At 70.9% G+C, this 461,373-nt stretch carries 386 protein-coding genes, 3 tRNA genes and 8 pseudogenes (2 of these 397 cut by a window edge); 218 read left to right on the forward strand and 179 right to left on the reverse strand.

What is annotated here, in order from left to right:
- The 4 genes in view from H4W31_RS14925 to H4W31_RS14940 are tightly spaced (at most 7 nt apart) and all read right to left on the reverse strand, a layout consistent with a single transcriptional unit that may run on beyond the window.
- Positions 1-572, reverse strand: partial view of an ABC transporter ATP-binding protein gene (locus H4W31_RS14925; protein ID WP_192767209.1) — the 5' portion only. 532 nt of this gene lie to the left of the window's left edge; 572 of the gene's 1,104 nt are visible here — the first part of the coding sequence; the start codon lies at positions 570-572; its stop codon lies beyond the left edge, outside the window.
- The gene (locus H4W31_RS14930; RefSeq protein WP_192767210.1) at positions 569-1,393 is read right to left on the reverse strand and encodes an ABC transporter permease; all 825 of its coding nucleotides are present in this window, start codon (positions 1,391-1,393) and stop codon (positions 569-571) included. Before H4W31_RS14930 ends, H4W31_RS14925 begins: the two co-directional genes overlap by 4 nt.
- Positions 1,381-2,307: an ABC transporter permease gene (locus H4W31_RS14935; protein ID WP_192767211.1), complete on the reverse strand. Its 927-nt coding sequence runs from the start codon at positions 2,305-2,307 to the stop codon at positions 1,381-1,383. The genes H4W31_RS14930 and H4W31_RS14935 overlap by 13 nt, the downstream gene beginning before the upstream one ends.
- Before the next feature lie 7 nt (positions 2,308-2,314).
- Positions 2,315-3,445: an ABC transporter substrate-binding protein gene (locus H4W31_RS14940; protein ID WP_318783208.1), complete on the reverse strand. Its 1,131-nt coding sequence runs from the start codon at positions 3,443-3,445 to the stop codon at positions 2,315-2,317.
- Positions 3,446-3,876: 431 nt separating this feature from the next.
- Here H4W31_RS14940 and H4W31_RS14945 point away from each other — a divergent pair, with 431 nt between their 5' ends.
- Positions 3,877-4,386 carry an OsmC family protein gene (locus H4W31_RS14945; RefSeq protein WP_192767212.1) on the forward strand — a complete coding sequence of 170 codons (510 nt, stop codon included), beginning with the start codon at positions 3,877-3,879 and terminating at the stop codon, positions 4,384-4,386.
- Positions 4,387-4,390: 4 nt separating this feature from the next.
- Here H4W31_RS14945 and H4W31_RS14950 read toward each other — a convergent pair whose 3' ends face one another.
- Positions 4,391-5,326 (reverse strand): DUF6282 family protein, encoded by a 936-nt coding sequence (locus H4W31_RS14950; RefSeq protein WP_192767213.1) that lies wholly within the window; start codon positions 5,324-5,326, stop codon positions 4,391-4,393.
- Positions 5,327-5,350: 24 nt separating this feature from the next.
- Positions 5,351-6,157 carry a GntR family transcriptional regulator gene (locus tag H4W31_RS14955; protein WP_192767214.1) on the reverse strand — a complete coding sequence of 269 codons (807 nt, stop codon included), beginning with the start codon at positions 6,155-6,157 and terminating at the stop codon, positions 5,351-5,353.
- A 581-nt stretch (positions 6,158-6,738) separates the two neighbouring features.
- On the opposite strand from H4W31_RS14955, the gene H4W31_RS14960 reads away from it, so the two are divergent.
- From H4W31_RS14960 to H4W31_RS14975, 4 genes are all read left to right on the forward strand, one after another.
- Positions 6,739-7,755, forward strand: coding sequence for an ABC transporter substrate-binding protein (locus H4W31_RS14960; RefSeq protein WP_192767215.1), 1,017 nt, complete (start codon positions 6,739-6,741; stop codon positions 7,753-7,755).
- Positions 7,756-7,897: 142 nt separating this feature from the next.
- Positions 7,898-8,683, forward strand: a complete 786-nt coding sequence (locus H4W31_RS14965; protein ID WP_192767216.1) for an ABC transporter permease — start codon at positions 7,898-7,900, stop codon at positions 8,681-8,683.
- 162 nt (positions 8,684-8,845) lie between these two features.
- Complete coding sequence (locus H4W31_RS14970; RefSeq protein ID WP_318783740.1) at positions 8,846-9,253, forward strand: cold-shock protein; 408 nt, start codon at positions 8,846-8,848, stop codon at positions 9,251-9,253.
- Between the two features lie 44 nt (positions 9,254-9,297).
- On the forward strand, positions 9,298-10,155 hold the full coding sequence (locus tag H4W31_RS14975; protein WP_192767217.1) for a metallophosphoesterase family protein: 858 nt from the start codon (positions 9,298-9,300) through the stop codon (positions 10,153-10,155).
- 6 nt (positions 10,156-10,161) lie between these two features.
- On the opposite strand, the gene H4W31_RS14980 is transcribed toward H4W31_RS14975, so the two are convergent.
- The gene (locus H4W31_RS14980; RefSeq protein ID WP_192767218.1) at positions 10,162-11,010 is read right to left on the reverse strand and encodes a class I SAM-dependent methyltransferase; all 849 of its coding nucleotides are present in this window, start codon (positions 11,008-11,010) and stop codon (positions 10,162-10,164) included.
- 108 nt (positions 11,011-11,118) lie between these two features.
- On the opposite strand from H4W31_RS14980, the gene H4W31_RS14985 reads away from it, so the two are divergent.
- The 6 genes from H4W31_RS14985 (at position 11,119) to H4W31_RS15010 (ending at position 19,310) form a co-directional block, all read left to right on the forward strand.
- Positions 11,119-11,619 (forward strand): hemerythrin domain-containing protein, encoded by a 501-nt coding sequence (locus tag H4W31_RS14985; protein ID WP_192767219.1) that lies wholly within the window; start codon positions 11,119-11,121, stop codon positions 11,617-11,619.
- A 53-nt stretch (positions 11,620-11,672) separates the two neighbouring features.
- A complete protein-coding gene (locus H4W31_RS42795) occupies positions 11,673-13,172 on the forward strand; it encodes a sensor histidine kinase (protein WP_318783209.1) in 1,500 nt (499 codons plus the stop codon).
- A complete protein-coding gene (locus tag H4W31_RS14995; protein ID WP_192767220.1) occupies positions 13,169-13,828 on the forward strand; it encodes a response regulator in 660 nt (219 codons plus the stop codon). Before H4W31_RS42795 ends, H4W31_RS14995 begins: the two co-directional genes overlap by 4 nt.
- Before the next feature lie 170 nt (positions 13,829-13,998).
- Positions 13,999-14,544, forward strand: coding sequence for a SigE family RNA polymerase sigma factor (locus tag H4W31_RS15000; RefSeq protein WP_192767221.1), 546 nt, complete (start codon positions 13,999-14,001; stop codon positions 14,542-14,544).
- Positions 14,541-15,824, forward strand: coding sequence for a sialidase family protein (locus tag H4W31_RS15005; protein WP_192767222.1), 1,284 nt, complete (start codon positions 14,541-14,543; stop codon positions 15,822-15,824). The genes H4W31_RS15000 and H4W31_RS15005 overlap by 4 nt, the downstream gene beginning before the upstream one ends.
- Before the next feature lie 186 nt (positions 15,825-16,010).
- Positions 16,011-19,310, forward strand: coding sequence for a BTAD domain-containing putative transcriptional regulator (locus H4W31_RS15010; protein ID WP_192767223.1), 3,300 nt, complete (start codon positions 16,011-16,013; stop codon positions 19,308-19,310).
- A gap of 40 nt (positions 19,311-19,350) precedes the next feature.
- Here the strand turns inward: H4W31_RS15010 and H4W31_RS15015 are convergent, their stop codons facing one another.
- The 4 genes from H4W31_RS15015 to H4W31_RS15030 all read right to left on the reverse strand — a co-directional run bounded on the left by H4W31_RS15015 (position 19,351) and on the right by H4W31_RS15030 (position 22,350).
- Positions 19,351-19,917, reverse strand: coding sequence for a dihydrofolate reductase family protein (locus tag H4W31_RS15015; protein WP_192767224.1), 567 nt, complete (start codon positions 19,915-19,917; stop codon positions 19,351-19,353).
- A 444-nt stretch (positions 19,918-20,361) separates the two neighbouring features.
- A complete protein-coding gene (locus H4W31_RS44255) occupies positions 20,362-21,213 on the reverse strand; it encodes a peptidylprolyl isomerase (RefSeq protein WP_192767225.1) in 852 nt (283 codons plus the stop codon).
- A 5-nt stretch (positions 21,214-21,218) separates the two neighbouring features.
- Positions 21,219-21,668, reverse strand: coding sequence for a hypothetical protein (locus H4W31_RS15025; protein WP_192767226.1), 450 nt, complete (start codon positions 21,666-21,668; stop codon positions 21,219-21,221).
- A 139-nt stretch (positions 21,669-21,807) separates the two neighbouring features.
- Positions 21,808-22,350 (reverse strand): AAA family ATPase, encoded by a 543-nt coding sequence (locus tag H4W31_RS15030; RefSeq protein WP_192767227.1) that lies wholly within the window; start codon positions 22,348-22,350, stop codon positions 21,808-21,810.
- 273 nt (positions 22,351-22,623) lie between these two features.
- On the opposite strand from H4W31_RS15030, the gene H4W31_RS15035 reads away from it, so the two are divergent.
- The gene (locus H4W31_RS15035) at positions 22,624-23,337 is read left to right on the forward strand and encodes a class I SAM-dependent methyltransferase (protein ID WP_192767228.1); all 714 of its coding nucleotides are present in this window, start codon (positions 22,624-22,626) and stop codon (positions 23,335-23,337) included.
- Positions 23,338-23,356: 19 nt separating this feature from the next.
- Here H4W31_RS15035 and H4W31_RS15040 read toward each other — a convergent pair whose 3' ends face one another.
- Positions 23,357-23,683 carry a DUF6506 family protein gene (locus tag H4W31_RS15040; protein ID WP_192767229.1) on the reverse strand — a complete coding sequence of 109 codons (327 nt, stop codon included), beginning with the start codon at positions 23,681-23,683 and terminating at the stop codon, positions 23,357-23,359.
- Between the two features lie 254 nt (positions 23,684-23,937).
- On the opposite strand from H4W31_RS15040, the gene H4W31_RS15045 reads away from it, so the two are divergent.
- Positions 23,938-25,029, forward strand: a complete 1,092-nt coding sequence (locus H4W31_RS15045; protein WP_225945535.1) for a hypothetical protein — start codon at positions 23,938-23,940, stop codon at positions 25,027-25,029.
- Positions 25,030-25,093: 64 nt separating this feature from the next.
- Here the strand turns inward: H4W31_RS15045 and H4W31_RS15050 are convergent, their stop codons facing one another.
- Positions 25,094-25,261 (reverse strand): hypothetical protein, encoded by a 168-nt coding sequence (locus tag H4W31_RS15050; RefSeq protein ID WP_192767230.1) that lies wholly within the window; start codon positions 25,259-25,261, stop codon positions 25,094-25,096.
- 83 nt (positions 25,262-25,344) lie between these two features.
- Here H4W31_RS15050 and H4W31_RS15055 point away from each other — a divergent pair.
- The 4 genes and pseudogenes from H4W31_RS15055 to H4W31_RS15070 all read left to right on the forward strand — a co-directional run.
- Positions 25,345-26,829 (forward strand): annotated as a pseudogene (locus H4W31_RS15055) (magnesium chelatase); the annotation flags it as partial.
- 290 nt (positions 26,830-27,119) lie between these two features.
- The gene (locus tag H4W31_RS15060; RefSeq protein WP_192767231.1) at positions 27,120-29,081 is read left to right on the forward strand and encodes a vWA domain-containing protein; all 1,962 of its coding nucleotides are present in this window, start codon (positions 27,120-27,122) and stop codon (positions 29,079-29,081) included.
- Positions 29,082-29,168: 87 nt separating this feature from the next.
- Positions 29,169-29,450, forward strand: coding sequence for a hypothetical protein (locus H4W31_RS15065; protein WP_192767232.1), 282 nt, complete (start codon positions 29,169-29,171; stop codon positions 29,448-29,450).
- Positions 29,451-29,477: 27 nt separating this feature from the next.
- Positions 29,478-30,830 (forward strand): YcaO-like family protein, encoded by a 1,353-nt coding sequence (locus tag H4W31_RS15070; protein WP_192767233.1) that lies wholly within the window; start codon positions 29,478-29,480, stop codon positions 30,828-30,830.
- Between the two features lie 11 nt (positions 30,831-30,841).
- Here the strand turns inward: H4W31_RS15070 and H4W31_RS15075 are convergent, their stop codons facing one another.
- Positions 30,842-32,077, reverse strand: coding sequence for an MFS transporter (locus H4W31_RS15075; RefSeq protein WP_192767234.1), 1,236 nt, complete (start codon positions 32,075-32,077; stop codon positions 30,842-30,844).
- A 258-nt stretch (positions 32,078-32,335) separates the two neighbouring features.
- On the opposite strand from H4W31_RS15075, the gene H4W31_RS15080 reads away from it, so the two are divergent.
- Together H4W31_RS15080 and H4W31_RS15085 are read left to right on the forward strand one after the other, a co-directional pair.
- Entirely contained in the window at positions 32,336-32,806 is a 471-nt protein-coding gene (locus tag H4W31_RS15080; RefSeq protein ID WP_192767235.1) for a hypothetical protein, read from the forward strand.
- Positions 32,807-32,895: 89 nt separating this feature from the next.
- Positions 32,896-34,467, forward strand: coding sequence for a PQQ-dependent sugar dehydrogenase (locus H4W31_RS15085; RefSeq protein ID WP_192767236.1), 1,572 nt, complete (start codon positions 32,896-32,898; stop codon positions 34,465-34,467).
- Between the two features lie 53 nt (positions 34,468-34,520).
- Here the strand turns inward: H4W31_RS15085 and H4W31_RS15090 are convergent, their stop codons facing one another.
- Positions 34,521-35,510, reverse strand: coding sequence for a GlxA family transcriptional regulator (locus H4W31_RS15090; protein ID WP_192772119.1), 990 nt, complete (start codon positions 35,508-35,510; stop codon positions 34,521-34,523).
- A gap of 133 nt (positions 35,511-35,643) precedes the next feature.
- Between H4W31_RS15090 and H4W31_RS15095 the strand changes: the two genes are divergently transcribed.
- Positions 35,644-37,110, forward strand: coding sequence for an MFS transporter (locus H4W31_RS15095; RefSeq protein ID WP_318783210.1), 1,467 nt, complete (start codon positions 35,644-35,646; stop codon positions 37,108-37,110).
- Here H4W31_RS15095 and H4W31_RS15100 read toward each other — a convergent pair.
- Complete coding sequence (locus tag H4W31_RS15100) at positions 37,058-37,813, reverse strand: RICIN domain-containing protein (protein WP_192767237.1); 756 nt, start codon at positions 37,811-37,813, stop codon at positions 37,058-37,060. The two genes, H4W31_RS15095 and H4W31_RS15100, sit on opposite strands and share 53 nt — an antisense overlap.
- A gap of 148 nt (positions 37,814-37,961) precedes the next feature.
- Between H4W31_RS15100 and H4W31_RS15105 the strand changes: the two genes are divergently transcribed.
- Together H4W31_RS15105 and groEL are read left to right on the forward strand one after the other, a co-directional pair.
- Entirely contained in the window at positions 37,962-38,567 is a 606-nt protein-coding gene (locus H4W31_RS15105) for a hypothetical protein (RefSeq protein ID WP_192767238.1), read from the forward strand.
- Positions 38,557-40,917: a chaperonin GroEL gene (gene groEL / locus H4W31_RS15110; protein ID WP_192767239.1), complete on the forward strand. Its 2,361-nt coding sequence runs from the start codon at positions 38,557-38,559 to the stop codon at positions 40,915-40,917. Before H4W31_RS15105 ends, groEL begins: the two co-directional genes overlap by 11 nt.
- A gap of 90 nt (positions 40,918-41,007) precedes the next feature.
- On the opposite strand, the gene H4W31_RS15115 is transcribed toward groEL, so the two are convergent.
- The gene (locus H4W31_RS15115; RefSeq protein ID WP_318783211.1) at positions 41,008-41,565 is read right to left on the reverse strand and encodes a roadblock/LC7 domain-containing protein; all 558 of its coding nucleotides are present in this window, start codon (positions 41,563-41,565) and stop codon (positions 41,008-41,010) included.
- A 608-nt stretch (positions 41,566-42,173) separates the two neighbouring features.
- Here H4W31_RS15115 and H4W31_RS15120 point away from each other — a divergent pair.
- Positions 42,174-42,683: a hypothetical protein gene (locus H4W31_RS15120; protein ID WP_192767240.1), complete on the forward strand. Its 510-nt coding sequence runs from the start codon at positions 42,174-42,176 to the stop codon at positions 42,681-42,683.
- Positions 42,684-42,750: 67 nt separating this feature from the next.
- Positions 42,751-43,119 (forward strand): MazG-like family protein, encoded by a 369-nt coding sequence (locus tag H4W31_RS15125; protein WP_192767241.1) that lies wholly within the window; start codon positions 42,751-42,753, stop codon positions 43,117-43,119.
- Between the two features lie 997 nt (positions 43,120-44,116).
- Here the strand turns inward: H4W31_RS15125 and H4W31_RS15130 are convergent.
- On the reverse strand, positions 44,117-44,428 hold the full coding sequence (locus tag H4W31_RS15130; RefSeq protein WP_192767242.1) for a hypothetical protein: 312 nt from the start codon (positions 44,426-44,428) through the stop codon (positions 44,117-44,119).
- Between the two features lie 273 nt (positions 44,429-44,701).
- Between H4W31_RS15130 and H4W31_RS15135 the strand changes: the two genes are divergently transcribed.
- Complete coding sequence (locus tag H4W31_RS15135; protein ID WP_192767243.1) at positions 44,702-45,916, forward strand: hypothetical protein; 1,215 nt, start codon at positions 44,702-44,704, stop codon at positions 45,914-45,916.
- A 117-nt stretch (positions 45,917-46,033) separates the two neighbouring features.
- Here H4W31_RS15135 and H4W31_RS15140 read toward each other — a convergent pair whose 3' ends face one another.
- From H4W31_RS15140 to H4W31_RS15160, 5 genes are all read right to left on the reverse strand, one after another.
- Positions 46,034-46,666 carry a hypothetical protein gene (locus tag H4W31_RS15140; RefSeq protein ID WP_225945536.1) on the reverse strand — a complete coding sequence of 211 codons (633 nt, stop codon included), beginning with the start codon at positions 46,664-46,666 and terminating at the stop codon, positions 46,034-46,036.
- Positions 46,667-46,755: 89 nt separating this feature from the next.
- A complete protein-coding gene (locus H4W31_RS15145) occupies positions 46,756-47,988 on the reverse strand; it encodes a serine hydrolase domain-containing protein (RefSeq protein ID WP_192767244.1) in 1,233 nt (410 codons plus the stop codon).
- 66 nt (positions 47,989-48,054) lie between these two features.
- Complete coding sequence (locus H4W31_RS15150) at positions 48,055-48,882, reverse strand: YqeB family protein (protein ID WP_192767245.1); 828 nt, start codon at positions 48,880-48,882, stop codon at positions 48,055-48,057.
- Between the two features lies 1 nt (position 48,883).
- Positions 48,884-49,735 (reverse strand): ABC transporter permease, encoded by an 852-nt coding sequence (locus H4W31_RS15155; protein ID WP_225945537.1) that lies wholly within the window; start codon positions 49,733-49,735, stop codon positions 48,884-48,886.
- Positions 49,732-50,631, reverse strand: coding sequence for an ABC transporter ATP-binding protein (locus tag H4W31_RS15160; protein ID WP_192767246.1), 900 nt, complete (start codon positions 50,629-50,631; stop codon positions 49,732-49,734). Before H4W31_RS15160 ends, H4W31_RS15155 begins: the two co-directional genes overlap by 4 nt.
- Before the next feature lie 130 nt (positions 50,632-50,761).
- Between H4W31_RS15160 and H4W31_RS15165 the strand changes: the two genes are divergently transcribed.
- The 4 genes from H4W31_RS15165 to H4W31_RS15180 all read left to right on the forward strand — a co-directional run bounded on the left by H4W31_RS15165 (position 50,762) and on the right by H4W31_RS15180 (position 54,690).
- On the forward strand, positions 50,762-52,162 hold the full coding sequence (locus tag H4W31_RS15165) for a sensor histidine kinase (RefSeq protein ID WP_192767247.1): 1,401 nt from the start codon (positions 50,762-50,764) through the stop codon (positions 52,160-52,162).
- Between the two features lie 56 nt (positions 52,163-52,218).
- Entirely contained in the window at positions 52,219-52,890 is a 672-nt protein-coding gene (locus H4W31_RS15170) for a response regulator (RefSeq protein WP_264084167.1), read from the forward strand.
- Positions 52,891-52,979: 89 nt separating this feature from the next.
- Positions 52,980-53,522: a SigE family RNA polymerase sigma factor gene (locus H4W31_RS15175; RefSeq protein WP_192767249.1), complete on the forward strand. Its 543-nt coding sequence runs from the start codon at positions 52,980-52,982 to the stop codon at positions 53,520-53,522.
- Entirely contained in the window at positions 53,503-54,690 is a 1,188-nt protein-coding gene (locus H4W31_RS15180) for a hypothetical protein (protein WP_192767250.1), read from the forward strand. The genes H4W31_RS15175 and H4W31_RS15180 overlap by 20 nt, the downstream gene beginning before the upstream one ends.
- Before the next feature lie 138 nt (positions 54,691-54,828).
- On the opposite strand, the gene H4W31_RS15185 is transcribed toward H4W31_RS15180, so the two are convergent.
- Positions 54,829-57,738: a tetratricopeptide repeat protein gene (locus tag H4W31_RS15185; RefSeq protein ID WP_192767251.1), complete on the reverse strand. Its 2,910-nt coding sequence runs from the start codon at positions 57,736-57,738 to the stop codon at positions 54,829-54,831.
- Between the two features lie 294 nt (positions 57,739-58,032).
- Here H4W31_RS15185 and H4W31_RS15190 point away from each other — a divergent pair, with 294 nt between their 5' ends.
- Both H4W31_RS15190 and H4W31_RS15195 read left to right on the forward strand, forming a co-directional pair.
- Positions 58,033-59,088, forward strand: a complete 1,056-nt coding sequence (locus H4W31_RS15190) for a hypothetical protein (protein WP_192767252.1) — start codon at positions 58,033-58,035, stop codon at positions 59,086-59,088.
- A 52-nt stretch (positions 59,089-59,140) separates the two neighbouring features.
- Positions 59,141-59,998, forward strand: a complete 858-nt coding sequence (locus H4W31_RS15195) for a hypothetical protein (protein ID WP_192767253.1) — start codon at positions 59,141-59,143, stop codon at positions 59,996-59,998.
- 86 nt (positions 59,999-60,084) lie between these two features.
- Here H4W31_RS15195 and H4W31_RS15200 read toward each other — a convergent pair whose 3' ends face one another.
- Complete coding sequence (locus tag H4W31_RS15200; protein ID WP_192767254.1) at positions 60,085-60,234, reverse strand: hypothetical protein; 150 nt, start codon at positions 60,232-60,234, stop codon at positions 60,085-60,087.
- Positions 60,235-60,252: 18 nt separating this feature from the next.
- Between H4W31_RS15200 and H4W31_RS15205 the strand changes: the two genes are divergently transcribed.
- Positions 60,253-60,585: a nuclear transport factor 2 family protein gene (locus tag H4W31_RS15205; RefSeq protein ID WP_192767255.1), complete on the forward strand. Its 333-nt coding sequence runs from the start codon at positions 60,253-60,255 to the stop codon at positions 60,583-60,585.
- Positions 60,586-60,619: 34 nt separating this feature from the next.
- On the opposite strand, the gene H4W31_RS15210 is transcribed toward H4W31_RS15205, so the two are convergent.
- On the reverse strand, positions 60,620-63,025 hold the full coding sequence (locus H4W31_RS15210; protein ID WP_192767256.1) for a hypothetical protein: 2,406 nt from the start codon (positions 63,023-63,025) through the stop codon (positions 60,620-60,622).
- 380 nt (positions 63,026-63,405) lie between these two features.
- On the opposite strand from H4W31_RS15210, the gene H4W31_RS15215 reads away from it, so the two are divergent.
- The gene (locus tag H4W31_RS15215; protein ID WP_192767257.1) at positions 63,406-64,914 is read left to right on the forward strand and encodes an Nramp family divalent metal transporter; all 1,509 of its coding nucleotides are present in this window, start codon (positions 63,406-63,408) and stop codon (positions 64,912-64,914) included.
- A gap of 163 nt (positions 64,915-65,077) precedes the next feature.
- Positions 65,078-65,713, forward strand: a complete 636-nt coding sequence (locus H4W31_RS15220; protein ID WP_192767258.1) for a pyridoxamine 5'-phosphate oxidase family protein — start codon at positions 65,078-65,080, stop codon at positions 65,711-65,713.
- Between the two features lie 71 nt (positions 65,714-65,784).
- Here H4W31_RS15220 and H4W31_RS15225 read toward each other — a convergent pair whose 3' ends face one another.
- From H4W31_RS15225 to H4W31_RS15245, 5 genes are all read right to left on the reverse strand, one after another.
- Positions 65,785-67,143: a (Fe-S)-binding protein gene (locus H4W31_RS15225; RefSeq protein WP_318783212.1), complete on the reverse strand. Its 1,359-nt coding sequence runs from the start codon at positions 67,141-67,143 to the stop codon at positions 65,785-65,787.
- 194 nt (positions 67,144-67,337) lie between these two features.
- Positions 67,338-68,711: an FAD-binding oxidoreductase gene (locus tag H4W31_RS15230; RefSeq protein WP_192767259.1), complete on the reverse strand. Its 1,374-nt coding sequence runs from the start codon at positions 68,709-68,711 to the stop codon at positions 67,338-67,340.
- A gap of 3 nt (positions 68,712-68,714) precedes the next feature.
- Positions 68,715-70,181, reverse strand: a complete 1,467-nt coding sequence (locus tag H4W31_RS15235; RefSeq protein WP_192767260.1) for an FAD-linked oxidase C-terminal domain-containing protein — start codon at positions 70,179-70,181, stop codon at positions 68,715-68,717.
- A gap of 87 nt (positions 70,182-70,268) precedes the next feature.
- Complete coding sequence (gene aceB, locus H4W31_RS15240) at positions 70,269-71,849, reverse strand: malate synthase A (RefSeq protein WP_192767261.1); 1,581 nt, start codon at positions 71,847-71,849, stop codon at positions 70,269-70,271.
- Positions 71,850-71,979: 130 nt separating this feature from the next.
- Entirely contained in the window at positions 71,980-73,263 is a 1,284-nt protein-coding gene (locus H4W31_RS15245) for a phospholipase D-like domain-containing protein (protein ID WP_225945538.1), read from the reverse strand.
- Between the two features lie 119 nt (positions 73,264-73,382).
- On the opposite strand from H4W31_RS15245, the gene H4W31_RS15250 reads away from it, so the two are divergent.
- The 3 genes from H4W31_RS15250 (at position 73,383) to H4W31_RS15260 (ending at position 76,505) form a co-directional block, all read left to right on the forward strand.
- Positions 73,383-74,519 (forward strand): NAD(P)-binding domain-containing protein, encoded by a 1,137-nt coding sequence (locus H4W31_RS15250; RefSeq protein ID WP_318783213.1) that lies wholly within the window; start codon positions 73,383-73,385, stop codon positions 74,517-74,519.
- 333 nt (positions 74,520-74,852) lie between these two features.
- Positions 74,853-75,143, forward strand: coding sequence for a HesB/IscA family protein (locus tag H4W31_RS15255; protein ID WP_192767262.1), 291 nt, complete (start codon positions 74,853-74,855; stop codon positions 75,141-75,143).
- A 438-nt stretch (positions 75,144-75,581) separates the two neighbouring features.
- On the forward strand, positions 75,582-76,505 hold the full coding sequence (locus tag H4W31_RS15260; RefSeq protein WP_192767263.1) for a DMT family transporter: 924 nt from the start codon (positions 75,582-75,584) through the stop codon (positions 76,503-76,505).
- Between the two features lie 26 nt (positions 76,506-76,531).
- Here the strand turns inward: H4W31_RS15260 and H4W31_RS15265 are convergent, their stop codons facing one another.
- Together H4W31_RS15265 and H4W31_RS15270 are read right to left on the reverse strand one after the other, a co-directional pair.
- Positions 76,532-77,479, reverse strand: a complete 948-nt coding sequence (locus H4W31_RS15265; protein WP_318783214.1) for an NAD-dependent protein deacetylase — start codon at positions 77,477-77,479, stop codon at positions 76,532-76,534.
- Positions 77,480-77,649: 170 nt separating this feature from the next.
- Positions 77,650-78,366, reverse strand: a complete 717-nt coding sequence (locus tag H4W31_RS15270; protein WP_192767265.1) for a cellulose binding domain-containing protein — start codon at positions 78,364-78,366, stop codon at positions 77,650-77,652.
- A gap of 282 nt (positions 78,367-78,648) precedes the next feature.
- Between H4W31_RS15270 and H4W31_RS15275 the strand changes: the two genes are divergently transcribed.
- Together H4W31_RS15275 and H4W31_RS15280 are read left to right on the forward strand one after the other, a co-directional pair.
- Positions 78,649-79,083: a hypothetical protein gene (locus H4W31_RS15275; RefSeq protein WP_192767266.1), complete on the forward strand. Its 435-nt coding sequence runs from the start codon at positions 78,649-78,651 to the stop codon at positions 79,081-79,083.
- Positions 79,084-79,518: 435 nt separating this feature from the next.
- Positions 79,519-79,911, forward strand: a complete 393-nt coding sequence (locus H4W31_RS15280) for a cupin domain-containing protein (RefSeq protein ID WP_192767267.1) — start codon at positions 79,519-79,521, stop codon at positions 79,909-79,911.
- A gap of 5 nt (positions 79,912-79,916) precedes the next feature.
- Here the strand turns inward: H4W31_RS15280 and H4W31_RS15285 are convergent, their stop codons facing one another.
- From H4W31_RS15285 to H4W31_RS15295, 3 genes are all read right to left on the reverse strand, one after another.
- Positions 79,917-81,395, reverse strand: coding sequence for an MGH1-like glycoside hydrolase domain-containing protein (locus tag H4W31_RS15285; protein WP_192767268.1), 1,479 nt, complete (start codon positions 81,393-81,395; stop codon positions 79,917-79,919).
- A gap of 87 nt (positions 81,396-81,482) precedes the next feature.
- Positions 81,483-82,688 (reverse strand): threonine synthase, encoded by a 1,206-nt coding sequence (locus H4W31_RS15290; protein WP_192767269.1) that lies wholly within the window; start codon positions 82,686-82,688, stop codon positions 81,483-81,485.
- 101 nt (positions 82,689-82,789) lie between these two features.
- Positions 82,790-83,932 carry a DNA polymerase ligase N-terminal domain-containing protein gene (locus H4W31_RS15295; RefSeq protein ID WP_192767270.1) on the reverse strand — a complete coding sequence of 381 codons (1,143 nt, stop codon included), beginning with the start codon at positions 83,930-83,932 and terminating at the stop codon, positions 82,790-82,792.
- 164 nt (positions 83,933-84,096) lie between these two features.
- Here H4W31_RS15295 and H4W31_RS15300 point away from each other — a divergent pair, with 164 nt between their 5' ends.
- A complete protein-coding gene (locus H4W31_RS15300) occupies positions 84,097-84,885 on the forward strand; it encodes an aldo/keto reductase (protein WP_225945539.1) in 789 nt (262 codons plus the stop codon).
- A 212-nt stretch (positions 84,886-85,097) separates the two neighbouring features.
- Entirely contained in the window at positions 85,098-86,123 is a 1,026-nt protein-coding gene (locus H4W31_RS15305; protein WP_192767271.1) for a hypothetical protein, read from the forward strand.
- Between the two features lie 230 nt (positions 86,124-86,353).
- On the opposite strand, the gene H4W31_RS15310 is transcribed toward H4W31_RS15305, so the two are convergent.
- Together H4W31_RS15310 and H4W31_RS15315 are read right to left on the reverse strand one after the other, a co-directional pair.
- Positions 86,354-87,514, reverse strand: a complete 1,161-nt coding sequence (locus tag H4W31_RS15310) for a GH12 family glycosyl hydrolase domain-containing protein (protein WP_192767272.1) — start codon at positions 87,512-87,514, stop codon at positions 86,354-86,356.
- A gap of 312 nt (positions 87,515-87,826) precedes the next feature.
- The gene (locus H4W31_RS15315; RefSeq protein WP_192767273.1) at positions 87,827-88,729 is read right to left on the reverse strand and encodes an IclR family transcriptional regulator; all 903 of its coding nucleotides are present in this window, start codon (positions 88,727-88,729) and stop codon (positions 87,827-87,829) included.
- Between the two features lie 54 nt (positions 88,730-88,783).
- On the opposite strand from H4W31_RS15315, the gene eda reads away from it, so the two are divergent.
- The 4 genes from eda (at position 88,784) to ctaD (ending at position 93,896) form a co-directional block, all read left to right on the forward strand.
- Positions 88,784-89,443: a bifunctional 4-hydroxy-2-oxoglutarate aldolase/2-dehydro-3-deoxy-phosphogluconate aldolase gene (gene eda / locus H4W31_RS15320; protein WP_318783215.1), complete on the forward strand. Its 660-nt coding sequence runs from the start codon at positions 88,784-88,786 to the stop codon at positions 89,441-89,443.
- 94 nt (positions 89,444-89,537) lie between these two features.
- Positions 89,538-90,635, forward strand: coding sequence for a sugar kinase (locus tag H4W31_RS15325; protein ID WP_192767274.1), 1,098 nt, complete (start codon positions 89,538-89,540; stop codon positions 90,633-90,635).
- Between the two features lie 222 nt (positions 90,636-90,857).
- Entirely contained in the window at positions 90,858-91,964 is a 1,107-nt protein-coding gene (locus tag H4W31_RS15330) for an FAD-dependent monooxygenase (protein ID WP_192767275.1), read from the forward strand.
- Between the two features lie 174 nt (positions 91,965-92,138).
- Complete coding sequence (gene ctaD, locus H4W31_RS15335) at positions 92,139-93,896, forward strand: aa3-type cytochrome oxidase subunit I (RefSeq protein WP_192767276.1); 1,758 nt, start codon at positions 92,139-92,141, stop codon at positions 93,894-93,896.
- 185 nt (positions 93,897-94,081) lie between these two features.
- On the opposite strand, the gene H4W31_RS15340 is transcribed toward ctaD, so the two are convergent.
- The 9 genes from H4W31_RS15340 to H4W31_RS15380 form a co-directional block, all read right to left on the reverse strand.
- Positions 94,082-96,331 (reverse strand): hypothetical protein, encoded by a 2,250-nt coding sequence (locus H4W31_RS15340; protein WP_225945540.1) that lies wholly within the window; start codon positions 96,329-96,331, stop codon positions 94,082-94,084.
- Positions 96,328-100,026, reverse strand: coding sequence for a vWA domain-containing protein (locus tag H4W31_RS15345; RefSeq protein WP_192767277.1), 3,699 nt, complete (start codon positions 100,024-100,026; stop codon positions 96,328-96,330). The genes H4W31_RS15340 and H4W31_RS15345 overlap by 4 nt, the downstream gene beginning before the upstream one ends.
- Positions 100,023-101,198 carry an ATP-binding protein gene (locus tag H4W31_RS15350; RefSeq protein WP_192772129.1) on the reverse strand — a complete coding sequence of 392 codons (1,176 nt, stop codon included), beginning with the start codon at positions 101,196-101,198 and terminating at the stop codon, positions 100,023-100,025. The genes H4W31_RS15345 and H4W31_RS15350 overlap by 4 nt, the downstream gene beginning before the upstream one ends.
- A 35-nt stretch (positions 101,199-101,233) precedes the next feature.
- Positions 101,234-106,153 (reverse strand): hypothetical protein, encoded by a 4,920-nt coding sequence (locus tag H4W31_RS15355; protein ID WP_225945541.1) that lies wholly within the window; start codon positions 106,151-106,153, stop codon positions 101,234-101,236.
- Positions 106,150-106,920, reverse strand: coding sequence for a DUF4132 domain-containing protein (locus H4W31_RS15360; RefSeq protein ID WP_264084070.1), 771 nt, complete (start codon positions 106,918-106,920; stop codon positions 106,150-106,152). The genes H4W31_RS15355 and H4W31_RS15360 overlap by 4 nt, the downstream gene beginning before the upstream one ends.
- 380 nt (positions 106,921-107,300) lie before the next feature.
- Positions 107,301-108,530 carry an MFS transporter gene (locus H4W31_RS15365; RefSeq protein WP_192767279.1) on the reverse strand — a complete coding sequence of 410 codons (1,230 nt, stop codon included), beginning with the start codon at positions 108,528-108,530 and terminating at the stop codon, positions 107,301-107,303.
- Positions 108,531-108,551: 21 nt separating this feature from the next.
- Positions 108,552-109,178 carry an isochorismatase family protein gene (locus H4W31_RS15370; RefSeq protein WP_192767280.1) on the reverse strand — a complete coding sequence of 209 codons (627 nt, stop codon included), beginning with the start codon at positions 109,176-109,178 and terminating at the stop codon, positions 108,552-108,554.
- Positions 109,179-109,249: 71 nt separating this feature from the next.
- Entirely contained in the window at positions 109,250-110,533 is a 1,284-nt protein-coding gene (locus tag H4W31_RS15375; protein ID WP_192767281.1) for a nicotinate phosphoribosyltransferase, read from the reverse strand.
- Positions 110,534-110,573: 40 nt separating this feature from the next.
- Positions 110,574-113,252, reverse strand: coding sequence for a LuxR C-terminal-related transcriptional regulator (locus tag H4W31_RS15380; RefSeq protein ID WP_192767282.1), 2,679 nt, complete (start codon positions 113,250-113,252; stop codon positions 110,574-110,576).
- Positions 113,253-113,418: 166 nt separating this feature from the next.
- Between H4W31_RS15380 and H4W31_RS15385 the strand changes: the two genes are divergently transcribed.
- The 3 genes from H4W31_RS15385 (at position 113,419) to H4W31_RS15395 (ending at position 115,813) form a co-directional block, all read left to right on the forward strand.
- Entirely contained in the window at positions 113,419-114,912 is a 1,494-nt protein-coding gene (locus H4W31_RS15385; protein ID WP_192767283.1) for a hypothetical protein, read from the forward strand.
- Positions 114,913-115,025: 113 nt separating this feature from the next.
- Entirely contained in the window at positions 115,026-115,316 is a 291-nt protein-coding gene (gene clpS, locus H4W31_RS15390; protein WP_192767284.1) for an ATP-dependent Clp protease adapter ClpS, read from the forward strand.
- Positions 115,292-115,813 carry a DUF2017 domain-containing protein gene (locus H4W31_RS15395; RefSeq protein WP_192767285.1) on the forward strand — a complete coding sequence of 174 codons (522 nt, stop codon included), beginning with the start codon at positions 115,292-115,294 and terminating at the stop codon, positions 115,811-115,813. Before clpS ends, H4W31_RS15395 begins: the two co-directional genes overlap by 25 nt.
- Positions 115,814-115,868: 55 nt before the next feature.
- On the opposite strand, the gene H4W31_RS15400 is transcribed toward H4W31_RS15395, so the two are convergent.
- Positions 115,869-116,729 (reverse strand): aldo/keto reductase, encoded by an 861-nt coding sequence (locus H4W31_RS15400; protein WP_192767286.1) that lies wholly within the window; start codon positions 116,727-116,729, stop codon positions 115,869-115,871.
- Between the two features lie 216 nt (positions 116,730-116,945).
- Here H4W31_RS15400 and H4W31_RS15405 point away from each other — a divergent pair, with 216 nt between their 5' ends.
- The 7 genes from H4W31_RS15405 to rdgB all read left to right on the forward strand — a co-directional run bounded on the left by H4W31_RS15405 (position 116,946) and on the right by rdgB (position 122,383).
- On the forward strand, positions 116,946-117,434 hold the full coding sequence (locus tag H4W31_RS15405) for a Mov34/MPN/PAD-1 family protein (protein ID WP_192767287.1): 489 nt from the start codon (positions 116,946-116,948) through the stop codon (positions 117,432-117,434).
- Positions 117,435-117,503: 69 nt separating this feature from the next.
- Positions 117,504-117,857, forward strand: coding sequence for a MoaD/ThiS family protein (locus H4W31_RS15410; protein WP_192767288.1), 354 nt, complete (start codon positions 117,504-117,506; stop codon positions 117,855-117,857).
- A 10-nt stretch (positions 117,858-117,867) separates the two neighbouring features.
- Positions 117,868-118,833 carry a PLP-dependent cysteine synthase family protein gene (locus H4W31_RS15415; protein ID WP_192767289.1) on the forward strand — a complete coding sequence of 322 codons (966 nt, stop codon included), beginning with the start codon at positions 117,868-117,870 and terminating at the stop codon, positions 118,831-118,833.
- 329 nt (positions 118,834-119,162) lie between these two features.
- The gene (locus H4W31_RS15420) at positions 119,163-119,909 is read left to right on the forward strand and encodes an MBL fold metallo-hydrolase (RefSeq protein WP_192767290.1); all 747 of its coding nucleotides are present in this window, start codon (positions 119,163-119,165) and stop codon (positions 119,907-119,909) included.
- Between the two features lie 109 nt (positions 119,910-120,018).
- Positions 120,019-120,930: a hypothetical protein gene (locus H4W31_RS15425; RefSeq protein ID WP_192767291.1), complete on the forward strand. Its 912-nt coding sequence runs from the start codon at positions 120,019-120,021 to the stop codon at positions 120,928-120,930.
- 92 nt (positions 120,931-121,022) lie between these two features.
- A complete protein-coding gene (gene rph, locus H4W31_RS15430; protein WP_192767292.1) occupies positions 121,023-121,751 on the forward strand; it encodes a ribonuclease PH in 729 nt (242 codons plus the stop codon).
- The gene (rdgB, locus tag H4W31_RS15435) at positions 121,748-122,383 is read left to right on the forward strand and encodes an RdgB/HAM1 family non-canonical purine NTP pyrophosphatase (RefSeq protein ID WP_192767293.1); all 636 of its coding nucleotides are present in this window, start codon (positions 121,748-121,750) and stop codon (positions 122,381-122,383) included. Before rph ends, rdgB begins: the two co-directional genes overlap by 4 nt.
- On the opposite strand, the gene H4W31_RS15440 is transcribed toward rdgB, so the two are convergent.
- The gene (locus tag H4W31_RS15440) at positions 122,380-123,543 is read right to left on the reverse strand and encodes a low temperature requirement protein A (protein WP_192767294.1); all 1,164 of its coding nucleotides are present in this window, start codon (positions 123,541-123,543) and stop codon (positions 122,380-122,382) included. The genes rdgB and H4W31_RS15440 overlap by 4 nt on opposite strands.
- A 162-nt stretch (positions 123,544-123,705) precedes the next feature.
- Here H4W31_RS15440 and H4W31_RS15445 point away from each other — a divergent pair, with 162 nt between their 5' ends.
- A complete protein-coding gene (locus H4W31_RS15445; RefSeq protein ID WP_192767295.1) occupies positions 123,706-124,887 on the forward strand; it encodes a low temperature requirement protein A in 1,182 nt (393 codons plus the stop codon).
- Positions 124,888-125,064: 177 nt separating this feature from the next.
- Here H4W31_RS15445 and H4W31_RS15450 read toward each other — a convergent pair whose 3' ends face one another.
- The gene (locus tag H4W31_RS15450; RefSeq protein WP_192767296.1) at positions 125,065-125,646 is read right to left on the reverse strand and encodes a TIGR03086 family metal-binding protein; all 582 of its coding nucleotides are present in this window, start codon (positions 125,644-125,646) and stop codon (positions 125,065-125,067) included.
- Positions 125,647-125,708: 62 nt separating this feature from the next.
- Between H4W31_RS15450 and H4W31_RS15455 the strand changes: the two genes are divergently transcribed.
- A complete protein-coding gene (locus H4W31_RS15455; RefSeq protein ID WP_192767297.1) occupies positions 125,709-126,452 on the forward strand; it encodes a helix-turn-helix domain-containing protein in 744 nt (247 codons plus the stop codon).
- On the opposite strand, the gene H4W31_RS15460 is transcribed toward H4W31_RS15455, so the two are convergent.
- Positions 126,403-127,299, reverse strand: a complete 897-nt coding sequence (locus tag H4W31_RS15460; RefSeq protein WP_192767298.1) for a DMT family transporter — start codon at positions 127,297-127,299, stop codon at positions 126,403-126,405. The genes H4W31_RS15455 and H4W31_RS15460 overlap by 50 nt on opposite strands.
- A gap of 127 nt (positions 127,300-127,426) precedes the next feature.
- On the opposite strand from H4W31_RS15460, the gene H4W31_RS15465 reads away from it, so the two are divergent.
- The gene (locus H4W31_RS15465; RefSeq protein WP_192767299.1) at positions 127,427-128,332 is read left to right on the forward strand and encodes a LysR family transcriptional regulator; all 906 of its coding nucleotides are present in this window, start codon (positions 127,427-127,429) and stop codon (positions 128,330-128,332) included.
- 312 nt (positions 128,333-128,644) lie between these two features.
- Here the strand turns inward: H4W31_RS15465 and H4W31_RS15470 are convergent, their stop codons facing one another.
- Positions 128,645-128,902, reverse strand: a complete 258-nt coding sequence (locus tag H4W31_RS15470; protein WP_192767300.1) for a hypothetical protein — start codon at positions 128,900-128,902, stop codon at positions 128,645-128,647.
- A gap of 248 nt (positions 128,903-129,150) precedes the next feature.
- Between H4W31_RS15470 and H4W31_RS15475 the strand changes: the two genes are divergently transcribed.
- Genes H4W31_RS15475 through H4W31_RS15485 form a run of 3 tightly spaced genes read left to right on the forward strand, consistent with a single transcriptional unit; the run spans position 129,151 to position 130,387 of the window.
- Positions 129,151-129,957, forward strand: coding sequence for a helix-turn-helix domain-containing protein (locus H4W31_RS15475; protein ID WP_192767301.1), 807 nt, complete (start codon positions 129,151-129,153; stop codon positions 129,955-129,957).
- Positions 129,948-130,139 (forward strand): DUF397 domain-containing protein, encoded by a 192-nt coding sequence (locus H4W31_RS15480; protein WP_192767302.1) that lies wholly within the window; start codon positions 129,948-129,950, stop codon positions 130,137-130,139. The genes H4W31_RS15475 and H4W31_RS15480 overlap by 10 nt, the downstream gene beginning before the upstream one ends.
- Positions 130,140-130,159: 20 nt before the next feature.
- Positions 130,160-130,387, forward strand: coding sequence for a hypothetical protein (locus tag H4W31_RS15485; RefSeq protein ID WP_192767303.1), 228 nt, complete (start codon positions 130,160-130,162; stop codon positions 130,385-130,387).
- Positions 130,388-130,424: 37 nt separating this feature from the next.
- Here H4W31_RS15485 and hutH read toward each other — a convergent pair whose 3' ends face one another.
- The 6 genes from hutH to H4W31_RS15515 all read right to left on the reverse strand — a co-directional run bounded on the left by hutH (position 130,425) and on the right by H4W31_RS15515 (position 138,416).
- Positions 130,425-131,978: a histidine ammonia-lyase gene (hutH, locus tag H4W31_RS15490; protein WP_192767304.1), complete on the reverse strand. Its 1,554-nt coding sequence runs from the start codon at positions 131,976-131,978 to the stop codon at positions 130,425-130,427.
- Positions 131,966-133,144 (reverse strand): imidazolonepropionase, encoded by a 1,179-nt coding sequence (gene hutI / locus H4W31_RS15495; protein ID WP_192772131.1) that lies wholly within the window; start codon positions 133,142-133,144, stop codon positions 131,966-131,968. The genes hutH and hutI overlap by 13 nt, the downstream gene beginning before the upstream one ends.
- Positions 133,138-134,574, reverse strand: a complete 1,437-nt coding sequence (locus H4W31_RS15500) for a formimidoylglutamate deiminase (RefSeq protein WP_192767305.1) — start codon at positions 134,572-134,574, stop codon at positions 133,138-133,140. The genes hutI and H4W31_RS15500 overlap by 7 nt, the downstream gene beginning before the upstream one ends.
- Positions 134,571-135,806, reverse strand: coding sequence for an allantoate amidohydrolase (locus H4W31_RS15505; protein ID WP_192767306.1), 1,236 nt, complete (start codon positions 135,804-135,806; stop codon positions 134,571-134,573). The genes H4W31_RS15500 and H4W31_RS15505 overlap by 4 nt, the downstream gene beginning before the upstream one ends.
- An 11-nt stretch (positions 135,807-135,817) precedes the next feature.
- Positions 135,818-137,467 carry a urocanate hydratase gene (gene hutU / locus H4W31_RS15510; RefSeq protein ID WP_192767307.1) on the reverse strand — a complete coding sequence of 550 codons (1,650 nt, stop codon included), beginning with the start codon at positions 137,465-137,467 and terminating at the stop codon, positions 135,818-135,820.
- An 82-nt stretch (positions 137,468-137,549) separates the two neighbouring features.
- Positions 137,550-138,416 carry a MurR/RpiR family transcriptional regulator gene (locus H4W31_RS15515; protein ID WP_192767308.1) on the reverse strand — a complete coding sequence of 289 codons (867 nt, stop codon included), beginning with the start codon at positions 138,414-138,416 and terminating at the stop codon, positions 137,550-137,552.
- 68 nt (positions 138,417-138,484) lie between these two features.
- Here H4W31_RS15515 and H4W31_RS15520 point away from each other — a divergent pair, with 68 nt between their 5' ends.
- The 3 genes from H4W31_RS15520 (at position 138,485) to H4W31_RS15530 (ending at position 141,395) form a co-directional block, all read left to right on the forward strand.
- Positions 138,485-139,318 (forward strand): class I SAM-dependent methyltransferase, encoded by an 834-nt coding sequence (locus tag H4W31_RS15520; RefSeq protein WP_318783217.1) that lies wholly within the window; start codon positions 138,485-138,487, stop codon positions 139,316-139,318.
- 63 nt (positions 139,319-139,381) lie between these two features.
- Entirely contained in the window at positions 139,382-140,218 is an 837-nt protein-coding gene (locus H4W31_RS15525; RefSeq protein WP_192767310.1) for an MOSC domain-containing protein, read from the forward strand.
- A gap of 181 nt (positions 140,219-140,399) precedes the next feature.
- On the forward strand, positions 140,400-141,395 hold the full coding sequence (locus H4W31_RS15530; RefSeq protein ID WP_192767311.1) for an expansin EXLX1 family cellulose-binding protein: 996 nt from the start codon (positions 140,400-140,402) through the stop codon (positions 141,393-141,395).
- Between the two features lie 28 nt (positions 141,396-141,423).
- Here the strand turns inward: H4W31_RS15530 and H4W31_RS15535 are convergent, their stop codons facing one another.
- From H4W31_RS15535 to bcp, 3 genes are all read right to left on the reverse strand, one after another.
- Complete coding sequence (locus tag H4W31_RS15535; RefSeq protein WP_192767312.1) at positions 141,424-141,942, reverse strand: GNAT family N-acetyltransferase; 519 nt, start codon at positions 141,940-141,942, stop codon at positions 141,424-141,426.
- Positions 141,943-142,048: 106 nt separating this feature from the next.
- Positions 142,049-142,129: transfer RNA gene (locus H4W31_RS15540), tRNA-Leu, on the reverse strand.
- Between the two features lie 31 nt (positions 142,130-142,160).
- Entirely contained in the window at positions 142,161-142,637 is a 477-nt protein-coding gene (gene bcp / locus H4W31_RS15545) for a thioredoxin-dependent thiol peroxidase (protein WP_192767313.1), read from the reverse strand.
- 141 nt (positions 142,638-142,778) lie between these two features.
- Here bcp and H4W31_RS15550 point away from each other — a divergent pair, with 141 nt between their 5' ends.
- The 4 genes from H4W31_RS15550 to H4W31_RS15565 are packed head-to-tail and all read left to right on the forward strand — an operon-like array spanning position 142,779 to position 145,542.
- Positions 142,779-143,501, forward strand: coding sequence for an energy-coupling factor ABC transporter permease (locus H4W31_RS15550; protein WP_192767314.1), 723 nt, complete (start codon positions 142,779-142,781; stop codon positions 143,499-143,501).
- A gap of 17 nt (positions 143,502-143,518) precedes the next feature.
- The gene (locus H4W31_RS15555; protein ID WP_192767315.1) at positions 143,519-143,971 is read left to right on the forward strand and encodes a PDGLE domain-containing protein; all 453 of its coding nucleotides are present in this window, start codon (positions 143,519-143,521) and stop codon (positions 143,969-143,971) included.
- Positions 143,972-143,983: 12 nt separating this feature from the next.
- The gene (cbiQ, locus tag H4W31_RS15560) at positions 143,984-144,754 is read left to right on the forward strand and encodes a cobalt ECF transporter T component CbiQ (RefSeq protein ID WP_192767316.1); all 771 of its coding nucleotides are present in this window, start codon (positions 143,984-143,986) and stop codon (positions 144,752-144,754) included.
- Positions 144,751-145,542 (forward strand): energy-coupling factor ABC transporter ATP-binding protein, encoded by a 792-nt coding sequence (locus H4W31_RS15565; protein WP_192767317.1) that lies wholly within the window; start codon positions 144,751-144,753, stop codon positions 145,540-145,542. Before cbiQ ends, H4W31_RS15565 begins: the two co-directional genes overlap by 4 nt.
- Positions 145,543-145,557: 15 nt before the next feature.
- On the opposite strand, the gene H4W31_RS15570 is transcribed toward H4W31_RS15565, so the two are convergent.
- Genes H4W31_RS15570 through H4W31_RS15580 form a run of 3 tightly spaced genes read right to left on the reverse strand, consistent with a single transcriptional unit; the run spans position 145,558 to position 148,044 of the window.
- Positions 145,558-146,778 carry a hypothetical protein gene (locus H4W31_RS15570; protein WP_225945543.1) on the reverse strand — a complete coding sequence of 407 codons (1,221 nt, stop codon included), beginning with the start codon at positions 146,776-146,778 and terminating at the stop codon, positions 145,558-145,560.
- 20 nt (positions 146,779-146,798) lie between these two features.
- Positions 146,799-147,515, reverse strand: a complete 717-nt coding sequence (locus tag H4W31_RS15575) for a DsbA family protein (protein WP_192767318.1) — start codon at positions 147,513-147,515, stop codon at positions 146,799-146,801.
- Positions 147,508-148,044 (reverse strand): MauE/DoxX family redox-associated membrane protein, encoded by a 537-nt coding sequence (locus H4W31_RS15580; protein ID WP_404825592.1) that lies wholly within the window; start codon positions 148,042-148,044, stop codon positions 147,508-147,510. Before H4W31_RS15580 ends, H4W31_RS15575 begins: the two co-directional genes overlap by 8 nt.
- A gap of 426 nt (positions 148,045-148,470) precedes the next feature.
- Here H4W31_RS15580 and H4W31_RS15585 point away from each other — a divergent pair, with 426 nt between their 5' ends.
- The 3 genes from H4W31_RS15585 to H4W31_RS15600 all read left to right on the forward strand — a co-directional run bounded on the left by H4W31_RS15585 (position 148,471) and on the right by H4W31_RS15600 (position 153,201).
- Entirely contained in the window at positions 148,471-150,315 is a 1,845-nt protein-coding gene (locus H4W31_RS15585) for a copper resistance CopC/CopD family protein (protein WP_225945544.1), read from the forward strand.
- Between the two features lie 11 nt (positions 150,316-150,326).
- Complete coding sequence (locus H4W31_RS15595) at positions 150,327-151,100, forward strand: YcnI family copper-binding membrane protein (protein ID WP_192767320.1); 774 nt, start codon at positions 150,327-150,329, stop codon at positions 151,098-151,100.
- Between the two features lie 130 nt (positions 151,101-151,230).
- Complete coding sequence (locus H4W31_RS15600; protein ID WP_192767321.1) at positions 151,231-153,201, forward strand: hypothetical protein; 1,971 nt, start codon at positions 151,231-151,233, stop codon at positions 153,199-153,201.
- A gap of 196 nt (positions 153,202-153,397) precedes the next feature.
- Here the strand turns inward: H4W31_RS15600 and H4W31_RS15605 are convergent, their stop codons facing one another.
- Complete coding sequence (locus H4W31_RS15605) at positions 153,398-154,690, reverse strand: glycosyltransferase 87 family protein (protein ID WP_192767322.1); 1,293 nt, start codon at positions 154,688-154,690, stop codon at positions 153,398-153,400.
- Between the two features lie 73 nt (positions 154,691-154,763).
- Between H4W31_RS15605 and orn the strand changes: the two genes are divergently transcribed.
- Both orn and H4W31_RS15615 read left to right on the forward strand, forming a co-directional pair.
- A complete protein-coding gene (gene orn, locus H4W31_RS15610; RefSeq protein ID WP_192767323.1) occupies positions 154,764-155,354 on the forward strand; it encodes an oligoribonuclease in 591 nt (196 codons plus the stop codon).
- A 135-nt stretch (positions 155,355-155,489) separates the two neighbouring features.
- Positions 155,490-155,562 (forward strand) — tRNA-His (locus H4W31_RS15615).
- 181 nt (positions 155,563-155,743) lie between these two features.
- On the opposite strand, the gene H4W31_RS15620 is transcribed toward H4W31_RS15615, so the two are convergent.
- Complete coding sequence (locus H4W31_RS15620; protein ID WP_192767324.1) at positions 155,744-157,063, reverse strand: L,D-transpeptidase; 1,320 nt, start codon at positions 157,061-157,063, stop codon at positions 155,744-155,746.
- 172 nt (positions 157,064-157,235) lie between these two features.
- Positions 157,236-158,474, reverse strand: a complete 1,239-nt coding sequence (locus tag H4W31_RS15625; RefSeq protein ID WP_192767325.1) for a L,D-transpeptidase — start codon at positions 158,472-158,474, stop codon at positions 157,236-157,238.
- 189 nt (positions 158,475-158,663) lie between these two features.
- Between H4W31_RS15625 and H4W31_RS15630 the strand changes: the two genes are divergently transcribed.
- Together H4W31_RS15630 and H4W31_RS15635 are read left to right on the forward strand one after the other, a co-directional pair.
- A tRNA-Lys gene (locus H4W31_RS15630) sits at positions 158,664-158,739 on the forward strand.
- A 291-nt stretch (positions 158,740-159,030) separates the two neighbouring features.
- Complete coding sequence (locus H4W31_RS15635) at positions 159,031-159,696, forward strand: hypothetical protein (protein WP_192767326.1); 666 nt, start codon at positions 159,031-159,033, stop codon at positions 159,694-159,696.
- 52 nt (positions 159,697-159,748) lie between these two features.
- Here the strand turns inward: H4W31_RS15635 and H4W31_RS15640 are convergent, their stop codons facing one another.
- Positions 159,749-159,907 carry a hypothetical protein gene (locus tag H4W31_RS15640; RefSeq protein ID WP_192767327.1) on the reverse strand — a complete coding sequence of 53 codons (159 nt, stop codon included), beginning with the start codon at positions 159,905-159,907 and terminating at the stop codon, positions 159,749-159,751.
- A gap of 553 nt (positions 159,908-160,460) precedes the next feature.
- Here H4W31_RS15640 and H4W31_RS15645 point away from each other — a divergent pair.
- Together H4W31_RS15645 and H4W31_RS42810 are read left to right on the forward strand one after the other, a co-directional pair.
- Positions 160,461-162,836 (forward strand): hypothetical protein, encoded by a 2,376-nt coding sequence (locus H4W31_RS15645; protein WP_192767328.1) that lies wholly within the window; start codon positions 160,461-160,463, stop codon positions 162,834-162,836.
- Positions 162,837-163,139: 303 nt separating this feature from the next.
- Positions 163,140-163,385 carry a DUF4326 domain-containing protein gene (locus H4W31_RS42810; protein ID WP_318783218.1) on the forward strand — a complete coding sequence of 82 codons (246 nt, stop codon included), beginning with the start codon at positions 163,140-163,142 and terminating at the stop codon, positions 163,383-163,385.
- On the opposite strand, the gene H4W31_RS15655 is transcribed toward H4W31_RS42810, so the two are convergent.
- The 10 genes from H4W31_RS15655 to H4W31_RS15700 form a co-directional block, all read right to left on the reverse strand.
- On the reverse strand, positions 163,375-164,265 hold the full coding sequence (locus tag H4W31_RS15655) for a hypothetical protein (RefSeq protein ID WP_192767329.1): 891 nt from the start codon (positions 164,263-164,265) through the stop codon (positions 163,375-163,377). The two genes, H4W31_RS42810 and H4W31_RS15655, sit on opposite strands and share 11 nt — an antisense overlap.
- 101 nt (positions 164,266-164,366) lie before the next feature.
- The gene (locus tag H4W31_RS15660) at positions 164,367-165,152 is read right to left on the reverse strand and encodes a phosphotransferase enzyme family protein (RefSeq protein WP_192767330.1); all 786 of its coding nucleotides are present in this window, start codon (positions 165,150-165,152) and stop codon (positions 164,367-164,369) included.
- The gene (locus H4W31_RS15665) at positions 165,149-165,799 is read right to left on the reverse strand and encodes a histidine phosphatase family protein (protein WP_192767331.1); all 651 of its coding nucleotides are present in this window, start codon (positions 165,797-165,799) and stop codon (positions 165,149-165,151) included. The genes H4W31_RS15660 and H4W31_RS15665 overlap by 4 nt, the downstream gene beginning before the upstream one ends.
- 23 nt (positions 165,800-165,822) lie before the next feature.
- The gene (locus H4W31_RS15670; RefSeq protein WP_192767332.1) at positions 165,823-166,560 is read right to left on the reverse strand and encodes a phosphotransferase; all 738 of its coding nucleotides are present in this window, start codon (positions 166,558-166,560) and stop codon (positions 165,823-165,825) included.
- Positions 166,557-167,372, reverse strand: coding sequence for a class I SAM-dependent methyltransferase (locus H4W31_RS15675; RefSeq protein WP_318783219.1), 816 nt, complete (start codon positions 167,370-167,372; stop codon positions 166,557-166,559). Before H4W31_RS15675 ends, H4W31_RS15670 begins: the two co-directional genes overlap by 4 nt.
- Before the next feature lie 24 nt (positions 167,373-167,396).
- Positions 167,397-167,918 (reverse strand): P-loop NTPase family protein, encoded by a 522-nt coding sequence (locus tag H4W31_RS15680; protein WP_192767333.1) that lies wholly within the window; start codon positions 167,916-167,918, stop codon positions 167,397-167,399.
- A gap of 51 nt (positions 167,919-167,969) precedes the next feature.
- Positions 167,970-169,016 (reverse strand): CgeB family protein, encoded by a 1,047-nt coding sequence (locus tag H4W31_RS15685; protein WP_318783220.1) that lies wholly within the window; start codon positions 169,014-169,016, stop codon positions 167,970-167,972.
- The gene (locus H4W31_RS15690; protein ID WP_192767334.1) at positions 168,998-170,734 is read right to left on the reverse strand and encodes a carbamoyltransferase family protein; all 1,737 of its coding nucleotides are present in this window, start codon (positions 170,732-170,734) and stop codon (positions 168,998-169,000) included. Before H4W31_RS15690 ends, H4W31_RS15685 begins: the two co-directional genes overlap by 19 nt.
- Positions 170,731-171,678: a thymidylate synthase gene (locus H4W31_RS15695; protein WP_192767335.1), complete on the reverse strand. Its 948-nt coding sequence runs from the start codon at positions 171,676-171,678 to the stop codon at positions 170,731-170,733. The genes H4W31_RS15690 and H4W31_RS15695 overlap by 4 nt, the downstream gene beginning before the upstream one ends.
- A 21-nt stretch (positions 171,679-171,699) precedes the next feature.
- Complete coding sequence (locus H4W31_RS15700; RefSeq protein WP_225945546.1) at positions 171,700-172,671, reverse strand: NAD-dependent epimerase/dehydratase family protein; 972 nt, start codon at positions 172,669-172,671, stop codon at positions 171,700-171,702.
- A 402-nt stretch (positions 172,672-173,073) separates the two neighbouring features.
- On the opposite strand from H4W31_RS15700, the gene H4W31_RS15705 reads away from it, so the two are divergent.
- Positions 173,074-173,637 carry an NUDIX hydrolase gene (locus tag H4W31_RS15705; RefSeq protein ID WP_192767336.1) on the forward strand — a complete coding sequence of 188 codons (564 nt, stop codon included), beginning with the start codon at positions 173,074-173,076 and terminating at the stop codon, positions 173,635-173,637.
- Here H4W31_RS15705 and H4W31_RS15710 read toward each other — a convergent pair whose 3' ends face one another.
- Together H4W31_RS15710 and H4W31_RS44260 are read right to left on the reverse strand one after the other, a co-directional pair.
- Positions 173,638-175,014 (reverse strand): helix-turn-helix domain-containing protein, encoded by a 1,377-nt coding sequence (locus H4W31_RS15710; RefSeq protein WP_192767337.1) that lies wholly within the window; start codon positions 175,012-175,014, stop codon positions 173,638-173,640.
- Between the two features lie 255 nt (positions 175,015-175,269).
- A pseudogene (locus H4W31_RS44260) lies at positions 175,270-175,417 on the reverse strand (haloacid dehalogenase); the annotation flags it as partial.
- Positions 175,418-176,503: 1,086 nt separating this feature from the next.
- Here H4W31_RS44260 and H4W31_RS15715 point away from each other — a divergent pair.
- The 8 genes from H4W31_RS15715 to H4W31_RS15750 all read left to right on the forward strand — a co-directional run bounded on the left by H4W31_RS15715 (position 176,504) and on the right by H4W31_RS15750 (position 191,020).
- Complete coding sequence (locus H4W31_RS15715; protein WP_192767338.1) at positions 176,504-177,388, forward strand: replication-relaxation family protein; 885 nt, start codon at positions 176,504-176,506, stop codon at positions 177,386-177,388.
- Positions 177,389-177,769: 381 nt separating this feature from the next.
- The gene (locus H4W31_RS15720) at positions 177,770-178,651 is read left to right on the forward strand and encodes a DUF2637 domain-containing protein (RefSeq protein ID WP_192767339.1); all 882 of its coding nucleotides are present in this window, start codon (positions 177,770-177,772) and stop codon (positions 178,649-178,651) included.
- Positions 178,648-179,046, forward strand: coding sequence for a hypothetical protein (locus tag H4W31_RS15725; RefSeq protein WP_192767340.1), 399 nt, complete (start codon positions 178,648-178,650; stop codon positions 179,044-179,046). The genes H4W31_RS15720 and H4W31_RS15725 overlap by 4 nt, the downstream gene beginning before the upstream one ends.
- Entirely contained in the window at positions 179,043-180,518 is a 1,476-nt protein-coding gene (locus H4W31_RS15730) for a tyrosine-type recombinase/integrase (RefSeq protein WP_192767341.1), read from the forward strand. Before H4W31_RS15725 ends, H4W31_RS15730 begins: the two co-directional genes overlap by 4 nt.
- 582 nt (positions 180,519-181,100) lie before the next feature.
- A complete protein-coding gene (locus H4W31_RS15735; RefSeq protein ID WP_192772825.1) occupies positions 181,101-181,271 on the forward strand; it encodes a hypothetical protein in 171 nt (56 codons plus the stop codon).
- Positions 181,272-181,417: 146 nt separating this feature from the next.
- Complete coding sequence (locus tag H4W31_RS15740) at positions 181,418-184,924, forward strand: helicase-related protein (RefSeq protein WP_192767342.1); 3,507 nt, start codon at positions 181,418-181,420, stop codon at positions 184,922-184,924.
- On the forward strand, positions 184,921-187,620 hold the full coding sequence (locus H4W31_RS15745; RefSeq protein ID WP_192767343.1) for a DUF1156 domain-containing protein: 2,700 nt from the start codon (positions 184,921-184,923) through the stop codon (positions 187,618-187,620). The genes H4W31_RS15740 and H4W31_RS15745 overlap by 4 nt, the downstream gene beginning before the upstream one ends.
- A 25-nt stretch (positions 187,621-187,645) precedes the next feature.
- Positions 187,646-191,020, forward strand: a complete 3,375-nt coding sequence (locus H4W31_RS15750; RefSeq protein WP_192767344.1) for a DUF499 domain-containing protein — start codon at positions 187,646-187,648, stop codon at positions 191,018-191,020.
- 201 nt (positions 191,021-191,221) lie between these two features.
- Here H4W31_RS15750 and H4W31_RS15755 read toward each other — a convergent pair.
- Positions 191,222-192,098 (reverse strand): annotated as a pseudogene (locus H4W31_RS15755) (IS5 family transposase).
- Positions 192,099-192,292: 194 nt separating this feature from the next.
- Between H4W31_RS15755 and H4W31_RS15760 the strand changes: the two are divergent.
- Positions 192,293-192,514, forward strand: a complete 222-nt coding sequence (locus H4W31_RS15760) for a hypothetical protein (protein WP_192767345.1) — start codon at positions 192,293-192,295, stop codon at positions 192,512-192,514.
- Between the two features lie 15 nt (positions 192,515-192,529).
- The gene (locus tag H4W31_RS15765) at positions 192,530-193,006 is read left to right on the forward strand and encodes a DUF6308 family protein (RefSeq protein ID WP_192767346.1); all 477 of its coding nucleotides are present in this window, start codon (positions 192,530-192,532) and stop codon (positions 193,004-193,006) included.
- Positions 193,007-193,108: 102 nt separating this feature from the next.
- On the opposite strand, the gene H4W31_RS15770 is transcribed toward H4W31_RS15765, so the two are convergent.
- The 4 genes from H4W31_RS15770 to H4W31_RS15785 all read right to left on the reverse strand — a co-directional run bounded on the left by H4W31_RS15770 (position 193,109) and on the right by H4W31_RS15785 (position 195,462).
- On the reverse strand, positions 193,109-193,309 hold the full coding sequence (locus H4W31_RS15770; protein ID WP_192767347.1) for a hypothetical protein: 201 nt from the start codon (positions 193,307-193,309) through the stop codon (positions 193,109-193,111).
- 16 nt (positions 193,310-193,325) lie between these two features.
- Positions 193,326-193,583: a DUF6361 family protein gene (locus H4W31_RS15775; RefSeq protein ID WP_192767348.1), complete on the reverse strand. Its 258-nt coding sequence runs from the start codon at positions 193,581-193,583 to the stop codon at positions 193,326-193,328.
- On the reverse strand, positions 193,583-194,353 hold the full coding sequence (locus H4W31_RS15780) for a DUF429 domain-containing protein (protein ID WP_192767349.1): 771 nt from the start codon (positions 194,351-194,353) through the stop codon (positions 193,583-193,585). Before H4W31_RS15780 ends, H4W31_RS15775 begins: the two co-directional genes overlap by 1 nt.
- 212 nt (positions 194,354-194,565) lie before the next feature.
- Entirely contained in the window at positions 194,566-195,462 is an 897-nt protein-coding gene (locus H4W31_RS15785) for a hypothetical protein (protein WP_192767350.1), read from the reverse strand.
- A 793-nt stretch (positions 195,463-196,255) separates the two neighbouring features.
- On the opposite strand from H4W31_RS15785, the gene H4W31_RS42815 reads away from it, so the two are divergent.
- The 4 genes from H4W31_RS42815 (at position 196,256) to H4W31_RS15800 (ending at position 198,567) form a co-directional block, all read left to right on the forward strand.
- Complete coding sequence (locus H4W31_RS42815) at positions 196,256-196,504, forward strand: replication-relaxation family protein (RefSeq protein ID WP_404825713.1); 249 nt, start codon at positions 196,256-196,258, stop codon at positions 196,502-196,504.
- Between the two features lie 91 nt (positions 196,505-196,595).
- A complete protein-coding gene (locus tag H4W31_RS15790; RefSeq protein ID WP_192767351.1) occupies positions 196,596-197,045 on the forward strand; it encodes an SCP2 sterol-binding domain-containing protein in 450 nt (149 codons plus the stop codon).
- 274 nt (positions 197,046-197,319) lie between these two features.
- Positions 197,320-197,745 (forward strand): SgcJ/EcaC family oxidoreductase, encoded by a 426-nt coding sequence (locus H4W31_RS15795; protein ID WP_192767352.1) that lies wholly within the window; start codon positions 197,320-197,322, stop codon positions 197,743-197,745.
- A gap of 21 nt (positions 197,746-197,766) precedes the next feature.
- Complete coding sequence (locus H4W31_RS15800; protein WP_192767353.1) at positions 197,767-198,567, forward strand: TIGR03084 family metal-binding protein; 801 nt, start codon at positions 197,767-197,769, stop codon at positions 198,565-198,567.
- On the opposite strand, the gene H4W31_RS15805 is transcribed toward H4W31_RS15800, so the two are convergent.
- The 5 genes and pseudogenes from H4W31_RS15805 to H4W31_RS15825 all read right to left on the reverse strand — a co-directional run bounded on the left by H4W31_RS15805 (position 198,543) and on the right by H4W31_RS15825 (position 203,849).
- Positions 198,543-199,220, reverse strand: coding sequence for a MerR family transcriptional regulator (locus H4W31_RS15805; RefSeq protein WP_192767354.1), 678 nt, complete (start codon positions 199,218-199,220; stop codon positions 198,543-198,545). The two genes, H4W31_RS15800 and H4W31_RS15805, sit on opposite strands and share 25 nt — an antisense overlap.
- A gap of 205 nt (positions 199,221-199,425) precedes the next feature.
- Positions 199,426-200,178, reverse strand: a pseudogene (locus H4W31_RS15810) (helix-turn-helix domain-containing protein); the annotation flags it as partial.
- 345 nt (positions 200,179-200,523) lie between these two features.
- Positions 200,524-201,630 (reverse strand): carboxymuconolactone decarboxylase family protein, encoded by a 1,107-nt coding sequence (locus H4W31_RS15815; protein ID WP_192767355.1) that lies wholly within the window; start codon positions 201,628-201,630, stop codon positions 200,524-200,526.
- A gap of 12 nt (positions 201,631-201,642) precedes the next feature.
- Positions 201,643-203,283 (reverse strand): GMC family oxidoreductase N-terminal domain-containing protein, encoded by a 1,641-nt coding sequence (locus H4W31_RS15820; RefSeq protein ID WP_192767356.1) that lies wholly within the window; start codon positions 203,281-203,283, stop codon positions 201,643-201,645.
- The gene (locus tag H4W31_RS15825) at positions 203,280-203,849 is read right to left on the reverse strand and encodes a DUF5987 family protein (RefSeq protein ID WP_192767357.1); all 570 of its coding nucleotides are present in this window, start codon (positions 203,847-203,849) and stop codon (positions 203,280-203,282) included. Before H4W31_RS15825 ends, H4W31_RS15820 begins: the two co-directional genes overlap by 4 nt.
- Positions 203,850-204,143: 294 nt before the next feature.
- Here H4W31_RS15825 and H4W31_RS15830 point away from each other — a divergent pair, with 294 nt between their 5' ends.
- Both H4W31_RS15830 and H4W31_RS15835 read left to right on the forward strand, forming a co-directional pair.
- Positions 204,144-205,136 (forward strand): DUF1702 family protein, encoded by a 993-nt coding sequence (locus H4W31_RS15830; RefSeq protein ID WP_192767358.1) that lies wholly within the window; start codon positions 204,144-204,146, stop codon positions 205,134-205,136.
- Between the two features lie 53 nt (positions 205,137-205,189).
- Complete coding sequence (locus tag H4W31_RS15835; RefSeq protein WP_192767359.1) at positions 205,190-206,326, forward strand: IS701 family transposase; 1,137 nt, start codon at positions 205,190-205,192, stop codon at positions 206,324-206,326.
- 399 nt (positions 206,327-206,725) lie between these two features.
- On the opposite strand, the gene H4W31_RS15840 is transcribed toward H4W31_RS15835, so the two are convergent.
- Both H4W31_RS15840 and H4W31_RS15845 read right to left on the reverse strand, forming a co-directional pair.
- Positions 206,726-207,256, reverse strand: a complete 531-nt coding sequence (locus H4W31_RS15840) for a copper resistance CopC family protein (protein WP_192767360.1) — start codon at positions 207,254-207,256, stop codon at positions 206,726-206,728.
- 6 nt (positions 207,257-207,262) lie between these two features.
- The gene (locus tag H4W31_RS15845) at positions 207,263-207,850 is read right to left on the reverse strand and encodes a hypothetical protein (RefSeq protein WP_192767361.1); all 588 of its coding nucleotides are present in this window, start codon (positions 207,848-207,850) and stop codon (positions 207,263-207,265) included.
- A gap of 258 nt (positions 207,851-208,108) precedes the next feature.
- On the opposite strand from H4W31_RS15845, the gene H4W31_RS15850 reads away from it, so the two are divergent.
- From H4W31_RS15850 to H4W31_RS15900, 11 genes are all read left to right on the forward strand, one after another.
- Entirely contained in the window at positions 208,109-209,023 is a 915-nt protein-coding gene (locus H4W31_RS15850) for a hypothetical protein (RefSeq protein ID WP_225945548.1), read from the forward strand.
- A gap of 49 nt (positions 209,024-209,072) precedes the next feature.
- On the forward strand, positions 209,073-210,140 hold the full coding sequence (locus tag H4W31_RS15855) for a carboxymuconolactone decarboxylase family protein (RefSeq protein WP_192767363.1): 1,068 nt from the start codon (positions 209,073-209,075) through the stop codon (positions 210,138-210,140).
- 194 nt (positions 210,141-210,334) lie between these two features.
- Positions 210,335-211,309 carry a DUF1702 family protein gene (locus tag H4W31_RS15860; protein ID WP_192767364.1) on the forward strand — a complete coding sequence of 325 codons (975 nt, stop codon included), beginning with the start codon at positions 210,335-210,337 and terminating at the stop codon, positions 211,307-211,309.
- 3 nt (positions 211,310-211,312) lie between these two features.
- Positions 211,313-213,391, forward strand: a complete 2,079-nt coding sequence (locus H4W31_RS15865) for a CRTAC1 family protein (protein WP_192767365.1) — start codon at positions 211,313-211,315, stop codon at positions 213,389-213,391.
- Between the two features lie 16 nt (positions 213,392-213,407).
- Entirely contained in the window at positions 213,408-214,424 is a 1,017-nt protein-coding gene (locus H4W31_RS15870) for an RnfABCDGE type electron transport complex subunit D (protein WP_225945549.1), read from the forward strand.
- Positions 214,421-220,177, forward strand: coding sequence for a type I polyketide synthase (locus H4W31_RS15875; RefSeq protein WP_192767366.1), 5,757 nt, complete (start codon positions 214,421-214,423; stop codon positions 220,175-220,177). The genes H4W31_RS15870 and H4W31_RS15875 overlap by 4 nt, the downstream gene beginning before the upstream one ends.
- Before the next feature lie 2 nt (positions 220,178-220,179).
- Positions 220,180-220,623 (forward strand): acyl-CoA thioesterase, encoded by a 444-nt coding sequence (locus tag H4W31_RS15880; RefSeq protein ID WP_192767367.1) that lies wholly within the window; start codon positions 220,180-220,182, stop codon positions 220,621-220,623.
- Positions 220,620-221,171, forward strand: a complete 552-nt coding sequence (locus tag H4W31_RS15885; RefSeq protein WP_192767368.1) for a flavin reductase family protein — start codon at positions 220,620-220,622, stop codon at positions 221,169-221,171. Before H4W31_RS15880 ends, H4W31_RS15885 begins: the two co-directional genes overlap by 4 nt.
- Complete coding sequence (locus H4W31_RS15890) at positions 221,168-222,517, forward strand: cytochrome P450 (protein ID WP_225946660.1); 1,350 nt, start codon at positions 221,168-221,170, stop codon at positions 222,515-222,517. The genes H4W31_RS15885 and H4W31_RS15890 overlap by 4 nt, the downstream gene beginning before the upstream one ends.
- Before the next feature lie 77 nt (positions 222,518-222,594).
- Positions 222,595-223,629 (forward strand): NAD-dependent epimerase/dehydratase family protein, encoded by a 1,035-nt coding sequence (locus H4W31_RS15895; protein WP_192767369.1) that lies wholly within the window; start codon positions 222,595-222,597, stop codon positions 223,627-223,629.
- The gene (locus H4W31_RS15900) at positions 223,626-224,504 is read left to right on the forward strand and encodes a maleylpyruvate isomerase N-terminal domain-containing protein (RefSeq protein WP_225945550.1); all 879 of its coding nucleotides are present in this window, start codon (positions 223,626-223,628) and stop codon (positions 224,502-224,504) included. The genes H4W31_RS15895 and H4W31_RS15900 overlap by 4 nt, the downstream gene beginning before the upstream one ends.
- A 156-nt stretch (positions 224,505-224,660) precedes the next feature.
- Here the strand turns inward: H4W31_RS15900 and H4W31_RS15905 are convergent, their stop codons facing one another.
- Together H4W31_RS15905 and H4W31_RS15910 are read right to left on the reverse strand one after the other, a co-directional pair.
- Positions 224,661-225,821 (reverse strand): epoxide hydrolase family protein, encoded by a 1,161-nt coding sequence (locus tag H4W31_RS15905; protein ID WP_192767370.1) that lies wholly within the window; start codon positions 225,819-225,821, stop codon positions 224,661-224,663.
- Positions 225,818-227,056: a cytochrome P450 family protein gene (locus H4W31_RS15910; protein ID WP_192767371.1), complete on the reverse strand. Its 1,239-nt coding sequence runs from the start codon at positions 227,054-227,056 to the stop codon at positions 225,818-225,820. Before H4W31_RS15910 ends, H4W31_RS15905 begins: the two co-directional genes overlap by 4 nt.
- A gap of 247 nt (positions 227,057-227,303) precedes the next feature.
- Here H4W31_RS15910 and H4W31_RS15915 point away from each other — a divergent pair, with 247 nt between their 5' ends.
- Positions 227,304-228,560, forward strand: a complete 1,257-nt coding sequence (locus H4W31_RS15915) for an RNA polymerase sigma factor (RefSeq protein WP_192767372.1) — start codon at positions 227,304-227,306, stop codon at positions 228,558-228,560.
- A gap of 17 nt (positions 228,561-228,577) precedes the next feature.
- Here the strand turns inward: H4W31_RS15915 and H4W31_RS15920 are convergent, their stop codons facing one another.
- Positions 228,578-228,919 (reverse strand): YciI family protein, encoded by a 342-nt coding sequence (locus H4W31_RS15920; RefSeq protein ID WP_318783741.1) that lies wholly within the window; start codon positions 228,917-228,919, stop codon positions 228,578-228,580.
- A 172-nt stretch (positions 228,920-229,091) separates the two neighbouring features.
- On the opposite strand from H4W31_RS15920, the gene H4W31_RS15925 reads away from it, so the two are divergent.
- From H4W31_RS15925 to H4W31_RS15945, 5 genes are all read left to right on the forward strand, one after another.
- Complete coding sequence (locus tag H4W31_RS15925; protein WP_192767373.1) at positions 229,092-230,441, forward strand: FAD-dependent oxidoreductase; 1,350 nt, start codon at positions 229,092-229,094, stop codon at positions 230,439-230,441.
- A 73-nt stretch (positions 230,442-230,514) separates the two neighbouring features.
- Complete coding sequence (locus H4W31_RS15930) at positions 230,515-231,984, forward strand: MFS transporter (protein WP_192767374.1); 1,470 nt, start codon at positions 230,515-230,517, stop codon at positions 231,982-231,984.
- Positions 231,985-232,080: 96 nt separating this feature from the next.
- Complete coding sequence (locus H4W31_RS15935; protein WP_192767375.1) at positions 232,081-232,782, forward strand: DUF899 domain-containing protein; 702 nt, start codon at positions 232,081-232,083, stop codon at positions 232,780-232,782.
- A gap of 15 nt (positions 232,783-232,797) precedes the next feature.
- Positions 232,798-234,048: an MFS transporter gene (locus H4W31_RS15940; RefSeq protein ID WP_192767376.1), complete on the forward strand. Its 1,251-nt coding sequence runs from the start codon at positions 232,798-232,800 to the stop codon at positions 234,046-234,048.
- A gap of 114 nt (positions 234,049-234,162) precedes the next feature.
- The gene (locus H4W31_RS15945) at positions 234,163-235,347 is read left to right on the forward strand and encodes an acyl-CoA dehydrogenase family protein (RefSeq protein WP_192767377.1); all 1,185 of its coding nucleotides are present in this window, start codon (positions 234,163-234,165) and stop codon (positions 235,345-235,347) included.
- Between the two features lie 63 nt (positions 235,348-235,410).
- Here the strand turns inward: H4W31_RS15945 and H4W31_RS15950 are convergent, their stop codons facing one another.
- From H4W31_RS15950 to H4W31_RS15975, 6 genes are all read right to left on the reverse strand, one after another.
- Positions 235,411-236,637, reverse strand: coding sequence for a glycosyltransferase (locus H4W31_RS15950; protein ID WP_192767378.1), 1,227 nt, complete (start codon positions 236,635-236,637; stop codon positions 235,411-235,413).
- A 41-nt stretch (positions 236,638-236,678) separates the two neighbouring features.
- On the reverse strand, positions 236,679-237,653 hold the full coding sequence (locus H4W31_RS15955; protein ID WP_192767379.1) for an MDR family NADP-dependent oxidoreductase: 975 nt from the start codon (positions 237,651-237,653) through the stop codon (positions 236,679-236,681).
- 257 nt (positions 237,654-237,910) lie between these two features.
- Complete coding sequence (locus H4W31_RS15960; RefSeq protein WP_192767380.1) at positions 237,911-238,303, reverse strand: peptidase inhibitor family I36 protein; 393 nt, start codon at positions 238,301-238,303, stop codon at positions 237,911-237,913.
- A 182-nt stretch (positions 238,304-238,485) separates the two neighbouring features.
- Positions 238,486-239,721 (reverse strand): cytochrome P450 family protein, encoded by a 1,236-nt coding sequence (locus H4W31_RS15965; RefSeq protein WP_192767381.1) that lies wholly within the window; start codon positions 239,719-239,721, stop codon positions 238,486-238,488.
- Between the two features lie 16 nt (positions 239,722-239,737).
- Positions 239,738-241,132, reverse strand: a complete 1,395-nt coding sequence (locus tag H4W31_RS15970) for an FAD-dependent oxidoreductase (RefSeq protein ID WP_318783221.1) — start codon at positions 241,130-241,132, stop codon at positions 239,738-239,740.
- On the reverse strand, positions 241,129-241,569 hold the full coding sequence (locus H4W31_RS15975) for an SgcJ/EcaC family oxidoreductase (RefSeq protein WP_192767383.1): 441 nt from the start codon (positions 241,567-241,569) through the stop codon (positions 241,129-241,131). Before H4W31_RS15975 ends, H4W31_RS15970 begins: the two co-directional genes overlap by 4 nt.
- A 208-nt stretch (positions 241,570-241,777) precedes the next feature.
- Here H4W31_RS15975 and H4W31_RS15980 point away from each other — a divergent pair, with 208 nt between their 5' ends.
- The gene (locus H4W31_RS15980) at positions 241,778-242,584 is read left to right on the forward strand and encodes an SDR family NAD(P)-dependent oxidoreductase (protein ID WP_318783222.1); all 807 of its coding nucleotides are present in this window, start codon (positions 241,778-241,780) and stop codon (positions 242,582-242,584) included.
- A gap of 91 nt (positions 242,585-242,675) precedes the next feature.
- Here the strand turns inward: H4W31_RS15980 and H4W31_RS15985 are convergent, their stop codons facing one another.
- A complete protein-coding gene (locus H4W31_RS15985) occupies positions 242,676-246,077 on the reverse strand; it encodes a S8 family serine peptidase (RefSeq protein ID WP_192767385.1) in 3,402 nt (1,133 codons plus the stop codon).
- Positions 246,078-246,288: 211 nt separating this feature from the next.
- On the opposite strand from H4W31_RS15985, the gene H4W31_RS15990 reads away from it, so the two are divergent.
- Complete coding sequence (locus H4W31_RS15990; RefSeq protein ID WP_318783223.1) at positions 246,289-246,660, forward strand: MarR family winged helix-turn-helix transcriptional regulator; 372 nt, start codon at positions 246,289-246,291, stop codon at positions 246,658-246,660.
- A 36-nt stretch (positions 246,661-246,696) separates the two neighbouring features.
- Here the strand turns inward: H4W31_RS15990 and H4W31_RS15995 are convergent, their stop codons facing one another.
- From H4W31_RS15995 to H4W31_RS16005, 3 genes are all read right to left on the reverse strand, one after another.
- Positions 246,697-247,074 (reverse strand): hypothetical protein, encoded by a 378-nt coding sequence (locus H4W31_RS15995; RefSeq protein WP_192767386.1) that lies wholly within the window; start codon positions 247,072-247,074, stop codon positions 246,697-246,699.
- On the reverse strand, positions 247,016-247,291 hold the full coding sequence (locus H4W31_RS16000) for a hypothetical protein (RefSeq protein ID WP_192767387.1): 276 nt from the start codon (positions 247,289-247,291) through the stop codon (positions 247,016-247,018). Before H4W31_RS16000 ends, H4W31_RS15995 begins: the two co-directional genes overlap by 59 nt.
- 192 nt (positions 247,292-247,483) lie before the next feature.
- On the reverse strand, positions 247,484-247,996 hold the full coding sequence (locus tag H4W31_RS16005; RefSeq protein WP_192767388.1) for a hypothetical protein: 513 nt from the start codon (positions 247,994-247,996) through the stop codon (positions 247,484-247,486).
- A 77-nt stretch (positions 247,997-248,073) separates the two neighbouring features.
- Between H4W31_RS16005 and H4W31_RS16010 the strand changes: the two genes are divergently transcribed.
- On the forward strand, positions 248,074-253,212 hold the full coding sequence (locus H4W31_RS16010) for a hypothetical protein (RefSeq protein ID WP_192767389.1): 5,139 nt from the start codon (positions 248,074-248,076) through the stop codon (positions 253,210-253,212).
- Here H4W31_RS16010 and H4W31_RS16015 read toward each other — a convergent pair.
- From H4W31_RS16015 to H4W31_RS16045, 7 genes are all read right to left on the reverse strand, one after another.
- Positions 253,155-253,823 carry a WXG100-like domain-containing protein gene (locus H4W31_RS16015; RefSeq protein WP_192767390.1) on the reverse strand — a complete coding sequence of 223 codons (669 nt, stop codon included), beginning with the start codon at positions 253,821-253,823 and terminating at the stop codon, positions 253,155-253,157. The genes H4W31_RS16010 and H4W31_RS16015 overlap by 58 nt on opposite strands.
- Complete coding sequence (locus H4W31_RS16020; protein ID WP_192767391.1) at positions 253,820-254,140, reverse strand: WXG100 family type VII secretion target; 321 nt, start codon at positions 254,138-254,140, stop codon at positions 253,820-253,822. The genes H4W31_RS16015 and H4W31_RS16020 overlap by 4 nt, the downstream gene beginning before the upstream one ends.
- Positions 254,137-254,535: a YbaB/EbfC family nucleoid-associated protein gene (locus H4W31_RS16025; protein WP_192767392.1), complete on the reverse strand. Its 399-nt coding sequence runs from the start codon at positions 254,533-254,535 to the stop codon at positions 254,137-254,139. Before H4W31_RS16025 ends, H4W31_RS16020 begins: the two co-directional genes overlap by 4 nt.
- A gap of 300 nt (positions 254,536-254,835) precedes the next feature.
- The gene (locus tag H4W31_RS16030; protein WP_192767393.1) at positions 254,836-255,798 is read right to left on the reverse strand and encodes a sensor histidine kinase; all 963 of its coding nucleotides are present in this window, start codon (positions 255,796-255,798) and stop codon (positions 254,836-254,838) included.
- A complete protein-coding gene (locus H4W31_RS16035) occupies positions 255,795-256,640 on the reverse strand; it encodes an MEDS domain-containing protein (protein WP_192767394.1) in 846 nt (281 codons plus the stop codon). Before H4W31_RS16035 ends, H4W31_RS16030 begins: the two co-directional genes overlap by 4 nt.
- A 135-nt stretch (positions 256,641-256,775) precedes the next feature.
- On the reverse strand, positions 256,776-257,300 hold the full coding sequence (locus H4W31_RS16040) for an NUDIX domain-containing protein (RefSeq protein ID WP_318783224.1): 525 nt from the start codon (positions 257,298-257,300) through the stop codon (positions 256,776-256,778).
- A gap of 113 nt (positions 257,301-257,413) precedes the next feature.
- Positions 257,414-258,187, reverse strand: coding sequence for a CDP-alcohol phosphatidyltransferase family protein (locus H4W31_RS16045; RefSeq protein ID WP_318783225.1), 774 nt, complete (start codon positions 258,185-258,187; stop codon positions 257,414-257,416).
- A gap of 128 nt (positions 258,188-258,315) precedes the next feature.
- Here H4W31_RS16045 and H4W31_RS16050 point away from each other — a divergent pair, with 128 nt between their 5' ends.
- From H4W31_RS16050 to H4W31_RS42820, 5 genes and pseudogenes are all read left to right on the forward strand, one after another.
- Positions 258,316-259,335 carry a zinc-dependent alcohol dehydrogenase gene (locus tag H4W31_RS16050; protein ID WP_192767395.1) on the forward strand — a complete coding sequence of 340 codons (1,020 nt, stop codon included), beginning with the start codon at positions 258,316-258,318 and terminating at the stop codon, positions 259,333-259,335.
- A gap of 4 nt (positions 259,336-259,339) precedes the next feature.
- Positions 259,340-259,738, forward strand: coding sequence for a 6-pyruvoyl trahydropterin synthase family protein (locus H4W31_RS16055; RefSeq protein WP_192767396.1), 399 nt, complete (start codon positions 259,340-259,342; stop codon positions 259,736-259,738).
- Positions 259,735-260,859, forward strand: a complete 1,125-nt coding sequence (locus H4W31_RS16060; RefSeq protein ID WP_318783226.1) for a glycosyltransferase family 4 protein — start codon at positions 259,735-259,737, stop codon at positions 260,857-260,859. Before H4W31_RS16055 ends, H4W31_RS16060 begins: the two co-directional genes overlap by 4 nt.
- Positions 260,856-261,737: a class I SAM-dependent methyltransferase gene (locus tag H4W31_RS16065; protein WP_192767397.1), complete on the forward strand. Its 882-nt coding sequence runs from the start codon at positions 260,856-260,858 to the stop codon at positions 261,735-261,737. Before H4W31_RS16060 ends, H4W31_RS16065 begins: the two co-directional genes overlap by 4 nt.
- 112 nt (positions 261,738-261,849) lie before the next feature.
- A pseudogene (locus tag H4W31_RS42820) lies at positions 261,850-262,806 on the forward strand (lysylphosphatidylglycerol synthase transmembrane domain-containing protein); the annotation flags it as partial.
- A 410-nt stretch (positions 262,807-263,216) separates the two neighbouring features.
- Here the strand turns inward: H4W31_RS42820 and H4W31_RS16075 are convergent.
- Entirely contained in the window at positions 263,217-263,909 is a 693-nt protein-coding gene (locus H4W31_RS16075) for a RibD family protein (RefSeq protein ID WP_192767399.1), read from the reverse strand.
- Positions 263,910-264,316: 407 nt separating this feature from the next.
- Here H4W31_RS16075 and H4W31_RS16080 point away from each other — a divergent pair, with 407 nt between their 5' ends.
- Both H4W31_RS16080 and H4W31_RS16085 read left to right on the forward strand, forming a co-directional pair.
- A complete protein-coding gene (locus H4W31_RS16080; protein WP_192772143.1) occupies positions 264,317-265,015 on the forward strand; it encodes a GTP cyclohydrolase II in 699 nt (232 codons plus the stop codon).
- Between the two features lie 122 nt (positions 265,016-265,137).
- Positions 265,138-266,256 carry an FUSC family protein gene (locus tag H4W31_RS16085; RefSeq protein ID WP_192767400.1) on the forward strand — a complete coding sequence of 373 codons (1,119 nt, stop codon included), beginning with the start codon at positions 265,138-265,140 and terminating at the stop codon, positions 266,254-266,256.
- A 24-nt stretch (positions 266,257-266,280) separates the two neighbouring features.
- Here the strand turns inward: H4W31_RS16085 and H4W31_RS16090 are convergent, their stop codons facing one another.
- Positions 266,281-267,495 carry a PP2C family protein-serine/threonine phosphatase gene (locus H4W31_RS16090; protein WP_318783227.1) on the reverse strand — a complete coding sequence of 405 codons (1,215 nt, stop codon included), beginning with the start codon at positions 267,493-267,495 and terminating at the stop codon, positions 266,281-266,283.
- Positions 267,496-267,801: 306 nt separating this feature from the next.
- Here H4W31_RS16090 and H4W31_RS16095 point away from each other — a divergent pair, with 306 nt between their 5' ends.
- The 3 genes from H4W31_RS16095 to H4W31_RS16105 all read left to right on the forward strand — a co-directional run bounded on the left by H4W31_RS16095 (position 267,802) and on the right by H4W31_RS16105 (position 269,447).
- A complete protein-coding gene (locus tag H4W31_RS16095; RefSeq protein ID WP_192767401.1) occupies positions 267,802-268,401 on the forward strand; it encodes a hypothetical protein in 600 nt (199 codons plus the stop codon).
- Positions 268,385-269,002: an OmpA family protein gene (locus H4W31_RS16100; RefSeq protein WP_192767402.1), complete on the forward strand. Its 618-nt coding sequence runs from the start codon at positions 268,385-268,387 to the stop codon at positions 269,000-269,002. Before H4W31_RS16095 ends, H4W31_RS16100 begins: the two co-directional genes overlap by 17 nt.
- Positions 269,003-269,114: 112 nt before the next feature.
- Complete coding sequence (locus tag H4W31_RS16105) at positions 269,115-269,447, forward strand: putative quinol monooxygenase (RefSeq protein ID WP_192767403.1); 333 nt, start codon at positions 269,115-269,117, stop codon at positions 269,445-269,447.
- Between the two features lie 111 nt (positions 269,448-269,558).
- Here the strand turns inward: H4W31_RS16105 and H4W31_RS16110 are convergent, their stop codons facing one another.
- Complete coding sequence (locus H4W31_RS16110) at positions 269,559-271,382, reverse strand: bifunctional metallophosphatase/5'-nucleotidase (protein WP_192767404.1); 1,824 nt, start codon at positions 271,380-271,382, stop codon at positions 269,559-269,561.
- 281 nt (positions 271,383-271,663) lie between these two features.
- Here H4W31_RS16110 and H4W31_RS16115 point away from each other — a divergent pair, with 281 nt between their 5' ends.
- On the forward strand, positions 271,664-272,536 hold the full coding sequence (locus H4W31_RS16115; protein ID WP_192767405.1) for an LLM class F420-dependent oxidoreductase: 873 nt from the start codon (positions 271,664-271,666) through the stop codon (positions 272,534-272,536).
- A 13-nt stretch (positions 272,537-272,549) separates the two neighbouring features.
- On the opposite strand, the gene H4W31_RS16120 is transcribed toward H4W31_RS16115, so the two are convergent.
- Positions 272,550-272,759, reverse strand: a complete 210-nt coding sequence (locus H4W31_RS16120; RefSeq protein ID WP_192772826.1) for a hypothetical protein — start codon at positions 272,757-272,759, stop codon at positions 272,550-272,552.
- On the opposite strand from H4W31_RS16120, the gene H4W31_RS16125 reads away from it, so the two are divergent.
- From H4W31_RS16125 to H4W31_RS16135, 3 genes and pseudogenes are all read left to right on the forward strand, one after another.
- Positions 272,758-273,243: a nucleoside-diphosphate kinase gene (locus tag H4W31_RS16125; protein WP_225945552.1), complete on the forward strand. Its 486-nt coding sequence runs from the start codon at positions 272,758-272,760 to the stop codon at positions 273,241-273,243. The genes H4W31_RS16120 and H4W31_RS16125 overlap by 2 nt on opposite strands.
- Positions 273,244-273,387: 144 nt before the next feature.
- Positions 273,388-274,122, forward strand: coding sequence for an oxidoreductase (locus H4W31_RS16130; RefSeq protein ID WP_192767407.1), 735 nt, complete (start codon positions 273,388-273,390; stop codon positions 274,120-274,122).
- A pseudogene (locus H4W31_RS16135) lies at positions 274,112-275,065 on the forward strand (RNA-guided endonuclease InsQ/TnpB family protein); the annotation flags it as partial. The gene H4W31_RS16130 and the pseudogene H4W31_RS16135, both read left to right, overlap by 11 nt.
- Positions 275,066-275,227: 162 nt before the next feature.
- On the opposite strand, the gene H4W31_RS16140 reads toward H4W31_RS16135, so the two are convergent.
- From H4W31_RS16140 to H4W31_RS16155, 4 genes are read right to left on the reverse strand one after another with little or no spacing between them, the layout of a single operon-like run.
- Positions 275,228-275,881 (reverse strand): GTP-binding protein, encoded by a 654-nt coding sequence (locus H4W31_RS16140; protein ID WP_192767408.1) that lies wholly within the window; start codon positions 275,879-275,881, stop codon positions 275,228-275,230.
- Positions 275,862-276,248, reverse strand: a complete 387-nt coding sequence (locus tag H4W31_RS16145; protein ID WP_192767409.1) for a DUF742 domain-containing protein — start codon at positions 276,246-276,248, stop codon at positions 275,862-275,864. The genes H4W31_RS16140 and H4W31_RS16145 overlap by 20 nt, the downstream gene beginning before the upstream one ends.
- 9 nt (positions 276,249-276,257) lie before the next feature.
- Positions 276,258-276,677, reverse strand: a complete 420-nt coding sequence (locus tag H4W31_RS16150) for a roadblock/LC7 domain-containing protein (RefSeq protein ID WP_192767410.1) — start codon at positions 276,675-276,677, stop codon at positions 276,258-276,260.
- A 51-nt stretch (positions 276,678-276,728) separates the two neighbouring features.
- Positions 276,729-279,224 carry a sensor histidine kinase gene (locus H4W31_RS16155; protein WP_192767411.1) on the reverse strand — a complete coding sequence of 832 codons (2,496 nt, stop codon included), beginning with the start codon at positions 279,222-279,224 and terminating at the stop codon, positions 276,729-276,731.
- A gap of 443 nt (positions 279,225-279,667) precedes the next feature.
- On the opposite strand from H4W31_RS16155, the gene H4W31_RS16160 reads away from it, so the two are divergent.
- Positions 279,668-280,348, forward strand: a complete 681-nt coding sequence (locus tag H4W31_RS16160) for a GNAT family N-acetyltransferase (protein WP_192767412.1) — start codon at positions 279,668-279,670, stop codon at positions 280,346-280,348.
- Between the two features lie 124 nt (positions 280,349-280,472).
- Here the strand turns inward: H4W31_RS16160 and H4W31_RS16165 are convergent, their stop codons facing one another.
- From H4W31_RS16165 to H4W31_RS16185, 5 genes are all read right to left on the reverse strand, one after another.
- Complete coding sequence (locus H4W31_RS16165; RefSeq protein ID WP_192767413.1) at positions 280,473-281,531, reverse strand: pectate lyase family protein; 1,059 nt, start codon at positions 281,529-281,531, stop codon at positions 280,473-280,475.
- A gap of 517 nt (positions 281,532-282,048) precedes the next feature.
- Complete coding sequence (locus H4W31_RS16170) at positions 282,049-282,864, reverse strand: TetR family transcriptional regulator (RefSeq protein WP_192767414.1); 816 nt, start codon at positions 282,862-282,864, stop codon at positions 282,049-282,051.
- Complete coding sequence (locus H4W31_RS16175; protein ID WP_192767415.1) at positions 282,827-283,276, reverse strand: thiol-disulfide oxidoreductase DCC family protein; 450 nt, start codon at positions 283,274-283,276, stop codon at positions 282,827-282,829. The genes H4W31_RS16170 and H4W31_RS16175 overlap by 38 nt, the downstream gene beginning before the upstream one ends.
- Positions 283,276-283,821 carry a hypothetical protein gene (locus tag H4W31_RS16180; protein ID WP_192767416.1) on the reverse strand — a complete coding sequence of 182 codons (546 nt, stop codon included), beginning with the start codon at positions 283,819-283,821 and terminating at the stop codon, positions 283,276-283,278. Before H4W31_RS16180 ends, H4W31_RS16175 begins: the two co-directional genes overlap by 1 nt.
- A 157-nt stretch (positions 283,822-283,978) precedes the next feature.
- The gene (locus H4W31_RS16185; protein WP_192767417.1) at positions 283,979-285,430 is read right to left on the reverse strand and encodes a glycoside hydrolase family 3 protein; all 1,452 of its coding nucleotides are present in this window, start codon (positions 285,428-285,430) and stop codon (positions 283,979-283,981) included.
- A 174-nt stretch (positions 285,431-285,604) separates the two neighbouring features.
- Here H4W31_RS16185 and H4W31_RS16190 point away from each other — a divergent pair, with 174 nt between their 5' ends.
- Together H4W31_RS16190 and H4W31_RS16195 are read left to right on the forward strand one after the other, a co-directional pair.
- Complete coding sequence (locus tag H4W31_RS16190; protein WP_192767418.1) at positions 285,605-286,780, forward strand: ROK family transcriptional regulator; 1,176 nt, start codon at positions 285,605-285,607, stop codon at positions 286,778-286,780.
- A gap of 297 nt (positions 286,781-287,077) precedes the next feature.
- A complete protein-coding gene (locus H4W31_RS16195; RefSeq protein WP_192767419.1) occupies positions 287,078-288,685 on the forward strand; it encodes a golvesin C-terminal-like domain-containing protein in 1,608 nt (535 codons plus the stop codon).
- A 60-nt stretch (positions 288,686-288,745) separates the two neighbouring features.
- Here H4W31_RS16195 and H4W31_RS16200 read toward each other — a convergent pair whose 3' ends face one another.
- Together H4W31_RS16200 and H4W31_RS16205 are read right to left on the reverse strand one after the other, a co-directional pair.
- A complete protein-coding gene (locus H4W31_RS16200) occupies positions 288,746-289,741 on the reverse strand; it encodes an ABC transporter permease subunit (protein ID WP_192767420.1) in 996 nt (331 codons plus the stop codon).
- The gene (locus H4W31_RS16205) at positions 289,738-290,751 is read right to left on the reverse strand and encodes an ABC transporter ATP-binding protein (protein WP_192767421.1); all 1,014 of its coding nucleotides are present in this window, start codon (positions 290,749-290,751) and stop codon (positions 289,738-289,740) included. Before H4W31_RS16205 ends, H4W31_RS16200 begins: the two co-directional genes overlap by 4 nt.
- A gap of 98 nt (positions 290,752-290,849) precedes the next feature.
- Between H4W31_RS16205 and H4W31_RS16210 the strand changes: the two genes are divergently transcribed.
- Complete coding sequence (locus tag H4W31_RS16210; RefSeq protein WP_192767422.1) at positions 290,850-291,689, forward strand: ABC transporter ATP-binding protein; 840 nt, start codon at positions 290,850-290,852, stop codon at positions 291,687-291,689.
- An 82-nt stretch (positions 291,690-291,771) separates the two neighbouring features.
- On the opposite strand, the gene H4W31_RS16215 is transcribed toward H4W31_RS16210, so the two are convergent.
- Positions 291,772-292,767 carry an LLM class flavin-dependent oxidoreductase gene (locus H4W31_RS16215; RefSeq protein WP_192767423.1) on the reverse strand — a complete coding sequence of 332 codons (996 nt, stop codon included), beginning with the start codon at positions 292,765-292,767 and terminating at the stop codon, positions 291,772-291,774.
- 77 nt (positions 292,768-292,844) lie between these two features.
- On the opposite strand from H4W31_RS16215, the pseudogene H4W31_RS16220 reads away from it, so the two are divergent.
- Positions 292,845-293,743 (forward strand): annotated as a pseudogene (locus H4W31_RS16220) (ribokinase).
- A gap of 74 nt (positions 293,744-293,817) precedes the next feature.
- Positions 293,818-294,225, forward strand: a complete 408-nt coding sequence (locus H4W31_RS16225; protein ID WP_192767424.1) for a YccF domain-containing protein — start codon at positions 293,818-293,820, stop codon at positions 294,223-294,225.
- A 49-nt stretch (positions 294,226-294,274) separates the two neighbouring features.
- Here H4W31_RS16225 and H4W31_RS16230 read toward each other — a convergent pair whose 3' ends face one another.
- Together H4W31_RS16230 and H4W31_RS16235 are read right to left on the reverse strand one after the other, a co-directional pair.
- Positions 294,275-295,516 carry an RNA polymerase sigma factor gene (locus tag H4W31_RS16230; RefSeq protein ID WP_264084172.1) on the reverse strand — a complete coding sequence of 414 codons (1,242 nt, stop codon included), beginning with the start codon at positions 295,514-295,516 and terminating at the stop codon, positions 294,275-294,277.
- 28 nt (positions 295,517-295,544) lie between these two features.
- Complete coding sequence (locus H4W31_RS16235; protein ID WP_192767426.1) at positions 295,545-295,919, reverse strand: YciI family protein; 375 nt, start codon at positions 295,917-295,919, stop codon at positions 295,545-295,547.
- A gap of 402 nt (positions 295,920-296,321) precedes the next feature.
- Between H4W31_RS16235 and H4W31_RS16240 the strand changes: the two genes are divergently transcribed.
- The 14 genes from H4W31_RS16240 (at position 296,322) to H4W31_RS16305 (ending at position 322,519) form a co-directional block, all read left to right on the forward strand.
- Complete coding sequence (locus H4W31_RS16240) at positions 296,322-297,374, forward strand: LacI family DNA-binding transcriptional regulator (protein ID WP_318783228.1); 1,053 nt, start codon at positions 296,322-296,324, stop codon at positions 297,372-297,374.
- Positions 297,371-298,306, forward strand: coding sequence for a carbohydrate ABC transporter permease (locus H4W31_RS16245; RefSeq protein ID WP_192767428.1), 936 nt, complete (start codon positions 297,371-297,373; stop codon positions 298,304-298,306). Before H4W31_RS16240 ends, H4W31_RS16245 begins: the two co-directional genes overlap by 4 nt.
- A 3-nt stretch (positions 298,307-298,309) precedes the next feature.
- Positions 298,310-299,179: a carbohydrate ABC transporter permease gene (locus tag H4W31_RS16250; RefSeq protein ID WP_192767429.1), complete on the forward strand. Its 870-nt coding sequence runs from the start codon at positions 298,310-298,312 to the stop codon at positions 299,177-299,179.
- A gap of 93 nt (positions 299,180-299,272) precedes the next feature.
- The gene (locus H4W31_RS16255) at positions 299,273-300,568 is read left to right on the forward strand and encodes an ABC transporter substrate-binding protein (protein ID WP_318783229.1); all 1,296 of its coding nucleotides are present in this window, start codon (positions 299,273-299,275) and stop codon (positions 300,566-300,568) included.
- Positions 300,569-300,570: 2 nt separating this feature from the next.
- Positions 300,571-301,704, forward strand: a complete 1,134-nt coding sequence (locus H4W31_RS16260) for an ADP-ribosylglycohydrolase family protein (protein WP_192767430.1) — start codon at positions 300,571-300,573, stop codon at positions 301,702-301,704.
- 17 nt (positions 301,705-301,721) lie between these two features.
- On the forward strand, positions 301,722-303,083 hold the full coding sequence (locus H4W31_RS16265) for an ADP-ribosylglycohydrolase family protein (protein WP_192767431.1): 1,362 nt from the start codon (positions 301,722-301,724) through the stop codon (positions 303,081-303,083).
- A complete protein-coding gene (locus H4W31_RS16270; RefSeq protein ID WP_192767432.1) occupies positions 303,080-304,069 on the forward strand; it encodes a ribokinase in 990 nt (329 codons plus the stop codon). The genes H4W31_RS16265 and H4W31_RS16270 overlap by 4 nt, the downstream gene beginning before the upstream one ends.
- Positions 304,066-306,114 (forward strand): SUMF1/EgtB/PvdO family nonheme iron enzyme, encoded by a 2,049-nt coding sequence (locus H4W31_RS16275; RefSeq protein WP_192767433.1) that lies wholly within the window; start codon positions 304,066-304,068, stop codon positions 306,112-306,114. Before H4W31_RS16270 ends, H4W31_RS16275 begins: the two co-directional genes overlap by 4 nt.
- A complete protein-coding gene (locus tag H4W31_RS16280; RefSeq protein WP_192767434.1) occupies positions 306,111-307,388 on the forward strand; it encodes a CaiB/BaiF CoA transferase family protein in 1,278 nt (425 codons plus the stop codon). Before H4W31_RS16275 ends, H4W31_RS16280 begins: the two co-directional genes overlap by 4 nt.
- Positions 307,388-308,233 carry an HpcH/HpaI aldolase/citrate lyase family protein gene (locus tag H4W31_RS16285; RefSeq protein ID WP_192767435.1) on the forward strand — a complete coding sequence of 282 codons (846 nt, stop codon included), beginning with the start codon at positions 307,388-307,390 and terminating at the stop codon, positions 308,231-308,233. The genes H4W31_RS16280 and H4W31_RS16285 overlap by 1 nt, the downstream gene beginning before the upstream one ends.
- A 224-nt stretch (positions 308,234-308,457) precedes the next feature.
- Positions 308,458-311,619: a DNRLRE domain-containing protein gene (locus tag H4W31_RS16290; RefSeq protein ID WP_404825593.1), complete on the forward strand. Its 3,162-nt coding sequence runs from the start codon at positions 308,458-308,460 to the stop codon at positions 311,617-311,619.
- 92 nt (positions 311,620-311,711) lie between these two features.
- A complete protein-coding gene (locus H4W31_RS16295) occupies positions 311,712-315,182 on the forward strand; it encodes a LamG domain-containing protein (protein ID WP_225946678.1) in 3,471 nt (1,156 codons plus the stop codon).
- Between the two features lie 87 nt (positions 315,183-315,269).
- Positions 315,270-321,599 (forward strand): RHS repeat domain-containing protein, encoded by a 6,330-nt coding sequence (locus tag H4W31_RS16300; RefSeq protein WP_225945554.1) that lies wholly within the window; start codon positions 315,270-315,272, stop codon positions 321,597-321,599.
- Positions 321,596-322,519, forward strand: coding sequence for a DUF6346 domain-containing protein (locus tag H4W31_RS16305; RefSeq protein WP_192767437.1), 924 nt, complete (start codon positions 321,596-321,598; stop codon positions 322,517-322,519). Before H4W31_RS16300 ends, H4W31_RS16305 begins: the two co-directional genes overlap by 4 nt.
- A 35-nt stretch (positions 322,520-322,554) precedes the next feature.
- Here H4W31_RS16305 and H4W31_RS16310 read toward each other — a convergent pair whose 3' ends face one another.
- The 5 genes from H4W31_RS16310 to H4W31_RS16330 form a co-directional block, all read right to left on the reverse strand.
- Positions 322,555-323,037, reverse strand: a complete 483-nt coding sequence (locus H4W31_RS16310) for a DUF6232 family protein (RefSeq protein WP_192767438.1) — start codon at positions 323,035-323,037, stop codon at positions 322,555-322,557.
- Between the two features lie 41 nt (positions 323,038-323,078).
- Positions 323,079-324,017 carry a carbohydrate ABC transporter permease gene (locus H4W31_RS16315; RefSeq protein WP_192767439.1) on the reverse strand — a complete coding sequence of 313 codons (939 nt, stop codon included), beginning with the start codon at positions 324,015-324,017 and terminating at the stop codon, positions 323,079-323,081.
- On the reverse strand, positions 324,014-324,979 hold the full coding sequence (locus tag H4W31_RS16320) for a carbohydrate ABC transporter permease (protein ID WP_192767440.1): 966 nt from the start codon (positions 324,977-324,979) through the stop codon (positions 324,014-324,016). The genes H4W31_RS16315 and H4W31_RS16320 overlap by 4 nt, the downstream gene beginning before the upstream one ends.
- A gap of 10 nt (positions 324,980-324,989) precedes the next feature.
- Positions 324,990-326,339 carry an ABC transporter substrate-binding protein gene (locus H4W31_RS16325; protein WP_192767441.1) on the reverse strand — a complete coding sequence of 450 codons (1,350 nt, stop codon included), beginning with the start codon at positions 326,337-326,339 and terminating at the stop codon, positions 324,990-324,992.
- A 177-nt stretch (positions 326,340-326,516) separates the two neighbouring features.
- Entirely contained in the window at positions 326,517-326,987 is a 471-nt protein-coding gene (locus H4W31_RS16330) for a DUF6232 family protein (protein ID WP_192767442.1), read from the reverse strand.
- 164 nt (positions 326,988-327,151) lie between these two features.
- Here H4W31_RS16330 and H4W31_RS16335 point away from each other — a divergent pair, with 164 nt between their 5' ends.
- Both H4W31_RS16335 and H4W31_RS16340 read left to right on the forward strand, forming a co-directional pair.
- Positions 327,152-327,925, forward strand: coding sequence for an enoyl-CoA hydratase/isomerase family protein (locus H4W31_RS16335; protein ID WP_192767443.1), 774 nt, complete (start codon positions 327,152-327,154; stop codon positions 327,923-327,925).
- Positions 327,926-328,085: 160 nt separating this feature from the next.
- Positions 328,086-329,708 carry an acetolactate synthase gene (locus H4W31_RS16340; protein ID WP_192767444.1) on the forward strand — a complete coding sequence of 541 codons (1,623 nt, stop codon included), beginning with the start codon at positions 328,086-328,088 and terminating at the stop codon, positions 329,706-329,708.
- On the opposite strand, the gene H4W31_RS16345 is transcribed toward H4W31_RS16340, so the two are convergent.
- Positions 329,681-331,468 carry a hypothetical protein gene (locus H4W31_RS16345; protein ID WP_192767445.1) on the reverse strand — a complete coding sequence of 596 codons (1,788 nt, stop codon included), beginning with the start codon at positions 331,466-331,468 and terminating at the stop codon, positions 329,681-329,683. The genes H4W31_RS16340 and H4W31_RS16345 overlap by 28 nt on opposite strands.
- A 255-nt stretch (positions 331,469-331,723) precedes the next feature.
- On the opposite strand from H4W31_RS16345, the gene H4W31_RS16350 reads away from it, so the two are divergent.
- Both H4W31_RS16350 and H4W31_RS16355 read left to right on the forward strand, forming a co-directional pair.
- Complete coding sequence (locus tag H4W31_RS16350; protein WP_192767446.1) at positions 331,724-332,698, forward strand: ATP-binding cassette domain-containing protein; 975 nt, start codon at positions 331,724-331,726, stop codon at positions 332,696-332,698.
- The gene (locus H4W31_RS16355; RefSeq protein ID WP_192767447.1) at positions 332,695-333,501 is read left to right on the forward strand and encodes an ABC transporter permease; all 807 of its coding nucleotides are present in this window, start codon (positions 332,695-332,697) and stop codon (positions 333,499-333,501) included. The genes H4W31_RS16350 and H4W31_RS16355 overlap by 4 nt, the downstream gene beginning before the upstream one ends.
- Positions 333,502-333,523: 22 nt before the next feature.
- On the opposite strand, the gene H4W31_RS16360 is transcribed toward H4W31_RS16355, so the two are convergent.
- From H4W31_RS16360 to H4W31_RS16375, 4 genes are all read right to left on the reverse strand, one after another.
- Complete coding sequence (locus tag H4W31_RS16360; RefSeq protein ID WP_192767448.1) at positions 333,524-336,829, reverse strand: AfsR/SARP family transcriptional regulator; 3,306 nt, start codon at positions 336,827-336,829, stop codon at positions 333,524-333,526.
- 67 nt (positions 336,830-336,896) lie between these two features.
- Positions 336,897-337,322: a PLD nuclease N-terminal domain-containing protein gene (locus H4W31_RS16365; RefSeq protein WP_192767449.1), complete on the reverse strand. Its 426-nt coding sequence runs from the start codon at positions 337,320-337,322 to the stop codon at positions 336,897-336,899.
- 27 nt (positions 337,323-337,349) lie between these two features.
- Complete coding sequence (locus H4W31_RS16370; protein WP_192767450.1) at positions 337,350-337,685, reverse strand: DUF202 domain-containing protein; 336 nt, start codon at positions 337,683-337,685, stop codon at positions 337,350-337,352.
- A complete protein-coding gene (locus H4W31_RS16375; protein ID WP_225945555.1) occupies positions 337,682-338,083 on the reverse strand; it encodes a YidH family protein in 402 nt (133 codons plus the stop codon). The genes H4W31_RS16370 and H4W31_RS16375 overlap by 4 nt, the downstream gene beginning before the upstream one ends.
- Positions 338,084-338,115: 32 nt before the next feature.
- Here H4W31_RS16375 and H4W31_RS16380 point away from each other — a divergent pair, with 32 nt between their 5' ends.
- The 14 genes from H4W31_RS16380 (at position 338,116) to gatA (ending at position 355,719) form a co-directional block, all read left to right on the forward strand.
- Positions 338,116-338,949 (forward strand): GNAT family N-acetyltransferase, encoded by an 834-nt coding sequence (locus H4W31_RS16380; protein ID WP_192767451.1) that lies wholly within the window; start codon positions 338,116-338,118, stop codon positions 338,947-338,949.
- A complete protein-coding gene (locus H4W31_RS16385; protein WP_192767452.1) occupies positions 338,927-339,334 on the forward strand; it encodes a hypothetical protein in 408 nt (135 codons plus the stop codon). The genes H4W31_RS16380 and H4W31_RS16385 overlap by 23 nt, the downstream gene beginning before the upstream one ends.
- 270 nt (positions 339,335-339,604) lie before the next feature.
- A complete protein-coding gene (locus H4W31_RS16390) occupies positions 339,605-340,384 on the forward strand; it encodes an electron transfer flavoprotein subunit beta/FixA family protein (protein WP_192767453.1) in 780 nt (259 codons plus the stop codon).
- Between the two features lie 27 nt (positions 340,385-340,411).
- Positions 340,412-341,371: an electron transfer flavoprotein subunit alpha/FixB family protein gene (locus H4W31_RS16395; RefSeq protein WP_192767454.1), complete on the forward strand. Its 960-nt coding sequence runs from the start codon at positions 340,412-340,414 to the stop codon at positions 341,369-341,371.
- Positions 341,372-341,470: 99 nt separating this feature from the next.
- On the forward strand, positions 341,471-342,649 hold the full coding sequence (locus tag H4W31_RS16400; RefSeq protein WP_192767455.1) for a cysteine desulfurase family protein: 1,179 nt from the start codon (positions 341,471-341,473) through the stop codon (positions 342,647-342,649).
- A 111-nt stretch (positions 342,650-342,760) separates the two neighbouring features.
- Positions 342,761-343,840 (forward strand): tRNA 2-thiouridine(34) synthase MnmA, encoded by a 1,080-nt coding sequence (gene mnmA / locus H4W31_RS16405; protein WP_192767456.1) that lies wholly within the window; start codon positions 342,761-342,763, stop codon positions 343,838-343,840.
- A 137-nt stretch (positions 343,841-343,977) separates the two neighbouring features.
- On the forward strand, positions 343,978-344,997 hold the full coding sequence (locus tag H4W31_RS16410; protein WP_318783742.1) for a methionine synthase: 1,020 nt from the start codon (positions 343,978-343,980) through the stop codon (positions 344,995-344,997).
- Positions 344,998-345,032: 35 nt separating this feature from the next.
- Positions 345,033-345,407: a VOC family protein gene (locus tag H4W31_RS16415; RefSeq protein ID WP_192767457.1), complete on the forward strand. Its 375-nt coding sequence runs from the start codon at positions 345,033-345,035 to the stop codon at positions 345,405-345,407.
- Between the two features lie 64 nt (positions 345,408-345,471).
- Positions 345,472-346,506, forward strand: coding sequence for an ADP-ribosylglycohydrolase family protein (locus tag H4W31_RS16420; RefSeq protein WP_192767458.1), 1,035 nt, complete (start codon positions 345,472-345,474; stop codon positions 346,504-346,506).
- A 122-nt stretch (positions 346,507-346,628) separates the two neighbouring features.
- A complete protein-coding gene (locus tag H4W31_RS16425; RefSeq protein WP_192767459.1) occupies positions 346,629-348,968 on the forward strand; it encodes a hypothetical protein in 2,340 nt (779 codons plus the stop codon).
- 148 nt (positions 348,969-349,116) lie between these two features.
- On the forward strand, positions 349,117-351,249 hold the full coding sequence (gene ligA / locus H4W31_RS16430; protein WP_192767460.1) for an NAD-dependent DNA ligase LigA: 2,133 nt from the start codon (positions 349,117-349,119) through the stop codon (positions 351,247-351,249).
- A gap of 180 nt (positions 351,250-351,429) precedes the next feature.
- Positions 351,430-353,733, forward strand: a complete 2,304-nt coding sequence (locus tag H4W31_RS16435) for a putative bifunctional diguanylate cyclase/phosphodiesterase (protein ID WP_192767461.1) — start codon at positions 351,430-351,432, stop codon at positions 353,731-353,733.
- Positions 353,734-353,890: 157 nt separating this feature from the next.
- A complete protein-coding gene (gatC, locus tag H4W31_RS16440) occupies positions 353,891-354,238 on the forward strand; it encodes an Asp-tRNA(Asn)/Glu-tRNA(Gln) amidotransferase subunit GatC (RefSeq protein ID WP_192767462.1) in 348 nt (115 codons plus the stop codon).
- A gap of 5 nt (positions 354,239-354,243) precedes the next feature.
- Positions 354,244-355,719, forward strand: coding sequence for an Asp-tRNA(Asn)/Glu-tRNA(Gln) amidotransferase subunit GatA (gene gatA / locus H4W31_RS16445; RefSeq protein WP_192767463.1), 1,476 nt, complete (start codon positions 354,244-354,246; stop codon positions 355,717-355,719).
- A 125-nt stretch (positions 355,720-355,844) separates the two neighbouring features.
- Here gatA and H4W31_RS16450 read toward each other — a convergent pair whose 3' ends face one another.
- Positions 355,845-356,768: a hypothetical protein gene (locus H4W31_RS16450; RefSeq protein ID WP_192767464.1), complete on the reverse strand. Its 924-nt coding sequence runs from the start codon at positions 356,766-356,768 to the stop codon at positions 355,845-355,847.
- Between the two features lie 275 nt (positions 356,769-357,043).
- Here H4W31_RS16450 and H4W31_RS16455 point away from each other — a divergent pair, with 275 nt between their 5' ends.
- Both H4W31_RS16455 and H4W31_RS44265 read left to right on the forward strand, forming a co-directional pair.
- Positions 357,044-357,880: an aminoglycoside N(3)-acetyltransferase gene (locus H4W31_RS16455; RefSeq protein ID WP_318783230.1), complete on the forward strand. Its 837-nt coding sequence runs from the start codon at positions 357,044-357,046 to the stop codon at positions 357,878-357,880.
- Between the two features lie 134 nt (positions 357,881-358,014).
- Positions 358,015-358,710 carry a GNAT family N-acetyltransferase gene (locus H4W31_RS44265; RefSeq protein ID WP_318783231.1) on the forward strand — a complete coding sequence of 232 codons (696 nt, stop codon included), beginning with the start codon at positions 358,015-358,017 and terminating at the stop codon, positions 358,708-358,710.
- Between the two features lie 34 nt (positions 358,711-358,744).
- On the opposite strand, the gene H4W31_RS16465 is transcribed toward H4W31_RS44265, so the two are convergent.
- Both H4W31_RS16465 and H4W31_RS16470 read right to left on the reverse strand, forming a co-directional pair.
- Complete coding sequence (locus tag H4W31_RS16465) at positions 358,745-359,542, reverse strand: hypothetical protein (RefSeq protein WP_192767465.1); 798 nt, start codon at positions 359,540-359,542, stop codon at positions 358,745-358,747.
- The gene (locus tag H4W31_RS16470; RefSeq protein WP_192767466.1) at positions 359,524-360,099 is read right to left on the reverse strand and encodes a hypothetical protein; all 576 of its coding nucleotides are present in this window, start codon (positions 360,097-360,099) and stop codon (positions 359,524-359,526) included. Before H4W31_RS16470 ends, H4W31_RS16465 begins: the two co-directional genes overlap by 19 nt.
- A gap of 232 nt (positions 360,100-360,331) precedes the next feature.
- Here H4W31_RS16470 and H4W31_RS16475 point away from each other — a divergent pair, with 232 nt between their 5' ends.
- Positions 360,332-361,414: a trypsin-like serine peptidase gene (locus tag H4W31_RS16475; protein ID WP_192767467.1), complete on the forward strand. Its 1,083-nt coding sequence runs from the start codon at positions 360,332-360,334 to the stop codon at positions 361,412-361,414.
- A gap of 98 nt (positions 361,415-361,512) precedes the next feature.
- Here H4W31_RS16475 and H4W31_RS16480 read toward each other — a convergent pair whose 3' ends face one another.
- Positions 361,513-361,905: a peptidase inhibitor family I36 protein gene (locus tag H4W31_RS16480; RefSeq protein ID WP_192767468.1), complete on the reverse strand. Its 393-nt coding sequence runs from the start codon at positions 361,903-361,905 to the stop codon at positions 361,513-361,515.
- A 321-nt stretch (positions 361,906-362,226) separates the two neighbouring features.
- On the opposite strand from H4W31_RS16480, the gene H4W31_RS16485 reads away from it, so the two are divergent.
- The gene (locus H4W31_RS16485) at positions 362,227-362,781 is read left to right on the forward strand and encodes a hypothetical protein (RefSeq protein WP_192767469.1); all 555 of its coding nucleotides are present in this window, start codon (positions 362,227-362,229) and stop codon (positions 362,779-362,781) included.
- A 47-nt stretch (positions 362,782-362,828) separates the two neighbouring features.
- Positions 362,829-365,762, forward strand: a complete 2,934-nt coding sequence (locus tag H4W31_RS16490) for a M48 family metalloprotease (protein ID WP_192767470.1) — start codon at positions 362,829-362,831, stop codon at positions 365,760-365,762.
- Positions 365,763-365,821: 59 nt separating this feature from the next.
- On the opposite strand, the gene H4W31_RS16495 is transcribed toward H4W31_RS16490, so the two are convergent.
- The 4 genes from H4W31_RS16495 to H4W31_RS16510 form a co-directional block, all read right to left on the reverse strand.
- Positions 365,822-366,709, reverse strand: a complete 888-nt coding sequence (locus tag H4W31_RS16495; RefSeq protein ID WP_192767471.1) for an alpha/beta fold hydrolase — start codon at positions 366,707-366,709, stop codon at positions 365,822-365,824.
- Positions 366,710-366,913: 204 nt separating this feature from the next.
- Positions 366,914-368,143, reverse strand: a complete 1,230-nt coding sequence (locus H4W31_RS16500; RefSeq protein ID WP_192767472.1) for a CehA/McbA family metallohydrolase — start codon at positions 368,141-368,143, stop codon at positions 366,914-366,916.
- Positions 368,144-368,322: 179 nt separating this feature from the next.
- A complete protein-coding gene (locus H4W31_RS16505; RefSeq protein ID WP_192767473.1) occupies positions 368,323-369,621 on the reverse strand; it encodes an MFS transporter in 1,299 nt (432 codons plus the stop codon).
- A gap of 341 nt (positions 369,622-369,962) precedes the next feature.
- Positions 369,963-370,799, reverse strand: coding sequence for a metallophosphoesterase (locus tag H4W31_RS16510; RefSeq protein ID WP_192767474.1), 837 nt, complete (start codon positions 370,797-370,799; stop codon positions 369,963-369,965).
- Positions 370,800-370,923: 124 nt separating this feature from the next.
- Here H4W31_RS16510 and H4W31_RS16515 point away from each other — a divergent pair, with 124 nt between their 5' ends.
- The 7 genes from H4W31_RS16515 to H4W31_RS16545 all read left to right on the forward strand — a co-directional run bounded on the left by H4W31_RS16515 (position 370,924) and on the right by H4W31_RS16545 (position 376,251).
- Entirely contained in the window at positions 370,924-371,247 is a 324-nt protein-coding gene (locus H4W31_RS16515; protein WP_192767475.1) for a hypothetical protein, read from the forward strand.
- Between the two features lie 95 nt (positions 371,248-371,342).
- A complete protein-coding gene (locus tag H4W31_RS16520; protein ID WP_192767476.1) occupies positions 371,343-372,269 on the forward strand; it encodes a WXG100 family type VII secretion target in 927 nt (308 codons plus the stop codon).
- Between the two features lie 55 nt (positions 372,270-372,324).
- A complete protein-coding gene (locus H4W31_RS16525) occupies positions 372,325-372,651 on the forward strand; it encodes a YbaB/EbfC family nucleoid-associated protein (RefSeq protein WP_192767477.1) in 327 nt (108 codons plus the stop codon).
- Between the two features lie 3 nt (positions 372,652-372,654).
- Positions 372,655-373,275 (forward strand): hypothetical protein, encoded by a 621-nt coding sequence (locus H4W31_RS16530; RefSeq protein ID WP_192767478.1) that lies wholly within the window; start codon positions 372,655-372,657, stop codon positions 373,273-373,275.
- A 93-nt stretch (positions 373,276-373,368) separates the two neighbouring features.
- Complete coding sequence (locus tag H4W31_RS16535) at positions 373,369-374,106, forward strand: hypothetical protein (RefSeq protein WP_192767479.1); 738 nt, start codon at positions 373,369-373,371, stop codon at positions 374,104-374,106.
- A 259-nt stretch (positions 374,107-374,365) separates the two neighbouring features.
- The gene (locus tag H4W31_RS16540; RefSeq protein WP_192767480.1) at positions 374,366-375,571 is read left to right on the forward strand and encodes a sensor histidine kinase; all 1,206 of its coding nucleotides are present in this window, start codon (positions 374,366-374,368) and stop codon (positions 375,569-375,571) included.
- Positions 375,568-376,251: a response regulator gene (locus H4W31_RS16545; RefSeq protein ID WP_192767481.1), complete on the forward strand. Its 684-nt coding sequence runs from the start codon at positions 375,568-375,570 to the stop codon at positions 376,249-376,251. The genes H4W31_RS16540 and H4W31_RS16545 overlap by 4 nt, the downstream gene beginning before the upstream one ends.
- A gap of 101 nt (positions 376,252-376,352) precedes the next feature.
- Here the strand turns inward: H4W31_RS16545 and H4W31_RS16550 are convergent, their stop codons facing one another.
- Entirely contained in the window at positions 376,353-377,780 is a 1,428-nt protein-coding gene (locus tag H4W31_RS16550) for a DHA2 family efflux MFS transporter permease subunit (RefSeq protein ID WP_192767482.1), read from the reverse strand.
- A 108-nt stretch (positions 377,781-377,888) separates the two neighbouring features.
- Here H4W31_RS16550 and H4W31_RS16555 point away from each other — a divergent pair, with 108 nt between their 5' ends.
- Positions 377,889-378,587: a TetR/AcrR family transcriptional regulator gene (locus H4W31_RS16555; RefSeq protein ID WP_192772151.1), complete on the forward strand. Its 699-nt coding sequence runs from the start codon at positions 377,889-377,891 to the stop codon at positions 378,585-378,587.
- A gap of 131 nt (positions 378,588-378,718) precedes the next feature.
- A complete protein-coding gene (gene gatB / locus H4W31_RS16560) occupies positions 378,719-380,221 on the forward strand; it encodes an Asp-tRNA(Asn)/Glu-tRNA(Gln) amidotransferase subunit GatB (RefSeq protein WP_192767483.1) in 1,503 nt (500 codons plus the stop codon).
- 61 nt (positions 380,222-380,282) lie between these two features.
- Here the strand turns inward: gatB and H4W31_RS16565 are convergent, their stop codons facing one another.
- Positions 380,283-381,881, reverse strand: coding sequence for a metallophosphoesterase (locus tag H4W31_RS16565; protein WP_192767484.1), 1,599 nt, complete (start codon positions 381,879-381,881; stop codon positions 380,283-380,285).
- Positions 381,882-381,962: 81 nt separating this feature from the next.
- On the reverse strand, positions 381,963-383,144 hold the full coding sequence (locus H4W31_RS16570) for a PQQ-dependent sugar dehydrogenase (protein ID WP_318783232.1): 1,182 nt from the start codon (positions 383,142-383,144) through the stop codon (positions 381,963-381,965).
- A gap of 293 nt (positions 383,145-383,437) precedes the next feature.
- Between H4W31_RS16570 and H4W31_RS16575 the strand changes: the two genes are divergently transcribed.
- Complete coding sequence (locus H4W31_RS16575) at positions 383,438-385,114, forward strand: hypothetical protein (RefSeq protein ID WP_225945557.1); 1,677 nt, start codon at positions 383,438-383,440, stop codon at positions 385,112-385,114.
- A 61-nt stretch (positions 385,115-385,175) separates the two neighbouring features.
- Complete coding sequence (locus tag H4W31_RS16580; protein ID WP_192767486.1) at positions 385,176-386,102, forward strand: 2-hydroxyacid dehydrogenase; 927 nt, start codon at positions 385,176-385,178, stop codon at positions 386,100-386,102.
- On the opposite strand, the gene H4W31_RS16585 is transcribed toward H4W31_RS16580, so the two are convergent.
- Positions 386,096-386,533: a PH domain-containing protein gene (locus H4W31_RS16585; protein WP_192767487.1), complete on the reverse strand. Its 438-nt coding sequence runs from the start codon at positions 386,531-386,533 to the stop codon at positions 386,096-386,098. The two genes, H4W31_RS16580 and H4W31_RS16585, sit on opposite strands and share 7 nt — an antisense overlap.
- Positions 386,534-386,787: 254 nt before the next feature.
- Between H4W31_RS16585 and H4W31_RS16590 the strand changes: the two genes are divergently transcribed.
- Entirely contained in the window at positions 386,788-389,436 is a 2,649-nt protein-coding gene (locus tag H4W31_RS16590; protein WP_225945558.1) for a putative bifunctional diguanylate cyclase/phosphodiesterase, read from the forward strand.
- 26 nt (positions 389,437-389,462) lie between these two features.
- Here the strand turns inward: H4W31_RS16590 and H4W31_RS16595 are convergent, their stop codons facing one another.
- Entirely contained in the window at positions 389,463-390,731 is a 1,269-nt protein-coding gene (locus tag H4W31_RS16595) for a serine hydroxymethyltransferase (RefSeq protein WP_192767488.1), read from the reverse strand.
- A gap of 128 nt (positions 390,732-390,859) precedes the next feature.
- Positions 390,860-391,879 carry a LacI family DNA-binding transcriptional regulator gene (locus tag H4W31_RS16600; RefSeq protein WP_192767489.1) on the reverse strand — a complete coding sequence of 340 codons (1,020 nt, stop codon included), beginning with the start codon at positions 391,877-391,879 and terminating at the stop codon, positions 390,860-390,862.
- A gap of 458 nt (positions 391,880-392,337) precedes the next feature.
- Between H4W31_RS16600 and H4W31_RS16605 the strand changes: the two genes are divergently transcribed.
- Together H4W31_RS16605 and H4W31_RS16610 are read left to right on the forward strand one after the other, a co-directional pair.
- Positions 392,338-394,818: a glycoside hydrolase family 2 protein gene (locus tag H4W31_RS16605; RefSeq protein ID WP_192772154.1), complete on the forward strand. Its 2,481-nt coding sequence runs from the start codon at positions 392,338-392,340 to the stop codon at positions 394,816-394,818.
- 95 nt (positions 394,819-394,913) lie between these two features.
- On the forward strand, positions 394,914-396,911 hold the full coding sequence (locus tag H4W31_RS16610; RefSeq protein WP_192767490.1) for a cellulase family glycosylhydrolase: 1,998 nt from the start codon (positions 394,914-394,916) through the stop codon (positions 396,909-396,911).
- An 83-nt stretch (positions 396,912-396,994) separates the two neighbouring features.
- Here H4W31_RS16610 and H4W31_RS16615 read toward each other — a convergent pair whose 3' ends face one another.
- Complete coding sequence (locus H4W31_RS16615) at positions 396,995-400,321, reverse strand: endo-1,4-beta-xylanase (RefSeq protein ID WP_192767491.1); 3,327 nt, start codon at positions 400,319-400,321, stop codon at positions 396,995-396,997.
- Positions 400,322-400,669: 348 nt separating this feature from the next.
- On the opposite strand from H4W31_RS16615, the gene H4W31_RS16620 reads away from it, so the two are divergent.
- Complete coding sequence (locus tag H4W31_RS16620) at positions 400,670-401,509, forward strand: helix-turn-helix domain-containing protein (protein ID WP_318783233.1); 840 nt, start codon at positions 400,670-400,672, stop codon at positions 401,507-401,509.
- Positions 401,510-401,574: 65 nt separating this feature from the next.
- Positions 401,575-402,156, forward strand: coding sequence for a dihydrofolate reductase family protein (locus tag H4W31_RS16625; RefSeq protein WP_192767492.1), 582 nt, complete (start codon positions 401,575-401,577; stop codon positions 402,154-402,156).
- A gap of 52 nt (positions 402,157-402,208) precedes the next feature.
- On the opposite strand, the gene H4W31_RS16630 is transcribed toward H4W31_RS16625, so the two are convergent.
- Positions 402,209-402,850, reverse strand: coding sequence for a nitroreductase family protein (locus H4W31_RS16630; protein ID WP_192767493.1), 642 nt, complete (start codon positions 402,848-402,850; stop codon positions 402,209-402,211).
- A 255-nt stretch (positions 402,851-403,105) separates the two neighbouring features.
- Between H4W31_RS16630 and H4W31_RS16635 the strand changes: the two genes are divergently transcribed.
- The gene (locus tag H4W31_RS16635) at positions 403,106-403,525 is read left to right on the forward strand and encodes a hypothetical protein (RefSeq protein WP_192767494.1); all 420 of its coding nucleotides are present in this window, start codon (positions 403,106-403,108) and stop codon (positions 403,523-403,525) included.
- Between the two features lie 122 nt (positions 403,526-403,647).
- Here the strand turns inward: H4W31_RS16635 and H4W31_RS16640 are convergent, their stop codons facing one another.
- The 4 genes from H4W31_RS16640 to H4W31_RS16655 all read right to left on the reverse strand — a co-directional run bounded on the left by H4W31_RS16640 (position 403,648) and on the right by H4W31_RS16655 (position 406,876).
- Complete coding sequence (locus H4W31_RS16640) at positions 403,648-404,460, reverse strand: hypothetical protein (RefSeq protein ID WP_192767495.1); 813 nt, start codon at positions 404,458-404,460, stop codon at positions 403,648-403,650.
- A 176-nt stretch (positions 404,461-404,636) separates the two neighbouring features.
- Positions 404,637-405,299 carry a matrixin family metalloprotease gene (locus tag H4W31_RS16645; RefSeq protein WP_192767496.1) on the reverse strand — a complete coding sequence of 221 codons (663 nt, stop codon included), beginning with the start codon at positions 405,297-405,299 and terminating at the stop codon, positions 404,637-404,639.
- 473 nt (positions 405,300-405,772) lie between these two features.
- Positions 405,773-406,315, reverse strand: a complete 543-nt coding sequence (locus H4W31_RS16650; protein ID WP_192767497.1) for a hypothetical protein — start codon at positions 406,313-406,315, stop codon at positions 405,773-405,775.
- A gap of 339 nt (positions 406,316-406,654) precedes the next feature.
- Positions 406,655-406,876 carry a winged helix-turn-helix domain-containing protein gene (locus H4W31_RS16655; RefSeq protein WP_192767498.1) on the reverse strand — a complete coding sequence of 74 codons (222 nt, stop codon included), beginning with the start codon at positions 406,874-406,876 and terminating at the stop codon, positions 406,655-406,657.
- Positions 406,877-407,232: 356 nt separating this feature from the next.
- On the opposite strand from H4W31_RS16655, the gene H4W31_RS16660 reads away from it, so the two are divergent.
- Positions 407,233-407,550, forward strand: a complete 318-nt coding sequence (locus H4W31_RS16660; protein WP_404825594.1) for a DivIVA domain-containing protein — start codon at positions 407,233-407,235, stop codon at positions 407,548-407,550.
- Complete coding sequence (locus H4W31_RS16665) at positions 407,502-409,745, forward strand: hypothetical protein (protein WP_192767499.1); 2,244 nt, start codon at positions 407,502-407,504, stop codon at positions 409,743-409,745. Before H4W31_RS16660 ends, H4W31_RS16665 begins: the two co-directional genes overlap by 49 nt.
- 102 nt (positions 409,746-409,847) lie before the next feature.
- On the opposite strand, the gene H4W31_RS16670 is transcribed toward H4W31_RS16665, so the two are convergent.
- On the reverse strand, positions 409,848-410,351 hold the full coding sequence (locus H4W31_RS16670; protein ID WP_192767500.1) for a hypothetical protein: 504 nt from the start codon (positions 410,349-410,351) through the stop codon (positions 409,848-409,850).
- Between the two features lie 409 nt (positions 410,352-410,760).
- Here H4W31_RS16670 and H4W31_RS16675 point away from each other — a divergent pair, with 409 nt between their 5' ends.
- Positions 410,761-411,996, forward strand: coding sequence for a low temperature requirement protein A (locus tag H4W31_RS16675; RefSeq protein ID WP_192767501.1), 1,236 nt, complete (start codon positions 410,761-410,763; stop codon positions 411,994-411,996).
- A gap of 68 nt (positions 411,997-412,064) precedes the next feature.
- Here H4W31_RS16675 and H4W31_RS16680 read toward each other — a convergent pair whose 3' ends face one another.
- Positions 412,065-412,676 carry a TetR/AcrR family transcriptional regulator gene (locus tag H4W31_RS16680; protein WP_192767502.1) on the reverse strand — a complete coding sequence of 204 codons (612 nt, stop codon included), beginning with the start codon at positions 412,674-412,676 and terminating at the stop codon, positions 412,065-412,067.
- Positions 412,677-412,797: 121 nt separating this feature from the next.
- On the opposite strand from H4W31_RS16680, the gene H4W31_RS16685 reads away from it, so the two are divergent.
- Positions 412,798-413,406 (forward strand): hypothetical protein, encoded by a 609-nt coding sequence (locus H4W31_RS16685; RefSeq protein WP_318783234.1) that lies wholly within the window; start codon positions 412,798-412,800, stop codon positions 413,404-413,406.
- A 137-nt stretch (positions 413,407-413,543) separates the two neighbouring features.
- Here H4W31_RS16685 and H4W31_RS16690 read toward each other — a convergent pair whose 3' ends face one another.
- From H4W31_RS16690 to H4W31_RS16700, 3 genes are all read right to left on the reverse strand, one after another.
- On the reverse strand, positions 413,544-415,070 hold the full coding sequence (locus H4W31_RS16690; protein WP_192767503.1) for a hypothetical protein: 1,527 nt from the start codon (positions 415,068-415,070) through the stop codon (positions 413,544-413,546).
- Between the two features lie 277 nt (positions 415,071-415,347).
- Positions 415,348-416,523, reverse strand: a complete 1,176-nt coding sequence (locus H4W31_RS16695) for a CU044_5270 family protein (protein ID WP_192767504.1) — start codon at positions 416,521-416,523, stop codon at positions 415,348-415,350.
- Positions 416,516-417,148 (reverse strand): RNA polymerase sigma factor, encoded by a 633-nt coding sequence (locus H4W31_RS16700; protein ID WP_192767505.1) that lies wholly within the window; start codon positions 417,146-417,148, stop codon positions 416,516-416,518. The genes H4W31_RS16695 and H4W31_RS16700 overlap by 8 nt, the downstream gene beginning before the upstream one ends.
- Positions 417,149-417,694: 546 nt before the next feature.
- On the opposite strand from H4W31_RS16700, the gene H4W31_RS16705 reads away from it, so the two are divergent.
- Positions 417,695-418,093, forward strand: a complete 399-nt coding sequence (locus H4W31_RS16705) for a RidA family protein (protein ID WP_192772158.1) — start codon at positions 417,695-417,697, stop codon at positions 418,091-418,093.
- A 52-nt stretch (positions 418,094-418,145) separates the two neighbouring features.
- Here H4W31_RS16705 and H4W31_RS42835 read toward each other — a convergent pair whose 3' ends face one another.
- The gene (locus H4W31_RS42835) at positions 418,146-418,625 is read right to left on the reverse strand and encodes a transposase family protein (RefSeq protein ID WP_225945560.1); all 480 of its coding nucleotides are present in this window, start codon (positions 418,623-418,625) and stop codon (positions 418,146-418,148) included.
- Positions 418,626-419,004: 379 nt separating this feature from the next.
- Between H4W31_RS42835 and H4W31_RS16715 the strand changes: the two genes are divergently transcribed.
- The 4 genes from H4W31_RS16715 to H4W31_RS16730 all read left to right on the forward strand — a co-directional run bounded on the left by H4W31_RS16715 (position 419,005) and on the right by H4W31_RS16730 (position 421,033).
- Positions 419,005-419,427, forward strand: a complete 423-nt coding sequence (locus H4W31_RS16715; RefSeq protein WP_192767506.1) for a hypothetical protein — start codon at positions 419,005-419,007, stop codon at positions 419,425-419,427.
- 73 nt (positions 419,428-419,500) lie between these two features.
- The gene (locus H4W31_RS16720) at positions 419,501-420,082 is read left to right on the forward strand and encodes a hypothetical protein (protein ID WP_192767507.1); all 582 of its coding nucleotides are present in this window, start codon (positions 419,501-419,503) and stop codon (positions 420,080-420,082) included.
- 41 nt (positions 420,083-420,123) lie between these two features.
- The gene (locus H4W31_RS16725; protein WP_192767508.1) at positions 420,124-420,474 is read left to right on the forward strand and encodes a YbaB/EbfC family nucleoid-associated protein; all 351 of its coding nucleotides are present in this window, start codon (positions 420,124-420,126) and stop codon (positions 420,472-420,474) included.
- Positions 420,467-421,033: a hypothetical protein gene (locus H4W31_RS16730; RefSeq protein WP_192767509.1), complete on the forward strand. Its 567-nt coding sequence runs from the start codon at positions 420,467-420,469 to the stop codon at positions 421,031-421,033. The genes H4W31_RS16725 and H4W31_RS16730 overlap by 8 nt, the downstream gene beginning before the upstream one ends.
- Positions 421,034-421,254: 221 nt before the next feature.
- On the opposite strand, the gene H4W31_RS16735 is transcribed toward H4W31_RS16730, so the two are convergent.
- On the reverse strand, positions 421,255-422,211 hold the full coding sequence (locus H4W31_RS16735; RefSeq protein WP_192767510.1) for a DUF3500 domain-containing protein: 957 nt from the start codon (positions 422,209-422,211) through the stop codon (positions 421,255-421,257).
- 256 nt (positions 422,212-422,467) lie between these two features.
- Between H4W31_RS16735 and H4W31_RS16740 the strand changes: the two genes are divergently transcribed.
- On the forward strand, positions 422,468-423,184 hold the full coding sequence (locus tag H4W31_RS16740; RefSeq protein WP_318783235.1) for a carbonic anhydrase: 717 nt from the start codon (positions 422,468-422,470) through the stop codon (positions 423,182-423,184).
- Positions 423,185-423,266: 82 nt separating this feature from the next.
- Here the strand turns inward: H4W31_RS16740 and H4W31_RS16745 are convergent, their stop codons facing one another.
- The 3 genes from H4W31_RS16745 to H4W31_RS16755 all read right to left on the reverse strand — a co-directional run bounded on the left by H4W31_RS16745 (position 423,267) and on the right by H4W31_RS16755 (position 426,417).
- On the reverse strand, positions 423,267-424,490 hold the full coding sequence (locus H4W31_RS16745; RefSeq protein WP_192767511.1) for a hypothetical protein: 1,224 nt from the start codon (positions 424,488-424,490) through the stop codon (positions 423,267-423,269).
- Complete coding sequence (locus tag H4W31_RS16750) at positions 424,487-425,017, reverse strand: SigE family RNA polymerase sigma factor (RefSeq protein WP_192767512.1); 531 nt, start codon at positions 425,015-425,017, stop codon at positions 424,487-424,489. The genes H4W31_RS16745 and H4W31_RS16750 overlap by 4 nt, the downstream gene beginning before the upstream one ends.
- Positions 425,018-425,184: 167 nt before the next feature.
- Positions 425,185-426,417 (reverse strand): LPXTG cell wall anchor domain-containing protein, encoded by a 1,233-nt coding sequence (locus tag H4W31_RS16755; RefSeq protein WP_192767513.1) that lies wholly within the window; start codon positions 426,415-426,417, stop codon positions 425,185-425,187.
- Between the two features lie 296 nt (positions 426,418-426,713).
- On the opposite strand from H4W31_RS16755, the gene nudC reads away from it, so the two are divergent.
- Positions 426,714-427,652 (forward strand): NAD(+) diphosphatase, encoded by a 939-nt coding sequence (nudC, locus tag H4W31_RS16760; RefSeq protein ID WP_318783236.1) that lies wholly within the window; start codon positions 426,714-426,716, stop codon positions 427,650-427,652.
- 115 nt (positions 427,653-427,767) lie between these two features.
- On the opposite strand, the gene H4W31_RS16765 is transcribed toward nudC, so the two are convergent.
- Complete coding sequence (locus tag H4W31_RS16765; protein WP_318783237.1) at positions 427,768-429,786, reverse strand: M14 family metallopeptidase; 2,019 nt, start codon at positions 429,784-429,786, stop codon at positions 427,768-427,770.
- A gap of 276 nt (positions 429,787-430,062) precedes the next feature.
- On the opposite strand from H4W31_RS16765, the gene H4W31_RS16770 reads away from it, so the two are divergent.
- From H4W31_RS16770 to H4W31_RS16780, 3 genes are all read left to right on the forward strand, one after another.
- On the forward strand, positions 430,063-430,605 hold the full coding sequence (locus tag H4W31_RS16770; protein ID WP_192767514.1) for a hypothetical protein: 543 nt from the start codon (positions 430,063-430,065) through the stop codon (positions 430,603-430,605).
- Positions 430,606-430,700: 95 nt separating this feature from the next.
- Positions 430,701-431,186, forward strand: coding sequence for a hypothetical protein (locus tag H4W31_RS16775; RefSeq protein ID WP_192767515.1), 486 nt, complete (start codon positions 430,701-430,703; stop codon positions 431,184-431,186).
- 249 nt (positions 431,187-431,435) lie between these two features.
- Entirely contained in the window at positions 431,436-432,227 is a 792-nt protein-coding gene (locus H4W31_RS16780) for a maleylpyruvate isomerase family mycothiol-dependent enzyme (RefSeq protein ID WP_192767516.1), read from the forward strand.
- Positions 432,228-432,396: 169 nt separating this feature from the next.
- Here the strand turns inward: H4W31_RS16780 and H4W31_RS16785 are convergent, their stop codons facing one another.
- Positions 432,397-433,116, reverse strand: a complete 720-nt coding sequence (locus H4W31_RS16785; RefSeq protein WP_192767517.1) for a siderophore-interacting protein — start codon at positions 433,114-433,116, stop codon at positions 432,397-432,399.
- Positions 433,117-433,354: 238 nt separating this feature from the next.
- Here H4W31_RS16785 and H4W31_RS16790 point away from each other — a divergent pair, with 238 nt between their 5' ends.
- Both H4W31_RS16790 and H4W31_RS16795 read left to right on the forward strand, forming a co-directional pair.
- Positions 433,355-433,963: a TetR/AcrR family transcriptional regulator gene (locus H4W31_RS16790; RefSeq protein WP_192767518.1), complete on the forward strand. Its 609-nt coding sequence runs from the start codon at positions 433,355-433,357 to the stop codon at positions 433,961-433,963.
- A gap of 83 nt (positions 433,964-434,046) precedes the next feature.
- On the forward strand, positions 434,047-434,511 hold the full coding sequence (locus H4W31_RS16795) for a hypothetical protein (protein WP_192767519.1): 465 nt from the start codon (positions 434,047-434,049) through the stop codon (positions 434,509-434,511).
- A gap of 52 nt (positions 434,512-434,563) precedes the next feature.
- On the opposite strand, the gene ilvD is transcribed toward H4W31_RS16795, so the two are convergent.
- Positions 434,564-436,411 carry a dihydroxy-acid dehydratase gene (gene ilvD / locus H4W31_RS16800; protein ID WP_192767520.1) on the reverse strand — a complete coding sequence of 616 codons (1,848 nt, stop codon included), beginning with the start codon at positions 436,409-436,411 and terminating at the stop codon, positions 434,564-434,566.
- Positions 436,412-436,683: 272 nt separating this feature from the next.
- Here ilvD and H4W31_RS16805 point away from each other — a divergent pair, with 272 nt between their 5' ends.
- The 6 genes from H4W31_RS16805 to serA all read left to right on the forward strand — a co-directional run bounded on the left by H4W31_RS16805 (position 436,684) and on the right by serA (position 446,266).
- Positions 436,684-439,089, forward strand: coding sequence for a putative bifunctional diguanylate cyclase/phosphodiesterase (locus H4W31_RS16805; RefSeq protein ID WP_192772162.1), 2,406 nt, complete (start codon positions 436,684-436,686; stop codon positions 439,087-439,089).
- 276 nt (positions 439,090-439,365) lie between these two features.
- Entirely contained in the window at positions 439,366-441,309 is a 1,944-nt protein-coding gene (locus H4W31_RS16810) for an acetolactate synthase large subunit (protein WP_192767521.1), read from the forward strand.
- 10 nt (positions 441,310-441,319) lie between these two features.
- Positions 441,320-441,835, forward strand: coding sequence for an acetolactate synthase small subunit (gene ilvN, locus H4W31_RS16815; protein ID WP_192767522.1), 516 nt, complete (start codon positions 441,320-441,322; stop codon positions 441,833-441,835).
- Positions 441,836-441,904: 69 nt separating this feature from the next.
- On the forward strand, positions 441,905-442,918 hold the full coding sequence (gene ilvC / locus H4W31_RS16820; protein ID WP_192767523.1) for a ketol-acid reductoisomerase: 1,014 nt from the start codon (positions 441,905-441,907) through the stop codon (positions 442,916-442,918).
- Between the two features lie 215 nt (positions 442,919-443,133).
- Positions 443,134-444,387, forward strand: coding sequence for a mannosyl-3-phosphoglycerate synthase (gene mpgS, locus H4W31_RS16825; RefSeq protein ID WP_192767524.1), 1,254 nt, complete (start codon positions 443,134-443,136; stop codon positions 444,385-444,387).
- Positions 444,388-444,661: 274 nt separating this feature from the next.
- The gene (gene serA, locus H4W31_RS16830) at positions 444,662-446,266 is read left to right on the forward strand and encodes a phosphoglycerate dehydrogenase (protein ID WP_192767525.1); all 1,605 of its coding nucleotides are present in this window, start codon (positions 444,662-444,664) and stop codon (positions 446,264-446,266) included.
- A gap of 60 nt (positions 446,267-446,326) precedes the next feature.
- On the opposite strand, the gene H4W31_RS16835 is transcribed toward serA, so the two are convergent.
- Complete coding sequence (locus H4W31_RS16835) at positions 446,327-446,680, reverse strand: hypothetical protein (RefSeq protein ID WP_192767526.1); 354 nt, start codon at positions 446,678-446,680, stop codon at positions 446,327-446,329.
- Between the two features lie 355 nt (positions 446,681-447,035).
- Entirely contained in the window at positions 447,036-447,896 is an 861-nt protein-coding gene (locus tag H4W31_RS16840) for an FAD:protein FMN transferase (RefSeq protein ID WP_192772163.1), read from the reverse strand.
- A gap of 228 nt (positions 447,897-448,124) precedes the next feature.
- Between H4W31_RS16840 and H4W31_RS16845 the strand changes: the two genes are divergently transcribed.
- Positions 448,125-449,156, forward strand: a complete 1,032-nt coding sequence (locus tag H4W31_RS16845) for a 3-isopropylmalate dehydrogenase (RefSeq protein WP_192772164.1) — start codon at positions 448,125-448,127, stop codon at positions 449,154-449,156.
- A 204-nt stretch (positions 449,157-449,360) separates the two neighbouring features.
- On the forward strand, positions 449,361-450,458 hold the full coding sequence (locus tag H4W31_RS16850) for a branched-chain amino acid aminotransferase (protein WP_192772165.1): 1,098 nt from the start codon (positions 449,361-449,363) through the stop codon (positions 450,456-450,458).
- Positions 450,459-450,486: 28 nt separating this feature from the next.
- On the opposite strand, the gene H4W31_RS16855 is transcribed toward H4W31_RS16850, so the two are convergent.
- Positions 450,487-451,212 (reverse strand): tyrosine-protein phosphatase, encoded by a 726-nt coding sequence (locus H4W31_RS16855; RefSeq protein WP_192772166.1) that lies wholly within the window; start codon positions 451,210-451,212, stop codon positions 450,487-450,489.
- A 121-nt stretch (positions 451,213-451,333) separates the two neighbouring features.
- Positions 451,334-451,810: a PRC-barrel domain-containing protein gene (locus H4W31_RS16860; RefSeq protein WP_192767527.1), complete on the reverse strand. Its 477-nt coding sequence runs from the start codon at positions 451,808-451,810 to the stop codon at positions 451,334-451,336.
- Positions 451,811-452,191: 381 nt separating this feature from the next.
- Between H4W31_RS16860 and cimA the strand changes: the two genes are divergently transcribed.
- Together cimA and H4W31_RS16870 are read left to right on the forward strand one after the other, a co-directional pair.
- Positions 452,192-453,781, forward strand: a complete 1,590-nt coding sequence (gene cimA / locus H4W31_RS16865; RefSeq protein WP_192767528.1) for a citramalate synthase — start codon at positions 452,192-452,194, stop codon at positions 453,779-453,781.
- 600 nt (positions 453,782-454,381) lie between these two features.
- Positions 454,382-454,897, forward strand: coding sequence for a hypothetical protein (locus H4W31_RS16870; RefSeq protein ID WP_192767529.1), 516 nt, complete (start codon positions 454,382-454,384; stop codon positions 454,895-454,897).
- 124 nt (positions 454,898-455,021) lie between these two features.
- Here the strand turns inward: H4W31_RS16870 and H4W31_RS16875 are convergent, their stop codons facing one another.
- Together H4W31_RS16875 and H4W31_RS16880 are read right to left on the reverse strand one after the other, a co-directional pair.
- On the reverse strand, positions 455,022-456,038 hold the full coding sequence (locus H4W31_RS16875; protein ID WP_192767530.1) for an endonuclease/exonuclease/phosphatase family protein: 1,017 nt from the start codon (positions 456,036-456,038) through the stop codon (positions 455,022-455,024).
- An 86-nt stretch (positions 456,039-456,124) separates the two neighbouring features.
- Positions 456,125-457,261, reverse strand: a complete 1,137-nt coding sequence (locus H4W31_RS16880; protein WP_192767531.1) for a hypothetical protein — start codon at positions 457,259-457,261, stop codon at positions 456,125-456,127.
- A gap of 173 nt (positions 457,262-457,434) precedes the next feature.
- Between H4W31_RS16880 and H4W31_RS16885 the strand changes: the two genes are divergently transcribed.
- From H4W31_RS16885 to H4W31_RS16900, 4 genes and pseudogenes are all read left to right on the forward strand, one after another.
- Entirely contained in the window at positions 457,435-458,484 is a 1,050-nt protein-coding gene (locus tag H4W31_RS16885) for an AAA family ATPase (RefSeq protein ID WP_192767532.1), read from the forward strand.
- 5 nt (positions 458,485-458,489) lie between these two features.
- Positions 458,490-459,491 carry a DUF58 domain-containing protein gene (locus H4W31_RS16890; protein ID WP_192767533.1) on the forward strand — a complete coding sequence of 334 codons (1,002 nt, stop codon included), beginning with the start codon at positions 458,490-458,492 and terminating at the stop codon, positions 459,489-459,491.
- Positions 459,488-460,445 (forward strand): annotated as a pseudogene (locus tag H4W31_RS16895) (VWA domain-containing protein). Before H4W31_RS16890 ends, H4W31_RS16895 begins: the two are co-directional and overlap by 4 nt.
- Positions 460,446-460,516: 71 nt before the next feature.
- On the forward strand, positions 460,517-461,373 hold the 5' portion of the coding sequence (locus tag H4W31_RS16900) for a S1C family serine protease (protein ID WP_192767534.1). The gene runs 19 nt beyond the window's last position; 857 of the gene's 876 nt are visible here — the first part of the coding sequence; the start codon lies at positions 460,517-460,519; its stop codon lies beyond the right edge, outside the window.

Below are 461,373 nucleotides of genomic sequence, written 5' to 3' on the forward strand. Positions count from 1 at the left end.
TCGCGGAGCTGGACCCGCACCTTGGCGTCGAGGGCGGAGAGCGGCTCGTCGAGCAGCAGCACCCGGGGCTGGATGGCGAGGGCGCGGGCCAGCGCGACCCGCTGCTGCTGGCCGCCGGAGAGCTGGTGCGGATAGCGGTCGCCGTGCGCCGCGATGCCGACCAGGTCCAGCATCTCGCCGGCCCGCTGCCGGCGCTGCCCGCCGGGCCGGCCGCGCAGCCGCAGCCCGAACTCGACGTTCTCCCGCGCGGTCAGGTGCGGAAAGAGGCTGTACGCCTGGAAGACCATTCCCATCCCGCGCCGGTTGACCGGCCGGTCGGTGATGTCCTCACCGTCGACCAGCACCCGGCCGGAGTCGGCCTCCTCCAGCCCGGCGAGTACCCGCAGCGCGGTGGTCTTGCCGCAGCCGGACGGCCCGAGCAGGGCGACCAGTTCGCCCGGGGCGAGTTCCAGGTCGAGCCCGGCCAGCGCGTGGGTGTCGCCGAAGCTGCGGTGCAGCCCCTCGAGACGTACCGGCACACCCTGGCGGGCTGCTGGTTCGCCCGGCGCGGTGGCGAGGGTGGACGCGGTCACGAGGTCTCCTTCGGGGAGGTCCGGCGCCGGCCGCCGCCGACGAGGGAGAGCAGTAGCAACAGGACGAACGCCAGCACCAGCGCCGCGAGCGAGACCGCCACCGACATCGTCGCGCTGCTCTTGCCGAGCAGGTTGACCGCGACCTGGAGGTTGGTCCGGTTGAGCAGGGAGGCGATGGTGAACTCGCCGAGCACCAGGGCCACGGTGAGGAACGCCGCCGAGAGCACCGCCGAGCGGATGTTCGGCAGCACCACCCGCCAGATCACCGTCGTCCAGCCCGCGCCGAGGCTGCGGGCCGCCTCGGCGAGCGTCCGGACGTCGATCGCGGACAGGCCCGCGTCTACCGAGCGGTACGCGTAGGGGAGGACCAGGATGGTGTACGCGAAGGTGAGGGTCAGCGACGATCCGCCGAGCAGGTACGTCACCCAGGCGTAGACCGGGGCGAGCCCGACCACCAGCACGATCGCCGGGATGGTCAGCGGCAGCAGACAGAGGAACTCCACCACCCGACGCAGCCGGGGCAGCCGTAGCCGTACCCAGATCACCGTCGGGACCAGCAGGACCAGGGTGAGTCCGACGGTGAGCAGTACCTGCCCCAGCGAGGCGGCGATCCCGGTGGCGAGGTCCGGATAGGTCTGGCTGAGCTTCGGCCAGTCGGCCAGCAGCCGCCAGGTCTCCAGGCTGAAGCTGCCGCCGGTGCCCCGGGTGGTGAACTCCAGCATCGCGAGCAGCGGCAGCAGGAAGAAGACGCCGAGCACGCCGAGGACGATCCACCGGAACAGGCGCTGGCGCCGGGCGCGGCGCCGGATCACCCCAGCCATTTCGCACTCCGCTTCTGGAGCAGCGCGTAGAGCCACATGACGATGGCGACCACCACGATCATGCCGAGCGCCATCGCCTTGCCCAGGTTCTGCTGTCCGAGGACGACCTCGCTGGTCAGCGCCCCGCGGATCTGGAGCGGCACGATCGGGCTGCCCTGGCTGACCAGCGCGGCCGCGGTCGCGTACGCCGAGAAGGAGTTGGCGAACAGCAGCAGCGTGGCGCCGAGGAACGGCGGGGCGAGCAGCGGCATCGCGACCATCCGCCAGTACTGCCAGGTCGACCCGCCCAGGCTCGCCGCCGCCTCCCGCCACTGCGGCCGGATGCCGTCCAGCGCGGGCAGGAAGACGATCACCATCAACGGAATCTGGAAGTAGGTGTAGACCAGCAGCAGACCGGGGAGTTCGAACAGCCAGACGCCGGAGGCGTAGATGTCGACTCCGACACGGTCGCGCAGGAACTCGGTGACGAAGCCGCTCAGCCCGATCGTGGCGATGAAGGCGAAGGCCAGGGTCACCCCGCCGAACTGGGCGAGTACGCCGGAGGCCGCCGTCACGACCCGGCGGAGCAGGCCGTCCGGTTTCGCCGTCACCAGGGCGTACCCGAGCAGTGCGCCGAGCACCGCGCCGACCAGTGCGGTGACGGCGGAGAGCAGGATGCTGCGCCCGAAGGCGGTCAGGATGTACGAGTCGCCGAGCCGGGCGACGTTGTCGAGGGTGAAGCCGCCGCTGTCGCCGGTGAACGCCCCGATCGCCACCACCAGGGTGGGGATGGCGAGGAACACGACCACGTACGCGAAGAACGGGACGACGCCGAGCAGCGCGCCCCCGGGGAGCCTGATCCGGCGCCGGGCCGGGAGGGGCCGGACCCCGGGCGCGGGCGCCACGGGGTCCGGGTGGTGCGTTACGAGCGCCATCGTGGGATCAGCCGACTGCCTTGGCCCAGTTGGCCGTGAGGGTCTCCTTGGCCTTGGCGGTCTGCGCCTCGGTGAGGAAGACCGGCTCGCCGGTGGTGACCGGCAGGGCGGCGTACGCGGTCTTGTCGATCGTGCCGGCCTGGTCCATCGCGTCGGCACGGACCGGGCGGGCGCCGCCGGCCAGCCATAGGTTCTGGCCCTCGTCGGAGTAGAGGAACTCCTGCCAGAGCCGGGCCGCCGCCGGGTGCGGGGCGTCCTTGCTGACGGCCTGGACGTAGTACGAGCCGACCACCGCGCCCTGCGGCACGACGGTCTTCCACGTCGTCTTGTCCTTGAGCTTGGCGCCCTGCGCGACGTTGAGGTAGTCCCAGTCGATCACGACCGGGGTCTGGCCGGACTCGATGGTGGCCGGAGTCGGGTCGACCGGCAGGAAGTTGCCGTTCTTCTTGAGCTGGCCGAAGAAGTCGACCCCCTTGGCGATGTCGTCGGCCGAGCCGCCGCTGCCGAGGGCCGCCATCACCACTCCGCTGAACGCGGCGCCGGCCTGGGTCGGGTCGCCGTTGAGCGCGACCTTGCCCTTGTATTCCGGCTTGAGCAGGTCGGCGACGCTCTGCGGCGCGGGTACCTTGCTGCTGTCGTAGCCGATCGACATGTAGCCGCCGTAGTCGTTGACCCAGGCGCCGTCGGTGGCCTTGAGCGCGGCGGGGATCTCGTCGAAGGTCGTCACCTTGTAGGGGGCGAACATCGGCACGTTCGCCCGCGCCACAGCGTCGCCGAGGTCGAAGACGTCCGGTGCGCCGCTCTGCCCCTTGAGCTGGTTCGCCGCGTTGATCTCGTCCTGGCTGGCGGCGTCCGGCTGGGCAGAGTTGACCTTGATGCCGTACTTGGCGCTGAACGCCTTGATGATCTCGCCGTAGTTGGCCCAGTCCGGCGGCAGCGCGATGACGTTGAGCTGCCCCTCCTTCTTGGCCTCCTCGATCAGCTTGTCCAGCCCGCCCAGCTCGGCCGCGCTGGTGGCGACGGCCGCGCTGCTTCCCGAGCCCGCGTTGTCCTTCTCCGGGGGCGCGCAGGCGACGACGCCGACCAATCCGGCGGATGCCGCGAGCACCGCGACCGTACGGGCAACCGCGATTCGCACTTTCGATCTCCTTAGACAATTCCGTCGGGCCCGTTGACCTGCGCTTTTGCGGGTCCGACCCGGGCGCCCGGCGGCCATCATGCCCGCCGCCGGTGCTCTGGCCAGGGAGTAAGGCGACGTCGGGATGAACGGTCGGCGCTGTTCCGGAGAAGGCTCGCTGCGAAAGCCGTACCGGGGCGCAGACCGGGCCGGAAGATCACTCTGTGCTGCCCGGCCCCACTTGCGGTCACCGGACGCGCCAACCGGGGGTGCCGCCGTGCGGCGGTCCCGGGACCCGGAACTATCGTTCGAGTCGGGCCGCCCGGCGCGCTGGTCGTGGACGGTGTCACGGGGGCGGTGTCACGGGGACGGGCGCCGCCGGGACGGACCGGGCTGCACCGGGACGGACCGGGGGCCACGGGGACGGATCAGAGGAAGCGCAGGGGGCTATCGTGCCGAGAACGCACAGCTACGAGTTGACCGTCACCTGGACCGGAGCCGGGGCCGGGGGCACGGTCAACTACCGGGACTACGGCCGGGACCACCAGATCGACGCCGACGGCCCGCCGCCGTTGCTCGGCTCCGCCGATCCCACGTTCCGGGGCGACTCCCAGCGGTGGAACCCGGAGCAGCTGCTCCTGACGGCGCTGGCCCAGTGCCACATGCTGTCGTACCTGAGTCTCTGCGCGCGGGGCCGGGTCGTGGTGACGGCGTACACCGACGAGGCGGTCGGCACGATGACCGAGAGCGGCGACGGTGGCGGCGCGTTCACCGAGGTCGTGCTGCGTCCGAGGGTCACCGTGGCCACCCCGGAGATGGCGGAGCGGGCCGCCGAGCTGCACGAGCGGGCGCACCGGCTCTGCTTCATCGCCAGCTCGGTCAACTTCCCGGTACGCCACGAACCGGTCATCGTGGTCGCCGACGCCCCGACGGCAGCACCTACGGGACGAACGGCCGGCTGACCGCTCAGGCGGTGACCGCCACGTTCGAGGCCGCCAGGTACCGCGAGTTGGTCACGGCCATCGTCCGCACGTCGGACTCGCTGAAGCCGGCGTCGAGCAGGCGGTCGGCGAAGAGGGCCAGACCGTCCTCGACCGGCGGGTTGAACGGCTGTCCGAGATCGCTGGAGAGCACCGAGTGTTCGACACCGACCGCCCGGATGTTGTCGAACAGGTCCGGCCAGGAGACCTTGCCGGTGTACGGCGTGGTGAAGCAGCGTTCCAGCAGGGCGCCGGCCTCGGCCAGTTCGCGCTGTCGGGCGACCGGCAGCCGTTGCGAGGTGAACTCCGGATGGGTGACCACGATCCGGCGTACTCCCTCGGACCGGGCGGCCCGGACCACGGCGAGGATCTCCGCGCCGTCCAGGTGCCCGGTGGCCAGGACGAGGTCGTGCCGGGCGATGACCCGGAGCACCTGGCGGACCCGGTCGAGGACCCGCCCGTCGCCGTCGACGACCTCGACGACGTCCGGCACGATGCCCTGGGCGTGCAGGTCGGCCTGCAACGCCCCCCACATCGCCGGCTTGGCTCCGGGCAGGTCACTGGCGCTGCTGCGGCGTTGGTTGCCCGAGTCGACGGTGGGCATCCAGACGATCCGCGCCCCGAGCCGGCCGGCGATCTCGACCGCCGCCGGGTTCATCCCGCCCATCGAGCCGTTCAGGGTGACCGCGCCGAGGACGTCCACCTGCGGGACCACCTTCCGGACCACCATTGCCCGTTCGGCGGTCGCCACGTAGTGCGACTTGAGCACGAAGCCGGCGAGCCCGACGTCGGCGAACCGCCGCGCCAGGTCGAGGTCGTCGATCCGTCGTGCCATCACGTCCGGCGCGACGTGCACGTGCGTGTCGTACGCCCCGGCGACCAGGGCCCGGGCGCGCGCGGAGGGGACGGGGTGCTCGGACATGACGCTCCTTCGGCGGGACGGGGGTCAGATCGTCCGGGGGGAATCGGGGTGGGCCGGCCGGCGGCGGATCGCCGTGGCGGTTCTGGCCAGGGTGGACTCGACGTGTCCCAGGTGCTGGCGCATCGCGACCTCGGCGGCGTCCGGATCGCGGGCGGCGATCGCCTCGACGATCGCGGTGTGCTCCTCGAACGACTGGGACGGCCGGCCGGGGACGAGGATCGTGCGGTACTGGAACCGGACGAGTTGGGCCCGCAGCCCGGTGATGAGCCGGGCCGCCGTCTCGTGTCGGGCCGCCGCGATGATCGCGGCGTGCAGCTTGGCGTTGCCGTCCGAGTACCCGAGCAGGTCGTCCTGCTCCAGCTTCCGGGCCATCCGATCGAGTAGGCGACGGATCGAGGCGATCTCCCGGGCGGTGGCGTTCAGGGCGGCCTGGCGGGCGGTGAGTGCCTCCAGCACGGCCCGTACCTGGAGGATCTCGGCGGCTTCGGCCTCGGTGACCAGTCGCACGTGCGCCCCCCGGTTCGGGGTGAGTACGACGAGACCGTCCTGACCGAGCCGCACCAGGACGGTACGGACCACCGCCCGGCTGACCTGTAGCCGGGCGGCCAGTTCGACCTCGATCAGGCGCTCGTTCGGCATCAGTTCGCCCTGGTAGATCGCCTGGCGGAGTTCCTCGTACGCATCCTCGGCGGGGTGGGCCGACGGACGGCGTGGGGACGGTGCCGGCGGCCGTCCGGATGCCGGCGTTCGTTGCGGGGCTGCCGGTGTCCGGGGCGCGGATGTCGACTGTCGAGGGTCGGCTGCCGGCTGCTGTTCGCCCGAGACGGTCATGATCCGGTCACCATTGTGGGCGGTATCCGGTCAAGCCGGGGCTGTATTCTGTCTGCTGATCGGCATCGGTCAACATCTGGGCGATTCAGACAGCAGCCGCGACGGATCCGACCGTGCCGGGAAGACTGATGTGTCGGTTCCGTGGAGTCCACCGCGTCGACGGAGGTATTCACGCGTCGGACCTTAGCGGGAATGCGCCTCGGATCCGGGCCGTACACCCCGACGGCGAGGTCCGCGTCGGTCGGGTGAGCCGGGTGCCGACGCCCCGACTTGTTGCAGCTCAGCGCTCCTATCCACAACATTGTCTCCATGATTATCAACAATATTGCCGACAGGGTGTCTGGTGTGGAAGTCGACTGTCAACCACTATGAGCTGCGATTACCGGCCTCAGCGGGAATTGACGCCCGGCCGCTTGCCAGAATTTTGACCGGATCTTGTCGCTGACATATCCGACAAGGACACTTACGATTCTCGACCGGACGAGGGCCGGGGAGCAGATGGGCGTCGATCGGCCGGGTGCGCCATTCGCGGGGCGTGTCGGTGCCCGCCCTCGCGACGAGTTCGAAAACTGGAGGCATACATGATCAGACGTTCTCGCGTGCTGGCAGCCGCACTGCTGGCCGCCGCCATGGCGGTCAGCAGCGGGTGCAGCGGCGATTCGGCAGGAGACGGGAAGGAGTCGAAAGAGGTAGACAAGGTCACCTATGTGACCGCCTTCGGAGCGGTCGGCCGGGACGCCTTCGCCTGGGTGGCCAAGGAGAAGGGCTACTTCGCGGAGGTCGGCATCGAGGTCGACGTGAAGGAGGGCGCGGGCAACGTCCCCAACCTGACGGCGCTCAAGTCCAACCAGGCGCAGTTCGCCTCCCTCGACTTCACCGGTGCGGTGATCCAGGCGGGCAAGGGCGAATTCACCGAGTGGCGTGCGGTCGCCGCCGTACACCAGCAGACCCTGGTCGCGGTCATGACGACCAAGGACACCAACATCAGCACGCCGAAGGGCCTGGAAGGCAAGACCATGGCGACCGCCGCCGGGTCGGTCACCGAACTGCTATTTCCGGCGTACGCCCAACTGGCCGGCTTCGACGCCAAGAAGGTGAAGATCCAGGGGGCCCAGACCACCGCGCTCAACGGTCTGATGGCGGCTCGGAAGGTGGACGCGCTCGGCACCTTCCTGCTCAGCCAGACCGCGCTGGCGACCGCCTCCAAGAAGGAGGTCGTCGTGCTGCCGTACAGCGATTTCCTCCGGGACCTGTTCGGCAATGCGATCATCGCCACCCCCGCCATGATCGAGAAGGACCCGGACCTGGTCCGGCGGTTCACCGGTGCCCTGCTCAAGGGTCTGCAGTACACCATCGACCACCCCGACGAGGCCGCGGCGATCCTGAACAAGGTGAAGCCGACCTACGCCCTCGCGTCGGGCGTGGGCGAGATCAAGGCGATGACCCCGTACGTGCCGCCGGCCGGTGGGGCCCCGATCGGCTTCATGGACTCCGAGCGGGTGGCCCGGACGATCGAGCTCATGCAGACGTCCGGTCTCATCCCGTCCGGCCTCGCCCCGGACAAGGTCGCGGACTTCAGCTTCGTGCCGAAGAGCTGACCAACCCCCACCGCCACCCTGGCGGACCGGGACGGCGGTCGGGACCGACCGCCGCCCCGGGCTCCGTCCACCGCGCCGGCGCATCCGACCGGTGTGCCGGCCGACCCTTCGTTCCAAGAGCCGATCCGCACGGAGGCCCAGCATGACCGACGCCCAGACGAACTCCAGGACCCGAGCGTGGGCCAACGTCGGGCTGCCCGTACTCGGCGCGGTCATCGCGGTCGGCCTCTGGTGGCTGGTCGCCGAGCTGTTCGACATCTCCTCGTTCTTCCTGCCCTCGCCGCCCGACGTCGTCAGCGCGTTCCTCCGGCTGCCCGGCTATCTGCTCCGGGAGACCTGGGTGACCTTCCTGGAGACGGTGATCGGATTCGGCATCGCCGCCGCGGGTGGGCTCGTCGTCGCGATCCTGCTGGCGGCGTCGTGGGTGGTCGAGCGGATGACCATGCCGCTGATGGCGGCGATCAACTCCGTGCCGAAGGTCGCACTCGCGCCGCTGCTGCTGGTCTGGATCGGGTTCGGCCCGGAGCCCAAGATCGTGATGGTGGTACTGGTGTGCTTCTTCCCCATCGTGGTGTCCGCGATGGCCGGTCTCACCTCGACCCCCAACGACCTGCGGGAGCTGGCCCGCTCGCTCTCCGCGTCGTGGTGGCAGACCTTCGTCAAGGTCCGGCTCTCCTGGGCGCTTCCGCAGATCTTCGTCGGGCTGAAGGTGGCGACCTCGCTGGCCATCATCGGCGCGATCATCGGTGAGGTGGTCAACCCCGACCGTGGGCTCGGCTCCGTCATCGTCAGTTCCGGGACCTCTGCTGACACGCCGCTCGCCTTCGCCGCGCTGACCCTGCTGGCGCTGATGGGCGCCGGGCTGTTCTACCTGATGGTGGGGCTGGAGCGGCTGCTCGTACCGTGGGCCCGGGCGATCTCCTCGTAGCCGAAGACGGGGCTGCTTCCGTACGGCTCCGCTCGCTAAGGTGTTCGAGGGGCCGGCCGGTCAGCCTGGTCGGCGGCGGTCGCCCCGGAAGGCGATGCCGGGTTGCGGACAGCGGTGGAACCCGGTACGCCGGTTGTCGGTTCACGATGAGTGGTGGTGGTTGTGGTGCCGGTCGGCAAGCTGCTGAGGTTCGACGAGGTACGCGGTTACGGTTTCATCGCACCGGACGGCGGCGGTGAGGACGTGTTCGTACATGCCAACGACTTCGGCGAGGAGAAGCACCTGATCTATCCGGGGATGCGGCTCGAATACGAGGTCGAGCAGGGTGAGCGAGGCCTGAAGGCCGCCACCATCCGGATCACCGACCGGCCCGGGGTGGGCGTACCGAAACAGCGTCCGACCAGAACCGGCGACGACGACCTGTGCGACGTCCTGTCCGGTACGGAGTTCAGCGCCGAGGTCACCGAGCTCCTGATCGAGAAGGTGCCGTCGCTGACCGGTGCCCAGATCGGCGCGATCCGACTGCAACTGGTCGGACTGGCCCGGTCACACGGCTGGGTCGAGCCCTGAGCCGAACCGTCCGGTCCGGCGCCCGGCCTCGTTAGGATCATCGGATGGCCACCTCCCGTCCCGTCGGCGAACTGCTGGCCGTCAGCGACCTGCACGTCGGGTACGCCGCCAACCGGGAGCTGGTCGAGGGCTTCGTTCCCGGCTCGGACGAGGACTGGCTGCTGCTGGCCGGCGACCTCGGCGAGCGCGTCGAGGACATCTACTGGGTGCTGCGGCTGCTGAAGGAGCGCTTCCACACGGTGGTGTGGGCGCCGGGCAACCACGAGCTGTGGACGCCCCGGCAGGATTCGGTCCAGCTCCGTGGGGTGGCCCGCTACGAGTTGCTGGTCGAGGTGTGCCGGCGGCTCGGCGTGCTCACTCCCGAGGACCCGTACCCGGTCTTCACCGGTGCCGGTGGACCGGTGACGGTGGTGCCGCTCTTCCTGCTCTACGACTACACCTTCTGGCCGCCGGGGGTGCACAGCAAGGAGGCCGCGCTGGCCAGGGCGCACGAGACCGGGATCGTCTGCACCGACGAGTACCTGCTGCATCCCGATCCGTACCCGAGCCGGGAGGCGTGGTGCGACGCGCGGCTGACCGCCACCGAGCAGCGGTTGGCGGAACTCGCTCCGGGGACCCGGACCGTACTGGTCAACCACTTTCCGATGGTGCAGGAAGTGACCCGGATCCTGCGCCATCCCGAGTTCGCCCAGTGGTGCGGCACCGTCCGTACCGCCGACTGGCACCTGCGGTACAACGCCGAGGCCGTGGTCTACGGGCACCTGCACATTCCGCGGGTCAACTGGTTCGACGGCGTCCGGTTCGAGGAGGTGTCGCTCGGTTATCCCCGGGAGTGGCAGCCTCGGGCGGCGCCACCGCGCGGCCCCCGGCCGATCCTGCCGTCCCGGGCCGAGCCGAGCTGACCCCGGCTACCCGGTGCGGCGCATCCAGAACGCGCCGGTGGGAATGCCGCGCAGTTCGGCCGGCACCGCCTCGGGATGGCGGGACCACAGCCACGAGGTGAAGAGCAGGACCTGCCACGCGGCGTTGTCGGTGAGAAACGCCCGGAGCAGGTAGACCTCGGTCCAGTCCCGGCCCTCGCGGAGCCAGCGTTCCGGATACTCGAAGGGCCAGTGGATGTCGTGGATGTGCACGATGACGCCGGGGCGCAGCGTCGGAAGCACGTGCAGGAACAGCCACACGACGTCCGAGCCGGCCTTGACGACGTGCGTCGAGTCGATCAGCAGGATGTCCCCGGACCGGAGCGTGGCGAAGGTGGCACGGTCGACCTCCTGCACCGGACGCGGGATCAGCTCGACCTCGTCGCCCGGACGCAGCCGGGACTGTAGCCGGGCCGGGTGGGGCTCCACGCAGGTGATCCGCAGTTCCGGCAGGAACCGCTCGGCGACGTCGAGGGCCACCGCGGTGGAGTAGCCGGAGCCGACCTCGACGAGCCGGGACGGCCGGTAGTGCCGGAGCATCGCGTGCAGCACGGCGGCGTCGGAGCGGCCGTACATTCCGTTCTGGTCCTGCCAGCGGTCGACGGGCAGTTCGAGGAGCTGCGGTGCGAGCTCACCGGCCAGCCGGAGCTGTTCGGCCTCGCGCAGGTCGACGCCGACGGGCGGCAGGTCACGCCAGCGGATCGCGGTGGCCCGGTCGGCCGGCGCGGTGGCCGGCGAGTAGAAGTGCCCGGGTTTCACGTATGGCGGAACGCTGAGCACGGCGCTGATGCCCCGAGCCCGCCGCATGACCCCCGTCTGAAATCCCTCAACAGCCATGCGGGGAATTGTGACCTTTATCGCGATACTTTCGCTAGTAGTCCGCAAAAATGGAACTTTCAGATCTAACAGGGACAAGATGCATCGGCCGAGGGGGGCCTGACCACGATGGACGACATCACCGCGCTGATTCTGGACGACCACGCCACGTTCCGGCGGGGGTTCGCCCGACTCGACGACGCCCGGGGCGAGGCGGAACTCCGGGCGGTCTGGGACCCGCTGTCGTTGCATCTGGACATCCACGCCGAGGCGGAGGAGTCGATCCTCTACCCGTACCTGGTCCGGCACGGTGACGCCAGCGCGGGGGAGGAGACCGACGACGCGATCGGAGACCACAACAAGATCCGGGACGCCATCGCCGAGTCGCGGCGACACGTTCCGGGCACCGACGGCTGGTGGGCGGCGGTCTGGTCGGCCCGCCGGGAGAACAGCGAGCACCTGGCCGAGGAGGAGGACGGCGCCCTGGCCGACTTCCGACGCAACGCCGGCCGGGAACTCCGGGCCGAACTCGGTGCCCGGTGGCTCACGTTCTACGGCGAGCACCCGGGTGGCCGGAACCTGACCTTTCAGGACAAGGATCCACAGGCGTACGTGCGGGAGCATCGCTGAGAATGGCGTAGCGCCGGCGAGAAGTGCTGGGGCGGCCGGGCGAGAATGGTCGGGTGACCATCCGTGCCGTACTGGCCCCGCTGACCAGTGGCACCACCTACCGCAGGGGCGTCTTCCTGCTGCTGGGCGGGGTGCTCCTGCTGCCGTACGGGATGCTCGTGACCGTCTTCGCGGAGATGCTGCGTACCCGGGAGGTGCCCCGGGAGGCGATCATGGTGTTGATCGTCGTCGCGGCGGCGATCGCCGCCGTGCCGCTGTTCCTGCGGGGCAGCCGGGCGCTGGAGATCGCCGCGGCGCGTGCCCTGCTGGACGTCGAACTGCCGGACCCGGCCGCCGACGGTCGGGTGGACCGGGAGACCCGGCTGCGCTGTGCACTCTGGATCGGCGTCCACCTCCTCTCCGGCGGTCTGGTCGGGATGGCACTCATCGCCGCCCTGCCGATGGCGCTGCTCTTCATCGTCGGGCAGTTCGGCATCGGTACGGAGGCGCTCGTCGGACTCCGGCTCGGCCCGTTCAACGAGATGGACACCGGCTGGCTCACCCTGATCGGGCTGGGCATGCTGGTGCTGCTCGGCTACGCCGTCGCCGGACTGGGCGCGCTGGCCGCGGTGATGGCGCCGGTGCTGCTCGGGCCCTCCCAGACCGAGCGGATCGTCGCGCTGGAGCGGCGGGCCAGCCAGCTCGCCGAACGCAACCGGCTGGCGCGGGAACTGCACGACTCGGTCGGACACGCACTGACAGTCGCGACCCTCCAGGCGGCGGCGGCCGGCGAGTTGCTGGACACCGACCGGGAGTTCGTCCGTCGCGCGCTGCGGGCGATCGAGGAGACCGGCCGGTCGGCCATGGCGGATCTGGACCACGTGCTCGGACTGCTCCGCGACGGCGACAGCGCCGGCTCGCGCGTGGACGGTCCCGACGACCGGAGCGACCCGGTGGACGGGGTCGACGTCATGGACGGCTCCTCCGAGACCGTGGACGGCTCCGAGGCGGTGGGCGGCTCCGAGGCGGTGGGCGGTGCCGACGTCGTGGGCGGTGCCGACGGCCCGGGTGCGGTGCCGAGCCCGTGGACCCGTCCGGGCCGGGCGCCGCAGCGTACCCTCGGCGAGCTGGACCGGCTGGTCGCCGACACCCGGGTCACCGGCCTGGCGGTGAACGTCGAGGTGACCGGCGCGCTCGACACGCTACCGGCGGTGGTCGCCCGGGAGGGCTACCGGATCGTCCAGGAGGGCCTGACGAACGCGGCCCGGTACGCTGCCCGACACCCGGTGACGCTGCGGATCGCGGTGACGGAGGGGAGCCTGGAGATCGAACTGGTCAACGGCGTGGTCGAACCGGCCGGCCCGGCCCGCTCGGGGCCCTCGGCCCCGCCTCGGCAGCGCCAGGGCCGTGGCCTGGCCGGCATGCGGGAGCGCGTCGTCCTGCTCGGCGGCCGGATGACCGCCGGCCCGGAGGGCGGCACCTGGCGGGTCGCGGTCCGGTTGCCCACGCGGATCTCCGAGACAGATGGGCACGGCGTGGATCCGGAGCAGCGGCACAGGACGGGGCGGACATGACCATCAGCGTGTTGATCGTCGACGACGAGGAACTGATCCGGGTCGGACTGCGGGCCATCATCGACGCCCAGCCGGACCTGACCGTGGTCGGCGAGGCCACCGACGGGGCCGAGGTACCACCGATGGTCGCCCGGTGGCGGCCGGACGTGGTGCTGATGGACGTCCGGATGCCGGCGATCGACGGCATCCAGGCCACCCGGCACCTGCTCGCCACCTCGGCCGAACCACCCCGGATCCTGGTGGTCACCACGTTCGAGAACGACGAGTACGTCTACCAGGCGCTCCGGGCCGGAGCGCACGGGTTCCTGCTGAAGCGGGCCCGTCCGGCCGAGGTGGTGGACGCGATCCGGGTGGTCGCCCGGGGCGAGTCACTGCTCTTTCCCGCCGCGGTACGTCGACTGGTGGCGGCCCACCAGCGCGGGCCGGCCAGCGACCGGCTCCAGCGGGCCCGGCTGACCGAACGCGAGGGTGAGGTCCTGCGGCTGATGGCGACCGGTCTGTCCAATTCGGAAATAGCTGCCGAGCTGGTGCTCGGGGTGGAGACCGTCAAGACGCACGTCGGCAACCTGCTCGCCAAGCTCGGTGCCCGGGACCGTACCCAGGCGGTCATCGCGGCGTACGAGGCCGGGTTCGTCGTCCCGGCCACGGACGGCTGATCCCCCGGATCTGGTTCCCCTGGCTCGGGTTTCCCTGGCTCCGGTTTCCCTGGCTCCGGTTCTCCGGCTCCGGTTTTCCTGGCTCTCGTTCTCCGGCTCCGGAAGATTCTCCGCCGAGCCGAGCAACCGATCCGGCCACCGGGGCGCACCTATCCGGTGAAGGGGGCGGGATGCCAAGCGACGACGAGGACCGGCGCCAGTTCAACGAGTACTTCGTGGCTCGGCGGGACGTGGTCCGGCGGTCCGCGTACCTGATGTGCGGGGACTGGCACTGGGCCGACGACCTGGCCCAGGCCGCGTTCATCCGGCTCGCCTCGGCCTGGCACCGGGTACGGGACCCGCAGGCCCTGGACGCGTTCGTCCGGACCTGCCTGGTACGGGCCTACCTGGCCGAGACGCGCCGGGTGTGGCGGCGCCGGGAACGGGCGGTCGCCGAGACGCCGGAGCTGGCCGGGGCGGGTGACGACGCCGAGGATGCCACCCGCCGGGTGGTCTTCGCCAACGCGCTCCGCCAGGTGCCACCCCGGCAGCGGGTGACCCTGATCTGCCGGTACTACCACGAACTCGACGTTGCCGAGACGGCCGCCGTACTCGGCTGTTCGGAGGGCACGGTGAAGAGCCAGACGGCCCGGGGACTCGCCACGCTGCGCCGGGTGCTCGGCGATGCCGTACCCGGAAATGAGCTGGTCCTGACATTGGAGGGCGGGAAGGCATGACCGGGTTGCGGGAACTGTTCGAGGAGGCGACACAGGCGCCGCCGCCGAGCCGGCTGCTCGCCGACGAGGTCTACACGGCGGGCCGTCGGCGACTAGGCCGGCGCCGGGCCGCGCTGGGCGGCGGCACGCTGGCGGTGCTCGTCATCGCGATGACGACGGCCGTCGTGGCCTCCGTTCCGGAGACCGGCCCGGGGCCGTCGCCCGACGAGCGCGCCGCGCCGGCCGCGCCGGCCGCGCCGCGAACCTCACCCGGGGTGCTGCCCGGGTCGGGGCGGATCCAGATGATCCAGGCCGCCGACGCGGGACACGTCTACCTCGCGCTGTCGACCTGTGCGGGCGGACTGTGCAAGACCCGGATGCAGGTGGTCGGCTCCGAGGACGGCGGGCGGACCTGGACCGAACGCGGCGCCCCGATCCACCTCGGCTTTCTCATGGCCCTGGCCCCCGACGTCCTGCTCGGACTCGTCCTGCCCGAGCCGCCGGGGTCCGCGACGCCACCGAGCTTGATGACCAGCCGGGACGGCGGGCGCAGCTGGCAGGCTCCGGAGACCGGCCCGGCCGTACCCGCACTGCCGTCCGGCAGCGTCGCCGTCTGCTGGCCGGACCCGGACGTCGATCCGGGCAGGGTGGTGCCGGCGGGTACGGATCCGTGCACCCTGCGTGCGTTGGATCCGGAGTCGGGCCGCATCTCGCCGCTCGCCAGCCAGCCCGCGCTGAACATGGTCGAGACCGACCGGCAGTCCATCGGAATGTCTGCCGGCCGGCTCTGGGTACCCGGATTCGAACGCGGAACCGGGCGGTCGGCGGTCGCGACGAGCGCCGACGGGGGGCGTACCTGGACCGAACACGTCTTCGTGGACGAGCCCACCTGTCCGCCCGACGGGTGCCTCCTGCCGCAGGTGGCGGTCGGCCCCGGACCGGTCGGCTACGCGGTGCTGAGCGGGGCCGAGGCGCGGGCGGTGTACCGGTACACCCCCGAACAGGGCTGGCAGCGACGTACGGGGGTGCAGCAGGTGCCGTACGCGCTCTCCGACACCGGCTCGTACGTCACGCCCGACGGCAGCCACGTGATCTACCAGCTCGCGGAAAACGGGAACTACCAGTTCTGGGCGTCCCGGGGCGCCGGAGCCGACTACCGACCCGGCAATCTGACGGGTCTGCCGGAGCACTCCGGCCGGGTGTTCCGGGCTTCTGACGGTTGGCTCTACCTGCGCGGCGCCGACGACATCGGCTACGGCTCGACCGACGGCTGGCGCTGGATGCCGTTGAACCGCCGCTGACCCGCGACTGATCGCCGCTGACCCGCGCCGCTGACCCGCGGCTGATTCGCCGGCGACCCGCGGCTGATTCGTCGCCGACCCGCGGCTGATTCGCCGGGCTGACGAGCCGCCGTTGACGCCCGCTGTCTACGGCAGTTCCTCGACACGGGTGCGACGCGGCGGGGAAGGCTTTCGTAGCCTGTGGTCGTGCGATTCGGGGTGCTGGGGCCGCTGGCCGTCTGGACGGACCGGGGTGAGCCGGTCGCGATCCCCGGGCGCAAGGTGCGGGCACTCCTGGCCGACCTGCTGGTCCACGAGGGGCGTCCGGTCTCGGCGGACCGGTTGGTCGAGGACCTGTGGGGCAAGGCGGCACCCGCCGACCCGACCGCGGCACTGCACGTACGGGTCTCGCAACTGCGCCGGGCCCTGGCCGGAGCCGAGCCGGGTGGTCGGGACCTGGTGGTGTCCCAGGCTCCCGGGTACGCGCTGCGGGCCGGGCCCGACACACTGGACGCGCTGAGGTTCGCGACGCTGGTCGGACAGGTGCAGTCGGCGGCTGACCCACGTACCCGGGCCGGGCTGCTGGCCGAGGTACTGGCCCTGTGGCGGGGGCCGGCCCTGGCCGACTTCGCCGACGAGGAGTTCGCCCGCGCGGCCGTGGCCCGGTGGGAGGAGCAGCGGCTGGCCGCCGTGGAGGCGTACGCCGAGGCTCGGCTGGACCTGGGCGAGCATCGCGATCTGGTCGGCGAGCTGGGTGAGCAGGTGGCCCGGCATCCGTACCGGGAGCGGTTGCGGGCGGCCCACCTGCGGGCCCTCTACCGGGCCGGCCGGGCGGGCGAGGCGCTGGAGAGTTTCCAGGAGCTGCGGCGTCGGCTCGCCGACGAACTGGGCCTGGACCCGGGCCCGGAGCTGGCCGGGCTGCACCGGGCCATCCTGGCTGCCGACCCGGCCGAGGACGCGCCCGTACCGGCTCCACGGCCGAGGCGGCCCAGCACGAACCTGCCGGCACCGGTGACCGAGCTGATCGGCCGGGACCACGCCGTGGCCCGGGTACGCGAACTTCTGGCGACGGGCCGGCTGGTCACCCTCACCGGCCCGGGTGGAGTGGGCAAGACCAGTGTGGCCGTCGCGGTCGCCCGAGCCGTGGTCGACGGGTACCCGGACGGAGTCTGGCTGGTCGACCTGACCGCCTGGGACGGCCTGGGTGACCCGGCCGAGCTGGTGCTGTCCGTACTGTCGATCCCGGATGCGCCGGCCGGTTCGGAGCCGCCGGGTGCGCGCCTGGCGACCGTTCTGCGCGAGCGCCGGACGCTGCTGGTACTGGACAACTGCGAGCACGTGGTCGAGCCGGTGGCCGAACTGGTCGGAACGCTGCTGCCGGCCGCGCCCGACCTGCGGGTGCTGGCCACCAGCCGGGAGCCGCTGCGGCTGCGCGGGGAGACCCGCTGGGAACTGCTGCCGCTGGACGTCCCCGACACCGACGATCCGGTCCGGCTGGCCCGGTCCGCCGCCGTACGCCTGTTCCTGGCCCGGTCCGGGCTGAACCCGGCGCCGGAGACCGTTGCCGGGGTGGCGGAGGTGTGCCGGCGGCTGGACGGCATCCCGCTGGCGCTGGAGCTGGCCGCGACCCGGGCGCCCGCGCTGGGCGTACCCGAGCTGGCGGCCCGGCTGAGGGTGCCGCAGGACCGGTTCGGGCTGCTGGGCACCGGCCCACGCGACGCACCGGCCCGGCAACGCACCCTGGCGGCGGTGATCGACTGGAGTTGGCAACTGCTGACCGAGGCCGAGCGGGCCGTACTGCGCCGGCTGGCCGTCCACTCCGGCGGATGCACACTGGCGGCTGCCGAGGCGGTGTGCGCTGGGGACGGTGCTCCGGCCGGTGAGGTGCTGGACCTGCTGGCCGGGCTGGTGGACCGTTCGCTGGTGGTACGCCACGACGGGTCCCGCTTCCGGTTGCTGGAGTCGGTTTCCGCGTACTGCCTGGACCGGCTGCGGGAGGCCGGCGAGGAGACGGCGCTGCGCCGCCGGCACGCCGACCACTACCTGGCCCTGGCCGAGCGGACCGAACCGCAGTTGCGTGGACCTGGCCAGCGGGACGGGCTGCGCCGGCTTGACGCCGAGGCCGCGAACCTGCGGACGGCCATGGAGACGTTCCGACGCGAGAATGCGGCCGAGCCGGCGCTGCGGCTGGCCGGGGCGCTGACCTGGTACTGGTTCATGCGTGGCCGGCTCACCGAGGCCCGCCGGGCCCTGACCGGGGCGCTGGCCGTGCCGGGCGAGGCACCCGCCGTGGTCCGGGCCAGAGCCGAGACCTGGTACGCCGGCCTGGCGCTCCGGCAGGGCGACCAGTCCGGATCGGACCGGAACGTCAGCCGCACCGAGGACGTCGCCCGCGCTGAGGACGTCGGACGCGCCGAGCTGACGCGGTCGAAGAGCGGGCCGGAGTGGTCGAAGGGCGGGCCGGAGCGGGCGGCGGAGGTGCTGCGCGGGTACGAGAAGGTGGCCGAGCCGGTCGAACGGGCCCGGGCCGAGTGGTTCCTGGCCACGTCGATCATCGACTTCGGCGACGAGCCAGCCACCGCGGAGCTGCTGGCGAGGGCACTGGAGACGTTCCGGGCGGCCGGGGACCGGTGGGGTGAGGCGGCGGTGCTGAGCACCCGGGCGATGCTCGCGCACATCCGGGACGACACGGCCGCGCTGGAGCACGACGCCCGGCGCAGCGCCACGCTCTTCGGCGAGCTGGGTGACGACTGGGGCGTACTACAGGCGACGGACTGGCTGATCGGCCTCGCGGACCTGACCGGCGACCACGCGGAGGCGGCCCGGCTGAGCCAGGCCGGCCTGCGGATGGCCGAGGAACTGGGGCTGTGGTCCGATGTGGCCGCCCGGCTCGGCTGGCTGGGCTGGATCTCGATGCAGGTCGGCGAATACCCGCGCGCCTACGAGTACGCGGAGCAGGCGAGGCGGCTGGCTGCCGAGCAGGGGCAGTGGTCCGGGGAGGTGTTCGCCACCATCAGCCTGGCCTTCGCCGCCCGGCGGGACGGAAAGCTCGACCCGGCCGAGGAGCACCTGCGGTGGCTGTTGACGTCCGCCCGGCAGCAGCAGAGCGGAGACGCCCACCCGCCGTACCTGTCGATGGTCCTGGTCGAGCTGGGGTTGCTGGCCGGGCAGCGGGGCGACCCGGTCGCGGCGTTGGCCTGGCACCGGGAGGGCTTCGACGTGTACCGGGACCAGGGTTCGGTGCGCGGGATGGCGTCGGCGCTGGAAGGGATGGCCGCCGCGCTGGTACTGGACGGGCGGTCCGGCCCGGCCGCGCGGTTGCTCGGCGCGGCCGACGCCGCCCGGCAGCAGTCCGGGCAGCCACTGTCCGCCTCGGACCGCGACGAGCTGGCGCCGACCACGGCGGCGGCCCGGACCGCCGAGCCCGACTTCGACGCCCTCTTCGCGGACGGCGCCGGGCTCACGCCCGAGCAGGCCCGGTCCCTGCTGGACAAGGACCCGGCCTGACCCGTGGCGTGCGTCGTCGCCTACTTCGGCGCGTCGTCGCCTACTTCGGTACGTAGATGTGGACGACGATCCCGGAGTCGAACCGGTTCAGGTCGGCGAGCTTCAGGTGGGTGGTGTCGAAGCCGGCGCCCTCGAAGAGGTGCTTGCCGGCGCCGACGACGACCGGGAAGTACCAGAAGTGGAACTCGTCGACCAGACCGTGCTCCACCAGGGTGCGGTCCAGTTCACCGGTGCCCCACTTGAGGATGTTCTCGCCCGGCTGCTCCTTGAGCTTGGCGACCTCCTCGGCCACGTCCCCCTGGATGAGGGTGGCGTTCCAGGTGGTCTCGGTCAGGGTCCGCGACGCCACGTACTTGGGCATGCTGTTCATCTCGTCGGCGCCGGGTCCCGACTGCGCGCCCCACGCCGCCGCGAACCCCTCGTACGTCACCCGCCCCAGCAACATGGCGTCGGCCGATTCCGTCAACTTCTGGGCGTAGCCGGCGTGGTCGTCGTCCCAGTACGGGTGGCCCCAGTGCTGCGGTTCCGCCCGGGACGCCGTGGACGGGCGGGTGTCGTCGATGATCCCGTCCAGCGACACGAACGTCGACTCGATGAGCTTGCGCATCGTTCTGCTCCCTCTGCTCCGTACTGGCCCGTGCAGCCTGTCCGGTGATTACCAGCCTGCCGGCGGCGCCTTACGGTTTCCTTCCGATCGCCCTTCCCCGGCCGACCGGACGACGTCGGGAGGGAGTTCCTGACCAGCGGATTCAAGGTTTCCACAGGTTATCGGCTAGGTCGTTGGGGGAGGCTTGGCGTCGCGGGGCAGGGTCACGGTGCCGGGAGATGACGGGAACGTGACCAGACTCGGGGGAAAACGAAGAAAGCGACAGACCTACCCGACCCCACATGGGCCTCGGGCGGGGTCAGGATCCACGGCTAGTGACTGACCCGCGCGCTCCGCGCGCGGCCCGACGGGGGGTGGACGCGCCCCGCCTCCCTTGCGGGCGGCGGGGCGCGTCGACGTACGGCCGTCGTTCTGGACGGCCTCAGCGGTCAGGCGTACGGGAAATCAGCTCACGGTCAGCGTCTCGATCGTGACCCCGAGCTTCGGTACGCCGCCTCCGGCGGGACTGGAACTGTCATGACCGCCGGCCGCGACCCGATCGACGATGTCGAGCCCCGTGGTGACCGTGCCGAACGGGGTGTAGATCGGCTGGAGCGCGGTCGAGCTGTCCTTGAAGATGATGAAGAACTGGCTGCTGTTCGTACCGGGGCTTCCGGTGTTCGCCATCGCCACCACGCCTCGGCCGTACTGCGCACCGCTGAGGTTCTCGTCGCCGAACTGATAGTCCGGCCCACCCGCTCCGGTGCCACTCGGGTCGCCACACTGGAGGACGAAGATCCCCTCGGTGACCAGGCGGTGGCACGTACTCCGGTCGAAGAACTTCTGGTTCGCCAGGTGCTGGAAGCTCGCCACCGTGCAGGGTGTCCGGGCCCGGTCCATCGTGATCACGATGGATCCCTGGTTGGTCGTCAGCTGCATCGTGGCGGTGCCGGTGCGGGCGGCCCCGGCGAAGTCCGGCAGGCCGACCGCCTTGGTTTCGGGCCGCACCGGTTGGCTGGCACCGGCGCACGCCAACGGCGACGACGCTCCCGCAGACGACGAGGTGCCACTGCTGGTCGGGTCTGAGCCGCCGTCGGTCCTGACCTCGCTCAGGTAGTACGCCACGAGGCCGACGCAGCCGACACCCAGGCAGAGCGCCACCACCACGCCCGCGCTGATCAGCGCGATCGTCAGGGGGCGTCGGCTCTTCGCTGGCGGTTGACCGGGCGGAACCGGCGGACCCGGGGGACCCGGCGGGTACGGCGGAGGGGGTGGACCGGACCCGGGAGGAGGCGGTTCGAAAGGCGGCTGACTCACGCGGGTCAGCGTACCGATGGGATCGGCGACGCGCCGGGCGGCGATGAGTCGGAGGCGGGGACGTCGGGGACGTCGGCCTCGACCAGTTCGGCTCCGACGAGGACGCTCAGCCGCTGAGCCTCGCGCGGATCGTCGGCGAAGAGCCTGATCCGAACCTCACCGGGCGTGACCCGGAAGCGCCGGTCGAGGTCGTCCCCGACCAGGTCGGCCACCGCGAGCTGCCCGTCGGCCACCAGCAGGCGCCCGTCGAAGACACACGGATCTCCTTCGGGTACGTCGGCCTCGGCCGCCGTCACCCGGATCGTGATCGGACAGTCCGCCACCGCAGCGAGGATGCAGGTCTCCTCGGCCGCCACCAGGGAGTACTCCAGATCCAGTTCCGGGATGTCGCCGCCCGCGCCGACCGCCTCGATCCGCACGACAGCCCAGGGAAAGGAGGCAGTGAATTCGTACATGCGCCCGATCCGGTTACCGCTGCCGGGGAAGCCGGCCGACAAAGGCCAGCCAGGAGGTGGGGTCGAAGGTCAGGGCCGGTCCGTTAGGAAGGGCCCCTTCTTCTACAAAAAGCGATATGAAGGGGCCCTTCCTAACACCTCAGTCGGGTAGGCGTGCCTCGGTGAGCTTTGCCAGGATCTCGTCCACACTCTGGTCCGGGGTCTGGTCGGAGTTGTCCAGCCACAGGCCGAGCCGGGGCGTGTCGTTGCGTACCGAGTAGTCCAGCGACTCCACGGTCCATTCGCCGTACCCGTTCTTGGTTCTCGCCTCTTCGCGGTCCTGGAGCACCTCGGGGCGAGGAGCGAGTACGACGACGAAGCGGGGGCGGGTGGTGATCAGAGCGAGGTAATCGGCGAGTTGGGGGCCGAGAATGACATCCTGGATCACGGCCGTGAAGCCCGACTGCGCATAACCGTCGGCCGTTGCCGCCGAGAGGCGGTAACGCAGTCGCAGTTGCGCCATCGCCTCGGTCGCCTGTTCCGGGGTGAACTCCTGCTGACCTGAGATGATCATGCGGCGGAACACGTCGCCGCGTACGTGGGCCGCTCGGGGGAGCCGCTCCGCGAGCCGTTGCGCGACGGTGGACTTACCGGCGGCCATGGCCCCGGTGATCACGATGACGGCGGCGGACAGATCGATCATCTCGGGTGCCGAATCTACACCATGACCAGGCATGACGAGATTATCCACCGGTACGCGGAGCGGGGCGCGGGCGCCACGTACTCCCGGGCCCCTCGGCGTCGACCGGTGGACAAACTCGCGCCGATGGGTGGGCGACTCCGCGTCGAGCGGTGGGCAGCTCCGTACCGGCCGGATGGGCGACTCCGCGCCGACCGGTGGACGAGTCTTCGCCGACGGGTGCACAACGACACGTCGGGGCTGGTCAGGCCGTCCACGAGCCGGTTAGCTGGAGCGATGCAGGAGGAGCACCCTCGCGCACCGTCCGACGAGGTCCTCGCGGGGCAGGCCGTCTACAACCGCCTCGTGCTGGCCGGCTACGACCAGTTCGTCCTGGGCCTGTCCTGTCGACTGCTCTGGCGCTGTCCCAAGCGGCACATGCTCGACAACTACCACCGCAACGTCGGCGCCCGCCACCTCGAGTTCGGCACCGGTACCGGGTACTTCCTCGACCGCTGCCGTTTTCCGGCCCGCCGACCCGAACTGACCCTGGTCGACCTGAACCCCACCGTGCTGCGGGTGAGCGCGGCCCGGGTCGCGCGGTACGAACCGGCGGTGGTGCAGGCGGACGTACTCCAGCCGTTGCCGTTTGACGAGGGGAAGCTCAAGACCGGCCACTACGACTCGGCCGGGGCGAACTTCCTGCTGCACTGCCTGCCCGGAAGCTGGCAGGAGAAGGGCGCGGTGCTGGCCAACGCGGCGGCGGCGCTCCGCCCCGGTGGTCGGGTGTTCGGCAGCACGATCCTGTCGTCGGGAGTGCAGGTCAGCGCGGCGGCCCGCCGGCTGATGGCGGTCTACAACGCCCGGGGCATTTTCCACAACACCGACGACGACCTGGCCGGGCTGCGCTGGCAACTCGACAAGCGGTTCACCGACATCCGGGTCACCGTACGCGGCTGTGTCGCCCTTTTCGAGGCCACCAACCCGGTCCCGGAGAGTGCCGGGCACTGATCGGGACGCCCGGCGGCGGTCAACTGTCCCGGGCCTGCTCGGCCTCGAACTGCGCGCTGTACGCGGCGGCGCCCCGGACAGACTCCGCGCCGAAGGTGACGTGGCCGACCGGAACCCGACCGTCCACCGCCGCGATCACCCGGGCCGCGTCCTGGACGGAGAAACCGCCGCACAGTTCGATGAGCCCGACCCCCTGCTCGACCAGCGCGACCGCCACCGGGGCGGCCAGCGACTCGTCCGGTACGGGCACCAGCGTCGTCCGCTGTCCGCCTCGGTCGAGCACGACCCGGTCGGCCACCGGATCGGCTCCGGGATGTCCATAGAGGTACGCCCAATCGACGCTCATCGCGGCTCCTCCGCTCCACTCGGGACAGCGATGTCTCGGCTAGCCACATCCTGATACCTCGATCCCACTTGAGGTCAACCCGTCCGGGCCCCTGCCGGGCTCCCCCTGCGGAGGGAGGGGGTTCACCTGCGGCCGGGAGGTTTCGGGGACCCGGGATCGCGATGGTGGTGACAGGACCCGGGAAAGGCTCCGGCCGGCCGGTACGCCGGCCGCAGCCCCGGAACCCGGGCCGACCGTCGACGAGAGGATCCGCCATGGCCACCACCACCATCATCATCCCGGCGCACCATGACGCTGCCGGCACCATCGCCCCGCGCCGCTGGACGGACCGGATCGGCTACCTGGCCGCCGGCTTCACCGCGCTCTTCGGGCTACTGGCCTCGGCCTGGGCGATCATGGGTCACGGGTACCCGTTCGGGACCGCCGACCCGGATGGCGGGGGCAGCCTGCTGTGGCGGGTACCTGCGACGGTCGCGGCCCCGGTCTTCGCGGTGTTGCTGCTCGGCGCGGCGGTGACGGCACTGGCGATGGCCGGCCCACACGCGGTACGACTTCGCGGAGCGCCCCGGATCGCGCTGCTCGGGTACGGCTGGCTGGTCGCCGCCGGGCTGCTCCTGGTGGTCCCGGACGTGCAGGTGCTGACGTACGCCGGATACGCGCCGATGCTCATCGGTGGACTGCCGTTCGGCTGGCCCCCGGTCGACTACTCCGAACTGTTCACCCTGGCGCTGGGCTACAAGGTGTTCTCGATCGTGACCGGGCTGCTGCTGGCCCGAACCTTGTTGACCTGGCAGTTCCGTACCGTCGGGGCCTGTGCGTCCTGTGGACGTCGGGCCGGCGCCGCGACCTGGACCTCGGTGGAGTCGGCGACCCGCTGGGGGCGCTGGGCGGTCTACACCGCAGCCGTCATCCCGGTGCTGTACGCGGTCACCCGGTTCGCCTGGGCGGTCGGCATCCCGCTCGGCATCACCGACGAGTTCCTCGACGAGTTGCACGACACCGGCCTGGTCTGGGCCGGCCTCGGACTGGGTGCCTTCGGGGTGGTCGGCGCGATCCTGACCCTGGGCCTGGTGCAACGCTGGGGTGAGCGGTTCCCCCGCTGGATGGTCGGGCTGGCCGGCCGCCGGGTGCCGATCAAGCTGGCCGTGGTCCCGGCCACCTTCGTGGCGATCGCGATCAGCGCCGCCGGGCTGACCCTCTACGGGCAGCCGGAGCTCTTCGCGGAACTGGGTGGCGGCAGCCTGACGGTGATCCCGATGGCGCTCTGGCCGCTCTGGGGATTCGCGCTCGGCGCCGCCACCCTCGCGTACCACCTGCGCCGCCGGGGCGCCTGCGGGTACTGCTGAACTTCCGTCGGGAGCGTGAACTCCGACTCAGGAGCGACGAGCTCGGGAGCGGACGAGCTCCGGGTCAGGAGCGGAACCGGATGTTCAGGGCGCCGAGGAGCACCCCGCCGAGCATGCCGAGCGCGATGCCCAGCGCGAGGTTGTCGATCAACATGCCGATGACGACCCCGAACGGCAGCCCGAGGGCGACCCCCAGGCCGATCTTGTTTCCGGAATCGCGAGGTGTGCTCATGCTGCCCCCTGTGGTCCGGATTCTGGCGCGGGTGCCGGCGGCACCAGTTCGATCATGGCTGGTCCGCCGGGTACCCGCAATTGGTGGAATCTAGAGCTAGCGTAGGGCGGGTGACAAAGACTCCCCAGGTCCCGCCGACCCCGCCGGCCGAGCTGCCGGGCACGCTCGGTGAACTTCGCGCCACCGGGCATCGGTACCGGAGCGTCAAGCAGGAACTCCGGGACAACCTGCTGGCCCGGCTCCGTTCCGGCGAGCCGCGCTTCCCCGGAATCGTCGGCTACGACGAGACGGTGCTGCCCGAGGTGGAACGGGCGCTGCTGGCCGGGCACGATCTCGTGCTGCTCGGCGAGCGGGGACAGGGCAAGACCCGACTGATCCGGGCACTGGGTCAGTTGTTGGACGAATGGACCCCGGTGATCAAGGGTTCCGAGCTGAACGAACACCCGATGCACCCGCTGACCCCGGCGTCCCGCCGAACGGTCGAGGAGGCCGGCGAGGACCTGCCGATCGGCTGGTTGCACCGCTCGATGCGGTACGGCGAGAAGCTGGCCACCCCGGACACCAGCGTCGGCGACCTGATCGGTGACGTGGACCCGATCCGGGTCGCCCAGGGGCGTACTCTCGGCGACCCCGAGACGATCCACTTCGGGCTGGTACCCCGGACCAACCGTGGCATCTTCGCCGTCAACGAGCTGCCCGACCTGGCCGAACGGATCCAGGTGGCGCTGCTCAACGTGCTGGAGGAACGGGACATCCAGGTACGCGGCTACCAGCTCCGGCTGCCGCTGGACCTGCTGCTGGTGGCGAGCGCCAACCCGGAGGACTACACCAACCGGGGGCGGATCATCACACCGCTCAAGGACCGGTTCGGCGCCGAGATCCGGACCCACTACCCGCTGGACCTGGAGCTGGAACTGGAGCTGATCCGGCAGGAGGCGGCCCTGGTGTCGGCCGTGCCGGAGCACGTACTGGAGGTGCTGGCCCGGTTCGCCCGCGCGGTGCGGGAGTCGCCGTCGGTCGACCCCCGGTCCGGAGTCTCCGCCCGGTTCGCGATCGCCGCCGCCGAGACCGTCTCCGCCGCCGCCCTGCGCCGGGCCGGCCTGCTCGGCGCCGGTACCCCGGACGGTCAGCCCGCCGCCCCGGCGGACACCGAGCCGGTGGCCCGGGTCGGCGACGCGGTGTCGGTGACCAGCACCCTGCGCGGCAAGGTGGAGTTCGAGAGCGGCGAGGAGGGCCGGGAGATCGAGATCCTCGGTCACCTGCTGCGTACCGCCACCGCCGAGACGTTCCGGGCCCGCCTGGCCGGGCTGGACGTCTCCGGGTTCACCGCGCTGGTCGCCGACGGTGCGGTGATCGAGACCGGTGAACTGGTCGGCCCGACCGAGCTGCTGCGTCAGGTGGGCACCGTACCGGGGCTCGCCAAGGCGCTGGACCGGCTCGGCCTCGGCGACGCGCCCACCCCCGCCGAGGCGGCGGCCGGAATCGAGTTCGTCCTGGAGGGGCTGCACCTGACCCGGCGGCTGGCCAAGGACGTAACCGACGAGGGCCGTACCCGCTACGGCGGCCGGAGCCCCGACAGCGGCCGGCGGCCGGGCGGCGGTGACCGTGGCCCCCGTGGCGGTGGCGGCGGCCGTGGCGCCGGCGGTGACCGTGGCGCTGGCGGCGGCGGTGGCGGTGGCGGCGGCCGTGGCGCCGGCGGTGACCGTGGCGCTGGCGGCGGCCGTGGCGGTGGCGGCGGCCGTGGCGCCGGCGGTGACCGTGGCGCTGGCGGCGGCGGTGGCGGTGGCGGCGGCCGTGGCGCCGGCGGTGACCCGGACCTCGGCGGTCGCCCGGACCGCGACGACGACTGGGCCTGAGTATGGCCGGCGGAAACCGCTTCCGGTACGGCTCCTGGCGCGGCGGACCCGATCCGCTGGCCCCGCCGTACGACGTCCGGGCCGCGGTCGACTCGGTCGGTGCCGAGGTGCTGGCCGGCGGCAGCCTGCGCGAGGCGCTGCGTAACCTGTTGCGGCGCGGGCCGCAGGACCGGGGCGGGCTCGACGACCTGGTCGCGCGGGCCCGGCGGATGCGGCGCGAGGCGTTGCGCCGGGGAGACCTGGACGGCGCGGTGACCCGCGCTCAGGCGCTGCTCGACCAGGCACTCGCCGCCGAACGTGACGAGTTGCGTGGCCGGGAGGACGACGATGCCCGGTTCGCCGAGGCGGTGCTGGACAACCTGCCGTCCTCGACCGCGCGGGCGGTGGAGGAACTCTCCGGGTACGAGTGGACCAGCGACGAGGCCCGGGCCAGCTACCAGCAGATCCTGGACGGGCTGCGCCGGGACGTGTTGGAGCAGCGGTTCAGTGGACTCCAGGACGCGATGCGGGGCGCCGCCGACCCGGGCACGCAGCGCCGGCTCTCGGAGATGCTGGGCGACCTCAACGACCTGCTCGCCCGGCACGACCGGGGCGAGGACACCACCGACGCGTTCGCCGAGTTCATGCGGCGGCACGGCGACTTCTTCCCGGAGAAGCCGGAGACGGTCGAGGAGTTGGTCGACGCCCTGGCCCGGCGGGCCGCCGCCGGGGAACGGCTGATGCGGTCGCTGACGCCGAGCCAACGCGAGGAACTGGCCCGGCTGATGGAGTCGTCGCTCGGGCCGGAACTGGCCGGGCAGCTCTCCGCGCTGGACGCCAACCTGCGGTCGTTGCGTCCGGACCTCGCCTGGGACCGGCGGGAACGGGTCCGGGGCGACCAACCGCTCGGCTACGGCGAGGCGGCCGGGGCGCTGGGCGAGATCGCCGACCTGGACGACCTGCTGGACCAGCTCGGCCAGGAGCATCCCGGGGCGACGCTGGACGACATCGACGTGGAGTCGGTGGCCCGCAACCTCGGCCGGGACGCCGCCGACGACGTACGCCGGCTGCGGGAACTGGAGCGGGAGCTGCGCCGGCAGGGGTGGCTGACCCGGGGCGCGGACGGGTTGACGCTGAGCCCGAAGGCGCTGCGCCGGCTCGGTGGCACCGCGCTGCGCCGGATCTTCGCCGAACTCTCCACCGGACGTCGGGGCCAGCACGACCTGCGCTCGGCGGGGGCGGCCGGCGAGGTCACCGGGGCCTCCCGGCCCTGGGAGTACGGCGACGAGCAGCCGCTCGACGTGGTCCGGACGCTGGCCCGCGCGGTCCGGCGTTCCGGCGCCGGCGTTCCGGTGGCGCTCGCGGTGGAGGACTTCGAGGTGGTGGAGACGGAGCGTCGGGCCTCGGCGGCGGTGGCGCTCTGCGTCGACCTCTCCTTCTCGATGATCTCCGAGGGACGTTGGGGGCCGATGAAGCAGACGGCGCTCGCCCTGTCCCACCTGGTCGCCACCCGGTTCCCGCAGGACGCCCTGCAGATCATCGGCTTCGGCCGCGAGGCGATGCCGTTGACCCAGCAGGAACTGGCCGCGGTCGAGCCGGACATGGTGCAGGGCACCAACCTGCAACACGCGCTGAAGCTGGCCGGTCGGCACCTGCGGCAGCATCCGGGTTCGGAGCCGGTGGTGCTGGTGGTCACCGACGGTGAGCCGACCGCGCACCTCGATCCGGAGTTCGGCGGTGCGGTGTTCAACTGGCCGTCGTTGCCGGAGACGATCGAGGCGACCGTGGTCGAAGTGGACAACCTGACCCGGTACGGCGCCACGATGAACCTGTTCATGCTGGGCGAGGACCCCGGACTGCGCCGGTTCGTCGACGCGGTGGCCCGGCGCTCGGGCGGCCGGGTGTTCACCCCGGAACTGGGCGACCTCGGCGAGTACGTCGTCTCCGACTACCTGCGCGCCCGGCGGGGTCGACGGGGGCGCTGAACTGCCCGCGCTTTTGTCGGTACCGCTGCCTACCTGGTTCGTTGCCCGCCGGGGCTAGGGTCAGGTTTGGCAGGTGCGGAGATTCCGATGCTGGCGTACGCCGGCGGAAGCGGGGCGTCCATGCAGACCACAAAGGTTGACCCGGTACCGACCCAGCCCGGCGCGGCCGCGCTCGCGGCGATCACCGACCTCGATCCGGCCAGCCTGCAACGGCTGCTGGAGTCGACCGGGTCGACGCCCGGCAGCGGGGTCCATCTCGATCAGGTCCTGCCGGCCGGCACCACCCGTTCCAACGGGGACGGCGCCTCCGGCGCGGAGCCCACGGCCCAGGCCAACCCGGTTGCCTGCTGCCGGGTCCTGCCCGTCTGAGTCGCCCGTGTCTACCGGGACAACGAGTTGAGGCTCCGCGACCGGGTCGCCAAGGCGTACGGGTCGGGTGCGCACCGCGAGTACGCCGCCGACTGGACGTACGCGCGACTGCGGCCGTACTTCCGGCATCTCGGGATCACCCGGCTGGCCGACATCAGCGGGCTGGACCGGGTCGGCATCCCGGTCTACCAGGCGATCGTTCCCGGGTCGATCGACCGCCTCTGTGTCTACAGCGGCAAGGGACCGACCCCGGTCGAGGCGCGGACGTCGGCCGTGATGGAGGTACTCGAGCGGTTCTCCGGCTGGCTGCCACTGCGGCCGACCACCATCGCCGCGTACCGGGAACTGGCGGCTGCCGGCCGGCCGGCCCTGCGCCCGGCCGAGCACAACCTCGGGCTGCTGCCGGCGTACCACGACGACCTGCCGATCTACTGGGTGACCGGGCACGACCTGCTCGCCGACCAGCCGGTACTGGTGCCGCACTCCGCCGTCTGCTACACCGGCTACCCCGGCGCGCCGCCCTGCTACGCCCTGACCACCAGCAACGGCCTGGCCTCCGGCAACAGTCTGGAGGAGGCGATCTTTCACGCACTCTGCGAGTTGATTGAGCGGGACGCCATGACGATCGCCGAGATCGTCGGCAGTCGACTGGCCGGTGTCCTGGCCAGCGGGGTGGTCTCGCCGAACCTGACGGCGCGGGAGGCGGCCCGGCTCACCACCGACCGGCAGCCCCGGCTCGACCCCGGTACGGTGCCGCCGTCCGTACGCCCGCTGGTGCGCCGGTTCGAGGACGCCGGCCTGCGCCTGTACCTCTGGTCGATCGGCTCCGACCTCGGTGTTCCGACCGTCGCGGCGTACGCGTCCGAAGCGTCCGACGACACCGGCCGGCCGACCTCGGACGACGGCGTCGGCCACGGCGCGCATCCCGACCTGGAAGTGGCGCTGACCCGGGCCATCACCGAGTGCGCCCAGAGTCGCGCCGTCGCCGCCGGGCCGATCAGGTCCGCGGCCGTACCGCCGGGTGACCGCGATGTCCCGATGGCGCCACGCCGCACGGCGATCCCGGACGGCGGTGGACTGATCCCGGTGTCGGAGCTGGCCTCCTATCCGAGTGACGACATCGTCGCCGACCTCCGGCTACTGCTGGACCGGCTGCGGGCGGCCGGGCTCGGCCGGGTGGTGGTGGTCGACCTGTCCCCGCCGGAGCTGCCGGGGCACGTCGTCCGGGTGCTCGTACCCGGCCTCGAATCCTGGGCCATCGACCGCTCGAAGCTCGGCGCCCGGGCGGCCGGGGCCTGGAGCCGGGCGGTCCGGGAACTCGGCGAGTTCGCCGGCCGGCCGGGGCTGCCGGATCGGCCAGGGGGCACCGGGCCGCGCTGACCCGGCGGCGGTCAGGCGACGGCGCTGCGAAGTCGGCGTACCGGTGAGGCGAGCAGGACTCCGAAGCCGAGCACCGCCGGCACGGTCAGCACGAGGTACGCGACCGGTACGCCGGCGGTCTCGGCGATCGCGCCGCCGATGATCGCGCCGAACGGCGTACCGCCCCAGGCGATCATCCGGCCGGTGGTGTTGACCCGGCCCTGCAACTCGTCCGGCGTCAACTGCTGGCGCACCGTGATGCCGTTGATGTTCGCGGTGGTTCGGCCGAACTCCCACCCGGTCCAGAGCAGCAGGGCGGCGGCGAAGACCGGGGCGACGGCCAACCCGACCAGCGCGGCGACGAAGATCCCGTACCCGATGATCGAGACAGCGCCCTGGCCGGCGGAGCGTCCGAACCGGGGTAGCAGCAGCGCCGCGAGCAGCGAGCCGACCGCGGCGGCGGCGTAGAGCAGCCCGACGCGCCAGTCCGTCGAGGTGACCGCGAGTACCTCGTCCGCGTGCACCACCAGTAGCCCGAACACGCCGCCGGCCGACAGCGAGAAGCCGAAGCCGGCCAGGCTGAGGGCGCGGATCATCGGCTGGCGCCACAGGTACCGCAACCCCTCGGCGATCTCCGCGCCCAACCGGCGGGTCCGGTCGGACCGTTCGATCGTCGGATCGAGACCGGCGCGCAACCGGAACAGCAGAGCCGCCGAGACCAGGTAGCTCGCCGCGTCCAGGCCGAGCACCAGGGTCGGGTCGGTCAGCGCGGCGAGCAGGCCGGCCACCGCTGGCATGGCGATGCTCAGCACGATCTCGGTCGACCAGAGCAGGCTGTTCGCCTCGGCCAGCTTCGCCCTGCCGACCAGCCGGGGCAGCGACCCCCAGGCGGCGGCGTCGAACCAGCAGAATCCGCAGCCGAGGCCGAACGCGACCGCCAACACGTGCCAGGAGGTCAGCACGCCGAGGAGGTCGGCGAGCAGCAGTGTGCTCAGTAGCACCGCGCAGCCGAGGTCGGCACCGATCATCATCGCCCGGCGTCGCCACCGGTCCGCCGCCGCCCCGGCGAAGAGCCCGAACAGCAGGTACGGCACCGCCTGGACTCCGACCACCGCCGCCGTCATCGTCGCCGAGTCACTGAGCTGGTACGTCAGCAGCGGCAGCGCCACCAGGCTGGCCGCGGTACCCGCCTCCGAAATGGACCGGGAGCCGAACCAGCGCCGGAAGTCCGCGTCGGCGAGCAGTCCCGATGCCCGGCTGCCGATCATCGGCGGCCCGGCCCGTCGACTCGCGCTCCGGCCGGTGGGGTGGCGCCAGCGGGGTTCGGCACGCGGTCACCGTAGCGACGTGTACCGATGGTGTCCACGGCCGCCGGTCGCGGTGCCGGCCGGATGCCACCGTCCGCGCCGCGCAGTACCGGCCCGACCTGCGTGCCGGTCGCGGTCCGGCCGGTCCGGGCCGGATGCCGCCGTCCGCGCCGGGCAATACCGGCCTGACCTGCGCGGATACGCCCTAGACTTGGTCGGATGGAGACGGCCGAGCTGCGCCGGGCGTACGCGGACCTGCTCGCCGAGGTGTCGGCCGGCGGGTTCGGGCCCCCGCCCCCCGGCGAGTTGACCGCCGAGCAGGTGGTGGTGCACCTCGCCGCCAACGACGAGTTGCTGGCCGAGGCGACCGAGGCGGTGCTGGCCGGCTCCCCGTGGGCGTACTACGACGCCCGGCCCACCCTCCGGCCCCAGTTGGACGCGATGATGCCGGCGCACGTCGGGTTGGCCGAGATGGCCGCCCGGCTACACGTCACCAGTGGCCGGCTCTGCGGGCTGGTGGACCGGCTCGGGCCGGAGGCGGAGACGCCGGTGGACTCGCATCTCCGGGAGGGCTTCGAGTTGCACATCGAGGAGTCCCTGCCGTGGGGGCGGATGCTCGACATCCATGGTCGACTCCACCTACCGGCGCACCTCGAACAGCTGCGCGCCATGCGTACCGACCCCCGGTAGCCTTTCCTGGGAGCGTTCCCATAGTGCGGGACACGTGGATCTAGGCGCGGTTGGCAGCATTACGTTCCTGTTAACCGATGGGAGTCAATATGCTGCGACGTCAATCTCTCGGGCGGCTCTGCCTGGCTGGTACGGCCGCCATACTCGCTCCGCTCGTCGCGTTCGGCGCACCGTCGGCGGCGGGACAGCCCGCCCCGGAACGCGCCGAAGTGGCGGCGGTGCCACCCCTGGACCAGCTCACCGTCAGCACCACCCAGGTCGCGTTCGGCCTGCAACGGCCGACCGCCATCTTCGCGCCCGACGACGGCAGCGGCCGGCTGCTGATCGCCGAGAAGCAGGGCACCATCCGGGTCTACCATCCGGACACCGGGCTGGCGGCCGAACCGCTGCTCAACATCATCGACCGGGTCGACACCTCCGGCAACGAACGCGGCCTGCTCGGCCTGGTCACCACGCCGAACTTCGCGCAGACCCGCACCCTGTACGTCGCCTACACCGCGCTGCCCGCAGGCACCGTCACGCTGTCCCGGTTCACCCTGGACAGCGCAGGTCAGCAGCCGATCCCGGCAAACCGCGAACAGGTGGTGCTGACCCAGGCGCACTCCGAGTACTCCAATCACAATGGCGGGCACGTCGCGTTCGGCCCCGACGGCTATCTGTACTGGAGCATCGGCGACGGCGGCGGATCGGACGACGTACTGAACTCCGGGCAGAGCCTCAACACCCTGCTCGGCAAGATCCTCCGGATCGACGTGAACCGCGCCTGCGGGACCCAGCGCTACTGCGTACCGGCCGACAACCCGTTCGTGAACAGGGCCGGGGCGCGGCCGGAGATCTGGACGTACGGACTGCGGAATCCGTGGAAGTTCTCCCACGACCTCGGCGGTGACGGGTCACTCTGGATCGCCGACGTCGGCCAGGGCACCTGGGAGGAGATCGACCACCTGCGGGCGAACCAGGGCGGCGCCAACCTCGGCTGGTCCTGCCGCGAAGGTCCGGTGGTGTTCAACCAGGCGCGGTGCCAGTCCGGCGCCCAGTACGTCGAGCCGGTCTACTCGTACCGCACCTCGGCCGAGGGCTGCGCGGTGATCGGCGGGTACGTCTACCGGGGCGACGAGTTCGCCGACATCGCGACCGGAACGTACCTGGCCACGGACTACTGCTCCGGCACCGCCTTCGTGGTCCGTCCGCCGGCTACCCCCGGCGGGACGTACGCCACCCGGGCGCTGACCGAGCTGACCATCCAACCGACCAGCATCGGACAGGACGCCAACGGCGAGTTGTACCTGGTCAACGACCTCCCGGGTCAGCTCCACAAGATCTCGTTCGGCACCACCGCACCCCCGGCCGCCTGCCGGGTCAGCTACCGGGTCGACCAGCAGTGGGGTACCGGCTTCAACGCCACGGTGACCGTCACCAACACCGGCACCCAGCCGGTCAGCGGCTGGACGGTCGGCTGGACCTTCCCCGCCGCCCAGCGGGCCGGCACCTTCTACAACGCCAGGGGTAGCCAGCAGGGCGCCGTCGTCACCGCCCGGAACGCCACCTGGAATCCGAACATCGCGCCCGGCGGCACGGTCCAGTTCAGCTTCCTCGCCTCGAACACCGGCCCGAACCCCGCGCCGACCGCCTTCACCCTCAACGGCAACGCCTGCGGCTGAGGCGTTAGGAAGGGGCCCTTCTTATACAGAAAACGATAAGAAGGGCCCCTTCCTTACACCGAGGGTGGGCGGAAGGTGCGGCGGTAGGTGGTGGGTGGCACGCCGATCCGCTGGTGCAGCTGCTGCCGCAGGGCGGCGCTGGTGCCGAAGCCGGAGCGGTGGGCGACCTGGTCGACCCCCAGGTCGGTGCTCTCCAGCAGCAGTCGGGCATGTGCGGTGCGTTGCTGGAGCAGCCAGCGGGCCGGGCTGAGTCCGGTCTCCTCGCGGAACCGGCGGGTGAAGGTCCGTACGCTCATGCTGGCGTGTGCGGCCATCTCGGCCAGGGTCAGCGGCTCGTGCAACCGGTGCTGGATCCAGTCCCGGGTCTGGGCCGTACCGCTGGCGGTCGCCTCGGGCAGCGGCCGTTCGATGTACTGCGCCTGGCCGCCCTCCCGCCACGGCGGCACCACGCAGCTCCGGGCCGACCGGTTGGCGACCCCGCTGCCGTGGTCGGTCCGGATGACGTGCAGGCACAGGTCGAGCCCGGCGGCGACTCCGGCCGAGGTGAGCACGTCGCCGTCGTCGACGAAGAGCACCTCCGGGTCGAGCCGTACCTGCGGATGCATCCGCCGGAACCGGTCGGCGTACGCCCAGTGGGTGGTCGCCGGACGGCCGTCGAGCAGCCCGGCCGCGGCGAGGACGAAGGCGCCGGTGCAGATGGACATGATCCGGGCACCCCGCTCGTGGGCCTGCCGCAGCACCTTCCGGATCTGCGGCTCGACGGTGCCGTCGGTCAACGGTGGACCGCCGTGGATGCCGGGCACGACAACCGTGTCGGACTCCTCGATGATCTCCAGCCCGTGGTCGGGCAGCACCTGGAAGCCGGCGCTGCTGCGTACCGGACGGGCGCCGAGGGTGCAGACGGTCGCCGTGTAGTGCGACACCCCGGCGTCGTCCCGGGCGGTGCCGAAGACCTGCGCGGGGGTGCCCAGGTCGAGTCCGACCACGGAGTCCAGGGCGAGCACCGCGATCCGGTGCGGCCCGGTCCGTCCGCTGGTGACCATCGTCACGTTCCCCCTCCGGCTGCCGTCCCGCCGGACCACGTCGACCCGAGCTCCGGCGCTGTTGGCCCGATTCTTGCGCATCGTGGCTCTCCGGCCACTCGCCGGGCCGCCCGGTGGGCCGCAGACTCTGCGGGTGACCCGTACCCGCCGCGTGCATCCCGCCTGGCTGGTCGCCGTCGTCGCGTTCGTCGCGCTGGTCGGCGCCGCCGGTTTCCGTGCCACCCCGTCCGTGCTGCTGCATCCGCTGCACGAGGAGTTCGGCTGGTCGCTGGCCACCATCTCGACCGCCGTTTCGGTCAACCTCATCCTGTACGGCCTCACCGCGCCCTTCGCCGCCGCCCTGATGGACCGGTTCGGCATCCGACTGGTGGTAGCCGGTGCCCTGACCCTGGTCGCCGCCGGTAGCGGGCTGACGGTGTTCATGCGGACCAGCGCGGAGCTGATCCTGCTCTGGGGCGTGTTCGTCGGACTGGGTACCGGGTCCATGGCGCTCGCGTTCGTGGCCACGGTGACCGGGCGGTGGTTCGTACACCGGCGGGGCCTGGTCACCGGGGTGCTCACCGCCGGGGGCGCCGCCGGCCAGCTCGTCTTCCTGCCGCTGCTGGCCAACCTCGTCGAGGCGTACGGCTGGCGCGCGGCGGCACTGGTGGTGGCGGGGGCGGCGCTGGCCGTCGTACCCCTGGTCGGATGGCTGCTGCGCGACCACCCGGCGGATCTCGGCCTGCCGCCCTACGGGGCGACCGAGGTGGTGCCGGCGCCGGTCGCGACCGGTGGATCGGCGGCCCGGGCGGTCGGCGCACTGCGTACGGCGGCCCGGACCCGGGCGTTCTGGCTGCTGGCCGGGGGATTCGCGATCTGCGGTGCGTCGACGAACGGACTGGTCGGTACGCACTTCATCCCGGCCGCGCACGACCACGGGATGACCGAGACCACCGCCGCCAGCCTGCTCGCCCTGGTCGGCCTCTTCGACATCGTGGGCACCATCGCCTCGGGCTGGCTGACCGACCGGGTCGACAGCCGGCTGCTGCTCGCCGGCTACTACGCCCTGCGGGGTGCGTCGCTGCTGGTGCTGCCGAGCCTGTTCGGCGACTCGACCCAGCCGAGCATGCTGGTCTTCATCATCTTCTACGGCCTGGACTGGGTGGCCACGGTGCCGCCGACGGTCGCGCTCTGCCGGGAGTACTTCGGCGCGAGCGGAGCCGTGGTGTTCGGCTGGGTCTTCGCCTCCCACCAGATCGGCGCGGCGATCGCGGCCACCGGCGCCGGGCTGGTCCGGGACCAGCTTGGCAGCTACACCCTGGCCTGGTACGTCGCCGGGGCGCTCTGTGCCGGCGCGGCGGTGCTGTCGCTACGGCTCCGCCGTCGGGACCGGCCGGTGACCGCGACCCCGGCTCGACCGACCGGTCCGACGGATGCCACCGAGCCGACGGACGCCACCGAGCCGACGGACGCCACCGGGCCGACGGGCGCCACCGGGCCGACCGCGTCGACCGGTCCGACGGAGCCGAGCGGGCGGGTGGCGCCGGGTCCGGTGGGCGGGGCGCCGGTCAGGTCGGACGTTGCTCGATCCACTGCTGGTTCGGCGTCGCCTGACAGCTGAACTGCCGCATCCTGATCCCCGGGGCCAGGTTCGCGGCCGGCAGGTCCAGGCACTTGCCGCTGTGCACAGTGACCAGCATCGTCGTGCCGGTGGCGGTACGGACGAGCCGCCAGCGCTGGTCGGGCAGGCCGGTGCACGACCACTGCTGGACGGGGGCGCCGTCGGCCAGGCTCGCCCCGTCCACGTCGAGGCACTTCTTGCTGGCGGCGTTGATCAGGGTGAAGACGTCACCACCGACCGGAGTCGGCAGCCAGCGTTGGCTCGCGGCGGTGCCGCAGGGCACCTGGTGCACGTCGGCCCCCTCGGCGACCTCGGTCCCGACGATGTCCAGGCAGAGGGCGGAGACGGCCGAGCGGAGCAGTCGTGGACCGGTGGGATCGGGGGTACCGGCCGGAGTGTGGCTCGGCGTGCGGTTCGGGGTCGCCGCTGTGCTGCTGCCGGCCGCCGCCGATCCGCCCGAGGTCGGCAGCGGGAAGCCGGCGCCGGGACTTCCCGCCGGACCGACCCCGACCGGTCCCGCCCCGCCGGTTCCGGAGAAGACCCCGGCGGCGAAGAGCACGCCGAGCAGTACGCCCACGCCGCCGACGGTGAACGCGGCGAACAGCAGCGGGTCCTCGGGCAGCCGCCGGTAGCGGCGTCCGTAGACGGTGCCGCCGGGCGGGCGGCCCGGTTCCTCCCGCCAGGGTGTCTCATACCTGGGCATATGGCATGATTACCCGCTGTGCTGATCCGAGGCCAGTCGGCCCGCCGATGGCCTGGCGGGGTGCTGGGGCGCGGAGGTGTCGGCAGGCTGACCGGGCAGTGACGGAAACCCGACAGGCGACTACTCATTGTCACGACACGATTACTCCATGAATAGTGGCGTAATCACCCTGGTGGTCTCCGGGCCGGTCCCCGGAAGCGTGCGTGGCGATGCCGAGTCGGCAACGGCGCTGTTCAGGGAGCTGCACGCCCGGACCATCCTGCACGTCGCCAGGCCCGATGTCGACGATCCGACCGGCGGCGCCCCGTCGTTCGGCACCGCCTCGTCGTTCGACACCGGCTCGTCGTTCGGCACCGGCTCGTCGTTCGACACCGGCTCTTCGTTCGACACCGCCGAGGTCGGAGGTCCGGCCGGCCCGGTTGGCGACGCTGACTCTGCCGGCCCGGGCGGAGCCTCCGCCGGCCCCGCAGAAACCGCCGCCCGGCTCAGCCGGCTCGGGCGTCCCGGCCCGAAGGGCGCCGGTGGCGCGCTGGCCGAACTGGTGGTCACCGGCCTTTTCTCCGCGACCACCGTCGCCGCGCTGGCCCAGGTCGCGGTCGCCTTCGTGCAACGCGGCGCCGCCCGCCGGATCATCCTCCGGGACGGCCGCCGGACGCTGACGATCAGCGCCCCCAGCGAGGAGACCGAGCGGATGGTGACCGAGTGGCTCGGCGTACCACCAACCCAGAGCGGTGCCGGGTCCGGTGCGGATTAGCCCGCCGGCCGGCCGGTACGCGCTGCTCATCGCCGTAGGCGAGTACGACGACCCGTCGCTGGACCAGTTGCGGGCCCCGGAGCAGGACGTGGAACGGCTGGCGGCGGTGCTGGAGGACCCGGCGGTCGGCAACTTCACGGTACGCACCCAGCAGGACGCGGCCGACCACGAGGTACGCCGGGAGATCGAGGATCTGCTCACCGACCGGGTCGACGACGACCTCGTCCTGCTCTACTTCTCCTGCCACGGCATCGTGGACCCGTTCCACCGGCTCTACTTCGCCGCCGCCAACACCGTCCGGACCCGGCCGGCCAGCACCGCCATCTCCCGCTCCTTCGTCAACGAGCAACTGGAGGCGTGTCGCGCCGCCGCCAAGGTGCTGGTGCTGGACTGCTGCTTCGCGGGCGCCTTCGCCGAAGGGTTCAAGGGCGCGTCGCAGGGTGCGTTGGAGGGCCAGGCCGGCCGGGGCTACGTGGTGATCAGCGCCTGCGACAGCTACGAGTACGCGTTCGAGTCCGACGGCCTGGTCGAGTCCGCGCCCCGGGGATCGATCTTCACCGACGTACTGCTGGAGGGGCTGGCCACCGGCGGTGCCGACCTGGACGGCGACGGCCGGATCGGCGTCGACGAGCTGTTCCGGTACGTCCACGACGGAGTGGTACGCCGCCGACCGGACCAGAAGCCGAAGTGGAGCGCGTACAACGCCGAGCCGCACATCTACCTCGCCACCGTGCCGGCGCCGGCCGGTCCGCCCGGTACCCGGGATGGTGGCGCGGGCGCGGTGGCCAAGGCCGCCACCGGCGCCACGCCCCGGCGCACCAACTACAACCGGCACCAGGCGATCGTCGCCCGGGGGTTCCGGGCCGGTGCGGACCTGGTCCGCCGAACCTTCGGGCCGCTCGGCCGGCGGGTGCTGGTGGAGGACGCCGCCGGGGCGTACCACGAGCTGGGCGACGCGGCCAGCGTGGTGCGGCAGTTCACCGCGTACGACACCCGGGACGCGATCGGTGCCAGCTATGTCCGGGAACTGGTGGAGGGGGTCCGGCACCGGGTCGGCGACGGCGCGACCAGCACGGTGGTGCTCGCCCAGGCCATGATGGACGGTGCCGCGGCGGCGCTCCGGGCCGGGGCGAACCCGGTGGCGCTGTGCCGGGGCATCGAGTCGGGCGCCCAGGCGGTGCTCGCCGAGCTGGCCGACCTCGCGGTGCCGGTGGAGACGAAGGAACAGCTCCGGATGGTCGCCACGATCGCCTCCGGTGACGAGGTGGTCGGCGACCTCGTCGCCACCGCCATGGAGCGGGTGGGCAAGGACGGCGTGGTGATCGTCGAGGAGAGCAACCTGTTCGGGCTCGAACTCGAACTCACCCGGGGGATGCGGGTACCGGCCGGCCACGTCTCGCCGTACTTCGTGACGGATCCGGAGGGCGCCGAGGCGGTACTCGACGATCCGTCGATCCTGATCGTCGACCAGCGACTGTCGTCCGTACCCGAACTTCGGCCCTTCCTGGACCTGGCCGGCCGCGAGGGGCGCCCACTGGCGGTCTTCGCCCAGGACGTCCGGGACGCCGCGCTGACCGCGCTGATCGTCGGGAAGATGGAACACGCCTTCGGCGCGGTCGCCGTACGACTGCCGTGGCCGGACGACGAGCGGTGCGGGGTGATGGCGGACCTGGCGCTGCTCACCGGGGCCACCGTGGTGGTCGACGCCGACGGTGGGCTCGCCGGGGCCACCGGGCAGGTGCTGGGCGGTGCCCGCAAGGTGATCACCACCCGCCGGGACACCACGGTGGTGGACGGCGGCGGCGACGCGGAGCTGAACCGCCGCCGCATCCAGGGTCTCCGGGCCGAGTTGGACCGGCACGTGGGCGACGACGAACGGGAGATGCTGCGGGAGCGGCTGTCCCGGCTCACCGGTGGAGTCGCGGTGATCAGGGTCGGCGAGTCGACCGAGGGACAGCTGAAGAAGCGGCGGCGCCAGATCGACGACGCGGTACGCAACGCGAAGGCGGCCGTCGAGTGGGGACTGGTGCCGGGCGGCGGGGCGGCACTGCTCACCGTCGCCGACCGGATCGGTGCCCGGCTCTCGCGGGGCGGGGACGAGGCGCTGGGCTACGCCGTGGTGGTCGACGCCCTCGTCGCACCGTACGAGGAGTTGATGCGCAACGCGGGGCGGGATCCGCTCGCCGGCCCGACCGACCTGTCCCGGCGCGGGCCCGGGATCACCTTCGACGTCGTCTCCGGGGCGTACGTGACCGCACTGGACGCCGGCATCGTCGACGCCGCCGCGACCCTACGGCAGGCGGTCACCGCCGCGGCCGGAATGGTGTGCCGCTATCTCATGATCGGCTGACGATGTCCGGGTCACCCCGGATCCGGCGGCACCGCGCTGGGCGGGTGGCCGGCACCGGAGACGATCCGGCGCCGGCCCCAGCCCATGCTGCTACGCGGTGCCGCCGACGTGCAGCAGGTCAGCGAGCCGTTCGGCCACCGGTCCGGCCTCCAGGTGCAACCAGGAGACGTTCAGCCGGTCGTCGCCGAGCACGGCGAGCAGGACGTGCTCGCTCACGCCGTACACGGTGAAGTAGCCCTGGTGGCTGTGGACGGTCAGTTCGCGCAACGGGCCCTGTTGCAGGGTCAGACCGCACTGCCGACCGAGCCCGAAGGTGGTCGCCGCGAGCGCGGCCAGGTCCAGGGGCTCGGGTCCGGCGGCGAGGTCGTGCCCGATCAGTCGCCCGTCGACGCCCGCGAGTACGGCACCCCGTACCCCCGGGACCCGGTCCCGCAGGACGCCGAGTTCGGCGTAGACGGCGGACTGGCCCGGATGCGCGTGCCGACCCGCAGCGGTGAACGCGTCGGGAGCCGACCGGGAGACCTCGTCGAGGACCACCTCCGGCACCGCCTCTCCGCTGCCGTCGTCGAGTCCCGCACCCGGATGGCGGCGCGGCAGGGGGCTGTCGAACGGGTCCGTTCCGGTGTCGGGGTGGGCCACGGTCAGCACGGCTCCTCGATCTGGCGCGACCGGCGCGCGGCGGATGCGAGGTCAACCGGGTGGTTGGCCGCGGCAGGACGACGGATGGGCTCGTTGCCCGCGCGGGAACTCAGCGGCCGGGTCGAGTGGTGGTTCGCCACTGGCAGCGCCTCCATTCTTGATGTGAACGTCACTGCCCGTAGTGCCGTCATCGAACGTACGGCGAGGTTGGGCGGCGGCCGGTCTGACGCGCGAGTGCCCCTGCGGCGAGGGTGGCATGTCGGGGGTGCAAGTTGCATCTCGCGAGACAGTTAATTGTCTGTGCAGCTAACTTACTGTTGACCCGTCCGCGATGGAACAGGGCGATACGACCGATGTTGCGCCGCATGGGGGGTTGTACTCCGTACCGCACCACTGCGCACAGTGACGAAAGCGGAGAGTAATCGTGGGCCGCAAACCGACGCTTACATCGGTCGGCGTGGTCGACCGGAAGTCGGTGGTCGAGCGCTGGACGGTGCTGGCGGGGCTGTGTCAGAGTGCACGACGAGAGACATTGCACACTGCGACCGTCTGACGCGCTGCCACGGGAGAGGCGCTGTGTTGGCCATCGGTGCCCGACACCTTGCGGGTGAGCGGCGTTGATCCCGCTCGGCGCCGGCACGCTGCTCGAATACCGGGTGACCGAGGCGATGTGGGCCTGCACCGGCGTGGTACGGGTGGCCGGGTTCTCGTTCTGCCTCACCGATCCGGATCCGCCGCCCCGCTGGCACTGGCAGGCCAACGACGGGGGCAACGGACTCGTCGGGGCGACCGAGGGTGCGGTCCTGGTCCGGACCGGTTGCGACGGCGGCTGGGTCAATCTCAGTGTCGAACTCCACGCCGAGCGCCCGGCCCCGGCGACGGTGGGCTGGGACGAGGCGGTCGAGATCTCCTTCCGTACGGCGGTCGGTCAGTCCCATGTCCGGTCACGTCGGGACGGCGGCACCGACTTCCCCCGGATCAGCTTCCGGGGACCGGGCAGTTACCGGATCCGGGTGCACGCCCGGGGACGGCACCATCCGGCCGGCGGAGCAGTCCCGGACCGGCCGGAGGACTATCTGCTCCAGGTCTGGGTGGCGCCGCCCGGCCATACCGAGGTCCTGCGCTGATCGGTCGCGGTGGGGGCGCGGCGCGGGTGCGGCCGGATGGGGGGGCCGGCACCGATACCGTGGGCGGGTGAACGACGTCACGTGGGGAACTGTCCGCGCCGTACGTGCCTGGCTGGACCGGGTGAACGGCACCGGCGGCCACGAGTTGACCTGCCGCATCCTCAAAGTCACCGAGGAGGCCGGTGAGGCGGCCGGCGCCTGGATCGGGCTGACCGGGCAGAACCCGCGCAAGGGCGTCACGCACAGCCTGGACGACGTGGCGGGCGAACTGGCCGACGTCGCGCTGACCGCCCTGGTCGCGATCGAGAGCCTGGGACTGGACGCCCGGCAGGTGCTGCGGACCCGCGCCGAACGGGTGCAGGGCCGGCTCGCGGCCCTGCCGGCGACCGTCGACGTACCGGCCGAGCGGGTCGGCCCGGCGCCGGTCGTCGAGTAGCGGGCGAGGTGGACTGGCCCGGATCCGCAGCGCCCTCGGCGCCGGTCGTCGAGTAGCGGGCGAGGTGGACCGGCCCGGATGCGCGCTGGTGTCGTGCTGCGGGTGAGGTGGATCAGCCTGGGATTCGCAGCGGGCTCGGCGCCGGTTTCCGGGAGCATCGGACGGATTGTCCGACATCGTCGCCCTGGCGGGCCGCATGCTTCCGTGGTCGGTCCGCCGCGCGACCCGACGTCCGGTGGGCCCTCCCCGCCGGCCGGGCGGTGGACCGGTCAGCGGTCGGCGTACCCGCGACGATGCGGGGAGCCGGCTTCGAACAGGCCCGGGGCGGGTGCCCGCAGCCGGCCGTCATCTTCCCCCGTAGCTGACGGCCGATCCCAGCCCGCCCCGGTGCCAATTCGGCATTCCGCCCGATCGGCGGTCCCCCCGAATTAATCGAACGCGATGGATCGGCGGCGGTCATGTTCCGCTCGGTTCGGCGATGCCGACGATCGGCCGTCCGGCTCTTCCGCGAAGTCCGTACGGTCATCCGGAGGCCGGGTTTCCCGATTGAGGATATCCAGCGGGTCCGTCCGTGCTATACCGTGACTGGGTGAGAGTCGAGCGGCACTGGTGGAACGGCGATCGGGGTCTGCGCTCACGGCGCGACGTGTACATCCGTACGGATGGGCAACGATGGGAAGTTGAGGCCCAGATGGGCGGCGCCGACGGGCGCTCAAAGGTGCAACAGTGCCCCGGCGAGGCGTCTGCGCGCATTCTCGCGGACGCCTGGCTCGGCGGGCGCCCCGAGTGGCGCGAGATGGCGCTCTGAGCGGATCGGCGTTCGGCGCGGCCGGTCGTTGAACCCGGCGGCGCCAACGTCCGCACCGAGGTAACCAGGTACCCGATGGCGGCCGGTGCAACTCCAGCCGCCATTCGGGTGGCCCACCCGGTGTGTTCCCACCCCGCTGGCGTTCGTGGCCCGTCGACCGGTACCCGTCCCGCAGCGAGGCCAACCTGCTCAGCCGGTACGCCGGTTGCCCCACTGCCGGGGTCCCTGCACCGAGCCACGGCCACCATCTGACTGCTTGGTGCTGCCGTGGGCCCGCTGCTGCGCGGCCGGCCCCTTGCCCTTGGCTCGGCGGGCGGCGCGGTTCTCGAAACCGGGTTCCTCGTCGTCCGGCGAGGTCGCGTCGGCGTCTGCCGGCTCGGGTGCCCCGGCGTCCGTCGCGTCGGCTTCGGCGCCTGCCGATCCTGTCGCGGCGTCCGTGGGTCGTTCGACCTCGGGTTCTGGTTGGGCCTTCTTGGCCCGGGGAGTACTGGAGTCCGGCATCGGGACAGCCCCTCGGATTCGTCGTGTCTGAGCGAAGGCTTGCCGGGGCGTGACAGCCACGACCCTGGCAGGCCCACGGCGGATCATGCTACCCCGGCCGGGTTCCTTCGGATTCCGACCGGAAGAACGGCATGGGATTCCGAGCCTTCCGGCATCCCTCGCCGGACACCATTAGCGGAACCACCGTCGCCGGCCAAGGCACTTTCCGTAATCTGCCAAAGGAGCGCCGCTTCGGCACCCGTTCAATTGCATCGAGTTACTATATAAACACTCATGGTGATCAATGTTTCGACGGTGGTCAGCGGGGTGGGGCTCGTGGGGCGGGAACAGAACGGGCAGTCGACCAGCGTCGGGCGGCGGATCGGTGACCTCGACCGCAGCCTGCTCCTACAGTGCCGGACCAGCCAGGTCACCCAACTGGCCGAGGCGGCCGGCCGGACCGGTGGTGGCCTGGTCATCACCGCCGAGCGGGGCAATCTGCGCGGCTGCCTCGACCGGGCCCGGCACCTGCTGGAGGTGGATCACCACCGCGCCCCGCTGCTGCTCGACGCCGCCCGGTACGCCGGGAACGGCCGGCTGGCCGCCGCCGCCCCGTTCGACCAGCGGTGGATCCAGTACCAGCGGGAACTGGGGCTACCGGTACTGACCGACTCGGGCTACCTCGCCCCGGACGACATGGCCGGACTCGTCGGGATCCTCGAACGCGCCGCCCGGCTCGGTGACGCCATCGCGCTGTTGCCGATGCATCCGGCCTGGCTCGCCGACCGGTACGCCCGGCAGACACTGCTGCGGTACGTGACGGCCCTCGGCGTACCGGTCGCGATCGTCCTCGAAGAACCGGTCGGTCCGTTCGAGCCGGTCGCGGCGGTACGGGGCCTGCTCGAACTCCTCGGCTGCGGTGTACCCGTGCTCGTACTCCGGTCGGACCTGCCCGGCCTCGGTGCACTCTGCTCGGGGGCGACCGCGGTGGCGATCGGCACCGAACCGGGGCTGCGCCGGCTCGACCCGCGCCGCCCGGCCGGGTACCTGCCGCCGTCCCGGGTCGCCCGCCCGTCGGCGCTGATCCGGCAGTGCCTCTCGTACCAGCCGCTGGCGGTGATCGAGGCGACGATGCGCCGGCATCCGGACAACGGCATGTGGCACTGCGACTGCCCGACCTGTGCGGGACGGGACCTGAACTGGCTGGTCGGCAGGCCCGAGGCGGAGCGGGACGGCGTGGTGCTCCGGCACTGTGTGGACGTACTGCTCGACCTGCGTACGGAACTGACCGGTCCGTCCGTCCAGCTCAACCAGTGGAGCTGGCGGGCCCGGTGTGCCGCCGCCGCCTCCCGGCGACGGGAGGTGGGCTGGGACCGGCTGCCGGCGCTGGACCACTGGCAGGAGGCGACCATCCCGCCGACCTCGCCGAGGACGGCCGTGCCGACGTCGCGCCGATCGGGCGGGGGAACGCGGTTCTCCAGGGCGGCGCCACCGCGCTCGGCTGCCTGACCACCTGACCACCTGACCACCCCGGGCCGCCTGACCGTGTGACCACCTCGGGCCGCCTGACCCGTTGGTCGCCCGAACCCCTCGGGCCGCCGAGATGTTGCGGGGCGGCCGGGACGCTCAGGCCAGGGCCATCCGGGCCCACCGGCTCGGGGTGAGCGTGAGCACCCGGAACGGACAGTTCCGGTCGGTGAGCAGGGTGTACGCCTCGATCGCCCGCTCGGCGGCGTCCTGCGCCTGCTCGGCCCGGGTCATCCCCCGGCCCCGGTTGCGGAACAGGGCGCCGTAGAAGGCCGAGCAGAACACCCCGCTCTCGTGCCAGCCGATCTGCGCCGAGGTGCCGATGTAGGTGACCTCGTCCTGTAGGCAGTCGCGGACCGCCTTCTGCCAGGCTCCGGTGCCGGTCTTGCAGCCGTCGGCGAGGATCGCGTGCGCCGAGATCCCCCGCCCCCGGCTGGCCGCCTCCTCGCCCAACGCCTCGAGCGAGATCTTGGTCCGGCCGTCGCTGCTGGCGAAGGTGGGCGTACTGCTGTGGTCACCGTGCGCCATCACGTGCAGTACGTCGCAGGAGGCGGTGAACGCGGTCAGCACCGTGTCCGGGTCACGCGACCGGACGAAGTCGATGTCGACGATCGGCTGCTGGTGTTCGGCGTTGATGTTCTGCAACGTCGACTGGACGAACGTCATCGCCGCGTCGAACGAGGAGTCGAGCCCGATGTCCAGCAGGCTGACCCGCTTCGCCTTCATCGCCATGGCGACCTCCCCCGAGTGCGATCATCGTGAACGCTACTCCGGCCGTGCCAACAGCGCCGGACGCCGGGACCGGGGTCGGGGTCCGGCGATCAGTCGACAATGGCCGAGTAGACGAGCTGACGCAGCTCGGCGCGGAGCGGGTAGGTACTGGACGGTACGAGCTGGGTGAAGAGCAGCGCGGTGATCTCCTCGACCGGGTCGACCCAGAACGCCGTACTCGCCACGCCGCCCCAGTAGTACTCGCCGACACTGCTCGGCGTCCGGCTGGGCACCGGATCCTCCACCACCGCGAATCCGAGCCCGAATCCGATCCCGTCGAAGGTGGTCTCGGCGAAGCCTCCAGTGGAGAGTCGGCCCAGGTCCTGCCCGCCCGGCAGGTGGTTGCGGGTCATGAACCGGACGGTACGGGGACCGAGCAGCCGTACCCCGTCCAGCTCACCGCCGCGCAGCAGGAACTGGGTGAACCGGTGGTAATCGGCGGCGGTCGAGAGCAGTCCGCTTCCGCCGGCGAGCAGTGCCGGCTTCTCCAGCGCGAACCGGCCGATGGCGTCGTACCGGACCGCCTGACCGTTCGTCGGGTTGACGGCGTAGCAGGCGGCCAGCCGATCCGCGTCCGGGCCCTCGGCCCACCACCGGGTGTCGGTCATGCCCAGCGGGCCGAGGACCCGCTCGGCGAGGAAGGTGTCCAGCGACTGCCCGGAGACCACCTCGATCAGGCGGCCGAGCACGTCGGTGGCGACCGAGTAGCCCCACGCGGTACCGGGTTGGAAGAGCAGCGGCAGCCGGGCCAGGCCCTCGGTCGCGGTGGCCAGGTCGAATCCGACCGGCGGGTACAGGTCGTACCCGGCGGCCCGGTAGAGCCCGTCGACCACCGAGGTCTGGAGGAAGCCGTACGTCAGGCCGGCGGTGTGGGTGAGCAGGTGCCAGACCCGGATCGGCTCGACCGCCGGCACCGTGTACGGCTTCAGCGTCGATCCCCGGTCGTAGACCCGGACGTCGGCGAACTCCGGCAGCCAGCGGCTGATCTCGTCGGTGAGCTGGAGTCGCCCCTCCTCCCACAGGATCATCGCCGCCACCGAGGTGATCGGCTTGGTCATCGAGTAGATCCGCCAGAGCGTGTCGGGCTCGACCGGCTTCCCGGCCTCCCGATCCCGCAGCCCGTACGTCGAGGCGTGCGCGATCTCGCCGCGCCGGGTCACGACCAGTTGCCAACCGGCGAGTTCACCGGCGTCCACGTAACGGGCGAAATGCGTGTCGATCCGGGCCAGCCTCGCCGGGTCGAAACCGACCTGATCGGGGTCCACGCTGCGCTGGAGGCTCATTCGCCGAACCCTACTGCCAGGGCGGAAACGGCGGCAACGACCGTCGGAGAGCGTGGCCGACGCCGCTCAGCCGGCACCCGGCGCGGGCCGCCCGGGGCTCCGATCCGGGCTCCGATCCGGGGTCGCGTCCCGGGTCGGGTCCGGACTCCGGTCCGGGGTCGGGTCGGTCGACCGGGTCCGGCGCCAGTACTGGCGCTTGTCCTGGTCGCGTACCACGACGCCGAGTCGGGCCAGATCGAGGCGCAACTCGGCGACCTGGGCCCGTTCCTTCTTGTCCAGCGCCCGCTGTCGCGCCTTGAGCAGTGAGTCCGCGCCGGCCGGCAACCCGGTCCCGTCCACCACCCAGCTCCGGTAGTCGTCCCGGTACGGGTCCCCGTCGGCGGACCAGCGGTAGCCGTACGCCTCGAAGGCGTTCCGCAGCCGGTCGGTCGGCAGGTCGGACGACTCCCGGGCGAGTTCTCCGGTGTCGGTGCCGAGCAGGACGAGCTGCTTGCCGTCCCGGAAGACCTCCCCGATCCAGTCCCGTTCGAGGTGTTGGCTGGTGGTGCCGCCCCGGACCAGGGTGACCCGGTCGGCGGCGACGGTCACGGTCAGCCGCTCGACGGCGGCCATGCCGGCGACGACCAGGCCACCCAGCACGCCGAGCAGCAGCGCACCACCGGTGGCCCACGGCTCGTCGACCGCGTCGATCAGCATGAACGGCCCCCGCATCGGAATCCACCGGATCGACGCGATCCACCCCGCCGACCACTGGAGCAGCCAGAGGAGACCGGCGCCGAGCAGCGGGAACGTGATCCACACCAGGGCCACCATCCCGGTCGGTTCGGCGACCACGATCCCCGGTCCGGCCGACGGTGCCGGGCCACCGGCGGTGGACGTACCGTCCGGGGCCATTTCAGGACACCTCGCGGCGGATCGTCCGGACCAGCCCCGCGACCAGCGGCACCAGTACCCAGGCCGCGACCGACACCCCGAGTCGGGCCCACTGGCCGGCGCCGAGTTCGCCGGCGTCCGGCGGTTCGATCAGCGGTGCCGTGGTGAGGCCGGTGTCGAGCCAGGTGGCGGCGGTACGCAGCCCGCTGATCATCTCGCCGAGGATGGACCACGCGATCGGCAGCACCAGGGAGAGCACGATGGCAACCGGCGTGTTCTGGAACAGCAGGCCGAACGCGATGCCCATCAGCACGCTGACCACCTGGAAGACCGCCGCGCCGAGCAGTGGCATCAGCACGGCTGACCATAGGTCGTCGGCGCCGCTGAGGCTGGCGATCAGGGTTCCGGCCGCCGCCGTACCCAGGGTGACCAGTGCCGAGATCAGCCCGGCGACCACCCCGGCGGCCAGTTTGGCGGTGACCACCCGGTGGCGCTGCGGTACCAGGGCGAAGGTGGTGAGCGCGGTGCGCTGGGAGAACTCGCTGGTGACCAGCATGATGCCGAGGATCGGCAGCAGGATGCCGACCGGGAACTGTGCCAGCGCGAGGAAGTTCGCGAACTGCTGGTCGGCGTCGGGGGTGAAGACGAGCATCACGGTCACGATCGCCACCGAGACCAGCCCGATGGTGATCAGCAGCCAGTAGCCGGCCCGGGTGTCGGCGAGCTTGCGGAGTTCGACCCCGGTCAGCCGGAGCAGCGACGGTCGGCTCAGGTCCGCCCCCGCTTCGGCCGTCGGCCGGTACGTACCCGAGCCGTCCGCCGTGTCCCGCGCGGTTATGGCGGCGGTCCGCGTCGATGTGCTGTCGGTGGTCATCTCACGGCCTCTCGTACGGACTCGCCGGCGGTCAGGGACAGGAAGATCTGTTCGAGCCCGGCGCTCTCGGCCGGACGCAGCTCCAGCAGGGCCACCCCGGCGTCGGCGGCGGCCTGCCCGACCGCACCGGGCTCGGCCCCGACCAGCAGGCCGCCGTCGGTGCTGGACCGCACCGGCAGCCCGGCCCGGTCGACGGCGGCGCGGAGCGCCTCCGGGTCGCGGGCCCGGACCAGCGCCCCGGCCCCGGCCAGCAGTTCGTCCTTGCTGCCCTGCGCGACGACCCGGCCGGCGCCGATCACCACCAGCCGGTCGGCCACCGCCTCCACCTCGCGGAGCAGGTGTGAGGAGAGCAGGACCGTGCCGCCCCGGTCGGCGAAGTCCCGGAGCAGGCCGCGCATCCAGTAGATGCCCTCGGGGTCGAGGCCGTTCGCCGGCTCGTCCAGGATCAGGATCCGGGGGTCACCGAGCAGCGCCTGTGCCAGGCCGAGCCGCTGGCGCATGCCCAACGAGTACGCCCGGACCCGGCGCCGCGCCGCGACCGCGTTCAGGCCGACCTGGGCGAGGCATTCGTCGACCCGACGCCGGGGTACGCCCATGATCCTGGCGGAGAGGGTGAGCGTCTCCCGACCGGTCCGCCCGGGATGCTGGGCCCCGGCGTCGAGCAGCAGTCCGACCTGGCGGCCCGGATTCGGTAGCTGACGGTAGCCGACGTTGTTGACCGTGGCGGTGCCGGCGGACGGTGGGGTGAACCCGCAGATCATCCGCATGGTGGTGGACTTGCCGGCACCGTTCGGGCCGAGGAAACCGGTCACGGTGCCCGGTTCACACCGGAACGATATGTCGTCGACGGCCGTGTGCTGGCCGTACCGTTTACTCAGTCGTTCAACGGTAATCATGCGGTTCAGCCTGCCCCCGCCGACCGGTCGGGCGCTGCGGCCGGCGGTCGAGACCCGGTGACCTTCGGCTAGTTCCAGGCGTCGACTTTGGTCGGTGTCGACACGCTGTGACGCTGCGTAGCATGGCGTGATGACTGGTGTGCCGGTGCTCCCCGAGCACCCCTGGCTGCTGCCGGCCACCCTCACCGCGGACCTCGCCGACCCCGGCGGTCGACCCCGGCGGTCGACCCGGGACTGGGTGGTCGACACGCTCTGCTTCCTGCTCGCCTCCGGCTACGCGGTGATCGCGTTCTGGGACGTGCTGCGGCCACAGCCGGCGCTGGTCGCGGACCGGGCCGATTCGCAGCTGGCGGTCGCGATCGACGTGGTGCTGACCACCGCGCTCTGCCTCGCACTCTGGGTACGGCGCCGCTGGCCGGTCGGGTTGGCCCTCGCCGCGCTGCCGGTGGCGCTTTTCTCCACCCCGTCCGGGATCGCCATCCTGATCATCCTGCTCAGCCTGGTGGTGCACCGCCGGCTGGCGGTGGCGGGCCCGCTGCTCGCGGCCCACCTCGGGGTCGCCATGCTCTACGAGTTCCGCAATCCGGACCCGACCGACGGGCCCTGGGTCGGGATGACGCTGAGCGCGGCGCTGACCGCGTCGATGCTCGCCTGGGGGATGTTCATCCGGGCCCGGCGCCAGCTCGTGGTGTCGTGGCGGGACCGGGCGTACCGGGCCGAGGCGGAGCAGCGGCTGCGGGTCGAGGCGGCCCGGCGGCTGGAACGGACCCGGATCGCCCGGGAGATGCACGACGTACTGGCGCACCGGATCTCCCTGTTGAGCCTGCACGCGGGGGCGTTGGAGTTTCGGCCCGACGCGCCGCCGGAGGAGATCGCCCGGGCCGCCGGGGTGATCCGGACCAGTGCCCATCAGGCGTTGCAGGACCTGCGCGAGGTGATCGGCGTGCTCCGGGAGGATCCGCCCGGGGCCGATGATCCGGAACTCGCCCCGCCCATCGAGCCGGTACGCGGGTCCGATAGGCGTGCCGCGCCGTATCCGCCCGACCCGCCGTACCCGGTGGTGGTCCCGCCGGGAGCGACCTCGGTCGGGCAGCTGCCGTCGCAGCGGACCACCGGGGCCCCCGAACGACCGCAGCCGACCCTGGACGACCTGCCGGCGCTGGTCGCCGAGTCGCAGGAGGCGGGGATGCGGGTCAGCCTGCGGACCGAGCTGATCATGACGGAGACGGCGCCGGCCGGGATCGGGCGGGGTGCGTACCGGATCGTGCAGGAGGGGCTGACCAATGCCCGCAAGCACGCCCCGGGCACCATCGTCACGGTGACCGCACGCGGGCGGCCGGGGGTGGGTCTCAGCGTCGAGGTCCGGAACCGGTGGCCGGTGGGCCAGCCGACCGGCCCCCCGATCCCGGGCACCGGTACCGGCCTGGTCGGGCTCATCGAACGGACCGCCCTGCTCGGCGGCTGGTTGGAACACGGGCGCACCGACTCGGGTGACTTCCGGCTGGCGGCCTGGCTACCGTGGCCCCCGTGAACACCGAACACGTCGACCCGACGCCGACGCCGACGCCGACGCCGGATCCGGAGCCGCTGCCGGTACGGGTCCTGATCGTCGATGACGACGCCCTGGTCCGGGCCGGCCTGTCGATGATCCTCGGCGGGGTGCCGGACCTGCGGGTGGTGGGGGAGGTGTCGGACGGTGCTGAGGTGCTGCCGGCGGTCGAGGCGTACCACCCCGACGTGGTGCTGATGGACATCCGGATGCCCCGGATGGACGGGCTGGCAGCGACCGAGGCACTGCGTCGTACGCCACAGCCGCCCGAGGTGCTGATCCTGACGACGTTCGACGTCGACGAGTACGTGCTGCGCGCGTTGCGGGCCGGGGCGAGCGGCTTCCTGCTCAAGGACACCCCGCCGGCGGAGATCGTGCAGGCGATCCGCCGGGTCGCCGCCGGGGAGGCGACGCTGTCCCCGACCGTCACCCGTCGACTCATCGCGCACGTCACGGGCTCGGACACACCCGGCCGGCGGGACGCCAGCCTCCGGCGGGACCGGGCGGTACGCCTGCTCGGCGGACTCACCGACCGGGAGCGCGAGGTGGCGGTCGCCATCGGCCGGGGCTGGTCGAACGCCGAGATCTCGTCCGCGCTGTTCATGAGCGTGGCCACCGTCAAGGCGTACGTCTCGCGGCTGCTGACCAAGCTGGAGATGAACAACCGGGTCCAGGTGGCCCTGTTGGTCCACGACGCGGACCTGGTCTGACCCGGCCGATTTTTCACAACATCGCGAACCGTGCAACCCGAAGGATCGGCCGGGCCGTCTTCCCCGGACGACGAAGGGAGGCATGGAACGTGAATCGGGACGACGAGCAGGAGTTCCGGGAGTTCTTCCGGGCACGGTTCGATGCCCTGCGTGCGCTGGCCTATCTGACCTGCGGCGACTGGCAGGCGGCCGAGGACGCGGTGTCCAGGTCGCTGGCGAAGCTCTACGTGCGCTGGCACAAAATCGACTCGCCACTCGGTTACGCCCAGCGGATGGTGGTGCGCGCGGCGATCGACGAGGGGCGCCGGCCGTGGCGACGGGAGACCTCGGTCGGCGGAAACCTTCCTGACCAGGTCGTGGCCGACCCGGCCGGGAACACCGACGAGCGACTGCGCCTGCGGGAGGCACTGCTCCAGGTCCCGCCCCGGCAACGCGCGGTGCTGGTGCTGCGCTACTACGAGGGACTCAGTGTCGAGGAGACCGCGACGGCTCTCCGGCTGGCCACCGGCACCGTCAAGAGCCAGTCGGCACGGGGACTCAACACGCTGCGCAAGGCGCTGGGGGTGGCGGAGATCCGCATCAGTGCCAACACCTTGTCAAGGGAGGACAGCTTTGAACTACGACCTGCGTGACGTGCTCGACAGCGCGACGGCGGCCGCCCCGCCACCGCGGCTCACCGCCGACGACGCCATCGCCGCCGGCCGGTCGCTGCGGCGGCGCCGCCGATACGCCTGGACCGGCGGGACCGCCGCAGTGGCCGCGTTGGCGGTCGCCGGGGTCGTGTCGTTGCCGTACCTGTCCGACCCGGCGGTACCGGTTGACACCTTTGCGGCCGCCAGCCCCGTTGTCGCCGAGCCGGTGACGTTCCCGACCCTGAACGCGCCGTTCATGTACTCCATCAAGGGGTACAGCGTGGGACCGCTGCACGTCAGCGACCCGGTCTTCGCGACGGCCGCGTACCAGGAGTCGATCGTCACCCTCGACGGCGTCGAGAAGCAGAAGATGACCAACGGCGCCGGAACCTGGGAGAGGTCCTACGACCGTCCGGCGGGAATCCTGACGGTGTACCGGCCCGGCGTCTTCAAGCCCGACAAGTTCAGCTCGGGCACCCCGGTGCGGGTCCACGACCTGCCCGGCCTGCAGACCGAGTTCGACAAGCAGGTGTTCGATATGCGGGTCGTGGAGAACGCCAAGGTCCAGGACCGGAAGCAGTTCTCGAGCCGCACCGTCAAGGTCGCCGCACTCGCGTGGCAGTACGCCGACGGCGCCTGGGCCACCCTCCTCGCCACCCCGGTGCTCAACACCGCCGACCCGGCCAGGGATCTGCTGGCACTGGCCGACAAGCTGACTCCGGCCGAGCCGACCGTCGCCCCGGTGCCCTACCGGTTCGGCACCGTACCGGCCGGTTATCAGCTCGTCGGAATCGGAAAGTTCAACCCGTCGAACGCCGGGGACAACATCTCCGAGGCGTACTTCTCGAAGAGCGCCGTGCCGGTCACCAACCTGACCGACCGGCTCACCGGGGACGACCTGATGCCGGCCAGGGGTGGCGGCCTGAAGATCATCATTGCCGAGACCGCGCCGGCGTCCGCGTCGGACCCCAACCCGCACCCCAACCTGCGTACGCCCTGCCAGGAGAACTTCTGCGACCGTGCGATCAACGACGGCTACTTCGCCGAGGTCTCCGACAGCGGGAACAGGGTGGACGTCGTACGGGCTGTCACCAACGGCCTCGTCTTCGACAACCCGGCCGACCCGACCACCTGGCACGACGCCGGCACCATCGGTCTGGGGCGATGACCCGCTGAAACAACGGCGCGCCGGGTGACCGGTAGATCGCCGCCGGGGCCGGCAGGTCCCGAGCCCGGAGCCGTTCCCGGCCCGGCAGGCAGAACCAAGCCTGCCGGGCCGGCGGCCTCCCGAATCCGGCCCGCGAGGTCAGGCCCGGGGTTCGAGTACGCCGAGACCGCTGACGTCGACCACGGGACCGTTCTTCCGCATCCGCTCGGCAACCTGATGCCACCGGCCGGCCTGTCGGGTGCAGATCCCCAGGGCCTCGTCACCGCGCAGCGGCTCGCCCCGGTAGTCCATTCCGGACAGCCGGCGTCGGGCCCGCAGGCTGCCGTCCCCGGCGTGCTCGGCGACGGTCTGGTAGATCGCGTTGAGCTTCCGGTCGACCAGCGCGATGTTCAGCCGGGCCAGGCGTTCTACGTTCTCCTCGGGGCGGGTGCCGTCGCCGACCAGTCGGTCGGCACCGGAGAGCACCAGGTCGTCGAAGCGTGGGATCTCCGGCGGGAACCGGGCCTCGGCGATCCGGATCGGATCGACCGCCCGGCGCAGCAGCCGGATGAACTCGGCACGGTCCCGCCAGTAGCGCGCGTGGTCCAGGGCGATCAGGCAGAGCGTGTCCCAGGTTTCGGCGTCCAGGTCGAGCCAGTGGATCAGCTGGTGCGGATCGGCGGTCTGCGGCGGCAGCGCCCGGTCGTGCCAGGTCTGTTCGAGGAGTACGGCACCCTGGCAGACCAACTCCTGCGCGTACGCCGACATCCGTAGGTTGATCACCTTGTCGGGACGGGGGAAGACGAGATTCAGGCTCGGATACACCTCCTCCTCGAAGTAGCCGAAATCCTGTAACCGGCGCAACGGCGCCAGATCCGGCTCGCTGCTCAGGATCCACCGGCGTAAACGGTCCGCCGCGACTCCGCTCTCGGTGCAGGCCAGCGCGGCGCGGAGTTGCTCGACCGCCTTCTCCACCAGCGGCGCGACCGGCGGTGGCAGCGGATGCGGGCTCGGTTCCGGATCCGCCGGCCCGATCGATCCGGCTGCCGGAGCAGGCCGGCTGCCGCCGTCGCCGTCGCCGGAGGTCGGGGCCGGCCGGGTGCCACCGTCGGGCGGCGAAGCCGGACGGCGGTGCCAGCGGGGCGGGTGGGCCAGCGGCAGTGCGTCCGCGATCAGCCGTCGGCCCCGCCAGAGCGCGCGGGCGGCCGGGGAGAGGTGGGCCGGCGGCCGCCGTTCCGGCTCGGGAAAATACCCCTTGAGCGCGAAGCCGTAGGTGCAGGCCGCGTTGTAGAAGTCGAACGACCGGGGCGGATGCGCGGGCCACCGTCGGCGCTGCGCCCGCCGGATGGCCCGATCCAGCAGTACGCCGCCGGACGGCCACTCCCGCATCAGGCTGGCGGCTCGGCTCCGGGGACCGCGTCGCCACCAACCGGCCAAGGTGCCCCCGACCTCGAACGGTCCCAGCGGCCCGGTCCGGAGCGGTCGCCAGCCGACAGCCGCCCAGTCGTGCCACGCCTTCGCCAGCCGCAACGGCGCCCAGACGTCGCGGAGCAGCAGCAGCGCCGAGTGGGTCACCTCGGAGCGGGTGCCCCGGACGAACCAGGCGAGCACGGTGTCCTCCCGGAGCCGGTACAACTCGTGCGTGGCGGCGATCTGGAACACCACCGTGGTCGCCTCCGGGAACTCCCGCAGCACCCGGCGCAGCCACTCCTTCGCGGCCGGTTCAGCGGGTACGTCGGCGAAGGTCACCACCACCGGCCAGTACCGGTCCACGAACGCTTTCTCCAGGCGCTGCCGCATCTGTCGCCGTACCTTCTCCCGGTTGCCGACGCCGTCCTGCTTGAACCACTGGTGCACGGTCCGTTCGGTGTAGGCGAGCGTGCAGGCGTACTGGTAGCGGAGTTTGATCGAGTCGGGTCGACGGCGCAGGTAGCGCAGCGTGCCGAGTACGTGCCGGGGCAGGTCCCGGAGCCGATCGGTCCGGGTGGTCCAGACGTGGTCGTCGTACCAGCCGCCCTGCTCGCGCAGCACCAGCGCCGACTGGTACGTGTCGAGGGCGTCCAGGAAGAGTCCCATCTCCTCCTGCACACTGGCGACCATCATCCGCAGGTCGGCGTTGAACGGGTCGAGCCGCAACGCCTCGCCGTAGTACCGGAGCGCCTCGTCGAACTGCCGGTGGTCCTGCAACTCCTTGCCCTTGTTGTACGCGGCGAACAGCTCCGCCGGCAGTTCCCGACCGCACCAGTTTCGCCACGGGGCGGCCCGGCCGAGCCGGGTCACCGGCAGGATCGTCGCCAGCACCCAGTACGCGGTACGTCGGGTCGCCTCCTCCCAGGTGCTGCCCCACTGGGTGGTCATCGCGCTCCGGCCGCCGCGCAGGAACGAGGTGACGGTGGCGGACACCCCGTAACAGGGCTCCTGGGCCCGGACCTGCAACACCCCGGTCACCCGGTAGCCGATCCTCGGCCAGAGCCGGGGCAGCATCTGGAGGATCATCGCGAGCGGGTTGGTGGTCTTCGGGTCCACCCCGCTGGCCACGTCGAGGAAGCTCTCCGGCGGCGGGTCGGCCGGCCCGGCGTACGGCGGGTAGATGTGCGTGTCGGAGAGCCGTTGGCAGAACTGGCTCTTCAGGTCGTCCACCGGCGCGTTGTGCTCGGCGGTGGCGTCGGTGAACTCGTGCACGTCCACCGGACCGGGCCGGTACGCGAGCCGGACCCGACGGTGGTGTCGCCACGCGGCGAAGCAGACCAGGGCGAGGAGAAGCAGGCCGAGCCGCTGCCGGGCCGGATGCGCCCCGTCGCCGCCGACCGCGATGGCGAGCCCGTCCAGGGGAGCGAGCAGCCAACTGTCGGGGCGGCCCATCCGCAGGTACGCGCGTCCCGCCCAGGTCAACGCGGCGAGCAGCCCGAGGGTGGCGACGATCTTGATCAGCAGCGCCCGACCGGGCCGGGGTACCGGCAGCGCGGCGGGCGCGGCCCGGGATTCTCTACCGATCCGCCGGGGTGTTGGCTGTTCCCACTGCTCGGAGCGTTGGATACCGTGCGATGTTCTTCTGGCTCGATGAGGCATCTCGGCCACCGAGGGGTCGGCTCGGTCCCTCCTGTAACGGAAACCCGCACCTCCAGGCTAGGGATCGTGATATCGCCATGGTCCGAAATGCCGGTTCTCACCCGTTCCATTGGTCTACTGCCGCCCCACTGGTCCCGGTGACCGCCTCCCTCCCCCGAGGGAGCGCGACCGGTCGCCTGGGGGATTCCCGGCCGGCCGACGTCGAGCAGGCTGGTCGCATGACCGAGCGGAGCGAGGGCATCGGCCAGCCCAGTCGACATGTCATGGCGACGACGGGCGCAGCGAGGAGACGACATGACCGGGAAGAGGCGCGGGATCGACGCACCGGCGCGGCGGGCCGGGGGGCTGCCGCGCCGGGCCGGTACCGACCGGGACCGTGCCGGCTGGCCGACGTACGCGCTCCTGGTCTGGGCGGTCGGATACGGGGGGCTGCGGGTGCACTGGGCGCTGGGCGGCGCTCCGGAGTTTCCGCCGCTGGGTTCCGATCTCTACCCGCTCACCGGCTGGGGCACCGTCGTCCCGGTCGGCGCGGCGGCGGTGCTGGCGGTCGCGCTCGCCCGGGTGGACCGCTGGCACTGGCCGCTGGCCCTGGCGAGCTGGGCGGGCAGCGCGACGCTCGTACTGCTCTGCCCGCTGTTGCTGCTGGACGTGGTCGGCCTGACCATTCCGGGGCTGGGCCTGCCGCGCGATCCGGCCGGGATCCTGGGCCGGGTCGGCGCGCTGACCGGTGGACTGCTGCTCGCGGCGGCGGCACGGGCCTACTGGCGGCGCTGCCGGGACGATCGGCCGGCGCTGCGCTGGATCGCGGCGCTGGTCGAGTCCTGCGCCGGCACCGGTACGCCCCGCTGGGCCCGGATCGCGGGGTACCTGGCGGTGACCGGCTGCCTGGTCCGGCTGGCCGCCCAGTACGCCGTCGGGATGGCGGCCACCCCGTTTCCGGCCGGGCCGTCCGTGATCGTCTTCGAGGTTGGCTTCCTACTCGCCGGAGTACTGCTGCCGCTGGCCCTGGTGCATCCCTGGGGGCGGGTGTTCCCACGCTGGGTGCCGCTGCTCGCCGGCCGGCGGGTGCCCCGTTGGCTGCTGCTCGGGCCCGGATTCGGACTCGGCCTCGGGTTGACCGTCTACTTCGGAGTCGGTACCGGGCAACTGGCCGTCGAGACGGTCACCGGGAGCTGGGACCCGGGCGACGGGACGTACCCGCTGTGGTTCTTCTGGGTCGCGATGCCGGCGTACCTGCTCTGGGGGTTGGGGCTCACCGCCGCGAGCGTCGCCTACCGGTGGGGCACCGCCGGTGCCGATGGCCGGACCTGTGACACCGGCGGCCTTGCCGACGTCGGTCAATCTCGGTAGACAGGGCCGGACGTCTGTCCGGCCGGACAGACCGGATGGCGGGGAGAGCGGGATGGCCTTGCACAGGGCCGGAATCGGCGTGCTGCTCGCGGTGGCCGGCAGCGCGGCGCTGGCGGTGGTCCAGGTCGTCGTCGCGGACTCCGCCGGGGTGCTGGAACTGGATGGCGAGTTCGTGGCCGGCAACGAGCGGGTGGGCGGGGTGCCGGTCACCCTGGTCGGCTGGTTCCTGGCCATGGCGGTGCCGCTCGCGGTCACGGCGGCCGGGCACGGATTGACCCGGGTGGCCCGGCTGAGCACCGTTCCCGCCGCCGCCGTGGGGGCGCTCGCCGTTCTGCCGATCGTGTACGACCGCAGCGGCGAGCAGCTCCGGGACGCCGCACTCTGGACCGGAGTCAGGGGCATCGCGCTCGGCGCCGCCGTCGGATGTGCCGTGGCGGTGCTGCCGGCCGTTGGCCGTGGACTGGTCGGCTACGCGATCCTGCTCTGGACGGCCGTACTGGGGTTCGGGCTGTTCGTCCCGCGTACCGTGGTCTACGCCGGCATCGTGGAGCCGCTGGGTCTGGAACCCCTACGCGAGCTGCGCGGGACCCTGAGCCGGCTGGGCATGCCCGACCTGGGGTCGTTGGACTACCACTTCACCTCGGTGCTGCCGGTCGCGCTCGCCGTCATCGTCCTGAGTGGGGTGCTCGGCGTGCTGGTCGTCCGGCGTACCGGATCGGTGTGGGTGGCCGTCGCGGCGGCCGCCGTCGGTCCGGTGCTGGCGGCGGCCAGCTACCACCTCGACCGGGACCAGTTGACCCTGTGGAACGAGGACGCCGCGATCATGGCGCATCTGCTCGCCGTGTTCGCCGGGCTGTTGGCCCTGCTGACCGCGGCCATCGCCGGAAGGTCGGCCCGACCCGCACGATGACATCCGGCCGATGCGGCGGGCCGGCCTCCGGCGGCAGCTGTGCTGGCCCGTTCGGGGAGTTTCCGCCGGCCGGACGCGACGCCCGATCAGACTCGCGGATTCGCCGGGAACTGGGCGAACCGGCGGTAGCCGTCGAAAGCGTCGTACAGAATCGGTAGTGTCCGGCCCTCGCCGACGTACCCGAGCGCGGTGCAGGGCGGGCACTCGTGGTCATCGAGCCGGATCGTGCCCGCCACGGACAGAAAGGTGGACCCATGCCCGAGCCGCAGTCCGGGCCGGAGATCATCCGTCGCTACTTCGCGCTCGCCTCCCAGCCGGACAAGGACGCCTACTTCGCGCTCTTCGCGGGCGACGCCGTCGTCGAGGACGAGGGGAAGACGTACGTCGGCATCGACGCGATCCGTGCCTGGCGTGCCGACGTACCGCTGGTCAGCTACGACATCACCGATGTCGAGGAGACTCCGGCCGGAACGGTGGTGACCGTCACCATCACCGGTGACTTCCCCGGCAGCCCGTTCGCCGGCCTGAAGTTCCGGTTCGAGGAGTACGACGACAGCCGGATCAGGAGACTGCGCATCGCGCCATGATCGTGCGATTGTCGTCGTACTCCTCGAATTCCGGTCAGGCGTCCTCGCGTAGCGCGGTCCGGCCCTGGCGGGGGATCGACTGCGCCCCGGCGACCGCGGCGGCGAAGTCGTCGACGGTCCGCCAGACCGGCGGATCGATCCAGTAGCCGGAGTGCCGGGCGGCGCCGGGCGCCGGCTGGCCGTGGATGTACCAGTTGCTGACCGGGTCCGGCAGTTCCTGGTCCACCCCGGACGGGTCACCGGCGGCGAAGACCCGGCCGCCGATGTAGTCGGTCCGGTAGTAGAAGTTGCGCCAACCGAGCAGCCCCGCACCCCCGTCGCCCGAGCTGAGCCGGCGCAGCACCCGCTCGCCGAAGTACGCCGGGAAGGCCCAGCCGTACAGGGTGGTCAGCGGTGAGCCGAAGGTGACCAGGGCGACCACGTCGTCGTCCGGCCGGTTCTCCGGTTGGAGCAGGGCGGCGGCGGCCAGCACCGTGCCCTGGCTGTGCGCGGCGAGCACCACCCGCCCGCCGTTGTCGTGCACCCGCCACAGCCGTTGCTGCAACTCGGGTACCGCCCGTTCGGCGTACGACGGCGGGGCCAGCGGATGGTACGCACGCGGCCAGAACGTGAGTACGTCCCACAGCACGCCGATCCGGCGTCGGCTGTGCAGGTCCCGCCAGCCCCGCCGCAGCACCAGGATGATCACGATTGGGATGCTGGCGGCGAGGTAACTGCCCAGGGTGAGGGTCCACTGTGTGCCCCAGGGCAGCTTGTCGTAGACCCAGTACCGCACCTGGATCACGGCCAGCACGATCGTGCCGGTCACGGCCATCGCGGTGAGCAGCTTGTCGAGGTCGCGGGGGATCCGGGCGAGCCGGCGGGCCCGGGCGATCCGCGCCTCCCAACCCTCACCGCGCATGGTCCGCCACAGCCGGGCGAGGCGTTGCCGTTCGACCCGTTCGTCGGCGAGTGTGCTCCGCTGCCAGCGTGGCTCGGCGTCGGGCCGGGACACGTGCTCGCGGTACCAGGCCCGGATCCGCGCCTGCTCGCCCCGGTTCGCCCCGGCCCGCCAGTAGTTGACCAGCTCGTACCCGACGAAGAGCAGGATCAGCGCCAGCGGCAGCAGCGTCAGGTAGTGCACCAGCTTTCCGATGATCGGGTGGACGTAGAGCTCGATCCGACCGGTCGGTCCGGCGGGCAGGTGGGCCCGGGTCGACACCTCGGCGGTCACCGCGGCCACCCGGGTCATCATGCTGAGCAGTACCGCGTTCAGCGCGAACACGCTGAGCGCGAGTGCGACGAAGGGACCGAAGACCACGAACGTCCCGCGCTGCCAACCGCCCGGCACCGAGGCCGCCAGAACCAGCAGCAGGGCGAGGAAGACGCCGCCGAGGGTCAGGCTGGCCACCGTGTGTATGCCGGGCAGGTAGCCGAACGGCTGCGCGTACGCCGGCTGCACCGCCGCGTACCAGCCGGCGCCGCAGACGGCCGTGCCGCCCAGCCCGAGCAGTACGGCCGGGACGACCGCCGGGCGGTGCTCGACGGCGACGGCGGCCAGCGCGGCGAGCAGCACCAGTGCGCCGAGTCCCAGGGTGACCCGGCCCAGCGTACCGGCCACGACCGGCGCCCCGGCCGCCTGACCCGTGGCCCCCGCGGTGTGGGTGAGGACGAGCGCGACGAAGGCCAGCCCGGCGGCGATGTGCAGATGACCCAGGTCCAGGGCGCTGCGTTGGCCGTCCCAGAACGTCGGGTCGGCCAGGCCCACCCCGGACCGGGCGGCGCTGCCGGTCCGGCGTTCCGGCCCGGCGGTCGCCCCGGCCCCCGGCGGACGGGGCCGGGTCGCCTCGTACCGGTGGATGCTGCGCAGCGACAGGATCGACAGCAGGATCACCACGGCGAGCGGCAGGAGCGCGCCGGCCAGGAGTCGTCGGGCGGGGTGCCCGGCGAGCAGCGAACCGTGCAGCAGGCGTACCGGCCAGGCGTCGTCGGCACACTGCGGTTGCCCGCCGCACTGGTAACCGAGCAGTTCCATCCCGGTCATCGCGACGACGAGCAGGAGGTTGAGGGTGAGGCCGAGCGCGGCCCAGCGCATCGCCGCGCGGTGCAGCCGGAACAGTGCCGGCCGGTCGTGGGTACGCGGGCTGCACATCCAACCCGCCACGTTCGCCAGCGCGAACGGGAAGAGCAGCAGCCACAGCACCCGGGCACCGCTGCGCGAGGTCAACCCACCCCAGGAGTACGCCTCGACGTGCCGCCCCCGTACGTCCGAGGTCCGGTAGAAGCCGGCGATCCGGTCGCCGGAGACGTGTTGTGGTGCCGCGTCGCCGAGCAGGTTCTCCGGGGTGGTGCCGCCCACCCCGTGCAGCCGGAGTTCGGTCACCCCGGTGAGGTCGGCGACCGGCGGGACCAGCCCGGACGGGCGGGGCACGGGGGAGGTGTCGTAGCGCTGCAGCGGCATGGCGTACTTCCCTGGTGGCGACGGGGTCCGCGGCAGCTGGCGTCCGGGCGTCGGCCGGGCTGTCCGGCGTACGTCCGGCCCCGGAACGTGATCGGGTCGGGTCGGGTCGGGTCTAACGCTGCTCTCGGTAGCGCGACGGCGCAGTCAGATCTAGGACAGCGGGCCTGGCCAATGCCCCTCTGAGCAGGTAATTCGTGCTCGCCAGGCAATCATGCGCGGCGGTCGGCCACCGGCACCACGTTCGGGACGCGGGCAGGAGGTCGGATGCCGCACAGCGCGGCGGTACCCGAAAGGATCGATCCAGATGGTCATCGATCATTGCGCACCGGTTACCGATGGATGACGATTGATGCCCGGGGGATCTTTCCCAAGGAGGCATCATGGCGGAAGCAACTCAAGTCCCGGATGTCCACTCCTACCCGCTTGGTACCAGCCGTCCGCCGCTCGCCGTCGCCGACCTTCCCGAACCCGAGGAGGTCTTCAAGGTACGTCGACTCGGCCCACGGGAGCTGTTCAAGTACGCACTCGGCCCCAGCCTGATCGCGCTCGGCATCTCGATCGGCAGCGGCGAGTGGTTGCTCGGCCCACAGGCGGTCGGCCAGTTCGGATTCGTCGGCGTCGGCTGGGTCATCCTGATCTCGGCGGTGCTACAGACCTTCTACAACGTCGAGTGTTCCCGGTACGTGATAGCGACCGGGGAGGCCCCGGTGGTCGGCTGGGGCCGGGTGCCGCCGGGCTACCTGCTCTGGGTACCGGTGTCGGTGTTTCTGGTGATCTTCGCGTTCATCGCCGGGGGATGGGCGGCCTCGGCCGGCCAGGGGGTGTACGCGCTGATCCACGGCGAGGTCGCCCCCTCCGGAGCGGAGGAACCCCGCCTCTGGGCGATCGCCCTGCTGGTGCTGGTCTTCCTGATCGCCGCCGGGGCGAAACGGATCAGCCGGACCCTCGAACTCGCCAACTGGGTGATGGTCGGCACGATCCTCGTCGTACTCCTCGTGGTGGCCGTCCTGGTGGTGCCGTGGGACATCTGGTGGGAGGGCATCCGGGGCTTCGTCACCCCGGCCGCACCGCCGGAGGGGATCACCGCCACCCAGCTCGGCGGGCTCGCCGGATTCACCGCCCTCGCCTCCGGCCTGAACTGGTACGTGATGGGCCACTACCGGGACAAGGGCTACGGGATGGGCCACCGGACCGGCTACATCTCGGGGCTGCGCGGCGAGCGGCAGGAACTGCTCGCCAACGGGGTCACCTTCCCGGACACTCCCGCCAACGCGGCCCGGTGGAAGCGGTGGTACCGGCTGCTGCTCATCGACATGTGGGGGATCTTCTTCGTCGGCGCGATGCTCGGCATGCTGCTGCCCACCATCCTGATGGCGCACGCGGTGCAGGTCTCCGGCACGGTGCCGACGGCGGCGGCCGTACCGACCTTCGTGGCCACCGCGCTCGAACCCGAGTACGGGCCGCTGATGTTCTACGGCATGCTGCTGGTCGGTGTGCTGATCCTGTTCAGCACCCAGCTCGGCATCTTCGAGGGCATGGTCCGGGTCAGCACCGACGCGGCGCACGGGACCAGTCCCCGGCTGCGGCGGATGCTCGAGGGTGACCCGCGCAAGTTCTACTACCCGTTCATGCTGGTGCTGTTGGTGATCATCGCGGTGGTGCTGCACCTGGCGGTGCCGGTCAACCTGGTCCAGTGGTCGGCGAACATGTCGAACCTGGGCGCGCTGTTCTACCCGTTCCTGCTGATCTACCTGAACCGCCGGCTTCCCCGGCCGGCCCGGCCCCGCCCCTGGCACTACGTACTCCTCGTCGCCAACGTCCTCTTCTTCGGCTTCTTCTTCGTCAACTTCGTCGCCGACCTGATCGGTGACCCCCTAATCACCTTCTGAGGATGCAAGGAAGGGCCCCTTCTTATCGCTTTTTGTATAAGAAGGGGCCCTTCCTAACCGTCGGCGCGACCCGGTGACCCAGGCCTGCGCCGCCGGAATGGGCGTGACCGGGAGGCGGGGCCGGCCGTAGGTTGGGTGGGGACATCCGATGGGGGAGGTTGGCATGACGACGTCGACGGAGCAGGTGGAGATCACGTCTGCGGCCGAGTTGCGCGAGCTGCTCGGCGAGCCGAAGGCCAATGCGGTGACCAAGGAACGGGTACGGCTGCACGAGCTCGACCGCGAGTGGCTGGCCGCCTCGCCGTTCTGCCTGGTGGCGACGGCCGATGCGAACGGCAACTGCGACGTGTCGCCCAAGGGTGACCCGGCCGGCTTCACCCTGGTGCTGGACGACACCACCATCGCCATCCCGGAACGCCCCGGCAACCGACGCGCCGACGGATTCCTCAACGTGCTCGAGAACCCGCACGTCGGCCTGGTCTACCTGATTCCGGGGCGGGGCGAGACGTTGCGGATCAACGGCCGGGCCCGGCTGGTCCGGGAGGCGCCGTTCTTCGACCAGCTGGTGGTCAAGGGGCATCGGCCGGTGCTGGCGTTGGTCGTCGAGATCGAACAGATCTTCTTCCACTGCGCGAAGGCGTTCATGCGCTCCGGGCTGTGGCGGCCGGAGACCTGGGACCCGGAGGTGCTGCCGCCGCACCCGCAGATCATCAAGCGCGTCCAGCAGATCGAGGAGACCCTGGAGCAGCTGGAGACCTACTACGGCCCCCAGTACGCCAAGGGCCTGTACGCCAGCTGACCGACCGGGGTGGCGACGCCGCGCCGACGGGTCCGCCGGTCAGGAGAGCAGACGGTCGGCGGGTCCGCCGGTCAGGAGAGCAGACGGTCGACGGAGAGCCGCCGGATCGACGCGTCGAGCACCTGTGCGGTGTGCGCCAGGGCGATCCCACCGGATCCGGCGGGTCGGGGCTCGGTGCTGCCGCCGAGCCGGGGGATGGCGGCGGCGATCTGCATCAGGCAGCCCGGGTTCGCGGTCACCAGCAGCTGCGCGCCGGTGCCGAGTACGTCCCGGGCCTTCCGCTCGCCGAGTCGGGCCGCCGGCTCCGGGTTGAGTACGTTCCACACCCCGGCCGAGCCACAGCAGAGTTCCGGATCGGCGATCTCCCGCAGTTCCAGTTCCGGGATGGCCCGCAGGAGTTCCCGGGGCTGGGTACGGATCCCCTGGGCGTGCCCGAGATGGCAGGCGTCGTGATAGGCGACGCTGACCGGCAGTGGGTGCCGCCGGGCCACGGGGCCGAGTTCGACCAGGAGTTCGGAGAGGTCGCGTACCCGGGCGGCGAAGGCGGCGGCCCGCTCGGCGTACCGGGGGTCGTCGCGGAGCAGTTCGCCGTACTCCTTGAGTGAGGAGCCGCAGCCGGCGGCGTTGACCACGAAGTAGTCGATGCCGGTGTCGGTGAAGGCGTCGAGAAGGTCGCGGGCGAACCCCTGGGCCTCCTGCTCGCGTCCAGTGTGCACACTCAGCGCGCCGCAGCAGCCCTGCCGACCCGGGTTGATCACCACCTCGCAGCCCTCGGCGGCGAGGACCCGGGCGGTCGCCGCGTTCACGCCGGGGAAGAAGGCGCTCTGCACGCAACCGGTGAGCATCCCGACCACCGCCCGGCGTGGCCCGTACGCGGGTACCCGGTCCGGTGGCTTCGGCGCCCGGGTCAGCCGGGGAGCCAGCGATTCGAGGGTGGCCAGGGTGGGCGCGAGCCGGGGCAGCAGCCCGGTCCGGGCGACCAGCCGACGCAGCCCGCTGGCCTGGTACGCCCGCAGCGGCCCGCGAAGCAGCCGGAGTCGTTTCGGGTACGGGAAGAGTGCGAAGATCGCGGCCCGCAGTGCCCGTTCCCGGGCGGGCCGGGTGTGTCGCCGTTCGACCTGCTGCCGGGTGTTCTCGATCAGGCTGTCGTACCGCACCCCGGACGGGCAGGTGGTGACGCAGGCCATGCAGCCCAGGCAGGCGTCGAAGTGCCCGACCATCGAGTCGCTGAGCGGCTCGCCCTCCAGGCCCTGCCGCATCAGATGGATCCGCCCCCGTGGCGAGTCCATCTCCTCGCCCCACAGCACGTACGTGGGGCAGGTCGGCAGGCAGAAGCCGCAGTGCACGCAGTCGGCGACCAGGTCGGCCGATGGCGGCCGGTGCTCGTCGAAGGCCGGTCCACCGGCGGCCGGCGCGAGCAGGCCGAGCACGTCCCGGGGAGCGCTGGCCGGCCGGGTCCCGCCCGGCGACGCCGGTCCGGGCGCGGCGGACCCGGGCGCGGCTGGTCCTGGTGTGGCGGGTCCGGGCGTGGCGGGTCCAGGTGCGGCTGGTCCGGGTGCGGCGGACCCGGGCGCGGCTGGTTCTGGTGTGGCGGGTCCGGGTGGGCGGGAATCGGGTGACGTCATCAGAGTCCTCCCACGAAGCGTCCGGGCGCGAGCCGCGCGTCGGGATCGAACCGGGCCTTGACCCGGCGCATCAACTCCAGCCCCTCCACCGGGCCCCACAGGTCGACTCGGTCGCGTACCGGGGGCGGTGCGGTCAGCACCACCGCGTGCCCGCCGACCTCGTGGGCCGCACCGCGCAACTCCTCGACGATCCGGGCCACCCGGTCCGGGTCGGCCGCCGCCGCCATCCCGGCGTAGAGCACTCCGGTGCCGGCCGAGCCGCGTACGTCGACCCGGGTGTCGTGCCGGTCGCCGGCCGCCCGGGTCGCGGCCAGCAGATCGGGTACCCCGGACAGCACACCGGTGAGCTTGACCCCGGTGTCGCCGGCCCGCCACGGGTACGTCGCCCACCAGGAGGGCGCCCGTTCGCTGAGTACCGTGTCGTCGCGCAGGAGCCGTCGGGCTGCCTCGGCCCGACCGGCGACCCCGGCCGGGGTGCCCTCCAGCAGCAGCACCACCTCGTATCCGCCGTCGGCCGGTGCCGCGATCTCCAGCGCGCTCGGCACCAGTTGTGCCCGCAGCACGGTGGCGACGAGCCGGCCCACCCGCCCGATCCCGTCGACCCCGACCTGCGGTACCCGGCACCCGACGTACGCCCGGGCGGTCGGCACCGGGTGCAGCCGGAACGCGCACTCGGTGATCAGCCCCAGCGTGCCGTACGCCCCGGTCACGAGCTTGCCGAGGTCGTAGCCGGCAACGTTCTTCACCACCTTGCCCCCGGCGTGCGCGACCACACCGTCGGCGCGCACGATCGTGACCCCGATGAGCAGATCCCGGACGGTGCCGTAGAGCATCCGGCGCGGTCCGCTGGCGTTCACCGAGACCGCCCCGCCGACCGTGGCGCCCGGCAGCGGGTCGTCCAGCGCGAGTTGCTGTCCGGCCGGGGCGAGCACGTCCCGCAGTTCGTCCAGCCGGGTACCGGCCCGGACCACCACGATGAGGTCACCGGCGGCGTGCTCGACCACCCCGCTGAGCCGTCCGGTCTCCAGGATCAGGTCGAGGGCACGGGGTGGGGCGCCCCAGTCGAGCCGGGTACCCGAGCCCCGGGCGACCACGCTGAGCCGGAGTTCGGCGGCGGCCCGCAGCAGCGCCGCCGCCTGCTCGGTCGAGCCGGGAGTGGCGACGAGCCGGGCCGGTACGCCACCGACCACGTCCCCCGGCCCCGCCGGTCGGACCACCTCGCCGCCCTCCCCGCCGGCGGCCTGTCGGGGCAGCGCGCCGACGGCGGCCGGTCCGGGTACCGCTCCGCCGCCGGCGGCCGGTCCGGGTACCGCGCCGCCGGCCGCGGCCCGGAGCGCGTCGAGTTGCGTCGTCGTCGTGTCGAGCTGGGGCATGGCTCAGAACACCTCCGCGAGACCGGCCTCCTGGAGCGGATGGGCACCCTTGTGCCGGCCGGGCACCTCGCCGCAGAGCCGGGGAGTGGGGAAGATCTTTCCGGGGTTGGCCAACGCCCGCGGGTCGAAGGCGCACCGGAGCAGTTGCATGGTGTCCAGGTCGTCGTCGGTGTACATCCGGGGCAGGTACTTCGCCTTGTCCATCCCGACGCCGTGTTCCCCGGTGATCGAGCCGCCGTACGCGACGCAGAGGTCGAGGATCGCGCCGGAGAGTTCCTCGGCCCGCTCCGCCTGTCCCTCGATCGCGTCGTCGAAGAGGACCAGCGGGTGCAGGTTGCCGTCCCCGGCGTGGAACACGTTCGCCACCCGGACGCCGCGCTCGGCGGCGAGCTCACCGATCCGCCGCAGCACCTCGGGCAGCGCGGTCCGGGGGATCACCCCGTCCTGGACGATGTAGTCCGGGCTGATCCGGCCCACCGCCGCGAACGCCGACTTGCGGCCCTTCCAGAACAGGGCCCGCTCGGCGTCGTCGGCCGCGATCCGGATCTCGAACGCGGCGTTGTCCCGGCAGAGCCGCTCCACCTCGGCGAACTGGGCGTCGACCTCGGCGGTCGGGCCGTCCAGTTCGACGATCAGCACCGCACCGGCGCCGTCCGGGTAGCCGCAGTGCACCGCCGCCTCGGCCGCCTCGATGGCGAGCGCGTCCATCATCTCCACCGCCGCCGGCACCACCCCGGCGGCGATGATCGCCGAGGTCGCCGCGCCGGCCGCGTCCGTGCCGGGGAAGGCGGCGAGCAGCGTACGCACCGACTCCGGCGCCCGGACCAGCCGTACGGTGACCTCGGTGGCGATCCCGAGGGTGCCCTCCGAGCCGACGAAGGCGCCGACCAGGTCGTACCCGGGACTGTCCGGCGCCCAACCACCGAGCCGGACCAGGTCGCCGTCCGGGGTGACCACCTGGAGCCCGAGGACGTGGTTGGTGGTGAAGCCGTACTTGAGGCAGTGGGCCCCGCCGGAGTTCTCCGCCACGTTGCCGCCGATCGAGCAGATCTGCTGGCTCGACGGGTCCGGCGCGTAGTAGTAGCCGTGCGGGGCGGCGGCCCGGGTCACCGCCAGGTTGATCACCCCGGGCTCGACCACGGCCCGCTCGTCGTCCGGGGCGAGTTCCGTGATGGCGCGCAGCCGCGAGGTGACGATCAGGACGCCGTCGGCGTGCGGCAGCGCGCCGCCGGAGAGCCCGGTGCCGGAGCCCCGGGCCACGAACGGCACGTTCTCGGCGACGCAGGCCCGGACGACCAGCGCGCACTCCTGCGCGGTGTGGGGCAGCACCACCAGGGCCGGTACGACCCGGTACTGGGCCAGTCCGTCGCACTCGTAGGTGCGGAGCCGGGCCCGGTCGTCGATCACCTGCTCCGCGGCGAGCGCGGCGCGCAGCACGCCGGCCAGTCTTCCGATCTCGACTTCGGACACCGTCGACCTCCGGGCATGCTCAGCGCGTCGGCTCGGCGCCTCGGGGTCGGCGCCTTCTCCGGTGCGCGTCGGGTTTCAGGGCAAGGCTCAGGGCATCCGTTCGTAGGCGGGCAGGGTGAGGAAGTCGACGAAGTCGTCCGCCACGGCGACCTCCATGAACAGGCCGCGGGCCTCGGCGTACCGGCCGGGGTCGTCGCCGAGCTTGCCGATCTCCTCGTCGGCGATCCGCTCGACCAGTTCCCGGGTGACCGGCACACCGGTGTCGAGGGTGATGTCGTTGTGCAGCCACTGCCAGACCTGGGACCGGGAGATCTCGGCGGTGGCGGCGTCCTCCATCAGGTTGAACACCGCGACCGCGCCCGATCCACGCAACCAGCTCTCCAGGTACTGGATGCCGACGCTGACGTCGTTGCGCAGGCCGGCCTCGGTGGGCCGACCGGGGGTACCGGCGACGTCGAGCAACTGGGCCGCACTGACCTGCACCTCCGGGCGGGTCCGGTCGAGCTGGTTCGGCCGGTCGCCGAGCACACCGTCGAAGACCTCCCGGCAGATCGGCACCAGGTCCGGATGCGCGACCCAGGAGCCGTCGAAGCCGTCGCCCGCCTCCCGGGTCTTGTCGTCCCGGACCTTGGCCAGCGCGGTCTCGTTCACCGCCGGGTCGCGCCGGCTGGGAATGAACGCCGCCATTCCGCCGATCGCGTGCGCCCCGCGCCGGTGACAGGTCCGGACCAGCAACTCGGTGTACGCCCGCATGAACGGCGCGGTCATCGTCACCGCGTTGCGGTCGGGCAGCATGAAGTCCGTACCCCGGGTCCGGAACTTCTTGGTCACGCTGAACATGTAGTCCCAGCGGCCGGCGTTCAGCCCGGCGGAGTGCTCGCGCAGCTCGTAGAGGATCTCGTCCATCTCGAAGGCGGCCGGAAAGGTCTCGATCAGCACGGTGGCCCGGATCGTGCCGCGCGGAATGTCCAGCCAGTCCTGGGCGAAGCCGAAGACGTCGTTCCAGAGCCGCGCCTCCAGGTGGCTCTCCAGCTTCGGCAGGTAGAAGTACGGGCCCGCGCCGGCCGCCAACTGCGGCCGGGCACAGTGGAAGAAGTAGAGCCCGAAGTCGACCAGGCTGCCGGAGCTGCGTTCGCCGTCGACCAGGATGTGCTTCTCGGTCAGATGCCAGCCGCGCGGCCGGACCACGATCGTCGCCAGCTCGCCGTCATGCAGCCGGTACTGCCGGCCGTCCGGCGAGTGGAACTCCAGCTTGCCGGCGATCGCGTCCCGGAGGTTGAGCTGGCCTTCGACGACGTTGCGCCAGAGCGGGGTGTTGGCGTCCTCGTGGTCGGCGAGCCAGACCTTCGCACCGGAGTTGAGTGCGTTGATGGTCATCTTCGCGTCGGTCGGGCCGGTGATCTCGACCCGCCGGTCGACCAGCCCGGGCGCCGGATCGGCAACCCGCCAGTCCCCGTCCCGGACCGCCGCCGTCTCGGGCAGGAAGTCCAGGCTGCCACCGGCCGCCAGCTCCGCCTCCCGCTCGGTACGCCGAGCCAGCAGCTCGCGGCGGCGACCGTCGAACGACCGATGCAGCGCGGCGAGGAACTCCAACGCCTCCGGAGTGAGCACCTCGTCGTAACGGTCGCCCATCGGCCCGCTGACCTGGACCCCTTCCGGCAGACTCATCGCCGCGCTCCTCACCCTGTTAGCTGATCTCCGTCACCAGCCTACGGCCGCCCCCCACCGCACTGCACTGCAAGGAAGGGCCCCTTCTTATCGTTTTTTGTAGATGAAGGGGCCCTTCCTAACATCTTGTTCAGCGGATCGCGCCGCCGTTGGCCCGGCAGGTGTCCCGGACGTGCCAGAAGTTGCTCAGGTAGTCGTCGTGGATGCCCCGGCCCATGATCCGCAACATTGCCTCGTCGGCTTGCCGCAGCGCCGACATGTTGTAGTTGTGGCTGCCGGTGAAGACCCGGGGCACGATGTCGTCGTCGTACGCGCCGTCGATCAGCATGTACTTCGAGTGGGTCCGGATGTCCCTACCCGGAGCGACGTTGAAGTTGCACTTGGTCACCTGGACGTTGCTGCCCAGCGCGTTGAGTACACCGGCGTTGGCCTCGCTGTAGACGACGTCGACCCAGCAGCCGGCGTTGCGGAGCGCGGTGAGCTTCTTCGCGATCTCCGGCCGGTTGAACGAGAACATGTTGACCCGTACGTCGGTCTGCCGGGTGGTGCCGGCGTCGTCGTACGAGCAGGACCGCACCGAGTCCAGCACGCTGACGATGGTGTCGCTGGCGGCGTCGTGGATCGTCGTACCGGAGCGCTCCCGCCGGGGGAAGAAGTACGCCCGGTACGTCGTGCCGGTCGGGGTCCCCCAGTAGTAGTTGTTGTCGCCCGCCGAGCTGTAGCGGTGGGAGCGCAGGTCCGCGAAGTACGTCCGGTAGGCCTGGTACGTGGTGGCGTCGCTGAACGTCACCGCGTTGTTGTACGCCTCGTTCGCGTCCCACCAGCCCAGGTTCGCCGACCCCTGAAAGACCACATTCGACACCGTCGACCCGTTGTTGAGCACGATGCTCGACGCGGTCAGGAACTTGTTGTGGTTGTACGCGGTGACCGAGGAGTCGGTGTAGTCGATGGTCCGGGTACCGATGCAGCCGCGATCCTGGCTGGGAAACTTGTCGGCGCAGTGCACGACGTACGACCCGGCGGTGTCGTTCGCGCCGAGCACCGGCAACAGCCGCTGGTACGGCCGCTGGGTCACCTGCTCGTGGTCGAGAATGATCTTGACGCGTACCCCCCGCTGGTACGCGTTCAGCAGTCGGGCGGGGAGATCGGGAGTGGTGGCCGAGTCGGTGACGTCGGTGACGCCGAACCCGAACCAGGACATCTGGATCTCGCCACCGGCTGGTACCCGGTCGATGATCCGGGCGAGCTGGATGAAGATCGTGTTTTGTTCGGCGGCCGAGCCGGTGGGCTGGTTGAAGACCGCGTCGTTGAGGGTCGGATCCGGCTCCGCCGCGCTCGCCGGGCCGGCGGCCAGGGTCGGCGAGCCGAGCGTGCCGAGGGCGACGATGAAGACGAGTGCCGAGCGAGCCGCCAATCTTGGCGAAAATCTACCTATCCGCATGGGTAGATGATTCCATCGACGTCCGTCGGGATCCAGCCCATCGACGCGGCCCTTTACCCGTCGGTTGAGACAGCGTGCGTCGGCGGGGGACTGTGACCGACGAGACGGCCGGAGTCGGGACGGAACGGCGGCCGGGCGTGGTTGCCCGGGAGGTGAGCGGACGGGACGTCGACGTAATGGTGATCGGTGCCGGTCAGGCCGGGCTCTCGGCCGGCTACTTCCTCCAGCGGGCCGGTTTCGCGCCGGAGACGGGCTATCTGCTGCTGGACGCCGGCGGCGGGCCGGGTGGGGCCTGGCGGGACCGCTGGCCGACGCTGCGGCTGGGCGGCGTCCACGGCATCCACGACCTGCCCGGCCTGGCCCTCGGCGAGCCCGACCCGGACCGTCCGGCCGCCGAGGTGGTCGCCGACTACTTCGGGGCGTACGAGCGGAAGTTCGACCTTCCGGTGCGCCGCCCGGTGAACGTGATCGAGGTGCGGGACCGGGCCGACGGCCGGCTGACCGTACGCACCGATGCCGGCGAGTGGACCGCGCGGGCCCTGATCAACGCGACCGGAACGTGGCGGCACCCGTTCTGGCCGTACTACCCGGGGCAGTGGTCGTTCGCGGGGCGGCAACTGCACACCGCCGACTACCGGGGCCCGGCGGAGTTCGCCGGCCGGCGGGTGGTGGTGGTCGGCGGTGGCACCTCCGCCGTGCAACTGCTGGACGAGATCGCCGAGGTGGCCGAGGCGACCCGGTGGGTCACCCGGCGTCCGCCGGTCTTCAACGACGGTGACTTCACCGAGGAACGCGGTCGGGCCGCGGTGGCCCGGGTCGACGAGACCGTACGCGCCGGTCGTCCTCCGTCGAGCGTCGTCGGCGTGACGGGTCTGGTGTGGACTCCGCAGACCCGCCGGATGGAGGCCGCCGGGCTGCTGAACCGGCTGCCGATGTTCGCCCGGATCACACCGGGGGGCGTCGTCTGGCCGGACGGCAGCAGCTTCGACGCCGACGTGATCTTCTGGTGCACCGGCTTCCGCGCCGTGCTGGACCACCTCGCGCCGCTGAAGCTGCGGGCGCCCGGTGGCGGGATCCTGATGGACGGCACCCGGGTGGTCACCGACGACCGGGTACACCTGATCGGGTACGGGCCCTCGGCCAGCACGATCGGCGCGAACCGGGCCGGCCGGGACGCCGTACGGGAAATCCGGCGACTGCTCGACGCCGCGCCGGCGACACTCGGCTGACCAGCGCGAACGTCCGGCAACCGGCCCTTAACACGGCACGCAAAACGGCTCACCGGATTTGACGAATCGGGCTGGAAGCGGCAACGTAGGGCAAGTACGGCCTGTTGCCATAGCCGATAGTTCGAGAGCGACGAACATCCGCCGTACCCAGGCGTCAGCCCGGTCCCGCGTGAGCGTGGGTAGACCGAATGGGCTGGCTACATGTCCGATGGCCGCCGCGATGTCCGATGGCCGCCCCGGCTCAGTCGCGGGTGACCCGTCGCGGGTGCCCGGAGCACGTCCACGCCGATGGGCGTACGGGCCGGGCGCACAGAAAATCCACGAGGAGTTTGCATGCTCACGATGACCGAGAACGCCGTACTCGTGATCCGGGATCTGACCACGCAGCAGGAGGTGCCGGACGGTGCGGGACTGCGCATCGCCAGTGACCTTTCGGCCGGGTCGCTGAACCTGTCGCTGGCCGAGAGCCCGGCCCAGGGCGATCAGGTGGTGGACAGCGACGGGGCCAGGGTCTTCCTGGACCCGCAGGCCGCCCAGATCCTCGACGACAAGGCTCTCGACGCCGCGGTCGACGCGCAGGGCGCGGTGCAGTTCGGGTTCGCGGAGCAGGGTCCCGACGCCTGACCCGAGGTCGCGTACGACCGTGCTTGGACTGTCGGACCTGACCGGGGTGAGGCCGAGCGGTACCGCCTGACCTTGGTACGAGTGTGGTTCGACGGCGTGGTGGGACGTGTCGGAGGTCTACCGGTCCGTCCGGTGTGGATGGGCGGACCGTTACGGCGCCCGTACCGCCCCGCCCCGGGTGGTACGAGGCACCCCAGGCGATCCCACCCGCCGTCGAACCGGCCCCCGGAGGTGTTATTTACCCGGGCGGCCCGGCCAGGAGCCGGTACGATCGGCGCCGTGCACAGCCGTTTCCCGATCTCCCCGCCGCCCCGCGCCTGAGCGGGGCGAAACCCCAGCGTGCCCAGCCGACAGTGCGGGCGCGCTGTGCCAGCATGATCAGGTGCCGCCCCGCTTCCGCGACCGATTCCTTCTCCCGTCGCAGGAGCGCGAACCCTCATGTCCAGCACCCGAGCATCGCTCGTCGCCGTACGCCGGCAATCTGACGTCGGCCTGATATTTCTGATCGTCTCTGGCACGTTGTGGGGCACCGGTGGACTGACCGGCAGTCTGCTGAGCCGGAGCACCGAACTCTCTCCGATCGCCATCGGCGCCTACCGGCTCGTCGTCGGCGGTGGGCTGATCGTGGCCCTTCTCGCCGTCACCGGGCGGCGGGTGCCACGCGGTCGGGCCGCCTGGACCCGGATCGCCGTGGTGGGCGTACTGGCCGCCGTCTACCAGGCGTGTTACTTCGGCGCGGTGTCGCTGACCTCGGTCAGCCTGGCCACGCTGATCACCATCGGGGCCGCGCCGGTGCTGGTACTGGCCGCGGAGGCGCTGACCGGCCGGCGTCGGGTCGACCGGCGGACGGCGGGAACGAGCGCTCTGGCGCTGGCCGGACTCGGTCTGCTGGTCGGGGTACCGGCCGGTGGGGTCGGAACGGCTGCGGTGCTGGCCAGTGCCGCCCTGGCCCTGGTCTCGGCGGCCGGGTTCGCCGCGATCACCCTGATCGGGGCCAGTCCGGTGCCGCAGCTCGGTGAACTGGCCGGCACCGGCTTCGCCTTCACCATGGGCGGGCTGCTGCTCGCACCACTGGCCATCGGGACGGCGGGACTCGGCTTCGCCCCGGAACCGGGCGCCATCGCGCTGCTGGTCGCCCTGGGCACCGGTCCGACGGCGGTCGCCTACCTGCTCTACTTCCGGGGCCTGCGTACGGTCCGGCCGGGCACCGCCGCGCTGCTGGCGCTGCTGGAACCACTCGTCGGCGCACTGCTCGCCGCCCTGGTGCTCGGCGAGCGGCTAGGCCCGGTCGGCGTACTCGGTGCGATGCTGCTGGCGGCGGCGGTGGTACTGGCAGCGCGGGAGCCCGCCGTGTCCGGCTAGGGCCGACCGTCCGCCGGGAAGCTCGGCTACGCGGCCGTCGGTTGACCCGACCGGTGGCCGCCGGCCGGCGGGCTGCTGCGGGTCGACCGGTGGCCGTGGGCCGGTGGGTGGTGGCCCGACGGATCGGAGGACCGGGCCGGGGCGACGAGCCGGACCAGTTCGGGTAGCACCACGCCGAGTGGTGCGTCGACGGTCAGCGAGGCGTAGTCGTCGCCCCGGGTCGGCCCCTGATTGATGATCACTACGGGGATGTCCAGTCTCGCCGCCCGGACCACGAACCGCCGGCCGGACATCACGGTCAGGGACGAGCCGAGAACCAGCAGCAGCCGGGCCCGCTCGACCAGGTCGAAGCAGGTCTGGACCCGGTCGGCCGGAACGGATTCGCCGAAGAAGACGACGTCCGGTTTCAGCATCCCGCCCGGACACGCCTGACAGTCCACGGTCCGGAAGTCCGCGACCGCCTCGTCGGGCAGTTCGACGTCGCCGTCCGGGTTGACCGTGTCGTACCGGGCGGTGAACCGGGGGTTGGCGGCCCGCAGGCGGTGGTCCAGCATCTCCCGGTCGGTGGATCCGCCGCAGCCCAGGCAGGTCACCCTGGCCAGGCTGCCGTGGAGTTCGACGACCGACCGGGCGCCGCCGGCCTGGTGCAGCCCGTCCACGTTCTGGGTCAGTACGCCGGCCAGCAGTCCCAGCCGGTCGAGTTCGGCGACCGCCCGGTGGCCCGCGTTCGGCGTGGCCCCGGTCACGGTGCGCCAGCCGAGGTGGCTGCGGGCCCAGTAGCGGCGGCGGGCGACCGCGTCTGACACGAACGTCTGGTACGTCATCGGCGTGTGTCGGCGGAGCGCGCCGCTCGGTCCCCGGTAGTCGGGGATCCCCGACTCCGTCGACAGGCCGGCCCCGCTGAGCACCACGACGTCGCCACCGGCCAGAAGGTCCGCCAGCGGTCCGTAGTGCTCGGCTGTTCGCGTGTTCACCCGTCCATGCTGCCTCGCCGGCCCGGGCACCGGCGAACGGGTCGGGGCCTCCCGGCTGTCCCACCGGGCCCCGGTGCCGACGTGCGGTGTTAGGAAGGGCCCCTTCTTCTACAGAAAACGATAAGAAGGGGCCCTTCCTTGCACTTAGGGGACCGGAGCCGGCGGGCCGGTCAGTGGAGGATGGTGCAGGGTCGGTCGGGGCCGACCTGGAAGTCGCTCGGTGGGGTGAAGGTGCCGGTGTAGCGGCCGTTGAGCGCGAAGGTCTGCGGGGTGCCGGGCGGGATCGTAGGGGAACCGTTCGATCCCAGCGACGTGACCGTCGCCCGGGTGCCGCTGCGGAGGACCGTCGAGTTCCAGAAATGGGTGATCTGGAGATTCGTCGCGATGGTGAACCTGACGGTCCAGTCGAAGACCGGATCCGGACCGGACCAGACCAGGGTGCCCCGCACCAGGAAGGTGCCGGGCCGGTCGGCGCTGATCGAGATCGTGCAGTTCCAGCCGGACGGCTCGGGCGCGGTGGTGAAGGTGACGGGCTCCGAGAGCGGACTCAGGGTGTAGCCCGAGTCGGCGAGCGCGGCGGCCCGCACCGCGACGGTGTACTCGGTGTTCGGGGTGAGGCCGCCCAGGGTGTACGAGTTGAACGGCATGGAGACGAAGCCCTGCCACTCGCCGTCCACCAGCCGCTGCATGCTGTAGCGGAAGACGGGGCCGGCGGGGCGTTCCCAGGTGAGCGTGGCGCCGGTCGAGGTGATGTCGGTGACCACCGGTTGGCCGGGCGGCGGCAGCGGAATCAGCGGATCGGCGTACGCGGGGGCTGCCGACAGGGGCAGCAGCACGAGTCCGAGGACGGCGGCGAGGAGTCGGGTGGGCAGCTTGGGACGAGGCATGCCAGCAGCCTTTCTGGGAGTACGAATAGCTCCAGCGCCCGGCCCCAATTGACAATCATCAAACTATGCGTTGATGGCGATGTCCAGACGGGGTGTCCGTGATCGGACAGACGTACTAACTGTGGTCATATGCTGACGGAGAGTAATCTCACCGGTAGGTAAGTAGCGCGACCAGCAGGGACCCGCCCGGCCCGACCTTCCCGGTCAGCCGCTCGCCGTACCGCTGTCGCAATCCCTCGTCACCTGGGCCGAATCCGGCCCGCCCAGCAAGGAGCCACCACCATGTCCGACGTCAGCGAGGCCAGACAACCCGACACCAGCGACGCCAAGCACGCCGTGATCGAACAGCCACCCGCCACCGGACCCGAGGCCGAGGCGGCCGACGTCCTGGCCGTACCTGCCACCGTCGCCGGGTTGCCGGCGACCGCCCAGGGCCACTTCGCCGTGGTCAACGCCAACGGGACCCTGGCCCGGGGATTCGGCGCGGTCTCGTCCGTCCGGTTGGCCGTCGGTCAGTACCAGGTGGTGTTCATCCAGAACATCACGACCTCCGCCTTCACCGCCACGATCGGCCTGCCCGGCAGCGTCGGCGGCTCCCCGCCCGGCGAGATCGCCGTGGTCGGCCGGGCCGGCGTCCCCAACGGTGTCTTCGTGCAGACCTGGAACAGCGCGGGCACCCCCGCCGACCGCTCCTTCCACCTGCACGTCTCGTCCTGATCTGACGTCACCCCGGCCAGGCCGTCCCCGCCTGGCCCCCCGGTCCCTGCGGCGCGGCCCGGCGCCGCGGGGACCGGCGGAAAGGCAGCGGGAATTTCGACCGGGATCCAGGCACGAGCTGTCAGGTGTACACACGAGCGCGCGGCGCCGCCCGACTGGTCGTGGCGTCGCCGCGCTCTGGCCGTCTCCCGTCCGCGCAGCCCATCGGCGGTACGCCAGCGGGGACCTGGCTCGACCGGTCCGGCGGGTGCCGTTCCGGCTGGTTGTGGGGTTTCCCACCGTCAGCGGAACCAAACCTGGGGCCGGCCCGGACCTGCTAAGGAACAGCCACGGCGAGGCCGTGGACCGGCGACCGATCGCCCCGGCGCGTCCCGTTCGGTACTCCGGACGCGCAACCGCGAGTTATCCGCCGGTCTCCGGGGTAAGAAACCGCGCATGGAGCACTACACGATCGCCACCGTTGCCGAGCAGAGCCCGGACTTCCGCCGGGTGCTGTGGACGGGCAAGCACACCCAGTTGGTCATCATGACGATCCCGCCCGGCGGCGAGATCGGCGAGGAAGTCCACGAGGACACCGATCAGATCCTCACCTTCGTCAGCGGCACCGGGGAGGCGCAGGTCTCCGGCCAGAAACGCCAGGTGGCCCAGGGCGACCTGGTGGTCGTGCCGGCCGGTCGGAAGCACAACTTCGTCAACACCGGTCCCAACCCGCTGGTGCTCTACACCGTCTACGGGCCGGCAGAGCACGCCGACCAGGCGGTACACCAGACGAAGGAGGAGGCCGACGCGATGGAGGAGGCCGGCAAGGACGAGCCGCCGACGGGCTGACGGCGCTACGCCAGGCCCGGCGCCCGGGGCTCCGGGTCGGCGAGGAGGTCCAGGGCGAGGGCCGCGGTCCAACTGAACGCCGGGGAACCGATCCCGGCGCCGGTACCCGGGTGGAAGTACTCGTAGTACCCGGATTCTCGGACCAGGTCGAGCAGGGCGGTCCGCAACGTGGCCGCCAGCTCGGCCTGGCCGTGCGTCCGCAGCCCCCGCCAGAGCAGCCAGTTGATGTTGGACCAGACCGGGCCACGCCAGTACCGGGCCGGGTCGAAATCGGCGGCGGAGCGGTCGTAACTGGGCACCGGCATCCGGGCGGAGATGCCGAACCGGTCCGATTCGAGCACCGCCACCAGGCTGGCCACCTGTGCGGCGGGCAGCTCGGGCAGGATCAGCGGCAGCAGCCCGTTCACGCACCGCGCCGGGCTGTGCCGGCCGGTCCGTACGTCCAGCGAGTGGAACATGCCGGTGTCCGGGGCGAAGAGCCGGTCGACCAGTACCCGGATGATCGACGCGGCGCGGGCCCGGTGCACCGCCGGATCGGCGCCGACCACCTCGGCGATCCGGGCCAGCGCCAGTTCCGCCGCGGCACGCAGCGCGTTGAAGCCCGGGCACTCGACCAGGAACGGATGCCGTAGCACCAGGCCGCCGTCCCGATAACCCCCGTCCCGGTACGACAACGCGATGGTCAGGTACCGGGCGTAGTCGTCGTCGGTCGGGCGGTGGTCCGAGGCGACCACCTGGATGTCCCGCCGGGCGTACCGGCGCAGTACGTCCGGCGCCACCGGTACGGCGGCGAGCGCCTCGTCCCAGGACGGGCTGTTGTCCAGTCCGGACTCCCACGGGTGGACGATGGCGCTCAGCCCCGCGCCGCCGACGTCCCGGGCCGTCGCCAGGTACTCCTGCTGGGCGACGAGGCGCGGGTACAGCCAGCGCAGTTCCTCGGCGGCGGCGTCCCCGGGTGCGTGCCGGTAGACCGTCCAGGCGCCGACGGCGTGCACCGGAGGCTGCACGATTCCGCTGCTCAGCCTCACCGGTCCACCGTTCGCCCCCGCCGGTACGGCGAACGTCCGGTCCGGGTCACCTCCGGCACCGCCGTTCGCCCGTCCACCGGTCTCGCCGGCCGGTCCGACACCGCCGCCGGTCCAGAAGGTCGGACCCGGGAAGTAGTCCCGCTCGGTCACTCCGGGGTCGAAGACGATGTGCGGCACCCGCCCGTCCGGCCACTGCGCCTCGAACAGGCTGCGCAGGTCACGCCAGGCCCGGGTCGGTGCCGTGTGGGCCAGCCCGATGCTGATGAAGCCGGCGTCCCAGCTCCACTGGTGTGGATAGAGGGTGCGCGAGGGCACCGTGTGCGTACCCGTCCAGTTGGCCGAGAGGATCGTGGTCGCGCCACGCCACAGCGCCGCGTCGGCCTCGCTGAGCTGCTCCGGTACGCCGTCGGGCGTGAACGACCCGCCGGCCCGGTCGGGCTTTGCGACGAAAGACATAACCACTCAACGCCTAGTGGCCGGAGGCCGTCGTTGTCAGATTTCGGCCCGCCATCCGGGCCTTGACCGGACCAGGGGTCCGGGCCGTCACCGGGGAACCACCGGCAGGTCGTCCACGTCGACCGTCTCCGGATACTTCAGGCCGGCCCCGGTGTTCAGCACCACCACCCGTTCGTCCGGACGGATCCAGCCACCGGCCCGCAGCCGCTTCGCGGCGGTCAGGCAGGCGGCCCCCTCCGGGCAGAGCAGCAGACCCTCCCGGGCGCCGAAGTCGTGCAGGTCGGCGAGGATCGACTCGTCGTCCACCGCGATCGCCGTACCGCCGGTGTCGCGTAGGGCGTCGAGGATGAGTTCGTCGCCCAGCGGCGCGGGCACGTTGATGCCGAAGGCGACCGTCCAGGCTTCGGCCCACGGTTCGGCCCGGTCCGCGCCGGCCCCGAAGGCCCGCACGATCGGGGCACAGCCGGTCGACTGTACGGCGACCAGCCGGGGCATGCTGTCCCCGATCCAGCCGAGCGTCCGCATCTCGTGCAGTGCCTTGTGGATGCCGATCAGTCCCACCCCGCCACCGGTCGGGTAGAGGATGACGTCGGGTACCTGCCAGCCGAGCTGCTCGACGATCTCGTACCCCATGGTCTTCTTGCCCTCCAGCCGGTACGGCTCCTTGAGGGTGCTCACGTCGAAGATCTCCCCGCCGAGGGATCCGGACGAGGCGGCGATCAGCCGGCCGACGTGCCGGCCGGCGTCGCCGATCAGGCCGTCGATCAGGTGGAGTTCCGCGCCGGCGGCCACGCACTCCCGGCGGGTGATGGTGGGCGCGCCGAGGGGCATCGCGATGGTGGCCCGCATTCCGGCCCGCGCGGCGTAGGTGGCCCAGGCGGCGCCCGCGTTGCCGTTGGTGGGCATCGCCACGTGCTTGATGCCGAGTTCGCGGGCCCGGGACACCCCGACCGCCGCGCCCCGGGCCTTGAACGAGCCGGTCGGGATCAGGCCCTCGTCCTTGATCAGCAGGTTGGGCAGGCCGATCGACTCGCCGTAGCGCGGGGCCGGCAGCATCGGGGTCCAGCCCTCGCCGAAGGTGGTGACGTGGGCGTCGTCGGCGACGGGCAGGAGTTCGCGGTACCGCCAGAGATCCGCCGCCCGCCCCGCGAACGTGGCCGGCGTGACCGCCCGGCGCACGCCGTCCAGGTCGTACCGGGCCAGCAGGGGGGAGCCGCACGAGCAGAGGTTCTGCGGCCGGTCGGCGTCGTGGGTGGTGTCACAGCGCGGGCACTGCAGGTGCGTCAGGTACACCGGGTGGCCTCCAGTACGTCGGGTTCCTCCATGATCCCCGGCGGATCGATGTGACTGGGCGGTATCGGATGCGCGGTGGGTCACTCTTTGCGCCGGGAACGTCAGTTGTCGACGGCCAGCCAGCGGCGGCTGCGCCGGCCCGGAAGGTAACCGGCGTCCAGCCGCTTGGCCACCACGCCGGCCAGACCCTGTTCCCGGCTCGCGGCGAGGGCGTACCCGCCGCCGCCGGGGAAGAACGGTGGCGTCTGCCAGTGCGCCCCGGACAGCGCCAGACCGTCGAGCAGTTCCCGGCGCTGGGCGTACGGCAGGTCGAGGCTGGCGGTGCCCTCCAACCAGAGCAGATCGAAGATCAGATACTGGGTACGGTCCCGGCCGGTCCCGCGTCCGCCGTCCGGGCCGGGTGCCGGGCGTACCCGGCCGGCGTCGTCGAAGGTGACCAGCTCGCCGTCGAGCACCGCCTCCGTCGGGGCCAGCTCCTCGGCCAGCTCCCGCAACTGCGGGTACGCCGACGTCAGGTCGTCGTCCGTGCCGGATCTCAACCGCAGCCGCCCGCCGGAGACGTACCCGATCGCCCGGACGCCGTCCCAGCGCATCTCGTAGCCCCACGCCGCGTCGTCGGTGGGCAGCGCCGGGGCGGTGCCGGCCCGCATCGGGCGGACCAGGTCGGGCATCGGGGTCCAGCCCGGCGGTGCCGGGTCCAGCCGACGGATCATCCAGTCCCGGCCGGTGCCGTCCGCGTCGGCCCTGTTCCGGTCCGGCTCCCTGCTTCCGTCCCGAGCCCTGCTTCCGTCCCGCGTCCTGTTCCGGTCCGGCGCCCTGCTCCGGGTGGTCCGGAACAGGACGTACCGCCCGGAGACCCGTTCGCCGCGCAGGTCCACCAGCACCTCGTCGGCGCGCCACTTCTCGCACGCGTAGCGGCCACGGTCGAAGACCGTCATCCGCCCCCCGCCGTACTCGCCGGCCGGGATCTCGCCGTGGAAGTCGAGGTACTCCAGCGGATGGTCCTCGGTGTGGACCGCCAGGTGGCTGTGACCGGGCTCCCGGGGCAGGCCCCGGGGCACCGCCCACGAGGCGAGTACGCCGTCCCGCTCCAGCCGCAGGTCCCAGTGCAACGCGCGGGCATGGTGCTGCTGGATGACGAACCGGTCCCCGGACTCCCCGGCGGTCGGTGCGGGCTCCGGCACCGGCTCGGGAGTGCGCGCCGGATCGCGCCTTCGGCGGTACGCGTCCAGCCGGTCACCCATGACACCATTCTCCGCCGACTTCTCCGAACGCGTCGGGATGCATGGTGCCGTTTGAATGCATCGTGCCGTTGGAGTGCACGGTCCCGTCGGGATTCAGAGTTCCGTTGGAATGCAGGGTTCCGTCGGGATGCATGGTTTCGGCGGGCCCGGGTAGGACTGGCCCCATGACGTCTGCCACCGACCAGCCCACCGCCCAGTTGCCCGGCGAGGTCCGGATGCCGATGCTCGGCTTCGGCACCTGGCAGATCACCGGCCGCAAGGCGTACGAGGCGGTCCGCGAGGCACTCGACGTCGGCTACCGGCACCTCGACACCGCCACCATGTACGGCAACGAGGACGAGGTCGGCCGGGCGCTCCGGGACAGCGGGGTGCCCAGGGAGGACGTCTTCGTCACCACGAAACTGCCTCCCGAGCAGGCCGGACGGGAGCGGGAGACGATCGCCGCCAGCCTGGCCGCGCTGGACACCGGCTACGTCGACCTGTGGCTGATCCACTGGCCACCGGGCGATGACCGGGCCAGCATCGCCACCTGGCGGGAACTGCTCGCCGTTCGGGACGAGGGGCTGGCCCGGACGGTCGGGGTGAGCAACTACGACACCCTCGAACTCGACATGCTGATCGAGGCGACCGAGGAGGCGCCGGCGGTCAACCAGGTCCGCTGGGGTCCGGCCCTGCACGATCCCGGGCGACTGGCCGAGAACCAGGAGCGGGGTGTCGTACTGGAGGGCTACAGCCCGTTGAAGACCACGGACCTGCGGGATCCGGTACTGGTCGAGATCGCCCGGGCGCACGGGGCCACGCCGAGTCAGGTGGTGCTGCGCTGGCACATCGACCACGGCATCGTGGCGATCCCGAAGTCGGTGACGCCGTCCCGGATCCGGGAGAACTTCGACATCTTCGGGTTCTCGCTCAGCGACGCCGAGCTGCGCCAGCTCGACGCGATGGGACGTTGACGGGCCGCCGTACCCTGTACCACCGCGCCGGACGTCTGGAGTCCGCCCGGCACGCCGGCTCGGCCCGGGTACGGCGATTCTGCCCGGTGGTGCCGGCGCGACTACCCTGGCCGGCAGCCGCCGTCCGGGTCGACGTGCGCCGTCGCCGCCGCTCGCACCGAGCCACCCGGAGCGGGAAGCGGTGGATGCGGCGGGCGAGGGAGAGGCGCGGGATGTACGACCAACTGCTCGGCGGGGACCCCGGCCGGCCCGGCCCCGGTGATGGTGGACCGGAGCCGGACTTCGTCACCTGGCTGCTCTATCTCGACCGGTGCGAGGACCCGGTCTGGCTCGGCGGACTCGCCCGGTGGTGGTACGACGAGGCGTGCCGCGTGCTGCTGCCGTTCGTACATCCGGACGGCGCGGCGGCGCCGGCCACCTCGCTGACGGCCTTCGAGTTGGACGCCGCCGGGCGGGGTCGGCGACGTCGGCCGGGGCGGTGGGCCGAGGGGATGACCGAGGACTGCTGCCAACTGTCGGCGCGCTGGTTCGACGTGGCACCGCAGGCGATCGCGTCGGAGATGGACATCTTCCTCGCCCGGTTCGCCGGCCGCCGACACGTCCGGTTGCAGATCTCGATCGGGTTCGAGGGGCGGTCCGGGCGACTGCCGCTGGTACTGCCGGCACTGCTGGAGTTGACCCGGCTGGTCGCCGACGCGACGGACCCGGCGTACGGCGAGATCGTGGTCAACGCGGGAATGCTGTCGCCGGCCACGATGCTGGACGCGGCGCTGGGCCGGTCGACGGAGTCCTCGGCGCAGGAGAGCCGGACGCACCTGCGGGGCTACGAGTGGGTGACGGTGTGCCCGGCGGAGCTGACCCGACGACTGGGCGGGCCGGAGCGCCTGTGGGCGTCGGGGGCCTTCGCCGAGGTACGCCCGCTGCCGCACGGCGGTGTCCTGCTCCGGGCGACGGACGATCCGGCCGAGTACCGGGAGGACCGGGTACGCGCGGTGTTCCACGCGCTGGCGCCGGTGCTACCGCCCGGCCGTCCCGGCGCGCTGCCGACCGTGCCGCCGGCCGGGTCGGCGATGCTGTCGGCGGTGCCCGGGGTGCTGGCCGGTGATCCGGGCGGGCATGACCTGAGCCGGGTGGTCTTCGCCGATCCCCGCAGCGCCGGCCGGCACGTTCCGGGTCAGCGGCTCGAACTCGGTCCGGGCATCCCGTCCTCGGGCCCGGCCGGTCCGACCGCACGCTGACCCACCACGAGCCCGGTCCGCGCCCGCGAGCCCGCCCGTGACTGCGACCGCGCCCGTGACTGCGACTGCGACTGCGCCCGTGACTGCGACTGCGACCGCGCCCGTGACTGCGACCGCGACACCGACGGCGGACGCCGGACCGTGGCGCCGGGAACGGCGCCCGGCTCCGGTCAGTGCTGACCGGAGCCGGGTGGGATGCGCTCACCGTGGCCGGAGCCACGGTTTCCGGGTCAGGCCCGGGAGCAGGCGGAACCGTTGAGGGAGAACGAGGACGGTGACGAGTAGGCGCCGCTCATCGTTCCCTGGTAGCCGAAGGACGCGGTGGCCCCCGGTGCGATGCTGCCGTTCCAACTGATGTTCCGGGCGGTCACCGTCGATCCGCTCTGGGTGACGGTGGCGTTCCAGGAGGTCGTCGCCTGCTGTCCGGACGGCAGGTCGTAGTTCAGCGTCCAGCCGTTGATCGGGCTGGAACTGGTGTTCGTGATGGTGACCGAGGCGGTGAAGCCGTTGTTCCAGGAGTTCGCCGTGTAGGCCACCCGGCAACCGTTGCTGCCGCCCGGCGGGGTGGTCGGCGGCGTGGTCGGCCCGCCGGTGGGTGGCGTGGTGGGCTGTCCGGTGGGCTGCGGGTTGCCGCCGCCGTTGACCGAGGCGGAGAACGAGTTCACGCCGAGCCCGGTGCCACCCTGCCACGGCTCGAAGCCGGCCTGGATGCTGGTCAGGTACCAGGAGTTGGTGATCGCGCCACGGTTGCGTACGTCGTTGATGAAGTCCAGCACGTTGAAGTTCCAGCTGGTGATCGGGGACGGGGCGAGGTACGAGATGACGTTGTTGCCGCCGTTGTTGCCGCGCCACACGTCCCAGGTACGCCCGCCGACGGTGCCACTACCCACCGACGAACCGATCGGCTGGATCGGGCCCTGCCGGTTGAACCAGATCATGATCTCCATCTGGTTGACGCCGTCCCGCTTCGGCGACGGGTCCAGCCAGATGTCGTACGAGGCGTTGTAGGTGGCGCCGCTGACGAAGTTGTAACTGATGCTGCTGGTGGCGCTGCTGATCTGGCTCACCTGCATCGGCAGGTTGGTTCCGGGGGAGCAGTTGGTGTAGTGGCAGCCGGCGAAGACCGACGGGTACGAGACCGGTGCGCCGTTGGTCGGGGAGGAACCCTGCTGCTGAGTGATCGAGAAGCCGGTGTCGGTGACGTTGATGCACTGCTGGGCGGTGGTGCCCCACCGGTTGTTCTGGACCACGTACCGGCCCTGGATGGTGGTCGAGCCGTACTGGTCGCAGATCTGCACGTCGGCCTGGGCGGGACCGGCGGTGAGCACGGCGATCGAGCCGGCGACGAGCAGGCCGGCGATCGCCGCGAAGACGGGGACGGAACGTCTCATGATGCTCCTTGGCATGGTGGGTGTCCGTGGAGTTGGTGAGGTGCCGCGAGGTGCCGGGCGTGCGGCGGTGATGCTGGTGGTGATCCCGGGGGAGCGCTCCCATGGCAGCAGCTAGTGACACATTTACATGCTTGATATCGGAAAGCAACTCGACCCTGCCCCAGCCGAACCCGTTCATGCCGATGGGCCGGTTTTGGCGGCTGGTTCGGCGGGCTGAACGGCGTACCGTGAAACGGCTCCTCTGTCGCTGGCGGTGGCCTGGGCGGCCCGCGAGTTCGCCCGGCGTCGTCGGGTGGTGGCGGTGGGGGTGCCTCAGGCTCCGGCGAGCAGGGTACGGGCGGCCCGGACCTGGCTGACCGCGCCGCGCAGCGCCGCGACGATCCGCTCCTCGCTTCCCGGGCCGAGCCGGGCGGCCGGCACGGAGAGGCTGATCGCGTCCACGGCCGGGGAGTGCAGCGGAACCGCCATCGCGAAGCAGACGATCCCCTCGGTGTTCTCCTCCCGGTCCACCGCGTAGCCACGGGCCCGGACCGTGGCCAACTCCGCGTGCAGCAGCGACGGATCGGTGACGGTGTGCCGGGTCAGCGCGGGCAGGGGCCAGCTCAGCAGCCGGTCGACCGCCTCGTCCGGGCGCTCGGCGAGGAGCACCTTGCCCAGTGCGGTCGCGTGCGCGGGCAGGTGCCGGCCGATCGCGCTGTACAACCGCAGCGGATGTACGGACTCGCGCTTGGCCAGGTAGACAACGTGCGGCCCGTCCAGCCGGCCGAGGTGTACGGTCTCGCCGAACCGGCTGGCCAACTCGTCCAGTACTCCGGACAGCAGTCCGGTGGCGTCGTCCGCCTCCAGATAGGCGGCACCGACCTGGAGCGCCCGTACGCCCAGTCCGAACCGGGTGCCGGTGAGGTCGGCCTCCACCCACCCGCGCTGGATCATGGTGCGCAGCAGGCCGTGCAGGCTGCTCTTCGGGATCCCCAGGTCACGGGCGAGTTCGACGAGTGAACGCCGCCGGGGCGAGTCGGCCAGCGCCTCCAGTACGTCGAGGGTCCGGCCGGCCGACTTCACCGGCTGGAACGCCTCGACCGGCCCGGTGGCGCCCACCGTGCCGGCCGGGTCGCCGGGATCGCCGGAGTCGGCGGACCGGTTCGGACCGGCGCCGTCGGTCCGGGTGGCCGGACCCGGCAGCGACCCCGTGTCCCTGGTCGTGCCCGTTGTCATGGCGGCCACTCTAGTCGGCTTGACAGCGCCGGGGAGCGCAGTAGGGTCGCATATGTGACCACCGTTCAAGATGATGAACAGATTGCGGACGTATCGGAAACGATTGCCGCCACTCGGATCCTGCCCGTCGTGGTGCTCGAGGATGCCGCCTCCGCCCCGGCGTTGGCCGCCGCGCTCACCGCCGGCGGCCTGCGCGCCATCGAGGTGACGTTCCGGACGGCCGCCGCCGCCGACTCCATCCGGGCAATGTCGGACCGACCCGACCTGCTGGTCGGGGCCGGCACCGTGTTGACGCCGGCCCAGGTCGACGAGGCCGCGGACGCGGGCGCCCGGTTCGTGGTCAGTCCCGGCTTCTCCCCGGCCGTGGTCCGGCACTGCCAGGAGCGTGGCCTGCCGGTCTTCCCTGGCGCCGCCACCGCCACGGAGATCCAGATGGCCCTGGACGCCGGCCTGACGACGGTCAAGTTCTTTCCGGCCGAGCAACTCGGCGGAGTGAAAATGATCAAGGCGTTGGCCGCGCCGTTCCGGTCCGTCCGGTTCATCCCCACCGGCGGGGTCAACACCGGCAACCTCGCCGACTACCTGGCCGTGCCCGCCGTGCTCGCGGTCGGTGGCACCTGGATGGTCGCCCCCGCGCTGCTCGCTGAGGGCCGGTGGGACGAGGTGACCCGGCTGACCGCCGCCGCCGTCGCGGCGAGTCGACCCTCGGCCTGAGCCGCCGACCGTCCGGCCCGCCGCTCCGGCTGTCCCCTCTCGATTTTCCGGCTGCCGCTCGTCTTCCGTCCGTCCCGCCCGAAAGGCCCGTGCAATGTTGACGCTCCGATCCGCCGAGGACTGCCGTTACGACCTGGTCTCGCTCGGTGAGGTGATGCTCCGGCTCGACCCGGGCGAGGGCCGGGTGCGTACCGCCCGGACGTTCCGGGCGTGGGAGGGCGGCGGGGAGTACAACGTCGCACGCGGTCTGCGCCGCTGCTTCGGACTGCGTACCGGGCTGGTCTCGGCGTTCGCCGACAACGAGGTCGGCCGGTTGCTGGAGGACCTGATCCTCACCGGTGGGGTGGACACGAGCCTGGTGAAGTGGCTGCCGTACGACGGCATCGGCCGCAGTGTCCGCAACGGACTCAACTTCACCGAGCGGGGCTTCGGGGTACGCGGCGCCGTCGGCACCTCCGACCGGGGGCACACGGCGGCGAGTCAGCTCCGGCCGGACGACGTCGACTGGGATCACCTGTTCGGCACGCTGGGCGTGCGTTGGCTGCACACCGGGGGCATCTACGCCGCGCTCTCCGAGATCACCCCGGAGACCATCGAGGCGGCGATGGCCGCCGCGCGCCGGCACGGGACTGCCATCTCGTACGACCTGAACTACCGGCCCAGCCTCTGGAAGGCGGTCGGCGGCCAGTCCCGGGCCCAGGAGGTGAACCGGCGACTGGCCCGGTACGTGGACGTGATGATCGGCAACGAGGAGGACTTCACCGCCTCGCTGGGCTTCGAGGTGCCCGACACCGACGAGAACCTCGCCGAACTGGAGGTCGCCAACTTCCAGCGGATGATCGAGGCGGTGACCAAGGAGTACGACAACTTCCGGGTGGTGGCGACGACGCTGCGTACCGTACGCAGCGCGACCGTCAACGACTGGGGAGCGATCGCCTGGTCTGCCGCCAGTGGCTTCGTCCAGGCGACCCACCGGCCCGGACTGGAGATCCTCGACCGGGTCGGCGGCGGCGACAGTTTCGCCTCCGGGCTGATCTACCAGTTGCTCCAGGGCGGTGACCTGGCCAGCGCGGTCGAGTACGGTGCCGCGCACGGCGCGTTGGCGATGACCACCCCCGGCGACACCTCGATGGCCAGTCTGAAGGAGGTCGAGGCGCTCGTCCGCGGGGCCGGCGCCCGGGTCCAGCGGTGAGCTGACCTCGGCCCTCGGACCAGGGCGGATCCCTCCAACGGACGCCCGCAACCACCCAACGACGGGCCTACCTGGGCCGGTGGTCGACCATGCTGATCTTGCGGTCGATCGCCTCGACCCGGCCGTGAACTGGGCGCATCCGATCGGATCTACCGCTGGGGCGATAGCGCGGAGTAGTGTCTTGCCTTCAACGCGTGCCGATCCCTCCGGAGGCGTCACCAAATGGCCGGATCCAACCTGCGCATTCTCGTCGTTGGCGCGGGCATCGCCGGTCTGGCGGTCGCCCGTGCTCTGCGGCTGGCAGGGTTCCGGCCGGAGGTCACCGAGCGGCTGCCCGCGTCCCGAGCCGCCGGGGTCGGCATCTACCTGCCCGGCAACGCCGAACGGGCGCTGCGGGAGATCGGCCTGGACGGCCCGGTACGCCCGCTCGGCCAGGTCATCGGGCGCCAGCGTTTCTGCGACATGCAGGGCCGGGAACTGTGTGAGGTCGACCTCGGAAAACTCTGGGCGGGCGTCGGCGAGTGCCGGGCGCTCCCCAGTGCGGACCTGCATCAGGTGCTGCTCACCGGGGCCGGTGGCGAGGTGCGGTACGGCACCGAGATCCGGGCGCTGGACGTCGGCCGGGAAACGGTGACGGTCACCTTCGGCGACGACCGCCAGGCCGAGTACGACCTGGTGATCGGTGCCGACGGCCGGCATTCGGCGGTACGCACACTGGCCGCGCTCGGCGGTCCGCCCCGGCCGGCGGGGCAGGTCGTCTACCGCAGCATCGTCACCGGCGGACCCCGGATCGCCGAGTGGACCGGGCTGCTCGGCGAGCGGGCCGCGTTCGTCGTCGTGCCGATGGGCGCCGGTCGGCTCTACTGCTACGCCGACGAGGCGGGCACCGACCTGCCGGTGGATCCGCTGGCCCGGGTCCGCGAGCTGTTCGACGGGTACGGCGGCCCGGTGCCGGCCGTACTGGACGCGGTGGAGCGGGTGCACGTCACCCGTACCGACGAGGTGCAGTTGGGGCGCTGGTCCCGGGGTCGGGTGGTGCTGGTGGGTGACGCCGCACACGCCACGGCGCCGACGTTGTCCCAGGGGGCCGCGATGGCGCTGGAGGACGGAGTGGTCCTCGCTCGGGCGCTGTGCCGGTCGATGACGGTGCCGGAGGCGCTGAGCGGGTACGAGAGCCGGCGCCGGCCACGGATCAAATGGGTGTTGGACCGGACCCGTGACCGCGACCGCACCAGGGACGTACCGCCGGCCCTGCGTGACCCGCTGTTGCGGGACCGTGGCGGACGGATCTTCCAGGAGCACTACCGGTTGCTCGTCGCCCCGGCGTGAGCCCGCTGGTCAACTCGGTCGGTGGTGTCGGGAACGCCTCGCGCGACGACACGGGCGGGTCAAGTCGTACCCGACGCCGGACCCGCTGCTGACGGGGACTATTCTGCCTCCGAGGTACGGCCCGCAGATCAACAGCGCGTGCCGAGTGGGACTAACGAGAACCGGAGGCCACTCGTGACCACCGTCGCACCAAAGCCGATCGTGACCCGGCCATGGCCGGTACGCCAGCCGGTCAAGGGCTCGGCAATCGCGCGGTTGCTGCGTACGACGGACGCGAAGCAAATCGGGATCATGTACATGGTCACGGCGTTCGCGTTCTTCATGATCGGTGGCCTGATGGCGCTGCTGATGCGCGCCGAGCTGGCCCGGCCAGGACTTCAGTTCCTCTCGCCGGAGCAGTACAACCAGCTCTTCACCATGCACGGCACGATCATGCTGCTGTTCTTCGCGACGCCGATCGTCTTCGCGTTCGCGAACTTCGTGGTACCGATCCAGATCGGCGCGCCCGACGTGTCGTTCCCCCGGCTGAACAGCTTCGCCTACTGGCTCTACCTGTTCGGCGGAACGCTGGCCCTGGGCGGCTTCGTCACCCCGGGCGGCGCGGCGGACTTCGGCTGGTTCGCGTACACCCCGCTGAGCAATGTCGAGCATTCGCCCGGCGTCGGCGCGAACATGTGGATCGTCGGCCTGGCCATCTCGGGTCTGGGCACGATCCTCGGTGGTGTCAACATGATCACCACGATCCTCACCCTGCGCGCACCCGGCATGACGATGTTCCGGATGCCCATCTTCACCTGGAACATCCTGGTCACCAGCCTGCTGGTGATCATGGTCTTCCCGCTGCTCGCGGCGGCGCTGTTCGCACTCGCCGCGGACCGGATCCTCGGTGCCCACGTCTTCGACGCGGAGACCGGCGGCCCGATGCTCTGGCAGCACCTGTTCTGGTTCTTCGGGCATCCCGAGGTCTACATCGTCGCGTTGCCGTTCTTCGGCATCATCAGCGAGGTCATCCCGGTCTTCTCCCGCAAGCCGATCTTCGGCTACAAGGGTCTGGTCGGCGCGACCATCGCGATCGCGGCGCTCTCGATGAGCGTGTGGGCCCACCACATGTTCGCCACCGGTCAGGTACTGCTGCCGTTCTTCTCGTTCCTGAGCTTCCTGATCGCGGTTCCGACCGGCATGAAGTTCTTCAACTGGATCGGCACGATGTGGCGCGGCCAGATCAGCTTCGAGACGCCGATGCTCTGGGCGGTCGGCTTCCTGGTTACCTTCCTCTTCGGTGGCCTGACGGGCGTGCTGCTGGCCAGCCCGCCGGTCGACTTCCACGTGTCGGACTCCTACTTCGTGGTGGCCCACTTCCACTACGTGCTCTTCGGCACCATCGTCTTCGCCGTGTACGCCGGCATCTACTTCTGGTTCCCGAAGATGTTCGGCCGGATGCTCGACGAGCGACTGGGCAAGGTCCACTTCTGGCTGACCTTCATCGGCTTCCACACCACGTTCCTGGTGCAGCACTGGCTCGGCAACGAGGGCATGCCCCGGCGGTACGCCGACTACCTGCCGACGGACGGCTTCACCACGCTGAACATGATCTCGACGATCGGTTCGTTCATCACCGGCATCTCGACCCTGCCATTCCTGTACAACGTGTGGAAGTCGTACAAGTCCGGTCCGGTGGTCGAGGTTGACGACCCGTGGGGTCACGGTAACTCGCTGGAGTGGGCGACCAGTTCGCCGCCTCCGCTGCGGAACTTCGACCGGATGCCCCGGATCCGCTCCGAGCGGCCGGCGTTCGACGCCAAGTTCCCGGAACTGGCCGCCGGGCAGTCGCTCGCCGGGCCGCCGGAGGGTGGCGCCAAGCCGTTGACCAGCGAGTCCGACCACGGTGCCAGCTACACCGAGGACACCGCCAGCAACATCGATCGGAAGTAGCCGACTCGATCCCGCGCCGCGGCCGGTACCGGAGACCCGTTCTCCGGCACCGGCCGCGAGCCGTTTCATCCCTGTCGTTGCCCGGCCCCGCCGCCGGCCCCGCCCTCGACCGGGACAGGCCGGCCGCCCCGCAACCCGTGAACCGGTCCGGCCGGCTGACCCCCGCAGGCGGGTCCCGAGGCCCGTCAGACGTGCGACGGATCGGTCCAGGACGCCCGGACGAGTTCCCGTTCCGTGGCGGCTAGGTGGGTGGCCGCCGCGACCCAGGCCCAGGCGTACCGGTCCGGGTCGGGATCGGTGAGCCGGCCGAAGGAGTCCCGGCCATGGCGGTCGGATTCGGCGCCCAGTGCGGTGGCGAGTGCGGCGGCCACGGCGAACCCGGCCCGGCGGAGCGGCGCAGTCAGCCCCGAACCGTCTCCTCGGGCGGCCTCCCCGACCGTCCGACGGCCACCGGCCACGGCCAACTCCACCAGCCGGCGTACCCGCCACAGGGGAGACGCCGCCACCAGATCCGGGCCCGGTTGACCGACCGGTACGTCCGGCAGGCCCTCGCCCACCGGCGGAAGGTGTCCGCCCTGGAGCAGGTCGTACCCGAGATCCGCGTGGTCCAGCCACTGCTCGGGCAGGCGTAGCGTCGGCTCGGCCCCCGGTACCGGACCGACCGCGAGCGGGCGCAGCGTGCTGGCCCGTTCGGTGTCCAGCCGGCCGACGACCCGGATCCGCAGACCGGGCCGGGATGCGAGCCGGCGCAGGTTGGCCAGATGAGCCAGCTCGGGATGGGAGTCGGCCGGCACGAGCCGGATCACCGGCCCGGTCGCGATCGCCCGCCCGGTCGCGATCACCGGCCCGGTCGCGATCGCCGGCTCGGCTGCGGCCACCGGCTCGGCTGCGCTCGGTGTCAGTTCACGGGCGAGTAGGTGGTCGCCGGCCGCGCCGAGCACCACCAGGTCACAGCCGACCAGTTCCGGGCCGCCGGCCGAGCCGTCGGACGCGGTACCGAGGTGGATGTTGGTACCGAGGTGGACGTCGGAGCCGTTCCCGGCCTGCTCCGGAGCCGGGCCGAGCTGGGCGCGTACCGCCTCCGCGAGCGGTCGGGCGAACAGTTCCGCGGGCGAACCCGTCGACCAGCTCGGACCGTCGACCGGGATGGCGCGAACTCCTCGTCCGGCGCCGAGCCGGCCGTCCGGCGACACCGTCGCCCCGGTGATCAGCAGACCGCCACGGGCGAGTTGAGCATGGTTGACGGCGGCGAGTCCCACCTCGACGACCGCGTTCGCGCAGTTCCGAGCCCGGTCCGGCCCGCCCGGCTGCACGTCGACGATGGAGAACCAGCGTCCGTCCGCGCAGCGGAGGTGGGTGACCACGCCCGCGTAGCCGGTCGCGCTGATCACCGGTTCACGGCACACTCCGGACACCCGCAGGCTGCCGCCCGGCCGGTAGCTGCGCCGGCTCACCCCGACCAGGGCCGGATCGGCGTCGCCGGCCGCGAGCCGACCCGAGGTGAGCAGGACTTCGTGTAGCACCACGACGAGCTCGGCCAGCCGGTGACCGTCGTGCCGGGCCCGGGCGGCCCGTAGGCCACGTACCGCCCGGAGCGCGGCGTTCTCCGCCCGAGGCAGGCCGGCCAGTCGGGCGCTGTGTGCGGACCGCAGCAGTTCGGCCTGGAGCACGGCGCCGGCGGCCGGCACCCCGGCGGCGAGTACCGCCACACCCGCCCGCCACAGTCCGCTCGCCGCGACCCGCTGCGCAGCCGTCGGGCCGCCGCTCCGGGCGGCCCGACCGGTGCCGGCCGGCGCGGCCACCCCACCGCCCAAGGCGCTGGTGCCCCCGCCGCCCGGGGCAGTCCCGACGCTGTCGGTCGAGGTCGCGACACTGCCGTTCGGGGTCCTGGCCCTGTCGGTCGAGGTCGCGGCGCTGCCGGTCGAGGTCGCGGCACTGCCGCTCGGGGTCGCGGCGCCCGTGGCCTTGGTGCTACCAGCGGCCGAGAGGTCGGGGTCGCCGGAGACGGCGGTGTCGCCGCTGCAGGTGTTCGGGGCGATCGTCGTGGCGGCGCCGCTTTCGTCGTCCGAGGACGAGGACGAGGACGAGGACGAGGACAGCATGGCCGGGTCGGCGACCGGGCAGGCACCGAGCACGGCCGCGCGGTGCAGACAGCGGGGCGCCAGCAGGCACCCGCATCGGACCTGGTCGGCGTCGGTGATCACACCGGACGGTCCGGGCGTGAGCGTGACGATCGCGTCCGGACCGCAGTCGATCCGGAGTCCGTCCGGGCCCGCGCTGCGCGGAGCCGCGCCGACCCGTTCGATCGTCGCATCGAGCTTCTTGGCCAGCCGGGAGCTGAGATCCGCCGTGACTGCGGCGACAACCTGCGGCGCCACCGGTGGCAGCCGGTCCCCGACCGGTTCCGACGGATCGGCAGGCAGCGAAGGGGTCACCGGGGTCCTCCACGTAGCCGGTCGCCCACCCAGCGGGCGAGTTCGAGCGGACTGAGCGCGGCGATCGGCATTCCCGCCGCGACGAGTTGTTGGGCGATCGGCACCGAGTAGCGCGGGACGCCACCGTCGTCGAGCGCGGCGCAGCCGAGCAGGTGGACACCGGAGTTCGCCAGCGCCCGTACCTCGCCGAGCAGTCCGGCCAGTGGGCCGCCCTCCTCGAAGTCGCTGACCACCACGACGATCGTCCGGCTCGGAACGGTCACCAGGGACCGGGCCTGGGCGAGCCCGGCGGCGATGTGCGTACCGCCGCCGACGCGTACCTCCAACAGCAGAGAGAGGGGATCGCTCACCCGGTCGGTCAGGTCGATCACCTTCGTCGAGAAGGCGAGGAAATGGGTGGAGAGCGTGGGCACCCCGCCCAGCACGGCGGCGGTCAGCGCGGACCACACCACCGACGCCTCCATCGATCCGGAGACGTCGACGACGAGGATCAACCGCCAGTCGGCCTCGCGCCGGACGAGGGTGTGGAACACCGGGCGTTCCGGCAGCACCACCGTCCGGCCGTCCGCGAGCCGCCGGGTGTGCGCCAGGTTGGCCCGCAGGGTACGGGCGAGGTCCAGCCGGCCACCCGGGCGGCGGGTCGGCCGGGGCGTGGTCAGCCCGGACAGCGCGGGGCGGAGTTGGCTGGCGAGTTCCCGGGCGAGTTCGTCGACGAGACGCCGCACGAGTGGCCGCAGCCGGGCCAGCCGCTGTTCGGGCAGGCCACCGGCGAGCGAGAGGACCGAGGTCAACAGCTGCACCGAGGGGCGTACGGCCTCCGGGTCGAGTTGGGCGAGGACGTCGCTCCGACCGTTCTCGGCCGCACGGGCGAGCACCTCCTCCCGGATGCCCGCGCCGAACAGGACCTCCAGTTCGTCCGCCCATTCCCGGGCGGTCGGGAAGGAGGCGTTCTGCCCGGCAGCGCCGGGGGCGGAGCCCTGACCGACGTCGGCGGCCCCTTCGCCGTGGCCCGTTCCGTACAGCTCGTCCAGGGCGCGCGCGTGCCGCCGGAGGTGGTCCGGCAGCCGTTCGGTCTCCCGGCCGAGCAGCAGACGCCAGCGGTCGGCCGGGCCGAGCCGTACCTCCGGCGGTCGAGCCGTCGCGCCGCCCACGGTGGCCGTTCCGCGCGTTCCGCCGCCGACGGGTGCGGCGCTGTCGGCTGCGGCGCTGTCGGCTGTGGCGCCCCGGGCGCCCTCGTCGCCGGTGGTGGTCGGGCCGTTGGCGGTCGGGCCGGTGGCGGTCGGCCGGGACTCGGGCAGCCCGAACAGTGGAATGCCCAGGGCCCGGAGCACGGCGTGCCCGGCGGCGTCTGCCGCGCTCCAGCGGGCCAGCACGGCGGGCGGGGCGGAGAGGGTGAGGTCGATCCGGTCGCCGAGGCGTCCGGTGACGGTGCCCAGCAGTTGTTCCCGGGCGGCCGGCGTCAGCGTGTCGAAGCCGCCGCGCAACGCCGGTAACCGGGCCAGAAAATCCTGGTCGGTCAACCGCTCGACCCGGTCCAGCAGCGGGTCGAGCGCGGCCGGAGCGGCCTGGAGCAGCGGGCCGGCCGCCGTCAGCAGCCCACCCAGCAGGTGGAGCAGTCGGCGTCGCCCGGCCGGATCCGTGCCGGCGTCGATCCAACCGGCGGTACGGACGCCCAGGGTGTCCGGGGTGTCGAGGTCGAGGAGCACCCGAGCCGCCAGCGCGGCCCCCTGCACCAGAGGTGATCCGGTACGGGCCAACTCCGCCAGTGCCGCGTCGAGGCGCAGCCCCAGCCGGTGTTCGCCGGCCCGTACGGCGAGCGCGATCAGCGCCGCGGCCTCCTCCGGCTGGTCACTGCCGGCGAGTCCGGGCAGTCCCCGTACCGCCGCGTCCAGCAGGGTCGTGCCGAGTTCGGCGGCCCGCTCCCGCCCGTCGGCGGTGGTACCCGGCAGGTGTTGCCGGCGCAGCGCCTCCACCAGGTCGAGTGCGCTGAGCAGTTCGGCGAGTGTGCCGGCGGCCGGCAGTACGGCGGCGGCCCGGTCGAGCCGGTCGTCGACGAGGTCGGGCAGATCGCACCGGGCCGCGTCGTCCAGCCCGGCGAGGACCTCCGCACAGGTGGGTCCACCGTCGGCGGACTCCCGGTGGAATCGCGCCCGCAGCGTGCCGGCCGTGGCGAGGCGCATGGTGACGCCGCGTACGCCGACCAGATCCAACAGGGCCGGTACGGACGGCGTCCAGGAGACCCGCCACCGGGTGGTCAGCGCCGAGCCGTCGCCGATGCCGGCCACCTCGACCGGCTCGCCGTAGTCGATTCCGCAGGTCCGCAGGCGGCGCAGCATGATCTCGCGGCGGCCATCCAGAGTGGACCGGAGCGGGTCGAGGCGGAGTTCCCGTGCCGTGGGCTCGGCGGGGTTCGGCAGCCGCAGCTCGACGAGTTCGGCCTCCACCGAGGGCCCGAGCCCGGACCGGGGCGTTCCCGGGGCTATCCGGCCCCGCTCGGCACCGACCAGCACCGTTTCCAGCGCCCGGGCCAGCGCCCGACCCCGGCCGAGCAGTTCTCCCTGGCCGAGCACGGTGGTCACCGCCTCCAGCAGCTCACCCCGCCCCGGTGCGGGCAGGGCACGCAGCCGGGCCAGGTCCTCGGCCACCCGGAGGGTTTCGGCGGCCTCGCCGGTACCGGCGGTGTGTCCTGCCGATCGGAGCGCCCGGCACACGTCGGTGACGGCCCGGGCGGCGGCGAGCCGGACCTGCTCCGGATCGCCGCCGGCCAGGAAGACGGCCTGCTGCCAACGCGGATCGCGGATCCCGGCCGCGTAGCCGGACCGGGAGTCGAGGAGGTCGAAGGAATAGGGGACGAGCGAGGCGGCAACGGTGGCGGCCGCCCGGCCGGTCGGCGGAGTGCCGACCGTGGCAGGGGCTGCCGCCCGGCTGGTCGGTGCGACGCCGGCCGCCGGGTCCGCGGCTCCGCTGGTCGGTGCGGTGTGGGCGGATCCGAGCAGTGCGACGGCGTGGAACGAGCCCACCACGGCGGCGACCCGACGACCGCCGGCAGCGGCCTCGCCGAGCACCCGCCGCATGTGTTCCTCGCGGGCCAGGTCCCGAGCGGGTACGCCGTGGGCGGTCACCGCGTCCTGCCGCATCGCCCACCCGACCCCGAGGGCGGCCCGGCGTACCGCCTCGGGCGGACAGCCGGGGGCCCGTACCTCGACGGTCCGGTCCCAGAGGTCGTCGCCGTTCCGGCCGGTACCGCTGGCCGCGAGCGCGGCGGCGAAGGCCGGCGCGACGGCCGGCTCTGCCACGGTGCCCGGATCCGTGGTGTCGGTCGACGGCGACCATCCCGGGTCGGTGAGCGGAAGATCGCAGCAGACGACCTCGACGCCACGCTCCCGGGCCCACCGGATCGCGGCCAGTTCGGGGGAGAAGTCGGCGAACGGATAGAAGCCCAGCGGTCCGCCGTCGCGGGCCCCGGTCAACGCGACCGGCGCCCGGGTTGCCGGATCGGCCAGATAGCGCAGCCAGGACTGGAAGTCGGTCGGCAACTCGATGCAGAGGACGTCGGGTGCGGCGGTGTCGAGCAGGGCCGGCACCAGGGCGGCCAGCGCGGGGCTGTGGTGCCGCACCCCGATCAGGTACGGCTGGACCGATCCGGCCAGCGCCTCCAGCGCCTTCCGCGGGTCCGACGTCGCTGCCCCGGTCAACGCAGCGTCTCCCGCAGATCCCAGAGCCGCCGCCACATCGGTGCCCCCTCCTCGGCACGCCGCCGGACCGGGCCGTCCCAGTAACCGACGAGCCGGCCGTGGTCGGCCTGGTCGTCCTTGCGCACCACGCCGAGCAGGTGTCCGGGCAGCAGGTCGAGGACGTCGCCCGCCGGCAGGTACGCCGAGCTGAGGGCGAGCGCGGCGGCCACCTGCACGGCTTCGGCGGTGGACATCACCGTCCCCGGTCGCTCCACGTCCCAGCCCTCGGCCGACCGCCCGGACCGCAGGTCGCGGAAGACCGTCACCAGGGCGTCGAGCACACTGTCGTCCACGGCGTACGCGGCACCGGCCCGCGCCACGGCCGCGATGGCCTGCCGGCGTACCAGCTCCATTTCGGTCACCGGGTCGGCGATCGGTCCGATGGTCTCGAAGTTGAAACGGCGCTTGAGCGCGGCCGACATCTCCGACACGCCCCGGTCACGCAGGTTCGCGGTCGCGATCACGGTGAAACCCGGAGCCGCCGGCAGCACCCCGGCGTCGGTGTCGGCAAGCTCGGGCACGTTGATCCGGCGGTCGGACAGGATCGACACCAGCGCGTCCTGCACCTCCGGCAGACAGCGGGTGACCTCCTCGATCCGGGCCACCCGACCCGTACGCATCGCGGTGAGCACCGGGGACTCGACGAGTGCCTGTCGGGTCGGCCCCTGGGCCAGCAGCAGCGCGTAGTTCCAGCCGTACCGGAAGGCGTCCTCGGTGGTTCCGGCGGTGCCCTGCACGGTCAGCGCGCTGGTGCCGCAGACCGCCGCGGCCAGCAGCTCGGAGAGCATCGACTTGGCGGTCCCCGGTTCACCGACCAGCAGCAGTCCCCGTTCGCCGGCCAGGGTGACCACGCACCGTTCCACCAGTACCCGCTCGCCGACGAACTTGGCGGGGATGGCCAGGGTGGCCGGCAGTTCACCGCCGTCCGGGCCGGTACGCCGCTCCTTGGCCAGGCAGAGCGGCTCGCCGTCGCTGCCCTGGATGAACGTGACCACGGCACGCGGGGTCAGCGCCCATCCGGGCGGCCGGGGGCCGTCGTCGTACGCGGCGAGGAAGGCCAGTTCGGCGGCGAACCGTCGCTCGGCCGGCAGGACCTGCCAGCCGTCGGCCCCCCGACCGGGGCGGGCCGCCATATCTGCCGTCGGGTCTGTCGTCTGTGCGTGCGCGGTCACGGGTTCCTCGGCTTCCGGGTGCGGGAGGTCTGCAACTGTTCGAGCCGGGGTGCCTCGCCGTCCCGGACCCGTTGCCAGGCCCGCCGGTAGATCTCCGGCGCGGGAGCGAACGGCACGGCCAGCCTGAGCGGGATGTCGGACTGACCCGGCACCGCGAACAGCGGGATCTTCCACTGCTCGATCGGCAGCCGTGGGCTTCGCTGCTCCAGCCAGACGCCGGGAAGGAACAGGGTGCGTCCCGCCCGGGCCCGGCTGGCCTGGACCACCAGGTCGGTGCCGGCCAGCTCGTCGCGGCCGGCCCGGAGCCGGGCGGGCTTCCAACCGGTCCACCGGGCCACGTTGCGGTCGGTCGGATCGGGCATGGCCAGCAGCATCAGGTACAGCGCGGCGGCGTCGGGGCTCAGCCCGTACCCGGAGACCACCTCGGCGACGAGTTCGGGCACCGAACGGCTCGGATCCTGCGGCCACCAAGTTCCGTCCGGGTCCCGGGTTCCGGCGGCGGGGTCGCCCGGGTCGGCCAGCAGGGCGGCGAACCACGGGTTCCGGGCGACCCGCAGGGCCACCTCCGTGTCCCACATCTGCTGCGCGTCGCCCCGCAGCACCGGCAGGTACGGGTCGTTCCCGTCGTCGTCGAGCAGAGCCACCCGGATGGCCGGCCGGGGATGGTTGACGGAGGTGGCCAGGACGACGGCGCCGTACCGCTCCCAACCGTCGCCCGTCTCCGACGGTGCCCCGGCGACCTTGCGGAAGGCGTCGAGATAGACCCACGACTCCAAGCTGAGCATCAGCTCGGGGTTGGCCAGCCGTTCCCGTACCGCGACGAGCGCGGCCGGCAGCGCGGCCCGGACGGGATGGCCCGCCGGGACCCGGTGGGCGGCCCAGGCGGCGGCCCCGACGGCGCCGACCAGCGTCGCGGCGGTGAATCCGACCGCCGAGTGGTCCCGCTGCACGAACTGGTCCTGTGCCAGCACCCAGGTCAGGTCGTTACCAAGTTCGGGGCAGGCGGCCGGCTCCAGCAGTCCGGCCAGCGCCCAGTCCACGCTCCAGGGCAGATTGACCGACCGGAGTGCGTCGGCGAGGAGTTCCTCGGGGATCCGGGGCCGCCGCCCGACGGCGTCGTTCCAGACCTGTGCGGCGGCGACGACGTCCGGGCCGTCCGTCCAGAGCCGGGTCAGGTCGTCGGGGACCAGCGCCGCGACGGCGGCCCGCCGGACGTCCCCGTTGATCCGGGTGAGCTGTGACCGGGCGAGCGTGACCTCGCTGGGCTTGAGCCCCAGCGTCTCCCGGGCCTCGGCCGGCATCGGGTCGACGCTGTTGGCCTGGAAGAGTCCGGCCAGCACCAGCCGGGCCACCGCGCTGCTCACCCCGGTCAGTTCGGCGAACTCGTCGGCGGCGGCGGGCTGCCACGGCAGCGGGCCGCGCCGGGCCCACTCGGCCAGGAACTCGGCCAGCCAACCCGCCGGACGCGCGTCGCCGACCGGCGTCGACGTGAGCACGGTGTACCGGGCCGGCACGGCGAACTCCCCGGACGGATCGTGGTACAACCCACCGAGTTCGGTACCGGTGAACGACGCGCTCTGGTCCAGTACCGCGATGAACCGGCCACCGGCCAGCAGAAACAGCGAACGCTGCTGGTGCAGCCGCCAGCCGCCGTGGGACTGCAGGGTGAGGTCGGGATAGATGAGGCGGATGTGTCGCCACCGGGCCGCCTCGGTGGCGGTGGCCAGGCCGAGTCCGTCCAGTTCGGTCAGCAGGGCTCGGAGCGTCTCCCGGTCCTGCACCGGAGTCGTCGCGGCCACCGCCCGGTACGCGATTCCCGTACACCAGCCCAGCAGGCCCGGCAGGTCCGCCATGGAGTGTGGCAGCTCCGAGCCTTCGGTGTGCAGCCGGACGCCGGGGTCGGTTTCGGGCCGGTCCACGGCCCTGCGCATCGCCCTCAACTGCCGGAAGGCGCAGTCGAGATTCTCCTGCGACGTCCAGTAGTACCGCTCGGCGAGGCCGTCCAGGGCGGTACGGAGTGCGGCGTCGCTGGGACCCGGCGGATCCTCCTCGATCGCGCCCTCGGTCAGTGCCGCCGCGAGCCGGTCCGCCAGCCCGCGAAGGGTGCTCTGGCTGGTCGCGGCGAACCGCAGCACCTCGGCCACCCCGGTCACCAGCACGTCGTCGGTGAGCTGCGGTAGTGCCGAGCGGATCAGCGCGGGAAGCTCCTTCGGTTTGTCGGCGCCCTTGAGCAGGGTCGCGACGGTGTCCCGGTCGATCCGGCGCAGCGCGGCAGAACCCTCCGGGTCGCGCGGCCGGAGCTGGTGCCGGTACCGGTGCGGCGGCAGGGGAACGCCCGCCCGGGTGACCTGGGTCGATGACCGGCCGGTCGTCAGTCTGGTGACCACGATCCCGTCCGGGTCGGCCAGCCGCGAGTCCGCCAGCAGGATCCGCAGCCGGTCGTCTCCGGGTAGCCGGAGCGCCCCAGCCGGAACGCCCCGGCTCGTGGTGACCGTGCGACCAGTGAGATCCTGGCCCCGGAACGACCCGTCCGGCAGGCGTACCACGCGCCAGCCGAGCAGCCCGTCCACCGGTACGCCGAGCGGGGTCACCCGGTCCGAGGGGGTCGGCCGCAGCCAGCTCTGCCCCTCGTCGAGGGTGCTGCCGGCCGGGGCGGTACGCAGTGCGTCGGCCAGTTGGCCGGGTACGCCCTGCCGGCCGTACTTCCCGGTGACCGGGTCGTACTCGTGCCACTGCGGGGTCTCGCCCTGCCGGGCCGACCGGCGTACCCAGTACGACGTACCGTCGCCGATCAGGTCCTGCTCCTCCGGGACCTCGCTGTCGCCGACGTGCAGCACGCCGGCGCCGGTGGTCCGTCCGCCGCCGGGCAGCGGCAGGCTGGTGAGGTCCTGGCGGAACTGGTACCGGCTCGGGCTGCCGACCATCTGTCGCACCTGCTCCGGCTCGGAGTGCCAGTACCCCATCAGGCCGCCGTAGCGCTGGTTGGACTCCCAGAGCACCAGTAGTTCGCCGTCGACGTAGTGGAAGCCCGGCTCCCCCCAGCGGTCGCCCTGCGGAATCCGCAGGTCGTGGGTGAGTACCGTGCCGTCGGCGTCGATCACGCGGACCCGATCCGGGCCGGCCACGATCAGGTACGGCCAGGCGTCCGCGAAGACGAGCCCCCGGTCGACCTTCGAGTCGACCACGTCGGCGATCGCCTCGTCCCAGGCGGGCCAGCCCAGTTCCTCCAGCAGCCCGCCGCGCAGGCTCCGGACCACCTCGTCGGTGAGATCGGTGCGGGCCGCCGTGGCAACCTCGTCCGGCGCCAGCACCAGTACCTCGGTGGGCAGCGAGGCGAGCAGGGTGCCCGCCGTGGCGAGCGACGGCAGTCCCCGGACGCCGAGCGCGGCGGCCCGGTCCCGGACCCACTCCACCAGCACCGGCCGACCGCCCGGTGAGTCGGCCAGCCGGCGCATCACCCGGTGGCCGCCCTCGCCGTCGCACCGGTCGAGCGCCCCGTGCAGGGCCTTCCGGAACCGGGCGTCGCCGGCCAGAGCCAGCAGGTCCCGCTGTCCCACTCCGACGGCCCACGCCGAGATGTGCACCACGGCACTGGGGACGGTCACCGGCAGGTCGAGCGAGAGCATCAGGTCGGTCAGGTCGATGTCGGCCTTCGCGTCGATCGTCGCACCGTCCTCGGCGGCGAGTTCGGTGCGCAGCCTCTCGGCCATCCGCTCGATCAGCCCGTAAAGTGCCGGGGATCGGCCCGGGTAGCGGTGCTTGTTGTGGTGCCGCACCTTGAGGAACCGCCGGAGCCAGCCCGCCGAACCGTCGGCCGGCCGTTCCGCCGCCGGCAGCCGGACGTCGACGAGCCCGTCGGTCGCGCCGGTCGCGGTGAGCAGCTCCAGCCAGGCGGGCAGCGCGTCGCCGTCCGGGTCGTTCGGCGGCATCAGGTTGAGCAGGGCACCGCGTACGCTCCGGTCCACTTTGGCCAGCGAGACCAGGGCCGGCAGGTACGCCTGCCACCAGCCGATCGAGGCCTGCGCCGTCGCCGGCAGGTCGAGCATCTCGACCAGGTACGTCCGTTCGAGTGCCTGCCCCGCGCCGACGTCTCCGTCGGCAGGTCCACGCTTGCCCTCGGGTGCACGGCCGCCGGTGCCGCCTGCGGGGGCGACCTTGTCCGCCGCGCGGACCAGTCGACGCAGCGCGTTGGCGCTCTGCACCGACGGGACGAGCCCGGCCGCAGTGGTCCGTACGCAGAGCTGGCTGAACCGTCGCAGTGCCTCGTCGGCCGGCAGTCGGCCGGCCAGTTCCTTGGCGTACCCGGCGAGCGCGGTGCCCGGAAGTGCCCCCGCCAGCGCGAATTCCAGGTACACCGAGTCGATCCGGTCCGCCTCGGTGGTCAGCCCGTGCTCCGCCTCGGCCTTGCGGGCCCGGCCGAACATCTGTCCCGCGTACCCCTTCTCCTCCAGGCCGAGGAACACCCGTCCGGCCTGCTCGTAGAAGGTGGGGAGGAAGTGTGGCACCGAGCTGGCCAACCGCCGGGCGACGGCGTGGTACTCGTCGACCGCGGCCTTCGGCTTGGACCGTGCCTGCCGGACGATCCGCGTCAGCTCGGGCACGATCGCCAGCGCGTGGTGGCCGTCGTCGGGGTGCCGCACCAGGACCCACTCCGGGAAGCCCAGCGACTGGCGTTGACCGAGCCCGACCAGGACCGGTTCGGCGGCTCGTTCGAGGCCGAGGAAGGCCGCGGCGGCGTCCTCCCCGTCGCCCAACTCGGCCGGGACCAGTCGGACCACCGGCTGGTCGTCCAGGACCGGATGCCGGTAGGTCCGGGCGGTCAGCGGTACGGCGTGTTCACCGGCTCCGGCGGTCTCCGGTGGCAGCACCGCGCCGGCCGACAGCAGGTCCTCGATCTCGGACGTCATGGCGGTCACGCACCCTTCCCCGTGCCGACCGGCTGGCCACCGGAGAGGCTCGCGGCCATCCGGATCCCCTCCGACCAGGCGACCGGCCCGACGTCCGCCAGACGCATCGGCCGGCTGCCGCGAAGCCGCCAGGACAGGTCACCCATGGTCAATTGGTTCTCCCAGTACTCTCCGTTGATCCATACCGATGCCTCGACGATCCGGCCGGCCTCGTGGATCCGGCAGCTCACGGCGGCGTTGGACGCCTGGTATCCCAGGGTGCTGGCGCGGGCGGTCACGGCGGACCGGGAGGTGAGCCGGGCCTGCCGGAAGTCCGGGACCCAGGTCGCCGACCCGTCCAGGTCGGCGGGCTTCGTCCAGGTGGCCCGGTGCAGTTGCTCGACCCGTTGGGTCACCCCCAGCTCGGCCGCGAACTCCCGCAGCTCCACCAGATCGGGCAGGAGTACGGGATGCGGCAGGGTCACCGTCCGCGGCGACAGCCGCAGCGTCTCCCCGTCGAGGTCGACCACCCGCAGCTCGCCCTGGTCGGTGACGTCCCGCAGCAGGCCCAACTGTTCGGGATCGTCGCCCACGACGACGAGGTCGCGCAGGACGCCCTGCCAGGCGGGATCGGGCCACACCCGGGCGAGCAGCCCGGTCGGGACCGGAAGGGCGGAGACCATCCAGGCGTCGACCCGGGCGAGGCAGTCGGCGCGGTGCCGGTCGAGCCACTCGGCGAGCTGACGCAGCCGATCCACCTCGGGATGGTCCCGCAGCGCCTTTGGCAACGTCTTCAACGGACGGCCGGTCCCTCGACGGGCGGCTGATCTGGCGACCACCTTGCCGTCCGTCAGGGAAATCTCGTAGGAGTCACCCGCCGACAACCAACCCACTGATCCACCCTTCGCGATGCGTGATGTGTCCGCCTCCGGCCGGGATCCGGCCGCCGGTGCCGAGTAGCACGTGGAACGCTAGTGCCCGGTACCGACAAGAAATCTCCTCGACCCGGAGCCGTCGACTGTGGATGGTACGAGCCCGCCGGCCGGACCGCCGCCCACCCGGACGCCCGCCCGGGAACACCGCCGCCCACCCGGACGCCCGCCCGGGAACACCGCCGCGCGGACGTGCCGGTCCCGGCCCGGTGGGTGCTGCGGTCACCGGTCGGGGGACGCGACGGTCATCGGTCGGCGGGTGCGGCGGTGACCGAGGTGGGTGCGGGGGTGGTCGGTGCGGCGATCTTCCGCCGGCGGTGGCGCAGTTCGGCGGCGAGGAAGGCCAACCCGATCAGCGCGCCGATCGTGCCGGTCGCGGCGAAGCCCCAGGCCGGTGCGGAGGCGTCGATCACCGCGCCGGCCAGCGGCGCACCGAGGGCCAGGCCGACCGTGATCGCGGAATTCTGCAGACCCATCGCCTCACCCCGGACGCTGGCCGGAACGAGCTGACTCACGGCGTTCGCGGTGGACGCCAGGGCCGGCGCACAGAGCATCCCGGCCGGCAGCAGCGCCAGGCCCAGCGACCACCACTGCGTACCGCCGAAGCCGACCGGAATCGTGCAGAGTCCGAGCATCGTGACGATGAGCAGCGGGGAGACCGATCGCGACACCATGCCGTACACGAAGGCGCCGACCAGGGAGAAGGCGGCCCACACCGCCAGCACCAGGCCGGTCCACTCGACCTGTTCGGCGGCCCGGAGCACGGCCACCACGGCGACGTCGGTGCCGCCGAGCACGAGCGTGGTGGCGGCACTGATGGCCAGTAGCCCGAGCATCCGCGGCGTGAGCCATTCCCGCCGGGACACCGGCCGGGCCGCGTCCAGCGGTTCGTGGTCGGCCCGGGTCGGCGGGTTGAGCCAGAACAATGCCAGGCCGGCGAGGACGACGCCGCCGCTGACCACGAGCAGCGTCGCCTTCGGCGACACGCTGGTGGCCAGCAGCACCGCGAGGATGGGCCCGACCATGAACGACAGTTCCACGGCCATCGAGTCCAGCGCGTACGCCGGGCGCCGCTTCTCCGCCGGCACGAGCGCGGCGACCGACTGCCGGGCCACGCCGAACACGGGCAGACAGAGCAGCCCGCCCAGCAGCGCCCCGCCGAGCAGCACCGGGTACGGCATGAGCGGTGCGGTGAGCCAGAAGGCGGCCTCGGCGACCGTGGTCAGGGCGAGCACGGGTCGCAGGCCACGGCGGTCCACCAGCCGGCCCAGCAGTGGTGCGCCGACGGCGACACCGATCGTCATCGCCGCACCGGCCAGTCCGGCGGCGGCGTACCCGTGCTCCAGTTCCAGCACGACGTACATCGTCAACGCGATGACCGTCATCGTCTTCGGGACGCGGGCCAGCAGGGTGACCAGCATCAGGGACCGTACGCCGGGCAGCGCGAGGGCTTCCCGGTAAGGGGTGAGATTCATCAGGGGTGCGTACCTCCCCGGCTATCCTGCCTGGTCGGTACCGCCTGCCTGCCAGCGAACAAGTCCGGCGGGGTCACTTAGCAGCGGCGCGCCGTGCAGGGTCACCCCGGCCTCGCGCAGTACGGTCAGCGCCGCCCCGGTGGTCTGGCCGTTGACCCCGGCGGTCAGGTCGAGCAGCACGCTGGTGGCGAAACCCTCCCGGGCGGCGTCGGCGGCGGTGGCCCGTACGCAGTGGTCGGTGGCGATGCCGACCACCTCGACGGTCTCCACCGAGTGCCGGCGCAACCAGTCGGCCAGCCCTTCGCCATCCTCGGCGGCCCCCTCGAACCCGGAGTACGCCGCCGCCCACTCGCCCTTGTGGAACACCGCCTCGATCCGGTCGAGGGACAGGTCGGGATGGAACTGCGCGCCGTCGGTGCCGACGACGCAGTGCCGGGGCCAGGAGTCGACGAAGTCCGGTGGGTCGCCGAAGTGGGCGCCGGGGTCGACGTGGTGGTCCTTGGTCGCCACCACGTGGTCCCAGCGGTCCGGTTCGGCGGCGAGCAGTCGGGAGATCCCGGCGGCCACCGCCGCGCCCCCGGTGACGGCGAGCGACCCGCCCTCGCAGAAGTCGTTCTGTACGTCGACGATTATCAGTGCTCGGCTCATCTGTCGCGGCTCTCCTAACCTGTTAAGAAGGGGCCCTTTCTATGCAGAAAGCGCTATGCGGGGGCCCTTCCTTACACCCCTACGACGGTTACCGGGACGGTGGGATCGCCCGCCGAGAGCTTGAGGCCCTCCCAGGGGATCGAGATCAGGCACTGTCGTAGGTGTTCGCGGGACTCGGTGAGGGTGGGGAGGGCGACCGGCTCGCCGGCCCTGACGTACGGCCGCTGGAGCGGGCGGTCGCCGGGGCGGGGATCCGGTACGCCCTGGGAGACGATGATCTCCTCGGTGGCGGTGCCGCTCGGTTTGTGGCGGCGGACGGCTGTCTTGCGCCCGCCCACGGTCGCCTTGCGTTCGGAGCGTTTGACCACCGACCGGCCGTCCACCTCGACGAGCTTGTAGACGAGTCCGGCGGTCGGGGCGCCGGAACCGGTCACCACGGCGGTACCGGCGCCGTACATGTCGACCGGCTCGGCGGCGAGCGCCGCGATGGCGTACTCGTCGAGGTCCCCGGAGACGATGATCTTCGTCTCGGTGGCACCCAGCGAGTCGAGCAGCTCCCGCGAGTGCTGGGCCAGCACCGCCAGGTCGCCGGAGTCGATCCGGACCGCCCGCAGTTCCGGACCGGCGACCGCGATCGCGTTGCGGATGCCCTGGGCGATGTCGTAGGTGTCGACCAGCAACGTGGTGCTGCGGCCCTGCGCGGCGACCTGGCTGGCGAACGCGGTCGGCTCGTCGTCGTGCAGCAGCGTGAAGGCGTGCGCGGCGGTACCGGCGGTGGGTATCCCGTAGCGCTGCCCGGCGGCCAGGTTGGAGGTGAAGCCGAACCCGGCGAGGTAGGAGGCTCGGGCCGCGGCGACCGCCGCCTCCTCCTGCGCCCGGCGGGCACCCATCTCGATCAGGGTACGGCCGCGCGCGGCGGTCACCATCCGGGCCGCCGCCGCCGCGATCGCCGAGTCGTGGTTGAGCACGGAGAGCGTCAGGGTCTCCAGCAGGACGCACTCGGCGAAGGTGCCGGAGACGGTCAGGATCGGCGAGCCCGGGAAGTACAGCTCACCCTCGGCGTAACCGTCGATGTCGCCGCTGAACCGGTACGTCGACAGCCAGCTCGCGGTCGGCTCGTCGACCACCCCGCTGTCCCGGAGGAAGGCCACCTCGGCCTCGTTGAACCGGAAGTCCTGGAGCAGTTCGACGAGGCGGGTCGTGCCGGCGACCACCCCGTACCGCCGGCCGGCCGGTAGACGGCGGGTGAAGACCTCGAAGACGCAGGCCCGGTCGGCGGTGCCGTCCCGCAGGGCGGCGCTGATCATCGTCAGCTCGTAGTGGTCGGTCAGGAGCGCGGGGCGCGAACTGTGCACCAGCTCAGCCTAGGCGGCCGGATCCGCCCGCTGTCGCCGGTCACCGATCGGCGTCGCCCTCCTGCTCCGGTATCGACCGCAGCGCGGGCCACAACTCGCCGCGACCGGCCACCCCGAGCTTGTTGTAGACCCGCTGGAGGTGGTTCTCCACGGTACGGGTGGAGATGTAGAGCTGCTCGGCGATGTTGCGGCTGGCCAGACCCCGGGCGGCCAGCCGGGCGATCTGCCGTTCCCGTTCGGTCAACGCCGGTTGGCGGGTCGAGAGCGCGGGAGTACGCAGCACGTCGCAGCGGCGGAGCAGTCCGGCGAGCCGGAGATTCGCCTCGTGTGACCGGGTCGATCGGGCCGCCCGAAGTCGGGCCACCGCCCGGCTGGTCGCCTCGGCGGCGAAGACGTTGAGATCGAGTTCGCTGAACGCGTCCGCGACGGCGAGCAGCTGGTCGCCGGAGTGGCCGTACTCGGCGCGGGCGTGCCGGGCCATCAGCGCCGGCAGCGGGCCGTCGACGGTCTCGCTCAGCTCGGTGAGCCGCTGGGCCACGGACTGCCGGCGCCCGGTGACGGTCGGCTCGCCGATCTCGATGTCGGCGCGACCGAGCCGGACGAGGTCGTGCAGGGCCAGCACCTCGTGGCCGGCGAAGCCGTCGGACTGGAGACGACCGACGAGTCCACGGAGCCCGGCGACGGCCCCCGGAAGGTCACCGGTGGCGGCGAGCACGGTGGCGCGGGCCTGTTCGAGCCAGGGATACAGCACGGCCATTACGGTGGTGTGCGACCGGTCGGACTCCAGCATCGCCTCGACGGCGGAGTCCACGTCACCGCGCATCGCCGCGGCCTGGGCCCGTTCCGCGTGGGCCAGGCCGGCGAAGACCGGACTGGTGGCGAGCACCGCACAGGCGCCGAGACTGGTCCGGAGCGCCTCACCGCTCTGGCCGCGCAGCCGGGCCGCCTGGGCGCGCAGGATGGAGAGGTATCCCGACCCGAGCCGGAAGTCGCCCGCGTCGGCCAGGTCGGCGAACTCGGCCGCGACGATGGCGTCGATCCCGGCCAGGTCACCGGCCAGGGCCAGCCCGGTGCCACGAGCCAGCTCCAACGCGAGTTGCAGGTACGGCATCTCGGCCTGCCACTGGGCGGCCTCGGCCGCGACACCCTCCACTGCCCGGGCACTGAGCACCAGCTCACCCCGGGCCGCCTGGAGATGGGCGATGGTGCACCGGGCCAGACCGCGCGCGGCGACCGTGGCGGCCGGCCGGTCCAGGACGGATCGGCTCAGCCGCAGCGCCTCGTCGCATTCGAGCCGGTGCAACCGCATGATCGCCTCGAAGGCGACCACCCGGGCCCGGTCGGCCGGATCGGTCAACCGCTCGGCGTCGGCGGCGATCTCGGCCACCGTGGACTCCCGGTTGAGCCCCCAGTAGGAGACCATGCCGCGTACGGTCAGCCAACGGCTGCGCCGCTCGTCCGAGGTGATCTGGTCGGCCACCGAGTCCAGTACGCTGATCGCCTCCTCGGCCCGGTCGCCGAACATCAGGATGGTGGCCAGCAGCTCGGCGGCCTGGTACCCGCCACCGGCGTCCAGCGCGGCCCGGGCCAGCCGGGCGGCGAGCGGTACGTCGAACTGGCTGAACGCCTGGCCGCCCGCGTTCAACAGCAGGGCCGGGTCCGGTTCGGTGCCGGAGTCGAGCCGCCACACCGCCACCCGTAGCAGGTCGTCGCGGCGCCGGGTGCCGGCCCGCTCCACCAGGTCGGCGAGCCGGGCGTTGAGCCGACGGGCGCGGGTCACCGGGCAGCGTCGCCGGACGACCTCGCCGTAGAGCGGATGCGCGAGTCGGACGTCCGAGCGGCGGTCGTGGGTGACGACCCGGATCAGGCCCCGTTCCTCGGCCAGCTCCACATCGGAGTCGTCGGTCGCCCGGCTCAGCAGGGCCAGGCCGATCGGCTCGCCCATCGCCACCAGCTCGACCACCGCGCGGACGCCCTGCTCGAGCTGGCCGATCCGGGCGTCGATCAGGTCGTCCAGGCTGGGCGGCAGTTGGGTCCGGCCGGTCCACCGCCACACGCCGTACGTCCGGTTCAGCTCCTCGCTGGCGTGCGCGGCGATGACCAGTTCCCGGAGCATCAGCGCGTTGCCGGCGGACAACCGGTGCAGCCGGTCCGCCGAGGGTGCGTCGACCGGGTCGCCGAGCATCGCGGCGAGCAGGTCGGTGGTCTCGGCCGGGCCGAGCGGGGCCAGCTCGGCGTGGTCCACGAGGTCGTCCGTCCACAGCGCGCGGATCGGCAGCGGCACGGGCTCGCCGCTGCGCAGCGTACCCAGCACGGTCGCGTTGTCGGAGCGGGCGATCAGGTAGACCAGCGCGGCCGAGGACGGGTCGAGCAGGTGGGCGTCGTCGATGCCGATCACGATCCGTCGGCCGGCCGCCTGCTGGTGCAGTGCGTCGACGGCCCAACGCATGATCCCGGCGGGGGAGAGCCCGGGCGGCTGGTCGGCCGGCAGCACCTGGGCGAGCCCGCCGAACGGGATGCCGGCGCTGGCGATGTTGGCCGAAGCGGACCAGACCGCGCAGCCGAGTTCCGGCAGGTCCTCCAGGCACTGCCAGAGCAGCCGGCTCTTGCCGACCCCGGCCGTGCCACTGAAGAAGAGTCCACGGGTGTCCGGGCTGGTGGCGGCACTCACCAACCGGCTGAGTTCATCCGTCCGGCCAACGAAGCTCCACCGCCCCATCGGGGCAGCATATAGACCGCATGCCTTCAGCGCGCGCCCGGTGACTGAGTGAATTTGAGTAGTCCGCCAAGCATCCATGAGTATCGTTGGTGCTCGTTGCGTATGGGCATCGACACGTAGCGTTCCGGCATTCGGGTGATTCGCCCCGGCCGTACTGGTCGGAGCCGTGTTGGTCGCCTGGGAGGTGGAGACCCTGAAGAAGTCCCGGTCGCTCCCCGCCGTCGCGGCACCGGGATCGCCTGGTGCGCCACCCTCCCGACGGGTGATCGTCCGGGAGCAGGCGCTGGTCGAGTTCCCGCCGCACGAGCCGCTCGCCGTGATCACCGTCGGGCCGTCGGCTGGCGACCGTCGGGCCGTACTCGCGGGGTTGCTCGCAGCGGCGGCGCCGCCGCTGCGGGCGCCCGCCGGCAGCTTCATGGTGATCGACTACGCGCAGACCGTCACCGGCGCCGCCTATGTGCCCGGCCTCCGGGCCGCCCGGGAGTACCGGACCGATCCGATCGGCGCCGGGCCGGCCCTGGGTCGCCCACCCCGCCGGGTCGAACTGACCGTGCCGGACCCGCTCCTGCGGCACTTCACCCTGGTCGACGCGCCGGACACCCGGACCCTGGGCGTGGCCGGCATCCGGGTGGTCCGCGACGCCGTCCGGCGGGGCGGCGCGCTGCTCTTCGTGCTTCCCGCCGACGAGCCGGTCACGGACACCGAGTTGGACCTGCTCACCGAGGTCGCCGGTGGGGCCGCGGTCTTCATGGTCGGCACGCCCGGCACGGACGGCACCTGGTTGCCGGCCGAGCCCGGGACGCGCCGGGCCACCCTGGTCGCCGCGGTGCCGGCGCTCGCCGCAGTGCCGTGGATCGACCTCGACCCGGCCGCCGCCGACACCGCCTACCTGCGGCGGGCCCTGGTGGACTGGGCCAGTTCCGAGGGACTGCGCCGGTCGAGCCTGCGCCCACCGATCGTGCCCGGCGCCACCCGTACCGTCCGGGTCGCTCCACAGGCGGGGACCTCCGACTGGGCGGACCGGTTGGACCGGCAGGTCCGCACCTGCGCCCACCGGCTCCGCCGGGAGATCGCGCTGGAGATGGCCAACGTCCACCTGCGGGGCGTCCAGGAGATCGTCTCCGGGTCCGGCGCCGCCGGGCTGCCCCGCTTCCTCGACCGGGAGGTCGAGGCGTTGTCGCTGGAGGTGGTGGCCGCCTGCGACGCGGGCGTGGACCGCATCCTCGGCGAGACCATCACCCTGGTCTTCGGGGGGGTGCCGGACGAGGGCCTACGGCTTCGGGTGGCGGCCGCGGTCGGCTGGGGTCTCGCCGACAATCCCGTCGCCCAGGACCTCGACCGGGTGCTGCTGCTCCGGGAGAGCGGTGCCGTCGAGCCGGTACCCGGACTCGGCGCGGTGGCCGGGCTCGCGGCCTATCCCGGTGGCACCGGCGGAGCCATCCTGCCGCCACTCGGGGTCGGCCTCTCCGGGGGCTGCTACCAGTACTGGCGCAACCCCGCCCGGTCGGATCCGATCAGGGCCCGGTCGTGGCTGCGGCGGGCCCTGTGCGAGATCGAGCTGGAGCTGTCCCGCGAGGTGTCCCGACGGTTCGAGGTGATCGGCGGTTCGCTGACCGGCGTGCTGGCGGAGGCGGTCCGACATGGCCGCCTGCTCGCCTGACCAGCGCCGGGCCGGGCCGGCCAGCAGGGCTTTCGCCCACCTGGCGGTCCGGTTCGCGGGTCGTCGGCGTTCCGGTTCTTCGGTTCGCCGCCGACGGTGGCACGATGGGGGGCATGGCGGCTCCACAGGTTGCACCGGTTGAAGCGCCGGACACCGAAGAGGTGCCGGTCGCCGACCGGGCATGGGTGACGATCGTCTGGGACGACCCCGTCAACCTGATGTCCTACGTGACCTGGGTGTTCCAGAAACTCTTCGGCTACAGCCAGGAGAAGGCCGAGAAGCTGATGCTCGACGTGCACAACAAGGGGAAGGCCGTGGTCTCCAGCGGCGCCCGGGAGCGGATGGAGCACGACGCGTCCCAACTGCACGCGTACGGGCTGTGGGCGACGGTGGACCGGGCGTGAGTACGTTTCGCCGACAGGGCGAGCACTGCGTGGCGACGTTCGCCGCCGACGAGGTGCGGGTGCTCCGCAAGGTCGCCTCGGAGGTGGTGGGACTGCTCACCGACGGCTTCGACCACACCGACCCGGTCGTCGGGCGGCTCTTCCCGGACACCTACCCGGAGAATCCGGGCGACTCGGCGGAACTGCGGCGCTACACCGAGGGCGACCTGAAGACGGGCAAGATCGACCAGGCGGGTGCGGTACTGGCGGCGCTGCCACCGGTCACCGGCGGGGAGGTACGCCTGGACGGCGAGGCCGCCGAGGCGTGGCTACGCGCCCTCAACGACGCCCGCCTCGCCATGGGCGTACGGCTGGACATCTCGGCCGACACCGATCTCGGCGACGAACTGGACGACGCGGTCCTGCACGACCCGACCTCGACCCGGGTGTTCCAGCTCTCCGTCTACGCGTACCTCGGCTACCTCCAGGAGTCGCTCCTCACCGCCCTCGTCGACTGAAAGGAAGGGCCCCTTCTTATCGTTTTCTGTATAAGAAGGGGCCCTTCCTAACACCTCAGACCCGGTCGAGGGCGGCGAGCTCCGCCTCGTCGAGGGTGAGTTCGGCGGCGGCCACCGAGTCCCGGATGGTCTCCGGGCGGCTCGCCCCGGGGATCGGGACCACCACCGGAGAGCGAGCCAGCATCCAGGCCAGGCAGACCTGCTGCGGGCTGACGCCCCGGGCGGCGGCGACCTCGGCGAACGGGGCGAACCGGCTGCCGAGGTCCCCGGCCCGGGAGATCCCGCCCAACGGGGACCAGGGCAGGAAGGCCAGCCCCAGCTCGTCGCAGAGTTCCAGTTCCGGCTCCGAGGCGCGGTACGCCGGGGAGTACTGGTTCTGCACCGACACCAGCCGGTCGCCGAGAATCTCCCGGGCCGCCCGGATCTGCTCCGGGTTGGCGTTCGAGATCCCGGCCATCCGGACCTTGCCGGCGTCGACCAGGTCCCGGACCGCGCCGATCGAGTCGGCGTACGGGACCTTGGGGTCGGGCCGGTGGTGCTGGTAGAGCCCGATCGCCTCCACGCCGAGCCGCTTGAGCGACGCCTCGCAGGCCGTCCGGAGATAGGCCGGCGAGCTGTCCACGGTCCAGCTTCCGTCGCCGGGGCGCAGGTGCCCGCCCTTGGTGGCGACGAGCACGCCGGAGGTGTCCCCGCCGTAGCTGGCCAGTGCCCGCGCGATCAGCGACTCGTTGTGTCCCACCTCGTCGGCGTGCAGGTGGTAGGCGTCGGCGGTGTCGATCACGGTGACGCCGGCGTCGAGCGCGGCGTGGATCGTACGCACCGAGCGCTCCTCGTCCGGGCGTCCCTCGATCGACATCGGCATGCCACCGAGCCCGATCGCGCTCACCTCGGCGGTACCGATGCGGCGTTGCTTCATCACGCAGCCTCCTTCAGTCGGGCACCCGGTCGGCAGTGTTCTTCCCCACCCGGTGCCCGCGCACCCGGTGTTCCCTGCTCGGGTGCGGCGGTTATCGACTTTCCCTTTCTGCCACAGGCCGGGGCGGAGCGCCGGGCTGGGCCGGGTGAGGTCGGCCACTCTCGTGGGCCGAGGTCGACCACTCCCGGCCGCCCGGACAGGCGGTAGGCTGGGGTCGTGCTGAGCATCGACCGGTCGATAGTCGAGGCGATCGTCGCGCACGCCCGCCGGGACCACCCGGACGAGGCGTGTGGCGTGGTCGCCGGCCCGGTTGGCGCCGACACCCCCACTCGACACATCCCGATGGTGAACGCCGCCCGGTCCATGACGTTCTATGAGTTCGACTCCATGGAGCAGTTGCGGGTGTGGCGGGAGATGGACGACCGCGACGAGGAACCGGCGGTCATCTACCACTCGCACACCGCGACCGAGGCGTACCCGTCCCGTACCGACATCTCCTTCGCCGGGGAACCGGGAGCGCACTACCTGCTCGTCTCGACCCGCGATCCGGACACCGAGGAGATTCGGTCGTTCCGGATCGTCGACGGGGTGGTGACCGAGGAGCCGATCCGGGTCGTCGACGCCACGGTGGACCCGAACGCGGTCCAGTCGTACATGTTCGGGCAGAGCCCGGCGACGGTCGACTACGAGTGTTCCGGCCGCTGACTTCATCCAGCTCAGCAGCCTGTCCGTAGTCCTTTTCCCCACTCCGTCGTTTCAAGGAGCACAACAGTCATGGCGATCGAAGTTCGCATTCCCACCATCCTGCGCAGCTACACCGGCGGCGCCAAGGTCGTCGAGGGGGCCGGCGACTCGCTGAACGAGCTCCTGTCCGACCTGGACGGCAAGTACTCCGGCCTCCGAGGCCGTCTGATCACCGACCAGGGTGCGCTGCACCGCTTCGTCAACGTCTACATCAACGACGAGGACGTCCGGTTCCTGGGCGCCCTGGACGCGAAGCTCTCCGATGGGGACACGGTGACCATCCTGCCGGCCGTGGCCGGCGGCGCGTTCGGCTTCGCGGCGGCAGCCGCGATCATCGGGCACGGTTCGGTTTCCGGGCACCGCGCGGCGTCCGCCGCCCGCTGAGGAGGCCGCCATGACGCGGTACGAGAGTCTGCTCGACGCGTGCGGCGGTACTCCGCTGGTGGGGCTGCCCCGCCTGTCGCCGACGGTGCCCGACGGGGCACCGCCGGTGCGGCTCTGGGCCAAGCTGGAGGACCGCAATCCGACCGGCAGCATCAAGGACCGCCCTGCGATGTTCATGGTCCGGGAGGCGGAGCAGGCCGGACGGCTCCGGCCGGGTGACACGATCCTGGAGCCGACCAGCGGCAACACCGGAATCTCCCTGGCCATGGTGGCCAAGCTCCGGGGCTACCGGCTGGTCTGCGTGATGCCGGAGAACGTCTCCACCGAGCGGGTGCAACTGCTCCGGATGTACGGCGCGGAGATCATCTTCTCGCCGGCCGCCGGTGGCTCCAACCAGGCGGTGGCGACCGCCAAGCAGATCGGCGCCGACCACCCCGACTGGGTGATGCTCTACCAGTACGGCAACCAGGGCAACGCCCGGGCGCACTACGAGACGACCGGGCCGGAGCTGCTGCACGACCTGCCCACCATCACGCACTTCGTGGCCGGGCTGGGCACCACCGGGACCCTGATGGGGACCGGTCGCTACCTGCGGGAGAAGGTCGACGAGATCGAGATCGTCGCCGCCGAGCCCCGGTACGGCGAGCTGGTCTACGGGCTGCGCAACATCGACGAGGGCTACGTCCCGGAGCTGTACGACGCCAGCGTGCTGACCCGGCGCTTCTCGGTCGGTACCCGGGACGCGGTACTGCGTACCCGGCAGCTCGTCGAGGTGGAGGGGATCTTCGCCGGTTTCTCCACCGGGGCGATCCTGCACGCCGCGCTGGCCGTGGCGCACGAGGCCGTTCGGGCGGGCCGCCGGGCGGACGTCGCGTTCGTGGTCGCCGACGGCGGCTGGAAGTACCTCTCCACCGGCGCGTACGGCGGCACCCTCGCCGATGCCGAGGAAGCCCTCGACGGCCAGCTCTGGGCCTGATCGACGGTCGTTTCCGCGTCGGCACCGTTCCCTGGACCGGTGCCGACGCGGCACACCGGGCAAGTGGGGCGTGCGAGGCACGGGTGCACAGTTTCCCGACATGCCAGAGTAGGTGACAGAACGTAACGGTAGGGCCGAAAGTGGCTTCTTGCCCCTACCGCACCGGGTCGCCCAAACCGGTTGTCACGTTCGCGACAACTGTTCTCAGATCTTTCTTGTGCCCAGGTGTCGCGGCGTAGGCTGCGCACCGTGGCAGACCTTCCGGCATTGATCGTCTACGCCTTGGTCGGCGGACTGTCCGTGACCATCAGTGACGGTAGGGCGACCTGATGCGATTGACCATTCTGGGCTGTGCCGGCAGTTTCCCCGGTCCCGAATCGGCCTGCTCGGCCTACCTGGTCGAGGCCGACGGGTTCCGGCTGCTGCTCGACTTCGGCTCGGGGTCGCTCTCCGCCCTCCAGCGGTATGTCGGACTCAAGGCGCTGGACGCGATCCTGCTGACCCACCTGCACGGGGACCACATCCTCGACGCCGTCCCGTACGTCGTGGTGCGCCGGTACGCCCCCGACGGGCCCTATCCGCCGCTGCCCGTCTACGCGCCGAGCGGTGCGCCGGACCGGCTCGCCAACGCCTACAGCCTGGACGACGGCTCGATCGACGACGTCTACACCTTCTACGGCCTACAGGCCGGCACCTTCCCGATCGGGCCGTTCGCGGTCACCGTCGACCGGGTCAACCATCCGGTGGAAACCTACGGCGTACGACTGGAGCACGGCGGCCGTTCGCTGTGCTACTCGTCGGACACCGCCCCCTGCGAGTCCCTGCTCCGGCTGGCCAACCGGGCCGACCTGTTCCTCTGCGAGGCAAGTTACCTGGACGGGGTGGACAATCCGCCGGACCTGCACCTGACCGGTCGGGAGGCGGGCGAGATCGCGACGAAGGCGGAGGTCGGCCGACTGCTCCTCACGCACCTGGTTCCGGCCTGGGGCAGCGAGGCGGTCACCTACGAGGCCGCGCTCTCCGCGTTCGCCGGTCCGGTGGAGATCGTCCGGCCGGGCGCCCGCTACGAGGTCTGACGTCCACGGCCCGAACACGTGCCGCGAAGATCCGGGCTTCGGCTGATTCGTCCCCGCGTACATGATCACGGGCCCCCACGGTGCCCGCTGGGCGTTTAGCATTCGCCGGGTGGGCCACCCTTCCTCCGGACCGCCGCACCCCGACTCTGCGGGTCAGCAACCCCCAGCGGGCTCCTACCCGCCGGCACCGCCGCCCAGCGGCTATCCACCGGCACCGCCGCCCAGCGGCTATCCACCGGCACCGTCGCCCGGCCCCTACCCGCCAGCACCGCAGTCGGGCCCGTACCCGCCGGGGCCGCCGGCCGGTCCGTACCCTCCGGCGCCGCAGCCCGGGGCTTATCCACCTGGACCGCCGCCCGGCGGCCAGCCGGCGGGGCCGCAGTATCCGGCCGGCTACCCCGCGCCGGGCAGCTACCCGCCACCGGGACCGGCGGCGCCCCATCCGGCCGGGCCGCCCGGCTATCCCGGTCATCCGGCCGGGGCCGGCTATCCGGGTGGACCGGGCTATCCGGGTGGACCGGGCCAGCCCGGTGCGGCCCTGCCGAAGAAGCGCAGGGGACCCGGGCTGCTCATCGTCCTCGCCGTGCTGGGCCTGCTCTCCGTACTGTGCTGCGGCGGTGTGGCCTACGGCGCCTGGTACCAGCCGATGCGGGAACGCGCGGACACCGAGGAGTTCTTCGTCGACATGGGGGTGCCGAAGGGCTTCGTGGTGAACGAGCCCCGGTTCCTGCCCGAGACCGAGACGCTCAACGCGGAGTACGAGATGCGCTGCCCGAATCAGGTCTGCCCGGTCAAGCCGGCCGAGGTGATCCACGAGTGGCTCGCCGACAATCGGATGAGCCACATGACGATGCAGGACGTCGAGCAGTGTCTGGGCCGGGCGGCGCGGGATGCCACGCTCTGCGAGCTCGAGTGGACGGTGGACGGCAAGAGCATCCAGGTGTTCGCGGTCTGGGGCTTCATCGAGGAGCGACCCGAGGACCGGGAGTGGGTGCTCAAGACCACGGTCCGCGGCTACTGACCCGGGGCGGTACGACCGGCCGGGCGACGGTCGGCGTGGGCACCCGGGGCACCCTCGGTCGCGGCGAACCGGCCAACACATAAGCTGCGGGGATGGCGCGACCTGACGGGCGGCGGCCCGACCAACTCCGACCGGTGACTCTGACCCGACGGTGGAGTATCCATCCGGAGGGCTCCGTTCTGATCGAGTTCGGTGACACCCGGGTGCTCTGCACGGCGAGCGTCACCGAGGGGGTACCGCGCTGGCGCAAGGGCTCCGGCCTGGGCTGGGTCACCGCGGAGTACTCGATGCTGCCCCGGTCGACCACCACCCGCTCGGACCGGGAGAGCGTGCGGGGCAAGGTCGGTGGCCGTACCCACGAGATTTCCCGGCTGATCGGGCGCAGCCTGCGGGCCTGCATCGACCTGAAGGCGCTCGGGGAGAACTCGATCGTGCTCGACTGCGACGTGCTCCAGGCCGACGGCGGTACCCGGACCGCCGCCATCACCGGGGCGTACGTGGCGTTGCACGACGCGGTGAACTGGTTGGCCGACCGGAAGTCGCTGGTCGGAAAGCCGGCGGCGGTGATGCACCGGTCGGTCGCCGCGATCAGCGTCGGGATCGTCGAGGGTGAACCGCGACTCGACCTGAACTACGTCGAGGACGTGGCGGCCGAGGTGGACATGAACGTGGTCTGCACCGGGGCCGGGGACTTCGTCGAGGTGCAGGGCACCGGCGAGGCCGGCGTCTTCGCCCGGGACCAACTCGACGCGCTGCTCGACCTCGGTGTGCTCGGTTGCGCCGAGTTGGCCGACGCCCAGCGGAAGGCGCTCGCCGAATGACCCGGGTACTGCTGGCGACGCGGAACGCCAAGAAGCTGGTCGAGTTGCAGCGGATCCTGGACGGCGCGCTCGGTCCGCAGCGGATCCAACTGGTGGGGCTGGCCGACGTGCCGGCGTACCAGGAGGTTCCGGAGACCGGGCTGACCTTCGGGGAGAACGCCCTCCTCAAGGCCCGCGAGGGCGTCAAGTGGACCAATCTGCCGACCATCGCCGACGACTCCGGGCTGGCCGTGGACGCCCTGAACGGGATGCCCGGGGTGTTCAGCGCCCGCTGGTCCGGCCGGCACGGCGACGACCGGGCCAACCTGGACCTGGTGCTGGCGCAGATCGGGGACGTACCGGACGAGCACCGGGGCGGTGCCTTCGTCTGCACGGTGGCGCTGGTGCTGCCCGGTGGCAAGGAGCACCTCGTCGACGGCCGACAGACCGGCCGGCTGCTCCGCGCCCCGCGCGGCGAGGGCGGGTTCGGCTACGACCCGATCTTCCTCGGTGACCAGCAGGACCGGACGAACGCCGAGTTGTCGCCGGAGGAGAAGGACGCGGTGAGCCACCGGGGCAAGGCGCTGCGGGCCCTGGCCAAGGTGATCGCCAAGGCGCTGCCCGTCGAGAGCGGCGGCTGGGCCGGGCGCTAGCCGGTTGGCCGGCGCTGCGGACCGGTCACGTCGGCGACCAGGGTGAGCAGCAGGACCGCGTTCGCCACGATCATGATCCCGAGCGGCGGCAGCAGCGGCATCGCGGGTCCGATCGCGACCAGCGCGACGATCGCGACCACCCGGGACCAGAGGATCCGGCCGGCCACCACGTAGTCGAACAGGCAGGTTCCGAGGAGGAACAGCGCCGGGCCGCCGAACAACACGAGGATCCAGGCCACCGGCGTGCTGCGCCACGGATCGTCGATGACGAGCGAGATGCCGGTCGAGATGAGCACGGTGCCGGCCACCATCACCAGATGGGTGTACGACGTCGAGGTGCCCGGGCGGACCCGTTCCACCGAGGCGAGGTTGCCCGGCGCCAGCAGTTGTCGGATCCGGTGGAAGTAGAGCTGGAACAGCAGCACGGTGCTGGCGAACGCCACCGCGGAGACGGCGAGCCGGTCGGCGTCGAAGTCGGCGGCGAGCCCGGAGCCGGCGGTCAGGATCAGCTCTCCGAGCGCGATGATGAAGATCTCCCGGTGCCGCTCGGCCAGGTGCGTACCGGTGAAGATCTGACTCGAGAGTTCGGTCCGGCCGAGGCGCGGGGTGGGCCAGCCGATCCGGGCCGAGCCGAGGTCGACCGCCACGGCGACGGTCCAGAGCACCAGTCGGGTCGTGCCGTCCGTGAACACCCCGCCGATCCAGAGCCCGGCCGTGACCAGGAACCAGAAGAAGACCCGGACGCTGCGGGCCTGGATCGCCCGGTGCACCCGGGTGCTCGGGATGAGGACCGCGTCCCGGGCGAGGTGGATCCCGAAGTACGCGGCGACGAAGACGAACCCGTGCGCCCCGAAGGCTCTCGGTACCGCGACCGCCATCACCAGGGTGCCGAGCATGATCAACAGCACCAGGGCCTGGACTATCGGCAGCCGGGGATTGAACAGGTCGGTGAGCCACGCGGTCAGCACCCAGACCCACCACGCGGCGAGCAGCAGTACGGCGGTCTGCGCGACGTTGCGGATGCTGAGGTCGTCCACCAGCGCCTGCGAGAGCCGGGACAGCATGAAGATGTAGACGAGGTCGAAGAAGAGTTCCAGGAACGTCGGGTACTCGGGTTCACCGCGTTTGCGGAGGATCCGGGGAAGCTCGCTCGTCGTCACGGCTCCGGCCTCCTACGGCACCCCGGCAGGCACTCCCTTCTGCTACCCCTAAACCTACAAAACAGGGAGTGATCGGACAGCCGAACCCATAGTGTCGGGGGTGGCGACGCCGCTGGCGGGCGTACGGACGGGATGGGCGCAGCGATGGCGACGGGCTGAGCGATGGCGACGGGCGGCGACGCCGGGAATCCCGCACCGGCTCAGCCCGATCCGAGCCGCCCCAACTACCTCGAACTCTTCTTCGACCTCGCGTACATCTTCGCGTTGATCACCCTGTCGAAGAAGGCGCTGCACGATCTGACCTGGGTTGGTCTCGCCCAGACCCTGGTGCTGCTGCTGGCGTTCACGCTGATCTGGGCGCTGTCCGCGTGGGTGGGTGATCGGCTGGACCTGAACCAGCCGTCCGTCGCACCGCTGGTCCTCGGCATCATGGCGGGCAGCCTGCTGATGGCGGGCGTGGTGCCGGAGGCGTACGGCGACCGGGGGCTGCTGTTCGCGGTCGCCTACCTGTCGATCCACTTCGGCGCGGGGGTCTACTCCGTGCTGTTCATCCGCGGTCCGGGAGTGAGCCTCAGAAGTGGCCGTACCCTGCTCTGGGAGTCCGTCGCCGCGCTGGCCTGGATCACCGGCGCGCTCCTGGCGACCGGAGGCGCCCGGGCGGCGTTCTGGGCGGTGGGGCTCGTCGTGGAGTACCTCGGGGTCGTGCTCGGCTGGCCCGCACCCTGGTCCCGGCGCCGGCTGCCCCAGGCGCCGAGGCCGGTCGGCGAGCGGATCTCCGAGCGCTACCGGCAGTTCGTCATCATCGCGCTCGGCGCGTCGATCTTCCTGGTGGGTAGTTCGTTCAGCGAGGGCCCGTACACGACGGCTCGTTCCGGAGCGCTCGTGGTGGTCTTCATGATCACTGTGCTGATCTGGCGCATCTACATCTACCGGGCCGGGGAACTGATGACCGGCACCATCTCCACCTCCGGCAACCCGGAGCGGCTCAGTCAGATCGCCGCCTTCGTCCACGTCGTCCTGGTGGCCGGCATCCTGGGTACGGCGGTCGGAGTCCAGCTCGTCATCCGGCGCCCGTTCGGCGACACCCCGACGTCCTGGGCGGTGGCCATCCTCGGCGGCCCGGCGGTGTTCCTGATCGGCCGCGCCCTGCTCGACTACACGGTGTTCGCCCACGTGAACCGGGCCCGGCTGATCGGGCTGCTGCTGCTGGCCGGACTGGCGGCGGCCACGTCCCTGCTGCCGCCGATCATGATGGCGCTCGCCGTCGTGGGCATCCTGGCCTACATCGCGACGTCGAACCTGATCCAGACCCTCCTCCAACCCCCGACCCCGGTGACCCGCTGACCGTCGGCGGATGGCGCGGGACCAGCCATCGCCGGCCTGGGCATCGTCTGCACGGCGGTCGCGTTCGTCGTCTTCTTCGCGCTGATCCGCGAGGTCGGCACCTCCCGGGCACCGGCAGGTCGACCGGGTCGATCGGGTCGACCGGCAGATCTCCCGGACAGGACCCGGCCGAACAGCTCAGCGGCGCCAGCCGGGATCCCGGCCCATGAGGCCGAGCGCCCGGTCGAGTGCGGACGACGAGGCCGGCACGGGGACCTCGGGCCCGTAGGCGCCCATCTGTCGGCCCTGCTCGGCGGTCCTCGTGATCTCCTCGTGCACGTATTCGAGCAGCTCGTCGTCCCAGCTCGGCTTCTGTCCGGTCGCCCGGGCCAGGTCCCAGCCGTGCGTGACCATCTCGCAGACGACCATCCCGCCGATCATCGAAGCCGGCAGCTCGGTCGGGCCCACGACGCGGGTGGTGCCCTCCCACGCGGTGGATTGGCTCCAGGCGTCGGCCGTCCGCCCGACCTGTGCCGCCAGGTCGGCAGCCCAGTCGCCGCCGGTCAGATCCACCTCGGTCTCGGAAGCGGCCGGCGCCGGTACGGGCTCCTTCCGTCCGGCCCCCTCCAGCGAGGGTCCCCAGAACAGCAGGTGGTTGACCAGTTGGCGGACGGCGTACTCGGTGCACGGCGTGGGCGCGTCGAGCTGGTCGGGCTTTATGTTGCGAACGATCTCCACCAGAGGTGCGGCGGCACGCGTCGCCAGTTGTAGGTCAGCCATGAGGCAAGCAGAACATGCTGCTCGGCGGATGTCTTGAACGAACGCGACATAGGCTTGCCGGCATGGCCAGGGATGTCCGTGAACTCGCCGGGGCGTGGACGAAGTACCAACGCCACGCCTTTCCGGAGCCCTCGCCCGCACTCGCCCCGTACGTCGAGCTTTACTGGGTGGTCTCCTGGGAGTACGCCGAGCCGTACCGTCAGTTGATCGTGCCGTACCCGAGGGTGCACCTGACGTTCCGCAACGGCCGCGCGACGGTGCAGGGGGTGAGCAGCCGCCACGAGATCAGGGTGTTGGCCGGGGTCGACGGCGTCCTCGGGGTGGCGTTCCGGCCGGGTTGCTTCCGGCCGTTCCTGGGCGCGTCGGTCTCGTCGATCACCGACCGGGCGCTCGACGCGGCCGAGATCTTCCCCGGCGAGTTCCCCGATCCGCTCGATGTGCCGACCGTGGAGCGGTACCTGCTGTCCCGGCGGCCCGAACCGGACGCCCGGGCGGAATCGGTAGCGGAGATCGTCGCCACCATCGCCGCTAATCCGACGATCAACCGGGTCGACGCGTTGGCGGACGATCTCGGCATGACCGTCCGAGGGTTGCAGCGGCTGTTCGCCGAGTACGTCGGCATCGGCCCGAAGTGGGTGATCCGGCGCTACCGGCTGCGTGAGGTGACCGAGCGGCTGGAGCGGGGTGAACCGGTCGACTGGGCAACCCTGGCCGCCGAACTCGGGTACGCCGACCAGGCGCACTTCGCCCGCGACTTCAAGAAGATGTTCGGCGAGTCACCAACCTGGTACGCCGAGCGCTACTAACGCGCGGCCGGGTGCGGGTCAGGCCGACGCCGACCAGCACGACGACCATCCCGGCGACGATGCGGGCGCTCAGGTGCTCGTCGAGGACGATCGCGCCCAGGGTCACCGAGACCACCGGCAGCAGGTAGCCGACCGTGGCGGTGGTGGTCGGGCCCTCCTCGGCGAGCAGCCGGTAGTTGAGGTGGAAGGTGATCCCGGTGCCGAAGACGCCCAGCACCAGGACGGCGATCAGCGCGGTGAGGCTGGCATCCAGCGGATTCGCGGGGGCCACCGGCAGCGCGACGGTGGCCAGACCGGTGGCGGCGAGCAGTTGGGCTGCGGAGAGGGCGAGCGGCGCGGTACCCCGGCCGGTGAGGTGCCGAGCCATGTAGGCGAAGGCGACGGCGTAGCTGGCGGCGGCGCCGAGCAGCAGCAGCGCGCCCCAACTGGTCAGCCCACTCTGCTCCCAGGGGGCGAAGATGAGCAGGGTGCCGGCGAAACCGAGCAGCAGGCCGGTCAGCCGGAGCGGACGCAGGCCGCGTTCCGTACCGAGCAGCAGGCCGATCAGCAGGGACCACAGCGGGGTGGTGGCGTTGAGTACGCCGGCCACGCCCGAGTCGACGGTCTGTTCGCCGACGCTGAACAGGAAGAACGGCAGGGCGTTGCAGAAGAAGGCGGCCACCAGTAGGTGACCCCAGGTTCTCCGGTCGCGCGGAAGTCGCTGCCGGGCGGCGTAGGCCAGGGCCAGGAGTACGGCCGCGCCGAGGGCGCACCGGAGCACGGTGATCTGTAGCGGGGACAGGCCGCCGCCCAGCGCGATCTTGATCCAGAGGAAGCCCGAGCCCCACAACAGGGCGAGGACGGCCATCCGGACGAGGGTTCGGGGTGAGCCGAGCACCGTTACGCCTCCTGACGTGGGATCCGATCCCTACCGTGTCCCGGACGCCGTCATTAGACAAGCGAAAAGATCTGTACGCAGTGTTAAGCTCACCTTCATGCTTGACGTACGCCGGATGCAGGTGTTGCGGGCGGTGGTGACCAGCGGCTCGGTCACCGCGGCGGCCCGCGAACTGGGCTACAGCCCGTCGGCGGTGAGTCAGCAGATGGCGGCGCTGGAGAAGGAGGCCGGGATCGCCCTGTTGGAGCGGACCGGCCGGGGCGTACGGCCCACGGAGGCGGGCCGGGTGTTGACCGAGCACGCCGCCGGAATCGACAGGCACGTCGCCGAGGCGGAGACCGCCCTCGCCGACCTGCGCGCCGGGCGTACCGGTCGGGTGTCCCTCGGGTACTTCGCGACCGCCGGAGCGACCCTGGTCGCCCCCGCGCTGGCGGCGCTGCGCCGGGACCGCCCGGAGGTACGGGTCGACCTGAAGCTGGTCGATCCGGATGACCCGCTCCAGGAGGTGAAGCAGGGCCGGGCCGACCTGGCCCTCGTGGTCCGGTCACCCGATCGCCCCCCGGTCGACGGCATCCGGTTCGTCCATCTTCGCGACGACAGCTATCGCGCCGTGCTGCCCACCGGACACCGGCTGGCCACGAAGCGGCTGCTCGACCTCGCCGACCTCGCCACCGAGCCGTGGGTCGGCAGCGAGTGGCCGGGCCCCTGTCTGGACGTGATCCTCGACGCCTGCGGCTCGGCCGGCTTCCGCCCGGACTTCGTGGTGGAGAGCGAGGACTACGCCACGGCGCAGGGTTTCGTCGCCGCCGGGCTCGGCGTCAGCCTGGTGCCGGAACTGGGGCTGGGCAGCCGGCATCCCGCCGTGGTCGTCCGCAAGGTCCGTAACCCGCAGCCGGTCCGGGGGATCTACGCGGCGGTACGCGAATCGTCACCGCCCCGGCCCGCGCTGCGTGGACTCCTCGACGCGCTGCGGACCGCGGCGACCGCCGAACGCCAGTCGTGAACGGCGAAGCGCCGCGGCCGCCCGCTGATCTCGTGGCTCCGCAGTGGACGGCCGAATCGCTCAACCACAACCCGTTGAACGGCGCGACCGGGGGAATCTGGCGGGTGGGCCGCGCCGGCCAAAATGCGATCCTGAAGATCGCGACGCCGCCGGGGCGGGACGGAGTACCGGCGCACTGGGCGCCGAGCACCGACCAGGGGCACTACTCGACGGGGAGCCGGGTGCGCGCGACCAGGCACGGCCACTCCGTCGCGCAGGCCCGGCAGAGCCAGATCGGCCGTTGCGGCAGGTGTTCCCGGGGCGCGTCGGCGGTCATCGAGAGCCGCTGCCCCGGGCCCGGGGCGCTTGCGCGGGGGTGAACCGTCCGGCCCGCCGGACCGCCGCCACTTCGATCATGTCCGGGCGGCGGTGTCCCGGCCACCGGCTGTTGCGATGCCGTCCGGGGATGGCTCGTGGAGCGGCCGGGGCGTCCAGCCAGAGTGGGGCCACGACCGGCAGTTCCAGCGTCGGCCACCAATCCAGGCCCGGCTGCTGGTCGGGTTGGTGGTGTGGATGTTCGGCGTACGACATGGGACCCCTTCCGTGGTGTGGATGGGGGCCGCCGGGTAGCGGCCGGCGCCCCCGCACGGCACGCCCGGGTACCTCTGCGACCGACCTCTTGCCACCGAGCGTGACGGCCTGCTTCCACTCTGGACGTGAAGGCTCTACGCTCGGTAGCCGATCTGACTTTCCGTGATCGGGTGTGCGGGCCGAGTGATGCCTGTGTTGTGCGGTGGCGTACCCGAGGAGAGACCGGCCCGGCGTGTGGAGGAGATGTAGTGGGCGACCTGAACGATTCGATGGCGGACTTCATCGTCGAGGAGATCCGCCGGGCCCGGTGCACGGCCGGGATGACCCAGGAGGCTTTCGGCAAGGGAGCGAACTGCTCGGCATCCCTGGTCAGCGCGGTAGAGAACGGAACCCGGGCCCTGACCATGGACTACATCAGGGGCGCGGACAACGCGCTGAAGACCGGCGGCCTGTTCCTGCGCCTGGTAGAGCAGTTCGACGCCGGTGTCGGCTCGCCGGTCTGGCTACAGGAATGGTTGACCAAGGAACGCGAGGCCACCTCGATCCGCTGGCACGAGCCGTCGCTGGTGCCGGGTCTGTTGCAGACCGAGGCGTACGCCCGAGCGGTGCTGACCGGCGGCCGGCTGCTCACCGCGAAGCGGGTGGAGCAGTTCCTGGCGGCCCGGCTGGACCGGCAGTCGGTGCTGTCCCGGGATGACCCGCCGCAGTTCGTCACGGTGCTGGACGCCGCGGTGTTGCGTCGGCCGATCGGCGGGCCGGCGGTGATGCGGGAGCAACTCGACCACCTGCTGACCAGCGCCGAGCAGCCACACATCCACCTGCACGTGGTGCCGGACGGGGTGGGCGCCTACGCCGGGCTGGCCGGCGGATTCATCCTGATGAAGGGGAAGAGCGGCGAGATTGCCCATGTGGACAGCGCGTTGCGGGCGCACATCACCGCCGACCCGGACGCCGTTGCCAGCCTGCACAACAGGTGGGAGAGTCTGAGAGGTGAGGCGCTGCCGCACACCCCCTCGATCGAACTGATCACGGAGATAGCGAAGTCATGGACCTGACCCGCGCCACCTGGCGGAAGTCGACCCGCAGCGACAACGGTGGATCGGCCTGCGTCGAGGTGGCCGACAACTTGGCCGGAGTGGTCGGGGTCCGGGACAGCAAGGACCGGTCCGGGCCGGTGCTGACCTTCGGTCCCGACGCCTGGCGGACCTTCGTCGCCGAGGTGGCCCACCGGCGATAGTCGGCTGGCACACTCTGGCGATGGCGAGATCCGGCGCTCGGTGGAAGAGGCCGACCCTTCTGGGCATCGCGTTGCTATACACCGGCATCCGCGCGCCCGACATCCTGAGCGAGGGTAGCTGGCGCTCCTGGGTGGCCGTACCGATCATCATCGCGCTTCTGTGGATCTTGGCGAGGGAGATCTGGACGGCGGCCCGCAGGCAGACCGGTCGGTCGGCCGCCAGCGAGGAGCGCGCGCCCGATTCGTAGCGCCAACCACCCTCGGGACTGCCGGCGGCGGACCGGCTCAGCCGAGCGGGCCCACCTCCGCCTCGATCGCGGCGCGCAGCTCGGGACCGGCGATCACCGTACGGGCCGCCTCCATCGCCGGGGCGAGGAAGATGTCCGGACCGGGCTCGCCGAGGAACGGGGTGACCGCCGCGACGGCGGCCCGACCGGCCGGCGACGGCACGAGCGGAGCCCGCAACTGCAACCCGCGTACCCCGGCGATCAGTTCCACCGCGAGCAGGCTGGTCAGGTTCTCCAGCACGGTACGCAGCTTCACGGCCGCCGCCCAGCCCATCGAGACGTGGTCCTCCTGCATGCCGCTGGTCGGCAGCGAGTCGACCGAGGCGGGGGCGGCCAGTCGACGGTTCTCCGCGACGATGCCGGCGGCGGTGTACTGGGCGATCATCAGCCCGGAGTTGACTCCCGCGTCGGGGGAGAGGAACGCCGGCAGTTCCCGGGACCGGGCGACGTCGAGCAGCCGGTCCACCCGGCGTTCGGCGATCGCGCCGACCTCGGCGGCGGCGATGGCGAGGAAGTCGGCGGCGAAGCCGAGCGGGGCGCCGTGGAAGTTGCCGGTCGACTCGACCCGGCCGTCCGGCAGCACCACCGGGTTGTCCACCACCGAGAGCAGTTCCCGGCCGGCCACCTGATCCACGAAGGACAGGGTGTCCCGGGCCGCCCCGGCGACCTGTGGTGCACAGCGCATCGAGTACGCGTCCTGGACCGCGTGCGCCAGGTCGTCCCGATGGGAGTCCATGATGGGCGAGTTCTGGAGCAGCCGGTGGATGTTGGCCGCCGACAGCGCCTGCCCCGGATGCGGGCGGATCGCGTGCAACTCCGGCAGGAACGGCCGCTCCGAGCCGAGCATCGCCTCGATCGCCAGTGCCGCCGTCACGTCCGCCATCGTGAACAGGTGCCCGGCGTCGGCGATCGCCAGCAGCAGCATCCCGAGCATCCCGTCGGTGCCGTTGACCAGCGCCAGCCCCTCCTTCGCGGCCAGCGTGACCGGCCGCAGCCCGGCCGTACGCAGCGCCACCGCCGCGTCCTGCCGGGTGCCGTCCGGGGCGAGCACCCAACCCTCGCCGAGCAGCACCAGCGCGCAGTGCGCCAGCGGGGCCAGGTCGCCGGAGGCGCCGAGCGAGCCGTGCTCGGGTACCCACGGGGTGATGTCGGCGTTGAGCAGGTCGACCAGGGCCTGGGCCAACTCGGGGCGTACCCCGGAATGGCCGAGCGCGAGCGACCGGATCCGCAGCAGCATCATCGCCCGGACCACCTCGCGGGGCATCGGGGCGCCGACCCCGGCCGCGTGCGAGCGGATCAGCGCGTGCTGCAACTCGGCCCGCCGCTCGGGGGCGACGAAGGTGTTGGCCAGCGCGCCGAAGCCGGTCGAGACGCCGTAGACCGGGCGACCGGTCTGCTCGATCCGGTCGACGATCGCGCGACTGGCCGCCATGGCATCCAGAGTGGAGGGATCGAGGGCGACGGTCGCGGTGCCCCGGGCGACCGCCGCGACATCGGCCGGGGAGACCCCGGTGGGTTGGACGGTGACGACGGATCGGGTCACGGTTGCCATTGCGGTACTCCGTTGTGCAGGACCTGGATGATCAGTGGAACCCCTGGCCGGTAGGCCAGGTGCAGATATGAGGGCGCGTCGAGGATGCTGAGGTCCGCCGGTACCCCGGGACGCAGCACCCCGGCGTCGGGGCGGCGCAGCGCCCGCGCGCCACCGGCGGTCGCCGCCCAGACCGCCTCCGCCGGGGTCATGCCCATCTCCCGCACCGCGAGCGCGATGCAGAACGGCAACGACGAGGTGTACGACGAGCCGGGGTTGCAGTCCGTCGCCAGCGCCACGGTCACCCCCGCGTCGAGCAGCCGCCGGGCGTCCGGGTACGGCGACCGGGTGGAGAACTCGGCGCCGGGCAGCAGCGTCGCCACCGTCTCCGAACCGGCCAGCGCGTCGATGTCGGCGTCGGAAAGGTGCGTGCAGTGGTCCGCACTGGCGGCGCCCAGCTCCACCGCGAGCTGCACTCCCGGCCCCGGGCCGAGCTGGTTCGCGTGCACCCGTACGCCGAGTCCGGCGGCCTGCCCGACGGTCAGGATCGCCCGCGCGTGGTCGGCGTCGAAGGCGCCCCGCTCACAGAAGACGTCGATCCAGCGGGCGTACGGCAGGGCGGCCCGGAGCATCGGACCGCAGACCAGTCCGACGTAGTCGTCCGGGCGGTCGGCGTACTCGGTCGGCACCACGTGCGCGCCGAGGAACGTCGTCTCGGTGGTGTACTCGCTGGCGATCCGCAGCGAGCGGGCCTCGTCGGCGACGTTGAGGCCGTACCCACTCTTGATCTCGATCGTGGTGGTGCCCTGCCGCAGCGCCTCGACGCGCAGCCGCCCGACGATCTCGCGCAGCCGGTCGTCGCTGGCGGCCCGGGTCGCGGCGACCGTGGTCCGGATCCCACCGCCGGTGTACGGCTGTCCGGCCATCCGGGCGGCGAACTCGGGCGCCCGGTCACCGGCGAAGACCAGGTGCGCGTGGCTGTCCACGAACCCTGGCAGTACGGCCCGGCCGTCGGCGTCGATCCGCCGGTCGGCGGCCGGCGCGTAGCGGGCCGGGCCGATCCAGGCGACCTCGCCGTCCTCGATCAGCAGTGCGGCCTTGCGGCGGATGCCGAGCGGGCCGTCCTCGCCGATCCCCGCCACGTTGGTGACCAGCTCGCCGATGTTGTCGATCAGCAGTTTCACGATCCCCCCACCGCCCCGATCGCCTCCGCCAGCGCGGCGGGTACGTCGAGTGTTGCGTGCCGGCCGTCCCGGACCACCACCCGGCCGTCGACCAGTACGTCGGTCACGTCCGCGGCGGTCGCCGCGCCGAGCGCGCCCGCCGCCGGCACCCCGGCGGTACGGGCGCTGTCCAGCCGTACCGTCACCAGGTCGGCGCGGGCTCCGACGGCGATCGTCCCGGCGCCGGCCCAGCCCAGCGCCGCGTGCCCGGCCCCGGCGGCGGCGTGCAGCAGTTCGGCCGGGGTGAAGTGACCCCGGCGTAGCGTGCGCAGCCGCTCGTGCGCCTCGACGCCCCGGGCCTCCTCGAAGAGATCGAGTACGGCGTGGCTGTCGCTGCCGAGGCTGAGCGGGCAGCCGGCGTCGACCAGCGGGCGGGCCGGGCCGATCCCGTCGGCGAGGTCCCGTTCGGTGGTGGGGCAGAGGCAGGCCCCGGTGCCGCTGCCGCCGAGCAGTGCCCGGTCGGCGTCGGTGAGGTGGGTGGCGTGCACCGCCGTCGTCCGTGGACCGAGCGCGCCCGCGTCGGCCAGCAGCGCGGTCGGGGTCCGCCCGTGGTACGCCAGGCACGCCTCGTTCTCGGCCGGCTGCTCCGACAGGTGTACGTGCAGGGGGCCGCCGCGCTCCTCCGCCCAGCCGGCGACCACCGGGATCTGGTCGGCGGGTACGGCCCGCACCGAGTGGATCGCGGCACCGACCCGCACGGTGCTGTTGCCGGTGCTGGCGCTGTTGCCGCTGCCGGCGCTGTTGCCGCTGCCGGCGCTGTTGCCGCTGCCGCTGCCGGTGCCGGTGCTGGTGCCACTGCTGGTGGTCGGGGTGAAGCTGCCGGCCCGGTCGGCCCAGCGCCCCGCGTCGCCGTCGCCGAACCGCAGTTGCGGGCCGGTCAGCGGCTGCCCGTCCACGGTGGCGGTCAGGTAGCAGGTGTCCAGCAGCGTGAGCCGGATTCCCGCCTGGCTGGCCGCCTCGACCAGCGCCGCGCTCATCGCGTTCGGATCGTCGTAGCGGCGCCCGCCCGGGGCGTGGTGCAGGTAGTGGAACTCGCCCACACAGGTGATCCCGGCGAGCGCCATCTCGGCGTACGTGGCCCGGGCCAGCGCCAGGTAGCTGTCCGGGTCGAGCCGCCCGGCGACCTCGTACATCCGGTCCCGCCAGGTCCAGAAACTGCCGCCGGCACCCTCGGTACGCCCGCGCAACGCCCGGTGGAAGGCGTGCGAGTGCGTGTTGGCCAGCCCCGGCAGGGTCAGCCCGGACAACCGGTACGCGTCCGCCGACCCCGCCGGCACCCCGACGGTGATCCCGGTGAACCGCCCGTCGGCCAGCTCGATCAGCACGTCGGCGTCCGGTACCGGGCGACCCGGCAGCCAGGCGTACTCGGCGTGGTAGCGGACCGGGCCGGTCACCGTACGGCCAGCTCGTCGAGCACGTCGGCCAGCCGTCGTACGCCCTCGGCGCAGTCGTCGTCGCCGGCCGACTCGGCGGGGGAGTGCGAGACCCCGGTCGGGTTCCGGACGAAGAGCATCGCGGTCGGCACGTGCCCGGCGAGGATCCCGGCATCGTGTCCGGCGGCGGTCGGCAGCACCGGTACGCCCTCGCCGAGCACCCGTCCGAGGGCCGCGTTCAGCCCGCCGTCGAACTCCACCGACGGGCTGAGCGACTCCTGGGTCAGCCCGAGCGTCGTACCGTCCCGGGCGGCCCGGTCGGCGGCCTTGACGCGTACCGCCTCGACCAGGGCGTCCAGGGTGCCGGCGTCGGCGGCCCGGGCGTCCAGCCAGCCCCGGACGAGCGCCGGGATCGCGTTGGTGGCGTTCGGCTCGACCTCGACCCGGCCGACGGTGGCGTGCGCACCGCGCAGCCGGGCCTCCTTGTTCGCGGCCAGCACCGTGAACGCGAAGGTCAACATCGGGTCGCGGCGGTCCGACATCCGGGTGGTGCCGGCGTGGTTGGCCTCGCCGGCGAAGTCCAGCCGCCAGCGCCCGTGCGGCCAGATCCCGCTGGCCACCCCGACCGGTGCGCCGAGGTCGACGAGCGCCCGGCCCTGCTCGATGTGCAGTTCGACGAACGCGCCGATCCGGTCCAGCGTCTCCGGGCGGGCGCCGGCCGGTCGACCGCCCATCGCCTCGGCGAGGCTGACCCCGTCCCGGTCAATCAGCGCCGCCGCCCGGTCCGGGTCGAGCGCGCCGGTGAGCAGCCGCGACCCGAGGCAGGGTACGCCGAACCGGGACCCCTCCTCCTCGGCGAACGCGACCACTGCGACCGGGCGCCGGAACTCCCGACCGGCCTCCCGCAGGGCCCGTACGGCGAGCAGGGCGCTGACGATGCCGAGCGGCCCGTCGTAACCGCCGCCGTACGGGACCGAGTCGAAGTGGCTGCCGACCAGGACCGCGTTCCCGTGCTCCGGCGCCGGCCCGTACCAGGCGAACAGGTTGCCGTTGCCGTCCTGGGCGACGGTGTGCGCCCCGTCGGCGACGGCGGTGTCCCGGAACCACTCCTCCAGTTGCCGTACCGGCTCGGTGAAGCCGTACCGCAGGTACCCGCCCGTCCCGGCGTCCCGCCCGATCGGCGCGATCTCCGCCCAGCTCCGCTGGAACTGGGTGTTAGGAAGGGGCCCTTCTACAACAGAATCCGATAACAAGGGGCCCTTCCTTACAGCTCGGTGATGGGGATGCGGAGGTTGCCGGTGGTGGCGGCCTGGGCGGCTTCGGGGTAGCCGGCGTCGACGTGCCGGAGTACGCCCATCGCCGGGTCGTTGCTCAGGACCCGTTCGATCTTCTGGCCGGCGAGGGCGGTGCCATCGGCCACGCAGACCTGGCCGGCGTGGATGGAACGGCCGATGCCGACGCCGCCGCCGTGGTGGATGCTCACCCAGGAGGCGCCGCTGGCGGTGTTGACCAGGGCGTTGAGCAGCGGCCAGTCGGCGATCGCGTCGGAGCCGTCGGCCATTGCCTCGGTTTCGCGGTACGGGGAGGCGACGGAGCCGGCGTCGAGGTGGTCGCGGCCGATGACGACCGGGGCGGTCAGCTCGCCGGAGGCGACCATGTCGTTGAACCGGACGCCGGCCTTGTCCCGCTCGCCGTGGCCGAGCCAGCAGATCCGGGCCGGTAGGCCCTGGAAGGCGACCCGTTCGCCGGCCAGTCGGATCCACCGGGCCAGCTGCTCGTTCTCCGGGAACAGCTCCAGCACGGCCCGGTCGGTGGCGGCGATGTCCGCCGGGTCGCCGGAGAGCGCCGCCCAGCGGAACGGGCCCTTGCCCTCGCTGAACAGCGGCCGGATGTACGCCGGCACGAAGCCGGGGAAGGCGAACGCCCGGTCGTACCCGCCGAGCTGGGCCTCGCCCCGGATCGAGTTGCCGTAGTCGAAGACCTCGGCGCCGTTGTCTCCGAAGCCGACCATCGCGGCGACGTGCTTGACCATGGCGGCCCGGGCCCGTTCGGTGTACTCGACCGGTTTGGCCCTGGCCAGTTCGGCCGCGTCGGCGAGTTCGACGTCCTCGGGGACGTACGACAGCGGGTCGTGCGCGCTGGTCTGGTCGGTCACGATGTCGATCTCGACACCCCGGCGGAGCAGCTCGGCGAAGACCGTGGCGGCGTTGCCGACCACGCCGACCGAGAGCGCCTGGCCGGTCCGCTTCGCCGCGAGCGCCTGCTCGACCGCCTCGTCGAGGGAGTCGGCCACGGTGTCGAGGTAGCGGGTCTGCACCCGGCGGGCCAGCCGCTCCGGGTCGATGTCGACGATCAGGCAGGCGCCGCCGTTCATGGTGACCGCGAGCGGCTGCGCCCCGCCCATTCCGCCGCAGCCGGCGGTCAGGGTCAGGGTGCCGGCGAGCGAGCCGTTGAACCGCTTCGTGGCGACGGCGGCGAAGGTCTCGTAGGTGCCCTGGAGGATGCCCTGGGTGCCGATGTAGATCCAGGATCCGGCGGTCATCTGGCCGTACATGGTGAGGCCGAGCTGTTCGAGGCGGCGGAACTCCGGCCAGGTCGCCCAGTCGCCGACCAGGTTCGAGTTGGCCAGCAGTACCCGGGGGGCCCACTCGTGGGTCCGGAGCACCCCGACCGGCCGGCCCGACTGGACCAGCATGGTCTCGTCGTCCTTCAGCGTGGTCAGGGTCCGGACCAGCGCGTGGTACGAGGGCCAGTCCCGGGCCGCCCGCCCGGTTCCGCCGTACACCACCAGGTCGTCCGGGCGCTCGGCGACGTCCGGGTCGAGGTTGTTCATCAGCATCCGCAGCGCCGCCTCCTGCGGCCATCCGACGGCGGTCCGGCTGGTGCCGCGGGCGGCGCGGATCGGCTCGGGCATGACGACTCCTTCTGCAACGGTGAAGCGGCGGTGTGGGTGGTGTGGGCGGTACGGGGTGCCGGCGGTGGTGAACGTTGGCGGACTACCCGATGAACAACTGTCGGCGTACGGCGGACTGCTCGAACTCCTCCAACCGGCGCTGGCTGTCGGCGGGTACGGCGTCGCAGATCGCCTGCAACAGCACCATCGACAGGGCCATCGGCGCGGTGTGCAGGTCGAAGACGAGCTGGGCGCCGACGGCGGCCGGCAACACGATGTCGGCGTACTCGGCGGCGGGGCTGACCGCCGAATCGGTGATCACCACCACCGACATCCCGGCGGCGCGCGCCTCGCGGAGCGCCTCCAGCGACTCCCGGGGGTACCGGGGCAGGACGATCGCCAGCAGGGCGTTCGCCCCGGCCGCCCGGGCCTGTTCCAGCCGGTCGGTCAGCAGGCTCCCACCCGAGTCCAGCACCCGTACGTCCGGCAGCACCTTCGCCGCGAAGTAGGCGAAGTACCCGGCCAGCGGCGCGGCGGCGCGCAACCCGAGTACGACCAGTGGACGGCTGCCGGCCAGCAGGGTTCCGGCGGCGGTCACCCCGTCCCGGTCGGTGAGCTGCTCGGCGAGCCGGTCCAGGTTGTCGGCCTCGGCGCGCAGGGCCCGCTGCGTCTCGTTCCCGGTCGGGGCGCCGAGGTCCGGTCGGCCGTACCCGGCGGCGGCGATCTCCCGTAACCGGCGGCGCAGCGCCGGATAGCCGTCGTAGCCCAGCGCCATCGCGAACCGGGTCACCGAGGGCTGGCTGACCTTGGCCAGCTCGGCGACCTCGGCCGCCGAGAGGTAGGCGGCGGAGGCGGCATGCTGGACCAGGCTGTGCGCGATCCGTCGCTGCGTCGGGGTCAGCCGGATGCCCTGGAACAGGTCGAGCACGCGGTCCATCGGTGGGGCCGCGATGACAGCGCTGTCATTCACGAGATGACTGTATGCATGAAATAATTCAGAGGGCAATGGGACCCCGGGAACGTGGTACAACCTTCGGGGTGGATGGTACGAACTTCCGGCGTGCGATCGCCCGCACCCGCCTCGCCCCTGTCGCGGCATTTCCCAAACGGCTCATGCGGGTGGCCCGGCACGACGCCCAGGTGCTCGGCGTCTCGGCCAAGTGGCTGCTCACCTCCCGCGAGCACCACAACTACACCTACGACCTGACCAAACTCAGCCGGGAACACCTGGCCTGGTTCGTCAGCGTGACCTGTGACGTACCGGTCGGCCAGGTGCGGACGTACCTGGCCGAGATCGAGCAGGACGACGCGCTCCGCCAGCACATCGAACAGGCCACCGCGGCCGCCGACCGGCGTGGGCTGGCCGATCGGCGCGTCCGGTACGCCCGCCGGATCGGCTGGTACGCGATCGTGCGCGCCATCCGCCCCGGACACATCGTCGAGACCGGGGTCGACAAGGGCCTCGGCACCTGCGTACTGGCCTCGGCCCTGCTGCGCAACGCAGCCGACGGCAACCCCGGCCGGGTCACCTCGCTGGACATCAACCCGGAGGCCGGCTACCTGTCCAGGTCCGAGCCCTGGGCGAGCGTGGTCGACCTGGTGATCGGGGACTCCCTCGCCTCGATCAAGCAACTGGACCGTCCGGTCGACCTCTTCCTGCACGACAGCGACCACCACACCAAGCACGAGCGGCGGGAGTTCTCGACGGTGGAACCGAAGCTCGCGCCCGGCGCCCGGCTGCTCACCGACAACGTCACGATGACCAACGTGCTCGCCGAGCACGCCGAGAAGACCGGCCGTCGGTTCCTCGCCTACCGGGAGACCCCCGCCCGGCACTGGTACCCCGGCGACGGGATCGGTATCGCCTGGTGAGGTGACGTCCGGCCAGGGACGTGACCGCCCGGTCGTCCGTACCCCTGTGGCAGGGTGAACGGCATGCGGCTGGTCTCGATCCACACGTACCCGGTCAAGGGCTGTCACCGGCTCGACCTCGACGGTGCCCGGGTCGAGCCGTGGGGCCTGGCCGGCGACCGACGCTGGATGATCGTGGACGACGACGGGGTGGGCGTCACCCAGCGTGAGACGACCGCGCTGGTCGCGGTCCGGCCGGAACTCCGGCCCGGCGGCCTGCTGCTGCGGGCCGCCGGGCGGACGGACCTGGCGGTCGCCGAGCCGACCGACGGCGACCCGGTCGAGGTACGGGTCTTCGCGAGCATGTCCGCCGCGCCGGGCCGGACCGCCGACCCGGCCGCGAACGACTGGCTGTCCCGACAACTCGACCGCAAGGTACGGCTGGTCTGGCTCGGCGACCCGACCGTGCGGCCGATCCCGGACACCGACCTCGCCGAGGCCGACGACCGGGTCAGTTTCGCCGACGGCTACCCCCTGTTGCTGGCCAACCGCGCCTCGCTGGACGCCCTGAACGAGTTCCTGCTGGAGTCCGGAAGTCCGGAAGCGCCGCTGCCGATGACCCGGTTCCGTCCCAACGTGGTGGTCGGCGGTGCCGATCGCTGGGCCGAGGACGACTGGACCGGCCGCCGGATCCGGATCGGCCCGGTGGTCTTCCGGGTGGCCAAACCCTGCGCCCGGTGCGTGGTGACCACCACCGACCAGGAGACCGGGGTACGGGGCCGGGAGCCGCTCCGGGTGCTGGCCCGGCAGCACAACATCGACCGGCGGCTTCTGTTCGGCCAGAACCTGGTGCCGGTGCTCGGCCCGCCCGGTTCGGCCGACACCCTCACCGTCGGCGACCCGGTGGAACTGCTTCCGTAGGCCGCTTCGAGTTCCCCAGGCCGCTCCGAGGGGCCGGGCGGCCGGGCGGAGGCTGAGCCGCAGGGCGGCGACGGTGGGATCGGCGCTCGTCAGACAGGGATCGGCGCTCGTCAAACAGGGGTCGGTCGACGGTCGGCCGGGATCTTGCGTGGGCCGTGGCGACTAGGGCAACATGCCCGGGATGACTGACGCGGAGCCCTCCGACCAGCCGGAGAAGACCCCGGCCGCCGGCGTTGTGCCGGACGGGCCGGATGCCGACCGATCCGGCGGATCGGGGTCGGGACGGCGCCGGCCGAAGCGGTGGCTGGCCGGCGGTTTCGCGGTCGTCGTCGCCGCACTGCTGGGGCTCGTGCTCGTCTGGCAGTTCTCCGAGCCGGCGGCCTGTGCCGCCGGGCTGGCCGCACCACCGGCCGGACCGAAGGTCTACAAGGGAAAGGCGTCGCACTACGACGGGGGAAACTCCGGCGGCAACTGCTCGCTGCCCGGTCCGCCGGCCAACCGGCTCTACGCCGCGCTCGGCTCGGCCCAGTACTCCGGCTCGGCCGCCTGCGGCAGCTTCCTCGACGTGACCGGGCCGAAGGGCACCGTACGGGTGATGGTGCTCGACCGGTGCGCGGGCTGTACGGGCGGCAAGATCGACCTCTCCAAGCAGGCGTTCGCGAAGATCGCCGACCTGTCCAAGGGGATCACCTCGATCACCTATCGAGCCGTGGTCAATCCACCGTCGCCCGGACCGCTCACCTTCCGGATGAAGAGTGGTACCTCGCAGTACTGGTTCGCCGTACAGGTGGGCAACCACGGCAACCCGGTGAAATCGGTGGCGGCGAAGCGGGCCGGGTCGAGCTGGCGGGCGGCGAAACGCGGCTCCGACAACTACTGGGTGATCGACGGCGGGATGGGCCCCGGGCCGTACTCGATCCGGGTTGTCGACGTGTACGGCAACGAGGCGGTCGCCACCGGGATCACGATGTCGCCCCGGCGGATCCAACGGAGCAAGGTGCCGATGTACGGCAGCACTCCGGCGGGCGGGCCGACGCCGACTCCGACGCCGTCGGTCGCTGCCAGCGCCTCGGCCAGCCCGACCGTGACGCCACCGTCCCCGGCCGGTTCGGCCGAACCCGAGACGATCGCCGGAGCGGCCGGCGGACCGGCGCCGGTACGGGTGGGCTGCGGCTGACCCCGGCGCCGGTCGGTGCCGGTCGCCGTCAGGTCAACGACAGCCACATCTGGATCTCGTCGCGGTCGTCGCCGGGCCCGACCCGGAGCGCCCCGGGCAGCCGTCCGACCTCCCGGTAGCCCAACTGCCGGTAGAACTCCTCCACACCCTTGCCGTCCCGCACCGTCAGGTGCAGGGCGTCCCAGCCGATCTCCCGACCGATCCGTTCGGCCTCCCGCATCAGCGCCTGGCCGTGGCCGTACCCCTGCTGGTCGGGATGCACCATCACCCGCTTGAGGACGCACCAGTGCGCCTTGAGCCGGAACCGGTTGTCGGTGAAGAAGAGCAGGGCGACCGGCCGCTGCCGGTGGAATCCGACAAGCATCCGGTCCAGCCCCTCGGCCGCGTCCCGGAGGGTGGCCAGGGCCAGCGGCCGGACGTCGTCCTCGGTGACCGGCCCGACGAAGCCGACCGCACCGCCGGCGTTCGTCACCGCCGTCCACAAGGTGACGATCTGGTCGCGTAGCTCGGAAGTCAGCGGAGGATCGAGTACGAAGCGGATGCCCACGCCGGCCATCCTCGCCCCCGGGCCGTCGGCCCCGGCGCCGCCCGGTACCGGTCGTGACAGCGCTAACAGCCGACAGCGGGACGCGGCGGGCGAGGGAACTCAGTTGTGCGGGAGAGGGGAGTCGAACCCCTACGCCCGAAGGCACAGGAACCTAAATCCTGCGTGGCTGCCATTACACCACTCCCGCTCGCGAGGACGAGTCTAGACGGCCGGCGGGCTCAGTCCAGGCCGAGGTCCCTGCGGAGTTTCGCGACGTGTCCCTTGGCCTTGACGTTGTAGAGCGCCCGTTCGATCCGGCCCTCCTCGTCGATGACGAAGGTCGAGCGGATCACTCCGGTGACCGTCCGGCCGTACGACTGCTTCTCGCCGTACGCCCCGTACGCGGTGAGCACCGACTTGTCGGTGTCGCCGACCAGCGGGAAGGTGATGGCGTCCCGGTCCCGGAACTTCGCCAGCTTCTCCGGCGAGTCGGGCGAGATGCCGATCACCTCGTAGCCGGCGGCCTGGAGCGAGGCGAGCGAGTCCCGGAAGTCGCAGGCCTGCGTGGTGCAGCCCGGGGTCATCGCCGCCGGGTACGCGTAGAGCACGACCTTCCGGCCACGCAGCTCCTTGAGCGAGAGCGTGTTCCCGGCGTCGGTGGGCAGCGCGAAATCGGGCGCGGTGTCGCCGGCTTCGAGGCGGCTTGGCGAGGTCATGGCCACGACCCTATCGCCAGATGGACCGGAGATTGCGGTTGGTGTACAGCTCTTGCAAAATCTTGGCAATAACGCCGGCTGGCTCTTAGGCTGACCCGGCCGGCGGGGCCGATCCCACGCCGACGTAGGGGAGGTGGTGGAGTGGAAACCCAGGCGATGCACATCGCGAACGGGATCATCAACGGTCCCGTGGCCGCGGCGTTCGCGGCGCTCGCCCTGGCGGCGCTCGCGCTCTGTGTGATCCGTGGCCGGCAGGACCTCGACGACCGGCTGGCCCCGATGGCCGGCCTGGTCGCCGCGTTCATCTTCGCCGTCCAGATGCTGAACTTCCCGATCTTCACCGGCGCGGTCAGCGGTCACCTGCTCGGCGGTGCGCTCGCCGCGGTGCTGGTCGGGCCGTGGGTCGGGGCGCTCTGTGTGGCCGTGGTGCTGATCGTGCAGTCGCTGATCTTCGGCGACGGCGGGGTGGCCATGCTCGGCCTCAACATCACCAACATGGCGATCCTCGGTACGGCGGTCGCCTACCTGCTGATCGCACTGCTGCTGCGGATCCTGCCGCGTACCGTGAACGGACTGGCGATCACCGCCTTCGTCGCCTCGGTGCTCAGCGTGCTGGTCGCCTCCCAGGGCTTCGTCGTGCAGTACTGGCTGGGCGGCACCACCGACGTCGGCAGCAGCCTCGGCGGCCTGGCCGGCACGATGGCCGGCGTACACCTGTTGATCGGTATCGGTGAGGGCCTGATCACCGCGACCACCGTGGTCACGGTGGCGAAGGTCCGACCCGACCTGGTCTACGCCCTGCGCTCCCTGCGACCCGTGCCGGCGACGGCGACGCAGCTGCCGGTCGGCGGAGGTGCCCGATGACGACCGGAGGAATCCGGATGACGAAGCGCACCGGCGCGTTCATCCTCGGCGGCCTGCTGGTCGCCCTGCTGCTCGCCGGGGTGGTCAGCAACTTCGCCTCGGCCCATCCGGACGGCCTGGACTCGTCGCTGCGCCAGGGCTGCACCTTCGACGCCGACGACAACATCACCGGCGGCAGTTGCCCCGCCCAGCAGAGCCGGGACCACGAACTGGCCGACTCGCCGCTGGCCGACTACGGGGTCCGGGGGATCGACAACTCCTACCTCTCCACCGGCCTGTCCGGGGTGCTGGGCGTGCTGCTCACGTTCGCCATCGGTGGCGGCCTGTTCTGGCTCGTCCGGCGGCGCTCCACCGACGGTGTCGACGCCGGCCGGGTCCCCACCGACGGCGACGCTGCCGGTAGTGGCCGAGTCTCCGCCGACGGTGTCGGTGCCGGCGCCGGCCGGACGTCCACCGACGTTCCGGAATAAGGGGTACGCGACATGGGCGCCGGGCACGCGCACGTTCTGTACCGGGACCGGCCGTCGCCGGTGCACCGGCTGCCCCCCGAAGTCAAGATCGCGGCGATGGTGGCCTTCACCATCGTCGTGGTCGCCACCCCGCGCGAGGCGTTCTGGGCGTTCGGCGGCTACGCCGTACTGGTCGTGGTGTTGGCGACGCTGGCCAGGGTGGGCCTGCGCTGGCTCGCCACCCGGTCGCTGATCGAGCTGCCGTTCGTGCTGTTCGCGTTCGCGCTGCCGTTCCTCGGCACCGGTGAGCGGATCACCTGGCTGGGGCTGGAACTGTCGGTGGACGGGCTCTACGGCGGCTGGAACATCCTCGCCAAGGGAACCCTCGGGGTACTCGCCTCGCTGCTGCTCGCCGGCACCACCACCATGCGGGACCTGATCCTCGGCCTGGACCGGCTGCACTGTCCGCAGATCCTCACCCAGATCGCCTCGTTCATGCTGCGCTACCTGGACGTGCTGATCGGCGAGGCCCGGCGGATGCGGGTCGCCCGGATCTCCCGTGGCGACGATCCCCGGTTCCTGTGGCAGTTGCGTGGCTTCGCCGCCGGGGTGGGCGCGCTCTTCCTCCGGGCCTTCGAGCGGGGCGAACGGGTCTACCTGGCGATGGTCTCCCGGGGTTACCAGGGCAGGATGCCGGGGGCGTGGCGGACCGCCGGAGCCGCCACCGCCCGGCACTGGCTGGTCGCGGCGACGGTGCCGCTCGCCGCGACCGGCATCGCCGCCGCCGCGGTCGTGCTGGGATGATCGGGTACGTGGACACCGCTCCCGCCGTCACCTCGCTGGACGTACGTGGCGTGCACTACAGCTACCCCGACGGGCAGGTCGCGCTGCGCGGCGTCGACCTGACCGTGCCGCGCGGCGAACGGATCGCCCTGCTCGGCCCGAACGGTGCGGGCAAGACGACCCTGGTGCTGCACCTGAACGGAATCCTCGCCGGGGGTGAGGGCACGGTCACCGTCGGCGGGCTGACCGTGAGCCGGGACCGTGCCACCCTGGCCGAGATCCGGCGGCGGGTCGGGATCGTCTTCCAGGATCCCGACGACCAGCTCTTCCTGCCGACCGTCGCCGAGGACGTGGCGTTCGGCCCGGCGAACCTGGGGCTGCGCGGTGCCGAACTCGACGCCCGGGTGACCGAGGCACTGGACGCGGTCGGGATGACCGAGCACCGGGAGCGCGCCCCGCAACACCTCTCGTTCGGCCAGCGCCGCCGCGTGGCGGTGGCCACCGTCCTCGCCATGCGCCCGGAGATCCTCGTCCTCGACGAACCCTCCTCCAACCTCGATCCCGCCGCCCGACGGGAACTGGCCGCGATCCTGCGCGGACTTCCGGTGACCCTGCTCATGGTCACCCACGATCTGCCGTACGCCCTCGAACTCTGCGACCGGGCGCTGATCCTCGACACCGGCCGGATCGTCGCCGACGGTGCGACCGCCGACCTCCTCGCCGACACCGACCTGCTGGCCCAGCACCGCCTGGAACTCCCCTACGGCTTCCAGGTGCAAGGAAGGGCCCCTTCTTATCGGATTCCGTAGAAGAAGGGCCCCTTCCTAACGCGCGACGGACCAGCGGGCGGGGCGGGTGGCGTCGCCGGGGCGGGCGGCGGGGGGACGCCGGGAGCCGGCCCGGCCGGGGGTGGAACGGCCGGTGGCGCGCAGTCGCAGGGCGCCGGCCACGGCCAGACCGGCGCCGCTCGCGATCACCACCGCGATCACGATCCGGGCCCACTCCGCCGGCCACGGCACCGGGACCACCGAGCGGAGGAAGACCGCCGCGTTCGTCACGCCGGTGAAGAGCGCCAGGCAGGTACCGGCCAGCGCCAGCGCGAAGTCGGCGCTCGGGCGCCGGGTCAGCGCGTACGCCGCGGCGGCCAGCGCGGCCGTACCGGTGAGCGTGGGCCAGAGCTGTGCGGTGACGAGTCCGAGCAGCATGCCCCCGAGTCCGGCGTCGGCGCCACGGGCCAGCGCGAAGCAGATCGCCGCCGCCCCGCCGGTGCCGGCCAGTGCGGCCAGTACGACGGTGGCCCGGCGACCCGGTCGGGAGGCCCGGGGAAGCAGCCCGAGCGCACCCACGGCGAGCGCCCCGAGCAGGCTCACGCTCCACCAGGGCAGTGGGTCCGGCGGTGGTAACCAGTCCAGGGTGCCGCGCAGTTCCATCGTCGTGGTGCCGTCGCGCAGCGGTACGACCCAGTCCCGTACCCGGTGCTGCCGGTCGGGCCGGGCCGCGACCACGGGCGGCGGCGCGGACTCCAGCCACCGGCCGCGCTGGTCGTGCCAGCGCACCACCGGCTCGGTGCCGACCCGGCGCCAGGACGGCGGCCGGGTCGGGTCCGCCGTCGCCGGCGGCTCGGTGTCTCCCTCGACGGTCCGGTTCAGGTACGTCGCCGGGGAGGCCGTGTTCTCCCACACACCGTCGGGCCGGATCTCCAGGTACGGCTCGCCGGCGTAGCCCAGCACCTCGATCGTGCGACCGGTCCGGTTCACCAGTTCGAGCCGGGCGCCGCCCTCCACCACCCGGACGGCGAGCCCGGGAACGGCCGGAGTGAGCCCGCTGACGGCGCTGCGGTAGTTCGAGCCGTCCGGGGCGTCGGCGGCGTGCGCGGCGGCCGGTGTCGCGATCGAGAGCGCCCCGACCAGACCCGCCGCCAGTGCCAGCCCGAGCCGGCGAAGCGGCCCGGACCGCCGGGCGCCGGACGTGACCTGGTTAACCAGCGCGCGGCTGACCCGGCTCGCCGGCCCGCCACCGGCCCGGCCGACGGGTTGGCTCGTCATCCGGCCAGTGGTACGGCTCACTAGCCGGCCGCTGCCACGGCCGCGCTGATCGCCTCGGCGCTGGCCTGTACCTGCTTGCCGGCGACCAGCACGGTGGGCGTGCCGTTCACGCCCGCTCGGGCGGCCTCCTCGGTCACGTGCTCGGTCCACTTCTCGAAGGTATTCTCCCGGACGCACGCGGCAAAACTGTCCCCGGCCAGCCCCACGCTGGTGGCGACGTTGACCAACTCGTCGTCGCTCAGTCCGGCGCTACCCTCGGGCGGCTGCCGGTCGAACAGCGCCTTGGCGTACTCGCGGAATTTTCCGCTCTGCGCGGCGCAGCCGGAGGCGGCGGACGACCGGGTCGAGTACTCGGTGCTGGAGAAGCGGTTCAGGAACGCGACCGGGTGGTACGTCACCCGTACCTTGCCCTGGGCGACGAGTTGGTCGAGCGTACCGCCGGCCTGCTGCTCGAACTGCCGGCAGATCGGGCAGATGAAGTCCTCGTAGACGTCGACGTTGACCGGTCCGGTGCCGAGGACGATGCCGGTGCCCTCCGGATTCGCGCCGCCGGGCGGGGTGAAGTCGCCCGCGTCCTGGCTGGCGGAGACGGCCCAGCCGATCAGGCCGGCGACGACCAGTACGAGGACCGCGCCGACCGAGGTCCACAGGGTGCGCTTGCGGCGCCGTTCCCGGGCCATCTGCTCCCGTACCACCTGGGCGGGCCGGCGCTGCGGCTTCTTGCCCCGATCACTCATCAGTGTCTCCTTCTGCCGTGTTCCGGCCCAGTACGGCGTCCACCGAGACCGGCGTACGCGGCCAGACCAGCAGGAATCCGGCGAGCACCAGGAAGCCCAGGTCCCGCAGCACCTCCGTGCCGTACGTCGGATCCTGTCCGGCGGCGAGGTCGCCGCCGCTGCCGAAGCAGCCGCAGTCGATGGAGAGCCCGCGGGTCCACGCCGAGGCGATGCCCGCGATGAAGATCACCAGTAGGAACGCGGAGATCCCGGCGGCGAGCCGGGTGGCGAGGCCGACCAGGAGGATCAGCCCCAGGGCGAGCTCCACGAACGGCAGCGCCGCGCCGATCACCACGGACAGGTCGTACGGAAAAATCTGGTAGGCGTTCACGGCCCGACCGGAGGCGGCGAGGTCCCCGATCTTGGATCCTCCGGCGACGAGCCACACGGCGGCGAGGCCCAGCCGGGCTGCCGTTCCGAGCCACGGCCGGGCGGCCAACCAGCGGTTGGTGCCCGAACCCCGGGCGCTTCCTGTGCTCCGCTCAGTCACGATCATTGGACGTCACGCCGGATGGGGTAGTTCCAGCCGTCCGTGCGGGTGCGCTGGTCCGCCCTGGTGTCGCACTGGGTGGGATCACGTTCAATTACGCTACGCGGGCATCAGCGGAATATGTGGGCGTTCCGGTGCAGAATGGTCGACGTCCGACCGGATCCCGTGCCGTCCCCGGAAACCCTCGAAAATCCCCGGGAACTTTTCCGCCGACAATGCCGACTATCGAAACGTGGCAGAGGACGGAACTCGGCAGCGGCCGGGCGACTCGGTTCCGGCGCCCCGGGGAGTGCCCCGGCGCCGTCGGCGGTCCGATCCCACGCCGACCCGTACGCCCCTTCCGGCGGCACCGGGAAGCGCCGGCAGTGTGATCGAGACGGGTCGCAGGTGACCCGAGGTCGCGCCCGAGCCGGTCGGTCGGCCACCATGTCCGGCATGATTGCTGCGAATCGTCGATGGTTGGCGCGCGCGGGCGCCAGTCTCGGCCTGCTGCTGGCCGCCCTCGCCCTGCTGCTCGGCCCGGCCCTGCCGGCCAGCGCGCACGCCGTACTGGTCAGCAGCAGTCCGGCGGCTGATGCGGTGCTGTCCGGTGCGCCCGCCGAGGTGGTGCTCACCTTCAGCGAGGCCGTCCGAGAGGTGCCGGACAAGATCCGGATCCTCGGTCCGGACGGCGCCCAGGTCAACCGGGGTGATCCGACGTTCAACGGCGCCGTGGTGACCATCCCGATCGACCCGTCCGGGGCCCGCGGCACGTACCTGGTCAGCTACCGGGTGATCTCGGCGGACAGCCATCCGGTCGCCGGGGCGTACACCTATTCGGTCGGTGCGCCGTCGACCCCGCCATCGGACAGTACGGCGGACGAGGTCCACCCGGCGGTCGGCGGGGCGGTCCGGGTCTTCAAGTACCTCGGGTACGCCGGCCTGCTCCTGCTGATCGGTCCGGTGCTGGTGCTCAGCCTGCTCTGGCCACGGCGGCTGCCCCGGCGCGGCCCGAGCCGGCTGATCTGGGCCGGCATCGGGCTGATCGTCCTGTCGACCGTGGGCGCGATCTGGCTCCAGGTGCCGTACACCACCGGGGGTGGACCGTTCGCGGTCACCGGCAGCGCCCTGGGTGACGTTCTGGGCAGCACCTTCGGCGCGGCCCACCTGGTCCGGCTGGGCATCCTGGCCGCGGCGGCGATCCTGGTCGGCCCCCTGATCGCCGGTCGGGCCGGGCGCAGTGACCAGATCCTGCTGACCGTCCTCGGGCTGGCCGGGCTCGGCACCTGGCCGATCGCCGGGCACGCGGCGGCCTCACCGGTGCCGGCCGTCTCCGTGGTCGTGGACACCGTGCACCTGGCGGGTATGGCGGTGTGGCTCGGCGGTCTGGTCATGCTCGGCGGCTTCCTGCTCCGCCAGGCGAACGACCGGGAGCTGGACGCGATCCTGCCGGTCTGGTCCCGGTGGGCGACGCTGGCCGTCTCCGCGCTCCTGCTCGCCGGAGTCGTCCAGGCCCTCATCGAGGTGAGTACGCCGTCCGCGCTCGTGTCGACCACGTACGGACAGCTGATCATCGCCAAGGTCGTGCTGTTCGCACTGGTCATCGCGGTGGCCGCGTACTCCCGGCAACTGGTCCGGCGGCGGATCCTGGCCGACCAGCCGGTCGAGGAGGAGCTCGCCGAGGAGGAGCCGACCGAGGACGGGTTGACCGGGGACGAGGCCGCCGAGGAAGAGGTGGCCGAGGAGAACGGGACTGAGGACGGGGACGAGGGGACCGGGGAGGCCGGGGACGAGGCTGTCACGCCGGACTCCTCGACCGAGCCGGTGCGGCCGGTCCGGTCGGCGCGTCGGATCCGCCGGGCGGTCTGGGCGGAACTCGCCATCACCGCGATCGTCCTGGCGCTGTCCGCTGTCCTGGTCCAGACCCCGCCGGCCCGGACCGCCGACACGTACGGCGACGCCGGTGGGCCCGGCTACTACTCCACCACGCTGACGAGTTCGATCTACTCGCTCCAGGTCGAGGTGGACCCGGCCCAGCAGGGCAGCAACTCGGTGCACCTGTACGCGTACACCCCGGACAACAAGCCGTTGCCGGTGGCGGAGTGGCGGGCCACGGCCGCCCTGCCCGATCGGGGCATCGAGCCGATCGCCATTCCGCTGTTGCCGCTGACGGACAACCACGCCACGGGAGAGATCAGCCTGCCCTCTCCGGGCAACTGGCTGCTCACGTTCACGGTCCGTCTCACGGACATCGACCAGGCCACGGTGACCAGCACCGTGCCGATCACCTAGAGAGGTACACCATGATCCGTCACCGTCGGGCGGCGTTCTCCGCCGCCCTCGTCCTCGGGGCAACCGTGGTCGGCGTGTTCGGGCTCGCCTCTGCGGCGTCCGCGCACGTCACGGTGAACCCGAGGGAGGCGACCCAGGGCGGCTACGGACGGTTGGCGTTCCGGGTGCCGACCGAGAGCGACACCGCGTCCACCGTCAAGCTGGAAGTGACACTTCCCGACAACGCGCCGGTCGCCTCGGTCTCCACCATGCCGGTGCCGGGCTGGACGGTCACGACCGAGAGGCGCAAGGTCGACCCGCCGGTCGAGGTGCACGGCAGCCAGGTCAGCGAGGTGATCTCCAAGATCACGTGGACCGCGTCGGCCGCCGCCGGCATCAAGCCGGGGGAGTTCCAGGAGTTCCCGGTCTCGATGGGCCCCCTGCCGACCGTCGACCAGATGGTGTTCCGGGTCCTCCAGCACTACTCGGACGGCAAGACCGCGCGTTGGATCGAACCGCCGGCCGCCAACGGTGCCGAGCCGGAGAACGACCCGGCGCCGGTGCTGAAGCTGCTTCCGGAGGCAGCGGCGGCGGGCGGTGCTCCAGCCGCCCCCTCGCCGGCTGGTGGGGCGCCGCAGCAGCCGTCGTCGTCCACCGGGGACGATGGTGACGCCGCCGCGCGGGGCCTGGCCGCCGCGGGCCTCGGCGCCGGCCTCGCCGGACTGGGCGCCGGCCTCGCCGGACTGGCGCTGGGCGGGCTGGCGTTCGCCCGTACCCGGCGGCAGAGCGCGCCACCCGCAGCCTGATCCACAGCTTTCCACTGGCCCGTCGGCACCTGCCGGCGGGCCAGTAGCGATTTCAGCCAATAATCCGTGTTAAAGCGATTTCGCTCGGTATGGTCGGCGAGTTACTGCGACCCCAGAGGGAGAAACGCGAATGCGGTTCGTGCGACTGATCGCCGGGATACTCCTGCTCACGATCGGGTTGCCGATGCTGTTCATCGGCGGTGCACTATGGACCGTCCTGGAGCAGCGCAGCCCCAACGGTGCGTTTGGCGGCCCGCTGGAGCGGGTCGACACACCCGGACACGCGGTCGTCGTACCGGACCTGGACGCGCTGCTGCAACAGGATGCGCCCTTCCTGCGTACCAGTCGGACCGGCATGCGGATCATCGTGCGTACCGGATCGGACCCGGCGTTCATCGGGCTCGCCCCCGCCGCCGAGGTCTCGCAGTACCTCTCCACCACCTCCTACGCCCGGATCGACCGGGTGAGCGTGACCCGGGGACAGTTGCCGCTGCACGTCAGCCCCGCCGAGCCGGCCGGCGAGAACGCCACCGTCGGCGTTCCCGGAGAACAGAGTCTCTGGATCCGGCACGGCGTGGGGGTGCTGGACCTGACCCCCGACGACGTACGCGGCCACCGGCTGAGCCTGGTCGTCATGCGTCCGGACGCCCGGCCCGGAGTCGACGCCAACCTGCGGGTCGAGGTACGCCCCGGCTGGCTCAGCCCGGCCGCCTGGACGCTGCTGACCGTCGGCGGCCTCCTGGTGCTGGCCGGCATCGTGCTGCTGGCCCGACCGGTTCGCCCGCGCGAGGTGGTATTCGTCGTCGAGCCCGAGCAGGTTCCGGCCTTCGCCGCCAGGCTCGGCATCGCCGCGTTGAACGAGATGGGGCATTCACCGGACCGGCCCCACCGAACGGTCCGCACCAACGTCTCGGCCCGCTTCCGGGCGGGACTGCCCGACGAGCCCCCGACGGCGTGGCCACTGCCGGCCGAAACACCGGGTTCCACCGGGGTACCGTCGTCGCCCCGGCCCGCGACCCTGGCGGATGTGCTCACCTCGTCGAGAAACGGCGCCGCAGGCGCGGGGCCGGACACCGAGCCGACCAACCGCCTGGTCTGGCCGTCACTGAACTCGTCGACCGGTTCGTCGACGGGTCCGTCCCTGAACTCGTCGACCCGGCCGTCGGGCAGCTCGACGACCCGGTCGTCGGTCAACCCCTCCACCGGTACGACGGTCAACTCGTCACCCCGATCGTCGGTGCAGCCGGCGATCAGTTCGTCGGTCAACTCGTCGGTGCAGCCGGCGATCAACGCGATGGCGGATCCGGCGGTCAGGCACACGTCGGCGGTTCGGTCCGCCCGCGCTCCCGCGCCCGCTCCCGCCCCGGCTCCGATGCCGACGCCTCCGCCCGCCCCGGTGCCCGCCCCCACGCCCGCTCCACCGCTGCCGTCGCCGGCACCGCCGATGCCGGCACCGCCCAGGCCCGTACCGGTCCCTGCGGCCGCCGTGCCGACCCTGGCCACTCCGACCCCGTCCACCCCGGCCCCGCCCGCCTCGAACCCACCGGGGCCGGCTCCGGCATCCTCCGGGTCGGCGCCGGCATTCTCCGGGTCGGCTCCGGCCGCGTCCGGGTCGGCGCCGGCATCCTCCGGGTCGGCTCCGAGCGGGGCTGTTCCGGCGGCCGCCGGTTCGACGGCTCCCGCCCCGACTCGGTCCTCCTCGCCCAGGGCGGCCGGTCCGGTCGGCCCGGTAGCGGAGGGGTCCCCGACGGTGGCGTCCGGAGGACCGGTGGCGCCCGCCGGTCCGGTGGTGCCGACGGTCGTGTCCGCCGGTCCGGTGGAGCCGGATTCCGGACCGGCGTCGCCGCCGAATGCCGCACTGGCCCAGCGGTTCGCACTCCGGCCCGCCAGTCCGGGAGCCGCGCTGTACGACCTGGGACAGCACCGGACCGCGCGGAACGGGCTGAACCGTTCGAAGGGCTACGAGCCGGTGATCCGGTCGGCGGGAATGGACGCGTCGTCGGGTCGTCGTACCGGTGAGGGCGTACCGGAGTCAGCGGACGAGCCGGTGGAGCGGAGCAGGGACGTACGGCGGCCGAGCCCGAGTTCGTGGGCTCCCTGAGATCTTCCCACTACACGCACGGCAGCCGGGGCCCGTGGACTGTTCCGCAGCGGCAAGTGGCCCCCCGCGCTGCCGACACGGGGGGCCACTCTCACCGGGGGATCGGTGTACCGAAGGGACGTTTCAGGTGTTGTCCCCAGATTAACCGCATCGAGACGTACTAGATAGATCTGTCCATTTGGTGCAACTTCTGCTACTAGCGGACGCTTGGTTCGCGTCTCGGGGTGTTGGTCCCCGTACTCGGCTCCGTCGACCCCGCCCGGATGGGCAGGAGCACGAGCAGGAGCAGCGCGAACAGGACGTACACGTTCCGGAGCAGGAACTCGCCCGGCGAGTTGGTCCGATCGAACGCGTCGCCCCAGTCGTGGTACGACACCACGCCGTAGATGATGCCGGCCGTGAGCAGTACGGCGAACGTCAGCAGGCCGACCCTGCGCCGCCGTCCCGCCGCGCCGGCCGCCGGATCGGGCCGCCGGAGGCCGGCGTCGACCAGCACCACGACGGCGGGAATGAACCAGTAGGCGTGATGCGTCCAGGTGATCGGGCTCACCAGGGCGCCGACCAGTCCGGTGAGGGTCAGCCCGGCCAGATGGTCCCCCGCCCGCATGGCTCGGGCGGCCCGCCACAGCCCGTACCCGGCGATGATCACCACCAGCAGCAGCCAGAGTGCCTGGTTCGGTTTGCCCGGGGTGGTGAACCGGCTCAGCAGGCCGAACAGCGACTGGTTGCCGGTGTAGTCGGGTCGGCCGACCCGGTCGGTCAGCCACAGCTCGTGGGTCCAGAACCGCCACGAGTCGCCGGGCGCGATCGCCGCCGCGAGCAGGGTCGCCCCGGCGGCGGTGGCGCTGGCCACCAGCGCCGCCCGCCACCTGCGGGCGGCGAGCAGGTAGACGATGAAGATCCCCGGATACAGCTTGAGCGCCGTCGCCAGCCCGATGCCGACGCCGGACCAGCGGGACTTACGGGGTACGGCGAAGAGCAGGTCGGCCAGGATCAGTGTGACGAGCAGCATGTTGATCTGCCCGAACGAGAGGGTCTCCCGGGTGCTCTCCACGGCGAGCACCAGCGGGACGGCGATCCCGACCGCGAACCACCAGGGCAGCCGGTGCCGGGCGGCGACCGGCTTCACCAGCCACCAGGTGGTCACCACCAGCGCGATCACGGTCAGGATGGTGAAGAGCGTCACCGTGACCCCGATCCGGAGCCCGGCGAACGGCCGGAGCAGCAGGGCGGCGAAGGGGGGATAGGTGAAGAACAACTCACCCTGTACCCGGTCGCCCTGCACGTAGTCGTACAGCGGATGGCCTTCGGCCCACCACTGCATCGCACTCATGTAGATCTTGAGGTCGAAGAAGTTGTGCGGGGTGTCCAGCAGGTAGAGGAGTGGGACCAGGGCGATGATCACCACCATGGCGGCGACCAGGCGTGCGGTCCTGCCGCCGGGATCGTCCTCGTCGGTGGCGGATGGCACGGGGGGATCGGCTGGCACGGGAAAACCCTAGCGGGCCGTTCTGTCCGCAGCGTTGAGGCGCGGGTTGCCGGGCTACGCGTAGTCTGGGCGCGTGGCTGATCTTCTCGTCTGGGTCGACTGTGAGATGACCGGGCTCGACCTCGGCAAGGATGCGCTGATCGAGGTCGCGGCGCTGGTTACCGACCGGGATCTCAATGTGCTCGGTGAGGGCGTGGATGTCGTGATCCATGCCGACGACCAGGCTCTGGCGGACATGCCGGAGATTGTCCAGGCGATGCACCTACGGTCGGGCCTGACCGAGGAGGCGCGCCGCTCGACGGTGACCCTGGGCGAGGCGGAGGACCTCGTCATGGACTACGTCACGTCGTTCGTCAAGGATCCCCGGACCGCGCCCCTGTGTGGCAACTCCATCGCCACCGACCGGGGCTTTCTGGCCCGGGACATGCCACGGCTGGACACCCACCTGCACTACCGCATGATCGACGTCTCCTCGATCAAGGAGCTGTGTCGCCGCTGGTACCCCCGGGTCTACTTCGGCCAACCGGCCAAGGGACTGGCCCACCGGGCGCTGGCCGATGTCCGGGAGAGCATCCGGGAGCTGGAGTACTACCGGCGAACCCTCTTCGTTCCGCTGCCGGGGCCGGACGTCGACGCCGCCAAGGCCATCGCCGCCGAACTCTGAGCCGGGCGGGCGGTCCGTCCGTACGGGTCCGCAACCCGGTCGACGGCGGGGGTAGGGGTGTGGCTATCATTGGTCGTCGCACCGGCCGGGTCGGATGATCCGGACAGGGCGCATGTTCCAGATCAAGTGAACATGGTGGCTGTAGCTCAGTTGGCAGAGCACCGGGTTGTGGTCCCGGGTGTCGCGGGTTCAAATCCCGTCAGTCACCCTTGTCGTGGATCTCCTGATCCATCAGCAAGCCCCCTCAGTCCGAGGGGGCTTTGCTCGTTTTCAGGGGCGTTCCGGGGCGTCGCGCGATCCTCCAGGCAGACCGGGGCTACTACGGGTCCCAGCGTGGCGCTGGGGCCGTCACCGGCCTGCCTGGTGTCGTGCTCCCGGCTCCTGCTGGCTCAGCCCGCGGTGGTGGCGGTCGGCTCGGTCGACGGCACGGTGGTGGCCTCGGGCGAGGCGGCCTCCGGCGGAATCGCACTGCCCTTGACGTAGTCGCCCCAGCTCATGTTCCAGTCGGTCCAGCCGTTGCCGTTCTCCAGCTTGCGTTCGGTGCCCTTGACCACGATCGGGTCGCCGACCCGGGTCTGGTTGAACAGCCAGCTGGCGTTCGCGGTGGACATGTTGACGCAGCCGTGCGAGACGTTGGTACGCCCCTGGGAGGCGACGGACCACGGCGCGGCGTGGATGAACTCGCCACCCCAGGTGAGCCGCTGGGCGTACTCGATGTCGGTGACGTAGCGGTTGGCCGGGTTCGGGTCGTCCATGGTGTCGAAGACGGTCTTCTTGAGCTTCTCGATGACCACCATCGTGCCGCTGGACGACGGGGTGCTCTTCTTGCCCAGGCTGATCGGGATGGTCTTGATGACCTTGCCGTCCTTCTTGACCGTCATCTTCTTGTTCTTGTTGTCGACGGTCATCACCACCGCCGGCCCGACCTTGAGGTCGACGGTGAGGTCGGAACGGCCGTACCAGCCGCCGCCCATCGGCAGGCCACCCGCCTGGATCTTGTAGAAGATCTTGGTGTTCGCCTTCCAGTACGTCTTCGGGCGGTACCGCACCTCGGTCGGGCTGACCCAGTGCCAGATCCCCTCCTGGGCCGGAGTCGCCCGCACGGTCATCCGGCGCTGCACGTCGTCCCGGAAGTCCTTCGGAATCGGCTGGTTGAACTTCACGATCAACGGCATACCGACGCCGACCGTCTGGCCGTCGCCGAGGAAGCTGGTCACCCGGATCTGCTTGCCGGGCTTGGCCATGGTGGTGAAATTGCTGGTCACCGTCGCCGGCTTGCCGTCGTCGCCGGTCGCCGTCACGGTCGCGCTGTACGTCGTACCGTATTCGAGCGCGTTGTCCGGGAGCCAGGTCCCGGCGGCGCTGAGCGTGCCCTTGACCGCCGCGCCGGCCGCGTTCTTCACCACGACGGTGGTCTCGACGGCGTCCTTGCTGTTGAACGAGATCTCCGTCGACGCCGGCACGTCCTTCGCGTCCGCGGCCGGGGCGGTGATCGCGGCGGTGGCCTTCGGCTGGTCCCCGGCCTCGCTGCCGCCCTGGAAGGACGGACCGCCGCCCTTGTCGCCGCCGCTGGTGCACGCGGTCGCGGTGAGCGCGAGGGCACCGGCGAGCAGGACCGAGGCGAAGGCCCGGAGCGGCGTGGGCCGCCGCCGCGACGCCAGCGCCAAGCCGGTCGTACGACGTATCAACTGATTTCGGCCTGCTCGCATGATTCCCTCACAGTGCTGGTTCCCACGGCCATCCGACTCGGTCCCTACGGGTCATCCTCTCCCAATGACGCTCGTCGGCACGTTTTTGGTTTCCTGCCGTGCCGGAGAACACCATCGGACTGGGCCGATTTAGCCGGTTAGTTCAACAATTGTCGGCACGATCGGTTTGTCGTCAGGTGCCCAGGTCGGCCGGGACCGGTAGGGCGCTGCCCTTGATGAACTCTGTCCAGGACTGGTTCCAGGCGGTCCAGCCGTTGCCGGCCTCCAGCTTCCGTTCGGTGCCGGTGATCGTCACCGGGTCGCCGGCCTTGGTCTTCTCGAACAGCCAGCGCGCGTTCGGGGTGGAGACGTTCACGCAGCCGTGCGAGACGTTGCGCCGGCCCTGGTCGCCGACGGACCACGGAGCGGCGTGGATGTACTCCCCGCCCCAGGTCAGCCGCTGGGCAAAGTCGATTTCGGTGACGTAGCGGTTCGACGGGTCCGGGTCGTCCCGGGTGTCGAAGACGGTGGAGGACTTCTTCTCCATCACCACCATCTTGCCGCTCGACGACGGGGTGGCCTTCTTGCCGAGGCTCACCGGGATGGTCCGGACCAGCTTGTCGTTCTCGAAGACGGTCATCTTCTTGGTCTTGTTGTCGACCTTCATCTCGAACTTGCTGCCGATCTTCGAGGTGGCCTTCCGGTCGACGTTGCCGTACCGACCGTTGCTCAGCGGAATGCCCTCCAGGCCGATCCGTACGGTGAGCGTGGTGCCCGGCTGCCAGTACTCGGGCGCCCGGTAGTAGGCCTGGGTGCCGTTCGAGACCCAGTGCCAGGCGCCCGGCTGCGGCGGGTTCGAGTTGACGAACATCCGGTTCTGCACCTTGGCCCGGTCCTTCTTGGTGATGCCCGGCGAGAACTCCACCACCACCGGCATGGCCACGCCGTACGTCTTGTCGTCGAAGAGGTAGAGCCCGGAACCGATGACCGACCTCGGCTTCGCCATCGTGGTGAAGGAGGTCGTCTTGGTCTCGCTCTGCCCGCTCGCCGTGGTCGCGGTCACCTTGGCGGTGTACGTCTTCGAGTACTTCAGCGGTGCGGCCGGTACCCAGGAGGAGCCGTCCTCCCGCATGGCGCCCTTGACCGTGCCCACGCCGGCGGCGGTCAGGCTGACGCTGGTGATCTTTCCACCAGTGATCTTGGTGCCGATCTCGGCGCTGACCGGTTGCTTCTTCGCGCCGCTGGCCGGTGTGATGCTGAAGGCGAGCGGCTCGGCCGCTGGTGTCGGCGTCGCGGTCGCTCCGGCGCTGGTACCGCTACCGTTCCCGAACTGCGGTTTCTCGCCTCCGTCGCCGCCGCAGGCTGCCAGACCCAATGGCGCGACGACCGCCAGCGCGACGATCATCGCCCAGCTGCGCGTGTTCCTGCCCATCCCCACCTCGGTCCACTCGAATCCCGGGGGACATCGTGCCCTATCACCGCCACACTTTTGACCCCGGACATCTAGACTAGTGGGCGGAATATGGCGATTTGTCGCATCCGGTGGGTTGGTGCGGGCAGCTGGGTAACTGGTTGGAGGAGCCTCGTCAGCCCGTGTTAGGGTTTCTCCCGTTGTCAGCGAGCGCCGCTAGCTCAACTGGCAGAGCAGCGGACTCTTAATCCGCGGGTTCGGGGTTCGAGTCCCTGGCGGCGCACCACTGAAGTAGGCCCTGACCTGGGTATCCACCTGGGTCCGGGCCTTTTTCATTGCCGCCGGCGTGCCCGGGGGCGCTCGACGGGTGCTCGGGAGCCGTTGGACTGGGTCGACGATGTCGGTACCCGGCGCCGGGCTCGTGGACGTCGGCGGGCCGCCACGACGTTCGTTGCGGGTGCACCTGGTCGGAGCTAACCACGGAGCATCACCGACGCTGGCCGGGCTTGTGTGGATGGCTCGATCCGCCGTTATTCGTCTTGCATCGATGCTTGCAGTCCGGTCATACCATGCGCGGGTGCAACCGATCGACAGGGAAGAGTTCGCTGCCGGTGTCCGGTGGTGGCAGACGAAGACGAGTTGGCCGAACGACTTCCACAACAATGCCTACGTGGAGCTGGCCGCTCTGAACCCGGATGGAGAATTTCTGGACGACTGGTGGCCGAACTTCCTTCGACGGTTGAGCAGGTGGAGGGCGGTGCGACCGCTCTCTAAGGCCGCCGTGACCGCTCTGCTTGTTGCTAACCGGGAACACCTGGGCGGCGCGTGGCATCAGGCATGCGCGCCGGTGAAGGACCTGGACATCACCGGCGTCACCTGGGAGCAGGTGCGGGCGTTCCCCGAAGTGGTCGCGCGGCTGAAGCCGACGAAGTCGAGGTCTCCGGTGTTCCCGTCGAAGTTCTGCCACTTCCTTCTTCCCCGGATTTTTCCGGTCTTCGACAATGCGGCCGTAGGTGATTCTCGGAGCCGGGGCGGGCGTGGTCCGTCGACCCCGCTCACTTACGAGGGATACTTCAACTTGGTCAAGGAGACCTGGGCGGCCACACCCGCCGAGCTTCAGGCCGAGTTCGTCGCGGAGCTGACCCGCCTTGTCGAAGGCGAGGGTCGCAGCCCTCTGTGTGACGGCTTTCCGATGGCAACCAAGATCACTGAGCTGGCGCTCATCGGACGTCGCCACGCTTGATGCTGCGTCACGTCTCCTGGCAAACCGGAGTCGGGTCACGACATCGCCGATCTCATGATTTCCTCCGGTCCGGCCCGTACAGCACCAGGAGACCTTCGTGCAGCGAGACCAGTTCGGCCTCTGCTTGCTCGACGTCCCGCTCGGCGAGCAGCAACATGGCGATGCCGCGGCGCAACGCCGGAGCGATACAGGAGGCATCGCCCTCGATCATGCGTACCTGGGCTGGGATCTGGCGGAACTGACGTAGTGGGGTAATGGAGTGGCTGAGGTTGGCACGCCAGTGGGCCGGCCGCCGGAGGCAGGCCATCGCCTCGCCGTTGTTCGGCCTCTCGCCCGGGCGAACGCCCCGAGGAGCGCGTCGAACTCGGGCAGCGCCTCGCGGAAGTCTCCACCGATGACGGGGACCGCCCGGCGTTGGCGTATCTGCAGTACGCCCGGGCTTTCCAGCCCCAGTCCGGCAGCGGCCGGCCCGATGACCTGGCGCGGCGCCTTGGCGGCCTGGGTGCAGCGCTCGTCGGCAAGCAGGGTCGTTCGAGTTCGCAATGGCCTCGCTGATCACGTCCCGAAGTGCGGTTCCGGGAGTGGTCTCCGACGGCTGCGTCAGAGCGGCCGACCTGTGCGGGAGATGAAACGGTTTTCGGTGCGTCGGCGAGAAAATGCCCGCAGCCCAGGCGCAATAGGTTGACGGCAATCATACTGGCGGCCACCGACTATCGGATGACCGGAGGAGTGATCCAACCCAAGATCGCCGTTATGTTGCCAATGTGGCTGCGACGATCCCGCCTTCGGGTTGGCAGATCAGCGTGATGCTGCCGGTTTACGGCCGGTGGCAGCAGTTTCGGTTGAGGGCTCCAGTTCGGTACGTCTGTGCTGCCTGCGGCATGGAGAAGACCACACAGCTTGTTGCCGTAAGCGGGCGCGACTGGTCGGAACCGACCTGCGGCGAGTGCTACCGCTTTGCCATAACCGCAGAGAATCCTGGACATTCTGACAACCCAGCGGACAACGGCGAGCCGGAGCGGGCACCGCTCGGGCTGCCCCAGTCATCGGCCCCACAGCGGCTGACCCGAGGTCTTCGGGAGCTCGTCGATGTCTTGATCGCGCGCGCTGCTGGTCGGGAGCTGACTCTTGAAGAGGATGGGCTGGTTGCCAAATACTCTAGCGAGGTCGTCTACCCTGCGGCTCTCAGGTACGCCTACGCGCTCATCGACCGCGAGGCGTCCCCCGGTGAAGAAGATGTCAACGCCGACCGCGGCCGCGTACGCGCGCTGCTCGACCAGGAACTCCGGGCGGTCATCACCGAACGGGGCCGCCGCCAGGAGGAAGAACGTACTGTTTTCGGATCGACTGAGCGCGTTCAGGACCCGCTACCTGCCCTGGTGCTGTCGAGGCTACGCACCGCAGAGTTTCGCGATGCGTTGACTAAGGTTCTAGCGGAACAGGGGGTGATGCTAAGGGACCTTGACATGCCAGCCGTAACGCTCTGGGAATGGCTGAGCGTCCTGCGGCAGAAAGATAATCCCTCAATACCGCCGGAAGTGCGTGACCTGCGACGACTCAGTACTAAGTCTTTCAAGCAGCACCTCGTGAGGATGGCCCGCGAACCCGAGCCATCCCTGGCGGCCCTATCCCACCCATCGATTCTGGAACGGTGGGCGGCCTACGCCAACGATGTTGTGAAACTACTCAACCAGGAGCGCCGCCGCGTCGCGAAGAAGCTTGCCAAGACCCCTATAGAGGAGCGTAACGGGCTGCGGCAACCGACGACGGAGATAGACGCGTACGCTATGGCCTGTGCCATGGAGACGATGGCGACACTGCGGCTGCAGAACCTGAAGCACCGGGTACACCGGATGTTCCAGGGGTCAAGTACACGCCGGGAAAGAGCGGCTCGGCTTGTCCAGGCTGCGAACATCGTGGTACGCAACGAGCCGCGCCTTGCGGTACCGACCCGCGACATTTGCGTCGCGCACACGGCCAGCTGTCCGATCGCCGCGCGCGGCGAATCGTGCGCGGAGTGCGTGCCGGTGATCCTGGCCCGCTTGCAGGCTTTGTTGTCCGCTCCACCTCCTCGGCCGGTCGTGACCGCAGCGCCAAGGAAGGTGCCGAACCCGCTCGCTCGACCCGCTCCGAGGCCGTCCGCAAGCAGGCTTCCGGCGCCCCGGTTGCTGACACCCGACCAGACCTCTCACGTGCGATGGGCGCCCGGCAGCGACCGAATCCGCGTTGGCCCAGTCAAGGCGATGTGGCAGGTGGCCGTTACCCGCGACGACGTGGCCCGCGGTCGATGCCCACTACCTGAGGGGACGGTGCTGCCACCGGATGAGGTCCGACAGCTGCGTCTGTACTTCGAGCACGCCGGCAGCGCACTGCCTCCGCAGCGGGTGACGTTGCGCTGCCTTGCGGGACGGTGGGAGCTAAGCCGTGTTCGGTGGCCTAAGTCTCTACGGTCAGGGCTGCTTGTCACCTTCATCTGGCGTACGGATGGCACAACTCTCACCGCAGCAACTAAGCCGCTGCGTCAACCGGAACGGATCGACGGCATCGAGTTCCGACACGAGTTCGATCGTTTGGTGGTTACGCGTGAACTGGCGCCGGGGGGACGCCCCAGCGGAGGAGCCCTCTCCCTTTCGATGGAGAACTGGGTCCTGCGCACACTTCGTGTACTTGGCCATCTCTGCCCACAGGGCACAGCAACCCTCGCCGAGGACGCGCTGTTACGCAACTGCCTCAGGCTCGGCATGCCCCCCGAGATGACAGACGAGATCCCCAAGGCGGTCAAGGCACTCGTTGCCGCAGGCCGGATCCGCCAGGTACGTGGTGGCCGTGACACCTATGGTGATCTATGGTACCCGGCCCGCCGTGGCGACATGCCCACCGACCTACTCCGCTATCAACCCACCATTGAAGTAATGAAACCGCAGCGTGTAGGCCGGACAGGTGTGCCGACCAATCGCAGTGCCCACCCGGTGCACGGCTTTGTCCGCCGGCTTCCCGCCGGCGCCCATGCCTCGGAGAAGCAGATTGAGCTGCACAGCGAGGCGGTGGCTGCGGCAGAGGTCGCAAACCGCCCCCTCGACCCCGACCGCTTCACCTTCGTGGCCAAGTTCCGGCGTGACGCCACGCGTCGGGGTCGCTGACGAGGCAATCGCCAATACCGCAGTGCAGAGTTTCGGGCTATCGGGTTCGGGGCTCGAGTCTCTGGCGGCGTACTACTGATCATGGGCCTGACCTAGGGTTCCTTTCCGGGTTCGGGCCTTTTCGCGCTCCGTGCCGTGGCCGAGGTGTCCGAAGGGTGTTCGGGAGCGGTTGGACCGGGGCGGCGTGGCCGGGACACACGATGTATTCGGAGCATCCCTTCCGGACCCGTCGTAGACAGTTACCCTGGCCGCGTGGGAGCGCGGTCACGGGTTCGAGTGCAGGGGGACCTCTACCACCCTGTGGTGCCGTCCGGCGCCGTCTATGTCGGGCGGCAGGGGTTCGGGTTGCGGCGTTCTCCCTGGGCCAATCCGTTCAGTCTTCGCAGTCATGATCGGGTTGAGGCGTTGCGCCTGTATAGGCAGTGGCTTGTGGGGCAGCCAGCGCTCGTTGAGCGGGCACGGCGGGAACTCGCCGGAAAGCAGTTGGCGTGTTGGTGCCGCGTTGAGGATGCCTGTCACGCTGATGTGCTGACCGAGATCATCGGTTGACGCGTCGTCGGTATCGAGGGGTGGGTCGTCGGGGTGCGTAGACGCCGCCGATGCTGAAAGATTGCGGTCTTGCCGCTTGGTTGCCCACGTAGAAGGCGACGTCGCGGTCGGCGGAGCAGAGTTGGGTGAGGAACTTGTGTTTCAGCTGATCGGCAGCCTCCGCGTCGGTGAGCTGGCTCAGACGACGTTGTAGGGCGACGAACTCCCAGTCCCAGAGCGTCTGCTGGTGACCGCGGCAACGGCGGTCTGCGCATCGGTAGCGGTAGGCGCCGGTGAATCGCGGTGCCTGAAGAGGGCTGCGCTTGGACGGCTCCAGTAGGTCGAGCTGGTGGAGGTAGCCGGCTATCTTCTTGCGATCCTCCACCGACCAGCCGGGATGGCGCTTGACCTGTAAGGCCGAGATGTCGGCGACGCGAACCAGTGCGATCGATCGTGCGCTCGGGTCGTCGCGGGTCTGCTCGTTGAGCCGGCACATGGAGTCTTCGACGAGTGGATCGAGAAGATTTCGGCGTGACTGCTGGTTGGTCAGGTGCTGCTCGGTGGTGATGCTATCCACGATCGGCTTCCAGCTCTCGCGACGCTGGTCCTGCCTGGCCGGCAGCGCATCGAGGTGGACGATGTCGTACTTGCGGAACTTGCTCTCGTCGGCCAGATCCCGAAAGTGGATCGGGTAGAGCCGAATCCAGCCGGTCCAGGGCGTGTCCAGGCCGAGCGCGCCGACGCAGACTGTCTCCCCGTAGCGGGCCGAGGGATTGGGGGCCGCCTTCACGGTGATCAAAAGGCGGAGTGTCGCTGGTCGTGTCAGTACTGGCTTCGATGGCGGATTCTCATCCGCGCCCGGTCCCCACAACGGAAGTTGTCCCAACGGAACCACCAACATCGCTGAATGTGGCTTCCTGTGCACTTCTCGTTACATAGATAGCTTCGCATCTAAATCGATGAGGCGCTAGCCATCGGAGGCGACCTAGCTATTGCCTGAGTTCATCTGAGGGTTGTGGTTACCGAAGCTGTCAGGGCATCAAGGGGCGCGCAGTGTTCCAGGAGCTCGCGGTCGGGTGCGCTGAGCTGGCCGTATCCGTCGAGGAAGCTGCCGCGTAGGTCGGGGCGGAGAGGCCAGATGCGGGTGGCGAGGCGTACGAGGTCACGGGCGGGCAGGTCGTAGCGGCTGTGCTCGAAGTCGATCAGGCGAACAATGCCGTCGTCTCCGTAGATCATGTTGCGGGGCATGAAGTCGAGGTGGCACGGCACGGTCGGCAGCGGGGCGAGGTCCTGGAGGGCTCGCATGTGGGCGCGTACCTCGGCCCGGTAGCTGGGCGTGACGCGGTCTCCGGCTTGGTGGATCCAGTACTCGGCGCGTTCGGCGAGCCAGGCTGTCCAGTCCGGCTCCAGCCTCGGCGGTCCGGCTGCGTGGAGCGTCTTGAGCAGCCGTCCTGCCTGGCGGTAGGTGTCCTGCTCGGCCTCGAGGGAGAGTCTTAGCTGGCTGAGCGGGACACCGGGCACGGCGGTGATGACAATCGCGGGCGGCTCGTCGGTTGTCGCGAGTAGGCGGGGCGCCCGGTCACCGAGGGCCAGGACCCAGGTCCGGTAGGCGTGCTCCTCCTGCGCGTGCCGTTCATGGCTGCGGTGTGGTTTGACGATCACCTCCCTGTGCGCGGCGGTTGAGGCGCGTAGTACCTGGGTGCCCGCGTGGCCCGGGTGCCAGGCCACCGGTACGGCGTCGGTGTCGAGAAGACGCCGGCAGAGTTGAAGGAGATCGTTGCTGGTCATCGCTCAGGTTGGAGGTGTCGGGTGTCGTTGTGGGCGGCGAGTTGCCAGATGGTGCGGCCGAACCGGTTGGTTGGTCGCTGCCATCGGGTCACCGAGGCGTGATCGGTGACGAATCCGAGCCGCAGGCAGGTGTTTTGGGGGAGTGCAAGGAGGAGATTGTTGGCCGCCTCGATGGTCTCGCCATGGGCGGCGATGAGGATCCGTTCACCGTCGTGCCGGGCGAGGATCTTCTGCAGGGCTTTGGTCGCCCGCGCGAGGTACTGGTTCCACGTCTCCGAGCCGTTGGCGTACGGGATATCCGGAGCGTGTTGGGGTGGACCTTGAAAGGCGGTCTTGACGTCCGCCCACGGTTGGCCGTCGGCGTCGCCGTGGTCAGGCCCGCGAAGTTCCGGCTCGACGTCGGGTGGCAGTTGGAGGGCCTGCCTGATGATCTCGGCAGTCTGGACTACCCGGAGTCGAGGCGTGGAGTAGAAGATTGCGTACGGTCGAGCTGTGTGCTCGACGGCCAGCCGGGCAGCGAGCCGGGTGACCTGGTGGCGACCCCGGTCGGTCAGTCCGGTGCAGCCGTGTTCGCCGCCGACGATTCCGGTGACGTTGCAGGCGGCCTCGCCGTGACGGGCGATGACGAGTTCGGTGGTTGGGGTCATCGGCAGGGCTCCTTCGGGGACGGTCAGGTTGACGCGAACGGGTCGGGCCAGGGCCGGACGGTGGGCCACGGGTGCTGGTATCCGTTGGCGCCGAGGTATCGAAGCGTCAAGAGGTGGTGCAGTTCGGCGTACTGCCGCAGCTCATTCAGCTCACAAACGTTGGGCACGATCGCAACCCGGTAAGCCTCGACGCAGTCCGTGAGGATCCGCTCGTCGAGCCGGCCGTACGTCATCGAAGCGGTGACGAGCAGTCCGGCCAAGTCGTAGCCGAACGGGGCGAGGGTGAGGTCGTCGAAGTCGACGACGGCGACGTTCTCTCCCTCGACGAGGTAGTTGCGGACGTTCGGGTCCTTGTAGAAGGCCGCCGGCCGGCAAGGCCGGTCCAGGACAGCGTCGAGTGCGGCCAAGTCGACGCAGGTGACACGGGCGGCACGGTGCAGCGCCTCCCGACGGGGGCCGGCGAAGTCGGGAAGCACCAGCCCGGTCGACGTGGTGTGAGGTTGGTCGAGGCACGCGGAGTGCAGTTCCCTCCGGTACGCAGCGTCGTGCAGCCGGCCGAGTGTGGACGCCACACGGGGCAGGTCAGCTACCTCGGGTGTCCGGCCCGGTAGCCGTTCGAAGACCAGATGTCGACTTGCCCGCGTGATCAGGTGCGGGAGGCGGACCTCGGACTTCAGCCCGGTGAGCCAGTCGTGGTGGGCCGCCGCTGCCGAGCAGCGCCGCACGTCGTCGTACCGCTTGATGAAGAGGTTGCTGCTCATAGCCGCGCCGCCAGGGCGTAGCTGACGGTGGACTGGGTCAGATAGGGCGGCGCCGGCAACCGCTCCCGGAGGATCGTGGCGAGGTCGGCCGGTCCGTCGGCCGGGCGAATCCGGTACTTCGGGGTCGTGGCGAGGTATCGGGCGAGCTGCGTGACCCCGGCGAATTCGAAGACGTGTTGCTCGTGCAAGACGTCGAGCACGGCGAGGTGGCTGGCGGCGATGTCGAGCAGGTTGCCGCTGTGGAAGCTTCCGTAAAGGCTCGGGCGGCGGGCTGCGTCGGGGTCGAGGTCCGCGGCTTGGACGAGTTGGTCGAGCTCGGCGTAGCTGTCCAGCGACTTGGTCACCAGGACGGCAACACCCCCGGGACGGAGGCAACGGGCGATCTCCGCGACTGCGGCGGCCGGTGTCGGCGAGTGGTAGAGGCAGAACGCGGCTACCGCCGCGTCGGCCACCGCACGGAGCAACGGCAGGTGGTGAAAGTCGGCGCAGATCACCGAGCCGACCGCTCCGGCCTCGGCCAACCGGGCACGGACGGTGTCCAGCAGCGCGGCCGAGGCGTCAACAGCGATGAGGCGTCGAGGGCGGAGACGGGCGGCGATGCGGAGCGTGCTGGTACCCCGTCCGCAGCCGATGTCGAGCACCACGGCACCGGGCAAGGTCCGCCGGGCGAGCAGGTCGGCGATGACCTCAGCGACGTCTCGTCCGGCGACCTTGGCTTCGCGCAGCGCACGGGTGCGTTCCGCCAGCCGTTCGCCGGTTCGGTAGAGGTCGCCGTGGACCAGAGCGGAGTCGAGGAACGGGTTAGCCGACACCGGTCGCCTCCCGTCCCGCCCGGGTCAGGTCATCGGCTGGGCCTGTCGCCGTAGTCGGTCGACCAACTGGTTGGCTTGCCGGCGGCTGGTTAGTGAGATCAGCCGGACGTGCGGCCCGTGTTCCCGCATGAGGTCCTGGACCCGGGGTCGCATAGTACGTCGGTAGTCGAGGATGTACCGGACAAAGTTCCAGGTGATCCGGTCGTAGACTCCGTCGGCTTGATGCTGGCCGCCCCGGTAGCGCCGGCGTCGCTGGGCGATGCCCCAGAGGCATGTGGCGGCGGGAAGGTCGAGAAAGATCACGGTGTCGGCGGCGGCCAGCCGTATCGGCAGGGTGCCGGCGTAGTTGCCTTCGATGATCCACCGCTCGCCTGCGACGAGTTTCTCCTGCTTGGCGGCGAACTCGTCCTGAGACAGCGGGTTCCACTGCTCGTCGTAGTAGGTCGCGTCGAGGTGGGTCAGAGGCGCGTCGAGGATCTGGGCGAGTTGCCGGGCGACCGTCGACTTGCCGCTGCCGCCGCAGCCGATGATGGCGATCCTGTCCATGGTCCTCCAGAGTAGGGGCGGTGCGGGGCGAGGTTGGGCGGACACGGCGGGTCATGATGGCACCGGATCCGGATGGCGCAGGAGACGATCGAGCACGCTGAGCTGGGTGGTGAGCCGGAACGGGCCGAGGCGCCGTAGGCAGTCGGCGATCAGGTCGGCGTGGTCGCTGGTTGCAACGATCTCGGCGAGCCAGCCGACCCGGTCCCGGACGTCGGTGGCCTGCCTGGCGTGCAGGCTCACCGGTACGAGTTCGGCGGCGCCGCGGACGCTGGTGGGCAGGAGCGGCACGCAGCCGGCGAGGACCGCTTCGAAGATCCGTTGAGTGACCTGGCCGGCCTGGGCATAGCGCTCCGGAAGCAGCAGCACGGTGGCGAGCGCATCGGCGTGGATCTCGGCGACCTGGGGGAATGAGACCCGGCCGATGAAGTTGAGGCCGGGCCAGCGGCGGGTATCGGTCCACTTGCCGGCGATCAGGTGCGGCAGGTGCATGGCGGCGGGGGCGAAGAAGGTGTCGAAGGCGTCGTCGCGGTCGTACTGGTTGCCGACGTAGACCAGCGGCATCGAGCGACGCTGGCCAGCGAGTTTGTCGGGGTCGGTAGCGTCGAGGATCGTGTCGGCGATGGGGAAGAGCAGCGTCGTCGCGCCGGGGCTCGGGCGCAGGGCCGGTTCGCAGACGGTGACGTTGCTGCTCTGTCGGAGCGGGTCGGCCGGGTCGAGCCGCCGGTCCTTGTCCCAAAGGATCGTCGGGGTGCCGAGCCGGTGGGTGTAGTGGGTGACGAGTTCGGCCTGTCGGTGTAGGTCGCAGGTGTGTCCGGGCCGGCCGCAGGGGGTGGTGTTGCGGCCGGGGATGGGCCAGCGCCATTCGAGGAACAACGCGTCGAGGTCGGGCATCCCGGCGTCCCACCGGTAGCTGCTGCTGAGGTCGAGACCGGCGTCGCAGAGGTCGCGGTTGGGCTGGAGGAACACGATGTCGTGTCCGGCCTGGCGTAGCCCGTCGACCAGGGGGCTGCGGTGGCTGCGTCCGCCGTCGGGGGTGTCGACGACGCCGGGGCCGAGGAATCCCCAGAAGCTGTACCCGATCAGCACTTCGTCACCCACCAGCCCTCGATAAGCAGGGCGTCCAGGCCGGTCTCGAGGAGGCAATCGAGGGCCATGTCCGGGGTACCGCAGATCGGTCTGCCTTTGATGTTCAACGAAGTGTTGATCAGCACCGGATGTCCGGTGATCTCGCCGAACGCGGACAGCACGCTCGCGAGAAACGGGTGCTGCGTGCGGGTCACGGTCTGGACCCGCGCGGTGCCGTTGCCGTGCACAATCGCGGGCAGGTGGGTCCGGGTCAGCTCGGTGACCGGCGCGGCGATGGACATGAACGGCGAGGACTGGCGGAGCCGGACGTAGTCGGCAGCCTTGTCTGCGAGGATCACCGGGGCGAACGGACGGAAGGGTTCGCGGAACTTCACTGTGCCGTTCAGTCGATCCACGACCTCGTTTGCGAAGGGCGAGGCGAGGATGGACCGGTTGCCCAGCGCGCGTGGCCCGGCCTCCAGCCGGCCGGTAAAGAGTCCGACGATCACTCCGTCGGCGAGCTGCCGAGCGAGGTGCTGGACCGGGTCGGCCGGACGTTCGGCGACAAGACCAGGCCGTGGTTGGCCCGACAGAGCCAGATCGGGGTACGCCGGGCCGAGGTAGCAGTGCCCGCCGATGCCGGTGGGTGGGCAACGGGTTGCCTCGAGCCAGGCGGCTGCGGCGGCCCCGATCGCGGTACCGGCGTCTCCCGGCGCGGGTGGGATGTGGACCTCGTCGACGATGCCGGCCCGGGCGACCTGCCCGGCAGCGACGCAATTCATCGCGACGCCGCCGCCGAGACACAGCAGACCGGAGCCGGTCAGGCGGGCGGCTCGCCTGGCCAGGTGCAGCATCACCTGCTCGGTGCGTTCCTGTAGGGCGGCGGCGAGGTCGGCGTGCACCGGTTCGACCGGCGCGTCCGGTGGGCGAGGCGAGCAGGTGGCGGAGGTGAACACCGGGCTCGTCCGGCGGTACCGGCTGGACAGGACCCGAAGCGGCAACAACCCAGGATTGAGGGCGAAGCCGTCCGTGGTCAGCGGGATCGCGCGGGACATCAGGTCACCGAAGCGTGCGGGTTCGCCGAGGGCGGCCAGCGCCATGACGGTGCCCTCCTCATCGCCGCGACGCCAGCCGAGGTGTTCGGTCACGGCGCCGTACGCGTAGCCGAGCGACGCCGGGTCCTTGACGGCAGCGGCCAGGCGGAGGTGAAGAGTCTGCTCGTCGCGGTGCGCGGCGTGCCAGATCGTGGTGGTTTGCAGCTCGCCGAGACTGTCCACGACCAGGACCGCCGCGTCGTCCACGCCAGCGGACAGGAAGGCGTAGAGGGCGTGTGCGCGGTGGTGCAGCACGGGGACGAGCCGGGCGAGCGGGAAGCGTCGCGCCAGGTCCCGCATGCGCGCCTGGTAGCGGCGGTGCACGGTGAGGAAACTGCGTGAGCGGGCGACCGCTCGGCTGCGGGTCGCGGCTCGGGCCAGGTGCGCGGGAAACTGGCCGAGTGCTGGCAGGTAGCGGCGGCCGTCGAAGTTGTACGCGACCGTCGTCACCTCGTTCGCGGTCAACCCGGCCTCGTCGAGGAGCCAGGCGACGGCCTTGGTGGGGTACGCCTTGCTGTGCTTGACCCCGTCGAGGCGTTCCTCTTCGGCGAAGCCGATCAGGTGGCCGTTGACCAGGAGCGCGGCGGCGGAGTCGTGCGTGTAGGCGCAGAGCCCGAGTACCACCTCGGCGCCTCGTGCGGATCGTCGCGCGATCATCGCGGGTCCCCGACCGTGGTTGAGGTGAGGTGGTCGTACCAGCTCGACAGGGCGGCACCGAGCGGATCGGGGGTGTCGGCGGCGAGCTTGCGTGCCTGGTCGCGCTCACTCGACTTCCAGGCACGGTAGCTGGCGAGCGTCCGGCCGAACGCGTCCCAGGTCGGGCCGTCGCCAGAGCCGGTGTTGCCGGAAATCACGCGCTGGAGGAGAACATCGAGATCCGGCCAGGGCACGGCGATCGGGTCCAGTTCCGCCGTGCCTACGGTGCCGTGCAGGGAGGCGGTGGCTGCCTGCGAGTTGTCGGCGTACAGGTGTAGGGAGTCGACGTGATGGTGGTACTCGCCCAACTCGACGCCGAGCCAGCCGGCCATCAACTCCTGAATCAGGGTGGTGGTGAAGATGTCGTACGGGAAGCCGAGCCACAGGTCCTGGCTACGCATGCTGGTGTGCATGATCAATCGGCCGTCCCGGATGAAGAACCGGTAGCCGAGGGTGCACGGCACGTCGCGGTAGCCGCGATGGTCCCGGGACGGGTCGTAGAGCTGGATCACCCCGCGCCGCGACTCCGGGTCCTCGTGCAGTTGCCGTCGTACCGCGTCGAGCTGGTCGAGCCGGCCGTCCCACCGGCGCAGCCGTGGCCCGTACGCGCCGCGTAGCACGCCGTCGTCGGCGTAAGCCCGCAACCTGTCGTTGTAGTCGAAGATCCATGGGGAGTCGGAGCCGGAGAGGATCCAGAGTGCCTCCGCGACCGCGAAGGCGGGATTGATCACCCGGACAGGCGGTACGTCGACAAACCGCCGCCGAGGGTTGGTCAGGCACAGGTGTGCGCCGATCACCTCGGTCGTGGTCAGGTCGCGGGGGCATGCGGTCCGGCCGTTGAGGAGTACGGCCTGGCAGGCGGCGGTGAACAACTCACTCGCCGAGCCGGCGGTTAACACGATCATGGGCAGGCTCCTTCGCGGAGGTCAGGAGGTGAAGGCGGCGAGTCGGTCGCGGGAGAGGTTGACCAGCCAGGTGGCCTGGCGGGCGAGGCCCTCGCGGAGCGCCACGGTGGGCCAGTAGCCGAGCAACCGGCCGGCGCGGGTCAGGTCGGCTGCGGTCCCGGGTACGTCGCCCGGTTGGACGGTCACGACCTTCACCGGCACTTGGCGGCCGGTGACCTTGGTCGCCTCGTCGATCACCGCGAGCATCGACACACTCGCGCCACCGCCGACGTTGACCACCACCGCCTGGGCGTCGAGGTGTCCGGCGGCGAGGGTCGCGGAGACGACATCGCTGACGAAGGTGAACTCGCGACGTTGGCTGCCGTCCCCGAACAGGGTGACCGGAAAGCCGGTGTAGGCAGCAAACAGGATTCGGCCGATCGCCATGTCGGGTCGCTGCCGGGGCCCGTACACGGTGAAGTAGCGCAACGCGACGACGCTGAGCGGGCTGTCGGCTCGTCGGGCGTAGGCGAGACAGAGTTGCTCGGCGGCGAGCTTGCTCACCCCGTACGGGGAGACCGGGCAGGTCGGGTCGTCCTCGCGGCTGGACCGGTCAGCCGGGCCGTAGACGCTCGACGACGAGGCTACGACCAGCCGGCGTACGCCCCGGCGGGTGCAGGCATCGATCAGTCGGTGGGTGCCGAGGACGTTCGCCTGGGTGTAGTCGACGAACTCGCGACCCCATGATGACCGGACGCCAGGCCGAGCGGCGAGGTGGAAGACGGTGTCACAGCCAGCCACTGCCTCGTCGAGCTGGTCGGTCGCCAGGTCCAGGCAGTACGGCGTGAACAGCGGACTGACGGTGGCCCTCGCCAGGTTCTCGTTCGCGAGGGCGTGCTCGCCGAGCCGGCGACGATCCAGGCCGACGACCCTGATTCCTCTGGCCAGGAGGGCGTCGACCAGATGCGAGCCGATGAACCCGGCCGCGCCCGTCACCAGCACCTGAGCCATCATCGGCGTCCGTCAGTCCGAGGCTGCTGCCGGATCAAGAAGCCCGCCGCCTCTGCCGGTCCTGCCGGACTGGCGGCAGGTCCGCCAACGCGAGCGGGCAAGCGCTGCGCGTCCTCGAACCGTGCGTTCCGCAAATACGTTGCCACAGGTCCTCCAGGGTCATCGAAATGATGGGCGGGGCGGCGGCCAGCAGGTCATGCGAGCTCGCTCCAGCCGACTCGATGGCCGCCGCCGCGCCCGAGACCCGGCGGCCCGGTCGTCACGGCGCGGACCGTCGCATCTCTCGATAAACAGGTTGGTCGCTGCCCGGCTTCAGGTTGAAGCCCTCGCCTGTCAGCCGGCGTCAGCAGACACGGCGCGCCGCAGGGCGAGTACAGGCAGCTGACACCTCGATAGGGTTCGGACATGAGTACCCAGGCTCGACGGGCAAGTGAGTGGACCATCCACGGCGAACGGGTGGTCGACGACACCAGACGCGCCGTCCTCGGCATCGCCGACGTCGAGTTGCCCAACGGCGTCCGGTTCGAGCAGTACGTACTCCGGGTACCGCCCGCCGCCATGGTCGTCGTCCTCGACGACGATGAACGCGTACTCATGATGTGGCGGCACCGGTTCGTCATCGACCGGTGGGTCTGGGAACTCCCCGGCGGCTACCTCGACCCGGACGAGGATCCGGCTACGTGCGCGGCCCGAGAGGTCGAGGAGGAGACCGGCTGGCGACCGCGAACGATGGAGCCGGTTCTCGGGTTCCAGCCGATGGTCGGCACCATCGACCAGCAGAACCTGGTCTTCCTGTCCCGGGGCGCCGAGTCCACCGGCGCGGCACCCGACGTCAACGAGACCGAGCGGCTCGGGTGGATCCCGCTGACCGAGGTGGAACAACGCATCCACACGGGGGAGATCGTCGGCTCGGGGTCGGTCGCCGGCCTGCTCGCCGTCCTGCTTGCCAAGGCGAACGGACGTCTCTGACTAGACAGGCTGAAGAACCGGTCGCACCCGTTCAGAGAACGCCCGCACCTCAGGCAGTCCGACGTGCGGCGCAAGCCGAGCCGCGAGGGCCGCGAGATAGTCGCGCGACCGGACCGACCCAAGTCCTTCAGCCGCCTCGACGGCCTGTACTCCCACCGAACCGGCCTGCTCGATCTCCCCGGACTGGGCATGGGCGACGGCCAACAGGGCGAAATTGAACTGCCGCCCTCGTGCAAACTTGCGACCATCCATCTGCAGCGACCGCTTTGCGAACCGCGTGGCAAGTTCACCACGGCCGAGCGCGGAGAAGCAGTGCCCGAACTTCGCCGCCAGGTACGACTCGTCGAAGTAGCCGATCCACTGCGGAGCGCTGGTGCGGTCCGCACGGTCGAAGGCGCGTTCGGCCCGGTCAAGCGCGTCCGCGCAGGCCGCCTCGTCACCCCCGACGGCATGGCCCTGCGCCTCTAGGACAGCGGACTCGGCTTGGATGGCACCCACGCCGGCTTCGGCAGCGGTGCGCCCTGCGGCACGAGCTAGATCGACCGCTTCCGCCGAGGCGCCCAGGTAGGCCGCCTGATGGCTCATCGCCGCGAGGATCTCCGCGCCAAACGGTTGGTCGCCGGCTGCCGCGGCCAGTCGCAACGCCTGGACCAGGTACCGCTGCGCCAAGCCATGCATGCCGACGTCGTAACATGCCCAACCGGCGAGTTGGGTAGCTTCCGCTGCGGCGGAGAAAAGGGCGGCACCGGTGCGGGCGTCGTACCGGCCCTGCAGCATGGGGGCGACGTCGGCGTTGAGGAAGCGGACCAGCCCGTCACGAACGTGCGCACCGCCGTACTGGTTGTCCAGGGTTCGGTAGACGTTCGTGATCTGTCGGACCGTCTCGACGTTCGGCGCGCCCACGAGACGATCCCCGTCCCCGGCCGGTCGTTCATCAAGCCGTGTGGTCAACCACCGCAGCGCCGGAGTGAGGAACAGCGCCGCGCTGAAACCCGTACCCACCAGCAGATCTCGCCGTTGCATGTCTTCCCGCCAGAGCTTCGTCGCGACCACCACGCCATGTCGCCAGTCCGGCGCGAACTCTAGCCCGGTGCCCGGTACACCAACCTGCTCGGCAGACGGTGCGAGCCGTCCGCCGCTGTCGGCTGACACCGTCCGGACAAGGGCGGACAGTTGCCCACCAGCGTCCAACGCGGCGTCGAGCAAGGTCACCACGGACAGGCTTGGCCGTTTGCCGCCGGCCTCGAGGTCCCATAGGTATCCATGTGAACAGTGGACTTGCTGCCCGAGCCGGCGAAGCGAAAGCCCTCGCCGCTCGCGTAGCTCCTTCAGTCGTTGCCCGAAGGTCGGGTCGACGGCGACGATCTGTCGCGGCATGACACGCTCCTCAGCGGAGGTCGTGATAGTCCGGTTGCCGCCTGGCTGGCGGCGACAACGTGACTTGACCGTACCCGCTGGAAGGTGACGACGCGATCACGAAACGTATCGGCTGCCGCTCGATTCGACGATGTCCGTCCGAATGAGAGCGCTTCGTATATGAACCCGATCTGAGTGGGCTGGCCGTCGACGCCTTGGACATCGTCGTCCGCGCCGAGGTTGCCACCGGTCGGGCCGCCCTTCCCGGTGGTTACCGGCCGAGTCGTTGTGCTTGCGGACGAGGTCGGGGAGCTCGGCCAGGGAGCCGAGCTGCAACAGGCAGCGGTCGATGAACCTTGTTGTCGAGGATGTAGCCCCACGGGCCACGTCGGACCAGCGCGGTCGCGATCCCCGCCTGCTGTGCCCTCTGCTCTCAGCTGGATCAACGTGCGCCCCAAATCGTCCGGCGAGTCAGTGCTCGGGGTGCCCTCTGCGACGGTGGCGATCATCCTCCGTCTCACTTTTTGAGATCGAAGGCCATGCGAGCCAAGATTCTTTAGACCTGTTCAGGCGGGAAACCCGTCCGGACTGGTACCGACGCGGTTTGACCAGTCCGGAGGGGTCCGGCTGAGTCCGGAGGCGTCATGATCGGCCGCCGATGCGGCTGGTTGACAGGGTGCTGGTGGTGGAGGCGTACTGGGATGCGTGCGACCGCTTGGCCGGTCTGCCTTCCGGGTTACCCGGTCGGTCTGGTGGCGCTCCTTCGGGCGCGTCGCCGATCGTTGCGGGCTCGGGAGTGGGGTAGGCCGTCGATGGTCATGAGTGACAGGGGGAACGCGATGAAGGATTCCTACCCGGCTGGTTGAGCCGCTGGTGTGATGCCGCGCCGTTGGTGGCTGAGTCCGTCTGCGTGCCCTGTCCCTGAATTGCGTTCGACCAGATCTGCCTTGAACACCGGGCGCTTGCCGGTTCGGCTTCCTCGTCGTCGCACGTCTTCTGCGCGTCCTCGCTGGTCAGGGTCATCGGTTGTTGGCTCTGCGTGGTGACGTGACCGCATGGTCGTCCCGGCTTCGGGGCGGCTCGTTCGTTGACAACTCCACAGTGACGTTTGCGCTGTCTCGCCCTCGGCTGGAGGGCGCTCCGCTGCTGACACTGCCCGACGGCGCCGCCTGGCGCCCGGTGGGCAGGGTCAGTGGCTTCCATCCGACGTCGGACCGCCGGCGTCGGCGACTTACTCAACAAGGAGTTCCGTTGTTTTCCATGCTTTCGACCGCTGCCGTTGCTGGTGGCGGTGACAGTTTCCGGCTTGGCCCCCGTTCGGGGGTCAGGCTTGCCGTCCGGGTTGGGGTCGGTCTTCACCCGGACCCCCGGACGGACCCCTGGTTCGTTCTCACACCGCAGGTCGACCGGTCTGTCAGTAGTGGTCGATTGTCCTGCGACAGACCTGTCCTGGTCTCGGGTCTCTCCCCCTGGGGAGGCCGAATGCTTATCGGAGAGGAGGCGACGGTAGATGGATGATCCTGTTCTGCGGGTCCAGTCGCAGATGACCGCCCGTGATCGGGTGTTGCTGGGCTGGCTCTACGACCACGGGGTGCTGACCTCGTTCCAGATCGCGCATGCCCTGTTTCCGTCCCTTGATTTCTGTCAGCGCCGGTTGCGGACGTTGTACCGGTTGCGGTTGGTGGGGCGGTTCCGGCCGCAGCGCGCCGACGGTGGCTCGTACCCATATCACTACGTCATCGATCAGCTCGGCGCGGAGGTCGTGGCCGCTGGCCGTGATGAGCGGCCACCCCGGCGTGATCACGCCCGGGTGGAACGGCGCCGCTGGACGTCGAGCCGCGCCCTGGAGCACCGGCTCGGCGTGAACGGCTTCTTTGCCGACCTCGCCGGCTACGCCCGCACCCACCCCGAGGCCCGCCTGGGGGAGTGGTTGTCGGAGTCGGCGTGCCAACGCTCGGGGATGTTCACCCGGCCGGAGGATCCGGGTCTGGTACGCGCGTATCAGCCCCGGGTACGCCCCGACGGCTACGGCCTGTGGCTCGTACGAGGTGTCGAGGTGCCGATCTTCGTGGAGTTCGACACCGGTGGTGAGCAGTTGTCGGTGCTGACCCGCAAATTGGTCGGCTACCGGGAGTTGTTCGTCAGGCTGGGGCGGGCGTGGCCGGTGCTGTTCTGGCTGCACTCCGCCGCCCGGGAACGCAACCTGCGCCTGCTGCTGGCCGAGATGCCGCCGCTGGTGCCGGTCGCCACCGGAGCCCGCGACCACGCCACCACAGCGGGCCTGTGCCCCGCTGAGGCGGTGTGGGCGGTGGCCGGCGGCGACGGACAACGACTGACGCTCGCCGACCTGACGGTCGTCGACGACCGTGACCGGGCAGGGGAGGTAGCGGCGTGAGCCTTGACAGATCACCGAACGCCCTCCGGACACGGTCCGCGTACGGGACCGCAGCGGGGTGGTCCTCTTGCCGGTCTGTCAGCGTCGCACCGGAGGCGGCTGACAGACCGGTGACAGAACCGGAACGCCCTGACAGTGCGAGAGCAGAGGTATCGTCCCGGCCCTCATCCTGCGGGTCTGCGGTCCACGTCTGGGTCGGTCCACTTACGGTCCCGGACCGGCTCGCCGGGACCACCCGTCGGCTCGCCCGGTCCGCGCGGCCGGGTGGACCGGGAGCGCTTGTGGTCCGGTCCGGGGAGGTGGTCCGCCACGGCTGCATCAGGTGACCCAGATGCCCGCTCGGGACGTAGCCGGGCCGAGGGCTTCGTCCAGGTCGTGATCATGCTCGCTATCGGTGGGGCGGCTGGTGCGGCCAGCTTCAGCCACGTCCGCGACGTCGCCGCCGCTCACGGCCAGCCGGGTTGGTTGGCCTGGGCGGACGCGATCGTGCTGGAACTGATGTCCATCGCCTCCGGACTGGAACTCCGCCGCCGCAAACGGGCCGGCGTCTCGACGGTGTTCCCGGCGACGGTGCTGGCCTGCGCGGTGACGCTGTCCCTCGCAGCGCAGGTCGTGGAGGCCGAGCCGTCACCGATCGGCTGGATCGCCGCAGCCGTGCCCGCGCTCGGCTTCCTCGTCATGGTCAAGATCGCCCTCGGCTACGCCGACACCACAACCGCGTCCGCGCAAGCAAATGCCGACGCGCAGACTGTCCCGCCGGTGGACCAGTCCACCGCCAACCCGTCCCAGTCCGACGGGGACTACGACAGCCGGTCCCCACGACCGGCTGCGGACCGAACCCCGCGCACACCGACCGTCCATGACACCAGCAACCACGATCACATCGAGCCGGACCGTCCCCGTACTGGTGGACCCGTCCACCGACACCGGGGCGGACCGTCCACCCACCCCACCGACGAATTGCTCGCCATCGCCAGACGCACCCAGGACCAGCTCGCCGCCGAAGGCCAGCCGCTGACCCGGGCTGCCCTGGCAGCCGCGCTGCGCTCCACCGGACACACCGTGTCCAACACCAGAGCATCGCAGCTACTGAAGATTCTCAAAGCTGAACCGCCCTCGGCGTCTCCGTCTCGTAACGAGGCAGCCGGGGGACCGGCCAGGGACAGCGCACCACCGACAAGGCCGGCACCCGCCGGTGCTCCGCCCGCTACCGCACTCGCATCTCAACAGCTTCAACCGCAGTCAGGAGACCCAACCCCATGAGCGCCAACACGACCTCAACCCAAGACACCCAATTGACCAGCGCACACCCCGCGACCAGTACTCCGTGGACCGCCGAGCGGATCCGCGCGCTCGGCGCCGCCACCACACTGCCCACCGCCGCAGCCGTACTCGGCATCAGCCGATCCCAGGCCTACCGACTGGCGGCCACCGACACTTTCCCCACACCGGTGATCCGGGCCGGCACCCGCATCATCGTTCCGGTCGCCGGACTCCTGCGACTCCTCCTGCTCGACAGCGCCACCCCGACCCCCGACGACGGCCGACGACTTGACCCGGTCGCGGTGCTGAGCGTGGATGCAACGACCCCGTCACCAGCGGACTACAACCGTCACCGCTGGCGGCACCACGCCGAGCATCCAGGAGGCGATGAATGAAGGGATCTACCTTCAAACGCTGTGGATGCCGCGACACCACCACGGGCCGACGACTGGGACGCTCCTGTCCCCAACTTCGCCGGTCCGGCGGCGGCTGGTCACGCAACCACGGCCAATGGCACTGGCAGATCGAAGTACCGGCCCGAGCCGACGGCACCCGCCGCCCGCTCCGCCACGGCCCCTACACCAATCAGACCGACGCCGACGCCGTCCTGGACCAAATCCGGGCCGCGCTCGCCGTCCCCGATCCCACCGACCCCCACGTCACCGTCAAGACCGGCGACCTCATCGAAACCGCCGTCAAGACCGGCGCGCCCATCCCCACCCCGGACCAGATCCGACGAGCGCTGCACCTGGACATCACCCCGACCGAACTGCCGACGATGTCCGTCTACCTCACCGAGTGGCTCGCCGGGCGAAAGAACATCAAGAAGGGAACGCTGCGCTCGTACGAGGGCCACGTCCGGCTGTACCTGATCCCGTACCTCGGCCACCTGCGCATCGACCGGCTCCGCCCCGGCCACATCGACGCCATGCACGACGCCATCGACGAACGTAACACCACCATCGGCATCCTTCGCGCCAGCCGCGACCAGACCAAGCGCGACCAGGTCAAGAACCAGCGCATCGTCGGCCCAGCAACCCAACACCGCATCCACGCCACCCTGCGCAAGGCCCTCAACGACGCGATGCGCCGCCACCGACTCATCGACACCAACCCAGCCCTGATGGTCGAACTACCCCCGGCCCGGCCACCGAAGCCGACCATCTGGACCGACCAACGCGTCAAGACCTGGCGCGACACCGGCAAGACCCCCAGCCCCGTCATGATCTGGACCCCCGAACACACCGGCAGATTCCTCGACCACACCCACGACGCCAACGACCGGCTCTACGCCCTCTACCACCTCATCACCTTCACTGGCCTACGCCGAGGCGAAGCCTGCGGCCTGCACTGGGACGACCTCGACCTCGACGCCCACACCCTCACCGTCCGCTGGCAACTCGTCCAACACGGCTGGGCCACCGCCATCGACACCCCCAAAACCACCGACAGCGAAGCCGCGGTCGCTCTCGACACCGAAACCGTCGCAGTACTGCGCGCCCACCGCACCCGCCAAAACCGCGAACGCCTCGCGGCCGGTGCGGCCTGGACCCCCACCGGGCTCGTGTTCACCACCCCGACCGGTGGTCGGCTCCACCCTGCCGACGTCACCGACCACTTCCACCACCTCGCCATCCAAGCCGGACTACCACCCATCCGACTCCACGACCTTCGGCACGGCGCCGCCACCATGGGCCTTGCCGCCGGCGTCCAGATGAAGGTCATCTCCAGCCGGCTCCGCCACTCCAGCCCACACTTCACCGCCAAGTTCTACGGCGACGTCCTACCCGAGCTCTCCCACGCCGCCGCCGAGGTGACAGCGGCTGTGGTGCCTCGACGGCGGGGTGGCGGAGCGAAATCGGCATAGCAAGCCGTACTCACGGTAGACGTTCCGGGAGTGGCCTTCGCCGCCGCCGCCCGCACCGACCCCCACGTAACTGCGGGTTCGCTCGTGCGACTGGAGCCCTCGCCCCATTTGGAAGGTTAACTCTGTCTTGAGCTGCGGGATTGGTGAAGGGGTTGCCTGCCCAGATGGGGCTCGAACCGCGAAGCGTCGATCGGGCACTAACTTGAGGGACCGACTGCGTATCCAAAGCAATGCGATTTTATGTCGGTAATCAGACTGAGGTCGCCACTTGGTCATCTGTGGCCGTCTGGATGGCCGACCTGCCGACCCGGGTTCTCGATATCCGGTTGCGAGCCACGGCGCTAGATTCGTCGGACCGTCGTGACGATTGAGGGGAAAAGTGGCATACCGATTCAATGCACCGCCGAACTGGCTAACGCTGCCTGTTGGATGGGTGCCGCCTACCGGCTGGACACCAGATCCCACCTGGAGTCCGGCCCCGCCCCCAGACGCCTTCTGCTCCCGTAGTCGGCCCACAGCAGGGCGGCGGAAGTCCGGGAGATTCTTCTGTTCGGTGGCCGGGGCAAGGCGTGTGAACTGGCTGTGGAGAATGCCCAGCTCCGCAGCGAGCTGGACCATGCGCGCGTCGAGCTGACGGGCCTGCGGGCGGAGCTCCGACAGCAGGTCGTTGTCACCGAGGAGGCTGCACTGCTGCAGGATGCCGCTCAGCGGTGTCGGCTCACCGTCTCTGGCCCCAGCCTCGGCGCCGACTGAGCCCACGATCCGCCCCTTCGAGGAGGCCTTAGACTCTGGCAAGCCAATATCCGCTCGTCGGCCACGGGAGGGGTTCCGCGCCCTGGCGATATGGGGCGGATAAGGGGGCCTTGGACAGTTATGGAACGAACGCAGGAGGTACCGGAATGACCAAATCATCCGGGGACTCTCTGTTCTCCGTTCTCGCAGTTGGGGCCAGGGTCACCGGTCTCTCGGGACCTGCTCCGTCCAAGATCCTTGCTGTCGACCGGCTCACCGACGACTCCGCCAGCGTCACCTACCGCACGGAGGACAATCTCCTCGCGGAGAAGATCGTGTTCGCGGACATGCTGCCGCACCTGAAGGCCGTCAAGCCCGGCATCGCGTTCACCTTCGACGCCTCCCCCGAGGCGTTCCTGCTCGCAGCCGAAGCGCGTCGGATGCGCCTGGCGCACCTGTTCGACCCCCTCGCGGCGCTCGGCACCTCGGATGTAGACCCGCTGCCGCACCAGTTGCGTGCCGTCTACGCGGAGATGCTCCCCCGGCAGCCGCTGCGATACGTCCTCGCGGACGACCCCGGCGCGGGGAAGACCGTCATGGCTGGGCTCCTGGTCAAGGAACTCCTCCTGCGCGGCGACGCCGCCAACGTTCTCGTCGTCTCGCCCGGGGTGCTGGTGGACCAGTGGGACGAGGAGATGCGGGAGAAGTTCGCGATCGAGTTCGAGATGCTCACGCGCGACAAGATCCTCGGTGAAACGAACCCATTCGGCCGTGGTGGGCTCTGGCTCGCCCGGCTCGACGTGCTCGCTCGCAACTCCGAGGGGGTGCTGGACAAGGCGTGCACCGTGGACTGGGACCTCGTTATCTTCGATGAGGCCCACAAGATGTCCGCCTCCGTATGGGGCGGGGAGGTCAAGAAGACCAAGCGGTACCAGATGGCCGAGGAACTCGGCAGGCACACCCGCAACCTGCTGATGATGACCGCTACCCCGCACTCGGGGAAGGAGGAGCAGTTCCAGTTGTTCATGGCGCTGCTCGACTCCGACCGGTTCGAAGGGGTGGCTCGCGAGGGCACCCGCAAGGTCGATGTGTCGGACATGATGCGTCGCCTCGTGAAGGAGGAACTTCTCACCTTCGACGGCACCCGCTTGTTTCCCGAACGGTTCGCCTACACCGTGCGGTACGAACTCACCGGCCCGGAGAAGGACCTCTATAGGGCCGTCACCGAGTACGTGCGGGAGGAGATGAACCGCAACGACGCCTCGGATGAGAACAAGCGTAAGAAGGTCGCCGTCGGGTTCGCCCTCACCACGCTGCAGCGTCGTCTCGCCTCGTCCCCGGCGGCGATCCACCGGTCGCTAGAACGCCGCAGGAAGCGGTTGGAGACCGAACTCCACGAGGCCCGGCTCCTGGTGTCTGGGCCGAAGAGGGACGGCGACTTGGAGGTGCCCGAGGACGAGGACGACCTCGGAGACCTCACCGACGCCGAACGCGAAGCCCTCGAAGACGCCGCCGTCGCCGCGGCGTCCGCGTCCCGGACTCCGGAGGAGCTCGAAACCGAGATCAAGGTCCTCGACCGGCTGTTGGTCAAGTCGCTGAAGGTGAAGACCAGCGCCACCTACGCAAAGTGGGACTCGCTGCGCGACACCCTCGACGAGGCCGACGAGATGCGCGACTCCACCGGTGCCCGCCGCAAGGTCATCATCTTCACGGAGCATAAGGACACCCTCGACGACCTCGTCGCCCGGCTCACCAACCACCTGGGCCGCAAGGATGCCGTCATCACCATCCATGGCGGCACCAAGCGCGAGGATCGAAAGAAGGCCAAGGAGACGTTCGAGCAGGACCCCAAGTGTGTGTTCCTCGTCGCGACCGACGCCGCGGGTGAGGGCGTCAACCTGCACAAGAATGCCCACCTGCTCATCAACTACGACCTGCCGTGGAACCCCAACCGCATCGAGCAGCGGTTCGGACGCGTCCACCGCATCGGACAGCCCAACGTCTGTCACATGTGGTCGCTGGTCGCGAAGGACACCCGCGAAGGTGACGTGTACGCCCGGCTGCTGGAGAAGTTGGAGGAACAGCGTGCCGCCCTCGGCGGACGCGTCTACGACGTGCTCGGCAAGCTGTTCGAAGGCAACAGCCTGCGCGACCTGATGATCCAAGCCATCAAGGAAGGCGACGCCCCCGAACGGCAGCGGTACCTCACCGAGATCGTCGACGCCCGGGTCGGCGATGGCATCCCCGAGATCCTGGCCGAGAACCAGCTGGTCCCCACACGCCTCGACCAAGTCGAGGTCGACGAGGTCCGCAAGCAGATGGAACGCGCCGAAGCCGCCCGACTCCAGCCCCACCACGTCGAGGCGTTCTTCCACAAGGCGTTCAGGGACCTCGGCGGGAACCTCCGTATGCGCGAACACCACCGGTACGAGATCAAGTCCGTGCCGAGCGACATCAAGGAACACGATCGGGTCACCGGCTACGGGGCACCCATCGTGAACTCCTACCACCGCATCACCTTCGACCCGAAGTACGTGCGCGTCGCCGGCAACAACCACCTCGCTACCCTCATGCACCCCGGACACCCGCTCATGTCCGCAGTCATGGGCGTCATCACCGACCGGCACCACGACGCCCTACGCCGCGGCAGCCTCCTAGTCGACCGCGCCGAGCTCAACACCCAGCCCTACGTCGTGTGCCTGCTCGAACACGACGTCACCGACGGCAGGACCGGCCGCGACGGCCAGCCCCAGGTCGTCTCCCGCCGCGCCCAGTACGCGCGCGTCGACCCCGGCGGCACCATCACCGCCCTCACCCAAAGCCCCATCCCGAACCTGGACGCGGTCACCGACGACGAACACGCCCAAGCACAGGTCCTGCTCAAGCAGCCGTGGCTCAACGCCGCCGACCTCGACACCCGGGTCATCCGGCACGCCTCCGCAACCGTCGCCCGCGACCACGCCGACACCGTCAAGGAACGCACCATCGCCCGCCTCAACAAGACCGAACGGTTGGTCCGTGACAGGCTGACCAAGGAGATCAACTACTGGGACCAGCGCGCCTTCGACCTCCGCGAACAGGAACGCGCCGGCAAGAAGACTCGGCTCCCCGCCGCCCAGATCGAACAGCGCACGGAAACGCTCGCCCGCCGACTCGACCGCCGCCTCAAGGACCTCGACAAGGAACGTGACATCTCCGCCCGACCACCACGGATCACCGGAGCATGCCTCGTCATCACCCAAGGCTGGCTCGACGCCCAGGTCGACGCCCAGGCAGCCGAGCACCGCGCGAAAGAAACCACCCGCATCGAACGGCTCGCCGTCGACGCAGTCCTGCGCGTCGAGAAAGCGCTCAAGCACAACGCCACCGAGATGCCGCACAACAACCCCGGCTACGACATCGAGTCAGAGACCGCCGACGGCCTCGACTTCATCGAAGTCAAGGGCAGGTTCGACGGCGGCGCCACCTTCATCCTCACCCGACAGGAGGCCGTCACCGCCCTCAACAAGGGCAAACGCAGCGTCCTCGCACTCGTCCGGGTCCTGTCCGACGACACCACTGCCGTTCGCTACCTACGCCAGCCGATAACCGCACCGATCGACCCGCGAGCCGCCCGCGTCGAGTTCGACTGGGACCCGTTCTGGAACGAAGCCACTGAGATGGAGCAGCAGTGACCGACAGCAACCGCAGGCGCAAGTTGATCGAAGTTGCGCTGCCCCTCGACGAAATCAACGCCGCCTGCAAGGCCGACAAGGACCGCAAGACCGGCACCATCCGCAACCTCCACAAGTGGTTCGCTCCGATGCCGCTCCCTGCTTGGCGGGCGCTGCTCTTCGCAGCACTCGTTGACGACCCTGCAGACGACAACCAGCGTGTCTACCTGCTCGATCTGGTGAAGCGACTGGTGGAGAACGGAGCAGGCCTCCCAGACGAGGAGACGCTTGAGGAGGCCAAGGCCATACTCGCGAAGCAGTTCCCAGGGGGCGTGCCAACCGTCATGGACCCATTCTGCGGCGGGGGCTCCACGCTGGTCGAAGCGCAGCGGCTCGGTCTGCCGTCCTTCGGCTCAGACTTGAACCCTGTGCCTGCGCTTATCAGCCGGACCCTCACCCAGGTTCTTCCACGCGTTGCAGGGCGAATGGCGACTGCCCCGGAGGCCGGCTCAGACCCCAACGGTGCAGCTCTCTTCGGAGTCGACGGGCATAGGAATGACCCTTTCCACGGTCTCAGGGAGGACGTCGCCTACTTGGCCAAGCAGATCCGCGATCGTGCTTGGAAGCGGTTGTCGCACCTCTATCCTCTGGGCGACCACGAGAATCCCGTGGCTTGGCTTTGGGCCCGTACCGCTCGATGCCCCAACCCTGCCTGTGGGATCGAGACGATCCTGGCCACGACATGGTGGCTGTCGAAGAAGCGCGGGAACCTGGCCTGGATCGAGCCGAGGGTCGTAGATGGGCGCGTTGAACTGGATGTCGTCAGTGGCTTGGCGCATGGCGAGGCACCGGCCTCACCCAAGATCGGCGACGGTGTGTTTGCATGTGTGAGCTGTCGCACCCCCCTAGATGGCGCGCACCTACGAGAACTCGGAGCGCGGGGTGACGTTGGTTTTCGTTTGACGGCCGTTGCGGTCGAAGTCGGCGGTGCCCGGAAATACCGGGCAGCGACTGCCGTAGACATGGAGGCGGCAGATGTCCATAGCGAGGACGACGCGTTCGCTGATGTTCCTCTGGATCCAGACGCAATGGGCGTTCGAGTCGGTGGGTACGGCGTGTCCACCTGGCGACAGTTGTTCTCAGGCCGTCAGTTCTTAACACTCACATCGTTCGCGGACCTCATCGCGGAGACACACGATGAGTTGCTCAACCGCGGGGTGGCACGCGAATGGGCCGACGCGGTCGCATCTCTGCTCACGTTGTCACTGGGAAAGATGGCGCAGTACAACTCGACCCAATGCCGCTGGCTTCTGCGCCCAACAGCGGAGGCCAAGGTTGTCTCGGCCTTCGATCGCAATGACCTACCGATGATGTGGGACTTCGCTGAAACATCGTTCATGTCGGAATCGGTGGGCGGCTGGCTGCTGCAGGTAACCACCGGTCTGCGGGCCCTTTCTTACGTCGTGCCAAATGGGCGCGGCGCGGTTGTTCGGCAGGACGCCCGACTCGTGAGTTCGGTCCCGGAACGGGGGCTTGTTGCCACGGACCCGCCCTACTTCGACGCGATCGGGTACGCGGATCTCTCTGACTACTTCTATCTCTGGCACCGCCGCGCGCTGAGACGGGTCTTTCCTGACCTCTACGCCACCGCGGCCACTCCGAAGACCGGTGAATTGACCGCTTCGCCGTCGCACCACGGAGGCGCTCGGGCCGCACGGGATTACTTCGTATCGGGTTTCACCGAAGTCTTCGCGGGAGCCCAGCAGTCCCTTGGCGAGGGGCTCCCCATGCTCGTCGTCTATGCATCGAAGGAGCAGAAGGGCGGGCGAGGCGAAGAGACTCGTTGGGCTTCAATCCTGACCGCGATGCTCGGAGCAGACCTGGAGATCACCGGTACTTGGCCCATTCACGGAACTGGCTCGGCGCGGATGCGGGGCATCGGATCGAATGCGGTCGCCGCCTACATCGTCATGGTTTGTCGCCCTCGGCCAGCGACGTCGACTACCTGCTCCCTGTCTGAGTTCAACCGCGCTCTGCGGCGCGAACTCGGACCAGCCGTTCGAGATCTGCAGGCGGCGTCGATTCTCCCTGTGGACCTGGCGCAGGCCGCAATGGGCCCGGGGATGCAGATCTACTCGCGCTATCGTGCAGTGCTGGACCAAGCCGGGCGCGCTGTACCTGTCGAGCAGGCGCTACGGCTCATCAACGCAGCGCTCGCGGAGGTGTTGGAGGAGCAGGAAGGTGAACTCGACGCCGAATCTCGCTTCGCCGTCCGCTGGTGGGAGACCTACGGCTGGAATGCCGGGTCATTCGGCGATGCCGATAAGACGGTGCGACCGCTCGGGATCAGTGTTGATGACGTCGTCCGGGCACAGGTGGTGACCAGTCAGGGCAACAGGGTCCAACTTCTCGGCAATGGGAATCTTGACTACAAATGGGTCCCCTCTGCCGATGTGCGGCCGACGGCATGGGAGGCGGTTCACCACCTCGCTCACCGGTTGATTGACCGGGGCGGCGAGTTGGAGGCAGCGCGGCTCATGGCGGTACTGGGGAACCTGCAGGACCCGGCGATGGCGCTGGTGTACCGCCTGCATGACATTGCTGCGAAGAAAGGCCGTACAGGGGACCAGGAGCGTTACAACGCTCTGATCAACTCGTGGTCGGAACTGATCAAGTTGGCTGGGGACTCCTCGGTCACGAGCGAGGGGCTTTTCTGAGATGGCGTTGACAAACAAGGAACGCGTGGGACGTGTCCTTGACCTGGTCGCCGACGGGCTCGGTCCGTGGATGATCGAGCGGCTCGAAGCTAAGTATGGCGCTGGTTGGGCTGATGAGGTGGTCCGGGCTGCCGGGCACACGAACCGCGACACGACGCCGAATGCCAGCGACCCGGCCTACCTGTTTTGGGTGTTCGACAAGCAGTGGCACAGCCTGAAGGACCACGGACTGTCGTTCGAGGACAAGCGCGCCGTGTCGGCGCTGTGGGATGCCCGCAAGGAGTGGGCGCACGGCAAGCCGATCTCGTCCGAGCGCACGGAGCGTGTCCTCATGGACGGCGAGCATCTTCTGCGTTCGATCGGTGCGGTCAAGCAGGCCGACGACGTCGACGAGATGCGTCGAGAGTTCCGCCGGGTCATGTTCGAGGAGGACCAGAAGCGCCTCCAGCGCGCCAAGGAGAAGTCCCTGTCGGTACAGGTTGACTCGACTGGCCTACCCGCCTGGCGGGACGTGGTCGAGCCGCACGACGACGTGGCCCGGGGCTCGTTCCAGTTGGCCCAGTTCGCGGCTGACCTCCGGCAGGTGCACGCCGGGGTCGCGGGTCCGGAGTACGGCGATCCGTCCGAGTTCTTCGGTCGCACCTATCTGACTCGGGGCCTGCGGTACCTGCTCGAGCAGGCCGTGCAGCGGATGACCGGTGTCGGCGGTGAACCGGTCATCGACCTGATGACCACGTTCGGTGGCGGCAAAACCCACTCCCTGCTCGCGGTCTACCACGCCGCTTCGGGCGAGTCCGCGGATAAGTTGCCGGGCATGCGCGAGGTCCTCGACAACCTCGGCGTCACCGAGCTCCCCACGAAGGTCAACCGAGCTGTCATCGTCGGCAACGACCTGTCCGTGCTCGGCCGCACCACCGACGACGGCACCGCGATCAACACCATGTGGGGCGAACTCGCCTGGCAGTTGGGCGGCGCCGAGGGATTCGCGATGGTCGCACGGTACGACGCGAAGTCCGCGCCGCCGCCCACCAGCGACCTCGCGGCCCTGTTCGAGAAGTTCGGCCCGTGCGTCATCCTGATCGACGAATGGGTCGCCTACCTGCGCCAGTTGTGGTCACGAGACGACACCACGCCGGCGGGCACGTTCGACACCCACATGACGTTCGTGCAGTCCCTCACCGAAGCCATCAAGGCCGTCAAGAACGCCCTCCTAGTGGTGTCACTGCCCGCGTCGGACGTGGTCCGGGACATGCACATGGCGGACGCCCCCATCGCGAACGAGCACGAGATCGGCGGCACGGCCGGGCTCGAAGCGCTGCGCCACCTCCGGTCGGTTATTCACCGGGTGGAGACCGCTTGGCAGCCCGCCTCAGTGGAGGAGTCGTTCGAGATCGTGCGGCGGCGCATCTTCAAACCGTTCACCAGCCAGGAGACCGCCTCGCGTGACCTGGTGGTCAGCAAGTTCCTCGACCACTACCTCAAGCACGTCGCCGACCTGCCCAACGAGGTCATGCGGCCCGGCTACCGGTCCTCAATGAAGGCTGCGTACCCGATCCACCCCGAGTTGTTCGACCGGCTCTACCAGGATTGGTCCACGCTGGAACGGTTCCAGCGGACCCGTGGTGTCCTGCGGCTCATGGCGACCGTGGTGCACGCCCTGTGGACCAGCGGCGACAAGTCCCCGATGATCCTTCCGGCGTCCATCCCGATGGACAACCAGAAGGTGTTCGAGGAGATCACCAACCACCTCGACGACACGTGGAAGCCCATCGTGGATGCCGACATCGCCGGTGACTCCTCAGCCGCCTCGACCATCGACAACGAGATCAAGATCCTTGGTCGGTCGATGGCCGCCAAGCGTGTCGCCCGCTGCGTGTTCCTCGGTACTGCGCCTATGGCGAATCGTCGCTCGCGTGACGGGTCGCAAGCCACCATCCGAGGCATCGAGCAGAAGCGTGTCGTGCTCGGAGCGACCTACCCCGGCGATAACCCCTCCCACGTCGCTGACGCGCTGCGTCGCCTCGGCGACCAGGGCAAGTACATGAACCGGGACCAAGACCGGTACTGGCTGAGCCTGCAGCAGACCGTCTCCCAGATCGTCCAGGAGCGCGCCGACGCCTACCACGAGGACCAGGTCTTCGACGAACTCGCCGCCGTCGTGCGCGCCGAGACCGACAAGGGCCTCTTCGCCCGGGTCCACCGCTACCCCGCAAGCAGTATCGACGTGGAAGACGACCCCGGCGTCGGCCTGGTCATCTTCGGCCCCAACCGCGCCTTCTCCAAGCGCTCCAAGTCGACAGCCGAAGCAGCCGCGAGGGAGTTCCTGAACAAACGCGGCACCAACGCCCGCATCCACAAGAACAGCCTGGTATTCCTCGCCCCCGAGGTCGACCGGGTCGGCGTCATGCTCAACGCTGTCCGCAACCGGATGGCATGGGAATACATCCTCGACAACAAGGGCTCCCTCAACCTCGACCAACACAACATCAAGTTGGCCACCAGCCGGGTCACCCAAGCCCAGCAGACCGTAAAGGACGCCATCAAGGAGGCGTACCGCTGGATCCTCGTGCCGCACCAGGAGCCCGGCAAGCCCGAGATCGAACTCGAGGCGATCCTCATGAACGGGGACGGCACCCTCGCCGAGCGGGTCACCAAGAAGGCACGAGCAGGCGAGTTCGTCGTCGAGCGGTTCTCCCCGTCGCTACTGCGCATGGAGATCAACCGGCTCAACCTGTGGAACGACAAGTCCTCCATCCCCGTGGGTACGGTGGCTGGCTACTTCAGTCAGTACGTGTACATGCCCAAGGTCGTCGACCCTAAGGTCGTCATCGACTGCGTGTGGATCCTCGACGAAGTGCTGCACGCCGAGATCGATGGGTTTGCCTACGCCGACGCGTACGAGCACGGTCGCTACGTCGGCCTCACGTTGAAGAAACCCACCGACGTTCGACCCGGTGGTCTCATCGTGGACCCCAAGGTCGCCCGGGAACAGATCGATGCCGACGCCGCGGCAGCCAAGGCCGCAGAAGAAGGCGGCAGCGGCGCAGCATCCGGCAGCACTACCGGTACCGGTACCGACGGCGCCGAACGAGGCGGCCCGGTCAAGATCACACCGTCCGGAAAGCCCACCACCCGCGGCGGCGGGGGCGTCACCACAGCCCCCAAGGTTCCCACCCGGTTCCACGCCACGAAGGAACTCACCTCCGCTCGCGTGGTCCGCGACGTATCTGGCATCTACGAAGAAATCATCTCCCACTTCGTCTCGGCAGGCGTCGACGTCCAGGTCACCCTCGATATCGAGTCGGACCAGTTGGACCGCCTCACCAACGACCAGCGCGCTGCCATTCGCGAGAATCTCAAGACCCTCGGATTCGGCGATGACGGCTGGTCAATGGACTGAACAACGCAGGCGGACCTCGTCCGACTGCGGAATCGGGTGGTGGCCACGTACAACGCGGCAGGCAATGTCTTGTGGCCACCAGATCCCGCGGTCCGCGAGATACAGGGCTGCGGGAACGGACATTGGCTACCAGTGGGCTGGCAGGCTGCTCGCCCATCATCGTAAGCCGGAAGGCGCCACTAGGCCGTGTGTCGAAGTCGGTTACAGCCATTCGTTGATGGTGGCGAGGTGGATGGTGGCTTCGTAGCGGACGGCGAGTTTGTCGTATCTGGTGGCCACGGCGCGGTGGCGTTTGAGGCGGTTGATGCCGCACTCGACGGCGTGACGCTGCTTGTAGATGTTGGGGTCGAAGGCTGGGGGCCGTCCGCCTTTGGAGCCCTTGGCTCGCCGGTGGGCGTCCTGGTCGGTCTTGCTCGGGATGGTCGCGGCGATGCCGCGTCGGCGTAGGTAGGCCCGGTTGGCCTTCGAGGTGTACGCCTTGTCGGCCAGGACCCGGTCAGGACGGGTCCTGGGGCGTCCGCCGGCCGGGCGGGGTACGCGGATAGCGGCCAGGACCGGGACGAACTGCGGGCTGTCGCCGCGCTGCCCGGCGGTCAACACGATCGCGAGGGGTTTCTGTCCCTGCTCACATGCCAGATGCAGCTTCGTGGTCAACCCGCCACGAGAACGACCCAGGGCGTGATCGTCCGGCTCAGTGCTGACGCCGCCGGGTGGTTCAGCCTGCAGCGCCCCCTTTTCCTCGCGCCGGCGGCGTGCTGGTGGGCTCGGGCGGTGGTCGAGTCCACCGACACGTCCCAGGTGATTCGGCCGGCGGCGTCCGCCCGAGCCTGTAACGCGGTGAGGATCTGTTGCCAGGTCCCGTTGCGCTGCCAGCGCCGGAACAGGCGTACACCGCCGGCCAGGACCCGTACTGGGGTGGCACGTCCCGCCACGGGGCGCCGACCCGAATCCGCCACCGGATCCCGTCGATCAACTGCCGTCTACTCCACAACGACGGTCGACCCGGCCGCTTCGGCGCTGGCAGCAGCGGCTTCAGCACCGCCCAGTGGGCGTCGGTCAGGTCGAACCGTCTCGTCACCGCTAGGGTGTCCACGAGGTCTCCGGTTTCAGGTTCTGCTTGGTCGCTGAACCATCTACCGGAGACCTCGCTACATCACGACCACCGACACGCGAAGATCCTCACGCCAGATCAAGCCCTGGCACCGACTTCGACACACGGCCTAGCCTTGCGCGACACGGCTGCTGTCGGGACCGTCGTCGCTGATCGTCAACATGCGCAGGCAGGAGGAAACCTTGTGCAAGGTGCCACCGATCGAGATCGCGGGCAGGACCGTGTCAGACCCGCTCGGCGTGGTGGCCGACTATTGCCGTCGGCACGCGGATACGCTGCGGCGCTACGACTGGCTCGCTGGTACCACCGACACCCTTACTGTCGAGCAGGTGGCCGCCACCCGGCGGGTTAACAGCCGCATCAGCAGGGCCGAGGAACGGTGACTCCTCGACCAGGCGGTGGATGCCTCTTGGGCGAAGGTCTCAGCGAAGGCGCTGTTACGCGACGCCAACCCTTTGGTCCGCGGCGGCCTCTACGACGACGCGGACGCCCTGTACCGCCACTTCCACCGAGCTCGGCCGACCGGCGTCAACCACGCGAAGATCAGAAAGTGCCTCTATCTGATGCGGCCCGGGCTGATCCCGGTGCTCGATTCACGGCTGCTGCGGCTGTACGGGGAGCCGGCTCGCGCCGCGGCACGGGACCTCACCGGCACCTACAGGCGCACCTACTGGGCGGCGATTCGTAACGACCTGCTTCGCAACGGCGACGCCTGGGATCTGCTGCGCGCCGGGATGCGCTGCGTCGACCCCGACGGCGGGATCGTCGCCGAGGCGGCGGACGGGCTCAGCGACCTGCGGCTACTCGACATCCTGGCCTGGCGTATGGCCGCGACACATCACCCCGACGGCCCCGGGCAGAGTAAGTCCGCCTGACAATCAGCAGAGCGGTTGTGCAACGTGGAACCCGAAGGTCCGCTTCGCCGGACATGATGTCCGTCGACCCGTCCGCTGACCGGCACAGACGGCAGCGGCAGTTCAGCGAGTGGGCCGCCCAGCATGCGGGCCGCATGGACCGGACGTCACCCGTCGGCCCGGGATGTCGTCGTCACCCGTGCGGATGCCGTACCGCAGCAGCGCCGCCGCGTAGATGGCCGATGGCAGGGTTCGCACACCGAAGCCGGCCCGCCGGCCGATCACACCCTCGGTGTCGTCCCCGTGTAGCAGCGCAGCGATCACCTTCCGCTCGTTGCCGTCAAACCTGCGCGGCGGGGCGCTCACCGCGCAGCCCACGCCGCTGCGCCTCCTGATGACACCACGGCACGATTAGCAGGTACCGCGCCCGGGTCTGCAGCACCGAGGTCCCTGGAAACAGCAGGTCACTGAACGCGTCGCGGACCTGGCCAAGGCCCAACTCGTCCCGGCTCTCCGCGTTGCTGAACAGCTTGAGCAGCTCACGCATCCGGTTCTGGTCGTCGCGGGAACTGTCCAGCCAGCTCAATCCCGAGGCCATCAATCCCCTCCGCTCATCCCTTCTGCACCATCGATGAGGTCGCTGAGCGGACCGGTGGGCAGAGCGATCCAGCCCTCGACACGCGCGACCGTCCGCTGCTCGTCACTCGGCTGGACTGCCTTGCCGATCGCCGCAGCGCGCGCGTTCAAGGCCGCGATCACCGAGTCGAACGCGTCATGGCTGCGCCGACACAGCCCCTCAAACGCACCCAACTCCAGCCAGGGCGCGGCCTCGCGAAGCGCAGTAACCAAATCAGCATGCTGCACGTTCTGACCCCGGCCCTTGTAACCGCGGTACGCCAATCCCCAGCGGCACAGGGCCGCGGCCGGGTACACCTCTACAATCCTGCCGCCGCCGCAACGGTCGACGTTGTGTCCGGCGGCAGCGAGCATCGCCAGCAATCCGACGCAACGGAAGGCAGCGTGAGCGATGCGGTCCGCGGCCACACTGAGTGGGATGATGCTGGTCTCCTCGCGGACCACCTCGTCGGTCAGCCGGTAAGCCAGGTGACGCCGCCACTGGGCGCCGTCGGCATCGGTATCGGTGACGTGGCCGAATCGATGGGCCTGCACGAGCGCGACGAAAGGCTCCGGCCAGCCGAGGGGGCAGTCCAGTCCGACCTTGTCAGCGTGCTCACTGGCCTCGACGATGCGGGCGTCGCTGACGTCGAGGACCAGGTCCCGCACTATGGCGCGGTCCGGCAGCCATTCGACCGCGGCCATCGCCGTACGCATGTTGGCCGCTGCGAGGTCGACGCCGAGGGTCAGCACCGCACCACTCTAGGTGTCGTGAGCTCGGTAAGACATGGCTCGACCGACGGTCGTTAGCTGACGTTCAGCTGTATCCGGATCCGATGCGCTGAGCCAGGGGTGGGTGCGGTTCGGCGGCGTCGTCCACGCCGCGACCTTCCACAGCACACCGATACTTGTTCGTCCACTGGGTGGAACGGCCGATTGCGGTGCACCCGGCTCGCTTTTCGCGGTCAGGCGGCTGCCCTTCGACGTGGCCGGGCCCTTATGGTGGCGGCCAAGTCAGCGCCGGTTGCAGCCAGATCGATGGGCGTGCCGGCGAGTTGATTGGCCAGCTCATCGATGCGATATCGCAGCAGCCGCTGATATCGAACGGCGTAGACGGCGACATGAGTGACGCGGTGGCCATCGTGATGGGCGAGCAGGGCGTACGTCAGGATCTGACGGATCAGCTCGTCAAGGTAGCGGTCTTCGTCGAGTCGACCGCTCTTCACCTCCAGCACGGTGGTGCCAAGGAGGAAGTCGGCGTGGCGGCGTCCGTCGAGCAGGGACAGCTGCGCGGTCGCCGGCCCGTAGGAGCGGAAAGCGCTGTGGAAGCCACTGGAGTAGCTGGCCCAGACGGTACGGAATACACGCCTCGTGTGATACGTCTCCTTGATACGACCGCTGAGCAAACGTGGGTATTGCTCAAGGAGATGCTGCACGACGTCTTTGGAGTCTGAGCAATTACGGTCGAGGTCGTTGAGCAAGTTCCGGACGTGAGCGAGCCGACTGGCCACGGTGAAGATGCGCGCTGGCTGCAGCGCTGAGCCGCTACGGCGCCAGACGTCGTATGCCGTGGTGGCGTTGCTGGTGGGCCCGTAGCCGGCCATGTTGAGCAATTGGGCCGCAAGGTCGTGATCAAGGCAGTGGAGCAGGCGAAGGTACGGGCTCTGATCGCACAAGGCCAGACCAATCGCGAGTTCCACAACGTGGCCGAAGAACGACTTGTTCGGCGGGTCGATCAGCAGAACTGGACAGCGGCAAAGACCCGCCGCAATCTCGGCGCGCAGAACATGCTGGTACGGAAACGTCTCGGCCAGCAAGGCGCCGACGGGATCCTGCGAGACGCCGTCGGATCCGGCGAGCATGGTGGTACCCCTCTCACGGCGGGAGTGACGACCACGGGTGCGGCAGCGTGGGGTAGGGAACGCGCGAAACAGGCGGCCCGTCCAGATAGGCGGAACGTCCTCAGTAACCAGATGGGTAGAGCCGCAAGCGGTCTGTAGCCCTCGGCGTTCACGCCGCGATGTGGGCTCCGCGAGAGGAAGCGGCAAGCAAGGGAGACGGATAGACCGGCGTCCCGACTCCTGCACCGTACGACGGACACGAGCGACGCACCAGGACCTCTACGCCCACCGCTCTGAGTAGCATGGCCGGCCAAGCACCGGTTCCGCTCAGCTGGCTTATGGTCGTCCGGGACGCGGTATGCGGGTGCTCGCCGGGTGCTCGCGCGCCGTGGACGACGGGCATCCGGTGGCACACGGCGGCCCACAGGCAATCGACTGGTAGGGGGATGTGGGACTGCCAGCGCCGTGCGGGACCGATGAGCGCGGCATCGACGGGGCTCTTAATCCGCGGGTTCGGGGTTCGAGTCCCTGGCGGCGCACCAACGATCAAGGCCCTGACCTGGTGATTCACACCAGGCCGGGGCCTTTTCGTGTACGTCGGTGGTGGGTGGTCGCTCGCCGGGTGCTCGGGAGCAGTTGGACCAGGCTGGACTGGCAGCCGCGTAGGTCGGCGACCGCCGGTCAGGTCATCGGACGTTGTCGTCTTGAGAATCAGCCCGTCGGATGATGAAAGACAGTCGCCTCGATAGACCGCGCCAAGCTTGGTCACGGCGTCCTCGAAGGCTCCGGGGCCCGTCCTTAGCTGACTGACCCAATTCGCCGGCAGAACCACGCGCTCGCCGACGGTGAGGGGCGGCGCTGGACCTCCAGCCGCAGCCTGGCGCACCGGCTCGGGCTCAACGGCTTCTTCACCGACCTGGCCGGACACGCCCGTACCCATCGGGGCGGAGCTCCGTATTGGGTGCCGCGGTCCGGCCGGGCGGTTGGGACCGGGACCGCCGGCCGCCCGCCCGGAGTCCGGCGGGACAGCACCTCAGGAGATGAACGACGGCAGTGTCGGTGACCAGGATGGACAGGCGCCAGCGCATCATGCCTACCCCCGGCCGTGCCGGCCGTGGCGATGATTCCTGGATCCGTGCCACCGGGAGGAAGAAATGCCCATCGAGGACCTCGATCCGGCGAAGCTGGACGCTCGCGAGCTCGCCCTGCTCGTCAAGGCGACCTCGACCGACGAGCTGCGCGAGCTTATGTCCGGGAGCCGGCGCCGGGCCGTGCTGGACACGGTGCTCGCGCGGATGCCGGGCGTCTTCCGGAGCGACCGGGCCGGCGGCACGTCGGCCGTGGTGCACTGGAAGATCGGCGACGGCCCGGACGGTGCCGTGGACGTCTACGAGATCGTCATCGACGGTGGGACCTGCGCCCTGTCGGCCGCGCCGCAGCGGCAGCCGAAGCTCACGCTGACCGTCGGCGCGGTCGACTTTCTCCGAATGGTCACCGGAAACGCCCACCCGGTAACGCTCACGATGAAGGGAAGGTTGAAGACAAAAGGCGACCTCGCGCTGACCGCGAGGTTTCCACATATGTTCGACGTTCCGCGGGTCTAGGCGCACTCCCCGGTGAGTTCCGATATGCGCCCGGCGTTCGTCGCTGGCATCGGAGAGTATCGGCCGCGACCGCACCACGGCTGGGCCTGTTCAATTCTCCGGTCCCGATTTCTCTCGCCGGCGCCGTCCACTGTGGCAGCGCGCAACCGGTTGGTGAGGCCGCAAGACCAAAGATGCGGCGTTCCGGCCCGCATGCCAGGGTAAGTCCATCTGGGAATGCGCCGGTCGTCGGCGCCGCAACCGGTGCAGGACGCGACAGGAAGTGAGACGAGGCATGACGATTACCGGCCCCACGACAGCCACCACGGACGCCGATCACGCCGCGATAGCGGCGGTCCCCGCCCGCATGACGGAAATCTGGGCCAAGCACGACGCCGACGGATTTGCCGAGCTTTTCACCCAGGACGGCACACTCATTCTCCCCGGGGTATACCGGAAGGGTCGCGACGAGATCCGCGCTTTCATGGCGGCGGGATTCGCCGACGCCTACCAGGGCACCCGTGTGACGGGTCAGCCCGTTGGGGTCATCCCGCTCGCGCCCGGCGCGGTCGCGCTGACCACGGTGGGCGGTGTGCTGGCTCCGGGGAAGTCGGAACTCTCCGCCGAGGCGGCCATCCGGGCGTCCTGGATCTTGGTGAAGCGCGGTGACGCGTGGCTACTGGCGGTCTACCACAACTGCCCGCGCGACCCTGCCGAATAGCGTACGAGAGGTGGCAGACGGATGAACGAGACAAGAGTGGTCCTGGACCTCGTCGCGGAGGGCGACGAACTGGACCGGATGGTTGGCAAGCTTGACGCGTCCGAGTGGGCGCTGCCCACGCCGGCGCCCGGCTGGACGATCGCCCACCAGATCGCCCACCTGGCGGCCACCTTCCGGATGGCGGCGCTGGCGGTGGCGAGTCCGGACCGGTTCAGTGCCATGACGGCGCGGCTCGGCGGCGACTTCGACGCGAACGTGGCCAACGCGTTGGCCGAGTTTCTGGCCGAGCCGCCGGACGTCCTGCTGACCCGGTGGCGTGCCGAACGTGCCCGCGCGGAGCAGGCTCTCGCGGCCGTGCCGCCGGACCTCGTCGTGCCCTGGCTGGTTCGTCCGCTGCCTGTGGCGGTGTTGGCCTCGGCCGGTCTCATGGAGCTGTTCGGGCACGGCCAGGACATCACCGACGCGCTCGGCGTACGACGTGAATACACCGACCGCGTCGGTCATCTGGTCGCCTTCGCGGTGCGCACCTGGGACTTCGGATACCAGGCGCGTGGCCTCGCCACCCCGGATGTCGAGTTCCGCTTCGAACTCACCGCGCCGTCGGGCACGGTGTGGACGTTCGGCCCGGCCGACAGCGAAAACCGGATCACCGGTCCGGCCGTCGACTTCTGCCTGCTGGTGACACGGCGCCGGCACCGCGACGACCTCGGGCTCACGGCGACGGGCGTGGACGCCGACCGGTGGCTCGACATCGCACAGGCATACCGGGGGCCGGCCGGGCCTGGGCGCCGCCCCGGTCAATTCGTGACTCCGGTGCGGTGACCGACGGCTCCCGTCTCACCGGTTGCCGGCGAAGCCGCGTCGAAGCGCTGCGCCACGAAGTGCTCCTGCGCCATCCGGTGCACGGTCGCCAGCGCGGCGTCGAGGAGAACCATCCGTGCCACGGCGGCGGCCCGGTCGGTGCTGGCCGCGTCCGACGGGAGCAGGTCGAGCTCCTGGACGACGAGCCGCTCGGCCGCGGCCGCGTACGGGCCGAAGAAGTCCATGTCGCACTCGCAGCCGAGCTGGCGCAGTGTCACCACCACCTGCGCCAGCCTGCCCGCCACTTCCGGGTCGACGTGCCAGCCCAGCCTCTGGATGAAAAAGTCCACGTCGGATCGCGCGCCACTCATTCCGCTGACGTCGTCGAGAGCCGGCTGCTCCTGGAAACGCGCCCGGTTCACGACCTCGTACAGGTCCGGAACCGACAGTCGCTCGTTACCGATGGCTGTGAGCAGCTCGCCGACGGTGGAGAGGTCGAGCTGTCCGATGTTCGTGAAGGCCCTGATGAGGCGGATCAGGTGCAGGTGTCTCTCGCCGTACTCCGCCTGGTTCCGCTGCGTCGGTACGCCTCGGGGGAGCAGACCCCTGCGTAGATAGAACTTGATCGTCGCAACAGGGACCCCCGTCCGCCGGCTGAGATCGGAGATGCGCATCAAGCCCCCCGCGGGCGTTGCTTGTGGTTCCAGAGGTGCCGCACCGCACCTGGCTGAGTTCGCCAAAATTATCACTAACGTCAACGCAGGCATTTGTGTCGATATGCGTGGCTCTGCCCGGTATGGCGATCTCCACCGAGGTGGCGTCCCCGGTCGGGCGGGTCGCTGCGGCGCGGGGTGGCTCAGACTCCGGCACTCCGCCCAACGCCGTGTTCCGGGCGTCGAGCAGGGCCAGTAACACGGGTGGGTCCAGTGTGCCCGCCGGCTTGAGTGCCAGATCGGCCTGGATGAGCGTATCGCGGCTGATGGTCAACGGACCGTTCGTGGCGACTGAGACCGCTCCGTCGGAGCCGTCGGACTCGCCGATCGCCGCCCGTGGATCCCCGGTCACCTCCTGCGCCAGCAGATACCACGTGCCGGGCGGCACGCTGTCGAACCGGTACTGGCTGGGCCCGGACAGAATGGCGCACCGCACGGGCCGGCCCTGTGGTATCCGATCGGGAAAGAGTCCGACGAAGATGAGGCTGATTTCCTCCGTCTGGGCCGGCCACACTCGTCCCGAGACCCGGCCGGACGAGCGTCTGTCCATGCCACCAAAATGCGGGTCCAGGGGTATGTTCGGCGCAAATCCGGACCGCCGACGATAGGTTGTCGGCGACATTCCTACACTTCTGCTGAATCGGGTACTGAAGGTGCCGACACTGTTGTAGCCGACGCGAACGCTGATGTCTGCCACATTGAGAGATGTCGACACCAGTAGATGCTTCGCCCGCTGCAACCGCAATGCAGAAAGGAAGCGACCAGGAGAAACGCCGGTGGCACGTTGAAATATGCGGGTGAAGTGAAACTTGCTGAACATGGCGGCACGTGCGATGTCGTCTACTGTGAGCTGTTCTCCGAGGTTTTCGCGCATCGCGGCGATAGCGCGACCCACGGCCTGCTCGATTGGATCGTCCACCCCTGCTCCTCTCGAGGACTCGAATGGTCGGCCTTGAATCGGTTACCAAAACGCGTCGGCAGTGGTCGAACCAGCAGAGACGTAGAAAGCAGGCAGGCTTGCCAACTCCGGCTGCCCGTCAGTATCAGTCACTGGGTAGATAATAGAAGTATTGTCGTCGGAGCCCCCTGCTCCGGCTGTGCCTGGTCGCTAGCCCCCGTCGATGCGCTGCGCCATGTCGAGGTTAACTTAGCCAGGGCCGTCCAGCAACACTGAGATTCGTTCCCGTCGATACTTTGAGCAATCGTGAAGTGAAAATCGGATAGCGGTGCGCACCACTTCACCGGCGTAGCTGCCTCGTCATCGTCAGGAAACGTCCAGGTCCAATTCTGTCGCCCCTGTCTGCGGCGCCGACCCGGTCCGCCACAACCGGGCACCGATCGCTCGCGCCGCGGCGAAGCTTGCCCATGACGTGAGTTGGACCAGCCCCGCCTCGTCGAGAGCGCCCCGGACCTCGTCGACCAGTCCGCCGGTCACCCGGTAGGGGGCGAACGCGGTGAGCAGGCCGAGCCGCGCGGCCGGCCGGTCGCCCACCGGCACGGCCGCGATCGCCTCGTCCAGCCAGGCCGGCGCGCCGAGCCCCGGCTCGATGCCGATCCGGCCGGCCAGCGTATCCAGCACCAAACCTCGTACCTCGGCGGTCACAGCACGCCGCCCGCCGTCCTCGAAGGCCGCGGCGGCCCGGGCGAAGGCGGCCGCGACTGGCGGCCGACCGGCTGCCCAGGACAGGTCCGGCGGCAGCGGCGCGTCAGCCAGGAGGTCCAACGAGGTGCCCGGCGCGGGACGTCGCCGTGCCAGGCTTCCCATGACGAACCTGGCCCCCCGCCGCGCCGCTCCCAGCGCCGACGCCGGCACCGGCGGCAGCGGTGACTCGGTGAGGAACACACTGACCATCCGGTTGATGTAGTGGAAGGTCACCACCACCCCGATGATCTCCGGTGCCTGCCCGGCGGGGAAGGGCGCCGACCGCCCGGCGCCCTCCGACTTCCCGCTCGCCCAGGCCCAGCGGGCCAGCTCCCGCAGTCGCGGGTCGGCGACAGCCTCGAACCGGCCGGCGACGATCGCGGCGGCGTCCCGGCCGGACGACAGGCCCGCCAGCGCCGCCCCGTGCACCTCGACGCAGTACGGGCACCGGTTGGCGACCGACACCGCCGCCGCCACCGCCTCTTTGACCGGACGGCCGACCACGCCACCCGCCAGCAGTGACTCCCGCAGCATCAGCCAGCTGGCGGCGAGAGTGGCCGGCGCGGGCGCGTGCAGCCCTATCGGCGGCGCGACCATGCCGAAGTCGGCCTCCATCTGCTGGTACACCTGGGCCACCAGGCCCGTCTCGGTACCCGGTGCGACCGGGGCGACGTGCCGGATGTGCGCCAAGGACGCCCGGCGCGCGACGCGTGCGAACAGCGATCCCATGACGCACCCCCGTCATGCCGTCTGAGCCGTGGCGACCCGGGCGGCCGTGCCGGCGCCGGGCGCGGGTGCGCCGTACCTCACGGCGACGCCCCGCTCCTGGGCCGCCCGGACCATGCCGGGCATGGCCCGCTCCGCCAGCGCCGCGATGGTGAGCGCCGGGTTGACCGTCAACGCCCCCGGCACCGCCGAGCCGTCGGTGACGAAGATGCCGGGATGCCCGCGCAGCTCGTGCCGGTCGTCGAGCGCCGACGTCGCCGGATCGTCCCCGATCCGGCAGGATGCCAGCGGGTGCACGGTGTAGGCACCGACCAGATCGTTGGTCCACGGCGCCACCCGCGCCAGCCCGTCGCGCTCCAGGATGTCCTTGACCTCAGCGTCCGCGAGCGACCACCCGCGCCAGGTGTTGGGCGTGGGCCTGTACCGCAGCGGCCCGTCACCCAACATCTGCATGGAGAGCCGGTGTGCGTTGCCGGTTTCCGGCGGCGGCCCGAAAACGCCCTCGTTGTCGTCCTCGGACATCGTGAAGATGGTCAGCCACGACTGCCAGCGCCGCAGCATCTCCTTCTTCGGCAGACCGAACCAGGACGGGTCGGCGGCGCCGGGCGCCTGGGCCAGGATGGTGCCGAGCCCGGGCGGGAAGTACAACTGCTCAAGCGAGAAGCGCTCGTACTCCGGCAGGCGGCCGTCCAGCCGGTCCCAGCTCGCCACGGTCGGCCCGCGGCCGATCTGGTACGCCGCGTAGGCGTGTCCACCGGGGCGTGACAGTCCCAGGACCTCGCGCACCCGGTCCTCGTCGAAGACCGCTGTGTTGAGGCGTTCGCCGTTGCCGGAGAAGTACCTCCCCACCGCGTGCGGCATCGGGCCGAGGGCGGCCTCCGAGCGCTGGAGGATCACCGGCGTCGCGCCCGCGCCCGCCGCCAGGACGACCAGCTTGGCGTCGATCGCGCCGCTCTCGTGCAGGATCCGGTAGTCCTCGTCGTCGATGATCCGGTAATGCACCCGGTAGCCGCCGTCGTCGTTCCTGGTCAGCTGCTGGACCTCGTGCAACGGCCGGATGCCGGCGCCGTGGGCGAGCGCGGCGGGCAGGTAGTTGAGCAACAGCGAGCGCTTGGCGTCGAACCGGCAACCGGCCATCATCCAGTTGCAGTTGACGCACTCGTCCAGATCGACGGCGGCCGGCGGCGGGTTGGCGGTGCGGCCGGCGTGCGCACAGGCCGCCGCGAACAGGCCGCCCGCGTACGGCACCCTGTCCCAGGACTGCCGAGTGACCGGCAGCGCCTCGGCGACCCGGTCGTACCAGGGATCGAGATTGTCCCTGCTGATGCTGGCCGGCCACATCCGGCGGCCGATGCTGCCGTGCCGCTCGAAGACGAACCGCGGCGCTCGCGGCATCGTGGCGAAATAGACCACGCTGCCCCCGCCGACGCAGTTGCCGCTGAGTACGCTCATCCCGTCGCCGACCACGAAATCAAAGACGCGGGTGTACGACGAGCCCAACTTGTAGTCGTGCTCGAATTCTTCGGCCTTGAGCCATGGTCCGCGTTCCAGGACCACGACGCGGGCTCCGCCGGCGGCGAAATGATAGGCCGCAATGGCGCCGCCGAAGCCGCTGCCAATCACGACGACGTCTGTCGACTCGGTGGCTGTTGTCATGCTGGATCACCTGTCACCGTGGTCTGCGGATGGCTCGGGGCAAGGACTCGTCCGTACGAATACTGCGGAAACCGGGAAAGACCGTCGGCATCCGGCGGAAAATAGCCGATCGTCAACAGGCCCGGATGCCGGCTGGCCAAAGCCTCGGCCGTGCTGATGTGCGCGGCGCTGTCGAATGCCATGTTGCTGAAAAGTGCCAGAGCCACCCACATCTGTTTCTCGGGATGTTCGGGCGCGGTGAGTTCGCGCACCAGCGCGGTGCGGTGCTCGAAGGGGAGTGCGACGAAGGCGGGTACGTCGTCGTCGAGCACGAGACCGTGCTTCGCGGCGTATCCGGCAGCGTGGTCGTTCAGCGTGTAGAACAGCGAATCCAACGCCTCCGCCAAACCACCGCCGGGTTGTTCGAGCAGCTCGAGGGCGCCCGCCGCGACCGCTCCCCCGGTCGAATCGGCGCCCGCGATGGCCCGGTCGCCCGGTGACCGCTTCTCTCCGGGGATGATGGTGTCGGCGAATGCCTCTATGGTGGCTGTGCGGGCCGGCCCTGCGTCGTGTTCGTCGGGCTGCACGGCATCCCCTCCTTTCGTGACGGAGCCTGTCGTGGGCGTCCTGCTCCAGACGATCGGGTCCGCCGGGGCGGTAATCGTGTCGGGGAAGATGCGCACGAATGGTCGGGGAATTCCGATCCGTTAGACAACGATCCTCCCGATACAGGGGTTGGAAATCATCTTCTGCGTTGCGCTGGCGTCGGGCGGCCGGAAACCGGGGCCCGAGCCCGACAGCGCACGGCAGGAGACGGATTTTTCGAGATGGCCGCGCCACGATGAGATGAGTTGTCCACGTTATCGGATTAGGAGCCACGCATGCCGATGCTCGGTTCGCTGCGCCGTTTGGCGTTGACGCCGTCCTTCGCCGAGGTGACCTTCGGGGCGCGCGGCTTTCCGGTCCGTGCCAGCGAGGCGACTCGCCGGCTGGAGGCCATTCCTCAGGCCGTCCTGTGCGGCTTCGAGTGGGCGATCGAGGTGCGGGCCCGCTGGGAGGTCGAACGCCGGCTGGAGCTGGTGGAAGCCGAGATGCGGGGGTTCGCGTACGAGGGTGCCGCGATGGCCTACACGGTGCGCGACGCGATGGCGGGCGGTCGCGGCAACCGGGCCCGGGACCTGTTGCGGGGACCCGGCCGGCCGCACACCTTCCTCACGTACATCGGCATCGGGTTCGCGATGGCCCGGTTGCCCCGGTTCCTGTGGCGGAACGTGCTGCCCGACCTGAGCGGCGTGCCGTACTACCCGACCATGAGTTGGCTGGCCGTCGACGGGTACGGCTTCGACCGCGCCTACTTCGAGACCGACCGCTGGGTCACCCAGCAGCAGCGGCCGGCGTCGTACCCGTGGCAGGGCCGGGCCGACTACTTCCCGCGCGCTGTCGACCAGGGCATCGGCCGCGCCCTCTGGTTCATCCACGGCGGAGTGTCGCCGGATGTGGCGACGGCCGTCCACCGCTTCGCCACGGAGCGCCAGCCCGACCTGTGGAGTGGTGTCGGCCTGGCGGCCACCTTCGCCGGCGGCAGCGACGCGCACGGCCTCACGGTGCTGCGTAGCGCGGCCGGTGACAGGCTGCCGTACCTGGCGCAGGGTGCGGTGTTCGCGGCCAAGGCCCGGGACTTCGCCGGCTTCGTGCCTCCGCACAGCGAGCTGGCGACCCGCGTCCTCGCCGGGATGACGGTCCGGGCCGCCGCTACGCTGGCCGACGACGTCGCGGCGGACGGGTTCGGTCCCGGACCCGAGCCTGCCTACGAGCTCTGGCGGCAGCGGGTCGAGGCGCGGGTGGCGTCCCAACTGCACGACACCCCGAGTTAGTACTGCAACGGCACTGACCGAGTCGAGTTGTGTTCACGTTCGTTGGGTATCGCGTGACGGATGTCGATGTTGTTCGGTGGCATGCTGAGTTGGACCAGCTCCACGGTCGGATAGCGGCCCGGTTTCGTCGGGCGGAGCCGAGACGGCGGGCTCGTCAGTACATGTGTGGGCTGGTCACCAGCCTGGACCGGAAGAACGGGTGGACCCTTGCGGAGCTGGCCGGGGATGTGTCGCCGGACGGGATGCAGCGGTTGTTGCGGTGGGCGGACTGGGACGTCGACGCGGTCCGTGACGACGTTCGGGACTACGTGGTCGAGCATCTCGGTGACCCGCGGGGTGTGCTGATTGTGGATGACACCGGGTTCCTGAAGAAGGGCGTCCGGTCGGCCGGAGTTCAACGGCAGTATTCCGGGACCGCGGGGCGGAGGGAGAACTGCCAGGTCGGGGTGTTCCTGGCCTACCGGTCAGCTCGTGGGCACGCGTTGATCGACCGGCAGTTGTACCTGCCGGTGTCGTGGACCGATGACCGGGACCGGTGCCGGGCCGCCGGTATCCCGGACGAGGTGGAATTTGCCACGAAGGTGGAGATGGCCCGCACGATGCTCGGCCGGGCGTTGGACGCGGGGGTGCCGGTCGGGTGGGTGACGATGGACGAGGCCTACGGCCAGTGCAAGTCGCTGCGGGTCTGGCTGGAACAGCGGGACGTGGCGTATGTGGTCGCGACCCGCCGCAACGACGACATGGTCACCACCGGCATGGGTCGAGCCCGCGCGGACGAGTTGATCGCGGGCCTGCCGGACCGGGCATGGTGCCGCCTGTCCGCCGGCGCTGGAGCGCACGGCCCCAGGGAGTACTGGTGGGCGCGGGTGCCGGTCCGCGTGTTCTGGAAACCGGGACGCGGGTACTGGCTCCTCGCCCGCCGCAGTATCACCACCGGGGAGATCGCCTACTACGTCTGTTACGGACCCCGGCGGACCCGTCTGGTCGACCTGGCCCGGGTCGCCGGCAGTAGGTGGGCGATCGAGGAATGCTTCCAACAGGCGAAAAACGAAGCGGGTCTGGATGAGTACCAGGTACGGGACTGGCGGGCCTGGTACGCCCACATCACCCTGTCGATGGCCGCCCACGCCTGGCTGTCCGTGGCCCGATCCCTTGCCGTAAAAGGGGAACCGACAGCAGCACCGGCATGATGATCGGCTACACCGTACCGGAGATCCGCAGGCTCCTCACCGCACTGGCCGTGCGACAAACCCACCCACCAGAACACGTCTGGTCCTGGTCGAGATGGCGACGACGACGCCAACACCAAGCCCGAACCTGCCACTACCGACAACACGGCTACCCCTGACAACTGCCGTTGCAGTATTAGGGCGTGTCTCGCGGATCTCGGTGGAGCGAGGCGGAGTTCAGGCGGCGATCCGGCAAGGCGGAGATTCGTCCGGATACCGGTGTTGTATCCGGACGAATCTCCGCCTTGCGTCGTCTGGGCCCGCCGCAGCCCACCAGTAGGCCCGCGAGACACGCCCTAGGGCCTGACGCATCTGGGAGGTGGCCGGCCCGGTGCCGGCGGGCCGGGCCGGCCCTCCCGGTCATGGCGGGACCGGCCGGCGCAGCCACAACAGCGCCAGTACGCCGAGGACGACGAGCCCGTCGACGACGAGCAGAAACGCACTGACCGGGTCGGGGCCGTGGGTGTGGCCGCCGGTGGGTATGACGGCGCGCAGCGGCGCGGGCGGCTCTCCGGTGCCGACGCTGAAGCGTAGGACGCCGGACGCGTCACTGCCGTTGGAGAGTTCGACGTGGTAGGCGACGACCACGTCACCCGGCGGCTCGACGGCGATCGGCTGCCAGACGATGCGACCCGGCCTGACCACCAGCGGACCGGTTGCCAGATCAGCGCCGCCGCCGTCCAGCACGGAGACGTGCGAACCCGCCGCCACGGGCACGCCGGAGAAGGTCAGCCGTACGCCGCGTGGCCCGACGGAGAGCACCGCCTGGTCCCGCGGGTCGCTTGAGACGAGGTGACCCTGCGCGCTGGCGGCCGCTGGCGCCGCCAGGACGATGCCGGCAGCGGCACCGAGAAGGGCCAGCGCGAGGGATGCGGTGGCGCGGGAGGGCATGGCCGGTCAGGCTGCCGACGGCGCGGGCTGGTTGGACCTGGAGCGGGTGACGCAGTTGCACGTGGTCACGGCCAGTTCGGCCCGGTTCGGGCGCAGGTGCAGGTACATCGCGATCACCATCGGGATGAACACGATGGAGTTGTAGAACAGATGCAGCTCGACCCGGGCGAGGAAGAGCTGGACGATGCTCGTCGGCTGCGCCGCGCCGAAGAAGGTGACGCCGGCCTGCACCTGGATGAGCAGCAGCAGGTGCTCGATGTGGTGCCAGAACTGGATGACCAACGCCACCGTCCACCATGTCCGGGCGCGCCCGACGAATCCGGGCCGCAGCAGGAACAGGCCCACCAGCATGAGGAGCGCGTAACCGTAGTGCAGCCACTCGGAGGTGACCAACCACGGGAAGTACCAGCCCAGTACTCCGCGCGCCTCCGGCCGCGGCATGCCGAGCACCCAGATCTGGTACGCCTGGACCAGGTGCTCGGCCCAGTGCGCCACGACGATGAACAGGTACAGGTTCAACGCCGCCTTGTGGTGGCTTCCGTTGATCCGCGCGATCACACCAGGTGGTGAGGCGATCGCCGAGCCGCTGACCATGGTTATCTCCCTCCCGGGGGAACTACCGATCTCGCCGACGGTAGTCGTGCTTTGTTACAGAGCTGTTCTTCCAGGTTGCGCAGTGTGTCGCCACTGGAGCGCATCCTGGGAGAACACCGTCGCGGCCTGCCGTCGCATCCTGGCGAGTACGGGAAAGTCGGGCACTGCCGGGGAGGCACGATGACAGGCCGGATAACTGCTGGGGTCGGACGACCGGAGACGGCGGACACGCCGCGCCCGGCGCCACGCGCGACGTCCATGTTGGTCAATGGCCACTTCCCGCGCCGGCGGTGGCTGGTGCTCGCGTTGAGCGTCCTGGGCGGGTATCTGCTCACCGTGGTCTGGTCCGCGGAGTTCGTCGACAGCACGATCGGCGACAGCGTGGCGGACACGCTGCTCGGGCACGACGCCCGGGAGACCCCGATCGCCGGAATCGGCGCAGGGGTGGCGTTCGCGTTCGTCTCCGGGCTCGCGGGGACGTTCACGGCCTGCAACATCGCCGTGTTCGGTGCGATGGCACCCATGCTGGGTACGGGCGGACGATGGAGCCGGCTGTGGCAGATGTTCAAGCCACTGGGCTGGCTGTCGGTGGGGATGATCTCGGTGTCCGCCACGTACGGCGCGATCGTCGGGCTGGTCGGGACCGCGATGCCGCAGTTCTCGACGGCGGCGAACACCCCTGGCGGCCTCTCTCCACGCAGCGTCCAGTCGCTGGTGGTCTTCGGCCTCATCGGGCTCGCCATGACCTACCTGGGCCTCGCTGCCCTCGGCATCGTGTCCGACCCGTTCGCGCGCGTCTCGCGGAGGTTCCCGAACGCGCCGATGGTCGTGCTGGGGGCGCTGATCGGCGGGTTCCTCATCGGACGGCCCTTCGCCCTGTTCCGGCAGATGTTCAGGGATGCGGCGGAGAGTGGCAACCCGCTCTACGGCGCGCTCGCGTTCACGCTGCAGTCGCTCGGCAACATCATGGTGATGGGGGTGTTCTTCGCCGTCGTGGCGCTGGTCGGCGGGTCGCGTCTGCGGCGGTGGCTCTCCGCCAGGCCGAGCCGGGTCGCGACAATCACGGCGGTCGCGCTCCTGGTGGCCGGGGTCTTCACGTTCCTCTACTGGGATGTCCGGCTGCTGGCCCGCCGCGAGATCATCCCGTGGTACCCGACCGCGCCGTGGTCGTAGGGACGCCGGTCGTGGGCCGGCGGTAGGTCGTCAAGGCGCAGGAGGAGCAATGGTTGCCGGTCGGGTCATCTCGTCTGTCGTCCAGCGGCAGGTCAAGTACGTCAGGACCGTCCCGCCCGCGAACGCCGACGGGCAGGTGGCGGCGGTCTACCGGCAGGTCGCGGAGGAGATGCGGCTGGTGGTGCCACCGGTCCTGCTGCACTCGCCCGCGCCGGAAGCCCTGGCCGCGTACTGGATGTTGATGCGTGAGCCGTTGCTGGCCGGTGGCGTGGTCGACCGGCTCGGGAAGGAGGCGGTCGCGGCAGCCGTCTCGGTGGCGAACATCTGCCCGTACTGCGTCGACATGCACAGCATCGGCATCTACAGCCTCGCCACCGAGCACGACGCCGAGGCCGTCGCGGACGACCGGGTGGACGAGATGGCCGATCCCCGGATCCGGGACCTGGCGGCGTGGGCGCGGAACGCGCACCAGCCGGACGAGGCGGTGTTCCGGCGACCGCCGTTCTCCCCGGCCGAACGCGCCGAGCTGGTGGGCGTGGTCGTGGGCTTCCACTACCTCGGCCGCATGGTCAATGTCTTCCTGGCGAACTTCCTCCTACCCCCACGGCTGGGTCCGCGCGCCCGCCGCCGGGTCAAGCACGGGATCAGTCTGATGCTCAACGCCTCCCTGCGGGAGGTGCACCCGGCGGGCCGCTCGCTTCCGCTGCTGCCCGGTGCGCCGCTGCCGGCGGACGCCGGCTGGGCGGTCGGGCATCCGGAGATCGCCGAGGCGGTGGCACGCTCCTTCGCCGCGTTCGAGCGCGCCGGTGAGCGGGCCCTGTCACCGGGGGTGCGGCAACTCGTGGTCGACCGGCTCGCCAGCTGGCGGGGCGAGGAGGCGGGCCTGAGTCGGGAGTGGTGCGAGCGGCTCGTCGCCGACCTGCCGGTGGCCGACCGGGCCGCCGGGCGCCTGGCTCTGCTGACCGCGTTCGCGTCCCATCAGGTCGACGAGGACACCGTGCGCGAGTTCCGGCTGATCGAGCCGCTGGACGCCGCACTGGTGGAGGCGACCGCGTGGGCGAGCTACGCGGCCGCCCGGCGGATCGGCAGCCTCCATCTGGCCCACTGCATCTCCTGATTCACACGCGTCAATCGATCAATGCCCCTGTGGTTCTCCTCATTCGTCGTTGAGGTGCTTTCCTGTGTCCGCGACAATGACGGAAAGCATCTTTGAAGAAGACCGCAGCAAGGCGGAAGAAGACTCGGTTCGATTCCTCTGCGAAGGTTGTTCGTAAATGCCGACCAACGGCCATCTAATGCCTTGGGGGAGAGTTGACTAGTGTTTGGCGAGGACTGCGGCGGCGCATTCTGACCCCGAGTACCTCCGCAACCAAGCTGGGCGTTCGCGGCTTCCACGAGAAGGACGCGGAATCCAAGGAATTGCTGGAGACGATTGGGAGTACCTTCCTTGGTGGCTTCTCTCACGCTGCCGAGGCGCGCACCACCGGTGAGGCCGAAGTGGGACTCGAACGGGTCACGGTGCGCTTTCGAGGATTCGCCTACGAGGGTGCCGCGATGGGGTTCGCCATTCGTGACGCCCTGCCGTTTGGTCGAGGCGACAATATCTCGCGGTTCCTTGCCGGGCGGGGACAGTCGCACGTCTACATGGCCTATGTGGGTATCGGCTGGGCGATGGCGCGGCTGCCCCGGGTGCTCTGGACGCGGATCGCACCCACCGATCCGGTCCTGCGCTGGCTCGCCCTCGACGGGTACGGCTTCCACCAGGCGTACTTCCACACCAACCGGTACGTGCACGAGCGGTACCAGCACGACCGCTTCCCATGGCCGGTGGAGGGCCCGCAGTGGTACGCGAACCGTGTCCTCGACCAGGGCGTCGGTCGGGCGCTGTGGTTCGTCTGCGGCACCGCCCCCGCACTCGTCGTCAAGACGATCGAGACGTTCCCGCGGCACCGGTGGCCGGACCTGTACGCCGGCACCGGCCTGGCGGCCACCTACGCGGGCGGGGCGGACGAGTCCGAGCTGAGGACCCTGTGGGACGCGGCCGGGGACTGCCGGCCGCAGGTCGCCCAGGGTGCCGCGTTCGCCGCCTCCGCCCGGTTACGCGCCGGCCTGGTGGTGCCGCACAACGAGGTCGCCACCCGCGTCTTCTGTGGCATGCCAGCCGCCGAGGCCGCGCAGATGAGCGACGGAAACCGTCCGGACGCCCCGGTTCGCGGCGACGAGCCCGCCTACGAGGTGTGGCGGCGGCGGGTCGCCAACGAGTTCGTCTCTATCGGAAGGTGCTAGCACATGGCCAAGAAAGCGGGCTGGCTGCGCAGGCAGCTCGCCGGGATCGTCGCGGTGGCCCTGATGGCCACGCTGTTCCAGGCGGCCCGGCTCCCCACCGCCTCCTCCGCCGAACTGGACAGCCTGGCGAGCCGGTTCGGGTTCACGCCGTACTCGGTCGCGATGCCGGGCGGCTTCCCTCAGCAGACGGTCCGCAAGGTGAACCAGAACTACCGGCACATCGACGCCTGGATCTCCTCGGTGGGCGCCGGCATCGCCATGAACGACCTCGACGGTGACGGGTTGGCCAACGACCTGTGCATCAGCGACCCGCGCATCGACCAGGTCGTGGTGACGCCGGTACCGGGGCTGCGGGCGGACCGGTACGCGCCGTTCGCGGTGGATCTCACGGCGTTGCCGACGCAGCGGGCGTCGGCCCCGATGGGGTGCGTTCCGGGCGACTTCAACGAGGACGGGCGGATGGACCTGCTCGTCTACCTGTGGGGGCGTACGCCGATCCTCTACCTGGCGCGGGCAGATGCCACCACCCTCAACCCGGCCTTCTACCAGGCTGTCGAACTTTTGCCCGGGGCGAGCGGCACGCGGTACGGCGGCCCGCTGTGGAACACCAACACGGTCGCGGTCGACGACTTCGACGGCGACGGCCACCTCGACATCTACGTCGGGAACTACTTTCCGCACGGTCCGGTGTTGGACGACACCAAGGCCGGCGGGGTGGCGATGAACCGGTCGATGTCGCATGCGTTCAACGGCGGCGAGGACTACCTGTTCCGGTGGACCGGCGCCACCTCGGGGGCGCAGCCCACGGTGACCTACGAGATGGTCTCGGACGCCCTGCCGAGAAATGTGTCGAAGGGCTGGGCGCTCGCCTCCGGCGCCAACGATTTCGATGGCGACGGCCGGCAGGAGCTCTACCTGGCCCACGACTTCGGCCCGGATCGCCTGCTCTACAACCAGTCCACGCCGGGACATTTCAAGTTCTCGGCCGTCAAGGCCCCCCGGGAGCCATTCGTGCCCAACTCCAAGCGGGTGGGGGCGGACTCCTTCAAGGGCATGGGCGTCGACTTCGGCGACATCGACGGCGACGGCCTGTACGACATGTACGTCAGCAACATCACCACCACGTTCGGGCTGGAGGAGAGCCACTTCGCTTTCGTGAACACCGCGAAGAACGTCGACGAGCTGCGCGCTCGGCTCGACGACGGCAAGGCGCCCTTCGAGGATCGCAGCGCGCCGCTCGGGCTCGCCTGGTCCGGCTGGGGCTGGGACGTGAAACTGGCCGATTTCGACAACGGCGGAGAGTTGCAGGTGGCCCAGGCCACCGGGTTCCTCAAGGGCGAGGTCAACCGTTGGCCCCAGCTCCAGGAACTGGCCATGACCAACGACGGCCTGCTGGAGCACCCGAAGTTCTGGCCGAGGTTGGAGCAGGGCGACGACATCGGAGGGGCCCAGCGCCTGCACTTCTTCGTCAAGGACCGGGGCGGGCGCTACACCGACGTGGCCGGACAGCTCGGCCTCGCGGTTCCGGTGCCGACCCGTGGCATCGCGACCGGTGACGCGGACGGCGACGGCCGGCTCGACTTCGCCGTCGCCCGGCAGTGGGACGCGCCGGTCTTCTACCACAACCAGAGTCCGTCTCCGGGTGCGTTCCTGGGACTGCGGCTCACCCATCCGGCCGCGCCGGCCTCGGACACCGCCGGCACACCGCCGGCGCAGGGTGCCGCGGCCGTACCGCCGGCGCAGGGTGGCGCGGCCGTACCGCCGCCGTCCGACGCCACGGCCACGCCGCCCGCCTCGGGTACGGCGGTCGCGTCGCCGGCACCCGGGTCCCCGGTGGTGGGCGCGCAGGTGACGGTCACCACGGAGGACGGGCGGACGCTGCTCGGCCGGGTGGACGGTGGCAGCGGGCACTCCGGTAAACGCAGCCACGAGGTGCACATCGGGTTGGGCCGCGATGTCAGCGGACCCGTGCAGGTCCACCTGACGTGGCGGGACCGTGCTGGGCAGGTGCACCGACAAGACCTTCGACTGGACCCGGGCTGGCATGCGCTCGAGCTCGGTACGCAAGCGCTGGAGAAGTGAGGCGGAGATGGCGGAGATGGCGGATAAGACCAAGAATCCACCCCGGCACGACCCAAAGGTGATCAAGGCGCTGCGCAACTTCGCCATCTCGATCACCGTGTTCAACATCCTCGGTTACACGCTCTTCGGCTTCGAGCAGTCCTGGACCTGGCCGTTCATCGCGATCCTGACCGGATACACGATCGAGATCGGCCTGGAGATGGTCGGCGCCCGTGCGGAAGGGCGGGCCCCGCGGTTCCTGGGCGGCGGGGTACGCGGCATGGTCGAGTTCCTCTACCCGGCGCACATCACGAGCCTCGCGCTCAACATGCTGATCTACGTCAACGACCGGCTGCTGCCGATGATGTTCGGCATCGCCGTCGCGATCGGCGCCAAGTGGGTGCTGCGCGCGCCGGTACGGGGCCGGCTGCGGCACTACATGAACCCGTCGAACTTCGGGATCACGGTGATCCTGTTGCTGTTCCCGTGGGCCAGCGTCGCGCCGCCGTACCACTTCACCGAACATGTCGGCGGTGTCGTGGACTGGATCATCCCGGCGATCATCGTGCTCGGCGGCACGATGATCAACGGGATGCTCACCGGCCGGATGTGGCTGATCATGGGCTGGCTCGGCGCGTTCGCCCTGCAGGCGGTCTTCCGCGGGCTTGTCCTGGACACCTCGATCCCGGCCGCCCTGGCGATGATGACCGGCGTCGCGTTCGTACTGTTCACCAACTACATGGTCACCGATCCCGGCACGAGCCCGTCCCGCCCGGCCTCGCAGGTCGCGTTCGGGGCCGGGGTGGCCGTCGTCTACGGCGTCATCACGGGCGCCGGCATCGCGTACGGGATCTTCTTCGCCACGGCGATCGTCTGTCTGGTCCGGGGCGGCTTCCTGTGGTCGGTCCACTTCGTACACCAGGCCCGCGAGCAGCGTGAGGCAGCGGCCGCCGCCGCCGCGGCCGCGGCGTCCCCCGTCGGCGTCGCCGCCTCCCCCAACGGTCGTGAACCCGCCGGCGAAGAGTCGGCCAGCAAGGAGGTGGTGACCGCATGACCCGGATCGCTGTCGTCGGAATGGCGTGCCAGTACCCGGACGCCACATCGCCGAAGGAACTGTGGGAGAACGCACTGGCCGGCCGGCGCGCGTTCCGGCGCCTCCCGGACGAGCGGATGCGGCTGGAAGACTACTACGACGCGGACCCTGCGACCCCGGACCGCTTCTACGCCCGGATGGCGGCGGTCATCGAGGGGTACCGGTTCGACCGGATCGCCTACAAGGTCGCCGGAAGCACCTACCGCTCCACCGACCTGACCCACTGGCTGGCGTTGGACACGGCGGCCCGGGCGCTCGCCGACGCGGGCTTCCCGATGGCCGAGGGACTGCCGCGCGAGCGCACCGGCGTCGTCGTCGGCAACACGTTGACCGGCGAGTTCTCCCGGGCCAACCAACTGCGCCTGCGGTGGCCCTACGTCCGCCGCATGGTCGCCGCCGCTCTGAAGGACCAGGACTGGGACGACGACCAGCTCTCGACGTTCCTGGACGACTTCGAGGAGACCTTCAAGAGCCCGTTCCCGCAGATCGACGAGGACACGCTGGCGGGCGGGCTGTCCAACACCATCGCCGGGCGGATCTGCAACCACTTCGACCTCAAGGGTGGCGGGTACACCGTCGACGGCGCGTGCTCCTCGTCGCTGCTGTCGGTGGCCACGGCCTGCAAGACCCTCGTCGACGGGGAGGTCGACGTCGCGGTCGCCGGCGGTGTGGACCTCTCGATCGATCCGTTCGAACTCATTGGGTTCGCCAAGACGGGCGCCCTGGCCCGGCACGAGATGCGCGTCTACGACCGCAGGTCCAACGGCTTCTGGCCGGGCGAGGGCTGCGGCATGGTCGTGCTGATGCGCGAGAAGGAGGCCCGGCAGGCCGGACACCGGGTGTACGCCACCATCGCCGGCTGGGGCATCTCGTCGGACGGCAAGGGCGGCATCACCCGGCCCGAGGTGAGCGGGTACCAGCTCGCCCTGCGCCGCGCGTACGAGCGGGCCGGCTTCGGCATCGAGACCATCGGCCTGTTCGAGGGACACGGCACCGGCACCGAGGTCGGTGACGCGACCGAACTCAAGGCGCTCTCCCTCGCGCGGCGCGCGGCAGGCCCCGAGGTGCCGCCGGCCGTGATCAGCTCGATCAAGGGAATGATCGGGCACACCAAGGCGGCGGCCGGAGTGGCCGGCCTGATCAAGGCCGCGATGGCGGTGCACCACCAGGTGCTCCCGCCGGCCGTCGGCTGCGTCGAGCCGCACCAACTGCTGGAGGAGGACGAGGCGGCGCTGCGGGTGCTGCGCCAAGCCGAGCCGTGGCCGACCGGAACCGCCGTGCGGGCCGGTGTGACCGCCATGGGGTTCGGCGGCATCAACACGCACATCGTGCTCGACCAGGCCGACCCGACACGCCGGGTGCCCTTCGACACCCGTACCCGTGCGCTGGCCTGCTCGGTGCAGGACACGGAGTTGCTGGTCGTCGACGGCGTCACCCCGGCGGAACTGCGTACGCGGTTGGGACTGGTACTCAACTTCGTGCCGAGACTGTCGTACGCCCAGCTCGCCGACCTGGCCGCCACCCTGCATCGGGAACTGCGCGGCGGGCCGTACCGGGCGGCCGTCGTGGTCTCCTCGCCGGATGACGCCGAGCGACGGGTCCGCGGCCTGTGCGAGGCGCTGGACGCAGGCGAGACCACACTCTTCACGGCGGACGGGCGGGGCTTCCTCGGCCACGCCAGCGGGCCCGGCCGGATCGCCTTCCTCTTTCCGGGCCAGGGGTCCGGCCGTGGCACCAGCGGTGGCGCATTGCGCCGTCGCTTCCTCGAGGTGGCGGAGGTGTACGCCTCGGCGGCCCTACCCGAGGGCGGCGACATGGTGGCGACCACGGTCGCCCAGCCGCGGATCGTCACCGGCTCGGCGGCGGGCCTGCGCGCGCTGACGATGCTCGGTGTGGAGGCCGCCGTGGCCGTCGGGCACAGTCTCGGCGAGATCTCGGCACTGCACTGGGCCGGCGCGCTGGACGAGGAGACGCTGCTGCGGATCGCCTCGGTCCGTGGCCGCACGATGGCCGAGCACAGCGCCTCGGGCACCATGGTGGGGATCAACGAGTCGCCGGAGGTGGCGGAGCCGCTGGTGAGCGGCCTGCCGGTGGTGATCGCCGCCTACAACGGACCGCAACAGACGGTGGTCGCCGGCACCGTCGCCGACCTCGAAGAGGTGGGACGCCGGGCCGACGCGGCCGGGGTCGGCTGGCGCCGTCTGCCGGTGTCACACGCGTTCCACTCACCGCTCGTCGCGCCCGCCGCCGAGGTCTTCGCGGGACGGCTGACCGAGGAGCGGGTGGGACCGGTCGGGCGGCGGATCGTCTCGACGGTCACCGGCGAGCCACTGGCGCCGGAGACCGACGTGCCGGCGCTGTTGCGCCGCCAGATCACCGATCCGGTGCTGTTCACCCAGGCGGTGAAGCTGGCGGCGAAGGACATCGACCTGTTCGTGGAGGTCGGTCCGGGCCGGGTGCTCGCCGGGCTGGCAGCCGTGGCCACCGACGTACCGGCCGTGGCGCTGGACACCGACGACGAGTCGCTCGCCGGGCTGCTCGCCGTGGTAGGCGCGGCGTACGTCGTCGGTGCGGCGCCGGTGCACGCCGGGCTCTTCCACGGTCGTCCCGTCCGTCCGCTCCAGGTCGGCGCCGAGTTCACCTTCTTCGCCAGCCCCTGCGAGGCGGCGCCGCCGATCCACCTGCGCAGTGCCGTCCGCCGGACACCAGCCGAGGCGCCCGCCGCGCCCGACGGGCCGGACCGTTCCGGCGAGTCGATAGTGGACACCCTGCGCCGGCTGGCGGCGGAGCGGGCGGAGCTGCCACTGGAGCTGGTCGGCGAGGACAGCCGGCTGCTCGACGACCTGCATCTGAGTTCGATCACCGTCGGGCAGCTGGTCAACCAGGTGGCCCAGCAGGTCGCCCTGCCCGCCACGCAGGGACCGACGAACTTCGCCACCGCGACGGTACGCGAACTGGCCGACGCGCTGGCAGAGCTCGCAGAGAACGCGCTGGCCGGTGACGGGCCGTCCGCAGTCGTCGCCGGCGCCGCGGCCTGGTCCCGGGCGTTCCGGGTCGACCTCGACGAGACTGGACCGCCCTCGCGTGGCGAGCCCGAGGCCAACGGCCGGTGGCGGGTGTACGCGTCCGCCGACAGCCCGGTCGCCGAGCTGTTGCGGCACGCCCTGGAGCGCGCGGACGTCGGCTCCGGCATCCTGGTGTGCCTGCCGCAGGACTGCGCCGAGCAGCACCTCGAACTGGCCCTGCTGGGCGCCAAGGCCGCCGCTGCCGGCACCGCCGGCACCCGGTTCGTGCTGGTGCAACACGGCCGCGGCGCGGCGGGCCTCGCCAAGACGCTCCGGCTGGAGTCGCCGCACGTGCGCACCACGATCGTGCATGTGCCGCCCACGTCGGCGGCCGTCGGCCACGTGGTGGCCGAGGTGCGCGGCACGGCCAGATTCGCCGAGGCGCACTACGACGCCGCCGGGGTACGGCGGGTGCCGACCCTGCGCCCGATGTCGGTACGCCCCACCCGGGTGACCCAGCCGCTGGACGAGCAGGACGTGCTGCTGGTCACCGGCGGCGGGAAGGGCATCACCGCGGAGTGCGCGCTGGCGCTGGCCACCGACACCGGCGCGAAGATGGCGGTGCTCGGCCGCTCCGACCCGGCGGACGACCCGGAGCTCGCGGCGAACCTGAGCCGGATGGCGGCGGCCGGCGTGCGGCTGCACTACGCGCGCGCCGACGTGACCGACGCGGCCCAGGTGCGGCGGGCCGTCGCCGAGGTGACCGCCGTGTTCGGACCGGTCACCGCCGTGCTGCACGGCGCCGGCCGCAACGAGCCGGCGACCCTGGCCAACCTCGACGCCGAGGCGTTCCGCCGCACGTTCGCGCCAAAGATCGACGGCCTGCGCGCGGTCCTGGACGCGGTCGACGCCGACCGGCTGCGGCTGCTGGTCAGCTTCGGCAGCATCATCGGCCGCGCCGGGCTACGTGGCGAAGCCCACTACGCCACGGCCAACGAGTGGCTCGCCGAGCTCACCACCGAGGTCGCCACCCAGCATCCGCGGTGCCGTGCCCTCTGCCTGGAGTGGTCGGTCTGGTCCGGCGTGGGCATGGGGGAGCGGCTCTCCGTCGTGGAGGGTCTGCACCGGGACGGCATCACGCCGATCACCCCCGACGAGGGCGTACGGCTGATGAGGCGGCTGCTGTCCGATCCGGACGCTCCGGCCGTCGTGGTGGTCAGCGGCCGGGCCGACGGGATCGACACCGTACGCCGGGAGGCTCCCGAACTGCCGCTGCTGCGCTTCATCGACCGCCCGCTCGTCCGCTACCACGGCGTCGAGCTGGTCACCGAGGTGGAGCTGAACCCCGGCACCGACCGCTACCTCGGCGACCACCTCCTCGACGGCAACCTCCTCTTCCCGGCGGTGTTCGGGATGGAGGCCATGGTGCAGGCGGCGGTCGCGGTCACCGGGCGCAGCACCGTGCCGGTGCTCGAAGAGGTCGAGTTTTCGCGTCCCATCGTGGTGCCGCCGGACGGCAGCACGACGATCCGGCTCGCCGCGACGGTCGTCGATGACGACACCGTGGCGGTGGCCATCCGCAGCGCGGAGACCGACTTCGTCGTCGACCACTTCCGGGCCAACCTGCGCTTCACCGACGCCGCCGTCTCCGACGGCCCGCCGGAGCAGGTCGGCGACGGGCTGCCGCCGGTGCCGCTGGACCCGGCCCGGGACCTCTACGGCGACACGCTGTTCCAGGGCAAGCGGTTCCACCGGCTGCGGCGGTACCACCGGGCCGCCGCCCGGCACGTCGACGCCGACCTGACGGTCGACCCGACGGTCGACTGGGTCGCACCGATACTCCCGGGGGAGCGGCTGCTCGCCGATCCGGGCATGCGGGACGCCCTCATGCACGGAAACCAGGTCTGCGTACCGCACGCCACGCTGTTGCCGGCCGGCGTCGACCGGGTCCACCCGGCCGGCCGGGCTCTGGACGACGTCGACGAGGTGCGTTTCTGCGCCACGGAACGCAGCCGCGACGGCGACACGTACGTCTACGACATCGCGGTGCGTACCCCGGACGGCTCGGTCGTCGAGCGGTGGGACGGCCTGCGCCTGCGCGCCGTGCGGAAGAAGGACGGACGGGGTCCGTGGGTGGCGCCGCTGCTCGGTCCATACCTGGAGCGGGCGCTGGAGGACGTCGTCGGTGCCCGGATCGGCGTCGCGGTGGAGCCGGACCAGTCCGTCCGGGACCGCCGGCATACCGCGGTGGCCGCCGGCCGGGCGCTCGGCGGCCGGGCCGAGATCCGGTACCGGCCGGACGGGCGGCCCGAGGTCGCCGGCGACCGGACGATCTCGGTCTCGCACGGCGCGGGGGTGACGCTCTGCGTCGCCGCCGCCGGGATCCTCGGCTGCGACATCGAGCCGGTGGCCGAGCGGGACCAGGCGGAATGGCGGGCGCTGCTCGGCCCGCACGCCGACCTGGCCGAGCTGACCGCCAAGGAGCTGGGTGAGGCGCCGGACACCGCCGCCACCCGGATCTGGACGGCCGTGGAATGCCTGGGCAAGGCAGGTCTCCCGGCGCACGCCCCGCTCACCCTGAGCACGGTGCGTCGCGACGGGTGGCTGGTGCTCTCCTCCGGCACGCTGCGGATCGCCGTGCTCGCGACGCGCCTGCACGGCGTCCCCGAACCGGTGGTGGTCGCGATACTGACCGACGGGTGGTCCTAGCCATGGACAAGTACTACGAGTACCTGCACACCGTGGGGTTCGAGGAGACGAACCTCGTCGGAAACGTCTACTACGTCAACTACCTGCGCTGGCAGGGCCGGTGCCGGGAGATGTTCCTGAAGGAGCGGGCCCCGGACGTCCTGGTGGACCTCCAGGCCGACCTCAAGCTGTTCACGCTGAAGGTCGACTGCGAGTTCTTCGCCGAGATCACCGCCTTCGACGAACTCGCCGTCCGGATGCGGCTGCTGGACCTGGCGCACACCCAGCTCGAGTTCGGCTTCGACTACCTCCGGCTGGACCCGGGCGGCGGCGAGACCCTGATCGCCCGGGGCCGGCAGCGGGTGGCCTGCATGCGGGGGCCGAACGGCGCCACGGCGCCGGCCCGGGTGCCGGAGTCGCTGACCCGGGCTCTTGACGCGTACCTGCCGGCGAGGAGTCAGCCATGACACTGGAGGCCCGTGGAACCGTCGACGCCCAGTCGTTGCGCCGGGCGTGTGGGGCGTTCGCCACCGGCGTCACCGTGGTGACCGTCGGCGGCGGCGTGCCACACGGCATGACCGCCAACTCGTTCGCCTCGGTGTCGCTGGCGCCGCCGCTGCTGCTGGTCTGCATCGACCGGAAGGCGATCATGCACGGTTGCCTCGACGGTACGAAATCGTTCGGGGTGTCCGTGCTCGGCGCCCGCCAGGAGGCCGTCGCCCGGTACTTCGCCGACCGGCGGCGGCCGCTGGGCGCAGCCCAGTTCGACTCCGTTGACTGGCGTCCCGGACCGGTGACCGGCGCGCCGCTCATCGCCGGTGCGCTCGCGCACTTCGAATGCGACATCTGGCGCAGCTACGACGGCGGTGACCACACCATCTTCCTCGGCGCCGTGCTCTCCGTCGAACAGCCGGACAGCGCCGACCCGCTGGTGTTCCTGCGCGGCCGCTTCGACCGGACCGGCCCGCCCGTCCGCACCAACAACGTGAGTGAGGTGAGCACGACGTGGCCCTGACCGCCCCCGTCCGGGTCCCGCCGGGTCCGCCGGCCCGGTCCGCGCCCCGGCTGCTGTGGAAGCTGGTCCGGGACCGGCTCGGGCTGATGTCCTCGGCGGCCGAGGCGTACGGCGACGCCGTCCGGATCGCCATGGGCCCCAAGGTGCTCTACTTCTTCAACCACCCCGACCACGCGAAGTACGTGCTGGCGGACAACCCCGGCAACTATCACAAGGGACTCGGTCTCGCCCAGGCCAGGCGGGCGCTCGGCGACGGCCTGCTGACCAGCGAGGGCGAGTTGTGGCGCAAACAGCGCAAGGTCATCCAGCCGGTCTTCCAGCACCGGCGGATCGAGCGGCAGGCCGGGGTGATCGCGGAGGAGGCGGCGGGGCTGTTGGCCCGGCTCCGGGCCCACGAGGGCGGCGGTCCCGTCGACGTGGTGCACGAGATGACCGGGCTGACCCTCGGCGTGCTCGGCCGCACCCTGCTCGACGCCGACCTGGGCGCCTTCCACTCGCTCGGGCAGGCATTCGAGGCGATGCAGGACCAGGCGATGTTCGAGATGGTGTCGATGAGCGCGGTCCCGATGTGGCTGCCGCTGCCGCACCAGCTCCGGTTCCGGCGGGCCCGCAACGAGCTGCAACGGATCGTCGACGAGCTGGTCCGCGACCGGGCCCGGGACCCGGCCGGTGACGACGCGCTCTCCCGGTTGATCATGTCGACGTCGGAGGAACGCGACCCGGCGGTCGGCCGGCGGCGGATGCGCGACGAACTGGTCACGCTGCTGCTCGCCGGCCACGAGACCACGGCCAGCACGCTCGGCTGGACGTTCCATCTTCTCGACCAGCACCCGCAGGTGCGGGAGCGGGTGCGCGCCGAGGCCAGGGAGGTGCTCGGAGACCGGCTGCCGGAGTACGAGGACCTGCGCGAACTCCGGTACACCTCGAGGGTCATCGAAGAGGTGATGCGGCTGTACCCGCCGGTGTGGATGCTGTCCCGGATCGCGCAGGAGGCCGACGAGGTGGGCGGCTACCGGGTGCCGGCGGGCTCCGACGTGCTGATCTGCCCGTACACCCTGCACCGGCACCCGGGGTTCTGGGACGACCCGGAGCGCTTCGACCCGGAGCGGTTCGACCCGGCCCGCGCCCAGTCCGGGCACCGGCCCCGGTACGCGTACATCCCGTTCGGGGCCGGTCCGCGGTTCTGCGTCGGCAACCACCTCGGCATGATGGAGGCCGTGTTCGTCACCGCCATGATCGCCCGTGATCTGCGGCTGAGTGTGGTGCCCGGCTACCGGGTGGTGCCCGAGCCGATGCTCTCGCTGCGCATCCGTGGCGGACTGCCGATGACCGTGCACGCCGCCTGACCGACCTCCTTCGAACCCGTTCCATATCGAGGATTTCCGACCTAGCGGCCGCTCGGCCGGGACTGGACGATGGCGACGTGCTGGTTTTGGTGACCGGAGGCACCGGATTCCTGGGCTCCCACTCGGTGGCGGAGATCCTGCGCGCGGGTCACCGCGTACGGCTGCTGGTCCGCGACCCGGCCGGCGTCGTCCCCGCACTCGATCCGCTCGGGGTCGACGTGGACGGTCTCGAACTGTTCCGTGGCGACGTGACCGATGCGGACGCCGTCGCCGCAGCGATGCGGGGCTGCGACGCCGTCCTGCACGCCGCCTCGGTGTACAGCTTCGACAGCCGGGCCCGTGCCGCCATGCGGGCCGTCAACGTTCGGGGCACCGAGTTGGTGCTCGACGCCGCCGGCGTGGCCGGCCTCGACCCGATCGTGTACGTGTCGAGCTTCGCCGCCCTGCTGCCCACCGACCGAGAACCGCTCGGCACCGAGTCCCCGGTCGGCACGCCGCGCGAGACGTACATGTCGACCAAGGCCCGCGCCGAGGCGGTCGCCCGGCGTGCGCAGCGGGCGGGTGCCCCGGTGGTCATCACCTATCCGCTGGCCACCCTCGGTCCGCACGACCCGAAGCTGGGCGACCAGGCCGGCCGGGTCCGCAACGCCCTGCGCGGCCTCATGCCGATGTGGCCGTCGGGAGGCTTCCCGGTCGGCGACGTCCGGGACGTCGCCCGGTTGCACGCCGCGGTGCTGAACCCGGGCCGGGGACCCCGCCGGTTCCTCGCCCAGGGCCGGTACGTCAGCACCCGCGAGTTCGTGCGGACGCTCCGCCGGGTCACCGGCCGGCGGCTGCCCGCCGTCCATCTCCCGGCCTCCGGCATGCTGCCGGTCGGCGCGCTGACCAGCCTCGTCCAGCGGCTGGTACCGGCGCACATCCCGGCGGAGTACGGCGCGATCTACACCTGCCTGGTCGGCCGGGCCGTCGACACCACTGCCACCGATCAGCTGCTGGGTTCGGCCGGCACCACCTTCGAGACCACCCTGCGCGACACGGTGCGCTGGCTGCACCGCGCCGGACACATCTCGGACCGGCTCGCCGGTGCGACGGCCGTACTGGAGGCGACGTGATCATTTCCGACCGGCAGTGGGTGGAAACCCGCGACGCGATGCGGCGAGCCGGTGACCGGTTCGCCGACCTGCTGGCCGCCGTGCCGGCCCCGGCGGCCCCGGCGACGAGGTCGTGGTCGGTCGAGCAGACCGCGGCGCACATGGTGTCGCTCGCCTGGGCCTGCGAGACCATCGTCGAGCCCGGCAGCGGCACCGGCCGGGACGCCGAACTGGACAGTCAGCTTCGGGGCACCCAGGTCGACACCGTACGGGACCTCAACGACCTGCTGCTGCGCCAGTACCTCCTGGAGCGCGACCTGGCCCCGCTGGCGGTACGGCTGCGCGAGCACGTCCGGGCGGTGCTGCGGGCCACGGACGGACGTGACCCGACCGAGGCGGTCGACTGGCTGGGCGGGTCCCGGCTCCCGCTCGGCGGACTGCTCGCCCACCTGACCAACGAGCTGCTGATCCACGGCTGGGACATCTCCCGGGCCGGCTCCCTGCGGTGGGACATCCCACCCCGGGACGCGGGTCTGTTCATCGAGCTGTTTCTCGTCGGAGTGACCTCGTACGGCTACGGTGCCCTGCTCGACAGCACGGCGCCCCCGACGCCGCGGCGGATCGCCGTGCAGTTCCGGTCGCGTCACACCATCCCGGTCACGATCGTCCTGGACGGCACGGGCCGGTACGACGGGAACCGGAATCGGGTGACGGTCGCCGAGCCGGGTCCCGGCGACGACGTGCGGCTGTCTTTCGACCCGCCGACGCTGAACCTGGTGCTGTTCGGCCGGATGTCCCGGCTGCGGGCGGCGCTGACCGGCAAGCTCGTCGTGCGCGGCCCGCGCCCGTGGCTACTTCCGGCCTTCCTGCGCACCGTGCACATGCCGGACAACTGACGGGACCGGGCCTGACGGGACCGGGCCGGGCGGTCCCGGATCGGCGCGGCGCGGACGGCCGGCGCGGCCGCCGTCGAGGGTGGCCGACGGCCGCGCCGGCCGAGGGCCCGCGACGCGCCCGCACGGTGTCGTTGGCGCTCCGCTTCGGGCGATCGGTTACCGGTTCAGTTTCCGGGCGAACGTGCGGAGGTCGTCGACGAACAGGTCGGGCTCCTCCAGCGCGGCGAAGTGGCCACCTCGGTCGAACTCGTGCCATTGCACGATGTTCGGGAACATCGGCTCGGCGAAGGACCGGACCGGCCGGGCCGAGTCGCGGGGAAACACGGCCACACCGAGTGGTACGGGCAGCGGCGGCGGTGCGGCCGGCGGGGTCGCCGCGGTCGGGAGCTGGTCGGCCGTCTCGTAGTAGAACTGGGCGGAGGATCCGGCGGTCGCGGTCAGCCAGTAGAGCATGACGTTCGTGAGGAGCCGGTCCCGGTCGACCGCGTCCTCGGGGACCTTCGCCGAGTCGCTCCACTCCCGGAACTTCTCCACGATCCAGGCGAGCTGCCCGACCGGCGAGTCGGTGAGGCCGTACGCCAGCGTCTGCGGACGGGTGGCCTGGAGCAGCATGTAGCCGGAGCCGTCGGCGAGGAACTTCGCCAGCAGTTCGAGGCGTTCCCGGTCCGAGGGTTCGAGCCCCGCCAGCGCCGCCGGGTCCGGCGGGGGAGCGGTGAAGAGGAAGTTCACGTGCGCGCCGAGCACGTGCTCGGCGTCGAGCCCGGCGAGCGTGAGCGTGATCCACGCGCCCACGTCGCCACCCTGGGCGATGTACGGTCGGTAACCGAGGCGGTGCATGAGCTGTGCCCACGCACCGGCGATCCGGGGCACGTTCCAGCCCGGCTCGCGGGTCGGGCCGGAGAGGCCGAAACCCGGCAGGGTAGGGATGACCAGGTGGAAGGCGTCGGCCGGATCTCCACCGTGCGCCCGAGGGTCGGTGAGCGGGGCGATGACGTCCAGGAACTCGGCGACGGACCCCGGCCAGCCGTGGGTGATGAGCAGGGGAACCGCGGTCGGCTCCGGTGAGCGGACGTGCAGGAAGTGCAGGTTCGCACCGTCGATCTCCGTGCTGAACTGCGGGAACGAGTTCAGCTCCGCCTCCGCCGCCCGCCAGTCGTAGCTGGTGCGCCAGTACTCGGTCAGCTCTCTGAGATAGTCCAGCGGTACGCCGCGGTCCCATCCGCTGCCGGGCATCTCGGTCGGCCAGCGGGTGCTGGCCAGTCTGCGGTCCAGGTCGTCCAGGTCGGCCTGGGGTATCGCGATCCGGAATGGATTCATACGGTCAGCCGGCCCCGCAGGTAAACCGGGACGTCGAGACGGCCGTTCATGATAAAGGTGCCCTGCGGCTTCAGCTGGTCCTTCGGCATCGCGAGTTCGAGGTCCGGGAAGCGGTGGAAGAGCGCCGGCAGCATGATCAGGGTTGCCAGCTTGGCGAGCCGTGCGCCGAGGCAGTAGTGCACGCCGTGCCCGAAGGACAGGTGCGTCTTGTCCTTCCGGGTGGCGTCGAAGGTGCAGGCGGTCTCGCCGTGCAACTCCGGGTCCCGCCCGAGCCCGGCGTAATCGATCATGATCGGGTCGCCCTGTTCGATCGTCACACCGCCGATCTCGAACCGTTCGGTGGCGAACCGGAACGGCAGGTGCGCGACGGGCGACTCCACCCGCAGGGTCTCCTCCATCACGTCGTTCCAGGAGACCTCGCCGGCCAGCACCCGGGCGCGCAGCGTGGGATCGTCGAGTACCGCGATGATGGCGTGGCTGAGAGAGTTGACCATGGTTTCCGAGCCGGCGCCCAGCATCAGGTGCAGGGTCCCGATCAGCTCGTCGTCGGTCAGCCGCGATCCGTCCTCGTCCCGGGCCGCGATCAGCGCGGTGGTGAGGTCGTCACCGGGGTGCTGCCGCTTGTACACCACGAGGTCGGCGATCGCCTTGGTCCACTGGTCGAGGTTGGCGGCCGCCTCCTCCGGGGTGATCCTGGTATCCACGTTGACATGCCCGCCGCGCAGTACGTCGGCGCGGGACTCGTCCGGCACGCCGAAGAGGTCGCACATCATCCTGGCCGGCAGCGCCTGGCAGTACCGGGTCTTCAGGTCCACGACCTCCTCGGGGGCGGCGGTGGCCAGCTCGTCGAGCAGTTCCGTCGCGGTCGTCTCCAGTTGTGGCGCCATGGCCTCGACCCGGCGCGTCGTGAACGCCTTGAGGAGCAGCCCTCGCAGCCGGTTGTGGTCGGCACCGTCATGGGTGGCCATGTTGTCCATGACCGCCCAAGTGATCAGCGGCCAGTCCGGCGGGATCTCCCCGTTGATGTACGCGGGCCAGTTCCGGCGCGGATTCTTGGAGAACCGCTCGTCGATGAGGACCTGCTTGGCCAGCTCGTAGCCGTGCACAGACCAGGCGAGGACGCCGCCCGGGAGTTCCACCCGGGCAATGGGGCCCTGCTCGCGCAGCCGCTCGGTCTCCGCGTGGGTGTCCCGACCCTGGGGGTCGAGGGCGAATGGGCAGATCGCCTTTTCCATGGTCGGTACCTCCAGTGGCTAATCCGCGAAGGTCAACCGGGTGTGAGCAGGCGGGGCACCGGAAAGTCAGACCGCTGTGATCGTTCCTCAGCCGCTCGATCAATGCCCGGATACCCGGATCGCTCGATCACGTCATCACCATAGACTCCGGTCAGTTTCGACAATTCTTCAAACTTGCTGGCTTGCACACCTGCCCGCTGTACCCGACCGGGACCCGTGAGCAGGCCGCTCGTTGCATCATGGAGTCATGGAGATTGACGGCGACGGCGCCGACCTGCTGCGCCGGTTGGCGCCCCAGGTGCTCGCCACGCTCGTGCGGCGGCACGGCAACTTCGACGCGTGCGAGGACGCGGTCCAGGACGCGCTGCTGGCGGCCGCGATGCAGTGGCCCGCCGAGGGTGTGCCAGACAGCCCTCGTGGCTGGCTGACCACTGTGGCGGCGCGCCGTCTCACCGACCAGTACCGCAGCGAACTCGCCCGCCGGCGCAGGGAGGTGGCCACGGCGGCGCGGCTGCCGGCAGACAAGCAGTGGGTGCCCGGCCCGGACGCCGAGCGCCCGGAGGATCAGGACGACACCCTGCGGCTCCTGTTCCTCTGCTGCCACCCGTCGCTCTCCCCGCCCGCCCAGGCGGCGCTGACGCTGCGCGCCGTCGGCGGCCTGACCACGCAGCAGATCGCCAACGCGTTCCTGACCAGCGAGTCGACCATGGCGCAGCGGATCCGGCGGGCCAAGCAGCGCATCAAGGCCAGCGGCATTCCGTTTCAGCTTCCACCCGAACGGGAACTGCCCGACCGGCTGCGGGTCGTGCTGCACGTGCTCTATCTGATCTTCAACGAGGGTTACACGGCGACGTCCGGCCCGCAGTTGCAGCGCGGTGAGCTGACTGGGGAGGCCATCCGGCTGACCCGGGAGGTGCATCGCCGGCGGCCGGCGGCCGGCGAGGTCGCCGGGTTACTGGCGCTGATGCTGCTCACCGACGCCCGGCGCGCGGCGCGTACCCGGTCGGACGGCACGCTGATTCCCCTGAGCGAGCAGGACCGCGGCCGCTGGGACCAGGTCGCCATCCGGGAAGGGATATCGCTGCTGACCAGTACCCTGCCGAGGGGACCGGCCGGGCCGTACCAGCTCCAGGCCGCGATCGCGGCCGTGCACGCGGAGGCGTCGCGCGCCGAGGACACCGACTGGCTGCAGATCCTCGCCCTGTACGACCTGCTGCAGCAGGTCTCGCCCAGCCCGGTGGTGGCGCTGAACCGCATCGTGGCGGTGGCCATGGTGCACGGCCCGCAGGCGGCACTCGGCCTGCTCGGAGGGCTCGCCACCGACGACCGGCTGGCCGGGCAGCACCGGTTGGAGGCCACCCGGGCGCACCTGCTGGAGATGGCGGGCGACCACACGGCCGCGCACTCGTGCTACCGGCTCGCGGCGCGCCGGACGGCGAGTCTGCTGGAGCGGCGCTACCTGGAGGACCGGGCGGCACGCCTGGTGGCCGGGCAGGCGCGGTAACGCGCGGCCGCCGGGCGTCACCCGTGCCAGAACGGCCGTAACTCCACTGTCCCGATCTGGGCGCCGGGATGGGCGGACGCCACCTGGACCGCCTCGTCGAGGCTGGCACATTCGATGACGTCGAAGCCGGCCAGCTGCTCTTTCGTCTCGGCGAACGGGCCGTCCGAGACCAGCAGTTCACCGTCGCGCACCCGCACCGTGGTGGCCTCCTTGGTCGGACGGAGACGATCGCCGAGCACGCGTACGCCGCGGGCCTGCGTGTCCTGAGCCCACGCGGTCGCCGCCTTGACCTCGGCCGCGGATTCCTCCGGGCTCGACTGTATGGATTCGTCGACGCAAACCATCAACAGGTACTTCACCGTCGCCACCCTTCGTGAACGTCAGGTCACCGCCGGGAGGCTATCAGCTTCCGGGTGGCCGCGTGGACGGAAGCGGTGCCGGCGTAGCCGCGTGACAGCAACCGTGAAGATGCGCGGCATCCGACTGCGGTGTGACAGTCGCCGTGGACGGCGGCGGAGCCCTGGAGGCCCCATGAACGAGCATGTCGGTGACCGAGCGGTGGTGCTGGGCGGAAGTGTGGCCGGACTCTTCGCCGCCCGGGTTCTCGCGGACTTCTACCGGACCGTGACGGTGGTCGACCGCGACCAGTTGACCGGCGCGACCGGCCCCCGCCGCGCCGTCCCGCAGGGACATCACATCCACGGACTACTCGCCCGCGGCCAGCAGATCCTGGAGGAGCTGTTTCCGGGCTTCACCAAGGAGATGGCCGACGGGGGCGTGCCGACGCGCGACTTCGGTACCAGCCTGGGCTGGCACTTCAACGGCCGGATGATCCGCAAGGTGGACACCGACCTGGTGTGCATCTCGGCCGGGCGCTGGTTGCTGGAGGAGCGGATCCGCGCCAGGGTCGGCGAGTTGTCCAATGTCGCCTTCCTGGACCGGACGGACGTGGTCGGACTCGAGGCGAGCCCGGACCGCCGCCGGATCACCGGTGCCAGGGTGCACCGACGGGAGGACCAGGGGCCCGGTAGCCCGCAGTCGCTGCCGGCGGACCTGGTCGTCGACGCCACGGGACGCGGCTCGCGAACTCCACGCTGGTTGACCGAACTCGGCTATCCGCGGGTCGACGAAGAGCAGGTCAGGATGGACCTGACCTACACGACGTGCGACTTCCAGGCACCGCTGGCCGTGGATCCGATCGGCGACGACATCGCGGTCATCTCGGTCGCGACCCCCGGCAACCCGCGTGGGGCAACCTTCGCCCGGCTGCCCGACCGCTACTCGGTCTCGCTCAACGGGATTCTCGGCGACCGGGCACCCACCGACCCGGAGGGTTTCCTGGAGTACGTCCGGTCCCTGCCGGTGCCGCAGATATTCGAGTCGGTCAGCCGGGCGGAGCCGTTGACGAGTCCGGTCTCCTTCCACTTCCCCAACAGCATCCGTCGCCGGTACGAGAGGCTGGCGCGGCTGCCGGAAGGGCTGCTCGTCGTGGGCGACGCGGCGTGCGTTTTCAATCCCATCTACGCGCAGGGGATGACGGTGGCGGCGATCGGGGCGATCGTGCTGCGTGAGTACCTTGTGGACGGTGCGGCGGGCGCCCAGCGGTACTTCCGCGAGCTGGCCCGGGCGATCGACCCGCCGTGGGACATGTCCGCCGGTGGCGACCTCGGCTTCCCTGGCGTCGTCGGCCGCCGCACCCTGAAGGTCCGCCTGGGGAACGCGTTCATGCCGCGGCTGCAGACCGCGGCGACCGAGGACCCGGTCGTCTCCCACGCCTTCCTGCGGGTGGCCGGTCTCGTCGACCGCCCGGAGAGCCTGATGCGTCCGGCGATGATCTCGCGGGTGTTGTTTCCGACCCTGCGCCGGTCGAACGGAGGTTGATCCGAACCATCGGTCGCCAGCAGCGTCGCTGCGCCGACCGTCGTGCCGATCGGTGTAACGAGGAGGAGCGGAGATGAAACCAGCCAGGGTTACCGCAACATCCGCCAGCGACGGCGAGCGCGATCCACGTCGGTGGACCGCGCTGGTCGTACTGTGCTGCGCCAGTTTCATGGTGATTCTCGACTCGCAGATCGTCATCGTCGGCATGCCGGCGATGCAGTCGGCGCTGGCCCTCGACCCCAGCGCGGCGCAGTGGATCCTGACCGCCAACCTGCTCACCTTCGGAGGGCTGCTGCTGCTCGGCGGCAGGTCGGCCGACCTGCTGGGCCGACGCAGGATCTTCATGGCCGGCCTGATCGGGTTCCTGGTCACCTCAGTGATATCCGGGTTCGCCTGGAACGCCGAGGTCATCATCACGGCGCGGGCCGTGCACGGCGTGTCGTCGGCGCTGATGGTCCCGAGCGCGCTGTCGATCCTCATGCGCACCTTCGAGGAGGGGGCCGAGCGCAACAAGGCCATCGCCGCGTGGTCGGCCGTCGGCGGGATCGGGGCCACCACGGCCATGCTGGTCGGCGGCTGGCTCACCAGCAACTTCGGGTGGGAGTCGGTGTTCCTGGTCAACGTCCCGGTGGTGCTGGTCCTGCTGTTGGTCAGCCCGATGGTGCTGCGGGAGAGCCGGGACCACGGGCGGCGTCGGACGTTCGACCTCGCCGGCGCTCTGACCAGTACGGCGGCGCTCGTCGCGCTCGTGTACGCGATCTCCGAGGCGCCCGTGGTGGGCTGGTTGAGCGTGCAGACCACGGGACTGCTCGCCCTGGTCGTCGTTCTCGGGGTCGTCTTCGTCGGGATCGAGGCACGGTCCAGCGCGCCGTTGGTGCCGCTGCGCACCCTGCGGATGCGTACGGTTGCTACCGGCAACCTGCTGATGGTGTTCGTCGCGATGATGGTTTTCTCGCTGTCGTTCCTCTCCTCCCTGTACGGGCAGCAGGTGCTCGGGTACTCGGCCATCGAGTACGGCCTCCTGGGCTCGATCATGCCGGTGATGGCCATCGTCGGCGCCTACATCGGGCAGGCGGTGGTCACCCGGCGCGGGTTCCGCCCGGCGGCCGTGCCCGGTGTGGTGATGCTCGGCGTCGCCTGCGCGATGTTGATCATGATCAATGTGCGGGGCAACTACGTCGGCGACCTCTTGTTCCCGTTCGTGATCTTCGGCCTCGGTCTGGGCATCGCACACACGACCGCCTCGATCGTCGCGCTCACCGGGGTCACGGAGTCGGAGTCCGGCCTGGCGTCCGGGCTCGTGCACGCCGCCTTCCAGGTCGGCGGCGGGTTCGGTATCGCCATCGTGTCGACCGTGGCGGTGTCCTTCTCCACCGGGCCCGACCAGCCCAGCGAGCTCACCAACGGCTTCCAGGCAGGCTTCGTCGCCTGTGTGGTGTTCGCGGTGGTCGCGCTCGCCTGCGCGGTGGCGCTCCCGGGCCGCCGGACGGCGGTGTCCGTCCCGGACGACGAGGTCCGGCCCGCGCCGGTCGCCGGACCGTAGGACTTTCGCCGGGAACTCGAGGCCGGCTGTCGTCCTCTGGCCCCTCTGCTCCGACCTACCTATGAGAGCCCCGTCGAGGTGGAGGAGGAGAACGAGATGGGTGACGTACAGGTGGCGTCGAGGGAAGACTGGCTGACCGCTCGCAAGCAGTTGCTGGCCGGCGAGGAGGAGGCCGCCCGCCGGCTGGCGGAGTTGGCTGCGCAGCGGCGGGCGCTGCCGGTCGTGAAGCTGGAGAAGGAGTACGTGTTCGACGGCCCGGAGGGCAAGGTCGAACTGCTCGACCTCTTCGCCGGGCGCCGCCAGTTGATCGTCTACCACTTCATGTTCGACCCGGCCTGGGAGCAGGGCTGTAAGTTCTGCTCGTACCTGGTCGACAACATCGGTCACCTGTCCCACCTGTACGCCCGGGACACCACGCTCGCGCTGGTGTCCCGGGCGCCGTTGGCGAAGATCGAGTCGTTCAAGGCCCGAATGGGCTGGAGCCTGCCGTGGTATTCCTCCTACGGCAGCGACTTCAACTACGACTTCCACGTGACGCTGGACGAGGCCGTGGCTCCGGTCGAATACAACTACCGGGACAAGGCCACGCTGGAGCGGACCGGTGGGCAGACCAGGGGCGAGGCGGGCGGCCTCAGCGTGTTCGTCCAGGACGGCGGCGCCGTCCACCACACCTACTCGACCTACGGCGAGGGTGCCGCGCTGCTGCACGGCATCGACAACTACCTGGAGCTCACTCCGCAGGGCCGGCCGTTGATCCAGGACAAGGCCGGCTGGCTGCGTCACCACGACCGCTACTGAGAGTGTGAGCGCCCCATGAGTGACCACACCCTTGAGGCGGCGGAGGCGGCCGAGGAACGGCAGCCGATCAGCGCGGCCGTGGCGGGCCGGGCCCGCTGGGCCGTGACGGCCGTGTTCTTCGTCAACGGGCTGCTGATGACCAGCTACATCGCCCGGCTGCCGGGGTTGAAGTCCGAGCACCGTCTCAGTGACGGCGAGCTCGGCCTCATCCTGACGGTGTACGGGGTGGCGGCGGTCCTCACGATGCAGCTCGTCGGGGTCTTCGTGGCCCGGTTCGGCAGTGCCCGCGTCATCCGGTTGACCCTGGTCGGGCTCCCGGTGGCCCTGGTCACCGTGGGCCTGGCCGGCAACGCCGTCCTACTCGGCCTGGCCGTGCTCGTGCTGGGTACCGTGATGGGCGTCCTGGACGTCGCCATGAACGCCCATGCCGTCGCGGTGGAACGGGTGCGGGGCCGGCCCATCATGAACGGCTGCCACGCGGCCTGGAGCGTCAGCGCGGCGACCGGCTCGCTGCTGGCCGCCGGCTTCACCCGGGCCGGCATCTCGCCCACCGGGCACTTCCTGGCGGTCGGCGCGGTGTTCCTCGTCGTCGGTCTGCTGATCACCGCCTGGCTGCTCCCGCCTTCGGCCGACCACGTCCCAAAATCCCCGGACCGCAAGCGGGTACGGCTGGGCTGGCGGGCCGGTTGGACCAGGACGCTGCTGCTGTTCGGCGCGATCGGGTTCGTCACGATGGTCACCGAGGCCACCGTGATCAGCTGGAGCGGCGTCTTTCTGCACGACTACCACGATGCGACGCTCGCCCTGGCTCCGCTGGGCCTCACCGCGTTCACCGCCTGCCAGACGGCTGGTCGTCTCGTCGGCGACCGGCTGCACGTGCGCTACGGGGCGCCGGCGCTCTTCCGCGCCGGTGGCGTCGTGGGCGTCGGCGGCCTCGCGGTCGTTCTGCTGGCCCCGTCGCCGACGGCCGCCATCGCGGGGTTCGGACTACTCGGCCTCGGCGGGTCGGTGCTGCTGCCCTTGGTCTTCAGCGCGGTCGGGCACGCCGGGGGCGAGGGACCGGGGGCGGCGACGTTCCTGTCCCGCTTCACCACCTTCACCTACGCGGGCATCCTCATCGGTCCCGCGCTGGTCGGATGGTCCGCCGAACTGGTCGGCCTCGGTTGGACCCTGGCCGGGCTCGTTCCGTTGCTGGTCGGTGTCGTGCTCAACGCCCGGTTGATCGCCTTCGCCGACCACAACCGGAGGGCGTCCGCGCTCACCTGAGCGGGTCCATCACTGTGTATTCGGGGAAGGTGCGAGTTTGATGCCGAAATGTCACGTTCAGGGGTGGGACGGCCAGGTCGGCCGGTTCGCTCTTCGGGGAGGTCTCAGGAGGTCATGGTGTTGAGCACCGATGTTCCACCCAGGATGGAACTTGTCCGGCGGACCGAGGAACTCGTGCCCCTGTTGCGGTCGCACGCGGCTTGGACGGACGAGCACAGGCGGCTGCACGAGGAGGTCATCGAGGCGATGGCGGCGGCCGGGATCTTCCGGATGCGGGTGCCCACGCGCTACGGGGGTTACGAGAGCGACGCCGGCACCGTCCTTGAGACGATCAGCCGGATCAGCGGGAGCGACGGCTCGGCCGGGTGGAACACGGCCGTGTGGTCGATCAGCAACTGGATTGCCGGGCTGTTCCCCGACGAGGCCCAGGACGAGGTCTTCGCCGACCCGGACGTCCGGGTGTGCGGAGTCCTCAGTCCGACCGCCAACGCGGAGCCGACCAACGGCGGCTTCGTGGTCAACGGGCGGTGGCGTTTCATCAGCGGCGCGCTGCACAGCAAGTGGCAGGTGGTTCTCGCCATGGGGCCCGCTCCCGACGGCTCCCAGTGGCCGGTCATGGCGCTGGTCCCGATGTCCGACCTGGAGATCGTCGACGACTGGCACACCGCCGGTCTGCGTGGCACCGGCAGTGTCAGTACCGTCGCGAAGCAGGTCTTCGTCCCACAACACCGGGCGCTGCCGATGGTCGCGATCCTCGCCGAGCAGTACGCCTCGACGGCCAACGCCGGGTCGCCGCTGTTCCGCCAACCGCTGGTCCCGACCGGGTGCGCCACGTTCGCCGCGACCGCGGTCGGGCTGGCGAAGGCCGCGCTGGAGGCGTTCCTTCACCGGCTCGGCGAGCGGAAGATCACCTACACCGAGTACACGAGCCAGCGCGAGGCGCCGATCACCCACTTCCAGGTCGCGGAGGCGGCCATGAAGACCGACGAGGCCGAGTTCCACAGCCAGCGGCTGGCGGATCTGCTGGACGGGAAGTACGCGAGCGGTGAGGCGTGGCAGCTCGTCGACCGGGTCCGGGCCCGCGCCGACCTGGGTCGGGTATTCCAACTGACGAAGGAGGCGGTGGGTGTGCTGAAAACCGGCAGCGGCGGCACGTCCATCTACGACGACGTGCCGATCCAGCGGATCGACCGGGACATCCAGACGCTCAACATGCACGCGCTGATGCACCCGAACACCAACGCGGAGCTGTACGGGCGGATCCTCTGCGGGCTCTCGCCGAACACGATGTATCTCTGACAGCGGCACCTGCCGGAACGGGGGGTTGGCGCCGGGCGCCAACCTCCCGTCATCGCGTGCGGCTCAGGAGAAACAACGAACGTCACGCCCGACACGGTGCGCCTCGGCCAGGAGCCGGTCCTTCCAACGGTCCCAGAGGCCGGCGAGCCGGGACGTGATGACCACGATGTCGACGGACTGGTCGGCCAGCGGCGTACGCAGGCCGAGCGAGTGATGGCCGACGTGCCGTCCGCCGAGTACGACCCGGTCCACCAGCTCCCGGTCGAAGTCCATGACCGTGCCCGGCCCCAGTGAGTCGGGGACGTGGCCGCCCACGCCGACGACCGCCACCGTGTCGGTCGGCGAGCTGCCCCGCAGCGCCTGCTCGATCTCGGTCGCCACGTCCAGGTCGCGCACCTCGCGGGTGTGCCGGAGCAGTTCGTTGTACTCGTCCTCCCAGGGCCAGAACAGGTCGTCGTCGACGAGTGCCCAGCCGATCTCGTGCACCGGATCCGGATGCCGGGACACCATGCGGAGCATGTTCCGCTTGAATTCGTCGAGCTGCTCGCGCCGCTTGCGTTCCTGTAGCGACTCGATCACCCAGGCGGTGCGGTCGAGCCGGATCGGCAGGCCCTTGCGGTGCAGCAGGTATCCGAGTTCCAGGTCCTCCACGGCCCAGCCGCGGTGGTCGTTGTCGAAGCCGCCGACGGACCAGAAGTCGTCGGTACGCATCGAACAGTTGATGGTCCAGAACACCTGCCAGGGGAGGCTCCGTCGTTCCAGGTCGCCACCGCACTCCGCGAGCACACCCTCCCGGAGGTCGAGGAACTCCGGGACCTGGCCGTAGCGGTGTACCGCCTCCTCCGGCGTGTGCCGCCGGAGAATGTCCGGGACCTCCCACATCGGAGCCTCCGGGTTGTACCCGTAGGCGTATCCCAGCAGGGCGCAGCGCGGCGATCCTTCCTGATGGGCCAGGAAGTGCCGCTGGACGAACTCGGGCCCGGGCAGTGCCCCGGTGTCGAGGAAGACCAGGATCGGTGCGGAGGCCAGCCGCGCCCCCTCGTTCCGGGCGAGCGCCACCCGGTTGCCCTCGTCGGACTGGAAGTGGTATTTCAGCCGCAGCCGGTCCGAGAAGGACCGCGCCACCGACGCCGAGTCGTCCGACGACCCGTCGTCGGAGACGACGACCTCGAACTCCGGCGTGCCCGGCCGCTGCCTGGTCAGCTGGAGCAGGCTGTCGTGCAGTTGGTTCCGCCGGTTGTAGGTGGGTATGACGACCGAGACCAACGGGTCGGTTCTGGGTGACGTCACGGCAGGAGTCCCTCCGGTTAGATTTCAGCGCGTCCGGACGGTCAGAACCTGAGCAGGACCTTGCCCAGGTACGCCCCGTCGAGCAAGGACTTGATTGCGGGGATCAACTGGTCGAGACCGTCGACGAAGGTCTCGTGCAGGACCACCTCGCCGTTGCGGACCAGCGGAGGGAACTCGCGTTCGAACTCGGGCAGCAGATCCAGGTGGTCGTTGGTGGTGAAGCCGATCAGCGTCAGCCGCTTGCCGATGACCATCTGCATCGTGCGGTGCCCGTGGGGCCGGCCGGAGCGGTGCTCCTCCGAGCTCCCGCAGAGCAGGATCCGACCGTGCGGGCGCATGGCGTTGAAGGCGCTGTCGAGCTGCCAGCCGCCGACGTTGTCGTAGTACACGTCGACACCGCCGAGGTCCTCCGGCCACCCGTCGTGATAGTCGAACGCCTCGTCAAAGCCGAGTTCCTCGGTGGCGAGCCGTACCTTCTCGGCGGACCCGACGCTGCCGACGACCCGGGTCGCCCCCCGCAGGCGGGCCAGTTGCCCGACCACGCTGCCGACCGCGCCAGCCGCGCTGGACACCACCACGGTGTCACCGTGCTCGATGCCGATCCGGCGCACGCCGCAGTACGCCACGATCGCCGAGCTGAGATGGTGCGAGATCGACGGGTACCGGGTGGTGTCGAGGACAGTGAACTCCTTGACGTCGGCGACCGCGTACTCTCGCCACGCCATGTGGTGCAGGACCACGTCGCCGACCTGAAGCTCGGGTGTGGCCGACTCCACCACCTCGCCGATGGCGTGCCCCCACATCGGCCCGCCCAGCTGGAAGTGCGGGACGTGCAGGTCACTCAGGTCACGCATCCGCTGAAGTAGGCCGGGGTCGATCGCCATGTACATGTTGCGGACCACGGCCTGTCCGGGCTCCGGTGCCGGCACCGGCACCTCGACCATGGCAACCTCACCTGGCACCGGTAGGTCGTCGGGCGGGCGGGCGATCAGATGGATCTCACGACTGGTGATCATGGTCGGCTCTTCCCTCGAAGACAGGGCGCCGTCGCACGCCGCGGCGGCACGGCGTCGCGAACACTCACGGAAATGAGAATATCGACGTGACGGATCAGACCAACTCCGAAAGAGCGGAGTTGTGCCCGGCCCGTTTCCTCGTTTCCCGGCCCGCGTCCGTTTAATTCCGGACCGGGCCGGCCCACCTGATGCGACGGTGGGCCGGCCCGGGTTCGGGAGGCAGGTCGCGACCATCGATCGCGGCCCAGATCTGTTGGTCAGGAGCCCCGGTACGGAACCCAGACGCTCTCCGGAGTGAAGGTGCCGAAGCTGGACAGGCTCGAGTTGCCGGGCACCTGGTAGGGGCCGCCGACGCAGTCGTCGTTCATGAACATCTGGGCGCTGGTGTTGTGGGTGTTGATCGCCGAGTGGGCCCGGTCGCCCCAACCATGATCGACCAGGCTGACACAGATACCAGCCGGGTTGAGCGATGTCGCGGCGAACATCTCGCCGGTGAAGTTCGAACCCTCGTAGAGGCAGAGAGCGCGGGACGGACACGGATCCGCGCTGACGGATGCCGGGCCGGCTGTCGCGACCGTCGCCGTGGCGATCAGGGTCGCCACCGAGACACCCGCGATCAGCAGTGCCGAACGCAAACCTCTGGTCAACACAGTTACCTCCTTCACACTATGGCTTCCCCCTCGGAAGCCTGGACTGGGGCGATCGACCGGACCTTCCCGACCTCCCCATGCGGCCCGTCCTGGGTGCAGGTGGAAGTCCGCCGCGCAGGTGCCGCGCGGTCCGGTGCGAGAGGGACTGACCGATGACCGCCGCGTGCGGCGGTCATCGAGGGTCAACCGGCCGGCGGTCCGGTCAGGTACACCGGCAGTGAACGGAGCCCGTTCATGATGAACGTGCCGGGTGGCTCCAGCTCCCCCGGCCGGACCGCGAGGGTCAGGTCGGGAAACCGGTCGAACAGCGCCGGCAGCGCCACCGACGCCTCCAGCCGGGCCAGCGCGGCGCCGACGCAGAAGTGCGCCCCGTAGCCGAACGACAGGTGCTCCTTGTCCGACCGGGTGAGGTCGAACGTCTCCGCGTCCGTGCCGTACCGCTCGGGGTCGCGACCGGCGGCGGCGAGGCACATCAGGATCGGTGTCCCCTTGCCGATGGTGATCCCGTCCAGCTCGATGTCCTCGGCCGCGAACCGAAGCGGGAGTTGGGCGATCGGTGCCTCCGCCCGGAGCGTCTCCTCGATCACGTCGGACCAGGACACCTTGCCCGTCGTCACCAGCTCGCGTTGGTCCGGATGGCTGAGCAGGGCGACGACGGCCTTGGTCAGCAGGTTCATCACCGTTTCCGAGCCCGCGCCGAGGACGTTGAACAACGAACCGACGAGTTCGGACTCGCTGAGCAGCCCCTGCCGGTCGTGGGCCTGCACCAGTCGGCTTGTCATGTCGTCGCCCGGTGCCGCCCGCTTGGCGGCCGTCAGCTCCCGCAGCGCCACCTGCCAGTGGGCCAGGTTGGCCGCGGCCTGCTCGGGCGGCAGCGTGGTGTCGACGGCGAGTTCGAGGCCGTGCAGCACCTCCAGCCGGGCTTCCTCCGGCACCCCGAACAGCTCGCAGATCATCTGCGCCGGCAGCGGCGCCGCGTAGTTCGCCCGAAGGTCGACCGGGTGCCCCGCCGGATGTTCGGCGAGCCGGTCCAGCAGGTCGGCGACGATACGCTCGACGAGCGGGCGCTGCGTCTCGATCCGGCGCGGACCGAAGTCCGGCGCGACCAGTCCGCGTAGTCGACGGTGGTCGTCACCGTCGACGAGGGTCATGCTGTCCATTTTGACCCAGCTGATCAGTGGCCAGTCGTCGCCGATCTCACCGTCGACGAACGCCGGCCAGTACCGGCGGGGGTCCTTCACCACCCGTGGATCGGCGAACAGCCGTCTGGCCAGCGCGTAGCTGGTGATCGACCAGGCCGGTACCCCGCCGGGCAGCTCGACCGGGACCGCGGGACCGAGTTCGCGCAGCCGTGCCGCCTCGGCCTGGATGTCGCTCCCGGTGCGGTCGATGACGTACGGGCAGCCGTTGCTCTCCATGGCTCACCTCCCGGGATCACGAGGAGACGGCGGCCGGGGCCACCGTCGGTCTCGGCGCTGGATGCCGCCGGCCCAGTACCCGCGCCAGCATCCGGGGCCGCAGCAGCGCCTGCGGCCCGTCGATCAGGCCGGCCACCCGCAGGAAGGACTCCGCCACCACCGGGTCGTCCGCCACGGCGCGGTGCACCCGGGCCAGATACGCGCACGCCAGCCGGATCCTCGGGGTCCGCTCGCCGACGACCTGCGGGTACGCCAGGTCGCCGAGGACGTTGATGTCCCAGGCGGCCCGGACGGTCGGGGCGACGTCGGCGAAGAACTCGGCCGGTCGGGGTTCGGCGCCGCGGCGCAGGTGGTCGCGGAGCACCAGCGCCTCGACCGCGGTGATCGTGTTGCCCTGTGCGTAGACCGGGTTGGGACTGGCCAGCGCGTCCCCCAGCACCAGCAGGCCGTCGGGGAACCTGGTCAGCCGCTCGTAGTGCCGCCAGAGGCTGGTCGGGAACTGGTATGCCCGGATCTCGTCCAGTGGTTCGGCGGTCCGGAGCGCGTGGTGGATCTCCGGCACCGGTACCGTCCTCGCGTATGCGAGGAAGCCGTCCGGCTCGGTGGGCGCGTGGTCGCCGAGGTGGGCGTTGAGCGACAGGACGTACCGGTCGCCCCCGTTCGGCAGGGCCCGCTCCCGGGCGAACACGGCACCGCGCGGGTGACTCGGAGTCTGCGCGACGATGTACGCCAGGTCCGTACCGAGCGCGCCCGGCGGCAGCCGGTAGTGGCGGGTGGTGTAGCTGAGCCTGATCTTGATCTGCTCCTCCGCCGGAGGCTGGTAGCCCAGCTCCGCCAGCCAGACCGGCAGCCGCGAGCCCCGGCCGGTCGCATCCACGACGAGGTCGGCGGGGAGGACCTCCGAGCTCCCGTCACGCTGGTGGAGTATCCGCACCCCGGTGACCCGGCCGCGGTCTCGCGTGGTGACCAACTCCTCCACGTCGCGGCCTTCCAGGAAGGTCACGTTGGGCAGGGCCCGGACCCGCTTGCGGACGTGTTGCTCCAGTGCGGTCCGGGGGATGGCGAGGCAGACCAGCCCGGTCCGGATCTTCGGCAGTCGCTGGCCGTTGATCACCCAGCGCAGGTCGGCTCCCACGTCGCCGGTCGGCACTCCGGCCGCCCGGGACTCCTCGGTGATGCCGGGGAACAGTTCCTCGATGGCGCGCTGCCCACGGGCGAGCAGCGCGTGCGCGTGGAACGCCTGGGGGGTCGCGCGCCGGGTTCCGGTCACACCGAACAGGCGGTCCCGGTCCACGACGACGACCTCGCGGTACGCCTCGGCGAGCACCTGGCCCGCGAAGAGGCCGGCGATGCTGCCACCCAGGACCACGGCGCGCTCACCGACCTGGACGCCGCCCGGCGGCTGACTCACCTGGGCCCCTCCGGCAGCGGAATCGGGGCGCGGACCGGCGTGTTCCCGTATCCGGTGATGATCCATTCACCGTCCTGCTTGACGAAGACCCAGATGCCGCGGATCGCGTGCTCGACGGGGACCTCGGTGGCGCCCGGCGGGTACGCGCCGCCCTGGGACAGGAGCAGGATCACGTCGTCCCGGATGTACCGCAGCTCCAGCGGTGCGCCGAGCACCTGGGTACCCTTCCACTTGCCGTCGAAGGCCTCCGCCATCCAGTCCCGGATGGCCGGGCGCCCCTTCAGGTGAGCGCCGGGCAGCACGATCGAGGCGTCCTCGCTGTAGACCGTGGCCAGCCTGTCGGCGTCGTTCTCGTTCCACGCCGAGGTGATACGCGCGACGATATCCTGTACCGCTTTTGCGTCTTCCGGACGGACGGGGGAGACGGCATTGCTCATTGCGTTTCCCTTCCTGCGACGGATGCGAAAGGTGTGCGTTACCGGCGAAGGCGGTTCTGCCGGCGGTACTCCAAAATCGTCGTTCGGTTCGAACGGTGACGCATCTCCTGGTGTGCGGTTGCTGCGCATCCACGAAGACGCGACGCCGGCAACTCCTGGCGACAATCGGTCGACGGAATGGTCCGCGCCGCCCGAGGGAGGGCCCGAAGTGTTTGGTCTGGACGGTAAGAGCGCCGTGGTCACCGGCGCGTCACGAGGCATCGGACGGGCCGTCGCGCTCGGCCTGGCCAGGGCCGGGGCGAACGTGGCGGTACTGGCCCGCAGCACATCCGCGCTGGCCGAGGTGGCGAAGGAGATCGAGGCGTCAGGGCGCAGGGCCGCCGTGCTCACCTGCGACGTCGACCGGCCGGAGGAGATCGAGCAGGCGGTGGCTGCGGCCCGGGACGAACTCGGCGGGATCGATGTCGTGGTCAACAACGCCGGCGGCTTCAGTCACGTCGGCCCGTTTCTGGAGATGACGCCGGCGGACTGGACGCAGATTCTGCGTACCAATCTGGATTCGGTCGCGCACATGTGTCGGGCGGTGGGTGGATATCTGACCGGGGTCGGTCGCGGTTCGGTCATCAACGTGGCGTCGGTGGGCGGTTACAACGGAGTTCCCATGCTTTCGCCGTACGCGGTGGCGAAGGCCGGGGTCATCTCGCTGAGTCGGACTCTCGCGGTGGAATGGGCGGCCCGCGGAGTGCGGGTCAACGTGATCGCGCCGGGCTGGACGAGGACCCAGTTGACCCGCAGCTTCGCCCAGCACCCGGAACTGGCCGAGGGGTTGATCCGGAGCGTGCCGGTGGGTCGGTGGGGTGAGCCGGACGACCTCGTCGGCGCGGCGGTCTACCTGGCCAGCGACGCGTCCCGGATGGTCACCGGCGCCTGCCTGACCGTGGACGGCGGGGTGACCGCGTACGACACCGGGCCCGCGATGATCGACATGCTGAGCGTCGGCAGGATCCCGATCTAGGTACCCGGTCGGCCACCGATCCCGACCACCCGGAACGTGCGTACGACGGCTCCGGCAGGTGGCTCCGGACGTCGTCCACGATCCGGCCGGGCTATGGGGCGATCTTGTACGCGCGAACGACGGTCTGTTCCACGGAGTTGTTCGCGGAGTCCGTCACCGTCGCCCGCAGCGAGACGAACCCGGACGTGTTCGGGTGCGGCACCGAGACGGTCCGCGTGTTGCCGGATCCCGAGACCGCGGCGTTGCTCCACGACGTCCCGTCGTTGGTCGAGTACTGCACGGTCACCTTCCGTACGCTGCCGGGCGACGAGCCGGGCTGGGCCGCGAGCGTCGCCGGGAACGTGAAAGTCGTACCCGCCTTCGCGACGTTGCTGTCGTCGAGAACTGGGCGGAACGACACCGTCCAGAGCGGAAGTCGTACGGGCGTGCTGCCGCTCGTCGTGCGCGAGCCGAACGTCCAGACGGCGGTGACCAGGGTGGAGAGCTCAGCCGGCGCCATTGGTTCCACCCGGCCCTCCAGGCGGAAGGTCGACCGGGTGGCCGGGACCGTCACGTCGGGCCAGGGGCCGCTGGTGCTGTCGGCGATGACGGTCCCGTTACGACGGAGCGTGTACCGCGGCGTGGCGTTGGCCCAACCGGAGTGGCCGGAACCGTCGCCGATGAGCATCGGGTCCAGATGGATGGTGTTGCCGGTCCGGTGCACGCCGTCGGACGGCACCAGCAACGCGGAGTACGACGGGCCGAGCACGGGCTCGTTCCATCCCTCGGTGACCGTCGTCCCCGGCGGGTAGGCGCGTGGTGCGCTCTGCAACGAGATCGTTGAGGTGCGCGACGGCGGATGATGGTCCCCGAACGTCGAGAACCAGCGCAGACCGGGAGCGGCGCTGTAGTACTCGGTGTGGGTGAAGGGCAGGTCGAACTGAATCGCGAACTGGCCGGTCCAGCGCTGTTCCCCGAAGGACGGGTACGACGACTTGTTTCCCCGCGTGTTCGGGGTGCTCTCGGCGAGTCGCGCGTCCACCCGCGCCAACGACGCGGTCGAGTAGGTCTGGGTGAATCCGGTCGGTACGTGTTGGTCGAACCGCTTCAGCAGGTGGTAGCTGCGGGGCGAGTTGACGAAGTCGTCGCCGCCCGGCCCCGGTTCGGCCAGGGTGACGTTCAGGAAGCTGGTCAGCCCGGGGGTGCGTTGCTCGGGATCGACCTGGCCGAAGGCGAGCGGCCGACCGCCATCGAGCAGATTGCCGTACGACCGGGTGTTGCCGGCGTTGTCGCGCCACCAGTATCCGAGCTCCACGCTGAGCGTCCGCTCGTTCGGGTCGTCGGTGACGTCGACGTCGACGGGCCGCCCCAGTCGGGCATCGAGGGTGATGGTCTGGTCGCGGTCGATGCGCACGCTCGGGTTGACCAGCATCGTCTGCCGGGAGTCGAAGTCGGCCGAGTCGGTGATCCAGGACTGGAGGAAGTACGTACCCGCCCGGATGTACCGGGTGATCGGCTCGCTCTCGGTGCCGAGGAAGTAGTCCTCCCCGCCGTCCAGGGAGAACAGGATCGTGCTGCGTTCGCTGGTCGGCTCGCCGACGCTGTTGAGGTGCCGGAAGGTGACCTCCCCACCGGCGACGGCGCGGTCGACCGCGTACGGGGTGACGACGCGTACGTCGCCGCCGGCCGTCGCCGTGATGGTCCCGCCGTAGTGCCCCTCCGGGCCGTCCAGCGCGGTGTTGGCGGAGAACCGCACGGCGGCGCTGCCACCCGCGGGCACGGTTACCGAGGAGGCGCTGAGTGCGAACATCCCGGTCGGCGCGGTCGAGCCGTTCGGGTCCCGGGTCGTCAGATCCAGGCTCAGGGTGACGGCGGAGGTGCCGGTGTTCGTGTAGGTCACGGTGCGGTTGAGCACCGGGTCGTCGTGGTGCGGGTACTGCTGACGGCCCAGGCTGAGGCTCGGCGGGTCGGCGAGCAGCCGCTGGTCGTACCCGCGAGCGACGTCGAGCCGACCGGCGCCCTGTTCGAAGATCGGCGTCGGGTCGTGGGGTTGGGCCGAGCCCAGCAACGCCGACTTGAGCTGTGTCCCGGTCCACCCCGGGTTGCGCTGGGCGAGGATCGCGGCCGCGCCGGCCACGTGCGGCGCGGCCATCGACGTACCCTCGTTCGCCACGTAGAACTCGCCCAGTGGCGTCGAGGGTGCGGTGGAGCTGGCCGCTGCGGTGATGCTCACCCCGGGTGCGGTCAGGTCCGGCTTGATCGCGGTGTCGCCGATGCGCGGACCGCGGGCGGTGAAGTAGGGCAGGTGGTCGTCGTCGCCGACGGCACCGACCGACAGCGCCGCGTCGGCGGTGCTGGGGCTCTCCACCGTCATCTCGCCGGGACCGCGGTTGCCGGCCGAGACCACGAAGAGCGTGCCGTGCTGCGCGCTGAGGGTGTTGACGGCCTGTTCCATCGGGTCGACGCCGACGGTGTCGAGCCCGCCGAGGCTGAGGTTGACCACGTCCGCACCCTGCTGCGCGGCCCACTGCATGCCGGCGATGATCGCCGATTCGGGACAGTTGTTCGAGGCCGCCGCGGTGCAGACCTTGCCGTTGAGCAGCGACGCGCCGGGTGCCACACCCCGGCGGGCGCCGTCGGACGCCGCGCCGGTACCGGCCGCGATCGAGGCCACGTGCGTCCCGTGGCCGAGCAGGTCCCCGGCGTCGGCCTCCGAGGTGAAGTTCTGCGCGGCGACGACCTTGCCCGCCAGGTCGGGGTGGGTGGCGTCGACGCCCGAGTCGAGCACGGCGATCTTCGCGCCGGTCCCGTCGTAGCCGGCGGCCCAGGCCGTGGGCGCACCAACCTGTGGCACGCTGCTGTCCAGGTGCAGGTTCAACTTGCGATCCAGCCACACCTGGCCGATCTCGGGGCGCAGTTTCCGCCGGCCAGCGCCGGTGGTGATCTCGTTCCAGAGCTTCGCCGCCGTGACAGACGACGGCTGCACCGCGGCACCGCCCACGCTTCGCAGTTCCCGGGCGAGCCGCGCGCCGCCCTTGGCGATCCGAACGCGTGCCGCGGAACTGTCGCCGTTCCTGACGTACGTCACGATCAGCGGTGTGCCGCCGCGCCGGCTGTCGTAGCCGTACGCGGCGAGCGCCGTCACGTCGAACAGGTTCCGGTCGAGTCCGCCTCGCGCCAGAAGATCCACCGCGTCGGACGGTACGACGTGGACATGCTCGTCGGCGTCGCTGTAGGTGGCGAAGTTGATGCCGTCCCGGCCCTCACCCGGCTCGATCCTGACCGCGCCGGTGGGATTGAGGGTCACCCGGTCGCCGGTGATGAGCACGAGTTCCTGGGCCACGTCGCCAGCCCTGGCGACACTGGCGCCCACCGAGCCAGCGCCGGCCGCGTGGGTATCAGTCGCACCGGTCGGCGAGGCCGTGCCGGCTCCCGGGCCGAAGCCGGCAGGGAGCAGCGAGCCGACCAGGACGGCCGCCAGCAGCCCGCGCCACGGCCCTCGTCGAGTACGCATGAATCCTCCCGTACGCCAGGCACATGCCTTCGCCCGTGGTCACCGGAACGGAAGCGATGCGAAGGTGGCCGTCCTCCCGACCCTGCCGCCAAGGTAGTCCGTCGGGAAGGGTGGAGGATGAACGGGCTGTATCGATCGCGATTTATCCGCCTTGATTTTTCCTCGCTGTCACGCGATTCTCCGGGTCGGCCGGATCCACCGGCTGCGCGCCGTGCAACTCCTTCGGGAGGTCGGCCTGCACACCGGTCAGGAGTTGCTGATGATGCGGCTGTGGGAGTCCGGCCCGCAGCGGCAGGTCGACCTGGCCACCGAGTTCGACACCGACTCCGCCAGCATGACCCGTACGGTGCAGCGCCTCGAACGTGCCGGCTACGTGCGGAGGGTGCCGGACCCCGACGACCGGCGGGCCACCCGGGTCGAGCCCACCCCGGCCAGCCTCGCGTTGCGCCGACAGGTCGAGCGGATCTGGACGGAACTGGAGCGTCTCACCGTCGGTGAGATGACCGCCGAGCAACAGCGCGACGCGATCGGCGTACTGGACCGGATCGAGGGCAACCTGCTGGGGTCCTCGACAGCCGACTAGGACGGGGTGGGTGAGGGTCCCACTCAGAGCCGGCGGTCACCTGAGCTGACGGGCGAACCTCCGGATCTCCTCGGTGAAGATCCCGGGCTGCTCGAACGCGGCGAAGTGGCCGCCCGCGGGAACCCGGTCGTTGAAGTAGACGACGTCGCTGAACGCGCGCTCTGCCCAGATCCGGGGCACCCGGACGATCTCGCGCGGAAACACGCTGAGCCCGACCGGCAGGTCCAGCTTCACCGTCGTGGTGCCGGCGACCGCGTACTCCCAGTAGATCCGCGCCGAGGACGCCGCCGTGTTGGTGAGCCAGTAGAGCGTGATGTTGTCCAACAACTCGTCCTTGGTCAGGACCTGCTCCGGGTCATGGTCGGTGTCCGTCCACTCGGCGAACTTCTCGTAGATCCAGGCGGCCTGCCCCACCGGAGTCGGCCAGCCCGTACCCGAGGGTCTGTGGACGCGTCGACTGCTGCTTGGCGTACCCCGAGCCGGTCTCCAGGGACCGCATCTGCGCCAGGGCGGCCCTCTCCTCCCCGGTCGGCTCCCCGTGCAGCGGCGGCGCACCGATCGGGAACTCGGGCAGGGTGAAGTGCACCCCGGCGAGCGCGGCCGGCCGCAGCTCACCCAGGCGGGTGGTCACGAGGCCGCCCCAGTCCCGCCCCCGTCAGTCGCGGGGCGGGGCGGGCCGTCCCCACACCGCGTCGCGTAGACCGGCCTTCACGTGGTGTCGTTCTCAGCCGGCGGGGGTGGCGTCCGTGACGCTGGCCAGCGCTTCGACCAGAGGCAACGGATTGATGTAGCCGCGGTACGACAGCACCTGACCCCTTCAAGATCAGCGCGGGTGACCCCGCCATATCTCATCCGAGGCGGCGGGCCGGCCCATCATCCGGGGCAGCGGCGCGTTGCTCCGGGACAGCTCGCGTCGCGCGGCGTTGACGAAGTCCAGGCGGGCCTGCTCCAGCGGGGCGGACAGGTCATCCCACTCGGCACCGTTGATCGGATGCCGGTGCTTCCCGGCCAGGATGTGTAGGCGCCAGAGCTGCTCGTCAACGGCAACCGCGGCCGCGGCCAGGTCGGTCTGCGACACCAGGACGACCATGCCGAGGGCCCGGTTCCAGTCGGCCCAGTCCACGTCGACCTTCTCCCCCTCCCGCCATGGCCGGCTGGCGGTGTTGTAGACCGCCGCGAAGGCCCGGAGGAATTCGGCGTACGCCTCTACCCGTAGGCCACGGGACCAGTGTGTTCGCTGGGTGCGATAGCCGATCATGCCGCCCACACCGACGCCGGCCAGAGTGCCGATCACACCGCCGACTATGGACAGCACGGTGTCCCATGAAGAGGCCATGGTGCCATCATGACTACGGCCGTCGAGCGTCAGCCCGGCGTGGCGACGCGATCGATGTGGTTGACCGGGGAGGTGGGATGGAGGTCGGCTTCACCGCGCCCGACGTGCCGGACGAGCAGCGGCCCGAGCTCGAGGAGGTGCTGCGCGGCATCGCCGTCGATCCGCCTGGTGCCGAGGACGGATCCCCTGGCCGGTGGCGCGGGCAGGTCGACCGGATCAACGTCCTGCGGAGACTCCCCGGCGGCCGTAGCGGCGCGGAGGTCTTCGATGTCGCCGTGGAGCGCAGGGGTCCGGGACGGCGCGAACGGTGTGTCGTCAAGGTCGACCGGGTATCAGCCATCGGGGCCGAATGGGCGGCCATTCGCACCTACCTCAAGAACCAGTCCCAGGCGATCCTGACGCCGGTCGACGCGGTGAGCGAGTCCGTATTGGATGGACCGCGGGACGGCCTCGCCGGAACCGGCCGGGCGGCGATCGTATATCGCCACGTCGCCGACTGGGCCGGGTTGCCCGACGGCACCCCGGAGACGTTGGAGAGCATGGCCCGGGCCGCGCTCCTCCGGTGCAACTCCGGGCCCGTCGTACGACGGCTGGAAGCGCTGCTGTCCCGGGTGGCGACAGCCCTGCACGCCGAGTGTGAGGTCGTCGAAGGCGCTCGTACGCTGGAGTCACTCAACCCCTCGCTCGGGGTGGACCTGGTGCTCGAGGTGGACCGGGTCCATCCGGAGGGTTATCCGAGCCACGGAATCCCGTTGCCGGATGCGGTCGAGGAGCTGCGCCGCTACCCCCGGGACGTGTTGTACGCGGCGACCTGGCTACCGTCGGATCCGGAGGGGCGCGCCCGGATATCGGTCGACGACACGGTCGCCCTCCGCGAACTGCATATTTCGGTACGGGACGACGAGCGCGTTCTCGGACGCGCCCAGAACACGACTGTCGAACTGCGTCCAGCCCGGACGCACGACCTGCTGGGCGCGCTGCGGCGCTTCGCCGACGAGCGGATCCCGGTCATCGGACGGGTGTTGGCGACCCGCGCGGGAACGCACTGGGCGACGATCACGCGATTCCTGCCCGATACCCGGGACGGTGGTCGAGACGGTGTGACCGTCGACGACGTGCTGCTCGGACATCCGTTCGCCGTCCTGCGGCAGATCCTCACGACGGACGTGCGGAGCCGGGTACGCGCCCTCGTGCACGGCGATCTGAACCCACGTAACGTGCTGTTGCTCGACGACCAACTGTTCCTGATCGACTTTGCCGGCGTGGCTCCGGAGCAACCGGTTCTCAGTGACCCGGCGTGGCTGGAGGTGTGCCTGCTCCGCGAGGTGATCGCCCCGCGGCTGGCGTGGCCGGCGCTGGTGCGGCTCCAGCGCCTGCTGGCGACGGCGGTACGGCTGCATCCGCTCACCGCCGAGGCCGGAGACCTGGTGATCACCGGGGTTGACGATCCGGTACTGCGCACGTCCTTCGAGATGCTCTGGACGATTCGCCGGCTGGCGTACGCCAACTACCCCGAGACGGACCGGGACGGCGGCTTTCGGCGGGACTACCTGGAGCAACTGACGCTCGCCGCGTGCCGGACGCTCAAATGGCCGGACGCCGATCAGGACGAGGACAAGATCCGGGCTGCCGTGGCGGCGGCGGGCGTGGCCACGGAGTGGCTCGACGAACAGGGGCCGTACCGGCACTGGTCCCAGGCCGAGTTGGAGGGGCTGGCGCTCGCCGCGTGGGCCCGGTTGGATCCGGCCACCGACATCGCCGGGGTGGTGGCCGAGGCGCTGCGCGCGCTGGACCGCCACGAGAATCTGTCGGACGACGTACGCGGTGTGGTGGACGACGTACGCGTCCGGGTCGTCACCGCCGCGTTCCTGCCGGCGGCGCAGAACATCGTGCTGGGCGAGCAGGACCGCTCCGCGTACATCCGTCTGGATGCCTACCTGGAGTCGCGAGGGTCGACACCGTCCGGCGTGCAGTCAGGGGTACGCGGCGACGCGCTGGATCTGATCGCCGACCTGCCCGAGGTGGCCGTCGTCGGCGACCCCGGCGCAGGCAAGAGCACGCTGGTCCACGAGCTACGGATTCGGCTGGCGCGGGCGGTCTGTGCGGCGGGTCGTGACGACGTCTTCGCGGTCGATCCGCCGGCCCGGTTCCCGGTGCTGGTAAGCGCCGGCGACATCGCGCAGGCCCAGGCCACGCTGCTGGTCGGCGAGCCGGAATCCGGCACCGGGCACTCGCCGGCACGGGTACTCGGGCTGGCCGCCGGGCTGGCCATCGACGACGGTCACCTGCGCCTCGGTACGGTCCACGTCACCGTCGACGGGTTCAACGAGTTGGCCGACGACGGCCGGCCGTCGGTGGTCGGTTGGGTGAGCGCACTTCGCGGGAGCTATCCCCGTACTCCTGTCGTCGTCTGCCACCGGAGCCTGGGCTTCTCCTCCGACCTGTTCGGCTTCCCGGTTGCGGAGTTGCAGGACGTGACGGAGGGCAAGGCCCACGAGTACATCATCGACAGCCTCCGGGCGACCTTCGGGCCGGCCGGCTACGAGAAGGCCGACCGGCTGTCCAGACTGCTACGCCGGCCACAGAACCGGCAGATGTGGGAACTGGCCCGGAACCCACTGTTCCTCTGGCTGCTCGTGGAGTACTACGTGTCGCCCGACGCGGTCAACGGCACGCTGCCGGAGAACGTCGGAATGCTGTTCGGCCACTTCGCGGGCCGACTGCTCACGCTGGGCGATGCTGCCGGCACCGGAGCCGACGGACACCCCGGTCACTTCACCCTGCAACTGAAGGAAGCGGCGCTGGAGGCGTTGGGCGAGGCACTCGTCGAGCGGCACAACGTCACGGACATGCCTCGGGACGAGGCACAACGCCTGCTGGCCGGCGTGGTCGGCGCGTCGGACGCTCCGAGACTGCTGCAAGCGCTGCTCGACTCGGACCTGTTGTGCTCCGACGGCGGGCACGTACGCTTCCGCCGTCTGCTGTTCCAGGAGTACTACGCCGCCCGCGTCCTGGCCGGCCGTACGCATGACGCCGATCTGCTGCGGGAGCGGACCCTGCAGTTCAAATGGCGTGAACCGCTGCGGCTCATGCTTGGTTCTTCCGGTGACCAACCCGAGCGGACCAGGCAGGTCATCGACCTGGCTCAGAACGTCGACGCCGTCTTCGCCGCGCAGTTACTGCGGGCGTGCGAAATCCCGCCCCAGGATGCCCTCGACCGCTTCATCGCCACGCAGCGTGCCCTGCTCCGATCGCCGGCGCTGGGCGAGGCCAGCTGGGAGGCGGCGGCACGCGGGCTGGTGGAGTTGGACTCGGCGGTCTCCTGGGATGCGCTACGGGCCGTGGCGGACGATCCGGACGTCGTGCCGGCCGCCCGTGGCATCGCCGTCGCCGCCCTCGTTCGGCGTGCCCTGCGCAGTGACGCCACGAGCGAGAAACCCGACGAGTTCAACCGGGGGCTCTCCGAGACGCTCGTCGGGCTGTTGCGGCCGGATGTCCCCCGGACGCTACGTCGACAGGCCGTCGAGGCGGTGGGTGAGGTTCGGTTGGTAACGCCGGGGTTGACGATCGGTGACCTGATCGACGCGGCGTACCCCTGGGACATCGTCGATGCGGCCTACCAGGCTCTCCGGCGGCTGGGCATCACCCCCGGCGAGGCGCGGGAGCAGGAGTACCTGACGGCCAGCGAGGCACGGTTGGCGGTGGTCGAGGTGATGCTGCGGGAAACGGCCGACCGGACGCGCATCGGGCGGCTCGACGCCGAGCGGTTGGCCCACCTGGAGCGGATGTTCGCCGCCGGCCGCCTCGACTCGCTACTGCCCCGCCGGTTCTCCTTCGGCATCGCCGAGGACATCTTCTGGAGCATGTGGCTCGAACCCTCGCCGGCCTGGATCGTGCCGGCGGAGATGGCCGGAGCCCGCGAGGTTCTGCAGGCGGACCTCGACGGTCCGGAACTGCTCCGCCGGTACACCGAGGGCGACGACTGGACGGCGGTCGCCGCCGTGCACCGGATTCTCGAACGGCATCCGGACCGCTGCGCGGAGGTACTGGCGCGAACCTCGTCGCGATCGTCCCCTTCTCGGCTGCTGGCGGCCGCGCAGGCCGCCCAGGTCGAGGGCGACGAGCACGGGCTGCGGCGATTGATCGACGATGTGGTGGACACCATCGACCCGGAGCGGGTCGAGGCGCTGACGGCACTGGTCGGGGCTCTGCCGGCAAGGCACCGCGTGGTGGCGTCGGCCGTGGTGGTGCGGCGGTTGCGCGAGCGCGGTCTACTCGCCCTGCTACAGGGCTGGCCGTGGTTCCATCTGTGGACGGGCCTGCCGTTCGACGAGGAGTTGTGCCGGGACCTGCTCCTGTCCGGTGCGGGCGGCGACGGTTCCGGGTCGGGGGACTCTGCTGGGCGCGACGACGGTTCCGGGTCGGGGGACTCTGCTGCGGTCGACGGTGGATCCGGGTGGGACGACGAGATCGCGGCGGCGGTGCTCTGGTTGAACGCCGACATCGCGGGCGGTGCGTTGCTCGATGCCGGCGAGGTCGATGCCTTCCGGTTGCCTGCCGCAGCCTCGGCGGCGCTGCTGGCACACGCGCCAGCCGAGGACGCCCACACCGCGCTCCCCGCCTTCCTCGGCGCATGTGTGAAGGCGGGCGTCGGCACGCCGGAACTGCTCCGGTCGGCCTGCACCACGGTCGGGCGCGAGGAGCTTGAGTGGCCGGTTCAGGTGATGAGCAGTACGGCGTACGGAACTCTCGAACAGTCGATGCTCGCCGACGTCCTGGCCCGGATCGGCTTTCTCGGCTGGCGGGCCTACCAGAGCGGGGACCGCGACGGCGCGGTGACCGCGTACGGGCTGCTCACCGGCCTGCGTACGGCCGGCGCCCATCCCAGCGTGGAGCGTGGCAGGCTGGCCGGACTCGCCGTGCTCGGCGACTGGCCGGCGGTCCTGACCCGGCTCGACGGCGACCACCCCGTCCTGCACGAGATCGCCCTCAACGCGGTGCGGCACTGGTCGGTCGGCCCGTTCACCCCTAACGGCTACCGCGAGGACGCCGACGTCGCACACTGGTTGGCGGTTCAGTTGGCTCGTGACGACCAGGAACCCGCCGTTCGGGACACCCTGTGGGCCATCAAGGCCGTAGTGGAGCAACGATCGTCACGCTACGTCGCCGTCGGATCGGGACCGGTGCCCTCCGGTGTGCCAGGCGTGGCGTCGTAGCCCTGCGCCGCGGCACCTGCGGCGGCGCGTTGGCCTTCGTCCGGCGCGGGCTCGGCGGCCGACGGGGAGTTGGCCGATTTGATCCTGACGAGGGTCTCCATGATCGCGCCACGCATGTGGGTGGCGACGTCCACCTCGATGAACACCTGTAGCCGGCGGAGCGTCATGGCTATCGCCACCCGGCCGGCCGCAGCCGCCTCGAACGCCTCGTCGGCCGAGGTACCGGGGACGAACTGGGCGGCCGCCTTCGCTCTCACGATCCGGGTCGCCGTCAGGCCCAGGACGCCGAGCAAGGTGATCTTGGCGGCCTGGATGGCGAGGCCGAGGCTCACTGCCATGTCACCGATCAGGTCGGTCGCCTGGGCCGCCAGCTGGTGGTTGTAGTGGCTCCGGCGCGAGGTCTGCCCGAAGGCGTAGATCGACTCGGCGTCGTTGTTCGCGACGACGTCCCGAGCCACCAGGTCCACGTCCTGGTCCAGTTCCCGCAGGGCCGCCGCGGACATCCTCAAGCGGCGGGCGAGGTCGAAGAGACGATCCTCGTCCGCCGCCAGCCAGGTACTGCCGCACAACTCGTGCACCCAGCCGAGGTGGTGGGGGAGCTCTATGCTCACAGGCCGCGACCGATCTTTCCGATCATTGTTCCGGCACGGTCGTCGGAGCCTTCCCACTCGACCGCGATCCGCCGCAGATTCGCAGCGAGGTCGTCCAGATCTGTTGCCAGTAGTCCGTACTTGTGGAAAGCCAGTTCGGTGATCTCCGCGTACACGCTCGCAAAGGTCGCGCCGCCGTGCTCGTCTCCCCAGCCGGGGACCGGCGTGATATCCGTCGCGAGGCGGCGGGTCAACTCGATCAGGTCGTGGCCGTAATCGGAGATCTTCGTGGCGCTGCGCCGGACATGGTCGACATCGACGGCTACCCATTTATTCACAGCGACGCGGTCCCGCCCACGGCCCGGGCGAGATCGTTCGAGATCTCGTCCAGGGTCCGATCAAGAACCTCCACCATCTCGTCCAGGTGCTCGGTGATCGGCGGAAGGTTCTCGATCTGCTCGTGTACGTCGTCCACCGCGCCGCACACGGCCTCCTTGACGGCCTTCACCAGGGTCTGGTTGTCCACGCTGGAGAGCCAGTGACCGTCGATCACCAGTTCGGTCAGATGCCCCCGGTCACCCACGGTGGCCCGCACCCGGCCGTGTGCCGCGAGACCCCGGCCCGCCGTCGGTCGGAACGTCTCCTCGGTCATCCGACCCAGCGTGGTTCGCATCTCGGCGAGGAGGGCGTCCATGTGGGTGGCCATCCCATTGATCGAATAGCTGTCCGGCATGCCGCATCGTCTCCCGTAAACGATCCACTCGGTTTGGCGCGAAAATGTCTCGGAGAACTGTCGAGCGGAGGGAAGATACCAGACCGGCGTCCGCAATGTACCTACCGGCGGGGGAGCGGTGGATGGTCGTACCGCGATCGGAATCCCGGCTGGCTTTGGTGGTATTCGACGATCTTGTCTCCGGTGTCCATGATCGATATCGGCATCCCTCGGCGACAATATGATCTTCGGGGCGACAGCACGATCCCGGAAAGGATCCTCTCGACCGGCCCGCATCCGATGCCGCGCCGGCGGATCGGATCAGACGGCGAAGTGCGGGTTTCCGGCGGTCAGTCGTACGGTGAAGGTGTCCGCGTCACGGTGGAGCGCCACGTGGCCGCAGGACTGATAGGTGATCCACAGGCCGAGACCACCCGGAGATCCGTTGCCGGCCGGAATCAGGCCGGCGAAGGGGTCCTTCGGCCCGGTGCCGCCATCGCTGACCGTGACGACGATGCGGTCGTCACCGGTCCAGAGGCGGAACCGGACCGGTGGGCGCCCGTACCGGAGCGCGTTGGTGACCGTCTCGCTGACCGCGACGACCAGATCCTCGACATCGTCGGCCGGCAGTTGCCCCCGGTCGGCGCCGTACACGGCACGGCGGGCCTGGGTCGGCGTGGGATCGGTCAGCTCGATCACCGGCGCGGTCCGCTGGAGCGGATCGGGCAGCACCGTACGCGTCTCGGTCAGGTACGCGGCGGGGTCGGTGTAGGTGCCGCTCGGTACAGACCGGCCGTCCGCCGTGGCGATGCGCGGATGGGTGCGCATGATGTCGCCGAGTACGGGCGCGGGCGTGATCCGGGTGTCGTAGGCGCACATGCTCCACAGCGGATAGTCGTCGTACACGCGGTTGATCGCCGATTCGTACCGGGCCCACCAGTCCCAGGTCGCGCCGAGCGCGACGCGCGGCACCTCGCCGATGATCCGGATCTGCCGCGCGCCCTCGGCGACGTAGCCGGCGAGCAGTTGCCGGTACGCCTTGATCGCGGCGGCCGGCCGGGCGTACACGTCGCCGCCGGTCAGGAAGGTGACCGGCGCATCGGCGGGAAGTGCCGCCCGGACCAGTGCCTCGTTCTGCTCGCCGAGGGACACCACGGTCGGCTCTCCGGCGGCGACTCCGTCGAGTAGGAACGGCACCGCCACGGCGAGCAGTTCCGCGTCGGACCGGTAGCAGACGGCTTCGTGGTAGTAGCCGTCGTGTCCGGCGGCCGCGCCCGTTCTCATCGTGCCGCCTCCACCCGGATGCCGGACAGGTCCAACAGGTCGACGAGGCGGGCGGCGGTGGACCGAGATGTGCGCAGGACCGCGGTCGCGCCGAGCCGGCGGGCGTGGTCCCGCAACCAGGTCAGGCAGTGGTGGTCGATGAACCGCAGGTCGCTCGCCCACAGCACCAGTTCGCCGTCGACGGGGCGCAGGTCGGCACGGTCCAGTGCGGTCGAGAAGAGTTCGAGGTTGAACTTGTCCAGTTCACCGGAGAGGGCGGCGGCGCCGTCGCCGGGATCGCAGGCGTGCAGCCGGAACAGGGTGTCGTCGGCATTGCCCTCGGGATGCATGCACGCCAGTTCGGCGACCGCCTGGTCGCCGAGTTCGCGCCGGTCGTACCCGCACACCGCCGACATCGGCCGGGTCCGCATGTACCGGTCGATCAGGTGCTCGTACCGGGCGAAGGCGGCGAGCCGGGCCGGGGTGCGTACCAGCGAGGTGGCGTCGGCCACCACCCGTAGCCCGGTGTAGCCGGTCGCCAGGGCCTGCTCGGTCGCGGCGGCGTAGGCGGCCACCTGGGCGGCGGGATCGATGACGTCGCCGCGGTACGTCGAGGTCAGCGGGACGACCTGGGCGGCTCCCCGGCCGAGCGCCGCCCCGAGGTCGCTGACGGTCCGCAGTCGTTCCACGACGTCCCGTGGCTGTTCCGCGGTGACGAGCCAGACCCGTTCGCCGGCCGGCAGCCCGTCGAGAAGGAACGCCTGGGCCCGGGTGTCGAAGTCCGCCGGATCGTCGTAGGACCAACAGGCGTGGGCGTGCGCCGACGGCGGCGCCAGCTGCCTCGTTCCGCCGATCGCCCGCATGCCGACAGTTTAAGCCGCCCCGGCACGGCCGCTCGGACCGCTGCGGCCACGCCCGACCATCCCCCGCCGGCCCCACCAAGCACGCCCCGCCGGCCATGCCCCGCCGGCCACATCGGGCCGGTACGCCGGGGTACGTCAGGCCGGTGCGTTCCGGCCCGGGTCGGCGAGGAACTCGGCCAGCACCTCGGTGTGGGTGGCGAAGGCGAGTTCGGTCGGCTCGGTGAGCACGAGCCATTCGGTGGCCTCCTCGGTGGGTGCCGAGGCGGGCAGCGACTCGGCCCGCCGCGCCGGCAGCACGCCGAAGATCAGCAGAGTCCCGCCGGCCGGCGCGCTGCGTACGGCGAACGGTCGTACCGCCTCGGCGGCGCCGACCAGGCCGGTTTCCTCGCGCAGCTCCCGGACCAGGGCGTCCCGCCAGTCCTCACCGTGTTCGATGAAACCGCCGGGCAGTGCCAGCAACCCCCGGGCCGGCTCGATGTCGCGACGCTGCACCACCACGCCGACCCCGGACGACGTCAGCACCGGCAGGATCGCCACCGCCACCGGGGTCGGATTGCGCCAGGTGGTCTGGCCGCAGGCCGCGCACATCCGGGGCCAGGTCGCCGGGGCCGGGTAGGCGGTGCCGCAGTACGAGCAGTGCGAATGCAGGACGCCGGTCACGCCGCACGACGATACCGCCCGCCCGCCGACTCGGCGCCGAACGGCCGCTCGGCGGCTGCGCGCCAACCGGTCCTGCCGGTCGGCTCGGCGCCGTACGGGGCCGCCGGCTCGGCTCAGCTCTGTGCGCTGGCCGAGATCTGTCGGGGCGCGTCCAGGGTCTCCGGTCGCAGCGGCCGGGGCCGGGCACGCCAGAGCCAGGCCACGTCGCTGGCGAAGGACCAGACGAGCATGATCAGCGCCAGTCCGACCCAGGCGATCGCCAGTGGCCGGGGCAGGACCCCACTGACGGCGACCACCAGCATGATGCCCTGGAGCGCGGCCACGGTCTTCCGGGAGAACCGGGGCGGAAGGGCCGCCCGCAGCCACGGCAGCGCCCAGGCCGCCACGACGAAGACGTAGCGCAGGGCGCCGATCGCGAGCACCCAGACGCCCAGCGAACTCGCCACGAAGGCGCTCAGTACCAGGATGAGGAAGGCGTCGACCTCCATGTCGAACCGGGCGCCGAGCGCCGAGGTCGATCCGGTACGCCGGGCCACCTGGCCGTCGACCGCGTCCAACGCCAACGCGACGGTGGCCAGGGTCACCAGCACCGCGATCGGGGTGTTGCCACGGAACGAGTCGGCCACCAGCGCCGCGACGCCGCCGACCAGGGTCGCCCGGGCCAGGGTCACCTGATTGGCCGGTCCCAGCACGTACCGGCCGGACCGGCGCAGGGCGTGGTTGAGCAGCAGCCAGCTGGTCAGGGCGTACGCCGAACCGAGCAGCCATCCCGCGGGGCCGAGCCCGACGCCGGCCGCGAGCGCCGCCAGCAGGCCGAACTGTACGACCATTCCGACGGCCGGCTCGTCGACCGGCGGTACTGCGACGGGGCGTTCGCTGACAGTCACCGTTTCTCCCTCGTCCTGCGGCACAATCCAAGATCCGCGTATCGTTACCGCGTCCCACCTCAGGGAAACGGGAAAAGCGGACCTACGGTTCAGCCAACCGAGGATGGATGCCGAGAAAGGACTGCCCGATGACGCACAGTGGTCGCGCGTTCTGGCTCCGTACACCGGGTCGGGGCGAGATCCGGCCGGTCACGCTCGCCGGGCCCGGTCCCGACGAGGTGCTGGTCCGGACCCGCTACTCCGGCGTGAGCCGGGGCACCGAGACGCTGGTCTTCCGGGGCGGGGTGCCGGAGAACCAGCACGCGACGATGCGGGCCCCGTTCCAGGAGGGCGACTTCCCGGCACCGGTGAAGTACGGCTACCTCAACGTCGGCGTCGTCGAGGAGGGCCCGCCGGCTCTGCTCGGCCGTACCGTCTTCTGCCTCTTCCCCCATCAGACCCGCTACGTGGTGCCGGCGACCGCGGTCACCGTCGTACCGGACCGGGTGCCGGCGGCCCGGGCGGTGCTCGCCGGGACCGTGGAGACCGCGGTGAACGCGGTCTGGGACGCGGCGCCGCTGGTCGGCGACCGGATCGCGGTGGTCGGCGCCGGCATGGTCGGTTCGGCCGTGGCCGGTGTGCTCGCCCGGTTCCCCGGCGCGCGGGTGCAACTGGTGGACGCCGATCCCGGCCGGGCGGCGGTGGCGGCGGCTCTCGGCGTCGACTTCGCGCTGCCGGCGGACGCGGCGGGCGACTGCGACCTCGTCGTGCACGCCAGCGCCACCTCGGCCGGGCTTACCCGCTCGCTGGAACTGCTCGCGCCGGAGGGCACGGTCATCGAACTGAGCTGGTACGGCGACCAGCGGGTCAGCGTGCCGCTCGGCGAGCACTTCCACTCCCGCCGGTTGGTCGTCCGCAGCTCCCAGGTGGGTACCGTGTCGCCGAACATGCGTGGTCGGCGTACCTTCGGTGATCGGCTGGCGCTCGCCCTGGATCTGCTCGCGGACCCCGCGTTCGACGCGCTGATCACCGGCGAGTGCGACTTCGAGGAGCTGCCCGAGGTCTTTCCCCGGCTGGCCAGCGGCGAACTGCCCGCGCTGTGTCAGCTCGTCAGCTATCGCTCCGAGGCCGGCGACGGGCCGGCCGGTTCCGACATCCGTGGAGGGTGAACCGTTGTTCAGCATTACCGTCCGTGACCACATGATGGTGGCGCACAGCTTCCGGGGCGAGGTCTTCGGCCCCGCCCAGCGGTTGCACGGGGCGACCTTCGTCGTGGACGCCACGTTCCGCCGCCCCGAACTCGACGCGGACAACATCGTGGTCGACATCGGCCGGGCCAGCGAGGAACTGCGCAGCCTGCTGGGCGGGTTCAACTACCGGAACCTCGACGACGAGCCCGCGTTCGCCGGCATCAACACCTCGACCGAGGCCCTGGCCAAGGTCATCGCCGACGGACTGGCGGACCGGGTGCACGCCGGAGCGCTCGGCGAGGGCGCCCGGGGGCTGACCGGAATCACGGTCACCCTGCATGAGTCGCACATCGCCTGGGCGAGCTACGAACGCTCCCTGTGACCGAACAGACCGCCGGGCCCGGGGCGCAGGCCAATCCGGTGTACGTGGTCCTGCCCGGCGACGTTGACGACCAGGCGTCGCCGAGCGGGGGGAACGGCTACGACCGTCGGGTGTGCCGGGGTCTGACCGCTGCCGGCTGGCAGGTGTCCGAGCTGCCCGTCCAGGGCGCCTGGCCCCGGCCGGTACGGGCCGACCGGGCGGGACTGGCCGACGCGCTCGCCGACGTACCCGATGACGCCGTCGTACTGCTCGACGGACTGGTGGCCTGCGGCGTACCCGACGTCGTGGCCGCCGAGGCCGACCGGCTGCGCCTGGCGGTGCTGGTGCACCTTCCGCTCGCCGACGAGACCGGGCTCGCCCCGGCCGAGGCGGCGGAGCGGGACGCGTGGGAGCGGGAGACCCTGCGGGCGGTCCGAGCGGTGATCGCGACCAGCGCCTGGACCGGACGCCGGCTCATCGAACACCACGGGTTGCCCGCCGGGCGGGTCTTCGTCGCCGCGCCGGGCGTGGAGGCCGCACCGCTGGCATCGGGTACGGCGGACGGCGCCCGGCTGCTCTGCGTCGCCGCGCTGACCCCGCGCAAGGGCCAGGACGTGCTGATCGAGGCGCTCGCCACCATCAGGGAGCTGCCCTGGACGTGCCACCTGGTCGGCCCGCTCGGCCGAGCCGTGGAGTACGTCGACCGGCTCCGCGGGTTGACCGCCCGGCACGACCTGGCGGACCGGGTGGTGTTCACCGGCCCCCGCGGCGGGCCCGAACTGGCCGCGAGCTACGCCGCCGCCGACCTGCTGATCCTGCCGTCCCACTCCGAGACCTACGGCATGGTGGTCACCGAGGCACTGGCCTGCGGGATTCCCGTGCTGTCCACGGATGTGGACGGCATACCGGAAGCCGTCGGGCGGGCCCCCGACGGAAGCGTTCCCGGGTTGCTGGTTCCGGCCGCCGACCCGGTGGCGCTGGCCGGAGCGCTGCGTCGCTGGCTCACCGAGCCCGACCTGCGGAGCCGGTTGAGGAGGGCGGCCCGGGATCGTCGGGCGACCCTGCTCGGCTGGGAGACCACCGTACAGACCATGTCCGGCGTGCTGGAACGGCTTCGCCGGGAGCCCGGGAGGGCCGGATGAGCGACGACAGGACGGGTACGGACCGGATGAGCGACGACAGCACCACCCCCAGCCAGGACCAGCTGGACGAGGCCACCCGGTACAGCCTCGGCTGGCTGGGGCTGCGGGAGCCGGCCGACGCACAGGCCCGCGCCACGGAACTGCTCGAACCGCTGCGCCAGCAGTTGGCCGGGACCTCCCGAGCGGTGATCCACGATCTGGGCTGCGGCAGCGGCTCCATGGGGCGCTGGCTCGCCCCCCAACTGTCCGGCCCCCAGCACTGGGTCATGTACGACCACGATCCGGAGCTGCTCGCCCACGCCGCCGCGAACATGGTCGGCAGCGCGGCGGACGGCTCCCCGGTCACCGTCGAGACCCGGCAGGCCGACATCACCCGGCTGAGCGCCGAGGACCTGGCCGGGGCCACCCTGGTCACCGCCTCCGCGCTGCTCGACCTGCTGACCCTGGAAGAGGTGGCCGGGCTCGCCGCCGCGTGCGTCGGTGCCCGCTGCGCGGCGCTGCTCACCCTCTCCGTGCTCGGCCGGGTGGAACTCGCGCCGGCCGAGCCGATGGACGCCGAGATCGCCGCCGCGTTCGACGCCCACCAGCGGCGGACGATCGGCGGTCGGCGCCTGTTGGGTCCGGACGCCGTCGACGCCTCGACCCAGGCGTTCGGCCGGCTCGGCGTCGAGGTGCAGGTCCGGACCAGCCCGTGGCGGCTCGGCGGTGACCAGGCCGCGCTGACGGCGCAGTGGCTGCGCGGCTGGGTCGACGCCGCCTACGAGCAGCGGCCGGAGCTGGCCGACGACGGCTATCTGGGTCGTCGACTGGCCGCCGCCGAGGCGGGTGAACTGCGGGTCGTCGTGCACCATGCCGACCTGTTCGCGAGATCGGAATGAACTTTTGGCGCCGCTGCCTCGTAAGGGTCTGAAGAAGGCTCACCGAGGGAGGACCCGTTATGCGCGGCGCCAGCCAACCATCGCTCGCGGCACAGTCAGGCCGTGCGGCGTCGTGACGCGTACCCTCTGGGCCTGGGCCCGGGTGCTCGGCGGCGCCGGCATCCTCGCGCTGCTGCTGTGGCGACTCGGTAGCGGTGCCTTCCTGGACGGCCTGCGGGTGATCGACGGCGGCACGCTGCTCGTCGCGACCGGAATCGGGCTGCTGACCACCGTCTTCAGCGCCTGGCGCTGGTGCCTGGTGGCCCGTGGCCTCGGTATCCCGCTGCCGTTGCGGGGCGCCGTCGCGGACTACTACCGGGGACTGTTCCTCAACGCGGCGCTGCCCGGCGGCGTACTCGGGGACGTCCACCGCGCGGTGCGGCACGGTCGGGACGTCGACGACGTCGGCCGGGGCGTCCGGGCGGTGGTCCTCGAACGTGCCGCCGGCCAGGTGGTGCTCGTCACAGTCGGGGTGGCGGTGCTGCTCGCCAGCCCGCTTCCCGGACACCTGCCGATCCGGTTCGGCGCCCCGTCGGCCGAGGCGCTCGGGTTCGGGGTGGCCGGGCTGGTGCTACTGCTCGGCCTCGCCGTCGGGATCGTCGTACGGCGCCGGAGCCGGTTCGCCGGGTCCCGGTCCGGTGCCGCTCCCGCCGGGCCGTCCCGGTTGGCGCGCGCGTGGCGTACGGGGCTCTCCGACGTACGGCTCGGGCTGCTCGCCCGGCGCAACTGGCCGGGGATCGCGCTGGCCTCCACGGTGGTGCTGGCGGGACACCTCGCCACCTTCGTCGTCGCGGCCCGCGCGGTCGGGGTCTCGGCACCGGTCACCGAGCTGGTGCCGCTGATGCTGCTGGCGTTGCTCGCGATGACCCTGCCGGTGAACATCGGCGGCTGGGGTCCCCGGGAGGGCGTGACGGCGTGGGCGTTCGGCGCCGTCGGGCTGACCGCCTCGGCCGGGCTCACCATCGCGGTGGTGTACGGCGTCCTCGCCTTCGTCGCGAGTCTGCCCGGGGCCGGGGTACTCGCGGTCCGCTGGTACGCCGCCCGCAGCACCGCCCGCCGAATCGTCGCCGCCAAGCCGGCGCTGGCGCCGCTGGCCGTACACCCGCAGGTCGAGCACCAGCAGGTGGGACACCGGCCGGTGGTACCGCAGCTGGTCGGACACCGGTCGGTCGTGCCGCAGTCGGTCGTACCGCAGCCGGTCGTCGCGGCGACGCGTGGCGGAGCGCGAGCGGTCGATCCGGAGCGGGAGCCGCAGTGGCAGGTCGTACCGGAGCGGGCCGACCCGAAGCGGGAGTGGGTACGGGGTGGCGGACTCCGGCGCGGCGCCGCCGTACGGGAGATCGTCTGGCGGGTCGGGCACCGGCGGAACGGTCCCGAGTGGGCGCCCGCGCTACGCCTGACTCCCCGCCCCCGGGTGGCCGCCGCCGGTCCCCTGGTCGGTCAGCTCTCGCCGAACCGGTCCGACAGTGCGTAGCGCAGCAGCACCACGTCGCCGATCTGCCGGCTCCCGACCAGTATCGCGCGCCGGTCGGGCCCCCACGGGAACCTGCCGTCGCCGACGAAGCGCGGCGCCCGGGAGTCGCCCACGAAGAACGGTGCGATCACCAGGTGCAACTCGTCGACCAGGTCGGCGGTGAGGAACTGCGTGTGTATCTTTCCGCCGCCCTCGACCATCAGCCGGCCCACGCCGCGGTCGTGCAGGTCAGTCAGCACCCGGTGCAGGTCAACGGGCTCGCCGCTGTCCACCACGGTCGCCACCTGGCCGAGTCGCCGTCGCGCCTCGGCCAGTGCCGGACTCGCGCAGTAGACCAGCTTGTCGATGTCACCCACGGCGAAGAACCGCGCGTCCGGATCGAGGTCGCCGCGACCGGTCACCGTCACCTTCACCGGCGTCGGCCGCAGCCCGCGAGCCACCCGCTCGGCCTGGCGGGCCTGCGACCGGACCAGGAGCCGCGGATTGTCCTGCCGGACCGTACCGGCGCCGACCAGGATCGCGTCGCATTCCGCCCGTACGGCGTCGACGCGGTCGAAGTCGGCGTCGTTCGAGAGCAGCAGCCGCTGCCCGGTCGCGTTGTCCAGGTAACCGTCGATTGACATGCCGCAGCTCAGCAGGACGTACGGTCGGTCAGCCAAGGCTGGCACCTCCACGGCGGTCGGCAGACGGCCCAATCGATGAGACAGAAGATCCTGGCGTCCCGCCAGCGCTCGTCCGCCCTGACGTCGATCCCGGATGTGTTTCCGGTAACCCTGTCCGGGAAACCCGGCCGGTGTGGAAGCTGTCAGGTTGGGCCGGTTGGGTGTTCCGGCATCCTACGGGGGCATTCTAGATCGTCATGCAGAACTCGTCCGGGTTCGGCGTCGGCCGGTGCCGATCGCGCCGCCGGCCCGAAGTGCTCCGCCGGAGGCCTCAACGGCGCTGCCGCCTGCCGTCCGCCGCCGGCCGGCCGACGCCCGTCGTCGAGTTCGTCGCCGCCCACCGGCCATGCCGCCGCCGGACCGGCGGTCAACGTTGTCCACGTGAAGGAGAGCCAATGCCCCAGATGTCGCCCGAGCTGTCCAGCGCCGTAGAGCCCGCCGCCCCGACCGGGGCCGGACCGGTTCCGGTGGCCGAGGTTCGGACGCAGGTGACGGTGCCGTTACGTTTCGCCGACGGGTACGCCACCACCGCGCGGGTGTTCACCTTCGACGGTCTCGTGGACGGCCGGGAGCACCTCGCGTTCGGCCTCGGCGACTGGCGGTCCTCGCTCGACCGCTCCGCCGCCGACGGGCCCGCGCCATTGGTACGGCCGCACAGCGAGTGCCTGACCGGTGACGTCTTCGGCAGCCAGCGGTGCGACTGTGGACCACAGTTGCGCGAGGCGGTCCAGCGGATCGCCGACCGGGGTGGATTCCTGCTCTACCTGCGGCAGGAGGGTCGTGGCATCGGGCTGTACGCCAAGCTCGACGCGTACGCGCTCCAGGACTCGGGGCTCGACACCTACGAGGCCAACGTCGCGCTCGGCCGTGGTGAGGACGAGCGGAACTACACCGCCGCCGCGCAGATGCTGCACACCCTGGGCGTGCGCCGCGCGGCGTTGCTGAGCAACAATCCGGACAAGGCCGAGCAGCTCGGCCGACTCGGCGTGGAGATCACCGAGCGGATCGTCACCGGGGTCTACCTGTCGTCGGCCAACGCCCGGTACCTCGCGGCGAAGGCCGCACACACCGGCCACACCATCGAGCTGCCCCTCGGAGGCTGAGCCCACGACACCGGACGAAGCGTCGGGGGCGACCCCGGCGCCGGAGATCCGCAGCGAACCCACCCGGATGACCGGCCGGTGGATACCGTGTCGGTGGCGATCATCCGACGGCAAGGGGTGCGATGTTCCAGATCGGCTGGCTCCGGCTCGTCGGCGGCCGGCTGCGCCAGGGCTGGCTTCCGGTGGTCGAGGCGACGCTGGCCGCGACGGTCGCCTGGGCGGTCGCGAAGACGCTGCTCGGGCATCCGGAACCGTTCTTCGCCCCGGCGGCGGCGCTGATCGTCCTCGGCCAGGCCCGGGGGCAGCGGATGCGGCGGGCGGTCGAGGTCGTCCTCGGCGTCGCGGGCGGAGTGCTGGTCGCCGACCTCGTCGTCCAGGCGCTCGGTCGGACGACCTGGACGGTCTTCACCGTGGTGCTGCTGACCGTCGGCCTCGCCGTGGCGGTCGGCGCGAGCAGTATCTCGGTGGTCCAGGCCACGGTGTCCGCCCTCTATCTGGTCGTGGTCCCGCCGTCGACCGACGCGCTCGTGCCGAACCGGTTCGTCGACGCGCTCATCGGCGGGGGAGTGGCCCTGGCGGCGAGTCAGCTCCTCACCGCCCGGCAGCCGCTCGCCCCGCTGGTCGCCGAGGCCCGCCAGACCTTCACCGCGCTGGCGGGCCTGCTGACCGAGGTCACCGAGGCGCTCGACCATCGGGACGAGGCGGCCGCGCTGGCCGCCCTGGACCGGGCCCGGCAGCTCGATGCCGCGGTGGACCGGTTGCAGACGGCGGTCCTGGCCGCCGGCGAGGCACTGCGGCTGCACGTACGGCGGCGTCGGCACATCGGGCGGGTACACGCGCTGCACGAGTCGAGCCGCCAGGTCGACTACGCGGTACGCAACGTGCGCGTCCTGGCTCGGGCCGGGGTGGCGCTGACCCGGCTGCCGGTGGCCAGCCCGCCCGAACTGGTGGCCGCACTGCGTTCCCTCGCCGAGGGGGTACGCACCGCCGGTGAGGCACTGGCCGCCGACCTGACCGGCCAGGACGAGGCGGCCGACCGGTACGCCGAGCAGACCGACGAGGCCGCCCTCGACGCCGTACGCACCGCCGGTCGGCTGCTCACCCGGGAGCCGCCACTGCCGATCATCATGATCGTCGGTCAGATCCGGGCGACCGCCATCGACCTGCTCCGAGGGGTGGACGCGGACGACGTGGCCGTGCTGAGCCGGGTCGACGAGGCGCTCGGACTACCGCCACTGTGAGCGGCGGGCAACGGCGTTCTCCGGTCAGGCGGCGGCGCGGCGGCGGATCGTCAGCAGGGCCACGTCGTCGGCGGGTTGGTCGACGCCGAGCGTGGACATGATGGTCGCGCACACCGTTTCGGCCGGCCCGGGCCGGATGGCGGCGCGCAGTCGGTCGAAACCGACGTCGATCAGTTCGTCGCGCCGTTCGATGAGCCCGTCGGTGTAACAGACCAGGACGGCGCCGTCCGGAAACTCGACGTCGGTGCTGCGGCGCTGCTTCGGCCGCCCGACCCCCAGCGGCAGGTCGACGGGGAGGACCGGGGCGTCGACGCCGTGGTCGGGCCGGGCGAGCATCGGAGGCAGGTGCCCGGCCAGGGAGATCCGGATCCGCTCCCGGTCCGGACTGATCATGGCGTAGAGGACGGTGGCCAGGTTGCCCGCCTCGAAGTGCTGGACCTTCTGGTCGAGCCGGGTCAGGGCGTCGGCGGGATCGTCGCACTCCAGCGAGTAGGCCCGCAGGGCGCTGCGGAGCCGCCCCATCACCACGGCCGCGCGCAGGCCGTGCCCGGAGACGTCGCCGACCACTATGCCGAGCCATCCGCTGGGAAGGGTGAAGACGTCGTACCAGTCGCCGCCGATCCCGGTCTGCTGGCCGGGGAGGTACCTCGCGGCCATGTCGACGCCGCCCACCTCCGGCAGTCGGGTCGGCAGCAGGCTCCGTTGCAGGGCGAGCGCGGCCGTCCGGTCGATCGTGCCGAGTCGGACCTGGCTGGCCATGCTCGCGCGATCGGCGACCAGCTGGAGCAGCCGGACGTCGTCCGGGGTGAAGCGACGCGTGGTGAGGCTGCCGACGTGCAGGACGCCGACCAGGTCGCTGCCGGCGAACATCGGTACGCCGAGCAAGGACTGGATGCCCTTGTCGTGCAGGATCGGGTTGACCACCTCGGCGGGGGTGACCTGGTCGATGATCAGCGGCTGCCGGTCCTGGGCGATACGTCCGGCGAAGCCACGACCGACGGAGATCCGGAAGCCCTGCCGGACCTCCTCCTCGAGACCCTTCGCGGCGGTCGCCACGAGTTGCTGGGCGTGCTGATCGAGCAGCAGGATCGCCGCCGTGTCGACCTGGAGCAGTTCGCGGACCCGACCGAGCAACTCGTCGAACAGGTCGTCCACGTCGAGCCGGGACAGCGCCGAGTCGGTTACCGCCTCGATCCGACGTAGCCGCTCGTCGGCTCCGGAGTCGTCTGCCTCGATCACGGGGTGAAGCCTAGCCCTCGGCGTGCCGGCGAGCGCCGATCGAGGGACGGTGGAGGGCCCCGGTGCGTCGGCTCGCCGCCCCTGCGTCGGCGCCGGTTTCGGAGATCACCAGTTCGTGCCACAAGCTCCCGGAGTGTCGGTCGTGGCATTGATCGGTCCGTAGGTTCGGATCTGTCGCACGGACCGACCGGAACTGATCCTGGTCGGCACCGGGCGGAAGATCCGACCCGGCCAGCCTGGCCGGACGGCCCGCATCCGGCAGCGGCCGGGTGCGGTGGTCGGTGGTCGAACGAGGAGGAAAGATTCGTGGGTTTCCGTAGGACAACCGTGGTCGGCGCGCTGGCGCTGGCCATGACGCTGCCGCTGCTGGGATGTGACGCCTTCGGGGGGGCCGAGCCGACGGCGACGGAGCCGACCGGCTCCGCGGGCGCCGCCGGGGCGGCACCGGCCGGGCCGGACGACCTGGGCGAGGTCATCGCGGCCCGGGACGTCCAGGTCAGCGAGAACGGCAACGTCATCCCGATCCGGGTCGAGCTGCACCAGCTCCGCCGGAAGGACGGCTTCGTGACCGTGAACCTGCGGGTGACCAACACCGGCACCAAGGGCGCCGGGTACCGCTGGCAGATCGCGGACGAGTTCGCCGGCGACATCCCGGGGCACACCCTGGCCGGCGTCTCGCTGGTGGACCGGAAGAACCGGAAGCAGTACCTGGTGGCCCGGACCGCCGGTGCGGGCGCCAAGGACCAGGACCGCTATCTCGCCTCCCTACAACTGGCGAACGTGTTCGTCCAGCCGGGGCAGTCGGTCAACCTGTACGCCTCGTTCGGCGCCCCGCCCGACGACGTCCAGGCGGTCGACGTCGTCGTTCCGAACGTCCCGGTCTTTGCCAATGTCCCGCTCAGCTGACCGGCGACCGGTGCTGCTCGGTCTCCTGCTGGCCGGCTGCGTGCTCCTCACCGAGCCGGCGGTCGCCTGGGCCGAGCCGACCGCACCGGCGCCCGGAACCACGATCGTTCCCGGTGCACAGGTGGCCCCCGGAGAGCAGGTGACCGCACCGGTCGTGGACCTCGAAACGCCCGTCCGGGAGATCTTCCTGGAGACCGGGGATCTGGAGGGGGTGGCCCGGGAGGCCGAGTCCAGCGACCGGATCGAGTTGGTGCTCGCCGCCGACGTGCTCTTCGCGTTCGGTAAGGCCGACCTGTCGCCGGCCGCCAAGGTGCGGCTCGCCGAGGTTGCCGAGCGGCTCCGCGTACAGGCCCGGGGAACGGTGCGGATCGACGGCCACACCGACGCCATCGGCAGCGACGCGTCGAACCTCGCGCTGTCCCGGCGTCGTGCCGAGGCGGTCCGGGACGCGCTGCGGGGATCGCTGTCCGGGACGTCGCTGGCCTTCGAGGTCACCGGCTTCGGCGAGAGCCGCCCGGTGGCGACCGAGTTGAAGAACGGTCGGGACAATCCGGCGGGACGGGCCCGGAACCGCCGGGTCGAGATCCGCTTCGACAAGTGACGGACCGCCGGGCGGGGGCCCGGTCGGCGAACGGTCCGCGTCCGCCGGGACACTAAACTCGGCGGGCGCGAACCGGTGGCCCGCTCCTGATCAGCCGTTCGAGGAGATGTAGATGATCTTTATCACCGCGAAGTTCCGAGTGCTGCCGGAGTACGCCGACCGGTGGCCCGAGATCGCCGACGAGTTCACCCGGGCGACTCGCGGTGAACCCGGCTGCCTCTGGTTCGACTGGTCCCGCAGCCTCGACGACCCCACCGAGTACGTTCTGGTCGAGGCCTTCCGTGACGGCGACGCCGGTGCGGCACACGTCCAGTCGGCGCACTTCCGGCAGGCACGGCAGACCCTGCCGCCGTACCTGGCCGAGACGCCCCGGATCGTCAACGCGACGGTTCCGCAGGACGACTGGTCGCTCCTCGGCGAGCTGGCCGTACCCGAGCGGAGCTGACTCCGCCCCGGCGGACTCCGACCGGCCGACAGCTCCCGCCCCGGTACCGGGTGCAGGCGGCACGCCGCACCGCACCCGGTGACCGCTTCGGGTGGACGTCGGGGGCGGACCTCAGCGCCCGGAGACCGGCGTCGCCCGATCCAGCGTCGGCGGGCGCACCGGCGACATCTTCTCCAGGTACCGCCAGAGCGCGTCACCGCCGTTGTAGAGGCTGCGGTCCTGCCGCTCCGCCTCGAACAGGGCCGTGAAGCCGGGGGTGGCGTTCTTGGCGAAGAAGTTGTTCGCCAGCGTCGCGATCCGGTACGTCGCCTGCGGCCTGACCGGCCGGTTGCCGATCCGGAGGCTGCCCGCGACGACCCGCTCGCCGACCGGCCTGGTGACGTCGTAGCGGTACCGGACGTTGCCCGAGACGGCCACCGGCCGGTACGTCACGGTCCCGTCGGCCGCCTGCTGCCACTGGCTCTCCAGCAGCTCGTCGAGCCGCTCACCGGTCACGTCGCCGCGGACCAGCCCCACCCCGATGCCGCTGTCGTAGACGGTGCCGAGAGCGAGTTCACCGAAGAGGACCCGACCGGGGGCGTCGGCCGGGTTGGCCGGGTCGGCGGCGTACGTGATGTCCCGGCGCAGGATGCCCGGCATCGCGACCGCGAGATCGGCCCGCCCGTCCCGGTTGGCGGCCCAGAGGAACGCGTCGGCGGTCGCGTTGTACATCGTCGACTCGCCGCCCTCGACCGCCGAGCGGGTCAGGTCGGCGGTGACCCGTGCGACCGGGGCGTTCGACCGCTTCGCCAACTGCCCGCGCCAGTAGTCCGCGATCCGCAGGGTTTCCGGATCGGGCGTCACGTCCTGGGTGTTCGGGTGGTTGACCGAGGTCGTCCGGTCCCGCAGCACCTCGCCGGTGACCGGGTCCAGCCGCAGGTTGATCTCGTTGATCAGTCGGCCGTGGTTGGCCGCCTCGACCACCGGCCGCGGGTTGCCCGCCGGATCGGGCAGCATGCAGTTCACCAGCGCGTGCCAGTGCCCGGTGACGATCGCGTCGACGTCCGGGGTGATGCGCCGGTTGAACTCCTCCGCCGGCCCGAACGGGTCGACGCACTCGTCGTAGCCCGCACCGGACTGCTGCGAGAAGCCCTCGTGCACGACCGCCACGATGGCCCGTACGCCCTGGCGCCGGAGGATCGCCGCGTACCGGTTGACGGTGTCGGCCTCGTCGAGGAAGTCGACGCCCTTCGGCGTGTAGGACATCTGCTCCTCGGAGAGGAGCTTGGTGGTCGCGTGCACGAAGCCCACCGGAAGCCGGCCGCCGCGCCCGTTGTCGACGTACTCGACGTGGTACGGCGGCTGAAGCGGCTTGGCGGTGCGGTCGTCGACCAGGCTGCCGGAGTAGTAGTCGAAGTCGGCGCCGTGGAACCTGCGGCCGGTCGAGTCCCGGAAGCACAGGTCGTCGTCGGGGCGGCCCTGGCAGGTGCCGTCGGTCATGTGCCGCAGGAACTCCTGGCCCCGGTCCATCTCGTGGTTGCCGACGGTGGAGAAGTCCAGGCCGATCGAGTTCAGGTACTCGACGGTCGGCTCGTTCCAGAACCATCCCGTCTCGTTCGGCCAGCCCGTGAAGTCGTCGCCGGCCGAGAAGAGGATCGAGTTGCGCTGGCCGGCGCGGAGCTGCTTGAGGTGGGTGGTCAGGTAGGCGCCGCCGCCGACCTGCTGGCCGGGTTCCCCGGCGCGCGCTCCGGGCACCGTGGTGGTGTAGTCGCCGAAGTAGCCGTGCAGGTCCGTGATGGAGACGAGTTGTACCGGTACCGGCGCGGCCGGTGTGGCGGCGGCCGGCGAGGGTGCCGCGCCGGCCAGGACCAGGCCGGCGGCCATCGTCCCGACCAGGGCGGATCGTCCCCGGCGGAGGATCGGTCCGGGGCGGAACAGTCGGGCGGTGTCACGCATGTACGGGGCTCCCAGGGCTGTTCGGGTACGGAATAGTTCCGGGAGTCTCGCCGTAGTGGATCAACAGTGGCTGAACTGCGGAGGTGGCCGACCTGACCGTGGGCTGACCGGTTGCGACCGCGCGTGCCGGAATCGGGTCCAGCCGGCGGGCAGCCGGACCGACCCGACCGGTGTAGTCCGGCCGCCGAACCGGCCCGGTCGCCCGGACACCCCGGTTAGGGTGGGCGGAAGACGGGGCGGATCGGATCAGTTGGGGCAATCCCGGAGGAGCACCGGAGATCATGAAGCTCGGCCTACAGATTCCGAACCTGACCTGGCCGAACGGGCCGGCAGGGCTCGGGCGTGACCTCGCCGCGGTCGCCCGTACCGCCGATCGGGCGGGGTTCGACTACATCGCCCTGATGGACCACTTCTTCCAGATCCAGACCGTCGGTCCGCCGGAGGCGGAGATGCCGGAGGCGTACACCACGCTCGCCTTCCTCGCCGGGCACACGGAGCGGGCCACCCTGCTGACGCTGATCAGCGGGGTACACCACCGGGCACCGGGCCTGCTCGCGAAGATCGTGACAACGCTGGACGTGCTCTCCGGCGGTCGCGCGATGCTCGGGATCGGGGCCGGCTGGAACGAGGAGGAGTCTCGCGGTCTCGGCATTCCCTTCCCGCCCATCGCCGAGCGCTTCGAGCTGCTCGAAGAGACGCTGCGGTACCTGCTCCAGATGTGGTCCGACGACGACGGACCGTTCTCCGGCCGACACGTCCAGGCCGACCGTCTGCTCAACTCGCCCCAGCCGCTGACCCGGCCCCATCCGCCGATCATGATCGGCGGGGGTGGGGAGAAGAAGACGCTGCGGCTGGTCGCGAAGTACGCGCAGGCGTGCAACCTGTTCAACACGCCCGAGCTGGAACGCAAGCTGGAGATACTCCGAGGGCACTGCGAGCGCGAAGGTCGGAACTACGACGAGATCACCAAGACCGTCTATCAGCTCATCGACATCGGCGACAACGGGGAGAAGACCGAGGCGCTGATCGACGAACTGCGCCGGTTGCACGGCCTCGGCTTCGACATGGCGATCGGCGCCGTACCGCAGCTGCCCCGGCTGGATGTCCTGGAGCGGATCGGCACCGACGTCATCCCGGTCGTCAAGGCCTTCTGACCGGCGTCGGGGCTCAGTGGGCGCCGCCACCGGAGGCTGACCCGGTCTCGGCGTCGGTGGTCGGTAGCGCGGTCCGGGCGACCAGGGCCGAGCCGACTACTATCGTGATCTCAGTGGCCTGTGGCTGGAACAGGCGCCCGACGTCCCAGTTCTCGGGTCGCCGGCCGTCCATCTCGTCGGGGCCCGACCATTTGATCGAGGAAGGGGCCCCGGTGGCGGCCATGGAACGCACTCTTGTCCTGCTCAAGCCCGATGCGGTCGCGCGCGGACTGACCGGACGGCTGGTACAGCGGTTCGAGGACGCCGGGCTCAAGATCGTCGGTGTCAAGATGCGGCACATGGACGCGGACTTCACCCGGCGGCACTACTTCGACCTGGAGGAGCGCTTCGGCAAGGACGTCTACGACGCCACCGCCACGTACATGCAGCAGGGGCCGGTCGTGGCACTCCTGCTGGAAGGCGTCGAGGCGGTGGCGAACGTCCGCCGCATGATCGGACCGACCTTCCCGGCGCAGGCCGCCCCCGGCACCATCCGGGGCGACTTCGCGCACATGTCGAAGGCGTACGCCGAGACGACGGGCAAGGCCATCGCCAACCTGGTGCACGCCTCCGGCAGCGTCGACGAGGCGAAGTACGAGTCCGAGCTCTGGTTCGGCGACGACGAGCAGTTCAGCTACCAGACGCTCGCCGAGCGTTACGTCTTCTGACGGTTCGACCCGGAGCACCGGTTCCGCCCGGGCGGAACCGGTGCCCCCCGGCACTTCCGACCGCATGGTGCCACGCCCGGACCGACGGTGCTCCTGCGTACCCGTCGGTCGCGCACATCGGTGCGACGGGGAGCGGGGCGGGCGATGGCGAGCGGTGGTGTCTCCGGGACGCGGAAGTTGGCTTCCGTCCGCGAGGCCGTCGGACTGTTCCGGGCCGAGAATGCCCGGCTGGACCTGCTCGTCAACAACGCCGGCGTGATGTGGCCGCCGTACGGACGCACCGAGGACGGGTTCGAGTTGCAGTTCGGGGTCAACCACCTCGGTCACTTCGCGCTGACCGGCCTACTCCTGGAACTGATGCTCCCGGTGCCGGGATCGCGGGTCGTGACGGTCAGCAGCAGCGTCCACAAGAGGGGCCGGATCCACTTCGACGACCTGCACGGCGTCACCGGGTACCGGCCGGCCAGGGCGTACGGACAGTCCAAACTGGCCAATCTGCTCTCCACCTTCGAACCCCAGCGTCGCCTGTCGGCGGCCACCGCGCCGACGATCGCGGTGGCCGCGCATCCCGGCGTGGTGCGTACCGACCTGGCGCGGCACGCACCGGCGCCGATCCGGGAGCTGACGAACGGCCGGCTCACCCGGATGTCCGGGTGGCTGCTCCAGGAGCCGGCGATGGGCGCGCTGCCCACCGTCCGGGCGGCCGTCGATCCGGGTGCCACCGGCGGCGGTTACCACGGCCCGTCGGGATGGGCGGAGCTGGCCGGCGGCCCCGTACCCGTCGAGGCCCACCGGCGCGCCCACGACGTCGCGGCGCAGCGCCGCCTGTGGCAGGAATCCGAGCGGTTGACCGGTGTGCGCTACCGGAATGCGGGCTAGTGCTCCGCCCTTCAGGGTGGGGGTGAAGGGCCGTGCGGGAGGGAAGGGCACGCCGGAGCGGGCGTGGCTGGGCGAGGTCTCGGCTGTGGTGTTGCAGCAGGCGCTGGCGGACCTGAACGTGGCGTACCGCAACTTCTTCGCCTCGGCCTGCGGCAAGCGTAAGGGGCGCCGGGTGGCGCCGCCACGGTTGCGGTCCCGCAAGGACAACCGGCAGGCGATCCGGTTCACCGCCAACGCCCGGTTCAAGGTGCTGGACAACGGGAAGCTGCGCCTGCCGAAGATCGGCGACCTGGATGTGCGCTGGTCGCGGGACCTGCCCTCGGCCCCGTCGTCGGTGACGATCATCCGGGATGCGGCGGGCCGGTACTTCGCCTCGTTCGTCGTGACCACGCCGGACGAGCCGCTTCCCGCGGTGGAGTCGGAGGTCGGCATCGACCTCGGCTTGACCTACTTCGCTGTCCTGTCCGACGGCACGAAGGTGGCGGCGCCGAAGTTCCTGCGCCGGGCCGCCCGCAAGCTGCGCAAGTTGCAGAAGGACGTGTCCCGTAAGCAGCGGGGCAGTCAGAACCGTAGGAAGGCCGTCGTGTTGGTCGCCAGGGCGCACGCCCGGGTGGCCGATACCCGGCGGGACTGGCAGCACAAGCTCTCGACCCGGATCATCCGCGACAGCCAAGCGGTGTACGTCGAGGACCTGTGCGTTGTCGGTCTCGGCCGGACCAGGCTGGCCAGGTCCGTCCACGACGCCGGGTGGTCGTCGTTCGTCGGCATGCTGGAGTACAAGGCCTCCCGGTACGGGCGCACCTTCGCCAAGATCGACCGGTTTACGCCCACGTCCCAGATGTGCTCCGAGTGCGGCCGACTCGATGGGCCCAAGCCGCTGAGCGTCCGGTCGTGGACCTGCCTGTGCGGCGCGGTCCACGACCGGGACGTCAACGCGGCGATCAACGTGTTGGCCCAGGGACGCTGGGACAACTCAAACGACCGTGGAGCGCACGTAAGTCCAGCACTCGTGCCGGCGGCGCGCAGAGAAGCGGTAATCCACCCGGCGCCGCGTGTTCTGCACACAGCGCGGAGGGAATCCCCGTCCTTTAGGGCGCGGAGATCGTCAACCCCTGCCCTCCGGGTCGGATGGCTGACCGGTCACCGACGAGGCCGCCTCCCGCTCCATCCGATGGCTGCGCATCGCGTGCTCGAGGACCGCGATCAGCACCTTCTTGCCGGACTCCCGGCTACGGGCGTCGCAGAGCAGCACGGGGACGTCCGGGTCGAGGCTGAGTGCCTGCTGCACCTCGTCGAGCTGGTACTGCCGGGCGCCGTCGAAGCAGTTCACCGCGACGATGAACGGCGTACCGTGCTTCTCGAAGTAGTCGACCGACGGGAAGCAGTCGGCCAACCGCCGGGTGTCGGCGAGCACCACCGCGCCCAGCGCGCCGAGCGCCAGTTCGTCCCAGACGAACCAGAACCGGTCCTGGCCCGGGGTGCCGAAGAGATAGAGCACCAGGTCGTCGTTGATGCTGATCCGGCCGAAGTCCATCGCCACCGTCGTGGTGGTCTTCGTCTCGATCCCGTCGAGGTCGTCGATGGCGACGCCCTCCTCGGTGAGGAGTTCCTCGGTCCGCAGCGGCTTGGTCTCGCTGACCGCGCCGACCAGCGTGGTCTTGCCGACGCCGAAGCCGCCGGCAATGAGGATCTTGACTGCGGTCGGCAGTCGGTCGCTGAGCGGCCCGCTTTCCCGGCCGTCAGAGTGCTCGTAGCCCATTTATCACCTGTTCGAAGATGCTGTCATCGGTAAGAACGGGCACCGGGCGTGGCTCGATCACCCGGACGAGCTGCCGCTCGAGCAGATCGCCGAGGAGTACCCGGACGGTGCCCAACGGGAGATCGACGTGCGCCGCAACCTCGGCCACGGAGAGGATACGGTGGCACAGCGCCACAATGGACAGATGCTCCGGCCCCAACCCGTAGTCGCGGGTGGACACCGCCCGCGTGGTGCTGACGAGCGAGATCAGATCGAACTTTCCGGTCGCCGGCCGGGCACGACCCCGGGTCACCGCGTACGGACGGACCACCGGACCGGCATGGTCGTCGACCCAGTGAGTCGCGTCGGACTCCTCCGGTTCACTCATCACGGCGGATCACTGCGGTGTGGGTGGCTGGCGGGGTGCCCGGGTGTCCGAGGCGAGGTACTTTCCGGCGCGGGTGACCAGCATCGCCATCTCGTACGCGATGAGGCCGACGTCCGCGTCCTCGGAGGCCAGCACGGCCAGGCAGGCACCGTTGCCGGCCGCCGTGACGAAGAGGAACGCCGAGCGCATCTCGATGATCGTCTGCTGCACGGGACCGCCGCCGAACCGCTTGCCCGCACCACGGGCCAGACTCTGTACGCCGGACGCCACCGCGGCCAGGTGCTCGGCGTCGTCCCGGTCCAGTTCCCGCGACGAGGCCATGAGCAGCCCGTCGACGGAGAGCAGGATCGCGTGCTGGGTTTGTTTCACCCGGCCGACCAGGTCGTCGAGCAACCAGGTCAGATCAACATTCGACGCTGTCTTCTGCACGGGATGTCCCTTTCTGTACCGGTTATATCGACAGGGCGGAGGCGGGTGTTCTCACGTCCCGGCCGTGTCAGGTGGAGGCGCCGTACGTTCCTCCGGCTGGCGTGCGGCGTCCGACCGGCCCCGCCGGGTGCCCGACTGGTAGGAACTCATCAACCGACGGATCTGCTCAGGTGACCGGGGGGCCTCCTCGCCCACCGGCTCCGGCTCGGTCCGGGGGTCGGCGTCCCGCAACGACGGGGCGAGATTCGCCTGCCGGACCCGGACGGGCAGTCCCGACGGGGTCAGCTGCGCCCGCCCACTCGCCGTGGTCGGCCGGGCCGGCCCGTCCGCGGTCGGCCGGCTTTTCTCCCCGGTCGGTGGCCTCGGTCCGGCCTCCGGTGGCGTCGGCGGTGGCGTCGGCGTCGGCTCGACCTCCGGCGGTGCCCATCCGGTCGTGCTACCCAGTCGGGGTGCCGGGATCGCGCCGCGGTTCCGCTCCGCCGGTGGCGGGCCCGGCCGGGTCAGTGGTTCGGCGAACGGCACGGATGGCAGGCCATGCCTCGGTTCGGGGATCCGGCCCCGGCGCGGCAGGTGGCCGTCCGGGTCGTCGGGGCCGGACGGGCGGCGGGCCTCGCCACCGACCGTACTGATCGCCAGCTGCTGACCCGTCGACCCACCGGACGGCTCGTCGTCGTCGAGCGAACGGTCGGTCACCAGGTCCAGCGGAATCAGGACCACGGCGGTGGTGCCGCCGTACGGCGACTCCTTGAGCTGTACCCGCACGCTGTGCCGCCGGGCGAGTCGGCTGACCACGAACAGCCCGAGTTGGGCGGTGGCGGAGAGGGTGAACTCGGGTTCGCTGGCGATCCGGTCGTTGGCGTTCGCCCGGTCCTCGGGGCTCATGCCCAGCCCGCGGTCCTCGATCTCCACGGCGTAGCCGTTGGCGACCAGTTGGCCGCTGACCTGGACGCCGGTGTGCGGCGGCGAGAAGGACAGCCCGTTCTCGATCAGCTCGGCCAGCAGGTGGATGACGTCACCGACGGCACGGCCGGCGAGGTCCACCGGTCCGACCGGCAACACCGTCACCCGGGTGTAGTCCTCGACCTCGGCCGCCGCCCCGCGCAGCACGTCGACCATGGGTACGTTGCGGCGCCAGGCCCGGCCGGCGGTCGAGCCGGAGAGCACGATCAGGTTCTCCGCGTTGCGCCGCATCCGGGTGGCCAGGTGGTCCACCCGGAACAGGTCCTCCAACTCCTTCGGGTCGCTCTGCCGCCGCTCCAGGGTGTCGAGCAGGGTGAGCTGGCGGTGCAGCAGCGCCTGGGTGCGTCGGGCCAGGCTGAGGAAGATGTCCCGGACGCTGCGGCGCAGCTCGGCCTGCTTCACCGCGGTTCGGAGCGCGGTCTCCTGCGCCGCGTTGAACGCCTGCGCCACCTGCCCGATCTCGTCCCGTCCGGCGGCGAGCGGCGGCGCTTCGGACTCGATGTCCACCCGCTCGCCCCGGCCTAGCCGGTCGATCAGGTCGGGCAGCCGGACGTTCGCGAGGGTGAGCGCCGCCTGGCGGAGGCGCTCGAGCTGCCGCACCATCGCCCGAGCGGTGTTCACCGAGATGATGACGGCGATCAGGCCGAGCCCGACGGCGACCAGCAGCCGTACCAGGGTCCAGATCGCGACCGGAATGGCCTCGTCGAGGACCGCTTCACCGCCCCGGAAGGCTATCCGGAACAACTCCTCCGACGCCGGGTCCGCCACCCGGCGCCAGTCCTCCGCCGAGACCGGTGGCCGGCCGCCGGGACGTGCACCCAGAACGAGCTGGTCCTCGACGGTCAGCAGCCGCGAGTTGGCCCCCTGCTGGACGGCCTGGTCGTAGCTGATCCGGTCGGCCTCGGGCAGGTCGGCGGCGGCCGAGGCGGCGATCAGGCGCCGCGCGCCCACGAGCTGAACGAACTGTGCGTGGTCCGAGGGGCCGAGCCGGCCGGCCGCGAAGGCGCCGGCGAGCAGCGCGTCCTCCTGGGCGATCAACTCGCGTACCAGGTTGAGACTGATCAGCGTGCTGGCGTACCGGTCGATCGGTCCTCTGTCGAGGGCGCCGAGAACGTCGTAGATCCGGAAGATCTGCCGGATGGACTCGGTGAAGGCCTCCGCCGCGGCGGGACGGTCGATCCGGCGGGCGTCGACCTGCTCCCGTACGGTGGCCAGCCCGTCCAGCGCGGTGAGAGTCTGGGCGATCCGTCGTTCCAGTTCGTCGCTGCCGGCGATTCTGGCCCACCGACCCCGGGTCGCCTTGCCGAACGCCTGCGCGTCGGCCTGCGCCTGCTGCCGGACGGAGTCGAGCGTGGTCCGGGACGGCGCCGTCGGGCTGCCGAGGTGTGCCAGCGAGAGCCGGCGTTCGACCTGCAGGTTCTGCACGAGGGTCTCGGTCGGTGCGTAGATCTGTGATTCCAGCGTCTGCACCCAGAGCAGGTTGAATCCGTCGCGGAGCGTGATCCATGCGCCGAACGCCCAGAGTGCGGTCAAGGTGGCCAGCAGGGCGACGACCTTGGTACGCAGACTCGAACTGCGGAAGCCCATTGCACCGTCCCGTAACGGTCGAAGGCGGTCATCGGCATTCGCCGAGTGTGTGGCGTCGCGTCATGCCCGGATGCTCATGCACGATCGTCGAGTACCCGGCGCACGCTAGCAGTGTCCCGGTCCGCCCCTCAACCCCCGCTTTTGCGCGGAGATTGGTGGTTTCCGCCCGCATCGGCCGGTTGGCCTGCCGCTCGGCCACCAGCAACGGATCTTAGAGCTTTTGTCCACGATGGATCGATGCCGCTTTGTGATGCGATGTGGTGGAGGTTGGTGGATGACCGAGGCGTCGCTGTCCGGGCGACGCTGCGTGAGCATACATCGAAATGTGTCGTAGCCAGGGCTCGATCGCGGGCGCGGACCGGCCCGGCCGGTGCGTGGCATCCGGTGTGGGACGTCTGAGTAGCCTTTGTCACGGCACGAACAGTTGATCAGGAGTGGGGCGGATGCTCGACCAACGGTTGCACCACCATCTGGTGACCTGGCTGGGTATGTGGCCGGCCGGAACCGCGCTGGACGTCGTGGGCTCCGAGCGTCGGATCCAGCCGGGCTGGGACGGTGAACCGCATCCGGTGATCGGGATCGGCGACCGTGGCGGCATCGTGCTCTCCGTACCGCCGGCCCGGACCGGCACCGTACGGGCGCTGGGCCAGCTGCCGATCGCGGACCTGTTGCGGAAGTTGCCCGACGCGGTGGGCCTGCCCGGCTGGTCGGGCTACCGGGCCGTCTTCCGCCACACGCTCGCCCCGACCCCGTCACCGGACCGGGGCGAGTGGATCGACGCCCGCGATCCGGCGGTCCCGGGCTGGCTGCGGCCGTTCGGCGGCGAGGTGCTGGTGATCCGCGACTCCGACGGTCGCTACCTGGCCGGGGTCGGCATCAAACGCCACGACGGGTACGGGCACGAACTGGCCGTCGGCACCGAGCCGGCCGCCCGGGGCCGGGGACTGGCCCGGCGACTCGTCGCGCAGGCGGCCCGGCGGGTGCTGGACGAGGGGGCGGTGCCGACCTACCTGCACGCCCCGGAGAACGTCGCCTCGGCCCGGGTGGCTCGGGCCGCCGGCTTCGCCGACCGGGGCTGGTCCGCGTACGGCCTGTCCAGACCGGATCCGGCCGCCGCCTCCTGAGGGCCGGGGCCGGGCGTACGGCCGCAGCGAGGATCGCCGTGATCAGGACCGGGGCGCTGGGGGTCGGCTGGGCGCCACGCGTCCGGTTACCTGATCACGGCGACCTCGGAACGGGGAGACCGGATCAGGCGCAGACCTTGCCCACTCCGACCCCGCCCGAGACCGAACCGGGCACGCTGGCCGGCGCGTCCACGGTGTACGGGTAGAAGGTGCGCGGCTCGACCACGGTCCCGGCGGTCTGCGGCGTACCCGAGTTGACGTACAGGTTGTTCCGCTCGACGACCCGGCCGGGGCCGCTCTCGTCGTACCCGACGTAGATCGGATGGGCCACGTTCTCGAAGTAGTTGCCCTCGACCATCAGGCCGGCGTTCTCCGTCGACGCGATCCCGTACAGCGCGTTGTTCCGGTAGTAGTTGTTGAAGACGTGCACCGGGTCGGCGAAGCGTACCCGTGGGTGCCGTTGGTCCGTACCGTCGAAGAAGTTGTGGTGGTAGGTGACCCGCAGCTTGCCGACGTCGGCGGTGTAGGTGTCCGAGTGGCCGACGAGCGACGACTTGCTGTGGTTGTGGAACCTGTTCCAGGAGACCGTCACGAAGTCCGACTCGCGTTTGATGTCGAGCAGGCCGTCGTAGCCGTCGGAGAGGTCGTTGTGGTCGATCCAGACGTGGTGGGCCTTGTTGGTGACGCTGATCGAGTCGTCCCCGGCGCCGGTGAAGCGGATGTTCCGGATGATCACGTTGTTGCCCGGCCGGGTGGTGGAGCCGAGTTGGAGCCCGCCGCCGGTGATCTCGGCGCTGGTGCCGACGCCCAGGATGCTCTTGTTGGCGACGACGGTGAGCATGTCGTCGACCTGGATCCGTCCGGAGACCCGGATGATGTAGGGGCCGGCCCGCCCGACGTAGTCCTCCAGGGCGGCGGCGGTGGTCACGGTGATCGTCGGTCCGCCAGCGCCGCCGGTGGTGCCGCTCTGGCCGACGGCGTTGACCGAGGCGAAGCCGATCGGTGCATCGGTGCAGGCGATGGCGGCGTCCCGCGTCGGGGCGGCCGGACCGGGCAGCCCGGCCCGGGCCGGGTCGGCGGCGCCGAGCAGCGGTAGCACGAGTACGCCGACCAGGCCGGCGGCGAGTGTCGATCGCCCGGGTGCGGGCTTGGTGGACGGGGTGGCAGCGGGTCGAGGTGTCATCTGCGTCTCTGTCTCTCCGGGCGCCACCCGCTGGCGGCAACGCGGGCGTGGTGGAAACGTCTGGTTGCCCCGGCGGCGTTCGGCGCGGACGTGCGCGCGGGAGCGCCTCCGCCCGGGTGGCCAGCACGGGCGGGGCACGAGCGGGAAAGCGCTTTCCCAACCGCCACCATAGGACGGGCACGCATGTTCGTCAATGTGTCGGCCGGACCGGGGTCGTGCCGACCGTGCCCTCCGGCCGGCCGGGGCGGGCCCACCCGCCTCGCCGCCCGCCGACAAGCCACGGACCGTGAACCCCCGGGCGAGGGGTCCACGGTCCGCGTCCTCTCCCAGGCCGAGGTCCGGGCGGCGACGATCGTTCGGGCCGGTCGAGATCGCGCCACCAGTGCTGGTAACGCTACGTATTCCCGTCGACGCCGACAAGCGTGCGGGTGCCTCGTCCAATTTGGCCGTTTGGTGGATTTGACCGGTTAACGAGCCGGATAGACGGCTACCTGACAGCAGGTCCGCCGGAACTTCTCTAGTGCCGCAGGGTCCTGATCAGCTGCATCGCCTGCGTGGTGATCGGCCGCAGCACGCGGAGCCGGGAGAGGGCGACCAGTCGATCGATGAGTGGCACGGCCCCGTTGATCAGCAGGCGGGTCTTCGCCTGCTCCGGCGAGCGGTCGTGCACCCAGTAGAGGATCACCCCGAGGTACGCCAGCCACAGCAGTTCCGGCAGGTCGGGACGGAGTTCCGGGTCGACCTTCGCCCGCGAGCCGTCCAGCACCTCGCGGAACAGTGCGATCGCGTCGGACCGGGCCTGCGACGACTGCGCCGAGAACGGGCTGAGCGGCGACGTCGGTTCGGCGGCGGTCTTGAAGAAGGTGGCGGCGAAGGCGTGCGACGGGGTGAGGACGTCGATCCCCGCGTGCAGCACCGCGCGCAGCCGCGCGGCGAAGTCGGTCTCCATCGCGAGCGGGGTGGCCGCCGCGGCCAGGTGTTCGGCGTGGGTACGTCGATAGAACTCCTGGATCAGGTGCTCCTTCGACTCGAAGTAGTAGTAGGCGTTGCCCACCGCCACCCCGGCCTCCTTGGCGATGGCCCGCATCGTGGTCTGGGCGTACCCGCGTTCGCGGAACAGCCGCAGCGCGGTCTCCAGGATCAGTTGCCGGGTCTGCTCGCCGCGTGCCCTGGTCGGCTCGGCCCCACCGGTGGCCGATTCCGACTCACGGCCGCCGCCGACCGCGCGGCCGGTGCCAGCACGGTCCACGGCCCGGCTGGCACCGGTGGTCGAGCCGGCCGCTGCGCCCGTCGGTTCACCCGCAGCGGTCGTCGGCGCAGTCTGGTCGCTCATCCTGGCTACGGTATCCCGGCCCGGTGGTCTGCTCCCGGAGCGCCGCCGCCGCGGCGATCACCCGGCGGGCCACCGGCAGCAGGTGCGGCCGGGCCAGCCGGTCGGCCATCGCCCGGTACCCGTGCAGCGCCCAGAGGCAGGCCAGCCAGGCGCCGTCGCCGACGTACACCTCGCCGGTGTCGGCGACGACGGTGATGTCCCGCAGGGTCGCCGCGTGGTCCAGGCCCGGAAACAACTGCCGGGCCGTTGCCGACCCGGCCGGCACGAAACCCAGCGGTACGAGTTGTGGGCGCGACTCCAGCCACCGCCGCGCGGTTCGGCACACCGGACAGTGCTGGTCGTACAGCACCGTGAACGAGCCGATCCCACCGGCCCCGTGCCCGGTGGGATCGGCGGCATCCGGTTCACCCATCACGGAAGGGTGGGCAGCCCGGTGGGTCCGGGCGGTGCCGTCGGCGGCTGGTTGCCGGGGCCCGGTGCCGGCCGCCCGCCACCCGGGGCCATCGCCGGGTACCCGGTCGGACCCATCGCCGGCTGCCCGCCCATGGCGGCCCGGGCCGGTGGGACCATCGGCAGCCGACCGGCGGGCGGCAGCGGGGGGTGGCCGGCGTACTGGCGTTGCCGTCCGCGTCGGTAGCGGTTCAGCGCGAAGACGTTGAAGAAGTGCAGCGCCCCGAGTACGAGCAGCACCAGACCGATCTTCTTGGAGAGTTCCTCCATGGCCTGGCTGACCGTGTGCACCCCGCCGCTGTGCTTCATCGCGACCGACACGTAGCCGAGGTTGAGCAGGTAGAAGCCGACCACCAGCAGGCTGTTGACGGCGCGGGAGAGCCGGTTGTCCTCGAAGACCTCCTCGAGGAAGACCAGGCCGTTGCGGGAGAGCGTGCTGGCCACCCAGATGGTGAGTCCGATGCTGATGACCAGGTAGATGAGGTACATCCACACTTTGATGTCCACCGCTCACGTCCTTTCTGAACGTGTTCAAGTTGCGGTCGAACTGAGCGTAGGACAGACCTTGAACGTGTTCAAGAGACGTCGGTCACGCCGTTACCACATAGGACGGTCACACTGGTTCGGTCCGGATCACGCCCGGCTCGGCGGCGGAACCCGTGGCTCAGGCGGTCAGGCCGAGGAGTTCGGCGGCGGCCCGGCCGTTGGCGTGGCTGGCGCCGTACGTCGTCACGAAGGCCCGTACGCCGATCGGGCGCCAGCGCGACGGCCAGCCCATCTCGACCACGGTCACCGGATGGCTGCCGGCCAGGCTCTCGACCAGTTCGGGTCCGCCGGGCAACCGGTGCAGGTGCCGCCCGACCAGCACGATCGGTCGCCCGGCGGCGCGCGAGCGCAGTGTCTCGGCATCGGTCTCGGCGGCCACGACCCGGAGCTGTTCGGCGCCGCCCAGGTGCGGTCCGAGTCCCCACGGCACCCGTCCCTCGGCGATGGTCGAGGCGGCGAAGAGCTGCACCACGAGCGGGGCGTCGAGTCCGGTGAGGATTCCCTCGACCTGGACCGCGCGCCGCGCGGCGGCGTACCCGAGGTCGGTGCCGGTCGCCCGGACCGGCGCGGCGGCCCGGGTCCAGGCGGCGAGTGCGGCGGTCCGTTCGGCGGCCTGCTCGACCCGGGACAGGTCGAGGCGGCCGTCGCGGAGCGCGGCGATGATCTCGGCGACGACGGTCTCGACCAGTTCGGCGTCGACCTGGGCGCCGATGCAGAGCAGGTCGGCGCCGCCGGCCAGGGCCCGGACGGCGGCCGGGCCGATCCCACCGGCGGCGTCGGCGGCGCCCTTCATCTCCAGCGCGTCGGTCAGCACGACGCCGGTGAAGCCGTATTCGCCGCGCAGCAGGTCGACCAGGACGGCGCGGCTGAAGGTGGCGGGAGCCTCGCCGGTGAGCGCGGGTACCCGGATGTGCGCGGTCATGATCGCCTTGGCGCCCGCCGCGATCGCCGCCGCGAAGGGCGGCAGGTCGCGGTCCCGCAGCACCGACAGGGGTACGTCCACAGTGGGCAGTTCGAGGTGCGAGTCGGCGACGGTGGCGCCGTGTCCGGGAAAGTGCTTGGCACACGCGGCCACCCCGGCCGCCTGTAGCCCCTCGACGGCGGCCCCGGCGTGCGCGGCGACCCGGAGCGGGTCGGCGCCGAACGCCCGGGTGCCGATGATCGGGTTGTCGTCGGCGGTGTTGACGTCGACGGTGGGCGCGAGGTTGACGTTGACGCCGACCGCCGCGAGTTCGTTGCCGATCGCGTGGTACACCCGCCGGGTCAGCGCGAGATCGTGCACCGCGCCGAGGGCGGCGTTGCCGGGGTACGGGCTGCCGGTGGCGTGCGCCAGCCGGGTGACGTCGCCGCCCTCCTCGTCGATCGCGACGAGGACGTCCGGTCGGGCTTCACGGAGCGCGGCGGTGGCGGCGGCGATCTGGTCCGGATGGTCGACGTTCCGGCCGAACAGGGTGTGTCCGGCCAGCCCTTCGGCGGTCAGCTCGCGCGCCCAGTCCGGTGGCGTGGTGCCCGGAAACGCGGCCAGCATCGTGCCCAGCACCAGCCGGCGAAGTCCTGAATCGGTCGGCACGTTTCCCCCTTCGGCGCTTTCCCCGGTCCGAGTGTCGCATCGACGTGGACCGTCTCGCGGCCAAGCGATACCGAATCGGCTTAGCACTGCGGACTCGCCGGCCCATTACGCTACGGCTACTCCTCTGAAGGTTAGCCTAGCTATTAAGAAAGTTTCTTAAACAAGGGATACTGCATGGCCAGCACCCGGCTCCCCGGTACACCCCGCCTGCTCCGCGCACTCAACGACCGGGCGGCGCTGGAGCTGCTGCTCGCGCGCGGGCCACTCACCCGCGCGCAGTTGGGTGAGTTGACCGGGCTGTCCAAGGTCACCGCGTCCCAACTGGTGGAACGGCTGGAAGAGCGCGGTCTGGTGACCCGGGTCGGCGAGCAGGCCGGCGGACGCGGCCCCAACGCACAGCTCTATGCCGTCCGCCCGGGAACCGCGCACGTGGTCGGCGTCGACGTCGGACCGGACCGGGTGGTGGCGGCCTGTGCCGACATCACCGGCGAGGTGATCGGGCGGGTGGAGCAGTCCACCCGGGACACCGACGACCCGGTGGGCGTCGTGCACAACGCGGTGGTACGGGCGGCGAGCGAGGCGCAGGCCCACCTGACCACCGTACGACGGGTGGTGCTCGGCACGCCCGGCCTGGTCGATCCGGCCACCGGGGACATCACCTTCGCGTTCAACCTGCCGCGCTGGCACCGGGGTCTGTTGGCCGCCCTGCGCGAGGACCTGCACACGCCGGTGGTCTTCGAGAACGACGTCAACCTGGCCGCGGTCGCCGAGGCGGAGTCCGGTGCGGCCCGTGGAGTGGACGACTTCGTACTGGTCTGGCTGGGGGTCGGCATCGGTCTGGCCATCGTGCTGAACGGCCGCCTGCACCACGGCAGCACCGGCGCGGCCGGCGAGATCGGCTATCTGCCGGTGCCCGGGGCTCCCATTCCACGGGACGCCTCCCGGCGGGCGAAGCCGGCGTTCGGACAGTTGGCCGGCTCCGACGCGGTCCGCGCGGTGGCCCGGGAGCACGGCTTCCGGTCCGCCTCGGCGGCGGACGCGATCCGGGCCGCGATCGGGGCGGGTACGGCCGGCGGGCCGGTGCTCGACGAGGTCGCCCGGCGGCTCGCGCTCGGGGTGGCGAGCAGTTGCGTGGTGTTGGACCCGCCGCTGGTGGTGCTGGCCGGCGAGGTCGGCCAGGCCGGCGGTACCGCGCTGGCCGAACGGGTGCAGCACGAGGTCGCCGCCATCACGCTCGTCACCCCCCGGGTGGTGCCCACCGAGTTGACCGAGGAGCCGGTGCTGCGCGGCGCCCTCCGGGTCGCCCTGGACGCGGTCCGGGACGAGGTGTTCGGCTCGACGCTGGGCTGATCCGACAGCCGACCGCCGGGTTCCGCCGGTCGCCCGCCGCGCTGCTCCGGCGGCGATCCGCCGTGCCGTTCCGCTGGTCGCCCGTCGGCCTGATGCGGCATTGGGCTGTCCGGCGCGGCCGGGCTCCGGCGCGGTACACGATGGCTCGCACGGTGGCTTCCGTCGGCCGGTCATGTAGATATCTTTCATTAACCTTCAGTTCAATGGAAGGTCTCGACATAGACGAAGTTGAGGCTATACGGTACGGCCACCCGGCGTCCCCCATCCGGGACGTCCACCCTCTGGGGAGGAGTGACGGTGACCGTTCGGAACCCCCAACCGCGCCCGCGCCACCTGCTCGGCGCCACCCTGATCGTGTCCCTCGCCATCGGCCTGCCCGGCCAACCCGCACTGGCCGGGCAATTCAACTCCGTCGACCTGTCGGCCGGCGCCAATGCCGTGACCGGTGCGTCCGCCGAGGCCGGGGCGCTCGCCCGGGCCTTCGACACGGCGGCGGCCAGGTACGGCGTACCACGTGACCTGCTCGTCGCGCTCGGCTACTCGGAGACGCGTCTCGACGGCCACGCCGGGGCGCCGAGCGCGTCCGCCGGCTACGGCGTCATGCACCTGACCAGCAATCCGAAGCAGCGCACCCTGGACGAGGCCGCCGCGCTGACCGGCCTGCACCGGGACACGCTGCGTACCGACTCCGTCGCCAACGTCACCGGCGCCGCCGCCGTGCTGCGGTCGTACGCCGACGCGGCCGGGCTCACCGCCGCGCAGCGGGGCGACATCAACCACTGGTACGGGCCGGTGATCCGGTACGGCGGAGCCAGTACCCCGGCCGTCGCCCGGCTCTACGCCGACACCGTCTACGAGATGCTCGGCACCGGCATCAACGCCGGTACGGCGGACGGGCCGGTCCAGGTCGCGCCCCGCAAGGTCGCCCCGGACCGGGGTGCCCTGGCCGGCGTCGCCCCGCTCGGCAGCTCCGGCGGGGTCGGCATCATGAGCACCGACTACGGTCCGGCCGCCTGGGCACCGGCGCACTCGGCCAACTACACGGTGTCCAGCCGCGAGTCGTCGTACCCGATCAACTACGTGGTCATCCACGTGACCCAGGGGTCGTACGCCGGCACGGTCAGCTGGTTCCAGAACCCGGCCTCCGGGGTCAGCGCCCACTACACGGTCCGCTCCTCGGACGGTGCGGTGACCCAGTCGGTCCGGGAGAAGGACATCGGCCACCACGCCGGCAACTGGACCTACAACACCCAGTCGATCGGCATCGAGCACGAGGGCTACGTCACCCAGCCGTCCTGGTTCACCGACGCGATGTACCGGTCCTCGGCGGCGCTGACCCGGCACCTCACCACGCGGTACGGCATCCCCCGGGACCGGTCCCGGATCATCGGGCACAACCAGGTGCCCGGTGCGACCCACACCGACCCGGGACAGCACTGGAACTGGACCTACTACATGCAGTTGGTCACCGGTGGTACGACCCCGCCGCCCACCGGCTGGACGACCACCGTGGACAACAGCACGTCGGGCCGGTTCACCGCGAGTGCGAGCTGGGGCACCTCGACGTACTCGTCGCAGAAGAACGGGGTCGACTACCGGTACGCGAGCACGGTGGAGTCGAGCGACCCCGCCTGGTACAAGGTGAACATCCCGGAGACCGCCAGCTACCGGGTGGAGGCGTGGTACCCGGACGATCCGGGTTACAACAGCTCCGCGCCGTACATCATCGTCACGCCGAGCGGTAACCAGACGGTCTACGTCGACCAACGCTCCGGCGGTGGCGCGTGGCGCAACCTCGGCACCTTCACCCTCGCCGCCGGTGACGCCAACAAGGTGGGCGTGAGCCGCTGGACCGGCGGCACCGGGTTGGTGATCGCGGACGCGATCCGGATCAGCCGCGTCTAACCTGCAAGGAAGGGCCCCTTCTTATCGTTTTTTGTATAAGAAGGGGCCCTTCCTAACACCTCAGGCGAGGTCGCGACGGCGGAAGGTGGTGAAGGCGGCCCCGACCGTGACCACCACCAGGGCGAGCAGCACGGCCAGTCCGGCGGGCCAGAGGATCGTGTACGACGGGTCGCAGGATCCCGTCATGGTCCGCCCGCTACAGGCGTCGAAGGAGTACAGCTCGATGTCGCCGCCGACCCAGGCGACGACGTAGCTGATCAGCATCAACTGGTCCGGCCGGGCCACGTCGAGGATGCCCATCACGATCCGGCCGCCCGCCTCCCAGACCACGCCGTACGCGGCGGCCACCCCGAGCGCCGCCGAGGTGTGCCGGCCGAGGGTGGCCACGGCGAAGCCCAGCGCGGTCACCATCAGCACCAGCAGCACTCCGCGGACGACGGTCATCGACAGATCGGTCCAGAACGTGGCGGTCGGCGAACCGGGCATCCCCCGGAACTCCGCGATCAGCCGGAAGGCGCCGATGTAGACCACCGAGGCGACTACCGACACCGCCAGTACGCCGGCCAGCAGGGTGCCCAGCTTCGTGCCGAGTACGACCATCCGCTGGGGCCGCCACAGCAGCAGGTTCGTCATCCCGCCGGAGGTCAGGTCCGCGCCGATGTAGGACGCCCCGACCAGGAAGCCGAACAGGCAGAGGAAGGCGACGAGGAAGTAGGCCAGCTCCAGGATCTGGCGGTCGAAGACGAAGACCCCGGCGAGGTAGTCCGAGGCGTCGATCCGGTCCGGGTTGAGATTCTCGCAGTCGCCCTGGTAGCGGGAGCCGGTCCCGGGGCCGAGCGGCTGCTCGACGCGACAGTTGGCGTAGTGCACCCGGACCTCCGCCCGCTGCTCCTGCGCCCAGGTCTCGGCCCGTTGCAGCTCGGCGGGGCCGGGCTCGTGCGAGCCGGCCAGCGTGGTGGCGATCGTGATGCCGAACGCGGTGACCAGCAGCACCAGCATCAGTTGTACGAAACGACGGGCGGCCAGCCGACCGATCTCGGCCCGTACCAGGTTCACGACCGTGCCCCCTCGTCGTCGACGCTGATGGTGATCTCACGGGCCCCGGTGGCGGCGGGCAGTACGGACTCGTCGACCTGACGCGGCACCCCGGGTCGGGGCCGGGTGTCGGTGAGTTCGAGGAAGACACTCTCCAGGTCCGGGGTGAGCGGGGTGAGTTCGCGCAGCCAGAGGCCCTGCTCGCCGAGGAGCTGGCTGATCCGGGCCGGATCCTCGGTGCCGGCCACCACCAGATGGTCCGGATGGGCGGCCACCGTCAGGCCGGCCGCCTGGATGATCTCGGCAGCCCGGGTCTGCTCGGCGACCCGGATCCGGAACTCGCCGTGGTCGAAGCCGGCCAGCACCGCCTCGACCGGACCGGCGGCCACCCGCCGTCCACGGGAGATGATCGTCACGTGGTCACATATCTGTTGGATCTCGGCCAGGATGTGGCTGGAGACCAGCACCGTGACCCCGGCGGCGGCGAGGCCGCGCATCAGGTCCCGCATCTCCCGGATGCCGGCCGGGTCCAGCCCGTTGGCCGGCTCGTCGAGGATCAGCAGCTCGGGCTGTTTGAGGAGGGCGGAGGCCACCGCGAGCCGCTGTTTCATGCCCAGCGAGTACGCCTTCACCCGCTCGTCGGCCCGGTCACGGAGCCCGACCTGCGTCAGCACCTCGTCGACCCGGGTCGGCGGCACCCCACCGGCCACGGCGAGCAGCCGCAGCGTGCGCCGGCCGGTGAAGTTGCCGAAGAACTGGGGGCTCTCCACGATGGCGCCGAACCGGCTGGCCACGGCCGGCAGCCCGTGCGGTGTCGGCTGCCCGAACAGCGCCATCCGGCCGCTGTCCGCCCGGACCAGGCCGAGCAGCGTACGCAGGGTGGTGGTCTTGCCCGACCCGTTGGGACCGAGGAAGCCGTGTACCTGGCCCGGCTCGACCAGCATGTCGAAGCCGTCCAGAGCGACCCGGCGGCCGCGACGGAAGCGGGTGAACGCCTTGCTCAGGCCGTTGATCTCGATCACCGCTGGCACGGGACAACCTCCGGCTACGTGATATAGGACACGGCGCATCACCCTACGGCCCGGACGGCGCTCGCGGGGGACGCAGCGCTGCGTGGTTGGATGGGCGGGTGCGTGATGATCCGGTTTCTGTCGCCGCCGATGCCGGCCCACCCCAAGCATCCGACCCGGACGCGGTGATCGACCTCAACAGGGTCGGTGTGCTGCGATCCGGCACCGCACTGCTGCACGACGTGACGTGGCGGGTGCGCCCGGACGAGCGGTGGGTGGTGCTCGGGCCGAACGGTGCGGGCAAGACGACGTTGCTCAACCTGGCGTCCGGGCGGCTGCATCCGACCACGGGCGTGGTGCACGCGCTCGGTGAGCGGATCGGGCGTACCGATCTGGCCGAGCTGCGTACCCGGATCGGGTTGACCACCGCGGCGCTGGCCGAGCGGATCCCGGCCGACGAGCGGGTCCGGGACGTCGTGCTGACCGCGGCCTGGTCGGTGGTCGGCCGGTGGCGGGAGCAGTACGACGAGATCGACGAGGCGCGGGCCCAGGGCCTGCTCGCCCAGCTCGGTGTCGTCTCGCTGGCCGACCGTCGCTACGGGACGCTGTCGGAGGGCGAGCGCAAGCGGACGCAGATCGCCCGGGCCCTGATGACCGATCCGGAGCTGCTGCTGCTCGACGAGCCGGCGGCCGGGCTGGACCTGGGCGGTCGCGAGGACCTGGTGGCCCGGCTCGCCGGGCTGGCCCAGGACTCGGACGCCCCGGCTCTGGTGCTGGTCACCCACCACGTCGAGGAGATCCCGCCGGGCTTCACCCACGCCCTGCTGCTGCGCGAGGGCGGCATCGTGGCGCAGGGGGTACTCGCCGAGACGGTCACCGGCGAGTACCTCTCCAAGACCTTCGGCGTGCCGCTGGTGGTGGACCGGGCGGGTGGCCGGTTCACCGCCCGAGCCGCCTGACATCCGCCGAACGGAAGTCGGCCGAGCCGCCTGACCTCCGCCGGGCGGCGGAAGTCAGGCGAGGGCCGGCGGGTCCGAACCGTCAGCGGTTCGTCGCGGCGCGGAGCATCGGGAGCAGCGTCTCGGACGCCAGCGTGATCTGGGCGACCGCGAGCTGGTCGTCGCGGGGCGGAACGAAGACCACGGCGTCCGCACTGGCCTCCCAGAGCCGGGTCACCGACGCCGCGCACTGCTCGGCACTGCCGGCCGCGGTGAACCGGTCGAGGTAGTGCTCGGGCAGCGCCTCGGCCAGCGCGGCGGCGCCGGACGAACCGGCCAGCAGGTTGGCGATCTCGTCGGCCAGGTCGGCGTCCGAGGGCGGGAGCGCCCAGCCGCCGGAGAGCTGGGCGGCGAACTCCCGGCGGGCGCTGGCCCGGGCGTCGTCGAAGTCCAGGTGCGCGTAGACGGTGAGCCGGTGGTCATCGGTACGTCCGGCCGCCCGGCGCCCCTCGTCGATCATCCCCCGGGCCCAGCGGACGTACTCCGGACTGGCACCCTCGGCGAGAATCGTGCCGTCGGCCACCCGCCCGGAGAGCCGCAGCGACTTCTCGCCGCGTACCCCGGTGGAGATCGGAGGCGGCTGGTCCGGCGGGTACTCCAGCAACACCTCGGCGAGTCGGGCGTACCGGCCGGTGACGGTGACCTTGTTTCCGGCGAGCAGCGCGCGTACCGCCTCGACGGTCTCACCGAGCACCGCCAGCGGCGACGGATGGTCGGCGCCGACCTGCCGGACCCAGTCAGCCATGCCGTGACCGAAGCCGGGCAGGATCCGGCCCGGGAAGAGCCGGGCGAGGTTGGCCAGCTCCATGGCGGCCAGCGCGGGATTGCGGAACGCCGCCGGCAGGATGCCGATGCCGATCTTCAGTTTGTCGGTCACGGCCGCGGCCACCGCGGCACTGGAGACCGCGCCGCCGAAGAAGCAGTCCTCCACCACCCACAGCTCGTCGTAACCCAGCCGCTCCACCAGCCGGGCGTACGCCGGTAACTGCTCCGGGGCGGTGTCGCACCGGTACATCACTCCGATCGGCATCTGTCCCATGTCTGGCAGCCTGCCAGAAGACGCCGACAACGGCCCGCTCTAGACTCGGGCAGTCGCCGAAACGGGAGGTGCCGCCGGTGAACCGGCCACGGGTCGTTGTCATGGGCAGCGCCAACATGGACCTGGTGGTCACCACCGACGTCCTACCGAAACCGGGTGAGACGGTCTTCGGCACCGACTTCGTGATGGTGGCCGGCGGCAAGGGGGCCAACCAGGCGATCGCGGCCACCCGGGCGGTGCCGACGGCGCCCTGCTCGGCGCGATCGGCTCGGACTCGTTCGGCGTCACCCTCCGGGCCCGGATCGCCGCCGCCGGGGTCGACACGGAGCGGGTCCGGATGGTGTACGGCGCCTCCGGAGTGGCGGTTGTCACCGTCGACGCCGAGGGGGAGAACACCATCGTGGTCACCCCGGCCGCCAACTCCGCCTTCACCGGGCTGACCGAGAGCGAGCTGACCGCCGTACGGGATGCCGACGTACTCGTGGCGCAGCTGGAGATTCCGGTCGCCACGGTGACCGAGGCGGCCCGCGCGGCCCGGGCCGCCGGCACCCGCGTGCTGCTCAACGCGGCCCCGGCCCAGCCGGTACCGGCCGAACTGCTCGACTCGGTCGACCTGCTGGTGGTCAACGAGGCCGAGGCGCGGGCGATCACCGGACGCGGCCGGGAGCACCCCGGTGCGCTGCTCGGCGTGGTGCCCCGCGCGGTGATGACCCTCGGCCGGCACGGCGCCTGGTACGGGGACCGGGATGGCACCACCACGCACGTGCCCGCGGTCAAGGTCGACCTGGTCGACTCGACGGCGGCCGGGGACGCGTTCACCGGTGCGCTGGCGGTGGCCTGGGGCGAGGGCCGGGAACTTCTCGACGCGGTCCGCTGGGCGAGCGCGGCCGGCGCGGCCTGTGCCCGGAAGCTCGGTGCCTCGGTCGCGCTTCCGCTCCGGGCCGAGATCGACGCCCTCTACGTTCCCGGCGACTGAGGGTACGTCAGCTCGGCCAGCTGCCCGACCTGTTCCGACCCGATGGGTTGATCGGGGGGGCGCACCATGACGGCATGGTGCGATTCGTGCTCAACCTGCTCTGGCTGATCTTCGGTAGTGGTATCGCGCTCGCCATCGGGTACGGGATAGCGGCGCTGATCTGCTTCGTGTTCATCGTGACCATCCCGTTCGGGGTGGCCTCGCTCCGGTTGGCGTACTACTCGCTGTGGCCGTTCGGGCGGACCCTGGTGGTCAAGCCGGGCGCCGGACTCGGCTCGGGCCTGGCCAACGTGCTCTGGATGGTGCTGGCCGGCTGGTGGCTCGCGCTCATGCACCTCGTCGCCGGGGTCACGCTCTGCCTGACGATCATCGGGATCCCGTTCGGCGTCGCCAACTTCAAGCTGGTGCCGGCCGCGTTCTGGCCGCTCGGCCGCGAGGTGATGGAGGTCGACGACCTCCGGCGTCCCGGAACCGCCTCCTGACGGCGACACCGTTCCCAGGTCGGGTCGGCTCCGGCCCGGCCTGGGCGGGTCACGCCGAGGCCAGCGCCGTGCGGCTGCGCCGGAGGAAGTCCCGCTCGACCGCGTTCCGGGTCAGGCTCTCGGCCAGTTCGTACGCCCGCACCGCCTCGGTGGCGCGGCCGAGCCGGCGGAGCAGGTCGGCCCGGACGGCGTGGAACAGGTGGTGGCCGGTCAGGTCGAGCTGGTCGACGAGGTCGAGTGCCGCCGCCGGCCCGTCGATCTCGGCCACCACGATCGCGCGGTTCAACGCCACCACCGGGCTCGGGGCGAGCGAGAGCAGGTGGTCGTACAACTGGAGGATCTGTGCCCAGTCGGTGGCGGCGGCGTCCGGGGCGTCATCGTGCACGGCGTTGATCGCGGCCTGGATCTGGTACGGGCCGGGCTGGTCGCGTCGTAGGCAGCGCCGGACGAGGGCCTGGCCCTCGGCGACGAGTTCCCGGTTCCAGCGGGTCCGGTCCTGGTCGGCCAGGCGGACGAAGGCGCCGTCCGGGGTGGTCCGGCTGGGCCGGCGGGCCTCGACGAGCAGCAGCAGCGCGAGCAGTCCGAGGACCTCCGGCTCGTCCGGCAGAAGTTCAGCCAGCAGCCGACCGAGCCGGATGGCCTCGGCGCAGAGGTCCTCGCGGATCAGCCGGTCGCCCGAACTGGCGGTGTGGCCCTCGTTGAAGATCAGATAGACCACGGCCAGTACGGTCCGGAGCCGGTCCGGAAGGTCGGCCTCGGCCGGAACCCGGTACGGGATCCGCGCATCCCGGATCTTGCCCTTCGCCCGGACCAACCGTTGCGCCATGGTCGGCTCGGGGACCAGGAAGGCACGGGCGATCTCGGTCGTGGTGAGTCCGCCGAGCAGCCGCAGCGTCAACGCGACCTGGGCGGTGGGCGCGAGCGCGGGATGGCAGCAGGTGAAGATGAGGCGCAGCCGCTCGTCGTGCACGGGACCCTCCTCGGCCGGTTCGTCGCGGGCGTTCAGCAGGGCGGCCTGGGCGTAACGGTCCGGGCGGGCGGCCTCCCGGCGGAGGCGGTCGATGGCCCGGTTGCGGGCCGTCGTGATGATCCACCCGGCCGGGCTGGGCGGCGGTCCGCCGGACGGCCACCGCTGGACGGCTGCGGCGAACGCGTCCTGGACCGCGTCCTCGGCGATGTCGATGTCACCGAAGACGCGGACCAGGACCGAGACCGCACGCCCGTACTCCGCGCGGAACACCCGCTCGATCTCCGGATCGGCTCCGGCTGCCGGATCGGCTCCGGCTGCCAGATCGGCTCCGGCTGCCGGATCGGGTCGGTCAGGCCTGCGGCGGATCACAACTGTCTGCCTCGTCCTCCAACGGCCGTACCTCGATCGGCAGCAGGCCGATGGCCTCGGCGAGCTTGCGGCCCCAGACCAGCGCGGCATCGAGGTCGGGTGCCTGGACGACGGTGAATCCGCCGAGGTGTTCCTTGCCCTCGACGTACGGGCCGTCGGTGATCAGCGTGTCGCCGTCGCTGACCCGGATCACCGTGGCGGTGCTGGGTGGATGCAGCCCGCCCGCGAAGACCCACGCCCCGGCGGACTTCATCTCCTGGTTCAACGCCGCGAGGTTCTTCATGATCGGTTCCAGTACCTCGAACGGGGGCGGGTCACCGTCCGGCTGGTAGATGCTGAGCAGGTACTGCGGCACCGCGACACCTCCTGTCCTGTCTCGCCCGCCGGCACGGCGCCGGCGGATTCCTACCCTCTATACGAACGGCGACGGAACGGATCGACATCCGCCGGAGCGGAGATGGTCCAGGTCAGCAGCACAGGGGATCGGCGTTGACGGCATTCTTCCGATCCGGCTCCGCGTAGGGTACCCACGAATCGCCGCCGGTCCGGACGGACTCGACCCTCTTCCCGAGTACGTACGCGCCGGGGTGCGGCGGTTCCCCCAACAGCGCGCGAAACGTTTTTGTAACGGGGGGTTGACGGCTCCGATCTGCGGGAGCAAGATTCCGGAAACGTTTACAGGTCAGGGGTGGAGGTTCGGTGCATGGGGCGTAAACGTTTACAGCCCGCTGGCGACGGCCGGCCGACCGTACATACCGTGGCCGCGCGGGCGGGCGTCTCGATCGCCTCGGCCTCGCGGGTCCTGAACGGAATCGGCGGCAGCGCCGAGACCGTGCGCAAGGTCCGGGCGGCCGCGGCGGAGGTCGGTTACGTGCCGAACGCGATCGCCCGGTCTTTGCAGTCCCAACGCACCGGGCTCGTCGCGCTCGCGGTCGCCGACATCGGCAACCCGGTCTACGTCGCGATGATGCGGGCCATCGAGGCCGTCGTCGCCTCCTCCGGCCGGCAGTTGCTGGTACACGCCACCGGCGGGGAGGTGGCCAGCGAGACCGCGCTGCTGCGCCGGCTCGCCAACCGCTACGTGGACGGAATGATCGTCTCGCCGATCCGGATCACCGACGAGCACCTCGACGCGATCGTGGTCAGCCCGGTTCCGGTCGTGGTGGTCGGCCAGCTCCCCGCCGACGCGCCGGTCGACAACGTACGCACCGACTCGCGCAGCGGTGTGGCGCTCGCCGTCGACCACCTGCTCGCCGCCGGCCGCCAGCGGATCGGCTTCGTCAACGGTCCACTGGACACCGTTCCGGGCGCGGCCCGGGACGCCGGCTTCCGCGCCGCGCTGACCAGCCACGGCATCCCCGTCGACGAGCGGCTGATCGAGGTCGGCGACTTCCAGTACGCCGCCGGTCGGGCCGCCGCCGCCCGGCTGCTCGCTCGGGCCGATCCCGACGCGCTGCTCTGCGCCAACGACCTGATCGCGGTCGGCGCCCTGCACGCGCTGCTCACCGAGGAGCGCCGGGTTCCGCAGGACGTGGCCCTGGTCGGGATGGACGACACCGAACTGGCCCAGATGGCCTTCCCACAGCTCTCCAGCGTCTCGCTCGGCTCCGCCACCCGAGGGCGGCGCGCCGCCGAACTGCTGCTGGAGCGGATCGCCGACCCCGATCTGCCACCCCGCCGCGAGCACGTCGCGCCCAGCCTCGCCGTACGCGCGTCGAGCGACCTCGCCGGGACGGCATCACGGGCCGGAATGCGGATCGAGCAGGGCGGCCGAGCCCCTGAACCGTCAACGCAAGGGAGGCGGAGATGACGACGCTGACCGAGCCACCGGAGGTGGACGGCTCCGGCACCCGTACCCGGGGTGGTCGGGCCCGGTCCGACCACCGGACGGTCTACCTGCTGCTGCTTCCGTCGCTGCTGCCGGTCCTGGTCTTCTCGGTGTTCCCGCTGCTCCGGGGGATCTACCTCGGTTTCACGGACGCCAAGGCCGGCCGGAACGTGACGATCAGCTTCACCGGTCTGGAGAACTACCGGGAACTGCTCTCCGACAGTCTGTTCTGGAGCTCGTTCCGGATCGGCCTGGTCTGGGCGTTCTCGGTGACGGTGCTGCAGTTCCTGCTCGCCCTCGGGCTGGCCCTGCTGCTCAACCAGCGACTACGTTTCCGTGGCGCGGCGCGGGTGCTCGCCGTCGTACCGTGGGCGATGCCGCCGGTGGTGGTCGGCATCCTCTGGCGGCTGGTCTACCACCCCGACGCGGGACTGCTCAACGAGTTCCTGCACCGGATCGGCGCCGACGGGATGCGGACCACCTGGCTCGGTGACTTCAACACCGCACTACCGGCGGTGATCATCGTCGGAGTCTGGGCCGGCATGCCGCAGACCACCGTCGTACTCCTGGCGGGTCTACAGGGGGTGCCGCGCGAGCTGCACGAGGCGGCGGCCGTGGACGGGGCCAGCGCCTGGCAACGGTTCCGCAGCGTGACGCTGCCCTCGCTGATGCCGGTGATCGTCGCGATCACCTCGCTGGACTTCATCTGGAACTTCAACTCGTTCGGCCTGGTCTACGTGCTCACCGCCGGCGGGCCGGGCGGCAAGACGATGCTGCCGATGCTCTTCGCCTACGAGGAGGCGTTCCGCTACGGCAACTACGGCTACGCGGCGGCACTCGGGAACGTGATGGTCGTGATCGTCGTGGCGCTGCTCGCGTTGTACCTGCGTCGCCGGCTCCGGGAGGCGAACTAATTGATGACCGAGAAGAAGCCGACCAACGCGGTCGCCCGGAAGAGGTCGAAGCGGCTCAGCCGGAGCCTCCAGTACCTGGCGCTCTCCGGCTACCTGGTCTTCCTCGCCTTTCCGCTGGTGTGGCTGCTCTCCACCTCGCTCAAGCCACCCCGGGAACTGGTCAAGCTGCATCCGACCCTGATCCCCGACAACCCGACCCTGGACAACTTCGTCCAGGCGTTCACCGAGCAGGCGCTCGGCCGGGCGGCGTGGAACAGCCTCCAGGTCTCCCTCGCCTCGGCCGTACTCACCGTGCTGATCGCGACGCCCGCGTCGTACGCCCTGGCGCGGTTCCGGACCCGGCTGGGGACGGTGGCCCTGGGCTGGGTACTGCTGTCCCAGCTCTTTCCGTTCGTACTGCTGATCATTCCGATCTTCCTGGTGCTCCGGCAGGCCGGGCTGGCCAACACGCACGCCGGGCTGGTGCTGGTGTACGTCGTCTGGGCGATGCCGTTCGCGCTCTGGATGCTCCAGGGATTCGTCCGGAACATTCCGCGCGAGTTGGAGGAGGCGGCCTCGGTCGACGGGGCGAACCGGTTGCAGACCCTGCGTCGGGTGATCTTCCCGTTGCTGGCCCCCGGGCTGATCGCGACCGCACTCTTCTCCTTCATCTCCGCCTGGAACGAGTTCTTCTTCGCCCTGGTGCTGATCAAGACGCCCGAGTTGGCGACCCTGCCGGTCGCGTTGGCCCGGTTCGTCGGCATCGAGGGCACCGCCCGGCTCGGTCCGCTGGCGGCGGGCTCGCTGCTCGCCACCATTCCGAGCCTCGTCTTCTTCGCCTTCATGCAGCGCCGGCTGGCCTCCGGGTCGCTCGCCGGGGCGGTGAAGGGGTGACCGCACACCGGTTAGGAAGGGGCCCTTCTTCTACAGAAAACGATAGGAAGGGGCCCTTCCTTGCACACCTACCCACCACAGGAGGGAAGTTTCGTGCTCAACAGATTTAGCCGACGACGGTTCGTTGCCGCCGCGCTGGCGGGCGTCGTCGGGCTGGGTGCTCTCGGCGCCTGCGGCAGCGGGAGCGGCGACGAGGAGAGTTCCGGCCCGGTCAAGCTGCGGTTCCTGTCTCTGGCCTGGCAGAAGGAGTCGTTGCAGGCCAACAAGGACCTGGTCGCGAAGTGGAACGCCGAACACGCCGACATCCAGGTCGAGTACGTCCAGGGCGACTGGAACTCCGTACACGACCAGTTGCTGACCTCGTTCGAGGGTGGTGACGCCCCGGACATCGTGCACTACGAGGCGTCCTCGATCGGCGAGTTCAGCAAGCAGGGCTACCTGGCCGACGTATCCGGCCTGCTCTCCGACGACTTCAAGGGCCAGATCGACAAGGGCATCTGGGACACCGCGACCTTCGACGGCAAGGTCACCGGGGTGCCGTTCCTGCTGGAGTCGCAGGTCGTGATCGCCAACAAGAAGCTCCTCGACGCGGCCGGCATCGCGGTGCCGCCCGCCGACGGCGGCTGGACCTGGGACGAGTTCCAGGCCAACGCGCAGAAGCTGACCGGCCCCGGCAAATACGGCGTCGCCTGGGCACTCAAGTCGCCGACCAACCGGGTGCTGAACCTGGCGCTGAACTTCGACGGCAAGTACTTCTACACCGACGGCGGCCGGACCGAGGTGCGGGTCGGCGACGCCGAGAAGGAGATCCCGAAGCGGATCCACGACATGCTCTACGCCAGCAAAACGGCCTCGCCGGAGGCGCTGGGAATGAGCGGTGCCGACACCCTGCCGGGCTTCTTCGCCGGCAAGTACGCGATGCTGCCCGGTTCGGTGTCGCTGCGCCAGCAGATGGTGGAGCAGGCGCCGGCCGACTTCGAGTGGGTCACCCTGCCGCCGGTCAGGGGAATCTCGGCCAACCAGGCCGCCAACCCGCAGACGCTCTCCGTCTCGGCCGACTCGAAGCACCAGAAGCAGGCGGCGCAGTTCCTGGAGTACTTCCTGAACCCGAGCAACATGGCCGCGCTGGCCAAGGGTGACTGGCTGGTACCGACCGGCAGGCAGGCCAACGAGGAACTGGTGAAGGCGACCACCGGCAAGCAGGGCTGGGACGTCGCGGCGGACAGCGCGAAGGACCTGACCGTGGCGCCGTTCCAGATGGTCGACGGCTACCCGGAGTGGAAGCTCAAGTACGCCACCCCGGCGCTGCAGCAGTACTTCGCAGACAAGATCACGCTCGACCAGCTCGGTACGCAGCTCGTCGACGGTGGGAAGCAGGTCCTGAGGTAATCATGGAACTCTTGCTCGACAAGTCGGTCGGCTGCCTGGTCGGCGCCGCGGTGGGCGATGCCCTCGGCGGGGCCACGGAAACGGCGCTGCCCGAGCAGATCCAGGCCCGCTACGGAGGCTGGGTGGACGGTATCGCGCCACCCTTCCACGCCGACTGGGCCACCGCGCGGCCGCTCGCGCCGTACCACAAGGGCGACGGGCACCTCACCGACGACACGTTGATGACCCACGCGCTGGTGCGGGCGTACGCGAGGAAGCGGGACCACCTCGACGCGTACGACGTGGTGGACCTGCTGGTGCCCGACCTGATCGAGCGGGTGGTCTACCTGCCGGACCTGGAGCGGGAGGGGGTGACCTTCCACCGCCTCGCCGCCGCCGAACGGTGGTTGGTCACCCGCCTGCACCACGCCCATGCCGACCCGAGGGAGGGCGGTGTCGGCAACATCGTCAACTGTGGCGCGGCGATGTACATGGCTCCGGTGGGAGTGGTGAACGCCGGTGATCCGGCCGGCGCGTACGCCGAGGCAGTCGAGATCGCCGGTGCCCACCAGCACAGTTACGGGCGGGAGGCCGCCGCCGTCTTCGCCGCGGCCGTGGCGGCGGCGATGGCGCCCGGGGCGAGCGTCGACGACGTACTGACCGCCGTCCTCGACCTGGCCCAGGACGGCACCCGGGCCGCGATCGCCGCCGTGGTCGAACAGGCCCGGGGGTACGCCGACTGGCGCGAGGCGATCGCGCCGCTGCGCGCCGCCGTGGCGCCGTACGACACGGTCGGGGAGGAGTACCGCAGCCCGGGGCTGGGGGCGCGACGGCCCAGTCGGCTGCACTCGATCGAGGAGCTTCCGGTGGCGCTCGGCATGCTGGTGGTGGCCCGGGGAGACCTCCGGGCAGCGGTGCTGGGGGCGGTCAACTACGGCCGGGACGCCGACTCGACCGCGACGATGGCCGGTGCGGTCGCGGGTGCGCTCGGCGGCGCGTCGGCGGTGCCGGCGGAATGGTCGAGCGTGGTCGCCGAGGCGTCCCGCACCGACCTGGTGGAACCCGCCCGGCAGTTGGCCGAGGTGGCCACCGAGGTCTTCGCGTTGGACCGGGAGCGGTTCAGCCGGCGGGCCGAGCGCTTCGCCGGCCTGTCATGACGGCGGGAGGCCGGCCGATGCGGCTCACCTGGGTACAGCCGGAGGATCTGCTGCCGCACGAGTTGGTGGCCAGCGCGGACGAGGGTCGCGAAGTCTCGGCGATCGCCCGGCGGTGGGCCGCCGCCGGCGGGTCGACGGTGCCGCCGGTCAGCGGAGCGTCTCCGGTGCCGGCCGGGCCGGAACTGCGGGCGTTGGCGGCGGAACTGCTGGACGAGTGCGACGCGCTGCCGGCCGCCGGGTCGGCGACGGAGCCGCAGGCCCTGACGGAGATCCGGGCGACCTGGCCGGCCTCGTCCGGGCTGCCCGGCGGGCCGCCGGACCCCGACCGGCTGCACGGCGGGTGGCTCGGTCGGGCGGTCGGCTGCCTGCTCGGCAAGCCGGTGGAGAAGATCCCCCGGCCCGGCATCCGGGAGATCCTGGAGTCCACCGGTCGCTGGCCGCTCGGCGGCTACTTCACCGCCGCCGGCCTGCCGGCCGATGTCGCGGCACGGTGGCCGTGGAACCGGCGCAGTGCGGTGAACAGCCTCGCCGAGAACATCGACGGCATGCCGGAGGACGACGACCTCAACTTCGCGCTGCTGGCGCTGTGGGTGCTGGAGACCCATGGGCGGAACTTCACCGGGTACGACGTCGCCCAGGCGTGGTTGGACTGGCTGCCCGGCGGCCGGGTCTTCACCGCCGAGCGGGTGGCGTACCGGAACCTGCTGCTGGGACTGGTCCCGCCGGCCACCGCGCTGCGGCACAACCCGTTCCGGGAGTGGATCGGTGCCCAGATCCGCACCGACGTGTACGGCTGGGTCAGTCCGGGCCGACCGGACCTGGCGGCCGAGTTGGCGTACCGGGACGCCACGGTCAGCCACGTCCGGGGCGGTGTCCACGGGGCGCTCTGGGTGGCGGCGATGACCTCCGCGGCGGTGGTGGCGTCCGATGTGGACGCCGTACTCGACGCGGGGGAGTCGGTGCTGCCGCCGCAGAGCAGGTTCGCGGCGACCGTCCGCGAGGCCCGGGCCCTCGGTGCGGCGGCGGCGGGCGGCGACTGGGAACCGGTGCTGGACGCCCTGTACGCCCGGCACGGCCAGCTGCACTGGGTACACGTCCGGAACAACGCGGCCCTGGTCGCGGCGGCGCTGGCGTACGGGCGCGGCGACCTGGTCCGGTCGATCTGTGCGGTGGTCAGCGGCGGCTGGGACACCGACTCGACCGGCGCGACGGTCGGCTCGATCACGGGTGCGTTGACCGGTGCCGGGGCGCTGCCGACGGAGTGGACCGCCCCGCTGCGGGGTCGGCTGCGCAGCAGCGTCGCCGGATTCGACGGGGTGGAGTTCGCGGAGCTGGCCGACCGTACCCGGAAACTGGCCGTCGCCGGGGAGGCGTCATGACAGCGGAATCGACCGGGTCGGCGCCGGTCCGGGTCGTGGTGGTGGGAAGCACGAACCTGGACCTGGTGGTGACGACGCCGACACTGCCCCGGCCGGGGGAGACCGTGCTCGGCGACGCGCTGCGCACCGTACCCGGAGGTAAGGGTGCCAATCAGGCGGTGGCCGCCGCCCGGGCCGGCGCGACCTGCGCGTTCGTCGGCGCGATCGGGCAGGACGGCTTCGCCGACCAGCTCCGGGCCAACCTCGCGGAGTCGGGTGTGGACGTCGGGCGACTGCGGAACGTGCCCGGCCCGTCCGGGGTGGCGCTGATCGCGGTGGACGCCTCGGCCGAGAACATCATCGTGGTCGCGCCGGGCGCGAACGGCGAGTTGACCAGCCTGGCCGAGCCGGACCGGGCGGTCGTCGAGGCGGCCGACGTACTGCTGTGCCAGCTTGAGGTGCCGCTGTCGGCGGTGGTCCAGGCCGCCGGCTGGGCCCGGGACGCCGGTACCACCGTGGTGCTGAACGCCGCGCCGGCCCGGCCGCTGCCGGCGGAACTGCTCGACGCGGTCGACCTGCTGGTGGTCAACCAGGTCGAGGCGGCCGTCGTCGCCGGCCAGGGCGGGCCCGCGGAACCGGACGGGCTGCTGGACGCGCTGGTCGCGTTGGTGCCCCGGGTCGTGCTGACGATGGGCGCCGAGGGGGCGCGGTATGCGGACCGCTCCGGGCTGCGGCTGGAGGTCGCCGCGCCGAACATCGAGGCGGTCGACACCACGGCCGCCGGGGACGCCTTCACCGGCGCCCTCGCGGTGGCCTGGGCGCAGCGGCGCGGGCCGGCCCGGCCGGCGGCGGTGACCGAGGTGCTCCGCTGGGCCTGCGCGGCCGGCGCCGCCTGTGCCCGGCGGCCGGGCGCGTCGAGCGCGCTGCCGACCAGGGACGAGATCGACGCCCTCTACGCCCGGACCTATCCGACCACGGCACCGGCGGGCCGGGGAGGGACGTCATGACCGTCAACCCGTACGTGCCACGGCCGATCGACCTGCCGACGGTGGTACCCCTGGATCCCGCTGCCGACCTGTCGGTGCTGGACGAGGGGAAGATCTTCGCCGCCCCGGACGATCCGGCGGACTGGCCGGCCTGGCGGGCCCAGCTCGCCCGGTGGCGTACCGAGGCGCGGCGGCGCCTGGCCTACGACGGCGGGCACTACGACGAGATCGCCGGGGACTGCCTCAGCGTCTGCCTGGCCTGGCTCTGGGACGAGTCGCTGTACGACTTCGCGCGCGGGGTCTTCACCGTCGAGAGCTTCCTCGACGAGGCGGAACGGGACTTCGGCGGCTTCGACGGGGTGGTGCTCTGGCACGCGTACCCGGTGATCGGGCTGGACGACCGCAACCAGTTCGACTTCTACCGGCAGGTTCCGGAGCTGCCCGAGGTGGTCCGCGCCTTCCAGGCCCGTGGGGTACGGGTCTTCGTCGACTACAACCCGTGGGACGTCGGCACCCGGCGGGAGTCTCGGGCCGACGCCGACGAGGTGGCGGCGCTCGCCGGCTGGCTGGGTGTGGACGGGGTCTTCCTCGACACCCTGAAGGAGGGGGCCGGCGAGCTGCGTAAGACTCTTGACGCGGTACGGCCGGGAATCGCGCTGGAGGGCGAATCGCGGGTACCGCTGGCCCGGATCGCCGACCACGCGATGTCCTGGGCACAGTGGTTCGCCGACTCGCCGGTACCCGGGGTGTTGCGGGCGAAGTGGTTCGAGCGGCGGCATGTGCTGCACCACACCCGGCGCTGGCACCGCAGCCATCTCGACGAGCTGCACTCGGCCTGGTTGAACGGGGTCGGGGTACTGGTCTGGGAGAGCGTCTTCGGGGTCTGGGTCGGCTGGAACGACCGGGACCGGGCGCTGCTCCGGGGAATGCGCCGGGTACAGCGCGACTACGCCGACTGGCTGCGCGCCCAGGACTGGACGCCGCTCGCCGACCACGTCCCCGGAACCGAGGTGTACGCCTCGCGCTGGGTGCACGATGGCGTACCACTGTGGACGGCCGTCAACCGGGGCGACGCGTACGACGGGCCGTGGCTGGTCACCGGCGAACGCCCGGGACACCGCTGGTACGACCTCGTCGGCGGGGCGGAACTGACCGTCACCCCGGTCGGCGACGGTCGGGTGGCGGTCGGCGGGGCGCTTCCGGGCGGTGGCGTCGCGGCGGTGCTCGCCAGCACGGTCGACCTGCCGGTGCCCCGGAACGAGCCGGCCGACGGCGATCCGAACTTTCCGGCCCGGGCCGCCGTCCGGCTGGCCGCACCGGTGGTGCGTCGGGCCGACCTGCCGCCGAAAATGGTGGCGGTCGACGGGGGGCGACGGGAGCTGCTGGTCCGTTACCGGCTCCGGGAGACCGGCCTGTACGGCGAGGCGCCCTATGTGGACGAGTGGAAGCCGCTGCCGCCCCGCCTGCACCAGCAGGTGACCCTGCGCCGCACCGTCCAACTCGGACGCTTCGCAATCGGTGAGCGGGAGGTGACCAACGCGGAGTACGCCGAGTTCGTCCGGGTCACCGGCCACCGCCCGGTGCGTACCGAGCGCTGGCCGTGGGCGCAGGGCCGGCTGCCGGGCCCGGCCGACGCGCCGGCCACCCACGTCGAGCTGGCGGACGCGCGGGCGTACGCCGCCTGGGCCGGAGCACGGCTGCCGACCGAGGACGAGTGGCAGGTCGCCGCCGAGGCGGGGCTGTTGCGCCGGGCCGAGCCGCTGGTCTGGAACCTGACCGAGAGCGAGCACACCGATGGACGTACCCGGTTCGTGATCGTCAAGGGCGGCGCGGTGTACCGGGCCGACGGCTCGGACTGGTATCTCGACGGCGGCCCGCAGCCGCCGGAGGCCTCCGTCAAACTCCTCTCGCTCGGCGCCGGCCTGGGCCGTTCCCCGTCGGTCGGCTTCCGGGTCGCCGTCGACCTGCCCGACGTCGGCCTGCCGGACATTGGCCTGCCCGACCTCGACCTGTCCGATGCCCGTGGAACCGGGGAGACTGAACCGTTCTCAGGAGGTGCGTCATGACGGTCAACCACTCCGGCGATTCCGACGGTGTCACCGGCGCAGGCGACGGTGTAGGCGCAGACGGGGGCGCAGGGGCAGGCGGAGGCGCCTCGGCGGCGCTGGCCGGGGTCAGGGTGATCGAACTCGCGACCCTGTTCGCCGGTCCGCTCGCCACCGCGTTCCTGGGCGACTTCGGTGCCGACGTGGTCAAGGTCGAGCATCCGGCCAAGCCCGATCCGTCCCGGGGGCACGGGCCGGCGAAGGACGGAATCGGCCTCTGGTGGAAGGTGCTCGGCCGGAACAAGCGGACGGTCACCGCCAACCTCTCCGACCCGGCGGGTGCGGACGTGCTCCGCCGGCTGGTCGCCGACGCCGACGTACTGGTGGAGAACTTCCGCCCGGGCACGCTGGAACGCTGGGGGATCGGGCCGGCGGAACTGCACGCCGTCAATCCCCGACTGGTGATCGCCCGGATCAGCGGCTTCGGCCAGTTCGGCCCGTACGCCCGCCGGCCCGGGTTCGGCACCCTCGCCGAGGCGATGAGCGGATTCGCCGCCGCCACCGGGGAGCCGGACGGTCCGCCGACGCTGCCGCCGTTCGGGCTGGCCGACTCGGTGACGGCGATGTCGACCGCGTACGCGGTGATGCTGGCGCTGCGGGCCCGGGACGCCAGCGGGGCGGGGCAGGTGGTCGACCTGGCGATCATCGAGCCGATCATGGCGATGCTCGGTCCGCAGATCACCTGGTACGACCAGATCGGCTACGTACAGCCCCGGCTCGGCAACCGGTCGAACAACAACGCGCCGCGGAACACGTACCGGTGCGCGGACGGGCGTTGGGTGGCGGTGTCGACCAGTGCGCAGAGCATCGCCGAGCGGGTACTCCGGCTGGTGGGCCGGCCGGAACTGATCGACGAGCCGTGGTTCGGTACCGGCGGCGGCCGGGCGGCGCACGCGGACGTACTCGACGCCGCCGTGGGGGCCTGGGTGGCTGCCCGGGACCGGGAAGAGGTGGTGGCCGCGTTCGAGCAGGCGCAGGCGGCGGTCGCGCCGATCTACGACGTACGGGACGTGCTGGCCGATCCGCAGTACACGGCGCTGGGTACGGCGGTGTCGGTCCCCGACCCCGACCTCGGGCCGGTACGGATGCAGAACGTGCCGTTCCGGATGTCGGCGACGCCGGGGCAGATCCGGCACACCGGGCGCGGCCACGGTCAGGACACCGATGACGTCCTGACGGCACTCGGCTTCACCGACGACGAGATCGCGGAACTGCGGGCGGGAGGCGCGATCTGATGCTGCTCTCCCTGCTCTATGTGCCCGGGGACCGTCCGGACCGGTTCGGCAAGGCGGTCGACTCCGGTGCCGACGCGGTGATCCTGGACCTGGAGGACGCGGTGGTGGCGGCCCGCAAGACGTACGCCCGGGACGCCGTCGCCGAGTTCGTCGGTTCGGCCCACCGGGTGCCGGTCTTCGTCCGGGTCAACGAGCTGACCGGGCCGGACGTGGCCGCCGATCTCGACGCCGTCGCCGAGGCGCCGGGGCTGGCCGGGCTGCGACTGCCCAAAGTGGAGTCCGCGGAGTCGTTGCGGGCGCTCGCCGAGCGGGTGGCCGTACCACTGCATCCACTTGTCGAGTCGGCGATCGGGGTCGAGCGGGCGTACGACATCGCGAGCGCGCATCCGGCGGTCGCCTCGATCGGGCTGGGCGAGGCGGACCTGCGCTCCGATCTCGGGGTGACCGCCGAGGAGGGACTGAGCTGGGTACGCGGCCGGATCGTGGTCGCCGCCCGTGCGGCCGGGCTGCCCCCGCCGACGATGCCGGTGTACGCCAACGTCGCCGATCTGGCCGGACTGGCCGAGTCCTGCGCGTTCGGCCGGCGACTGGGCTTTGTCGGCCGGACCGCGATCCATCCCCGGCAACTTCCGGTGATCGTGGACGCGTTCCGGCCGTCGGCCGACGAGGTGTCCCGGGCCCGGGAACTGCTCGACGCGGTGGCCGAGGCGCAGACCCGCGACTCGGGAACGGTGGTACTGCCGGACGGCCGGTTCGCGGACCGGGCGATGGTCGCCGCCGCCCGACGTACGGTCGAGTTGGCCGATCGGTACGCCGCCGCCGACCCGGACCGGTTTTCGGACTAGTTTCGGCGGTTGTCGGCGCGATCGCGGTCAGGCCCGGATCATTTGTGTTCAAACGCTTCCAGGGCACGTCCGTGTTCCTCAGATGATGTCGCAGGGTCATGAGGCAGGGCCCGCTTGTCCACTTTGGTGCGACGCGTCCTTACAGTTTGTAATCACTCTTGTGTGTTGCGTAATCGATCCATAGAGTTCCGTGAACATCACGGAGCGACACGGGGGAGTGGTTCGTGGCTGGCTCGATAACTGCGGCTGTCCGGCTTGGCCTGGCTCTGGTCACGGCGGTTGCGTTGATCGGCATACCGGGTGAGCCCCTTGGTTACCTCACCGCCGGCCCGGACGGTGTCTCAGGTGGTGTGCAGAACCAGTCCGACGAGGCGCTATCCCTGGCGGCGGCTCGGAGGTCCGGCACGCCGGTGCAGGTCGAGAGCCTGACGTCGGAGACGACCGAGGTATGGGCGCTGCCGGACGGGCAGTTCCGGGCCGACATCGCCCTCGGAGTGCAGCGGTTTCGGCAGGGCTCGGACTGGGTGCCGGTCGACCTTACTCTGCGGCCCACGGCCGATGGTGGCGTGGAGCCGGTGGCGCACCCGAACGGGCTGCGGATCGCCGGGGCCCGTGGAACCGGCGAGCACGAGTTGGCCGCGGTCGGCGTCGGCGACGAGCGGATCGCGATGGGCTGGTCGGGCCGGCTGCCCGTACCGGTTCTCGACCGACACCGGGCCACCTACGTGGACGCGCTGCCCGGCGTCGACCTGGTCGTCGAGGCGACCCGGCTCGGGTTCGAGCAGTTCCTGGTGGTCAAGACGCGCTCGGCGATCGGGCAGGTCGACCAGGTCCGGTTCCCGTTCACCGGTCCGGGGGCGGCGGTGTCGAGCCGGAACCCGGACGGCGCCATCACGTTGGCCGACCGGGCGGGTAAGGAAACGGCCCGGATCCCGGCGCCGCTGATGTGGGACGCGAAGAAGACGGTCACCGGTGACCCGGCGGTGCGGAAGCCGGTCCGGACCGACGTCACCAACCGGGCCGACCGGGTCGAGTTGACCCTCACCCCGGACCCGACCTGGCTGCGCAGCAGCTCGACCGCCTTCCCGGTCACCATCGACCCGACGGTCAACCCGTTGACCACCACCTTCGACACGTACGTCCGGGAAACCGTGAGCACGGATCAGAACCAGGAGAACAACCTCCAGATCGGCCTGCTCGCGACGACTCCGCCGACCCTGGCCCGGTCCTTCGTCAGCTGGGACACCACGGTTCTGGTCGGTAAGCAGATCACTGCGGCGACGGTGTCGTTGTGGAATTTCTGGTCGCACCCGTTGGACTGTGACCCCGTTTCCTGGGAGATCTGGTCGACCGATCCCTCCACCTACACCACCACGTTCACCAGCCAGCCGATCTGGCACCAGAAGGAGGCGGCCTCCACGGCGACGCACGGATCGGAGAACTGCGCCGACGCCTGGGCCACCATCGACGGGAAGAGCCTCTTCCAGCGCGCCGCGAACGCAGCCAGCACCCGGGCCTTCATGGGCATCCGGGCCACGGACGAGACCGTGACCGATGGTTTCAAGCAGTTCCGGTCCCGGGAGGGGACCGTCGCGGCGGAGGACCCGAAGGCGTCGGTGACGTACAACTCGTGGCCGACGGTCACCGCCCGGGCCACGGTGCCGGCCTCGACCTGTACGACCGGCGCCGGCCGGCCGCTGGTCAACACGCTCACCCCGCAGTTGCGGGCCACCGTCTCCGACGGCGACGGCACCGCGATGACGGTCGTCTTCGAGTGGTGGGCGATGAACGCCAGCACGCCGATCGGCAACAGCACCTTCACCGGGGTCGCCTCCGGAGCCACGGCGGCGGCGACCGTGCCGGCCGGCGCGTTCGTCGACGGTGGCACGTACCGGTGGCGGGTCAAGGCGGCGGACGGCGTGGCCGGCAGTGACCTCTGGTCGTCGTACTGCGAGATGACCGTGTACGTCACCGCGCCGCCGGTCACCGGATGCACCGCCGGTACCGACAGCGACTTCAACGGCGACGGGGTGAGCGACATCGCGATCGCCGATCCGGAGGCGACAGTCAACGGGCAGGAGAAGGCCGGGCAGATCCACGTCAGCTACGGCGGCACCGGGGCGGTGCAGACCATCCACGGGAACAATGCCCAGGTCTCCGACACAGCGGAGGCCGGCGACGGCTTCGGCACCGCCATCTCCAGCTACGACGCCAACAACGACGGCTGTACCGACCTCGCGGTCGGCGTGCCGTACGAGGACCTGAACGGCCTGGCCGACGTGGGCGTGGTCTACGTGCTGCTGGGCACCCCCACCGGGCTGGCCAAGGGGCCCGCGTCGTTGGTCTACCACCAGGACGTGGGGAGCACGCCGGACGCGCTCGAGTCGGAGGACTGGTTCGGGTACGCGCTGGCCGGCGGCCGGACCGCCTCGGGTGAGTCGTACCTGCTGATCGGCGCACCCGGCGAGGACCTCGGCACCGCGGTCGACGCCGGCCTGGTCCACTACCTGCGCGGCACGGTCAACGTTGTCCTCGACCAGGCGGTGACCGGCTCCACCGACAGCAACGAGACCGACGACCGGTTCGGCTACGCCGTGTCCGGGTCTCCGTATCACGTCGTGGTCGGGCGGCCCGGTGAGACGACGCCGAACGGCGCACAGTTCGCCGGGGCGATCACGGTCTACGGCCACGAACTGGTCTCCGGTCGACCGAAGTGGATCGCGGACAAGACCGGCGGGGCGGGCTTCGCCAACGCCAACTTCGGCAAGTCGGTGTCGATGGTCGGCTACCGGCCCATCGGCGCGCCGGCCGGGCAGCCCGACTCGTTCCTGGTGGTCGGCGCCCCGGGTGACCGGGCCAATTCGAAGGCCGACGCGGGCAAGGTGCACCGGTTCCACGTCAGCGCCGCCGGAGCGGCCGGGGTGAACGGTGTCGGCCAGGGCTTCGAAGGACTGCCCGGGGTTGCCGAGGACGGCGACTACTTCGGCGAGCGGGTGCTGGTGGTGAACACCGCACCTGGCGACGTGGCCACCCCGCAGACGCTGTTGGTCGCGGTCGCGGCGCCGGGCCAGGATCTGGCCGGGGCGGTGGACGCGGGAGTCGTGCAGGTCTTCGGCGCCGCCGCCAACCCGATCACCAGCTCGGTGCTGCTCGCGCGGGGCAACGCCAACCTGCCGGGCAGCCCGGCCGGGCGGGAACTGCTTGGTCTGGGGCTCGGCGGGACCCGGCAGCACCTCTACCTGGCCAGCCCGTACGGCGACGGCTCGGTGTACGCGCTGGCCTGGTCGGGTCTGGCTGCCGGCAGTACGACGCCGGTCAAGGTGTGGCGGCCGGGCGAGGGCGGCCTACCCGCCGCCGAGGTCGCTTTCGGCGCGGCGATCGGGTGATGGGACACATGGACATGCACAGCGTGACGGGGGAGGACGGCAGGGTGGCTGGTCGTACGCGTCGGCGGAGTCGGTTCTTCATGCTCGGCCTGCTGGCCGGCCTGGCCGGTCTGATGTCCACGGCGGTGCTGGCGCCGGAGCCGGAGGACACGCCGCCCACCACGTCGGTGGCGGTGGAGGAGGAACTGGTCCGGGACACCGAGGCCGAGGCGGCCGTGGCGGCGGCGGCCCTTGGCCAGCCGGTGGAGGTGCTCGCCTACCGCAGCGAGTACCGGGATGTCTTCGCCCAGCCGGACGGCACACTGGTGGCCAACGACCACGCCCAGGCGGTACGGGTGATCAGGGACGGCACCTGGGTGCCGACCGACGCGACGCTGACGCTGCGGCCGGACGGCACTATCGCCTCGACCGCCGCGCTGGTGGACGCCCGCTTCTCTGGCGGCGGCACCGCGCCACTGGTGGTGGTGGACCGGGAGGGCCGGACCCTCGCCCTCCAGTGGCCGTATTCGCTGCCCGCGCCGACCCTCGCCGGCGACCAGGCCGTTTATTCGGAGATCTTCCCGGACGTCGATCTGGTGGTCAACGCGACGATCGAGGGCTTCTCGCACGTCATCGTCCTCAAGACCCCGGAGGCGGCGAGCCTGCCGGAACTCCAGACGCTGGAACTCGGCGTCACGGCCGTCGGCCTGGCCCTGCAGGAGACGGAGAACGGCGGAGTCATCGCGCTCGATCCGGCGACAGGCAATCCGGTGATCGAGGCCGACGCTCCGGTCATGTGGGACAGCGGTGACTCGCCGGACGAGGGAGAACCGCAGCCGGGCGCCCGATCAGGTGCCGATCCCGCAGGACACGAGGCGGCTCGGGGACCGTCGGACGGTGCCGAGGTGGCACCGGTCGATCTGGCCCTCGCCAACGGCGTCCTCACGCTGACCCCGGACGCCGCGATGCTCGCCGATCCGGCCACGAACTGGCCGGTCTACCTCGACCCGGTCTGGCAGGCCACCACCAACAGCGCCTGGGCGATGGTTGACAGCGGCTATCCGAACGAGGAGTACTACAAGTTCGACACCAAGCGGCACGAGCGGATCGGGCTGTGTCCGGAGCGGTGCAACAGCTCCGAGGTGAAGCGGCTCTTCTACACCGTGGCCACGCCGTACTCTGGCCGGACGATCCTCACTGCCGAGTTCCGGGTCACGATGCAACACGCGTGGAACTCCACGCCGCGCGCGGCGTCGCTCTATCTGATGCCCCGGGGCGTCAGCGCCTCGACGAACTGGAACAACCAGCCGGGCGGATCGAATTGGGGCTCCGGGGCGAACCTGTTGGACACCAGATCACCCAGCAGCGTCCAGTCCACCTGCACCTCCACCAACCAGAACGCGGCCTGGAACGCGCTGGAGGCGGTACAACTCGCTGCCAACCGAGGCTGGAGTTCGGTCACCCTCGGCCTGAAGGCCACCAACGAGGGCAACTCGCAGCACAGCAAGCGGTTCTGCGACAACGGCATACTTTCGGTCCGCTACAACCGGGCGCCGTCGATCCCGAGCCTGGCCGACCTGCGCCAGTCGCCGGGTGGGGGATGTGTCTTCGGCGAGGGGCGTCCGTTCGTCGACGTCCCGCCTCGGCTGCAAGCGGTGATCCGCGACCCGGACCACTCGTCCGCGCACACCGAGCAGGTGAAGGCCGAGTTCCGGCTGGCCTGGACGTCGGCGACCGGGGCAGCGCAGACGCGTAGCGCCATCACCCCGTTGAAGGCCAGCGGATCGCTGTTCACCTACGACGTCCCGTCCGACATTCCGGAGGGCGCGGTGATCGCCTGGGACGTCCGCGGCAGCGACAACACGACCTGGGGGCAGTGGAGTTCCGAGGGCAGCCGCAACGTCTGCGAGTTCGAGATCGACCGGACGAGTCCGAGCGCGCCGGACGTCGACTCTGCCGAGCTCCTGCCCCTGGACGCCGAGGACAACGGCGAGCCCGACGCACACCTGTGCCGGACCGACGACGAATGGCGCGGCTCGATCGGCGTCTACGCGCACTTCACCTTCGACTCCGCCGCTGACGACGTGTTCAAGTACCGGTACGGCTTCAACAGCAATCCGCTGACCGAGCTGGACGCGCCGTACGACGGTGGGCCGGTGAGCCTGCGGTGGATGCCGGACCGGGAGGGGCCCCGCTGGGTCACCGTCCAGGCCGTCGACCGGGCCGGTCGGTCCAGCAGCATCGCCACCTGTACGTTCCGAGTCGGCAAGCGCCCACCGACCGTGCAATGGGCCCTCTCTGACGTGGCGGGTGACCGGATCGCGAACGACCCGTTCGGCGGCCACGACGCGACGGCGGGCAGCGGGGTGACGTTCGGGGTGCCCGGGCCGGGTGGCTCCGCAGACACGGCGGTCCGGCTCGACGGAACGCCGAACGGCCACCTCGGCACTGCCAACAACGTGTTGCCCGACACCTCCGGTAGCTTCGCGGTCACCGGGTGGGTGAAGGTCTCCGATCCGAGCCGGCGGCAGGTGGCGATCAGCCAGGACGGCACCGGCGAACCGGGCTTCAGCCTCGGCGTCGAGGGTGGGGCCTGGGTGTTCCGGATGCCGGTCAACGACGTCGTCTCGCTCGGAGAGTGGAAGGTGACCGTGCCCGGGGCGACCACCAACTGGACGTACCTGGCCGCCATCTACGACGGGGCCCAGAGGGTCATGTCGTTGCAGGTGAACGACTCGAACGCGGTCACCGCCGCACGGCGGTCGCTGACGAAGTCGCGCGGGGCGGTGCAACTGGGCCGGCGGCTGACCAAAAGCGGATACATCGACCACTGGGCGGGCGAGCTGGCCGACATCTCGATCTTCGACCGGCTGATCCAGCCGGGCGAGATTGCCGCACTGAAGAAAACGGCGCCGCGCCGTAAGGCGTACTGGCAGTTCAACACGGCCATCGGCACGACCAGCCCGGAGTACGCCGGTGGTGCCGCGCAAACCCTCGGAGCCGAGGCCTCCGTCTCCCGGGAGGCACCAGCGCTGCTCGGTGGCGGTCATCTGGCGCTCACCGGCAGGCCGGCCTCGTACGCCGGCACGACGCTCAACGCCGACACCGCCGGCAGCTTCTCGGTCGCGACCCGGGTCAGGCTGAGCAGCAGCTGTGCGGGCACTCCGATGACGGTCTTTTCGTTGAAGGGCGCGCACAACAGCGCCGTCAGTATCCGGTGCAACATCGAGGGACGGTGGGAGCTGGTGGTGCGCGACAGCGACGCGGCCGGCACCGAGCCGACCGTGCGGGACACCGGAACACCGGCGAAGACCTTCGGCAAGGGCGACCATATCGCGGTGGTCTACAACGGCTACGTGCGGGAGATGCTGCTCTACGTCAACGGTGAACTGGCCGAGGCGATCGAGCTAATCAGTCCGTTCCAGGCCGTCGGAGGACTGCAACTCGGCCGGGCGTTCGTAGACGACGACTATCGCGAGCACCTGTCCGGTGCCGTAGACGACGTCCGGGTTTACGACGGGGTCGCCGACCAGACGCTGGTCCAGCGAATCAATCTCTCCACCCGGGAACAGCCGATCCTCTGACGCCCAGGTTGTCGGGCCGGTCCGTCCGTCCGGCCGGCCCGACGACCGGCACCGACCCGCCCGCTCTAACCGCACGTGGAGGAATCGATGTTCTCCCGAGTTCTGGTGGCGTCCGCCCTGTTCCACCGCTGCGCCGTACGGTTGGTCTGCTGGGTGATGGCCGGTGTGCTGGGTGCCAGCCTCCTCCAGGCGGCTGCCGGTCCCGCCTCGGCCGCCCCGGCCGTCAAGGAGCGCCCCGAGACTGTCAACAACACCAGCGTCGTTGCCCAACGGCCACCGAAAGAGGTGAAGCCGCGTACGCCGAACGCCGCCCTTGCGGCATCGACGACGGACCCGGAGCCGGTTTCCTGGCCGGCTCCCGGTGCCGCCGAGTTCGCCGTCTCGGCGCCGGCCACCGGCCGGGCGGCCTTGGCCACTCCCACCACGAAGGTCGGCGGCCTCGCCGTCTCGGTGACCGCACCGTCGACGCCCGCCGTGACGGACGGCCGGGCGGCGGGTCAGGCAACCGTCCCGGACCGGGTCCGACTCGCCGTGCTGGATCGCAAGGCGTCCGAGACGACCCGGGCTACCGGGCCGATGTTCCGGGTCGGCCGATCCGACGGCCAGCAGGCCTCGGGGCGGGTCCAGGTCACTGTCGGGTACGAGGGCATCGCCGGCCTCTTCGGTGGTGATTACGGCGCCCGGCTCAGACTCGCCCGGCTGCCCGAGTGCGCCCTGACGACGCCGGAGCTGGCCGAGTGTGTCGGGCAGTCGGTGCCGACGCTGAACAACAGTGCGGACCGGACCCTGTCAGCGGAGCTGACGGCCACCGCGAACACCGGCGTGCTGTACACCATGCTGGCCGACGACTCGTCGTCGCAGGGCAACTACGGCGCGACCAAGCTGTCCGCGTCGGCGAAATGGTCAGTCGGTCCGTCCACCGGTGGCTTCTCGTGGTCGTATCCGCTCCGCACGCCGCCGGTGCCCGCCGGTGCCGGGCCGGGTATCACCCTGTCCTACTCCTCCCAGGCGGTCGATGGCCGTACCGCGACGACCAACAATCAGGGCTCCTGGCTCGGCGAGGGGTTCAGCTACGAGCCGGGATACATCGAGCGGCGCTACAAGCCGTGCGTGGAGGACGGGCACTCCCTCTCCGGCGACATGTGCTGGGCGTACGACAACGCCACGGTCATGCTCAACGGCAGCGCGACCGACCTGATCATGGACGGCAGCACCTGGCGGCTCGCCAGCGACGATGGTTCGAAGATCGAACGGCTCACCGGGGCGACCAACGGCGACGACGACGGCGAGTACTGGCTGATCACCACCGTCGACGGCACCCAGCACTACTTTGGCCGGAACCGCCTGCCCGGCTGGTCGGCGAACAAGGAGGAGACCGCCTCCACCTGGACCATGCCGGTCTTCGGAGACGACACCAACGAGCCGTGCAAGAAGCCGACGTTCGCGGAGTCGTACTGCGATCAGGCGTGGCGGTGGAGCCTCGACTACGTCAAGGACCGGTACGGCAACGTCACCTCCTACTTCTACGAGCGGGAGAGCAACTACTACGCCCGGGGTGCCCGGTTCGACCGTGTCGGCGTCGAGTACCACCGGGCCGGTTGGCTCAAGCGCATCGACTACGGCCAGCGGGATGGGCAGGTTTACAGCACCAACGCACCGGCCCGGGTGCATTTCGACACCAAGGAGCGGTGTCTGCCCACCGGCAACGTCGACTGCGATCCGCAGGACCTGACGAGCGCCACCGCGCGGTACTGGCCGGATGTGCCGTGGGATCGCAACTGCGCCAGGGACACCAGGTGCACGGTCGACCAGATCGGCCCGAGTTTCTGGAGCCGCAAGCGACTCACGTCGATCAGGACCGAGATCCGCGGTGCCTCCGGCTGGAGCCCGGTGGACCAGTGGAAGCTCGACCACCTGCTGACCGACAACGGTGACGGCAGCCGCACCCTGTGGCTGTATAAAATCACGCACACCGGGCTGGTCGGTGGCAGCGAGTCGATGCCAGCGGTCGAGCTCGGCGGGTTGCAGTTGCCGAACCGGATCGACAGGCCCGATGACTTCGTCTCACCGCTGATCCGGTTCCGGCTGGCGACCGTCTACACCGAGTCCGCCGGCCAGATCGACGTCAACTACATGGATGCCGACTGCGTCGTCGGCAGTCTGCCGACCGAGGGCAGGAGCACCAGGCGCTGTTTTCCGGTCAAGTGGAAACCACTGGGCAGCGGCACCAAGGTCACTGACTGGTTCCACAAGTACGTGGTCCGCCAGATCGTCGAGACCGACCGTACCCAGAACTCACCGGACGCGGTGACCAGGTACAACTACCTGGACGGCGCCGCATGGCGCCATGCCGACAAGGACGGCATCGCCGATCCGGACGACCTCACCTGGAGTGAGTGGCGCGGATACGGCAAGGTCCAGGTCTCTGTCGGCGACGGCATCGACAATATGACCACCCGGACCGAGCACCGCTACCTGCGGGGCATGTTCGGGGACAAGAATCCGGACGGGGGCACCCGGCCGACCACGGTGACCGACTCGGCCGGAACGGTGCACACCGACTACGACGAGTACGCCGGCCACGAGTACGAGAGCATCGCCTTCAACGGCTCGACCCAGCTCAGCAAGACTCTGAGCATCCCGTGGCGGCACAACACCGCGACCGAGTCGCACGACGACGACGATCGAATCGTCAAGCGGGCGTACATCGTCAAGACCGCGAGTGTTCGAGATCTCACGGCGCTCGGCACCGAACGCTGGCGGGAGACGAAGTCGACCTCGACCTTCGAGACCCGCTTCGGTCGGGTCACCCAGGTCAACGACGAGGGCGAGGTCGGTAAGGCCGGTGACGAGAAGTGCACCATCACGACGTACGCCGACAGTTCGACCGCCTACCTGTACTCGCTTGTGGCCCGGGTGGAGTCGGTGTCGGTGGGCTGCGCCGCCACTCCTGACCGGAAGACCCAGGTGATCAGCGACAGCCGGACCTGGTACGACGGCGAGGCGTTCGGAGTGGCACCGACGCGCGGTAACCCGACCCGCACCGAGGAGTTGGCCAGCCACGACGGCACGACGGCACGCTACCTGAAGGTGGCCGAGACCACCTTCGACGACTACGGCCGGCCGCGGACCGTGACCGACGCGGAGGGCGGGGTCACGGAGACCGACTACACCGAAACCGATGGGCTGACCACGAAGGTCGTTCAGACCAGCCCACTGGGGCACGACACCACCATGCAGTACGCCCCCGCCTGGGGCAGCCCCGTAAGCCAGGTTGACCCGAACGGCCTGCTGACCCTGTCCGAGCACGACCCGCTCGGCCGGCTGGTCAAGGTGTGGTTGCCGGACAACGTGGGAGCGCTCAACCTGCCGCCGAGTATCAGGTACACCTACCTGATCGACGCCGACAAGGCGGCGGCGGTCAAGACCGAGACCCGGCTGAGTGGTCTCAACTACCGGGTCGAGTACCAGGGGTTCGACGCCTGGCTGCGACCGCGGCAGGTTCAGACGCCCGGACCGGACGGCACCCGACTGGTCGCGGACACCTTCTATGACTCGACCGGGCAGGTCAACAAGACGTACGACACCTACCAGGCCGCGGGGTCACCGAATGCTGACATCCTTCCGGTCGTCAACGGTGACGTGGACGGTCAGACCCTGAACGTCTACGACGGTGCCGGTCGAATCCGCGAGGCGATCTTCGCAGTCGCCGGTGTGGAGAAGTGGCGGACCACGACGACGTACGGTGGCGACTGGGTGAGCGTCGACCCGCCGGCCGGCGGTACGCCGCGTACCACCTTCACGAACGCCCTCGGGCAGGCCGTCGAGTCGTGGCAGTACAAGGGCGATGCCCCGGCCGGGGACGCCGACAGGACCAAGTACACCTACACTCCGCCGGGTCAGCTCGCCACCGTGGAGGACCCGGCCGGCAACCTCTGGCGCTACCAGTACGACCAGCGCGGCCGCAAGGTCGAGATGGTCGACCCGGACGCCGGAACCTCCACCTTCACATACGACGACCTCGACCAGCTCATCAGCACCAGCAACGGTGTGGACGCGACGATCTATCACACCTACGACGCCGCCGGCCGCAAGACGGCCACCTATGAGGGACCAGACGAAACCGGTGAGCTGCTGAGTCAGTGGGTATACGACCAGGAACTGCTGGGCGCCCTCTCGGTTGCCACCCGGTTTGTGGACGGGGCTGCGTACAACACCCTCTACTCGAACTACGACGAGTTCTACCGGGCGAAAACCACCGAATATGAGGTCCCCACGGAGGCGGGAGCCGAACTCGCCGGCATCTATGACTTCGGGGTGGCCTACAACCGGGACGGAACGGTCCAGGCGACCGGGATGCCCGACGGCGGCGGGCTGCCATACGAGAGCATCGCCTACACCTACGACAGCTTGCAGCGACTGATCTCCACCACCAGCGACGACCCGTACCTGACTTACGTGGACTACTCCGCGACCGGGGAGGTACTCCAGTCCGAGGTGCTGTTCGGGACGAAAAAGATCTGGTCGACGTACGAGTTCGAGCAGGGCACCAAGCGGTTGAGCCGGCAGCGGCTCGACCGCAGCGAGGTCCCGATCGTGGACACCGACGCCCGCTACGACTACGACCCGGCCGGCAACATCAAGCGGATCGCGGACACGCCGAGCGGCACCCGGGATGTCCAGTGCTTCAGCTACGACTACCTGCGCCGGATGGAAGGGGCCTGGACCTCGGACAGCACCGCGACCGACCCGTGTGCTGGCGGACCGGCTGCCACCGGTGTCGGTGGCATCGCTGCCTACCACCACTCCTACAGCTACGACCTCGTCGGCAACCGGAAGACCGAGACGCACCACGCGGTGGCCAGTGCGGCAGCGAAGACGAGGACGTACGAGTATCCGCAGCCGGGGCAGCCGCAGCCGCACACGCTGACCCGGATGACGGAGACGGACCCCAGCGGGAGCCGGTTGCACGCCTACGACTATGACGATGCTGGTAACACGACCAGGCGCACCGGGCCGGGCAAGGACCAGACGCTGGTCTGGGACGCCGAGGGTAACCTGGCGTCGGTGGCCGAGGCGGGCAAGACGACCAGCTTCGTCTACGACGTCGACGGTTCCCGGTTGCTCCGCAAGGAGCCGGGCGCGACGACGCTCTATCTGCCCGGCATGGAGTTGCGGCTGGACCACAGCACCCGGGTCGTCGACGGGACCCGCTACTACTCCATTCCGGGTGGCGGCACCATCGTCCGCCGGATCAACGGCTTGTCGTACGTCGCCCCGGACCACAACGGCACCGGGCGAGCGTCGGTCGACGCCGCCGGTGGTGTGTTGCACCGCCGGTTGACACCGTTCGGTGAGGCGCGGGGCACCCAACCCGCTCCTGGGCAGTGGCCGTCGGAGAAGGGCTTCGTCAACGGCAACCAGGACTCGACCACGGGTCTGGTGAACCTCGGCGCTCGGGAGTACGACCCGGCTATCGGCCGGTTCGTCTCGATCGACCCGATCATGGATCTCACCGACCCCCAGCAGATGCACGGCTACACTTACGCCAACAACAACCCGGTGACCTTCAGCGACCCCACAGGACTGAAGTTCGACTGTGGCGGTGGAACGGGTACCTACAGCTGCACGAACCCCGATGGCAGCGTGACCACTCAGGTCGAGTTGACCGGTGAGTCGAAGAAGAAGTACGACAAGGCGCTCGACGGCATCCGTAAGCGGAACAAGTGCCAGGCGAGCTTCTGGTGCCGAAACGGTCAAAAAGTCAAGCAGGCCGCGAGCGCCTCCGCCGACTGGCTGAAGAGTCCAGACGGCATCGGCTTTCTGGCCGGTCTCGCGGTCGGCGTCGGATGCTCGGCGCTGACGCTGGGCGTCGGGACCATTGCGTGTGGTGCCCTCGCTGGTGCGGTTGGCGCAGGCCTGACCGCCGGACTCAAGGGCGGAGACGTCGGGGATATCATGCTCGGAGCCCTCGGCGGCGCGGCGTTCGGCGCTGCAGGCGGTGCGGTTGGTGCCGTAGGTGGTTCGATATTGGGCAAGGGGGCAGGTGCGGTCTTTACTGGTGTGAAGGGGCTCGGAGGCAGCATCGCTGAGAAGGGGACCGTCGGAGCATCGACAGCCTTGGCTCGTAACGTTGTGGGTACGGCTGGCCGTAATGGATGGGCTACGACCAAGAATCTCGTCAACAGGGATCCTCGGGCCCTCTTCACTCCATCCGGATTCAAAGGGCTGCTTAAAGCCCACAAGGTGGCGTTGACGAGTCCCGTGCACTTCTATAAAGGTATTGTGAAGGACGCAGCACCGGCAGCGGTCGCTGCCGGTGGGATCAACAGCTTCCTTCCGGGGAACGTGGGGGATGGCTTCGAGTTCCGACCTCCGAATCTAATTTCAGGAATCCTGACGAATCTCGCTGGATGAGCTGGAAGGGCGATCCTGTGGATGGCGTGGTGTTATACGTCAAGACCATGGTTGCCTGCTTGTTCTTCGCGGTGGGGGTGCTCGCAGTCACGCTGTTGGTCGCCCTATCGCTAGCCACGGTCGAGAGCCTCTATTCCGGTGACATGGTGACTCGTCCCGGCTACCGTGCGACGGGCGCGGCAGAGGTTCTCGGCTGCGAAGAAGTCGGCCCGATAACCACACATGGCTTCGGAATGTGGTGGAATTGCACCATGGTGGTCGAACTCGTCGACGGTCGTTCAGTCCGAACGACCGTTGACGCCTCCGTCGTCACCCCTGAAGACCGGGGAATGGCGGTCGATGTCGTCGAATTCTGTCGACACCCTCAGCATCAGGAATGCACCTACACCCGTCCAGGAAATCTGGCCCTCACACTCGGTACTGGAATTGTGCAGATCGTCAAGATCGCGATAGTTGTTTGTGGTGTGGGGCTATCGGTGGTCGCGTTGTTCGCCGGGCTGCTAGGTGGCAAGCTGCCGCGACGCAGCAAGACCCGAGGTGGTGGGAAGATCGCGCCTGACGAGGAGAAAAGCCGTGATGCCGAACGAGAGGCTGGCGCAAACAGCTCGATGAGGAATATCCCGCCCGGCTTTGCCGAGCTGATCATCAATTTTGACTACCCTAGGACGGGTGCGCAGGTCATCTATGAGACGACCGCGCCGACGGTTCGCATAGATGGTGCCTCGCCTAGGGGTGAGTCGTCCTGGGAAGAATGCAGGGTTCTCGTGGCGGCCGGTAAGCGAAAATGCGAAGTATGGGTTCCTTTCGAAGCGCTAAGGTTTGGATATATCAGTAGGAACGTTAAAGTCGCCGAGGGAACGAGGGTTTCCTTGCAGTATCAAGCACCGAGGACGCCGGGGGCGCCCGGGTCTCTGGAATAGCACGGGCTACGAAAGGGTGACCGCGTCCGATCGAATCAGCCCTCCGGGCTGTGCTGTTCGATGGCGCGCTGGACGGCCCGGTAGATCTGGCCGAACCGGAGCGCGTCCGAACTACGGAGCAGCATGACCTCCTGGCCCTGGTACTGCACCCACAGCTCCTGCACCCGGGTACCGCGCTCGTACGACCGGTCGAGCCAGTACAGCGGCAGTTCCAGGAACGGGTAGAGGGCCAGTGCGCCGACGGCACAGACTGCGAGGACGAGCGCGGCGATCTTCCACTGGCCCCGGTCCTGCGCCGAGTACGCCAACGACAGCACGCAGACCATCGCGACCAGCGGCGGGATCGAGAGCAGGAAGATGAGTACGCCCCGGCCGGCGAGCCGTCCCCGGGTACGGGCCGAGCCGGGTCCCCGGGCGTGCCAGACGTACGCCACCTTGGCGACCGGTACGGAGTGCCCGTTCGCGTGGATGACCTCGGAGGTTACCCGTACCGTGTCGTCGCGGTAATAGAGCGTCACCACTCCAGCAAAGCGCGGCTGTCAACGGTCCGGCGAACAACTCAGCCCTTGTTGGCGCCCAGCGTGAGACCGGAGACGAACTGGCGCTGGAGTACGAAGAAGACGATCAGTGTCGGAAGTGCGACCAGGATCGAGCCGGCGGCCAGCAGGTTGTAGTCGGTGAAGTAGACCGACCGGAGGTTGTTCAGCGCACTGGTCACCGGCAGCTTGTCCCCGGTGGACATCAGCACCACCGCCCAGAGGAAGTCGTTGTAGATCCAGGCGAACTCCAGGGTGCCGAGCGCGCCGAGTGCCGGCCGGACCAGCGGCAGGATGACCTGCCAGTACTGCCGCCACACCCCGGCGCCGTCGACGGTGGCCGCCTCGATCAGCTCCCGGGGGATGGTGTCCATGTAGTTGCTCAGCACGAAGACGCAGAAGCCGGTCTGGAACGCCACGTGGATGGCGATGATCCCCCAGTACGAGTCGTAGACCAGCTCCGACGGCCAGCTCATCCACCACGGCAGCGGCAGCTTGGTGTACATCAGGTACACCGGGGTCAGCACCACCTGCTGGGGGAGCAGGTTGCCGGCGGTGAAGAGGATCAGCAGCAGCTTTCCGCCGGGCAGCCGACGTCGGGAGATCAGGAACGCCACGAACGAGGCGAAGAAGAGCGTGAACAGCACCGCCGGTACGGCGACCAGCAGGGTGTTCAGGAAGTGCGTGGGCAGGTTGCCGCCGCGCCACGCCTGCACGTAGTAGTCGAAGTTGAGCGTCTTCGGCAGCGAGAAGTAGCCCTCGGCGGCGGTCTCCGCGTACGGCCGCAGCGAGGCGTACAGCGGAAGCAGCAGCGGCACGAGCCAGCCGAGCGCGACCACCCAGAGGAAGATCCGGATGACCACCCGCAGCGGGCTGACCGGGCGCTTGCCGCGTACCCGCCGGTCGGCGCCTTCCGCGCGGCTGTCGGTGGCCCGATCGGCAACCCTGACCGGTTCGCTCATGCCTCGTCCCGTCGGAAGACCTGTACCAGGTAGACGGCGATGAAGCCGGTGGAGATGAGCAGCAGGATCACCGCGATGGCCGAGCCGTACCCGATCCGGCTGGCCTCGCCGACGATGTTGTCGGTGACCAGTACGGAGAGCAACTCCAACCCGTTGCGTCCCCGGTTGATCGCGTAGACGATGTCGAACGCCCGGAGCCCCTCGATGACGGTGATCACCAGCACGATCACGTTGACCGGTCGGAGCGTCGGAAAGACGACCCGGAAGAAGGTCTGCCCCTCGCCCGCGCCGTCGATCGCCGCCGCCTCCTTGAGGGTCGGATCGACGGCCTTCAGCCCGGCGAGGTAGAGCAGCATGACGTACCCGACGTGTCGCCAACCGACCAGGAGCAGCACCGACCAGAGGTTGATCGACGGGTCGCCGAGCCAGTCGATCGGGTTGTCGGTCCGGCCGAGGATCGCGTTGGCCGCGCCGTAGTCGCGGGAGAAGATGAGCTGCGCGATGAAGCCGACGACCGCGAGCGAGAGCACGACCGGCAGGTAGAAGGCGGTCTGGTAGAACCGGGTGAACCGCATCTCCCGGTCCAGCAGCACGGCGAGGAACAGCCCGAACGGGGTGGCGACCAGGCCGAGGAAGGCCAGCCAGAGCAGGTTGTTCCGGACCGCCGGCCAGAACGGCGGATAGTTGCTGACGATGTTGACGTAGTTGTCCAGCCCGACCGGCTCGATGTCGGTGATGCCGTTCCAGGAGGTGAACGACAGGCCGATCGAGGCCAGCGCGGGACCCCAGATCAGCGCCAGGTCGAGCAGCAGCGGAATGCCGAGCAGCAACCCGATGACCGCGATGTCGCGCGGGGTGAACCGGCCGACGCGGCGGCGTCGGCGTCGCCGCCGGCTCGGCGTTCCGGGCCCGTCCGGTACCGGTCGGGAGTCGACGGGCGGTGCCGTCGGAATCGGGTTCACCCGGACCTGCTCAGGAGGCGAAGATCGTCTTCTTCTGGGACTCGATCCGCTTACAGAGCCCGTCCACGTCCTTCGGATTGTTCAGGAAGCTCTGCAACGAGGGGATCATGACCGTGGAGGCGAAGTCCGGTCGGGTGTCCCGGTCGAGGAACTGCGAGATCTGCTTCGCCCCGCCGACCAGCTCGACCGCCTTCTTCTGCAGCGCGTTGTAGCCGCTGGTGTCGGCCGAGTTGTTGGTGGCCACGTTGTTCGGGTCGCTGCGCAGGTACGCGTTCTGCGCCTTGGCGCTGGCCAGGTAGCGGAGCAGTTCCTTCGCCCCGTCCAGGTTCTTCACCTTGCTGGAGATCATGAAGCCGTCGATCGGCGCCTCGACCGCGTCCTGCCCGTGCGCCTCGACGATCTGCGGGAACGGGAAGAAGTCGAGGTCGGCCGCTGCCTCGCCCTGGAACTGCTGCCCGACGAACATCCCCAGCAGGTACATCCCGGTCTGCTTCTGGCCCAGCGACTGCGCCGCCTCCTGCCAGGTACGCCCGTTCGCCCCCGGCTGGTTGTACGGCAGCAGTTCCTGCCAGAGCGAGAAGACCTGCTTGACCCGACTGTCCTCCCAGGACTCCTCGCCGGCCATCAGGCTGACGTGGAAGTCGTACCCGTTGGCCCGCATGTTGATGTAGTCGAAGGTCCCCATGGCGGGCCAGCCGTCCTTGTCCGCCATGGCGATCGGGATCAGCCCGTCGGTCTTCATCTTCGCGGCCAGCGCCTTGAAGTCGTCCCAGGTCCTCGGGATCTGGTAGCCCTTCTCCTGGAACAGGCTCTTCCGGTAGAACACCGCCCACGGGTAGTAGTAGAACGGCACGAAGTACTGCTTGCCGTTGCTGCCGGTCGACGCCTGCTTCATCGCGGCCGAGTACTCGCCGCCGAACGACTGCCAGAGGTCGGAGATGTCGGTGGCCAGGCCCTGGGCGGCGAAGTACTGCATCCGGAAGCCGGAGAACCAGGTGAAGACGTCGTCCGGGGTCGCCTGAAGGTAGCGGGTGATGTTCTCCTGGAACGTGTTGTGATCGACGGTGTTCACCCGTACGTCGAGCCCGGACGCCGCCATCACCTCGGCGGTCGCCTTCTTCGGTACCTCGTCGGACTGGTTGGAGCCGAAGGTGACCGTTCCGCCGCCCTCGCCGCCGGTGCTCGGCTTCTCGCAGGCCGCCAGCCCGGCCGGCAGGGCCAGCGCACCGGCCGTGTACGCGGCTCCGCCGAGCAGCCCGCGCCGGGTCAGCGCGGTCGGACGAGGCGATGCGGTCGCATTTCGAAGCGTGGCGCGGGCGGTCGCTGCCGGGGCACTCTGGTCGGGCTGCGGATCTGCCATCGTGTCTCCTCGCGCCGCTGCGGGTCGAACCGACCACCGCTTCGCAGCCGATCCGCGCACGAAACCTGCTCGCAACAGTAGGAGGCGCCGCCCGAGGCAGTCAAGGACTTAGATCAACTGATGTCGCGTCCGTCAAGCCGTCAAGCCGTCAGGCCGTCAACCCAGGATCGGGTCGGGTCAGCGGCGTACCGGGACCGCGGCCTGCTCGACGGCCCGCTCCAGGGCCCGGTAGATCTGGCCGAACCGCAGCGCGTCGCCGGTGGCCAGCAGCCGGACCGGCGTACCCCGCCACTGGGCCCAGATCTCCAGTTGGTGTGCGCCCCGGGTGTAGCTCCGGTCGACGTGTTCGAGCAGGTAGTCGGCGACCGGCGCGGCGGCCAGGCCGATCAGGACGGAGACGCCGACGATGGCGATCGTGACGGTGAGCGAGGTGTGCAGGCGTACCGCGATCAGGATGCCGATGACGGCGGCGACCAGCGGGCCACCCAGGGCCGCGAGCAGCGCGCCACGACCGGCGAGCGCACCCCAGGAACGACCGCCGCGCACGTGCCAGACCCGGGCGACCTCGGTCAGCGGGTAGGCGCGGCCCTCGACCCGGATCAGCTCCGAGGTGATCCGTACCGCGCGATCGTCGTAGTAGATGGTCATCGCCGTCACGTCCTCGCCAGAGTCCGACGCGCTCCGCCTATCGGCGAGGCCCGAGTCCGACGCGCTTCGCCTATTCCGCGAGATTACCCCGATGGGCACACCCTTATCCGCCCTACGACCTGCCCGTTAGGGTGAGCCTCGCGACTTCGACGTGGAGGTGGGCTGTGGGCGACTTCGTCCAGGTGGAGACCGGCGACGGTATCGGCACGATCCGGTTGGCCCGGCCGCCGATGAACGCGCTGAACACGCGGGTGCAGGAGGAGTTGCGGTCCGCCGCGACCGCCGTCTCCGCCGATCCGGACGTCCGCGCGGTGATCGTGTACGGCGGCGAGAGGGTCTTCGCGGCCGGCGCGGACATCAAGGAGATGGCCGACATGTCGTACGTCGACATGGCGGAGCGGGCCGCCGACCTGTCCAGTGCGCTCGGCGCCATCGCCCGGATCCCCAAGCCGGTGGTCGCGGCGATCACCGGGTACGCCCTCGGTGGCGGCTGCGAACTGGCGCTGGCCTGCGACTGGCGGGTGGTCGCCGAGGACGCGAAGCTCGGTCAGCCGGAGATCAAGCTCGGCATCATCCCGGGTGCGGGCGGTACGCAGCGGCTGGCCCGGCTGATCGGGCCGGCCCGGGCCAAGGATCTGATCATGTCCGGTCGGATGGTCGACGCGGCGGAGGCGCTCCGGATCGGGCTCGCCGACCGGGTGGTACCGGCCGACCAGGTGTACGCCGAGGCGGTCGCGCTGGTGCGGCCGTACCTGAACGGTCCGGCCCAGGCGCTGCGGGCGGCGAAGCTGGCGGTCGACGGCGGCCTGGAGATGGATCTCGCCTCCGGGCTGGCCTGGGAGAGCCAGCTCTTCGCGGCGCTGTTCGCCACCGACGACCGCCGCGAGGGGATGACCGCCTTCGTCGAGAAGCGCACACCGGGCTTCACCGGCCGCTAGCCCGAGCGGTAGGGCCGCTAGCCGGGCGGGTACGGCCGCTCGGCCAGCGGACGCCACATCGACCGTAGGTGAGTATTCTTCGCGTTCAACCTGACTCACCGGTAACCTCGCAGCAATCAATGCGGCCCAGTGGCAGGCACGGCGGACGACAGGAGCGGCGATGACCGGACGGATCGAAGGACACGGCGGTGACCTGGCCCTGGCGGCCCTGCGGGCGTACGGCGTGCGGGAGATGTTCACCCTCTCCGGTGGCCACGTCTTCCCGCTGTACGACGCGGCGCACCGTACCGACTTTCCGATCTACGACGTCCGGCACGAGCAGTCCGCGGTCTTCGCCGCCGAGGCGGTCGCCAAGTTGCAGCGCCGGCCGGGTCTGGCCGTACTGACCGCCGGACCCGGGGTCACCAATGGCATCTCCGGGCTGACCAGTGCGTTCTTCAACGCCTCCCCGGTGATGGTGCTCGGCGGCAGGGCTCCGGCGTTCCGCTGGGGCGCGGGCAGCCTCCAGGAGATCGACCACGTACCCCTGGTCGCGCCGGTGACCAAGCACGCGGCCACGGTGTGGTCCACCGACGACGTACCCGGGGCGGTCTCGGCCGCGCTCACCGAGGCGCTGACCCCGCACCGCGGGCCGGTCTTCCTGGACCTGCCGCTGGAAGTCGTCTTCTCCACCGGCGAGACCGACCCGCTGGTCGCGGCGGCCGTCCCCGTCGTCGAGCCGGACCCGGACCAGGTCGCCGAGGCGGCCCGGCTGATCGCCGCCGCCGAGCGGCCGGTCATCATCGCCGGTTCCGACGTCTACGCCGGGGACGCGGTCGCGGCGCTGCGGGAGGCCGCCGAGGCGCTCCGGGTGCCGGTCTTCACCAACGGGATGGGCCGGGGCGCGCTGCCGCCGGGGCACTCGCTCGGCTTCGCCAAGGCCCGCCGGGCGGCACTCGGCGGTGCCGACCTGGTCGTGGTGATCGGTACCCCGCTCGACTTCCGGCTCGGCTTCGGCGAGTTCTCCGGCGCCCGGGTGGTGCACATCGTCGACGCGCCGACCCAGCGGGCCACCCACGTCGAGCCGGCCGTCAGCCCCGCCGGTGACCTGCGACTGATCCTCTCGGCGCTGGCCGAGTACTCCGGCGACCGGGCCGACCACGAGTCGTGGATCGCCGAGCTGCGTACCGCCGAGGACGCCGCCCGGGAACGGGACGCGGCGGCGATGGCGGCGGAGAGCGACCCGATCAAACCGGCCCGGGTCTACGGCGAACTGCGCCGGGTCCTGGCGCCGGACGCGGTCACCATCGGCGACGGTGGCGACTTCGTCTCGTACGCCGGGCGTTACCTGGAGCCGGCCCAGCCGGGTACCTGGCTGGACCCGGGCCCGTACGGCTGCCTCGGCACCGGCATGGGGTACGCGATGGGGGCCCGGGTGAGCTACCCGGACCGGCAGATCTGCGTACTGATGGGCGACGGCGCGGCCGGTTTCTCGCTGATGGACGTCGAGTCGCTGGTCCGGCAGAAGCTGCCCGTGGTGATCGTGGTCGGCAACAACGGCATCTGGGGCCTGGAGAAGCACCCGATGCGCGGCATGTACGGCTACGACGTCGCCGCCGACCTCCAGCCCGAACTCCGGTACGACCAGGTGGTGACCGCGATGGGCGGGGCCGGCGAAACCGTGTCGAAGGCCGCCGACCTGGGAGCGGCGCTGGAGCGGGCCTTCGATGCCGGCGTTCCGTACCTGGTCAACGTCCTCACCGACCCGACCGACGCCTATCCCCGCTCCTCCAACCTCGCCTGACCCCCGCTCGCTGGTTGGTTAGGAAGGGCCCCTTCTTCTACAAAAAGCGATAACAAGGGGCCCTTCCTTACCGGGGGTTCGACGGCGACGGTGAGGTCGATCACCCGCAGCGGCTGTACGGGGGTGGGGGTGTGCGCCGGTTCCGGCCCAGTGCCGGTCCCGGCGGGGCGGGGCGGCCGTTGTCCGGCCGCGAGGAGCGGCAGCAGGAGTACGCCGAGGACGAACGGGGCGGCCATGTAGCGGGCGGCCTGCGCGTTGTTGACGAGCAGTACCGAGAGTTGGTTACCGGCGCTCAGGGTGGCCAGCGTCAGCAGCGCCCGGTCCCGACGCCGCCAGGCCAGCAGGCCGACCGTCAGGTACGCCAGGTAGGCCCAGGTCGCACCCCGCCACAGCAGCCACTCCGGCTCGGTGATCAACCGGCTCAGCCGGTCCGCCACCCGGGCGGCCCGGTCACTGAGTGGCTGGCTGTACGCCACGGCGCGGACCCCGGCGTCGCGGAACTTCGGATCCCGGTCGAGATAGATCGGCAACGCCCAGGCGGTCGGGTTGACCCGCAGCCCGCCGGACGGCGTGGGCCGCCACGCGATTGAGCTCCGGCAGGCGCGGGCGGCCAGCACCGTACCCGGTGATCTGCGGACCAGCCGCCACCAGGCCGACAGCAGTTCGTCCCGGTGCGTCGCCGCGGCCCGGCGGTCGAAATCGGGGTGGTAGACGGTGGGGTCGACGGTGTGGCAGGTCGCCGACCGGCGCCAGTGCGCCAGCGGGGCCACCCTTGCCAGCAGGGCCGCATCCGCCGCCGGCAGGTCCATCGGGTCTGCGGCGTAGCCGATCGCGAGGTCGGAGAGGAACGCCTCGTAGGCGACGATGGACTCGCTGTCCCGGACCCCGAGGGTCGGCAGCAGGACCCAGTTGGTCGCCAGCGCGGCCGTGGCGGCCAGCATCCCGGCCAGCAGGACCCGGAGCGCGGCGCCGCGCAGCAGCCACACGACCAGTGCGGTGACGACCGCGACCACCAGGAAGCCGTTCTGCCGGAACAGGCAGATCAGGGTCAGCTCGACCAGAATGGCGCCGAACAGCACCCGGGGCAACGGGTGGGGGGCGTCGTTCCGGCATCTCCGGGCGGCAGCCGGGCCCGTCCGGTCGGCGGGCGGGCGCGTCGGCTGGTGGGTCGGGCCCGTCGGCTGGTGGGTCGGATGGTCCGGGTCGTCGGTCGGGCCGGGGCCGTCGGTGGTCGGCCGGCGGGCGACCAGCCGGGCCACGGTGCCGAGCAGGAAGACGTGGCAGATGACGAACGGCACGTCCTTCCAGACGCAGACCACGAAAGTGCCGACCGGTGGCAGCGCGACGACGGCGACCGCCGCCGCGATCCAGCCCCAGTTCGGCCCGCCGAGCCGGCGCAGACCGGTGACCGCGTACGCCAGGCCGGCCGCCAGGGCACAGGTCTGGGCCAGGGTGAGTACGCCGATCCCGCCGGTGAGCCGCATCGACACCCAGACCAGGCCGGTGTACGTGACCGGGTGATGGGTGTTCCAGTTGCCGCTGCTGGCCTGCCAGACGTGGTCGAGCGAGTCCGGACTGAACAGGCCGGGATACCGGGCGACCCACCAGAACAGCAGCACGGCCTGGGCGAGGCCGTAGGTGGTCAGGCCGAACAGCATGCGTCGACCCGGTAGCCGGCCCCACCGTCGCACCGGCGCGGCGCCCGGTGCCGCCGGTCCGCCCGCCGGCCATGCCGGCCCGGCCACCACCCCGTGTGCCATGCCATCCGTCCTTCGCCCCGGGCGCGGCCGCGCCGACCAGCGGTGCGAGGGGTGGTGGCACCGATCGGGGCCATGGTACGACCGCGGCCGCCCACCGGTCCCCGGAACAGCGGACTCCCGGCGCCGGAAGGGTCGTCCGGCCGCCCACCGGCGCTCGTCAGCCGGCTGTCAGCGCCGAACGGACGGTGTCAGCGCCGGCTCAGTCGCGTTGGCCATGGTGGTGTCACCAGTGCAATCCAGTGGGGGAGAGAGTTCATGAGCTACGCCATCCGGGCCGAGGGGTTGGTCAGACGCTTCGGCGCGACGACCGCGCTGGCCGGAGTGGATCTGGACGTCCGTGCCGGTACCGTGTTCGGCCTGCTCGGGCCCAACGGGGCGGGAAAGACCACGGCGGTACGGGTGCTGGCCACCCTGCTCCGGCCGGACGCCGGTACCGCCACGGTCGGCGGGTACGACGTCCTCCGGGACGCACACCAGGTTCGTCAGGTGATCGGCCTGACCGGCCAGTACGCGTCGGTCGACGAGACCCTGACCGGCACCGAGAACCTGCTGCTGATCGGTCGACTGCTCGGGATGTCCCGGGCCGACGCGCGGGCCCGGGCCCGGGAACTGCTCGCCGGATTCCATCTGTCGGACGCGGCGGACCGGGCCGCCAAGACGTACTCGGGCGGGATGCGGCGCCGGTTGGACCTGGCGGCGAGCCTGGTCGGCCGGCCACGGGTGCTGTTCCTCGACGAGCCGACCACCGGGCTGGACCCGCGCAGCCGTACCGAGCTGTGGGGGATCGTGCGGGACCTGGTCGGATCGGGGGTGACCGTGCTGCTCACCACCCAGTACCTGGAGGAGGCGGACCAGCTCGCCGACGAGATCGCGGTGATCGACCACGGGCGGGTGATCGCCCAGGGGACGCCGGAGGAGCTGAAGGCCAAGACCGGTGGCCAGGCCCTGGTGGTACGCCCGAGGGATCCCGGTGACCTGCCGGTGGTGGTCAGCGTGCTGCGGGAGGTGGCCGGGGCCGAACCTGAGCTGGTCCAGCACACCGCCACGGTGCCGGTGAACACCGACGACGTCCTGCCCACGGTGGTACGCCGGCTCGACGACGCCGAGGTCGCCGTCGCCGAGTTGGCGTTGCGCGGCGCCAGCCTGGACGAGGTCTTCCTGTCGTTGACCGGGCACCGCACCGAGGACGAGAACTCCGCACCCGGCCAGTTGGAAGGAACGTCGGCATGACCGCGATCAGTACACCGGTTTTGGTGCCGAGCCGTCGGGTCAGCCCGCTGCTCGGCGTACGGCACACCATGACGCTGGCCTGGCGGAGCCTGGTGCAGATCAAGCACAACCCGATGGAGCTGCTCGACCTGAGCATCCAGCCGCTGATGTTCGTGCTGCTCTTCACGTACGTCTTCGGCGGCGCGATCGCGGACAGCCCGACCGACTACCTGCGGTTCATGCTGCCCGGCATCATGGTGCAGAACGCGCTCTTCGCCACGATGACCACCGGTTTCGGGTTGAACATCGACCTGACGAAGGGGGTTTTCGACCGGCTCCGGGCGCTGCCGATCGCCCGCTGGGCGCCGCTGGCCGGTCGGATTCTCGCCGACACGGTGAAGCAGGCCTGGTCGATCGCGCTGCTGCTGGCGATCGGGATGGTGCTCGGCTTCCGGATCGGGACCGGCCCGTTCGGCGTCATCGGCGCGTTCGCCCTGCTACTCGCCTTCTCGCTGGCCGCGGCGTGGATCTCGGTACTGGTCGGCGTGCTGGTGAGCGAGCCGGACAAGGTGCAGATCTTCGGCTTCATGGTGGTCTTCCCGCTGACCTTCACCAGCAACATCTTCGTGCCGACCGAGAGCATGCCCGGCTGGCTCCAGGCCTGGGTGAAGGTGAACCCGGTCTCCACGCTGGCCGACGCCCTACGCGGGCTGCTGGTCTCCGGTCCGGAGTCGGGGCCGATCATCACGTCGCTGCTCTGGGGACTGGGCATCCTGGTGGTGTTCGCACCGCTGGCCGTCCGTGCGGTCCGGCGTCGGGTCTGAGCCGACCCCGCCATCGGCACAGTCAGTCGAGAGCGGCCTTGACCAATTCGGGTAGGCCGGTCGGACTGGCGCTCGTCCGGCCGCGCGCGAACGTCTCGGTGAAGTTCGCTTCGCCGAGCGCCTCGCGCGCGGCCGTCTCGATCCGTGGTCCGTCCAGAATGGACCAGTCGGGGCCGCCCCGGATGGCGTGCGCGGCGCCGAGCAGCAGGGCGGTCTGTTCGGGCCGACCGATCCGGAGCGCGAGATCGGCGCAGCCGACCAGCACCACGCTGATCACGGGTGCGTCGTAGAACTTCAGCGCCATCGACAGGGCCCGGTCGTGGTGCTGCCGCGAGGCCGGTAGGTCGCCGAGCGCGGCCGCCACGGCACCCTGCGACGAGGCGAGCATCGCCCGCCACTGCGGTGCCGTCGTGTGCTTGGTGGCCAGCGCGTCGGCCTGGTCCAACCGCCGCTGCGCGCCGCGAGGGTCACCCGTCGTCCGCAGGATCTCGGCGTGCTCGTGCGCGACGGCCGCCCGGCACTCGTCCGAACCGATCCGTTCGGCCTCCCGGTCGGCGTCGAGCAGCAGGGCCATCGCCCGTTCGCGCTCGCCGACCTGCCACAGCTCGTGGGCCAGTCGGATCTGCATCATCGGCAGGTCCTCGGCGGCGCCCACCACCCGCATCAGGTCCACCGCCTCGCCGTGGAACTCGGCGGCCCGTTCGTGCTCACCGCGCCGGCCGGCCAGGTCGGCCAGGGCCGAGATGGCGTACGCGGTACCCCAGCGTTCGCCTATCGTCCGGAACCCGTCGAGCGCGAGGAGCATGTCGGCCTCCGGACGCTCGTCCGGGCACCCCATGTTGAGTTCGGCGTGCGCGTGGAACGTCCGGCAGACCGCCCGGACCCACGGGTCCGGATCGTCGAAGCGGGCGACCAGCAGGTTGAGCGCCGGCTCACCCAGGTAGCACTCGAAGATCACCGACATCGGCTCGATCAGGCGCAGCAGCGGGTGGGCCTGCTCGTGCCCCTTGGCGGTCCGGCCCGCGCGGGTCAACCATTCGCTCCCGAGGCTGAGTTCGCCGCTGGTGGCGAGCAGGTTCATCGCGGTCATCATCTCCGCGACGGCGACCTGGTCCCGGGGCAGCCGGTCGACGCCGGGCAGCGCCAACGCCGGCAGCGCCAACTCGACACCCTCGACCCGCATGCCGCGCATCCACCAGTACCAGCCGAGCGCCGCGACCAGCCCGACCGCGAGCGGGGCGTTTCCGGTGGCGATCGCCCAGCGCAGGGCGGCGTGCAGGTTGTCGTGCTCGGTGCTCAGCCAGCCGAGCCAGTGCAGTTGGTCCGACCGGCGCAGTTCGGCGTCGGCGGTCCGGGCGAGGGCGAGGAAGTCGGCGGCGTGTGCCTGGCGTACCCGGTCGGTCTCACCGGCCTCGGCCAACCGGCGTAGCCCGTACTCCCGGGTGGTCTCCAGCATCCGGTAGCGCGGCTCGCCGTTGCCGCTCACCACCACCAGCGACTTGTCCACCAGTGCCGAGAGCCGGTCGAGCACGTCCGCCCGGCCCAGTACGTCGCCGGCCCCGTCGTTCTCGGCCGGTGTGTCGGTGTCGTCGGTGGCGCAGATCCGTTCGATGGCGTCCAGGGTCGCTCCGCCGGTGAACACCGCCAGCCGGCGCCAGAGGGCCCGTTCGGCGTCGTCCAGCGGCTCCCAGCTCCAGTCGAAGACCGCGCGTAGCGTCTGGTGCCGGGGCAGCGCCGTACGGCTGCCGCCGGTGAGCAGCCGGAACCGGTCGTCCAGCCGGGCGGCGACCTGGGCCGGGGTCATCGTCCGCAGCCGGGCGGCGGCCAGTTCGATGGCGAGTGGCATCCCGTCCAGGGACCGGCAGATCTGGATCACCGGGGCGACGGTGTCGGTGTCCACCGCGAAGTCCGGGCGGGCCGCGCCGGCCCGGTCGGCCAGCAGCCGTACGGCGGGGTACGCCATCGCGGTGGCCGGGTCGGCGGTCGGCGGCGGCAGCGGCAGTGACTCGACCGGGCAGAGGGTCTCGCCGGTGATGCCGAGCGGCTCCCGGCTGGTGGCCAGCACCCGCAGCTGCGGGCAGGCGCCGAGCAGTCGCTCGGCGAGCGCGGCGGCGGCGTCGAGGACGTGTTCGCAGTTGTCGAGCAGCAGTACCACCCGGCGGGACGCGATGGCGCTGACCAGCCGGCCGACCGGATCCGCCACCTCGGGCACCAGTATCCGGTTCCGCGCGGCGGCCAGCATTCCCTGCTCACGCAGGCCGAGCAGTTGCAGGATGGCCTGTGGGACCTCGGCGCCGTCGGTCACCGGGGCCAGTTCGACCAGCCACAGCCCGTCGAGTTCCCGGGCGAGCAGGGTACGCGCAGACTCCGTCGCCAGTCGGGTCTTGCCCGCCCCGCCCGGACCGGTCAGCGTGACGAGGCGGGACCCGGCCAGCAGCTCGGTGACCCGGCCGAGTTCCTCTTCCCGGCCGACGAAGCTGGTCAGCGGGATCGGCAGGTTCGTCGGCCGGAGCGGCTCGGCGCTCGGGGTCCGGCCGGTGACCGGTGGCAGGGCGGCCGGCGTGCTGGCCGGCCCTGGATGGGAGGTCGGGCGGGTGGGATCGGCGTCGCGGAGCAGTTCCAGGTGCAGCGCGGCCAGTTCGGGCGCGGGTTCCGTACCGAGGGTCTCGGCCAGCGTGCTCCGCAGTCGGGCGTACGCGGCCAGGGCCTCGGCCGGCCGGTCGGTGGCCCGCAACGCGCGGATGAGCTGTCCGGCGAAGCGTTCCCGGACGGGGTGGGCCCGAGCCAGGGCGTGGAGTTCCGGCACCAGTGCGGCGGCCTCACCCGAGGCGAGTCGGGCGTCGATCCGCTGTTCGGTGGCGGTGAGCCGCAGCTCGTCGAGCCGGGCCGCCGGTCCACGGGCGAAGTCGGCGTGCGCGACGTCGGCCAGTGCCGGCCCACGCCAGAGGTCGAGCGCGTCGGCCAGTACGGTCGCGGCGCCGGGCGGGTCGGACCGGAGCAGGGCCCGGCCGGCGCCGACCAGGCGTTCGAACCGGGACACGTCCACCGCCGCCGGTTCGACGGCCAACCGGTAGCCCGTCGGGTGTGACTCGATCGGCGCGTCCGGCACGCTGCGGCGCAGCCGGGAGACGAGGGCCTGTAGTGCGTTGGCCGCACCCGTCGGCGGCTCGTCCTCCCAGAGACCGTCGATCAGGCGGCCGGTGTCGACCACCCGGTCGGCGTCGAGGGCGAGCAGGATCAGCAGCCGGCGTAGTCGGGGGCCGCTGACCGGTACCGGCGCGCCGCTGTCGGACGTCACCTCCAGCGGGCCGAGCATGGCGATCTGCACGCCGTCGATTGTGCCTGGCGCCGTCATCGGGTCGACGGAAATAATTCGCCGGGCCGCGCCCCGGGACTCAGGCCTCCGGCTTGTCCTCCTCGCGGGGTGGGTCGCCGCTGTCACCGTGCCGCAGCTCGTCCTCCCGGCGGCGCAGGTCCTGCTCCCAGCGTTCCAGCAGCTCCCGGTCCTGCTTCGAGCGCTCGCTGTCGAGCGAGCGGAGGAACTCCGGGTCGTCGTCGGGCGCGAGCGGCCGTTGCCGGTCCCGGCCGGTCGCGGCGCCGCCACCCGGTCGGCCACCGCCGGCGGGATGGGTGGCCGGGACCGGACGGCCGGCGACAAACCAGGCGACCGAGCCGATCAGGGGGATGAACAGGATTATCAGCACCCAGGCGAAGCGTGGAAGTGCCCGGATCTCGTCGCTCTCGGCCGAGAGGCAGCTGATCAGAGCGACGACGGCCAGGATGAGTTGTCCGATGGCGAGGATCGCGTAGAGGCGGACCATCTGGTCATGATGACGTACCGGGCCCGGTCAGCGCATCGACGCCAGCACCAGCAGCACGCCGAGTCCGGCGAAACCGGCCGAGGACAGGGCGATCAGCGGCAGTACCGCGCCGGGCCGGCCCGGCAGTCGGGCGAGCGGACCGCCGAGCCGGTTGAAGGCCACGACCAGTACCGCCAGCCAGCTCAGGCCGGCCAGCGCGGCGACCACCGCGCCGACCGTTCCGCCGGCCAGGGCCAGCCGGGCGGTGAGCACGGCCACCACGCCGACCGCCAACGCGGTACGTCGCCAGGCCAACCGGGTGCGTACGGCCGCCAGCCCGAGGTCGGGGTCCGGTCGCCGGGGCGGGCGAGGTTCCGGCCTCATGTCTTCCGGGCGGCCTGGACCAGCACCGCGACGACGAGCAGGACGGCACCGAGCCCGACCAGCAGGGCGAGGACCGCCGGGAAGCGGGACGCCGGAAGCTCCTGGCCGAGCCGGATGGCGCGTTCGGTGCGGGCCCAGTGGTCGACGGCGCGGATCGCGACCGTGCCGCCGAGCAGCAGCAGTGCCACGGCGAGCCCTTCCCGTAGGTAGGAGATCGGCATCGGGGGCAGGAACTGCGCGACGGCCAGCCCACCGGCGATCAGCGCCAGGCCGGTCCGCAGCCAGGCCAGGAAGGTGCGTTCGTTGGCGAGCGAGAACCGGTAGTCCGGGGTTTCGCCCACCTCGCGCAGTTCCCGTGGGTGGAACCACCGTCTGATCGCCTGGTACACGATCGCCATTATCTGGTGGACATCACCCTTAGCCTGGTCGGGTGACTGATCTCGACGCCGAGGTGCTGCGCAACGTCTACGACATCCAGCTGCGGGCCCGGGTGCCCGAGCCGGTTCCGCCGGGCGTGACGGTGGAGTGGGACGGCCCGCTGCTGCGGATCCAGGGGCTCGACCGGGGTGGTTTCCTGACCTACTGCGACCTGGCCGGGTTGGCCGGGGCGGAGCTGGACGAGTTGATCGTGCGGCAGCGGGACCACTTCCAAAGGCTGGGCCAGGAGGTGGAGTGGAAGCTGCACGGACACGACCAGCCGGCCGACCTCGCCGACCGGTTGCGGGCCGCCGGCTTCGAGCCGGAGGAGCGGGAGACCGTCGTGATCGGGCCGGTCGCGCCGCTGGCGGCGACGCTGCCGGTGCCACCGGAGGGCGTACGCCTGCGTGAGGTGACCTCCCGGCCGGACCTGGACCGGATCGCGGTGCTGAAGGGGCAGGTCTACGGCGGGGACTGGGGCTGGCTGACCGCCGGTCTGGAGCGGGAGCTGGCCGCCGGTGCCGCGCTGGACCAGCCGCCGTTGACCATCGTGGTCGCCGAGGCCGGCGACGAGCTGGTCAGCGCGGGCTGGGTGCGGTTCGTTCCCGGCACCCGGTTCGCCACCCTCTGGGGTGGGGCGACGCTGCCGCACTGGCGGCGCCGGGGCATCTACCGGGCGCTGGTCACCTACCGGGCCCGACTGGCCGACGCCCGTGGCTTCAATCTGTTGCAGGTGGACGCCTCGGAGAACAGCCGGCCGATTCTGGAGCGGCTCGGTCTCGTCCCGGTCACCACCACCACGCCGTACGTCTACACTCCGACCCGTGACGCAACCGCTGAGCGCTGAGGAGCGGGCGACCCTGAAGAGTGCCGCGTTCGGCGCGGTCTACCTGGTGTCCAATGCCGAACCCGGCGCGCTTTCCATGATCAAGGAGAGCCTCGCGGCGTCGAACGCGTTCGCCCGGACCACCGGCCTGGTCCGGGAGTTGCTGACCACCGGCAACCTGCCACAGCTGCCCAGCGGGGCGTCGGCCGACGTGCCTTCGACGGTGCTGCCCGCGCTGCGGCGGTCGGTCGAGATCCTGCGGGCGAAGGCGCCCGCCGAGGTGGCCAGCTACCGGTCGGCGGTGCTGCACGCGACCGAGGTGGTGGCGCGGGCGCACGATGGGATCAGCGCCAACGAGGCGGCGATGATGGCGAGCGTCCGCGAGGCACTCGACTCCACGGAGTGAGCCGGTCGTCGACGCCACGGTCGAGCCGTCGTCGATTCCGTGGGGCGGGTCCGCCGCGCCGTGGTGAGCTGTGTCACCCCGAGGTGTCGGAGAGGGAAAGCTACTTGCGGGTAACATTAGCCGTAAGTAACGCCACACCTTCCCGTGCGCCGGCCGGTCGACCATCGGTTGACCGATCGTTAAGGAACGCGGGAGGCTGCTCCCGAGCATCCGGGCGGGATCGCCTCGACAGCGGGGACCGCCATCAACAGGAGGGGTCGTCGAAGCGCGATGAACATCGTCGTACTCGTCAAGCAGGTGCCCGACTCGGGCGCGGACCGCAGCCTGCGCAGTGACGACAACACCGTCGACCGGGGGTCGGCAAACAACGTCATCAACGAGATGGACGAGTACGCCATCGAAGAGGCGTTGCGGATCAAGGAAGCCCACGGCGGCGAGGTGACCGTGCTCACCATGGGGCCGGACAAGGCCGCCGAGTCGATCCGCAAGGCGCTGTCGATGGGGCCGGACAAGGCCGTACACGTGCTCGACGACGCGCTGCACGGATCCTGCGCCGTGGCGACCTCCAAGGTGCTCGCCGCCGCGCTCGGACAGCTCGGCGCGGACCTGGTGCTCTGCGGCGCCGAGTCGACCGACGGCCGGGTGCAGGTGCTGCCGCACATGCTCGCCGAACGGCTCGGGATCGCCGCGCTGACCGGCGCCCGCAAGCTGACCGTCGACGGCGCCAACCTGACGGTGGAGCGGCAGACCGAGGAGGGCTACGAGGTGGTCGCCGCGGCGACCCCGGCCGTGGTCTCGGTCTGGGACACCATCAACGAGCCCCGCTACCCGTCCTTCAAGGGCATCATGGCCGCCAAGAAGAAGCCGGTGCAGACGCTGACCCTGGCCGACCTGGGCGTTCCCGCCGACGAGGTCGGTCTGGCCGGCGCCACCAGCGTCGTGGTGGAACACAGCCGACGCCCGGCCCGGGCCGGCGGCGAGCGGATCGCCGACGACGGCACCGGCGGCGCGAAGCTGGTCGAGTTCCTCGCCACCGAGAAGTTCGTCTGAGCGGCACCGAGAACAGGAGGAATGACCATGGCTGAGGTTCTCGTCGTCGTCGAAGCCACCCGGGAGTTCGGCGTCAAGAAGGTCACACTCGAACTGCTCACCCTCGCCCGCGAGCTGGGCAGCCCGGCGGCGGTGGTGCTCGGTGGCCCCGGCGCCGTGGCGGCGCTCGCCGACAAACTGGGCGAGTACGGCGCGGAGACGATCTACGCGGCCGAGCACGAGGAGATCGACGGTCACCTGGTGGCCCCGAAGGCGACCGTGCTCGCCGAGCTGGTCCGGCGGGTGCAACCGGCCGCCGTGCTGCTCGCGTCGAGCCAGGAGGGCAAGGAGATCGCCGCCCGGCTCGCCGTCAAGCTCGACAACGGGGTGCTCACCGATGTCGTCGGGCTGGCCGCCGATGGCACCGCCACCCAGGTGGCCTTCGCCGGCTCGACCATCGTCACCTCGAAGGTGACCCGGGGGCTGCCGCTGGTGACCCTGCGGCCGAACTCGGTGACCCCGAGCCCCGCCCCGGCCACGCCCGCCGTCGAGCAGCTCGACGTCGTACTCGGCGAGGCCGACAGGCTGACCCGGGTGGTGGAGCGGGTGGCCGAGCAGAAGGGCAGCCGGCCGGAGCTGACCGAGGCGTCCGTGGTGGTCTCCGGCGGTCGCGGCGTCGGCAACGCCGACAACTTCAAGCTCGTCGAGGAGCTGGCCGACCTGCTCGGCGGGGCGGTGGGCGCGTCCCGGGCGGCGGTCGACTCCGGCTTCTACCCGCACCAGTTCCAGGTCGGCCAGACCGGCAAGACGGTGTCTCCGCAGCTCTACGTGGCGCTCGGCATCTCCGGGGCGATCCAGCACCGGGCCGGTATGCAGACCTCGAAGACGATCGTCGCGGTGAACAAGGACGCCGAGGCGCCGATCTTCGAACTGGCCGACTTCGGGGTGGTGGGCGACCTGTTCAAGGTCGTACCGCAGGCCGCCGAGGAGATCCGCAAGCGTAGGTAGCCGTACGTAACCCTCGGTGCCCGGCCGGGTCCGGTGTTCTTTCCGACCCGGCCGGGCGCCGAGTGGGCTGTCCGGAACCTGCCATTAGGCTGGATGGCGATGACATATCTGGATCACGCGGCGACCACCCCGATGCTCGAAGAGGCATTGGAGGCGTACGTCGCCACCGCTCGCGAGGTCGGCAACCCGTCGTCACTGCACGCCGCCGGACGGTGTGCCCGGCGCCGGGTGGAGGAGTCCCGGGAACGGGTCGCCGCCGCCCTGGGCGCCCGGCCGTCCGAGGTGGTCTTCACCGGTGGCGGTACCGAGAGCGACAACCTCGCCGTGAAGGGCATCTTCTGGGCTCGCCGGGCCGCCGATCCGGGTCGGGTCCGGGTGGTGGCGAGCGCGGTCGAGCACCACGCGGTGCTCGACTCGGTCGAGTGGCTGACCCAGCGGGAGGGCGCCAGCGCGAACTGGCTGCCGGTCGACGAGTCGGGTGGGCTCGACCCCGACCGGCTGGCCGCCGTTCTCGACGCGCACGCCCCGCAGGTGGCCCTGGTCACCGCGATGTGGGCGAACAACGAGGTGGGCACCGTCCAGCCGATCGCCGCGCTCGCCGAGGTGGCCGCCGCGTACGGCGTTCCGTTCCACACCGACGCGGTCCAGGCGGTCGGTCAGGTGCCGGTGGACTTCGCGGCCAGCGGGGTGGCGGCGTTGACGGTCACCGGGCACAAGCTCGGCGGCCCGGTCGGGGTCGGCGCGCTGCTGCTGGGCCGGGACGTGGACTGCACGCCGGTGCTGCACGGCGGCGGCCAGGAGCGGGACGTCCGGTCGGGCACGCTCGACGCTGCCGGCATCGTGGCCTTCGCCGTCGCGGTCGAGCGCGCGGTCAAGATCCAGCAGGAGTACGCCGCCCGGGTCGCCGCGCTCCGGGACGACCTGGTGGTCCGGGTCCGGCAGGCGGTGCCGGAGGCGGTCTACAACGGCGATCCGGCGAACCGGCTGCCCGGCAACGCGCACTTCTCTTTCCCCGGCTGCGAGGGCGACGCCCTGCTGCTGCTCCTGGACGCGCAGGAGATCGCCTGCTCGACCGGATCGGCCTGTTCCGCCGGGGTGGCGCAGCCCTCACACGTACTCCTCGCGATGGGTGCCGACGACGACCGGGCCCGCTCGTCGCTGCGGTTCTCGCTCGGCCACACCTCGACCGCGCAGGACGTAGACGCCCTGATCGCGGCGCTGCCCGGGGTGGTCGAGCGGGCTCGCCGGGCCGGCGCGGTCAAGTCCGCCCGGAGCTGAGCGCCGGGGCGGGTCGGTGACGTCCGGGGCCCGCGACCCCGGTCCGCCGGAACGGGCGGCCAGGTCCCCCGGTCGGGCCGGTTACCCTCGTGGGGTGGAAGGGATGAACCGGTGAGGGTACTGGCAGCGATGTCCGGCGGGGTCGACTCGGCGGTCGCCGCCGCGCGGGCGGTGGAGGCCGGCCACGACGTCACCGGCGTACACCTGGCGTTGGCGCGTAACCCGCAGACGTACCGCACCGGTGCCCGGGGCTGCTGCACGCTGGAGGACTCCCGGGACGCCCGGCGGGCCGCCGACGTACTCGGGATCCCGTTCTACGTCTGGGACCTGGCCGACCGGTTCCACGAAGACGTGGTGGAGACCTTCGTCGCCGAGTACGCCGCCGGCCGTACCCCGAACCCGTGCCTGCGCTGCAACGAGAAGATCAAGTTCGCGGCGGTGCTGGACCGGGCGGTGGCGCTCGGCTTCGACGCGGTGGTCACCGGCCACCACGCCCGGCTCGGCCCGGACGGGCTGCTGCGGCGCAGCGTCGACGAGGCCAAGGACCAGTCGTACGTGCTGGCCGTGCTCACCCGCGAGCAGCTGGACCGGTCGGTCTTCCCGCTCGGCGACTCGACCAAGGCACAGGTACGCGCGGAGGCGGCCCGGCGTGGCCTGGCGGTGGCCGAGAAGCCCGACTCGCACGACATCTGCTTCATCGCCGACGGCGACACCCGGGGCTTCCTCGCCGACCGGCTGGGCGAGGCTCCGGGCGACATCGTCGACGCCGGCACCGGCGCGGTGCTCGGCGCCCACTCCGGCGCGTACGGGTACACGGTGGGCCAGCGCAAGGGGCTGGCGCTGGGGGTGCCGGCCCCGGACGGGCGGCCCCGCTACGTGCTCTCGATCACTCCGAAGACCAACACCGTGACGGTGGGCCCCGCCGAGGCGCTGGAGGTGTCCACGGTGGGCGCCGAGCGTCCGGTCTGGCCCACCGGCCCGCTCCCCGCCACCCCCCTCGACTGCGAGGTCCAGCTCCGCGCCCACGGTCAGGTCGTCCCGGCCACCGTCCAGGTCACCGGCGGATCCCTGCACGCGCAGCTGCGCCGCCCGATCCGCGGGGTGGCCGCCGGCCAGGCGATCGTGGCGTACCGCCCCGACCCGGCGGGCGACATCGTGCTCGGCTCCGCCACCATCAGCACCACCGCCTGAGAGGTAAGGAAGGGCCCCTTCTTATCGTTTTCTGTAGAAGAAGGGCCCCTTCCTAACACCCCGCGACCGCTTCGGGCCCGGCTGCCCACAGCGGCCGGCTGCGGGGCTAACCTGCGCAGGTGACCGACCAACAGCGGGTGACCGAGCAGCAGCGGGCAGCGGATCGGAAATGGCCGTGGCCGGCCGGGGCGGCGACCGGGATCGGATCGATGCCCGGGACCGACATCGCCGAGGCGCAGCGGATCGTGCTGGGCGAGCTGGCCCTGCCGCACCTGCCCGAGTTGCCCGCGCGCGGGCCCGGTGCCGACCTGATCGGCCGGACCGGCGGGCTGCTGGTGGACCTGCCGGTCGAGCTGTACGCGGGCCGGTGGCGGGTCGCCGGCCGCCCGGGGCGGGACCTGCGCCGCGCCCACGATTTCCTGGCGCGCGACCTGGACCAGATGACCGAGCAGGCCGGCGAGCTGACCGGCACCTTCAAGATCCAGGCGGCCGGCCCGCTCACCCTGGCGGCCGGTCTCGAACGGCCGGTCGGCGGGCGGATGCTCCGGGACCCGGGCGCGGTCCGGGACCTCACCGAATCGCTCGCCGACGGGCTGCGGGCGCACGTGGCCGAGGTACGCCGCCGGCTGCCCCGGGCCACGGTGCTGCTCCAACTCGACGAGCCGACGATGCCCGCCGTACTGGCCGGACGGATTCCGACCGAGAGCGGGCTGGGGGCGTACCGGCCGGTCGGGTCGAGCACCGCCACCGGGCTGCTCCGGACCGTCGTCGAGGCGGTGGGCGTACCGGTCGTCGTGCACTGCTGCGCGCCGGACGTACCCCTGGAACTGATCCGGTCCACCGGCGCGGCCGCGGTCGCGCTCGACCTGCACCTGGTGGAGCGGCTCGATCCGGTCGGCGAGGCGATCGACGCGGGGCTCGGGCTGTTCGCCGGAGCGGCGCCGACGCTGCCGGTTCCGGGTGGCGAGGAGCCGTCGTCGGCCCAGGTCGCCGACCGGGTACGTCAGCTCTGGGACCGGCTCGGCTTTCCCCGGGGCCAGCTCGCGGAACAGGTCGTCGTCACCCCGGCCTGCGGGCTGGCCGGCGCCTCCGACGGGTACGCCCGGAGCGTGCTCACCGCCTGTCGGGACGCGGGCCGGCGACTCGCCGAGGAATAGGTTTTTCTGCCGGTCCGGCAGGGCAGGATGGCCGCATGATTGGCCAACTACGTACCGTGGTGATCGACTGTCCGGATCCGCGCGCGCTCGCCGGCTTCTACGCCGAGATGCTCGGCCTGCCGGTCGACCATTCCGGCAGCGACGACGAGGACGGCTGGACCGTGGTCGGGGGGAAACCCGGCCAGCAGCCCCGGCTCGCCTTCCAGCGGGCGAGTAACCTGCGGGAGCCGCGCTGGCCCGATCCGGACCGCCCGCAGCAGTTCCACCTCGACGTGACCGTCGACGACATCGAGGTGGCCGAGGCCCAGGTGTTGAAGCTCGGGGCCACCCGGCTGCCCGGCCAGGGCGACGGCTGGCGGGTGTACGCCGATCCATCCGGCCATCCGTTCTGCCTCTGCTGGGACGACTGAGCCGGATCCCGCCGGACTCGGCCGGGGTGGTGGCGCCCGGCGCGACTGAGAAATGATGGCCGCCATGGTTGTTCAGGTAACCGGTCCGCCGCGCACTCGCGGTGACCTGCGGCGTGCCTCCGGATCGCTGTTCGGGCTGGCCTACGGTGACGCCCTCGGGGCGCCGACCGAGTTCCTGTCGCTGGCCGAGATCGAGCGGCGCTACGGGCCCGGCGGTCCTCGCGACCTGGTGGGGGAGCCGGCCCGGGTCACCGACGACACCCAGATGGGCCTGGCGGTCGGCCGGGCGCTGCACGAGGCCGGCCCGGCGGCCACCCCTGACGTGTTGGAGCCGTTGCTCCGCCGAGGCTTCGTGGCCTGGGCGCACAGCCCGGAGAACAATCGCGCACCGGGGATGACCTGCCTGCGGGCCTGCGGCGGACTGGCCGAGGGGCTGCGCTGGCAGGAGGCGACGATCGCCGGGTCGAAGGGCTGCGGGGCCAACATGCGGGTCACGCCGGTCGGCCTGGTGCCCGGTTACGACCTGGAGACCCTCGCCGGGGTCGCCCAGCTACAGGCCGGACTGACCCACGGGCACCCGACCGGGCTGGCCGCGAGCGAGCTGACCGCGTACGCCGTCCGGGTGCTGCGGGACGGCGCGGCCCTGACCGACCTTCCCGGCCTGCTGCGGGCCCGGGCCGAGGAGCAGCGCACGGTCTACCGGGCGGACTGGTTGGGCGACCTGTGGCAGCAGCCGGCGGTCGACGACCCGGCGAGCTTCATCGCCCGGGGCTGGCACGAGTGCCTGTCGGTGCTGGACCGGCTCGACTCGGCGCTGGCCGGGCCGGACGACGGCACCGACCCGTGCGACGCCACCGGAGCGGGCTGGATCGCCGAGGAGGCCCTGGCCACCGCGCTGCTCTGCGCCGTACGGCAGCACGACGACCCGGTCTCGGCACTGGCCCGCGCCGCCACCACCTCCGGCGACTCGGACTCGATCGCCGCTCTGACCGGCGCCTTCGTCGGCGCGGCGTACGGCATGGCGGCCTGGCCGGCCGACTGGTCCGACCGGATCGAGTACGCCGACCAGCTCGCCGTCCTCGGCGCCGCCTGGGACTGAGCGAACCCGTCTCCTCTGTGGGCGGACCCGGCGTTCGGCGTGATCGCCTAAGATCCTCTGGGCATGGTGGCCAATCGGGGAACGGGTCCGCCGGTTGGGCCGATCATGGCGGGGAAGGTCCGATGAGCGGCACCGTGGCCGGACTGTGGACACTGCTCGCCGGAACCGACCACATGGCACCCGGGCCGGCGCGGACGGCGCTGCTCGAGGACATCATGTGGCGCGCGGACATCGGCGGCCACGCCAAACTCGGCTCCGTCGCCCGCCGGCTGGTCGCCGACGCGTACTGCCAGGACGGTCAGTGGGAGCGGGCGTTCCCGCTGTTCGACCAGTGTCTGCGCGAGTTCGACCTCCGGCCCTGGGAGTTCGGCCCGGCCGAGGTGAGTGACCTGGTCCGCCGGCTCACCTTCACCGCCCAGTCCATGGCGGACTTCCCGGACATCCCGCTGCGGCAGCTCCACGACACGCACCAGGAGCTGGAGCAGCGGCTCCGGGCGGCCGGGCGAAGCCCCCGGGGCCTGTACGCGGTGCGACGCCGGCTGGCCCAGATGATCGGCGACTGGGAATCGGAGGAGCGGGCGTACCAGCAGTGGATCGCGGCCGGTGGCGCGGACCCGGACGACGTGTGGGACTTCGAGGCCGAGCTCGAACGACTGGTGCTGCGCGGCGACCCGGCGTCGATGTCCCGGGCGTACGCCCTCGCCGGGCCGGTGCTCGCCGGTGAGCGGCGGTTCGTCGAGCCGGCGGTGCCGGTCCAGTGCCTGATGCTGCTGCCGCTGGTCCGGGCCGGCGAGCACCGGCGGGCGGCGCAGGTCGAGCGGCGGATCCGACGGGCGACGGCCCAGGGTGCGCACCGCTACGAGTACCTCGCGATGCTGGTCGAGTTCTACGCGCACACCGGCAACGAGGACGCCGGGATCGACCTGCTGGGGCTGATGGAGGGCTTCGACGCGTTCGAGCGGCCGAGCGGCAAGTTGGAGTTCGCCACCGCCGTGGCGGTGCTGACCCGGCGGTTGATGACACTCGGGCGTGGCGGGACGCTGATCGACCTCAGCGACGGCCGGGGTCCGGTCTCCTTCCAGGCGTTGCACGACCGGACCCGGGATATTGCCCTGGACCTGGCCGCGCGCTTCGACGCCCGCAACGGCAGCACCGCGTACGGCGACCGGTTCAGGGCGCGGCTGGTGGCGGCGCCGGCGGCCGACTTCGTGCCGCTTCGGCCGGGCAGCCGGCCCCGGACGGGTCTGCTGCCGCCGCCCGGCCTTCCCGACGAGCAGGTGCTGGACCGGGCGGAGTGGCACAACCACCGCTGCGAACCCGACGAGGCGCGGGCCTGCCTGGCCGCCGTCGGGGACCTGCCGGAGCGGCTCGCGGCCCGGGCGGTGGAGCTGCGGGCGATGTTCTTCCAGAGCCCTGAGACCGAGTCCGGGTTGCGCTGGGCGGCCGAGGTCCACCAGCGGTACGGCGACCGGCAGCGCTCCCTGCTCACCCGATGCTGGCTCGGTCTCTGGGTCGCCTACGACGGACGCGCCGAGGAGGGCGTGGCGTTGACGGCGGAGGCGGTTGCGGGGCTGCGCGACGACGGCTCCGAGTGGGCCCGGGCCTGGGGCGAGCACTGGCTGGCGTACGTCCTGGCCGGACAGGGGCGCCGCGACGACGCGTACGCCGCGCTGGGCCGGGCCGGGGCGCACGCGGCGCGGTCCGGTGACCCGCTGGTCGTCGGCGTGGTCGCCGCGCTGGAGGCGACGTGGCGGAACGCCGACCTCGCCGATCCCCGCCGGGTGATCGAGCTGGCGACCTCGGCCACGGAGTCCTTCGTCGCCGCGTCGGCCGGGCAGCGGGCGGTGGAGGCCGTCGAGCAGTTCCGGATCGCCGCCGAACGGGCCGGGGCCGAACGGGAACTCGCCGCCTTCGTCGACCGGCAGTTGGCGCTGCTCTCCGAGCGGTCCGGCGGTCGGGATCCGGCGGTACCGTCGGCCGAACCGTCCGGTCCGGCGTCGCCGGTGGATCCGCTGGACCGGCTGCTCGGACACCTGCGTTACCTGCGTGGCCGGCGACTGATCGACGCCGGGCGGGCCGCCGAGGCCGTCGACGACCTCTACGAGGCGGTCGGGCTGGCGGCCTCGACCGGGCAGGACAGTGCGGAGCTGTGGTACCACCTGGTCGTCGCCGCCCACGCCGACGGCCGGTTCTCCGAGGCGGTCGACGCCTGCCTACGGGTCACGGAGTGGTTGGACCGGCTGCGCGAGACCGGTGATCCGGCCGGCATCGAGTGGGCGGACAACTGCCGGCTCCTGCTCGCCGACAGCTATCGCGGGATCGGCGAGCGCATGGTCGCGCTCGACGAGTACGAACGGGTCGTCCGGAGCGTCGAGGACCACACCGGGGGCGTCGGCACGCCGCCGGCCCGGGCGCTGTCGGCGATCGCCGAGCTCTACGCCGAGCTGGACCAGGGCGGCTAGCCCCGCCTCCGGCCGGTCGTTCCGGCTCGCGGTGGGCCGGGGGTGGCGCCCTGGCCGGAACCGGTCCGCCGGTGCGGTTCGGCCGGCGGGGTGTGCGGGTCGGGCCGGCCGGTTACGGTTGCGGGAAGCGCGATCACGGAGGTCGACGGTGTCTGAGGAAGCCATCCCGCAGCAGGTCAGCGCGGCGCAGGAGGCAGCTGCCGGCGCGGAGCCGACGGCGCGGGCCCGGGAGCGGCACGCCGCGCTGAGCACCGAGATCACCGACCACCAGTACCGCTACTACGTGCTCGACGCGCCGATCGTCTCGGACGCCGAGTTCGACGAGCTGCTGCGGGAGCTGGAGGCGCTGGAGAACACCTTCCCCGCGCTGCGTACCCCGGAGTCGCCGACCCAGCGGGTCGGGGGCACCTTCTCGACGCTGTTCACCCCGGTCGCCCACGTCGAGCGGATGATGTCGCTGGACAACGCCTTCGCCCCGGAGCAGTTGGCCGGTTGGGTGGAGCGGATCGAGCGGGACGCCGGTGGTCCGGTCGCCTACCTGTGCGAGCCGAAGGTGGACGGGCTGGCGATCAACCTGACGTACGAGCGGGGGCGGCTGGTCCGGGCCGCCACCCGCGGCGACACCCGGACCGGCGAGGACGTCACCGCGAACGTCCGGACCATCCGGGAGGTGCCGGAGCGGCTGACCGACGGTACCGACCCGGTCCCCGAGCTGCTGGAGGTGCGCGGCGAGATCTACTTCCCGGTGGAGGCGTTCGCCGATCTCAACGCCGGCCTGGTCGAGCAGGGCCGGCCGCCGTTCGCCAATCCCCGCAACGCGGCGGCGGGGAGCCTGCGCCAGAAGGACCCCCGGATCACCGCGTCCCGACCGCTGCGGCTGGTCGTACACGGTCTCGGGGCGCGTCAGGGCTTCGAGCCGGTGGCCCAGTCCGAGGCGTACGCGGCGCTGAAGGCCTGGGGGCTGCCGACCAGCGATCGTTGGCGGGTCGTACCGGACCTGGCCGGGATCCAGGACTACCTCGACTACTACGCGAAGCACCGGCACGACGTCGAGCACGAGATCGACGGGGTGGTGGTCAAGGTCGATCCGGTCGCCATCCAGGGCCGGCTGGGCTCGACCAGCCGGGCGCCCCGGTGGGCGATCGCCTACAAGTACCCGCCGGAGGAGGTGACCACCAAGCTCCTCGACATCGCCGTCAACATCGGCCGGACCGGCCGGGTCACCCCGTTCGCCGAACTCGAACCGGTCAAGGTGGCCGGCTCCACGGTGGCCCGGGCGACCCTGCACAACGCGCACGAGGTGGAGCGCAAGGGCGTACTGGTCGGGGACACGGTGGTGGTACGCAAGGCGGGCGACGTGATCCCCGAGGTGCTCGGGCCGATAGTGGAGCTGCGTCCCGCCGATGCCCGCCGGTTCGAGATGCCGACCCACTGCCCGGCCTGCGGCACCGAGCTGGCGCCGGCCAAGGAGAGCGACGTCGACATCCGGTGCCCGAACACCCGGACCTGCCCGGCCCAGCTCCGTGAGCGGATCTTCTATCTGGCCAGCCGGGAGGCGCTCGACATCGAGGTGCTCGGCTTCAAGGCGGCGGGCGCGCTGCTCGACTCGGCGGAGATCACCGACGAGGGTGACCTGTTCGGGCTGGACGAGGAGCACCTCGCCCGGGTGCCCTTCTTCGTCAAGAAGGACGGCAGCCTCGGCAGCAACGCGCGGAAGTTGCTGGACAGCATCGCCGAGGCGAGGCAGCGGCCGCTCTGGCGGGTGCTGGTGGCGCTGTCGATCCGGCACGTCGGCCCCACCGCCGCCCAGGCGCTGGCTCGGGAGTTCGGCTCGATGGCGGCGGTCGAGGCGGCGAGCGAGGCGGAACTGTCGGCCGTGGACGGTGTCGGCCCGACGATCGCGGCCAGCCTGCGCGAGTGGCTGGTGGTCGACTGGCACCGGGAGGTGGTGCGGAAGTGGGCCGAGGCCGGCGTACGGATGGCGGAGGAGCGCGTCGCCGAGGGGCCGCGCCCGTTGGAGGGTCTGACCGTGGTGGTGACCGGGACCCTCTCGGGCTTCACCCGGGACCGGGCGGCGGAAGCGGTGCAGGCCCAGGGCGGCAAGGTGAGTGGGTCGGTCTCGAAGAAGACCGACTTCGTGGTGGTCGGCGACAATCCGGGCTCGAAGGCGGAGAAGGCTGCGGCACTCAAGGTGCCTATGCTCGACGAGGCGGGCTTCGCCGCGCTGCTCGGGGAGGGACCCGAAGCAGCAGGTAGGCTCGCTATTAGTGACGATCAGTGATTGAGTAGTCAGCTCTCCGTTAGCGAAGGCACGTCAGCAAGATGCGCAGTATTTCAAGTTAGTCACGACTCGACCCGATTCGCGTCTGTCGCCCCCCACGCGGCATGGGTCAGGGCGTTTCATGGGAGGCATGCCGCGCGGTACCGGCCGCGCCCTGGACCGAAAGGCTCGGGAGGTCCCATGGAGGCCGCCGTGCTGCGGAACTCCGTCCCTCCGAATCGGACGGCGCCGTTCTTCGGTTTCGTCTGGTTGGTCGTCGGTATCGCCGCCGGAGTCGTCGCCGTGCCGCTCAGCGGGCTGCCCGAGCAGGCAGCCGAGCTGCCCGTGGCGTTCTGGCTGATGGCGGTGCTCGCGGTCACCTTCGACGCCCGTCCATTCAGCCCGCACGGCGAGCGGCAGAGCCAGTCCGTCTTCCCGTCGATCTGCTTCACCTTTGCGATCGGGCTCGAATGGGGACTCGGGCCGGCGATCGCCGTGCAGGCGGCGGCGGTGGTGGCCTCCGGCTGGCGGATGCGGTACGCCGCCTGGCGGACGATCTTCAACATCGGCCAGTACGCCTGCGCGCTCGGCGCGGCCGACCTGGTCATCCGGCTCACCCCCGGCGGTGGACCCGGCCCGGAGAGCCACCTGCGGCTGGTGGACGTCGCCATCGCGATCGGCGCCGGAGCCGCCTGGCTGACCGTCAACCACGGCCTCGTCGCCACCGCCGTACGGGTGCGCTTCGGTGGCCGGTGGCGGTCCCGGATCCGGCAGGGGCTCGGCTTCGAACTGCTCGCCACCGGATCCCTGCTGCTGCTCGGCCCGGTGCTGGTCGCCGCCGCCCGGTCCAGTGCCGCGCTGATCCCGTTGGTGGTGCTGCCGCTCTACGCGGTCTCCCGGATGGCCCGGCTCTCGGCCGAGCGGGAGCAACTCACCCGGCTGGATCCGCTGACCGGGCTGGCCAACCGCAAGGCGCTGCTGGACGAGGTCACCGAGCAGTTGTCGATTCACGCCGAACTGGCCGGCAAGGAGGCCCCGGGCGGCCAGTTGGCGCTGCTGCTGCTCGACCTGGACCGGTTCAAGCACGTCAACGACGCCCTCGGGCACGCGGTCGGTGACCGCCTGCTGGTCGAGGTCACCCACCGGCTGACCGCCGCGGTACGCCCGGGGGACGTGATCGCCCGGCTCGGCGGCGACGAGTTCGCCATCGTGGCGACCCGGCTCTGCGGGGTGGACGACGCCCGCCAGCTCGCCGACCGGATCGTCGGAGCCCTGACCGAGCCGGTTCCGCTGGACGGGCTGCCGCTCGACGTCGGCGGGTCGATCGGGATCGCCCTCTACCCCGAGCACGGCGCCGACTTCGCCACCCTCATGCGGCACGCCGACGTGGCGATGTACGACGCGAAACACCGGGGCGACCCGGTGGCGGTGTACGCCGCCGAATCCGACCACAACTCCGCCGAGCGGCTGAGCCTGCTGGCCGACCTGCGGCGGGTGTTGGAGACCGGCGGTACCACCCCGGCGGCCGTCGGGTCGGGCCCGGCCGAGGGCCACCCCGGCGTACCGACCTCCGCCGCCGTCGGTGGCGACGCGGGCGAGATCACCCTCTACTACCAGCCGCAGGTCGCGATCGACACCGGTGAGGTGATCGGCGTGGAGGCGCTGCTGCGCTGGCGGCACCCCCGGCGTGGCATGGTCGACCCGGAAGAGCTGATCCGGGTCGCCGAGCAGAGCGCGGTGATGCGGCTGCTCACCCGCCGGGTCATCGACGACGTGGTGGAGCAGTTGGCGAAGTGGTCCGCCGCCGGGCTGGACCTCCGGGCCGCGGTCAACGTCAGCGTCCGCGACCTGCACACCGGGGAGATCGCCGACCAGATCGCCGAACGGCTCGCCCAGTACGGCGTACCTCCGTCGCGGATCCAGCTGGAGATGACCGAGGGGGCGTTGATGGCCGATCCGCGCCGGGTCCTCGCCACCATCACCCGACTGGACCGGATCGGGGTGGCGATCGCGCTGGACGACTTCGGCACCGGCTACTCCTCGATGCAGCACCTGCGCCGGCTGCCGTTGGCGGAGGTGAAGGTCGACCGGTCGTTCGTACTCGGGATGGCGGCCGACGCCGACGACGCGGCGATCGTCCGGTCGGTGATCGAGCTGGCCGGAGCCCTCGGGTTGCGGGTCGTCGCCGAGGGCGTGGAGGACGAGCGGACCTGGCGGCTGCTGCACGCGGCGGGCTGCGACGCCGCCCAGGGCTGGTTCTTCGCCCGGCCGATGCCGGCGGAGGACCTGGTCACCTGGCTGGCCCGGTACCGGCCGATCGGCCCCAGCGGGGGCGGAGCGGCCCGGCCCGAGCGCCGGACGGTGCCGGGGGCGTCCCCGGCGGCCCGGGTCGACCTGCCGGTGGACCCGGTGGAGCCGCCGACGGTGCTGATCGAGACAGTGGAGGCCCCGGTCCGGCCGGGTCCGGCCGAGTCGATCGCCGGACTGCACCCGAGCGTGGAGTGACCGGCGGCACCCGGATCCGGAGGATCTTCGGGGGAGTCGGGGACGGCGGCGCTCGGGGTCACAAATACACTCGCTCAGGTCACGGCGCGCGTGCCACGCTGCGCCGGAAAGACGCCGGCGGAAGCCGGGTAGACGCCAAGGCAAGAAGGGGGCACCGATGTCCGCCATCTCCCGCGAGGAGGTCGCGCACCTGGCGCGACTGTCGCGGCTCGCCGTCACGGAAGAGGAGCTGGAGACATTCGCCGGCCAGCTCGACGTGATCCTCCAGGCCGTCGCCCGGGTCGGTGAGGTGGCCGCCGCCGACATCCCGCCCACCTCGCACTCCGTTCCGCTGACGAACGTGCTCCGCGACGACGTGGTGGTGCCCGGCCTGACCCGGGCCGAGGCGCTCTCCGGGGCGCCGGACAGCGAGGAGGACCGGTTCCGGGTGCCGCGCATCCTGGACGAGGACGAGCCGCCCAGCCCGCGCGGCGAGGGCCCGGCGGATTCCGATGGGAAGGCGTGACCACGATGGCTGACGTGACCAGGATGACCGCGACCGAGATCGCGGCCCTCATCGCTTCCGGCGAGGCGTCCGCGGTCGAAGTGACCCGGGCCCACCTGGACCGGATCGCGGCGGTGGACGACCGGGTGCACGCGTTCCTGCACGTCGACAGCGAAGGGGCGCTGGAATCGGCCCGTACGGTCGACGCCCGGCGTGCCGCCGGGGAGGAACTCGGCCCGCTCGCCGGAGTGCCGGTGGCGGTCAAGGACGTGCTCGCCACCAAGGGCGTACCCACCACGGTCGGATCGAAGATCCTGGAGAACTGGCGCCCGCCGTACGACTCGACCATCGTTGCGCGGCTGCGTGCCGCCGGCACGGTGATGCTCGGCAAGACCAACATGGACGAGTTCGCGATGGGCTCCTCCACCGAATACTCGGCGTACGGCCCGACGGGGAACCCGTGGGACCTGGGCCGGATCCCGGGCGGCTCCGGCGGGGGCAGTGCCGCAGCGCTGGCCGCGTACGAGGCGCCGCTCGCGATCGGCTCGGACACCGGGGGCTCGATCCGGCAGCCTGGCGCGGTCACCGGCACCGTCGGGGCGAAGCCGACCTACGGCGGCACCTCCCGGTACGGCCTGGTCGCGTTCTCGTCCTCGCTCGACACGCCCGGCCCGTGTGCCCGGAACGTGCTGGACGCGGCGCTGCTGCACGCGGCGATCGGCGGGCACGACCCGCGCGACTCCACCTCCATCCCGCAGCCGGTGCCGGACGTGGTCGCCGCCGCTCGGGCCGGCGCCTCCGGTGACCTGACCGGGGTACGCCTCGGCCTGGTCACCGAGTTCTCCGGCGAGGGTGCCGAGCCGGGTGTGCTGGCCGCGTTCCGGGAGGCGGTCGACGCGCTGACCAAGCTCGGCGCCGAGGTGGTCGAGGTCTCCTGCCCGCACTTCCAGTACGCGCTGCCGGCGTACTACCTGATCGCGCCGAGCGAGTGCTCCTCGAACCTGGCCCGGTTCGACGGGGTGCGGTTCGGGCTGCGGGTCGGCGACGACGGCGTGCACTCGCTGGAGGAGGTCATGTCGCTGACCCGGGACGCCGGCTTCGGCCCCGAGGTCAAGCGGCGGATCATGCTCGGCACGTACGCCCTGTCGTCGGGTTACTACGACGCCTACTACGGGCAGGCGCAGAAGGTGCGGACCCTGATCACCCAGGACTTCACCAACGCGTTCGAGCAGGTCGACGTGCTGATCTCGCCGACCACCCCGTTCGTGGCGTTCCCGTTCGGCTCGCGTACGTCGGACCCGTACCAGATGTACCTGGCGGACCTGTTCACCATCCCGAGCAACCTGTACGGCGGGCCCGGCATCTCGGTGCCGTGCGGGCTCTCCGACGGGCTGCCGGTGGGCCTGCAGATCATGGCGCCGACGATGGCGGACGACCGGATGTACCGGGTCGGCGCCGCGCTGGAGTCCGTGGTCGGCACCCTCGCCCCGCCCGCGCTCTGATCCGGGTACGCGTCTCACGTCGCAGCGGCGGCAACCGGTACCGGTACGGTTGCCGCCCGACGTACGTTCGTCCGGGGAGCCGGTGAAGTTCCCCCGTGATCCGGGGTCGTCGGATATCCGGACCGTCAGGAAAGCGCCTTGTTGCGCATCCTGGTGATCAGTGCGGCGGCCTCCGACGTTTCCGGCACGATCCCGGAGTACCAGCGCATCGAGGTGTCCGGCTCACCCGGACGCTCGCCGGGGCGGCCCTGCCGGTAGATCGACAGGGTGCCGTCGTCCGACTCGTGCACCCGTACCACCTCGTCCCAGCGCAGCGTCGGCGGCTCCGCCGGGCCGAGCCCGACACCGTCGACGACCCGCAGCCCGCCCTGCATCACCGCCAGGTTGCCGAAGACCGCGCCGGACCGGCGCAGCGCCGCCTCGGATCGCGGGCTCGGCCCGCCCGCGCGGCGGGTCCGGACGGCGTCGACGAACCGGTCCTGGTGGCGGTAGCCGTGGTATTCCAGGACCAGCGGTTTCCCGTCGCGCTCGGCGACGATGCGCGCGCCGGCACTGGTGGCGGTCACGGTGCGGGCCATGCCGGTCGGCACCATGCCGACGGATTCCCGGTGCTGGTCGACGCGGCGGATCTGCTCGAACCGCACCGGGCGGATGATCAGGTCGTGTTCGGGCATCCGCCCGGCGGCGTCGGAGAAGGGCCGGGTGACGTCGATCAGACCGTGCTCGTACAGCGCGACCCAGCGGTCCGGCCCGTCGGGTGGCAGGAGCCGGGCGGCGATCGGCCCGGAGAACACCAGACCCATCACGTGCAGCGTGGCGATGAAGGCGAAGTACGCGCCGTCGGGGTAGAGGGAGTACTGGTGGTAGCGGGAGTACTGCCGGTCCCAGAGCACCCAGAGCAGACCGATGAAGAGGCCCCCGAGGATCAGCCACAGCCAGCGCGCGCGGAAACGGATCAACGGCCGCTCCTGCCGGTGCAGGCTGATCAGCGCGCCGAGTCGGTGCTTCTCCGCCGTCGGCGCCAGCGCGGAGCTGAGATACCGCTTCACGATCCCTCCCGGCCGGAAACGCCCGGCTGCTCGACGTTAGCCGGGCGGGGGCGCCGTGTCGGCGCGACGACGATCCACACGGTCGCAGAATATGCCGGCCCCGCCGGCCCTCGTGGTGGCCGAACGGCCGTCACCCGGGCGTCACAGGCCGGAGTTGATCACCGGCGGAACCGACCGGGACACCTTCCGCCCGGCCGATCCCGGACGACCGCGCAGGACCGCACAGGACCGCGCAGGACCGCCGGCAACCGGTCCGGCCGACCATAATCGGAGCCGTGACCGCCGAAGACCCGAGCGTCGAACGTCCACACCAGGTGGGTCAGACAGTCCCGCACACCGTCGCCTCATTGGCGGACGATCTGCGCACCCTCGGGGTCCCGGCCGGCGGCGTGCTGCTGTTGCACTCCTCGATGCGGAGTCTCGGCTTCGTCGCGGGCGGATCCCACGCGGTGGTACTCGCCGTGCTGGAGGTGCTCGGGCCCGAGGGCACCCTGGTCGTGCCGACCCACACCCCGGACAACACCGATCCGGCCGGGTGGCGTAACCCGCCGGTCGCGCCCGGCTGGTGGCCGGTGATCCGCGAGCAGACCCCCGGCTTCGACCCGGCGCGTACCCCGAGCCGGTGGATGGGGTTGATCGCCGAGACGATCCGGACCTGGCCCGGTACCCGGCGCAGCGACCATCCGCAGGTGTCCTTCGCCGCGCTGGGTCCACAGGCCGCCGACATCGTGGGCAGCCACCGCCTGGACGACGCGCTCGGCGACGGCTCCCCGCTGGGCGCGGTCTACCGGTCGGCCGGAACGGTGCTGCTGCTGGGCTGCGGGCACGATGCCAACACCTCGCTGCATCTGGCCGAGTGGCGTCAACCGGCACCCCGGCGGGAGCGGACCGGTTCTTCGGTCCGCCGGTCGGACGGTACGAGCGGATGGGTCAGTTGGACCGACGTGGCTTCCGACGAGAGCGACTTCCCGCGGCTCGGGGCGGATTTCGAGGGCACCGGCGCCGTACGCCTCGGCGTGGTGGGAAACGCGCACGCCCGGCTGATGCCCCAGCGCAACCTGGTCGACTACGCGGTCGGATGGATGGCCGGTCATCGCGGAGCGCCCAACTAGCCGGCGGTGGCCGTGCGGTGCGCCGGGCCGCCGGGGTCCGGGACGTCGATGCAGCGGATCACATTACGAGCTTGTTGCCAAAGATTTGCAATAAGGTCGGGTGAGACCGGTCAGTCCGCGACGGGAGCAACCTCGTGCCACACCGCAGTGTCAGCCTCACGCACACCGACGACGCCCACTCGACGTCCGAGCTGATGATGGCCTGGGGGCGTGGCTGGGCCGTCTCCCGGGGGACGGCCGCGCCGGTCGAGGTGGCCGGCGGCTTCCGGGTCGACGTGGGCCTGCCAGGCCATCGGGTACGCCACGTGCTGCACACCTACGACGCGTACTCCCTGCGTCGGCTCGCCCGGGAACTGACCGCTCCCGGAAACTGGATCAAGGCGGCCGGGGACCCGGGCGAGTTCCGGGCCGCTCTGCCCGAGGGGTGGACGATGGACATCGCCGGATATCTGATGACCGTTCCGTTGAGCCGGAGCGCGGTCGAGCGGCCCGCGTCGCCGTACACGATTCGGGTTGATCTCGACGGCGAGGTCGCGGTCGCGACGGTGCGCGACGACAGCGGTGCCACGGCGGCCTCCGGTCGGCTGGCGCGGGCCGGAGAGTTCGGCATCGTCGACAAGGTGGAGACCGAGCCGGCGCACCGGCGGCGCGGGCTGGGCAGCGTCGTCATGCGGGCGCTCGGCGACCGGGCGGCGGCGCGGGGGATGCGCACCGGGATTTTGGTCGCCACCGACGACGGGCGCGCGCTGTACCGCTCGCTCGGCTGGACGGTGCGTTCGGAGGTGCCGGGCGCGTTCCGCCCGGAGAAGAGTGGTCCGGCCAGGTCGTGACGAACTGTCGCCCTTGGGCGGGGTGACGCCGGGCCTACATCCGGGTACGCAGGTCGTTGACGACCTTCTCTGCCAGAATGCGGTCGCCGGACGTGGCCACGAGGGCCACCACGTAGAGGGTCTGGCTCGCGGAGCCGGGGCCGAACGCGCCGGTCGGTGCCTGCCAGACGTGCTCCAGCACCAGATGGAAGTAGCTCCGCTGGGAAGTGCCCCGCTTGGTCGTACGCTCGGCGAGCCAGGTCACCGGGTCGACGGCCCGGCCCGGCCCGAATGCGAACGGTGGCCGCAGCCGTTCCCTGGCGGCGGAATCGCAGGGCGACGCGCAGGGCGCGAGCAGCACGTGCAGATCGAGTGCGTTCGGGTAGTCCGCGGTGCACTCCCACTCGGCGGTCGGTCGGGCACTGCCGTCGGGCACGCTGAGCACCACGCAGTACCAGGGGTAATGCTCCGGCAGCCGGAAGGTGATCGGCAGTCCCGGCTGGCTGATGGCGGTCGCCTCGTCCGCGCCGAACCGCGCTCCCGTGCCGGTGTCCGGGCCGGTGGCGGGCGCCAGCGGCAGCGGTGTCGTCAGTGGATAGTGCGGAGCCGCCGGCACGGGGGGTGTCGACACCCGGGGGGCCGTGCGGTCCACCCTGGCCGCCTGGGCCCGACCTATCTGGGGCGCCACCGCCTGACCCAGGGCGTAGCCGCTCCAGGCGAGCACGGCGACGACGAGGAGCAGCGGGATCGGTGCCCGCTTCTGCCACCGGCGCAGCGACAGCGTGGCCGCCAGCCATTCGCGGTGCTTCTGCTCGTCCGGCCGGGCCGGGTTGGTCAGCATGTCGCCTGACATCGGGCCGCCACCTCCTGGGCCAGACTCCTCGTCGCCCCTAACACGGCGTCCGGGGTCGCGTACGTGGTGCCGAGCTGCGCGTGGACCGTCACCGTGCCGATCCGGACGCGCACGTGCGCGACCTGCCGGGTCCTCTCGTTCGTCCAGCCGTACTCGAAGGACTCGTCGCCGATCCGGACCGGTGTCGGCTCCGAGCGACAGTCGAAGCACTCGGTGAAGCGGACGGTCTGCCGGGCCTGCTCCTCCGCCGACACCCCCTCCTCCCTCCCGGCGCGGACGTACCCGAACCACAGGTTCACCCTCGCCCGGCCGGCGCCCTCGCCCACCCAGCCCGAGAACTCGCACCAACTGTTCGTGGCCCCGATTTCGGCCGCTGGCTCCGACGCCTCCGGAACCAGCCGGGCGATGGTCTCCGGGCGGACGAAACCGCACACGTCGATCGAACGCCCCTCGGGTGGTGCGTCGGCGGCCGTCAGCCGCCAGCCGAAGAGGGCCACGGCGAGCGTGCCACCGACTATCAGCGCGTTACGTAGCCAGATCCAGACCTGCCGTGGCATACCACGAGAGTCTAGGAGATCGGTGCACCCGGTCCCGCCCCGCGTACAGCAGGACCGCCGCGTCCGCCGTACCCGATCGAACCGGACCGGAGGCGGCCCTGGCCGCCCGCTGTCCAGTCGTGTCCAACCACGTCCAGGATGCCCGGTGACCCTCCCGGACATCGATGACCCTCTGCTCAGTAGTCGCGCCGGAGGGGGTTCGGCGCGGTGCCTACCGAGGAGGAGCCAGTAGATGAGAGTTCTCGCGAACAGGGCCAGTCGGGCGACGTCGGTGACGGTCGCACTGATGATGGCGGCGGTGTCCGCGTTGGCGCTGAGCCAGTCGGCGAGTGCCGCACCGGCACCGGGTCTGGACCCCGCTGCCACCGCCGAGGCGTGGGCCGCCGGCCGGGCCGAGTACGGGGCGGGCGCCACCGAGCACCAGGCGGTCGTGGCGTACTGGACGCCGGAGCGGATGCGCGCGGCGCAGCCGGCCGAGGAGTCGCCGGCCTACCGGCAGGCGGTCAAGCGGTACGTCGACAGTGGCCAGACCGCCCGACAGTCGGTCGACCGGGGTGCCCGGCTGACCGTGCCGCCGACCGCGGGTGAGCTGGGCGTACCGAACAGTGGTCCGGTTCCGGCGGCGTTGAACCCGAACTTCGCGTCCAACCACCCGACCGCGCGGACCAGCGGCAAGGTGTTCTTCACCATGGGCGGGGGCAACTTCGTCTGCTCCGGTACGGTGATCAACTCCGAGGGTCAGGACAGTGTCTGGACCGCTGGGCACTGCACCCACCCGGGCGGTCCGGGCGGCGCGTTGGCCACCAACTGGGCGTTCGTGCCCGCGTTCGACGACGACCTGGCCAACCAGCGGCCCTTCGGCACCTGGACCGCGGCGCGTCTGATCCCCGCAGCGGCGTGGCAGGCCAGCAGCAACTTCAACGAGGACATGGCCGTGGCGGTCATGAACACGCTCAACGGCCAGCACATCGTCGCCCGGCTCGGTGGGCAGGGCCTGGACGTCAACCGGGGGCTGAACGTCGCGATCAACGCCTTTGGTTACCCGCAGGAGGCGCCGTTCGACGGTGGGAACCTGCTGCGCTGCTCCGGCACCTCGCAACCCGAGTCCCCGGGCGCGACGCAGACCATCCGGATCCCCTGCGACATGACCCGTGGCTCCAGCGGCGGCGGTTGGCTGCTGAACTGGGACGGCAACTTCGGCTACCTGTACGGCGTCAACAGCCGGATCGACCGGATCGTCGCGCCGACGATCATGATCTCGCCGTTCTTCGACAACACCGCCCTGAACCTCTACAACCAGACCAGGAACCTCTGATCAGCTGATCGGCCGTCTTTCGTGGGGCTCTGTCGGGTGGACCGTTGCACCGGGTCCACCCGACAGAGCCCTGTCGGTTTCCGGGGCTGCGGGATGCGTCAGTCGAACGGGGTGCATCCGGGGCTGGCGATGATGCTGACCCGATTGTCACCGGCGCCGAAGCTGCCGTACGCCTTGTAGGGGGCGGCCGTACCGACCACGGCCCAGTTCAGTCCGGCGTTCGAGTCCCAGAGCCGGAACGCGAACCTGGTGTTGTTGTGGACCGACGAGGCGAGCCCCTGCGGCACGTAGCCGTAGAGGCATTCGTACATATCGCTCTCGTGGTAGTCCATCCGATCGCCCTCGTAGTTGCGTTCAAGGTAGAGGCAGATGTTGTACCTGGGGCAGTCCGGTGTGCCCGCCGATGCCGGCTGCGGCCCGACCATGGTCGCGGCGCCGCCCAGCGCCACGGCAGCCGCGGTGGCCAGAGTTCTCCGTACTGCGGTGCGCATACGTTCCTCCGTCTGGTGGGGGATGCGGTGCGTCCAGGGTGCGGCGTATCGCGGGTACGACGCGTCTGCCACGGAACGCAGGACGGGTACGCAGTTCGACGTATGCGGCTTCGACGGCAGTCGATGTCGATGCCGAGTCAATAGACCGACAGTGACTTTGCGTGACGGCGAAAGATGGGTGGGGCATCATCGTGGCGTGATGCAGCAGATCAGCGACGTGCCTTGCCCCGGATGCGGATCCGGCCGAGCGGCAATGCGAATACTCTACGTATTCATTGCGACTGGGGATGCCCGGTTGGGTTCGGACGTCGGTGGTTCGGCATGAGGGTCGGGCCGGCGATCGACGAGCAGTGGGTGGTCGAGGTGGCACAGGCGATGCTCGACCGCGCCGCAGCGGTGCAGCCGGCGCAGGCTGCGGCCGAGCGCCGGGTGTTCGACGTGCTCCGACAGGCGTACTTCGCCGATCCGAAGCGGGCGTTGGCCGGTGGGGACCGGGGCGGGGGACAGCTCAAGTTCGGGTTGCCGGGCGTCGAGGAACTGCTCACCCCGGTACTGCTGAACGCTTCGGCAGGCGTGCTGGCGCACCTCGCCAGCCTTGGCGTGTTGAACGTCGCGGTGGCCTCGACGAGGGGCGTGCGCCGGCTGCTGGGGCTGGAGCCCGGGGCGCCCCGGGTTGACCGTGCCGCTCCCACCCGAACGGTCGCCGACGCGCCGGTGGAGGACAGCACACCGGCACTCACCGCTGATCAGTGGATCGAGGTCCGTTCGATCGTCACGCGGGCGTTGGTACGTCATGGCCGGATGTCGCCGCAGCGGGCCGAGTTGTTGGCCGCCGCGATCATCGGCGATGGGTTCACCGAGCGACGGCCGGAGTGACCGGGGTGGCAGCGGCCGAAACGGGCGAGGTGGCTACCGACGAACACGTGTCCTCCCGACGACTGGTTGGCGCATCGCTACGCGCCAGCACCGATATCCGGTTCGTGATGCTGGTGGCGGCGGTCCTGGCGTCCAGCGTCGTCGCGTTCGGCGCGGTCTACATCGCGTCGCCCGCCGCGGAGCGGGTGAACCGGGTGCAGGGTCTCTGCCTGGCGGGAATGCTGGAGGCCGTCGCACCGATGCCGGTGGAGGACGCAACCGGCCGGGCCACTGCCCTGATGCGGGACTGTGTCCGTCCGTTCTTCCACGAGCAGGCGATCTGGGTCGTCACCGGGATCCTCGTCGAGATGGTTGTCGCCGGGCTGCTCTACCTGCTGCATCCGTGGTGGTTGGCCCGGCGCCGTCGAATGCGGCGGTTGGCCGGGGATGAGCACACCGACATGTTGGACGAGTTGGACGAGTTGGCTCGGCAGGCCGGTCTGCGCCGACCGCCGAGATGGCTGGTCGCCCCCTATTCGATGGCGCACGGCGGTCAGGCGTTCGGACTGCCGGGTGATCGCCGAGTCTGCCTCGACGTCGGTCTGTTGGTGCGCTACGACCTCGACCGGGCCGGGTTCCGTGCCGTGGTTCGGCACGAGCTGGCGCACCTGCGCAACCGCGATGTCGACCGTACCTATCTGAGCATCGCGACCTGGTGGTCGTTCGTGGCCGTCGCCGTCGCTCCATTCGTGGTCCTGTCGTTGAATCCCGACCTGTGGCGCCGCCGGGCCGCGTCGGGCAGCGCCGGATCACCGGCCGACCTGGCCTACCCGCTCGTCGCGCTGGCGGCGTTGACCGTGGTGGTGTACCTGGCCCGCAACGCGATTCTGCGGGCCCGTGAGGTCCATGCCGACACCACCGCCGCCGCCTGGGACATCCCCGACGGAGCGCTCAGCCGGGTGATCGGTGGTTTGCCATGGCCACCGAGCAGATCCCGGTGGGTGAGGTGGACACCTCGCTGGGATCGGCTCACCTCGCGCTTCGGCAGCCACCCGTCACCCGCGCAGCGGGCTGCGGCCATCGTCGATCCGCGGCGACTGCTGCATACCGGAATCGGGGAGACCGCCAGTTACGGCATCATCCTCGGACTGACGCTCTACAACGTCAGCATCTTCGTCGGCAACCTGCTCGAGGCCTACCTAATGGTCGGCCTGGTGTTGCTGGCACTGGCGATCGGTGTCCTCCTGCTCGGCCTGCTCGTCCGGGCGGTGCGGCACGCTGATTCGTCCACGACCACGGAGCCACCCTGGACACGCCGACGGGTCCTGTTGTTGCCGGTCGTCGCCGCACTGGGAGTTGCGGTGAGCGGGCCGCTCTCGCTGACGGCGGCCGAGAACGTGGGACTCGATGGCACGGGTCTTCTCGGCCTCAACCTGATACCGCTGAGCGCTCTGCTGCTCACGGCGGGCTTCCTGCTGTTCGTCGCCTGGGTGCGGTCGGCGGATGCTGCGCTCGCCGTGCGGCCCACCCGGCCCGGCCGTCGACGATGGCGGCAGCGTCTGGTGGCCGCCACCGCGATCGCCGCCGGTGCGCCACTGTTCGGGATCTGGTACCAAGCATCCTTCGGCGGCAGCATCGTCGGCTTCAACCGATGGGGTCAACTGACGCAGACGGGTTGGGCGATCGACTGGTACGCCCGGCTGGCCGACTGGACCGGAATCTCCTACCTGCCACGTCTGTACCTCGGCGAGACACCGATCCCCGTGGCCGGCCCGGTGCTGCTGTGGGTCGTACCGGCGGTCCTGCTGGGCTGGTGCCGGCGCGGCGGCGAACGTCCGCCCGGCGTACGGCAGGCGCTCGTCACCGGTGCGGTGGCAGGTCTCGGAGTAATCGCCCTTGGCCTGGCTATGCCGTACGCGGCCCGTGCCGCGCTGCCTCCGGAGGTCCGGCACACGCCTGACGGCTTCGATGTCGACACCCTGACCCTCGGTACGCCGCTCTACTTCTTCCAGGTGTACTACCACACCTACCTGGTCGTTGCCGTCCTGGCGCAGGCGGTCGCCGCCGCTGTCATCGCGGCCCGTTCGACGCGGCTACGCCCGATACTGACGCCGCTCGCGGTGACCATCACCGTGGTGCTTGCCACGCTGGGCTACTACCTGAACCGAGGCGTATCCGAGTGTCTGCACCTGATCCGCCCAGGAACGCGATCCTGTGAACCGGTGTTCTTCCTGCCCGACAGGTTCGTACTCGACCACCTGGCGATGATCGCGAGCTGGGGACTGCTGGTCGCGGTACCCGCAGCCCTGCTCGGCGCTGCCACCGGCGCACTCTGGCGCCGTCGCCGCGCCCAGGCCGTACCGGCGGCGGAGACGGCGACCGTGGCCCCGCCTGGCGTACGACCCGGGCGCGGGTTGGCCGCCGTCGGGCTCGCCGCGCTCGCCGTGCTGGCCCTCGCCGGCGCCGCGACTGCGCTGCCCGGTAACTACCATTTCTGGAAGCCGAACCCCCCGCCCGCCGGCATCACCGAACCGACGGTGCCCGCAACTTCCATTGCGGTGGTGGATCCCTGTCTGATCGGCACATGGCAGGAGGTGTCCAGGAAGTTCGACCTGAACCTCTTCGGCAGAAGCCACCGGTTCGCCGGCAGCGGCATCTCGCAGACGTTCCAGCCGGATGGCACCGTCGTCCTCGACTACGGCAGCGGGACGAACGCCACGACGACCATCGACGGTCAGCGCGTCGACCTCGTCTGGTCCGGCCGTGCCACCGCCCGCTATCGCTTGGCGGACGGCACGATCCGGTACGACTATGTTCGCCGGCAGGAGTCGACGATGGCCCTGCGCATCGACGGCGTGGAGCGGATGGACATCGATCCGTCCACGTCCTGGTCGGCCGACCACTACGTCTGTAGCAGCGAGGCCCTGACCCAGACCCCGGCCGATCCCGAGTCCGACGGCTGGTACCGGATCGAACTCCGTCGGACCGGGCCGGGCGGCTGACGACGGGCGGCCGATGACGGGCGGCAGGCTGCCGGCAGGAGCCTGCCGCCCGCCGGAAGTCAGCGGGCCATGGCCGGTTGGACCTGCATCCGGCCGAGGAAGTCCCGGATACGGGTGGCGATCTCGTCGACGTGGGTCTCGAGCGCGAAGTGTCCGGTGTCGAGGAGGTGGACCTCGGCGTTGGGCAGGTCCCGTTGGAAGGCGCGGGCACCGTCCGGGCCGAAGATCTGGTCGTTGGCTCCCCAGACCGCGAGCAGCGGCACCTGGGTCTGCCGGAAGGACTCCTGCGCCTGCGGATAGACGTCGAGATTCGTCTTGTAGTCCTGGAAGAGGTGCAACTGGTTCTCGTCGTTGCCCGGCCGGGCCAGCACCTCCAGGGCGTGCCGCCAGGCGTCCGGGCTGACCAGGCTGGCGTCGGGTACGCCGTGCTCGTACTGCCAGCGGACCTCCTTCTCGGTGAAGGCCTGCCGGGCGGCGGCCTCCGTCTCCGGTCCGGGCGCCTGGGCGTACGCGAACAGCGGCTTCCAGAACGCCTCCACGAACCCTTCCTGGTACGCGTTCCCGCTCTGGCTGATGATCGCCGAGATGCTCTCCGGACGGCGCAACAGCAGTCGCAGCGCGATCGGCGCCCCGTAGTCCTGCATGTAGACGGCGTACCGGCGGATGTCGAGCTGGTCCAGCAGGCTCGCGGTGACGTCGGTGAGCGCGTCGAAGGTGTACGGGAAGTCGCCCAGCGACGGGGCCGAGGAGTAGCCGAACCCGATGTGGTCGGGGGCCACCAGGTGGTACTGGTCGGCCAGCGCCGGAATCAGCTCCCGGAACATGTGCGAGCTGGTCGGGAAGCCGTGCAGCAGGACGAGCGGGGGCGCTCCCGGCGAGCCGGCCTCGCGGTAGAAGACATCCAGCCCGTCGACCGTCGCCATCCGGTGGTGTACGCCGCCGACCATGGTGCCCCCTCGATCGCTCCGCCCAATCTGCCACGTTCTCCTCATAGTGCCCGTACCGCCGCCCTGTGCGGGCGGGTATCGACGTCCGCGTACCTCCTCGGGCGGGACGGGTCCGGTGCGTCGACGGCACCGGACCCCGCTCGGTTCTTTCCGTCGGCGGCTAGCGCGCCGGCCGGGGAGGCGGCTAGCGCGCCGGCCCGGCGGTCACGGCTGGAGGAACCAGGGGCTGGTGTACGCCACGCCCCAGTCGTTGCACGGATGGTTCGCCGGCCCGGGGCTGGCGTTCGGCTGGGTCGGGTCGGAGATCCGCAGCACCACCCAGTGCCCGTCGACGATGTCCAGCGGCACGGTGAACTGGGTGACCCGACCGGCCTGGATATCGATCATCTCCGGTACGACCGGCGCGTCACTGCCGGGCCGCAACACCTGGATCCGCAGCGGCTTGCCCACCCACTCCGGTCCCCGGTCGAGGTCCACCGAGAAGGTCACGTCGCCCCGGCTGACCGGCAGCACCCCGCCCATCCGTACCCCGTTCGCGGTGGCGTCGAGGCGCAGCCCGGAGACCCGGGTGGCGAAGAACCGGCGGGCCCGCATCGCGGCGAGCACCTCCTGCCGGGTGTTCTGGGTGACCCAGAGGCCGGTCCGCCCCTTGCCCTCCGGAAAGCCCCAGTCGGTGCCGTGCTCGTCGGAGACGCCGGTCAGGCCGGGCCGCCAGCCGGCGTTGAGACAGGCGACCAGCGGGGACGTCTGGCCGTTGCCCCAGCCGTCGAAGAGGTAGTCGTCACCCCGGTTGAACATCTCCAGCCCGATCATCGGCTCCCGGGCCCCGGCGACGTACCGGAAGTTGTCGAACCGGCCCACCTCGCGGCCGGGGTGGTTGAATCCCGCGATTCCGCCGGAGCCGCCGATCCAGCTGTAGAGCCGGCTCATGCTCGACGATTGCAGCAGGTCCGTGTAGTTGCCGCTGAACCAGACGTTGACGTGGCCCAGCAGCGGGTGGGACCACTCGAAACCCCGGATCGCGGTGTACTGGCCGGGGTCGTCGGCGGCGTCGGCCAGGGCGCCGGTCCGGTCCCACTCCGATCGGGAAATTCCCTCGATCGAGAAGAGCGTGCTGTGGTCGGTGAGCGCGGCGACGTCCAGGCCGGCGTCCCGCATCGAGGCGAAGGCGAGCGCCGGATCGCCGTCCCCATCGGACATCAGAGTGTGGTTGTGCAGGTCGGCATGGACCAGGGTGGTGCCCTGGGTCACCAGGGAGGTACGCGAGGCGCCGGTTCCCGGCGCCTGGTTCGGCCCGGCCGCCCGTGGGGTCGCGGCGGCGGACGCGGTACCCGGGGCGGAGGCGAGCAGAAGCAGACCGCCGGTGCCCGCGATCAGCGCGCGCCGGCTGGTGCCGGTGGGGGTGTTCCCGGTCTCTGCGTGGGTGTGTGTCATGCCGGACAGTGCATAACGCGGCCGGCAACGGCGGCGGAGGGAGAGTTGTCCGGGCGGTTAAGTCTGTCGATCACTTAGGCCGTGTCTTACGACTAGGCCGTGTCTCACGACCTTCAAGTGATCTCACCACTGCGACGTCGACCGCAGGCCTGGCCGGGGCCGCGAAGGCGCTCATCCCGTCACCGTCCCAGCGCTCGCGGGAGCGAAGAAGCGCGCGCGTGCACCCACCAGGCGAGCGGAAGTGCGATCAGCACCACCGCCTGGATCGCGAGCAACGCCGGAACGATGCCCCAACGGTCTGCCACCAGGCCGGCTCCCAGGGCGACGAGCGCGTAGAGCGCGCTGCCGAGCAGCGACGCGAGCGAACCCATCGTCGCGCGTTCCCGGTCGGTGAACTCGCGCTGCAGCAACGTCTGCTGGGCGATTGTCGACATGCCGTAGGCCGGTGACCCAAGCAGCACGGGCGACAATACCGTCGGCTTGACCAGCGCCACGAAGTTCGCCACGTTGTCGAACAGCTCACCGAACAGCAGGGTGCGGGCCGCGCCCACCCGGCCGATCACCCGACCACTGACGCGGAAGCCGACGAAGGCCACGCCATGGCCGAAGGTGCGCCACAGGCCCAGCGCCCAGAGCGGCCACAGCCCCGCCACGAAAACAGGCGACAACTGGGCCGCGCTTCCGCTGCTGTAACGAAGCGCCGACACCAGAGTCATCCGGCGGAGCACCGGACTACGGCGGATGCCGCGCAGGGCCGAACCGAGATGTGCCAGTACGTCCGATTCCAGCGAGCCGTGCACCCGCGGTTCTCGGACCCGCGAGGCGACGAGCACGCACAGCACCTGCGGCATGACCGACAGCACGACCACCACACGCGGCGACCATGCACCGGCGACCACGCCACCTATGGCTGCCGCCAGTGCGAGCGCGATCTGGAACATCGAGTTCACCCGGCCCGAGTGCCGGGGGAACTCCTCCTCCCGGCCGGCTTCGAGCAACGTGTCGTAGAGCAGAGACTCGTTGTTGCCGCTCCAGAGTGAGGTCGCCAATCCTTCCAGCACGACGGCTGCCAGGAGGAGGCCGTAGCCCGAAGCGCTGGCGTACCCGAGATGGGCGGCCACCATGACGACGGCACCGGCGATCATCGTGCCGCGTCGGCCGAGGCGGTCGGAGAGCACCCCGGTAGGGACTTCGAACGCGGCGCAAGACAGCATCTTCACCGCCAGGAGGCTGGCGGCAGCGGTGTACGAGCCGGTGACCTGCGCGAAGTAGATGAGCATGATCGGCCCGTACATGCGGAAGTCGCCGAAGAAGTTGAACCAGCTCAGAAGGCGGACATTCCGGTCGACGGTCTGGTCGGCGGAGTTCGGAGCAGGCGGAGCCGACCTCGGCCGTTGAGACCTCCTGCCGAACGGGGCAGCGATCAGGCGTGCGACCAGGACACGTACACGGAGCAGTGGAAAGAGACGAGCGGACACAGCAGAACTCCCGGAAAGGCGAACGGAGACGCCAAAGGGCGCCAGAGGCCGGTGACACGTGTCACCTCGCCCCGGCGACCGGGATGTGTGCTGACTTTGCTGCTACCCGCGCGGCGTTACAAGCCTGCGACTGCGGTCACCAAGGGGCGAACGGAAGCTCCGGTCGTCGTTTTAGACATCAGTGCTCCTCCATTCCCCAGGCGGACGGGATTCCGCAACAGCTTCGACCCTAGCGACCGAAGCATCTTCCTACGACGGCGGGTAGCCGCACCTCACGGCCGCTTGAGCCGATCCAGGATGGCGGCGGGCCGCTGGGGGAACCGTCCGCTTCGACGTACCGGTCAGAGCGAGGGCAGTTCGTGCGCGGTGAGGAGTTCGGCACCGTCGAGGATCAGCGGGCTCCACTCCGCCGCCCCGGTACGCCCGTGCTTCGGGTCGATCGCGGTGAAGACGCGACCGCCGACGCGTACCCGGACGTGTCGGGCGGGCCAGTCGACGGTGGCGCGCTGGCGTACCCGGCCGGGGCAGCGCCAGGTCCGGTCGGCGAAGCGTACGGGCTGGGAGTGGCCGTGCACCTGGCCGAACGGCACGAACCCGCCACCGGCGTAGAACTCCAGCCAGGGCTCGTGCAGCTCCCAGCCGGCCTCGGCCCAGAACGGTCCGGCCGCCCGGTCCACCCCGAACTCCCCACCCCGGAAGATCAGTGGCTGCGGGCGTTCGTTGAGCAGCCGGGCCGCGATCGCGGCGGTCGGCGGCTCGGCCAGCTCCCGCCAGGCGCCGACCGTCAGCCCGGCGTGGGTGACCAGCAGGTCCTCCGAGTCGGCGGTCCGGATCGCGACAGCCACCCGCATCCGTCCCTCCGCCCACCAGGATCGCAGCAGGTCCGCGTCGGCGCCGGCGAGGCGCTCCGGCCAGAACTCGGTGCCACCGGGCAGGTACTGCGCCTCGTGGTTGCCGGCGAGCTGGATCCACCGCTCCGGCTGGTTCTCGAGGTATCCGCGTACGAGGGCGAGCACCGCCCGGCTGTCCGGGCCACGATCGACGAGGTCACCGACCTGGACCACGGTGACCTTTTCGGGCAGGTGGTACCGGTCGACGTCCGCGCCGAGAGACGACAGCGCGGCACGCAGTTGGGCGGGATGACCACCGATGTCTCCGACAACCACTACCCGGGCCATGGCCGCTCCTGCGCTGTGTCGAATTCGCGTGCGGCGAGCGTATCCCGGCCGCGCGATCGAGCCCGCCGTACGACGGTGGACCGCCCCCCACCGGACCGGGCGACGATCTACTAGGGTCCTTGCCATGATCGGTGGCTCAGGTGACGGCTTCACCGTTGACCCGGCGGCGCTGGAGACCTTCTCCAAGACCAGCTTTGGGCGGGCGGACGACTTCGACGGAATACGCGGGCTGCTACGCGACGGCGCGGTCGGGCGTTCCTCCTTCGGCATCATGCCCGCCTCGTTCACGCTCTACGAGCAGTACGAGTCGTGCCTCGACGACTGCCTCCAGGCGCTGGCGGACGGCGTCGAGGTGATGGAGATGGTCGCCGACGCGATCATCGCCGAACGGGACTCGTACCTGGCCAGTGACGCCGCCGCACAGGGGCGGTTCCGGACCGGCGGCTGACCGTACGGGTCAGCGGGGCCGGCCGAGCGCCGGACCTGGTCGGCCCGGCTCACTTGAGAACGTCGCGTGCAGAGACCACGAAGGGGGATGGCGCAGTGTCGGCCGTCGCGCTGGAGCGCAGCAAGACCTATTTCGAACAGTTCGTCGGCTCGGTGCCGGAACCGTTGCAGGGCTTCACCCGTACGGTGTTGTCGCCGTTCGAGCAACTGCTGGAACAGGTGGCCGGCGACCCCGACGACCTGATGCGGGGCGCCGAACGCTGCCTCGCCGCGTCGACCGACGTACTCGGGATCGCCGCTGGGCAGACGAGTGACCGGTCCCGGTTGCAGCCACCGGCCTGGGGCGGGGAGGCCGCGGACGCGTTCCAGACCGGCCTGACCAACATCGAGGAGTTGATCCGGCAACTCGGCGACGGGCTGGCCGCGGCGAAGGAGGTGCTGGTCGAGGCGGCGAACGCCGCGGTGGACGCGTTCAACCTGCTCTGTGAGCTGATCTTCGAGTTCCTGACCGCCTTCCTGATCGAGGCGATCATCGCCGCGGCGGCGGCGTTCCTCAGCTTCGGCGCGTCGATCGCCGCCTTCGCCGTACGCTGGCTCGCCCGGCTGGCGCTGACGCTGGGCCGGGGTGCCCGGATCGTGGGCAAGCTGGTCCGGGTCCTGACGAAGCTGGCCGGCAAGCTGGACGAGGTCAAGGACCTGCTCACCACCTACCGCAAGCGGGTGATGGAGCTGCGCAAGCTCAAGAAGCAGTACGCGATGTGGCGACAACAGGGTCGGACCCCGGCGGGCCTCGCGGTGGCGAAGGAGTACGGCCTCAAGGTCGGCCTGCCACGTTTCGCCTTCAACCAGGTGTCACCGGTCAACCTGAGCGGCAAGGGCGGAGCGGTGCTGGACACCGTCGTCGGCGGGCAGGACATCCGCGACGGAGAGAAGGACCGCAACTACGCGACCGACGGCACCTACCGGGAAGACATCGGCCCGTACACCAAGAGCGTGCAGGATCTGATCGACTCGGTGGGCTGACCCGCCGGGTCGACGACCGCCCGGTCCGGGTGGACGAGGGCAGGAGAGGAACGACGTGGAATACCCCGCGCTGGATCGGCTGGAGCAGCTCGCGAACAGCCTGGACGGCCTGCAGGACCGGATGAACCGCCGGGTCGAGGAACTCCGGCAGCAGCCGGTCGAGTTGGAGAGCGAGAGCGGCGCCGTACGGGTGTCGGTCGACCACGGCGGCCGGGTGGACCGGGTGGACATCACCTCCCGGGGCATGCGGTACAGCCCGGACCAGCTCGGTTCGGAGATCACCGGCACGATCCGGCGGGCGCAGCGGGAGGCGACCAAGCGGCTGCAGGAGTCGATGCGGGAGGTGCTGGGCAGCGCCGCCGACGACTACCCGCTGGACTGAGTCATGGGTACCGACTACCGCCACCTGTACGGCGACGCGGTCGCGCACCGGCTGGAGCCCGGTGAGGCGATGCTCGCGTGCAGCGAGGTCAAGCGCCCGCACGGCCTGGCATCGGACCCGCCCCCGCGACCGCCGGCACCGGCCCCCGGTGACGGGGCACAGGTGGCCGGCATGGGAGTGGCCGGGGCCGTGCTCAGCGGGGTCGAGTTCGTCGACAACATCGGCGGCGGCGGTCCCACCGACTGGTTGATCCGGCTCCTCTTCGGACGTGCGGCGCGGGGCCGGCTCGACTCGGTCGCCGCCGGTTACGTGCGCGCGGTGCCGACCGACGACAAGCTGCTGTTCGTGGTGACCGACCGGCGGCTGATGGTGCTGCGGATCGGCCGCTCCGACGACGAGGTACGGCCGTTCGGCACCCCGCGTACGCCGGTGGTGGCGGCGAAGCTGAAGCCGCTCTGGTCGGTGGACCGGGCAGAGGTCACCGGCGCCCGTCGACGCTGGCACCGGCTGCACGGCGGCCGGCTCCGGGTGATGTTCCGGGACGGCTCCTGGTTGGAGCTGACCGGGCCGCTGTGCCTGGGACGCCGCCGGGCCGGCGAGCTAAGCGACGCCCTGCGCCGCTGAATACGTCCCCACGCGGCTGAGTACGTCCCCGCGCACTAGCGTGGACGACGGACGACGGACGCGGGGGCTGCTCGGCGCGGAGGAGGTTCGACCATGGGCCGGGGCTGGGTGCTGGACGACTGGCGTGCAGCGTTCCTTGCCGAGGCCCGGCTGCACCGGCTGCCCGGCACCGAGATCGGGGCGGCGCTCGCCGAGATCGACACGTACTGCGCCGATTCCGGCACCGATCCCGCCGAGGCGTTCGGCGAGCCGGCGGAGTACGCCGCCGCGCTCGCCCACGGTCGCGGGTCGGCGCAGGGGTTCCCGGCCGGGCGGGGCCAACTCCTCCGGGCCGCGCTCGTGGCGAGCGGCACCCTGACAGGCGTGATGTCGCTGCTCGCCGGGGTCGACGCGGTCACCCGGGAGGTCCCGGCCACCGTCACGGTCGGCCAACTCGTCTCGGTCGCCGTCGGGGTCGCCGGGATCGTCGGTGTCGCCGCGTTCCTGCTCCGTCCGGGCAGCCGCCGCGCCGGTGGCTTCGACTGGCGGCTCGGCCTGGTCGTGGGCGTCGGGATCGCCGTGACGACCGTTCCGCAGCTGGTCTGGAAGCAGGAGGTGCTCCGCGCGTCGGCCTGGCCGCTGCTCGGCGTCGGGCTGGTGCTGCTGCTGTCCGCCTGGTGGCCGCTCCTGTCCGGGCGGCTGCTGACCGACCGGGTACGCCATCCGGCCACCGGCGACGAACCGGTCCCGACCCCGGGGTGGCTGCTCGGCGTCGTCCGGTGGGGCCTGCCGGTCGCGTTGCTCTGTGTGGTGCTCGTCGCCGTACTGCTCGGCGCCACCGGCACCGGCTGATCCGGGCCACCCGTCCGGGTGCCGCACCCGATGGCGGTTCACCGGCCGGTGCACCGGCTACCGCGTCTGGTGTAGGTCGTACTCGGTGGGCGTACCCGGTGTTGACGGCCGTTGGCCGACGCCGTGGCGGGCCGGCCTGCCTAGCGTCGATGTCGTCAGCTTCACCGCAGGAGGGACGACCGACATGGCAGCAGGAGTGGGATACGCCGGGCCGCAGGCCCCGGACCGGAGTCGACCGGAGATCGGGCATGCTCGGGTGATGGCGGCAGCGGATGGCGGGGCCGGAGCCGGACCGGGGGTCGTACGCCGGCCGGTCTGGCGGAACCTGGCCCTGGCCGCCCTGACGACGTCCGGCGTGCTGGTCGGTACGGCCGTCGCCGGGGCGCCGATCACGTACGAGGGCACGGTGCCGATGGCCACCACGCTCGGCCTGCTCCTGCTGGCTCACCGGCGCTGGCCGGTGAGCGTACTGCTGGTCAGCCTGGCCACCATCATCGCGTACCGGACGGCGGACCTGACCGACGCCGGCTGGGTCTGGCCGGCCGCGGTGATCTTCTTCTTCGTCGCGGCCGACGACTCCGCCAAGCGCCCCAGGCTGTCCTGGGCGGTCGGGGCGGGGCTGTTCCAGCTGGCCTTCGCCGTCACCTGGCAGTGGACGGCGGGCGAACAGGAGGCACAGCGGGCGGTCGGCGAGGTCGGTGGCGAGGCGCTCTGTCTGGCGCTGCTCATCGCCGTCGCGGTGGCGTACCGCAACTGGCTGCGCTGGCGGACCGAACTCACCGCCGGGCTGGCGCACGCCGAGCAGGAACGGCAGCTGGAGGCGGGTCGGCGGGCCGCCGAGGAGCGGTTGCAGATCGCCCGGGAGCTGCACGACGTGGTGGCGCACACCCTGACCGTGGTGGGCGTGCAACTTCGGGTGGTGGACGAGGCGCTCGACGACTCCACCGTCGAGGCGCGCGCGGCACTGCGTACCGCCCAGGAGGTCCGGGCCAAGGCAGTGGCCGACCTGCGGTCCCTGATCGACGTACTGCGGGCGCCGGGTGAGCGCGCCGACGCGGCTGCCGTACCCGCGCCCCAGGCCGACCTGGCCGACCTGGCCGACCTGTTGGTCCGGAGCCGGACCAGTGGTCTGGAGGTCGCCCTGGAGACCAGTGGTGATCCGGCGCTGGTCTCCGCGCCGGTGGCGCTGGCCAGCTACCGGGTGATCCAGGAGTCCCTGACCAACACCGTGAAGCACGCCGGCGCCCGCCGGGCCACGGTGCGGCTGCGGATCACCGCCGACTCGGTGGAGGTGGCGGTGATCGACGACGGGGCCGGTCCCGAGCCGGGCACGGTGCCTGGCCACGGCGTCAACGGGATGCGGGAGCGGGTCGCGGCGCTGGGCGGTACCTTCCGGGCCGGTGCCGCCGAGGGCGGCGGATACGCGGTCCACGCCACGATCCCTGTGGCAGGCTTCCGGCCGTGACGGTCACCGTGCTGCTCGCCGACGACCAGGCCCTGGTGCGGGCGGGCTTCCGCAGCCTGCTCGGCCGGGGCCGGGACATCGAGGTCGTGGGCGAGGCGGCCAGTGGCGACGAGGCGGTCCGGCAGGCCCGTACCCTCCGGCCCGACGTGGTGCTGATGGACATCCGGATGCCGGGGATGGACGGCCTCGCCGCCACCGAGCGGATCGTGACCGACCCGACGCTGTCGGGATGCCGGGTCATCATCCTCACCACCTTCGAGACCGACGAGTACGTCTTCGCCGCGCTGAGCGCCGGGGCGAGCGGCTTCCTCACCAAGGAGATCGAGCCGGCGCAGCTCCGCCAGGCGGTCGGGATCGTGGCTGCCGGTGAGGCGCTGCTCTCGCCCAGCGTCACCCGCCGGGTCATCGAACAGTTCGCGCACCGGCCGGTGGCGCCCACCGACACCGAGGCGCGGCTGTCGGTGCTGACCGAGCGGGAGCGTGAGGTGCTGCGGCTGGTCGCCACCGGCCTGTCGAACGAGCAGATCGCGGGGCGGCTGTTCATCAGCCCGTTGACCGCCAAGACCCACATCACCCGGGCGATAGCCAAGCTCGGCGTCCGGGACCGGGTCCAGTTGGTGATCCTGGCGTACGAGACCGGTCTGGTCCGTCCCGGCGCGGCGGCCGACCCGCCGGTCTGACCCCGCCAGCGGAGGGCCCGGCCCGGCCGGCCCACCCGCCTGCCTGCCGAGCGACCGACCGAGGGTTGCCGTCGGTCGGTCGCGCGGCCGGGCGGTCCGGATCAGGCGACGGCCGCCACCTCGGAGACCCGTGCGGCGTCGGGTCGCAGCTGCGGGCTGGCCAGGGTGAGCAGGACGTTGGCGACCGCGAACGCCGCCGCGACCAGGAGCCCCCGGTGAAAGCCCTCCACCAGGGCCTGCTGCTGGCTGGCCCCCTCGGCGAGGGCGTCGCCGACGCGGGTGGTGGAGAGCGTGGTGACGATGCCCAGGCCCAGCGCGCCACCGACCTGGAAGAAGGCGTTCACCACGCCCGAGGCGGCGCCCGCCTCGTGGTTGGCGACGTCGGACACCGCGACGATCTGGGCCGGCACGCTGAGACTGACGATGCCGAAACCGAAGAGCAGCAGTCCGGGCAGCAGTTCACTGGTGTAGCTGCCGTCCGCTCCGGCCTGGCCGAGCAGCAGCAGGCCGACGAGGCCGATGGTCGCCCCGGCGAGCTGGACCGTACGGGTGCCGAGCCGGTGCACGAGCTGGCTGGCGAGTACGGCGCCGAAGATGGCCGTGGCGCCCATCGGCAGGAAGTGCAGGCCGGCTTCCAGGGCCGAGTCGCCGCGTACCTGCTGGAGGTAGATCGCGGTCAGGAAGAACATCGACAGGAAGGCGGCACCGTTGAGGGCCAGGGCGGCGCTCGACACCCCCAGTGCCCGGGACCGGAACAGCCGCAGCGGAACGAGTGGGGCGGCGGAGCGGGCCTCGACGGCGACGAAGGCGACGAGCAGGGCGACACCGCCGATGAGGAAGCTGAGCACCTCCAGCGATCCCCAGCCGCTCGGCTCGGCCCGGACCACTCCGAAGACGACCGAGAGCAGCCCGGCCGTGCCGAGCAGCGCTCCGGCGGCGTCGAAGGTCCGCGCGCCGTCCAGGCCGTGCCGGATGTCCTGGACGTAGCGGGGGAGGATGGCGACGAGCCCGATCACGATCGGCACGTTGACGAAGAAGACCCAGCGCCAGCTCAGCGAGTCGACGAGCAGGCCACCGGCGACGACGCCGAGGGTGCCGCCGAGCCCGGCGAGGCCGCCCCAGACGCCCAACGCGATGTTCCGTTCCCGCCCGTGCGCGAACGTGACGGTGAGGATGGCCAGCGCCGCCGGGGACAGCAGCGCGCCGCCCAGGCCCTGGACGGCCCGCGCCCCGATCAGGAAGCCGGGCGAGTCGGCCAGCCCGGCGACCAGGGAGGCGGCCCCGAACAGGACGAGGCCGGCGATGAAGACCCGGCGCGGGCCGAGCAGGTCGGCGGCCCGGCCGCCGAGGAGCAGAAAACCGCCGAAGAGCAGCGTGTACGCGCTGATGACCCATTGCAGGCTCTCGGGGGCGAAGCCCAGGTCGGTCTGGATGTGCGGCAGCGCGACGTTCACGATCGTCACGTCGAGCACCACGATGAACTGCGCGAGTGCCAACACCGTGAGTGTGGCCCAGGGACTGCGTCGCATTGCCTACCTCGTTCGCGGAAGCGGTCGGATGTATACGGCGTACATCTACGCAGTATGTCTACACCGTATACGAAAAGTCTACGGTGTAGACTCGATGGCGTGGCGAGTATGAGCAAGGACACCGGCCGGCAGCGGCGACTCGATCCGGACAAGATCGCGGAGAGCGCCCTGGCCATCGCGGATGCCGAGGGAATGTCCGCGGTGACGCTCCGGCGGCTTGCCCAGCACCACGACGTCACCCCGATGGCCCTCTACCGGCACTTCCGGGACAAGGACGAACTCCTCGACGCGGTCGCCGAGCGGCTCCTCGCCGCCGTCGTACTGCCCGAGCCCAGCGACGCGCCCTGGCACGAGCAGATCCGGGACCTGCTCGCCGCGATCCTCGCCGCGCTGTCACCGCACCCGAACGCGGCCGGGCTCACCCTGCACCGGATCTTCGCCTCGGAACCCGGCCTGACCCTGGCCGAACGGACTTTCGCCCTGCTCGCCGAGGCCGGCTTCTCCGCCGATCAGACCGCCGAGATCGGCAGCCAGATGATCAGCTCCCTGATCGCCATCGTCGCTCCCGACCCGGCGACCACGGAGAACTCCGACCCCGAGGCCCGGGACGAGCAGTTCCGGGCCAAGCGGGCGGCGCTGGCGGCCCTCTCGCCACGGCGCTACCCGCACGTCGTCGCCGCCGCCGACACCCTGGTGCACTGCGCCGCCGGGCAGCGCGACCAGGTGCTGGCCGTACACCTCATCGTGGCGGGTATCCGGGCCGTGCGGCCGGCCGACTTCCCGGCCGCGACGACGGCCGGGGTCTGACCCCGCCGGCCCGCGCCGGCCGGAGCGCGTAAACCCGGACGAGGCCGGGCCGGATGAGCCATTAGGCTTGCAGGGTTCTGTCCGGATGTTCGTTCGCCGGGGGCGGTTGCCGCCCGAGAGCTGGAGTCTTGATGAGCACGACCGTCCTGCCCTCGTACGACGACGTCGTCGAGCGCTACGCCCCGGTGATCGGCCTGGAAACCCATGTCGAGCTGGGCACGAACACCAAGATGTTCTGCGGCTGCCCGACCGACTTCGGCGGCGAGCCCAACACCCGCGTCTGCCCGGTCTGCCTGGGGCTGCCCGGTTCGCTGCCGGTGGCCAACAAGGCGGCGATCGAGGCGACGATCCGGATCGGCCTGGCGCTGAACTGTTCGATCGCGTCCTGGAGCCGGTTCGCCCGGAAGAACTACTTCTACCCGGACATGCCGAAGAACTTCCAGATCAGCCAGTACGACGAACCGCTCTGCGTGGACGGATTCCTCGACGTCGAGGTCGACGGGGAGATGGTCCGGATCGGGATCGAGCGGGTGCACCTGGAGGAGGACACCGGCAAGAGCCTGCACGTCGGCGGTGCCACCGGCCGGATCCAGGGTGCGACGGAGTCGCTGGTCGACTACAACCGGGCCGGCATCCCGCTGGTCGAGATCGTCACCAAGCCCATCCCCGGTACGGGTGCCAAGGCGCCGATCGTCGCCCGGGCGTACGTGACCGAGCTGCGGGACGTGCTCCGCACACTCGGCGTCTCCGACGTACGGATGGAGGAGGGCTCGCTGCGCTGTGACGTGAACACGTCGCTGTCGCCGGCGGGGGTCGCCGAGTGGGGCACCCGGACCGAGACCAAGAACGTCAACTCGCTGCGCTCGGTCGAGCGGGCGGTCCGCTCGGAGATGCTGCGCCAGGCCGCCGTACTGGACGGTGGGGGCCGGATCATCCAGGAGACCCGGCACTTCCACGAGGACAGCGGCGACACCACCTCGGGCCGGTCGAAGGAGACCGCCACCGACTACCGCTACTTCCCGGAGCCCGACCTGGTGCCGCTGGCGCCGGACGCGGCCTGGGTCGCCGAACTCAAGGCCGCGCTCCCGGAACTGCCCCGGCTGCACCGGCGCCGGTTGCAGCAGGACTGGGGCCTGTCCGACCACGACATGCAGTCGGTGCTGAACGCTGGTGCGGTCGAGCTGATCGAGCAGACGGTGGCCGCCGGGGCCACCCCGGCCGGTGCCCGGAAGTGGTGGCTGGGCGAGCTGTCCCGGCGGGCCAACGAGGCCGGGGTCGAGCTGGCCGCGATCGGCGCCAGCCCGGCGCAGGTGGCGGAGCTGCAACTGCTGGTCGACGAGGGCAAGCTCAACGACAAGCTGGCCCGTACCGTCCTGGAGGGTGTGGTGGCCGGCGAGGGCTCGCCGCGCGAGATCATGGCTGCCCGGGGCCTGGAGGTCGTCTCCGACACCGGCGCGCTGACCACCGCCGTCGACGCGGCGATCGAGGCCAACCCGGACATCGCCGCCAAGGTCCGGGACGGCAAGGTCGCCGCGGCCGGCGCCCTGGTCGGCGCGGTCATGAAGAGCACCCGGGGGGCGGACGCCAAGACCGTCCGCTCGCTGATCCTCTCCCGGCTCGGCGTCGAAGGCTGAACCTGTAAGGAAGGGCCCCCGCTTATCGTTTTCTGCATAGGCGGGGGCCCTTCCTAACACCTCAGCCGGTGGGCGTGGGGGTGGGCGTCGACGGCGGGGTGGGGGTCGGCGGGGTCGGTGGCTCCGGTTCCTCCACCACGTGCCGTTCCAGGTTGACCTGCGCCTCGCCGGTCCCGCCGAGCTGGATGTCGTCGTACGCCTGCAGGGCCCGCCGCTGGTCGAAGTAGAGGACCGACATCGCCAACGGCGTCGGCTTGTCCCCCTCCAGCCCGCGCAGCCCCGCCCCGCCCGTCGAACCCTGCACCTGTAGCTGGGTCGCGATGGCGCCGGGGAGCTGCGGCAGCTCGCGTACCTCCCGGCTGTGGGTGTGCCCGGACAGCACCAGCGGTACGAGTCCGGCCAGCGCCCCGGCCGAGGCCGGATCGTGCACCAGCGCGATGTCGACCGGCCGGCCCGCCGCCCGGATCGTGCTGGCCAGTTTCTCGCCGGCACCGGTGACCTGGCTCACGGTCTGCGGCGAACTGCCGGACCCGCTCGGCGAGGTCTCCTTGTCCGGGGTGAAGCGCGGATCCCCGATGCCTGCGATGGTCAGCCCGGCCACGGTGATTACCTGGTTGTCCAGCACCACCGCGTTGGGCTGCCGGCCGACGGCGGCGGCGGTGGCCGCCGAGTCGTGGTTGCCGCGGATGAAGACGTACGGCACCTTCAGCAGGCCGATGGAGCCGACGAAGGACGCCTCCGGTTCGCTGCCCCAGTCGGTGATGTCGCCGGTGTCGATCACCATATCGATCTTGAACTGCTCGACAAGCGTTCGGACCACCGGCCAGACCGTCGGGTTCAGGTGCAGGTCGGAGACGTGCAGTACCCGTACCGTGCCCTGCTCCTGGTCGAATACCGGCAGGGTGGAGACGGTGGTGTAGAGCTGGCTGACGTTGCCGACCATCCGCTGGAGCTGGTCGGCGTACCGGCCGTAGTCGTCGGCGATCCGTCGGGCGTCGCCGACGATGGCCGGGGCGTTGACGAGGAGTCCCTCGTACCGGGGCTCCTCGATCGAGTCCGGCCGGAAGGTGAGTGCCGCGATCCCCAGGCTGCCGCCGGTGACCAACAGGGCGAGCGTGCCGGCCCAGGCGACCCGACGGGTCCGCCGAAACACCAGCGCCGCCAGGATCAGCGTGGCCAGTACGGAGACCGCGACGGTCCGTACGCCGACCCGGATCACCCCGTTGGTCACGTCGGTGACGGCGGACTGGCTGGCCCGGCTGATGCTCGCCGGGTCGGTGATCAGCGCCTCGGTACGCCGCTGGTCCAGCGACCCGAGCCGGACCGACAGGTGTGCGGGTCCGGCGTGGCTGCTGAGTTGCAGCGCGCCGAGCGGCGGAATGGTGACCGTGGTGCCCCCGTCGACGGACGGGGTGATCGCCATCTCCGCGCGGAACGGCCCGATGTCGGTCTGCATCCGCCCGCCGAGCAGTACGCCGATGACGATTCCGGTCACGGTCACGGCCATGATCGCCAGCGCTACCCCGGTCCGGCGTACTCCGACCGAGGTGAGGACGGCGTGGGCGACCCGTACACCGCTACGGAGTGCCCCCAGCACACGCCGAACCGCCGGGGGCGTCTCGCCCCCGGCGGTCCGGATGTCGTTCCTCCGCCTGTCCATGCTCAATCATGACCTGCCCAGCGGGACATCATCAAAACCCGCCGCAGGTCACACCCCTTTTCGGCCATCCGGGCAATCAACTCAGCTCTTACCGGCGACCCCGCCGGAGAAGACCAGCCGGATGATCCGGTCGTCCTCGGGGGCGGGTTCGCGCTTGCCGTCGTGGTTCGAGGTGGAGATCCACAGCGAGCCGTCCGGCGCCGCGACCACGGCCCGGAGCCGGCCGTACTCGCCGGTCAGCAGCGGCCGGGGCTGGCCGAGCACGGTGCCGGCGGCGGTGAGTTCCACCAACCAGAGCCGTTCGGCCCGCAGGCAGGCCGCCACGAACACCCGCTCGATCATGGCCGCGCCGGAACAGGACGACTCGGCGGTGGTCCAGACGACCAGGGGCTCGGTGAACTTGTCGTTCCCCGCGCCGCCGGAGCTCTCGCCCTCGACGTCGGGCCAGCCGTAGTTCTTGCCCGGCTGGATCAGGTTGACCTCGTCCCAGCTGTTCTGCCCGAACTCGGTGGCGTAGAGCCGCTTGTTGGCGTCCCAGGCGATGCCCTGGACGTTGCGGTGCCCGAGCGACCAGACCAGGGAGTTCGGGAACGGGTTGCCCGGCGCGGGCTTGCCGGCGGGGGTCATCCGGAGGATCTTGCCGCCGAGGCTGCCGAGCTGCTGCGCCAGCCCACGCTCGGAGGCGTCTCCGGTGGTGGCGTAGAGGTAGCCGTCCGGGCCGAAGCCGAGCCGCCCGCCGTTGTGGATGCCGGAGAGCGGGATCCCGGTGACGATCGGCGTCGGTTTGGCCCCGAGGGTGAGCTTGGCGATCCGGTTGTCCTCGCTGGTGGAGTAGTAGATGAAGATCGTCTTGTCGCGCTGGTAGGCGGGCGAGACGGCGATGCCCAGCAGGCCGCCCTCGCCTGCGGCGTCGACCTCCGCGACGGTCTGCACCGTGCTGACCTTGAGCCCGTCCGGGTCGGACTCCGGGCCGACCTTCAGGATCTTGGCGGTGTCCCGCTCGGTCACCAGCGCCCCGCCGTCGGGCAGGAACGCGATTCCCCAGGGCACCCGGAGCTGCTTGGCCAGCACCGTCGCCGCGACCTGTTGCTCGGCCCCGCTTCCGGTCGGCGAGACCGACGGGGTGGGGAAGGTCGGCGGCTCGCCGGCCGGGTCCGGTTCCGGTTCGCCGAACGAACAGCCACTGATCACCATGACGGCCGCCGCACAGAGCGCGACCGCCGTGCGCCGACGGTGGATTCTGGGGTACGGGCGAACGCTCACCCGGCCCAGGGTAGTCGGGTTCACATACCTGCCGTCGTTCCGCTCGATCATTGCACCGGTCTTCCCGATCCGTCGCCACCCGGTCCACCGGGTCAGCGCGGACGAACCGCCTGGTCGGTGCCGGTCGGGTCGCCGGCATCGGGCGACCCGTCAGCGGTGTGAGCCGTGGGCCGCCGGACCGGTTCCCGATCGCGACGGGAGATTTGTTCCGATCTGGACGCCTGGGCCGGCGCGCGGGGCACCGCTTCCGTGACGGGCGTCCGCGCCGGTCCTTCCGTGCGAGACTGCCCGACATGGTGCTCGCGACCTCGGCGGAGCTGACCACGCCGCCGATCGCACCCGCCCGGCGGCGACTTCCCGCCGGGCGGCTCGCCGTCGGGCTCGCCGCGCTCGGCATCGGCTACCGACTGGTCCTGCTGCTCGCCGAGGTGCCGCCCACCAACAGCGACGAGGCGGTCACCGGGCTGGTGGCCCGGCACGTGGTGCAGGGGAACGAGTTTCCGCTGTTCTTCTACGGTCAGTACTACATGGGCGCGTTGGAGTCCTACCTCGCCGCACCGCTGTTCGCGGCCTTCGACTCGTCGATCCTCGCCCTACGCCTGCCCAACCTGCTGCTGTACGCCGCCTTCCTGGCGCTGATGTGGCAGCTCACCCGCCGGCTCTACACCCCGTGGCTGGCGGCGGCCACCGTCGGCCTGCTCGCACTCGGCTCCGACCGGATCCTGAAGAACCAGCTCATCGCGGGTGGCGGCTATCCGGAGATGAACCCGGCCGGTGCGCTGCTGGTCCTGCTCGCGGTGAACCTCGGGCTCGGCGTCGTACGCCGCCGCGCGCTGGCGTACGCCGGCTTCGGGCTGGTCGCCGGACTCACCCTCTGGGACGACTGGCTGGTCCTGCCGTACGTCGCGGCGGCCGGGGTGCTGCTGCTCGGCATCGGCTGGCGGGACCTGCCCGGCCGCCGGGGCCTCGCGCTCCTGGCCGGGCTGCTGGCCGGACTGGTCCCGATCGGATGGCACAACCTGACCACCGCGCCGGAGAACCGGTCGCTGGCCATCTACGACGTCCTGAACGGCGAGGTGCTGACATCCTGGTACGACCGGCTCTCCGGCGGCATTCTCTTCGGAGTGCCGATGGGCACCGGACTCTGCCCTCCGGAGCGGTGCGCGTCCTGGCAACTGTGGTGGGGCCTGGCCTATCCGGTGCTACTGGTCGCCGCCGCGCTGCTCGCCGCCTGGGCACTGTGCCGGGCCACCGGACGCCCGGAGCGGGTCCGGCAGGCGGGCCGGTTGACGCTGCTGACCGGCGCCGGGTTGACCCTCTTCGGGTACGTCAGCAGCAGCGCCGCCGCGCTGACCCCGGTGGAGAGCGCCCGCTACCTCTCCTGCCTACTGATCTCGACGCCCGCACTGCTCTGGCCGCTGTGGTCGATGGTGACCCGGCGCCCGGTGCCGGGTCGGCCGCCGGTCCCGGGCGGGTCCGGTGCGCCTGCGCGGACTCCGGTGGCCGGCCGGCCCGGCGGTGGCCGGCTGCTCCGGCTGGCCGGGGCGGTGCCGTTGACGGCGCTCGTGGCCACCATGGCCCTGGCCAGCGGGTCGCTGATCGGCGCGAGTCCGGCCCTGGCCCGGGAGGCCGCCCAGCGCCGGGACCTGGTCGACGGGCTGGACCGGCTGGGCGTACGGCGGTTCTACGCCGAGTACTGGACCTGCAACAACGTCATCTTCCTGACCCGGGAACGACTCGTCTGCGGGGTGATCCGGGACGACCTGCAGGCGGGTTGGGACCGCTATCCGGCGTACCCGGAACTGGTCGCCGAGGCGCCCCGACCGGCCTTCGTCCTGCCGGCCGGCACCGCGCTGAACACGGCCGTCCGGAACCACCTTCGCGGCACCGGCGTGGCGGTCACCGAGACCACCGTCGCCGGGTACGACGTCTACCAGACCGCCGCCCCGGTCGACCTGCCGCTGCGCTGAGAGGTTCCCGCCGGAGGCCCAGCGCGGCGTCCGGTGGAGCTGACGGCTATCGTCGGCGTCCGTGAAGGCATGGATTCCGCACCCCGAGGGTCGCGAACTGCTCGGCGAGATTCCCGAAGGCGTCACGGTGGAGGTCGCTCCGGCGCCGGACCGGCTGCCCTCGGACCCGGCCGGAGTGCGCTTCTGGGTGCCGCCGTTCCTCGCACAGGCCGCGGCGGTCCCGGTCGCGGCGAAACTGCCGGACCTGCGGGTGGTGCAACTGCTCTCGGCCGGCGCCGACACCTGGGCCGGGCGGCTGCCCGAACAGGTCACCCTCTGCGACGCGCGCGGCGTGCACGACTCGTCGACCGCGGAGTGGGTGGTCGCGGCGACCCTGGCCCATCTGCGGTCGTTCCCGACCTTCGCCCTGGCCCAGACCCGGCAGGAGTGGGCGTACGCCAGGGCCGTCCCCACCGACGAACTGGCCGGCAAGCGGGTGCTGATCGTCGGCGCGGGTTCGATCGGGGCGGCCACCCGGGCCCGGCTGGCGCCGTTCGAGGTCGAGCTGACCATGGTCGCCCGGACCGCCCGCCCCGCCGAGCGGGTGTACGCCGTCGCCGACCTGCCGGAGCTGCTGCCGGCGGCCGATGTGGTGGTGCTGCTGGTGCCGCTCACCGAGCAGACCCGGGGCCTGGTCGACGCCGGATTCCTCGCCGCGATGGCGGACGGCGCCCTGCTGGTCAACGCCGCCCGGGGGCCGGTGGCCGACACCGACGCCCTGGTCGCCGAGCTGTCCACCGGGCGGATCTCGGCGGCGCTCGACGTCACCGAGCCGGAGCCGCTGCCGGCCGGTCATCCGCTCTGGGACCTGCCCAACGTGCTGCTCACTCCGCACGTCGCCGGCTCGGTACGGGGACTGCTGCCCCGCGCCTACCGCCTCGCCGGCCAGCAACTGCGCCGGTTCGCCGCCGGTGAACCGCTGATCAACGAGGTACGCGACGGCTACTGACCGGTCGGGTCGGTGCGCTCCGGTGTCGCGTCGTGCGCCTGCGCGGCGGGCTGGTTCGGGCGGGACTCGCCGAGCGACTGGCCGCTGGCGGTGATCAGCGCCGGCAGGTCGACGGAACGGACCGCGGGCAGTGCGGTGGTCCGACCGTCGCGGAGCCGGACCATCGCCTGACCACGCGGGTCGGAGGCCAGCTCCAGGATGTCGGACCAGGGGATGCGGTGCTGGCCCAGGAGCGCCCGGATCCGTACGCCGGCCGGGTCGGCGTCGGTGCCGGCCCGCAGGGCCCACACCCCGATCGCCACCGGGACGAGCAGCAGCGGGGCGAGGTACCAGCGGGAGGTCGCGAGGGGGAGAGCGCCCAGGAACGCGATGACGGCGGCCACCGAGATCGCCTGGTTGTGCCGGAAGCGGAGCGTGCTGGTCTTGCTCACCCTGCGATTTTCGCACCTCGGCCCGGCGGGCCCGGCAGGGGCCTCCGGCGGACCCGGAGTCCGGCCCGACCGGCGCGCGGGACGGAAGACTTGCCACGATGAGGGAAGATTCTCCTCAACACAGGAGTGGGAGATCCCTACCAGCACGTAACCACGCCCCCTTCCGATCGTTGGGGGTTGATAGGAATGGTGTGGCCCTTCATCCAGACCAGTCCCGCATTACGCCCCGTGCCCCCTCTGCGAAGGCATCCGCCATGTTCGTGGCGCACTCTGCGGATGGTCGAGCCCGTCGCCGGCTCGCCACCCAGGTCAGTGAGACCGGCGTTCCGCTGCTCGCCGTGGGTTTCCTGGCCGTCGGTCACACCGGAGCGGTGTCTCCGTACGCCGCCGTCGCCCTTGCCGTCGGTGCGACCGCCGCGGTGGCCGCCACCCGGCTGGGACGCCTCGCCCTGCGGCTGCACCGCACCAGCACGGGCTTCGGGCCGTGCCGGGGTGCCGGCTTCCTCGGTTTCGGGCTGATCGCCAGCGGCCTCAGTTCGTTCGCCATCTGGCTCGCCCCCGCCGACGCCCGCTCGATGGTGGCCCTCGGCGGCCTGGGACTGGCCCTCCTCCTCTACCTGCTCGGCATGATGCTGCTGCCGGGCGCCGCGAGCACGGTCGGAGTACGACTGCGCCGTGGCTTCGACGGCCTGAGCCTGGGGATCAGTCTGGCCTTCTCGGCCTGGATGATTCCGCCGGACGGTGGGCTGCCGCCGCTCGGCGTGGCCGCCGCCCTGCTCGCCACCGGCGGCCTGCCGATCATCACCATCACCACCCTGCGGGCGTACGAGTACCGGCGGTCCGCCGCGCTCTGCGGCACCGGTGCCGGGCTGGCGGTGTTCGGGCACGCGCTGCTGGCCGTGCTGATCGACTACGGCGCCCCGGCCACCGCGCTGCCGGTGGTCGCCGTCGCTCTGGTCGCGGGTCTGGCGCTGATCGCCGCCGGCGCCCGCCGGGCCAACCCGGTGGCCCAGCCGACCTCGATGGGCGAGCCGCAGGCGAACCTCACCGCCTATCCGCTGCTGACGATTCCGGCGATCCTCGCGACGCTCTCCGCGCTCTACAACCTGGTCACCGACGGCACCTTCGACCACGCCCCGATCCTGCTGGGGTTGGCGATCATCCCGACCCTGGTGGTCCGCGAGGTGCTCGTCATGCTCGACATCCGGCGGTACGCCCGGCGGCTGGCCAACCAGGAGGCGCACTTCCGCTCCCTGGTCTCCGGGGCCAACGACCTGACCCTGGTCGTCGGCGTGGACCTGTTGATCAGTTGGCAGTCGCCGACGGCGGCCCGGCTCTTCGGGCTCTCCGACGCCGACGTCCTGGGCCGGGCCTTTCCCGAGCTGATGCATCCGGAGGACGCGGCGGACGTCACCCAGGTCCTCACCGACACGCTCGCCGGGCGTGCGCCGACCGGCCGTCCGCAACTGGTCACCGCCCGGCTGCGGGACGGGCACGGTGCCTGGCGGGACACCGAGTCGACCATCAGCGACCAGCGGAACGTGCCTGAGGTGGCAGCGCTGGTGGTGCACGTCCGGGACGTCAGCGAACGGCAGCGGCTGGAACGGACCCTGCACGAACTCGCCTTCCGCGACCAGTTGACCGGGTTGGCCAACCGGCGGGAGCTGATGCGCACCATCGTCACCCAGCGGGCGGTGCCGGGCCACACGGGTGCGCTGCTGGTGATCGACCTGCACGGGATGTCGGACGTCAACGACGTACACGGCCGGCAGATGGGTGACGCCGTACTGGCCGAGGCCGGGCGGCGGCTCCGGACCGGGGCCGGCAAGGACGACGTGGTGGCCCGGCTGGGTGGCGACGAGTTCGCGGTGGTCACGGTGGACCGTCCGGTGCTCGCGTACGCGATGGGGACCCGGCTGTTGACCGCGTTGACCGAGCCGTACGAGGTGGTCGACGTACAGGTGGAGTTGGCCGGCGCCAGCATCGGGCTGGCCGACCTCTCCGGCGGGGACAACGTCGACGACGTGCTGCGGCGCGCCGACCTGGCCCGGCTCCGGGCCCGGCAACTCGGCCGCAACCGGGTCGAGTGGTACGACGACGAGCTGGAGGAGCAGTTCACCCGGCGGCTCGATCTGGAGCGGGAACTGCCCGGCGCGGCGCAGCGGGGTGAGCTGGACCTGGTGTACCAACCGGTGGTCGACCTGGCCACCACGCAGCCGGTGGGCACCGAGGCGCTGTTGCGCTGGCGGAGCCCGGCGCTGGGTACGGTGCTGCCGAACGAGCTGCTGCCGGTGGCGGAGGACCTGTCGCTGCTCGAGGAGCTGGGCCGCTGGGTGCTGGACGCCGCCTGTCGACAGATCTCCGTCTGGTCGCAACGTCCCCGCGAGCTCTGGATGTCGGTCAACATCTCACCAAAGGAGTTGGCCGCGCCCGACTTCATCAGCTGGGTCGGGATGGCGCTGGCCGAGCACAACGTGGCGGCGGAACGGCTGGTGTTGGAGATCGGCGAGCCGCGGGGCGGTGTGGACGTACCGGCGGTGATCACCCAGCTCGCCGCGCTGCGGGCGATGGGTGTGCGTACCGCGCTGGACGACTTCGGCAGCGGGCAGGCGTCCCTGGCCCAGCTCCGCCGGCTGCCGGTCGACTTCCTCAAGGTTGATCGGACCCTGGTGACCGAGGGCGGCAGCCGGAACGGCGAGAGCAAGCCGTTCATCGACGTGGTGGTCGGGCTGGGCAAGCGGTTCGGCCTGGAGATCATCGCCGAGGGCCTGGAGTCGCCGGATCACGTGGAGCAGGCCCGGTCGGCCGGCTGCCGGCTCGGCCAGGGGTACGGGCTGTCCCGCCCCGGTCCGGCGGAGCGGGTGGAGGCGTACCTGGAGGAGTTCCCCAGCCCGTCACGGTGAGCGACGGGCGGGGAACCCGGTGAGACTCAGCCGGCGGCGAAGCCCGGCATCGGGTACGCCGCGAGCAGGTCCCGGACCTCGCCGGCGATCCGGTCGAGGGTCGGTTCGTCGTCCTTGATCGCTGCGGTGATCGCCTCGTCCATCCAGGCCGCGACCTGGGGCATCTGCTCCTCGGTCAGGCCCCGGGTGGCCAGCGCGGCGGTGCCGAGCCGGATCCCCGACGGGTCGAACGGCTTGCGCGGGTCGTACGGCACCGTGTTGTAGTTCAGTTCGATGCCGGCCCGGTCCAGCGCCTGTGCCGCCGGCTTGCCGGCGATTCCCTTGCCGGTCAGGTCGGCGAGGATCAGGTGGTTGTCGGTGCCGCCCGAGGAGAGGGTGAAGTCCCGCTCGATCAGGGCCGAGGCGAGCGCCTTGGCGTTGGTGACGATCTGCTGGGCGTACCGCCGGAAGTCGGCCGTGCCCGCCTCGCGCAGGGCCACCGCGATGCCGGCGGTGGTGTGGTTGTGCGGGCCGCCCTGGAGACCGGGGAAGACCGCCTTGTCGATGGCGCTGGCGTGCTCGGCCGTGGTCATGATCATGGCGCCCCGCGGACCGCGCAGGGTCTTGTGCGTCGTGGTGGTGATCACGTCCGCGTGACCCACCGGTGAGGGGTGGGCACCGCCCGCGACCAGGCCGGCGATGTGCGCGATGTCGGCCACCAGCACCGCACCGACCTCGCGGGCGATCTCGGCGAAGCCGGCGAAGTCGATCGTCCGGGGTACGGCGGTGCCACCGCAGAAGATCACCTTGGGGCGTTCCCGGCGGGCCAGGTCGCGTACCTCGTCGAGGTCGATCCGGCCGGTTTCCGCCGAGACGCCGTAGCGGACCGGGTTGAACCACTTGCCGGTCGCCGAGACCGACCAGCCGTGGGTCAGGTGCCCGCCCATCGGCAGCGCCATCCCCAGCACCGTGTCGCCGGGGGAGAGGAAGGCCAGGTAGACGGCGAGGTTGGCCGGCGACCCCGAGTACGGCTGCACGTTGGCGTGCGCGACGCCGAAGAGTTCCCGGGCCCGGGTGACCGCGAGCGTCTCGATCGGGTCGATGAACTGCTGGCCCTCGTAGTAACGGCGGCCGGGGTAGCCCTCCGAGTACTTGTTGGTCAGCACCGTGCCGCTGGCCTCCAGGACAGCGGTCGAGACGTAGTTCTCGGAGGCGATCATCCGCAGCTTGTCGTGCTGCCGGCCCGCCTCGGCCTCGATCAGCGCCCCCAACTCCGGGTCGGCTGCGGTCAGGCTGGGAATCGGTGGTACATGCACGATCGTCGTCCTCCTGGCTGGTCCACGCCTGCGGCCGATGCTATCGGTTGCCACCCGCCCGCCCGGCGCCGCCCGGCGGGCCGGTGACCGGTGCAACCGCTGGCGCGCGGTGTCACCGGTCGAGCCGGTCAGGAGGGTCGGGGTGGGGCGGTGCTGCCGCGTGGAATCAGGTGGGCGGTCTCGTCCTGGTAGTCGCCGAGCGGCTTGCCGGCGATGGCGGCGAGCAGCCGGCCGGCGGCGTGTGCGCCGTACGCCGGGATGTCCCGGCTGAGCGCGGTCAGCGACGGATGTACGAGCTGGCACAGCGGCGAGTCGTCCCAGGCGACGATGGAGACGTCGTTCGGCACACTCAGCCCCATCTCCTGCGCCACGGAGAGCCCGGCGATCGCCATCACGTCGTTGTCGTACACGATCGCGGTCGGCCGGTCGGCGGAGCTGAGCAGGCGTCGGGTGGCCCGGGCGCCCTCCTCGCCGCTGTAGTCGGAGGAGACCGTGATCGTGCGTTCCAGGCCGAGTTGCCGGCAGACGGTGCCGAACGCCTCGGTGCGGATCTCGGTGTGCAGCAGGCCCGGCAGGCCGCCGACCCGGGCGATCCGCCGGTGTCCCAGCGCGACCAGGTATTCGACCACCTCGGTCAGGGCCGCCGCCTCGTCCGACCAGATGTGGGCCAGTTCGCCGCTGTGCCCCGGCCCCCCGATGATCACGGCCGGCAGGTTGAGTTCCTCCAGGACCGGCACCCGACGGTCGTCGAGCCGGAGGTCGCAGACGAGGACGCCGTCCACCCGCCGCTCGCCCCACCAGCGCCGGTAGACCGCGATCTCGGCCTCCGGGTTCGCCACCACCTGAAGGGTCAGCGCGTACGACCGGGCCGAGAGCTCCGCCTCCACACCGCTGATCAACTCCATGAAGAACGGCTCGATGCCGAGGATCCGGGCGGGCCGGCAGAGGGCGAGGCCGACCGCGTTGGCGCTGGCTCCGGAGAGTGCCCGGGCGGCGCTGTTGGGGTTGAAGCCGATCTCCTGTGCGATCGCGAGAATGCGTTGGCGAGTGGCGTCGGAAACCCCGGGCTGCCCGTTCAGGGCGTACGACACAGCGCCCTTGGAAACGCCGGCCCGGCGGGCCACATCCGCGATTGTCGGCCGCTTCACCCGGTGCTCCTATCTGGGTCGACCCGATCACCGGTGGGCCGGTTCGGTGGCCCCTGGCCCGCTGCGCCCTGGTGTCCACACGAGCGGGGAACGTGTGTGCGGGCTCTGGGCAATGAACTTTTCCGGTTAAGCATAGCGATCGGGGAATCTTGTCGGAACACCAGGGTAGATCGATTCTTCCCGTTCGGAGAACCGAATTTTCGAGGTTGGGAGCGCTGTCGATCGGTTCGCCGGGATAGCGCTTTCTTGCCGCCCGTCGGCCATTCGAGTCCTAATCCACGGCCATTGACAGGGCGGAGGGGCGCCCGTACCGTGACTTTACTTATCCGGTTCAGTCGACATCCCTCGATGTCTTGAGCTCGCCGCCCGGCCCCGCGAACTCCGGCGGCGGCGCCCTCCACCTGGGAAGGTGCGGTGAGGTCATGGCAGGTCGCGACCACAAGTGAGCTGAGGTGCCCGTGACGTCCTGGCAGAGCCTGCACGACGGTTGGTTCCTGACGGCGGTGGCCGGCCCGGAGATCCCGGACCCGGTCGCGGCGGCCCGGGTTCCGGCCACGGTGCCCGGCTGTGTGCATACCGATCTGCTCGCCGCCGACCTGATCCCGGACCCGTACCTCGACGACAACGAACTCCGGCTGAGCTGGATCGGTCACACCGACTGGTGCTACGAGACCACCTTCGGCTGGGCCGGCGACGACGGGGCGGACCGGGTCGAGCTGGTCTGCGCCGGCCTGGACACGGTCGCGACGATCACGCTCAACGACGTCGAGATCGGTCGTACCGCCAACATGCACCGGGGATACCGGTTCGACGTACGCGAACTGCTGCGGGTCGGCGACAACGTGCTGCGGATCAGGTTCGACTCGGCCCACCGCTACGCCCAGGAGCAGCGGGAACGGCTCGGTGACCGGCCGGCGGCGTACTCCGATCCGTTCAACTTCATCCGCAAGATGGCCTGCAACTTCGGTTGGGACTGGGGCCCGTCGCTGGTCACCGCCGGAATCTGGCAGGAGATCGGGCTGCGGACCTGGCGGACCGCGCGGCTCGCCGACGTCCGGCCGCTGGTCACGGTGACCGGTCGGGAGGGCCGGGTGGAGGTCCGGGTCGAGGTCGACCGGGCCGACGGCGACTCCGGCGCCGAGCCGCTCACGGTCCGGGCCACGGTCGCCGGGGTGGCCGCCGAGATGGTGCTGCCGCCGGGCCAACGCGTCGCCGAACTGACCCTTGCCGTCGCCGACCCCGACCTGTGGTGGCCCCGGGGGTACGGCGAGCAGCCGCGCTACCCGCTGGACGTGACCCTGCACGCCGGGGAGCGGGAGCTGGACCGCTGGCAACGGCGGATCGGCTTCCGCTCGGTACGCCTGGACACCGCGCCCGACGAGTACGGCTCGGCGTTCACCATCGTGGTCAACGATCTGCCGATCTTCGCCCGGGGCGTCAACTGGATCCCGGACGACTGCTTTCCACACCGGGTCACCCGGGAGCGCTACGCACAGCGGCTCGGCCAGGCCTGCGAGGCGAACGTCAACTTCCTGCGCATCTGGGGCGGCGGGCGGTACGAGTCGGAGGACTTCTACGACCTCGCCGACGAACTGGGCCTGCTGGTCGGGCAGGACTTTCTCTTCTCCTGCGCCGCGTACCCGGAGGAGGAGCCGTTCCTCGGCGAGGTCCGGGCGGAGGCGACCGAGCAGGTCACCCGGCTGGCCAGCCATCCGAGCCTGGTGCTCTGGTTCGGCAACAACGAGAACATCTGGGGCTGGCACGACTGGGGCTGGCAGGAACAGCTCGCCGGCCGGACCTGGGGTGCCGGCTACTACTTCGAGCTGCTGCCCGGGATCGTGGCCGACGTCGACCCGACCCGGCCGTACTGGCCGGGCAGCCCGTGGTCGGGGCGGCACGACGTGCACCCGAACGAGTCCGGGTACGGCAGCATGCACATCTGGACGGTGTGGAACCAGCTCGACTACGTCCACTACCGCGACTACCTGCCCCGGTTCGTCGCCGAGTTCGGCTACCAGGGACCGGCCGCGTACGCGACGATCCGGCGGGCGATCTCCGACGAGCGGCTGGTCGTGGACTCGCCCGCGATGGCGCACCGGCAGAAGGCCGAGGGCGGCGGGGAGAAGCTGGCCCGGGGGCTGGCTGCGCACCTGCCGGCCCCACGCGACTTCGACGACTGGCACTACCTGACCCAGGTCAACCAGGCCCGCGCCACCAGCCTCGGGATCGAACACATGCGCTCGTACCGGCCGATCTGCATGGGCAGCGTGGTCTGGCAGCTCAACGACTGCTGGCCGGTCACCTCCTGGGCGGCCGTGGACGGCGACGGGCGGCGCAAACCCCTCTGGTACGCGCTGCGCCGGGCGTACGCCGATCGGCTGTTGACCGTGCAGCCGAGGGACGACGGGCTGGCCCTGGTGGCGGTGAACGACGGCGGCGATCCGTGGACCGGTCGGGTCGACGTGACCCGGCTGACCCTGACCGGTGAGCCCAGGGCCAAGACGTCGATCGAGTTGGCGGTGCCGCCGTACTCGTCGATGACCTGGCCGTTGCCGGCGGACGTCGGCAGCTCGGACGAGCCGCGCGCCGAACTGCTGCTCGCCGATCCCGGTGATGCCGGCGACCGGACCTTCTGGTTCTTCGCCGAGGACCACGAGCTGGCCTACCCACCGGCCGGGTACGACGCCACGGTCGAGCCGCTGCCGGACGGCGTACGGGTCCGGGTGACCGCCCGGACGGTGCTGCGCGACCTGGTTCTCGCCCCGGATCGGCTCGATCCGGCGGCGGTGGTCGACGAGGCGCTGGTCACGCTGCTGCCGGGGGAGTCGACCACGTTCACCGTACGGTCCGCTCAGCGACTTGACCCGGCGGCGCTCACCGCCCGTCCGGTGCTCCGTTGCGTCAACGACATGGTTCCCGACACCGCTGCGCACCGCTGATTCCCGTACCGCTGATTCCTGCACCGCTGATTGCCGTACCCGCTGATCCGCACCCCCGATCCCGGACATCCGCTCCCGGAAGGATCACCACCACCATGAAGCGTCGTGCCACCATCGCGCTGGCCCTGGCCGGGCTGCTGCTCGCGGCCCAGCCGGCCCCGTCCTTCGCCGCCCCACCCGGACAGGGCGGCCAGGCGAACCAGTCCGCCGGGTTCGTGGTCCGCAAGGGCGACCAGTTGATGCTCGACGGCAAGCGGTTCCGGTTCGCCGGAACCAACAACTACTACCTGATGTACAAGTCCCGGACGATGGTCGACGACGTGTTCGCCGACGCCAGGGCCGCCGGATTCACCGTGCTGCGGCACTGGGGCTTCCTCGACATCGGCAACTCCGACGGCAGCGACTCGGTCGCCGGCAAGTCCGACGGCGTCTACTTCCAGTACTGGGACGGCGCGAAGCCGGCCTACAACGACGGGCCGGACGGCCTGGAACGGCTCGACTACGTCCTGTACGCCGCCCGGCAGGCCGGGATCAAGCTCGTCATCCCGCTGACCAACAACTGGCGGGACTTCGGCGGGATGGACCAGTACGTCCGCTGGCGCGGCGGGCAGTACCACGACGAGTTCTACAGCGACCCGGTGATCCGGGGCTGGTACAAGGACTGGATCTCGCACGTACTGAACCGGACCAACACGCTGACCGGGGTGGCGTACAAGGACGATCCGACGGTGATGACCTGGGAACTGGGCAACGAGCCGAGGTGCAAGGGCTCCGGCGTCTACCCGATGTCGCCGACCTGTACCCCCGAGGTGCTGACCGGCTGGGCGGACGAGATGACCCGGCACATCAAGTCGGTCGACCGCCGGCATTTGGCCAGCGTCGGCGACGAGGGCTTCTACTGCGACGACCCGGCCAGCTCGGACTGGACCGTCAACTGTGGCGAGGGCGTCGACAGCCTCGCCCTGACCCGGCTGCCGGCGGTGGACGTGGTGTCGTACCACCTCTATCCGGACCACTGGGGCAAGGACGCGGCCTGGGGCGTCGAGTGGATCAAGCGGCACAACCGGGACGCCCGGCGGCTCGGCAAGCCGGTGATGCTCGGCGAGTTCGGCTACGTCGACAAGGCGACCCGGAACCCGGTCTACCAACGGTGGACGGACGCGTTCATCGAGACCGGCGGCAGCGGGTTCCTCTACTGGATCCTCTCCGGTATCCAGGACGACGGCACGCCCTATCCGGACTACGACGGCTACACCGTCTACTGCCCGAGTCCGGTCTGCACCACGCTGAGCAACGCCGGTGAGGAACTGACCCGAGGTCAGCGGGCCCGACCGCCGGTCGCCGACCACGACAACGCGGTGACCGAGTCGGGTACGCCGGTGGCGCTGACCCCGGCCGCGAACGACATCGCGTACCGGACGAAGGTGCGGGCGGCCAGCATCGATCTCGATCCGGCCACCGCCGGCCAGCAGCGGGAAGTGACCGTTCCGGGCGGTAAATTCGCCCTCGACCCGGGTACGGGGGCGGTCACCTTCACCCCGGCCGACGACTTCCAGGGCCGGGCCGTCGCCCGGTACACCATCCGGGACCAGTCCGGGCGTACGTCGAACGCGGCCGACCTGACCGTGACGGTCAAGCCGGCGCCCGGAGATCCGATCCTGATCGCCTCCTGGGAGACCGGGCTCGAGGGTTGGGCACCGGGAAACTGGCAGACCGACGCCGGCACGCTGGCCCCGACCGCCGACTTCCACACCAACGGCTCGGCCGGACTGCGGGTCGCCGCGACCGGTGGCGGCTGGTTCGGGGTGACCCTGCCCAACCCGGTGGACCTGTCGGCGAAGGCGACCCTCCGGTACGACCTGCGGACCGGAGCGGCGGCCGGCACCTCCAGCGCGATCGCGTTGCAGACCGGACCGGAGTACGCCTGGTGCCAGTCCACCTTCGGCTGGGTACCGCAGAGCACCGAGACGACGGTGGTGGCCGACCTGCTCACCGAGATGTCCTGTGACGCGGCGGCGCTGGCCGACGTACGCGGGATCCTGATCTGGGTCAGCCCCGGCGACTTCGACCTGGACCACCTGCGCGCCGAGTGAGTTGAAAGGCGGGGGCCCTTCCTATCGCATTCTGTATAGGAAGGGCCCCCGCCCAACTCGGCGGATTCAGCGGCGCGCCGGGGTCACCGGTTGGCGCAGTAGCCCACGCTGAAGGTGCTGGCGCCCGGCTTCAGGGTCTTGTTCCAGTTCCCGCCGTGGATTCGGTAGCTGCCGTCGCCCTGGATCTGCCGTTCGAAGTTCCAGGCCGTGTAGATCTGGCCGCCGAGCTCGACATAGCCGTACCAGTCGACGGGCTTGTCGGTCTTGTTGGTGGCGACGATGGTCGCGCAGTAGCCGCCGCCGCTGTCCGAGTTCCACTGGGTGGAGTTCTTGACCACGATGTCGACGTTGCCGTCGGCCGGGCCGACCAACCGACCCACTCCCCAGCGGGAGGTGGTCTGGTAGCCGGTACCCAACTGGTCGGCCCAGTTCCGGATCGCGGTACGAGCGCCGCCGGTGGCGTCGTTGACCTGGAAGTCCAGGCCGTGGAACGTGCCGAGGCCGCCGTACTCCAGCAGGCTGATCGCTGCCTCGACGGTGTACCCGGTGTCGGTGCGGACCGCCGCGCTGGTCAGCCGGCCCCGCTGGAACGCCTCGTCACCGGTGCCGAACGAGACGCCGTTGTCCGCGTTGATCCGGATCTGGGTGTCGTCGTAGCGGTAGGGGCCGTTCTTGACGTTGCCTCCGTCGACGTAGAACTCCACCGAGTCCCGGGTCCAGGGGTCGGAGCCGGAGACGTCCACGACCGGGTCGGCGACCTCGGCGAGCACGTAGAGCGTCTGGTCCCGCCACAGGGTGCGGACCGTGGCGATCGCGCCGTCCGCGCCCGAGACCGCCTTCGCGGTGCTGACCGCGCGGGCGTCGGCCCAGGCGGTGTCCACCGCGCCGTCGACCACCGGCGCCGTACGGGCCTGGGTGACCTCCAGGTACGACAGTTCCTCGACCAGACCCAGTGTGCCCAGCGTGCCCGGGGCGTTCCAGGCGGCCGTACGACCGTCGTTGCCGACCCGGACGTCCAGGGTGAGCGTGTCGCCCTCGGCCGCGTCGGTCAGTGGCAGGTGGGCGACGATGTCGTAGCCACCGCTCCGCTCCTTCGCCACGGCGGGTACGTCGCCGCTGCCGTCCCGCGCAACCGTGTACGTCCGTTCACCCAGCACGAAGCTGACCTGGTCGCCGGCCGAGGCGGCGGCGTCGGAGACTGTCACGAAGGCCGTCAGATGGTCCTTGACCCAGCGCAGCTGGAACTTTGCCAGGTCCTCCACCGGGTGCAACGGAAGCTTGCTCCAGGTCAGGTCGGTGGTGGCGGTGTCGGAGAGGGCAACGTCGCCGGCGAAGACGTTCGCCGTACGCAGCCGGGCCGGAAGCTCGCCGTCCACCGCACCGTGGTAGGCGGGCTTGGCCCGGAGGTTGTCGTCGAAGACGAGCGGGGCACCGTTGCCGACCCGCCAGGACCGGCCGTCGGTAAGGCCCCACACGGTGACCACGAACAGGTCGTCCGCGTACGTCCGGAAGACTCGGAACGCGTCCCGGAAGTAGTAGCCCTGCTCGATCAGGTTCGCCTGGGTCACCGGGGTACCCGTGGTGACGTCGAGTTCGGTGACGGCCTGGATCACCGGCAGGTCCTCGAACGCCGCCAGCGCGGTCCCGAGGTTGGCGACCGGGGTGGACAGTGACACGTGGAACTGGTGGCCCACCCCGTCGACCGGTACCCCACGCGCGATCAGCCGCTGCACCAGCGCCTTGTACCGCCCCTGCTTGCCGCTCTGCTCGGTGTTGTAGTCGTTGATGAAAAGAGTGACCGGGTCGGCGCCGGCGACCGCGTGGACGTCGTTGAACGCCTCGTCCGCGTACCGGAACGCGAGGTCGATGTACTCCTCGCCCAGGATCCGGTACCACTCGCTGCGGCGCAGGCCGTCGCTGAACTCGCCGCTGTCGGCGACGACCTCGTTGACGACGTCGAAGGCCCGCATCGGGTTGGTGGCGGAGCCGAACGGACCGTACCGGTCACTCAGCGACTCGGCGACGGCGAAGACGTGCGTACGCAGCCGGTCGCGGAGGACCTGTTGGTGGGCCGCCGACGTGCTGAGCGGTGCGCCGGCCCCGTCCTGGAAGAACCATGCCGGAGTCTGGCTGTGCCAGACCAGTACGTGACCGTAGACGCCGAGGTTGTTGGTCCGGGCGAAGTCCATCAGCGCGATCGCCTGGTCGTGCGGGCGGAAGTTGCGCTCCGCGTCGTACCACGCCTCCGGCTTCATGTGGTTCTCCGGCGTGATGTTGTTGAAGTGCCGGGTCAGCAGTTGGGCGGCGGCGCCCACCGTCTCGCGGCTGTCGATCGCGACGCCCATCGGGAAGTCGGTGGTCTCGTGCATCGGCGGAAGATCCTCGATGACCGGCGGCTCCGGTACCCGTACGACGATGTCGTCGAGGAGGAAGTCGCTGGTGTTTCCGGTCCCGCCGTCCTGCCACCGGGACTCGAAGTAGAGCAGGGCGCTGTCGGCCGCCGGCATCGTGAAGCTCGCGGTCACCTCGGTCCAGCCGGTGTTCGTGATCCCGTCGAACTGGGCGAGCGTGCTGAACGACTGGCTGCCGCCGCTCGTGCTGGCGAGGCTGAGCCAGATCTGGTCGGTCGGCTGTCCCTCGGCGAACCGCAGCCACGCGCGGAACTCGTAGGTCACGCCGGTCTCGAACAGCGCGCTCACATCGCGGCCGATTCCGGCGCCCTGGTTCACCCGATTGCTGACCAGGGCCGCGGCCTCGCCGCCGTGCGCGACGTCGGTCAGCCCGACCGTCGGGGCGCCGGGTCCGCCGTCGCGCGGCCCCCACCCGTCGAGCCCGTCCTCGAAGTCGGTGTCGATCACGACCGTGCCGGGCTCCGGCCCGCCCTCCGGCGTGGTGATGCTGATGTCGTCCAAGAGGTACGGAGTGCTGCCCTCGGCCTCCACGTAGAGGTTGGCTGCGGCCAGGCCCGCGGGCATGGTGTAGCTGCCGCCGATCCGTACCCAGTTCTCCGCGGTGGTGGGGACGTTGTCGCCGACCCAGGTGTAGGTGTTGTCACCGCCGCTGGCCGGGGTGGCCTCCATCGTGAAGTGGACACCCGCCGGCCCGGTGGTACCGGCCGGAAGTTTCGCCCATGCACTGATAACGTACGTCTCGCCGGGCTCGAACATCGCGGTCGCGTCGATCGCCGTACCCTGCCAGTTCGCGGTACGGCCGGTAACCGAGAGGCTATTCGCGCTCTCGTGCCCCTCCGCCGTTATCCCGAGAGTGACGGCTCCACGCGGCCCCCAGGGGGCGTAGGAACCTGACTCGAAATCGTTGGCCAGGACGACCCGGTCCGCAGCCTGGGCAGGGGCGGCGAACGCGACCGAACCGACCATGGTGAGCAGTAATGATGTGACAAAAGCGGTCATTCTTCGAGATGGTTTGGCCGGTCTATGTCCGATGTGCATCAGGGGCTCCCTATCCGGGCGGGACGACGCGATGGCGGTATCTCTCAACCCCACCCGCGAATCCAGTCGCGCGAATGCTAGCCGGGTGGCGCAGGCTAGTCGAGATGCTCTGTCCGACCGGGTGCTACCTGTCCACCGGACGGTCAGCGGACCGAAAGTTTCGGCGATACGGCGGCCGATGTTCCGGAGCCGGCCCGTGGTCGACGGGTGGCCCGTTCGACCTCGGACGGCGCCGTGCCGGCGGAACCCGGTCCGGGGAACCGACCCGGCTGGACCATCCCGGCGCGCGATGCCGGCGATACTGTGGGCGTGGAGTACGTGTCCAGAGTGCCGCGACCGCCGCTGGACGGGCTGATCGACGACCTTTACTACCTGGACGGTGCGTCGCCGTACGCCCTGCTGACGCTGCCGCCCGCGCCGTCGGCGCTGCTCATCGTCAACCTGGGGGCGCCGTTCCGCATCCGCGGCGGCACCGACATCGAGACGGCCGAGTACGCCGACGGCTGCGTGGTCACCATGCCCACCCGCGCGTGGGAGTTCGGCTACCCACTCCGGACCCGGTCAGTCGGCGTGCACTTCAAGCCGTGGGGGCTGGCGCCGTTCCTGCCGATGCCCGCGGCCGAGCTGTGTGACCGGCCGCTGACGGTAGAGCAAATTTGGGGTCGACCCGCCATTGCCGAGCTGCGAGACCGGCTGGCCACGGCCGACGGACCGCACGAGATGCTGACGCTGCTCGAGGAGGAGCTGATGCGACGGCTGTGCGAGACCGCCGGCCTGGGGCTGGTCCGCCATACGAGCAGCGTCATCGCGGCGACCAGCAAGGGCGTGGCGATCGGCGACCTGAGCGTGGCAGCCGGGGTCAGCAGCACTCATCTGGCACAGCGGTTCAAGGAGCTCATCGGCGTCACGCCGAAGCGGCTGGCCCGCACCTACCGCTTCACCGCCACCGTGTTCGCGATCAACCCCGCCGGACCGATCGACTGGGGCGACCTCGCCTATGACGCAGGCTACTTCGACCAGGCCCACTTCGGCCACGAGTTCCGGGCGTTCACCGGGCTCACGCCGACCCGGTACGTCGAAGTCCGGCGGCGGTTCCTGCGCGAACATCCCGGCCACGTGCTGGACGGCTGGCCGCTGCCGGCCGATTGATTTCTTACAAGAGCGACAGCTCGCGAGACGCTAATTTGGGGGCACCCCAAAGCAGAGGAGAGCCCGTGGGCAAGGTGGTCATGTACAGCTCGGTGTCAGTAGACGGTTTCATCGCGGACGAGGACGACCAGCCCGGACCGCTGTTCGACTGGTTGCTCAGCGGTGACGTCCCGTTGGACGAGAGCGGCGCGGTGAAGGTGTCACAGACGTCCTACGACTACACCCGGCCGTACTGGGACCAGATCGGGGCGACAATCGCCGGCCGCCATGTCTTCGACATGACGGACGGCTGGGACGGGAAGCCTCCGAGCGGGATCGACCACGTGGTCGTCGTGACGCACCGGCCGGCGCCCGAGGGCTGGGACCCCGAGGCGCCGTTTCACTTCGTCGACGGCGTCGAGGCAGCCGTGGCCAAGGCGCAGGAGCTTGCGGGTGACCGCCTGGTCGAGGTCGCCGCCGGCGACGTCGGTGGCCAGGTGCTTGCCGCGGGTCTGGTCGACGAGGTGCGCATGGACGTCGTACCCGTCGTGTTCGGGTCCGGCAAGCGCTACTTCGGGTCGGTCGACGCGCAACACCTGTTGGAGGATCCTGACGTGGTGATTCAGGGAAACCGGGTGCTTCACCTGCGCTATCGGGTGCGCCGTTGACCGATCTGAGCGGGCACGCAAAGAAGCCCACTGCGAACTGTGAAGAGCCTGTTCAGTGCTGGCGGCCCCACTGTCCATGGTGGATGACACTCTCGACGCCACGGCGGCGTCCGGCGATGGCCGGGTTCTGTGGCGGCAGGTCATCGGCGCGGTAGCCGATACAGATGCCGCCGATCGGCGCGTACTCGTCGGGGATTGCGAACTCGGCCTTGAACGCGGCGGTGTGCGCGGGCACCTCCACCTCGGGATCGAAATCGTCTCCCGCCATCGGCATGATGCCGAAGAAGCAGGCCCCCAGGCCCTCGTCGACGGCGGTCAGCAGCATCATCAGCGAGGCCATGCCCGTGTCGACATACCAGTACGGTGCCGACCAGCGGGCTTCGGACCGATCGGTCCAGCCCTTGTCGGCCTCGGCGTACCGGGACAGGTACGCGGCCTTGTGCGCGAGCGGTACCACGACGAGCGGCGCGTCCTGCATCGTCGGAGTCTGTGCGACGCGGGTGGGAACGAATGGCCAGAACCTGGCCCGGTCGGCCGCATCGGTGAGCGCAAGGAAGGCCCAGCCCTGCGAGAAACCAGCCGACGGCGCGCGTAGCGCGCTGGCCAGGATCCTCTCGATGACGTCCGAACTCAGCGGCCGGTCGGCAAAGTGCCGCACCATCCGACGACGACGGATCACCTCAGCAAACTCCATGCCGGCCATCCTGCCACCGGTGGAGGGCCTGAACATGAGCTGTCCCGAGTATGAGCTGACCCACGAGCCGCTGCCGCAGGGCATGTTCGGCCACGAGGCCGGTGAGCTCGGCGAGCGACTGCCGGCCGTGTCCAGCCCCGTAGTTGGGCGTCCACCCGATCCTCCAGCGGCGGCTGCAAGCGTTTTGCAAGCGCGGTACGCGACGGTGGCGGCGCTCACAGATCATCCCTCGAACAAGCATTGGGAGGCCTGGCGATGGCCAGACGACATCTTCTCTCGGGAGCCCTTGCCGCCTTCAGCGCCGTGGCGATGATCGCCGTCGCGTCGACGCCGGCAGTGGCGGCCACGACCGTGTCCGTCAGGACCACTGATGGCCTGCCGGTCGGCGGAACCGCCATCGTGTGGGGCAACTGGGAGCCGGGCGACAGCCGGGAAGTGCTCGGTGCGTGCGACAAGCACGCGGATGGCCTCCGTGCTTATGCGGAAGCCCAGTACCTGCGGAACGGTCAGTGGCAGTACTACGCCACCGAGGACGCGGACGGTGCGAACCAAACCTGCCGCCACTTGTCTCTGCCCAACATCCCGGAAGGGACGACCATCCACATCAAGGCGTGTCTGAAGGATGGGCCCAACGGCGCACAGCGGTACTGCGGCACCGGTACAGCCAAGGCCTGAGCGGCGCTGGCTCGGGGACCGGAAGCGGATGGCCGGGAGGTCATCCGCTCCCGGTTCCCGGCGACTGCGCTGTGAGATGGCGACGAGCTGCGTCGTGGTGATCGGCGACAGTGTCCGCCGGACTAGTAGTGCCCGCCGATGCCGTGGCTGGAGTGGTGCGACGTGCCGGTGGACCTCGATGGGGACGGGTGCTTCGCCGACCGGTCCTCGTCGGCCTTCCGGGGTGTGGCGAGGTCGCTGCCGACGTGCCGCTGCCAGAAGTCGCTCAGGGCGAGCCCGTAGATCCGGGCTGCGTGCTCACGCGAGGCAGGATCCCAGGCGAGAAGCTTTATTGATTGCTCGGTCATCAGGTGGCGTAGCTCCGCGTCGAGCTGTATCGCCGAAAGGGGTGTCTCCGACCGGCGGCTCGACGTCGGCCGCGGCTGCGTCGGCTGCACGTCGTGCCAGAAGATGTGCACTGTCTCCGGGTTGGCGGCCTCCACGAGATAACCCCAGACCTCCTGCTCCGCCAGCGACCGGAAGTGTGCCCGCTGCTTCTCCTGCTCCTGTTGATGCCGGCGTTCAGCCTTCTGCTGGCTCTTGATCCGCGCTTCGACCAGGTTACGGATCGGTGCGTAGGTCGCCGTGGCTGCCCGGGTGACGTCGCGGTACCGGTCTTCGAGCGCGGCAACCTTGCGGGCGACCCGGCGGTGCCCGCCGGGCAGAAGCCGGAGGTACGCCCCCCGCTCCCACCTGACATCCACCCGCAGGGCGTCGGCGGCCTCGGCCAGAATCTTCGCGTACGCCGACGCAGCGCCCTCCCACCGCTCGGCCTCGTCCCGCGTGACCATGATCGGAACTCCGCCGTACGACATGATTCGGTAGAGGACGTACGGCGGCTCGTCGGCGAGTGCGGACTTCACCGTGTACCGCGATGTGTTCCGGCTGAACCGCATGAGCACGTCCTCCCTTCTCCACCTCGACCTACTCCACGCTATCCCGTCGCAGTACATACCGGGCGGACAGCTTGTCGCCCGCCCTCCGGATCCGGCCGACCCCGCCGAGCGAGGCGCCCGCACGCCGCTCCAGCGACGTGTGGACGCCTCGACCGTTGCCACGGGGGCGATCCGGGCTACTCGCCGTACTTGGCCTGGATTCCGGCGATGTCGTCAGCGGAGAGGAAGCGATGCGATCCGTTGTAGAAGTCGAACATCAGGGCGTTGCGATCAGCGGAGTGCCGCAGCCCCAGCGCGTGGCCGATCTCGTGCGCGGCCACGGTACGCAGGTCGATGGGCTGGGCGCTGCTGGACTGGGACAGCGTGCTCCAAGTCTCGTCGTCGTCGAAGTGGACGTCGCCGGCGATCGAGGTGGTGTTGGTCGGTGGCGGGAAGAACCCGTGCGCCAGGACCCCGCCCTGGTTGTCGAACGGGAACCCGTCACTGTGGTTGTCGGTGACGAAGGAGAACACCAACTGGCCGCCGGTGGTGACCTCGCTGAAGCTCAGGTTCGTCTCGGTCGCCCAGAGGTCGAGCGCCAGGCGGATCGCGCTGCGCTGCTCGAAGCCGCCCACGTCCGCCGTACCGTTGGCGAACCGGTAGGTGAGGGTGCGGTCCGGCAGCCAGGTGCCCGCGTCGAGTACGAAGCGCGACGCCCCGGCACTGGCCGGTGGCAGGTGGTCGTAGCGCAGCGGGGTGGTCTTCGAGGTCGCAGCCGGGGCGGCCGGGCCGGGCCCTTCGGCGGCGTTGACGGCGGACGGGCTGACGATCAGGGTGGCGACGACTCCAGCCGCAGCCACCCACCTCCAGCGCCTCTTGGTTGCTCGCAACATCTTTCCTCCCCTGGATCGGTCCGTGCGGTACGACAGTGCCGCAGCGGGCCCGATCCGACGGGAAGAGTTGGACACCGTTGGACAACGGCGGACGAGGTATACGCCAAGGCCGACAGGGCGAGGTACGAGCGCGGCGTCGAATGCTGGCCGCGCTCGACCGCTGGCAACGGGCGATCGGGCCACCCCCATCGGATGGTCCGTCGGCCCCGCCATGCCGTCCAGGTTGGAGCATTCCGCCGCAACGGGGGAGTGAGCGGACGACATCGCCGCAGTGATCGCCGGTAATGTGCCGAGGGCCATCGTTATGGGGAGGCGATCCGGCGCTTGACTGTGCCACCCACATTGCAGCAGCTCGGCAACTACCGGCTCATCCGTCCACTTGGATCGGGAGGCATGGGAGACGTCTACTTCCGTGAGCCGCAAGTCTGTTGCTGGCTCTGTCACCCCAATCGATCGAGTAGCGGTTGCAGTTCCTCAGCCTGCGGCAATAGGACAGTCGGTCGATCAGGCCCTTTGGGGTCCTGTCCGAAAAAAACCGGAACGATGAAGTGCTGGGACTGGTGACCAGCTGCTTTCACCAACGGCAGCATCAGTTCGCTATCGCGACCGGGCCATAGGCAGCCGACGTGTCCGACCCAGGTGACCAATCCCACCAAGTTGTTGAGCTCATAAACTGGGTCTGGGGGTGCTGGATACAGTGCAGCGGTGTACCACGGATCGCCATCTAGATCGAACCCGTGTGGTTTGGTGAAGCAGAGGCGATGAATCCGCCGTTCATTATGATGCCAGCCGTATATCCACCGTGATCGTGCCTGCCAGTCGCTGATGGTTAGCAACCCGTCGAGATTCGTCGTGGTCGCGACGGCTCGCTTCGCGCGCTTCCAAGAGATTCTCGGCGGTTCGATGCTCTCGAAGGCCTCCCACTCAGGGTGCACGACCGACTCGAAGGGCTCCCACTCCGGGCGCACCACCGAATAGTCCACTCAAACCTCCTACCCGATTCTGGAATTATGGATGGACGCCTCTGCGGAACTCTGTCGATCTGCCTTGACCTGCTAATAGTCTTACGAGGGCGTGATCGTCAGGATGCAATCCTGACTGTGTGGATCGAGCATCTTTTCGATGCTAAGTAGCGATTGGTGACGACGTACTGTCACATCGCTGACTGGGCTCGTCGGTTCGTATACATCTGCGAGCGGCATGACCTAGTCGCCAGCGCGCGCGGGCGGGTCTCACTCTAACGTGGTCGTCCGAACAGTAGCCGAAATGGCCGAGGAGCGCAGTCCTGTAGATGCCTTGCCGGTGTGGAGCCGTAGCAACCCCTACTTCGGGTCGGTTACGTAGACACCCTTGCCTTGGTGTCCTTCCAGGAGCCCTTCTGCTTGCAGGATTAGCAGGGCTGAGCGCACGGGTTCGGCGGACACGTCGTAGATCGCGATTAGCTCGCGGAGCGAAGGCAGTTTGTCGCCCGGCTTGTACTCACCCGACGCGATCTTGTTGCGGATGTCCTGCGCGATGCGCTGGCGATCTGAGATTCGGGGCATGGCAACTTCCTGGTAGGCCCCTGCATCTTCTCATGATCGTCAACGAAGCCTCAAGACTTTGCGTGCTTTGCATGCTCAGCCCTTGTCTTCGCATGCTTTGCATTGTAAGTTGCCTCTGCGGGACGCCTGGCAACGGAAAGCCTGGTAGGCAACCGGCCCTCCGGTTGGGCATCCGCGCTGGCACGGCTGGTGACCCCCACCGGCCGTGCCAGCCCTCAATCACGCCCTGCTGCCGTACGTGCTGCTTGTGGCTGCGGCGGTGGGGCGGGGTGGCCCCGACCCGGGGGTGAGCGCGCCGGAGTGTCGGGCCGGGGCCACCCATCCACATGCTGCTGTCGAGAGGCTGGTGAGAGGTTGTGCGTGCTCTGCTTCGGTGGTTGTTCCGGCGGGACGGGCATCCGTTACGGCGGCTCGAGTCGGCGTACCGGTCGGCAAAGCGCCGGCCGTTGATGCCGTCGCAGGTGCGGTTGCGTCGGTTCACCCCGGTCGGCTTCGGTCGACGGGGGATCGATCCGGACGAGGTGACCGAGTTCCTGGATCAGGTCGCCGCCGACCTGGCCAGGGCGTACGCCGAATTGGCTGGCGTCCGGGAGCAGAACGCCCGGATCAAGGACGCGTTGCGGCGGTGGCAGTCCCACCAGGTGTCGACGGCGTACGAGTTGGCGAGGCGCTGATGGCCGAGCCGCCGATGGTGCAGTGCCGGTCGTGTGACGGGCTCTCCTTCACCCTCGACCCGTGCCGCTGCACGTACGGCGGCAACCAACTTCTGGTCAGCGCCGACGACGAGAGCCGGCGGGCCGGGGAGGCGTACCAGGAATGCCTGGTGTGCCAGGGGGTCGGCACGGTCGGCCGGCCCTGCCACGATTGCGGGCAGACCGGGCGGCGCCGCGCACAACTCGTACTGAGCATGGCGAACCTGGACACCGGGGCGGTGGCCTCTGCGAACGTCGTACCCGGGGTGGTGGAACCCGTGCCATGGCCGGACGACGGCGGTGGGAGTTGGTATCTGCCGCTCGCCCCGCTGCTCCGCGACCTGGCCGCCGTCGTCGGCGCCGGCTCGTGGACGGATGTTCGTCAGCCCGGTGAGCCGGACGGGCCGCTCGTCCTCCTGCCGCGCGCCTGGCGGCCGGAGCACTCCGCGACTGTCCGGGAGGCGCGGGAAGCCGACGCGATCGCCGGGGAGAGCAACGACGCGTGGCGGCTCTACCTCGGCCGGGCAGCGGTCGCGCCGCCCCGGGAAGCGGCGGCCGAGCTGGGCCGGCTGTGCCGGTTGGCCGATCTGCTCTGCCTCGACCTGGTGGTCGAGGCCCGCCGCCTGGTCGCCTCGGCCGGGCTGACCTGGGCGATCCGGTTCGAGTTGCCGGGTGGGGCGGTGCCGGCCGAGGCCCGGGGCTACGCCGACGACCTGATCACCGCGATCACCACCACGACCGATCTCGACGCCTGCTACGGGCTGGAGGAACGCGGCCTGACCGCCCCCGCCCACCACCTGACCATGGGGGAGCCGCCGCCCGACCCACCGCCGGTCGACCTGGACCAGCTCGAACGGCGGATCCTCGCCGACTGCCTCGACCTGGCCACCGGCAGCCCGACCGCCGGGGCGCAGGCGATCTGGCGGAACGGTCGCTGGTGGCACACCAGCCTGCGCGCCGCCGGAACGACGGAGATCCTCACCGAGTGGTCGACCGGGCAGATCTACAGCCGGCACGCGACGATGCTGCGCCGAGGATGGCAGCCGCCGGCACCGTCGTGGCAGGACACACCCATCCCGTACGTCGACTGCCCCGACTGTGACCCGCACAGCCGACTCCAGCGCTGTGACTGCCGACTGGCCACCGGACGGGTCGACTCCGACTGCCCGAGATGTGCGGGCTCCGGTCGTAGCCCGTCACTGCTGCGCTGTCACACCTGCCGGGGCACCCGCCGAATCCACTCCGACGCGGCCATCACGATCACCGATCTGGCCGGGCGGGTCGTGCACCTCAGCTGGTGTAACGGCGCGTCCGGCTGGCGTACCGGGGAACTCGCCTGGGGCGCCGACCTCGCCGGCCGCCAGGCCGATCATGACGGGCCGGACGACGGGCAGACCTGGCAGGCGGGGGAGGAGACCTGGCGGACCGGCCAGCACGTGGCAGCACCGCACGTGGCAACCCACCCCGGCGGCAAACCCCTGCACCAGCTTCCCGAGCAGTTCCGGCTCGCCGGCTGGGCCGACCACTTCGGTGTACGCCCGGAGGACCTGGTCGAGCTGGACGGCGGCGGCAGCCTCGACCACGACCTCCGGGACGGCACCGTCACCCTGCACCGGCCCGACGCCGACCCGCTGACCGAGTACCTGCGCTCAGCTTCCCGGGGCCGACCTGGTGCCCGGTTGTTCGTGCTGGCCCGCCGGCCCGACGTACCGCCCCTGGCCGAGTTGGTCCGGCTCGTCCTCGGGCTGCGCCTGACGGTCACGATCACGCTCACCGACCACATCCACAATGCCGGGGACCTCCGGCTCGTTCAGGGCGAGAGCTGGGACGTCACCGTCAACCGCCTCGGCCAGCTACCCGCCCCGGCCGACCCGCCCTGCCGATCCACCCCGGAAGCCGCGATCGCGTACTGCCTCGATTTTTTCGAACTCGCCATCGCCGGCAACGTTCCCGACGATCCGAGCGAGCCGATTCCGGTGCCGCAGACTGCGACGCCGATCGTGGTCGACGATCCCGTACCCCCGCTGCGCCGGCTCGCCCGCCACCACCCCGGGCAACCCGTCGCCGTCCACTACGACGGCATCACCTGCCAGGTGTGGCTTCGTGAGCGCGACGACGTACGCCAGCTCGCGACCGCGCCAACCCTCCCCGCCGCCATCGGCGCCCTCGGCCTCTGACCGATCGTCCCCGCCGCGAGGGGCCCCCGCACGGTCGACTCGCGTACGGGCAGGCTGGCAGTGCATGAGCTGCCACTGTCACGGCCTCAACCACGCGGACATTCACTCCCAGGTGATGTCCGGTTTCCCACTCTCCGCCTGGAAGCCGACGGACGTGACCGGATTGGCGGGCGAGGAGAACACGATCTGGCAGTGGTCGCGCCGTCCACCCCTGGTGGAGAACTCGGGCGGAGGCGGTGCCCCCATCGGGCAGTTGAGCAGTCCGATCTCGATGAAGGCGAGGCGGAGCGCAGCGGCGTCTTCGCCGCTCTCGGTCGTACCCCTCAACAACGGACCCGAGTACGACGAGTCGAAGTGACGGCCGTCCTTGTTCTCCAGGACCGCCTTGACGAAGTAGAGCGAGCCGACCGGCCGGTCCCCTACGGTCGGCACGCTGGCGCGGACCACTTCCAGGTCCTCCGCGGTGCCGCGCTCGACGCCGGTGACCGTGAGACCGACGAGTGATCTGCCTGGTCCGACACCAACGGTGATGACCGCCTCCTGGCCGAACTTCAGTTTGGTACCGGGCAGCGTCGAGCCCGGTAGCGGCTTCGAGTCGGCAGCCAACTGCTCCTCCGACGGGAGCTCAGGCCGCGTCCTCGTTGGCGTGGGGTCTGCTCCGGTGCACCCGGACGACAGGAATACCAGCGCGATGGCCGGAACCACGAGGAGGCGGGGCCAGTTCGTCATCATCGGTGCCTTCCGTCGGCGGCGATGAGGCTTGCTTAGGACACCCCGGGAACATGCACGACTTGATCGCCAGCCTATGCCGACGCGACGAATCTCCGTCGAACTCCTGGCGCGTCGCACCGATCTGAGGGTCGCCTGGGACTCTGCCCGGTCACGTCGGGGCCCGGTCGGGCGTACCGGATGGCACCTGCCCGCCGCGACTCCTTCCTGACTCGCATCCCTGTCGGCGGCCGACTCGTTGGTGCCACAGGGCGGACAGGGCGGACAGGGCGGACAGGGGCGGGCGATGGTGGCGGGACGCGGTGCCGAGCTGCTGCGCTCTGCGACGAGTTCGAGGCGCGCCACGTTCCTGGAGCTCTTCTTCGACCTGGCCTTCGTCGTCGCGCTCACCCGGGTCTCGCAACGGTTCGCCGACCTCGGCAGCGACACCGGCTGGACGCTCGTCGCCGGGCTCGGTCGTACCCTGCTGCTGTTCCTGGCGCTCTGGTTGATCTGGTCGCACACCGCCTGGATCACCAGTCGCTACGAGCCGGAGCGGTCGATCATTCAGGCGGTCGTGATCGGTACCATGTTCGCCGCTCTGGTGATGGCGGTGACGCTGCCACGCGCAATGGAAGAGCGGGCGTTGCCGTTCACGGTCGCGTACCTGATGGTGATGGTGGTGCGGCCGCTGGTGATCGCTGCCGCGCTGCGCGGTCATCCACGACGGCTGGTGCCGTTTCGGCTCGCCGCATGGGCGGCGGTGGCCGCGCCGCTCTGGCTGGTCGGCGCGTTGGGCCCGGACCAGCTTCGCCTGCCGCTGTGGGCTGCCGCGCTTGCCGTGGACTACCTCGCCTGGGCTCTGGGCTGGCCGCTGCCGTGGCTGGGGGCTGCGGCGGTGGGTCGCTGGCGGATCGCCGGGGAGCATCTGGCCGAGCGCTACCAGCAGATGTTCCTCATCGCGCTCGGTGAATCGATTTCGATCATCGCCATCGTCTTCAGTGGCATGGCCTACTCCGCGGAGCGGGCCGCCGCCTTCGTGGTCGCGTTCGCCACCAGCGCGCTGCTGTGGCGGATCTACTTCCACCGCGCCGGTCTGTTGTTGACCGAGGCGTTGGGTCGGGCGGGTATGCCCGGCCAGTTGGGTGCGACGTCGCAACGGACGCATGCGTTGATCGTGTTCAGCGTGCTCGTCACTGCGGTCGGCTACGAACTGGTGATCGACGATCCGTTCGGGCCGCCGCGGCCGACATGGCTTTTGTTCGTGGTGGGCGGTCCGGTGCTTTTCCTCGCCGCCCGGGTGCGGCTGGAGTACGAGATCTTTGGCCGGCTCCCCTGGTCGCGGATGATCGGCTTGGTAGTCCTGTTGCTGGTCACGCCAGCATTGGTCCGCTGGCCGCCGATGGTCGGACTGAGCGTGGTGGCCGGAGTGCTGGCCCTTGTCGCGCTGCTCGACGCGTGGCGAAGTCGGCGGCGGCCGCTGGAGGATTCCGCCTCGCCGATTGGGCGGGAGACGCCCGGCAGTCACGGGCCCGAGGCGTGATCGCGCGGGTTACCCGAAGCGCTCCGTCGCCCCGAAGCTGTACCAAGTCACCTGTCCTGTGGGCGGGATCAGGCATCCGCCGATTTGGCAGGAGCGGACGCGGCATGCGCTCGCAGCAGTCCCTCGACGCCGCGCAGGAAGGTCTCGCAGACCAGCGTCGGGTCGAACAGGCAGCCGGCGGCCATGGCGCCGTCGCGCAGCATGACGAAGTGTCGGGCGGCGGCCTCGGCGGGCGCTTCCTGAATGCGCGCCAGCAGTTCCGTGACGGTGTCCAGGAACCACTGACGGTGGGCGAGCACCGCCTGGTGTACCGGGTGATCGGGGTCGGGATACTCGGCAACGGCGTTGAGGAAGGCGCAGCCGCGGAAACCGGGGGACTGGATGCCCTGGGCGATCGACTCGCTGAGAGCCTGGATGGTGTCGGCCGCCGGTAGCCCGGCGTCGGCAGCCCCCCTCGCCTGAGCGCGGATGGCCTCGTCGACCTGGCTCAGGTAGGCCAGGACGAGATCTTCCTTACCGGGGAAGTGCCGATAGAGGGTGGCCCGGGTCACCTGTGCTTCGGCGACGATGCGGTCGATGCCGACCGAGTGGATGCCCTCCTCATAAAAGACCCTTGTTGCCGTGTTGAGCAGCCGGGACCGCGCTTCGGACGGCCGGCCTTCGGATTCTCCACGCGCCATGGCGCCCATCGTATCGGATAGAACGTTCGGTCTTGACGCTCTGCGATCGCTGTGTCATCGTTGCCCGAGACAGAACGTTCGTTCTTGTCGGCAAGGGCGGTTTGCTCGCCCGATTTGGCCCGTGGAGTCCGTTGACCGCAGGTCCAAACCTCGCAATATCGAAAGGATCACCGTGGCTCCCCTTGCTGCACCCGCCATCCCGGCAGCGGCGTCCGCCCTGCGGCGGCTCTACGTCGTCCGCTTCGCGTTCGCCATCGTCTGGGCCGTCGTGATGTTCACTACCGCGTCGCACCTCGGTCCGCTCGCCGCCACGCTGCTCGTGCTGTATCCGCTGTTCGACGTGTTCGCCGCGCTCGTCGACGCTCGTTCGTCGCGTGCCGCCGGATCGGTGCTCGGCCTGCACGTGAACGTCGCCGTCAGCCTGCTCGCCGCCATCGGCGTGGCCATCGCCTCCGCGTCTGGCATCCCCGCAGTCCTGCGCGTCTGGGGCGCCTGGGCGATCGTGGCCGGGCTGGTACAGCTGATGGTGGCCGCCAACCGTCGCAAGATAGGCGGCCAGTGGCCGATGATCATCAGTGGTGCCATCTCCGTGCTCGCCGGCACCTCGTTCATCGTGATGGCCGGAGCGGACGATGCGACGCTGACCAGTGTGGCCGGCTACGCCATCCCCGGCGGCATCTTCTTCCTTGTCTCGGCGCTCCGCCTCGGCCGCTCCGCCAAGGAGAACTGATCCGGACACCACGATGAGAAAGCTCTGGCGTCGCTGTCCTGTCTCGGGTGATCCGGCGTCTGGCTCGCTGTAGCTGGTGAGGTGATCTGTCGGGTGGCCAGTGTCGAACACCGGCCACCCGACTGCACGGGACGGTCCTATCCGGCCAGCCCGTACGCCCGGATCATTGTCTGGTCGACCGCGTTACCGGCGAGGTCCGTTGCCGTGGCCCGCAGCGAGACGTAACCGCCGGTGGGGGGATGGGTGAGGTTGGCCGTCCAGCGATCACCGGTACGGGCCAGGCTGACCGGCTGCCACGTCGCGCCGTTGTCGAACGACGTGGACAGGGTCAGCGACCTGATCTGCTGAGCTGGTTCCGGCCCGCTCTGCTCCACCGAAACATCGAAGGTGAACGGAGCTCCGGCCGGCGCCCGGTTGAGGGTGTCCAGCCCCAGGTCGTACCGGACCGCGAGCAGGGGCAGTGACGCTGCCTGGTCGAGATGGGCCGAGGTGAACGTCCACACGGTTCGTTGCCGGGTGGACAGCGATGACCAAGATGCATCCCGGATCGCCTCGGTGCTGAGGACGTACTGCAATTCCTCGCGGGGCACCGGGAATTCCCCGAAGGCGGTGCGATCGGTGCTGCCCAGAATCTTGCCGTTCGTCAGGGACAGGGTCGTCGTGCCGGTGGTGGCTGGATAGTCCATGGCGAAGCCGGCGACCGGTCCGCCATTGCGTGCGCTGGCGTCGGCGTACGCGGGAATTGCGATCCGGAGGACGTCTCCGTCGCGTTCCGCTGGCCAGTATGCGTGCGGGCTGCTGGAGCGGGTGACGGTGGGACCAAGCGGCGCTCGGCCGAAGGTCACGATGTACGGACCGGCGGCGGGAAAGGTTCGCTCGGTGCGGAAGTAATCGCCGCCCGGCGTTTCCGCGCAGTCTGCCGGCAGGACCTGCGTCGTCGGGCTCCACACGATATTCGGTCCAGGGGTGAAGTACGCCTCGTACGCTCCGGGGACTGGGCCAGCGGTGACCGAGGCACCGAGTCCGACCGGCAGGCTCGGGTCATAGCCCCGCGCGCCGATCCGCCCGCAGGCCGACTGGCCTTGGCCGTTGACCCGCACGGTGACTGCCGCGAGCGCGGTCGTCCGTGCGGTGAAGGCTGGCTTCGGGGGAATCCTGTTGGTGGACTCGAACGTCAGGTGGTAGAGGTACGGGCTGTTCGAGGCGCCGTTCCTGCTCAGGGCCGCGTACACATTGAGGTCGAGGCCGGGGATCTGCTTGGTCGGCTGGACGTAGAGGCCCCCGGTGTAATCGAAGTCCGCCGCATACCAGATCTGCTGCCCGGGAGTGCGCTGGGTGACCTGCACGGTCCCCCCGGTCAGCCGCGCGTCCCGGCGGTCCACCTGCGCCGTCACCCGTACGGTACTTTCGGCGTCCAGCAACACCCGGGTCTCGCCGACGACGGATACCCGGGCCTGCATGGGCATGCTCAGCGACAGTTGGCCGTTGGCCTCAGGCGTTTCGACGAACGCCTGGACGAGGTACGTCCCCGGCGCGAGTTGAGCGCTTCCCTCGCCGTTCGTGAGGAACACTGCCGTCAACGCGCCGGTGGCCAGGTCGAAGGCGAGGGCGTAGCCGGCGTGTTCGGTGCTGGGGGTCGCCCCGGACCTATCCCGTACCGACACGGCGAGCCTGACGCTGTCAGCGTCGCCGGTTGTCGACGCGGCGGCCGACTGGGCGGACGACGGTGGCAGCGTGGACCGCCCCCGCCGCCAATGGCGAGGCTCGGACTTGGCGTCATCGCCGAAGATCGGCCGCTGCGCGGACCTACTGGCCGGCTCGGTCAGGACAGGCTGGATCGTCGGGGACGATGCTGGTGCGGCCGTCGCTGGCCCGGCAACGGTGGTCAGCAGGCCACCGAACATGGCAGCCAGCGCGACGCAAGCGTTCGTTCGACGCATGTCACTCGCCCTTCGGTCGGTTGTCGCCACAGTCGGCGGTCTGCGCATTCGGCCCGGCGGGCGGTGGCGCGTCCACGACATCGGTTCCCAGCAGGGCGTCGGATTCGATCACCGTGTCGGCGGGATAGCCCATGTGCGGGTTGGCTGCCGTGGTGACGGTGCGGCTGCCTAGGTACTGGTGGGTCTTCCCGTCGAAGACCAGCTCCATCCGAGTGCCGTAGGTGGGCAGTTCCCGGGCCACCGCGACTCCGGTACGTCCGGCCGCGTCGGTCGCGTGGGGCACGAGCCGTACGTCCGTCTGCTCGGCCATGAGGGTGTACACCGCCGCGCGCAGCTTCGCCGGAGCGGCCGGAGCCCGCGCCAGGGCGGTCAGCATCTCCCAGACGGTCTCGCCCCGCCGGACCGGATCAGCCAGATCCTGCGGAGTGCTTGTCTTCCGTACCTCCTCGTCAACCAGGGTCCGTAGCTGACCAGGACCGGTCGGCAACCCACGCAGATAGGCGTACGAAGGCGCGCGCATGTCCGGCGCACAAGCGGCGACCCGTACCTCGATGTCGGGGAACCGCCGCGCCGCCGGAGGCAGGCTCCGACCGGGCAACGGCCGGGGCGCCGAGTACGACAGCCGCAGCAGCCCATCACCCTCGGCGTCCGCTGACTCCCATTGCTCCTGCCTGCTGTCCACCAGCCAGGCAAGGCTGCCGCCGACCGCCCGCCCCGGGGGCGCCGGAGGTGAACCCCTGCCCGCCGATTCCGATGATGGACCACCACTCGCGGGTACCCCCGGGCCCCCGACGGTGGTCGCGGCGGTCCGCAGATAGCTGACGTGGACGAACTGGTTGTCGCGGACGGCAAGGTCGGCGGCGGCGGCGACCAGTGCGGCGTCGCGGAGGACGTCGGCCGGCGCGGCAACCGTGCCCGGCGCCTCGCCCGGCACGCTCGCGTCGGGTGAGGCGAGGGTGATCACGGCGACCCCGGCGGCAAGTCCGCCAGCGAGCGCGCCACTCACCGCGAGTTGCCACCACCGGCCACCACGGGGGGCGCGTACCAGGTGCGGTCGAATGCCACGTGCCGTCTCGTCGGCGATCACCGCAGCCAACCGGGCACGGCCGCGCGCCTCGACCTCGGGTGTCGGCGGCGGCGCCGACCGTACGGTGGCCAACAGATCAAGCTCATCCATTGCGGGACTCCCTGCCGGAGAAGACTTCCTGGGTGGGATTGGTGTCGCCCAGCGCCTCGCGGAGCTGGCGGCGGGCCCGGTGCAGCCGGGAGGCGACCGTGCCAACCGGTACACCGAGTGCGGCGGCGGCCTCGGAGTGGGAGAGCTCGGCCCAGGCCACGAGCAGCAATGTGTCGCGATCGCGGGCAGTGAGCCGGCCGAGCGCGGCGGCGAGCCGACCGCGTACGGCTGACGCCGCTGCCCGGGCGACAAGGCGCTCGTCGGAGGCGTCTGACGGCGGCTCGGCGGACATCCGAGCCAGGGCACGATAGCCACGTACCTCGGCACGGCGGTGCCGCTTGATCAGATGAGTGGTGATGCCGTACAGCCACGCCCGAATCGGTCCCCGGTCCGGGTCGTACCGGCCGCGCTGACTGAACGCGATGAGGAAGACCTCGGCGGCCAGATCGTCGGCCGTTCCGTCGACTCGCCGCGCCGCGTACCGGTACAGCTCGCCGAAGTACCGGTCATAGAGCTCGGCGAACGCTTCCGGATCGGTCCGCGAGCGTCGCAGTGTCTCTGCGTCGCGGTGTTCGGCGGCCAGGCGGGGTTCCCTGCCTAGGGTGTCGTCCGAGGAAAGAATCATGTGGAGGTATCGATCATGGGCGGCCCTTCCGGGTGCGGGCGAAACGGTTGACGTACCTACTTGCCCGCAGCCCAAAATGATCTTCACGGCGGTCGTCGACATGCCACCGGCCGCGGCGATCGTCGCGCACGAAGGTGACCAAGAGAGCGCCATCTTGCTGAGAAGACCGCACCGCCATCTCGGTGAGGAAGGGCCGCCGCTCGCAGGTCAACGCTCTGACCGGCGCCAACTCGAACGGGAACCTACAGCTGATGTCGGTTCTCATCGATCTTGGCGGTTCTCATCTATCCGGCGGCGCACTTGGCGGATCCGCCAAGTGCGCGAGAAAACCGCTGGTCACGGTCTCGGGATGTCCCTAGTGCCGTGACCACGAACGTTCGTGGTGTCGTCAGGCTGCTCGGGTGGTGGGTTGGCCCCAGCGTCGATGTCGTTCGCTGCGGATGCGGGCGCGTTCGCGGCGTTGGGCGGCTAGCGACGGAGAGAGGGGCCAGATGCTGGCGTGAACTCGGTGGTATGGCGGGCGGCGGACGTGGCATCGTCGGCGTCATGTCTGTGGAATTGATCCGTGCCAGCGGCCTGACCGATGCTGTCCCGTATGCCTACGCCTCGGTAGTCCCTGCCGGTGCCCGGCTTGTGCACACCGCCGGCGCGTGTCCGATCGACGAGCACGATCGGGTTGTAGCGCTCGGTGACGTCGCCGGGCAGGCCCGGCAGGTCATGGACAATCTTGAGGTGGCGCTGCAGGCGGCAGGGGCTGTGCTGACAGACGTCGTGCGGACGACCGTCTACGTTGCGAGCACCGACCAGGCGGACCTCGTAGCAGCCTGGAACGTAGTGCGCGCCCGGTTCGGCGACCACGACGCGCCGAGCACCTTGCTCGGCGTCACGGTGCTCGGCTACCGGGGCCAGCTTGTCGAGGTCGACGCCGTTGCCGTAACGAAGTGATCTTATTGAGGTAGATATCCGTGCTCGAATTGGGTGAGCACGAGGGCGGCTTTCACGATATCGCCGATGCGCTGGGACTGGCGGTGATGTGCTGCAGGACGCGCCAGTGGCCCACCAGCAGGGCGAAGCCACGTTCGCCGAGCGCCCGCATCGCGCCAAGCAACTTGTTGTAGGTGCGGATGTCCACGCCGAGCCGGCGCCTATCGGCGGGCTGCGTGAACGGGACATGGATCCCGATGCCGGCGCCGTCGTAGCCGGGGTCGGCCAGGGTCGGCAGGCCCTGAGCGGCTGCGGCATACAGCGCGCCGAGGGCGTGATCCTGCGCGCACGTCAGGTCGTGCCTCGACCCGGGTTCGACCGGTCCGACCCAGATCGGCAACCCGTCCGGGCGCATTACCGCCTGGATGTTGCCGCCGAAGTCGTGGCGCTTGCCGGAGTGCCACACATCGATGACATCGCCCTTGCGGCTGATCGTCTTCTCGCGGCACCGGTCGGTGTCGACATCTTCCCGTCCGGGATGACGTGCGAACATCCCTCCTGCTGGGCACGTTGCAGGGCATCGGACAGCTCGGGAGCCTCGACAGCCAGCACCGCCACCGCCTCGTCTCGGTAGCGGTAGCGGGTGGCCCGGCTGATCCCGAGCCCCATGGCCAACACGGTGAGGTCCTCTCGCTTGCGGAACCAGACCAGTGCGAACAGTGCCTGCTTGCCGCAGCTCAGCACTCGGCCGCGCCGTCGGGTACCGCGAGCGCGGCGCCGGACGATCTACCCGTGCCGATTCAAACGACCTTCAACGCTTGGTGAGATCACCTCATTGAGCGCGCCAAGAAACAGCAGAAGGCGACAGGTGTTTGATGTCAGTCATTCTCTGGGGCCGAACTTGTGTGGTCTCGCCAGCCATAGACAGGCCGATGAGCAGGGCAAGCTTGATCAACAGATTGACTGCTATCGTCGGCTGCGGGGTAGGGGAGGGGCCTGAGATGTTGAATCCGGCTGGGTTCGGTACTGATACGGACGTCCTACGGAAGTACGCGGTCCATCTGGATCAGGTGGCAGAAGATCTCAAGCCGCTACAGGAGAGGTTTGCTGGGGGAGGACCGGCAACGATCCCGATTGACGCGTTCAGTAGCCGTACCGGTTGGCTTCATCTGATGGCCGAGGAGCTTCGGGCCTTCAGGGATACCTATGCGGACGCGCAGTCTGGGACGGAGTGGCGCCTGCGCCGGATCCGGGACGCCGTCAGCGAAGCCGGTCGCCTGCTCGGCGAGGCGGCTGACGAGTACGACCGCAGCGACCGGGGCGCCGCCGGGCGGACCGGGGCGGCCGGCCGATGACTCTCGCACTGCCGGAGGCGGCCACGTCCTCAGCGGGGTCGCCCGCCTGGTCGGCGTCGATGACCCGATCAAGATGCTCAAGGAGTTCCAGCAGTTCGTCGACACGGACGAGTTCCGGCGTGCGGCTACCGAGGTGTGGGGCACGAGTCCTACCTCTTCTCCGACCTCGCCCGCGCTGAACGTTCACGCAGAGCGGTTGGTGGACGAGTTCCTGCGGACGGTCGAAGACCGTTGGCAGGGCAGCGCCAGCGAGGCGTACGAACGCTATCTCGGCGAGGTCAGAGCGGCGCTGCACCAGGAGGCCGACAGCATTCCGATCGTCGGTGGCGCCCTTGTGGCGGTGGCGGACGGCATCGAACTAACCTGGCTGGAGATGGTAGGCGCGGTATTGACCGCCGTCGGCCTGATCCTGAGCGTGGTGAGCCTGGTCGGAGCCGGCAACATCATCCTGTCGTTACTCGGACTGATCGGTGCGCTCGCGTCCGGGGTCATCACGTACCTGTCGATGGCGACGCCGCGTGTCGCGTTACTGGCCAAGCACGAGAGCACGCTCGACAGCGTCGGTCGCCACTCCAACTCGCCGGTCGACGCGCTGCCCAGCATCGACGGTCGCGCGCAGGGCTGGACCCCGAAGACCGCGGACCCATACACCTAGGAGTAGCTGTGCGAGAGGACCTTGCCGCCCGGCTCGACGAGATGGTGAACGCCTTCGAGGCGACCCGGGCTCGCATCCTGGAGGCCGGTGACGCCATGGCGCAGCTACGGGTGACGCGACATAGCGACGATCGGTTGATCGAGGTCACGATTGGTCCTGATCGCGAGGTGCTGGATCTCCACATCGCCGACTCGGCGCTGCGCCGGGGTGACGGCCGCGCCATCGCCCAGGCGGTCCTGTCGCTCATCGCCGAGGCGCAGGCCGAGTTCAGCCGTACCGCTCAGGCGGAATATCAGCGGATCACGGGTCTCACTGTCGATCCCGCTGCCCTGGACGGCCGCGACGGCCCGGCAGCGCTCGGCCGACTGTCCCGCGAGATGTTCGGTGGCTGACGACCAGATCATCCGGAGTGCACCGAGCATCCCGGACGAGGGTCAACCGTTCGTCCTGCGCCGCAGGGCGCTCGTGTGGGTACTGGCCATGCAACCGGTCGTGTGGCTGGGCATTCTGTCGCCGCTGTGCGTGCCGGCCATGAGTCCGGCCGGAGTGCCGTGGACCCTGCTGGTGCTTGCCCTTCCTTTCCTGGTCGTGATGCTCTTCGCCATAGTCCGCGTCATGCCGAAGGTGACCGGAGTCTGGCTCGCCGCTGATCTGGGCGGGGTCTGGGTGCGCGCACGGAGCCGCACCGGCACGGACGCCTTCGCGATCCGGGCGCCCTGGAGCCACATCGAGTCCATCTTCGCGATCCAGACGAGTCGTACGGGCATCTCGGGCGGCCCCTGGACGCTGGTGGTCCGGATCAAGGACCTGCCCGCCACGCTCCGCCCACCGGATCAGCAGGGAGCGGATCGCGCCACGTTCACGGTGAGTACCTGGCTCTCGAACTACTCGGCCCGAGACGCGATTGCCGTGCTCACCCGGCTCGCGGCCCAGCGCGCTCCGGTCGGTTGAGCACCCCACCGGGTAGCGCCCCAACACATGTTGAACGTGCGGATCAGGTCGAGGCGATGCCGAAGCCTGTGCAGTTCGGTCGCCTTCACCGGTTTCCGGGTTGAAGTACATGCTGACGGGACCATTCGGCTGGCCGTGGAGTACGACCCGCAGCCGCCGTTCGACTCAGGAAGCGAAAGCGAACCCATCCGCCGGACGGAACCGCCGCTCACGTTCGCATGTCACACGGCGGTGTGGAGCCGTGCGTAGTGGTCGCGGAGCAGGTCGGTACCCCAGTCGTCGCGCAGGTGCCGCCACACCGAGTGGGCGTGGTTGGCGTTGTCCTGGGTGTTGTCGTATTCGATGAGGAAGTCGGGTGCCTGAATGCAGTAGTAGTGGCCCTCGCCGAGGGCGGTCGAGCCCGCCCACGCGAACCGGATCCGGTGCAGGCCCGCCGCCTCGGCGTCGCGCCAGCAGGCTTGGGCGTACGGCGCCGGCGCGCGGTGGAGATAGCGCTGTACCAACTGGTCGAGGATGTCCCGCTGCGCCGGCCGTAGCAGGTCGCGGCCGATACCTTCGGGCAGCAGGGCGGGGTCGGCCACCGGATCGGCCCGGGTGAGGATGTCGTCGGGAGCGACCTCGGCGCTGATGCCCAGCCTGCGCTGGTCGGGGTCGAGCCCGGTTGCCAACTGGCGGGCCAGGTCCTCCTCCGGACCGAGAATCCGGCTACCGGCGTGCGGCCCGGTGGGTACGACGGCCGGTTCGGAACCGACGAAGTGCGGCGTGAACGTGATGCCGCCCGGCGTCACGACGACGTGTACGGCCAGGTGATGCCCGTTGATCCGCCAGCCCCACGGCTCGTCGCCGTCCGGGTCGCCGAGCACCCGCAGCCAGTAGCGGTCGCCCTCGGGTGGTGAGCCGGTCGTCAGCTCCCGTCTGACCCGTTCGACCTCGACGGCGCCGACGGCGAGATCGCCGCCGCCGGCAGAGTGGGCCGACCGGAGCAGTTCGATCGCGAGCGTGTGCTGAGCGCCGGTGAGGTGCTCCATCGACAGCCCGGGCCGTTGCCCCGGCAGATAGGTCCACTGTCGCAGGTCGACATCGGCGAGGTCACCGCGGACGAGGTGGCGCTGCTGGTCGTCCAGGCTTGCGACGAGGGCGCGCGCGCAGCGGCGGGCGTCATCGGCGGCGGTCGTCATCAGGTCCTCCCAAGACTCGTGGCGCACACAGTCCTTGCGCGATGGTGTCACAACCCCGTAGACCGGCGAGTCAGCCAGCTGCGGCAGGACCGTCCGGCCGGGAAGTCAGGTGAGCGAAACGCTGACCCGAGGGCGGCCGGAAGTACGGCCACCCGAGCGGCGCAGGCCATCGAGCGCGACCATTTCGAAAGCCGGCCACCCAGTCGCCATCGGATATGGGTGGCAAGGTTTGCCGGCTGGCGTACGTTGTCTGGTTGTGCAGAACACTCCACAGCAGCAGGCCATCTCCCGCCGATCGCTTCTGGCCGTCGGCGGGCTCACCGCCGTCGGGACCGTCGGACTCGCCGGTCCGGCCGCCGCGCAACCGTCCGGCGACGTACCCGTGGACAGCCCGGAGGCGGCGCTCGCCCGCCTGACCGAGGGCAACCGGCGGTTCGTCCGGGGGCGGGGCCGGCATCCGCACCAGTCGCCACGGGACATCCGCGACCTCGCGGACGGGCAGGACCCGTTCGCGGTCGTCGTTGGTTGCGCCGACTCCCGGGTACCGCCGGAGGTGCTCTTCGACCAGGGCCTCGGGGACCTGTTCGACAACCGGGTCGCGGGCAACATCGTGGACACGATCATGCTGGGCAGCATCGAGTACGCGGTGGAGCACTTCGCTCCGCCGGTGCTGGTGGTGCTCGGGCACGAGCGGTGTGGTGCCGTCTCCGCCGCCGTCGAGGTGATCGGGAGCGGTGGCCACGCCCCGGGCGCGATCAACGCGATCGTCGAGGCGTTGCGTCCGATCGTCGAGCCGCTGATCGGCGGGCCCGGCGACGTGGTTGAGGCGGCCGTCCGGGCCAACGTGCTGGCCCAGGCCCGGCACCTCACCGAGGCCAGTGAGATCATCCGGGAGAAGGTCCACGCCGGTGAACTGGCGATCGTCGGTGCCCGGTACGACCTCGACACCGGCAGGGTCGTACTGCTCGACTGACTGCCACGACTCGGAGGACCGACACAGGGAGGCCACCGGCGCGGATCGCACCCGTGGCCTCCCGCGACCCTCCGTCGGTGACCTACGTCGGACAGGTCCAGCGCACCGGCTGATCCTCACTGGTGCCGCCGATCCGGGTACCGTCGTCGCTCAGCGAGTAGGCGTACCTGCTCGGGCCGTCCGGCAGTGCCAACTCGCGCTGCGAGCCGTCCGGCTGACGCAGCACCATGGTGTTGTCGGGGCCGTTCACCACCAGCTGGCCCCGCTGGTTGACCGCACCCACCTGGCCGTCGCCCACCACGCTGGCCGCGCCGGTACGCAGGTCCCACAGCGTGGCGGTCCGCCGATCGCCCTGGATGAGGACGCCGCCGGATTGTTGCGTCAGCTGCGGATCCGGCCCCGCGCCGTCCCCGCCGGACGCGTCCGCCGCGCCGTACGCCCACTCGCCCCCGGCGCCGGTGACATGGCCGTCGGTGGACCCCTGCGGGGAAGCCAGTCGGCTGCCCCGGCCCTCGGCGTCCCACCGGTACAGGCCGCCCTCGTCCAGCCGGCCGACCACGATGCCGGATTCGGAGATGCCGAAGGCCATCGCGCCGCCCTTCGGCGCCTTCAGCACCTCGACCCGGGCGTTCGCACCGGTGCCGTGCCAGACGACGGCGGCCACCCGTCCGCCGCCCAACAGCACACCGGCCACCTGCCCCCGATTGTTGATCGCAGTCGCCTCGCCGCTGGTGTAACCCTTCGGAAGGGGCAGCATGGTCAGCTTGCCGTTGGCGTAGGTCCAGGCCCCCGATCCGGAATCGCCCACGACCACGCCGCTGTCGTTGACCCCCATCGCCTCGCCGAGACCGGAAATCGGAATTCGCTGCACCCGGCTGCCGTCCCACCAGGCTGGGGTGCCCGGGACGGTCCTGGTGCGGATGAAACCGGCCAGGTACCGACCGTTCGGAGAGCCCGCGTTGACCGCGCCGTCGACGGCGCCGCGCGGCAGTGGCAGCCGTTCGACGGTGCAGGGCCGGGGTGCGGCGGACGCGGTCGGGCTCGGGGTCAGCGGCCCGGCACCGACGGCCGGCGGCGTGGCCGCACCGCCGCCGCCGGGGAGGTACGCGCCGATTCCCACCACGACGCCCGCCGTCAGCACGAGTGCGCCGACGGACGCCGCCACCGAGCGCCCACGACGGCGACGCCGGGCGCGCTGGCCCTCGGCGAGCAGGTCGCTGGCGGTGAGCCGGCCCGGCGGCAGCGTGACCGTCGATACCTGGCGCTGGAATGTCACGGCGTCGTCGTCGCCTTCGAACGAGGTCATCTGTTCGCCACCTCCCGGATGGACTCTGATCTGGCCGCGGGCCACTGCGCGCGCAACGTCGTACGCATGGCGGCGAGCCCACGAGAGGTCTGACTCTTGACGTTGCCGGTCGAGCAGTCGAGGGCGGCGGCCGTCTCCTGCACGGACATGTCGCAGATGAAACGGAGCACCAGCACACTGCGCTGGCCTCGGCTCAACCCCGCGAGCGCGGCCTGTACGGCGTCGGCGTCCTCGGTGCTGGCGGTCGGTTTCGCCGCCAGTTCCGGTACCCGCCAGGCCAGCAACACCCGGGCCCAGGAGCGTCGGTTCTCGTCGACGTAGCGCCGTACCAGGATGCGGTGCACGTACCCGTCGAGGTTCTCGACCCGACGAATCTTCGACCAGCGCAAATACACCGAGATGAGCGTCGACTGCACGATGTCGTCGGCGCGATGGGCGTCACCGCACAACAGATACGCGGCACGTCGTAATCGCTCCAACGACGCCGAAACGTACTCGACGTAGTCCTGGTCTTCCTCCGTCGTCACCTGGTCCCCTCTCCACGGCATCACCCCTCTATCGGCGCGACGCGGTGGATCGGTTGCAGGTTCGGCGAGACGTACTGCGGAAGAGTCTTCGGGATACGTCGGTCCCGCCCGCGATGGTGGCGATACGGGCGGGACCGGGAACGTGCCTGATCAGTCGAGCTCGCGGATCAGCGGTCGGCCGAGGGCTGCGAGGTCGCCGGGTTCCGCCGACGCCGTCCGAAGAGCAGGAGGCCGACGCCGACGAGGATGAGGACTCCCGCGCCGCCCGCCATCCGCAGCGCCGCCGGGCCGGTGATCGGCAGGGTCTCGTCGTCACCGCCACCGCCGCCGGACGACCCCACGGTCACGACGACGGTCGGCGACACACCGGTCAGCTCGTCATCGTCGCTCGGGCTGACGACCCGGTACTGGTTGGCTCCCGCCGTCTCCGGCCTGACGTCGAACGTGTACCGGTTTCCGTCACCGACCTGGGCACTGCCCAGCGTCCGCCAGGACGAGTTCCGCAGCTGCTGGACCTGGACGGTGGTCGACACGCCGTACGGCATCACGGTGCCGCTGATGGTGACCTTCGTACCGGCCGTCACGCTGGTCCGGCTCGCGGTCGCGGTGACGGCGGGTTTGACCCGTGGGTGACCGGAGGTGACGACGATGAAGGCGGGCTGGAAGGCGCTGCTCGCCGGGCGCAGGATGCCGACGCACCGCAGGAAGGCGTCGCCCTTCGGGTACGTCTTCGAGAAGGTGCCGTCCGCGCGGGTGGTGCCGTTGGGCTCCGCGCCGTACTCGACGCAGATGTTGTCGGCGCCGAAGAAGATCGGCTGGTTCGGGATCCCCTTGTCGGTGTCCTTGAAGTAGAACCGCCCCTGCACCGTCAGCGGGCCGTCGCCGACCAGCGGGTCGGGCGTGAACTGCATGGTCACGGCGGGCTGGTGGGTCCCGGTGACGTCGACCGCCGCGACCTTCCCCGCCTCGCGCGGATCGATGGAGAGCTGGTTGCCGGCGGCGTCGTCGGCCCGGATCTGGCTGACCTCCCACCGACCGTCCCAGGTGGAGGGCACGTGGATCGTCGCACTCCAGACGCCGTCCTGTGCCGTTCCGGAGCTGAGCTTCAACGCGGCGCCCTCGAGGCTCTGACCGCTGCCGCTGACCCGTTGCAGGGTGAGGGCGGGCAGGGTGCCACCGCCCATCTCGCCGCTCTCGATGACGCCGGACTCGTCGGTCATCCGGACCCGCACGGTCACCGGGACCAGGTCCACCCCGGCGACCTGGACCGTGTCGGGCGAGATCGTGACGTCTGCCAGCACCGGGGGCGCCGTGTCCGCGGCGGCGCTCGCCGGACTGGCGGTGAGCGGGCTGACGGCGGCGAAGAGCAGCACCGCCAGGGCAATTCGCAACGGTCGCATCTCGATACCCTTCAAGAACCCTGTCGTGGCCAGCCACCCGGTTCGGGACGCCGTCACCGTACTCCTCCGCCTGCGTGGACGTGAACCTGGCGAATGCGAAGCGTCCGTTTGTGCCCCACCCGCCTGGAAGGTCGAGTTCGCCGATCGGCGGCGTCCTGCCCGAGCAGGGCGCCCGGCCACCCGCCGCCGGGCGTCGGCCCCGGCCGGTCGTAGCATGCGGTGATGCTTCTGGTCATGTTGCGCTCGGCGGGCGTTCGCCCTGCTCCGGGTACGGGTAGTCGGCTCGCCGGTGCGCGGTGCTGAGCCTCGGTGGCGAGGTCGTCACGCCGTACGCCGGCGGTGCCCTCGACCGCGCGGGTCAGCTCCGGCGCGATCCCGAGGCGTTGCGGGTGTTGGTCGACCGGGACGATGTCGAGATCATCCCGCTGTGGCGGGACCGTTGCCTGGTGACGGACGACGCGGTGGCCCGGTTGGGCGGCGCCGATCGGCACCGGTTGCCGGCCGGCGTCGGCGACCCGGTGTTCCTCGGTCTGCACGCCGGCCGGCCGGTGTTCGCGGTCGACCTGAGCGAGCTTTCGGAGACCGAGGCGCTCGGCGCGATCGGTGCCGACCGGACGGTGGACGTACGCAAGCTCGTGCACCGGCTGGACCCGGCCGGGGCGGCCGTACTCGGGTACGCCCGTGGCCTCTGCCACTGGCACCGTAACCAGCGATTTTGTGGCACCTGCGGTACGCGGACCCGACCGGTCGAGGGCGGCGCGGCCCGGGCGTGCGCCGGTTGCCACCTGCCGCTCTTCCCCCGGATCAGTCCTGCGGTGATCATGCTGGTGGAGTTGCCCGGTACGCCGAGCCGGTGCCTGCTGGCCCGGCACGCCGGCGCGGACGAGGACTCCTTCGCCCTGCTGGCCGGTTTCGTGGAGATCGGCGAGAGCCTGGAGGACGCGGTCCGGCGTGAGGTGGCCGAGGAGGCGGGCGTGGTCGTCGACTCGGTCCGCTACTTCGCCTCCCAGCCGTGGCCCTTTCCGGCGGGGCTGATGGTCGGCTTCGTCGCCCGGGCCGCCAGTGAGGCCACCAGCGTGGACGGCGAGGAACTGCTGGAGACCAGGTGGTTCAGCCGGGCGGACCTGCGTACCCGTCGGGGGGCACGGGGTCGACTGGGCAACCCGGACTCGATCGACCGGCTGATGCTGGAGTCCTGGCTCGACGCGGGCGACGGACCCGACCACCTCGACTGAGCGCGGGTACCGGACATTCGGCCGAGCGCGGGTACCGGACATTCGAGTGAGTGCGGGTACCGGCCGGGACGTCGTCCCCGCCCCGTGCGGCGGGGCGGGGACGACGTCGGGCGAGCTACCTCAGGCGTGCCGGTGCGGAGTCGAGGCCGCCGCGTACGCTGACCGCCCGTACCGTGACCGACTCGGTGTCGGCCTTGGTCACCCGAAGGGTGACCCGCTGCTTCTTCCCGCCGTCGAGGAAGAACTGGGGAGCGTCACCGACGAGTCGGGCGCCCTCCACCGCCACCGTGTCGGGAGCCACGATCTTGACTTCCTTCGCCTGCTCCAGCGCGGTGGGGATCCGGCCGGTGTTGGTGACGGTGGCCGAGATCTCGTGCGTCGCCCCGTCGGTCTGCCCGGCCCGGAGCGGCTTGACACCGACCTGTGAGATCTCCACCTGCGGCAGCGACTCGGTCAGGTAGAGGTTGAATTTGGCCTGGTTCGCGGCCCACTTGCCGATCAGGTCGGGCGCCGGGTTCTGGGCCCAGAACTTGGGGTTGATCCCGCCGATCTCGACCTCGCCCAGCTTGGGGTGCTGGGCCTTGGTCCAGGGCAGGAAGCAGTTGTTCCGGCGGTTCTCGACGCACCACCGCGACCGCTCCCAGTCGGCGAACCGCTCGTCTTTGTCGTAGTCGACGAAGTCGCCGCCGTTCCAGATCTCGTCGCCGTACCAGATCGCGCCGTACTGGAAGTAGCCGAAGTCCGGCCCGTGTCCGAACAGCGCCTCCGGGTCACCGCCGTTGCGGGTGGCGTAGTCGATGTAGACGCTGCCGGAGTACCGGTAGCCGGTGAAGCCGACGCCGGCCCGGTCGAAGTGCTCGTAGAGCTTGCGGTCGCCGGTGTACATGCACTCGACCGGGTCACAGGTCGACGGACCGCGCAGGTGCATCGGGACCCGGGTGTCCATGCTGTTCACCGCGCCGATGTTGGTGTGCGACATCAGCCAGGTGTAGACGTGCCGGGTCTCCGGCTCCGACAGCGGGTACTCGCCGGCACCGGCCTGGGTCAGGTTGCGGCCGGTCTCGTCGTACCCGGGCATGACGTGCCAGTTGTACGGATAGTTGCGGTGCAGGTCGAGGCCGCCGACGCCGTCCTCGTTCTCGCGTCCGTCGCCGTCGTTGTCCACGCCCTCGGAGGACATCAGGTAGTCGCCGGCACCGGCACCGACACTGCGCATCACGATCTTGGCCGGATCGCGGTCGTCGATCACGTGGGTGCCCTTGCCCGCGCCGACGTACCTGCGTACCTGGCCCAGGTAGCCGTCGCCGTTGAGGTCCTCACCCGGGTCCTCGTCGAGCTTGCCGTCCTCGTCGTTGTCGGTCGGCCGGACCGAGGACCGGTTCGTCTGCGCGGTGTAGAGGTACAGGTCGTGCCCGTCGGGGTTGTTCACCGGCCGGATGTAGACGGCCTTGTCGTCGAGCAGCTTGTCCACCTGTCGGTCCTTGCCGGCACGGCTGATCAGGTGGTTGGCCAGCCACAGTGAACTCTCCGCCGAGGAGATCTCCCCGGAGTGCCGGTTGCCCTCGAAGAACGCGGCCGGCTTGTCGGTGTCGGTACCGGTCGACTTGTCGGTGATGGTCACCTGGTAGATCGGTTGACCGCTGAAGCTCTCACCGACGATGTAGAGGTCGACGATGTCCGGGCGCTGGTGGGCCCACTTCTTGAGCCACCACTGGATCTCGATCCCGGTGTGGAAGTGGTCGAAGTCCAACTGGCCCGGTGACTTCGGCCGCACCTGGTCGTACCGGACGACGTCGAAGGTGCTCTCGCCGTCCCGCTCACCCGCGATGGTGATGGTCGGGGTGGTCGGGGTGACGCTGCCGGGGAAGGGACCGGGGTCCTGCGGTGGCTGCAGTCCGATGGTGTACGTCGGCGCCGCGGAGAGCTCGGCGTCGTCGAGCGCGGCGCCCTCGTCGCCGCTCCACATGGGTGTGCTCGCTATGACGAGGGCGGCACCCGCCACCAGCGTCATCAGTTTGGAGGCCGACCGGCGGGAGCGCCCCGGCCGGACCGGTGGGGGTACGGGCGAAGGCGTCCCGTCGGAAGCGGAGTTCTCGGGGTGGTCGGGTACGGATCTGGCGATCTCGGAGCCCACGGTAGATCTCCTGTCGTCACTTCGGTGTCGCGCTGCCCATCCCGGGCAGGCGATCACTTTCAGTGTCGGGGGCGCCACCCAACGTCTATTCGCTTGTGATCATGTTAATCGAGGGTCTTGCGGGTGTAAATATCGCGCCACGCTGAGCTGCGGAAAGTCCGCGTACTCGGCCAACCGTCGGCGGAGTGCTGGTCGGTGAGATCGTCCTGCTCCGGTCGGGGCGGACGGCTGGATAGGCTGCCGCTTCCGCAACGATTGCCGATCCGGGGGAGCCCCATGCTTGCCGAGTACGTCCGCGACGCGGCGATGACCGCCGTCATCTTCGGTTTCTTCGGCTCGAGTTGGTTCGGCTGGGCGCAGGAGGCCCCTCCGGAGCGGTGGCGCAGGCCGTTGATCGCCGGCTCGGTCGCGGCGCTCCTCACCGCCGTGGCCGGCGGACTCCTGGCCTGGCAGCACTGGTCGGACGGCTCCGTCTTCAACTCCCCCGACACGGGTCGTAACTTCGGGATCCTGGTCGGCATCGAGTTCGGCCTCGCCGGTCTGGGCGCCGGCCTCCTCTCGATCCGCGAGCGCTACCGCGACCTGATCGCCCCGTGGATCGCCCTGGTCGTGGGGGTGCACTTCTTCCCGCTCGCCGCGTTGATCAAATTCCCGCTGGTCCACGTGGCTGGCGTGCTGGTCACCCTGGTGGCACTGGCCGCGGTTCCGGTCGTCCGGAGGCGGCCGGTTCGGGCCAGCGCGGTCACCGGTGTCGGCACCGGTGCCGCACTGCTCACCGTCGCGATCGTCGCCCTGGTGATGGCGCTGTTCGGCTACTGAGGCCGATCGACTCCGGCCCCGTCAGGTCGGGCCCGGCCTGCTCTTGATCCCCGTTGTTACTCTGCCGCCGTTGCTCAAAGATCATGGGGGTTTGTATGAACAAGAGTCTCTATAAGGCGGGTTATATCGCATTGTCCTTCACCGCGGTGGCGGTGCTCGCCGCCGGCTGTGGGCCGAGCGAGGAGGAGGGGACCGCGGCAGGTCCGACGGGTGGCACCTCGGCCAGCCCGAGCGCGGCGGCGCCGAGCCCCACTGCCGCCCCGAACAGCAAGGAGGTCTGCGCGGCGGTTCTCGACGTCTTCCTCGACGGCAGCGTGAAGATCGCCGACGATTCGGTGAAGGCCATCGAGAACGGGTTGAACCAGGCCGCGCAGGCGAAGCAGATCAAGACCACCCTCACCACCCTGGCCGGGCAACTGGAGGTACAGGCCCAGAAGGCGAACGATCCCGAGATCAAGTCCCTGATCGAGGAGATGGTGACGAGGCTGGAGTCGGGCGCCAAGTCGTCCGACCCGGTCAAGTTCCTCCAGACCGATCTCGTCGAGGTGGGCACGATGATCGACAAGGAGTGCGTCGCCTGATCTCCGGGCGTCGGCGGGGTCGGTGCCGCCGTCCGGGCCAGGGCGGGGACACCGGCCCGAGGTACGGGCCAGGATGGGAACACCGGCACCTCTGACGTACGGCGCCGGTCCGGTGTGCGTCGTACCCGACGGCGTGGACGCGTACGCCGGTCGAAGCGGCGGCGCGTTGTCGGCGGCAGCGGGCATGATTACTCTGTCGCGTCGGCCGGTTCGGGGTCGGCGGCGTACCACTCGGGAGACAGGAAGACCATGGCCACCTTTGCCGACCAGCCCATCGCCGCTCTGCGGTCGGGCCACGACGAACTCGCCGCGTTGGTCCGGGATCTCGGTCCGACCGATCTGGTCCGGCCGTCCGGGGCCAGCCAGTGGCAGGTGTCCCAGGTACTGAGCCACCTCGGTAGTGGCGCCGAGATCAACCAGGCCACCCTGAGCGCGGCGCTCACCGACGGGCCGGCCCTGGACGGCGAGTTCAACAAGCGGGTCTGGGCCAGGTGGGACTCGATGGAGCCGATCGAGCAGGCCGAGGGCTTCCTCGAGGCCAACCGGCGGCTCGTCGAGCAGTACGAGGCGCTGGACGCGACCGCCCGCGAGAAGCTTCGGATCGACCTGGGTTTCCTTCCGGCGCCGATCGACGTCGGCGCCGCCGCCCGGATGCGGCTCAGCGAGTTCGCCCTGCACCAGTGGGACGTCGAGGTCGGCTTCAACTCGTTCGCGACGGTGGCGCCGGAGGCGGTCCCGCTGCTCGTGGACCAGGTCGGAGTGCTGCTCGGCTGGGTCGCCAAGCCGGAGGCGCTCGACGGCCGGCAGGCCGAACTGGCGGTGCGGCTGAACGACCCCGAGCGCTCCCTCGGGCTGCGGCTGGGTGAGCGGGTCGAGTTGACCGACCTGCCGGAGCAGCCGGACGGCGAACTGGTGGCGCCGGCCGAGGCGTTCCTGCGGCTGGCCACCGGCCGCCTCTCGCCGGAGCACACCCCGGACGGGGTGACCGTGACCGGTCCACTCAGCCTGGACGACCTGCGCAAGGTCTTCCCCGGCTTCTGATCCTCCGGCGCCGGCCGGTACACCGGTACGTCACCGGGGTGCCGGCCGTACGGTTCCGGCGGCGACCCGGGAGATCGCCAGCGGCACCGGTGAACCCGCTTGGGCATGGCAGTGCTTCGGCAAGGCGAGCGCGACACCTGCGGCCAGCCGCCGGTGGTTGAGCCCGGGATCAGTCCATTCCCCGTTTGCCGGGTGCCCAGAAGGGTTTGACGACGACCTGGCGGCGGCTCCAACCGCGCTCGCGGACCAGGTGTTCCCGGACGGCCTGGCAGGTACGCGCCTCACCGGCGAGGTAGGCGGTACCCGGCCCGACGGGCAGGTCGAGGGCGGCTACGGCGTGCAGCAGTGCGCCGGGATCGGCGGGGTCGGCGTCACCACGATGGACCCAGGAGAGCCGATGGCCGGGCGGCAGCGGTACCTCCCCGTCGGGGCTGTCCGTGCCGAGGACCCCGTACGCCGGGGTCTGTGTCGGAAGGGCCCGCAGCATGGCGGCGAAGGGGACGGCGGCGGTCTCGTCGCCGACGAAGAGGTGGTACGGCGACTCGCGTAGGGTCAGCCGCCCCTCCGGCCGGGACAGGGTGGCCGGCTGCCCGGGGCGGGCGGTCCGGGCCCACCGCGCGCCGGGGCCGTCGCCGTGGTCGAGGACGCAGAGGTCGAGGGTGCCCCGGGTGCGGTCGAGCTGCCAGACGGAGTAGGTCCGTCGGGCGTCGCCGGGGTGGCGGAGCCACTGCCGGGGCGGCGAGACGTTGACCCGTACGTGCTGTCCGGGCAGCCAGGGAACGGTCTTGAGGCGTTCTCCGGCGATGCGTACCCGACGCATCCGAGGGGTGATCTGCTCGACCTCCTCGATGGTGCCGGACAGGAAGAGCAGTTCGACCGGGTGTCTCATCCCTCAGGTCCTTCCTCGCTCGGTCGGGGCAACGGGCAACGGGCATCAGGTCGGCGGGGCGACGTGGACCTCCGTCGACGTCGACGTCGAGGTCCGGGGCCACCGTCGCCTCCATGACCGGCGGCCACCGTCGCCGTCGATGACCGGCGGAGCGTTATCGACCGACCGTCGGTCGGTTAGTGCGTCCAACTTACCGACCGCTGGTCGGTTGTCAATACCGGCGCTAGGCTCCGGCGGTATGAGCGGCACCAGACCGATGACGAAACGCCCTCGCGCGCCCCGGGCGCCGGCCGAGCGACCAGCGCAGATCCTCGACGCGGCGGCGCGGGTGCTGCTCCGGGACGGCCCCGACGCGACGATCGACGGCATCGCCGCCGAGGCCGGTCTCGGCAAGGGGACGGTCTACGAGTACTTCGGCTCGAAGGCGCAGGTCTTCACCGCGCTGCGCAACCGGTGCAACGAGCAGATCCTGGCCGCCGGCGCGGACGCCGTGTCGGCCGCGCCCGCCACGTCCGCGCTGGACCGGGTACGTCGGTTCGTCGCCGGCATGTTCGAGTTCGGGATGGCGAACGCCTCGCTGGTGGCCCTGCTGTTCCACGAGGTCGGGATCGAGGAGCGCGACGAACTCGGGCCGATCAGGGCGAGCCTGCTGACGCTGGTACGGGAGGGTGTCGACGCGGGCGAGTTGGCCGTCGACGATCCCGTCTTCACGGTCGAGTTCCTCCTGCACGGCCTGCACGGGGTGATGGAGACCGCGTTCGCCGGTGGTACGGCCGCCGGACCGGTGCTCGACCGGGTGGACGGAGTCCTCGCGGCCCTGCTCAATCCGGTCCGACCCGGGTCCTGAGGAACGACCCCTCCCGCTTCCCCGCCTCCTTGACAATTGTTGTCAAGTACTTGACGATGGCTGTCAAGTGGATGGGAGGGGCCATGCCGCCGAGCCATGACGAACTGGTCGAGCAGCTGATCAGGTCGATCGACATCCGGCTGCTCGATCCGCTGGAGATCCTGCTGGACGGGCACGACGCGGTCGACGCGCTGCGGACGATCGTCCGGGTGCGCGCCGAGAACTGGGCGTACCGGCTGGTGAAGGGCGACGACCCGGAGGCGCTCGGCACCGCGATGCGGATCGCCGCCACGCTCTACCCCGGAGACGGCCCGTTCGAGCCCCCGGTCGAGTGGTGGCGGAGCCCGCTGGGCCAGACCGTCGTCCGGCGGGTCGGTCATCCCACCGCCCGCTCGGTGTCGTACGCGGTGGCCGGAGCGATGCTCGGGATCACCCGACAGGGCGTACACGACCTGCTCAGCCGGGGAAAGCTGGCCCGTCACCCCGAAGGCGGCGTACTGCCCTCGTCGGTCCGCGACCGCCTCCTGAAGCTCGATCCAGGGTGTTAGGAAGGGCCCCTTCTTCTACAGAAAACGATAAGAAGGGGCCCTTCCTTACAGCTCAGTCGGGGACGCGGCGGAAGGCGCCGTCGCTGGCCGAGGTGGCCATCGAGGCGTACGCCCGGAGGGCGGCGGAGACGGGACGCTCGCGGTTGACTGGGGTGTACGGGCGGTCGCGCTTCTCCTGGGCGATGCGGCGGGCTTCCAGGATCTCGGGCGCCACCGCCAGTTCCATGCTCCGGTTGGGGATGTCGATGACGATCTCGTCACCCTCCTCCACCAGTGCGATCAGGCCGCCGCCGGCCGCCTCGGGGGAGACGTGTCCGATGGAGAGCCCGGAGGTGCCGCCGGAGAACCGGCCGTCGGTGATCAGGGCGCACTCCCGGCCGAGGCCGCGGCCCTTGAGGAACGAGGTGGGGTAGAGCATCTCCTGCATTCCGGGGCCACCCCTGGGGCCCTCGTACCGGATGACCACCACGTCTCCGGCGACGACCCGTTTGCCGAGGATCGCGTCGACGGCCGCGTCCTGCGACTCGTAGACCTTGGCCGGGCCCCGGAAGGTCAGGCGGTCGGCCGGCACTCCGGCGGTCTTCACCACGGCACCCTCCGGAGCGAGGTTGCCGTGCAGGATGGCCAACCCCCCGTCGGCGGTGTACGCGTGCGCCTTGTCCCGGATGCAGCCGTCGACCGGGTCGGTGTCCAGTTTGGACCAACGGTTGGCGGTGGAGAACGGCTCGGTGGTGCGGACGCCACCGGGAGCGGCGTGGAACAGCTCGACCGCCTCGGGTGTCGGCGTACCGCCGCGGATGTCCCAGTCGGCCAGCCATCCGTCCAGGTCGGGCGAGTGCACCGAGTGCACGTCCCGGCGCAGCAGGGCGGCCCGGTCCAGTTCGCCGAGGAGGGCCGGGATGCCGCCGGCCCGGTGCACGTCCTCCATGTGGTACTTCGGGGAGTTCGGGGCGACCTTGGCCAGGCAGGGCACCCGGCGGGAGATCTCGTCGATGTCGGCGACCCCGAAGTCCAGCTCGGCCTCCCGGGCGGCGGCCAGCAGGTGCAGCACGGTGTTGGTGGACCCGCCCATCGCCACGTCCAGGGCCACGGCGTTCTCGAACGCGGCCCGGGAGGCGATCGCGCGGGGCAGCACCGAGGCGTCGTCGCCGTCGTACCAGCGCTTGGCGATGTCCACGACGACCCGGCCGGCCCGCTCGAAGAGTGCCTTGCGGGCGGCGTGGGTGGCCAGCACCGATCCGTTGCCGGGCAGCGCCAGCCCGATCGCCTCGGTCAGGCAGTTCATCGAGTTGGCGGTGAACATGCCGGAGCAGGAGCCGCAGGTCGGGCAGGCGGAGCGCTCGATCTCACCGAGTTGGTCGTCGGTGACCGCGTCGTTCGACGAGGCGATCATCGCGTCGATCAGGTCGATCTTGTCGTGCACGATGCCCTCGATCGCCATCGTCTTGCCGGCCTCCATCGGGCCGCCGGAGACGAAGACCGTGGGGATGTTCAGCCGCAGCGCGGCGAGCAGCATGCCCGGAGTGATCTTGTCGCAGTTGGAGATGCAGACGAGCGCGTCGGCGCAGTGCGCGTTGACCATGTACTCCACGGCGTCGGCGATGAGTTCCCGACTGGGCAGGGAGTAGAGCATCCCGCCGTGGCCCATCGCGATCCCGTCGTCCACCGCGATGGTGTTGAACTCCCGGCCGACGCCACCGGCCTCGGCGATCGAGTCGGCGACCAGGCCGCCGAGATCCTTGAGGTGTACGTGACCGGGTACGAACTGCGTGAAGCTGTTCGCGATGGCGACGATCGGCTTGCCGAAGTCGTCGTCGGTCATCCCGGTGGCCCGCCACAGCGCGCGGGCGCCGGCCATCGTCCGGCCATGTGTGGAGGTCTTTGACCGCAGGTCAGGCATTCGACAAGTGTGGCACTACCGCCGCCGTTCCGCCGCTGTGCCGGTGCGGGCGGTCCAGCAAGCGGGACGCCGGTGGCGCCGAGAGGTGTCCGTGGAACGCCCCGATCGTCACCACGATGCCCGAATGGGCGGTCTGTGCCTCTGATCGAGGATCAGGCATCCGGGGTCCCCATGGAGTGCGATCGATCCGGCAGAGTGAATGTGTGCAACTCGCCTCCGGCGTACCGGCCCTCGCGGTGGCGACCGGCCTCGCGTCCACCTGCGGGCCGGTCATGCTGGCTTTCTCCGCCCAGCGGCACGCCGGTGCCCGCCGGGTCGGACTCTGGCTGCTGGCGGTGGGCGGTGCGCTGGCGGTCGTCAGCGCGGGGATCGGCGTGGCCGCGATCCTCACGATGGCCGAGCACTGGAGCCATCAGCAGGCCCAGCGGACCGGCCTGGCGACGCTGGTCGCGGTCGGCACGGCGGTGAGCGGGGTGCTGCTCTGCGCGGGCCTGCTCCGGTTGCCCGGCGCCGCCGAGACCGGCGCCGCCGCGCTCCGGCTCGTGCTGGACGGGCTGGTGATCGGGGCGGCGTTGTGGTTCGTCGGCTGGGTGCTGCTCGCCGAACCGACCCGGCTGCTCGGCGAGTTCGCCGCCAGGGGCTGCCTGGCGATCCTGGTGGCCACCATCACATCGGCGGTGGCGACCGGGCTCACCTTCATCGTCGGGGCACGGTCGCGGTCGCCGCGACACGGCCTGCTGCTGGCCGGCGGCGGGGTGACCCTGGTGACCGGGTGCGGGCTGGCCATCGCCACCGGGTTGTGCCAGGCGGGCCCGACCGTGGCGCTGCTCGGCGTGGTGCTGCTGCCGTTCGGCCTGCTGGCGGTCGCGCTGGCCGGCCGGCTGACGGAGGCGACGGGTGGACCGGACCCGGACGTCATCCGACGCGGCACCGCGTACGCCTTCCTGCCGATGATGGCGATGGCCGTCTCCGCCGTCTACCACCTGGTGATCGGCGGCAACTTCACGATCTTCGCGGTGGTGGCCGGCATCGTCGAGGGGTTCGGCCTGGTGGCCCGGCAGCACCTGGCGTTGAACGACGTACGCGGCTACGCCAGTCGGCTCGCCGAACGGGAGGCGCACTTCCGGGAACTGGCCCACACCGACCCGCTGACCGGGTTGGCGAACCGCCGGGGCCTGTTGCGGGCGGTGCACCAGGACGGGGCCACGGAGACGCCCTGGGTGCTGCTCGGGCTGGATCTCGACGGCTTCAAGAACGTCAACGACATGCGGGGCCACGACGTCGGCGACGCGGTGCTGATCGAGGTGGGCCGGCGGCTGCGGACCAACCTCCGCCCCGGTGACCTGGCCGCCCGGCTCGGCGGCGACGAGTTCGCGGTGCTGATGCGGGCCCGTCCGGCGGAGGCGCAGCGGATCGCCGAGCGGCTGCTCGGGGTCGTCGGGTCGGCGTACCGGCACGAGGCCGGTCAGGTCTTCCTGTCGGTCAGCATCGGGGTCGCCGAGTCGACCGGCGCCGGGGACGCCGAGCACACCGACGCCGGGGACGTGGAGACGCTGCTCCGCAACGCCGACCTGGCCCTGCGCTACGCCAAGCAGCGGGGCAAGAACCGCGTCGAACGGTACGACGTGGCCTACGACCACCTGCTCCGCCGGCGTACCACGTTGGAGCACGAACTGCGCGGTGCGATCGAGCGCGACGAGCTGCACCTGGCGTTCCAGCCGGTCGTGGCGGTGCCCTCGGTCCGGCCGGTCGGCGCGGAGGCGCTGCTCCGCTGGCACCATCCGGAGCTGGGCAACGTCGGCCCGGACGAGTTCATCCCGCTCGCCGAGGAGTGCGGGATGATCGCCAAACTCGGCGCCTGGGTGCTGCACCGGGCGTGCCACCAGCTCTCGATCTGGCTCGCCGACGGTCACGACGTCTGGGTCTCGGTCAACGTGTCCCCCCGGGAACTGCACGCCCCCGAGTACGTCGTCCAGGTCGCCGAGGCGCTGCGGGCGCACCGGGTGCCGCCGCAGCGGCTGGTGCTGGAGGTCACCGAACACGCGGTGGCGACCGACCTGGACGAACTGATCCGGCGGCTGCGGGCGTTGCGGCTGACCGGGGTACGGATCGCGCTGGACGACTTCGGCGCGGGGTACTCCTCCCTGGGGCAGCTCCGCCGGCTGCCGATCGACATCCTCAAGATCGACCACAGCCTGGTCGCCGAGCCGGAGCCGATCCGGCCGCCCGGCCCGGACGGTCGGGCCTTCGCGCCGATGGTCGACGTGGTGATGCGGCTCGGCCATCAACTCGGCCTGGAGGTGATCGCCGAGGGCGTGACCAATCCCACCGAACTCGCGGCAGTGGTCGAGGCCGGTTGCCGGTTCGGGCAGGGGCAGCTCTTCGGCTGGGGGGTCCCGGCCGAGCATCTGGAGGCGATGCTGGAGGCGGCCAGCCCACCCGAGGCCCGCTCTGCGCGACCGGCTCCGCCGAAGCCGCCGCGGCCCCGCCCGCCGGCACAGCGGGCACCGAGCGATCCCTACCCGTCGGGTGCGCAGCCTGCGGAGAGTCGCCCCAACGAGGCCGGGGCGACGGCCGACAACCGCCCCTCCGGAAACCGGAAGAAGCCCAGGCCGGGCACGGATTCTGTCCAGAATGCGGGATCAGTTGACTCATCGCATGAGATGCGTCAGGCTTAGCCACATGTCGCCGACCAGGTCCTTCCGAGTACTTATCTGAGCGCACTCTCCACCCCGAGAGTGCGCAGGCCCCGTGCATCAGCACGCGGGCCGTTTTTATTGGCCGTGTACTTCGTTGGCAGGGCGGGCCACCTCCGTTGGCGTACCGGACCTGCCGGCAGGTGCGGATCCTCCTCACGCCGGAGGCGAGTTGCCCGCCCGCCGAGGTGAGGCCCCGCCCGCACCGCCCCCATATCTGGAAAAGAACACTGCTCCGAGCCGAAGGCCTGAATAGCCATGACGAGACCCACACCAGAGACCCTGGCGAACAGCGCGCGCCGGCACCGGCCCGCCGCCGTCGACGGTGTCAACGACCCCTCCGACCAGTACCCCCGCCGACTCCGGCCCGGTGCCTCCGCGCCCGGCGAGGCGTCCGGTCCGCTCGGTGACGCGTCGGCCCGGGCCGCCGCGAGCGGTCAGGTGGTAGCACCGGTCCAGGTCTCCGGCGCCGGTTCACTGGTCAAGTCGTTGGAGGCGCTCGGGGTCGAGGTCGCGTTCGGCATTCCGGGCGGGGCGATCCTGCCGGCGTACGACCCGCTCTACGACTCGTCGGTGCGGCACATCCTGGTCCGCCACGAGCAGGGCGCCGGGCACGCCGCGACCGGGTACGCCCAGGCGACCGGGCGGGTCGGGGTCTGCATCGCCACCTCCGGGCCGGGGGCCACCAACCTGGTCACGCCGATCGCGGACGCGTACATGGACTCGGTGCCGATGGTGGCGATCACCGGTCAGGTCGCCCGGCCGGCGATCGGCACGGACGCCTTCCAGGAGGCGGACATCCAGGGCATCACCCTGCCGATCACCAAGCACAACTTCCTGGTCCAGACCGCCGAGGAGATCCCGAGGATCCTGGCCGAGGCGTTCCACCTGGCCGGCACCGGCCGACCCGGCCCGGTGCTGGTGGACATCCCCAAGGACGTCCTCCAGGCGCAGACCACCTTCAGTTGGCCGCCCACCCTCGACCTGCCCGGCTACCGGCCGACCCTGCATCCGCACGGCAAGCAGATCCGCGAGGCGGCCCGGCTGATGACCTCGGCCCGGCGGCCGGTGCTCTACGTCGGCGGCGGGGTGCTCAAGGCCGGCGCCACCGAGGGGCTGCGCAAGCTGGCGGAGCTGACCGGGATCCCGGTGGTCACCACCCTGATGGCCCGGGGCGCCTTCCCGGACTCGCATCCGCAGCACCTGGGGATGCCCGGCATGCACGGCAGCGTCGCCGCCGTCTACGGCCTACAGAAATCGGACCTGATCGTCGCCCTGGGGGCCAGGTTCGACGACCGGGTGACCGGCAAGCTGGACTCCTTCGCCCCGGGTGCGGCGATCGTGCACGCCGACATCGACCCGGCGGAGATCGGCAAGAACCGCGCCGCCGACGTGCCGATCGTCGGTGACGCCCGGTACGTGATCGACGAGTTGATCGAGGCGGTCCGGGCCACCGCGGCGGGCCAGTCCGGCAGCCCGGTCGACCGGACCGAGTGGTGGTCGCAGCTCGACGACCTACGGGAGCGCTATCCGCTCGGCTACGACGAGCCGACCGACGGCACCCTCGCCCCGCAGTACGTGATCCAGCGGTTGGGCGAGATCGTCGGGCCGGACGCCGTGTACGTCGCCGGGGTGGGCCAGCACCAGATGTGGGCCTCCCAGTTCATCTCGTACGAGAAGCCGTACACCTGGCTCAACTCCGGTGGGCTGGGCACGATGGGGTACGCCGTGCCGGCGGCGATGGGGGCGAAGGTCGGCAAGCCCGACACCACTGTCTGGGCGGTCGACGGGGACGGCTGCTTCCAGATGACCAACCAGGAGCTGGCGACCTGTGCGCTGGAGGGCATCCCGGTCAAGATCGCCATCATCAACAACGGCAACCTCGGCATGGTCCGGCAGTGGCAGACGCTGTTCTACGGCGAGCGCTACTCGAACACCGAGCTGGGTACCCACAAGCACCGGATCCCGGACTTCGTGAAGCTCGCCGAGGCGCTGGGCTGTATCGGCCTGCGCTGCGAGAGCGCCGCCGACGTCGACAAGACGATCGAGGCCGCGATGGCGATCAACGACGTGCCGGTGGTGGTCGACTTCGTGGTCGGCAAGGACGCCATGGTGTGGCCGATGGTGGCCGCCGGCACCAGCAACGACGAGATCATGTTCGCCCGGGGAGTCCGCCCGGCCTTCGACGACGACGACCTGTGAGGCCGTAGACATGAGCAAGCACACGCTTTCGGTGCTGGTGGAGAACAAGCCCGGTGTCCTGGCCCGGGTGGGCGGGCTCTTCTCCCGCCGTGGCTTCAATATCAACTCGCTGGCGGTCGGCGAGACCGAGAACCCCGAGGTCTCCCGGATAACCATCGTGGTCAACGCCGACTCCTCACCCCTGGAGCAGGTCACCAAGCAGCTCAACAAGCTGGTCAACGTGCTGAAGATCGTCGAGCTGGACCCGGGTGTCTCGGTGGCCCGCGAACTGGTGCTGGTCAAGGTTCGGGCCGACCGGGCGCAGCGGGCCCAGGTGCTGGAGACGGTGAACCTGTTCCGGGCCCGGGTCGTCGACGTCGCGCCGGACACCCTCACAATCGAGGCGACCGGTACCGCTGACAAGCTGGAAGCGCTGCTGCGCGATCTCGAAGCATTCGGAATCAAGGAAATGGTGCAGTCGGGACTGGTGGCCATCGGGCGGGGTTCCCGCTCGATCACCACCGGCTCGACGCTGCGGGCCGCCTGATCGAGGCTGGCCCCGCGTAACGAAATTCAACGGCGGGCCCGACTCGGGCCGCCGCAGGAGAGGAAAGTCATGACCGCTGAGGTGTTCTACGACGACGACGCCGACCTGGCGCTCATCCAGAGCAAGAAGGTCGCGGTGCTCGGTTACGGCAGCCAGGGCCACGCCCACGCGCTGTCGCTGCGCGACTCGGGCATCGACGTGGTGATCGGTCTTCCGGAGGGGTCGAAGAGCCGGGCCAAGGCCCAGGAGCAGGGGCTGCGGGTGCTCAGCCCGGCCGAGGCGTCGGCCGAGGCCGACGTGATCATGGTGTTGGCGCCGGACACCGCGCAGCGGTCGCTCTACGCCGACGCCATCGCGCCGAACCTGACCGCCGGCAAGGCGCTGCTGTTCGGCCACGGCCTCAACATCCGGTACGGCTTCATCACGCCCCCGGCCGACGTCGACGTGGCGATGGTCGCCCCGAAGGGCCCGGGTCACCTGGTCCGCCGGCAGTACGTCGACGGCAAGGGCGTGCCCTGTCTCGTCGCGGTGGAGCAGGACGCCACCGGTACGGCCTTCCCGCTCGCGCTGGCGTACACCAAGGCGATCGGTGGAACCCGGGCCGGAGCGATCCGGACCACCTTCAAGGAGGAGACCGAGACCGACCTGTTCGGCGAGCAGGCGGTGCTCTGCGGCGGCGCGTCGGCGCTGGTGCAGACCGGCTTCGAGGTGCTGACCGAGGCCGGTTACGCCCCGGAGATCGCGTACTTCGAGTGCCTGCACGAGCTGAAGCTCATCGTCGACCTGATGTACGAGGGCGGCATCGCCCGGATGCGCTACAGCGTCTCCGACACCGCCGAGTACGGCGACTACTCGCGGGGCCCGCGGGTGGTGGACTCCCGGGTCAAGGACGAGATGCGCAAGATCCTTTCCGAGATCCAGTCCGGCGAGTTCGCCCGGGAGTGGATCGCCGAGGACGACGCCGGCCGGCCGAACTTCACCAAGTGGCGGGCCGAGGGTGCGGCGCACCCGATCGAGGAGACCGGCAAGAAGCTGCGCGGGATGATGAGCTGGGTGGACCGGCCGATCACCGAGACGGCCTGATCTGCATCGTCGTGCCGGAGCCCCGGGGTCGGTGACCGAGCCGACCCCGGGGCTCCGTCGGCGATGGCGGGTGGTCCGCCCGGGTTACCGGATCTTCACCCCGGCCGTTACCGGATCATTGCCATTCGACGTCCAATCGGTACGTGAACTGATGGCATCAGGAAATGGTGGGCAGTTACGCGCGGTTAATGCGTCCGCTCGGGTACTGTCGCCGCATGCGTCTGGAGCAAACGCACCGCACCGAGCGTTTCGGCGCCGTTCGCATCCACGAACTTCAGCGGGTCATACAGCTGGACTCGGGAGATGCCACGGGGACAACCGGCGAAGGCATCGTCTCCCACGAGGCGATGCGCGCGATCGAGCGGCAAATGGTCATCGTCATTCCCTGCATGAACGAGACACGCAGAGTAATCGAAGGCGTGCTCTCGGGGATTCCTCATGATTGTTTGATCGTGCTCGTCTCGAACAGCGCCCGACATCCCGTCGACCGCTACGAGATCGAGGTGCAGACGCTGGAGCAGTACTGCCGGGCGGCCGAACGGCCGGCGATCGTGCTGCACCAGCGGGACCCGGGGGTGGCCGCCGCGTTCAAGGCCGCCGGCATGCCGGAGCTGATCGACGACGACGGACTCGTCCGGGCCGGCAAGGGCGAGGCGATGCTGATCGGCATGGCGGTCGCCGCGCTGACCGGCCGCGGGTACGTCGGATACATCGACGCGGACAATTACGTACCGGGCGCCGTGCACGAGTACGTCAAGGTCTACGCCGCCGGCCTGCATCTCGCCGCCAACCCGTACGCGATGGTCCGGATCTCCTGGCACTCGAAACCGAAGCTGCGGGACGGCCGGCTCTTCTTCAGCCGACGCGGCCGGAGTTCCGAGATCACCAACGAGTTCCTGAACCGGCTGGTCGCCGAGTATTCCGGCTTCGGCACCGAGGTGATCGCCACCGGCAATGCCGGCGAACACGCGCTCAGCCTCGACCTGGGGCTGCGGATGCGGCTGGCCGGTGGCTTCGCCGTCGAGCCGTTCGAGTTCGTGGAGCTGTTCGAGCAGTTCGGCGGGGTGCTGGAGAGCGCACATCCCGAGGTGATGGCGAGTTCGGTGCCGGTGTTGCAGATCGAGACCCGGAACCCGCACTTCCACGACAACAAGGGCGAGGACCACGTACAGGGCATGCGGATGCAGGCGCTCAACGTGCTCTACCACTCGCCGGTCTCGCTTCCGCCGGTCCGGGAGGCGATCGTCGAGTTCATGGTCGCGCAGGGGGCGCTCGCGCCGGGGGAGGAGCCGCCCCGGGAGCGGATCTATCCGCCGGTCGGCTCGCTCGAACTGGACCTGCTGCGGGACGTACTGGAGACCGAGGCGGGGACCTTCCGGCAGATCGGCGTCGCCGCGCGGGTGACCCAGCTGCGGCCACGCCAGGTCCTGCCCGGGCTTCCCGCACCGGAAGTGGTCACCTCGGCGTGAGCCCGGTTCCGGGGTGAGTCCGGCCACGTCGGCGCGGCGCCGGAGCACGCGTGCACACCGGCCGGGTCGGTGTGCACGGGCCCGTCCGGCAGTTGTCGGACGGGCTTGTGAGGGCACTCACGCGGGGCAGTGGGCCACCGTGCGGAGCACGACGCCTACGATCGGCAGATAGGTGCGTCCGCACCGTAGGGACTCACCCGTTTGGCGGAGCGCGGGACGCAGTGCGGCGCCCACGTGGCCGCAGACCTCGCCCGGACGACACATACGAGGACCAATGACTCCCGTCGTACTGATCGCTGAAGAGCTCGCTCCCGCCGCCATCGACGTGCTCGCGCACGACTTCGACGTACGCCACGTCGACGGCACCGACCGCCCGGCCCTGCTCAGCGCGCTCTCCGAGGCCGACGCGGTCATCGTGCGCAGCGCCACCCAGGTCGACGCCGAGGCCATCGCCGCGGCGCCGCGGCTCAAGGTGATCGCCCGTGCGGGGGTCGGACTGGACAACGTCGAGGTGCCGGCCGCCACCGCCCGGGGCGTCATGGTGGTCAACGCGCCGACCTCCAACATCGTCTCGGCCGCCGAGCAGGCCGTCGCGCTGCTGCTCGCGGTGGCCCGGAACACCGCCAGCGCCAGCGCCGCGCTGAAGGCGGGGGAGTGGAAGCGGTCCAGGTACACCGGAGTCGAGATCCAGGGCAAGACGGTCGGCGTGGTCGGCCTCGGCCGGATCGGCGTCCTCTTCGCCCAGCGGATCGCGGCCTTCGGCACCCGGCTGATCGCGTACGACCCCTACGTCCAGCCGGCCCGGGCGGCGCAGCTCGGGGTACGGCTGGTCGGCCTGGAGGAACTGCTCCGGGAGAGCGACTTCATCTCCATCCACCTGCCGAAGACCCCGGAGACGGTCGGGCTGATCGGCGAGAAGGAACTGACGCTGGTCAAGCCGGGTGTACGGATCGTCAACGCGGCCCGTGGCGGCCTGATCGACGAGCAGGCCCTGGCCGACGCGATCGCCGAGGGACGGGTCGGCGGCGCGGGCATCGACGTGTACTCCAAGGAGCCCTGCACCGCGTCCCCGCTGTTCGCCTTCGACAACGTGGTGGCGACGCCGCACCTGGGCGCCTCGACCGCCGAGGCCCAGGACAAGGCCGGTCTGGCGGTCGCCCGCAGCGTCAAGCTCGCGTTGCAGGGTGAGTTCGTGCCGGACGCGGTCAACGTGCAGGCCGGCGGCGTGGTCGCCGAGGACGTCCGGCCGCTGCTGCCGCTGGCCGAGAAGCTGGGCAAGGTCTTCACCGCGGTCGCCGGCGGGGTCGCCGCCAGCGTGACCGTCGAGGTACGCGGCGAGATCGTCGCCAACGACGTCTCGGTGCTGAAGCTGGCCGCCACGAAGGGTCTCTTCACCTCCGTGGTGGAGGAGCAGGTGAGCTACGTCAACGCCCCGCTGCTGGCCGCCGACCGGGGTGTCACGGTGGCGCTGACCACGCACGCGGAGACCATCGACCACGCCAACCTGGTCACCGTGCGGGGTGCGCTGCCGGACGGCCGGACCGTCTCGGTCTCCGGTACCACGGTGCACACCGGTACCCGGGACGTGATCAAGCTGACCGAGGTGGACGGATTCGACCTGGAACTCGGCGCGGACGGGATCCTGCTCTTCTTCCGCTACGCCGACCGGCCGGGTGTGGTCGGCACCGTCGGCTCGATCCTCGGCGAGACGGGTGTCAACATCGCGGCCATGCAGGTTGCCCGGCGGTCCGCCGGTGGCGAGGCGTTGATGACCCTGACCGTGGACTCGGCGATCGCGGCGGACCTGCTCAACTCGGCGGCCGAGTCGATCGGTGCGGTGGCGGCGAGCGCCGCCGACCTGCGCGACGAAGAGGCGTGACGGGGAAGACCTCCTGAACTCCCGGACGGGGCGAGCCGCAGTGGGCCGCCCCGTCCGTCGTCAGCCGGTCACAGTGGTCGGTGGCGGGTAGACGGAACCGTCCTGTGGGTCCAGTAACAGCAGGCCGTGCACTCCGGCCAGCCGTTCGATGTCGAGCAGCACCTCGTCCGCACAGGACTCGTGGAGGTTCATCTCGACGTGGTCGGCGGCGACGTGCAGCGGGGTCACCGCCCAGGGCGTACCCGGACCTGGCCGGTCGGGGTAGCCGGCGGTGACCGCCCGGTAGAAGGACGAGATCCGTGGCTCCAGGGCGCCGTTGACGTGGTGTCCCTGGCGGCACCGGTCGTGGGCCGCCCGTACGTCGACCGGCGAGGCGCCGTGCCCGAGGGCCCATACGATCAGATCGAAACTCACGGGGGTAAAGGGTGCCATCCCGAAGCGTGGGCGTTCGCCGTATACCGGCCGACACGCGGAAGGGCACCTCTTGCGGGGACTCACGTCGGGTCGATAGCGTATTGACGTGGATACCCGGCGAGTTCCTAGGCGTGGGCTCGTCTTCGGGTGATGAGGCGTCGCGCCGGCCGGGTAGCCAGCACCCCCGTGTGCGCGAGCCACGCGCACTCGTCGCTGATCGGCCCCCGCGACCGTTGCCGAGCTCGCGGGGGTCGATCGCGTCCGGGCGCGAGGCTCTCCCCGACGTGATCGTCGAAGGAACCCGTCGGTCAGGGCGGGGCGTGACCGGGGCGGTGGTCGCCGCCGGGCAGGACCGTCAGCGTGCGGTGGCGAAGAGCGCCCGGTAGCCGTCCTTGGTGGGGAACCAGTCCAGGCCGGCTCGACCGGCGGCGAACAGGGCGGTCGCGTAGGCGTCGGCGACCGCGAGGTCGGGCCCGGTGACGGTGGCCGCGATCAGCCGGTCGGCCGGCTCGCCGGTGTGCGGGTCCACCACGTGGTCACGACGGCCGGCGACCCCGGAGGTGCCGACCGCGCCCGAGGTCATCTCCAGCAGCATCGGCGGGCGGTCGTTCGCGGTCGGATGGTGCACCGCGATCCGCCACGGTCCGCCGTGCGGGGCGTGGCCGCGTACCGTCAGGTCGGCGCCGCTGATCACGGCGTAGTCCTCGATGCCGGCGGCCCGCAGCCGTGCGGCGGCCCGTTCCACCGCCCAGCCGACCAGCAGGCCGCCCGGGTCGAAGCCGCCGGGCACCGCCCAGGCGTCGAACCAGCCGTCCGTGGCGGCCCGCATCGCGGCGCAGCGCGCGACGATGTCGGCCAGCGGCGGGTACGCGTCGGCCGAGATCTCGGCCCGGCGCAGCCGGGAGACGAGGCTGGCCGGTCGGGCCGGGCTGTAGGTGAGGTCGATCGCCCGTAGCTCGGCGACCGCGTCCCGCAGCGCGTCGCCGACGCCCCGCCAGCCGACCTCGCCGAGGCCGTTCAGTATCAGGGTGTACTCGGCGATGGAGGTCTGCACCGTGTGCCGCGCGACCACCCGGTCGGCGAGCGTCGCGCCCGGTCGGACGTTCCGCCGCCCGGCACCCAGCCGCAGGTCGGGTCGTCCCCGGCCGACGGCGGGTGCCGGCGACAGCCCCCGACGATGCTGACCCGGACCCCGGCCGCCCCCCGGGATCCGCATGTTCGCCCCCTGGATCCGCATGTCCGCCCCCTGGATCCGCATCTCGCTCCGTGCCCTCCTCGGGCCATCGCCGCTCACGATAAGCAGCGAAAATGGCTACACCATGAATGCTGGCTGAGAAGGTCCTGTGCAGTTGATTTCCCAGATTCTGGGAGCGCCGTACCGGGAGCCGGGACGGTCCCTTAACGTTCCTTAGACACGACAAAGGCAAGGGAGCTGGACGTGGCGGTGGCGCGGATCGCGGTGGTGGCTGGTGACGGCATCGGGCCGGAGGTGGTCGCGCAGGCCCGCAAGGTGCTCGACACCGTGCTGCCGGGCATCGAGGCCACCGAGTACGACCTCGGCGCGGCACGATACCACCGCACCGGAGAGGTGCTGCCGGACTCCGTGCTCACGGAACTGGCCGGTCACGACGCGATCCTGCTCGGCGCGGTCGGCGATCCCACCGTTCCGCCGGGCGTGCTGGAACGCGGCCTGCTGCTCAAGCTGCGGTTCGAGTTCGACCAGTACGTGAATCTCCGGCCGTCCCGCCTCTGGCCGGGCACCTCCGGCCCGCTGGCCAGCGTGAAGCCGAACGAGATCGACCTGGTCGTCGTCCGGGAGGGCACCGAGGGCCTGTACGCCGGTGCCGGTGGCGTGCTGCACCGGGACACCCCCGCCGAGGTGGCCACCGAGGAGAGCCTGAACACCCGGTACGGCGTCGAGCGGGTCATCCGCGACGCCTTCGCCCGGGCCGGTCGCCGGGAACGCCGCAAGGTCACCCTGGTGCACAAGACCAACGTGCTGACCCACGCCGGCTCGCTCTGGGCCCGCGCCTTCGCCACGGTCGCCGCCGAGCATCCCGACATCGAGACCGAGTACCAGCACGTCGACGCCGCCGCGATGTTCCTGGTCACCCAGCCGCAGCGGTACGACGTGGTGGTCACCGACAACCTCTTCGGCGACATCCTCACCGACATCGCCGCCGCGATCACCGGTGGAATCGGCCTGGCGGCGAGCGGCAGCATCAACCCCGAGCGGGCGTACCCGTCGATGTTCGAGCCGGTGCACGGCTCGGCGCCGGACATCGCCGGTCAGGGTGTGGCGGATCCGGCCGCCGCGGTGCTCTCCACCGCGCTGCTCCTGGACCACCTGGGTCATCCCGACGCCGCCCGCCGAGTAACCGAGGCGGTCGCCGCCGAGCTGGCCGCCCGTACTCCGGGCACGCCGCGGCGTACCGCCGACGTCGGAGACCGGCTCGCCGCCCACGTGGCGTCCTGACCCGGTAGATCCACCAGACACTTCCCGCCCCCGCCCGCCGGAGGTCCGTGCCGTTGCCGGATCTGCGCGAAGGCGCGAGTGGTGAGTTCTCCGGTCGACCGGAGGGTCGAGGTTGAACGACCGTTCGGGTAAGTTTCAGGCACAAGCCCCACGTCCCGGCTCGCCCATGCCCGGGTGCCGGTTCCCTTCATGGAGGTCAGCGCGATGAGCGGTGGTGACAAGCTCGACTTCGAGATCCGTCCGAATCCTCAGCCGGTAGCCCCCGCCGAGCGCGACGCGCTGATGGCGAACCCGGGATTCGGTCGGGTCTTCACCGACCACATGGTCACCGTCCGGTACGCCGAGGGCAAGGGCTGGTACGACGCCCGGGTCGAGGCCCGCGCGCCGATCCCGATGGACCCGGCGAGCGCCGTACTGCACTACGCCCAGGAGATCTTCGAGGGGTTGAAGGCGTACCACGCCGCCGACGGTTCGGTGACGATGTTCCGGCCGGACGCCAACGCCGCCCGGTTCGCTGACTCGGCCCGCCGGATGGCGATGCCGCCCCTGCCACAGCAGGTCTTCCTCGACTCGCTGCGCCACCTGATCGAGATCGACCGGGCGTGGCTGCCGACCACCGAGGAGGGCAGCCTCTACCTGCGGCCGTTTATGTTCGCCAACGAGGTCTTCCTCGGGGTGCGCCCGTCCAACGAATACCTCTACGTGCTGATCGGCTCGCCGGTCGGCTCGTACTTCCCCCGGGGCGTGCAGCCGGTGAACGTCTGGGTGTCCCCGACGTACACCCGGGCGGCACCGGGCGGCACCGGTGAGGCCAAGTGCGGCGGCAACTACGCCGCCTCGCTGGCCGCCCAGGCCGAGGCGATGGAGCACGGCTGTGAACAGGTGGTCTTCCTCGACGCCGTGCAGCGCCGGTACGTCGACGAACTGGGCGGGATGAACGTCTTCTACGTCTACGACGACGGCTCGCTGGTCACCCCGCCGCTGGGCGGCACGATCCTGCCCGGCATCACCCGGGAGTCCGTGATGACGCTGGCCCGGCAGGCCGGCCGTACCGTGGTCGAGCGGCCGGTGGCGTTCGACGAGTGGCAGGCCGACGCGGCCAGCGGGCGGCTGCGGGAGGTCTTCGCCTGCGGTACGGCGGCGGTGATCACCCCGATCGGCGTGGTGCGCCACCCGGACGGGGAGTTCCGGATCGCCGACGGCAGCCCGGGTGAGGTCACCACGGGCCTGCGGCAGAGCCTGGTCGACCTCCAGCGGGGCCGGGCCGAGGACGTCAACGACTGGATCCACCACATCCGCTGACCGACGCCGACCTCCGGGCGCCGCCGGCTCAGCTGAGCAGGTGCGCCCGGAGGGCGTCGATCCGGGACTGGACGAGGCCGGCCCTGACCAGGTACCGCTGCGCCGACCCGTGCCGGTCCCGCAGCTCGCGGAGGAAGATGCTCATCGCCTCGGCGGGGCAGCCGAGGAAGGGCGCGGGCACCGGCTTCGAGGCCGGCAGCGTGGTGGCGATCCACTCGCTGAACCGGACCGAGCCCTCGATGCTCCGGGCGTAGTCCTCGGCGATCGTCTCGTCGGCGACGCCGAGCAGCGACAGGGTCAGCGCGCAGACCACCCCGGTCCGGTCCTTGCCGGCCACACAGTGCACCACGGTCGGGGCGGCGTCGGCGTCGGCGATCACCTCGATCGCCGAGACCAGGCCGGCGGCCCCGGTCTCGGCGAGGTCGTGGTAGCGGTCGGCCAGGTACCGGGCCATGCCGAGTTCCTCGGAGTACGCCGACTCCTCCCAGAACGCGTGCTCCGGATGGATGTGCCGGTACGCCAGTCCCGGGTAGTCCGGCACCCGGCCGTCCCGACGTACCTCGGACGGGCGGCGCAGGTCGATGACGGTACGGATGCCGAGCGCGGCGAACGCCTCCCGGTCCACGCCGTCGACCCGGTGCAGCGAGTCCGACCGGTACAGCCGGCGCTGGCGTACCGGGCGGCCGTCCAGGCCCGGATGTCCACCGACGTCCCGGAAGTTGAAGAGGTTGTTGAAGGCCGTCATCGGAGTCATCGGAGTGGCGTCCACGCGACCACAGTAGCGACTCCGGGCCGAGGGCCGGCCGAGGGCGTTTGCCGGCGACGGAAGCCGGTGGGGCGGCCGCCCCACCGGCTTCCGGGTCGCGGGTCGCGCCCTACAGCGCGCGGCCTGGCGGTACCGTCCAGCCTGTCGTGCCGTACGTTCCGCCGTAGTAGCCACCGAGCTTGTCCCGGTACGCCGGGTCCTCGCGGCCGGTGTCGTCGAACTCCGGAGCGTCCTTGATCTGCTCCTTGGTGCGATCGACGTACACCTTCCGGTCGTCGTGGTCGACGTGGTTCACCACGCCGGCCGGCAACATGACCTTCTTGCCGAAGATCCACGGGCCGGTGTCCACCACCAGGTGACTGGCGTTGACCTCGTGACTGGCACTGTCGATCTTGCCAATGCCGCCGTCGGTCGCCTCCACCTTGTAGCCGACCAGGTCGGCTCCGGTGACTCCGGCGTCGTCGCGGTAACGCCACGGGTCGAACTCGCCCGAAGGCGTGCCGCCCGCGATGGCGCCGCCGCCCCCATGGATCAGGGGATCCGGCGTCTCCTGCTGCGGGGTCGTCTGAGGATCGAGCCTGTCCACTGGCTATCACTCCTCTTCTCGACTGTCTCGTACGTTTCTCGGCTGTCCCGGACACTCCTACCCAGGGAGCTCGATCAATACACCAACCGGTCTCGCGGGCCCGGGTGTGCCGCCCGCCCGTCACCGCTGGCGTTCCCACCGGCCGGAGGTGGGCACCCGGCTCGCCACCGGGCGCTTCCCGCGATGTGGATTTTCCCTCCCAGAACCGGGGGGCGCGTGGCAGAGTACTTTCCGTGACCTGCTCCGCACTCATTATTGGCAACTAGCGCGCCGGCAACCTCCCGCCGAGCGCGCAGACCTCCCGCATTCGCGGGGGGTCATTTTGTTGTGCGGGCCGGAAGGCATCGGAGCAGGGGCTGCGCCACTGCCGAAGGAGACCAGATGACGTACCAGGTGTTCGACACGACCCTGCGCGACGGGGCACAGCGCGAGGGGATCAGCTACTCGGTTGTCGACAAGCTGGCCGTGGCCCGGCTGCTCGACGAGTTCGGTGTCGGATTCATCGAGGGCGGCTGGCCAGGGGCGATGCCGAAGGACACCGAGTTCTTCCGCCGGGCCCGTACCGAACTCGACCTCAAGCACGCCGTCCTGGTCGCCTTCGGCTCGACCCGCAAGGCCGGCCTCGACGTGGCCGCCGACCCGCAGCTCCGGGCGCTGCTCGACGCGGAGACCCCGGCGGTGTGCCTGGTCGCGAAGTCCGACATCCGGCACGTCGAGCGGGCGCTGCGGACCACCGGGGACGAGAACCTGGCGATGGTCCGGGACAGCGTCACCCATCTCGTCGCCGAGGGCCGCCGGGTCTTCCTGGACTGCGAACACTTTTTCGACGGTTTCCGGTACGACTCGGCGTACACCTCGGCCGTGGTCGAGACCGCGCTCGCGGCCGGCGCCGAACGCGTGGTGATGTGCGACACCAACGGCGGGATGCTGCCGTCCCAGGTGACCGCCGCGATCTCCGCGCTGACCGAGCGGCTCGGCGTCTCGCCGGACCGGCTCGGCATCCACACCCAGAACGACACCGGCTGCGCGGTGGCGAACACCATCGCCGCCGTCGAGGCCGGGGTACGGCACTTTCAGGGCACCGCCAACGGCTACGGCGAACGGCCCGGCAACGCCGACCTGTTCGCGGTCGTCGCGAACCTGCAACTCAAGCTCGGGCTACCGGTCCTACCGGACGGGTGCCTGACGCAGATGGTGCGCGTCTCGCACGCCATCGCGGAGATCGCCAATATCGCCCCCGACACCCACCAGGCCTACGTCGGGGCCGCTGCCTTCGCTCACAAGGCGGGGCTGCACGCGAGTGCGATCAAGGTGGATCCGCTGCTCTACAACCACGTCGACCCGGCGGTTGTGGGCAACGACATGCGGATCCTGGTGACGGAGATGGCCGGCCGGGCCAGCATCGAGCTGAAGAGCCGTGAGCTCGGACTGGATCTGGCCGGCCATCCCGACGCCGCCACCCGGGTCACCAAGCGGGTGAAGGAACTGGAGGCGGGCGGCTGGTCGTTCGAGGCGGCCGACGCCTCCTTCGAACTGCTGGTCCGCAGCGAGCTGCCCGGGATGGGTGCTGCCCGGCCGTTCGCGCTGGAGTCGTACCGGGTGCTGGTCGAGCACCGGGAGGACGGCGCGGTGGTCTCGGAGGCGACTGTCAAACTCCGGGTACGGGGTGAGCGGGTGATCGCCACCGCCGAGGGGAACGGTCCGATCAACGCCCTCGACGAGGCGCTGCGGGTGGGGCTGCTCCGGCACTATCCCGAGCTGCGCGGATTCGAGCTGGCCGACTACAAGGTACGGATCCTGGAGGGCAGCCACGGCACCGGCGCGATCACCCGGGTGCTGGTGGAGACGACCGACAGTGCTGGCCGGGACTGGACCACGGTGGGCGTACACCCGAACGTGGTCGAGGCGAGCTGGCACGCCCTCGTCGACGCGCTGACCTACGGCGTGGCGCGTACGCCCGCCGAGGTCTGACGCACTTCGCGTACCAGGACGGTTTCTGGGGGACGGCCCCGTTCACGGCGATGAGCCGTGGGCGGGGCCGTCCGCGTTCGGCGGCTCGAATTCCGTACCCGTCCGAGAGGCATTCGGAATTGACGGGCCGGTACCGGTTGGCGGCTGCGCTCGATAGTGCCTGGAAAATGTGAGACCCGAACGCCGTACGCATTTCCTGTGCGAGCCCGGCTCGGTGTCGAGGTGACTGGTTGTCGGTGAATGGGTCGGAGCCCGATCGGTTGATACCGCTATTGACCTGCACGTTTGCTGAATGCTATGTTCGCTCATGGTTGTTGAGTGGCCACTCTAGGTAGTATCCGCCGTTGAGGCGGGGTTCGGCCGGCGCCGGCCGGGCGCTCTCCACGCCACAGAATCCTGTGGCAATGATGCAGACAGCCCTCGCTCACCGATTCCTCGTTGCTGGGTGCGCCCTACTCGTAAATTGCCGGGCAATCCCATCGCCGATCGCGGGTCGGATCGCGCAGGGGGCGTATTCCGGAGCAGTAAGGCAGAGCTAGGACCATCTCCATCGTCGGTAAGACCATCACCATCCTGGGTAGAAAAGAAAGAGATGACGTCATGGCCAGAATCTTTGGGCGTAAGTCGATCCTGCTCGTCGTCGGGGCGCTCGCGCTGACCCTCGTCGGTGGCGGCATCGCCGTCGCAGCCCCGGAACAGCGCGACGACCCCGGCGCCGTCCGGATCAACGGCCGGGTGGTCCAGCAGCCGCTGGTCACCCAGGCCGACATCGACCTGGCGAAGGCCGCGCTGGTCAAGGGCGGCTCCGGCATCCAGGCGTCGAGCGCGCAGTTGTTCGCGGTCGTCAGCGCCGGTGGCGGCCTGGTCCGGGGCAGCCAGGCGGTCTCGGTGACCCTGCTGGGCCTCGGCCTGTACCAGGTGGTGTTCAACGTGCCGGTGCAATCCGGCGCGTTCGCGGGGACGATCGGGTTGACCGGCAGCGTCGGCACCTCACCGACCGGCTTCATCTCGGCGGTCGGCCGGACCAACCTGGCGCAGGGTGTCTTCGTGCAGACCTGGAACCAGTCCGGTAGCCCGGCCAACCGGAGCTTCCACCTGGGTGTCTTCCTGCCCTGACCGGGTCAGACCGCTGGCCTCCGCGTCCCCCCGAACGGACGCGGAGGCCAGCGCCGTCCCACCGCCGGCACCAGCGCCGGCCGGCACCGGCACAGCAAAGCGTTCCCGGTTCAGGGCGTCTGGTTCAGGGCGACTGCGCGGGCAGGGCCACCTCGGCCAGTACCGGACGGTGGTCCGAGCCCGGCAACGGGAAGACCGCCACCCGTCGTACCGCGATCCGGCGGTCCACCAGGACGTGGTCGATGACCACCGGGGGAATCGGGTCCCCGTCGTACGGCCCCCAGGTGCCGGTCAGCCCGGCCCCGACCGAGGCGGCGGAGTCGGCGTAGCCGGTGTCCAGCAGCCGGCGGAGTTCCGCATGGTCGAGCGTGGCGTTGAAGTCCCCGGCCAGGATCCGCAGCGGCCCCGCCGGGGTGGCGGACGGCTGCGTCCGCAGGTCGTCGTGCCAGGCCGACAGGCTGGAGAGCGTGGCCGGCGCCATCGGGTGCACGGACTCGACGAGTACCGCCGGTCCGGCGTCCGGCCGCACCGTCCCGTACGCCTGGGAGAAGCCACCGCCGTTGCGCCGGGTTCCGGTGTCCCGCAGCGGCAGCCGGGAGTACAGCGCCGAACCGGTCGTACCCGACTCCGCATTGGCCTGCCGGTACGGCAACAGGCCGGCCAGGCCGAGCCGGTCCAGCGCCGCCTCCGCGTCCGGGGTGAACTCCTGCACCGCGAGCAGGTCGACCCGGTGGGTCCGGACCAGTGCGACCACGGCGTCGGGCTCGGCGGCCCCGGCGAGCAGGTTGGCGGTCAGCACCCGCAGGGTCGGGCCCCCGGCGACCGGCGGCTCGTCGGCCAGCGCCCGGGGCGCGACCAGGCAGACCAGGACGATCGCGGCCAGCGCGGCGGCGCCGGCCGCCCACCACCGCCGGACGGCCAGGGCCAGCCCGAGCGGGACCACCGTCCACGCCGCCAGGTACGGGGTGAAGGCGAGCAACTGCACCAGCGGACCCCGTTCCAGCCCGCCGAGCCGGACCGCCGCCCAGCCGAGTCCCGGCGCGACGAGCAGCCAGCAGAGCACGGTGAGCGGAGCCCGTCGTCGGCGTCCGGCGACGACCGGTGGTGCGGACGCGGGATCCGGGTCGAGATCAATGCTCATACCGGCACGCTAACCGTCCGGTGTGGAGAGCCTGTGCAGAACGTGTGCGGGCTCGGCGCCCGCCCCCGCCGACCACCCGACCGGGGTCAGCCGGCCGACGGCCAGGTGCTGCCGAGCACCCCGGTCAGCGCGTCGTACTGGTAGACGGTCGTGCGGTGTGGCTGTTTCGTCTGGTGGTCCTTCACCTGGGTGACCAGGACGCCGATCTTGACGTGGTCCTGGCTGACGACCGAGCGCCACGGCACACCGTCCCGGGAGACGTCCACCCCGTGCGAGAAGTCGCCGTCCGGTGCGTTGATCGAGTAACCCGGGCCACCCGGCGGGTCGATGTCCAGTCCGCCGTCCGCCCGGATGGTGAGGGTGACGACCAGGGCGCCGGCCGGATCGTGGATCTGCGCCGGATCCCCGGCGTAGAAGCGGCTCCGGCCCTGGCCCTGGATGTCCATGCCGTTGTAGAAGGTCTTGCCCTGTGCGTCGACCCAGAAGTGCGGCACGTGCGCTCCGGCGGCGCCGTAGGTGAGGCCGGGGTAGTAGGCCAGGTGCCAGTGTGGCGGGTTGTCCGGATGCAGCACGTTGTTCGTCTCGAAGCCCATCAGGGAGAAGAAGTGGGCCTTGCGGCGTGCCTCGGCGGCCAGCCCCGAGTCCTGGAGCACCGCCTCGGTCGCGATCATGTAGTTGATCACGGATGCGGCCTGCTTCGCCGGCCACGGCACGCTGGTCCACGGCCCGGCCACCCGATCCGGATCGTTGTGCTCGATCCGCCAGTGCACGCCGCTCGCCGTGGAGTTGTTGAGCATGCTCCAGACCTGGACGGTCGCCTGGTTCGCGTTCACCGTCGACCAGGTGACCGGAACGACGAAGCTCACCCGGTACGGCGCACCGGCGTGCCGCCGTACCGCCAGCCGGGTGTCGGTGGCGATCACCGAGCCGATCCAGGTGCCGGGCCAGTCGACGGTGACCGTCACCGCCTCGCTGCGCGGGCCCCGGATGAAGGAGTAGTACTCGGCCCGGCTGGCGACCTGGTGCTGGGCACCGGGAACGAGTTCGTAGCCGGCGGGCAGGGTGATCTCCGGGGTACCGAGGTCACCGGGGATCGCCTTGACGAGCCGGAAACCGGCGTAGTTCGGGGCGGGCACCGGATCGGGGGCGGCGACCGCCGGGGCCCCGAACGCGACGACCGAGGCGGTGGCCAGCAGTACCGTCAACCAGCGTCGCAGCACCACGATGCCTCCGGGGTTTCGTCCCGCCCCGGTGCCCCGTGACGGTTTTGCGTGCTGTCGATTTTATTGGTACGACAGGGATTCCGGGCACCCCGAGAGACGGGAGTTACCGAACTTGTGATGACGCACGGGTGACCGTCGAGGTTTGTGGCTGGTCAGGGCGGGAAGCCCGCACCGTGACGGACATGTCAGACACCGTGACCACCCGCCCCAGGCCGGTCGAGACCGATTCGGCCGGACCAGAGCTGGAGCAGGCGCTCTTCGAGGTCAAACGCGTCATCGTCGGGCAGGACAAGCTCGTCGAACGCCTCTTCACGGCGCTCCTGGCCGACGGCCACTGCCTGCTCGAAGGCGTACCCGGAGTGGCCAAGACACTCGCCGCGCAGACCATGGCGACCGCCGTCGGCGGCAGCTTCTCCCGGATCCAGTTCACTCCGGACCTGGTGCCGTCGGACATCATCGGCACCCGGATCTACCGGGCGTCGACGGAGAACTTCGACGTCGAGCTGGGACCGGTGATGGCGAACCTTGTCCTCGCCGACGAGATAAACCGGGCGCCGGCCAAGGTGCAGTCCGCGCTGCTGGAGGCGATGGCCGAGCGGCAGGTCTCGATCGGCGGGCGCAGCTATCCGGTGCCGGAGCCGTTCCTGGTGCTGGCCACCCAGAATCCGATCGAGTCCGAGGGCGTCTACCAGCTTCCGGAGGCGCAGCGCGACCGGTTCCTGATGAAGGTGCTGGTCGACTACCCGACCGATGTGGACGAACTGGCCATCCTGTACCGGATGAGCGCGGAGCGCCCCACCGCCCGCGCGGTCCTCGACGCGCAGCGACTGCGGGCACTCCAGGACCGGGCGTCGCGGGTCTTCGTCCACCACGCCCTCGCCGAGTACGTCGTCCGGCTGATCCTGGCGACCCGGGATCCCGCCCGGTTCGGGGTACCGGAGGTGGCGCCGCTGCTCGCGTACGGGGCGAGTCCCCGGGCCACCCTCGGCCTGGTCGCCGCCGCCCGGGCGCAGGCCCTGCTGCGCGGGCGGGACTACGTGCTTCCCGACGACGTACGGGAACTGGCATCCGAGGTGATCGCGCACCGGCTGGTGCTCTCCTTCGACGCGATCGCCGACGGGGTGCCGGCCGAGTCGGTGGTGCACCGCCTGGTCGAGGCCGTACCGCCGCCCCGGATCGCACCCAGCCGCGAGCAGGACCGGCCGGGCCTGGCGGTCGTGTGAGTCGCGTGAGTCGCGTCGACGGTCAGCCGGACCGGGGCGACCCCACCCTGCGACAGCTCGCGCCCGAGCGCCGGCTGCGCCGGTTGGAGCTGCTGGTCACCCGGCGGCTCGACGGACTGCTGCACGGCCAGTACCTCGGCCTGCTGCCGGGCCCCGGCAGCGAGTACACCGGCGCCCGCGAGTACCGGGCCGGCGAGGACGAGGTACGCCGGATGGACTGGGCGGTCACCGCGCGTACCACGCTGCCGCACGTCCGGGAGGTCGACGCCGACCGGGAACTCTCCACCTGGCTGCTGGTCGACTCGACCCCGAGCATGGACTTCGGCACCGCCGAGCTGGAGAAGCGCGAGCTGGCGGTGGCGGCGGTCGCGGCGGTCGGCTTCCTCTCCGGCGGGGTGGGCAACCGGCTCGGCGCGCACCTGCTGGACGCCGGCGGGATCCGCCGCTATCCCGCCCGAAGCGGCCGGGCCCACCTGCTCGGGCTGCTCGGTGCCCTGCTCGCCGCCCCCCGGGGCGACATCGGCGGCAACCCGCCCACGCTGGCCGAGGCGGTGACGGCGCTGCACCGGGCCACCCCGAAGCGGGGAATGGCGGTGATCGTCTCGGACTTCCTCGACGGCCTGCCGGACGACGAGGACGGCACGCCGGAGTGGGAACGCGCGATCCGTCGACTCGCCGTCCGGCACCAGGTGCTCGCCGTGGAGGTGGTCGACCCGCGCGAACTGGAACTGCCGGACATCGGCCTGGTCACTCTGGTCGACCCGGAGACCGGGCGTCGCCGGGAGGTGTCCACCGGGGACCGGGGGCTTCGGGAACGGTACGCGGTGGCCGCCGCCGAACAGCGTGAACTGGTACGCCAGGCGCTGCGCCGCAGCGGTGCCGCGCACCTGTCGCTGCGTACCGACCGGGACTGGACCGCTGACGTCGTACGGCACGTACACACCCAACGGCGACTCGCGGGGACGACCCGGGCGCCCCGGACGGCGGTACGGGGAGGCACGGCATGACCTGGCAGTCTCCGGAGCGGCTGTTGCTGCTGCTGGGCGTGGTGGGCCTCGCCATCTGGTACCTCGTGCTGCAACGGCGCCGCAGCCGGTACGCCGTACGGTTCACGAACCTGCGGCTGCTGGACCGGGTCGCGCCGGACCGGCCGTCCTGGCGCCGGCACGTTCCGGCCGGGCTGTTCCTCGGCATGCTGGGGCTGCTGGTCGTCGGCTTCGCCCGGCCGGAGGCCGAGGTCCGGGTGCCCCGGGAGCGGGCCACCGTGATGGTGGCGGTGGACGTCTCGACCTCGATGCTGGCCACCGACGTGGAGCCGGACCGGCTGGCGGCGGCGAAGTCGGCGGCGCACAAGTTCGCCGACTCGCTGCCCGACGAGTTCAACGTCGGGTTGGTGGCCTTCGCCGGCAGCGCGGCGGTGCTGGTGCCGCCGGGCACCGACCGCTCGGTACTGCACACCGGGATCAAGCGGCTCGCCGAGGGCAGTACCGGAGTCCAGGGCACCGCCATCGGCGAGGCGATCGGCACCTCGCTGGAGGCGATCAAGACCTTCGACATGCAGGCCGCGAAGAACCCGCCACCGGCCCGGATCGTGCTGCTCTCCGACGGCGCGAACACCTCCGGGCGGGATCCGCTCGCGGCGGCCGACGAGGCGGTGCAGGTGGGCGTGCCGGTGCACACCATCTCGTTCGGCACCGCGTCCGGCTACGTCGCCCGGGGCGGGCGGCCGATCCGGGTACCGGTCGACGGCCAGACCCTGCGGGCGGTCGCGGAACAGACCAAGGGCGGGTACCACGAGGCGGGGACCAGCGCCGAACTGCGCGCCGTGTACGAGGACATCGGGACCTCGGTGGGCTACCGCACCGAGAAGCAGGACGTCTGCCCGGTTCATCGGGATCGGGCTGCTGCTGGCCCTGGCGGCGGCCGGCGGCTCGATGGCGTGGTTCTCCCGACTGCCCTGACCCGACGCCGGGTGTCCCGATCGGACCTTCTGCCCTGATCCGACGAGGAGTGGACTGACGAGGAGTGAGCTATGGCAACGCAGACCGGGCTCGGTGAACCCCGCGGCCCATGGTTCATCTCACCGGATCTCGAACCGGACGGGCGCGGTGCTCCGGCCGTACCCGATGGGCCGTTCACGCCGACCAGGGCGGCGCGGCGGCGCCGGGCGCTGCTCGCCGCGCTCGCCGTGGTCGCCCTCTCGATCGGCTCCGGCGGGCTGGCCGGCGGTTACGTGGCCAGCCAGGAGTCGTCGGTGGGGCGGGGGAAGGCGGCCCAGGCCGCCGTTCCGGCCGACCTGGTGGCCGCGGCCGCGCAGGTCGTGCCGGGAGTCGTCTCGGTGATGGTGGCCGGGGGCGGCAAGTCGGCGGGCGGCTCCGGATTCGCCCTCGACGACATGCACCACGTCGTCACCAACGACCACATCGTGGCCCGGGGCGGTGGTGGGGAGTCCGGCGGCGCGGTGATGGTCGAGACCTCGGACGGGCGGCAGTTCCCGGCCCGGATCGTCGGCCGGGACTCCAGCAGCGACATCGCGGTGCTCCGGGTGCCGCCGTCGGCCGGACTGACCGCGCTTCCGCTGGCGAAGCCCGGCGCGACCCGGGTCGGTGAGCCGGTGCTCGCGGTCGGCTCCCCGCTGGGGCTGGCCGGCACGGTCACCGCCGGAATCGTCAGCGCGCTGGACCGCGAGGTCCGGTTGGGCGACAACCGGCACAGTGCGGTGCAGACCGACGCCTCGATCAACCCGGGCAACTCCGGTGGCCCGCTGGTCAACGCCCGGGGCGAGGTGGTCGGGGTGAACACCGCGATCGCCACCATCGACGGCAGCGGGTCGATCGGGATCGGCTTCGCCATTCCGATCGAACAGGTGCAGCAGGTCGCCGACACCAT

Origin of the sequence: Plantactinospora soyae (assembly GCF_014874095.1) — a bacterium.
Classification (GTDB): Bacteria; Actinomycetota; Actinomycetes; order Mycobacteriales; family Micromonosporaceae; genus Plantactinospora; species Plantactinospora soyae.

Coding starts and splice junctions, on each gene's coding strand:
- H4W31_RS14930 (WP_192767210.1), bottom strand. CDS start 1,393: ATGGCTGGGGTGATCCGGCGCCGCGCCCGGCGCCAGCGCCTGTTCCGG.
- H4W31_RS14935 (WP_192767211.1), bottom strand. CDS start 2,307: ATGGCGCTCGTAACGCACCACCCGGACCCCGTGGCGCCCGCGCCCGGG.
- H4W31_RS14950 (WP_192767213.1), bottom strand. CDS start 5,326: ATGTCCGAGCACCCCGTCCCCTCCGCGCGCGCCCGGGCCCTGGTCGCC.
- H4W31_RS14955 (WP_192767214.1), bottom strand. CDS start 6,157: ATGACCGTCTCGGGCGAACAGCAGCCGGCAGCCGACCCTCGACAGTCG.
- H4W31_RS14960 (WP_192767215.1), top strand. CDS start 6,739: ATGATCAGACGTTCTCGCGTGCTGGCAGCCGCACTGCTGGCCGCCGCC.
- H4W31_RS14965 (WP_192767216.1), top strand. CDS start 7,898: ATGACCGACGCCCAGACGAACTCCAGGACCCGAGCGTGGGCCAACGTC.
- H4W31_RS14975 (WP_192767217.1), top strand. CDS start 9,298: ATGGCCACCTCCCGTCCCGTCGGCGAACTGCTGGCCGTCAGCGACCTG.
- H4W31_RS14980 (WP_192767218.1), bottom strand. CDS start 11,010: ATGGCTGTTGAGGGATTTCAGACGGGGGTCATGCGGCGGGCTCGGGGC.
- H4W31_RS14985 (WP_192767219.1), top strand. CDS start 11,119: ATGGACGACATCACCGCGCTGATTCTGGACGACCACGCCACGTTCCGG.
- H4W31_RS14995 (WP_192767220.1), top strand. CDS start 13,169: ATGACCATCAGCGTGTTGATCGTCGACGACGAGGAACTGATCCGGGTC.
- H4W31_RS15000 (WP_192767221.1), top strand. CDS start 13,999: ATGCCAAGCGACGACGAGGACCGGCGCCAGTTCAACGAGTACTTCGTG.
- H4W31_RS15005 (WP_192767222.1), top strand. CDS start 14,541: ATGACCGGGTTGCGGGAACTGTTCGAGGAGGCGACACAGGCGCCGCCG.
- H4W31_RS15015 (WP_192767224.1), bottom strand. CDS start 19,917: ATGCGCAAGCTCATCGAGTCGACGTTCGTGTCGCTGGACGGGATCATC.
- H4W31_RS15025 (WP_192767226.1), bottom strand. CDS start 21,668: ATGTACGAATTCACTGCCTCCTTTCCCTGGGCTGTCGTGCGGATCGAG.
- H4W31_RS15030 (WP_192767227.1), bottom strand. CDS start 22,350: ATGATCGATCTGTCCGCCGCCGTCATCGTGATCACCGGGGCCATGGCC.
- H4W31_RS15035 (WP_192767228.1), top strand. CDS start 22,624: ATGCAGGAGGAGCACCCTCGCGCACCGTCCGACGAGGTCCTCGCGGGG.
- H4W31_RS15040 (WP_192767229.1), bottom strand. CDS start 23,683: ATGAGCGTCGATTGGGCGTACCTCTATGGACATCCCGGAGCCGATCCG.
- H4W31_RS15045 (WP_225945535.1), top strand. CDS start 23,938: ATGGCCACCACCACCATCATCATCCCGGCGCACCATGACGCTGCCGGC.
- H4W31_RS15050 (WP_192767230.1), bottom strand. CDS start 25,261: ATGAGCACACCTCGCGATTCCGGAAACAAGATCGGCCTGGGGGTCGCC.
- H4W31_RS15060 (WP_192767231.1), top strand. CDS start 27,120: ATGGCCGGCGGAAACCGCTTCCGGTACGGCTCCTGGCGCGGCGGACCC.
- H4W31_RS15065 (WP_192767232.1), top strand. CDS start 29,169: ATGCTGGCGTACGCCGGCGGAAGCGGGGCGTCCATGCAGACCACAAAG.
- H4W31_RS15075 (WP_192767234.1), bottom strand. CDS start 32,077: ATGATCGGCAGCCGGGCATCGGGACTGCTCGCCGACGCGGACTTCCGG.
- H4W31_RS15080 (WP_192767235.1), top strand. CDS start 32,336: ATGGAGACGGCCGAGCTGCGCCGGGCGTACGCGGACCTGCTCGCCGAG.
- H4W31_RS15085 (WP_192767236.1), top strand. CDS start 32,896: ATGCTGCGACGTCAATCTCTCGGGCGGCTCTGCCTGGCTGGTACGGCC.
- H4W31_RS15090 (WP_192772119.1), bottom strand. CDS start 35,510: ATGGTCACCAGCGGACGGACCGGGCCGCACCGGATCGCGGTGCTCGCC.
- H4W31_RS15100 (WP_192767237.1), bottom strand. CDS start 37,813: ATGCCCAGGTATGAGACACCCTGGCGGGAGGAACCGGGCCGCCCGCCC.
- H4W31_RS15105 (WP_192767238.1), top strand. CDS start 37,962: ATGAATAGTGGCGTAATCACCCTGGTGGTCTCCGGGCCGGTCCCCGGA.
- H4W31_RS15130 (WP_192767242.1), bottom strand. CDS start 44,428: ATGCCGGACTCCAGTACTCCCCGGGCCAAGAAGGCCCAACCAGAACCC.
- H4W31_RS15135 (WP_192767243.1), top strand. CDS start 44,702: ATGGTGATCAATGTTTCGACGGTGGTCAGCGGGGTGGGGCTCGTGGGG.
- H4W31_RS15140 (WP_225945536.1), bottom strand. CDS start 46,666: ATGGCGATGAAGGCGAAGCGGGTCAGCCTGCTGGACATCGGGCTCGAC.
- H4W31_RS15145 (WP_192767244.1), bottom strand. CDS start 47,988: ATGAGCCTCCAGCGCAGCGTGGACCCCGATCAGGTCGGTTTCGACCCG.
- H4W31_RS15150 (WP_192767245.1), bottom strand. CDS start 48,882: ATGGCCCCGGACGGTACGTCCACCGCCGGTGGCCCGGCACCGTCGGCC.
- H4W31_RS15155 (WP_225945537.1), bottom strand. CDS start 49,735: ATGACCACCGACAGCACATCGACGCGGACCGCCGCCATAACCGCGCGG.
- H4W31_RS15160 (WP_192767246.1), bottom strand. CDS start 50,631: ATGATTACCGTTGAACGACTGAGTAAACGGTACGGCCAGCACACGGCC.
- H4W31_RS15165 (WP_192767247.1), top strand. CDS start 50,762: ATGACTGGTGTGCCGGTGCTCCCCGAGCACCCCTGGCTGCTGCCGGCC.
- H4W31_RS15185 (WP_192767251.1), bottom strand. CDS start 57,738: ATGCCTCATCGAGCCAGAAGAACATCGCACGGTATCCAACGCTCCGAG.
- H4W31_RS15190 (WP_192767252.1), top strand. CDS start 58,033: ATGACCGGGAAGAGGCGCGGGATCGACGCACCGGCGCGGCGGGCCGGG.
- H4W31_RS15195 (WP_192767253.1), top strand. CDS start 59,141: ATGGCCTTGCACAGGGCCGGAATCGGCGTGCTGCTCGCGGTGGCCGGC.
- H4W31_RS15205 (WP_192767255.1), top strand. CDS start 60,253: ATGCCCGAGCCGCAGTCCGGGCCGGAGATCATCCGTCGCTACTTCGCG.
- H4W31_RS15210 (WP_192767256.1), bottom strand. CDS start 63,025: ATGCCGCTGCAGCGCTACGACACCTCCCCCGTGCCCCGCCCGTCCGGG.
- H4W31_RS15215 (WP_192767257.1), top strand. CDS start 63,406: ATGGCGGAAGCAACTCAAGTCCCGGATGTCCACTCCTACCCGCTTGGT.
- H4W31_RS15220 (WP_192767258.1), top strand. CDS start 65,078: ATGACGACGTCGACGGAGCAGGTGGAGATCACGTCTGCGGCCGAGTTG.
- H4W31_RS15230 (WP_192767259.1), bottom strand. CDS start 68,711: ATGCCCCAGCTCGACACGACGACGACGCAACTCGACGCGCTCCGGGCC.
- aceB (WP_192767261.1), bottom strand. CDS start 71,849: ATGAGTCTGCCGGAAGGGGTCCAGGTCAGCGGGCCGATGGGCGACCGT.
- H4W31_RS15255 (WP_192767262.1), top strand. CDS start 74,853: ATGCTCACGATGACCGAGAACGCCGTACTCGTGATCCGGGATCTGACC.
- H4W31_RS15260 (WP_192767263.1), top strand. CDS start 75,582: ATGTCCAGCACCCGAGCATCGCTCGTCGCCGTACGCCGGCAATCTGAC.
- H4W31_RS15270 (WP_192767265.1), bottom strand. CDS start 78,366: ATGCCTCGTCCCAAGCTGCCCACCCGACTCCTCGCCGCCGTCCTCGGA.
- H4W31_RS15275 (WP_192767266.1), top strand. CDS start 78,649: ATGTCCGACGTCAGCGAGGCCAGACAACCCGACACCAGCGACGCCAAG.
- H4W31_RS15280 (WP_192767267.1), top strand. CDS start 79,519: ATGGAGCACTACACGATCGCCACCGTTGCCGAGCAGAGCCCGGACTTC.
- H4W31_RS15285 (WP_192767268.1), bottom strand. CDS start 81,395: ATGTCTTTCGTCGCAAAGCCCGACCGGGCCGGCGGGTCGTTCACGCCC.
- H4W31_RS15295 (WP_192767270.1), bottom strand. CDS start 83,932: ATGGGTGACCGGCTGGACGCGTACCGCCGAAGGCGCGATCCGGCGCGC.
- H4W31_RS15300 (WP_225945539.1), top strand. CDS start 84,097: ATGACGTCTGCCACCGACCAGCCCACCGCCCAGTTGCCCGGCGAGGTC.
- H4W31_RS15305 (WP_192767271.1), top strand. CDS start 85,098: ATGTACGACCAACTGCTCGGCGGGGACCCCGGCCGGCCCGGCCCCGGT.
- H4W31_RS15310 (WP_192767272.1), bottom strand. CDS start 87,514: ATGAGACGTTCCGTCCCCGTCTTCGCGGCGATCGCCGGCCTGCTCGTC.
- H4W31_RS15315 (WP_192767273.1), bottom strand. CDS start 88,729: ATGACAACGGGCACGACCAGGGACACGGGGTCGCTGCCGGGTCCGGCC.
- H4W31_RS15325 (WP_192767274.1), top strand. CDS start 89,538: ATGTTGACGCTCCGATCCGCCGAGGACTGCCGTTACGACCTGGTCTCG.
- H4W31_RS15330 (WP_192767275.1), top strand. CDS start 90,858: ATGGCCGGATCCAACCTGCGCATTCTCGTCGTTGGCGCGGGCATCGCC.
- H4W31_RS15350 (WP_192772129.1), bottom strand. CDS start 101,198: ATGGCGGCCCGCCCCGGTCGGGGGGCCGACGGCTGGCAGGTCCTGCCG.
- H4W31_RS15365 (WP_192767279.1), bottom strand. CDS start 108,530: ATGAATCTCACCCCTTACCGGGAAGCCCTCGCGCTGCCCGGCGTACGG.
- H4W31_RS15370 (WP_192767280.1), bottom strand. CDS start 109,178: ATGAGCCGAGCACTGATAATCGTCGACGTACAGAACGACTTCTGCGAG.
- H4W31_RS15380 (WP_192767282.1), bottom strand. CDS start 113,252: ATGGGGCGGTGGAGCTTCGTTGGCCGGACGGATGAACTCAGCCGGTTG.
- clpS (WP_192767284.1), top strand. CDS start 115,026: ATGGCGGCTCCACAGGTTGCACCGGTTGAAGCGCCGGACACCGAAGAG.
- H4W31_RS15400 (WP_192767286.1), bottom strand. CDS start 116,729: ATGAAGCAACGCCGCATCGGTACCGCCGAGGTGAGCGCGATCGGGCTC.
- H4W31_RS15410 (WP_192767288.1), top strand. CDS start 117,504: ATGGCGATCGAAGTTCGCATTCCCACCATCCTGCGCAGCTACACCGGC.
- H4W31_RS15415 (WP_192767289.1), top strand. CDS start 117,868: ATGACGCGGTACGAGAGTCTGCTCGACGCGTGCGGCGGTACTCCGCTG.
- H4W31_RS15420 (WP_192767290.1), top strand. CDS start 119,163: ATGCGATTGACCATTCTGGGCTGTGCCGGCAGTTTCCCCGGTCCCGAA.
- rph (WP_192767292.1), top strand. CDS start 121,023: ATGGCGCGACCTGACGGGCGGCGGCCCGACCAACTCCGACCGGTGACT.
- rdgB (WP_192767293.1), top strand. CDS start 121,748: ATGACCCGGGTACTGCTGGCGACGCGGAACGCCAAGAAGCTGGTCGAG.
- H4W31_RS15445 (WP_192767295.1), top strand. CDS start 123,706: ATGGCGACGGGCGGCGACGCCGGGAATCCCGCACCGGCTCAGCCCGAT.
- H4W31_RS15450 (WP_192767296.1), bottom strand. CDS start 125,646: ATGGCTGACCTACAACTGGCGACGCGTGCCGCCGCACCTCTGGTGGAG.
- H4W31_RS15455 (WP_192767297.1), top strand. CDS start 125,709: ATGGCCAGGGATGTCCGTGAACTCGCCGGGGCGTGGACGAAGTACCAA.
- H4W31_RS15460 (WP_192767298.1), bottom strand. CDS start 127,299: ATGGCCGTCCTCGCCCTGTTGTGGGGCTCGGGCTTCCTCTGGATCAAG.
- H4W31_RS15465 (WP_192767299.1), top strand. CDS start 127,427: ATGCTTGACGTACGCCGGATGCAGGTGTTGCGGGCGGTGGTGACCAGC.
- H4W31_RS15470 (WP_192767300.1), bottom strand. CDS start 128,902: ATGTCGTACGCCGAACATCCACACCACCAACCCGACCAGCAGCCGGGC.
- H4W31_RS15480 (WP_192767302.1), top strand. CDS start 129,948: ATGGACCTGACCCGCGCCACCTGGCGGAAGTCGACCCGCAGCGACAAC.
- H4W31_RS15485 (WP_192767303.1), top strand. CDS start 130,160: ATGGCGAGATCCGGCGCTCGGTGGAAGAGGCCGACCCTTCTGGGCATC.
- hutH (WP_192767304.1), bottom strand. CDS start 131,978: ATGGCAACCGTGACCCGATCCGTCGTCACCGTCCAACCCACCGGGGTC.
- hutU (WP_192767307.1), bottom strand. CDS start 137,467: ATGCCCGAGCCGATCCGCGCCGCCCGCGGCACCAGCCGGACCGCCGTC.
- H4W31_RS15525 (WP_192767310.1), top strand. CDS start 139,382: ATGCGGCTGGTCTCGATCCACACGTACCCGGTCAAGGGCTGTCACCGG.
- H4W31_RS15530 (WP_192767311.1), top strand. CDS start 140,400: ATGACTGACGCGGAGCCCTCCGACCAGCCGGAGAAGACCCCGGCCGCC.
- bcp (WP_192767313.1), bottom strand. CDS start 142,637: ATGACCTCGCCAAGCCGCCTCGAAGCCGGCGACACCGCGCCCGATTTC.
- H4W31_RS15555 (WP_192767315.1), top strand. CDS start 143,519: ATGACGAAGCGCACCGGCGCGTTCATCCTCGGCGGCCTGCTGGTCGCC.
- cbiQ (WP_192767316.1), top strand. CDS start 143,984: ATGGGCGCCGGGCACGCGCACGTTCTGTACCGGGACCGGCCGTCGCCG.
- H4W31_RS15565 (WP_192767317.1), top strand. CDS start 144,751: ATGATCGGGTACGTGGACACCGCTCCCGCCGTCACCTCGCTGGACGTA.
- H4W31_RS15570 (WP_225945543.1), bottom strand. CDS start 146,778: ATGACGAGCCAACCCGTCGGCCGGGCCGGTGGCGGGCCGGCGAGCCGG.
- H4W31_RS15575 (WP_192767318.1), bottom strand. CDS start 147,515: ATGAGTGATCGGGGCAAGAAGCCGCAGCGCCGGCCCGCCCAGGTGGTA.
- H4W31_RS15585 (WP_225945544.1), top strand. CDS start 148,471: ATGTCCGGCATGATTGCTGCGAATCGTCGATGGTTGGCGCGCGCGGGC.
- H4W31_RS15595 (WP_192767320.1), top strand. CDS start 150,327: ATGATCCGTCACCGTCGGGCGGCGTTCTCCGCCGCCCTCGTCCTCGGG.
- H4W31_RS15600 (WP_192767321.1), top strand. CDS start 151,231: ATGCGGTTCGTGCGACTGATCGCCGGGATACTCCTGCTCACGATCGGG.
- H4W31_RS15620 (WP_192767324.1), bottom strand. CDS start 157,063: ATGCGAGCAGGCCGAAATCAGTTGATACGTCGTACGACCGGCTTGGCG.
- H4W31_RS15625 (WP_192767325.1), bottom strand. CDS start 158,474: ATGGGCAGGAACACGCGCAGCTGGGCGATGATCGTCGCGCTGGCGGTC.
- H4W31_RS15640 (WP_192767327.1), bottom strand. CDS start 159,907: ATGATCGAGGGCGATGCCTCCTGTATCGCTCCGGCGTTGCGCCGCGGC.
- H4W31_RS15655 (WP_192767329.1), bottom strand. CDS start 164,265: ATGTTGGTGGTTCCGTTGGGACAACTTCCGTTGTGGGGACCGGGCGCG.
- H4W31_RS15660 (WP_192767330.1), bottom strand. CDS start 165,152: ATGACCAGCAACGATCTCCTTCAACTCTGCCGGCGTCTTCTCGACACC.
- H4W31_RS15665 (WP_192767331.1), bottom strand. CDS start 165,799: ATGACCCCAACCACCGAACTCGTCATCGCCCGTCACGGCGAGGCCGCC.
- H4W31_RS15670 (WP_192767332.1), bottom strand. CDS start 166,560: ATGAGCAGCAACCTCTTCATCAAGCGGTACGACGACGTGCGGCGCTGC.
- H4W31_RS15680 (WP_192767333.1), bottom strand. CDS start 167,918: ATGGACAGGATCGCCATCATCGGCTGCGGCGGCAGCGGCAAGTCGACG.
- H4W31_RS15690 (WP_192767334.1), bottom strand. CDS start 170,734: ATGATCGCGCGACGATCCGCACGAGGCGCCGAGGTGGTACTCGGGCTC.
- H4W31_RS15695 (WP_192767335.1), bottom strand. CDS start 171,678: ATGATCGTGTTAACCGCCGGCTCGGCGAGTGAGTTGTTCACCGCCGCC.
- H4W31_RS15700 (WP_225945546.1), bottom strand. CDS start 172,671: ATGATGGCTCAGGTGCTGGTGACGGGCGCGGCCGGGTTCATCGGCTCG.
- H4W31_RS15705 (WP_192767336.1), top strand. CDS start 173,074: ATGAGTACCCAGGCTCGACGGGCAAGTGAGTGGACCATCCACGGCGAA.
- H4W31_RS15710 (WP_192767337.1), bottom strand. CDS start 175,014: ATGCCGCGACAGATCGTCGCCGTCGACCCGACCTTCGGGCAACGACTG.
- H4W31_RS15715 (WP_192767338.1), top strand. CDS start 176,504: ATGGATGATCCTGTTCTGCGGGTCCAGTCGCAGATGACCGCCCGTGAT.
- H4W31_RS15720 (WP_192767339.1), top strand. CDS start 177,770: ATGCTCGCTATCGGTGGGGCGGCTGGTGCGGCCAGCTTCAGCCACGTC.
- H4W31_RS15725 (WP_192767340.1), top strand. CDS start 178,648: ATGAGCGCCAACACGACCTCAACCCAAGACACCCAATTGACCAGCGCA.
- H4W31_RS15730 (WP_192767341.1), top strand. CDS start 179,043: ATGAAGGGATCTACCTTCAAACGCTGTGGATGCCGCGACACCACCACG.
- H4W31_RS15740 (WP_192767342.1), top strand. CDS start 181,418: ATGACCAAATCATCCGGGGACTCTCTGTTCTCCGTTCTCGCAGTTGGG.
- H4W31_RS15760 (WP_192767345.1), top strand. CDS start 192,293: ATGCGCAGGCAGGAGGAAACCTTGTGCAAGGTGCCACCGATCGAGATC.
- H4W31_RS15775 (WP_192767348.1), bottom strand. CDS start 193,583: ATGGCCTCGGGATTGAGCTGGCTGGACAGTTCCCGCGACGACCAGAAC.
- H4W31_RS15785 (WP_192767350.1), bottom strand. CDS start 195,462: ATGCTCGCCGGATCCGACGGCGTCTCGCAGGATCCCGTCGGCGCCTTG.
- H4W31_RS15790 (WP_192767351.1), top strand. CDS start 196,596: ATGCCCATCGAGGACCTCGATCCGGCGAAGCTGGACGCTCGCGAGCTC.
- H4W31_RS15795 (WP_192767352.1), top strand. CDS start 197,320: ATGACGATTACCGGCCCCACGACAGCCACCACGGACGCCGATCACGCC.
- H4W31_RS15800 (WP_192767353.1), top strand. CDS start 197,767: ATGAACGAGACAAGAGTGGTCCTGGACCTCGTCGCGGAGGGCGACGAA.
- H4W31_RS15805 (WP_192767354.1), bottom strand. CDS start 199,220: ATGCGCATCTCCGATCTCAGCCGGCGGACGGGGGTCCCTGTTGCGACG.
- H4W31_RS15815 (WP_192767355.1), bottom strand. CDS start 201,630: ATGGGATCGCTGTTCGCACGCGTCGCGCGCCGGGCGTCCTTGGCGCAC.
- H4W31_RS15820 (WP_192767356.1), bottom strand. CDS start 203,283: ATGACAACAGCCACCGAGTCGACAGACGTCGTCGTGATTGGCAGCGGC.
- H4W31_RS15830 (WP_192767358.1), top strand. CDS start 204,144: ATGCCGATGCTCGGTTCGCTGCGCCGTTTGGCGTTGACGCCGTCCTTC.
- H4W31_RS15840 (WP_192767360.1), bottom strand. CDS start 207,256: ATGCCCTCCCGCGCCACCGCATCCCTCGCGCTGGCCCTTCTCGGTGCC.
- H4W31_RS15845 (WP_192767361.1), bottom strand. CDS start 207,850: ATGGTCAGCGGCTCGGCGATCGCCTCACCACCTGGTGTGATCGCGCGG.
- H4W31_RS15850 (WP_225945548.1), top strand. CDS start 208,109: ATGTTGGTCAATGGCCACTTCCCGCGCCGGCGGTGGCTGGTGCTCGCG.
- H4W31_RS15855 (WP_192767363.1), top strand. CDS start 209,073: ATGGTTGCCGGTCGGGTCATCTCGTCTGTCGTCCAGCGGCAGGTCAAG.
- H4W31_RS15865 (WP_192767365.1), top strand. CDS start 211,313: ATGGCCAAGAAAGCGGGCTGGCTGCGCAGGCAGCTCGCCGGGATCGTC.
- H4W31_RS15870 (WP_225945549.1), top strand. CDS start 213,408: ATGGCGGATAAGACCAAGAATCCACCCCGGCACGACCCAAAGGTGATC.
- H4W31_RS15875 (WP_192767366.1), top strand. CDS start 214,421: ATGACCCGGATCGCTGTCGTCGGAATGGCGTGCCAGTACCCGGACGCC.
- H4W31_RS15880 (WP_192767367.1), top strand. CDS start 220,180: ATGGACAAGTACTACGAGTACCTGCACACCGTGGGGTTCGAGGAGACG.
- H4W31_RS15885 (WP_192767368.1), top strand. CDS start 220,620: ATGACACTGGAGGCCCGTGGAACCGTCGACGCCCAGTCGTTGCGCCGG.
- H4W31_RS15905 (WP_192767370.1), bottom strand. CDS start 225,821: ATGAATCCATTCCGGATCGCGATACCCCAGGCCGACCTGGACGACCTG.
- H4W31_RS15910 (WP_192767371.1), bottom strand. CDS start 227,056: ATGGAAAAGGCGATCTGCCCATTCGCCCTCGACCCCCAGGGTCGGGAC.
- H4W31_RS15915 (WP_192767372.1), top strand. CDS start 227,304: ATGGAGATTGACGGCGACGGCGCCGACCTGCTGCGCCGGTTGGCGCCC.
- H4W31_RS15925 (WP_192767373.1), top strand. CDS start 229,092: ATGAACGAGCATGTCGGTGACCGAGCGGTGGTGCTGGGCGGAAGTGTG.
- H4W31_RS15930 (WP_192767374.1), top strand. CDS start 230,515: ATGAAACCAGCCAGGGTTACCGCAACATCCGCCAGCGACGGCGAGCGC.
- H4W31_RS15935 (WP_192767375.1), top strand. CDS start 232,081: ATGGGTGACGTACAGGTGGCGTCGAGGGAAGACTGGCTGACCGCTCGC.
- H4W31_RS15940 (WP_192767376.1), top strand. CDS start 232,798: ATGAGTGACCACACCCTTGAGGCGGCGGAGGCGGCCGAGGAACGGCAG.
- H4W31_RS15945 (WP_192767377.1), top strand. CDS start 234,163: ATGGTGTTGAGCACCGATGTTCCACCCAGGATGGAACTTGTCCGGCGG.
- H4W31_RS15955 (WP_192767379.1), bottom strand. CDS start 237,653: ATGATCACCAGTCGTGAGATCCATCTGATCGCCCGCCCGCCCGACGAC.
- H4W31_RS15965 (WP_192767381.1), bottom strand. CDS start 239,721: ATGGAGAGCAACGGCTGCCCGTACGTCATCGACCGCACCGGGAGCGAC.
- H4W31_RS15975 (WP_192767383.1), bottom strand. CDS start 241,569: ATGAGCAATGCCGTCTCCCCCGTCCGTCCGGAAGACGCAAAAGCGGTA.
- H4W31_RS15985 (WP_192767385.1), bottom strand. CDS start 246,077: ATGCGTACTCGACGAGGGCCGTGGCGCGGGCTGCTGGCGGCCGTCCTG.
- H4W31_RS16005 (WP_192767388.1), bottom strand. CDS start 247,996: ATGGCCTCTTCATGGGACACCGTGCTGTCCATAGTCGGCGGTGTGATC.
- H4W31_RS16010 (WP_192767389.1), top strand. CDS start 248,074: ATGGAGGTCGGCTTCACCGCGCCCGACGTGCCGGACGAGCAGCGGCCC.
- H4W31_RS16025 (WP_192767392.1), bottom strand. CDS start 254,535: ATGCCGGACAGCTATTCGATCAATGGGATGGCCACCCACATGGACGCC.
- H4W31_RS16030 (WP_192767393.1), bottom strand. CDS start 255,798: ATGAGAACGGGCGCGGCCGCCGGACACGACGGCTACTACCACGAAGCC.
- H4W31_RS16035 (WP_192767394.1), bottom strand. CDS start 256,640: ATGCGGGCGATCGGCGGAACGAGGCAGCTGGCGCCGCCGTCGGCGCAC.
- H4W31_RS16050 (WP_192767395.1), top strand. CDS start 258,316: ATGACGCACAGTGGTCGCGCGTTCTGGCTCCGTACACCGGGTCGGGGC.
- H4W31_RS16065 (WP_192767397.1), top strand. CDS start 260,856: ATGAGCGACGACAGGACGGGTACGGACCGGATGAGCGACGACAGCACC.
- H4W31_RS16080 (WP_192772143.1), top strand. CDS start 264,317: ATGTCGCCCGAGCTGTCCAGCGCCGTAGAGCCCGCCGCCCCGACCGGG.
- H4W31_RS16085 (WP_192767400.1), top strand. CDS start 265,138: ATGTTCCAGATCGGCTGGCTCCGGCTCGTCGGCGGCCGGCTGCGCCAG.
- H4W31_RS16100 (WP_192767402.1), top strand. CDS start 268,385: ATGTCCCGCTCAGCTGACCGGCGACCGGTGCTGCTCGGTCTCCTGCTG.
- H4W31_RS16105 (WP_192767403.1), top strand. CDS start 269,115: ATGATCTTTATCACCGCGAAGTTCCGAGTGCTGCCGGAGTACGCCGAC.
- H4W31_RS16110 (WP_192767404.1), bottom strand. CDS start 271,382: ATGCGTGACACCGCCCGACTGTTCCGCCCCGGACCGATCCTCCGCCGG.
- H4W31_RS16115 (WP_192767405.1), top strand. CDS start 271,664: ATGAAGCTCGGCCTACAGATTCCGAACCTGACCTGGCCGAACGGGCCG.
- H4W31_RS16125 (WP_225945552.1), top strand. CDS start 272,758: ATGGAACGCACTCTTGTCCTGCTCAAGCCCGATGCGGTCGCGCGCGGA.
- H4W31_RS16120 (WP_192772826.1), bottom strand. CDS start 272,759: ATGGCCGCCACCGGGGCCCCTTCCTCGATCAAATGGTCGGGCCCCGAC.
- H4W31_RS16130 (WP_192767407.1), top strand. CDS start 273,388: ATGGCGAGCGGTGGTGTCTCCGGGACGCGGAAGTTGGCTTCCGTCCGC.
- H4W31_RS16140 (WP_192767408.1), bottom strand. CDS start 275,881: ATGGGCTACGAGCACTCTGACGGCCGGGAAAGCGGGCCGCTCAGCGAC.
- H4W31_RS16145 (WP_192767409.1), bottom strand. CDS start 276,248: ATGAGTGAACCGGAGGAGTCCGACGCGACTCACTGGGTCGACGACCAT.
- H4W31_RS16155 (WP_192767411.1), bottom strand. CDS start 279,224: ATGGGCTTCCGCAGTTCGAGTCTGCGTACCAAGGTCGTCGCCCTGCTG.
- H4W31_RS16160 (WP_192767412.1), top strand. CDS start 279,668: ATGCTCGACCAACGGTTGCACCACCATCTGGTGACCTGGCTGGGTATG.
- H4W31_RS16165 (WP_192767413.1), bottom strand. CDS start 281,531: ATGACACCTCGACCCGCTGCCACCCCGTCCACCAAGCCCGCACCCGGG.
- H4W31_RS16170 (WP_192767414.1), bottom strand. CDS start 282,864: ATGAGCGACCAGACTGCGCCGACGACCGCTGCGGGTGAACCGACGGGC.
- H4W31_RS16175 (WP_192767415.1), bottom strand. CDS start 283,276: ATGGGTGAACCGGATGCCGCCGATCCCACCGGGCACGGGGCCGGTGGG.
- H4W31_RS16190 (WP_192767418.1), top strand. CDS start 285,605: ATGGCCAGCACCCGGCTCCCCGGTACACCCCGCCTGCTCCGCGCACTC.
- H4W31_RS16215 (WP_192767423.1), bottom strand. CDS start 292,767: ATGGGACAGATGCCGATCGGAGTGATGTACCGGTGCGACACCGCCCCG.
- H4W31_RS16225 (WP_192767424.1), top strand. CDS start 293,818: ATGGTGCGATTCGTGCTCAACCTGCTCTGGCTGATCTTCGGTAGTGGT.
- H4W31_RS16245 (WP_192767428.1), top strand. CDS start 297,371: ATGACGACGCTGACCGAGCCACCGGAGGTGGACGGCTCCGGCACCCGT.
- H4W31_RS16250 (WP_192767429.1), top strand. CDS start 298,310: ATGACCGAGAAGAAGCCGACCAACGCGGTCGCCCGGAAGAGGTCGAAG.
- H4W31_RS16260 (WP_192767430.1), top strand. CDS start 300,571: ATGGAACTCTTGCTCGACAAGTCGGTCGGCTGCCTGGTCGGCGCCGCG.
- H4W31_RS16265 (WP_192767431.1), top strand. CDS start 301,722: ATGCGGCTCACCTGGGTACAGCCGGAGGATCTGCTGCCGCACGAGTTG.
- H4W31_RS16270 (WP_192767432.1), top strand. CDS start 303,080: ATGACAGCGGAATCGACCGGGTCGGCGCCGGTCCGGGTCGTGGTGGTG.
- H4W31_RS16275 (WP_192767433.1), top strand. CDS start 304,066: ATGACCGTCAACCCGTACGTGCCACGGCCGATCGACCTGCCGACGGTG.
- H4W31_RS16280 (WP_192767434.1), top strand. CDS start 306,111: ATGACGGTCAACCACTCCGGCGATTCCGACGGTGTCACCGGCGCAGGC.
- H4W31_RS16285 (WP_192767435.1), top strand. CDS start 307,388: ATGCTGCTCTCCCTGCTCTATGTGCCCGGGGACCGTCCGGACCGGTTC.
- H4W31_RS16300 (WP_225945554.1), top strand. CDS start 315,270: ATGTTCTCCCGAGTTCTGGTGGCGTCCGCCCTGTTCCACCGCTGCGCC.
- H4W31_RS16305 (WP_192767437.1), top strand. CDS start 321,596: ATGAGCTGGAAGGGCGATCCTGTGGATGGCGTGGTGTTATACGTCAAG.
- H4W31_RS16315 (WP_192767439.1), bottom strand. CDS start 324,017: ATGAGCGAACCGGTCAGGGTTGCCGATCGGGCCACCGACAGCCGCGCG.
- H4W31_RS16325 (WP_192767441.1), bottom strand. CDS start 326,339: ATGGCAGATCCGCAGCCCGACCAGAGTGCCCCGGCAGCGACCGCCCGC.
- H4W31_RS16330 (WP_192767442.1), bottom strand. CDS start 326,987: ATGACCATCTACTACGACGATCGCGCGGTACGGATCACCTCGGAGCTG.
- H4W31_RS16340 (WP_192767444.1), top strand. CDS start 328,086: ATGACCGGACGGATCGAAGGACACGGCGGTGACCTGGCCCTGGCGGCC.
- H4W31_RS16345 (WP_192767445.1), bottom strand. CDS start 331,468: ATGGCACACGGGGTGGTGGCCGGGCCGGCATGGCCGGCGGGCGGACCG.
- H4W31_RS16350 (WP_192767446.1), top strand. CDS start 331,724: ATGAGCTACGCCATCCGGGCCGAGGGGTTGGTCAGACGCTTCGGCGCG.
- H4W31_RS16355 (WP_192767447.1), top strand. CDS start 332,695: ATGACCGCGATCAGTACACCGGTTTTGGTGCCGAGCCGTCGGGTCAGC.
- H4W31_RS16365 (WP_192767449.1), bottom strand. CDS start 337,322: ATGGTCCGCCTCTACGCGATCCTCGCCATCGGACAACTCATCCTGGCC.
- H4W31_RS16370 (WP_192767450.1), bottom strand. CDS start 337,685: ATGAGGCCGGAACCTCGCCCGCCCCGGCGACCGGACCCCGACCTCGGG.
- H4W31_RS16375 (WP_225945555.1), bottom strand. CDS start 338,083: ATGGCGATCGTGTACCAGGCGATCAGACGGTGGTTCCACCCACGGGAA.
- H4W31_RS16390 (WP_192767453.1), top strand. CDS start 339,605: ATGAACATCGTCGTACTCGTCAAGCAGGTGCCCGACTCGGGCGCGGAC.
- H4W31_RS16395 (WP_192767454.1), top strand. CDS start 340,412: ATGGCTGAGGTTCTCGTCGTCGTCGAAGCCACCCGGGAGTTCGGCGTC.
- H4W31_RS16400 (WP_192767455.1), top strand. CDS start 341,471: ATGACATATCTGGATCACGCGGCGACCACCCCGATGCTCGAAGAGGCA.
- H4W31_RS16415 (WP_192767457.1), top strand. CDS start 345,033: ATGATTGGCCAACTACGTACCGTGGTGATCGACTGTCCGGATCCGCGC.
- H4W31_RS16420 (WP_192767458.1), top strand. CDS start 345,472: ATGGTTGTTCAGGTAACCGGTCCGCCGCGCACTCGCGGTGACCTGCGG.
- H4W31_RS16425 (WP_192767459.1), top strand. CDS start 346,629: ATGAGCGGCACCGTGGCCGGACTGTGGACACTGCTCGCCGGAACCGAC.
- H4W31_RS16435 (WP_192767461.1), top strand. CDS start 351,430: ATGGAGGCCGCCGTGCTGCGGAACTCCGTCCCTCCGAATCGGACGGCG.
- gatC (WP_192767462.1), top strand. CDS start 353,891: ATGTCCGCCATCTCCCGCGAGGAGGTCGCGCACCTGGCGCGACTGTCG.
- gatA (WP_192767463.1), top strand. CDS start 354,244: ATGGCTGACGTGACCAGGATGACCGCGACCGAGATCGCGGCCCTCATC.
- H4W31_RS16465 (WP_192767465.1), bottom strand. CDS start 359,542: ATGTCAGGCGACATGCTGACCAACCCGGCCCGGCCGGACGAGCAGAAG.
- H4W31_RS16470 (WP_192767466.1), bottom strand. CDS start 360,099: ATGCCACGGCAGGTCTGGATCTGGCTACGTAACGCGCTGATAGTCGGT.
- H4W31_RS16475 (WP_192767467.1), top strand. CDS start 360,332: ATGAGAGTTCTCGCGAACAGGGCCAGTCGGGCGACGTCGGTGACGGTC.
- H4W31_RS16480 (WP_192767468.1), bottom strand. CDS start 361,905: ATGCGCACCGCAGTACGGAGAACTCTGGCCACCGCGGCTGCCGTGGCG.
- H4W31_RS16485 (WP_192767469.1), top strand. CDS start 362,227: ATGAGGGTCGGGCCGGCGATCGACGAGCAGTGGGTGGTCGAGGTGGCA.
- H4W31_RS16495 (WP_192767471.1), bottom strand. CDS start 366,709: ATGGTCGGCGGCGTACACCACCGGATGGCGACGGTCGACGGGCTGGAT.
- H4W31_RS16500 (WP_192767472.1), bottom strand. CDS start 368,143: ATGACACACACCCACGCAGAGACCGGGAACACCCCCACCGGCACCAGC.
- H4W31_RS16510 (WP_192767474.1), bottom strand. CDS start 370,799: ATGGCCCGGGTAGTGGTTGTCGGAGACATCGGTGGTCATCCCGCCCAA.
- H4W31_RS16515 (WP_192767475.1), top strand. CDS start 370,924: ATGATCGGTGGCTCAGGTGACGGCTTCACCGTTGACCCGGCGGCGCTG.
- H4W31_RS16530 (WP_192767478.1), top strand. CDS start 372,655: ATGGGTACCGACTACCGCCACCTGTACGGCGACGCGGTCGCGCACCGG.
- H4W31_RS16535 (WP_192767479.1), top strand. CDS start 373,369: ATGGGCCGGGGCTGGGTGCTGGACGACTGGCGTGCAGCGTTCCTTGCC.
- H4W31_RS16540 (WP_192767480.1), top strand. CDS start 374,366: ATGGCGGCAGCGGATGGCGGGGCCGGAGCCGGACCGGGGGTCGTACGC.
- H4W31_RS16550 (WP_192767482.1), bottom strand. CDS start 377,780: ATGCGACGCAGTCCCTGGGCCACACTCACGGTGTTGGCACTCGCGCAG.
- H4W31_RS16555 (WP_192772151.1), top strand. CDS start 377,889: ATGAGCAAGGACACCGGCCGGCAGCGGCGACTCGATCCGGACAAGATC.
- gatB (WP_192767483.1), top strand. CDS start 378,719: ATGAGCACGACCGTCCTGCCCTCGTACGACGACGTCGTCGAGCGCTAC.
- H4W31_RS16565 (WP_192767484.1), bottom strand. CDS start 381,881: ATGGACAGGCGGAGGAACGACATCCGGACCGCCGGGGGCGAGACGCCC.
- H4W31_RS16575 (WP_225945557.1), top strand. CDS start 383,438: ATGGTGCTCGCGACCTCGGCGGAGCTGACCACGCCGCCGATCGCACCC.
- H4W31_RS16590 (WP_225945558.1), top strand. CDS start 386,788: ATGTTCGTGGCGCACTCTGCGGATGGTCGAGCCCGTCGCCGGCTCGCC.
- H4W31_RS16610 (WP_192767490.1), top strand. CDS start 394,914: ATGAAGCGTCGTGCCACCATCGCGCTGGCCCTGGCCGGGCTGCTGCTC.
- H4W31_RS16615 (WP_192767491.1), bottom strand. CDS start 400,321: ATGACCGCTTTTGTCACATCATTACTGCTCACCATGGTCGGTTCGGTC.
- H4W31_RS16630 (WP_192767493.1), bottom strand. CDS start 402,850: ATGGAGTTTGCTGAGGTGATCCGTCGTCGTCGGATGGTGCGGCACTTT.
- H4W31_RS16635 (WP_192767494.1), top strand. CDS start 403,106: ATGGCCAGACGACATCTTCTCTCGGGAGCCCTTGCCGCCTTCAGCGCC.
- H4W31_RS16640 (WP_192767495.1), bottom strand. CDS start 404,460: ATGCGGTTCAGCCGGAACACATCGCGGTACACGGTGAAGTCCGCACTC.
- H4W31_RS16655 (WP_192767498.1), bottom strand. CDS start 406,876: ATGCCCCGAATCTCAGATCGCCAGCGCATCGCGCAGGACATCCGCAAC.
- H4W31_RS16675 (WP_192767501.1), top strand. CDS start 410,761: ATGGTGGCGGGACGCGGTGCCGAGCTGCTGCGCTCTGCGACGAGTTCG.
- H4W31_RS16680 (WP_192767502.1), bottom strand. CDS start 412,676: ATGGCGCGTGGAGAATCCGAAGGCCGGCCGTCCGAAGCGCGGTCCCGG.
- H4W31_RS16695 (WP_192767504.1), bottom strand. CDS start 416,523: ATGGATGAGCTTGATCTGTTGGCCACCGTACGGTCGGCGCCGCCGCCG.
- H4W31_RS16700 (WP_192767505.1), bottom strand. CDS start 417,148: ATGATTCTTTCCTCGGACGACACCCTAGGCAGGGAACCCCGCCTGGCC.
- H4W31_RS16705 (WP_192772158.1), top strand. CDS start 417,695: ATGTCTGTGGAATTGATCCGTGCCAGCGGCCTGACCGATGCTGTCCCG.
- H4W31_RS42835 (WP_225945560.1), bottom strand. CDS start 418,625: ATGTTCGCACGTCATCCCGGACGGGAAGATGTCGACACCGACCGGTGC.
- H4W31_RS16715 (WP_192767506.1), top strand. CDS start 419,005: ATGAGCAGGGCAAGCTTGATCAACAGATTGACTGCTATCGTCGGCTGC.
- H4W31_RS16720 (WP_192767507.1), top strand. CDS start 419,501: ATGCTCAAGGAGTTCCAGCAGTTCGTCGACACGGACGAGTTCCGGCGT.
- H4W31_RS16725 (WP_192767508.1), top strand. CDS start 420,124: ATGGTGAACGCCTTCGAGGCGACCCGGGCTCGCATCCTGGAGGCCGGT.
- H4W31_RS16735 (WP_192767510.1), bottom strand. CDS start 422,211: ATGACGACCGCCGCCGATGACGCCCGCCGCTGCGCGCGCGCCCTCGTC.
- H4W31_RS16745 (WP_192767511.1), bottom strand. CDS start 424,490: ATGACCTCGTTCGAAGGCGACGACGACGCCGTGACATTCCAGCGCCAG.
- H4W31_RS16755 (WP_192767513.1), bottom strand. CDS start 426,417: ATGCGACCGTTGCGAATTGCCCTGGCGGTGCTGCTCTTCGCCGCCGTC.
- H4W31_RS16770 (WP_192767514.1), top strand. CDS start 430,063: ATGCTTGCCGAGTACGTCCGCGACGCGGCGATGACCGCCGTCATCTTC.
- H4W31_RS16775 (WP_192767515.1), top strand. CDS start 430,701: ATGAACAAGAGTCTCTATAAGGCGGGTTATATCGCATTGTCCTTCACC.
- H4W31_RS16780 (WP_192767516.1), top strand. CDS start 431,436: ATGGCCACCTTTGCCGACCAGCCCATCGCCGCTCTGCGGTCGGGCCAC.
- H4W31_RS16785 (WP_192767517.1), bottom strand. CDS start 433,116: ATGAGACACCCGGTCGAACTGCTCTTCCTGTCCGGCACCATCGAGGAG.
- H4W31_RS16790 (WP_192767518.1), top strand. CDS start 433,355: ATGAGCGGCACCAGACCGATGACGAAACGCCCTCGCGCGCCCCGGGCG.
- H4W31_RS16795 (WP_192767519.1), top strand. CDS start 434,047: ATGCCGCCGAGCCATGACGAACTGGTCGAGCAGCTGATCAGGTCGATC.
- ilvD (WP_192767520.1), bottom strand. CDS start 436,411: ATGCCTGACCTGCGGTCAAAGACCTCCACACATGGCCGGACGATGGCC.
- H4W31_RS16805 (WP_192772162.1), top strand. CDS start 436,684: ATGCTGGCTTTCTCCGCCCAGCGGCACGCCGGTGCCCGCCGGGTCGGA.
- H4W31_RS16810 (WP_192767521.1), top strand. CDS start 439,366: ATGACGAGACCCACACCAGAGACCCTGGCGAACAGCGCGCGCCGGCAC.
- ilvN (WP_192767522.1), top strand. CDS start 441,320: ATGAGCAAGCACACGCTTTCGGTGCTGGTGGAGAACAAGCCCGGTGTC.
- ilvC (WP_192767523.1), top strand. CDS start 441,905: ATGACCGCTGAGGTGTTCTACGACGACGACGCCGACCTGGCGCTCATC.
- mpgS (WP_192767524.1), top strand. CDS start 443,134: ATGCGTCTGGAGCAAACGCACCGCACCGAGCGTTTCGGCGCCGTTCGC.
- serA (WP_192767525.1), top strand. CDS start 444,662: ATGACTCCCGTCGTACTGATCGCTGAAGAGCTCGCTCCCGCCGCCATC.
- H4W31_RS16840 (WP_192772163.1), bottom strand. CDS start 447,896: ATGCGGATCCCGGGGGGCGGCCGGGGTCCGGGTCAGCATCGTCGGGGG.
- H4W31_RS16850 (WP_192772165.1), top strand. CDS start 449,361: ATGAGCGGTGGTGACAAGCTCGACTTCGAGATCCGTCCGAATCCTCAG.
- H4W31_RS16855 (WP_192772166.1), bottom strand. CDS start 451,212: ATGACTCCGATGACGGCCTTCAACAACCTCTTCAACTTCCGGGACGTC.
- cimA (WP_192767528.1), top strand. CDS start 452,192: ATGACGTACCAGGTGTTCGACACGACCCTGCGCGACGGGGCACAGCGC.
- H4W31_RS16870 (WP_192767529.1), top strand. CDS start 454,382: ATGGCCAGAATCTTTGGGCGTAAGTCGATCCTGCTCGTCGTCGGGGCG.
- H4W31_RS16875 (WP_192767530.1), bottom strand. CDS start 456,038: ATGAGCATTGATCTCGACCCGGATCCCGCGTCCGCACCACCGGTCGTC.